The organism is Opitutia bacterium (assembly GCA_016217545.1).
Lineage (GTDB): Bacteria > Verrucomicrobiota > Verrucomicrobiia > Opitutales > Opitutaceae > Didemnitutus.
In genome coordinates, this window is the sequence record JACRHT010000002.1 from 57,420 (window position 1) to 516,935 (window position 459,516).

Annotated in this window: 400 protein-coding genes and 4 tRNA genes (2 of these 404 running past the window's edge); 226 read left to right on the forward strand and 178 right to left on the reverse strand. The window is 65.9% G+C overall.

Features of this window, described 5'->3' with window-relative positions; all coding sequences use genetic code 11:
* Positions 1-345 carry the 5' portion of an amidohydrolase gene (locus tag HZA32_00270; GenBank protein ID MBI5422487.1) on the reverse strand. 525 nt of this gene lie to the left of the window's left edge, so 345 of the gene's 870 nt are visible here — the first part of the coding sequence; it begins with the start codon at positions 343-345; the stop codon falls past the left edge of the window.
* A gap of 57 nt (positions 346-402) precedes the next feature.
* On the opposite strand from HZA32_00270, the gene HZA32_00275 reads away from it, so the two are divergent.
* Positions 403-1,737, forward strand: a complete 1,335-nt coding sequence (locus tag HZA32_00275) for an NCS2 family permease (protein ID MBI5422488.1) — start codon at positions 403-405, stop codon at positions 1,735-1,737.
* Here HZA32_00275 and HZA32_00280 read toward each other — a convergent pair.
* The 3 genes from HZA32_00280 to HZA32_00290 form a co-directional block, all read right to left on the reverse strand.
* On the reverse strand, positions 1,734-2,165 hold the full coding sequence (locus HZA32_00280; protein MBI5422489.1) for a universal stress protein: 432 nt from the start codon (positions 2,163-2,165) through the stop codon (positions 1,734-1,736). The two genes, HZA32_00275 and HZA32_00280, sit on opposite strands and share 4 nt — an antisense overlap.
* Positions 2,166-2,167: 2 nt before the next feature.
* On the reverse strand, positions 2,168-3,514 hold the full coding sequence (locus HZA32_00285; GenBank protein MBI5422490.1) for an Nramp family divalent metal transporter: 1,347 nt from the start codon (positions 3,512-3,514) through the stop codon (positions 2,168-2,170).
* 128 nt (positions 3,515-3,642) lie between these two features.
* Positions 3,643-4,371 (reverse strand): transporter, encoded by a 729-nt coding sequence (locus tag HZA32_00290; protein ID MBI5422491.1) that lies wholly within the window; start codon positions 4,369-4,371, stop codon positions 3,643-3,645.
* A 188-nt stretch (positions 4,372-4,559) separates the two neighbouring features.
* Between HZA32_00290 and HZA32_00295 the strand changes: the two genes are divergently transcribed.
* The gene (locus HZA32_00295; GenBank protein ID MBI5422492.1) at positions 4,560-6,254 is read left to right on the forward strand and encodes an iron ABC transporter permease; all 1,695 of its coding nucleotides are present in this window, start codon (positions 4,560-4,562) and stop codon (positions 6,252-6,254) included.
* Here HZA32_00295 and HZA32_00300 read toward each other — a convergent pair.
* The 4 genes from HZA32_00300 to trpD are packed head-to-tail and all read right to left on the reverse strand — an operon-like array spanning position 6,251 to position 10,461.
* Positions 6,251-7,402: an MFS transporter gene (locus tag HZA32_00300; protein MBI5422493.1), complete on the reverse strand. Its 1,152-nt coding sequence runs from the start codon at positions 7,400-7,402 to the stop codon at positions 6,251-6,253. The genes HZA32_00295 and HZA32_00300 overlap by 4 nt on opposite strands.
* Positions 7,399-8,034 carry a hypothetical protein gene (locus HZA32_00305; GenBank protein MBI5422494.1) on the reverse strand — a complete coding sequence of 212 codons (636 nt, stop codon included), beginning with the start codon at positions 8,032-8,034 and terminating at the stop codon, positions 7,399-7,401. The genes HZA32_00300 and HZA32_00305 overlap by 4 nt, the downstream gene beginning before the upstream one ends.
* 42 nt (positions 8,035-8,076) lie before the next feature.
* On the reverse strand, positions 8,077-9,414 hold the full coding sequence (gene glmM, locus HZA32_00310) for a phosphoglucosamine mutase (GenBank protein ID MBI5422495.1): 1,338 nt from the start codon (positions 9,412-9,414) through the stop codon (positions 8,077-8,079).
* A 3-nt stretch (positions 9,415-9,417) separates the two neighbouring features.
* Positions 9,418-10,461, reverse strand: a complete 1,044-nt coding sequence (gene trpD, locus HZA32_00315; protein ID MBI5422496.1) for an anthranilate phosphoribosyltransferase — start codon at positions 10,459-10,461, stop codon at positions 9,418-9,420.
* Between the two features lie 215 nt (positions 10,462-10,676).
* Here trpD and HZA32_00320 point away from each other — a divergent pair, with 215 nt between their 5' ends.
* The 8 genes from HZA32_00320 (at position 10,677) to rpe (ending at position 16,423) form a co-directional block, all read left to right on the forward strand.
* Positions 10,677-11,579 (forward strand): undecaprenyl-diphosphate phosphatase, encoded by a 903-nt coding sequence (locus tag HZA32_00320; GenBank protein ID MBI5422497.1) that lies wholly within the window; start codon positions 10,677-10,679, stop codon positions 11,577-11,579.
* Between the two features lie 124 nt (positions 11,580-11,703).
* Positions 11,704-11,880: a 50S ribosomal protein L32 gene (rpmF, locus tag HZA32_00325; GenBank protein MBI5422498.1), complete on the forward strand. Its 177-nt coding sequence runs from the start codon at positions 11,704-11,706 to the stop codon at positions 11,878-11,880.
* A gap of 79 nt (positions 11,881-11,959) precedes the next feature.
* Entirely contained in the window at positions 11,960-12,988 is a 1,029-nt protein-coding gene (gene plsX / locus HZA32_00330) for a phosphate acyltransferase PlsX (GenBank protein MBI5422499.1), read from the forward strand.
* Positions 12,989-13,001: 13 nt separating this feature from the next.
* The gene (locus HZA32_00335) at positions 13,002-13,988 is read left to right on the forward strand and encodes a ketoacyl-ACP synthase III (protein ID MBI5422500.1); all 987 of its coding nucleotides are present in this window, start codon (positions 13,002-13,004) and stop codon (positions 13,986-13,988) included.
* A 5-nt stretch (positions 13,989-13,993) separates the two neighbouring features.
* On the forward strand, positions 13,994-15,046 hold the full coding sequence (gene bamD / locus HZA32_00340) for an outer membrane protein assembly factor BamD (protein MBI5422501.1): 1,053 nt from the start codon (positions 13,994-13,996) through the stop codon (positions 15,044-15,046).
* A gap of 16 nt (positions 15,047-15,062) precedes the next feature.
* The gene (locus tag HZA32_00345) at positions 15,063-15,572 is read left to right on the forward strand and encodes a hypothetical protein (protein ID MBI5422502.1); all 510 of its coding nucleotides are present in this window, start codon (positions 15,063-15,065) and stop codon (positions 15,570-15,572) included.
* A 10-nt stretch (positions 15,573-15,582) separates the two neighbouring features.
* Positions 15,583-15,759 (forward strand): hypothetical protein, encoded by a 177-nt coding sequence (locus HZA32_00350; protein ID MBI5422503.1) that lies wholly within the window; start codon positions 15,583-15,585, stop codon positions 15,757-15,759.
* A gap of 4 nt (positions 15,760-15,763) precedes the next feature.
* On the forward strand, positions 15,764-16,423 hold the full coding sequence (gene rpe / locus HZA32_00355) for a ribulose-phosphate 3-epimerase (protein ID MBI5422504.1): 660 nt from the start codon (positions 15,764-15,766) through the stop codon (positions 16,421-16,423).
* Here rpe and HZA32_00360 read toward each other — a convergent pair.
* Together HZA32_00360 and HZA32_00365 are read right to left on the reverse strand one after the other, a co-directional pair.
* Positions 16,415-18,049, reverse strand: a complete 1,635-nt coding sequence (locus HZA32_00360) for an ABC transporter substrate-binding protein (protein ID MBI5422505.1) — start codon at positions 18,047-18,049, stop codon at positions 16,415-16,417. The two genes, rpe and HZA32_00360, sit on opposite strands and share 9 nt — an antisense overlap.
* 7 nt (positions 18,050-18,056) lie before the next feature.
* A complete protein-coding gene (locus HZA32_00365) occupies positions 18,057-19,133 on the reverse strand; it encodes an ABC transporter ATP-binding protein (protein ID MBI5422506.1) in 1,077 nt (358 codons plus the stop codon).
* A 112-nt stretch (positions 19,134-19,245) separates the two neighbouring features.
* Between HZA32_00365 and hpt the strand changes: the two genes are divergently transcribed.
* The 3 genes from hpt (at position 19,246) to HZA32_00380 (ending at position 20,849) form a co-directional block, all read left to right on the forward strand.
* Positions 19,246-19,818 carry a hypoxanthine phosphoribosyltransferase gene (hpt, locus tag HZA32_00370; GenBank protein MBI5422507.1) on the forward strand — a complete coding sequence of 191 codons (573 nt, stop codon included), beginning with the start codon at positions 19,246-19,248 and terminating at the stop codon, positions 19,816-19,818.
* Between the two features lie 101 nt (positions 19,819-19,919).
* A tRNA-Ser gene (locus HZA32_00375) sits at positions 19,920-20,010 on the forward strand.
* A 32-nt stretch (positions 20,011-20,042) separates the two neighbouring features.
* Positions 20,043-20,849, forward strand: a complete 807-nt coding sequence (locus HZA32_00380) for an ATP-binding cassette domain-containing protein (protein ID MBI5422508.1) — start codon at positions 20,043-20,045, stop codon at positions 20,847-20,849.
* Here the strand turns inward: HZA32_00380 and HZA32_00385 are convergent.
* From HZA32_00385 to HZA32_00395, 3 genes are all read right to left on the reverse strand, one after another.
* On the reverse strand, positions 20,828-21,493 hold the full coding sequence (locus tag HZA32_00385; GenBank protein MBI5422509.1) for an HAD hydrolase-like protein: 666 nt from the start codon (positions 21,491-21,493) through the stop codon (positions 20,828-20,830). The two genes, HZA32_00380 and HZA32_00385, sit on opposite strands and share 22 nt — an antisense overlap.
* A gap of 142 nt (positions 21,494-21,635) precedes the next feature.
* Positions 21,636-23,072: an adenosylhomocysteinase gene (locus tag HZA32_00390; GenBank protein ID MBI5422510.1), complete on the reverse strand. Its 1,437-nt coding sequence runs from the start codon at positions 23,070-23,072 to the stop codon at positions 21,636-21,638.
* An 11-nt stretch (positions 23,073-23,083) separates the two neighbouring features.
* Entirely contained in the window at positions 23,084-24,301 is a 1,218-nt protein-coding gene (locus HZA32_00395; GenBank protein MBI5422511.1) for a methionine adenosyltransferase, read from the reverse strand.
* Between the two features lie 152 nt (positions 24,302-24,453).
* On the opposite strand from HZA32_00395, the gene HZA32_00400 reads away from it, so the two are divergent.
* Entirely contained in the window at positions 24,454-24,810 is a 357-nt protein-coding gene (locus HZA32_00400) for an Hpt domain-containing protein (GenBank protein ID MBI5422512.1), read from the forward strand.
* The gene (locus tag HZA32_00405) at positions 24,807-25,472 is read left to right on the forward strand and encodes a DUF1573 domain-containing protein (protein MBI5422513.1); all 666 of its coding nucleotides are present in this window, start codon (positions 24,807-24,809) and stop codon (positions 25,470-25,472) included. The genes HZA32_00400 and HZA32_00405 overlap by 4 nt, the downstream gene beginning before the upstream one ends.
* A gap of 45 nt (positions 25,473-25,517) precedes the next feature.
* Here HZA32_00405 and HZA32_00410 read toward each other — a convergent pair whose 3' ends face one another.
* From HZA32_00410 to HZA32_00425, 4 genes are read right to left on the reverse strand one after another with little or no spacing between them, the layout of a single operon-like run.
* A complete protein-coding gene (locus HZA32_00410; protein ID MBI5422514.1) occupies positions 25,518-26,522 on the reverse strand; it encodes a uracil-DNA glycosylase in 1,005 nt (334 codons plus the stop codon).
* Positions 26,519-27,124: a riboflavin synthase gene (locus tag HZA32_00415; GenBank protein MBI5422515.1), complete on the reverse strand. Its 606-nt coding sequence runs from the start codon at positions 27,122-27,124 to the stop codon at positions 26,519-26,521. Before HZA32_00415 ends, HZA32_00410 begins: the two co-directional genes overlap by 4 nt.
* A 1-nt stretch (position 27,125) precedes the next feature.
* Entirely contained in the window at positions 27,126-28,511 is a 1,386-nt protein-coding gene (locus HZA32_00420) for a PDZ domain-containing protein (GenBank protein MBI5422516.1), read from the reverse strand.
* On the reverse strand, positions 28,508-29,932 hold the full coding sequence (locus HZA32_00425; protein MBI5422517.1) for a trypsin-like peptidase domain-containing protein: 1,425 nt from the start codon (positions 29,930-29,932) through the stop codon (positions 28,508-28,510). Before HZA32_00425 ends, HZA32_00420 begins: the two co-directional genes overlap by 4 nt.
* On the opposite strand from HZA32_00425, the gene HZA32_00430 reads away from it, so the two are divergent.
* The 8 genes from HZA32_00430 to HZA32_00465 all read left to right on the forward strand — a co-directional run bounded on the left by HZA32_00430 (position 29,858) and on the right by HZA32_00465 (position 40,061).
* Complete coding sequence (locus HZA32_00430) at positions 29,858-32,455, forward strand: leucine--tRNA ligase (GenBank protein MBI5422518.1); 2,598 nt, start codon at positions 29,858-29,860, stop codon at positions 32,453-32,455. The genes HZA32_00425 and HZA32_00430 overlap by 75 nt on opposite strands.
* 104 nt (positions 32,456-32,559) lie before the next feature.
* Positions 32,560-33,468 carry a FecR domain-containing protein gene (locus HZA32_00435; protein MBI5422519.1) on the forward strand — a complete coding sequence of 303 codons (909 nt, stop codon included), beginning with the start codon at positions 32,560-32,562 and terminating at the stop codon, positions 33,466-33,468.
* A gap of 15 nt (positions 33,469-33,483) precedes the next feature.
* Positions 33,484-34,614, forward strand: a complete 1,131-nt coding sequence (locus tag HZA32_00440; GenBank protein ID MBI5422520.1) for a hypothetical protein — start codon at positions 33,484-33,486, stop codon at positions 34,612-34,614.
* A gap of 10 nt (positions 34,615-34,624) precedes the next feature.
* The gene (locus HZA32_00445; GenBank protein MBI5422521.1) at positions 34,625-35,242 is read left to right on the forward strand and encodes a polysaccharide biosynthesis/export family protein; all 618 of its coding nucleotides are present in this window, start codon (positions 34,625-34,627) and stop codon (positions 35,240-35,242) included.
* An 8-nt stretch (positions 35,243-35,250) separates the two neighbouring features.
* Entirely contained in the window at positions 35,251-37,422 is a 2,172-nt protein-coding gene (locus HZA32_00450) for a polysaccharide biosynthesis tyrosine autokinase (protein MBI5422522.1), read from the forward strand.
* A gap of 119 nt (positions 37,423-37,541) precedes the next feature.
* Entirely contained in the window at positions 37,542-38,381 is an 840-nt protein-coding gene (gene lpxI, locus HZA32_00455) for a UDP-2,3-diacylglucosamine diphosphatase LpxI (GenBank protein MBI5422523.1), read from the forward strand.
* Between the two features lie 59 nt (positions 38,382-38,440).
* Positions 38,441-38,908, forward strand: coding sequence for a bifunctional nuclease family protein (locus HZA32_00460; GenBank protein MBI5422524.1), 468 nt, complete (start codon positions 38,441-38,443; stop codon positions 38,906-38,908).
* 109 nt (positions 38,909-39,017) lie between these two features.
* A complete protein-coding gene (locus HZA32_00465; protein ID MBI5422525.1) occupies positions 39,018-40,061 on the forward strand; it encodes a tRNA-dihydrouridine synthase family protein in 1,044 nt (347 codons plus the stop codon).
* Between the two features lie 37 nt (positions 40,062-40,098).
* On the opposite strand, the gene sufT is transcribed toward HZA32_00465, so the two are convergent.
* Positions 40,099-40,635 carry a putative Fe-S cluster assembly protein SufT gene (gene sufT / locus HZA32_00470; GenBank protein MBI5422526.1) on the reverse strand — a complete coding sequence of 179 codons (537 nt, stop codon included), beginning with the start codon at positions 40,633-40,635 and terminating at the stop codon, positions 40,099-40,101.
* A 45-nt stretch (positions 40,636-40,680) separates the two neighbouring features.
* A complete protein-coding gene (gene sppA, locus HZA32_00475; protein MBI5422527.1) occupies positions 40,681-42,522 on the reverse strand; it encodes a signal peptide peptidase SppA in 1,842 nt (613 codons plus the stop codon).
* Between the two features lie 171 nt (positions 42,523-42,693).
* On the opposite strand from sppA, the gene HZA32_00480 reads away from it, so the two are divergent.
* Entirely contained in the window at positions 42,694-44,178 is a 1,485-nt protein-coding gene (locus HZA32_00480) for a TonB-dependent receptor (GenBank protein MBI5422528.1), read from the forward strand.
* Positions 44,179-44,396: 218 nt separating this feature from the next.
* Here HZA32_00480 and HZA32_00485 read toward each other — a convergent pair whose 3' ends face one another.
* Together HZA32_00485 and scpB are read right to left on the reverse strand one after the other, a co-directional pair.
* Positions 44,397-45,440: a Gfo/Idh/MocA family oxidoreductase gene (locus tag HZA32_00485; GenBank protein MBI5422529.1), complete on the reverse strand. Its 1,044-nt coding sequence runs from the start codon at positions 45,438-45,440 to the stop codon at positions 44,397-44,399.
* Positions 45,440-46,345 carry an SMC-Scp complex subunit ScpB gene (gene scpB / locus HZA32_00490; GenBank protein ID MBI5422530.1) on the reverse strand — a complete coding sequence of 302 codons (906 nt, stop codon included), beginning with the start codon at positions 46,343-46,345 and terminating at the stop codon, positions 45,440-45,442. Before scpB ends, HZA32_00485 begins: the two co-directional genes overlap by 1 nt.
* Before the next feature lie 127 nt (positions 46,346-46,472).
* Here scpB and HZA32_00495 point away from each other — a divergent pair, with 127 nt between their 5' ends.
* Genes HZA32_00495 through HZA32_00520 form a run of 6 tightly spaced genes read left to right on the forward strand, consistent with a single transcriptional unit; the run spans position 46,473 to position 51,121 of the window.
* On the forward strand, positions 46,473-48,065 hold the full coding sequence (locus tag HZA32_00495; protein ID MBI5422531.1) for a glucose-6-phosphate isomerase: 1,593 nt from the start codon (positions 46,473-46,475) through the stop codon (positions 48,063-48,065).
* A gap of 8 nt (positions 48,066-48,073) precedes the next feature.
* Positions 48,074-48,955 carry a hypothetical protein gene (locus HZA32_00500; GenBank protein ID MBI5422532.1) on the forward strand — a complete coding sequence of 294 codons (882 nt, stop codon included), beginning with the start codon at positions 48,074-48,076 and terminating at the stop codon, positions 48,953-48,955.
* Entirely contained in the window at positions 48,952-49,110 is a 159-nt protein-coding gene (locus HZA32_00505; protein ID MBI5422533.1) for a hypothetical protein, read from the forward strand. Before HZA32_00500 ends, HZA32_00505 begins: the two co-directional genes overlap by 4 nt.
* A gap of 18 nt (positions 49,111-49,128) precedes the next feature.
* Entirely contained in the window at positions 49,129-49,851 is a 723-nt protein-coding gene (gene rsmI / locus HZA32_00510) for a 16S rRNA (cytidine(1402)-2'-O)-methyltransferase (GenBank protein MBI5422534.1), read from the forward strand.
* Positions 49,848-50,180, forward strand: a complete 333-nt coding sequence (locus HZA32_00515) for a hypothetical protein (GenBank protein ID MBI5422535.1) — start codon at positions 49,848-49,850, stop codon at positions 50,178-50,180. The genes rsmI and HZA32_00515 overlap by 4 nt, the downstream gene beginning before the upstream one ends.
* Positions 50,159-51,121: a phosphatase gene (locus tag HZA32_00520; GenBank protein MBI5422536.1), complete on the forward strand. Its 963-nt coding sequence runs from the start codon at positions 50,159-50,161 to the stop codon at positions 51,119-51,121. The genes HZA32_00515 and HZA32_00520 overlap by 22 nt, the downstream gene beginning before the upstream one ends.
* A gap of 69 nt (positions 51,122-51,190) precedes the next feature.
* Here HZA32_00520 and HZA32_00525 read toward each other — a convergent pair whose 3' ends face one another.
* From HZA32_00525 to lpxK, 5 genes are all read right to left on the reverse strand, one after another.
* Positions 51,191-52,132, reverse strand: a complete 942-nt coding sequence (locus HZA32_00525) for an RluA family pseudouridine synthase (protein ID MBI5422537.1) — start codon at positions 52,130-52,132, stop codon at positions 51,191-51,193.
* 133 nt (positions 52,133-52,265) lie between these two features.
* On the reverse strand, positions 52,266-52,685 hold the full coding sequence (locus HZA32_00530; protein ID MBI5422538.1) for a DUF1842 domain-containing protein: 420 nt from the start codon (positions 52,683-52,685) through the stop codon (positions 52,266-52,268).
* 179 nt (positions 52,686-52,864) lie between these two features.
* Positions 52,865-53,854, reverse strand: a complete 990-nt coding sequence (locus tag HZA32_00535; protein MBI5422539.1) for an adenosine deaminase — start codon at positions 53,852-53,854, stop codon at positions 52,865-52,867.
* A gap of 70 nt (positions 53,855-53,924) precedes the next feature.
* Positions 53,925-55,043 (reverse strand): aminopeptidase, encoded by a 1,119-nt coding sequence (locus HZA32_00540; GenBank protein MBI5422540.1) that lies wholly within the window; start codon positions 55,041-55,043, stop codon positions 53,925-53,927.
* Between the two features lie 144 nt (positions 55,044-55,187).
* Positions 55,188-56,423, reverse strand: a complete 1,236-nt coding sequence (gene lpxK, locus HZA32_00545; protein ID MBI5422541.1) for a tetraacyldisaccharide 4'-kinase — start codon at positions 56,421-56,423, stop codon at positions 55,188-55,190.
* Between the two features lie 96 nt (positions 56,424-56,519).
* Between lpxK and HZA32_00550 the strand changes: the two genes are divergently transcribed.
* The 13 genes from HZA32_00550 to HZA32_00610 all read left to right on the forward strand — a co-directional run bounded on the left by HZA32_00550 (position 56,520) and on the right by HZA32_00610 (position 70,132).
* Positions 56,520-57,596, forward strand: a complete 1,077-nt coding sequence (locus HZA32_00550; GenBank protein ID MBI5422542.1) for an alanine--glyoxylate aminotransferase family protein — start codon at positions 56,520-56,522, stop codon at positions 57,594-57,596.
* 64 nt (positions 57,597-57,660) lie between these two features.
* Entirely contained in the window at positions 57,661-58,665 is a 1,005-nt protein-coding gene (locus HZA32_00555; protein ID MBI5422543.1) for a hypothetical protein, read from the forward strand.
* An 83-nt stretch (positions 58,666-58,748) separates the two neighbouring features.
* Positions 58,749-59,957: a tetratricopeptide repeat protein gene (locus HZA32_00560; protein ID MBI5422544.1), complete on the forward strand. Its 1,209-nt coding sequence runs from the start codon at positions 58,749-58,751 to the stop codon at positions 59,955-59,957.
* A 115-nt stretch (positions 59,958-60,072) separates the two neighbouring features.
* Complete coding sequence (locus HZA32_00565) at positions 60,073-62,889, forward strand: DNA topoisomerase 3 (protein MBI5422545.1); 2,817 nt, start codon at positions 60,073-60,075, stop codon at positions 62,887-62,889.
* Between the two features lie 155 nt (positions 62,890-63,044).
* Positions 63,045-64,085: a hypothetical protein gene (locus tag HZA32_00570; GenBank protein MBI5422546.1), complete on the forward strand. Its 1,041-nt coding sequence runs from the start codon at positions 63,045-63,047 to the stop codon at positions 64,083-64,085.
* Between the two features lie 60 nt (positions 64,086-64,145).
* Positions 64,146-65,096, forward strand: a complete 951-nt coding sequence (locus HZA32_00575; protein ID MBI5422547.1) for a ketose-bisphosphate aldolase — start codon at positions 64,146-64,148, stop codon at positions 65,094-65,096.
* Positions 65,097-65,211: 115 nt separating this feature from the next.
* Entirely contained in the window at positions 65,212-66,252 is a 1,041-nt protein-coding gene (locus HZA32_00580) for a hypothetical protein (protein MBI5422548.1), read from the forward strand.
* 72 nt (positions 66,253-66,324) lie between these two features.
* On the forward strand, positions 66,325-66,861 hold the full coding sequence (locus tag HZA32_00585) for a shikimate kinase (GenBank protein MBI5422549.1): 537 nt from the start codon (positions 66,325-66,327) through the stop codon (positions 66,859-66,861).
* 1 nt (position 66,862) lies between these two features.
* Positions 66,863-68,050, forward strand: a complete 1,188-nt coding sequence (locus HZA32_00590; protein ID MBI5422550.1) for an aminopeptidase — start codon at positions 66,863-66,865, stop codon at positions 68,048-68,050.
* Between the two features lie 37 nt (positions 68,051-68,087).
* A complete protein-coding gene (locus tag HZA32_00595; protein ID MBI5422551.1) occupies positions 68,088-68,684 on the forward strand; it encodes a sigma-70 family RNA polymerase sigma factor in 597 nt (198 codons plus the stop codon).
* A complete protein-coding gene (locus HZA32_00600; protein ID MBI5422552.1) occupies positions 68,681-69,142 on the forward strand; it encodes a hypothetical protein in 462 nt (153 codons plus the stop codon). The genes HZA32_00595 and HZA32_00600 overlap by 4 nt, the downstream gene beginning before the upstream one ends.
* Before the next feature lie 70 nt (positions 69,143-69,212).
* Positions 69,213-69,611 carry a hypothetical protein gene (locus HZA32_00605; GenBank protein MBI5422553.1) on the forward strand — a complete coding sequence of 133 codons (399 nt, stop codon included), beginning with the start codon at positions 69,213-69,215 and terminating at the stop codon, positions 69,609-69,611.
* Positions 69,612-69,622: 11 nt separating this feature from the next.
* Positions 69,623-70,132, forward strand: a complete 510-nt coding sequence (locus tag HZA32_00610) for a zf-HC2 domain-containing protein (GenBank protein MBI5422554.1) — start codon at positions 69,623-69,625, stop codon at positions 70,130-70,132.
* Between the two features lie 6 nt (positions 70,133-70,138).
* Here the strand turns inward: HZA32_00610 and HZA32_00615 are convergent, their stop codons facing one another.
* Positions 70,139-70,588, reverse strand: coding sequence for a GNAT family N-acetyltransferase (locus HZA32_00615; GenBank protein ID MBI5422555.1), 450 nt, complete (start codon positions 70,586-70,588; stop codon positions 70,139-70,141).
* Positions 70,576-71,409: a 1,4-dihydroxy-2-naphthoyl-CoA synthase gene (gene menB / locus HZA32_00620; GenBank protein ID MBI5422556.1), complete on the reverse strand. Its 834-nt coding sequence runs from the start codon at positions 71,407-71,409 to the stop codon at positions 70,576-70,578. The genes HZA32_00615 and menB overlap by 13 nt, the downstream gene beginning before the upstream one ends.
* A 143-nt stretch (positions 71,410-71,552) precedes the next feature.
* Here menB and HZA32_00625 point away from each other — a divergent pair, with 143 nt between their 5' ends.
* Positions 71,553-73,433, forward strand: coding sequence for a KUP/HAK/KT family potassium transporter (locus HZA32_00625; GenBank protein ID MBI5422557.1), 1,881 nt, complete (start codon positions 71,553-71,555; stop codon positions 73,431-73,433).
* A 13-nt stretch (positions 73,434-73,446) separates the two neighbouring features.
* On the opposite strand, the gene HZA32_00630 is transcribed toward HZA32_00625, so the two are convergent.
* From HZA32_00630 to HZA32_00660, 7 genes are all read right to left on the reverse strand, one after another.
* Entirely contained in the window at positions 73,447-74,823 is a 1,377-nt protein-coding gene (locus tag HZA32_00630) for a putative Na+/H+ antiporter (protein MBI5422558.1), read from the reverse strand.
* 116 nt (positions 74,824-74,939) lie between these two features.
* Positions 74,940-75,671, reverse strand: coding sequence for an HAD-IB family phosphatase (locus HZA32_00635; protein ID MBI5422559.1), 732 nt, complete (start codon positions 75,669-75,671; stop codon positions 74,940-74,942).
* 34 nt (positions 75,672-75,705) lie between these two features.
* Positions 75,706-75,960, reverse strand: coding sequence for a 50S ribosomal protein L31 (gene rpmE / locus HZA32_00640; GenBank protein MBI5422560.1), 255 nt, complete (start codon positions 75,958-75,960; stop codon positions 75,706-75,708).
* 19 nt (positions 75,961-75,979) lie between these two features.
* Complete coding sequence (gene rpmJ, locus HZA32_00645; protein ID MBI5422561.1) at positions 75,980-76,105, reverse strand: 50S ribosomal protein L36; 126 nt, start codon at positions 76,103-76,105, stop codon at positions 75,980-75,982.
* 163 nt (positions 76,106-76,268) lie between these two features.
* Entirely contained in the window at positions 76,269-77,546 is a 1,278-nt protein-coding gene (locus HZA32_00650; GenBank protein MBI5422562.1) for a class II aldolase/adducin family protein, read from the reverse strand.
* Between the two features lie 160 nt (positions 77,547-77,706).
* Positions 77,707-78,462, reverse strand: coding sequence for a class II aldolase/adducin family protein (locus HZA32_00655; GenBank protein ID MBI5422563.1), 756 nt, complete (start codon positions 78,460-78,462; stop codon positions 77,707-77,709).
* Positions 78,456-80,084 carry an L-fucose/L-arabinose isomerase family protein gene (locus HZA32_00660; protein MBI5422564.1) on the reverse strand — a complete coding sequence of 543 codons (1,629 nt, stop codon included), beginning with the start codon at positions 80,082-80,084 and terminating at the stop codon, positions 78,456-78,458. The genes HZA32_00655 and HZA32_00660 overlap by 7 nt, the downstream gene beginning before the upstream one ends.
* An 88-nt stretch (positions 80,085-80,172) precedes the next feature.
* On the opposite strand from HZA32_00660, the gene HZA32_00665 reads away from it, so the two are divergent.
* From HZA32_00665 to HZA32_00680, 4 genes are all read left to right on the forward strand, one after another.
* Entirely contained in the window at positions 80,173-81,090 is a 918-nt protein-coding gene (locus tag HZA32_00665; GenBank protein MBI5422565.1) for a helix-turn-helix transcriptional regulator, read from the forward strand.
* An 86-nt stretch (positions 81,091-81,176) separates the two neighbouring features.
* Positions 81,177-81,800 (forward strand): hypothetical protein, encoded by a 624-nt coding sequence (locus HZA32_00670; GenBank protein ID MBI5422566.1) that lies wholly within the window; start codon positions 81,177-81,179, stop codon positions 81,798-81,800.
* 97 nt (positions 81,801-81,897) lie between these two features.
* Positions 81,898-82,641 carry a BON domain-containing protein gene (locus HZA32_00675; GenBank protein MBI5422567.1) on the forward strand — a complete coding sequence of 248 codons (744 nt, stop codon included), beginning with the start codon at positions 81,898-81,900 and terminating at the stop codon, positions 82,639-82,641.
* Positions 82,642-83,233: 592 nt separating this feature from the next.
* Positions 83,234-83,914 (forward strand): sigma-70 family RNA polymerase sigma factor, encoded by a 681-nt coding sequence (locus HZA32_00680; protein MBI5422568.1) that lies wholly within the window; start codon positions 83,234-83,236, stop codon positions 83,912-83,914.
* A 55-nt stretch (positions 83,915-83,969) separates the two neighbouring features.
* On the opposite strand, the gene HZA32_00685 is transcribed toward HZA32_00680, so the two are convergent.
* On the reverse strand, positions 83,970-86,186 hold the full coding sequence (locus HZA32_00685) for a hypothetical protein (protein ID MBI5422569.1): 2,217 nt from the start codon (positions 86,184-86,186) through the stop codon (positions 83,970-83,972).
* Positions 86,187-86,295: 109 nt separating this feature from the next.
* Between HZA32_00685 and HZA32_00690 the strand changes: the two genes are divergently transcribed.
* The 11 genes from HZA32_00690 (at position 86,296) to cls (ending at position 92,433) form a co-directional block, all read left to right on the forward strand.
* Complete coding sequence (locus tag HZA32_00690; GenBank protein MBI5422570.1) at positions 86,296-87,036, forward strand: PRC-barrel domain containing protein; 741 nt, start codon at positions 86,296-86,298, stop codon at positions 87,034-87,036.
* A gap of 18 nt (positions 87,037-87,054) precedes the next feature.
* On the forward strand, positions 87,055-87,651 hold the full coding sequence (locus tag HZA32_00695; protein ID MBI5422571.1) for a flavodoxin family protein: 597 nt from the start codon (positions 87,055-87,057) through the stop codon (positions 87,649-87,651).
* A 27-nt stretch (positions 87,652-87,678) separates the two neighbouring features.
* Positions 87,679-88,041, forward strand: coding sequence for a hypothetical protein (locus HZA32_00700; GenBank protein MBI5422572.1), 363 nt, complete (start codon positions 87,679-87,681; stop codon positions 88,039-88,041).
* Positions 88,042-88,191: 150 nt separating this feature from the next.
* Positions 88,192-88,935 (forward strand): BON domain-containing protein, encoded by a 744-nt coding sequence (locus tag HZA32_00705; protein MBI5422573.1) that lies wholly within the window; start codon positions 88,192-88,194, stop codon positions 88,933-88,935.
* 99 nt (positions 88,936-89,034) lie between these two features.
* Positions 89,035-89,565: a DNA starvation/stationary phase protection protein gene (locus HZA32_00710; protein MBI5422574.1), complete on the forward strand. Its 531-nt coding sequence runs from the start codon at positions 89,035-89,037 to the stop codon at positions 89,563-89,565.
* The gene (locus HZA32_00715; GenBank protein MBI5422575.1) at positions 89,562-89,768 is read left to right on the forward strand and encodes a DUF3185 family protein; all 207 of its coding nucleotides are present in this window, start codon (positions 89,562-89,564) and stop codon (positions 89,766-89,768) included. The genes HZA32_00710 and HZA32_00715 overlap by 4 nt, the downstream gene beginning before the upstream one ends.
* A complete protein-coding gene (locus HZA32_00720; GenBank protein ID MBI5422576.1) occupies positions 89,765-89,938 on the forward strand; it encodes a DUF1328 domain-containing protein in 174 nt (57 codons plus the stop codon). Before HZA32_00715 ends, HZA32_00720 begins: the two co-directional genes overlap by 4 nt.
* Before the next feature lie 19 nt (positions 89,939-89,957).
* The gene (locus tag HZA32_00725) at positions 89,958-90,275 is read left to right on the forward strand and encodes a DUF883 family protein (protein ID MBI5422577.1); all 318 of its coding nucleotides are present in this window, start codon (positions 89,958-89,960) and stop codon (positions 90,273-90,275) included.
* Positions 90,276-90,294: 19 nt separating this feature from the next.
* Complete coding sequence (locus HZA32_00730; protein ID MBI5422578.1) at positions 90,295-90,684, forward strand: phage holin family protein; 390 nt, start codon at positions 90,295-90,297, stop codon at positions 90,682-90,684.
* Positions 90,663-90,974, forward strand: a complete 312-nt coding sequence (locus tag HZA32_00735; GenBank protein MBI5422579.1) for a hypothetical protein — start codon at positions 90,663-90,665, stop codon at positions 90,972-90,974. The genes HZA32_00730 and HZA32_00735 overlap by 22 nt, the downstream gene beginning before the upstream one ends.
* A 31-nt stretch (positions 90,975-91,005) precedes the next feature.
* Positions 91,006-92,433 carry a cardiolipin synthase gene (cls, locus tag HZA32_00740; protein MBI5422580.1) on the forward strand — a complete coding sequence of 476 codons (1,428 nt, stop codon included), beginning with the start codon at positions 91,006-91,008 and terminating at the stop codon, positions 92,431-92,433.
* An 88-nt stretch (positions 92,434-92,521) separates the two neighbouring features.
* Here the strand turns inward: cls and HZA32_00745 are convergent, their stop codons facing one another.
* Complete coding sequence (locus HZA32_00745; protein MBI5422581.1) at positions 92,522-92,971, reverse strand: hypothetical protein; 450 nt, start codon at positions 92,969-92,971, stop codon at positions 92,522-92,524.
* 506 nt (positions 92,972-93,477) lie between these two features.
* Here HZA32_00745 and HZA32_00750 point away from each other — a divergent pair.
* Positions 93,478-94,065: a hypothetical protein gene (locus HZA32_00750; protein MBI5422582.1), complete on the forward strand. Its 588-nt coding sequence runs from the start codon at positions 93,478-93,480 to the stop codon at positions 94,063-94,065.
* 134 nt (positions 94,066-94,199) lie between these two features.
* On the opposite strand, the gene HZA32_00755 is transcribed toward HZA32_00750, so the two are convergent.
* The 4 genes from HZA32_00755 to yajC all read right to left on the reverse strand — a co-directional run bounded on the left by HZA32_00755 (position 94,200) and on the right by yajC (position 99,091).
* Positions 94,200-94,276: transfer RNA gene (locus tag HZA32_00755), tRNA-Arg, on the reverse strand.
* A gap of 64 nt (positions 94,277-94,340) precedes the next feature.
* Complete coding sequence (gene recJ / locus HZA32_00760; GenBank protein ID MBI5422583.1) at positions 94,341-96,056, reverse strand: single-stranded-DNA-specific exonuclease RecJ; 1,716 nt, start codon at positions 96,054-96,056, stop codon at positions 94,341-94,343.
* An 80-nt stretch (positions 96,057-96,136) separates the two neighbouring features.
* Positions 96,137-98,689, reverse strand: a complete 2,553-nt coding sequence (gene secD / locus HZA32_00765) for a protein translocase subunit SecD (protein MBI5422584.1) — start codon at positions 98,687-98,689, stop codon at positions 96,137-96,139.
* A gap of 72 nt (positions 98,690-98,761) precedes the next feature.
* Positions 98,762-99,091: a preprotein translocase subunit YajC gene (yajC, locus tag HZA32_00770; protein MBI5422585.1), complete on the reverse strand. Its 330-nt coding sequence runs from the start codon at positions 99,089-99,091 to the stop codon at positions 98,762-98,764.
* 84 nt (positions 99,092-99,175) lie between these two features.
* On the opposite strand from yajC, the gene speA reads away from it, so the two are divergent.
* From speA to HZA32_00785, 3 genes are all read left to right on the forward strand, one after another.
* Complete coding sequence (gene speA / locus HZA32_00775) at positions 99,176-101,116, forward strand: biosynthetic arginine decarboxylase (protein MBI5422586.1); 1,941 nt, start codon at positions 99,176-99,178, stop codon at positions 101,114-101,116.
* 26 nt (positions 101,117-101,142) lie between these two features.
* Positions 101,143-102,018 (forward strand): alpha/beta fold hydrolase, encoded by an 876-nt coding sequence (locus tag HZA32_00780; GenBank protein MBI5422587.1) that lies wholly within the window; start codon positions 101,143-101,145, stop codon positions 102,016-102,018.
* Between the two features lie 159 nt (positions 102,019-102,177).
* Positions 102,178-105,192: a DUF4982 domain-containing protein gene (locus tag HZA32_00785; GenBank protein MBI5422588.1), complete on the forward strand. Its 3,015-nt coding sequence runs from the start codon at positions 102,178-102,180 to the stop codon at positions 105,190-105,192.
* 160 nt (positions 105,193-105,352) lie between these two features.
* On the opposite strand, the gene ppc is transcribed toward HZA32_00785, so the two are convergent.
* The gene (gene ppc / locus HZA32_00790; protein ID MBI5422589.1) at positions 105,353-108,019 is read right to left on the reverse strand and encodes a phosphoenolpyruvate carboxylase; all 2,667 of its coding nucleotides are present in this window, start codon (positions 108,017-108,019) and stop codon (positions 105,353-105,355) included.
* Between the two features lie 189 nt (positions 108,020-108,208).
* Between ppc and HZA32_00795 the strand changes: the two genes are divergently transcribed.
* Complete coding sequence (locus HZA32_00795; GenBank protein ID MBI5422590.1) at positions 108,209-108,703, forward strand: hypothetical protein; 495 nt, start codon at positions 108,209-108,211, stop codon at positions 108,701-108,703.
* Between the two features lie 36 nt (positions 108,704-108,739).
* Here HZA32_00795 and hrpB read toward each other — a convergent pair whose 3' ends face one another.
* Positions 108,740-111,286 carry an ATP-dependent helicase HrpB gene (hrpB, locus tag HZA32_00800; GenBank protein MBI5422591.1) on the reverse strand — a complete coding sequence of 849 codons (2,547 nt, stop codon included), beginning with the start codon at positions 111,284-111,286 and terminating at the stop codon, positions 108,740-108,742.
* 1,291 nt (positions 111,287-112,577) lie between these two features.
* Between hrpB and HZA32_00805 the strand changes: the two genes are divergently transcribed.
* The 5 genes from HZA32_00805 (at position 112,578) to typA (ending at position 117,326) form a co-directional block, all read left to right on the forward strand.
* Entirely contained in the window at positions 112,578-113,267 is a 690-nt protein-coding gene (locus HZA32_00805; GenBank protein MBI5422592.1) for a 1-acyl-sn-glycerol-3-phosphate acyltransferase, read from the forward strand.
* Positions 113,268-113,274: 7 nt separating this feature from the next.
* Positions 113,275-114,213 carry a phosphatidate cytidylyltransferase gene (locus tag HZA32_00810; GenBank protein ID MBI5422593.1) on the forward strand — a complete coding sequence of 313 codons (939 nt, stop codon included), beginning with the start codon at positions 113,275-113,277 and terminating at the stop codon, positions 114,211-114,213.
* Positions 114,214-114,228: 15 nt separating this feature from the next.
* A complete protein-coding gene (locus HZA32_00815; GenBank protein MBI5422594.1) occupies positions 114,229-114,843 on the forward strand; it encodes a CDP-alcohol phosphatidyltransferase family protein in 615 nt (204 codons plus the stop codon).
* Positions 114,840-115,424: a hypothetical protein gene (locus tag HZA32_00820; protein ID MBI5422595.1), complete on the forward strand. Its 585-nt coding sequence runs from the start codon at positions 114,840-114,842 to the stop codon at positions 115,422-115,424. Before HZA32_00815 ends, HZA32_00820 begins: the two co-directional genes overlap by 4 nt.
* Before the next feature lie 72 nt (positions 115,425-115,496).
* Complete coding sequence (typA, locus tag HZA32_00825; protein ID MBI5422596.1) at positions 115,497-117,326, forward strand: translational GTPase TypA; 1,830 nt, start codon at positions 115,497-115,499, stop codon at positions 117,324-117,326.
* A 138-nt stretch (positions 117,327-117,464) separates the two neighbouring features.
* Here typA and HZA32_00830 read toward each other — a convergent pair whose 3' ends face one another.
* The 6 genes from HZA32_00830 to gcvT form a co-directional block, all read right to left on the reverse strand.
* The gene (locus HZA32_00830; protein MBI5422597.1) at positions 117,465-117,950 is read right to left on the reverse strand and encodes a hypothetical protein; all 486 of its coding nucleotides are present in this window, start codon (positions 117,948-117,950) and stop codon (positions 117,465-117,467) included.
* 62 nt (positions 117,951-118,012) lie between these two features.
* A complete protein-coding gene (gene phnD / locus HZA32_00835; GenBank protein ID MBI5422598.1) occupies positions 118,013-118,912 on the reverse strand; it encodes a phosphate/phosphite/phosphonate ABC transporter substrate-binding protein in 900 nt (299 codons plus the stop codon).
* 38 nt (positions 118,913-118,950) lie between these two features.
* Positions 118,951-122,097 carry an efflux RND transporter permease subunit gene (locus tag HZA32_00840; GenBank protein MBI5422599.1) on the reverse strand — a complete coding sequence of 1,049 codons (3,147 nt, stop codon included), beginning with the start codon at positions 122,095-122,097 and terminating at the stop codon, positions 118,951-118,953.
* A gap of 3 nt (positions 122,098-122,100) precedes the next feature.
* Positions 122,101-123,207 (reverse strand): efflux RND transporter periplasmic adaptor subunit, encoded by a 1,107-nt coding sequence (locus HZA32_00845; protein MBI5422600.1) that lies wholly within the window; start codon positions 123,205-123,207, stop codon positions 122,101-122,103.
* 61 nt (positions 123,208-123,268) lie between these two features.
* On the reverse strand, positions 123,269-123,652 hold the full coding sequence (gcvH, locus tag HZA32_00850; GenBank protein MBI5422601.1) for a glycine cleavage system protein GcvH: 384 nt from the start codon (positions 123,650-123,652) through the stop codon (positions 123,269-123,271).
* A gap of 70 nt (positions 123,653-123,722) precedes the next feature.
* A complete protein-coding gene (gcvT, locus tag HZA32_00855; GenBank protein ID MBI5422602.1) occupies positions 123,723-124,820 on the reverse strand; it encodes a glycine cleavage system aminomethyltransferase GcvT in 1,098 nt (365 codons plus the stop codon).
* Positions 124,821-124,945: 125 nt separating this feature from the next.
* On the opposite strand from gcvT, the gene HZA32_00860 reads away from it, so the two are divergent.
* Both HZA32_00860 and lgt read left to right on the forward strand, forming a co-directional pair.
* On the forward strand, positions 124,946-126,001 hold the full coding sequence (locus tag HZA32_00860; protein ID MBI5422603.1) for an HlyC/CorC family transporter: 1,056 nt from the start codon (positions 124,946-124,948) through the stop codon (positions 125,999-126,001).
* A gap of 55 nt (positions 126,002-126,056) precedes the next feature.
* The gene (gene lgt / locus HZA32_00865) at positions 126,057-126,887 is read left to right on the forward strand and encodes a prolipoprotein diacylglyceryl transferase (GenBank protein MBI5422604.1); all 831 of its coding nucleotides are present in this window, start codon (positions 126,057-126,059) and stop codon (positions 126,885-126,887) included.
* 55 nt (positions 126,888-126,942) lie between these two features.
* Here the strand turns inward: lgt and HZA32_00870 are convergent, their stop codons facing one another.
* Positions 126,943-128,232: a glucose-1-phosphate adenylyltransferase gene (locus tag HZA32_00870; GenBank protein MBI5422605.1), complete on the reverse strand. Its 1,290-nt coding sequence runs from the start codon at positions 128,230-128,232 to the stop codon at positions 126,943-126,945.
* Between the two features lie 66 nt (positions 128,233-128,298).
* Between HZA32_00870 and glmS the strand changes: the two genes are divergently transcribed.
* The 3 genes from glmS to HZA32_00885 all read left to right on the forward strand — a co-directional run bounded on the left by glmS (position 128,299) and on the right by HZA32_00885 (position 132,820).
* Positions 128,299-130,155, forward strand: coding sequence for a glutamine--fructose-6-phosphate transaminase (isomerizing) (gene glmS, locus HZA32_00875; protein MBI5422606.1), 1,857 nt, complete (start codon positions 128,299-128,301; stop codon positions 130,153-130,155).
* 4 nt (positions 130,156-130,159) lie between these two features.
* A complete protein-coding gene (trpE, locus tag HZA32_00880) occupies positions 130,160-131,593 on the forward strand; it encodes an anthranilate synthase component I (GenBank protein ID MBI5422607.1) in 1,434 nt (477 codons plus the stop codon).
* 135 nt (positions 131,594-131,728) lie between these two features.
* Positions 131,729-132,820, forward strand: a complete 1,092-nt coding sequence (locus HZA32_00885; GenBank protein MBI5422608.1) for an RNA polymerase sigma factor RpoD/SigA — start codon at positions 131,729-131,731, stop codon at positions 132,818-132,820.
* 64 nt (positions 132,821-132,884) lie between these two features.
* Here the strand turns inward: HZA32_00885 and HZA32_00890 are convergent, their stop codons facing one another.
* From HZA32_00890 to HZA32_00910, 5 genes are all read right to left on the reverse strand, one after another.
* Positions 132,885-133,367 (reverse strand): hypothetical protein, encoded by a 483-nt coding sequence (locus HZA32_00890; protein MBI5422609.1) that lies wholly within the window; start codon positions 133,365-133,367, stop codon positions 132,885-132,887.
* Positions 133,368-133,690: 323 nt separating this feature from the next.
* Positions 133,691-135,364 (reverse strand): 30S ribosomal protein S1, encoded by a 1,674-nt coding sequence (gene rpsA / locus HZA32_00895; protein MBI5422610.1) that lies wholly within the window; start codon positions 135,362-135,364, stop codon positions 133,691-133,693.
* Between the two features lie 194 nt (positions 135,365-135,558).
* On the reverse strand, positions 135,559-136,029 hold the full coding sequence (locus tag HZA32_00900) for a hypothetical protein (GenBank protein ID MBI5422611.1): 471 nt from the start codon (positions 136,027-136,029) through the stop codon (positions 135,559-135,561).
* A 42-nt stretch (positions 136,030-136,071) separates the two neighbouring features.
* Positions 136,072-137,100, reverse strand: coding sequence for an agmatine deiminase family protein (locus tag HZA32_00905; GenBank protein MBI5422612.1), 1,029 nt, complete (start codon positions 137,098-137,100; stop codon positions 136,072-136,074).
* 144 nt (positions 137,101-137,244) lie between these two features.
* Positions 137,245-138,120, reverse strand: a complete 876-nt coding sequence (locus HZA32_00910; protein ID MBI5422613.1) for a carbon-nitrogen hydrolase — start codon at positions 138,118-138,120, stop codon at positions 137,245-137,247.
* A 220-nt stretch (positions 138,121-138,340) separates the two neighbouring features.
* On the opposite strand from HZA32_00910, the gene HZA32_00915 reads away from it, so the two are divergent.
* Both HZA32_00915 and HZA32_00920 read left to right on the forward strand, forming a co-directional pair.
* Positions 138,341-139,075, forward strand: coding sequence for a response regulator transcription factor (locus HZA32_00915; GenBank protein ID MBI5422614.1), 735 nt, complete (start codon positions 138,341-138,343; stop codon positions 139,073-139,075).
* 64 nt (positions 139,076-139,139) lie between these two features.
* The gene (locus HZA32_00920; GenBank protein ID MBI5422615.1) at positions 139,140-139,514 is read left to right on the forward strand and encodes a four helix bundle protein; all 375 of its coding nucleotides are present in this window, start codon (positions 139,140-139,142) and stop codon (positions 139,512-139,514) included.
* Positions 139,515-139,557: 43 nt separating this feature from the next.
* Here HZA32_00920 and HZA32_00925 read toward each other — a convergent pair whose 3' ends face one another.
* From HZA32_00925 to pilM, 6 genes are all read right to left on the reverse strand, one after another.
* The gene (locus HZA32_00925; protein MBI5422616.1) at positions 139,558-140,442 is read right to left on the reverse strand and encodes a 5'-3' exonuclease; all 885 of its coding nucleotides are present in this window, start codon (positions 140,440-140,442) and stop codon (positions 139,558-139,560) included.
* Positions 140,443-140,492: 50 nt separating this feature from the next.
* The gene (locus HZA32_00930; protein ID MBI5422617.1) at positions 140,493-140,858 is read right to left on the reverse strand and encodes a hypothetical protein; all 366 of its coding nucleotides are present in this window, start codon (positions 140,856-140,858) and stop codon (positions 140,493-140,495) included.
* Between the two features lie 42 nt (positions 140,859-140,900).
* A complete protein-coding gene (locus tag HZA32_00935; protein ID MBI5422618.1) occupies positions 140,901-142,832 on the reverse strand; it encodes a type II and III secretion system protein in 1,932 nt (643 codons plus the stop codon).
* 847 nt (positions 142,833-143,679) lie between these two features.
* The gene (locus HZA32_00940) at positions 143,680-144,606 is read right to left on the reverse strand and encodes a hypothetical protein (GenBank protein MBI5422619.1); all 927 of its coding nucleotides are present in this window, start codon (positions 144,604-144,606) and stop codon (positions 143,680-143,682) included.
* Entirely contained in the window at positions 144,603-145,547 is a 945-nt protein-coding gene (locus HZA32_00945; GenBank protein ID MBI5422620.1) for a hypothetical protein, read from the reverse strand. The genes HZA32_00940 and HZA32_00945 overlap by 4 nt, the downstream gene beginning before the upstream one ends.
* Positions 145,548-145,550: 3 nt before the next feature.
* Complete coding sequence (gene pilM, locus HZA32_00950; GenBank protein MBI5422621.1) at positions 145,551-147,101, reverse strand: pilus assembly protein PilM; 1,551 nt, start codon at positions 147,099-147,101, stop codon at positions 145,551-145,553.
* A gap of 166 nt (positions 147,102-147,267) precedes the next feature.
* Between pilM and HZA32_00955 the strand changes: the two genes are divergently transcribed.
* From HZA32_00955 to HZA32_00980, 6 genes are all read left to right on the forward strand, one after another.
* The gene (locus tag HZA32_00955; protein ID MBI5422622.1) at positions 147,268-147,774 is read left to right on the forward strand and encodes an NUDIX hydrolase; all 507 of its coding nucleotides are present in this window, start codon (positions 147,268-147,270) and stop codon (positions 147,772-147,774) included.
* Between the two features lie 161 nt (positions 147,775-147,935).
* Positions 147,936-149,033 carry a pyruvate dehydrogenase (acetyl-transferring) E1 component subunit alpha gene (gene pdhA, locus HZA32_00960; protein MBI5422623.1) on the forward strand — a complete coding sequence of 366 codons (1,098 nt, stop codon included), beginning with the start codon at positions 147,936-147,938 and terminating at the stop codon, positions 149,031-149,033.
* Positions 149,034-149,080: 47 nt separating this feature from the next.
* Complete coding sequence (locus tag HZA32_00965; GenBank protein ID MBI5422624.1) at positions 149,081-150,058, forward strand: alpha-ketoacid dehydrogenase subunit beta; 978 nt, start codon at positions 149,081-149,083, stop codon at positions 150,056-150,058.
* A 120-nt stretch (positions 150,059-150,178) separates the two neighbouring features.
* Positions 150,179-151,534, forward strand: a complete 1,356-nt coding sequence (locus HZA32_00970; protein MBI5422625.1) for a pyruvate dehydrogenase complex dihydrolipoamide acetyltransferase — start codon at positions 150,179-150,181, stop codon at positions 151,532-151,534.
* 298 nt (positions 151,535-151,832) lie between these two features.
* Entirely contained in the window at positions 151,833-152,048 is a 216-nt protein-coding gene (locus tag HZA32_00975) for a hypothetical protein (protein ID MBI5422626.1), read from the forward strand.
* A gap of 116 nt (positions 152,049-152,164) precedes the next feature.
* Positions 152,165-152,317: a hypothetical protein gene (locus HZA32_00980; GenBank protein ID MBI5422627.1), complete on the forward strand. Its 153-nt coding sequence runs from the start codon at positions 152,165-152,167 to the stop codon at positions 152,315-152,317.
* Positions 152,318-152,421: 104 nt separating this feature from the next.
* Here the strand turns inward: HZA32_00980 and HZA32_00985 are convergent, their stop codons facing one another.
* Positions 152,422-154,146, reverse strand: coding sequence for a cation:proton antiporter (locus tag HZA32_00985; GenBank protein MBI5422628.1), 1,725 nt, complete (start codon positions 154,144-154,146; stop codon positions 152,422-152,424).
* Between the two features lie 171 nt (positions 154,147-154,317).
* Between HZA32_00985 and HZA32_00990 the strand changes: the two genes are divergently transcribed.
* On the forward strand, positions 154,318-154,458 hold the full coding sequence (locus HZA32_00990; GenBank protein ID MBI5422629.1) for a hypothetical protein: 141 nt from the start codon (positions 154,318-154,320) through the stop codon (positions 154,456-154,458).
* 81 nt (positions 154,459-154,539) lie between these two features.
* Here HZA32_00990 and HZA32_00995 read toward each other — a convergent pair whose 3' ends face one another.
* From HZA32_00995 to HZA32_01010, 4 genes are all read right to left on the reverse strand, one after another.
* Positions 154,540-156,489 carry a phospho-sugar mutase gene (locus HZA32_00995; GenBank protein ID MBI5422630.1) on the reverse strand — a complete coding sequence of 650 codons (1,950 nt, stop codon included), beginning with the start codon at positions 156,487-156,489 and terminating at the stop codon, positions 154,540-154,542.
* A gap of 58 nt (positions 156,490-156,547) precedes the next feature.
* Positions 156,548-156,928, reverse strand: a complete 381-nt coding sequence (locus HZA32_01000; protein MBI5422631.1) for a GxxExxY protein — start codon at positions 156,926-156,928, stop codon at positions 156,548-156,550.
* 95 nt (positions 156,929-157,023) lie between these two features.
* Positions 157,024-158,442, reverse strand: coding sequence for a UDPGP type 1 family protein (locus HZA32_01005; protein ID MBI5422632.1), 1,419 nt, complete (start codon positions 158,440-158,442; stop codon positions 157,024-157,026).
* On the reverse strand, positions 158,439-158,735 hold the full coding sequence (locus tag HZA32_01010; protein MBI5422633.1) for a septum formation initiator family protein: 297 nt from the start codon (positions 158,733-158,735) through the stop codon (positions 158,439-158,441). Before HZA32_01010 ends, HZA32_01005 begins: the two co-directional genes overlap by 4 nt.
* 110 nt (positions 158,736-158,845) lie before the next feature.
* On the opposite strand from HZA32_01010, the gene HZA32_01015 reads away from it, so the two are divergent.
* Both HZA32_01015 and HZA32_01020 read left to right on the forward strand, forming a co-directional pair.
* Positions 158,846-159,661, forward strand: coding sequence for an AAA family ATPase (locus HZA32_01015; GenBank protein ID MBI5422634.1), 816 nt, complete (start codon positions 158,846-158,848; stop codon positions 159,659-159,661).
* Positions 159,658-160,380, forward strand: coding sequence for a hypothetical protein (locus HZA32_01020; GenBank protein ID MBI5422635.1), 723 nt, complete (start codon positions 159,658-159,660; stop codon positions 160,378-160,380). Before HZA32_01015 ends, HZA32_01020 begins: the two co-directional genes overlap by 4 nt.
* 123 nt (positions 160,381-160,503) lie before the next feature.
* Here the strand turns inward: HZA32_01020 and HZA32_01025 are convergent, their stop codons facing one another.
* Entirely contained in the window at positions 160,504-161,928 is a 1,425-nt protein-coding gene (locus HZA32_01025; GenBank protein MBI5422636.1) for an exopolysaccharide biosynthesis polyprenyl glycosylphosphotransferase, read from the reverse strand.
* Positions 161,929-162,105: 177 nt separating this feature from the next.
* On the opposite strand from HZA32_01025, the gene galK reads away from it, so the two are divergent.
* The 3 genes from galK (at position 162,106) to HZA32_01040 (ending at position 164,596) form a co-directional block, all read left to right on the forward strand.
* Positions 162,106-163,263 carry a galactokinase gene (gene galK / locus HZA32_01030; GenBank protein ID MBI5422637.1) on the forward strand — a complete coding sequence of 386 codons (1,158 nt, stop codon included), beginning with the start codon at positions 162,106-162,108 and terminating at the stop codon, positions 163,261-163,263.
* Between the two features lie 149 nt (positions 163,264-163,412).
* The gene (locus HZA32_01035) at positions 163,413-163,883 is read left to right on the forward strand and encodes a hypothetical protein (GenBank protein MBI5422638.1); all 471 of its coding nucleotides are present in this window, start codon (positions 163,413-163,415) and stop codon (positions 163,881-163,883) included.
* A gap of 38 nt (positions 163,884-163,921) precedes the next feature.
* The gene (locus HZA32_01040; protein ID MBI5422639.1) at positions 163,922-164,596 is read left to right on the forward strand and encodes a hypothetical protein; all 675 of its coding nucleotides are present in this window, start codon (positions 163,922-163,924) and stop codon (positions 164,594-164,596) included.
* Between the two features lie 13 nt (positions 164,597-164,609).
* Here the strand turns inward: HZA32_01040 and HZA32_01045 are convergent, their stop codons facing one another.
* The gene (locus HZA32_01045; protein MBI5422640.1) at positions 164,610-165,521 is read right to left on the reverse strand and encodes an endonuclease/exonuclease/phosphatase family protein; all 912 of its coding nucleotides are present in this window, start codon (positions 165,519-165,521) and stop codon (positions 164,610-164,612) included.
* Between the two features lie 278 nt (positions 165,522-165,799).
* On the opposite strand from HZA32_01045, the gene HZA32_01050 reads away from it, so the two are divergent.
* Positions 165,800-168,433, forward strand: a complete 2,634-nt coding sequence (locus tag HZA32_01050; protein MBI5422641.1) for a response regulator — start codon at positions 165,800-165,802, stop codon at positions 168,431-168,433.
* Here the strand turns inward: HZA32_01050 and HZA32_01055 are convergent.
* A complete protein-coding gene (locus tag HZA32_01055) occupies positions 168,430-169,674 on the reverse strand; it encodes a M48 family metallopeptidase (protein MBI5422642.1) in 1,245 nt (414 codons plus the stop codon). The genes HZA32_01050 and HZA32_01055 overlap by 4 nt on opposite strands.
* 182 nt (positions 169,675-169,856) lie before the next feature.
* On the opposite strand from HZA32_01055, the gene xseB reads away from it, so the two are divergent.
* Both xseB and HZA32_01065 read left to right on the forward strand, forming a co-directional pair.
* Positions 169,857-170,033 carry an exodeoxyribonuclease VII small subunit gene (gene xseB, locus HZA32_01060; GenBank protein MBI5422643.1) on the forward strand — a complete coding sequence of 59 codons (177 nt, stop codon included), beginning with the start codon at positions 169,857-169,859 and terminating at the stop codon, positions 170,031-170,033.
* 31 nt (positions 170,034-170,064) lie between these two features.
* Positions 170,065-171,984, forward strand: a complete 1,920-nt coding sequence (locus tag HZA32_01065) for a 1-deoxy-D-xylulose-5-phosphate synthase (GenBank protein ID MBI5422644.1) — start codon at positions 170,065-170,067, stop codon at positions 171,982-171,984.
* Between the two features lie 412 nt (positions 171,985-172,396).
* Here the strand turns inward: HZA32_01065 and HZA32_01070 are convergent, their stop codons facing one another.
* The 5 genes from HZA32_01070 to HZA32_01090 form a co-directional block, all read right to left on the reverse strand.
* Entirely contained in the window at positions 172,397-172,591 is a 195-nt protein-coding gene (locus tag HZA32_01070; GenBank protein MBI5422645.1) for a hypothetical protein, read from the reverse strand.
* A gap of 117 nt (positions 172,592-172,708) precedes the next feature.
* A tRNA-Gly gene (locus tag HZA32_01075) sits at positions 172,709-172,783 on the reverse strand.
* Positions 172,784-172,829: 46 nt separating this feature from the next.
* Complete coding sequence (recR, locus tag HZA32_01080) at positions 172,830-173,426, reverse strand: recombination protein RecR (GenBank protein ID MBI5422646.1); 597 nt, start codon at positions 173,424-173,426, stop codon at positions 172,830-172,832.
* Positions 173,427-173,433: 7 nt separating this feature from the next.
* Positions 173,434-173,742, reverse strand: a complete 309-nt coding sequence (locus tag HZA32_01085; GenBank protein MBI5422647.1) for a YbaB/EbfC family nucleoid-associated protein — start codon at positions 173,740-173,742, stop codon at positions 173,434-173,436.
* A gap of 63 nt (positions 173,743-173,805) precedes the next feature.
* The gene (locus HZA32_01090; GenBank protein ID MBI5422648.1) at positions 173,806-174,702 is read right to left on the reverse strand and encodes an NAD-dependent epimerase/dehydratase family protein; all 897 of its coding nucleotides are present in this window, start codon (positions 174,700-174,702) and stop codon (positions 173,806-173,808) included.
* Positions 174,703-174,819: 117 nt separating this feature from the next.
* Here HZA32_01090 and HZA32_01095 point away from each other — a divergent pair, with 117 nt between their 5' ends.
* From HZA32_01095 to HZA32_01280, 38 genes are all read left to right on the forward strand, one after another.
* Entirely contained in the window at positions 174,820-175,359 is a 540-nt protein-coding gene (locus HZA32_01095) for a DJ-1/PfpI family protein (protein ID MBI5422649.1), read from the forward strand.
* A gap of 229 nt (positions 175,360-175,588) precedes the next feature.
* Positions 175,589-176,422: an ABC transporter permease gene (locus HZA32_01100; protein ID MBI5422650.1), complete on the forward strand. Its 834-nt coding sequence runs from the start codon at positions 175,589-175,591 to the stop codon at positions 176,420-176,422.
* Position 176,423: 1 nt separating this feature from the next.
* Positions 176,424-177,650, forward strand: a complete 1,227-nt coding sequence (locus HZA32_01105; GenBank protein MBI5422651.1) for an ATP-binding cassette domain-containing protein — start codon at positions 176,424-176,426, stop codon at positions 177,648-177,650.
* Positions 177,651-177,808: 158 nt separating this feature from the next.
* Positions 177,809-179,701 (forward strand): FkbM family methyltransferase, encoded by a 1,893-nt coding sequence (locus tag HZA32_01110; GenBank protein MBI5422652.1) that lies wholly within the window; start codon positions 177,809-177,811, stop codon positions 179,699-179,701.
* Positions 179,698-180,621: an alpha-1,2-fucosyltransferase gene (locus HZA32_01115; GenBank protein MBI5422653.1), complete on the forward strand. Its 924-nt coding sequence runs from the start codon at positions 179,698-179,700 to the stop codon at positions 180,619-180,621. The genes HZA32_01110 and HZA32_01115 overlap by 4 nt, the downstream gene beginning before the upstream one ends.
* Complete coding sequence (locus HZA32_01120) at positions 180,618-181,211, forward strand: class I SAM-dependent methyltransferase (GenBank protein ID MBI5422654.1); 594 nt, start codon at positions 180,618-180,620, stop codon at positions 181,209-181,211. Before HZA32_01115 ends, HZA32_01120 begins: the two co-directional genes overlap by 4 nt.
* Entirely contained in the window at positions 181,208-181,879 is a 672-nt protein-coding gene (locus HZA32_01125) for a class I SAM-dependent methyltransferase (protein ID MBI5422655.1), read from the forward strand. The genes HZA32_01120 and HZA32_01125 overlap by 4 nt, the downstream gene beginning before the upstream one ends.
* A gap of 108 nt (positions 181,880-181,987) precedes the next feature.
* Positions 181,988-182,932 carry a glycosyltransferase family 9 protein gene (locus HZA32_01130; protein MBI5422656.1) on the forward strand — a complete coding sequence of 315 codons (945 nt, stop codon included), beginning with the start codon at positions 181,988-181,990 and terminating at the stop codon, positions 182,930-182,932.
* Between the two features lie 85 nt (positions 182,933-183,017).
* Complete coding sequence (locus HZA32_01135) at positions 183,018-184,142, forward strand: glycosyltransferase (protein ID MBI5422657.1); 1,125 nt, start codon at positions 183,018-183,020, stop codon at positions 184,140-184,142.
* A 131-nt stretch (positions 184,143-184,273) separates the two neighbouring features.
* A complete protein-coding gene (locus tag HZA32_01140; GenBank protein ID MBI5422658.1) occupies positions 184,274-186,052 on the forward strand; it encodes a hypothetical protein in 1,779 nt (592 codons plus the stop codon).
* A gap of 88 nt (positions 186,053-186,140) precedes the next feature.
* On the forward strand, positions 186,141-186,974 hold the full coding sequence (locus tag HZA32_01145; GenBank protein MBI5422659.1) for a methyltransferase domain-containing protein: 834 nt from the start codon (positions 186,141-186,143) through the stop codon (positions 186,972-186,974).
* Positions 186,974-187,924, forward strand: a complete 951-nt coding sequence (locus HZA32_01150) for a glycosyltransferase (GenBank protein ID MBI5422660.1) — start codon at positions 186,974-186,976, stop codon at positions 187,922-187,924. The genes HZA32_01145 and HZA32_01150 overlap by 1 nt, the downstream gene beginning before the upstream one ends.
* A gap of 4 nt (positions 187,925-187,928) precedes the next feature.
* Entirely contained in the window at positions 187,929-189,008 is a 1,080-nt protein-coding gene (locus HZA32_01155; protein MBI5422661.1) for a glycosyltransferase family 2 protein, read from the forward strand.
* 4 nt (positions 189,009-189,012) lie between these two features.
* Positions 189,013-189,948, forward strand: coding sequence for a glycosyl transferase (locus tag HZA32_01160; protein ID MBI5422662.1), 936 nt, complete (start codon positions 189,013-189,015; stop codon positions 189,946-189,948).
* Positions 189,945-191,561, forward strand: a complete 1,617-nt coding sequence (locus HZA32_01165) for a hypothetical protein (protein ID MBI5422663.1) — start codon at positions 189,945-189,947, stop codon at positions 191,559-191,561. The genes HZA32_01160 and HZA32_01165 overlap by 4 nt, the downstream gene beginning before the upstream one ends.
* Entirely contained in the window at positions 191,561-192,784 is a 1,224-nt protein-coding gene (locus tag HZA32_01170) for a hypothetical protein (protein MBI5422664.1), read from the forward strand. The genes HZA32_01165 and HZA32_01170 overlap by 1 nt, the downstream gene beginning before the upstream one ends.
* Position 192,785: 1 nt before the next feature.
* On the forward strand, positions 192,786-193,928 hold the full coding sequence (wecB, locus tag HZA32_01175; GenBank protein MBI5422665.1) for a UDP-N-acetylglucosamine 2-epimerase (non-hydrolyzing): 1,143 nt from the start codon (positions 192,786-192,788) through the stop codon (positions 193,926-193,928).
* A gap of 136 nt (positions 193,929-194,064) precedes the next feature.
* The gene (locus tag HZA32_01180) at positions 194,065-195,015 is read left to right on the forward strand and encodes a glycosyltransferase family 2 protein (GenBank protein ID MBI5422666.1); all 951 of its coding nucleotides are present in this window, start codon (positions 194,065-194,067) and stop codon (positions 195,013-195,015) included.
* 1 nt (position 195,016) lies between these two features.
* Positions 195,017-196,276 (forward strand): glycosyltransferase family 4 protein, encoded by a 1,260-nt coding sequence (locus HZA32_01185; protein MBI5422667.1) that lies wholly within the window; start codon positions 195,017-195,019, stop codon positions 196,274-196,276.
* Positions 196,273-196,929 carry a hypothetical protein gene (locus tag HZA32_01190; GenBank protein ID MBI5422668.1) on the forward strand — a complete coding sequence of 219 codons (657 nt, stop codon included), beginning with the start codon at positions 196,273-196,275 and terminating at the stop codon, positions 196,927-196,929. Before HZA32_01185 ends, HZA32_01190 begins: the two co-directional genes overlap by 4 nt.
* On the forward strand, positions 196,926-197,720 hold the full coding sequence (locus HZA32_01195; protein MBI5422669.1) for an FkbM family methyltransferase: 795 nt from the start codon (positions 196,926-196,928) through the stop codon (positions 197,718-197,720). The genes HZA32_01190 and HZA32_01195 overlap by 4 nt, the downstream gene beginning before the upstream one ends.
* Positions 197,717-198,745, forward strand: coding sequence for a glycosyltransferase (locus HZA32_01200; protein MBI5422670.1), 1,029 nt, complete (start codon positions 197,717-197,719; stop codon positions 198,743-198,745). The genes HZA32_01195 and HZA32_01200 overlap by 4 nt, the downstream gene beginning before the upstream one ends.
* The gene (locus HZA32_01205; protein MBI5422671.1) at positions 198,745-200,100 is read left to right on the forward strand and encodes a glycosyltransferase; all 1,356 of its coding nucleotides are present in this window, start codon (positions 198,745-198,747) and stop codon (positions 200,098-200,100) included. Before HZA32_01200 ends, HZA32_01205 begins: the two co-directional genes overlap by 1 nt.
* A 32-nt stretch (positions 200,101-200,132) precedes the next feature.
* Positions 200,133-200,831: a PIG-L family deacetylase gene (locus HZA32_01210; GenBank protein MBI5422672.1), complete on the forward strand. Its 699-nt coding sequence runs from the start codon at positions 200,133-200,135 to the stop codon at positions 200,829-200,831.
* Entirely contained in the window at positions 200,828-201,460 is a 633-nt protein-coding gene (locus HZA32_01215) for a class I SAM-dependent methyltransferase (GenBank protein ID MBI5422673.1), read from the forward strand. The genes HZA32_01210 and HZA32_01215 overlap by 4 nt, the downstream gene beginning before the upstream one ends.
* Positions 201,457-202,788, forward strand: coding sequence for a hypothetical protein (locus tag HZA32_01220; GenBank protein ID MBI5422674.1), 1,332 nt, complete (start codon positions 201,457-201,459; stop codon positions 202,786-202,788). The genes HZA32_01215 and HZA32_01220 overlap by 4 nt, the downstream gene beginning before the upstream one ends.
* Complete coding sequence (locus tag HZA32_01225) at positions 202,769-204,265, forward strand: hypothetical protein (protein ID MBI5422675.1); 1,497 nt, start codon at positions 202,769-202,771, stop codon at positions 204,263-204,265. Before HZA32_01220 ends, HZA32_01225 begins: the two co-directional genes overlap by 20 nt.
* The gene (locus HZA32_01230) at positions 204,262-205,104 is read left to right on the forward strand and encodes an FkbM family methyltransferase (GenBank protein ID MBI5422676.1); all 843 of its coding nucleotides are present in this window, start codon (positions 204,262-204,264) and stop codon (positions 205,102-205,104) included. Before HZA32_01225 ends, HZA32_01230 begins: the two co-directional genes overlap by 4 nt.
* Complete coding sequence (locus HZA32_01235) at positions 205,101-206,288, forward strand: glycosyltransferase family 4 protein (GenBank protein MBI5422677.1); 1,188 nt, start codon at positions 205,101-205,103, stop codon at positions 206,286-206,288. The genes HZA32_01230 and HZA32_01235 overlap by 4 nt, the downstream gene beginning before the upstream one ends.
* Complete coding sequence (locus HZA32_01240; GenBank protein MBI5422678.1) at positions 206,285-207,442, forward strand: glycosyltransferase family 4 protein; 1,158 nt, start codon at positions 206,285-206,287, stop codon at positions 207,440-207,442. The genes HZA32_01235 and HZA32_01240 overlap by 4 nt, the downstream gene beginning before the upstream one ends.
* Positions 207,442-208,551 carry a glycosyltransferase gene (locus tag HZA32_01245; GenBank protein MBI5422679.1) on the forward strand — a complete coding sequence of 370 codons (1,110 nt, stop codon included), beginning with the start codon at positions 207,442-207,444 and terminating at the stop codon, positions 208,549-208,551. Before HZA32_01240 ends, HZA32_01245 begins: the two co-directional genes overlap by 1 nt.
* Positions 208,548-210,023, forward strand: coding sequence for an O-antigen ligase family protein (locus HZA32_01250; protein ID MBI5422680.1), 1,476 nt, complete (start codon positions 208,548-208,550; stop codon positions 210,021-210,023). Before HZA32_01245 ends, HZA32_01250 begins: the two co-directional genes overlap by 4 nt.
* The gene (locus HZA32_01255; GenBank protein ID MBI5422681.1) at positions 210,016-210,873 is read left to right on the forward strand and encodes a glycosyltransferase family 2 protein; all 858 of its coding nucleotides are present in this window, start codon (positions 210,016-210,018) and stop codon (positions 210,871-210,873) included. The genes HZA32_01250 and HZA32_01255 overlap by 8 nt, the downstream gene beginning before the upstream one ends.
* 3 nt (positions 210,874-210,876) lie before the next feature.
* A complete protein-coding gene (locus HZA32_01260; protein MBI5422682.1) occupies positions 210,877-212,058 on the forward strand; it encodes a glycosyltransferase family 4 protein in 1,182 nt (393 codons plus the stop codon).
* A gap of 50 nt (positions 212,059-212,108) precedes the next feature.
* Positions 212,109-213,488 carry an exopolysaccharide biosynthesis polyprenyl glycosylphosphotransferase gene (locus HZA32_01265; GenBank protein ID MBI5422683.1) on the forward strand — a complete coding sequence of 460 codons (1,380 nt, stop codon included), beginning with the start codon at positions 212,109-212,111 and terminating at the stop codon, positions 213,486-213,488.
* A gap of 47 nt (positions 213,489-213,535) precedes the next feature.
* Entirely contained in the window at positions 213,536-214,933 is a 1,398-nt protein-coding gene (locus tag HZA32_01270; GenBank protein ID MBI5422684.1) for an NAD(P)/FAD-dependent oxidoreductase, read from the forward strand.
* Positions 214,930-215,691 carry an FkbM family methyltransferase gene (locus tag HZA32_01275; GenBank protein MBI5422685.1) on the forward strand — a complete coding sequence of 254 codons (762 nt, stop codon included), beginning with the start codon at positions 214,930-214,932 and terminating at the stop codon, positions 215,689-215,691. Before HZA32_01270 ends, HZA32_01275 begins: the two co-directional genes overlap by 4 nt.
* A gap of 56 nt (positions 215,692-215,747) precedes the next feature.
* A complete protein-coding gene (locus HZA32_01280; GenBank protein MBI5422686.1) occupies positions 215,748-216,815 on the forward strand; it encodes a M42 family metallopeptidase in 1,068 nt (355 codons plus the stop codon).
* A gap of 120 nt (positions 216,816-216,935) precedes the next feature.
* Here HZA32_01280 and clpX read toward each other — a convergent pair whose 3' ends face one another.
* From clpX to tig, 3 genes are all read right to left on the reverse strand, one after another.
* Positions 216,936-218,246, reverse strand: a complete 1,311-nt coding sequence (gene clpX / locus HZA32_01285; protein MBI5422687.1) for an ATP-dependent Clp protease ATP-binding subunit ClpX — start codon at positions 218,244-218,246, stop codon at positions 216,936-216,938.
* Positions 218,247-218,323: 77 nt separating this feature from the next.
* Complete coding sequence (locus HZA32_01290) at positions 218,324-218,944, reverse strand: ATP-dependent Clp protease proteolytic subunit (GenBank protein ID MBI5422688.1); 621 nt, start codon at positions 218,942-218,944, stop codon at positions 218,324-218,326.
* Positions 218,941-220,263 (reverse strand): trigger factor, encoded by a 1,323-nt coding sequence (gene tig / locus HZA32_01295; protein MBI5422689.1) that lies wholly within the window; start codon positions 220,261-220,263, stop codon positions 218,941-218,943. The genes HZA32_01290 and tig overlap by 4 nt, the downstream gene beginning before the upstream one ends.
* A 249-nt stretch (positions 220,264-220,512) precedes the next feature.
* Here tig and HZA32_01300 point away from each other — a divergent pair, with 249 nt between their 5' ends.
* The 4 genes from HZA32_01300 to HZA32_01315 all read left to right on the forward strand — a co-directional run bounded on the left by HZA32_01300 (position 220,513) and on the right by HZA32_01315 (position 225,262).
* The gene (locus HZA32_01300; GenBank protein ID MBI5422690.1) at positions 220,513-221,193 is read left to right on the forward strand and encodes a peptidase M22; all 681 of its coding nucleotides are present in this window, start codon (positions 220,513-220,515) and stop codon (positions 221,191-221,193) included.
* Positions 221,190-222,341, forward strand: a complete 1,152-nt coding sequence (alr, locus tag HZA32_01305; protein ID MBI5422691.1) for an alanine racemase — start codon at positions 221,190-221,192, stop codon at positions 222,339-222,341. Before HZA32_01300 ends, alr begins: the two co-directional genes overlap by 4 nt.
* Positions 222,342-222,387: 46 nt before the next feature.
* Positions 222,388-223,884, forward strand: a complete 1,497-nt coding sequence (locus HZA32_01310; GenBank protein MBI5422692.1) for a DUF1800 domain-containing protein — start codon at positions 222,388-222,390, stop codon at positions 223,882-223,884.
* A gap of 112 nt (positions 223,885-223,996) precedes the next feature.
* Positions 223,997-225,262 (forward strand): DUF1501 domain-containing protein, encoded by a 1,266-nt coding sequence (locus tag HZA32_01315; GenBank protein MBI5422693.1) that lies wholly within the window; start codon positions 223,997-223,999, stop codon positions 225,260-225,262.
* Between the two features lie 69 nt (positions 225,263-225,331).
* On the opposite strand, the gene HZA32_01320 is transcribed toward HZA32_01315, so the two are convergent.
* The 10 genes from HZA32_01320 to HZA32_01365 form a co-directional block, all read right to left on the reverse strand.
* Positions 225,332-226,699 carry a UDP-glucose 6-dehydrogenase gene (locus tag HZA32_01320; protein MBI5422694.1) on the reverse strand — a complete coding sequence of 456 codons (1,368 nt, stop codon included), beginning with the start codon at positions 226,697-226,699 and terminating at the stop codon, positions 225,332-225,334.
* Between the two features lie 72 nt (positions 226,700-226,771).
* On the reverse strand, positions 226,772-228,031 hold the full coding sequence (locus HZA32_01325) for a PLP-dependent aminotransferase family protein (GenBank protein MBI5422695.1): 1,260 nt from the start codon (positions 228,029-228,031) through the stop codon (positions 226,772-226,774).
* 89 nt (positions 228,032-228,120) lie between these two features.
* Entirely contained in the window at positions 228,121-230,130 is a 2,010-nt protein-coding gene (gene hflB, locus HZA32_01330; protein MBI5422696.1) for an ATP-dependent zinc metalloprotease FtsH, read from the reverse strand.
* A gap of 94 nt (positions 230,131-230,224) precedes the next feature.
* Positions 230,225-231,187: a tRNA lysidine(34) synthetase TilS gene (gene tilS / locus HZA32_01335; protein MBI5422697.1), complete on the reverse strand. Its 963-nt coding sequence runs from the start codon at positions 231,185-231,187 to the stop codon at positions 230,225-230,227.
* Between the two features lie 129 nt (positions 231,188-231,316).
* A complete protein-coding gene (serS, locus tag HZA32_01340) occupies positions 231,317-232,588 on the reverse strand; it encodes a serine--tRNA ligase (GenBank protein ID MBI5422698.1) in 1,272 nt (423 codons plus the stop codon).
* A gap of 144 nt (positions 232,589-232,732) precedes the next feature.
* On the reverse strand, positions 232,733-234,130 hold the full coding sequence (locus tag HZA32_01345) for a hypothetical protein (GenBank protein MBI5422699.1): 1,398 nt from the start codon (positions 234,128-234,130) through the stop codon (positions 232,733-232,735).
* Entirely contained in the window at positions 234,127-234,672 is a 546-nt protein-coding gene (locus HZA32_01350) for a hypothetical protein (protein MBI5422700.1), read from the reverse strand. The genes HZA32_01345 and HZA32_01350 overlap by 4 nt, the downstream gene beginning before the upstream one ends.
* Positions 234,669-235,157: an RNA polymerase sigma factor gene (locus tag HZA32_01355; GenBank protein ID MBI5422701.1), complete on the reverse strand. Its 489-nt coding sequence runs from the start codon at positions 235,155-235,157 to the stop codon at positions 234,669-234,671. Before HZA32_01355 ends, HZA32_01350 begins: the two co-directional genes overlap by 4 nt.
* Positions 235,158-235,287: 130 nt before the next feature.
* Positions 235,288-236,310 (reverse strand): glycosyltransferase family 9 protein, encoded by a 1,023-nt coding sequence (locus HZA32_01360; GenBank protein ID MBI5422702.1) that lies wholly within the window; start codon positions 236,308-236,310, stop codon positions 235,288-235,290.
* 36 nt (positions 236,311-236,346) lie between these two features.
* Positions 236,347-237,336, reverse strand: a complete 990-nt coding sequence (locus HZA32_01365) for a glycosyltransferase family 9 protein (GenBank protein MBI5422703.1) — start codon at positions 237,334-237,336, stop codon at positions 236,347-236,349.
* A 133-nt stretch (positions 237,337-237,469) separates the two neighbouring features.
* Here HZA32_01365 and HZA32_01370 point away from each other — a divergent pair, with 133 nt between their 5' ends.
* Genes HZA32_01370 through HZA32_01395 form a run of 6 tightly spaced genes read left to right on the forward strand, consistent with a single transcriptional unit; the run spans position 237,470 to position 243,138 of the window.
* The gene (locus HZA32_01370) at positions 237,470-239,386 is read left to right on the forward strand and encodes a hypothetical protein (GenBank protein ID MBI5422704.1); all 1,917 of its coding nucleotides are present in this window, start codon (positions 237,470-237,472) and stop codon (positions 239,384-239,386) included.
* Between the two features lie 18 nt (positions 239,387-239,404).
* A complete protein-coding gene (locus HZA32_01375; GenBank protein ID MBI5422705.1) occupies positions 239,405-240,385 on the forward strand; it encodes an ABC transporter ATP-binding protein in 981 nt (326 codons plus the stop codon).
* A complete protein-coding gene (locus HZA32_01380; GenBank protein MBI5422706.1) occupies positions 240,382-241,362 on the forward strand; it encodes an ATP-binding cassette domain-containing protein in 981 nt (326 codons plus the stop codon). The genes HZA32_01375 and HZA32_01380 overlap by 4 nt, the downstream gene beginning before the upstream one ends.
* A 24-nt stretch (positions 241,363-241,386) precedes the next feature.
* The gene (locus HZA32_01385) at positions 241,387-242,106 is read left to right on the forward strand and encodes a DUF3826 domain-containing protein (protein MBI5422707.1); all 720 of its coding nucleotides are present in this window, start codon (positions 241,387-241,389) and stop codon (positions 242,104-242,106) included.
* 37 nt (positions 242,107-242,143) lie between these two features.
* Positions 242,144-242,428, forward strand: a complete 285-nt coding sequence (locus HZA32_01390) for a helix-hairpin-helix domain-containing protein (GenBank protein MBI5422708.1) — start codon at positions 242,144-242,146, stop codon at positions 242,426-242,428.
* The gene (locus HZA32_01395; GenBank protein MBI5422709.1) at positions 242,407-243,138 is read left to right on the forward strand and encodes a hypothetical protein; all 732 of its coding nucleotides are present in this window, start codon (positions 242,407-242,409) and stop codon (positions 243,136-243,138) included. The genes HZA32_01390 and HZA32_01395 overlap by 22 nt, the downstream gene beginning before the upstream one ends.
* Here HZA32_01395 and HZA32_01400 read toward each other — a convergent pair.
* Entirely contained in the window at positions 243,135-243,599 is a 465-nt protein-coding gene (locus HZA32_01400) for a tRNA (cytidine(34)-2'-O)-methyltransferase (GenBank protein ID MBI5422710.1), read from the reverse strand. The two genes, HZA32_01395 and HZA32_01400, sit on opposite strands and share 4 nt — an antisense overlap.
* Before the next feature lie 94 nt (positions 243,600-243,693).
* Here HZA32_01400 and HZA32_01405 point away from each other — a divergent pair, with 94 nt between their 5' ends.
* Positions 243,694-244,155: a response regulator gene (locus HZA32_01405; protein MBI5422711.1), complete on the forward strand. Its 462-nt coding sequence runs from the start codon at positions 243,694-243,696 to the stop codon at positions 244,153-244,155.
* Positions 244,156-244,228: 73 nt separating this feature from the next.
* On the opposite strand, the gene HZA32_01410 is transcribed toward HZA32_01405, so the two are convergent.
* Together HZA32_01410 and HZA32_01415 are read right to left on the reverse strand one after the other, a co-directional pair.
* Complete coding sequence (locus HZA32_01410; protein MBI5422712.1) at positions 244,229-246,364, reverse strand: S9 family peptidase; 2,136 nt, start codon at positions 246,362-246,364, stop codon at positions 244,229-244,231.
* Between the two features lie 149 nt (positions 246,365-246,513).
* Entirely contained in the window at positions 246,514-248,649 is a 2,136-nt protein-coding gene (locus HZA32_01415; GenBank protein MBI5422713.1) for a S9 family peptidase, read from the reverse strand.
* A gap of 146 nt (positions 248,650-248,795) precedes the next feature.
* Here HZA32_01415 and opgC point away from each other — a divergent pair, with 146 nt between their 5' ends.
* Together opgC and HZA32_01425 are read left to right on the forward strand one after the other, a co-directional pair.
* Positions 248,796-249,950, forward strand: a complete 1,155-nt coding sequence (gene opgC, locus HZA32_01420) for an OpgC domain-containing protein (GenBank protein MBI5422714.1) — start codon at positions 248,796-248,798, stop codon at positions 249,948-249,950.
* Between the two features lie 84 nt (positions 249,951-250,034).
* Positions 250,035-250,613, forward strand: coding sequence for an HD domain-containing protein (locus HZA32_01425; GenBank protein MBI5422715.1), 579 nt, complete (start codon positions 250,035-250,037; stop codon positions 250,611-250,613).
* Between the two features lie 36 nt (positions 250,614-250,649).
* Here the strand turns inward: HZA32_01425 and HZA32_01430 are convergent, their stop codons facing one another.
* Positions 250,650-251,915, reverse strand: a complete 1,266-nt coding sequence (locus HZA32_01430; GenBank protein ID MBI5422716.1) for a hypothetical protein — start codon at positions 251,913-251,915, stop codon at positions 250,650-250,652.
* 170 nt (positions 251,916-252,085) lie between these two features.
* Here HZA32_01430 and HZA32_01435 point away from each other — a divergent pair, with 170 nt between their 5' ends.
* Positions 252,086-253,768 carry a putative transporter gene (locus tag HZA32_01435; protein MBI5422717.1) on the forward strand — a complete coding sequence of 561 codons (1,683 nt, stop codon included), beginning with the start codon at positions 252,086-252,088 and terminating at the stop codon, positions 253,766-253,768.
* A gap of 420 nt (positions 253,769-254,188) precedes the next feature.
* On the opposite strand, the gene dgt is transcribed toward HZA32_01435, so the two are convergent.
* Positions 254,189-255,460 (reverse strand): dNTP triphosphohydrolase, encoded by a 1,272-nt coding sequence (dgt, locus tag HZA32_01440; GenBank protein ID MBI5422718.1) that lies wholly within the window; start codon positions 255,458-255,460, stop codon positions 254,189-254,191.
* Between the two features lie 94 nt (positions 255,461-255,554).
* On the opposite strand from dgt, the gene HZA32_01445 reads away from it, so the two are divergent.
* Positions 255,555-257,888 (forward strand): S9 family peptidase, encoded by a 2,334-nt coding sequence (locus HZA32_01445; GenBank protein MBI5422719.1) that lies wholly within the window; start codon positions 255,555-255,557, stop codon positions 257,886-257,888.
* Positions 257,889-257,913: 25 nt separating this feature from the next.
* On the opposite strand, the gene HZA32_01450 is transcribed toward HZA32_01445, so the two are convergent.
* Positions 257,914-258,963: an EF-hand domain-containing protein gene (locus HZA32_01450; GenBank protein MBI5422720.1), complete on the reverse strand. Its 1,050-nt coding sequence runs from the start codon at positions 258,961-258,963 to the stop codon at positions 257,914-257,916.
* A gap of 146 nt (positions 258,964-259,109) precedes the next feature.
* On the opposite strand from HZA32_01450, the gene HZA32_01455 reads away from it, so the two are divergent.
* The 6 genes from HZA32_01455 to HZA32_01480 all read left to right on the forward strand — a co-directional run bounded on the left by HZA32_01455 (position 259,110) and on the right by HZA32_01480 (position 265,444).
* Entirely contained in the window at positions 259,110-259,661 is a 552-nt protein-coding gene (locus HZA32_01455) for a methylated-DNA--[protein]-cysteine S-methyltransferase (GenBank protein ID MBI5422721.1), read from the forward strand.
* Positions 259,658-260,317 carry a DNA-3-methyladenine glycosylase 2 family protein gene (locus HZA32_01460; GenBank protein MBI5422722.1) on the forward strand — a complete coding sequence of 220 codons (660 nt, stop codon included), beginning with the start codon at positions 259,658-259,660 and terminating at the stop codon, positions 260,315-260,317. Before HZA32_01455 ends, HZA32_01460 begins: the two co-directional genes overlap by 4 nt.
* 126 nt (positions 260,318-260,443) lie before the next feature.
* A complete protein-coding gene (gene tdh / locus HZA32_01465; GenBank protein ID MBI5422723.1) occupies positions 260,444-261,472 on the forward strand; it encodes an L-threonine 3-dehydrogenase in 1,029 nt (342 codons plus the stop codon).
* Positions 261,473-261,477: 5 nt separating this feature from the next.
* Complete coding sequence (locus HZA32_01470; protein ID MBI5422724.1) at positions 261,478-262,668, forward strand: glycine C-acetyltransferase; 1,191 nt, start codon at positions 261,478-261,480, stop codon at positions 262,666-262,668.
* On the forward strand, positions 262,665-263,435 hold the full coding sequence (locus HZA32_01475) for a hypothetical protein (protein MBI5422725.1): 771 nt from the start codon (positions 262,665-262,667) through the stop codon (positions 263,433-263,435). The genes HZA32_01470 and HZA32_01475 overlap by 4 nt, the downstream gene beginning before the upstream one ends.
* A 5-nt stretch (positions 263,436-263,440) precedes the next feature.
* Complete coding sequence (locus HZA32_01480; protein MBI5422726.1) at positions 263,441-265,444, forward strand: M13 family metallopeptidase; 2,004 nt, start codon at positions 263,441-263,443, stop codon at positions 265,442-265,444.
* 245 nt (positions 265,445-265,689) lie between these two features.
* Here the strand turns inward: HZA32_01480 and HZA32_01485 are convergent, their stop codons facing one another.
* From HZA32_01485 to HZA32_01495, 3 genes are read right to left on the reverse strand one after another with little or no spacing between them, the layout of a single operon-like run.
* Entirely contained in the window at positions 265,690-266,487 is a 798-nt protein-coding gene (locus HZA32_01485) for an alpha/beta hydrolase (GenBank protein MBI5422727.1), read from the reverse strand.
* 38 nt (positions 266,488-266,525) lie between these two features.
* A complete protein-coding gene (locus tag HZA32_01490; GenBank protein ID MBI5422728.1) occupies positions 266,526-267,839 on the reverse strand; it encodes a histidine--tRNA ligase in 1,314 nt (437 codons plus the stop codon).
* A gap of 28 nt (positions 267,840-267,867) precedes the next feature.
* The gene (locus tag HZA32_01495) at positions 267,868-268,233 is read right to left on the reverse strand and encodes an integration host factor subunit beta (protein MBI5422729.1); all 366 of its coding nucleotides are present in this window, start codon (positions 268,231-268,233) and stop codon (positions 267,868-267,870) included.
* A gap of 94 nt (positions 268,234-268,327) precedes the next feature.
* Between HZA32_01495 and ubiE the strand changes: the two genes are divergently transcribed.
* Positions 268,328-269,023 (forward strand): bifunctional demethylmenaquinone methyltransferase/2-methoxy-6-polyprenyl-1,4-benzoquinol methylase UbiE, encoded by a 696-nt coding sequence (ubiE, locus tag HZA32_01500; GenBank protein MBI5422730.1) that lies wholly within the window; start codon positions 268,328-268,330, stop codon positions 269,021-269,023.
* A gap of 154 nt (positions 269,024-269,177) precedes the next feature.
* Here ubiE and erpA read toward each other — a convergent pair whose 3' ends face one another.
* Complete coding sequence (gene erpA / locus HZA32_01505) at positions 269,178-269,495, reverse strand: iron-sulfur cluster insertion protein ErpA (protein MBI5422731.1); 318 nt, start codon at positions 269,493-269,495, stop codon at positions 269,178-269,180.
* Positions 269,496-269,685: 190 nt separating this feature from the next.
* On the opposite strand from erpA, the gene HZA32_01510 reads away from it, so the two are divergent.
* From HZA32_01510 to HZA32_01520, 3 genes are read left to right on the forward strand one after another with little or no spacing between them, the layout of a single operon-like run.
* Positions 269,686-270,687 carry a serine/threonine protein kinase gene (locus HZA32_01510; GenBank protein MBI5422732.1) on the forward strand — a complete coding sequence of 334 codons (1,002 nt, stop codon included), beginning with the start codon at positions 269,686-269,688 and terminating at the stop codon, positions 270,685-270,687.
* A 12-nt stretch (positions 270,688-270,699) separates the two neighbouring features.
* Positions 270,700-272,169: an RNA polymerase factor sigma-54 gene (rpoN, locus tag HZA32_01515; GenBank protein MBI5422733.1), complete on the forward strand. Its 1,470-nt coding sequence runs from the start codon at positions 270,700-270,702 to the stop codon at positions 272,167-272,169.
* A gap of 11 nt (positions 272,170-272,180) precedes the next feature.
* Positions 272,181-272,717, forward strand: a complete 537-nt coding sequence (locus HZA32_01520; protein ID MBI5422734.1) for a YfbM family protein — start codon at positions 272,181-272,183, stop codon at positions 272,715-272,717.
* 160 nt (positions 272,718-272,877) lie between these two features.
* Here HZA32_01520 and HZA32_01525 read toward each other — a convergent pair whose 3' ends face one another.
* Positions 272,878-273,267, reverse strand: coding sequence for a response regulator (locus HZA32_01525; GenBank protein MBI5422735.1), 390 nt, complete (start codon positions 273,265-273,267; stop codon positions 272,878-272,880).
* A complete protein-coding gene (locus HZA32_01530; GenBank protein MBI5422736.1) occupies positions 273,267-273,689 on the reverse strand; it encodes a response regulator in 423 nt (140 codons plus the stop codon). The genes HZA32_01525 and HZA32_01530 overlap by 1 nt, the downstream gene beginning before the upstream one ends.
* Positions 273,690-273,800: 111 nt before the next feature.
* Here HZA32_01530 and HZA32_01535 point away from each other — a divergent pair, with 111 nt between their 5' ends.
* The 5 genes from HZA32_01535 to HZA32_01555 all read left to right on the forward strand — a co-directional run bounded on the left by HZA32_01535 (position 273,801) and on the right by HZA32_01555 (position 280,128).
* Positions 273,801-274,829 (forward strand): ankyrin repeat domain-containing protein, encoded by a 1,029-nt coding sequence (locus HZA32_01535; protein ID MBI5422737.1) that lies wholly within the window; start codon positions 273,801-273,803, stop codon positions 274,827-274,829.
* 106 nt (positions 274,830-274,935) lie between these two features.
* The gene (gene eno, locus HZA32_01540; GenBank protein ID MBI5422738.1) at positions 274,936-276,213 is read left to right on the forward strand and encodes a phosphopyruvate hydratase; all 1,278 of its coding nucleotides are present in this window, start codon (positions 274,936-274,938) and stop codon (positions 276,211-276,213) included.
* Positions 276,214-276,395: 182 nt separating this feature from the next.
* Positions 276,396-276,965 (forward strand): hypothetical protein, encoded by a 570-nt coding sequence (locus tag HZA32_01545; GenBank protein MBI5422739.1) that lies wholly within the window; start codon positions 276,396-276,398, stop codon positions 276,963-276,965.
* A gap of 227 nt (positions 276,966-277,192) precedes the next feature.
* Positions 277,193-278,896 (forward strand): hypothetical protein, encoded by a 1,704-nt coding sequence (locus HZA32_01550; protein MBI5422740.1) that lies wholly within the window; start codon positions 277,193-277,195, stop codon positions 278,894-278,896.
* A gap of 89 nt (positions 278,897-278,985) precedes the next feature.
* On the forward strand, positions 278,986-280,128 hold the full coding sequence (locus HZA32_01555; GenBank protein ID MBI5422741.1) for a choice-of-anchor A family protein: 1,143 nt from the start codon (positions 278,986-278,988) through the stop codon (positions 280,126-280,128).
* Between the two features lie 108 nt (positions 280,129-280,236).
* On the opposite strand, the gene HZA32_01560 is transcribed toward HZA32_01555, so the two are convergent.
* Positions 280,237-281,037, reverse strand: a complete 801-nt coding sequence (locus tag HZA32_01560) for an esterase family protein (protein MBI5422742.1) — start codon at positions 281,035-281,037, stop codon at positions 280,237-280,239.
* Positions 281,038-281,215: 178 nt separating this feature from the next.
* Positions 281,216-282,376, reverse strand: a complete 1,161-nt coding sequence (locus HZA32_01565; GenBank protein ID MBI5422743.1) for a class I SAM-dependent rRNA methyltransferase — start codon at positions 282,374-282,376, stop codon at positions 281,216-281,218.
* A gap of 245 nt (positions 282,377-282,621) precedes the next feature.
* Between HZA32_01565 and HZA32_01570 the strand changes: the two genes are divergently transcribed.
* From HZA32_01570 to HZA32_01595, 6 genes are all read left to right on the forward strand, one after another.
* A complete protein-coding gene (locus tag HZA32_01570; GenBank protein MBI5422744.1) occupies positions 282,622-284,304 on the forward strand; it encodes a peptide chain release factor 3 in 1,683 nt (560 codons plus the stop codon).
* 141 nt (positions 284,305-284,445) lie between these two features.
* Complete coding sequence (locus HZA32_01575) at positions 284,446-285,471, forward strand: hypothetical protein (GenBank protein ID MBI5422745.1); 1,026 nt, start codon at positions 284,446-284,448, stop codon at positions 285,469-285,471.
* Positions 285,468-286,235: an alpha/beta fold hydrolase gene (locus HZA32_01580; protein MBI5422746.1), complete on the forward strand. Its 768-nt coding sequence runs from the start codon at positions 285,468-285,470 to the stop codon at positions 286,233-286,235. The genes HZA32_01575 and HZA32_01580 overlap by 4 nt, the downstream gene beginning before the upstream one ends.
* Before the next feature lie 5 nt (positions 286,236-286,240).
* Entirely contained in the window at positions 286,241-286,684 is a 444-nt protein-coding gene (locus HZA32_01585; protein ID MBI5422747.1) for a hypothetical protein, read from the forward strand.
* Positions 286,685-286,860: 176 nt separating this feature from the next.
* Entirely contained in the window at positions 286,861-287,304 is a 444-nt protein-coding gene (locus HZA32_01590; GenBank protein MBI5422748.1) for a hypothetical protein, read from the forward strand.
* Positions 287,301-287,861 (forward strand): YdeI/OmpD-associated family protein, encoded by a 561-nt coding sequence (locus tag HZA32_01595; protein MBI5422749.1) that lies wholly within the window; start codon positions 287,301-287,303, stop codon positions 287,859-287,861. The genes HZA32_01590 and HZA32_01595 overlap by 4 nt, the downstream gene beginning before the upstream one ends.
* A 27-nt stretch (positions 287,862-287,888) precedes the next feature.
* Here HZA32_01595 and HZA32_01600 read toward each other — a convergent pair whose 3' ends face one another.
* Positions 287,889-290,519 (reverse strand): hypothetical protein, encoded by a 2,631-nt coding sequence (locus HZA32_01600; protein ID MBI5422750.1) that lies wholly within the window; start codon positions 290,517-290,519, stop codon positions 287,889-287,891.
* Positions 290,520-290,643: 124 nt separating this feature from the next.
* On the opposite strand from HZA32_01600, the gene HZA32_01605 reads away from it, so the two are divergent.
* From HZA32_01605 to HZA32_01625, 5 genes are all read left to right on the forward strand, one after another.
* Positions 290,644-290,898: a YecH family protein gene (locus tag HZA32_01605; GenBank protein MBI5422751.1), complete on the forward strand. Its 255-nt coding sequence runs from the start codon at positions 290,644-290,646 to the stop codon at positions 290,896-290,898.
* Positions 290,899-290,955: 57 nt separating this feature from the next.
* The gene (locus HZA32_01610; GenBank protein ID MBI5422752.1) at positions 290,956-291,996 is read left to right on the forward strand and encodes an ROK family protein; all 1,041 of its coding nucleotides are present in this window, start codon (positions 290,956-290,958) and stop codon (positions 291,994-291,996) included.
* 92 nt (positions 291,997-292,088) lie between these two features.
* Positions 292,089-294,104, forward strand: a complete 2,016-nt coding sequence (locus HZA32_01615) for a tetratricopeptide repeat protein (protein ID MBI5422753.1) — start codon at positions 292,089-292,091, stop codon at positions 294,102-294,104.
* A 44-nt stretch (positions 294,105-294,148) separates the two neighbouring features.
* A complete protein-coding gene (locus HZA32_01620; GenBank protein MBI5422754.1) occupies positions 294,149-294,733 on the forward strand; it encodes an HD domain-containing protein in 585 nt (194 codons plus the stop codon).
* 143 nt (positions 294,734-294,876) lie between these two features.
* Positions 294,877-296,208, forward strand: a complete 1,332-nt coding sequence (locus tag HZA32_01625; GenBank protein ID MBI5422755.1) for an amidohydrolase family protein — start codon at positions 294,877-294,879, stop codon at positions 296,206-296,208.
* Positions 296,209-296,392: 184 nt separating this feature from the next.
* On the opposite strand, the gene HZA32_01630 is transcribed toward HZA32_01625, so the two are convergent.
* The gene (locus HZA32_01630; protein MBI5422756.1) at positions 296,393-297,100 is read right to left on the reverse strand and encodes a hypothetical protein; all 708 of its coding nucleotides are present in this window, start codon (positions 297,098-297,100) and stop codon (positions 296,393-296,395) included.
* 300 nt (positions 297,101-297,400) lie between these two features.
* Between HZA32_01630 and hemF the strand changes: the two genes are divergently transcribed.
* The 10 genes from hemF (at position 297,401) to lspA (ending at position 308,465) form a co-directional block, all read left to right on the forward strand.
* Positions 297,401-298,369 carry an oxygen-dependent coproporphyrinogen oxidase gene (hemF, locus tag HZA32_01635; protein ID MBI5422757.1) on the forward strand — a complete coding sequence of 323 codons (969 nt, stop codon included), beginning with the start codon at positions 297,401-297,403 and terminating at the stop codon, positions 298,367-298,369.
* Positions 298,366-299,391, forward strand: a complete 1,026-nt coding sequence (gene hemE / locus HZA32_01640) for a uroporphyrinogen decarboxylase (GenBank protein ID MBI5422758.1) — start codon at positions 298,366-298,368, stop codon at positions 299,389-299,391. Before hemF ends, hemE begins: the two co-directional genes overlap by 4 nt.
* A 16-nt stretch (positions 299,392-299,407) precedes the next feature.
* Complete coding sequence (gene hemG, locus HZA32_01645) at positions 299,408-300,805, forward strand: protoporphyrinogen oxidase (GenBank protein MBI5422759.1); 1,398 nt, start codon at positions 299,408-299,410, stop codon at positions 300,803-300,805.
* Positions 300,806-300,889: 84 nt separating this feature from the next.
* Complete coding sequence (locus tag HZA32_01650; protein MBI5422760.1) at positions 300,890-301,495, forward strand: rubrerythrin family protein; 606 nt, start codon at positions 300,890-300,892, stop codon at positions 301,493-301,495.
* A 22-nt stretch (positions 301,496-301,517) separates the two neighbouring features.
* Complete coding sequence (locus HZA32_01655) at positions 301,518-302,036, forward strand: hypothetical protein (protein MBI5422761.1); 519 nt, start codon at positions 301,518-301,520, stop codon at positions 302,034-302,036.
* A 117-nt stretch (positions 302,037-302,153) separates the two neighbouring features.
* On the forward strand, positions 302,154-302,831 hold the full coding sequence (locus tag HZA32_01660; GenBank protein ID MBI5422762.1) for a response regulator transcription factor: 678 nt from the start codon (positions 302,154-302,156) through the stop codon (positions 302,829-302,831).
* On the forward strand, positions 302,828-303,862 hold the full coding sequence (locus tag HZA32_01665) for a HAMP domain-containing protein (GenBank protein ID MBI5422763.1): 1,035 nt from the start codon (positions 302,828-302,830) through the stop codon (positions 303,860-303,862). Before HZA32_01660 ends, HZA32_01665 begins: the two co-directional genes overlap by 4 nt.
* 123 nt (positions 303,863-303,985) lie before the next feature.
* Complete coding sequence (gene ileS, locus HZA32_01670) at positions 303,986-306,916, forward strand: isoleucine--tRNA ligase (protein ID MBI5422764.1); 2,931 nt, start codon at positions 303,986-303,988, stop codon at positions 306,914-306,916.
* Positions 306,917-306,930: 14 nt separating this feature from the next.
* Entirely contained in the window at positions 306,931-307,881 is a 951-nt protein-coding gene (locus HZA32_01675; GenBank protein ID MBI5422765.1) for a TraR/DksA C4-type zinc finger protein, read from the forward strand.
* A 26-nt stretch (positions 307,882-307,907) separates the two neighbouring features.
* Positions 307,908-308,465, forward strand: a complete 558-nt coding sequence (lspA, locus tag HZA32_01680; GenBank protein ID MBI5422766.1) for a signal peptidase II — start codon at positions 307,908-307,910, stop codon at positions 308,463-308,465.
* 108 nt (positions 308,466-308,573) lie between these two features.
* Here the strand turns inward: lspA and HZA32_01685 are convergent, their stop codons facing one another.
* The 9 genes from HZA32_01685 to HZA32_01725 form a co-directional block, all read right to left on the reverse strand.
* The gene (locus tag HZA32_01685; protein ID MBI5422767.1) at positions 308,574-309,437 is read right to left on the reverse strand and encodes a YicC family protein; all 864 of its coding nucleotides are present in this window, start codon (positions 309,435-309,437) and stop codon (positions 308,574-308,576) included.
* A gap of 61 nt (positions 309,438-309,498) precedes the next feature.
* Entirely contained in the window at positions 309,499-309,852 is a 354-nt protein-coding gene (locus tag HZA32_01690; GenBank protein ID MBI5422768.1) for a four helix bundle protein, read from the reverse strand.
* A 33-nt stretch (positions 309,853-309,885) separates the two neighbouring features.
* A complete protein-coding gene (gene trpB / locus HZA32_01695) occupies positions 309,886-311,100 on the reverse strand; it encodes a tryptophan synthase subunit beta (GenBank protein ID MBI5422769.1) in 1,215 nt (404 codons plus the stop codon).
* Between the two features lie 74 nt (positions 311,101-311,174).
* Positions 311,175-312,689 carry a hypothetical protein gene (locus HZA32_01700; GenBank protein MBI5422770.1) on the reverse strand — a complete coding sequence of 505 codons (1,515 nt, stop codon included), beginning with the start codon at positions 312,687-312,689 and terminating at the stop codon, positions 311,175-311,177.
* A gap of 10 nt (positions 312,690-312,699) precedes the next feature.
* Positions 312,700-313,671: a PEP-CTERM sorting domain-containing protein gene (locus tag HZA32_01705; GenBank protein ID MBI5422771.1), complete on the reverse strand. Its 972-nt coding sequence runs from the start codon at positions 313,669-313,671 to the stop codon at positions 312,700-312,702.
* Positions 313,672-313,762: 91 nt separating this feature from the next.
* Complete coding sequence (locus HZA32_01710) at positions 313,763-315,193, reverse strand: SpoIIE family protein phosphatase (protein ID MBI5422772.1); 1,431 nt, start codon at positions 315,191-315,193, stop codon at positions 313,763-313,765.
* Positions 315,194-315,335: 142 nt separating this feature from the next.
* On the reverse strand, positions 315,336-315,851 hold the full coding sequence (locus HZA32_01715; GenBank protein ID MBI5422773.1) for an STAS domain-containing protein: 516 nt from the start codon (positions 315,849-315,851) through the stop codon (positions 315,336-315,338).
* A gap of 73 nt (positions 315,852-315,924) precedes the next feature.
* Positions 315,925-318,609, reverse strand: coding sequence for an aconitate hydratase AcnA (gene acnA, locus HZA32_01720; protein MBI5422774.1), 2,685 nt, complete (start codon positions 318,607-318,609; stop codon positions 315,925-315,927).
* Between the two features lie 103 nt (positions 318,610-318,712).
* Positions 318,713-319,186, reverse strand: a complete 474-nt coding sequence (locus tag HZA32_01725; protein MBI5422775.1) for a redoxin domain-containing protein — start codon at positions 319,184-319,186, stop codon at positions 318,713-318,715.
* 386 nt (positions 319,187-319,572) lie between these two features.
* Here HZA32_01725 and HZA32_01730 point away from each other — a divergent pair, with 386 nt between their 5' ends.
* Positions 319,573-324,018: a PAS domain S-box protein gene (locus HZA32_01730; protein MBI5422776.1), complete on the forward strand. Its 4,446-nt coding sequence runs from the start codon at positions 319,573-319,575 to the stop codon at positions 324,016-324,018.
* Positions 324,019-324,050: 32 nt separating this feature from the next.
* Here the strand turns inward: HZA32_01730 and HZA32_01735 are convergent, their stop codons facing one another.
* Positions 324,051-324,629: a hypothetical protein gene (locus HZA32_01735; protein MBI5422777.1), complete on the reverse strand. Its 579-nt coding sequence runs from the start codon at positions 324,627-324,629 to the stop codon at positions 324,051-324,053.
* A gap of 268 nt (positions 324,630-324,897) precedes the next feature.
* Here HZA32_01735 and HZA32_01740 point away from each other — a divergent pair, with 268 nt between their 5' ends.
* A complete protein-coding gene (locus tag HZA32_01740; GenBank protein MBI5422778.1) occupies positions 324,898-326,190 on the forward strand; it encodes a tyrosine--tRNA ligase in 1,293 nt (430 codons plus the stop codon).
* 27 nt (positions 326,191-326,217) lie between these two features.
* Here the strand turns inward: HZA32_01740 and HZA32_01745 are convergent, their stop codons facing one another.
* From HZA32_01745 to sugE, 3 genes are all read right to left on the reverse strand, one after another.
* On the reverse strand, positions 326,218-327,021 hold the full coding sequence (locus HZA32_01745) for a hypothetical protein (protein ID MBI5422779.1): 804 nt from the start codon (positions 327,019-327,021) through the stop codon (positions 326,218-326,220).
* A gap of 13 nt (positions 327,022-327,034) precedes the next feature.
* On the reverse strand, positions 327,035-328,666 hold the full coding sequence (locus HZA32_01750; protein MBI5422780.1) for a VOC family protein: 1,632 nt from the start codon (positions 328,664-328,666) through the stop codon (positions 327,035-327,037).
* 171 nt (positions 328,667-328,837) lie between these two features.
* The gene (gene sugE / locus HZA32_01755) at positions 328,838-329,155 is read right to left on the reverse strand and encodes a quaternary ammonium compound efflux SMR transporter SugE (protein MBI5422781.1); all 318 of its coding nucleotides are present in this window, start codon (positions 329,153-329,155) and stop codon (positions 328,838-328,840) included.
* A gap of 280 nt (positions 329,156-329,435) precedes the next feature.
* Here sugE and vorB point away from each other — a divergent pair, with 280 nt between their 5' ends.
* From vorB to HZA32_01770, 3 genes are all read left to right on the forward strand, one after another.
* Positions 329,436-330,860 (forward strand): 3-methyl-2-oxobutanoate dehydrogenase subunit VorB, encoded by a 1,425-nt coding sequence (gene vorB, locus HZA32_01760; GenBank protein MBI5422782.1) that lies wholly within the window; start codon positions 329,436-329,438, stop codon positions 330,858-330,860.
* 136 nt (positions 330,861-330,996) lie between these two features.
* The gene (locus tag HZA32_01765; protein MBI5422783.1) at positions 330,997-332,430 is read left to right on the forward strand and encodes a 2-oxoacid:acceptor oxidoreductase family protein; all 1,434 of its coding nucleotides are present in this window, start codon (positions 330,997-330,999) and stop codon (positions 332,428-332,430) included.
* Between the two features lie 111 nt (positions 332,431-332,541).
* Entirely contained in the window at positions 332,542-334,683 is a 2,142-nt protein-coding gene (locus HZA32_01770; GenBank protein MBI5422784.1) for a CoA-binding protein, read from the forward strand.
* Between the two features lie 73 nt (positions 334,684-334,756).
* Here the strand turns inward: HZA32_01770 and HZA32_01775 are convergent, their stop codons facing one another.
* From HZA32_01775 to HZA32_01795, 5 genes are all read right to left on the reverse strand, one after another.
* Positions 334,757-335,662 carry a hypothetical protein gene (locus HZA32_01775; GenBank protein MBI5422785.1) on the reverse strand — a complete coding sequence of 302 codons (906 nt, stop codon included), beginning with the start codon at positions 335,660-335,662 and terminating at the stop codon, positions 334,757-334,759.
* A gap of 10 nt (positions 335,663-335,672) precedes the next feature.
* Positions 335,673-336,416, reverse strand: a complete 744-nt coding sequence (locus tag HZA32_01780; GenBank protein MBI5422786.1) for a 6-phosphogluconolactonase — start codon at positions 336,414-336,416, stop codon at positions 335,673-335,675.
* A 212-nt stretch (positions 336,417-336,628) separates the two neighbouring features.
* Entirely contained in the window at positions 336,629-337,591 is a 963-nt protein-coding gene (locus HZA32_01785) for a glucose-6-phosphate dehydrogenase assembly protein OpcA (GenBank protein ID MBI5422787.1), read from the reverse strand.
* A gap of 129 nt (positions 337,592-337,720) precedes the next feature.
* On the reverse strand, positions 337,721-339,262 hold the full coding sequence (gene zwf / locus HZA32_01790) for a glucose-6-phosphate dehydrogenase (protein ID MBI5422788.1): 1,542 nt from the start codon (positions 339,260-339,262) through the stop codon (positions 337,721-337,723).
* A gap of 273 nt (positions 339,263-339,535) precedes the next feature.
* Positions 339,536-340,000: a YraN family protein gene (locus HZA32_01795; protein ID MBI5422789.1), complete on the reverse strand. Its 465-nt coding sequence runs from the start codon at positions 339,998-340,000 to the stop codon at positions 339,536-339,538.
* A 134-nt stretch (positions 340,001-340,134) separates the two neighbouring features.
* On the opposite strand from HZA32_01795, the gene tadA reads away from it, so the two are divergent.
* From tadA to HZA32_01810, 3 genes are all read left to right on the forward strand, one after another.
* Positions 340,135-342,336, forward strand: coding sequence for a Flp pilus assembly complex ATPase component TadA (gene tadA / locus HZA32_01800; protein MBI5422790.1), 2,202 nt, complete (start codon positions 340,135-340,137; stop codon positions 342,334-342,336).
* A gap of 379 nt (positions 342,337-342,715) precedes the next feature.
* Positions 342,716-343,123: a hypothetical protein gene (locus HZA32_01805; protein ID MBI5422791.1), complete on the forward strand. Its 408-nt coding sequence runs from the start codon at positions 342,716-342,718 to the stop codon at positions 343,121-343,123.
* Between the two features lie 3 nt (positions 343,124-343,126).
* On the forward strand, positions 343,127-343,519 hold the full coding sequence (locus HZA32_01810) for a hypothetical protein (protein MBI5422792.1): 393 nt from the start codon (positions 343,127-343,129) through the stop codon (positions 343,517-343,519).
* On the opposite strand, the gene HZA32_01815 is transcribed toward HZA32_01810, so the two are convergent.
* A complete protein-coding gene (locus tag HZA32_01815) occupies positions 343,513-343,923 on the reverse strand; it encodes a PEP-CTERM sorting domain-containing protein (protein ID MBI5422793.1) in 411 nt (136 codons plus the stop codon). The two genes, HZA32_01810 and HZA32_01815, sit on opposite strands and share 7 nt — an antisense overlap.
* A 446-nt stretch (positions 343,924-344,369) precedes the next feature.
* On the opposite strand from HZA32_01815, the gene HZA32_01820 reads away from it, so the two are divergent.
* The 16 genes from HZA32_01820 (at position 344,370) to HZA32_01895 (ending at position 363,646) form a co-directional block, all read left to right on the forward strand.
* Positions 344,370-345,035: a hypothetical protein gene (locus HZA32_01820; protein ID MBI5422794.1), complete on the forward strand. Its 666-nt coding sequence runs from the start codon at positions 344,370-344,372 to the stop codon at positions 345,033-345,035.
* Positions 345,036-345,201: 166 nt separating this feature from the next.
* Complete coding sequence (locus HZA32_01825) at positions 345,202-346,896, forward strand: type I restriction-modification system subunit M (GenBank protein MBI5422795.1); 1,695 nt, start codon at positions 345,202-345,204, stop codon at positions 346,894-346,896.
* Positions 346,886-348,151, forward strand: a complete 1,266-nt coding sequence (locus HZA32_01830; protein ID MBI5422796.1) for a restriction endonuclease subunit S — start codon at positions 346,886-346,888, stop codon at positions 348,149-348,151. Before HZA32_01825 ends, HZA32_01830 begins: the two co-directional genes overlap by 11 nt.
* A gap of 34 nt (positions 348,152-348,185) precedes the next feature.
* The gene (locus HZA32_01835) at positions 348,186-349,544 is read left to right on the forward strand and encodes an MBL fold metallo-hydrolase (GenBank protein MBI5422797.1); all 1,359 of its coding nucleotides are present in this window, start codon (positions 348,186-348,188) and stop codon (positions 349,542-349,544) included.
* Positions 349,545-349,579: 35 nt separating this feature from the next.
* A complete protein-coding gene (locus HZA32_01840; GenBank protein MBI5422798.1) occupies positions 349,580-349,996 on the forward strand; it encodes a hypothetical protein in 417 nt (138 codons plus the stop codon).
* A 74-nt stretch (positions 349,997-350,070) separates the two neighbouring features.
* Positions 350,071-350,595 (forward strand): DUF4433 domain-containing protein, encoded by a 525-nt coding sequence (locus HZA32_01845; protein ID MBI5422799.1) that lies wholly within the window; start codon positions 350,071-350,073, stop codon positions 350,593-350,595.
* 21 nt (positions 350,596-350,616) lie between these two features.
* A complete protein-coding gene (locus tag HZA32_01850; protein MBI5422800.1) occupies positions 350,617-351,729 on the forward strand; it encodes a macro domain-containing protein in 1,113 nt (370 codons plus the stop codon).
* 182 nt (positions 351,730-351,911) lie between these two features.
* A complete protein-coding gene (locus HZA32_01855; GenBank protein MBI5422801.1) occupies positions 351,912-353,996 on the forward strand; it encodes a DEAD/DEAH box helicase in 2,085 nt (694 codons plus the stop codon).
* A complete protein-coding gene (locus HZA32_01860; protein ID MBI5422802.1) occupies positions 353,993-355,330 on the forward strand; it encodes a DNA-processing protein DprA in 1,338 nt (445 codons plus the stop codon). Before HZA32_01855 ends, HZA32_01860 begins: the two co-directional genes overlap by 4 nt.
* A 25-nt stretch (positions 355,331-355,355) precedes the next feature.
* Positions 355,356-358,499, forward strand: coding sequence for a type I restriction endonuclease subunit R (locus HZA32_01865; GenBank protein ID MBI5422803.1), 3,144 nt, complete (start codon positions 355,356-355,358; stop codon positions 358,497-358,499).
* A gap of 29 nt (positions 358,500-358,528) precedes the next feature.
* Entirely contained in the window at positions 358,529-358,837 is a 309-nt protein-coding gene (locus HZA32_01870; protein MBI5422804.1) for a hypothetical protein, read from the forward strand.
* Positions 358,834-359,028 (forward strand): hypothetical protein, encoded by a 195-nt coding sequence (locus HZA32_01875; protein MBI5422805.1) that lies wholly within the window; start codon positions 358,834-358,836, stop codon positions 359,026-359,028. The genes HZA32_01870 and HZA32_01875 overlap by 4 nt, the downstream gene beginning before the upstream one ends.
* Positions 359,029-359,108: 80 nt before the next feature.
* A complete protein-coding gene (locus HZA32_01880; GenBank protein MBI5422806.1) occupies positions 359,109-359,756 on the forward strand; it encodes a hypothetical protein in 648 nt (215 codons plus the stop codon).
* Positions 359,757-360,023: 267 nt separating this feature from the next.
* Entirely contained in the window at positions 360,024-362,084 is a 2,061-nt protein-coding gene (locus HZA32_01885; GenBank protein MBI5422807.1) for a TonB-dependent receptor, read from the forward strand.
* An 86-nt stretch (positions 362,085-362,170) separates the two neighbouring features.
* Complete coding sequence (locus tag HZA32_01890; protein MBI5422808.1) at positions 362,171-362,926, forward strand: NYN domain-containing protein; 756 nt, start codon at positions 362,171-362,173, stop codon at positions 362,924-362,926.
* 15 nt (positions 362,927-362,941) lie between these two features.
* Positions 362,942-363,646 carry a hypothetical protein gene (locus tag HZA32_01895; protein ID MBI5422809.1) on the forward strand — a complete coding sequence of 235 codons (705 nt, stop codon included), beginning with the start codon at positions 362,942-362,944 and terminating at the stop codon, positions 363,644-363,646.
* Positions 363,647-363,843: 197 nt separating this feature from the next.
* Here HZA32_01895 and HZA32_01900 read toward each other — a convergent pair whose 3' ends face one another.
* Positions 363,844-365,553 (reverse strand): MCP four helix bundle domain-containing protein, encoded by a 1,710-nt coding sequence (locus HZA32_01900; protein ID MBI5422810.1) that lies wholly within the window; start codon positions 365,551-365,553, stop codon positions 363,844-363,846.
* 151 nt (positions 365,554-365,704) lie between these two features.
* On the opposite strand from HZA32_01900, the gene HZA32_01905 reads away from it, so the two are divergent.
* Both HZA32_01905 and HZA32_01910 read left to right on the forward strand, forming a co-directional pair.
* Positions 365,705-365,929, forward strand: a complete 225-nt coding sequence (locus HZA32_01905; GenBank protein ID MBI5422811.1) for a DUF2132 domain-containing protein — start codon at positions 365,705-365,707, stop codon at positions 365,927-365,929.
* A 36-nt stretch (positions 365,930-365,965) separates the two neighbouring features.
* A complete protein-coding gene (locus HZA32_01910; GenBank protein ID MBI5422812.1) occupies positions 365,966-366,451 on the forward strand; it encodes a hypothetical protein in 486 nt (161 codons plus the stop codon).
* Positions 366,452-366,563: 112 nt separating this feature from the next.
* Here HZA32_01910 and HZA32_01915 read toward each other — a convergent pair whose 3' ends face one another.
* The 11 genes from HZA32_01915 to smc form a co-directional block, all read right to left on the reverse strand.
* Complete coding sequence (locus HZA32_01915; protein ID MBI5422813.1) at positions 366,564-367,829, reverse strand: beta-lactamase family protein; 1,266 nt, start codon at positions 367,827-367,829, stop codon at positions 366,564-366,566.
* Positions 367,830-367,923: 94 nt separating this feature from the next.
* Positions 367,924-369,126, reverse strand: coding sequence for a GAF domain-containing protein (locus HZA32_01920; GenBank protein MBI5422814.1), 1,203 nt, complete (start codon positions 369,124-369,126; stop codon positions 367,924-367,926).
* Between the two features lie 238 nt (positions 369,127-369,364).
* Positions 369,365-371,614, reverse strand: coding sequence for a polysaccharide lyase family 7 protein (locus HZA32_01925; GenBank protein MBI5422815.1), 2,250 nt, complete (start codon positions 371,612-371,614; stop codon positions 369,365-369,367).
* A 184-nt stretch (positions 371,615-371,798) separates the two neighbouring features.
* Entirely contained in the window at positions 371,799-372,752 is a 954-nt protein-coding gene (locus HZA32_01930) for an alpha/beta hydrolase (protein ID MBI5422816.1), read from the reverse strand.
* Between the two features lie 208 nt (positions 372,753-372,960).
* Entirely contained in the window at positions 372,961-375,510 is a 2,550-nt protein-coding gene (locus tag HZA32_01935; GenBank protein MBI5422817.1) for a TonB-dependent receptor, read from the reverse strand.
* A 55-nt stretch (positions 375,511-375,565) separates the two neighbouring features.
* The gene (locus HZA32_01940; protein ID MBI5422818.1) at positions 375,566-376,870 is read right to left on the reverse strand and encodes an MFS transporter; all 1,305 of its coding nucleotides are present in this window, start codon (positions 376,868-376,870) and stop codon (positions 375,566-375,568) included.
* Positions 376,871-376,873: 3 nt separating this feature from the next.
* On the reverse strand, positions 376,874-377,224 hold the full coding sequence (locus HZA32_01945; protein MBI5422819.1) for a cupin domain-containing protein: 351 nt from the start codon (positions 377,222-377,224) through the stop codon (positions 376,874-376,876).
* A gap of 19 nt (positions 377,225-377,243) precedes the next feature.
* A complete protein-coding gene (locus HZA32_01950) occupies positions 377,244-379,439 on the reverse strand; it encodes a heparinase II/III family protein (GenBank protein MBI5422820.1) in 2,196 nt (731 codons plus the stop codon).
* Between the two features lie 7 nt (positions 379,440-379,446).
* Positions 379,447-380,202, reverse strand: a complete 756-nt coding sequence (locus HZA32_01955) for an SDR family oxidoreductase (protein MBI5422821.1) — start codon at positions 380,200-380,202, stop codon at positions 379,447-379,449.
* A 196-nt stretch (positions 380,203-380,398) separates the two neighbouring features.
* Positions 380,399-381,466 (reverse strand): LacI family DNA-binding transcriptional regulator, encoded by a 1,068-nt coding sequence (locus HZA32_01960; GenBank protein ID MBI5422822.1) that lies wholly within the window; start codon positions 381,464-381,466, stop codon positions 380,399-380,401.
* A 296-nt stretch (positions 381,467-381,762) separates the two neighbouring features.
* Positions 381,763-385,653: a chromosome segregation protein SMC gene (gene smc, locus HZA32_01965; protein ID MBI5422823.1), complete on the reverse strand. Its 3,891-nt coding sequence runs from the start codon at positions 385,651-385,653 to the stop codon at positions 381,763-381,765.
* Positions 385,654-385,850: 197 nt separating this feature from the next.
* On the opposite strand from smc, the gene HZA32_01970 reads away from it, so the two are divergent.
* The gene (locus HZA32_01970) at positions 385,851-387,548 is read left to right on the forward strand and encodes a hypothetical protein (protein ID MBI5422824.1); all 1,698 of its coding nucleotides are present in this window, start codon (positions 385,851-385,853) and stop codon (positions 387,546-387,548) included.
* Positions 387,549-387,710: 162 nt separating this feature from the next.
* Positions 387,711-389,081: a DHA2 family efflux MFS transporter permease subunit gene (locus HZA32_01975; protein MBI5422825.1), complete on the forward strand. Its 1,371-nt coding sequence runs from the start codon at positions 387,711-387,713 to the stop codon at positions 389,079-389,081.
* 101 nt (positions 389,082-389,182) lie between these two features.
* On the opposite strand, the gene HZA32_01980 is transcribed toward HZA32_01975, so the two are convergent.
* Positions 389,183-389,701: a GNAT family acetyltransferase gene (locus HZA32_01980; protein ID MBI5422826.1), complete on the reverse strand. Its 519-nt coding sequence runs from the start codon at positions 389,699-389,701 to the stop codon at positions 389,183-389,185.
* Between HZA32_01980 and HZA32_01985 the strand changes: the two genes are divergently transcribed.
* A complete protein-coding gene (locus HZA32_01985; GenBank protein ID MBI5422827.1) occupies positions 389,700-390,386 on the forward strand; it encodes a histidine phosphatase family protein in 687 nt (228 codons plus the stop codon). The genes HZA32_01980 and HZA32_01985 overlap by 2 nt on opposite strands.
* Before the next feature lie 13 nt (positions 390,387-390,399).
* Here HZA32_01985 and HZA32_01990 read toward each other — a convergent pair whose 3' ends face one another.
* The 21 genes from HZA32_01990 to HZA32_02090 all read right to left on the reverse strand — a co-directional run bounded on the left by HZA32_01990 (position 390,400) and on the right by HZA32_02090 (position 411,626).
* Positions 390,400-392,127 (reverse strand): type II/IV secretion system protein, encoded by a 1,728-nt coding sequence (locus HZA32_01990; protein MBI5422828.1) that lies wholly within the window; start codon positions 392,125-392,127, stop codon positions 390,400-390,402.
* A 1-nt stretch (position 392,128) separates the two neighbouring features.
* Positions 392,129-392,617, reverse strand: a complete 489-nt coding sequence (locus tag HZA32_01995) for a hypothetical protein (protein ID MBI5422829.1) — start codon at positions 392,615-392,617, stop codon at positions 392,129-392,131.
* 42 nt (positions 392,618-392,659) lie between these two features.
* A complete protein-coding gene (gene obgE / locus HZA32_02000; protein MBI5422830.1) occupies positions 392,660-393,691 on the reverse strand; it encodes a GTPase ObgE in 1,032 nt (343 codons plus the stop codon).
* 41 nt (positions 393,692-393,732) lie between these two features.
* Positions 393,733-394,284 (reverse strand): serine hydrolase family protein, encoded by a 552-nt coding sequence (locus tag HZA32_02005; protein ID MBI5422831.1) that lies wholly within the window; start codon positions 394,282-394,284, stop codon positions 393,733-393,735.
* A 5-nt stretch (positions 394,285-394,289) separates the two neighbouring features.
* Entirely contained in the window at positions 394,290-395,588 is a 1,299-nt protein-coding gene (gene ftsZ / locus HZA32_02010; protein ID MBI5422832.1) for a cell division protein FtsZ, read from the reverse strand.
* Positions 395,589-395,598: 10 nt separating this feature from the next.
* Positions 395,599-396,810 (reverse strand): cell division protein FtsA, encoded by a 1,212-nt coding sequence (ftsA, locus tag HZA32_02015; protein MBI5422833.1) that lies wholly within the window; start codon positions 396,808-396,810, stop codon positions 395,599-395,601.
* Positions 396,803-397,804 (reverse strand): FtsQ-type POTRA domain-containing protein, encoded by a 1,002-nt coding sequence (locus HZA32_02020; GenBank protein ID MBI5422834.1) that lies wholly within the window; start codon positions 397,802-397,804, stop codon positions 396,803-396,805. The genes ftsA and HZA32_02020 overlap by 8 nt, the downstream gene beginning before the upstream one ends.
* Positions 397,801-398,730, reverse strand: coding sequence for a D-alanine--D-alanine ligase (locus HZA32_02025; GenBank protein ID MBI5422835.1), 930 nt, complete (start codon positions 398,728-398,730; stop codon positions 397,801-397,803). The genes HZA32_02020 and HZA32_02025 overlap by 4 nt, the downstream gene beginning before the upstream one ends.
* Complete coding sequence (gene murB / locus HZA32_02030; protein MBI5422836.1) at positions 398,727-399,680, reverse strand: UDP-N-acetylmuramate dehydrogenase; 954 nt, start codon at positions 399,678-399,680, stop codon at positions 398,727-398,729. Before murB ends, HZA32_02025 begins: the two co-directional genes overlap by 4 nt.
* The gene (locus HZA32_02035; protein ID MBI5422837.1) at positions 399,680-400,819 is read right to left on the reverse strand and encodes a UDP-N-acetylglucosamine--N-acetylmuramyl-(pentapeptide) pyrophosphoryl-undecaprenol N-acetylglucosamine transferase; all 1,140 of its coding nucleotides are present in this window, start codon (positions 400,817-400,819) and stop codon (positions 399,680-399,682) included. Before HZA32_02035 ends, murB begins: the two co-directional genes overlap by 1 nt.
* 142 nt (positions 400,820-400,961) lie before the next feature.
* Positions 400,962-402,032: a cell division protein FtsW gene (locus tag HZA32_02040; GenBank protein ID MBI5422838.1), complete on the reverse strand. Its 1,071-nt coding sequence runs from the start codon at positions 402,030-402,032 to the stop codon at positions 400,962-400,964.
* A gap of 117 nt (positions 402,033-402,149) precedes the next feature.
* Positions 402,150-403,085 (reverse strand): LysM peptidoglycan-binding domain-containing protein, encoded by a 936-nt coding sequence (locus HZA32_02045; protein ID MBI5422839.1) that lies wholly within the window; start codon positions 403,083-403,085, stop codon positions 402,150-402,152.
* A 257-nt stretch (positions 403,086-403,342) separates the two neighbouring features.
* The gene (locus HZA32_02050; GenBank protein MBI5422840.1) at positions 403,343-403,522 is read right to left on the reverse strand and encodes a hypothetical protein; all 180 of its coding nucleotides are present in this window, start codon (positions 403,520-403,522) and stop codon (positions 403,343-403,345) included.
* Between the two features lie 13 nt (positions 403,523-403,535).
* On the reverse strand, positions 403,536-404,651 hold the full coding sequence (locus HZA32_02055; protein ID MBI5422841.1) for a phospho-N-acetylmuramoyl-pentapeptide-transferase: 1,116 nt from the start codon (positions 404,649-404,651) through the stop codon (positions 403,536-403,538).
* Positions 404,652-404,654: 3 nt separating this feature from the next.
* The gene (locus HZA32_02060) at positions 404,655-406,079 is read right to left on the reverse strand and encodes a UDP-N-acetylmuramoyl-tripeptide--D-alanyl-D-alanine ligase (protein ID MBI5422842.1); all 1,425 of its coding nucleotides are present in this window, start codon (positions 406,077-406,079) and stop codon (positions 404,655-404,657) included.
* Positions 406,072-406,248 carry a hypothetical protein gene (locus tag HZA32_02065; protein ID MBI5422843.1) on the reverse strand — a complete coding sequence of 59 codons (177 nt, stop codon included), beginning with the start codon at positions 406,246-406,248 and terminating at the stop codon, positions 406,072-406,074. Before HZA32_02065 ends, HZA32_02060 begins: the two co-directional genes overlap by 8 nt.
* 4 nt (positions 406,249-406,252) lie before the next feature.
* Positions 406,253-407,845 (reverse strand): UDP-N-acetylmuramoyl-L-alanyl-D-glutamate--2,6-diaminopimelate ligase, encoded by a 1,593-nt coding sequence (locus HZA32_02070; GenBank protein MBI5422844.1) that lies wholly within the window; start codon positions 407,843-407,845, stop codon positions 406,253-406,255.
* Positions 407,842-409,647 carry a penicillin-binding protein 2 gene (locus HZA32_02075; GenBank protein MBI5422845.1) on the reverse strand — a complete coding sequence of 602 codons (1,806 nt, stop codon included), beginning with the start codon at positions 409,645-409,647 and terminating at the stop codon, positions 407,842-407,844. Before HZA32_02075 ends, HZA32_02070 begins: the two co-directional genes overlap by 4 nt.
* 3 nt (positions 409,648-409,650) lie before the next feature.
* Positions 409,651-410,067, reverse strand: coding sequence for a hypothetical protein (locus tag HZA32_02080; GenBank protein MBI5422846.1), 417 nt, complete (start codon positions 410,065-410,067; stop codon positions 409,651-409,653).
* 28 nt (positions 410,068-410,095) lie between these two features.
* On the reverse strand, positions 410,096-411,010 hold the full coding sequence (rsmH, locus tag HZA32_02085) for a 16S rRNA (cytosine(1402)-N(4))-methyltransferase RsmH (GenBank protein MBI5422847.1): 915 nt from the start codon (positions 411,008-411,010) through the stop codon (positions 410,096-410,098).
* Between the two features lie 163 nt (positions 411,011-411,173).
* Entirely contained in the window at positions 411,174-411,626 is a 453-nt protein-coding gene (locus HZA32_02090) for a mraZ (GenBank protein ID MBI5422848.1), read from the reverse strand.
* 298 nt (positions 411,627-411,924) lie between these two features.
* Here HZA32_02090 and HZA32_02095 point away from each other — a divergent pair, with 298 nt between their 5' ends.
* Entirely contained in the window at positions 411,925-413,232 is a 1,308-nt protein-coding gene (locus tag HZA32_02095; protein MBI5422849.1) for a DNA polymerase, read from the forward strand.
* Here the strand turns inward: HZA32_02095 and HZA32_02100 are convergent.
* Positions 413,180-414,505 carry an NAD(P)/FAD-dependent oxidoreductase gene (locus HZA32_02100; protein MBI5422850.1) on the reverse strand — a complete coding sequence of 442 codons (1,326 nt, stop codon included), beginning with the start codon at positions 414,503-414,505 and terminating at the stop codon, positions 413,180-413,182. The genes HZA32_02095 and HZA32_02100 overlap by 53 nt on opposite strands.
* 174 nt (positions 414,506-414,679) lie before the next feature.
* Between HZA32_02100 and HZA32_02105 the strand changes: the two genes are divergently transcribed.
* On the forward strand, positions 414,680-414,985 hold the full coding sequence (locus HZA32_02105; protein ID MBI5422851.1) for a DUF971 domain-containing protein: 306 nt from the start codon (positions 414,680-414,682) through the stop codon (positions 414,983-414,985).
* A 155-nt stretch (positions 414,986-415,140) separates the two neighbouring features.
* Here the strand turns inward: HZA32_02105 and lpxA are convergent, their stop codons facing one another.
* On the reverse strand, positions 415,141-415,926 hold the full coding sequence (gene lpxA / locus HZA32_02110) for an acyl-ACP--UDP-N-acetylglucosamine O-acyltransferase (GenBank protein ID MBI5422852.1): 786 nt from the start codon (positions 415,924-415,926) through the stop codon (positions 415,141-415,143).
* A gap of 3 nt (positions 415,927-415,929) precedes the next feature.
* Positions 415,930-417,264, reverse strand: coding sequence for a bifunctional UDP-3-O-[3-hydroxymyristoyl] N-acetylglucosamine deacetylase/3-hydroxyacyl-ACP dehydratase (locus HZA32_02115; protein ID MBI5422853.1), 1,335 nt, complete (start codon positions 417,262-417,264; stop codon positions 415,930-415,932).
* A gap of 191 nt (positions 417,265-417,455) precedes the next feature.
* On the opposite strand from HZA32_02115, the gene efp reads away from it, so the two are divergent.
* On the forward strand, positions 417,456-418,013 hold the full coding sequence (gene efp, locus HZA32_02120; GenBank protein ID MBI5422854.1) for an elongation factor P: 558 nt from the start codon (positions 417,456-417,458) through the stop codon (positions 418,011-418,013).
* A 114-nt stretch (positions 418,014-418,127) separates the two neighbouring features.
* Here efp and HZA32_02125 read toward each other — a convergent pair whose 3' ends face one another.
* Together HZA32_02125 and can are read right to left on the reverse strand one after the other, a co-directional pair.
* Complete coding sequence (locus HZA32_02125; protein ID MBI5422855.1) at positions 418,128-419,183, reverse strand: cysteine synthase family protein; 1,056 nt, start codon at positions 419,181-419,183, stop codon at positions 418,128-418,130.
* A gap of 100 nt (positions 419,184-419,283) precedes the next feature.
* On the reverse strand, positions 419,284-419,931 hold the full coding sequence (can, locus tag HZA32_02130) for a carbonate dehydratase (GenBank protein ID MBI5422856.1): 648 nt from the start codon (positions 419,929-419,931) through the stop codon (positions 419,284-419,286).
* Between can and HZA32_02135 the strand changes: the two genes are divergently transcribed.
* Positions 419,926-421,188, forward strand: a complete 1,263-nt coding sequence (locus HZA32_02135; GenBank protein MBI5422857.1) for a glycoside hydrolase family 88 protein — start codon at positions 419,926-419,928, stop codon at positions 421,186-421,188. The two genes, can and HZA32_02135, sit on opposite strands and share 6 nt — an antisense overlap.
* Before the next feature lie 33 nt (positions 421,189-421,221).
* Here the strand turns inward: HZA32_02135 and HZA32_02140 are convergent, their stop codons facing one another.
* The 3 genes from HZA32_02140 to HZA32_02150 form a co-directional block, all read right to left on the reverse strand.
* On the reverse strand, positions 421,222-421,617 hold the full coding sequence (locus tag HZA32_02140) for an energy transducer TonB (protein ID MBI5422858.1): 396 nt from the start codon (positions 421,615-421,617) through the stop codon (positions 421,222-421,224).
* Positions 421,618-421,673: 56 nt separating this feature from the next.
* Positions 421,674-422,900, reverse strand: coding sequence for a class I SAM-dependent rRNA methyltransferase (locus tag HZA32_02145; GenBank protein MBI5422859.1), 1,227 nt, complete (start codon positions 422,898-422,900; stop codon positions 421,674-421,676).
* Between the two features lie 188 nt (positions 422,901-423,088).
* The gene (locus HZA32_02150) at positions 423,089-424,429 is read right to left on the reverse strand and encodes a thymidine phosphorylase (GenBank protein ID MBI5422860.1); all 1,341 of its coding nucleotides are present in this window, start codon (positions 424,427-424,429) and stop codon (positions 423,089-423,091) included.
* 203 nt (positions 424,430-424,632) lie between these two features.
* Between HZA32_02150 and argS the strand changes: the two genes are divergently transcribed.
* From argS to HZA32_02165, 3 genes are all read left to right on the forward strand, one after another.
* Complete coding sequence (gene argS / locus HZA32_02155) at positions 424,633-426,411, forward strand: arginine--tRNA ligase (GenBank protein MBI5422861.1); 1,779 nt, start codon at positions 424,633-424,635, stop codon at positions 426,409-426,411.
* 236 nt (positions 426,412-426,647) lie between these two features.
* Complete coding sequence (locus HZA32_02160) at positions 426,648-427,415, forward strand: hypothetical protein (GenBank protein MBI5422862.1); 768 nt, start codon at positions 426,648-426,650, stop codon at positions 427,413-427,415.
* A 28-nt stretch (positions 427,416-427,443) separates the two neighbouring features.
* Positions 427,444-428,964 (forward strand): YihY/virulence factor BrkB family protein, encoded by a 1,521-nt coding sequence (locus HZA32_02165; protein MBI5422863.1) that lies wholly within the window; start codon positions 427,444-427,446, stop codon positions 428,962-428,964.
* A gap of 180 nt (positions 428,965-429,144) precedes the next feature.
* Here HZA32_02165 and HZA32_02170 read toward each other — a convergent pair whose 3' ends face one another.
* Both HZA32_02170 and HZA32_02175 read right to left on the reverse strand, forming a co-directional pair.
* On the reverse strand, positions 429,145-429,795 hold the full coding sequence (locus HZA32_02170) for a response regulator transcription factor (GenBank protein MBI5422864.1): 651 nt from the start codon (positions 429,793-429,795) through the stop codon (positions 429,145-429,147).
* Entirely contained in the window at positions 429,758-430,924 is a 1,167-nt protein-coding gene (locus HZA32_02175; GenBank protein MBI5422865.1) for a sensor histidine kinase, read from the reverse strand. The genes HZA32_02170 and HZA32_02175 overlap by 38 nt, the downstream gene beginning before the upstream one ends.
* 162 nt (positions 430,925-431,086) lie before the next feature.
* On the opposite strand from HZA32_02175, the gene HZA32_02180 reads away from it, so the two are divergent.
* The 5 genes from HZA32_02180 (at position 431,087) to HZA32_02200 (ending at position 440,508) form a co-directional block, all read left to right on the forward strand.
* On the forward strand, positions 431,087-432,754 hold the full coding sequence (locus HZA32_02180; GenBank protein MBI5422866.1) for a peptidyl-prolyl cis-trans isomerase: 1,668 nt from the start codon (positions 431,087-431,089) through the stop codon (positions 432,752-432,754).
* 279 nt (positions 432,755-433,033) lie between these two features.
* Positions 433,034-434,506 (forward strand): TolC family protein, encoded by a 1,473-nt coding sequence (locus tag HZA32_02185; GenBank protein ID MBI5422867.1) that lies wholly within the window; start codon positions 433,034-433,036, stop codon positions 434,504-434,506.
* Positions 434,507-434,704: 198 nt separating this feature from the next.
* Positions 434,705-436,093 (forward strand): tryptophanase, encoded by a 1,389-nt coding sequence (locus HZA32_02190; protein ID MBI5422868.1) that lies wholly within the window; start codon positions 434,705-434,707, stop codon positions 436,091-436,093.
* Positions 436,094-436,236: 143 nt separating this feature from the next.
* Positions 436,237-436,956, forward strand: a complete 720-nt coding sequence (locus HZA32_02195) for a tetratricopeptide repeat protein (protein ID MBI5422869.1) — start codon at positions 436,237-436,239, stop codon at positions 436,954-436,956.
* A gap of 210 nt (positions 436,957-437,166) precedes the next feature.
* A complete protein-coding gene (locus HZA32_02200) occupies positions 437,167-440,508 on the forward strand; it encodes a TonB-dependent receptor (GenBank protein MBI5422870.1) in 3,342 nt (1,113 codons plus the stop codon).
* Positions 440,509-440,737: 229 nt separating this feature from the next.
* Here HZA32_02200 and miaA read toward each other — a convergent pair whose 3' ends face one another.
* Positions 440,738-441,649, reverse strand: a complete 912-nt coding sequence (gene miaA / locus HZA32_02205) for a tRNA (adenosine(37)-N6)-dimethylallyltransferase MiaA (GenBank protein ID MBI5422871.1) — start codon at positions 441,647-441,649, stop codon at positions 440,738-440,740.
* An 89-nt stretch (positions 441,650-441,738) separates the two neighbouring features.
* Between miaA and HZA32_02210 the strand changes: the two genes are divergently transcribed.
* Entirely contained in the window at positions 441,739-442,638 is a 900-nt protein-coding gene (locus HZA32_02210) for a diacylglycerol kinase family lipid kinase (GenBank protein ID MBI5422872.1), read from the forward strand.
* 202 nt (positions 442,639-442,840) lie between these two features.
* Here HZA32_02210 and HZA32_02215 read toward each other — a convergent pair whose 3' ends face one another.
* From HZA32_02215 to HZA32_02225, 3 genes are all read right to left on the reverse strand, one after another.
* Positions 442,841-443,761, reverse strand: a complete 921-nt coding sequence (locus HZA32_02215) for a diguanylate cyclase (GenBank protein MBI5422873.1) — start codon at positions 443,759-443,761, stop codon at positions 442,841-442,843.
* A gap of 5 nt (positions 443,762-443,766) precedes the next feature.
* Positions 443,767-444,576: a tryptophan synthase subunit alpha gene (locus HZA32_02220; GenBank protein ID MBI5422874.1), complete on the reverse strand. Its 810-nt coding sequence runs from the start codon at positions 444,574-444,576 to the stop codon at positions 443,767-443,769.
* 81 nt (positions 444,577-444,657) lie between these two features.
* Positions 444,658-445,452 (reverse strand): endonuclease/exonuclease/phosphatase family protein, encoded by a 795-nt coding sequence (locus HZA32_02225; GenBank protein ID MBI5422875.1) that lies wholly within the window; start codon positions 445,450-445,452, stop codon positions 444,658-444,660.
* 105 nt (positions 445,453-445,557) lie between these two features.
* On the opposite strand from HZA32_02225, the gene HZA32_02230 reads away from it, so the two are divergent.
* Positions 445,558-445,634, forward strand: a tRNA-His gene (locus tag HZA32_02230).
* Between the two features lie 100 nt (positions 445,635-445,734).
* Entirely contained in the window at positions 445,735-447,771 is a 2,037-nt protein-coding gene (locus tag HZA32_02235) for a response regulator (GenBank protein MBI5422876.1), read from the forward strand.
* On the opposite strand, the gene HZA32_02240 is transcribed toward HZA32_02235, so the two are convergent.
* Positions 447,750-449,612 (reverse strand): hypothetical protein, encoded by a 1,863-nt coding sequence (locus HZA32_02240; protein MBI5422877.1) that lies wholly within the window; start codon positions 449,610-449,612, stop codon positions 447,750-447,752. The genes HZA32_02235 and HZA32_02240 overlap by 22 nt on opposite strands.
* 143 nt (positions 449,613-449,755) lie before the next feature.
* Here HZA32_02240 and HZA32_02245 point away from each other — a divergent pair, with 143 nt between their 5' ends.
* Together HZA32_02245 and HZA32_02250 are read left to right on the forward strand one after the other, a co-directional pair.
* Positions 449,756-450,391, forward strand: a complete 636-nt coding sequence (locus tag HZA32_02245; GenBank protein ID MBI5422878.1) for a DUF47 family protein — start codon at positions 449,756-449,758, stop codon at positions 450,389-450,391.
* 19 nt (positions 450,392-450,410) lie between these two features.
* On the forward strand, positions 450,411-451,481 hold the full coding sequence (locus HZA32_02250; protein ID MBI5422879.1) for an inorganic phosphate transporter: 1,071 nt from the start codon (positions 450,411-450,413) through the stop codon (positions 451,479-451,481).
* A 26-nt stretch (positions 451,482-451,507) separates the two neighbouring features.
* Here the strand turns inward: HZA32_02250 and phoU are convergent, their stop codons facing one another.
* From phoU to HZA32_02285, 7 genes are all read right to left on the reverse strand, one after another.
* Positions 451,508-452,206, reverse strand: a complete 699-nt coding sequence (phoU, locus tag HZA32_02255; protein ID MBI5422880.1) for a phosphate signaling complex protein PhoU — start codon at positions 452,204-452,206, stop codon at positions 451,508-451,510.
* Between the two features lie 29 nt (positions 452,207-452,235).
* Positions 452,236-453,033: a phosphate ABC transporter ATP-binding protein gene (locus tag HZA32_02260; protein MBI5422881.1), complete on the reverse strand. Its 798-nt coding sequence runs from the start codon at positions 453,031-453,033 to the stop codon at positions 452,236-452,238.
* 68 nt (positions 453,034-453,101) lie between these two features.
* The gene (gene pstA, locus HZA32_02265) at positions 453,102-454,145 is read right to left on the reverse strand and encodes a phosphate ABC transporter permease PstA (GenBank protein MBI5422882.1); all 1,044 of its coding nucleotides are present in this window, start codon (positions 454,143-454,145) and stop codon (positions 453,102-453,104) included.
* Entirely contained in the window at positions 454,145-455,788 is a 1,644-nt protein-coding gene (gene pstC, locus HZA32_02270) for a phosphate ABC transporter permease subunit PstC (GenBank protein ID MBI5422883.1), read from the reverse strand. Before pstC ends, pstA begins: the two co-directional genes overlap by 1 nt.
* A 132-nt stretch (positions 455,789-455,920) precedes the next feature.
* A complete protein-coding gene (locus HZA32_02275; GenBank protein ID MBI5422884.1) occupies positions 455,921-456,739 on the reverse strand; it encodes a phosphate ABC transporter substrate-binding protein in 819 nt (272 codons plus the stop codon).
* A 25-nt stretch (positions 456,740-456,764) separates the two neighbouring features.
* The gene (locus HZA32_02280) at positions 456,765-458,084 is read right to left on the reverse strand and encodes a putative porin (protein ID MBI5422885.1); all 1,320 of its coding nucleotides are present in this window, start codon (positions 458,082-458,084) and stop codon (positions 456,765-456,767) included.
* Between the two features lie 301 nt (positions 458,085-458,385).
* A protein-coding gene (locus HZA32_02285; protein ID MBI5422886.1) for a DEAD/DEAH box helicase crosses the window boundary here: on the reverse strand, positions 458,386-459,516 show its end. It continues 1,422 nt past the right edge of the window; only the last 1,131 of its 2,553 coding nucleotides appear in the window; its start codon lies off the right edge, out of view — the gene reads right to left on this strand; it ends in the stop codon at positions 458,386-458,388.

A 459,516-nucleotide genomic window follows, 5' to 3' on the forward strand; every position in this document is an offset into this window, starting at 1 on the left:
GGCCGCGCGCGTCATTTCACCGAGATCGTCCGGGTGAACAGCGGCGCACGCCGCGAGCCGGTCCGGGTGCGCGCGCGTGCATTGCGCGTAGAAGCGATTTTGCGCGGCGCACGTCGCCGGTTTTTCCCAATACCAACCGAGCAACACCGCGCGCTCGATCCCCGCCGCATCCATGTCGCGCAACAACTCATCAACGCTCGGGAAAAGCTGCACCGGCGCACCGTCCTTGCGCCGACGCGTGCAAAGGCGCGCCCAATGCGCCTCGCCGCCGGCCGCCGCCCACGCCGCGGGGTTGGCCGCGACTTCCGGCGGATAAAGGTGCACGTGCGCGTCGACGGTCGGCATAAAAACCGGCTGGTTCTCTAGCCGCCGACCTGCACTCTCGGAAAGCTCAATCTGCCCATGCTCGCTCGCTTGTTTCAGTTCGAACGCCACCGCACCACCGCGGCGCGCGAAATCCAGGCCGGCATCACGACGTTCGCCGCGATGGCCTACATCCTCGCCGTGAACCCCGCGATCCTCGCCGCCGCCGGCATCCCGCGCGGCGGACTCGTGACCGTCACCGCGCTCGCGGCCGCAGCGAGCACGTTGATCATGGGTCTGGTGACGAATTTCCCGCTGGCGCTCGCGCCGGGCATGGGAATCAACGCCTACTTCGCATTCACCGTCTGCCTCGGACTTGGCGTGCCATGGCAATCGGCGCTCGGCCTCGTCTTCGTCAACGGCCTCGCGTTTCTCGCGCTCTCCGTCTCCGGCATCCGCGAAAAGATCATCAACATCATCCCGTTTCAGCTGAAGATGGCGATCACGTGCGGCGTGGGGCTCTTCATCGCGTTCATTGGTTTGAAGAACGGCGGGCTCGTCGTCCCCGACGCCAACACGCTGGTGACCCATGGCAATCTCGGGGCGCCGTCCGTGTTGCTCTTCTTCGCCGGCTTGCTGCTCACGATCATCCTCGTCACGCGCAACGTCCCGGGCGCGATCATCCTCTCGATCCTCGGCATCACGCTCGCCGGCCTCGTGATTCCCGACGGCAAGGGCGGCCACCTCACCAATTGGCCGGAACACGTCGTGTCGCTGCCGGCGTCGATGAGCGACACGTTCCTGAAGCTCAATTTCGACTACTTCACGCAAGACCCGGTGAAGGCGACCACGGTGGTGCTCACGCTGCTGCTCATCGCGCTGTTCGACAACATCGGCACGCTCGTCGGCGTCGCGCAACGCGCGGGCTTGCTCGATGCGGAAGGCAAGTTGCCCGGCGCGGGCAAGGCGCTGATCTCCGACTCGATCGGCGTGATCCTCTCGTCGCTCTTCGGCACGTCGAACGTGGTGAGCTACGTCGAGTCGGCGTCCGGCGTCGCCGCCGGCGGGCGCACCGGCCTCGTGAGCGTCACGGTCGCGGCGCTGTTCCTCGGCGCGCTTTTCTTCACCCCATTGATTCTCGCGGTGCCCGCGGTGGCCACCGCGCCGGCGCTCGTCGTGGTGGGCATCTTCATGTTCCAGTCGGTGGCGGATCTCAACCTGAAGGATTTTCACGAGGCCGCGCCGGCGTTCCTGATCATCCTCGGCACGCCGCTCACGTTCAGCATCGCCGAAGGCATCGGACTCGGGCTGCTGGCGTTCGCGGTCGTCTATCTTTTCACCGGCCGCGGCCGGCAGGTCTCATGGCTGATCTACGTGCTCGCCGCGATCTTCGGCGCGCACCTGTTCCGCGACCTGTTCGCGCGGTTGTTCTAGGGCTTCATCACCGCGCGCACCACGAGCAGCGGCGTGCTCGTGGCGTGGCGCACCGCGTCGATCGTGCTGCCGTGAATGATGTCGCCGAGCAAACGATGACCGTGCGAGGCGAGCGCGATGAGGTCGCAGTGCTCCGCGGCGGCCACGCGGACGATTTCGGCGGGCGGATTGCCGAGTGCGAGTTGCGTCGTAACCGTCAGGCCGGTGCCGTGCAACTCGCTCGCACAGCGCGCGAGGTAGTCGCGGTCGGCGCGCATCTCGTCGGACTCGGTGAGTTTGAGCTGCTCGAAATTTCGCGCGGCCCAGCCGTCGGCGACGTGCAGGAGCAGCAGTTCCGACCCGAGCTTGCCCGCGAGTTCGGCAACGTGCGGGAGCAAGGTCGCGTCGGCGCGGCCGTTTTCGAGGGCGACGAGAATCTTGCGATACATGGTCAGGACGCGACGAAGTCGTAGAGGAGTTTGGTGTTCAGCGCCACGATGATCGCGGAGACGACCCACGCGGCGTATTTGATCCACGCTGGGTTCACGAACTCGCCCATCTTGACGCGATCGCTGGTGAATTGGACGAGCGGAATCACCGCGAAGGGCAACTGGAGGCTCAACACCACCTGCGAGAAGACGAGGAGCTTCGCCGTGCCGCTTTCGCCGTAAAGTCCCGCGACGATCGCCGCGGGCACGATGGCGATCGCACGCGTGATCAGGCGGCGAAGCCACGGACGCAGGCGGAGGTTGAGAAAGCCCTCCATCACGATCTGACCGGCCAGCGTGACCGTGAGCGTCGAGTTTTGTCCCGAGGCGAGCAGCGCGACCGCGAAGATCGTGCTCGCTGCCCCCACGCCGAGCATCGGCGTGAGCAACTTGTAGGCATCCTGGATCTCGGCGACTTCGTGGTTGCCGGCCTTGTAGAAGACGGCGGCGGAAACGATCAGGATCGAGGCGTTGATGAAGAGCGCGAACATCAGCGCGAGCGTCGAGTCGATGGTCGCGAACTTGATCGCCTCGCGTTTGCCGGAAGGCGTTGGCTCGTATTTGCGCGTCTGCACGATCGAGGAATGCAGGTAGAGATTGTGCGGCATCACCGTCGCACCGAGAATGCCGATCGCGATGTAGAGCATCTCGGGGTTCGTGATGATCTGCGCCGTCGGCACAAACCCACCGAGCACTTCGCGCACGTCCGGCCGCGAGAAAAGGATTTCCAGGCCAAAACACAGACCGATGAGCGTCACGAGCGACACGACGATGGCTTCGAGATAACGGAAACCACGGTGCGCGAGAAAGAGAACCAACATGACGTCGAGCGCGGTGAGAATCACGCCCCAGAGCAGCGGAATGTGGAAAAGCAGGTTCAGCGCGATCGCCGTGCCGATGACCTCGGCGAGATCGCAGGCACAGATCGCGATTTCGCACAGGAACCACAGCGCGTTCGAGATCGGCCGCGGGTAGTGGTCGCGGCAGGCTTGCGCGAGATCGCGTCCGGTGGCGATGCCGAGCTTCGCGCAGAGCGACTGCAGCAGGATCGCCATCAGGTTCGAGATGAGGATGACGCTCAGCAGCGTGTAACCGAACTGCGAGCCGCCCGCGAGGTCCGTGGCCCAGTTTCCGGGGTCCATGTATCCGACGGCGACCAGGTAGCCCGGACCGGAGAACGCGAGCAGCTTGCGCCAGAAACTCGCGCCCGCGGGCACGGACACGGTGCCGTGCGCCTCGGGCAGACTGGGCGCAGTGCGCGCGTGCCGCCAGCCGACATCAGAGGGAGAAGATTCGCGTTCAGGTTCCATCAACGGAGCCGCAGCGAAACGGCAAAACGCAGGAGCGCAAGACAGATTTAGCCTTTCCTAAATTTTACTGCCTGCGCGAATCCCAGCTCCGACTTTACGACGCCCACGCCGCAGTGGCCGTCCCAGCACTAAAAAGCCCAGACGAACCGCAGCGCGGGATACCAGTCCGGCGCCGCGCGATTGACGCCGGCATAGAGCGCCGCGTCCCACGAAAACTTCTCGGTCACCTGCCACACGAGCCCGAGACCCGACTGGGTCGCCCAGCGGCCCCGTCCGCCGGCGGCGTTCGAAGTCGTTTCCCAATACCAGCTCCAGCGCTTGTTCAGCGTGCGCGCTAAGACCACGTAGCCCGCCCACCAATCCTCCCGCGAACCGGCGCCATCGTCGACCCAATCGATCTCAGCTTGCGCGGAGAACGACCACGCTTCTCCGAGCGGACGATAGAACGGCACGATCACGCCGAATTGGGAGACAGCCGGCCGCAAGCGCGACGACACCGTGTCGCGAAACTGGTAATAAGGCAGAAGTGCCAGCGCGGTCCCGTCGGACGACTCCCAGAATTTCCACTTCGCGCGCACATAGACGCCACCGGTGCCACGCACACATTCGTCTACGTCCGCGCCGGAGAAATCCTCGTCGCGCCAGCCCTCGATCCCGATTTGCACGTCGATGTTTTCCGTCACACCGGTGGAAAGCTGCGCCACCGCCAGCGAGACGCTCCGCATGCGCACGCCATCCCGCGCCGGCGTGTAGCGGTCGTAGGCGCCGGTCGCGAGGTCGGTCTCCACGAGCCACTCTCCGCGCGCGACTGTTTGCGGCGCCTCAGTGAATTGCGCCGACAGCCGAATGGCGGCCAAACCGGCAAAAACGAGAAACGAAATTGAGCGCAGAAAGGGAGGCATAAGGTCCGTATCGGCACGGCCAACGGCACGATTGAGGCACATGATAATTCGCGTTCCTGAACGCAACCTGAACTTCGCCGCTGGGCGCATCGACCTGCTTTTCGCCCTTGCCGCTCATCGGACCCTCGGGCGACATGCCTCGCATGTCCCAGAGCTTCGCGCGCTTCGTCTTCTTCGGCACGCTGCTCTTTTTCGCGGCCTTCTTCCTCTGGCCGATCGCGCAAATTCTCCGCGGCGGCTTCGTCGATGCCGACGGCCACATCACGCTCGCCTACATTGCCGCCCTGCTCCGCGACCCCATCTATGTGGGGGCGCTGGCCAATTCATTTCTCCTCGCGCTGACGACCACCGCCTTCGCCCTCGGCATCGCGCTGCCGCTCGCAGTCGTTTCCGACCGCTACGCCTTTCCGGGTAAGAGCCTGCTCGGCGCCCTCGTCCTCGTGCCGATGATCCTGCCGCCCTTCGTCGGTGCGATCGGCATCAAGCAAATCCTCGGGCAATACGGCGCGGTCAACAGCCTCATCGTCGCGCTGGGACTGCGGCCGCCCGGCTGGGCCTTCGACTGGCTCGGCGCCAACCAGTTTCTCGGCATCGCGATCGTCAACGCGCTGTCGCTCTACCCGATCATCTACCTCAACGCCGTCGCCGCACTCGCCAATATCGATCCCGCACTCGAGGAAGCCGCGACCAACCTCGGTTGCACGGGCCTGCGTCGCTTCCGCAAGATCACGCTGCCGCTCATCACGCCGGGGCTCTTCGCCGGTGGAACGATCGTCTTCATCTGGTCTTTCACCGATCTCGGCGTGCCGCTCATCTTCGACTACGCCCGCGTCACGCCGGTCCAGATTTTTCACGGTCTGAAGGACATTGGCGGCAACCCGTTCCCCTTCGCGCTCGTGGCGATCATGCTCGCCGCATCGGTTGCCATCTACGCTCTCGGGAAAGGCCTCTTCGGCCGCCAGAGCCACGCCATGATGGCCAAGGCCACGCACTCCGGCGGACCGCGCACGCTCCACGGCCTCGCCGCCTGGACGGCCACGGCGCTCTTCGCCGGTGTGACGCTCGTCGCCGTGCTGCCCCACCTCGGCGTGATTGCCGTGGCGTTCTCGCGCGAGTGGTATGGCACCGTTCTCCCGCAGCACCTCACGACGGAGAATTTCCAACTCGCACTCGGCCACGACCTCACCGTTCCCGCCATCGCCAACAGCCTCAAATACGCGAGTGCCGCCACGATCATCGATCTCCTGCTCGGCACCGCGCTCGCCTACGTCATCGTGCGCTCCCGCATCGCCGGCCGCGCCGTGCTCGATTTTCTCGCCATGCTGCCGCTCGCCGTGCCGGGCCTCGTGCTGGCCTTCGGCTATCTCGCCATGAGCCAGGAGGGAAAGTTCTTTTCCTTCCTCAACCCCATCGCGAATCCGACGCTCCTCCTGATCATCGCCTACTCCGTTCGTCGCCTGCCCTACGTCGTGCGTTCGGCCGTCGCCGGTTTCCAGCAAACCAGCGAGACGCTCGAGGAAGCCGCACAAAACCTCGGCTGCCCTCCGCTCAAGGCGACATTCAAGATCACGCTCCCGCTCATTCTCGCCAACCTCATCGCGGGCGGCCTGCTCGCGTTCTCCTTCGCGATGCTCGAGGTGTCCGACTCGCTCATCCTGGCGCAGAAGCAGGCCTTTTACCCGATCACGAAGGCCATCTACGAACTCTTCCAGCTGCTCGGCGACGGCAAGTTCCTTGCCTCCGCGCTCGGCGCGTGGGCCATGGCTTTCCTCGGCATCACGATCGCAGGTCTCGGCATTCTCCTGGGCCGCAAACTCGGCGCCATCTTCCGCGTCTAGGCCGAGCGACTCGGCTCTCCCGCCGCCCGCGGCAGCACGAAACCCAACGCCGCCACCGCGAGACCGAGCGCCGCGGTGAACAGGAAATACCGTCCGCCCTCGTGCAGCCCGAGCGCCGTGATCAGCACCGGCGCGAAGCCCGCGAAGATCCGCCCGAGATTATACGCCGCGCCCGACAACGTCGTGCGGTAGCGCGCGAACACCTCGTTGAAATACGCCCCCATCAACCCGAACGGCACGCCGTTCAACAACGGCAGGCTGAGCGCGAAAAACAAACTGCGCCCCGTCCAGCTCCAGCTCCAACACGCCACCGAAAGAGTCGTCAGTCCCGCCGCGTAGAGCCACAGCGCGCGCGTCACTCCGACGCGCCCCACGAGCCACGCACCGAACGCCATGCCGGGCGCGACGTTCAGCCAAAACAGCGCCGTGAACCACGGTGACTGCGGCAGCTCACGCGCATAGAAGACGTTCATCGTGCCGCTCGCGATCGTCAGGCTCGCGATCGCGAGGCAGACGAGAAACGCACCGCCTTGCACCCGCCACGCGCCGCGCGGCGGGCCAGCCGATTTCGCCTCATCCACCACCGGCTCCGCCAGCGCCCGCCAACGCCACAGCGCCAACACCGCCACCGGCACGAGCGACGCCGCGAACAGCACGCGCCAGCCCACGACCGGCAAGGCGAACCGCGCCGCCATCGCCGCGAGCAGCCCGCCCAGAATCGCGAACTGCAGCCACGCCGAGAACCGATACCGCACCGCACCCGTCACCCGCTCGGCGAGATACGTGTGACTGATTCCCCATTCCGCGCCGAGCGCGAGCGACGCGAGCAAACGGAACGCCAGCAAGCTCCCTACGTTCCACGCGAGGCTGATGCCCGCGATGCCGATGCCGTAGAGCGCGAACGTCGCCAGCATCGCGCGACCTCTTCCCGCGCGGTCGGCCAAAAATCCGAACAACAGCGAACCGGCACCGACGCCCGCCAGCCCGGCAAACTGCAGCCAGCTGCTCTGCGTCGGCGTCAGCGCGAACTCGGCCGCCAGTGCGCGCTCCAGATAGACGAACAGGTAAAGGTCGTAGTAATCGAAAAACAGCCCGACGAACGCCGTCCAATAGATGGTCGCCGGAGACGGAGCCGCGCGCGCGCTCACTGTTTCACCTTCGCCCGGAAATCGCCGCCCTCGTCCCACCGGCCCGCCTTCATCGTTTGCGCGACCGACGCGTCCTTCAGCAGCGCCTGCGCCGGACCGTTGATCGACTCGCGCGCCAGCACCGCCTCCGCGCACCGCACCGCCGCGTCCGCGCGACCCGCGCCGAGATGCGCCCGGCCGAGCGCCACGAGAGTCTCGAGATCGTCCGGCGCGTTTTCCCGCAACGCCTCGAACGCGAACACCGCCGTCTCATGCCAACCGAGCGCGCTCGCAGCGTTGCCGAGCAAACGCAGTCCCGGCGCGCTGGCCGGATCGGCATCGAGCATCTTCTGCGCGCTGGCCAGCGCCTTCGCCGGATCCTTCGCCAGCGCGGAATTGCCGCTCAGCAGGAACGGCGCGGTGGAAACGCTCCCGAGCGCCTTCGCGAAAAACCCGCCCTTGCCCGCCGCGCCCTTTTTCAGCTGCGCCGCGCGCTGCAATTTGCGCACCGGCAGGCAACCCGGCGCGACCGCGAGCACGTCGCGCGAGAGTTCGATGGCGTAATCGAAATTCCCGCGCTCGAACGCCGTGCGCGCGCTCTCCACGAGTTTCTGCAACCGGGGCTCGAGCGAAGCGACGGATTGTTCGGCCATGGCAGCGGGATGCCAGCGCGGTGCGCGGCGCGCAAGCGCGGCTTACAACACCTCGAGATCGCGCCGGGTGGCCTGCTCGAGCCGCGCCAGCGCGGCGCCGACGATTTCGTCGGTCGGCCCCTCGACCAGCAGACGCAGCTTCGGCTCGGTGCCCGAGTAGCGCACCAGCACGCGTCCGCTGCTGCCCAGCTCGCGCTCCAGCGCGGCGATCGTCGCGGGCAAGGTCGGCAGGTGATCCAACGGTTTCTTCTCGCGCACCGTGAGCGCGGCAGTGACTTGGGGGAATTTCCGCAGCTGACGCCGCAGCTGTGAGAGCGGCTGGCCGGTTGCGAGCATGACTTCGAGAACCTTGAGCGCGGCAACGAGACCATCGCCCGTCGGCGAGACGTCCGCGCAAATCACATGGCCCGACGATTCGCCGCCGAGTGTCGCGTGGTCCGCGAGCATGCGCTCAATCACGTAGCGGTCGCCCACCGGCGTCCGCGCGACCTTGCCGCCCGCGGCCGCCAGCGCGGCGTCGACGCCAAGGTTGCTCTGCACCGTGATCACGAGCTGCCCGTGCGCGAGCCGCCCGCATTTCAACGCATGCAAGGCGAGCACGGTTAGAATCTCGTCGCCGTCGAGGACGTCGCCGTTCTCGTCGCAGAGAATACAACGATCCGCGTCGCCATCGTGCGCGATGCCGAGGCGGGCGCCGTGTGCTTGGACCGCTGCGGCCATCTGTTCCGGATGCTGGCTGCCGACGGCGGCGTTGATATTGTTGCCGTCGGGCGAGCAACCGATCGTGACGACGTCCGCGCCGAGTTGCGTGAGCACCGCGTGGCTCGTGTGACACCCCGCGCCGTTCGCCGCATCGAGCACGATCTTCCAGCCGCGCAACGCGCCGACCGGCAGCAGGCGCACAGCGGTCGCGACGTAGAGCGAACGCGCGTCGAAATTCTCCAGCGCTCCGTGCGACGACGCCGCCGCGTCGGGCAACAACGCCTCGATGCGCGACTCCTCGTCGTCGGTGAGCTTGATGCCGGTCGGACCGAAAAACTTGATGCCGTTGTCCGCCGCCGGATTGTGCGACGCCGTGATCACCACGCCGAACGCCGCGGGAGTGGACCGCAGCGCGAGGCTCACGGCCGGAGTCGGCACGACACCGAGACTCACCGGCTTGAAACCTTCCGCCGCCAACCCGCCGGCCAGCGCAGCCTCGAGGCTCGCACCGGACGCGCGCGTATCGCGTCCGATAAAGACGACCGGCGACGCGGCTCCGTTTTCACGTGCGAACCGCGCTGCGGCCGCGCCGAGCCGCGAGGCGAACGCCTCGTTCATCGTCGCGCTGCCGTAGGCACCGCGCACGCCGTCCGTGCCGAAATACTTCCGCGAACCCATCCCCTACGAACGATAGAATTCGAGGGTGTCGGCAATCTTTTTGGCGACCGCTCCGCCGAACAACAGCTCGCGCGCGACCGGCACGCCGCTGCGCAGGTCCGGCTGACGCCCGGCGATCCACAAGCCCATGGCGGCCACCGCGACGATCGTGTCCATCAACCCGCGCGGCGCCTTGCCGGCGAGGATCGCCTCGGTGAGCGCGCGGTTCGTCGCCACGTCGCCGCCGATCAGGTCCGCAAACGGCGCGCGTTCCATGCCGAAGTCCGCCGGCGTCCAGTTCGCCGTCGCGCCTTTCAGGCGGCCGACACCCGCGACGAGATTGTCCGTGGCGGTGGTCCACTCGTCGATGCCGCGCCCGGACTCGATCACGCCGTGGGCCACGATGCCGGCGGGGCACTCGAGCGCGGCGAGTGTCGTGGCGAACTTCTCCACCAGCGCCGGCGAATAGACTCCGAGCATCACGTGCGCCGGACGGCCGGGGTTGATGAGCGGACCGAGGATGTTGAAGATCGTGCGTTGCCCGCGCGCGGCGAGCGCCTTGCGGGCGGGTGCGATGTGCTTGAACGTCGGGTGATACGCCGGCGCGAAGAAGAAACAGAATCCCAGCTCGCGCAGCGCGGCGCGGGTCTTCTCCGGCGAAGCCTGCAAATCGAGACCGAACGACGCCATCAGGTCGGCGCTGCCGCATTTCGAGGTGATGCCGGCGTTGCCGTGCTTCATCACCGGCACGCCCGCGGCAGCGAGCGTCAGCGTGACGAGCGTGGAGACGTTGAAGCCGCCGGCGTGGTCGCCCCCGGTGCCGACGATGTCGAGCGCGTGCGGCGCCCATTCCTGGACGCCCGGATCGCGCGCGACCTCGCGGTAGGTGCGTGCGAAGGCGGCAATCTCCTCCGCGGTCTCGCCCTTGGTCGCGAGCGCGGCGAGAAAATCGATCTTGGTCGCCTCCGCGATATCGGGGCTGGCCAGCGCGAGCGCGGCGGAGCGCGCTTCGGCGGGGGCAAGGTCGCGGCGCGCGTGGAGTTCTTGAGTCAGTTGCTCGAGCAACATCGGCGCGCATCAAAGACGGAGGTCGCGCGGGACGGCAAAGCATAATTCTCGACACGTCTGGTCCGTTTGCGAACGCTCGCTCTGTGTTTCTCCGAATTACGGGTCGCCTCCTGTCTGTCATAGCAGCCTGCGTCGCGTTGAGCGTCGCGCACGCCGCCGAGCCGGCGTCGAAGAAGAGAGTGCCGCGCGAACCGGCGCCGAAGCCCGTCGCGGAGCTGAGCGCGACCGATGCCCTCGTGCTCGGCGTCGTGGAAGGCGTGACCGAGTTCCTGCCGATCTCGTCGACGGGACACCTGATCATCGCCAGCCAGATGCTCGGCCTGGAGTCCGACAAGCCGCTCACGAACGCAGCGGGCGAACCGCTCTGGTATAAGAAGCCCTCCGAGAAGCATCCGCAGGGCGAGCCGCTCACGTTGAAGCTCGCGGCGGACACCTATACGGTCGTCATCCAGGTCGGCGCGATCCTCGCGGTGGTTTTCATGTATTGGTCGCAGCTGGTGAACATGCTCATCGGATTGTTCGGGCGAAGCAGCTCGGGGTTTCGTCTGCTGCGGAACGTGCTGCTGGCCTTCGTGCCGGTGGCGGTGATCGGCTTCGCGCTGCACGACCTGATCGACAAATACCTTTTCTCCATCGGCGCAGTGGTGGCCGCCCAAATCGGCGGAGCCCTGATCATGCTCTGGGCGGAACACTGGCGAAAAAAGAACTCCGGCATCGGATTCTCGAAGGCCGATCCTGCGGACATGACCGCGGGCAAGGCCGTGGGCATCGGTTTCGCGCAGTGCCTCGCGCTGTGGCCGGGCACGAGCCGCTCGATGGTGACGATCGTCGGCGGTTACTTGGCGGGCCTGACGCCGGTGAAGGCTGCGGAGTTCAGCTTCCTAGTCGGGCTGCCCACCCTCGCTGGTGCGGCGGTCTATAAGTCCTACAAGTCCGGCGCGGCCATGATCGAAGTCTTCGGCTGGTCGAGCGTGCTGCTGGGCTGCGTGGTGGCGGCGGTTTCGGCGGCGCTGGCGGTGAAATTCTTCGTGCGATTCCTGTCGCGCAACGGTCTGGCGCTGTTCGCCTATTACCGCATCGCGGTGGCGGTGGTGTTGGCCGCATTTTACCTGTTCTAAGGTCTCGTCAGCGCGGGCAGTTAAACGTCTTGACGGGGTCGCAGGCCGAACCTTACCTCCTCGACCTTCCAACCGAAACTAGCGGCCAGTCCACGCGTCGGGCCGCACTACTCAACCACTTACCATGGCCAATCCGAAACGTAAGCAATCCAAGCGCCGCAGCGCCAACCGCCGCGCGGCCAACGCCTTCAAAGCCCCGCAGGTCGCCAAAGACAGCGACGGCGGCGCCTTCCGCCCGCACCGCGTGAACCCGAAGACGGGTCTCTATCGCGGCCGTCAGGTGCTCGACGTCACGGTCTGATTTCATCCGGCAGCTTCCTGCTATCCAACCCGAAGCCGCCAGTTCCACGCCGTTGCCGCCCCGCATCGCCGTCGATGCCATGGGCGGCGACTTGGGCCCTGCGGAAGTAGTCGCGGCGGTCAAAATCGCTCTTTCCGAGGACGCAGACCTCGCGCCCATCGTCTTGGTGGGCCAACAGGAGGTGCTGACTCCCCTCGTCGCCGAAGCCGGCCTCGCCGGCAGTTCGCGCGTGTCGATCGTGCACGCCTCCGAGGTGATCACGATGGACGACAAACCCCTCAAGGCGCTCAAGACCAAGAAAGACGCCTCGATGGTCCGCGCGATCGAGCTCGTGAAGTCGGGCGAGGCCAAGGTCGCCGTCAGCTCCGGCAACACCGGCGCGCTCATGGCCGGCGGCACGCTCCGCCTGCGCACCATGAACGGCGTCGATCGCCCCGCACTCGCGGCGGTCATCCCTCGCGAAGGCGGGCACTTCGTGCTCATCGACGCCGGCGCCAATCCCGAGGCGAAGCCCGAGCACCTGATGCACAACGCCATCCTCGGCGCCGACTACGCCCGCGTCATTCTCGGCCTCGATAACCCGCGCGTCGGCCTCCTTACGATCGGCACCGAAGAAGGCAAAGGCAACGCGCTCGTCACCGAGACGAACGACCTGTTGAAGAAGATCAACGGCGTCGTGAACTACGTCGGTCCGATCGAGGGCTTCCAGGTTTTCCGCAACCACGTCGACGTGGTCGTGTGCGACGGTTTCGTCGGCAACACGCTCCTCAAGACGTGGGAGTCGCTCGCGAAATTCATCACCGGCATGCTCAAGGACGAGCTGAAGCAAAGTCCCGTGCGCATGGCCGGAGCGGTCCTCGCCAAGGGTGCCTTCAGCGCCTTGAAGGACCGCATGAATCCCGACCGCTACGGCGGCGCGCCGCTCCTCGGCGTCCGCGGCAACATTCTCAAGGCCCACGGTTCATCCAACCGCCACGCTTGGGCCAGCGCCATCCGCGCCGCTGGCAAAATCATCCGTCAGGACCTTTACCACCGCATCGAAGACGACGTCGCCAAGGCCAACGAGCTCATCCAAGCCGCGCCCGGCGTGTCGCCGACGAATAACTGATCCCTTTTTACCTATGGCCTCCGTGATCATCGCCGGAGTCGGCGCCTATGCGCCCGAACGCATCCTCACCAACGAGGATCTCACCAAAATGGTCGATACGTCCGACGAGTGGATCCGCACTCGTTCCGGTATCCGCGAGCGGCACATCGCCGCGCCGGACCAGGCGTGCTCCGACCTCGCCCTCATCGCCGCCCAGCGTGCCCTCGCCGACGCGAAGGTCAGCGCCTCCGAGGTCGACCTCCTCATCATTGCGACGGCGACTCCGGATTACCCGCTCCCGTCCACGGCGTGCGTCGTCCAGCACAAGCTCGGCGTCCCGCCGCACGCGACCGCCTTCGACATTGCCGCCGCCTGCTCGGGCTTCGTCTACGCCCTCGAGATCGCCTACGGCCAGCTGCTCACTGGCCGCTACAAGTGCGCGCTGATCATCGGATCGGAAAAACTCTCCTCGATCACCGACTGGTCCGACCGCACCACTTGCGTGCTCTTCGGTGACGGCGCCGGCGCGGCCGTGCTGAAGAAGAGCGATCAGGACGGTGTCGGCATCATCGGCTCCGACCTCGGCGCCGATGGCGAACTCGCCGAATACCTCTACACGCCCGCCGGCGGTTCCCGCTGCCCGGCGTCGCCCAAGACCGTCGAGGAGAAGGGCCACTTCCTGCGCATGAAGGGCAAGGAGATCTTCAAGAACGCCGTTCGCGTCATGGAGACCGTCGCGCGCGAAATGGTGGAACAACACGGCCTCACGTTTGACCAAATCAACCTCGTGATCCCCCATCAGGCGAACGTGCGAATCGTCGAAGCGCTCGCGGGCAACCTCGGTGTGCCCATGGATCGTTTCTACGTGAACATCGATCGCTACGGCAACACGTCGTCCGCCTCCATTCCCCTCGCCCTCGACGAAGCCCGCAAGGCCGGTAAGATCAAGCCCGGCGACTACACGCTCCTTGTTGCTTTCGGCGCCGGCTTCACCTACGGCTCTACTCTCATTCGCTGGTAATCCTCATGTCCCGTCGCACCCTTTCCGCCCTTGTTGCCGTCGTCATCGCGCTGTTCGGCGCCGCGCGCCTTAGCGCCGACCTCGTCTGGACGCCCGGTCAAGGCTGGCGCATCGAGGGCGGCGCCCTCGCCGGGCTCTCCGGCGAAGAAGGCCGCAACGCGCTGGAGATGATGAACACCGCGCGCAACGCCGAGGAAAAAGGCTCCACGCGCTCCGCCATCAAGACCTACGAGAAGGTCGCCAAGAAGTTCCCGAACTCGATCTACGCCGGCGAGGCCCTCTACCGCTCCGGTCTCCTCTACGAAAAGCGGAAGCAATACTTCAAGGCCTTCGACTCCTTCCAGGAGATGGTGATGAAGTATCCGAGCAGCCAGAAGTTTTCCCAGGTCATCGCCGAGCAATACCGCATCGCCCAGCTCCTCCTCGACGGCGCCCGCTCCTACATGTGGGGCGTTATTCCCGGCTTCAAAAACCGCGAGAAGTCCGTCGAGTATTTCGAGCATATCGTCCACAACGCGCCCTACTCCGACTACGCGCCGCTCTCGCTGATGAATATCGCGCGCGCCCACCAGAAAATGGGCAACACCGAGGAGGCAATCGACGCCCTCGACCGGATGATCAACAACTACCCGAAGAACGTCCTCACGCCCGACGCCTACCTGAAGCTCGCGCAGACGCATTCCTCGCTCGTCGACGGCGCCTACTACGACCAAGCGTCGACGAAGGAAGCCATCACCTACTACGAGGACTACCTCATCCAATTCCCCGGCGACTCCGGCGCCGGCACGGCCGAAAAAGGCCTCGGCGAGATGAAGACCATGCTCGCGCAGAGCAAAATGATCCTCGCCGACTACTACTTCAAATACCGCAAGAACTACACCGCCGCGAAGGTCTTCTACAACGAGGCGATCACCACCTATCCCGATTCGCCCGTCGCCGCGCGCGCCCGCAAAATGCTCGTCGAAGTCGACTCCCGCCTCGCCGGCAACAAGGCGCAGGACGTGAAGGACGACCAGCCCGCCGCGCCGAAAAAGAAAAAGCGCTTCTGGCTCTTCTGAGCACCGCGCATCGCCCATGCGCCTCGCGCTGTTCGCCTCGCTCGCTGCCCTCGCCCTCGGCCTCGCGTCCTGCGCGAACTACCACCTCGGCACCGGCAGCGAGACCCGCTACGCCACCTTGCACGTCGCCGTCGTGAAAAGCGATGTGCTCCTGCCCCAGGCCGTCGCCATCGTCACGACGCAGGTGCGCGAAGCGTTCCTTAAGGACGGACGCGTCCGCCTCGTCGACTCGGCTTCCGAAGCCGACGCCGTGCTCACGCTGACGCTCGAGGATTACCACCGCGACACGACTGTTGCCCGCGCCGACGACACCGGACTCGCCCGGCGCTTCGATGTCGTGCTCCAAGCCCGCGCGGCGCTCGTGGATCAACGTTCCAAGCAAACCGTCTTCGCGAATCGCCCGCTCAAAGTCACCCGCGGCGCCTTCACCGACAGCGGCCAGCTGCAGTCGGAATACCAGTTGCTCCCGCTGCTCGCGGAGCAGCTCGCCGAGCGCGCGCTGCACGCCACGCTCGACAACTGGTAAGGAAACTCGCATGCCCCGCGCGACCAAGCCCCGCCTGAATCGCGAGTGGCATCTCGCGCACCGCATGCCGCCCCGCGCCACGCTCGAACAGCGCCTCGCCTGGCACCTCGAACATCACGCGCATTGCGCCTGCCGGCCGATACCGGGAAAACTGCTTGGCCTGCTGCGCGAGCGCGGCTTGCTTTGAGTCGATGTCGCTCTCGCCCGTCCTCGCCCCTTCCCTCCTCGCCGGCGATCACGCCGCCCTCGGCGCCAGCGCGAAACTCGCCGCCGATTCCGGCGCACCGTGGCTCCACCTCGACCTGATGGACGGCCACTTCGTGCCGAACCTTACCTTCGGCCCCGAAGTGCTCGCCGCTCTCCGCCGCGCGGGCGTGAAGACATTCTTCGACACCCACCTCATGCTTTCCGAACCGCACCGCTACGTCGAAGCGTTCGCGAAGGCCGGCGCCAATCTCATCAGCATCCACATCGAGCCCACCTATGACCACGCGGCCACGCTGCGCCGCATCCGCGAACTCGGCTGCCAGTGCGGCGTCGTGCTGAATCCCGGCACGCCCGCCGAATCCATCCGCATGCTGCTGCCGCAGGTTGATCTCGTGTTGGTGATGACCGTGCAACCGGGTTTCGGCGGCCAACCCTTCCGGCGCGACATGCTCCCAAAGCTCCAGCAAATCGACGGCTGGCGCCGCGAAGCCGGCCTCAACTTCCGCCTCGAAGTCGACGGCGGCATCGACCTCGTCACGGGCAAGGAATGCCGCGCCGCCGGCGCCGACACCTTCGTGGCCGGCACGTCTTTCTTCAAGGCCGGCGACCGTGCTGCGTTCGCCGCGGCATTCGCGTCACTCTGAGGCGGGACTGAAGCTCGCTTTGCCGCCCGCGATGTCCGTCGCGCGCGCGTATCGGGCACGAAATCTCCCCGCCAGCTCGCTCGCCAGCCGCACCTCGTCGACCTTGTGCTTCGAAGTCAGCGCGCGATGAATTTCGTTCTGCGCTCGATCGTAGCTCACGTCGGAGAGGTCCTGCAGCACTGACAATGCGGCGCTTCTTCGAGCCGCATCGACGCCGGGCGCATTGATCGCACGCCACGCGGCGCGGAGTTCCTCGTGCGTGTCCTGGCACATCACGCGAATGATGAACGCCATTTCGCGAAACACCGCCGCCGTCCGCTCCGGCCGATAGATCAGCGGATCCTCGGTCGCGAACGGATTCGCGTCGGGATCGCTGCGGAGCGGCAGCCACTCGGCCCGCGCGTAATAGTCGCGTCGCACCGGCAGGCGCCGGAGGGCGTAACGCTGCGGTCCGCCGGGAGTGCCCGGCTTCGCGTTCCACAACCGTTGCGCCTCCATCGAAAGCACGAACTCCATGAACGCCTCCGCGACCGCCCGATGCGGCGCACCGCGCAGGATGCCGATCGGATCGACGGAGCTGACCGACCCACCCGCCGGCGATATGTAACCCAGCCGCGCCGACCCGCCGCGTGCGCTCGCCGCCTCGGCTTGGGCGCGTCCGTAAAAATCGATGCACATGCCGGCCGCGCAGTTCCCATCCGCCACGTCGATCGGCGGCTTCTGCGAGGTGTCGGTGAAATAGCGCGCGTTGGCCCCCACGAGTTGTATCAACCGCAGTCCGTCCTCCCAGCCTTCGCGCACCGCGCGCGCTTCGCGGGCGGTCGCGTCCGGTTCGCTCGACGCGCGCGCGCGCCGCTGCATCCGCTGCTGGAGAATGTTCTCGAACGCCTTGGCGATCGATCCGCTCTTCGTGGGATCGCACAGCGCGACCTCGCCGAAGAAATGAAAATCCGCGAGATCGTCCCACTGTTGAGGCTCCCGCACCCCGAGGCGCGCGAGCGAATCGCGATTGAACAGGATGCCGTAGGAACTGAGCACACAGCCGATCCACAGGTGCTCGCGATCCCAGAACTCCTCGCCGCCATAAACCCGCGGAATCACGTCGTCGGTGAACCACTCGGGATGCGCCTCAAAAACCCGCGACGCCACCAGCCGCCCCGCGACCGCCTGACGCTCGAAATCGTAGGTGCCGCCGCCGAAAAAAACATCGATCCCGCAGCCGACATCCGAAGCGAGAAACACCGCGCGCGCCTCCCGCGCGATCGCGGGCGCGTCGGCCGGCAGCCGGCCATTCTGCGAACCGGCCTGCACGTCGCGGCTCCACGGTTTGCCCAGCTGGTTCACCCAGTGATTGCGGAACGCGGTGATGTATTCGCTCTCGAGGAAACGGGCGATCTCGCTTGTGCCGCCGAGCACGCGCCAATCGATCGCGACGCTCCGCCCGGTCCGCGCGCGATACCACTCCTGAAACGCGCGCCCGAATTCGTAGCGGGTCGCCTCGTTGTTCGGCGTCACGATCACCACGCGATCATCGGCATCGCGCGCGGCGGCGACCTGACGCGGCCGGAGCGCGAACGGCAGTGCGAGCACCGTCAGCAACGCCAGGACGATCACGGCCCGTTTCATCGGCGCCTCACGCGGTCAAGACCACCACGTCCTCGGGCTGCACGGCGGCGAACAGCTCGCCGCGCTGCGCGCCGTCCACGAACCGCGGGTTGAGTTCGAAAATTTTCAAGCGCGCGCCTTCGCCCGAAGTCACGAACTCGTATTGCGCGACCTCGCCAAGATAGACCGATTCGCCAATGCGGCCACGCACGCAGTTCCGCGGCTGCGCCTCGCGATGCAGCTCCCAGCATTCAGGCCGGATCGATACCGTGACGGCCGCGCCGACCTCGGGCGAGAGAGCCGGATCGCCGGGGATGCCATCGAAATTCCCCACGGTCGTCTCGACGGTCACGGTGCCGTCGCCCCAGCGCAGCACTTTGCCCGGAAGGAAATCCGTTTCGCCAATGAAATTCGCGACGACCTGCGTCGTCGGCCGCTTGTAGACCTCGCGCGGCGTGCCGACTTGCAGGATGCGTCCGTGGTCGAGGATCGCCATCCGGTCGGCGATCGACAGCGCCTCCTTCTGGTCGTGCGTGACGTAGACCGTGGTGAGTTTGAACTCCTTGCACACCCGGCGGATTTCGGCGCGCATCTCGAGGCGGAGCTTGGCGTCGAGGTTCGAGAGCGGTTCGTCGAGCAACAGGCAGCGTGGCCGGATCACGAGCGCTCGCGCGAGCGCCACGCGCTGCTGCTGGCCGCCGGAGAGCAGGTTCGGCTTCCGGTCGGCGTAACTCTCCATCCGCACCGACGCGAGCGCCTCGCGCACGCGTTCCTTCAGTTCGGCCGCGGGCACTTTCCGCTCATGTAGACCGAACGCCACGTTCTCCGCCACGGTCAGGTGCGGCCACAGCGCGTAGCTCTGAAACATCATTCCGGTGTTCCGCTTGTGCGGCTCGAGGCGAGTGACGTCCTCGTTGCCGAATGAGATCGTCCCCGCCTCCGGAATGTAGAAGCCGGCCATGCACCGCAGCAGCGTGGTTTTGCCACAGCCACTCGGGCCGAGCAGGAAAAACAGCTCACCGGGCGCGATCGTGAGGTCCAGACCGTGCAGCGCCACGACGTCGCCAAAGCGCTTTGTCAGTTGCTGGATCTGGATGGAGATCATCGGGGGCGACCGCGAGAGGCAACCGGCCGGAATCTGCCGAGTCAAAAAGATTGGCGTCCGCGGCCGTCCGCTAACGGGTTGCCATCGGCAACGGAATCGACCTTAAAGCGCCATGGCCCGCACCAAGCCCACGATTCCCGAGCTCAAGCACCTCGACCACGTGCTCGTGAGCGAACCCGCCATCCGCCGCCGCGTCGCCTCGCTCGCCGAGCAGATCAACAAAGCCTATCGCGGCAAGGACCTCACTGTGATCGCCGTCGTGAACGGCGCCCTCATCTTCACCGCCGATCTGCTGCGCCACATGCGTTCGCCGCTGCGGTTGGACTGCATCCGCGCATCGAGCTACCACGCCGGCACGTCCGCGACCGGCAAGCCCGTCATCATCGACAACCTGAAACTGGATATCGCGGGCCAACACGTGCTGCTCGTCGATGACATCCTCGACACCGGCAACACGCTCTCCGCCGTCCACGAGTTGCTCCTCGCGAAGAAAGCCGCGTCCGTCCGCACCTGCGTGCTGCTCGACAAGAAGGCGCGCCGCGTCGTGCCGTTCGAGGCGGAATACGTTGGCTTCGAAATCCCGAACGAGTTCGTCGTCGGCTACGGCCTCGATTTCAACGAGCGCTACCGTAATCTGCCCTGCATCGGCGTGCTGAAGCCCAAGTTTTACTCGGGAAAAATCTGAGTTCCACCGCCCGTCACCCGGGCGCAGGGCCGAAATCGGCCGGAAGGAAAATGCCTTGCGCTCGGCGGAACCGCGCTCTTTGTTCTGCGCTCCACTCCGACGGAGGGGTGGCCGAGTGGTCTAAGGCAGGTCTTTGCTAAAGACCCAGACCCCAAAAGGGTCTCGGAGGTTCGAATCCTCTCCCCTCCGCCATTCTTCGTCCCTCTCGGGGCGCCCTTCGGGAAATGCCCGCGCCGCTGCTCTTCGATTTTCGCCAACTCACCGTCTACCGCGGCGAACGGCGCGCGCTCCACGGGCTCGATCTCCAGCTTCGCGCGGGTGAGCACGTGGCCATTCTCGGCCCGAACGGCTGCGGCAAGTCGACGCTGATCAAGACGCTCACGCGCGAACTCTACCCGCTCACCGACACTCCCGGCTATCGCTTCCAGCTCCTCGGCGAGGAATTCGCCGACATCACGGACTTTCGCCGCAAGCTCGGTCTCGTCGCGCTCGATCAGATGCTGAAGCTCTCTTACGAAGTGACAGAGCGCCGCGTCACAGGTCTCGAATTGGTGCTCTCCGGCTTCTTCGACAGCATCGGTCTCTGGCCGCACATGCGGCCGACGCTCGCCCAACGCCGGCGCGCCTACGCGATCCTGCGCGAACTCGGCATCGCGCATCTCGCCACGCGCTCGCTCAAGGAAATGTCGTCCGGCGAACAACGCCGGTGCTTCATTGGCCGCGCACTCGTTCACGATCCTGCCGCGCTGTTGCTCGACGAACCGACGACCAGCCTCGATCCGGCGGCGGTGATCGAGTTTCGCCGCACGTTGCGCAAGCTGTGTCGGCGCGACAAGAGCGTCGTGCTCGTGACGCACAACGTCGCTGATCTCGTGCCCGAAATCTACCGCGTGCTCCTGATGCGCGACGGTCGCATCGTCGCCGACGGCGCGCCGCGTCACGTGCTCAGCTCGTCCGCGCTATCGGATTTATTCGGTGCGCCTCTGCGGCTCGTCCGCACGCGTGGGCACTACGATCTGGTCAGCCGCTGAACGGCCGCGGGCAACTCTGCGAGCGACTCGATGCGCGCCGTGGCCGCAGCGGGATTTTCGCCCGTGCGGTCGCGATCCACCCAGATGCGCGTGATGTCCATTTCGCGAGCGGGACCGATGTCGTGATAAAAACTGCACGCCGCGTGCACCCAATTCGCCCGCTCGACGCCGCTCACCCGCCAGAAGTGCCGGAAGTGCGCGAGCGAAGGCTTGTAGTCCTTCACCTCCTCGGCCGTCACGACCAGATCGAAAGGCTGGCGAAAACCGCGCTCGGTTTGCGCGAAGAGCGCACGGTCGCAGTTGGTGAGAACGGCCAGTTTCCAACCGGCCGCTCGCAGCGCCGCCAACGCGGGCTCGACGTCGGCGAAGACGGGCTGCGTGCCCCAGTGGGCGGGCAACGCGTCGACGGCGGCGGCCGAAACCTCGAGACCAATCTCGCGTGCTGCGCGGGCGACACCCTCGCGCAGCACGTCGGCGTAGAGTCGGTGCGGACGCTCCTGCTCCAACGGGCGTTCGTAGCGATGGTAAGCAGCGATCAGTTCGCCCACGCGCCCGCCCGCGAGCGGACGCAGGATGTCGGCGAAGCCCGTGTGCCAATCCACGAGCGTGCCGAAGCAATCGAAGGTGATCCATTGGTTCGCCATGCGAGAAGGAAGGCCCGTGAGGCCAACCCGCGCAAGCGCGGTGCGCGAGGTGCCGACGGACGCCGCCGTCCGAGGTGCGGGCGCGCCGAAAAAGAAAAACGCCGCGGATTGCTCCGCGGCGTTGAAAAGGAACCGACTCCGCTCAGTAGCGGTAGTGCTCGGGCTTGTAGGGGCCTTCGACCGGGACGCCGAGGTAGGCGGCTTGCTCCTTAGAGAGTTTGGTCAGCTTGGCGCCGATCTTCTCGAGGTGCAGGCGCGCGACTTCTTCGTCGAGGTGCTTGGGCAGGCGGTAGACGCCGACCTTGTAGACGTCCTTGTTCTTCCAGAGGTCGAGCTGGGCGAGCGTCTGGTTGGTGAAGGAGTTCGACATGACGAACGACGGGTGGCCGGTGGCGCAACCGAGGTTCACGAGGCGGCCTTCGGCGAGCAGGTAGATGCTGTTGCCGTTGGCGAACGTGAACATGTCGTATTGCGGCTTGATGTTCGTGCGCTTGACGCCCTTGGCCTTGTAGAGGCGGTCGACCTGGATCTCGTTGTCGAAGTGGCCGATGTTACAGACGATGGCCTGGTCCTTCATCTTCGCCATGTGCTCGAGCGTGATGATGTCCTTGTTGCCGGTCGTCGTGACGTAGATGTCGGCGATGCCGAGCGTGGACTCGACCGTGTTGACCTCGAAGCCTTCCATCGCGGCCTGGAGGGCGTTGATGGGGTCGATTTCGGTGACGATGACGCGCGCGCCGAAGCCCTTGAGCGAAAACGCGGAGCCCTTGCCCACGTCGCCGTAGCCGCACACGCACGCGACCTTGCCGGCGATCATTACGTCGGTGGCGCGCTTGAGGCCGTCGGCGAGCGACTCGCGGCAGCCGTAGAGATTGTCGAACTTCGACTTCGTGACCGAGTCGTTGACGTTGATCGACGGGACGAGGAGCTTGCCTTGCTCGTGGAGCTGGTAGAGGCGGTGGACGCCGGTCGTGGTCTCTTCCGAGACGCCGCGCCACTCCTTCACCATCGCGGTGAAGATGCCGGGCTGCGACTTCTGGATTTTCTTGAGGAGGTTCTTGATGACCTGCTCTTCGTGCGAACCGGAGGCGCTGTTCACCCAGTCGCTGCCCTGCTCCATCTCGTAACCCTTGTGGAGGAGGAGCGTGACGTCGCCGCCGTCGTCGACGACGAGCTGCGGGCCGGTGCCGTTCGGATGGCTGACGGCTTTCCAGGTGAGATCCCAGTATTCCTCAAGCGTCTCGCCCTTCCAGGCGAAGACCGGCACGCCGGCGGCCGCGATGGCGGAGGCGGCGTGATCCTGCGTCGAGAAGATGTTGCACGACGCCCAGCGCACGGAGGCGCCGAGTTCGACGAGCGTCTCGATGAGGACGGCCGTCTGGATCGTCATGTGCAGCGAACCGGTGACGCGCACGCCCTTGAGCGGCTTCTTGGGGCCGAACTTGGCGCGGACGGACATGAGGCCGGGCATCTCGTGCTCGGCGACGGAGATTTCTTTGCGACCCCAGTCAGCGAGACCGATGTCCTTGACGTGGTAGTCCTGCGCCTTCGCAGCGGAAGATTTTTTGGCTTTGGCCATGGAAGTGGTGGTTAGGCTTTGATGGCGGCGCGGAGTTCGGCGGCCTTGGCGGTGGATTCCCACGGGAGGCCCTTCTTGCCGAAGTGGCCGTAGTTGGTGGTCTGGCGATAAATCGGGCGGAGCAAGTCGAGCTGGGCGACGATGTCGGCCGGCTTGAACGAGAAGACTTGTTGCACGGCGTCGGTGATCTGCTCGTCGGAGACGCCGAGCTTGGCGGTGCCGAAGGTCTCGACGCGAACCGAGACGGGCTTCGGGTGGCCGATGGCGTAGGCGAACTGGATCTCGGCGTGCGTGGCGAGGCCGGCGGCGACGATGTTCTTCGCGACCCAGCGGCCCATGTAAGCGGCAGAGCGGTCAACCTTGGACGGGTCCTTGCCCGAGAAGGCGCCGCCACCGTGACGACCCCAGCCGCCGTAGGTGTCCACGATGATCTTGCGGCCGGTGAGACCGGAGTCGCCCTGCGGACCACCGATGACGAAGCGGCCGGTCGGGTTGATGAGATACTCGGTGTTCTTCGTCAGCAGCTTGGCGTCGATGACCTTCTTGATGACGTTTTCGATGAGGAATTTCTCGATCGTGGCGTGCTTCGCGTCAGCAGCGTGCTGCGTGGAGATGACGACGTTCACGACTTCGACGGGCTTGTCGTTCTGGTAACGGACGGAAACCTGCGTCTTCGCGTCGGGGCGGAGCCAGGAGACGGCGCCGGACTTGCGGATCTTGGTCAGCTCGCGACCGAGACGGTGCGCGAACATGATCGGCGTCGGCATGAGTTCGGGCGTCTCGTTGCACGCGTAGCCGAACATGATGCCTTGGTCGCCGGCGCCTTGCTCGGCGGTCTTCTTGCCCTCGGCTTTCTTGGCGTCGACACCTTGCGCGATGTCGGGCGATTGGGCGGTGAGGTAGTTATTGATGAAAACCTTGTCGGCGTGGAACACGTCGTCGTCGTTCACGTAACCGATGTCGCGGATGGCGTCGCGGATGACTTTGCCGAGGTTGATCGCCTCTTCGATGGGCTTGGTCGTGCCCTTCTTGGCGTCCTGCAGCTTCGGGATGGTGATCTCGCCGCCCACGACGACGATGTTGGACTTCACGAACGTCTCGCACGCGACGCGCGAGGTGTGATCGATCTTCAAGCATGCATCGAGCACGCTGTCGGAAATGAGGTCAGCGACTTTGTCGGGGTGACCTTCACCGACCGACTCGGAGGAGAAAACGAAGTGATTAGCCATAGAATGTGAGCGGCGAAGAAAGACAGCGCCGCGAGCGGGAGCAAGTAGATTATCAACGTATCTGGATTCCATGATACGAGGATGTTCGAACCATCCCGGCGGCATCCGGCTTGCGTCGCCCGCTAGCTGCGGTTGCATGCGGACATCACCCCATGTCCGAGCCCATTTTGAGACCCGAGGCTATCGAAGCGCTCCGCGCGGTTTCACCGGATGACGGCGGCGTGTTTTTTCGGGAGCTCATCGATATCTTTCTGGAGGACACCCCTAGACGCATCACCGAGCTGAAAAACGCCCTTCGCGAGCAAAACGTCGGTGCATCCGTGCGTGCTGCCCACAGCATCAAAGGCAGCGCCGGAAATTTCGGCGCGCAGCACCTCGCGCATGTGGCGTTGGAACTCGAATCCCTGGCGAAATCGGACCAACTCCCCGCGATTATCGCCCGCCTCGACGAACTCGAGCAGTCCTTCGCAGCCGTTAAGGAGGCGCTCCTCGCCCTGCGCGATTCATGATCCATCGCCATTTCATTTCGTCTCTTGTCGGCGTCGCGGTTCTTGGACTCGCAGTCGTGCCTGCGCCGGCGGCGCTTACGTGGACGCAGACCGAAGTTACGAGCGCCACCAAGCCGTTGCAAAAAGTCCTCGCGGTCACCTTCGGCTTCAAGAACACCGGCCAAACGCCCGTCACGATTCGCGACGTTCAAGTGAACTGTGACTGCATGACGGCGGCGGCAGACAAGACCGTCTACCAACCCGGTGAAAGCGGAACCATCAGCGCACACTTCACCGTCGGCGACCGCATCGGCTCGTATGAGCGCGGGGTGAAGGTCTTAACCGACGACGGCGCGAAACCGCAGCACCTGCGGGTGCACATCGAGGTCCCGGAACTGGCCGCGATCGAACCGCGCATCCTCGACTGGGAATCGGGCGCGCCGGCAGATGAGAAGCCGGTCCTGATCACGGTCGCTGCGGGAATCCAAATCAATTTCAGCGAACTGTTCGTCTCCGCGCCGTCGTTCTCCGCGCGCTTCGAAACCATCGAAGCCGGCCGCCGCTACCGTTTGTTCGTGAAGCCGCTGGCCACAGCCGAAGCGGCCAGCGCGGCGATCCGCTTCAAAGGCAAAGCCGAATCCGGCGAAGACGTGGTCGTCAGCGCCTACGCGAACGTCCACTGACGCCTCGCTTCGCTCCGCCGGGACCGAGGTGCGCGCCCGCTCCGCTCAACCCGTCTTGAAATAGCCGCGCTGTTTCTCGCTGATGGGCAGCCCAGCCTTCTCCATCACCGCGAGCAAATCCTCCCAAGCGTCGCGCTTGATCTTCAGCGCCGCCTCCGACCGCAGTCCTTCCTGGCGCAAGAGATACGACGGGTGGTAGGTCGCCCGCAGCGGGATGCTGTTGTAGGCGTGCCACGAACCGCGTGCGGCGCCCATCGTCTTGAAGCGATCCGCGCCGAGCAGTCCGTCGACGGCGGTTTTGCCCAGCGCGACGAGCACCCGCGGCTGGATGATGTCGATTTGCGCGCGGATAAACGGCAGGCAATACGCCATCTCGTCCTGTGTCGGCGGGCGATTGCCCGTCTGAAAACCGTCCGGCGAGCGCGCGCCCATTTCGGGCCGCCAATTGAGGATGTTGCCAATGTAGACCTGCGAGCGATCCAGGCCCATCGCCTTGATCATGCGGTTGAGCAACTGCCCGGCGCGTCCGACGAACGGCTCGCCCTGCTCTTCCTCGTCCGCGCCCGGCGCCTCGCCGATGAACATCACGGACGCATCGACATTGCCGACGCCGAAGACGACCTGCTTGCCCGCGTAGACGCGCGCCTTGCATGTCGCGTCGTTCAGCACGACCTCACGCAGCGCATTCCAACGTTCCTGTTTCGAGCCGCTCGGCAAATTCAACGGCGGCGGCGCGCCCAGACTCGACGGCGCATTCGCTGGAACGATCCGCGCCGGCGGCGGAGGGGCAAACGCGGTGGACGCGAAGCTCTGCGCCGGCTCGGCTACGACCGCTTCGCGGGCCGGCGTCGGCGCAGCCGCGCGCTCCGCGACGGCGCTGCTCGGCGCGGGAACCGCGGCAGTCGCACCCGCAAGTTCGGCGCGCGCGACTTCGACGGCGCGGCGCAATTCCACGAGGCTCTCCTCGTTCACCACCACGGTGCGGCTGCCCTCGCCTTTGAGGCGCCGGAGTTCGTCGGTGAGACAGAGGAGGTGCTCGCGAACGTTCACAGATTGGCCGGCAGACGAGCCGCGATGAGTTTTTCGACGTATTTGCCGAGGAGATCGAACTCGAGATTCACGCCTCCGCCGACGCGCTTCTCACGGAGATTGGTGACCTCCATCGTATGCGGGATCAGCCACACGGCGAGGGCGTCGTCGTCGACTTCGGCGACGGTGAGCGAGATGCCGTCGATCGCGATGCTGCCCTTGTGGATCAAGTAGCGTCCACTGCCCGCCGGGCCGCGAACCTTCAGGTAATGATCAGCGCCGCGCTGCTCGAAAATCTCCACGCGGCCGAGCGTGTCGATGTGCCCGCTGACGAAGTGTCCGCCCATGCGGCTGTTCGGGAGCATGCTGCGCTCGAGGTTCACGAGCGAGCCGGGCTTCAACTCGGAGAAGCTCGTCAGGCGCACGGTTTCCTCGAGCAGATCGAACCAGAGGTTGCGCGCGTCGTGCTTCACGACCGTGAGGCAGCAGCCGTTCACGGCGACGCTGTCCCCGAGTTTCACATCCGAGGCGACCAGCTGCGCGGAGAGGTGGAGCGACCACGCTTTCGCGCCGCGGGTGAACGAGACGACTTGGCCTGTTTCTTCGACGATGCCGGTGAACATGTTAGTTGAGCTTTACGCGGAGCACTTGGGTCTCTCCGCCGCGGCGCGTGAGCAACACGAATTCCGCGCGGGCTTTGTCATTCTCGACCGCGGCGAGCTTGTCGACCGCCTCGGCGTAGGTGTGCACTTCCGCGCCGTCGATCTCGCGAATCCAATCGTCGGGGCGCAGGCCGGCGTTCGCGACGGGGCTGTTGGGCCGCACGAAATTCACGATCGCGCCGCCCATCTCGGCGGATTTGGCGCGCTGGGCCACGAGGTCGGCGGTGAGGAACTCGCGCGCGGTGAACCCGAGTCGCTCGAAGTAGCGGCGCTCCGCTTCGCGCACCATCTTCGGCTCTTCGCCGAGCGTGACGGCGAGTTCCTGTCGATCTGTGCCGCGCAGCACCGTGAGCTTCATCACGTCGCCGGCTTTGCGCTTGAGCACTTCCTGGCCGAAATAGCCGACGATGCTCCGGTCCGGCCGCAGGCGCGGCAGCGTCTTGCCGTCGATCGCGAGCACGATGTCGCGATCCTGCAGGCCCGCTTGCGCGGCGGGGCTGCCTTCGAGGATGTCGCTGACGACGAGCGCGGACTGGCGCTCGAGTTTGAGCAGTTTGGCGACGTCGGGATCGACGGGCTGCAAGCCATAGATGCCGATCGACGTCACCGGGCGACCGGTGATGGAGGTCGGCACGCGATTAAGGAACGGCAGAAACTCATCCGCGAGCAGCACGACGCTGCTCTCGTCCGCGTTCACGAGCATCACGGGCGTGCCGTGCTGCGTGCGCGAGAACATCAGATAATTTTGTCCGAACGAGCTCAGCGTCAGACCGACAAGCCGGCCTTCGACATCAAACACCGGCAAGCCCGGCGCGCCGAGATCCTGGCCGGTGAGCGCGGTCTTGTTCGGCAGCGTCGTGAGCATCGCGACACGCGAGTTCAGCGCGTAGGGTTTGAAGTCCTCGTCCTTGCCGCGCAGGCCGAGGCCCCAGAGTTCGGTGCCGAGCGGGGGCTCCGGCGCTTTCGCGAACGAAGTGATCGGCTTCAGCTTCGCGACGAGGCCGTCGGTCGCGCGCACGAAATGAAAACCCGTGAGTTCGTCCTGGCCAAGGTAAGTCGCGGGCGTCGACTCGTCCTGCTCGGGCAGATAGACTTTGAAATCCTTGAGCTGGTCGACCGCGAGACCACCCGGGATGTTGGCGCCGGGAATGATGATCGTGCCTTTTTCGTCGATGACGGTGCCGGCGATCGTGACTTGGCGACGCTCGATCTCCGTCTGGATTGTGAACTCGACGGCGACGATCGACTTCAGCCGCTCCGGGAGGAGCGAGGCGAGATCGGCGGCGATCGCGTGCAGCGTGAGCGAAAGAACGACAAAAGCCGCGGCGGCGCGGCGGACGGTGATCATGGTTTGAAAACGTAGAGCGCGATGCGGCGGTTGCGCTGGGCCTCGACGAGGACGGGCTCGGGCTTCGCCTCGTAGGCGGCGTGGAGCTCCTTCATGCGCGCGAGGTCGTTGATGGTCTCGCCAGCGACCTTGGTGATGATGTCGCCGCGCGCGATGCCGGATTGCGCCGCCGGATAGCCGGGCTGCACGCCGATGACGAGCACGCCGCCGGCATCGGGGAGTTGATTCTCGCGGGCGTAGGCGCGCGAGACCTTGCGCACGCTGAGGCCCCATTTTTCGAAGGCCCATTCCTCGCCGACGCGGCTTTCGAGTTTCTCGGTTGTGGCAGTGAGGTCGAGCGTCTGCGCGCCGCGCTTGACGGTGAGTTTCACGGCGGCGCCGACGCGCAGGTTGGCGATCATGTTTTGAATGGGCGGCAGCTGCTCCGGAAAGCGGCCGTCGAGCTTCGTGCCGTTCAGCGAAAGGACGATGTCGCTGGGTCGCACGCCGGCGCGTGCGGCGGGCGAGCCGGGATCGACGCTGTCGACGAGCAGGCCCGTGTTGGCCGCCAGCGAGTAGAAGCGCTCGAGGTCCTGCAACTCGCGCGGGCGGATCCCGAGGTAGCTGCGCGTGATGCCGCCGTTTTTCACGAGACCTTCGGCGACGCGCTGCGCGACGGTCGACGGGATGGCGAAACCGAGGTTGTCGGCGCCCATGTAAGTGCGCGAATTGATGCCGACGACCTTGCCGTCCTCGGTGACGAGCGGGCCGCCGCTGTTGCCGGGGTTGATCGCGGCATCGGTTTGCAGCCAGGTGTTGAACGAGCCGGTCTCGTAACCGCGCACGGCGCGCGAATCCTCGAAGTAGCGGCGGTTGTTCGAAATGATGCCGCGCGTGACGGTGCGCGTGAGACCGTGCGGCGTGCCGACGGCGTAGACGGTCTGGCCGGGGAACAGGTCGTCGCTGTCGCCGAAGTCGGCGTGCGCGAAGCTGAGTTTGCGCGCCTTCACTTCGTCCATGTTCAGCCGGATGACCGCGAGATCGGTCCAGTGATCCCAGCCGACGAGTTTGGCGCCGACGCGTTCGAGGCTGGCGAGCGTGACGGAAATTTCGACGGCTTGCGGGCTGGCGACGTGGGCGTTGGTGAGGATGAGGCCGTCGGCCGAGATGATCACGCCCGAGCCGATGCCGCGCTCGGTTTTCTTCGTGCCGTCGTCGAAGGTCGTCTCGGTCACGTCGATGCGCACGACCGCATCGAGCAGGCGCGTGAAGCCTCGGCTCACGCCGCCGGCGGCCGCGAGCGAATTGGCGGCGAACAAAAACCCGGCCGCGAGAACGACCGGGAGGATGATTGACGGTAATGGTGAATGTCGCACAGTGACCGATTTCACGTGAAGCCTACTGATTGCACCGATTACGACTTTCTCAAGATTGAGCCGCATTGGCAGTCAATTTGGGAGCAGACCCGCCCATTTCGAGCCGAGAATGGCTCGTCGAAGCCGAAATACTACGTGCTCGACATGTTTCCCTACCCGTCCGGCGCGGGCCTGCACATCGGCCACCCGGAAGGCTACACCGCGACGGACATCCTCGCCCGCTTCAAGCGTGCGAAGGGCTTCAACGTCCTCCACCCGATCGGCTGGGATGCGTTCGGCCTGCCCGCCGAGCAGCATGCGGTGAAGACCGGCACGCACCCGGCGTCGAACACGCAGAACAACATCACGAATTTCCGCCGGCAGATCAAAGCGCTGGGCTTCTCCTACGATTGGGAGCGCGAAGTCGACACGACCGACCCGAAATACTTCCGCTGGACGCAGTGGATTTTTCTCCAGCTCTTCAAAAAAGGCCTCGCCTACGTCGACGAGCGCCCCGTCTGGTGGTGCCCGGAGCTGCGCACCGTCCTCGCCAACGAGGAAGTCGTCGACGGCAAGAGCGAAGTCGGTGGCTTCCCGGTGGAGCGCAAAAATCTCCGTCAATGGGTGCTCCGCATCACGGCTTACGCCGAGCAACTCATCGACGGCCTGAAGGACGTCGATTGGCCCGACTCCACCAAGCGCATGCAGGAAGCGTGGATCGGCCGCAGCGAAGGCGCGGAGGTGTTGTTCAAACTGGAAAACGCCGCGCTCGGCGACCTGAAGATTTTCACCACGCGTCCCGACACGCTCTTCGGCTGCACTTACATGGTGCTCGCGCCGGAGCATCCGCTGGTCCTCGGCCTTACCACCGACGCGCAACGCGCCGACGTGGAAGCCTACCGCAAAGCCACCGCGTCCAAGAGCGACGTCGATCGCATGTCCGACGCCGCGAAGGAAAAGACCGGCGTCTTCACCGGCGGCTATGCCATCAACCCCGTCGACGGCGCGCGCGTGCCCATCTGGATCGCCGACTACGTGCTCATGGGCTACGGCACCGGCGCGATCATGGCCGTGCCCGCGCACGACGAGCGCGACTACGAGTTTGCGCAGAAGTATCAGCTCCCGATTCCGCGTGTGATCGCCGCCGACGACGGCAGCGACAAGCTCCCCTACACCGGCGACGGCAAGCTCATCAACTCCCCCGGCTACGACGGCCTGAGTTGGGAAGAGGCGAAAAAGCAGATCACCGCGGACCTCGCCGCGAAGGGCATCGGCAAGGGCACGGTGAACTACAAGCTCCGCGACTGGCTGTTCTCGCGCCAGCGCTATTGGGGCGAGCCGTTTCCGATCGTCTGGGTCAACGCCGACGACTACGCGCGCGCCGCGAAACTGCGCCGCGATTTGCCGGCGCAGCCCGTGACGTTCGTCGAGAACGGCGTGACGCTCTACGCGCTCCCGCTCCCCGAAGTCGCGCTGCCGTTGCAGTTGCCCGACGTGCAATCGTATTTGCCCAGCGGCACCGGCGAAAGCCCGCTCGCCAACGTCCCCGAGTGGCTCGAGATCTGGCTCAACGCCGAAACCGGCGCCGCCGTCCCCGCCTCGCAGCCGAAGCCCGCCGGCGACGCGTGGGTGCGCGGCCGTCGCGAGACGAACACGATGCCGCAATGGGCCGGCTCGTGCTGGTATTACCTGCGCTACCTCGATCCGCAAAACGCGGCGACCTTCGCCGGCAAGGACGCCCTCGCTTACTGGGGCGTGCCCGACCTCTACGTCGGCGGCGCCGAGCACGCCGTGTTGCACCTGCTCTACGCGCGTTTCTGGCACAAGGTGCTGTTCGACCTCGGCGTCGTGCCGCAAGCTGAGCCCTTCAAGAAGCTCTTCCACCAAGGCATCATCCTCGGAGAGGACGGAGTGAAGATGTCCAAGAGCCGCGGCAATGTCGTCAACCCGGACGACATCATCCGCAGCTACGGCGCCGACACGCTGCGCCTCTACCTGATGTTCCTCGGACCGCTCGAAGCGATGAAGCCGTGGAACCCGAAGGGCATCGAGGGCGTGCACCGTTTCCTGCGGAAATTCTGGCGCGAGTGCCTCGGCGAAGACGGCAAGTTGAACAGCCGCATCTCCGACACCGCCGCGCTCACCGCCGACACCGAAAAGCTGCGCCACGAAACGATCAAGAAGGTCGGCGAAGACCTCGAGGCGATGCGCTTCAACACCGCGATCTCGCAGATGATGATCTATCTGAACGCGCTCCAGAAAGAGCCCGCACTGCCGCGCGCCGCGCTGCTGGAGTTCGCGCAGATGCTCGCGCCTTTTGCTCCGCACCTCGGCGAAGAACTCTGGTCGCGCTTGGGCGGGACCGACACCGCAATGGCCGCGGCTTGGCCGCAGTTCGACTCGAACAAGCTCGTGGCCGACACGATGACCATCGTCTTCCAAGTGAACGGCAAGCACCGCGGCGACGCCCAAGTTCCGGTTGCCAGCAGCGAAGCCGACCTCATCAAAACGGCCCAAGAACATCCCAAAGTTGCTCCCCATCTCGCGGGAAAAGCGCTCAAGCGGACCATTTACGTCAAAGGTAAGCTCCTGAACCTCCTTGTGGGATAAAGTGTTAGGTGGGCAAAAAGTTCGGTTTAAAGCTTGATGTAGGGGTATTCCCCTACTTAGCTCGCGACAACCGGGGCAAAACCGCTCCACCGAACCTCTCCGCCATGAAAACTCTTCTTCGCCTCTTCGCCGCATCACTCGCGCTCGCCGTGATCGCCGCGCCGTCTGCGTTTGCTCAACGCCAGCTGGGCAAGAAAAAGGGGCCGACGAGCAAGCTGTTCCTCGCCGAAGCGGTTGGTGAAGGCAACATCACGACCGAAGGCAAATCGCACACCGCCAAGCAAGCGACGGCGTTCGATGCACCGGGAACCGTGATCGAGACGGGCAAAGACTCGCACCAAGCTTTTGTTTACTCCAACGGCACCGCGATGCTCGTGGATGAGAACACGCGCGTGGAAGTCGACCGGTTCGTCCAGGAGCCTTTCCGTCCCGACCGCGAGAAATCCACCGAAACGGAGCCCTCCATTTCCCAAAGCGACGTCTTCGTCTCGCGCGGCCAGGTCAACATCTGCACGAGCCAGATGGTCTCTGGCTCGACGATGAACTACTCCACTCCCAACGCCTCGGTGAACATCCGCGGTGGCAAAATGGCGGTCTCCACCAACGGCACCGAGTCGACCATCTACCTCCTCGATGGCGACGTCACTGTCCGCACCGGCGGTAAGGACACCGGCGGCACCCTCCTCCGTCCCGGCGAGAAGGCCACGATCCGCCCCGGACTCCCGGGCCGCCCGCCCATCATCACCGTCGCCCCCATCGAATCCAATCTTCTGCCCACTCTCGACGACAAGGTCGGCGCCGCCTGCGCCGCAAAGAAAACCGTCTCATTCGAGACGATCGAGAAGAAGTCCGAGTTCGGCGCCGAAGGCGAAAAGCAACAGGATCTTCCCGCGGGCGCCCCGCCCGCTCCGCCCGAGGAACCCACGCAGGAAATCGTCGTGACCCCCACGACCCCGGAGGAGCTGCCCACCAACATCACGGTCAGCCCGTCCGCGCTCCCGGGCGGACAGTAACTCTCACCTCTCACCGTGCTGACTCGCTCGTCGCTGAAACTCGCCTTGGCCCTGTGTGCCGCCCTGCTGTGCTCGCCGCACAGCGCGTTCGCCTTGCTCAATATCGACGGCACGCGCAACCAGGTCTTCGTCTTCGGCAAGCTCACGATCGGCTACGACTCCAACATCTTCTCCTCCGCGGATGGCTCCGGCGACACTCTCTACAGCGCACAAGCCGGACTGGAGCTGAAGCGCCGCGCCGGGATCATTTCGGTGAACGCCCGCGCCGTGATCGATCGCCAGGAATTCCAGAAAAACAAAACGCAGTCCGCCTGGAACCCCACGTTCTACCTCGAACTCAACAAAACCACCGGGCGCACCACGGGCGCGTTCACCGTCAACGCCTACCGTTCCTCCCGCGCCGACAGCGCCGTCAATCTGCGCACGCAGACCTGGAATTTCCCGCTCGGCCTGAACGTGAAGTATCCCGTCAACGACAACTTCTACGTCACGTCCACCAGCGGCTACCTCCGTCGCAGCTACACGGACAATACGACGCTCCTCAATTACACCGACTACAGCGAGGGCATCGATCTGCTCTACGTCTACACCAGCAAGACCGACCTCTCTCTCTCCTACCGCATCCGCGTCGGCAACACGACCCTCGACACGTCGACCGACCAGTCGCTCATGCTCGGCTTGGTCAATCAGATCATCCCGAAGATCAACGGCGCCCTGCGCGCTGGCGTCCAGCGTCGCTCCATCGATTCCACCGGCGACGTTTTCACTCAGTGGACTCTTTCGGCCGACTTGGGATGGTCCGTCACCCGCAAATTCAACCTTCAAGCCGTCGCGATGCGCGACTTCAGCACGACCGCTGTCGGCGGTTCGGTCGACACGCTCTCCGCCCAGCTGCGCGCCGCCTACGACTTCAACCGCAAATACCAAGCCAACGGCGGCCTCGGCTACGGCCGCAATAAGTTCCTCGACGGCACCACGCGCGGTCGCCGCGACGACTTCTTCTCGTGGGACGTCGGCCTGAGCGCCACTTGGAGCGAACACCTCCACGTCGGCATCTCCTACAACTATCTCCACAATTGGTCGTCCATCAGCTTCTCGGACTTCGAGCGCACGGGCTACTCCATCGATATTTCCTCCCGCTACTGATCACTTTGTCATGAAACCGCTGCTGCGTTTCCTCCTCCCCGTATTGCTCGCCGCGCTCGTCGGCCCGGCCTTTGCGCAGTCCGGCAATCCCGCCGACGCGAAAAAATCCTACGTGCACCGCCTGCAATTGGCGGATCGTGTCCGCGTCGCGGTTTACCAGGAGGAAGACCTCACGACGCTCGCGCGCATCGACGCCCGCGGCATGGTCAATCTCCCGCTCATTCAGGAAATCCAAATCGGCGGCATGACGATCGTCGAGGCCCAGGACGCGATTCAGAACGCGTTTCGCGAAGGACGTTTCCTGCGCGCTCCCCAAGTCACGGTCAGCGTAGAGGAGTATGCGCCGCGCGAAGTCTCCATCTCCGGCCAGATCCGCAATCCCGGCCGCTTCCCCCTGCCCAACGAGTCCACCTACACCATCGTCGAGCTGGTCACCAAGGCCGGCGGCATCACCGATATCGGCAAGGGCACCGCCGTCACCATCACGCGCTTCCTCGCCGACGGCACCAAGAAGGTTTTCTCCGTTAACGTCGACGCCCTGATCAAGGGATCGAAGGACGCCCGCGCCGAGGACAATGTTCTCCTGCTGCCCGGCGACAACGTCTACGTCCCCGAACGCCTCATCTGATTTTCCCAATGGCCTCCCCCATCGCCGCACCTCCGCCGGATAAAAAACCGGCCTCGCTTCACGGCAACGAAGACCACGTCGTCGAACGCCGCACGCTGCGCGACTACTACATCATTCTCCGCGAACGCCTCTGGATCGCCCTCCCGATCGCCCTGCTGGTCGCCGTCTCGCTCGGCTACTACCAGGCGCAGGAGACCCCGATGTATTCCGCCGCCGCGACGATGCAATTCGAGCGCCCGGACCGCGTCGTCACGACCACCGAGGTCATCGACACCAGCGTGCGCTCCGAAATCGACCTCAATACCTACCTGCGCATCCTCGACAGCGGCCGCCTCCGCTCGATGGTCGTGCAATCGCTCACTCCGGAACAGGTGCAGAAACTCCAGCGCCCTTTCCTAAAAGAGCTTCCCCCGGGTGCTACGCCGCCCCCCGTCGGCGCCTGCATCGGCAGCGTGAACGTCCAGTCGCTGCGCAACAGCTTCCTCATTTCGGTTAACGTCGCGAACCGCGACCCCGAGGGCGCCGCCATCGTGGCCAACGCCTACGTCAGCCAGTTCATGCGCTACCTCATCGAGTATTCCGGCGGCAAAAACGAGTTCGCCGTCGACTACCTCCGCACCCGCGCCGAGGAACTGCGCAAGGAATCCGAAGCCGCCGAAGGCCGCCTCCAAGACTACAAGCGCAAGAACAACCTCGTCTCCCTCTCCGCCTCCGTCGACATCGTCGCTGACCGCCTGAAGTCCATCAACGGCGAGCTCACGCGCGTCCGCCTCGAGCGCCTCAACCTCGAGGTCGTCATCAAGCAGATCGAGCGCATGAAGGCCGAGGGCGGCAACCTGCTCGAAATCCAATACATCGCATCCTACGGCACCATTCCCTCGCTGAAAGCGCAGCTGGCCGAACTCACGAAAACCCAATCGGTCCTCAGCGAACGCTATCTCGAGCGCCACCCGAAGATGGTCGACCTCGCCAACTCCATCGACGTCCTCCAGCAGCAAATCCAAAAGAACATCGAGCAGGCCATCGCCGACCTCAACACCCAGTTCACCAAGGTCAAAGACTCCGAGGTCTCCTTCGAGCGCGAATACAAGCTCGCGGAAAACGACCAGCTCCGCCTCGGCGAACTCTCCGTCGAATTCAAATCCCTCGAGAACCAAGCCCAGGTCGCGAAGAACAACTACATCCAGATCCTCGACCGCCTCAACCAGACCACCACCTCGAAGAACCTCGAGAACATCCCGGTCAAGCCGCTCGACGCCGCCACTCCCGCCGGCGCGCCCTACACGCCCGACATCCGCAAAATCGTCAAGACCTGCGCCGGCCTCGGCTTCGTCGTCTTCGCCGCTGTCGCCGTTGGCCTCAGCTTCCTCGACGACCGTGTGAAGAGCGCCTGGGACATCGAAGGCTTCATCGGCGTCAACCTCCTCGGCATCATCCCCGAGCTCGCGGACATCCCCGAGGGCGAGAAACACAACCTCGTCACGAGCAATAAAGCCTCACCCGGCTCCGAAGCGTTCCTCAGCGTCTACAGCTCGGTGAAGATTCAGTCGAAGCTCGACTTCCCGAAGTCGATCCTCGTCACCTCCACCATCCCCGGCGAAGGCAAGACGATGATCAGCTGCAACCTTGCCGCCTCCTTCGCGCGCCACGGTAAACGCGTGCTCCTCATCGACTGCGACATGCGCCGCCCGATGCTGCACCGCCACTTCAAACTCACCAACGAGACCGGCCTCATCGCGTGGTTCGAAGCGGGTGCGAAAATCCCCGACGATCCCGTCGCCGACCCCACCCTCGGCTTCACCAAGGTCGACGAAAACCTCTTCCTCCTCCGCTCCGGTGGTCGCTCGAAGAGCCCGACCGAATTGCTCGAGAACCCGATCTTCGGCCAGTTCCTCGAGTCGCTGAAGCACCACTTCGACCTCGTCGTCATTGACTCGCCGCCGATGGGCGCCGTCACCGACTCGCTGCTGATCTCCGCTCACACCGACGAGATCATCTACGTCTGCCGCTTCAACCGCGCCTACCGGAAACACATTCGTCTCTACATCAAATCGCTCCGCGACGGCAAAAACGAGCTGCTCGGCGTCGTGCTTAACGGCCTCTCGCCGCGCCGCATCGAGTATTACTCGAACTACCGCTACTACCGAAGCTACAAGAAATACTACGGCGCCCAGTCCTGAGCGCCCGCGCCAACCCTTTCTTTGCCACCGAGCCGCGTCGCAAGACGCGGCTTTTTCTTGCCCGACAACCGCCCAACTTCCCGCTTCAAACCGCGCCGTCCCTCGCTCACGCTCCCGCCGTGCTCTCCGCCTTCCTGCCGCCGAACTTCGATCCGCGCCGCCCCGTCGCCCTCATCGCCGGCCGCGGCCACTACCCGCTGTTCACGGCCAACGCCATCCGCGCCGCCGGCGTGCCCCTGCGCCTCATCGCCATCGAGGAGGAAACGATGCCCGAGCTGTTCAACAGCGTCGCTCCCGCCGAGCGCATCGAGGTCAACGCTGGCCAGCTCGGCAAAATGCTCGGCGCCCTCCGCGACTTCGGCGCCGGCTACGCCATCATGGCCGGCCAGGTGAAGCCCAAGCGCCTCTTCCACGGCCTCACGCCAGACCTGAAGGCCGCGCAAATTCTCTTCTCCCTCAAACGCCGCAACGCCGAAACCATCTTCGGCGCGATCGCCCAGGAGATCGAGAAACTCGGTGTCACGCTCCTCGACGCCCGCGCCTTCATCGACAACCACATGGCCCACGCCGGCCCGATGGCCGGCAAGAAACTCCCCGTCGACCGCGAATACCTCGACCACGGCATCCACATCGCCCGCGAGATCGCCCGCCTCGACATCGGCCAAGGCTGCGTCGTCCGCAAAGGCACCGTCCTCGCCGTCGAAGCCTTCGAAGGCACCGACGAAATGCTCCGCCGCGCCGGCACCTTCAAGACCGACGAGACGCTCTTCGTGAAAGTCGTGAAGGAGAAACAGGACTTCCGCTTCGACGTCCCCGTCTTCGGCCTCCGCACCCTTGAAACCATGCGCGAAGCCGGCCTCGCCGCCGCCGCGCTCGAAGCCGGCAAGGTCATCGTCCTCGACAAGCCAGCGGTGCTCGCCCAAGCGAAAACCTGGGGCATCTCGCTCTACGGTTTCTGAGCGACGCGACACGCTCGCCGCTCTTGCACTTTGCCGCCGCCCGCGCACATTCCGCCCTCATGAGTGACGTCGTCGAAGTCGGAATCAAAGGCCTCATGCCCACGGCCAACGGCTGCGCCGTGTTCCTCGGCAACGACGACAAAACCTTCGTCATCTACGTCGACCCGAGCGTCGGCAGCGCGATTTCGATGACGCTGAACAACGTCAAAAAAGAGCGCCCGCTCACTCACGACCTGATCGGCCACCTCTTCCTCGGTTTCGGCATCAGCCTCGAACGCGTCGTCATCAACGACGTCAACGAAGGCACCTATTTCGCCCGCATCATCCTCACGATGCAAAACGAACTCGGCCGCAAAATCCTCGAACTCGACTCGCGTCCCAGCGACTCGATCGTCCTCGCGCTCCAGCAGAAGCGCCCGATCTTCGTCTCGCACCGCGTCTTCGACGCCGTCGAGGACATGACCGAGATTCTCGAGCGCGTGCTCAAGCAGCAGAAGGAAGAGCAGACGGGCGAGGAGGAGCAGTAAGCGCATGACCGCTCCGGGGCTCACCGCCGCGACCGGCTCCGCCGTCGCGTTGCCGCAAACGTTGCCACCGCCGATCGCGCCCAGCCAACCGCTCACCGCGCTCGCGCCGATGCAGGACGTCACCGACCTGCCCTTCATGCGCGTCATGGCGCACTACGGCGCGCCCGATTATTTCTTCACCGAGTTCTTCCGCGTCCACGCCCAGTCGCGTCCGGAGAGACACATCGTCCGCTCCATCGTCGAAAACAAGACCGGCCGCCCCGTCTTCGCGCAGCTGATCGGCGAAGAGATTCCGCACATGGTCCGCACCGTGCGCGAACTCATCAAACTCCCCGTCGCCGGCATCGACCTGAACATGGGCTGCCCCGCCCCGAAAATCTACAAGAAGAACGTCGGCGGCGGCCTGCTCCGCGATCCCGCAAAAATCGACGAACTCCTCGGCGCGCTTCGCGCGAGCGTGCCCGGGCTCTTCACGGTGAAGATGCGCATCGGCTTCGATTCGACCGACAACTACCGCCGCATCCTCGATCTCATCGCGAAGCACCGCGTCGATCTCCTCAGCGTCCACGGCCGCACCGTGAAGGAAGGTTACCGCAGCGACGTGCACTACGACTTCATCGCGGAGGCCGTCCGCAGCGTGCCCTGCCCCGTCCTCGCGAACGGCAACATCACCTCCGCTGCCCGCGCCGCCGCCGTCATCGCCGAGACTCGCGTCGCCGGCGTCATGATCGGCCGCCACGCGATTCGCAATCCGTGGATCTTCCGTCAATGCCGCGAATTTCTCGCAGCGCCTTCGGTAGGGGCGGTTGCCCCCAACCGCCCTTCTGTCTTTGCCCCCACGCTCCGCGACGTCCGCGGCTACATCGAGCATCTCTACCGCGAAACGCGACAGCCCGAAATCCCCGAAGCCGCCCACGTCGCGAAGATGAAGAAATACCTCAACTTCGTCGGCCAATCCGTGGACGCGCAGGGCGCATTCCTCCACGACATGCGCCGCGCCATGACCGAAGCGGAGCTTTTCGCGGTCTGCGACCGCCACCTCCTCGCCGACCCCGACCGCCCATTCGCCGACGAGCCCTACGCCGGCGTCATCGCCCGCCCCAATTGCGAGACCCCGAACGAGAGCTGCTCGCTCGACACCGTCAGCGCCTGATTTTTCCGGTAGGGCGCGGACTCCGATCCACGCCGCGTCACTCCAACCCCAGCGTCTTGCGGCCGATGTCCGAGATCATCTGCGGCGTCCACTGCGGATCCCACACGATGTGAACCTCGGCCTTCTCGACCGTGGGCAGCGCCGCGATTTTCGCACGTGCATCCTCGGCAATGACCGGGCCCATGCCGCAACCCGGCGCCGTGAGCGTCATCTTCACCTGCACCGTGTTGCCGCCCGCCGCCGTCTTTTCGACGGCCATGTCGTAAACAAGGCCGAGATCGACGATGTTCACCGGGATCTCCGGATCGAAACAGGTCTTGAGCGTATCCCAAACGAGCTGCTCGCTGAACTCTCCCGCGGCCACTGCAGGCGTCTCCGCCGTCGCCTGGAAACCGCCGATCGCATCGGCGTGCTCACGTGCGATGCGGAAAAGCCCCTGCTCCGTGCGCACCGTGACGTTGCCGCCGAGCGTCTGCGTGATGAAGACGTTCAAGCCGGCGGGCAGCGTGACCTTGTCGCCGGCGGGAATGACCGTGGCGGGCGTATCGCGGAGGAGCGTGTGCACTTCGTTCATGCGCCCGTGACGATGCACGCGGACGGGCGTGGCGCAACAGCGAGCTTACTGCAACTGCAGGTTCAGCGGCAGACGCGCGTAGATGCCCTGCGGATCGTTGAAGCGGGAGAGCGATTCCAGTTCGGTCGTGATCTGTCGCACGAGCACGCCCGCCGGCCCCTTCACGGCCTGCTCGTGGCGACGATTGTCGAGCGCTTCGGACAACGCCTCGGCGAACGGCTTCTTGCGCGGCAATTCGACGACGCGGAATTTCTCACCGAGATTCGCCTTCTGCGCGGCGTATTTCACCGCATCCTGCAAGCCGCCGAGTTCGTCGACGAGGCCGAGCTTCTTGCCTTCCGCGCCCGACCACACCCGGCCCTGCGCGATCTCGCGCACGACCGCGATGTCGAGCTTGCGCGATTCCGCCACCTTGCGCGTGAACTCGTCGTAGATCCAATCCACCATGTGCTGGAACATCGCCAGCTCGTCCGGCGTCTTCGGCCGCGTGACCGTCAGCGCGTCGGCAAATTTGCCGGTCTTCACGGTGTCGAACGTCAGGCCGATCTTGTCGGTCGCGAGCCCTTGGAAATTCAGGAACATGCCGAACACGCCGATCGATCCCGTGATGGTCGTCGGTTCGGCGAAAATGCGGTCGCCGTAGGTCGAAATCCAATAGCCACCCGACGCGGCCAAGCCGCCCATCGAAACCACGATCGGCTTTTTTTCGCGGATCAAGCGGACCTCGCGCTGGATGGTCTCCGACGCTGAGGCGCTGCCGCCCGGGCTGTTCACGCGGAGAACCACCGCCTTGATTGAATCGTCGAGCCGCAATTCGCGGAGCTGACGCGCGACCTTGTCGCCGTAGATCACGCCCTGCTCGCGGCCTTCACCGTCGGCGATCTCGCCTTCCGCATACACGATCGCGATCTTCCCCTTCGCACTCGGGTCGATCTTGGTTTCTCTCGCACGTTGCGCGGCGACGCCGTCACCGGGCACCAGCTTCGCATATTCCTTCAGGCCGATCTGCTTGAAAGTCTCTTTGCCGCCCTTGCGGCCCGTGTCGGCCTTCAGTTCCTCGAGCACGACATCCCAATAGGCTTCGCGGTCCACCAACTTCGCCTCGATTGCCGCCTTCGGGCGGAGAATGCCCTCGGCGTCGACGACCTTCTGCAGCGAACCGGCGGCGAGCCCGCGGCTGTGCTCGATGCTTGAAACCAATTCGGCCCAGACGTCGTCCAGCAGCTTCTGGATCTGCGCCCGGTTTTCCGGGCTCATGTCCTTGCGCGTGTAGGGCTCCACCGCGGACTTGTATTTGCCCACGCGCGTGACCTGCACACCGATGCCGAATTTCTCGAACGCGCCGGCAAAGAACATCGGTTGCGACGCGAGACCCGGCAGCAGGATGCCGCCGTAGGGATCGAGCGTCACTTGGTTGGCCGCGGAGGCCAGGTAGAACTCACGCGTCGTCGCAAACGAGAGGTAAGCCTTCACCGGCTTGCCCGACGCGCGGAACTTTTCGAGTGCGCCACGCACTTCCCGCAAGCTCGCGAGACTGGTGCCGTAGCCCACGGGCGACAGCTGCCCGCGCATCAGCACGCCGGCGATGTCGCTATCCTTGGCCGCGGCCTCGAGCGCGCGCGTCACCTGGCGCAATTGCAGGGTCGTATTGCTCCGACCACCGAAGGCCTCCGCGATCTTCTCGAAGCCCTCCATCTGCTCCGGCGCATCCTGGATGTTGGCGTTCAGGTCGACCACCAGATACGAGCCCGGCGTCACCGTGACCTTCTTGTCTCCGCCGATGGCGGCGAGCGCGGCCACAAAGATGAAAAACACAACGACGCTGCCGAAGCAGAACACCAGCAAGGCGGACAGCGTCGCGAAAAACGACGTGAAGAAATTCTTCATGGCGCCGAAGCTAGCCCGCACCGCCAGCCTCGCCAGCGAAAAGCGTTCTCAGGCAACCGACTGGGACAAGCGGCAGCCGCGCTCCACGGACGGCGTTAAGCGCGTTGCGCCGTTAACGAACTTTCCCTTGTGCCGATGGAGCCGTGTCATACCTTGGCCGTCCCCTCCTCCATGAGCAGCGAGAAGAAAGAACTCCTCACCACGAACCGCAAAGCGCTAACGATCAATCTCGACGGCACGCGCTACGGCACGATCGCCGAGATCGGCGCCGGTCAGGAGGTCGCACGCGTGTTCTTCCAGGCCGGCAGCGCGTCCGGCTCGATCGCGAAAACCATGTCGGCCTACGACATGACGTTCAGCGACGCCATCTACGGCAAGGCCCCCCGCTACGTCTCGCGCGAACGCCTGCAGACGATGCTGCACCACGAATACGCGCTGCTGAAAGAGCGCCTCTCCGACAAACGCGGCGACCGCACGCGCTTCTTCGTCTTCGCCAACACAGTCGCCGCCAAATCCGCCCGCGTCGCCGACGGCCACGGCTGGCTCGGCATCCGCTTCCAGCACGAGCCGCTCGCCGAGCCGAGCGAGATCATGATCCACGTGCGCATGTGGGACAAAAAGAACGTCCTCCAGCAGGAAGCCCTCGGCATCGTCGGCACCAACCTCATCTACGCCGCCTTCTACTACCTCGACGACCCCGAGAAACTCATCACCTCCCTCGCCGACAACCTCGGCACCGACCGCATCGAAGTCGACATGGTGAAGCTCGTCGGCCCGGCCTTCCACCACGTCGACAACCGCCTCCTCGCCCTCTACCTCGTGAAACACGGCCTGACCAACGCCGTGCTGTTCTCCCCGAGCGGCGAGATGCTCCAGCCATCCGAGGCGTTCTATAACCGCCCCATCCTCGTCGAGCGCGGCAGCTTCCGCCCCGTCACCCACGTCAACGTCGACATGCTCAACTGCGCCACCGCGCAGTTCCTCCAAGAGCCCACCGTCAAGGGCAAGGACATCGTCGTCCTCATGGAGATCACGATGAACAACCTGCTCGCCGGCGGCGAACTCGACATCGCCGACTTCCTCTCGCGCGTCGATATGCTCGGCCACATCGGGTTCACGGTCCTCATCTCGAACTACTCCGAGTTCTACCGCCTCTCGACCTACTTCCGCCGCTACACGAAGGAGATGATCGGAATCGCCCTCGGCATCAACACGCTCCTCGAGATCTTCAACGAAAAATACTACGAGCACCTCGAGGGCGGAATTCTCGAATCGATGGGCCGCATGTTCCGGCACTCGGTGAAACTCTACGTCTACCCGATGCGCGCCGCCGCCTCCGAGAAACTCATCACCGCCGGCACCGAACACCAGGCCAGCGACACCACGTCGCCCTCTGAACTCATCACGACGAAGAACGTCCACGTCGCCCACCACCTGCGCTACCTCTACCGCCACCTGCTCGAGAACAACGCCATCGACTCGATCACCGGCTTCAACGACGACTACCTTGCCATCTTCTCGCGCGACGTGCTGCAGATGATCAAGACCGGCGACGCGACCTGGGAGCGTCTCGTCCCCGCCAAAGTCGCCGCCGTCATCAAATCTCGCCAACTTCTCGGTTACACCGAACCCAAGCCCGCCGCCACCGGCGCCTAAGGTAGGGCGGGACCGCTGGGCCCGCCGCGAAACCGCGCGAACAATCCTCGGTCAATTTCCAGAGGAGCGTTATGCTCCGAGCATGACATTCCGCCTGTCGCGAGATTCCGCTTCTGCGCTTATCTCGCCCCGTCCGAGCGGTGCTCAGCTCGGAGTGGCTGCCCAACTTTATGCCAGGCTAACCACCGATGGAGACGCCGATCGGTGGCAATCTTTCTTCACTCCGGCAACGCCACGCGCGCTCCGCCGCGGCTCCACGATTCCCACACGGCGTCCGTAAACGCCATGTAGCGCACGCCGCTCGCGAAATCCGTCAGCGTAACCGGCTTCCCCTCGCGGATACTGTCCACAAAGTCCGCCTCGACGCGCCATTCGCCGCGCTGCGCCGGCTCGATCTCCACGCGTTGCTCCGGCTGACCGCGCACCGCAAACCACAGCTCGTTCGTCGCGAAATCCGCCCGCACCGCGCCCTCGCTGCCGTTCACACGAATCTCGTTCCGCGGCGCGCTCGTTTCCACGCCGCTCAAGTGCATCACCAGCCGCGCGCCGTCGGCGTAGCGACCGAGCACGCTCACGCTATCGGGAATCTTCACCTCGTGCTCCGCGCCGCGCTCGTCACGGCGCATGGGCGTGAAAACGGCAGCGTCCGCGACGACGCTCTCCGGATCGCGCCCGAGCCACCGCCGCACCATCTCGTAGAAAATTCCGAGGAACAGCGTGTTCTTTCCGCTCAACGCGAAATCCTGCCGCCAGCTGAACGGCGCCGCCGGACCCGCCAGCCCGCCATGCGTGAACGTCGCGTGCACCTCGCGCACCGCGCCGAGTCTCCCGCCGCGCAGCCACTCCATCACGGTCGCGTCGAACGGCAGTGAAAACGGCGCCGGCACGATCTGCGCGACCAAGTGCGGGTGCCGCCGCGACTCCTCCAGCATCGTCTGCGCCTCGGCGAAATCCCGCGCCATGCGCGCCTCGGTCAGCACGTGCTTGCCGGCACGCAGGCTCGCGATCGTCACCTCCGCGTGCAGATAGGGCCACGTGCCGATCACGATCGCGTCGATATCCCGCGCCTCGACGACCTCTCGCCAATCCGCCGCCACGCGCGAGATCCCGAATTCCCGCGCCACACGCTCGCTCGACTCACGTGAACGGTTAGCCACGGCGACGATTTCCACGCCGGGAATCGCCCGCAGCAGCGGTAGGTGTTTCGCGCGCGTATTCGCGCCGGCTCCGATGATGCCGACCCGAAGACGCCACGCGCTCATCACTCGGCCTTCGGCGCCTCTTCCGTCGGCACTGCTTCGCCGCTGCTTTCGGCGGCGGCCACCGGCGCCTGATCGAGCGTCATCTGGCTCGGCTGCGTCTCGTCGAGCCCCATGTCACCGTCGCTCGCCGGACGCGGATTGTTCGAAGTGTTCAGCCACGCATCGATCTGACGGGGCGACAGCACGTCGGAGGCCGGCAGTTCGTCGAGCGACTTGATGCCGACAAATTCCAGAAACGCATCCGTCGTGCCAAACTGCGTCGGGCGCCCCGGCAGGTCCGCGCGGCCGACGACGTAGATGAGATCGCGCTCGAGCAGCTTCGCGATACCGGCCTCCGCCGACACGCCGCGGATCTGTTCGATTTCGGCGCGCGTCGTCGGCTGGCGATAGGCGATTACCGCGAGGGTCTCGATCGCCGAAGCCGTCAAGCGCACCGGCGGCGGCTCGTTGCGCAGCAAGCGCACCCAACGGGCGTAGCGCGGATGAGTCACCAGGCGCCACCCGCTGTGGCTCTCGACGATCAGCACTTCGCTGTTGGTGTCGCGCAATTCCTGCGAAATCGCGTCCATCGCCTCGCGAATCTGGGCCGTCGTGATGAGCGACGGCACGTCGCGGTAAATTTCGTCTTCTTCAGCCGGCGGCACGATGGCCTCTGCCATCTCCGTCACCGGCGCGGTCTCGGCTGGCGGCATATCCGTCGCGACCGTCTCGCTCTCCATCGCGGCCGCGGGCGCCTCGGCCGAGGCCTCTCCGACCGGTTCGGCAGCCTCGGCCTCGCTCTCGAACGGCAGGCTGTCCGCCTGCTCGTGGAACCGCGCGAAAGCGGTCTGGATGTCTTTCACCGCGAGCGGTCCGTTGGAGGCGAACAGCATCACTTTGAGCACACGTTTGAGATCGAAGGCCATTGTCGCCCCCGAGTGAGGGTCGCCCCGCGCAGCCTGACAATCCCGAATTGCTGACAAGCCCCGGACCGGCCTGTGACGCTTTTCCGGCTAGCCGCGCCGCACGTCCCGGGCTACCTGTTTAACCCTCATGAGCTGGGACCGCTTCAAGTCACTTTACTTCCACGCACCGAAGCTCGGCTTCGGTCTCGACATCTCCCGGATGCCGTTTCCCGACGGCTACCTCGAATCGATGGCCCCGCGCCTCGAAAAGGCCTTCGCCGACATGGCGGCCCTCGAAAAAGGCGCCATCGCGAACCCCGACGAGAACCGCATGGTCGGCCACTACTGGCTGCGCAACGCCGAGCTCGCGCCCACGTCCGAGCTGAAGGACGCCATCGCGCGCACCGTCGATTCGATCAAGGAGTTCGTCGCCGCCGTGCACGCCGGCGACATCGCCCCGCCCTCCGGCGGCAAGTTCAAGGACCTCCTCGTCGTCGGCATCGGCGGCTCCGCGCTCGGTCCGCAACTCGTCAACCACGCCCTCGGCCGTCCGAACGGCCGCCGCGACAAGATGCGCGTCACCTTCTTCGACAACACCGATCCCGACGGCATGGACTACGTCCTCGCCGAACTCGGCTCGCGCCTGAAGCAGACACTCGTCGTCGTCATTTCGAAATCCGGCGGCACCGTCGAAACGCGCAACGGCATGCTCGAAGCCGCCGCCGCCTTCAAGAAAGCCGGCCTCGATTACCCGAAGCACTTCGTCGCCGTCACCGGCGACGGCTCGAAGCTCGACCAGACCGCGCAACGCGAAGGCTGGCTCGCCCGCTTCCCGATGTGGGACTGGGTCGGCGGCCGCACCTCCGAACTCTCCGCCGTCGGCCTGCTCCCCGCCGCGCTCCAAGGCATCAAGATCGACCAGATGCTCGCCGGCGCCGCCGCGATGGACGAGCTCACGCGCAAGCCGAAGCTCCGCGAAAACCCCGCCGCGCTCCTCGCGCTCACCTGGTATTGGGCCACCGACGGCAAGGGCGCGAAGGACATGGTCGTCCTTCCCTACAAGGACCGCCTGCTGCTCTTCTCGCGCTACCTCCAGCAACTCGTGATGGAGTCCCTCGGCAAGGAGTTCGACCTCGCCGGCAACGTCGTCAACCAAGGCATCGCCGTCTACGGCAACAAAGGTTCGACCGACCAACACGCCTACGTCCAGCAGCTCCGTGAGGGCGTGAACAACTTCTTCGTCACCTTCATCGAAGTCCTCAAGGACCGCTCCGGCGAAGCCCTCGAAGTCGACGCTGGCGGCGTCACCACCGGCGACTACTTGCAAGGTTTCTTCCTCGGCACGCGCGACGCGCTCTCCGAAAAGGACCGCCACTCGATCACCGTGACCGTCGCCGACGTTTCGCCGAAAACCCTCGGCATGCTGATCGCTCTCTACGAGCGCGCCGTCGGCCTCTACGCCTCCCTCGTCGGCATCAACGCCTACCACCAGCCCGGCGTCGAAGCGGGCAAGAAGGCCGCGACCGCCGTCATTGCGCTCCGCGGTCAGATCGTCGCCGCGCTCAAAGCCGCACCCGGCACCGCCTACACCGCCGACTCGCTTGCCGAGAAGATCGGCGCCGCCGCCCAGGCCGAGCTCGTCTTCAAGGTTCTCGAGCACCTCGCCGCCAACCCCGGCAACGGTATCACGAAAGCCGCGAAGAAGCCGTGGTTCGAGAGCACCTACGCGGCCAACGCGTAAGTCCATCCATGCCCACGCGCCTGCTTCTCGTAACTCTGTCGGTGCTGATCGTCGCAGGCGCGATCGGCACCGTTTTCTTCCAGCGCCAGGCCGAGCAACACGCCACCCGCGCCGCGACGCTCGCGCGTGACCTCGAACGCGCCCGCACCGAAGCCACACAGGAACGCGAGCGCGCCGAGAAACTCTCCACCAAGGCCGCCGACCTCGACACCCAGCTCGGCAACGCCAAGACACGCACCACCGCGACGGAGTCCAAAAACTCGCAGCTCTCGCGCGAACTCACCGCCACGAAGTCCTCCCTCACCGAGCGCCAGCAACGCGAAGTCGCCCTGCTGTCCGAGATCGAGGCACTGCGTCAGCAAATGAAGCTCGCCGAAACGGCGTCAACCGCCGCGCCCACGCCGGTGCCGCCATCGAGCGCGACGCTCGCCACCTCCACCTCCAACGCCACCACGATCACCGCCGGCGCCGCTCCGCCGCCCCACGCGCCGATTCCTCCCTCGTCCGCAACCGTCGGCGAGCCGCCCGAAGCCGACCTCGCCGCCTACCGCGAACGCATCGCCGCCCTCGAATCTCAACTCACCGACATGCTCGCACGCGCCCTCGCCGAGCCCGCCCCTGTCCCCGCTCCGCCGCCGCCAGTGCAGGCTCCTGCGGTCCCCGGCTACCGCGTCGTCCGCGTGGGTCCGCACGACGCTTTCGTCATCGTCGACTACGGCCGGGACGAAGGCGCTGCAATTGGGGATGAACTCACGCTGCACCGGGGAACCTCCGTCGTGGCCCGCGTTCAAATCTCCGACGCCCGCGCCAAGTTCTCCGTCGCCCAGGTCTTGCCCGCCGCGTTGAAACGACAGTTGCAGCCCGGCGATTTTGTCCTAATAGCCAAATGAGCATGCCCACTCTCCGCAAAGCCCTCCTCGCCTTGGCGCTCGCCGCCCTCGCACTCGCCGGCCTCGCTGGCTGCACCTCGCCGCAGCAGGACTCGTCGATTCCGTGGAGCCGCCCTGCCGATTGGGAAGGCCGCATCCCCGGCATGGGCAAATAACCCGAGCGACGGCCCGCCATGACCGCGCCGGCCGAGAACACCTCGCTCGTCCCCCAACCCGGCTACCTTTACGTGGTGGCCACGCCGATCGGCAACCTCGCCGACGTCACCGACCGCGCCCGCGCCATCCTCGCGGGCGTCGACGTCATCGCCTGCGAAGACACCCGCACCACCGGCGTGCTGCTGCACCGCTTCGGCCTGCACAAGGAACTCGTCCCCTACCACGACCATAACGAGACCGAGGCCGCCGACCGCCTCGCGGAACTCGTCGGCGCGGGCAAATCCGTCGCCGTCGTCAGCGACGCCGGCACGCCGGCGCTGAGCGATCCCGGATTCCGCGTCGTCCGCGCCTGCCGCCGCCGCAACCTGCCCGTCGTGCCCGTGCCCGGCGCCAGCGCGCTCACCGCCGTGCTCAGCGCCGCCGGCCTGCCGACCAACGGCTTCCTCTTCGCCGGTTTCCTGCCGCCGAAATCCGCCGCGCGCATCGCCTTTCTCCAAAAACACCGCGACTTCGACTACACGATCGCGCTCTACGAAAGCTGCCACCGCATCGACAAGTTCGCGGCCGAAATCGTCGAGCACCTCGGCCCCGACCGCGTGATCTGCATCGCGAAGGAAGTCACGAAGCTCCACGAAACCTTCCTCATCGGCCTCGCCGCCGACGTGCAGACCCGCCTGATGAAGGGCAGCCTCAAGGGCGAATTCGTGGTCCTGATCGCGCCGAAGGACTTCACGCCGTGAGCGCGCCAGACATCGAACGCCAATTCGTCGATGCCTGCATCCAAGATGGCGTCGCAGTCTCCGTCCAGCGAACCACAGCCATTGACGGCGATTGGCAGATCGATTTCACCGCTGGGAATCGCAAATTCACCGTCGAGAACGAACGTCGCGACGGCTTCGTGTTTCTCGAGCGCATCGATGGCAACGCGAACGAATTCGTGCTATTCGATCAAGGTCAGGCGACCCAACTCTGGTTAGATAACAAAGCAGCGTGCACGCGAGCGGCGGCGCTGCTAAAAATGGCGCTCCGTGATCCCGATTTTCGCGGCTGTCCCTCACGAGTAATTTGACCGCCATTCCCCAGCCCTCCGTCGCCGTCATCGATATCGGCAGCAACTCCATCAAGGTGCTCGTCGCCGCGCTCGCCGCCGACGGTGGTCTTGAGGTCCTTCGTCACGAATCGCTCGACGCGCGCATCAGCGCCGGCATCAGCGCCGCCACACCGCACCTGAGCGAGGAAGGCATGGCGCGCGGCCTCGCCGCCATCGAGGAGTTGCTCGCGCTCGCCGCGCCCTACGCGCCGGTGCGCACGCTGCTCGTCGCCACCAGCGCCGTGCGCGACGCCGCCAACGGCTCCGAGTTCCGCGCCCGCGTCCGCGCCGCCACCGGCCACGAAATCCGCATCCTGACCGGACGCGAGGAAGCGAACGGCATCGGCCACGGCCTGACCGCCGATCGCGCGCTCGCCGCCCTGCGCGATTTCTACGTCTTCGATCTCGGCGGCGGCTCGCTCGAGTGCCTCGAATTCCGGGACCGCGAAATCCAGCAGGAGCTCAGCCTCCAACTCGGCTGCGTGCGCCTCACCGAGAAATTCGTGCGCGACACTTCCGCCCCGTTCTCCGCGGAAAGCCGCGCGCAAATCGCAGCGCACGTCGCGGCCACCTTGCGCGCGTCGAGCTTCCGTCTCGGTGCGACCCGCTGCGCCATCGGCACCGGCGGGACCGTCGCCACGATCCGGAAAATTCACGGTGCCCGCGTGGGGCTCGAAGCCGAGCAAACCGCGTCCATCGTCACCCTCGCGGAAATTCGCGATCTCCTCGATTTTCTGGCCGCGCTTCCGCTCGCCGAGCGGCAACGAGTGGCCGGTCTGCCGGCCGCGCGCGCCGACGTCTTTCCCACCGCGCTCGCCACCATTGTCGCGGTCGCCGAAGCGGGCGGGTTCACCGAATTCCACCACAGTTTCTACAACCTCCGCTACGGTCTCGCCACGGAGTTGCTGTCCTCTCTGTAGGAACCTGCTTGCAGGCGACCCGAAGCCGGCGACCCGCCCGCGAGCGCTTGGTCGCCTGCAAGCAGGCTCCTACAATTTCCGCAGCGCCCCCACGAGCGCCTCGAAATCCGCTGGCAACGGTGCGCGTAAATCGAGCGTCTTACCGTTCGCAGGATGAGTCAGCACGAGGTGCTCCGCATGCAGCATCACGCGCGGCACCGCCGGCATGGCGGGATTCTGCTTCCAGCCGTAAGTCGGATCACCGAGCAGCGGATGCCCGACCGACTTCAGGTGCACGCGGATCTGATGCGTGCGGCCCGAGTGAATTCGGCAGCGCAGGAACGCCGCCGCTTCACCGAACTTCTCCAACAAGATCCAATCCGTTCGCGCGGGCCGGCCGCCCTCGCCCGTCGTCATGCGGTGACGGTGCACCGGGTGACGCGCGATCGCGCGATCGATGACGCCGCTCATCGCCTTCGGCACGCCGCTGACCAGGGCGACGTATTCCTTCAACAGCGTGCGCGAGGCGAATTGATCCGACAGCGCGCGATGCGCGGCATCGTTCTTCGCGACGACCAGCAGTCCGGTCGTCTCCTTGTCGATGCGATGGACGATGCCGGGACGCTCCACGCCGCCGACGCCACTCAACTCTCCTTCGCAATGCGAGAGCAGCGCGTGCACGAGCGTATCCTCGCCCGTGCCGACACCCGGATGCACGACCATGCCGGCGGGCTTGTTGAGCACGATGAGGTGCTTGTCCTCGAAGACGACGTCGAGCGGGATGTCGACCGGCTTGAGCTCGGCGGGCTTCACCTCGGGCAGCGAAAACTCGATCGTCTGCCCCCCGCGCACATCGTCGCTCTGCGCCACGACCTTGCCGTCGACTTTCACCAATCCGGCTTCGAGCGCGCGCTGAAACGCAACGCGACTGTGCGCGGTGAAGGCCGCGGCGAGCACCTTGTCGATGCGTTCGCGGCGGGCGCCGGCAGGGACGGTAAACGATTGCGCCATGGAAGTCGGAATGGCCGCCATCCGAACACGACGAAGGCGCGGTCGTCGATGTTTGTTATCCGGGCCGCGCGGATAAAAAGAAACGAGCCCGAACGGCGATACGTCGGGCTCGCCAAACGCATCGCAGGCCTTCGCGTGCGATGCGATCGGAACGTCAGGCTTGGACGATTTTCACGACCACGGGCGCCTGGTGCTGGACGTTGTTCACCGTCCAGTGGCACATGCCTTTGCCGGTCTTGCGATCGACGACGCAGTTCGCGGCAAGGCGCGAGAGCCACGAGCCGATGGCCGGCGGCGGGAGCGAGATCACGGTCTCGCCGCTGAAGTTGATCAGCAGTTTCGCGGGACCGAAGCCGGTCGTGTAGACGTGGCCGCTGACGTGCGGATAGACCACGTGGCCGTTCGGCGGAGCGATGGCCTGGCTGGTTTCGGCGTGGCCGCTGACGACGCTGGTGTTGGGGCCCTGGACCAACCAGAAGCGCAGGATCGCGCCGCCGGGGAGAGGGTTGCCGGCTTGGCCGGTGTAGAAAGTCGCCGGGGTGGCGACGGTCGCGGATGAGGTTTCTTCGGACATGGCAGTGTTCGTTTTGGGTCCTACTCGTATGGCTTTTCGGATTCGCCCCGTTTTTTCGTGTGGTGGCTGGTCTCCACACGACCCCATGCGCAATATCCGGCGCGAAACTGTCATGCCGCGCTTCCGTTCGCGAAAACTTGGCGAGATCGCGCCGACTGTGCCGCCGCCCGGAAAATCCGTCAGGCGACGAGCGAGTCGATCTCCGCGATCGCCGCGGCACGCACCGTCTCGGCCACGTCGGCCACCCGCCAACCGTTTCGGGCCACCTCCGTGAGTTCACGCCGGCTGAAGCCGCGTAGCTCGGCAAGCGCGACGTAGTCGTCGGTGAGCGTGTTACCGAAGGAGATCGGATCGTCGGTGCTGATCGTGACCGTAACTCCCGCGTCGAAGAGGGCGCGGATCGGATGCGTCTCCAGCGTGACACCGGGCATGAGCTTATGGTTGCTGATCGGGCAGACATCGAGGCCCACGCCCGCTCGCGCGAGGCGCGCCACGAGCGAGGCGTCCTCCACGGCGCGCACGCCATGCTCGATGCGGTGCGGATTCAGCTCATCGAGGATGAACCGCACGAAGTCCGCGCCCATGAATTCGCCCGCGTGCGCCTTGGTGTATTTGCCGGCCTTGCGCGCCGCGGCCCAGTAATCGCGCGTCCACGGTTCGATCGGTTTGTCTTCGAAACCGTGCAGATCGATGCCGGCGAGATCAGGCCAGGTCAGCGCGTCTTCGAGCACCGCACGCATCTTGCCACCGGCGCCGTCGTGATGGATGCCGAGGAAGATACGCACTTCGAGCCCGGCAGGCACGGCGGCGCGGATCGCGTCGAGCACAGCGCGGCCGTCGAAGCCGAGGAACTCGATGCCGCCGGACGCGAAACTCGTCTCCACGTAGCGGACATTTTGCGCGACGTGGCGCGCGAAAATCAGCTTCGCCGCCTCGTGGTAGTGCTCGGGTGAAGTGAACCACGAGAACGCCATGTCGAGCAGCTCGCGCTCGAAGTGCGCGAAGTCGGCGAACTTGAAGTTCGGCACCCACGAGTCGGGCGTGCGCCCGCGAAACTCCGGCCGCACGCGCTGCAGCAGTTCGAGCGGCAGCGCGCCTTCGAGGTGGAGATGCGTCTCCGTTTTCGGGAGCGATTGGATGAACGCCGCCAGCGCAACATCAGCAGTCATTGTAGGAGCCTGCTTGCAGGCGATCATTCTGCGGTCGCCTGCAAGCAGGCTCCAACAGAAACTCGCCGCTCTACTTCACGTTCAGCAACTGGTCCGGGTTCAGCTTCTGCAGCGCCTTCGGCACGAACAGGCCGTCCTTGCGCACGAGCTTGCCGTCGAACCAGATTTCGCCGCCGCCGTAGTCGGGGCGCTGGATGCAGACCATGTCCCAGTGGACGGCGGACTTGTTGCCGTTGCCACCAATCTCGTAGGCTTGGCCGGGCGTGAAATGGAAGGAGCCGGCGATCTTCTCGTCGAAGAGGATGTCGCGCATCGGCTGCTGGATGTGCGGATTGAAGCCGATCGCGAACTCGCCGATGTAGCGCGAGCCGGCATCGGTATCGAGAATCTCGTTCAGGCGCTTCGTGTTGTTGCTCGTGGCGTCGACGATGCGGCCCGCCTTGAAGGTGAGCTTGATGTTGTCGAACGCGGTGCCGAGGTAGACCGTGGGTGCGTTGTAGCTGATCGTGCCTTCAACGCTGTCCTTCACGGGACAGGAGAACACTTCGCCGTCCGGGATGTTGCGCAGGCCGCCGCACGGCACAGCGCCGATGCCCTTGATCGAGAACTGCAGATCGGTGCCCGGGCCCTTGATGTGCACGCGATCGGTCTTGTTCATCAAATCCGTCAGCGCCTTCATGCCCGGGCCGTAGCGGCGGTAGTCGAAGGTGCAGACGCGGAAATAGAAATCCTCGAACGCCTCGGTGCTCATGCCCGCCTGTTGCGCCATGGCGGACGACGGCCAGCGGAGCACGACCCACTTGGTCTTGTTCACGCGGTGGTCGAGGACGGGCTTCATGATCTTCGCGACCATCTGAACTTTCTCCGACGGCACGTCGGAGGTCTCGAAGATGTTATCCGAGCCGCGCACGGCGATGTAGGCCTCCATCTTCTGCATGCGGGCGAGCTCCACGTCGGCGGAAATCTGGTATTGCTCGGCCTGCGCGCCCTGCAGCAGCTCGCGCGTGATGCGCGCGCGCTGGACGTTCACGTAGGGCATCGCGCCGCGCGCGCGGGCGGCGCGCACGAGTTCGATCACGAACAGGTCGGGAATGTCGAACGCGTCGATGAGCACGCGCTCGCCCTTTTTCAGGGCCGTGGAAAATCCGGTGAGAACTTCAGCCAGTTGCGAGTAGCGGGGATCAGCCATTCGAAACCTATCGCCAGCCGTCCCGCGTGCGGCAACCGCAAAGACGCGACGCAATCAGCCGGCGCAGACCAAAGACGCAGTCTTCCCGATGCGAACCAGGTGCCTTCAAAACCGCCGCGGAAGCAGCGCCCTACCCTACCCGACTCACTTCGCCGCGACGGCAGCCTCGCTGTCTGGTTCGGGCAGCTCGTTCGCCGGCAGGCCGCGCGGGAAACAGATTTTGCCGACGGCCTCTTGAAAGTCCGCCGCTCCGCGCAGGATCTCGATCTCGAGCCGCAGAAAATACAGCGGTCGCGACGGATTCGCGTCGGCTGACGCGATGCGCACGGCGTCCTTCTCCGTCGTCACAATGAACTCCGCGCCGGCTTTCTCGGACTCGGCGTAGACTTCCGCCAAGTCGTCCGACGTGAAGCGATAGTGATCGAGGAACCGCCGCGCGTAGACGAGGTGCGCCCCGCCCTCGCGCAGGAAGCGCTCGAAGCTCTCCGGCGTCGCGATGCCGCTGAACGCCGCGATGCGCCGGCCTTTCAGGTCATCGAGCGGACGCTTCTCGCCGTTGCCGACCCGCTGGAGGAACTGCGGCCGGTGCGCGCACTCGATGATCTCGGCGTGCGGGTTGTAGTGGCGGATGAGATGCTCGAGTTCCTCGTCGCGGTGGCCGTTCGACTTCGTGAGGAAAACGTAGGACGCGCGCTTCAAGTGCTTGACCGGCTCGCGCAGGATGCCGCGCGGCAGGAGGAAGCCGTTGCCGAAGGGGTTGGTCTTGTCGACGAGCAGGAGGTTGAGCCGGCCCTTGAGCGGCAGGTATTGGAAACCGTCGTCGAGCACGAGCGTGTCGCAGCCGAAGCGCTTGATCGCATACGCGCCGGCCTTCACGCGGTCCTTATCCACCAGCACGACGACACCGGGCAGATTCTTCGCCAGCATGAACGGCTCATCGCCCGCCAGCTCCGAGTCGAGCAACAGCCGTTCGCCGTCGCTCACCACGCGTGGCGGCTCGGCCTCCTGGTGCGTGAAGTCGTGCCAGAGGCGTTTCCAGAGCGGCGGCGCCTTGCTCTTGTAGCCGCGGCTGAGGATCGCGACCTTGCGCCCGCGGTCGCGCAGCGCACGCGCGAACATCTCGACAATCGGCGTCTTGCCCGTGCCGCCGACCGTCAGATTGCCGACCACCACGACGAGGCAACCGAGCGGCGTGTCGTGAAAAATGCGCTTCCGGTAAAGCCACAGCCGGGCCTGCGCAATGCCGCTGAAAAGATACGAGCACATCTGCAGGAACCCCGCGAACACCAGCGCGCCGAAGCCCTCCCGCTTCCCCATGATGACGTCGATGCCGAACTGCTCGAATTCGTTGAGCTTGGTGCGAATCCAGCGATTGGGCATGACGTGAAATGGCTTTGACCGCGCGACGTGCGCGACTGCTTTTATGGTCACGTTGACGCCGGCCGCGCAAGCGGCAACTCCGGCTTCGCTCCTCTCATGCCTTACAAGCTCTACATCCCCGGTCCGATCTCCGTCTCCGAAAAAACCCTGCGCGCCATGGCGCAGCCGATGATCGGCCACCGCGGCAGCGAGTTCATCGCGCTCTACCGCACGCTCACGCCGCAACTGCAGGCGCTGTTCGGAACGCAGAACTCCGTCTACCTCGCCACCAGCAGCGCGTGGGGCGTGATGGAAGGCACACTGCGCAACGTCGTCCGGAAAAAAGTTCTCTGCTGCATGAACGGCGCGTTCTCCGACAAGTGGCTCGACGTCGCGCGTCGCTGCGGCCTCGACGCCGCCGGCCTGCAATTCGAATGGGGCCAACCGGTCGACCCCGCCGCGCTCCGCGCCGAGCTCGCCAAGGGTGGCTACGACGCCGTGACGATTATCCACAACGAGACCTCCTGCGGCTGCATGAGCGACCTGCCCGCGCTCGCCGCCGTGCTGCGCGAGTTCCCCGACGTGATCGCGATCGTCGACACCGTCAGCTCGTTCAGCGCCGTGCCGATCAACCAGGACGCGCTCGGCCTCGACATCGTCCTCGCCGGTTCCCAGAAAGCGCTCGCGCTGCCGCCTGGCTTGACGGTGTTTTCCGTGTCGAAGCGCGCGCGCGACCGCGCCGCGACCTCACCGGCGCGCGGTTACTACTTCGACCTCCTCGAATTCGAGAAAAACCACGAGGGCGGCATGACGCCCAGCACGCCAGTCATCCCGCTGATCTACGCGCTGCGCTCAAAACTCGACGACATCGCCGCCGAGGGACTCGAAGCGCGCTACGCGCGCCACGTGAAGCTCAACCGCACCGTGCGCGACTGGGGCTACGCGCGGGGATTCAAACTATTCCCGGAAGAGCGCTTCGCCTCGGTCTCGCTCAACTGCTTCGCCAACACCCGCGGCATCGACCTGCCGGCGCTGAACACGAAGCTGAAAGCGCGCGGCTTCCTCATCGACGGCGGCTACGGCAAGCTGAAGGGAAAGACCTTCCGCATCTCGAACATGGGCGACGAAACCGACGCCACGATCGCCGAACTCCTCGCCGCGCTGGACGCGTCGTTGCAGGAACTCGGCGCTTAACCGCATCGCTCCGGTGCGCACGCAGCTTGCGCCTGCGGCATGATCGCGGCAAAAGTCACGAGCGATGAAATTCGCCGTGCGCTGGTTGGTCTTTCTGCTGGCCGCTCCGCTCGCGTTCACCGCAGCGCCCGGCGAGCGAATGGCCACGGGATCCGTGCAGGTGCTGAAGGTCCGCGCGAGCGCGACCGATTCCACCCTCAAGGCGGCTGATTTCCCGCACTACGCCTACGTCGATCGCGATGTGCTCGCCCATCGCGCAGGCGCGGCAGCCGACCGCCATGTTCTCCTGCTCTGGATTCCGGGCACGCAACCGCCGGGCACCAGCGGCGAAGGCCCCGGCGGTGCCGGGCATTTCTGCGAGCTCGCCGCGCGCCTCGGCTATCACGCCATCGTGCTGAAATACCCGAACGAACAATCCGCCAGCATCTGCCGCAACGACAGCGATCCGCGCGAATTCGAGCGCTTCCGACTCGCGCTGATCACCGGCGGCGCCTCGAAGCACCTCACCGTCGCCCGGAACGACAGTATCGAGAGCCGGCTTGTGCATTTGCTGCAGCACCTCGCGAAGACGGACACCGCGAGCGACTGGGGGCAGTTTCTGACGCCCGACGGCGACCCCAAATGGGAGGCTATGGCCGTCGCCGGCCAGTCACAGGGCGGCGGCCACGCCGCGCTCATCGCGCTGCATCATCGCGTCGCCCGCGTGATCTGCACGGGCAGCCCGAAGGACTACAGCCTCGCGCACGATGCGCCTGCCCCGTGGCTTCGGCTCGAATCGGCGACGCCGAAGGCACGCTTTTTCGCCTTCAATCACCGCCAAGACCACCAAGCTTGCTCGCCCGAGCAACAACTCGAAAACCTTCGCGCGCTCGGGCTCGATCAGTTTGGGCCGGTCGTCGATGTGGACCGCGAGTCGCCGCCGTATCGGCACTCGCGCATGCTGACGACGAACCATCCCGGGACGCAACTCGACTCGAAGACCGCGCACACCTCGGTGATGAGCCCGCGCAACGCAGACGTGTTCGAGCCCGTCTGGCGCTATCTCCTGACGGAGCCGACGGATCACTGACGATGATTTGGCGCGGCCGCCGGTTTTCCGCTGACACGCCGACGCCGGCTTGAGTCGCGGCGACGCTGGCGCAGTATGCGTTCATGGCGCGCACGATTCTGGCGATTTTCGTCTTCACCCTGACCACGGCCATCGCGACCGACCGCACCCCGGAGCGCTTCGCGCTCGATTTTGCCCGCGCCAATGGGCTCTCCGAGGCAGGCCAGCGCGCCGAGGCAGTCGCGCTCTATGAATCCCTGGTCAAGGAACGACCGAAGTTCGGCGAGCTGAACTTCCACTACGGCACCACGCTCTACATGCTTTCGGTTACCTCGGAACTGCCGCCGGACAAAGCGAACGACATGCGCCTGCGAGCGCGCGCCGCGCTATTGGAAGCCAAATCGGCCGGCTTCCAGGATCCGCTGCTCGACCAATTTCTCCTGGCCATCAAGCCGGACGGATCGACCAACAAGCCCAAGTATTCGCAATCCCCCGCCGCAGAATCGGCGATGCACGAGGCAGAGGCGGCGTTCGCGAAGCGAAACTTGGACGCTGCGTTCGTCGCCTACCAACGCGCGCTGAAGATCGAACCCAAGCTCTACTCCGCCGCCCTGTTTTCGGGCGATTGCCTCTTCGTCGCCGGAAAGTTGGACGAAGCGATCGTCTGGTTCCGCCAAGCCAGTGAAATCGATCCCGATCAGGAAAGTGCGTATCGCTACTGGGCGGACGCGCTCGCGAAACAAGGCAAAGTGCGCGAAGCGCTCGTGCAACTCACGGAGGCGCTGGTCGCGAATCCCTACAGCGGCTACGCGTGGCGGAACATCAACACGATCGCGACTCCCGCGGGACGATTGCGGACCTTGCCGAAATTCCGCGCGCCGGTGGCGGCGATCAGCTGGAAAGACGGCGCCAAGAAAGCGGACCTCACCTTGGCGAAGGACTTCAACCCCTTCGACATCGTTTACGGCGGCGCGCGGCTCGAATGGACGGATAAGCAGTTCGCGAAAACCTATCCGGGGCAAAAATACCGCCATTCGCTCCCCGAGGAAGTCGCGGCACTGCGCGGAGTCCTGGCCGTGGCCGCAGAACTCAAGCAGGCGCCCAAACCCGACGCCAAGATCAGCGATGCTCTGTCAGAAATGAAGCCGGCGATCGATTTCCTGGCCCAGCTCCAAAGCGAAGACTTGCTCGAGCCCTATGTGCTTTTCCTCCGCGCCGACGACGGCATAGCGCAGGACTACGCGAGCTATCGCGCGACTCATCGCGAGAAACTCCGCGAATTCGTGCGGCGCTATTTGGTGAATCTCGACTGATTTTCGGTCGCGCGCGCGAGCGCGCCTACACACGCGTTCACGCGTGCGCGCGCGGCTCTCGCAAAAAAGTAGTGCTTGAAATCGGCGACGCGCGCCCGTAACCGCTCGCCTCCCAATGAAGTCCCTCATCATCGCCGAGAAGCCGTCCGTGGCTGCAGACATCGCCCGCGCGCTCGGCAAAGTTCCCAAGTCCGGCGACCACTACGAGAACGACGAATACGTCATCTCCTCCGCCGTCGGCCACGTTGTGGAACTTCAGATGCCCGAGGACATCGACAAGAAGAAATACGGTTTCTGGCGCCTCGAGACGCTCCCGATCATTCCGGAAAAATTCGAGCTGAAGCCGATCGAGGACTCCAAGGACCGCTTCAATCTCCTCAAGAAGCTCATCGCGCGAAAGGACATTAAAGAGGTCATCAACGCCTGCGACGCGGGCCGCGAGGGCGAGCTCATCTTCAAGAACCTCGCGCTGCTCGCGAAGAACAAGCACCCGGTGAAGCGCCTCTGGCTCTCCTCGATGACCAACGAGGGCATCCGCGAGGCGTTCCAGCACCTGCGCGACGACAAGGAGATGCAGGGCCTCGCCGACGCCGCGCGCTGCCGCAGCGAGAGCGACTGGCTCATCGGCATCAACGGCACGCGCGCGATCACCAAGCGCATGTTCGGCTCCCGCGCCGGCAACGTCGCCTCCGTCGGCCGCGTGCAGACTCCCACCCTCGCGCTGGTCTACGCGCGCGAGCTCGAGATCCGTAATTTCAAGCCGCGCGGCTACTGGCGCGTCACAGCGAAGTTCGGCGTCGCGAAGGGCGAATACGAGGGCACCTACCAGCGTCCCGACTTCAAGAAGAGCGACGACGAGCACGACCGCATCGATCGCCTGTGGGAAAAGGCCAAGGCCGAGGCAATCGTCGCCGCGTGCGCCGGCCAGCCGCTCGCCACCGTTGCCGAGGAAAGGAAGGCCAGCTCGCAGATCGCGCCGCGCCTCTACGACCTCACCACGCTGCAACGCGAGGCGAACGGCCGCTACGGCTTCCCCGCGAAACGCACGCTGCAGATCGCGCAGGCGCTCTACGAAAAGCACAAGATGATCACCTACCCCCGCACCGACTCGCGGGCGCTGCCGGAGGATTATCTGCCCGTCGTGCGCCGCACGCTCCAAAACTTGCACGGCGCCCTCGCGCCGCACGCGCACAAGGCGCTCGAGAAAGGCTACGTTCAGTTCAACAAGCGCATCTTCAACAACGCGCAGGTCTCCGACCACTTCGCCATCATCCCGACCGAGCACGAGGCCAAGCACCTCGATGAGTCCGAGGCGAAGATCTTCGACATGATCGCGCGGCGCTTCGTCGCGGCGTTCTTCCCGTCCGCGGAATTCGACGTCACCACGCGCACGAGCACGGTCGCCGGCCACAATTTCAAGACCGAGGGCAAGGTCCTCACCGTCCCCGGCTGGCTCGAAGTCTACGGCAAGAGCACGGTCGACGAGGATTCACCCGACTCGAAGGCGCTGCCCGCGATGTCCGCCGACGACGCCGGCAAAGCCAAGACTCTCTCCACCGAACTGCACGAGGAAGCCACCCGCCCGCCGCCGCGCTACACGGAAGCCACGCTGCTCTCCGCGATGGAAACCGCCGGCAAGCTCGTCGACGACGATGAACTCGCCGAAGCGATGAAGGAGCGCGGTCTCGGCACGCCCGCGACCCGCGCCGACACCATCGACGGCCTCATCTACCAGAAGTATATCGACCGCAATCAGCGCGAGCTCGTCCCGAGCGCCAAAGCCGAGCAAGTCATGCAATTCCTCGCCGCCGTGAAGGCCGAGGATCTCACGTCGCCCGCGATGACCGGCGAGTGGGAGTTCCACCTCCGCGAGATGGAGCACGGCAAGTATTCGCGCGAGAAGTTCATGGCGGAAATCGCCAAGGAAACCCGCGGCATCGTCGAACGCGTGAAAGGCTTCGAGGAAGACGACTCGATCGCGCGCGAGACCGACATCCCCTCGCCCACCGACGGCAAGCCCCTGCGCGAGACGCTCCGCGGCTACAAATCCCAGGACGGCGAATTGATGATCTACAAGGTCATCGGCGGCCGCCGCATGGAGGAGCACGAGGTCAAGGAACTCGTCTCCGCCGGCAAAGTCGGTCCGCTCGACGGGTTCATTTCCGCGAAGACCCGCAACCGCTTCTCCGCCCTCCTCAAGCTCAATCAAGTCGAGGAAGAGGAAAAGGACGGCACGAAGACCAAGAAGTGGAAGACCGAGTTCGATTTCGGCGACAAGGCCGACATCAGCGGCCTCGTCCCGTTCTGGACGCATCCGGAAACCGGCGCCGAACTCTGCGAAAACGGCAGCAGCTTCATCCTGCGCGAACGCGACCCGGCCGCGGAAGGCGGCTGGAAACAGACGTTCCGCCTCGGCCGCATCCTCTGCCAGAAGCCGATCACTCACGAGATGGCGATCGACCTCATCTCGAAGGGCAAGACGGGCCTCATCCAGGGCTTCATCTCGAAAAAAGGCCGCCCGTTCGACGCGTTCCTCAAACACGAAGGCGCGCGCATCGCGTGGGAATTCCCGCCCCGCGCCCCGAAGCTCGACAAGGACGGCAAGCCCATCGAGCGCAAAGCCCGCGCCAAGGTCGACCTCTCGAAGGCCGTCGTCCTCGGCAAGAGCCCCGCGCACGACGGCGGCGAGCTGGTCGAGCTCGGTGACGCCTACTACGTGCGCAAGCCCGAGCAGGACAACCGCTCCGTTTTCAAGCTCTCCAAGAAGCTCTGCGAGCACGAGATCGCCCCCGCGGTCGTCCAAAAGCTCCTCGCCGACGGCAAGAGCGATCTCATCGAAGGCTTCGTCTCGAAGCGCGGCAACAAGTTCGGCGCCTACCTCGTGCTCTCAGCGAAGAAGGACAAGGCCGAGTTCGAGTTCCCGCCGCGGTGAGGGTGAGATAGGTCGTTGCGACCGACGCCACTTCCCGCCGTTGCAGGGGAGTTCGTCCTGCGCCGCCTCCGCCCGCACCCGACACACCGACCGCTCGTCCCTTTCCCCTCGCGCCGAGGGTGAAACCGTGGCCTGTTGGCGGCGTCTCTCTCGCCATGCGCACGCTGTTTCGCCTCGCCGTTCTCGTCTTCGCCCTCGTGGCCGCCACCAGCGTTTTCTACGCCTTCCAGCAGCAGAAGGCCCTGAAGCTGGCTCGCAACGCCGCCGAGTCGCTCGAGAAGGAGCGCAACGATCTCCGCAAGAAACTCTGGGACGCCGACAAACGTCGCGGCGAACTCGAGGCCCAGCTCCGCAACCGTCGCGGCGGTCCGGGCGGCCCCGACGGTGAGTCCGGCCCCGGCGATGGCTCGATCGAAAACGCCGCGGTCGACGCCACGATCCGCTTCGCCCGCGAAGCCGAGGGCGGTCCGTTCGGTCGCTTCATGGCGATGATGGACAACCCCGAGATCCAGCGCCTGATGGCCCAGCAGCAGCTCGGCGCCCTCGACTCGCGCTACGCCGCGTTGTTCAAGAACCTCAACCTCTCGCCCGCCCAGCTCGAGCAGTTCAAAAATCTCCTGGTCGAAAAGCGCACTGCCGTCGCCGACGTGATGGCCGCCGCCCGCTCGCAGGGCCTCACCGGCCGCGAAAACCGCGATGAACTGCGCGCGCTCGTGCAGAACGCGCAGAACGAGGTCGACAACAACATCCGCGCCACGATCGGCGATGCCGCCTTCGCGCAGTATCAGAACTTCGAGCAGACCCAGCCGCAACGCACCGTCGTCTCCCAGCTCCAGCAGCGCCTGAGCTACACCGATGCGCCGCTCACCGATGCGCAGTCGGAGCAACTCGTCCAAGTCCTCTCCGCCACGACCGAGCAAAAGAACCCCAGCGCTGGGGGGATTCGCACGCCGGCCGGCCGCATCGGCTTCGGCGGCAACGGCGGCGCGCAGATCACCGACACTGCGGTCCAGCAATCCGCCACGGTGCTCTCCGCCAGCCAGCAACAGGCGCTCCAGCAGCTTCAGGCCGAGCAACAGGCGCAGGCCCAACTCGCCAAGCTCATGCGCGAGCAATTTCAACGGCGCGGCGGCAACGGCACAGGCGCGTCCTCGACGTCGACCCCGGTGCAAGTCCCCACGCCGCCGAAGGGCTGACACAAACTTACAGCTTGTCGCAGTTTCGCGCGGGGAGTTAAATCTCAGGCTCTCCCCGTTATGATCGTCACTACTGCCCAGCTCTTCAAACACGCCTACGGCAAATACGCCATCGGCGCCTACAACATCAACAACGCGGAACAGGCCATGGGCCTGTTCAAGGGCTGCATCAGCTCGAAAGCGCCCTTCATCATCCAGATCTCCAAGGGCGCCCGCAAATACACCGACAAGAAGATGCTCGAGGCGATCATCCGCTCGGCGGACGAGATCTTCCCCGAAGCGATCTTCGCGGTGCACCTGGACCACGGCGACGAGGAGACCTGCTACGACTGCATCAACTCCGGCTTCTACAGCTCGGTGATGATCGACGCCTCGCACGACCCCTTCGAAAAGAACGTGGCGATCACCAAGCGCGTCGTCGACGCGGCCCACGCCAAGGGCATCTCCGTCGAGGCCGAGCTCGGCATGCTCGGTGGCGTCGAGGAGGACATCAAGGTCGAGGACGGCCATGCCACCCTCACGAACCCGGCCGAGGCTGAGGACTTCGTCAAGAAGACCGGTTGCGACTCCCTCGCCTGCGCCATCGGCACCTCGCACGGCGCCTTCAAGTTCAAGGGCAAGCAATCCCTCCACTTCGACGTGCTCGAGAAGATCAAGGCCCGCATGCCCGGCTTCCCGCTCGTCATGCACGGCAGCTCCAGCGTGCCGAAGGACGAGGTCGACCGCATCAACGCCGCCGGCGGCACCATCAAGGACTCGATGGGCGTCGACGTGAACGAGTATCTCCCCGCCGCCAAGCTCGGCGTCACCAAGATCAACATCGACACCGACGGCCGCCTCGTCTGGACGCGCGTGCACCGCGAGTTCTTCCGCGACAAGCCCGCCGAGTTCGACTTCCGCCCGCCGGGCAAGATCTTCATCGAGGAATACGCGAAGTTCATCGCCTCGCGCAACGTGCTGCTCGGCTCCGCCGGCCAGCTCGACGACCTCCGCGCCAGCTTGAAGAAATAAGCTCTGCCGCACGAGCCACTCACTCTCAACGCCGCCTCAATCCGAGGCGGCGTTTTTCTTTGTCGGCAATTTACGGCTCGGCGCGATCCACGCCGATTTGCATGCTCGTCCCACAATGAAGCCGTCATTCCGCTCGTGCCTTCTACGGATCATCGTCGCCGCCAGCGCCCTACTCACCGTCGCGCAGGCCGCAGACTCCAAGAGCCCCCTCGTCAAGGTCGCCGACATCCCCATGCAGCGCGCACGCGTCGGCGCGGCCATCGCGCCGCTCGGCGACTACCTCTACATCTTCGGCGGCAGCGGCGGCGGCGCGCCGATCTACGACGCCGAGCGCCTCGACCTGCGCACCGGCAAGACGGAGAAAATCGACGGCACCTTCCTCGCCCGCCGCTATCACGGTGCCTTTGAATACCAGGGCAAATTCTACCTCGTCGGCGGCGACGGCTACGCGCTCCCGGGGCGCTCCCACGAAGACAACGTCGAAGTCTACGATCCCGCGACCGGCAAGGTTTCCCTGATCGAAAAGATGCCGCGCCCGCGTGCGCGCTTCGGCGTCGTGAAAATCGGCAACGAAGCCTGGCTGGTCGGCGGCACGAAGCACAAGGAAGGCCGCTCGTATTCGCAGACCAACGAAGTCGAAATCTTTGACCTCGCCAAACTCGAGTGGCGCAAAGGTCCGCCCATGCCTACGCCGCGCGACGCGCCCGTGGTCGTCGTGGGAGCCTTCGCCGTCGTTGCCGGCGGCTACGCCAGCGGCACCACGCTCGACGAGGTCGAAATGTGGGTCCCGACGGAGCAGGTCTGGAAACACCTCCCCAAGCTCGGCCAGCCGGTCAGCTCCCACAGCGCCGCGTTCCTCGGCCGCTGGCTCTTCCTCTTCGGTTCCCACGACGTGGGCGACCAAGTGCTCGCCTACGAGCTGAGCACACGCAAAACGACGAAGATCTCTCCGGGATTCCTGAACACCCGGCGATCGATTGCCATCACTCTCGGCGATCGCATCTACGTGGTCGGCGGCGAAGCGGTCGACACCGGTCCAGCAGGCGGACGCAACGGCGGTCACGTCGCGAATTCGGGTAACACCACCTACGCCGGATCCGAACGAGCCACGATCCAAGTCTTCGAGCTCAATCCCGACTACAAGCCGGCGCCGTGAGTCTGTTCTACCGGGACTGAGGACTCGTCATTGCCACCACAGCCGGCGAGCCTCCCGCTCGCTGGCTTTTTCATGAACCTCGTCTTCCTCCACGGCGCTCCCGCCACCGGCAAATACACCGTCGGCCGCGAACTCGCCGCGCTGACAGGCTACGAGCTGTATCACAATCACCTCGTGGTCGATGAAGTGTTGCGACGCCACGCGTTCGGCTCGCCGGCGTTTGTCGCCGAACGAGACACCGCGTGGCGCACTCATCTCGGCACAGCGGCGCGTCGCTCGGAGGGCGGCCTGATCTTCACCTTCAACCCCGAGAACACCGTTCCGCAGGCATTCATCGATTGGCTCTTCGAAAAACTGCCGCGCGACACCAGCTCGGTGTTGCTCTCGATCGAACTCGCAGCCGCCGAAAGTGAGATTGAAGCTCGCCTCGCCAGCGAGCAGCGCCAGGGCTTCCGCAAACTCACCGACGTCGCGCTCTACTGGCAGCTGCGCGAAGCCGGGGCCTTCCGCTCGCCCGCGATTCCGCGCACCGATCTGCGCTTGGACACCGCGCAGCTTTCTCCGGCCGACGCCGCGCGCGCGATCGCGCAGCGCTTCACCCTCGCCTGAGATGCTGCCCGACTTCGAAGTTCGTCTACGCGACTACGCCGAAGCGATCGTCCGCGTCGGCGTGAATCTCCAGCCCGGACAGAAGCTCCTCGTCACCGATCCCTACGATCAACAAGGCGTCGCCCGCAGCGCCGAAGTGCTGGTCGAAGCCGTGCAGCGAGCCGCGCTCGCAGTCGACGGAGAGGTTGAAGTGGTCTGGAGCCCAAGGGCCGAAATTCGCGCGATGGCCGAGGCCGACCAGCGCGGCGCCTTCGATCGCCTGGTCGAGCAAAACACCTCGCGACTCGCGCACCATCTCCGTCGCGGCGGCGCGTTTTTCTTTCTCACTGGCAGTCAGCCGCGTCTCATGGACGGCGTGCCCGCCGCACACCTCGCCGCCCAGCACGAGATCGCGTGGCGACACTTCGGTCCCATCGTCCAGCAACTCGTGCGCGGCGCCACCCAATGGTCCATCGCACCCGCGCCCTCACCGACTTGGGCCGCACTGACATTCGCCGACCTCCCGAGCGAGGAGCGCCTCGCCGCGCTGTGGCGTTGCATATTCGACAGCGCACGCGCCACCGGCACCGGAGACACCATCGCTCGCTGGAACGATCACCTCGAACGTCTCGTCGCCACGGCCGGCAAACTGAACGCCGCGCGTCACGCCACGCTCCAGTTCACCGGTCCCGGCACCGATCTCACGGTCAAACTCCCGCCCCAACACCACTGGTGCACCGCCGCGCAGCACACTAAACGCGGTGTGCGCCACGTGGTCAATCTGCCCACCGAGGAAGTTTTCACCGCGCCCGATTGTCGGACCGCGAGCGGCCGCGTCCGCGTCGCGCGGCCCGTCTGCCACGCCGGCACCACGATCGAGGGCATCGAACTGGAGTTTCGCGCCGGCCGCGTTGTGGCCTCCACCGCGCGCACCAACGCCGACTTGCTCCGTGAACTGCTCGCGACCGACCGTGGCGCCGCGCGACTCGGCGAAATCGCTCTGCTCGCGAGCGAACTCGGCGCCCCGGCGCCGACGTGGCCGCACGCGCGCCGCGTCTTTCATCACCCGCTGCTTGACGAGAACGCCGCCAACCACATCGCGCTCGGCGAGGCGTATCCATTTTGCCACCGCGGTTGGTGGAAGCGCGCCGTGAATCGCAGTCTCGTGCACGTCGACCTCCCGCTCGACGCCCGCGTGACGCTCGGCTAGGGAACAGCGCGCCACCCTTCCCTGTCCATCGCGTCCCGTGCCGGAACCCGACCCCAGTCCCGCCAACGACCCCGACTTGCTCCAGCGCGCCCGCGCAGGCGACCAGACGGCGTTCGGCCAGCTCATGCGCGCCCACTACGAACCCGTTTTTCACACGGTGTTTGGCATTTTGCGGAATGAACACGACGCCCGCGACGTCACACAGGAGGTTTGGGTCAAGGTCTGGCAGGAATTGCCGCGCTTCCGCGGCGACGCGAAGTTCACGACCTGGGTCCATCCCATCGCCGTGCGCAAATCCCTCGATCATCTCCGCAAGCGTCGCCGCTGGTTCGACCGGTTCCTGCCGTTCGCCAGTGCCGGCGAAGACGCGCCGCCCGAGGCGGTGATGGTTGCGGAGCCGTCGACCGAAACCACCGCCCGCGACGAAGCCGAGGGCGGCGAACGCCGCGAGCAACTCCAGCGCGCCCTCGAGGCGCTGCCCCCCAAGCATCGCGCCGTCCTCACGCTCCGCGAGGTGCAGGGCCTCACTTACGAGGAAATCGCGCAGGCGATGGAGCTGCCCATCGGCACCGTCATGTCGCGGCTCTATCACGCACGGAAAATGCTCGCCCAGAAACTGAAACCTTCCCGATGAAAACCACCCGTCTCACCTTCATCCTGCTGCTCCTTTTCGGTCTGGCACTGGCCCCGGCGGTGCGCGCCCACGCCGCGGAGCGCGTGCGGTTGCACGCGTTCCTCATCACCGCCTCCCAGGAACGCGACGGGAAGAGCGACCCGCGCCTGGCGGACTACGAGCCCACGCTGCGCCGCCTGATGCGCTTCGAATCCTTCGAATACCAAGGCAGCGACCGCGGCGAAATCGGGCCGAAGGAAACCGTCACGCTCCTGGTCGGGCAAGGCCACGAACTCACGTTCGAGGCGGGCGACAATCCCCGCCAGCTCCGCGTCCGTTGGTCCGCCAACATCGGCAAAAAAAACCTGATCAACACCGGCATCACTTTCCGGCGTGCGGGCGTGCCCGCGGTGCTCGGCGGCCCTCCGACAGGTCGCGTTGCCGGAGAGGTTTACGCCGTTTTCATCGTGGCCGACTAGGTCGCCGCAGAAAATTGAATAAGCCCGCGAAAACACGCGTCTCATGAGCAACCCAACACGGGAACAACCCATGAAGACCAAACTCACCACCCTTGCTCTTGCGCTCGTGACTCTTTTCGCCCTCGCCACCCCGCAAACCGCCAAAGCCAACGACACCGGCGCGGCCATCGGCGGTTTCATCGGCGGCGTCATCGTCGGCAGCGTCCTCGCCGACAACCACCGCGGACCTGACACCGTGGTTGTCGAGGCCGGGTATCGCGATGGCTACCGCTGCGAAGCGCCCCGCGGTTACTGGCGTGACGTGCACACCCGCGTCTGGGTGCCCGGCTTCTGGACGATGGAGCGCGACCACTGGGGCCGGCCCTACCGCCGCTACGTCGAGGGGCACTACGAAGTCCGCGCCGAGCGCGTTTGGATCGCCTACAACGATCACGGCTATCACAACAATCGCGGCTATCGCCGCTGGTAATCTCTGAATCGATGAACTGTCGCAGCGCCCAACAACTGCTGCTGGCCGAAAACGACGGCGTGCTGACTCCTGCTCAGCACGCCGAACTGGCTTCGCACCTCGCGTCCTGCGCGCCTTGCCGCGCCTACCGCGCCGAACTCGCTGCGGCCATGAATACGCTGCGGACCGACGTGGCGGCGGTGCCGCTGCCGGACGTCGACGCTGAGTGGCGCGCCGTCCAAACACGAATCAATGCGACGAGCAGCGCCTCCGCGCCGCGCCGCGAAAAACTTCGTCTTGCACCGATCGTCTGGATTTCCGCACCGCTCGCCGCGGCCGCCGCCGTGGCACTCGCGCTGTTCGTCGGCCGAACGGTGCCGGGCGGAAACTTGGCCAACGCCGGTGGCACCGAATTCGCGGCTCGCGCCGACTACGTCGAGGTGGCGGACCCGAGCGCGACGCCGATCGTCTACTCCGACCAGGAAAGCGGCTGGCTCGTCGTCTGGGCCGAGAGTGCAGATACGGCCCACACCTCGGGCTGATCCGACCTAGAGTTTCTTCCGGAAACTCAACTGGGTTTTCGTCACCGCGTATCCCAGCCGCTCGTAGAACCGGTGCGCGTCGAGCCGCACCTGATTCGAGCGCACGCCCATGAGCGTCAGGCCGTGCCCGCGCGCCCACTCCTCTGCGGCGCGAACCAGCGCCGCACCGACGCCGCGTCGTCTTTCCGCAGCCGTCACAACCAAGCCGACGATCTCACCGCGCGGATCTGATTCCAGCAGCTTGGTCGCCTGCACTTGAATCCAGCCAACCACGCAGCCACCGCGCTCCGCGACGCGGACGGCTTGATCGTCGTCCGCCAAAATACGAGCGAGCCGCCGGCTGACCTCTTCAGTCGCGCCCGCATAACCGAGTTCGAGAACGAGCCCGCACAATGCCGGCACATCGGCCGCGGCGGCCGGGCGGATGATGACCGGCTCGTCGCCTAAGGGAGCCACGGAAACTGCTCGGCCTTCGGTTTCCGTTTCTCCTTCTGCGCAGTCATGAACTCCTTCGCCTCCTCGGTCATGTAGTAGAGCATGGTGGCGTTGCCCGCGAGTTCCTGCACGCCGCTCTGGCCGTCGAGTTCGGCGTTGAAAGCCGACTTCAAGCAGCGGATCGCGAGCGGGCTGCGCTGGAGGATATCCTTCGCCCAAGCGACGCCTTCGGCTTCGAGTTCGGCGACGGGGACAACTTTGTTGACGAGTCCCATCGTGAGCGCCTCCTGCGCGTTGTATTGCCGACAGAGGAACCAGATTTCGCGCGCCTTCTTCTGGCCAACCATGCGCGCCAGATAGCTCGAACCGAAACCGCCGTCGAAGCTGCCCATCTTCGGGCCGACCTGGCCGAAGATGCCGTTGTCCGCCGCGATCGTGAGATCGCACATCACGTGGAGCACGTGGCCGCCGCCGATCGCGCAACCGGCGACGAGCGCGATCACGACCTTCGGCATCGAGCGAATCAGCTTCTGCACCTCGAGAATGTTCAAGCGCGGCACGCCTTTGGCATCGATGTAGCCGCCGTGTCCGCGGACCGATTGGTCGCCGCCGGCGCAGAAAGCGTATTTGCCATCCTTGGCCGGGCCGGCGCCGGTGAGCAGCACGACGCCGATCTTCTGGTCTTCGCGCGCATCGAGCAGCGCATCGTGCAACTCGAACACCGTCTGCGGACGGAACGCGTTGCGCTTCTCGGGCCGGTTGATCGTGATTTTCGCGATGCCGTCGGCCTTTTGATAGATGATGTCCTCGTAGTTCTTGGCGGTTTTCCAGGCGGGAATCATGCCCCCAACGTTCGCGAAAACAGCTGAGCGGCAAACGTTTTCGCGGGTGCGCCCGTTTTTTACGAGCGGGCGTCAAGCGGTAAGTCGTCGCCGGAGAAAACGGCTGGCGAGCGGCGGCGGGTTGCCCAACAGTCGCCGGTTCAATGCAAGCAGAAGGTAAAGGCCATGCTGCCGCAGCGGGTGCGGGACTGACCCTGGGCGCGCTCGGTGTCGTGTTCGGCGACATCGGCACGAGCCCGCTGTATGCGTTGCGCGAGTGCATGAACTACCTGCCGCCCGTCGACCGCGCCCAAGGCGTGCTCGGCGCGCTCTCGCTGGTCTTCTGGGCAATGGTGCTCGTCGTGATCGTGAAGTATCTCGTGTTCGTGACGCGCGCCGACAACCGCGGCGAAGGCGGCATCTTTGCGTTGCTCGCGCTCGGCCACGGCCAGCGGCAACGCGCCAAGATGGGGGTGATGACCGTCCTCATCCTGCTCGGCGCGGCGCTGCTCTACGGCGACGGCATCATCACTCCGGCGATCTCGGTCATGGGCGCGGTGGAGGGCATCAACACGTTCACGCCGGGCTTCGCGAGTTGGGTGCCGTTCTTGTCCGCGATCATCCTCGGCGGCCTGTTCGCGGTCCAATTCAAGGGAACGAAAAGCATCGGACGCATCTTCGGCCCCGCGATGTTGATCTGGTTCATCGTGCTCGGGCTGCTCGGTGTCTGGCACGTGATCGACAATCCCGCCGTGTTCGTCGCGCTCGATCCCCGGCTGGGCATCCGACTGCTGCTCTCGCACCCGCAGGAATCGGCCGGACTGCTCGGTTCCGTCGTGTTGGCGATCACGGGCGCCGAGGCGCTCTACGCGGATATGGGGCACTTCGGCCGGCGTCACATCGCGCAGGCGTGGTATTTCTGCGCGTTTCCCGGGCTCGTGTTGAACTATTTTGGGCAAGGCGCCCGCGCCCTCGCCCACCCGGACGACACGACGCACACGTTTTTCGCCCTCGTGCCGGAAGGCGCTCCGCGTCTCGCGCTCACGTTGCTCTCGATCGTGGCGGCCATCATCGCGAGCCAGGCGATGATCTCCGGCGTGTTCTCGCTCACGCGCCAGGCGATCCAACTCGGCTATTTTCCGCGGTTGATGATCAACTACACCAACCCCGACCAATCCGGCCAAATCTACCTGCCGCTCGTGAACGGCCTGCTCGCCGCCGGCTCGATCTACGTCGTGCTCGCGTTCCGCTCGAGCGAGCGCCTCGCGGCGGCTTATGGCATCGCCGTCACCGGCACGATGGTCGTGACGACCCTGGCCTTCTACGCCGTGCTGCGCCTGAACTGGAAATGGCCCGTCTGGCAGGCCTCGTTGCTCTGCGCGCTCTTCCTCGCGATCGACGTCCCGCTCTTCGCCTCGAATCTCCACAAATTCGCCGATGGCGGCTGGTTCCCGGTGCTCATCGCCCTCGGTGTCATCGCGGTCATGCACACGTGGAAAACGGGCAAGGAGGAGATCTTCCGCCGCATCTACGCCAACGGCGTCACGGAGGACGAACTCCGCTCCATCGCGCGCAGCGAGCACATCACCCGCGTGCGCGGCGCCGGCGTTTTCATGGCCGGCAATCCCACCGGCACGCCGCTCGTGCTGCTGCACCACCTCAAGGCCAACAAGGTCCTCCACGAGACCGTCGTCCTGCTCAGCATCGTCACCGAGGAAGTCCCACACATCGCCGACAACGAGCGTCTCACCGTCACCGAAATCGGCCACGGCGTGTGGCGCGCCATCGGCCGCTACGGCTATATGGAATCGCCCGACGTCTCGCGCCTCATGGAGCAGGTCAAGGCCGCCGGCGTTCCGATCAAGCTCAACGAGGCCACTTACTACTTCAACCGCGAGATGATCATCACCGGCGGCGAGTCGCGCATGTGGCATTGGGAGAAACGCCTCTATTCGCTCCTCAGCCGCAACGCCCGCCAGGCGCGCGACTACTATCGCCTTCCCCCGATGCAAATCATCGAGGTCGGCATGCCCATCCAGCTCTGAGCGCGACCGGCGTTCAGAGCACGAGGAACGAAAACGCCACGATCAGCGTCGGCACGAGCGCACCGAGAAAAAGCCCGAGCGGCGACACGCCCTCCGGGAAATAGCGCTGGAGAATCGACTGCCCCGCGGGATTCGGCGCGTTGGCGATGACCGTGAGACCGCCGCCCGTGACGGCTCCGGCGACGACCGCGAACTTCAGTTCTTCCGTGAAGCCCGGCACCAGCGTCGCGAGATACGTGATGAGCGCGTTGTCGTTGAACGCCGTCAGCACCGTCGCCCCGGCAAAGAGCGGCAACTCACCGAGACTCCCGAGCACCGGCTGAATCCACCACGCCTGCAATCCTCCGTGCACCACGAGACCTGCGAGGAAGAAGCCGACCAGCATCGGCCCGCGCAAATCGAGCCGGCTCTGGTGGTGCGCCGTGGCCTGCGCGAACGCGAGGTAGAACAGGAAGCCGCCGATGAACAGCGCCGGATGATGTGCCATCCACACCGTAAAACCGAGAAACGCGAGATGCACCGCCGTCACCCACGCCGGCACCGGCTCGCCATCCGCGCCCACATCGGCCGCGGGCTGGAGCGCGAGCAGTTCACGACGGAACACGAGGAAATAGACGCCGTTGGACAACACGATGCCGGTGATCGCATGCCAGCCAAAGTGCGTGAACATGTAGGCCATGTCCCACTGCCACGCCGCCGCCACCATCAGCACCGGCGGCGCGGCGAAATGCGTCAGCGTGCCACCGATGGAGACGTTCACGAACAGCAGGCCGAGCGTGGCGTATTTTAGACGCGCGCTGGGATTCAGCGCGTAGAACTGCTTCCCGAGCAGCAGCGCCGCGATCGTCATGGCCGCCGGCTCGGTGATGAACGAGCCCAGCAGCGGCGCGACCGTGAGAATCGAGAGCCACCAGGCGACCGGCCGGCCGCGTCCGAGCGACGCCACAAGCCGCAAAGTCTGCTCCGCGAGCCGCAGCACGGGGCGGGTCGACGCGAGCGTCATGATGATCACCACGAACAACGCCTCGGTGTAATTCACCGTGTTGCCCAGATAGTGGATTCCGGTGTCGAGCCCCTTGAACCACACGATCGCGCCGAGCAAGACGACGACCCAGAAACCGAAGATCGCCTCGACCTCGCCGAGAAAATGCAGGATCTGCCCCCAGAAACTCACTTCGTCCGGCTGGCCATCGTCATTGTGATCGGCGCGCGCCGGCTTGCGTTCCAAACGCGCCGCATGGCGCTCCTCGAGCACGTGCGCCCAGTGGCGGATTTTTGCGCTGGCGAAGGTGTGCAGGACCGCCAGCACGAAGATGAGCGTTGCCACGACATTGAACGGCTCCGCCGTCGCGCGCGCCCTCACCACCTCCCACACCGAAGCGCCCGGCATCGCGGCGTAGCTGTCGATGGCGCGCGGGAAAACTTCCGCCGGAGCGGCCCCAGCCGCGAAAAGGGAAACCGCCGCGAGCAGCGCAGCGAGAAAGGTGAGGCGAAGCAGTCGGGCGATCACGCGAGCAAAGGAAGGATTTCGTCGAGGCGGTAAGCGAAGCGGTGCGCACCGGCCTTCACGGCCGCACGCTCGGCATAGCGCCCAAAGCCGACGAAAACGTCAACCTCGTCGCGCATCTCGAGATCGCTGGCGCCGTCGCCCACTGCGATCACGCGGCTCGGGCGCAACTCCGCGCGCAAACGGCGCACCACCTCCGGCTTGCCGCCCTTGCGCGATGCCGGGTGAGGCGTGAAACCCGCGTAGGCTCCTGCCGCGTCGAACCGGAGTTCCACCGCTTCGATGCGCGCGATGCCGAGAAAGTCGGCCAGCGGGCGGATCGCCTGCACGAAGCCGCCGCTGATGATCAACGGCGTCCAGCCCGCCGCCTTCGCCGCCACCACGGTCGCGGCGGCCGTCGGTTCAATCTCGCGCAGGTAGAGCTCGGCGATGCGCGCGACGTCGGATTGCGCCGGCCGGATCAGCTCGAGGCGTTTGCCGAAAATCTGTTCGAGCGGGATGCGACCATCCATCGCGTCGCGCGTCATCTGCTCGCTCTGACGGAAGCACTCCTCGCCGCGCAAGCGGGCGAATTCGTCCACGCCTTCGATGGCGCTAAGGGTGGAATCGCAGTCGAAGCAGAGGAGTTTCACGTCAGACACGGTGCTGACGAAAACAGCCGACGACGACCGCGCCGAACTTTTTCCGCGTCTCAGGTTCCCGATTCCGGCCAAAGAAAAAGCCCTCCACATCGGGAGGGCTTCGGGAAAGTCGCTTCGCGCGCGCTTATTTCTTGGCGGCGCCGCGCTTGAACTTCGAGGTGAACTTCTCGACGCGGCCGGCGGTGTCGACGAGGCGCTTCTCGCCGGTGTAGGCGGGATGCGAATCCATCGTGACGTCGCGGACGATGACGAAGTAGTCCTGGCCGTCGATCTTCTCGGTGCGGGCGGACTTCATCGTGGACTTGGTGAGGAAACGCTTGCCCGTGCCGATATCGAGGAAGCAAACGTTGTTCAAAGCGGGATGGCCTTGGGCTTTCATGGCAGGAAATTCGGGTTAATCAGCCCTGGCGCGCCTTGTAGCGCGGGTCGGTCTTGTTGATGACGTAGATGCGGCCCTTGCGGCGGACGACCTGGCAGTCCGGGTGACGCGTCTTGGCGGATTTGATGGAGGAAACGACTTTCATAAAAGCGATAGAAGAAGAGAGTCGCGCGGGGGGGTGTCAAAGGAAATCTCCGGCCGGCGCCGTCTCGTTCGAAAATTCCGCAAGAACCTGCGCCTAAACACGTCACCCGGCGGGACTTTTGCCTCGAGACACGCCGCGAGGCGCTCGGGACAGGATGGCGAAATCAGCCGAAAACCCGCCGCAGCTCCTCGATCGCGCTCTCGGGCATCGGCACGAGCCGGCCCAGTGGCCGCGCGAGCAGCAGCGCCTCGGCGGTCGCCTCGAGCACTTCGAGGCGATCGAAGGCCTCGAGCAAGGTCCGCCCGACAACGAGGACACCCTCGTTGGTGATGAGCACGGCCGGCGCTCCCTCGAGGGAAACGCGACTCGCGATCTCGGCGGCATCTTCGACCAGGCGAAGGAACGGCAGCCGCAACACTTGGCGCAGCACGACCGCGCTTTCGGGAATCGTGTTGGGATTGAACGGCTCGTCGGTCAGGCAGAACGCCGAGGCGTGGATCGGCTGCGCATTGATGATGGCGCCGACCTTCGGATGCCGGGCGTAGATTTCCGCGTGCAGCCGCACCGCGCGGCTCGGCTTTTGACCGGCCGTGGCGGCGCCGTTTTCGACGCGCACCAAGCCCGGTGCTTCCAGTTCGAGACGATCGCGCCGGCGCGGCGTGATGACGAAGGCATCGCCCTGCACCCGGGCCGAAAACGCCCCCGCCGTGCTGATCAGCAGACGTTGCGCGTAGGCGCGCTGGACGTAGCGGCAGATGTCGCCGCGGAGCTGCAACTCGGTCGTGCCGGGCACATGCGGCGGAAGCGCCGCGAGTTCGGGCATCGTGTCGCGACCGAGCGCCGACGCCGGAGCGACGAGACGCGGGCCGAGGCCGTTGGCGCGCACGAGCGTTTGCGCCAGAAACTCCAGGGTTTCGAAGCGCTGAAACGCGTCCTGCAGGTCCGAACCGCCGACGACCACGCCGTGATTCTCGAGCAGCACGCACGCCGCACCGGTCGCGAACGCCGCCGCGATGTTGTCGCCGAGTTGCTGCGTGCCGGGGCAAGCATAGGGAGCGAATACAAGTTTGCCGCACACATCGAAGACGTGCGTCTGCACGCGCGTGTCGGGGAGCTCGCGACAGATCGAGAAGGCGACGAGCGCGCCGGGGTGCGCGTGCACGATCGCCTTCAGGTCCGGCCGGCGACGATAAATCTCCGCGTGAAACGGCAGCTCCGACGACGGCGGATGCAATCCCTCGGTCTTGCCATCCGGCCACACGCGCACGATGTCGCCGGCCGTCAAGTTGCCCTTGTCGACGCGCGACGGCGTGATCCAGATGCTACCGTCTTCGTCACGGATCGAGAGATTGCCTCCCGACGTGGTCGTCATGCGCAGGCGGTAGATGCGCGCCATCGTCGCTACGAGTTGTTCCCGAGGATGCAGCCAGCTGGAGTTCATAAATGAAGAGAGTCTGACGAAACGATCGGACGCGCACCACGCGCGACGGACGAGAGGGCGTTATACGCCACTGCCCTGCCCGCCGCTAGCTCGACGTCGTTTGACCGTTCGAGACTTTTCCGGCGGTGGCATCGATTCGGTCGGCGGCGAAGGTCGCGACTCAGATTCCGAGCACCTTCCGTCGATGATGCTCGTCCGAGCGTCCCGCGATGCGCGCGACCTGCTCAGGGGAAAGGAACTTCACGGCGCCGACGCTGGCGGCTCCGATGAAGATGCTCGCGGCCTTTTCAGCCATGAGCGTGGCGGCCTTGACGGCCGCGGCGGTCGGGCCGATCGCGATCAGGCCGTGGTTTTCAAGCAGGATGACTCGCGGGAGCTGCCCGACACGCGCTTGGAATGCGAGTGTCTCGTGGCGGATCGCCCGGGCGAGTTCGAGTCCCGGGTCGGTGTAAGGCACGAACACGCTCGCCGGCCCGCAGCAGACGATCTCGTCGGGGAAAAGGCGATTCGCCGCAAACGTGCGCGCGTGCGCCGAGCAAAGCAGTGCGTTGACGGCGATCGGGTGCGTGTGCCCGACGAAGTTCACGCCCGGCAGGCCAAGCAGCCACGCGTGAAACACCGCCTCGACCGACGGCTTTTTGTCCTGCGGCTGCCGCCGCGAACGCATGAGCGTCGCGTCGACCTCCGCGTCACCGGCCGCCGCGTCGTCGAGCAACGCTATCAACGGCGCGGCGGAGCAGGTCGTGACGTCCTGCTCCGTCAGCGTGGCCAGCGAGCTGCCGCTGGCCTTCACCAGAAAATCTCCGTGCTCGAGGCGGCACGAAGTGTTGCCCTCGCCGAGAATGGCGAGCTGGCGCTCGGGAGCGCCGAGTTCCCGCGAAAGATCGAGCAGCGTGGAAAGACTCACGGCTAAAATGCGGAACCGTCGGCCTTCGTGCCGCAAAGCGAAACCTCGACGCCGAGCGCGGCGGCGAGCGCGGCCTTCGTGTAGAGCGCGAGATCGGCTTCGGCCGCGGAGTTGGCGTAGGCGACCTGGATGTGATTCGCCTTGTGACGCGCCATCATGCGGTCGCGGTCGATGCCATAAGTGACGGCGTGCATGATCGGCCATTGATAAGTGGTCTCCTGCCAGCGGCGCTCGGTTTCGGCTTCGGGCAGCGTGATGACTTTCGCGCGACCGAGGTCCATCTTCAGCTTGCCCTTTTCGACGAAGAAACGGCTCCAAACGATCTCGCCGGGCTTCGCGACGCCGCGCAGCGTGCCACCGCCGAGGCGGAAATACATCGCCGGCTGACGGTGCGAGTCGCTGCCCGCCCAGCCGCCGACGTGATGCGCCGGCGGAGCGCTGCCCGAGATGAGAAACACCCAGACGTATTCCTCGGTGGTGCCCGAGCGGTCGAAGTCGCCCCAACGCAGGTCGTGCAGCGTATTCTCGACCGGCTGGCCGAGCGCCTTGTGAACGCGATAGGTCAACAGCCCGTCGAGACCCGCGCATTCGTCGACTTCGTTGAAATGCGGGATCGGCTCGCCGTCGCGGATGATGCTGCCGTCGGCACGGCGCACGGGCGGGCGGTCGGCATTGTTCAGCGTGCCCTCGACGAGGTCGGACGCGGGCAGCAGGTCCTTCAAACCCTGCTGGTATTGAATGCCGATCGTGTCGCAGCCGAACTCATCGGCGATGCGCACGGCGGCGATGTAGGTCTTGCACTGCCAAAGCACCTGCCGGCGCGTGAGGTCGGTTTCCTCGTTCGTGCCGAAGTGGAACTTCAGTCCGCGCTGCACATACCAGTCGAAGACCTCCTGCGCCTCCTGATCCGAGACCTGCGTGGCGCCGTAGTAGAGCGCGGACTGCGAGAGGCGCTCCTTGAACACGCCGGTGGGGAACAGCAGCTCGTCCGGGATGATCGCGTTGAACATCCCCATGCAGCCCTCGTCGAAGACGCCCATGATGCTCTTCTTCGTCTGGAGCTCCTTCGCGAGACCGCCCGCGACCTTGCGCGCACGGACCGGCACGCGGCAGCGCGCGAGCGAGCGCACGTGGTTGGTGCGGTGCGCGACCTTGCCGGTCTTGAGCCAACGCTCCAATCCTCCGAGAAACGCGGCGTCATCGAAGTTCTCGCTCCACAGCGTCGAGTAAGCGACGCCCGCCTTGGTGAGCGATCCATTCAAGTTGAGCATGCCGACGAGCCCCGGCCAAGTGCCCGACCAATTCGCCACCGTGAGAATCGGTCCGCGATGCGAAACGAGTCCCGGCAGCAAGTGATGCGAATACTGCCAGACGGACTCCGCGACGATCAGCGGCTTCTTCGGATCGATCCGCGCAAAAACCTCGAGGCCCTCCTTTTGCGAACCGATGAAACCGTGCTGGCGCTTCGCATCATACGGGTGCGCGCGCTCCAACTTGTAACCGAAACGCTTCAACGCCGCGGCCAGCTGCTTCTCCATCGCCGCTTGCGCGGGCCAGCATTTTTCGTTGGCGGATTGACGCAGGTCGCCGTTCGCGACGAGCAGGACGGTCTTCGAGGGGGTGTTTTTCATCGCACAGATTGGGTGATGGACATCATAGCCGGCCGGCGTGCCGCTTTGAATGGACAATCCTGACCCGCAGATGGACATTATTGACCGCATGGCTGACCGCTACCCGCCCCGCAATCCGCCGCCCTCGCCCGCGATTCTGGACCGCCTGCTCGCATCGCACGTCGCCGGATCTCGTTACATTTTTCCCGACCTCGCGCCGAAACGCGGCGTCGAGTGGACGGTGGCGTTGGCCGGCCGCGAGCGCTGCAGTCCCGACTATCTCGTCGATCGGCAAAACTATCCATTTCACGTCGTCGAACTCGTCGTGCGCGGGAGCGGCACCGTCCGCCTGGGAGACGGCCGCAAGCATCGCGTTGGCCCCGGCACGGTCTTCAGTTGCGCGAGCGATCAGGCCTGCTGGTTGAAAACCGATCCCAGCGATCCGCTCGACAAATACTTCTTCGCTCTCGCCGGCACCCGGGTTCGCGCGCGTCTCACCGCCGCGCATCTCGCTCCCGGCACCGTGCGGCACATCGCGCTCCCGGCCGAGGCGATCGCGGTGGCCGAGGATCTGATTCGGGAGGGGCAGCGCCATCACTCGCACACGACCGCGATTTGCGTGAAGCTGCTCGAACTGCTCCTGCTGCGCTTCGAAGCCGCGCCGGCGGACCGTCCGCGTCCGGACGACGACCGCGCTCGCGCAAACTTCATTCGCTGCAAGAAACTGATCGAGGAGCGCGCCGCCTCGCTGCAGACGCTCGAAGAACTCGCCGCCCTCGTTCACCTCGACCCGTCGAGCATTTGCCGCCTCTTCCGTCGCTTTCAGGGCTCAAGTCCCTACCAGGAGCTGACGCGGCGCAAGATGACGCTCGCAGCGGGAATCCTGCTCGAGGAAGGCGGCCTCGTGAAGGAGGCCGCCGCGCGCGTCGGCTTCGACGATCCCTATCATTTCTCGCGCTGTTTCAAGAGCGTGCATGGCCTCTCTCCGAACGCGTTCTCGGTGCGCTTCGGGGCGCGGCCGCGGTAAGCACGCGCCCGCGGATCGCGCAAACCGGCGCATCCGGGTTGCGAACGTCGGCGTAACGAGTGGGAACGACCCCACCCGACTCCGTCATGCGCTACACCATTCATCCGTCCAACCTTCTTGAATGGTTCGCGCTCAAAGCCGGTTCCGTGCCCCGCCCCATTCTCGACACCACGCTCCCGATCATCCAAGCGCGCGCATTGATGGCCGCAAACAGCTGTGGCGTGCTGCGGAAACTTGCGGAGCGCGACATGACCGCGCCGGAGTTGGCCACCGCCCTCGGCCTCGATCGAGAGTGCCTTACCCTGTTGCTGCGCGTGATCGCAGGATTGGACTACGTCGCGCGCATCGGCTCCAAGTGGGCTTTGACCACGCATGGCCGGCGCTACTTTGGTCCCGCCGCGCCCGAAAGCTACGAAGCGTTCGTCGAATACGGCGCGGCGCAGTGGAGATTCGTCGAAGACCTGGAGGACGTTTTGCGCTCCGGGAAAGGCATCGACTTTCACGCTCAGCAAACGCCCGCGGAATGGCAGGCCTATCAGCGAAGCATGCTGGAAAACGCCAAGGCGTTCGGATGGTTCGTGGCGCAGCATACTCCGGTTCCGAGTGGCGCTCTGTCCTGCCTCGATCTGGCCGGCTCTCATGGCTACGTCGGCGGTTTGCTCTGCGAACGGCGACGGGGCCGCCTCGCTGCGTCGATCGCGCCTTCTTGAGGAAACCGCCAACCGGCGGAGTTCGGCTCCATGCGGGATACCTACATCACCCCATATTCCGCGCTGCCAGCCGGGCGTATGCTGCAGCCCAAAACTTATGAAAACCAGAAATCTCTCCCTGCTGCTGGCGGTCGTCGCCACGCCTCTCGCGCTGCTCGCCTCCTCCTCCACCGATCGCAAGATCGAGGACGCGGCGAAATCTTCCTACAACTACCGCACGGTCCTCGAGGATCACGTCAAGGTGAAGGCCAACGACGGCGTCGTCACCCTCACCGGCACGGTGCAGGATCAGGACGACAAGGCCCTCGCGGCGGACACCGTCGAAAATCTTCCCGGAGTCGTGCGCATCAACAACGAGATCAAAGTCGAGTCGGCCTACGCGGAACATTCCGACGCCTGGATGGCGTTCAAGATCCGCAGCCGCCTGCTCGTGAAGGCCAACGTCAGCGCGACCTCCACCACCGTCGACGTCAAGGACGGCATGGTCATTCTCAGCGGCACCGCTGACAACCAAGCGCAAAAGGAACTCACCGAAGTCTACGCCCGCGAGATCGATTGGGTGAAGTCGGTGCAAAACGACATCGTGGTGAAAGACAATCCTGCGACGGCGATGACGATGGGCGAGAAAATCGACGACGCCTCGATCACCAGCCAGGTCAAATACGCGCTCCTCAGCCACAAATCCACGAGCGCCCTGAAAACCAGGGTCACAACGAATGACTCCACCGTCGTCATTACCGGCGTCGCTTCTTCCGAAGCCGAAAAGTCACTCGTGACCAAACTCGCCAAGGACGTTCGCGGCGTGATGAGCGTCACGAACAATATGACGGTCAAGAGCTGAACGAGATTCTCCTCCTCCCCTCGAGCCGCGCTCGCGCGGCCAAGATTCCCGCTGCGAGCTCGTGCTCGCCGCGGGAATTCGCGTTTTCGACGCCCTGATCGCTCCTCCCCAATCGCACGTCCGATGAAACGTCCGTTTCCTCCCGCTCCACGGACTAGGCGCAACGACGCCCTCATCGTCGAGCTGCTGGCGCGGAACGACGAATTGCTCAGCCAGCTGCATGGCGAGCGACGGGCGAGCACCTCAGGCGTCAGTGGTTTCTTGCGGGCCCTGATCGGCCAGCACGTCAAACTTGCCCGGCTGCTCCGGGTCCAAATCAACCTATCGAATTTGAACGCCCCCGCGCCCCGACGCTGACGGACACCGCTTCCATCACCCGGCCTAACGCTCGCGCGCGAATCTGCGCCCACTCCGATCGTCAACCGCGCTTCACTTCCGCGGAGTTGGTCGCACCGCTTCGCCCCCGCACGCCGGGTCGGTAGCTCAATACCCCATGCCGCGAGCTTCGCGTCTCCGGTAGAGTTGGAAGGAACTCATGGTCCTGTTCCGCCCTCCATCCTCCCTTCCTGTCCCGACCCGACCGAACAGCGGAGTGATTTTGACTCCCTCCTCGCTCCACGATGCGGAACTGGTGCGCCGCTTCCAAGCGGGCGACGAGAGCGCGTTCGGCGAGATCGCCGCCCGGCATCGCGATCGCCTGCTCGCGATCGCCCAGCGCTACCTCGGCAACCGCGCGGATGCCGAGGAGATCGCGCAGGACACCCTTCTCCACGCCTATCGCGGCCTCGCCTCGTTTCGCGGCGAATCCTCGCTCGCCTCCTGGTTGCACCGCATCGCGTCGAACCTTTCGTGCAACCGCTACTGGTATTTCCACCGCCGCCGCCGGCACGTCACGCAAGCACTCGACAGCCGCCTCGGCCCCGGTGGCACCTCCTGCATCGCCGACTTCATCGCCAGCGAGGCCCCCGATCCCGCACGCATGTCGATTCATCGGGAGTTCCTCGCGGAAGTCACCGCCTCCATGCAACGGCTGAGCCCGCTGCAGCGCGAGATACTCTCCCGCCGCAATCTCAGCGGACATTCCTATGCGCGGATCGCCCGCGAATTTGGCATCTGCATCGGCACGGTGAAGAGCAGGCTCGCGCGCGCGCGCGGAAGCGTGCGCAAACTCCTCGCGGAAAAATACGCGGCGCCCGAAGTCGGCGCGCCGAACGCCGCGCAATGGTTCGAGCCGCATCGGCTCACCCACTCCCCGTCGGACGCCGCGCGCTGATTCGCGACGCTTCGGCGCACGCCGCCGGGACCGACCTGGCATCGCGCGGTGCAGCCTACGATACGCGGACGGTCACCGCGTGCTCCTTGCCGTCGTCGACGAGTTCGATGACGGCTCCCGCCACCGCTCGTCCATCGAGCACGAGCGCTGCTCCGGTCTCCGCCGGCAGCCGCGTGAATGAAAGACGATACACCGTTTCGCGGTGCCGGTAGTCGATCTTGCAGCCCGTCCACGCCGCCGGCAGCCGCGGTGTCAGACGCAGTTGATTTCCTTCGCGCGTCACGCCCAGCAAGGTTTCGAGGAGCAAGCGATACATCCAGCCCGCCGAACCGGTATACCACGTCCAGCCGCCCCGGCCCACGTGCGGAGCCGCGCCATAGACATCCGCCGCCACGACGTAGGGCTCGACGCGATAGGTCGCGATCCGAGCCGCGGAGTCGCCATGTCGCACCGGATTGAGCAGGTGAAAAACTTCCCACGCGCGTTCCGTCTCGCCGGCGAGCGCAAAAGCCATCGCGGTCCAGACGGCCGCATGGGTGTATTGGCCGCCATTCTCCCGCACGCCCGGCGGATAGCCCTTGATGTAGCCGGGGTTCAGCCGGGACTGGTCAAAGGGCGGAGTGAAGAGCCGCACCAAGCCCGCCTCCCGATCCACCAACCGCGCCTCCACCGCCCGGAGCGCCTGTCTCGCGCGCCCGGGATCGCCGGCTCCGCTGATGACCGACCAACTCTGCGGCAGCGCATCGATCTGGCACTCCTCATTGGCCGCCGCCCCGAGTGGCGTGCCGTCGTCGAACCACGCCCGCAGATACCAGCGTCCATCCCACGCATGGGCATCGACCTGCCTCTTCAACCCTTCCGCCTCCGCCTCGCAGCGGTCCGCGAGAGCCGTCTCGCCGCGACTGCGCGCGAGCGGCGCGAAACGCGTCAGCACGTCGTGGAGAAAAAACGCCAGCCACACGCTTTCGCCGCGGCCGTCGTGGCCGACGAGGTTCATGCCGTCGTTCCAGTCGCCGCCGCCCATCAGCGGCAGCCCATGCGCCCCGAAATTCCCCGCACGTTCGAGCGCGCGCACGCAATGCCCGTAGAGCGTCGCGGCCTCGTCGGAGCGATGCGGCGCTTCGTAAGTGGACTCCTCCTCGGGTCGTGGCGCCCTCGCCTCCAGAAACGGAATCGCCTCGTCCAACACGCCCGTGTCGCCGGTGGCAGCGACGTAACGGCAGGTCGCGTCAACCAGCCAAAGGTAGTCGTCCGAGATGTGCGTGCGCACGCCCCTCCCGCCGGGCGGATGCCACCAGTGCTGCACGTCACCGTCGCGGAATTGCCGGCCGGCCGCGCGCAGCAGATGCTCGCGCACCAACGCTGGCTCGGCGTGCAAAAGCGCCATCGCATCCTGCAACTGATCGCGAAAACCGAAGGCGCCCCCGGACTGGTAGAACCCCGTGCGCGCCCACATCCGGCAGGCGAGCGTCTGGTAGAGGAGCCAGCCGTTGACCATCACGTTCACCGCGGGATCGGGCGTCTCGACGTGCACCGCACCGAGCGTGCGGCGCCAGTATTCCTGTCCGCGCTCGAACGCCGTCCGCGCAGCGTCGGTCTGGCGGAAGCGCTGGATGAGGCCGCGTGCGTCCGCGAGATTCCGTCCGGCACCGAGCCGGAAAGTCGTTTCGTGCTCCTGCCCGGGCTCGAGGTCGAACACCACCTGCATGGCCCCGCAGGGATCCAGCCCGACGCCCACCTTGCCGGAGAGGCGCGCGCGCTGCAGCGCCGCGGGGCGAGCCACGCTACCGTGGCGGCCAAGGAATTCCCGGCGGTCGCCCGTGAACGTGCGGATCGGATCGCTCACATCGAGGAACACGACGCGATCGGCGAATTCCGGGCTGTAGCCGTTGCGCGCGAGCAGCGCCCCGGTCTTCACCTCCAACTCCGTCTGCACATGCAGCAGCGTCTTCGACCGGAGTTCGCCGAGGACCCACTCCCAATAACCCGTCACCGACAGGCGGCGTGGACGCTCCGACACGTTGCGCAGCTTGAACGTCATGAATTTCACCGGCGCATCGGTCGCCACATGGATCGTCAGCTCAGCGGCTTCGTCAACAGCGCCGCGCAGAAGGACGCCGCCGGTCGTGACGCGGCCGCCGTCGCGGGCGTCATGCAGGTGCGCAACAATCTGATCGTGAAGTGAGATTTCGCCCGCGCTCCTGCGCACCGGATTCGGCGCGGACCACGCGCCCGACTCCGTGGTGCGAGGAGCGCGCGGCTCGATTTCCATCCCGGAGCGGGTCGCGCGCGGCGGAGGCAATCTCCGCCGTTCCCGCGTTTTGCCGCTCGCGCAACGACACCGTCAGCAAAGTCAGATCCATTCGCAGGACTCTCAATTTATGTTCCGACATCTCACCCAACTTTACGGCGCCAAACTCGGCGCCTCCGACGGCGACATCGGCCACGTGAAGGATTTCTATTTCGACGACCAATCCTGGATCGTGCGCTACCTCGTGGTCGACACGGGTTCGTGGCTCACCGGCCGTCTCGTGTTGCTCTCGCCTCACGCCTTCGCGCCGGAAGCCCTTGGCAACGCCGTCGCCCACGACCGCAGCCTCGCGGTCAATCTGACGCGAAAACAGATCGAAGGCAGTCCAGCCATCGACACACACCGCCCCGTCTCCCGCCAGTTCGAGGCCGACTACTACCGCCACTACGGCTGGCCAACCTACTGGGCGGACGGAGGCATGTGGGGTGCGGCCGACTTTCCGACCACCGAAACCGGCACCGCTCCGGCCGGCCCGCTTCATCACGGACACAACCAGCGTGACGACGTTCACCTCCGCAGCACGAAGGCCGTGACCGGTTACCATCTCCAGGCGACGGACGGAGAAGTCGGCTCCGTGCGCGACTTCCTGTTCGACGGCAAGATCTGGACCATCCGCGAGCTGATCATCGACACCGGCCACTGGTATGCCCGCCGGGAGCTTCGCCTGCACGTCTCCAAGGTCGCGCGCGTCAGCTACGAGGAAGCCAGAGTGTTCGTGAACCTGCCCCGCTCCGAACTCCACGCCCCTGCGTCAAACGGCGAGGCCAAAGCCCGCACGATCCGTCACTCGGGCACGCAAACCCGGGATTGAACTCACCAGCGCTCCACCATGGCCACTCTCATCGTCATTTATCACTCCCTCTCCGGCCACACGAAGCTCCAGGCAGAAGCCGTGCTCCGCGGCGCGCTGAGTGCGCCGGATTGCGTCGCCACACTCTACACGGCTGAGGAAGCGGCCGCCCACCTCGACGCACTCGACGCCGCCGACGCCATCATCTTCGGCTGCCCGACCTACATGGGCAGCATGTCCGCCGGCATGAAGACCTTCATCGAGGTCGCCGCGAAAAAATGGTTCACGCTCGCGTGGAAGGACAAGATCGCCGGCGCGTTCACCAACTCCTCGTCGTTCTCCGGCGACAAGCTCAACACCCTCGTCGGCCTGCTGCTCAATGCCATGCAGCATGGCATGATCTTCGTCGGCCTCGGCCTGATGCCGTCGGCCAACGAGCCCAAGGCCATGAACCAACTCGCCGGCCCGGGCACCGACGCGCAGAACCGCGTCGGCTCCTACGTCGGGCCCATGGCGACCAGCTTCCAAGTCGCGCCGCCGGCCGCGCCCAGTCGCGGAGACCTCGACACCGCCGAAATCTACGGGCGGCGCGTCGCAGTCATCACCGCCCAATTCGTCCGTGGTCGCACGGCATAACCCGCCCGCTCTCCTCCGTCGTTCTCCATGAAATCCTCCCGCATCCCTCCGTCCACCCCACCGCCTCTCTCGCCGGAAGAAAAAGCCGCCGCCCTCGCACCCGCCGTGAGCGAGGAGAGTCGACCGCTCCCTGCCGCGTCGCCCGCCCGCGAAGTCGACCGGCAGGACGCCCTGCTCGAATCCTTCTCCGAAGCGAAACGCTGGGATCCCGTGCCCGGATCGAGCGGACACCAAGTCCCCGAGGCGCCCAGCGAGGATGAAGATGAGGAAGGTCGCAGCGAAACCGAACAGCGCGTGGACGACGGCATGACCGCCGCCGCACGCGATACAGTCCGGCAATCCGCCCGCGACGTCGCACAGGAAGATCGCCGCGAGCAAAACACTCCGTAAGCCACGACGCCGCGCGCGACTGACGTTTCATCCTCGATCGCACGGTGGGGCAACGCCCCATGGCCGCTCCCGCGCTTCGCGGGCAGCACGCGGTAGGGCAACGCCCCATAGGCGCGCCTGCCCTTCGCGAGTATCGTTCCTCCTTCGCCTATGAAAACAAACTACCTGTCCACTTTGCTTCTTCTCAGCGCCAGTCCGCTCGCGCTTTTCGCCTCCACTGAAACCGATCGCAAGATCGAGGAAGCCGCCAGGGCTTCCTACAATTACCGCACGGTCCTCGAGAACCACGTGCAGGTGAAAGCCGTCGACGGCATCGTCACGCTCACCGGCACCGTCCAGGACAAGGACGACAAAGCTCTCGCCGCCGACACCGTCGAAAATCTTCCCGGCGTCAAAGCCGTGAACAACGAGATCACGATCGACGCGACGTATCCCGAACACTCGGACGGCTGGATCGCCTTCAAGATCCGGAGCACCCTGCTCGTGAAGAGCAACGTCAGCGCCGCCAACACCACCGTCACCGTGCAGGACGGTGTCGTCACCCTCAACGGCACGGCGGACAACCTCGCCCAGAAGGAACTCACTGAGGTCTACGCCAAGGAAATCGACTGGGTGAAATCCGTGAAGAACAACCTCGTCGTCACCGACAAACCCGCGCCCGCCTCCACCCTCGGCGAGAAGATCGACGACGCCTCGATCACCAGTCAGGTGAAGTTCGCCCTCCTCAGCCACAAGTCGACGAGCGCACTCAAGACCAAGGTGACCACCAACGACGGTGCCGTCGTCATCACCGGCGAAGCGTCGTCGGACGCCGAGAAATCTCTCGTCACCAAACTCGCGAAAGACATCCGCGGCGTGAAGGCCGTCAGCAACAACATGTCGGTGAAGAGCTGAACGCTCTCCCCGCCCCCGCGTCCGGCGCCGCCACTCGCGCGATGGCGCCGGACTTCGTGTCTCCGTCCGCCCGCTCCACCTTTTCCCTCCATCGCTCCCATGAAATCTCTCCTCGGACTCGCCGAACCTGCCCGCCTCGAAGTCGGCCGCCTCCTCAATCTTCTGCTCGCCGACGAAACGATGCTCTACATCACCACCCGTGACTACCACTGGAACGTCACCGGCCCGTGTTTCGCCAGCCTGCACCAGCAATTCGAAACCCAGTATGAGCAGATTGCCGACTGGATCGACCAGATCGCCGAGCGCGCCCGCGCCCTCGACGTCGGCGCCTGCGGCAACTGGGCCGAGCTGACCGACGCCGCGCGTTGCTCCGCCACCGCGGGAATCGAGTTGTCCGCCGAGGAGATGATCACGGCACTGCTCGCCCTCCACGAATCCCTGATCGCCCAGCTCCGGACCGACAGCGACGCCTGCACCACGCAGCACCATGATGCCGGCACCGCGGACTTCCTCACCGGCTTGATGGAAAAACACGAGAAGACCGCCTGGATGCTGCGCGCACAGCTCGAAGGCGCGGAGCCAGAGGCCACCGCTCGTCCCAAGCGCAAACTCCAATCCACCGCCTCATGAACAAGCCCTTCTCCGCCGCGCTGCTGGTTATCGGCTGCATTCTCCTCATCTACGGCCTGAGTTCCGCCGACTCCCTCGGCTCGCAATTCTCGCGCTTCTTCACCGGCGCCCCCACCGACAAGACCATCTGGCTGTTGATCGCCGGAGCGGCCGCCGCCGTCGTCGGTCTGGTCGGGCTCTTCCGCGGCAGCCGACTACCATGAGCCTTCCTCCTCTCCTCAGCTACGCGGTCAGTTTCCTGATCATCGCACTGATCGCCGGCGTGCTCGGCTTCGGCGTCGTCGCCGGCACCGCCGCCACGATCGCCAAGGTCATCTTCCTCGTGTTCCTCGCCCTCTTCATCATGTCGCTGTTCCGCGCGCGGAACCCCTGACCCACACCCGCCATTTCCCATGAAAACCCAACCCGAATCCACGACTCAGTCACCTGAGCAACTCCTCAACGATCTCCGCGCCCTGGTGGTCGAGACCGAAAAAATGCTCGCTGGCTCACTCACCGAGCAAGCGGGCGACGCCGTCGGTGCGCTGCGCGCCCGCTACGACGCCGCCCAGGAGCGCCTCGGCGAACTCTATGCCGGCGCCAAGACCCGCCTCGCCGCCGGCGCCAAATGCACCGACGAAGCGATCCGCTCGCATCCTTACGAATCCATCGCGATCGCCGCCGGCGTCGGCCTGCTGCTCGGCGTGTTGCTCGGCCGCCGCGGCCACTAACCTCCGGAGCATCGCTGCGATGGCCTCCGACCCGCCGGCTTCGGCCGGTTTTATCGATTCACTCCGCGCGCTCGGCGATGGTCTCGTCGCCGGCGCGTTGGAGCGGCTCGAGCTGTTTGCCGTCGAACTTCACGAGGAAAAACTCCGTCTCATCCAGACGTTCATCTGGATTTGCGCCGCCGCCTTCGCCGGGATGATGGCAATCGCTTTCGCCAGTCTCACTCTGGTTTACGTCTGCCCCGAGAGCGCCCGGTCGTCTGTCCTCGCCGGACTGACGGTCTTCTACGTCGCCGTCTGCGCGACGATCATTCTCCTCCTGCGTCGTTTTCTCCTCCGCCAACCGCGCCCCTTCGCCGCAACGCGGCAGGAAATCGGCGTCGACCGCGCATGTATCCGCAACAGGAACTAGACCGCCTCGCCGCGCACAAGGTCGCGCTGCGTCTCAAAATCGCCCGGCGCCGCGACTCCATCGCGCGCGCCACGCGCGGCGTGACCCGGCCGCTCGCGTGGATCGATCGGATGCTGCACTGGTGGCGCCAGACGCCGCCGCTGCTCCGGATCGCCTTCGTGCCTTTGGCCGGGGCGTTGGGTCGCGTGCTGCTCCCGCGTCATCGCACGCTCGGCCGCCTGCTCCGCTGGGGCCCGGCCGTGCTGTCCGGGCTGCGACATTTCCTCCGGCCCAGCGACCGCGCGGCGTGAACCTCCGCGGTCGCGCCGCACGCGCTGGACCATGATGACGCTGCTTCTCATCGGTTACTTCGCGACTTGGGGCTTCATTCCCCACTTGCTGCTGCGCCAGAAGCGTCCAGCGGCCACGCTGGCCTGGTTGTGGGCCATCCTTTTCATCCCGTTCCTCGGAGCCTTCGCGTATTTCGCCATCGGCACGGATCGCTTGCATCGCCATCGGCTCAAGCGCCGGAGTTTCTTCTCCGCCCGCGCAACGCGCCAGGCTGCGCCGGCCAGCGCCACCGACGAAGCCACCGCCGCGCTACTGCAGACCCTGCCGCGCCGGGATCGGCAATTCCTCCAACTGTTGTCGCGAATCAATCAGCTGCCCGCCAGCTCCACCACCAGCCTGCGACTGCTGTGCGACGCCGCGGAATTTTATCCGGCACTAGAGCAACGAATCCGCGAAGCCCGGCACCACATCCACCTTGAGTTCTACATCTGGGAGGCGGATGAGACCGGCGAACGCTTTCTGCGCTTGCTGGCGGAAGCCGCCCGACGCGGCGTGATCGTGCGCCTGCTCCTCGATGGCGTCGGATCGCACGGCCTGCCGCAGGAGCAGCTCGCGGACTACGAGGACGCCGGAGGGAATTTCTCGTGGTTCCAAAGTCTCGCACCCCTGCGCATGCGTTTTTTCATGAACCTGCGCAATCACCGCAAACTGCAGATCATCGACGGTCGCATCGCCTTCGTCGGCGGCATGAACATCGGTCGAGAACACGAGGCCGTCGATCCGGTGCTGGGGAGCTGGCGCGACGTGCAGGTGGAAGCGTGCGGCGCCATCGTCGGCGAATTGCAGGAGGTGTTCGCCGACGACTGGTTCTTCGCCACCGGGGAGAAAATCTCCGAGGACTGCTACTACGCTCCGGCGTCCGAACCGCCGCGCGATGCAGCGCACATCGTCCTCGGCGGCCCTGACCGGCGCAACGAGCCGATCAACCGCTCCATCGTCAGTCTGCTCAACGAAGCAGGCGAACGAGTGTGGATCGCGACCGGCTATTTCGTGCCCGATGGAATTGTGCTTTCCGCCCTCGAACTGGCAGCCAGTCGCGGCGTCGACGTGCGACTTCTCATCTCGGGCCGGTCGGACCATCCCTGGCTCGTGACCGTCGGTCGCTCGTCCTACGAGCAACTGCTCGCCGCCGGCGTGCGCATCTTCGAATACTCCGCAGGCATCCATCACGCCAAGCTCGCGCTGGTCGATGAGCGCTGGGCAATGGTCGGCTCGGCCAATCTCGACTACCGATCGATGCGGCTGAACTTTGAACTCAACCTCCTCGTGCACTCGCACGAGCGCAATGCGGAGCTGGCTGGCATCTTCGAGCGCGACTTTCGCCTCAGTCGGGAAATCGACCCCGCGGCGTTCTCGCGCCGTCCGTTCCGGCAGCGCCTTGCCGAAGCGGCGCTCCGCCCCTTTTCACCCGTGTTGTGAAACGCGCCGCCGGCTTCGCGGCGCCGCACCGCGACCACGAGCCAGCTGCATGCTCGCTCACGTGCGGGTGGCGCGCACGACCGCGGCATCACCGGACAGGCCGACCCGATCTCCGCCGGGCAATTGTCGGCGCGGCAGCCGTCTCCGCCAACCATTGCCGGACCCGCGCCTCGATCTGCCGCGCGGTCATCTTGTCCGCGCTCTCGAAGCTGACGGTGCGTGGATCGTGTTTCAGGAGAGCGAGCCGCGTCCGCAATTCGCCCTTGGCCTCGCCGGGACCGAAAATCAGGACGGCTTGCGCGCCGCGAATGCACGCGATGACGGCGTCGTAGTAGACGTTGAGCTGGCTCGTGAGGCGTCGCTCGCGGCTGTCGTCCGCCGGCACCAACTGCGGCTCAAAGCGAGTGGTCGAGCGAAGACCGCTCAACCGTCCCGGCTGTTTGTCGACGTGCGAAAGCACCAGAGTCGTGCTCGTCCCGATGTCCGCCACAAAGACTATCGCGGCTCTCCGCCGATCGATCCAGACGCCGACGCCGATCTTGGAGCCGACTTCCACGGGGGAAGTCGTTCGTGGATTCCGCCGTCGAAGTGAGGCCGGAGCGGCTGCGCGCAGCGGCTTCCGGGAAGCAGGTAGCGTTGTCATGTTGTGCCTTGGTTGATGGTGGTTTCTCCCACGTCGCGAGATCGTTCACCCAACGAATCCCTCTTGGATAACCATACACCGTTCCCTCGCGAACGCGACTGCCGTGCATCGCAGGTCGGAGCTGCAACCAATCCCCTGCGCGATCGCTGAAATAAAATCGGCTCAAGCTGTTCGCCGGGCAACCGGATGTCCGAGCCGGGTGCGCAGTCTTCGTGTTTTGCGCGGAACTGAATTGAGTTGGATCGTGAAACCCCCTGCGTCCGCCGTGTCAGTCGTCACGCCTTTGAAATCCAGCGAGGGCGTGAAAACGAGAAAGCCAACCTCGCTGCGTCCTCCGGCCCGGCTCCTGCGGGCGACTCGGATCTCGATGGACCGGCCGCGCGACCTCTGCCCCTGATCCAATGAAAACCACCGCCAAATCAGGATTGAGCTTCACCGCGCCGGGCGCTCGCTCGCGTCCCACCGCTGGCTTTGCGAGCCTGATCGAAGCCGAGCGCGACCTGCAGAATTTCATCCGGGATTGCATTTCACTCCTGAAGGGAAGCGACGCCTCTGCCCTCACGAACATTCTGAGGCGCCAGGAAGACCGAAGCGGATCGGTCGTTACTCTGCTGGAAAGACGCTGCCTGCTGTTCCCCCATCCGCTGCGCTTCCTCACGCTCTTCTTCAGCGCTCCGTCATCGGCGGCAGTTTCACCGCACCCCACCACCAAGCCCGAGGGAATGCTGACTCAATTGCGGACGTTCCACGAGGCACTCGCCCGGCGGATCGATGCGCTCCTGCCCAAAACGGCGACCAACTTTCACGCCCGGATGCATCTGGAGGAAGCCTCTCAGGCTCATCGTGAGATGGCCCAAAATCTCATCGCTGCGTCCATGACGCGTGAAGTAGCCCATGGACCGAAGCCCGCGCTACCGACACCTGCTTTGGCGCGCTGGGAGAGCGAAGGCGGCGCACTGCGCGCCGACTCTCTCTCCGTCAGACCATGAATCGTCCCGCGTTCTTGGTCCGGTGTGCGCCCCGCGCGCGAAAAGCTTCGAGTGAAGCCATACCCAGCCATCACTGGTTGCCGGGCGGACAAACAACAAGCCCCGGAAACCATTGGTTTGCCGGGGCTTGAAAGTGGCGCAGCCGTAGGGAGTCGAACCCCAAACCTTCTGATCCGTAGTCAGATGCTCTATCCAATTGAGCTACGGCTGCGTAACAGAGCGGCGAACTAAGCGAACTTCGCCACCGGGCGGCAAGCAGAATTTTTCTGAGAACCTCACGGCGCGATCCGCCAGTCGAGCAACTCGATCTGCAGCTGCTTGCGGCCGGCGTAGAAATTCCAGTTCAGCTGCACCGCGAGTTCGAGCGGCTGGCCGACGGGCGGCAGTTTCTCCGCCAGTTTCCACGCCACGCCGCTGAGGCGCCGACCGCGCGTGTCCTCGGCGGTGAACCGGAAATGCTGCTCCTTGAAAACCTCCGGCCGCGTGCGCAGGCGCAAGCCCCGCACGCCGAAAATCGGCTCCGGATTGCCTTGGCCGAACGGATGCAGCTGGTCGAGTTCGTCCATGAGCCGCTCGGTGACCTGCTGCCCGTCGAGCCAACCGGCGAGTTCGATCACGGGCTCGCACGCGTCGAGGCCGCGGCGCTCGCGGATGACGGCGTTGAACTGCGTGCGAAATTCCTCGAGGCGCGTCTTGCGCAACGAAACGCCGACCGCCATCGGATGACCGCCCCAGCTTTCGAGGTGCGACTGGCAGCCGCTGAGCAACTCCACGAGATTCACGCCGGTCACGCCGCGACCGGAGCCCTTGGCGAGATCGCCTTCGTTGCCGAGCACGATGGCGGGACGGTTGAACTTGCGCGAAATCCGCCCGGCCACGATGCCGACCACGCCGGGGTGCCAGCCTTCGTCGAAGAGCACGAAGCCGCACGCATCGGCGAACTGCTTCTCCACGTAAGCCTCCGCCTGTTCGGTGATGAGTCGCTCGATTTCCTGCCGCTCCTTGTTGAGATCGTCGAGTTGCTTCGCGATGTCGCGACAGAAGACCGGATCGCCGCTGAGCAACAAATCCACGGAGAGCGACGCGTCGGCGAGGCGTCCACTGGCGTTGATGCGCGGCCCGAGGCGGAAGGAAATGTCGACGGGCGTGAGACCGTTTTCAGGCTTCAGGCCCGCCACGGACATCAGCGCGCACAAGCCCGGACGCTGCGTGCCCGCGAGCACCTGCAGGCCGTGCTTGGCGAAAATGCGGTTCTCGCCCGCGAGCGGGACGAGGTCGGCGATCGTGCCCATCGCGACGAGGTCGAGGTAGTCGCGCAGGCGGATTTCCATCACACCGGGATAGTTTTGCGCGCGCAGGCTCTTGAGCAGGCCGTGCAGGAGCTTGAAGACGAGGCCGACCGTGCAGCAGTGCCGCCACGCGTGGTCGCCTTCGGCGGCGTGCACGTGCGGGTTGATCAGCAGGGCGTCGAACGTCGGCGTTTCCTTCGAGCGGTGGTGGTCGACGACGATCACGTCCACGCCGAGCGTGCGCAGGTGCGTGACCTCTTCGTGCGAGTTCGTGCCGCAATCGAGGGCGATGAACAGGTCGGGCTTGGCCGTCTCGAGCGCGCGGTCGATCGCGTTACGCGTCAGGCCGTAGCCTTCCTCCAAGCGGCGCGGCACGACGTAGCGCGGTTGGAGGCCGAGGCGACGCAGGACGTCGACGAGCAGGGCGGTGCTGCTCACGCCATCGACGTCGTAATCGCCCAGCACCATCACGTTTTCGCGCCGCTCGATCGCCCGGATGATGCGCGCCACCGAAGCGTCGAGATTGGCGACGAGGAAAGGATCGGCGAGCGTCGCCAGCGCGGGTTGCAGGAAGCGCGTCGCTGGCTCCGGCTCGAGGTGGCCGACGCGCACCAGCAATTCAGCCACGATCTCGCTCGTGCCGAGTTGGCGCGCGAGGGCTGCCACGCTTTCCGCGTGGACCGGCGTATAATTCCAGCGCATGGCCTGATGGGCGCACGCCACCTCGGCCGACTCCGCGCTTGCGGGAACCAGCTGAGGCGGACGCGTTGCGCCCGGTCAGCTTATTCCGAAGCGCGGGAGGAGCCGGCCCACTCGTATTTGGGCGCGATGTCGTGGTGAGCCTCGACGTGTTTGCGGTCACCCTTGTGCCACCAGTAGAAGACCTGGGCGGCGATGAAGATGGCCGAGAACGTCGACGTGACGATACCGACGAGGAAGGTGAAGGCGATGTCGTGCAACTGGCCGCCGCCGAAGATCCACAGCGACAGGGCCGCGAGGAACGTGGTCGTCGCCGTCATGATCGTGCGGGCGAAGACCTTCGTGATGGCGTGATTGATGATGTCGCGGAGATTGCCGGTTGGGTTGAGCTTCAGCTCTTCGCGGATACGGTCGAAGACGACGACCGTTTCGTTGATCGAGTAACCCGCGACGCACAGGATCGCCGCCACCATGGGCGCGGAGAACTTGTGGCCGAAGAGCACGAAGATGCCGATATTCATCAGGATGTCGTGCAGCGTCGACGCCATGGCGCCGATGCCGAAGCCGAATTCGAAGCGGAAGGCGATGTAGAGCAGGATGACCACCATCGAAACGCCGACCGAGAGGATGGCGTTCCACTTGATCTCCTTGCCGATGGTCGCACCGATCTGGCTGCCGCCCGCTTTCACGAGGCCGGCGGCCGGGTAGGCCTTTTGCAGGGAGGAAAGAAGCTGGTCGGACTTGCCGTAGGCCGTCTCGAACTTGAGCTGCTCCCGGCCGCTGCCAAGGTCACTGGCGTAGGTGATGTTCACCTCGCCCACCCCGCTCTGCTCGGCGACTTTGCGGATCGCGGCGGTGTCGATCTTGGTGGTGAAGTTGGCGGTGATCTGGTCACCACCGGCGAAGTCGATACCGTAGATGCGGTCGCCTTGATAGACCACGTAGGCGAGGCTGACGACCACGAGTGCAACGGAGCCAATCGCGGCGGGCTTGCCGTATTTGACGAAGTCGACCTTCAGGTCGCCCAGCATGCGGCGCATGGTGATCTTCTGGAGGCCCGCATCGACGAGCATCTCCATAAGCATGTGGCCGGTGATCAGCACCGAGAACAGCGTCGAGATGACACCGATGAGCAGCGTGAAGCCGAAGCCCTTGATCGGGCCCGTGCCGAGCCAGATCATGATCGCGCAGATGATCAGCTGGACGAAGTGCGCATCGAGAATGGTCGTGAGCGCCTTTTCGAAGCCGGCTTGGTTGGAGTTGTTCAGCGACTTGCCGACGGACAACTCCTCGCGCATGCGCTCGAAGATCAGGATGTTCGCGTCGACCGCCATGCCGATGGTCAGCACGATGCCGGCGAGGCCGGGCATCGTCATGGTGGCGCCGAGCGCGGCCATGGTGCCAAGGATGATGACGATGTTGACCGCGAGCGAAGCCACGGCGACGAAGCCGCCGGTGGCGTAGAAGGTGACCATGAACGCGCAGACGGCGACGGTGCCGATGAACGCGGCGCGCACACCGCTATCGACGGCGTCTTTGGCGAGCGACGGTCCGACTTCGTTCTGCTCCTTGACGACGAGCGGAACGTCGAGCGGGTTGTTCAACACGGCGGCGAGGTCCTGGGCCTCACGCTGGGTGAAGGAGCCGGAGATTTCCGCGCTGTCGCTGTTGATCTGCTCGCGAACGGTCGGCGCGGAGTAGAGCTTGCCGTCGAGGACGATCGCGAGGCGACCGAGGCGGCCGGCGCGCTGGCCTTCGTCGGCGATGGTCTTGGTGACTTGAGCGAACTGCTCTTTGCCTTCTTTGGTGAAGCGAAGGATGATCTTGAAGCGACCGAACTCATCCATGACCGGATAGGAATCGGCAACGCCGGCACCGGTCATTTCGGGAATGCGCTTGATGAAAAGTTCCTCGACGGCGGTCTCGCCGCTGCGGCCTTCATTCTCGAGCGCCATCAGCTCGTAGCCAGGGGGAACTTCCTGCGGAGGCGCGGCGTAGGTGTGCACCAGGCGGAAATCGAGGCGCGCCGGCTTCTTCAGGCTGTTCATCACCTCGGGGTTGTCCTTCGTGCTGATGCCCGCGAGCTGGACTTCGATGCGGGTGTCGCCGACGGCGCGAATGATCGGCTCGGACACGCCGAGGCTGTTCACGCGGGCGCCGATGATCTCCATCGCCTTGTCGAGCTTCTCCCGGCGGGTGTTCTCGTTGGATTTGGCGGCGACCTGTTCGTCGACTTCGAGCGTGAAGGCGACACCGCCCTTGAGGTCGAGACCGAGCTGGAGGCGGCCCTTGGAGCGCTTCAGCAGTTCGTCGAGGACGAGGTTGTTGCGCTTGTCCACGTTCTTGAGATTCTCCTCGAGGCGGAGCTGCGGGAAGAACTGCGACAGATCGATCTTTTCCTCGCGGGCGATCTGCTTGAGCGCGACGAAGGTGCTGATCTCCTGGCCGCGGGTCTTGGCGTCGGCGATCCGGGCCTCAACCTTGGCCAGCAATTTGCCGAATTCCGCCTGCCGGGCTTCGGCTTCGTTACGGACATAGGGGCCGAAGTCGCGGTCCTTCAGCGGGAGCATTGAAGACACTGCCCAAGCCACGATGGCGGCGGACAGGATCAGTTTCCAGAGATGACGACTGAGCATGGGTGGTTGTTGTTAAAGGGTAGAATCTGCGCCGCAGCGCAGCGGACGCGGCCGGAGCGCCGCGCGGCCAACTCAGGCGGCGTCGCTCTTCTTGACGACCGCGTGGACGAAGCCCTTGCCGAGCTCGACCTTCTGGTTGTCGGCGCCGATACGGACGACGAAGCGGTCTTCCTTCACGCTCGTGATCGTGCCGTAGATGCCGCCGGTGGTGACGATTTCGTCACCGGCCTTCAGCGCCGCGAGCATCTTCTCGTGCTCCTTCTGCTTCTTGCGCTGCGGAGCGATGAGCAGGAAATACATCGCGCCGAACATGAGCACCAGCGGCAGCATCTGCATGAGCATCGAGGCGCCACCGGGAGCAGCGGGTTGGGCTTGGGCGAGGAAGTAGGAGAATTTGGTCATTGAAACTTCGACTGTTTTGAAAAATGAAAACGTCGATTAATCTAACCGCCCCAACAAAAAGCAAGCCTCCGTTCGCACACTTCATTGAAGAACAAATCCGCCTCCAACTGGTCCGCCGCTCAATCCGAGGACCTCTACGGTTTTAAGCGCTGGGGCGCCAATCATTTCTCCGTCGACTCGGCGGGCTTCGTCCAGGTCGAGCCCATCGCCGACGGCCGCAGCATCCGCGTGCTCGATGTCGTGGACGAGGCCGTGAGCATGGGCCTCAAGGCCCCGCTCGTCATCCGCTTCCAGGACAAGCTCCGCCACCGCGTCGTCCAACTCAACGAGACCTTCCGCAAGGCCATCAAGGACGAGGGCTACAAGGGCGAATACCGCGGCGTCTTCCCCATCAAGGTCAACCAGCTGCGCGAAGTCGTCGACGAGATCATCGCCGCCGGCAAGGACTTCAACTACGGCCTCGAAGCCGGTTCCAAGCCTGAGTTGATGATCGCGCTCGCGATGCACGAGGGCCAGCAACGCCTTATCATCTGCAACGGCTACAAGGACGACGACTACATGCGGCTCGCCCTCCTCGGCCGCAAGCTGGGCAAGAAGATCATCATCGTCATCGAGCAACTCTCCGAGGTCGACACCGTCATCCGCCTCGCGAAAGAGACCGGCGTGAAGCCCATGATCGGCTTCCGCGTGAAGCTCCAGACCCGCGGCGAGGGCAAATGGTCCTCCTCCACCGGCGACAACGCCAAGTTCGGCCTCAACACCGCCGAAGTCCTCTTCGCCGTCGAGAAACTGCGCGCCGCGAAAATGCAGCAGTCGCTGCGCCTCGTGCATTTCCACATCGGCTCGCAGGTGCCAAACATCATCACGATCAAGGCCGCCGTCACCGAAGCCGCACGCTTCTACTGCCAGCTCGCCAAAATGGGTTTCCCGATGGGCTACCTCGACGTCGGCGGCGGACTCGGCGTCGACTACGACGGCTCGCGCACGAACTTCGAGTCGTCGATGAACTACTCGCTCGACGAATACGCCCGCGACATCGTCTTCAACGTCCGCGAAATCTGCACCGCGATGGACGTGCCGTTGCCCGACATCGTGAGCGAGTCCGGCCGCGCCGTCGCCGCGCCGCACTCGATGCTCGTCGTCGAAGTCTTCGAGCGCATCAACAAGCGCGAATCCCTCGGCAAGCAGCACCAGCCGAAGTCGACGCACAAGGTCGTCACCGACCTCGAAGTCCTGCTCAAAAACAAGGCCAAGCTCGGCCGCCTCGAGCGCTACCACGACGCGATGCAGAAGAAGGAGGAGGCCTTCTCGCTCTTCAACCTCGGTTACCTCGACCTCGAAAACCGCGCCGCCGCCGAACAGATCTTTTGGCAAATCTGCGAGCAGATCGACAAGGAGGGCAACAAGTCCGGCTACCAGCCCGAGGAGCTGCACGACCTCAAAAAACTCCTCGCCGACCAATACGTCTGCAATTTTTCCGTCTTCCAATCGCTCCTCGATTCGTGGGCGCTCAAGCAGCTCTTCCCCGTCACGCCGCTGCATCGCCTCAACGAAAAGCCGACCGTCAACGCCATCCTCGTCGACATCACCTGCGACTCCGATGGCAAGATCGGCAGCTTCATCGATCTCCAGGACCAGAAGGACTACCTCCAGCTCCACCCGCTCAAAAGCGGCCAGTCCTATTACCTCGGCATCTATCTCACCGGCGCCTACCAAGACATCATGGGCGACCTTCACAACCTCTTCGGCCGCGTGAACGAGGTCCACGTCTTCCTCGAAGACGACGAGCCCAACGGCTACTACATCGAGGAAGCCCTCGCCGGCTCCCGCGTCGCCGACGTCATCGAGGGCGTGCAATACCAATGGGAAGAACTCTGCCGCCGCGTGAAACAGCAAGTCGACCACGCGACGAAAAAGGACCTGATCAAACCGCGCGAAGGCGTGCGCTTGGTCGAGTTCTACGAGTCGCAGATGCTCGCGAAAACTTACCTGAACATCGTCCCGAAAACCGGGAAGAAGAAGTAAGGTAGGGCGAGTCGTCCCGACGAGCCGTGCCCTCGAAATCACCTCGCCCGCTCGTTCTCGTCACCGCTCTGACGTTCGCGTGTGTCCCTTTCGCAGCGGCGAGCGCCAGCGAGCCGACTCCTGCGCCCGCGCCGACGGCATCCGCACCCGCCGCCCCGACCTACGGCAACGACGCCGCGCACGGCCATACCGCGACCGTGAACGGCATCCGCCTCTACTACGAAACCTACGGCCCGTCCACCGGCGCGCCACTCGTCCTCCTCCACGGCAACGGCGGCAGCCTCGCCGCCATGCGCCACCAGATCGATTTCTTCCGCGCCACGCGCCGCGTCATCGCCGTTGACAGCCGCGGTCACGGCCGCAGCGAAATGGGCGCCACTCCCCTCACCTACGAAAAAATCGCCGACGACGTCGCGGCTCTCCTCGCGCAACTCCACGCCGCGCCCGTCGACATTCTCGGCTGGAGCGACGGCGGCATCGTCGCCCTCCAGCTCGCCCTGCGTCACCCCGATCGCGTTCGTCGCATCGCGCTCTCCGGCGCCAACCTCGCCGTCGCGGACCTCAAGCCCGAGGACCTCGCCAGCATGCGCGCCGAACTCGCCAACGTCCGCGCCAAACTCGCCGCCGGCGACCATTCGCCCCGTCTGCTCCAGCTCGAACAACACCTCGTGCTCATGGTCGACCAGACGCCGATCACGTCAGCCGACCTGCGTCGCATCGGTTGTCCCGCCCTCGTCATGGCTGGCGAACGCGACATGATTCCCGAACCGAGCACTCGCGTCATCGCCGCCGGCCTGCCGCACGCGCAACTGCACATTTTCCCCGGCGCCAGCCACGGCGCGCTCCAGGACATCCCCGCCGAATTCAACCGCGTCGTCTCCGCCTTCCTCGCCGCCCCCTAAGGTGGTCGCTGCCGTCCCGGCGGCGACAAGCTCACGAACGCCTTCTCGCGAGCGCCGAGCAAGATGCTCGCCCCGACGCATCCCCCAATTGAGGGTTGAATCAACGCGGTTTAGCGATTGTTGCGTCGCTCGCTTCGCCTACCGTCTCCGCACCCCGCCATGCGTCGCCCGTTCCTCGTCCTGCTTGCGCTCACCGCCGCGCTCTCCCTTCGCGCCGAGCGTCTCACGCTCAATTTCAACCCCGACTGGCGCTTCACGAAATCCGATCCTGCCGGCGCCGCCGCGCCCGCGTTCGACGACGCCGCTTGGGACCGCGTTTCGACGCCGCACACCTTCAACGACGTCGACACCTTCGACAACTGGTCGCTCCCCGGCCACCGCGGCGAACAGGAGCAATGGTCCGGCCGCACGTGGTATCGAAAGCACTTCACCGCACCCGCAGCGTGGCGCGGGAAGAAAGTGTTCATCGAGTTCGAAGCCGTCCGCCAAGTCGCCGAGGTTTATCTCAACGGCACGAAACTCGGTGTCGCCAAAGGCGGGTTCACGCCGTTCGGCTTCGACCTCACGCCGCACCTCCGCTTCGACGCGCCCAACGTCCTCGCCGTGATGGCCGACAATCGGTTCGCGAAGGACCCACTCGACCCGTCGCTCGCGCCGCAAGCCGCCACGAACGAGAAAACGCACCCGAATCTCGGCCAGCTCTCGCAGCAGTTCAACGAGACCATCCCCGCCACGCTCGACAAACTCCGGGCCGACCAGATCCCCTGGAATAACCCGCACTGGCACCCCGCACATGGTGGCATTTACCGCAACGTCCGCCTCCACGTCACCGACCCGCTGCACATCACGCTGCCGCTCTACTCGTTTCTCCAAACCGAGGGCCCCTACGCCTACGCCACGAACGTCACCGCAGAATCGGCCGACCTCGGCATCGAAATCCCCGCGCGCAACGAGCGCACCACCGACGACTGCTTCACCGTAGCCGCCACACTCGTCGACGCCGACGGCCGCGAAGTCTGGCGCGGCGCCGACGACGTCGCGCTCGCCGCCGGCGAATCGGGCACCTTCAAGTTCGCGACAAAACTCGAGCACCCCCGCCTCTGGGAGCCCGGCTACCCGCACGTTTACCGCTGCGTGATCGAGCTCCGCACGAAGGACGCCGTGATCGATCGCACAGAGATTCCCCTCGGCATTCGCGCCATCCGCTGGGACGCCGCGACCGGTCTCTGGATCAACGGCGCGCACACCAAGCTCCACGGTTGGGGACAGAAGCCGACCAACGAATGGCCCGGCCTGGGCGCCGCCCTGCCCGATTGGCTGCACGCCTACACCTCGCATCTCATGCGCGACGCCGGCGGCAACTTCATCCGCTGGGGCCACACGCCCGCCGGTCCCGCGCAAATCCGCGCCGGCGACGAACTGGGAATCGTCACCCTCCAACCCGCCGGCGATGGCGAGCACGACACCGTCGGCGGCGCGTGGGCGCTGCGCCTCGCCAACTTCCGCGACGTGCTGATCTATTACCGCAACAATCCTTCGATCTTCATCTGGGAAGGCGGCAACCAAAAGGTCACGCGCGAGCACGCCGCGGCGTTGCGCGCGCTCATGGACAAATACGATCCGCACGGCGGCCGCGCCTACGCCCACCGTCGCGCCGATGCGATCACCGCCGAGTTCATGGACGTCGGCATCGGCACCGAAGGCGGACGCGAGATCGCGCGCCTGCCCGTCGTCGAAGGCGAATACGACCGCGAGGAATCGCCGCGCCGCGTCTGGGACGACGCCTCGCCGCCAAATTTCGGCTACCCCGAGGCGAAGGGCCAAACCTACCAGCTCACCTCCGAGCAGTTCGCCGTGAACCAGGTGAAGCATTTCGTCACCAAGCTCGGCGCCGACAACCACGCCGGCGGTGCGAACTGGATCTTCTCCGACAGCACGAGCGGCGGACGCGTCGCAGTCGAAGTCGCGCGCGCCAGCGGCGAAGTCGACGGCGCCCGCCTGCCGAAAGAAGCCTACTTCGTCTGCCAAGTGATGTTCACCTACACGCCGCGCGCGCACATCGTCGGCCATTGGTCGTATCCCGCCGGCACGAAGAAAACCGTCTACGTCGCCGCGAATACCGGCGGCGACGTCGAGTTGTTCGTCAACGGCCGTTCGCTCGGCCGCGCGCAGCCGGAGAACCGTTTCCTCTACACCTTCCGCGACGTCGCGTTCGAGCCGGGCGAGATCAAGGCCATCGCCTACGACAAAGCCGGCCACGCCACCGCGACCGCCACGAAGCGCACGGCCGGCCCCGCCGTCGCCTTGCGCCTCACGCCGATCAGCGGCCCCGACGGCTGGCGCGCGGACGGCGCCGACATCGCGCTGCTCGACGTCGAGGCGATCGACGCGAACGGCGAACGCGTGCCGACGTTTCAGCAGCGCGTCGAATTCGCCGTCGACGGCCCCGCCGGGTGGCGCGGCGGCTACAACAGCGGCAAGCTCGATTCGATCAATCACACCTTCCTCGACCTCGAAGCCGGCATCAACCGCGTCGCACTCCGCAGTCAGCCGCAAGCAGGCCGCGTCACAGTGCGCGCCGCCTCCGCCGGCCTCGCCACCACGTCGCTCACGCTGGAGTCGCGCGCCGTCGCCGCCGACACACCACCCGCGTGGCCGCAGTTCAACCTGCCCACCACGCCGCAGCGTCAACCCGCCGAACTCGCCCCGCGCGCCGTCGCCGTCGCCGCAATCCCCGCCGGCCAAGCCGGGCGCTTCATCAAAGCCTTCAACTACACCGGACCGAACGCGACGATCGTCCACGTCGAGACCGACGCCCGCGACGGACGCAACGCCTACGTCGACGTCGAGTCGCCCTTCAAGCAGCTGCCCGCCTCGCTCGTCGGCGCCGACTGGGTGCAGGTCGACAACCGCGACGCACGCTACCACGCCGTCGACCTCATCGAACTCGCCACCGCCGGTCCCGCCACCGTGACCATCGCGCACGACGACCGCCTGCCGCGCCCACCGTGGCTCACCGGCTACGCCGCCACCGGCGAGAAACTCGTCGTGAACGGCGTGCCGCTCTCGCTCTTCGCCCGCCGCCTCGCCACCGCCGCGAGCCTCACACTCGGGCCGAACACCGAGCAAGCGAACCCCGAGCACGCTGCGATGTATCTGGTGTTCGTGCGGTAGAATTTTCCGGTGGCCCGCGACCTCGACTTGTCATTGCGAGGAGCGCAGCGACGAAGCAATCCAGCTGGATCGCCACGGCGCGCTTCGCGCACCTCGCGATGACAAACGGTAATGGAAGCGCCAGCAGTGAACGATCAGCCGCTCTCGAGCTGCGGCGAACTCACCCCGTATTCTTCAATCCCGCCGCGATTCCGCTCACGGTCAGTTCGATCACGCGCTTCGCTTCGCGGCGATCGGCGTCGCTCAACTTGCCGGCGCGCAGGCGGCGAATCATCTCCACCTGCAGGTAATTCAACGGGTCGATGTAGGGATTGCGCTGCTTGATCGAGTTCGCGAGCACCGGTTCGCCGCCGAGCAGGTGATTTTGCCCCGCGACCGCGAGCGCCCATTTTTCGGTGCGGCGGAATTCCGCGGCGATGCGCTCGAAGATGCGTTCGCGCAACGTCTCGTCCTCGACGAGCCCGGCGTAGACGCGCGCGATGCCGAGGTCGGCCTTGCCGAGCGTGAGCTGGGTGTTGTCGATCAGGAGCCGGAAGAAAAGCCACTCGCGATACATCGTGCGCAGCTGCTCGAGACCGCCGTCGCGCGCGGCGTGCTGCTCCAGCGCGGAGCCGAGACCGAACCACCCGGGCAGATTGAAACGGCTCTGCATCCACGAAAACACCCACGGAATCGCACGCAGGTCCGCCAGCGTGCGCGGGCCGGCTTTGCGGTAGGACGGACGCGAGCCGAGCTTCAATTCGCCGATCTCGTCGATCGGCGTCGCCTGCTGCCAGAAGGTGAGAAACTCCGCGTCGTGCACGAGCGCGCGGTAAACCTCCGTGCTGTGGGCGCTCATCGCCGCCATGGCCGCCGGCCACGCGGGATCCACGGGGCGCCGCTCACCGCGTGCGACTTGGGAGCCAAGAATCACACCGTAGGCCATCTGCTCGAGCACGCGATGCGCGATATCCGGATCGTGGTAGCGCGTCGAAAGCACCTCGCCCTGCTCGGTGATGCGGATGCCGCCGTTGCGCAGACCGATCGGCTGCGCGAGCACGGCCTTGGCCGCCGGGCCGCCGCCGCGCGCGATGCTGCCGCCGCGACCGTGAAAAAGCGTTAGGCCAATGCCTCGTCCGTGCACCGCCGCCGAAATTGTCTCCTGCGCTTCGTAGAGCGCCCAGTTCGCCGCGAGAAAGCCGGCGTCCTTGTTGCTGTCCGAGTAGCCGAGCATCACGTGCTGGTGATTGCCCTGCTGCTTCAACCAGCGGCGGTAGACCGTGCAGTCGAACAAGCGCTCCAGCACGCGCGGCGCATTCTGCAAATCGTCGAGCGTCTCGAACAGCGGCGACACCGGCAGACGCGTGCCTGCGACGGTCTGCAACAGCACGACTTCGAGCAGGTCCGAGACCTCGTTTGTCATGCTCACGATGTAGAGGCCGAGCGCCTCGGGCGGGGCGTTGCGCACCGCCGCGAGCGATTCGAGCGCCGCCTTCAAGTCGCCCGTCGGCTCCGCGGGAGCGGTTGGCGGACGTTTGATCGCCGCACAGAGCACGCGGCACTTCTCATCTTCGCCGAGCGATTCGTAATCGTCGCGTTCGAGCAGCGCGGCCACGGCGCGCGCATGCCACGCCGAGTGCTGGCGGATGTCCAGACGCGCAGTGTGCAAACCGAAGGTTGCGGCGCGGCTCTTCACGTCCTGCAACGTGCCTTCGGCGATGACCGCCGCGCGGCTCTGGCGCAGGCTCGCGTCGATCACCTCGAGCGCTTCGCGCAGCTCGGACTCGGTCAGCGGATTCGCCGCATCGCGCAACCGCGACCGCAGCGTGAAAACCAGCAGACGATACGGCTCGAACTCGTGCCGCGCCTCGATCTCGGGCCAATCCTTCGAACCGGCACCGAGCTTCCGCGCGACACGCGCCAACGCGAGCGAAGCGGGTTCGCGCAACGACGAAAGCGTGAGCGACCAGCCGAGCCGTTGCAAACCGCGCCCCATCGCGATCAACGCGAGGTCGCGCTCCATCTTGAGCACGCTGGCAGTCACATCTCCGGTGACGTAGGGATTGCCGTCGCGATCGCCGCCAATCCACGAGCCGAAACGCAACCAGCCCTGCGGCGGGCGAACGCCCGGGTAGTGCTTCGCCAGCGCCGCGGCAAGGTCGCGCTGCAACTCCGGCATCACGTGATAGAGCGTGCGCTCGAAATACCACAGGCCGGTGCGCGCCTCGTCGATGACCGTCGGCGGCGACGGACGCCCGCGATCAGTCAGCCAGAGCGAAACGATCTCGCGCTCGATCTCCGAACTCGTCGCCATTTCGCCGACCGGCGTGTGTCGCAATACGTCCGCCAAGGCCGCGAGCTTCGTGAGCAGCGTGCGGCGTTTCGCCTCGGTCGGATGCGCCGTGAAAACGAGTTCGATGTCGAGCTGGTCGAGGATCGCCTGCACTTCGTCGGCCGGCACGCCGCGGCGCTTCAGCTCCGCGATCGCCGCGGCGATGGATTCCTTGCGATTCTCCGCGTCGGCCCGTCGCGCGCGGAGGAGACGGATGCGGAAATTCTCCTCGGCGAGGTTAACGAGTTCGAAGAACAGCGTGAACGCCATCGCCTGATTCAGCGCCTGCTTCGGCGTCAGTTTGCGCACGCGCGCGGCGAGTTTCTCCGCCGACGCCGTCTTGCCGGCGCGACTTTCCTTCGCGAGCACGCGCAATTCCTCGACGAGCCGAAAGGTCGGCGTGCCCTCCAGCCGCTCGATGATGGCACCCAGCCGCGCGCCCAGGGTGCGCACCTCCGCGCGCAGCAGCGGCAGTTCGTCGATCGCGTGATGGGGCGTGGGCTGAGCGGCGGACATCGGGCACACGTTGCGGTCAGGGCACCGACGGCTCAACGCCGTTCGGAGTCATAGCTGCGCGGCGGTAATGCAGGTTGCATTCGCCGCGGTGCGCGCCACAGCTCGACCCAACAAGCCAGTCGGCCGGGCCAGGCCACCTGTTTTGGAGAGGGCGTTTCCCTCTCGCCAAACATCCAACCCCGCCACGCCATGAAAGCAGTTCGCTTCGCCTTGTTCGCGCTCGTCAGCGCTATCGTGTTCGCCACGTCCGCCGCCGCCCAAACCTGCACCCGCCCCGCCGTCACCGTCTGGGATACCCAGGTGCAACAGGCAACGGGCGGCTCGGGCAACAAGCTGAGAATCACCCTCCGAGTCTGGCACGAGCGCATCCAACACGCAGACGGCAACCACTCCTGGTATCTCAACTACTCGGTCGAGGCGCTCGACAAGAATTTCTGGGGCAATTGGAAATGGGCCACCCAGCTGGCGACGATCACCTACAGTCTCACGGTGATGCAGGGCACCAGTGGCGTCACCGCCACGCACAACGGCACCATTCAGCTCAACCACGCCTCGTCGAAGCAAGGCATCTTGTTCGACGGCGGAAGCATCTCGCCGTCGCTCGTGCCTCTGGTCGTCAGCGCCACGGTCACCGCGGCGCGCTACGGCGGCAGCAGCGGCATCTCGATCACGAACACGCATTGAGCGGCTCCAAGCCGCGCCGGGACTCCTCCCACCGCTTCACCGCCACTCGTGGCGCGGGTAGCGGCGGGAGAGCTCGGTCTTGATTTTCGGATACTGCTCGCGCCAGAAGTTCGACAGGTCGTCCGTCACTTGGATCGGCCGCTGGTTCGGGGCGAGCACTTCGATTTTCACGGCGACGCGGCCGTGGCCGAGGGTGAATTTCGAGCTGACGCCGTAGAGTTCCTGGATGCGGGCGCTGAGGATCGGCGGACCGTCCTTCTCGTAGCGGACGCGCGCCTTGCGGCCGTTGGCCATCTCGATGCGCTCGGGCAAATACTCGTCGAGCACCGCGAGTTGCTCCGCCAGCAGCCAGTCGCGGAGGACGGGCATGACGGGTTTGTCCTTCAACTCGCGCGCACCATAGCTGCCGTAGCAGATCTGCTCGATCAGCGTGGAACGGTCGGCGTCGGTGATCGGGTTGACCTCCAGTTCCGGCCACCACTTCGCGAGGCAGTTGACGCGGGTGATCCAGTGTTCAACCGACTCGTTCCACTCGATCAGCTGAATGCGCCCGGCGATCACTTCGCGCGCGAGGATCGCGGCGGCCTGGCCTTCCGGCGGCTGGTCGGCGGTCTGTTTGGAATCGAGGACGAGATCGCGAAAACGCCTTTCCTTGCGTGCGAGCACGCGGCGTTGCGTCTCATCGTAAATCACGCCGCCCGCGTCCAGAAAATCCTCGGGGAACAGCTCCTTCAACCAAGCCTCCTCGATCGCGGTATTGAGGTTGAGGATCGTGTTCACCTCGCCGCGGCTCTCGATCTCCGTGATCTCGGCGGCGACGAAGAGTGGCGAGTTCTGGATCGCACTTTCGCGCGCGAGCACGCCCTTGCGCGCGTGCACGAGTTCGCAGCGCAACGTGCCCTTGTCGAGGCGGCGCGCGAGGTGGTCGCTGAAGCCGAGGAGCACACATTTGCGCACGGCGACGCCGTCGATGCGTTTCTCGGTGACGTCGAGTTTTTCGGCGGCGGCGATTTCGAGAAACTGCTCGAAGAGCGGACCGACTTGCCGCACCGCCTGCGCGTGGATGCCGAGGCGGCGGCACGCGTCCATGTTGTAGTTCGCCTTTTCCGCGTAGCGCCACGCGCGCATCAGCAGGAAGAAATCCGATTCGCCCTCGGCGCCGAACAGCTCCTCGCGCGCCTCCTCGGTGCGGCGCTCGACGCCGCGGAGCAGGAAGTTGCGCCCCTGCGTCAGCGCGGCCATCAGCGCCACGGAGCGAACGCAGCCGTATTCCTGCGCGGCGAGAAACATGCGCGCGTAACGCGGGTGCATCGGGAAACGCAGCATGCGGCGGCCGATGTCGGTGATGGTTTTCTTCGCGCCATGCAGCGCTCCCAAGTCCTCCAGCAGCATCTCCGCTCGCTCCAGCGCCTTCGGTTCGGGTTTCTCGAGCCAGGGGAAATTCGCGATGTCGTCGATTCCAGCGGCTTTCAGCGTCAACACGACCTCGGCGAGATCGAGGCGCTTCACCTCAGGTAATTCCTGCAGCGGCCGCTGCGCGTGCTCGCGGTCGGTCCAGAGCCGCAGGCAGACACCCGGCGCCGTGCGACCCGCGCGACCGGCGCGCTGGTCGGACGAGGCGATCGAGATCTTTTCGATGAGCAGCGTGTTGATGCCGCGGTGCGGATCGTAGCGGGCCACGCGCGCGAGGCCGCAATCAACGACGGCGGTGACGCCATCGATCGTGAGTGAGGTTTCGGCGACGTTGGTCGAGACGATGATCTTGCGCGTATCGTAGCGGGCGACGGCACGGTCCTGCGCCTCGGGCGGCAGCTCGCCGTGGAGCGGAAAGCACGCGAAGCCGCGCAGCGCGTGCGAGCCTTGGATTTCCTGCACCGTTCGCCCGATCTCGAACGCGCCGGGCATGAACACGAGCAGGTCGCCGGTCGTCTGCGCCGCGATGCGCTCGCACTCGCGCGCGGCCACGGCCCAGACGGGATCATGCTCGAAGTTGACCGCTTTCGGCAGGTATTCGATTCGCACGGGGAACGTGCGGCCCTGCGACGTGAGCACTTCGCACGGCGCGAGGTAGTCCTTGAGCAGCGCGGCGTCGAGCGTGGCGGACATCACGACGAGCTTCAGGTCGGGACGGCGCGTTTGCTGGATCTGGATCGCGCGCGCGAGCGAGATGTCGCCGTAGAGGTGGCGCTCGTGAAACTCGTCGAACACGATCGCGCTGATGCCGCGGAGCGTCGGGTCAAACGACATTTGCCGGAGCAAGATGCCCTCGGTGACGAATCGGATGCGCGTCGCCTCGCTCACGCGGGAGTCGAGACGGATTTGGTAGCCGACGACATCGCCGAGCCTCGTGCCGACCTCCTCCGCCACGCGTTTGGCCAGCATGCGCGCCGCGAGCCGGCGCGGCTGGAGCACGACGACCTCGCCACGCTCGCCCAGCAGGCCGTGGTTGAGCAGCATCTGCGGCACCTGCGTGGACTTGCCCGAGCCGGTCGGGGCTTGGGCGATCAACCGCCCCTGCGCGCGCAGCGAAGCGACGATCGTCGATTCGAGTTCGTAGATAGGAAGCTGGCGCGGATCGGGCATGAAAGGCGCGTGACAAAGGCGTGACGCGAAGCGGTTGAGAAGTCGAAAAACCGCGGAGCTGGTCAACGCTCTTTCGCGCGACAGCAACCGCGCATCTCGCTCGCGCAGCGCACGTTTTCGGTCCCGGTGCCCCGCGACGGGCTGCGCGGAATTTGTTGTGAACAACCCGTGAGCAAGGTGCCGCTCAGAAGTTATTCACCGCACCGCGCCGTGTGCCTAGGTGAGCAACTTGGTGGTAAGAACCGGTAGACTTCCGATGCGAGCGGGCGCACATTATCGCCGTTCCTTGATAGAACAGTCGCTGCGCAACGGCATGAAAAACCCGTTGAAGGCGCGACTGGGATAATCCCGGGCAACCGGGGAAAGGGCGATGGCAGCTGGTGCGATCGTCCCCTCCTCTGCGCATAGCGGAGCGAAGGCATATATCACCAGTTCCTCTGGACGGTGTCGCAACCGATCCAGTCATGCGACTAGGAGCTGTGCGGCGAGGCGCGAATTAGAAACCGCGTCCGAGCCGAGTCAGGTCCAAGGCCAGTTTCGGGCCTTGCACCGATGCAGTTACCCAGAGGGTTACGGCTGCTACTGCACGACCAGAACGCAGCGATCGTTTCGGGAGAGTTAAAAGCCCTCCAAAAGGCCCGGCTGACGCAATCGGCTGGGCGCGCAAAGAAGCGAGCGCGGCGTGGAGCGGCGCGGGATGGCAACAACCCGCCAGCCTTCCAAGATGGGGCGGTCCCGCAAACCGGGATCACCCAACTGCAAGTCGAACGCAGCCTGAGAGGTAAGAGGTCAGACCCGTCGCACGGGGCCAACGCACCGCCAAAAGTGGTGGCCGTCCCCGTGGTCAAGGTGCCGGTGCGAACTGTATTCTTGCAGGCGTCCCAGCACCCGTCCGGCGAGCGAACCACCGGCAGGTGGTCACCGAACCGGGCGTAGAGGCCTCACTCGATAGATCCTGTGTCTGAAAGGGCCGGGACGGTCCCGCTATGAGACCGAGAGCATCGCTTGCCGCGGTGAGTAGCGTCGGGAAACACTTGGCCCGCCAACCGGCGAGAGCGCTTAACAGGTGTGAATGGGAAAGAGCGCGTAGCGAACGCCCACCCCCGAATTTGGCCCGGGCTCCGCAAGGAGTCCGGGCCTTTTTCTTTAAGTAGAACCCTTTCGACAGCGCGCCGGGCAGAAACTTTTGCCCGGAACCACGAGCTTAAAAGCTTGGCCCGGCGCGCTGTCCGTGGGTTCGAGAATTTTGCGCCATAGTAGGGCCGGTCTCTCACGGGACCGGCCCTTTTTCATGGGCCCGTCGAGCCGCGCGCCGCCGTTGCTTTTCCGCGGCGAGCCACCCATCTTCCACCCTGCTTTGGCGGCCTCCTCCAGTTCTCTCGCTTCGCTGCGCCCGGTGCTCGCGGGATTGGTGCGGACGTTCAGTGGTGTGCGTCCGGTTCCCGTGGAGGCGTGCCCAAACGGGCCGGCGATCTACTTCGCGAATCACTCCAGTCACCTCGACTTCGCCACCATCTGGGCCGCGCTGCCCGCCGCGCAACGGATGCGCACGCGGCCCGTCGCCGGCCGCGACTACTGGGAGAAAACCGCGCTGCGTCGGCGCGTGGCCTGCGATCTGTTCAATGCGATTCTGATCGAGCGCCAGAATGTCAGCGTCGCGGCCAACCCGCTCACCGCGATGCTCAGCGCCCTCGACACCGCCGACTCGCTCATCGTCTTTCCCGAAGGCACGCGCAGCCAGGACGGCGTCGTTCACGCATTCAAGCCGGGCATCTTCCATCTTGCGCGCAGCCGACCCGCGGTGCCGCTCGTCCCGGTCTATCTCCAAGACCTGAGCCGTATCCTGCCCAAGGGCGATATTCTGCCGGTGCCGCTCATCGCCAGCCTCCACGTCGGCGCACCTTTGCACTGGCGCGACGGGGAGCCCAAACCGGACTTCCTCGAACGCGCGCGCGCCGCCGTGACGTCGCTCGCCACCTGATTTGCCCATGCAACTCGATCCTCAACTCGTCTGGCTCGTCGGCGGACTCGTCGCGCTGCTCGCGCTCGCTTCGCTGATCACGTTCGTGCTGAAACGCCGATCCGGAGCGGACGTCACCAGCGTGATCGCCAACCTGGACGCGCGCGTGAAAGCGTGGTGGATCATGGTCGCGGTCTTCGTCGCCGCGCTGGCCGCGGGGCGCATCGGGTCGGTCGTGCTGTTCGGCGTGCTCTCGTTCCTGGCGTTGCGCGAGTTCATCACGCTCACCCCCACCCGCGCGGCGGATCACCGCACCTTGTTCTGGGCGTTCTTTGTCGTGACGCCGCTGCAATACTACCTCATCGCGATGTCGTGGTATGGTTTGTTTGCCATCCTGATTCCGGTCTACGCCTTCATCCTCGTTCCGACGCGCAGCGCGCTCGCCGGCGACAGCGAACGGTTTCTCGAGCGCGCGGCGAAGATTCAATGGGCCCTGATGGTGTGCGTCTACTGCGTGAGCCACGTGCCCGCGCTGCTCACGCTGCGCATCCCCGGATACGAGGGGCAAAACGGCAAACTGCTCCTCTTCTTCGCGATCGTGGTGCAGTTGAGCGACGTGCTCCAATACGTCTGGGGCAAGCTGCTGGGCCGAAACAAAATCGTGCCGCAGATCAGCCCGAACAAAACCGTCGAAGGCTTCTGGGGCGGCACGCTTTCGGCGACGGCGATCGGCGGTGCGCTGTGGTGGGCCACGCCGTTCACGTGGTGGCAGGCGTTGCTGTTCGCCTGGCTCCTCACGTTGATGGGCTTCTTTGGCGGCCTCGTGATGTCGGCGATCAAGCGCGATCGCGGCGTGAAGGATTACGGCACGCTCATCGAAGGCCACGGCGGGGTGATGGACCGCATCGATTCGATCTGCTTCGCCGCACCGGTGTTCTTCCACCTCGTGCGCTACTGCTACACCTGAGTTTCGCGACGAATCATGCCCTCGATCTACGACATCAAACCCGCGTTTCAGAACCTGCTGCGCCCGCTCACCCGCGCGCTCGCCGCCGGCGGAGTGACGGCCAACCAAGTCACGCTCGCCGCCGCCGCGCTTTCCGTGGCCGTGGGGGCGGCGATCGCGTGGGCGCCGACGCAGCGCTGGCCGCTGCTCGTGGTGCCGGGATTTCTGTTCGTCCGCATGGCCCTCAACGCCATCGACGGCATGCTCGCGAGGGAGCACGGCATGAAGTCCCGCCTCGGCGCCGTGCTGAACGAGATTGGCGACGTCGTCGCCGACTCGGCGCTCTACCTGCCCTTCGCGCTCGTCCCGGGTTTCTCGCCGACGCTGGTTGTCACGATTGTGATTCTCGCCGTGGTGAGCGAAATGACCGGCGTGGTCGCGGTGCAGATCGGCGCAACCCGGCGCTACGACGGCCCGATGGGGAAAAGTGACCGCGCGTTTTGGTTTGGCCTGATGGCACTGCTCGCCGGGCTCGGCGTGCCGCTCCAGCCGGTGCTCCCGTTCGCGTTGGCGGTAATGGCCGCGCTGTTGGGACTGACGATCGTCAACCGCGCCCGGCGCGCGCTGGCAGAGGTCCCTCCTGCGACTTGAACGATCTCCCCCAGTCGCAACCGGCCCGCGCCGTTCGCCGCGAGGCGTTGATCGCGGCGGCGTGGGGCTTCGCCGAGGCGACTTTCTTCTTCATCGTTCCCGACGTTTTCACGAGCCGAGTCGTGCTCCAATCGTCGAGGCGCGGCCTCACGGCGTGCGTCTGGGCCGTCGGCGGGGCGCTTGTGGGCGGCACGTTGGTGTTTGCGCTGGCGCGCGGCGGCTTCGGCCCGCAACTCGCCGCGGGATTCGCGCGGCTGCCCGGCATTCATCCCGCGCTGGAAACGACGGCCGCGGCGCTGCTGGCGCAGCACGGACTCGGTGCGCTGTTCCTCGGCGCGGCCTCCGGCATCCCCTACAAGCTCTTCGCCGTCGAAGCCGCCCGAGCCGACACGCCCTTTGTTACATTTGCGCTCGTTTCGGCGGCGGCACGGCTGGCGCGGTTCCTCGCGGTCACCGGATTGGCCGGCACGCTCGGCTCCTCGGTGTTCCGCAAGTGCAGTGAGCGCACTAAGTTGGCCGTGCACGCCGTCGGCTGGACGGTGTTCTACGCTGGCTATTTCTGGGCCATGCGCAGCCATTGAGGTTCCTTCTTGCCAACGCTCCGACCGGGCCGCACCGTGAACCTTTTTCCCTCTCACAACGAGCCGCCCGGCATGAACCAGAACATCCGCAATATCGCCATTATCGCCCACGTCGACCACGGTAAAACCACCCTCGTCGACAAGCTCCTCAAGGAGGGCGGTGCCTACCGCGCCAACCAGCAAGTCGAGGAGCGCGCCATGGACTCCATGGACCTCGAAAAGGAGAAGGGCATCACCATCAAGGCGAAGAACACCTCCGTCCACTGGCAGGACAAGACGATCAACATCGTCGACACGCCCGGACACGCCGACTTCGGCGGCGAGGTTGAGCGCGCGCTCCGCATGGTCGATGGCGTGCTGCTGCTCGTCGATGCCTACGACGGCCCGCAGGCGCAAACGCGCTTCGTCCTCCGCAAGGCGCTCCAACACGGCCTCAAGGTCGTCATCGTCATCAACAAGATCGACCGCGACAACGCCGACCCGGCCAAGATGTATGACAAGGTGCTCGAACTCCTCATGGAGTTGAACGCCACCGAGGAGCAATTCGACGCCCCCGTCGTCTACGGTTCCGGCCGCGACGGCTACATGATGTATCACCTCGGCGACGAGAAGAAGGACATGACGCCGCTCTTCGAGACCATCCTCGAGCACGTCCCGCCGCCGTTCGCCAAGCCGAACGAGCCGTTCCACCTGCTCGTCTCCAACATCGACTGGAGCGACTACGTCGGCCGTATCGCCATCGGCAAGATTCTCGGCGGCACAGGCAAGATCGGCGACACCGTCCACGTCATCCGCAACGCCACCGGCGCGCGCGTGAAGGCGAAAATCACGAAGGTCTTCGAATACTCCGGCCTGGGCACCAGCGAGTCCGCCGCCGCCACCGCCGGCAACATCGTCGGCCTCTCCGGCTTCGAGGACATCGACATCGGCGACACCATCACCGCCGACGAAAATGGCCACGCCCTCCCCTTCACCCAGATCGACCCGCCGACGCTCGAGATGCAGATCGGCGTCAACGACGGCCCGCTCGTCGGCACCGAAGGCAAACTCGTCACCTCCCGTCAGGTCCGCGAGCGCCTCTTCCGCGAAGTGAAGACCAACGTCTCCATCTCCGTCGAAGACTCCGATCGCGCCGGCGTGTTCAACCTCAAGGCGCGCGGCGCCATGCAGGTCGCCGTGCTCGTCGAAACGATGCGCCGCGAAGGCTTCGAGATCACCGTCTCCCGCCCGACCGTCATCGAGAAGATCGTCGACGGCAAACGCCACGAACCCTACGAGAGCGTCTGGATCGAAGTGCCCGACGAATGCGTCGGCACGATCATGCAGAATCTCGCCAACCGCAAAGGCCAGATCACGAACATGGAGAAACACCACTCCACGACGATGATCGAAGCCACGATCACGACCCGCGGCCTCATCGGCCTCGAGATCGACATCGTCAACGCCACCAGCGGTCGCGGCGTCATGTCGCACTTGTTCAAGGAATACGGCCCCTACGCCGGCGAAGTGCTCACGCGCCTCACCGGCACGCTCATCGCGACTGAAGCCGGCGAGACCACCGCCTACGCCCTCGTGATGTGCCAGGAGCGCGGCAAGCTGTTCGTCAGCCCGGCCGAGCGCGTCTACGAAGGCATGATCATCGGCGAGAACCCGCGTAACGAGGACATCGCCGTCAACGCCGTGCGCGAAAAGAAGCTCACCAACTTCCGCTCGCAGGGCGAAGGTGTTGCCGACTCCCTCACCCCGGCCACGAAGCTCTCGCTCGAGCGCGCGATCGAATACATCGCCGCCGACGAGCTCGTCGAAGTCACGCCGGCCAACATCCGCCTGCGCAAGCGCGTGCTCAAGGAAACCGAACGCCGCAAGATCGAACGCGCTTCCCGCAAGGCAAGCGACGAGTAAGCGCACTCGTCGCGCGAACGACGCGTTAACCTGTTCGAGGGCGGCCATGCGGCCGCCCTTTTTGCTTTGCGCCTAACCGCCGTCGCGAGGATTGCGCCGGCTTCGCGGCAGGAGGCTATCACGAATTCCGGGGGCCGCTCACGCCGCCGCGTGACGACCCTCCTCCTCCGCAATGCGCGTGATGTGCCGCGCGAACTCCGCGTCCTCGCCTTCCAGCAGCTTGGGCAGCATGTCGCGAAAATCGGCGCGCCGACACCACGCGCGCATGTAGTCCTCCCACGTTTGCCACAGGCGCGCCGCCTGCCGGCTCATTTCGTCCTCGTAGACGAGGATGTAGGACCGCTCGAAGAGCGCGATGAGGATCTCGAACAGCACGTCCCGTCGTTCGATTTGCTCCGGCGTGAGTTTCTGCGGGATATGCGCCGAGGTCATGAGTCGCAGATCGGCGTGTTCGAGGACGAGCTTCAGGAACTTGTCGTAGTCATCGGCCAGCTGCAGATAAACCTCCTCGTCGTCGTTCATCCGCTCCTTTCGACGCTCCAGCACGTAAACGATGATCGCCAGCGGCAGACCGACGATGGTGACCGCGTAGCTAAGCCCCTCGAGGATCTCCATCCAAGCCATGCCACACCATGTTCGGAAAGCGAGGCCGGTCAAACGACCGCCCCCACCGACCGTCCGGCGGCTCAACGCGGGCGGCGCAAATACGCCGCCATCGACTCCGGTCCGGCGAGCGCGAGGATCGGCGCCCACTCGTTCGGGTCGGGCAGGCGGATCGCATCTGCCGTCTTGAATTCCGACCAGCCTGACTTCAGCGCCGCGAATGCGGCGGGGGACTTCTCCGGTAACCGCATCAGCGCCTGCCTCAAGGCGGCTCGCGTCTCGGCCGGAAGCGCTCTCCGCACCACGATCGGTCCGAGCGGAATCGCCGGCGATCGCCACAGCACGCGCAACCGCGCCGCGAGGGCGGGCTCGCGTTTCAGCTGCGCGTCGAACTCGGACTCCGCCAACGCCGCCAAGTCGGCATCTCCCGTGACGACCGCGTCGAGCGCCTTCGCGTGCGAACCGGCAAACCCGACGCGCGAGAACGCCTGCTCCGCGTCGGCAACGCCCCGCTGCGCCAACGCCAGGCGCGGCACGAGGTCACCGGTGGTCGATCCCGGAACAACGAGCGCCAAGCGCAAGCCGCGCGCCCACGCGGCGACATCGTCCCAGCTCCCGCCCTGGGCGCTCGGCGCGATGATGACAGTGTTGTAGCGTTCCGCCGCACGCGCCTTCGTGTCCAGCGCGACGATCGCTTCGGCACGCGCGTCCTTCGCTGCCGCGAGTGCCAGATAGCCGGCGGTGTTGATCACGGCGCAATCAACTTCGCCCGCCTCCACCGCTGCCACCAACTCCCACACGCCGGGCAGCACGACCGCTGTCACCGTCTCTCCGAGTTCCCGCTCGAGGTATTCCGCGACCGGGCGAATGGCGCCGATGCGGTCAACGGAACCATACTGGTAGGTTCCGAGGCGAAGCGAAGCGTCGGCGTGATCCGCACAAATCGCCACTCCCAGCAGCAGAAGAACGGAGCGGAGTTTCACTCGCCCTAAGAACCGCCTCGCCGATTGGGCGGCAAGGCTCAATGCGTCGCGTTCGCCGCCACCGCCTCGGTCTCTTCCTGGATTTGCCGCGCCTTCACGAGTCCGTGCGCGCTGTGCTTGCCGGTAAACTTCACGCAAGCTTTGTCCATGAGAACGTAGACGACCGGGATGACGTAGAGCGTGATGATGGTCGACAACATCAGGCCGCCGACGACCACGATGCCCATCGGATTGCGCGTCTCCGCGCCCGCGCCGTGCGCAAACGCGATTGGCACCGCGCCCAGCACCGTGGAAATCGACGTCATCAGAATTGGACGAAAGCGGATCGTCGCCGCTTCGAACGCCGCTTCCGCGGCCCCGACGCCCTTCTCCACCTGGAGTTGGTTGGCGAACTCGACGATGAGAATGCCATTCTTCGCCACCAGGCCGATCAGCATGATCAGGCCGAACCGGGAAAATAGATTGTCCGTCATGGCCACACCCCAGAACCGCGTGCAATACAGCACGAGCAGGCCGCCCGCCACGGCGATGAACACGCCGGTGAAGATCGTCGCCGGGTGGATCCACGACTCGAACTGCGCCGCGAGAATCAGGAAGGTGAACACGAGCGCGAGAGCGAACAGCACGATCGTGTCGTTGCCGCTCTCCACGAACTCCCGCGTCTCACCGTCCCACGCATAGGTGTAGGCGGCCGGCAGCAGCTGCGTCGCGGCTTCCTCCATGAACTTTACGCCGTCGCCGATCGTTTTTCCCTCGGCCATCTGGCCGGAGATCGTGACCGAGCGCAGACGGTTGAAGTGCGGGTAGCTCTCCGGCACCGTGTTCTCGGTCCAGCTCACGAGATTGCTGAGCTGCACCAGCACGCCGTCGGTGGAGCGCACATAGAGTCGCGCGAGATCGCTAGGCGTGGCGCGGTTCTCGTCGGTGACCTGCACGATCGCGTAATACTGCTGGTTGCCGCGCTGGAACTCCGTGACGCGGCGGCCGCCGAGGAGCGATTCGAGCGTCGAGGCGATCGCGCTGATCGGCACCTTCAGATCCGCGGCCTTGGCGCGATCGATGCGCACGTCGAGCTGCGGCTTGGTCGGCGACGGATCGACGCGCGGCTGGATGAACATGCCGCTATCGCGCATGCGCCCGAGGAACTCGCCACCCAAACGCTGCAACTCCGCAAAATCGCTGCCGAGCAGCACGAACGCCACGCCGCTGCTGCCGCCGCGCGGCCCGCGGCCGAACGGCCGCACGGGGTTCACGACCGCCTGACCGCCCGTCACCTCACGCTGGAACTGCCGCCGCAGGTCGGCGACGACTTCCTGCGTTTTTCGCGAGCGTTCCTCCCACGGCTTCAGCGTCGCGAAGATGAACGCCCGCCCGCCATCGCCGGTGCGGTGAAACGTCCGTTCGATCTCCGGCACCTTCAGCACCATCTGCTCCATGTCGTAGGAGTAGGTGCGGAGATATTCCGGCGTCGCTCCGATCGGCGCGATGAGGTTGGCGGTGAAGATACCGCGATCCTCCAGCGGCGTCAGTTCGCGCTGGAGCTTGAAATACAACCCGATCCCGGTCGCCGTGAACAACAGCGCGCCGACGATCACGAGCGTCTGCGTGCGCATCGCGCGGCGCAGTGTGCGTTCGAAGGCACCATTGAGTTTCACGAACAGCGGCTCGGTCTTCTCGTAGAACCAGCCGTGTTTCGCGTGTCCGTCGACGACCTTCGTCTTCAACAGTCGCGAGCACAGCATGGGCGTGAGAGTCAGCGCCACGAAAGCGGACACCAGAACCGACACCGCCAGCGTAATACCGAATTCGAAAAACAGCCGACCGGTCTGGCCTGACTGGAACGCCACCGGCAGGAACACCGCTGCGAGCGTCAACGTCGTCGCGATCACCGCGAACGCCACCTGCCGCGCACCGAAGACCGCGGCGTGAATCGGGCCTTCGCCCTCTTCCATGCGCCGGTAGATGTTTTCGAGCATCACGATCGCGTCGTCGACCACGAGGCCCACGGCGAGAACGAGCGCGAGCAGGGTGAGCGTGTTGATCGTGAAATTCATCCAGCTCATCACGGCGAACGCGCCGATGATCGAGACAGGGATCGCCACCAGCGGCACCATCGTTGCGCGCCAGTCGCGGAGAAACAGGAAGATCATCAACACGACCAGAATCGAGGCCTCGTAGAGGGTCTTGTAGACCTCCTTCACCGAGCGATCGACGAACACGGAACTGTCGAAGCCCACCGAGACCGTGACGCCGTCGGGCAGGTCCTTTTCGAGTGAAGGAATCATCTCCTTCACGCCGTTGGCTACGTCGAGCACGTTGGCCTGCGCCTGCCGCAACACTTGAGCGCTCACGGTCGGGCGGCCCTTGAAATAGCTCTCCGAGCGATACTCCTCCGCGCCCAGTTCCACCCGGCCGACGTCGGAGAACTTCACCTGATGGCCGCCGCGGGTGGCGAGCACGAGATTCTCGAACTCGCTGATCTGGGTCATTCTTCCCTCGATGCGCACGGGAAACTCGCGCGCCGACGATTCGATGCGTCCGCCCGGGATCTCGATGTTTTGCTGGCGCAGCGCGTTCTCGACGTCCGCGATCGTGAGGCTGTGGGCGGCGAGGCGATCGCTGTCGACCCACAGGCGCATGGCGTAGCGCGGGCCACGCACGCCGACCGAGCCGACACCGGGAATCGTCTGGAGGCGCTGGAGCGCAATGCGCTCCACCATCTCACGCACTTCGAGGCGGCTGTAGCGATCGGGGTTGAAGGCGAGCGTGATGACCGGCGAAGAGTCGGCATCGGCCTTCGTCACCTGCGGCTCCTCGATTTCCTCCGGCAGACGCCCACGCGCGCGGCTCACGCGGTCACGCACGTCGTTCGCCGCGTCGTCGACACTGCGCCCGAGACTGAACTCGACCGTGATGCGGGAGACCTCTTCCTGCGAATCGGAACGGATCACGCGGATGCCGTCGATCGACGCGATCTCGCGCTCCAGCGGCTCCGTGACCTTGGCCTCGACCACCTCAGCGGACGCGCCGCGATATTGGGTTTCGACGGTGACGATCGGCGAGTCGATCAAAGGATACTCGCGCACCGGCAGGCGTGCGAAGCTCAGCAATCCGACCAGCACCACGATGATCGAAGCCACGAGCGCGACAACCGGGCGCCGGATGGAAATGTCGGAGAGAATCATGACTTACTCTCCGATGCGGAATTCCGGGCGAAGCGGACGCGGGTCGAGAACGGTGCCGGGGAAGATCATCAATCCGCCGACACCCGAGGCGACGACCGATTCGTCGACGCCGAGCGTGTCGGGCTTGAGGGGAATGATCTCAACGAGGCCGCGTTCCCGCAGTCCGAGCGTGACGGGCACCATTTCCGCGACCTGCTCGGCACCCTTTTTCCGCGCCACTATGATTTGCGTGCCCTTCGGCGTCGTCAGGATCGCGCCTTCCGGCACGGTGAGAACGTTGCGGTGCACCTGGAGCACGAGGTCGATGTTGGCAAACATGCCGGGTTTGAGGCCCGCGATCTCTTGGCCGATGTAGCCCTTGACCTGTGTCGAACGCGTCTGCCGGTCGATGACCGAGGCGACGAAATAGACCACGCCCTTGGCCCGCGCCTCGCCGGTCGGCGTCTGAGCACGCAGCAGGAACTCGGAACCTTGTTTCACGCGCTCGGCGAACCGTTCCGGAACCTGGAACTCCACCTTCATGCGGCTGAGATCGTCGAGCGTCGTGATGACCGTCGCGGCCGTGATGTAGTCGCCCGGGGAAATCGTGCGCGCGCCGACGATGCCGTCGAAGGGCGCCTTGATTTCCGTCTTCGCCAAGCGCACGCGCAGCAGCTGCAATTCCGCTTCGGTGGAGGCATGTTCGGAGCGCATCCGATCGGCCTCGGCCTGGGACATCGACTTGGCCTGGGTGAGATCCTCGGAGCGCTTCAGATTCAGTTCGGCCAACCGGAAACGCGACTCGGCCTGCGCCGCCTGCGCGCGCAACTCCGCGTCGTCGACCCGCACGAGCACCTTGCCCTTGGACACGGTCTCGCCCTCCTCGAAGAGCACCGCGCGCACCTGACCGGAAACCTCAGCGCGAATTTGCGCCGTCTCGTTGGACGCGAGCGATCCTACGAGCGAGAGCGACTCGACAAGATCGCGCCGGGCAACGGTGACCACCTCCACCGGCTGCTTGGCCTTGGCGGCACCCGCCACCGGACCGGCCGCCTCCTTCTTGGCACAGCCGGCCGCAATTAGGAACCAACCGGCACAGCCGGCAGCGAACAGTCGGGTAACGGGACGCATTCGCCCCGAAAGTCAGTCAAAAGCTCCCCTCAGGCAAGGGGGATTCTGTGAACACCGCGTCTCAGCCGGCGATCTTGGCGTAATCGTCGGACGAAAGCAGCGCGTCGGCGTCGGCGGGGTTCGCGAGCTTGAGCTTCAGAATCCACGCGTCGGTGTAGGGCGCGGTGTTCACCTTCTCCGGATTCGCATCGAGCGCCTTGTTGACCTCGAGCACCGTGCCGGCAACCGGCGCGTAGATGTCCGACGCGGCCTTCACCGACTCGACGACACCGAAAGTCTCGCCTGCTTTGAGCACCTTGCCGACCGCCGGGAGCTGCACGAACGTGATGTCGCCGAGGCTGCTTTGCGCATAGTCGGTGATGCCGACAAGCGCGGTGCCATCGGGTGCGACTTTGAGCCATTCGTGGGACTTGGCGTATTTGAGATCGGAGGGGATGTTGCTCATGAGGGGAGTCGAGTGAGGGTGATCGGGAGAATTTCCTGCGAGGATGTCGTGCCGCGAACGCAGCGGACAATCAATTTTTCTTCAGCGCAACAAACGGCGGCTTGACCAGCTGCAGCGCGAGCTTCGTTCCGCGAATATCGACGCTGAGCGCCTCCTTCGCGGCGGCCGCGTCGACGAGCGCAGAGCCGATGGCTTCATTGAGGATCGGTGAAAGCGTGCCGGACACGACGCGCCCCACGGTGGCGCCGGCGGCGTTGAGCACGGGCGATTCCGCGCGGACGATGCGGCGATCGCCCGTTTTGAAAAACACGATCTTCTGCTTCGGACCGGCCGCTTTCTCAGCGGCGAGGACGTCGGAGCCGGTGAACGGGCCTTTGTCGAACTTCACGACCCAGCCGAGGCCGGCGGCGATGGGATTGATGTCCTGTGTGATCTCGTGGCCGTAGAGCGGGAAACCCGCCTCGAGGCGGAGCGAGTCGCGCGCGCCGAGACCCGCGAGTTCGAGCCCGAGCGGCTGGCCGGCGGCGTAGACGGCTTCGGCGAGCTTTTCGGTGTCGGCGGCGGCACAATAAAGTTCAACGCCGTCTTCGCCGGTGTAGCCAGTGCGGCTGATGATGCACTTCACGCCGGCGACCTCGCCGTCGGTGAAATGGTAATACTTCACGTCTGCGAGCACAGTCTTCGTGAGCGTTTGCACGATCTCGACGGCGCGCGGCCCCTGGATGGCGAGCTGGCCGTAGTCGTCCGAGCGGTTCGTGACGGTGCAGTTGAAGCCCTTGGCCTGTTCCTGCATCCACGCGATGTCCTTGTCGATGTTGCCGGCGTTGATGCAGAGGAAGTAGTCGTCCGTGCCGCGCATGTAGACGAGCAGGTCGTCGACCACGCCGCCACTCGGGTAGCACATCGTGGTGTAGAGCACGCGGCCGGGGAAGAGTTTGCTGCAATCGTTCGAGACGAGGCGCTGGAGGAACTTGAGCGCGTCGGGACCTTTCACGTCGGCCTCGCCCATGTGGCTCACATCGAACAGGCCGGCGCGCTGGCGCACGGCTTTGTGCTCCTCGAGGATGCTCTTGTATTGGACGGGCATGTCCCAGCCGGCGAAGTCGACCATGCGGCCGCCATTCCGACGATGAAACGCGTTGAGGGGAGTCGTTTTCGGAGCGCTCATTGGGCCACTAAGCTCCGCGCGTCGCAGCCCGGCAAGGAAACTTTGACCCGTAGGGTAGTCATTACGGCCCACAACCCCGGCTAAAAGAAATTGTGTGCCCCCCGGCCGCAGCCCACCTTGGCGCCATGTTCGGCTTCGTCTTCGCGGTCCTGTTCACGCTCGGCATCTCCTTCTGGTGCTCGTTGCTGGAAGCGCTCGTGCTCAGCACCACCACCGCCGAGGTCGAAGCGCTGAAGCGCGCCAAGCCCGCGCGCGGGGCGTTGCTGGAGGGATTTCGCACGAACATGGAAGAGACGATCTCATCCATCCTCACGCTCAACACGATGGCGCACACCCTGGGCTCCGTCATCGTCGGCGCGCTCGGCGCGGATCTGTTCGGCCATGCCTCGCTGGGCTTCATCTCGGGCGGCATGACGCTCGGCATCCTCATCCTCTCCGAAGTCATCCCGAAGAACCTCGGCGTCGTCCACCGCCCTGCCCTGCAGCCGCACATCGTCTATCCGCTGCTCTGGATGACGCGGGTGCTGCGGCCGATCACCTGGCTCTGCAAGCAGGTCGTGAAGATCGTGGTCGGCAAGAAGGCGCTGCATCAACAGGCCGACCGCGAGATCATCCTGCTCGCCGAAAAGGGTGCGCAGGAAGGCACCCTTTCGCGCAGTGAATCGAGCATCATCACGAACGCCCTTTCGCTCGACGACGTGCGGGTCGAGGAAATCATGACGCCACGCATCGTGGTGACGGCGCTGCCGCGCAATTCCACCGTGGGCGAAGTCTTCCGCGAATACCCGAACGTGCCGTTCGCCCGCATTCCTGTTTACGGCAAGAACCTCGATGACGTGGTCGGCTTGGTGCGACGCCGCGACCTTCTGAAAGCGAAGGCCAACGACCAGGATTTCGAGCTCGTCGAGAAGCTCATGCAGGAGGTGCAGTTCGTCCCCGAAACCGTGACGGTCGCCCAAGCGCTACAGCAGTTCCTCAAGACGCATCAGCAGATCGCCGTCGTGGTCGACGAATTCGGCGCGACCACCGGCGTGCTCACCATGGAGGACATCATGGAACACATCCTCGGCAAAGAGATCTTCGAGAAGGACGACGTCGCCGTCGACATGCGCGAACTCGCCCGCGCCAAGTCGCAGAAGCTCACCCGCCCGCGCCGCGGCGAAACGCCAGGCAAATCGTAGTCCGTCAGCACTTCCGTTAATTTTCACCGTTTTCCGCCCTCAGAATTTCCCGCCCGTGTCACTACTCGCCTTCTGGGTTCACGACCTCAGCCCGTTTCTCATCCGCTTCGGCGACAACTTCGGCATCCGCTACTACGGCCTCGCTTATCTGCTCGGTTTCGTCGCGTGCGGCTGGCTGCTCCGCAAATATCATCAAGCGGGGCGGACGCCGCTGAACTTCGACGACGCGATGGACCTCGTGCTCGCCGTCGTCGTCGGCACGATCCTCGGGGGGCGACTCGGATACTTCGTGCTCTATCAACCGCACATCTTCGCGCACGATCCGCTCGCTCTGCTCCGGGTGTGGGAGGGCGGCATGGCGAGTCACGGCGCGTTCCTCGGCATCGCGCTCGCGCTCGCCTTCTACGCGCGCCGAAGGAAGGTCCCTTTCCTCCACCTGGGTGATCTCGTCGTCAGCACGGCCCCCGTCGGCCTGTTCCTCGGCCGCGTGGCCAACTTCATCAACGGCGAACTCTGGGGCAAGCCGAGCCGCGTGCCGTGGGCGGTGATCTTCCCGCACAGCGCCGAGCCCGGCATGCCGGCGCACCTGATCCTGCCGCGCCATCCTTCGCAGCTCTACGAAGCTGCGACCGAGGGATTGCTGCTGTTCGCGTTCGCGCAGTGGCGATTCTGGCAAACCGACGTCGTGCGTCGCGAACCGGGGCGGCTGGCGGGCGAGTTCCTGGTCGCCTACGCGCTGGTGCGGATGTTCTGCGAACTCTTCCGCGAGCCCGACGCCGCGCTGATCCTCGGCCTGAGCCGCGGCACGTTCTACTCGTTCTTCCTGATCGTCGCCGGCCTCGCTCTCATCGCGCTTACTCGGCGACCCGCGACGTCCGCGAAGTAAGCAAAAAGGCGCGCCAATCGGCGCGCCTTCGGAGAATTCGCGGAGCCCGGCTAGCTCAGAGCGTGAAATTGGACGGCACGATGCCGCCCTTCACCACGCAGAGCACGCCATCGCGAATCACGATGCCGTGCGGATACTCGCCGTCCGGCTTGCCGTCGGGAGAGAGCGTGACGTTGTCGCCGATGCGCGCGTTCTTATCGATGATGCTGCGCCGGATCTTGCAGTTGCGCCCGACGCCGAAGTGCGGGCGGCCCGCCTTGCGGTCGGCCTCCTGCTCCACATCGGTCTGATAGTAGTCGGCGCCCATCATCACGACGTCCTGCAAATCGGAGTTTTCACCGAGGATCGAGCGGATGCCGATCAAGCAATGGCGCAGCCGCGAATCGGTGACGATGCAACCGTCGCCGATGACGACGTGATCGATGTCGCAATGGTTGATCTTGGACGCCGGCAGGTAGCGCGCGTGCGTGTAGATGGGGGCGTTGCGATCGAAGAAGTTGAACGGCGGGAGCGGCTGCGCGAGCGCGAGGTTGGCCTCGAAGAACGCGCGCACCGTGCCGATGTCCTCCCAGTAGCCCTCGAAGATGTAGCTGCAGAGCTTGGCCTTCCCGAGCAGGGTCGGGATGACCTCCTTGCCGAAATCCTTCATCGTGTTGTCGAGCGCGCGCGAGAGCACGTCGCGGCTGAACACGTAGATGCCCATCGACGCAAGGCAGCGCTTCTCGCCGGTCTTGTTCGTGCCGAGGCGCGCCTCGAGCGCGTCGCTCATCGCGAGGCCGTTGATGATCGCGGGATCCTTGGGCTTTTCGACGAACTCGGAGATCGTGAGATCGTCCGCCACACGCATGAGGCCGAGGCCCTCGACCTTCGAGGTCGCGAACGGGATCGCGGCGATCGTGACGTCGGCCTTCGTCTCGATGTGCTGCTGCACGATCTTCGCGAAATCCATCCGGTAGAGCTGGTCGCCGGAGAGGATGAGGATGTATTCGTGCCGGTGGCTGTTGAAGTGAACGATGTTGCGGCGCACGGCGTCGGCGGTGCCCTCATACCACGCGTTGCTCTTCTCCGTCTGCTCGGCGGACAGGATGTCCACGAAGCCGCCGTTGAACGCATCGAAGTGAAAGCTCTTCTGAATGTGCCGGTGCAGCGACGCGGTCAGAAACTGCGTGAGCAGGAAGATGCGATTGTAGCCGGAATTGATGCAGTTGCTGATCGGGATATCGACGAGGCGATACTTTCCGGCCAGCGGCACCGCCGGCTTGCAACGTTCCTTCGTGAGGGGAAACAGCCGCGTGCCGCGACCGCCGCCCATGATGACGGACAAAACCCGTTTGGAGTCAGACATGGTAAAGCTAAAGGCCTTGCGTATCATTCCGGGCACTTCTCAAATCGCCAGACAATTTAAACCCTTATGTGTGGCATCGTTGGATACGTCGGAAAAAACAAAGCAGCCCCGCTCATCCTCGAGGGGCTGAAGCGCCTCGAGTATCGAGGCTACGACTCTGCCGGCGTCGCGGTGTGGCAAAACGGAGGGTTCTCCATCGCGAAAAAAATCGGCCGCGTTGCGGGACTCGAACCCGAGGCGGCGAAGCTCAAGCTTACCGGAACCTACGGCATGGGCCACACGCGCTGGGCGACCCACGGCGGCGTCACCGACGCCAACGCGCACCCGCACCTCAGCAGCGACGGCAAGATCGCGCTGATCCACAACGGCGTCATCGAAAACTACTCCTCGATCAAAAAATTCCTCGCCAGCCGCGGCTTCACTTTCAAATCCGAGACTGACACCGAGGTCCTCTGCAACGCCATCGCCTACCACTACGCGAAGGAGCCGGTCCCCACCGACCCGACCGAAAGCCGCTTCGTCACCGCCGTGCGCAAGACGCTTCGTCACGCCGAAGGCACTTACGGCATCGTGGTCATGGCGGTCGACGTCCCTGGTGAACTCGTCACGGCCCGCAAGGGCTCGCCGCTGATCCTCGGCATCGGCGACGGCGAGAGCCTGGTCGCGAGCGACGTCGCGGCGATCGTCAGCCGCACGCAGAACGTCGTCTACCTCAAGGACGGCGAGATCGCCCACCTCACGCCGAAGAACTTCGCCATCACGACCCTCGACGCCGGTGACGTCTCGCCGGTCATCGACAAGGTCACTTGGTCGATCTCCGACGCCGAGCTTAACGGCTACTCGCATTTCATGGAGAAGGAGATTTTCGAGCAGCCCACCGCCCTCGAAAACACGATGCGCGGACGCTTCTCCGAGGACGGCAGCACGGCCCAATTCGGCGGCCTCAACATCACCGCGAGCGAGCTGCGCAACTACGAGCGTTTCCAATTCCTCGCCTGCGGCACCGCGCTGCACGCCTGCATGGTGACCGAGCACCAGATCGAACGTTTCGCCCGCGTGCCCGTCGAGTGCGACTACGCGTCGGAATTCCGCTACCGCAACTCCCCGCTCGATCCCGCGACGCTCTTTTTCACGATGAGCCAGTCGGGCGAGACCATCGACACGCTCGCCGCGATGCGCGAGGCGAAGCGCAAGGGCTACAAGGTGCTCGCGATTAACAACGTCGTCGGCTCCACCATCGCGCGCGAGGCGGACGGCGGCATCTACCAGCACGTCGGCCCCGAGGTGGGCGTCGCCTCGACGAAGGCCTTCACCTCCCAATTGCTCATCGGCGCGATGCTCGCGCTCTACATCGGCCGCATGCGCGACATGAGCTTCAGCGACGGCGCGCAGATCGTCCAGGCGCTCAAGAGCGCGCCCGACCTCGTGCGGACCGCACTCAAGCAGGCGGATCACATCCGCGGCATCGCGAAGCGCTACGCGCATTACCACGACATGCTCTTCCTCGGCCGCCTGTCGCTCTTCCCCATCGCGCTCGAAGGCGCGCTGAAGCTGAAGGAGATTTCCTACATCCACGCCGAGGGCTATCCGGCCGCGGAAATGAAACACGGCCCGATCGCTCTCATCAGCGAGCAGTGTCCGTCCGTCTTCTTCGTCTCGAGCGGCGAGATGTTCAACAAGGTCTTGTCCTCGATGCAGGAGATCAAAGCGCGCAAGGGAAAGGTCATCGCGGTCTGCACCGACGGTTGCAAATTGCCCGACGGGCTCGCGGACGAAGTCATCCCGATTCCGGAGTGCCACGAGGCTGTCCTGCCGATCGTCGCCACCATCCCCGTCCAACTGCTCAGCTATTACATCGCCGTCGAACTCGGCCGCGATGTCGACAAGCCCCGCAACCTGGCGAAATCCGTTACCGTCGAGTGAAGTGATGCGCGTCGCCCCTTCCCGCTCCGAATTCCTCGCGCTCAGCCAGCGCGGCAACGTCATCCCGGTTACCGCCGAATTGCTCGCGGATCTCGAGACTCCAGTCTCGGCGTTCGCCAAGCTCCGCACGAGGGGCCCGGCGTTCCTCCTCGAATCCGTCGAAGGCGGCGAGCACCTCTCGCGCTACAGCTTCGTCGGCTGCAACCCGCGCAAGATCATCTCGGCGCAAGCCGGCGACGGCGACCCGTTGCAGCAACTCGAGCGCGAGATGAAGCAATACCGTCCCGTCGAATTGCCCGGACTGCCGCCCTTCACCGGCGGCGCGGTCGGTTACCTCGGCTACGAATTCATCCACGGCGTCGAACGCACAGTGCCGCTCGCCGCTCGCGACGACCTCGGCGTGCCGATGATGTGGTTCATGCTCTGCGACTCGCTCGTGGTGTTCGACCGCGCGCGCCAGACGCTGCGCTTGATCGTCAACGCCCACATCACCGCCGACGCGGGTGCCGCCTACGATGCCGCCGTGGCGGAGATCGACCGCCTACGCACGGTCCTGCGGGCCCCCTGCCCGATCGCTCCGGCCGAACTGGGCGAGGTCGACGGCATCGCTGTTCCTCCCGGCAATCATTCGAAAGCCAGCTTTGAGAAAATGGTCGAGGACTCGAAGGAGTTCATCCGCGCCGGCGATATCTTTCAGATCGTCCTTTCGCAGCGCTTCACGCGCGACTTCGCCAAGACCCCGCTCGATCTCTACCGCGCACTGCGGACGGTCAATCCCTCGCCCTACATGTTCATCCTGGAGACGGGCGAGTTCTCGCTCGTTGGCGCCTCGCCCGAAGTGCACGTGCGCCTCACGGGACGGCACGCGGAAATCCGCCCAATCGCCGGCACCCGTCCGCGCGGCAAGACCCCCGACGAAGACGTCGCGCTCGAAAAGGACCTGCTCGCCGATGAAAAGGAAAAGGCCGAGCACCTGATGCTGGTCGACCTCGCGCGCAACGACTTTGGCCGCGTTTGCAGTTACGGCAGCGTGAAGGTGCCCGAATTCATGACCATCGAGCGCTACTCCCACGTGATGCACATCGTGTCACAGGTGGAGGGACAACTTGCGCCAGAACGTTCCGCTTTCGACCTCATGCGGGCAACTTTCCCGGCCGGCACCGTCAGCGGCGCCCCCAAGGTCCGAGCCATGCAGCTGATCGCCCAATTCGAGGGCACCCAACGTGGCACTTACGCCGGCGCGCTCGGGTATTTCAGCTACAACGGTAATCTGGATTCCTGCATAACTCTGCGCACGGCATTGCTTAAGGATGGTAGAGTTCACGTCCAAACGGGAGCCGGGCTCGTGGCCGATTCGGTGCCTGCGGCCGAATATCAGGAGACGATCAACAAGGCCTCGGCCCTCTTCAAAGCCATCGCATTGGCCGAGAAAATCTAGCCGCGACGCGTCCAAGCGGCACAGACACCCGTATTTCGGGTCAAACAGCGACACTGGGAATTTCCACGCGGGGTCCGGCATCTAATGTGCAGGACATCGGTTGAAATGACCACCGTGTCTCAATCTATCCACGCCATGCCCAATCGCAAAAAGCTTCACCACGCTGCGCCGGCTGTCGAACAAACCGCCTCCGCGCGCGTCCAGACTGTTTCCATTCCGTCCGTCGACGAAGGTCTGACGGTCCGTCCCGAAATCAAACCGGCCCCGACCGCGGCCCAGTCCGAGTTCGACAAGGCCTCGCCCGTCGATCGCCGCGATGAGCGCTCGAATCTCCAGCTCTATCTCAACGAGATTCGCCAGACGCCGCTCCTTACCATCGAGGAGGAGATCAAGCTCGCCGCCCGCATCAAGCGCGGCGACAAGGCGGCCCGCGACCACATGATCAAGGCGAACCTCCGCCTCGTCGTGAAGATCGCCTACGACTACAAGGAAATGGGCCTCCCGCTCATGGACCTCATTTCCGAAGGCAATCTCGGCCTCATCAAGGCCGTCGAGCGCTTCGACCCCGCCAAGGGCGGCAAGCTCTCCACCTACGCCGCGTGGTGGATCAAGCAGTCGATGAAGCGCGCCTTGGCCAACCAGTCCAAGACCATCCGCCTCCCCGTTCACCTCGTCGACAAGATCGCCCGCATGCGCCGCACGATCGCGGCTCTCACGGACGAGTTCGGCCGCGAGCCGACGAACGAGGAGATCGCTTACGAGATGCAGATGCCGATCAACAAGATCGCCCTGCTCAAGACCGTCAGCGTCCGCCCGGCCTCGCTCGATGCGCCGGTCGGCGAGGACAGCGATTCCGCCACGCTCGGCGACCTCGTCGGCGACGAGAGCACGATCGCCCCCGATGCCGATCTCGGTGAGCGCAACCTCCACGAAGATCTCCGCGCCATGGTCAACTCCCTCGATCCGCGCGAGGCCGAGATCATCAAACTCCGCTTCGGCCTCGACGGAAAAGACGAGCTGACCCTGGAGGAAGTCGGCAAGAAATTCAAAGTCACCCGCGAGCGTATCCGCCAGCTCGAGTATCTCGCGCTCTCGAAGATCCGCCGCCATATGGCGAAGCACGACAAGCAGCGGACGGTCGACGAGATCGATCAGGAAACCCGCGCCGAGGAACGCGCCCAGACCATCCGCGACTACCTCGCGCGCAACGGCAAGACCAACGACTGATCCCTGTCGGTTACGACTCACCACCAAGGCGCCCGAATGCCGGGCGCCTTTTCGTTTGCGGTCCTCAATCGCTCGCGCCTCCCCTGCGCGGAATCCGCCCTACCGCTGGTCGAGCAAACGCCGCACGCGTCCGCGCAGTTCGTCCGCATGGAACGGTTTCGCCAGATAGGCCGCCCGGAGCGAGCTGGTAGTTGCTGGCAACCAAATCGCGTGAATAACCGCTGCAGTAAATCACGCGCAGCCCGAGTCGCCCGGCACTCAACTGCTCTCCCAGTTGCACGCCATTGATCCGACCCGGCATCATCGCGTCGGTGATCAACAGGGCGACGTCGTCCTTGTGATCGCGCCAGAGCCACTGGGCGGCGGGCAGGCCAGCGAGAGTGACCGAGGACAGATCGGAGCCGGTCTGGTTGTTGACCGTGTATTCGTAGTGATACGCGGGACCGTTGTTGGTGACGTTGGCCTGCACCGAGACTTGGGCCCGGGCGGAGCCGAACACCAGCGCGCCGAGCGCGAGCAGGCCGAGGATTCTGAAGCGTGTTGTCATAGGGGGATGCGATTGGACGACGCGCCGACCGGTCCGCAGCACCGCAAATCACAGCCGGGCGTCAGGGATGAAAACGCCGCGCCGGAGCATGCGGACGCAACCAGGCCGGGAAATTTCCTGCGCGCGACAAAGGCGCATCCGCAGCGCCACGCGCGACGTAAGCCCGCGCCTGACGGGAAACGATGAGGCGGCGAAGCGAATCTCGTTCGCTCGGGCGGTTCGTCGGCCCAGAAAAGAAAAAGGCGCCCGCGTTGCTGCGGGCGCCTTGAGAGTGTTTCGCTTGTGGCCGGGCTCGGCGAGCCCGGCTACAGGTTGGCGAGAGCTTATTCCTTCTTCGCGGCCTCGTCGAAGATGTCGCCGAGGTTCGTGAGGTCGGAACCGCTGCTCTGCTTGGTGAACTGCTCGTAGGAAGCGGTCTCCTGCGCGAGCTGTTCGGCCGAGTAGTTGGCGGCCTTGATCGAGAGGCCGATGCGGCGGCCTTCGCGGTCGATCTTCACGACGCGCGCGGTGACCTGCTGACCGGGCTTGAGCTCGTCCTTCACCTTCTCGACGCGGTCTTCCTTGATCTGCGAGATGTGCACCATGCCGTCGATGCCGTCCTTGAGCTCCACGAAGGCGCCGAAGTTGGCGATCTTCGAGACGGTGCCCTGGACGACGTCGCCGATGCGGAAGTGCGCATCGATGTCGGTCCACGGATCGGTCATCAGCTGCTTCATGCCGAGGCTGATGCGCTGCTGGTTCGGATCGACGTCGAGCACGATGGCGTCGACTTCGTCGCCCTTCTTGAGGACTTCCGACGGGTGGTTGACCTTGCGGGTCCAGCTCATGTCGGAGACGTGCACCATGCCGTCGATGCCTTCTTCGAGTTCGATGAAGGCGCCGTAGGTGGTCATGTTGCGCACCTTGCCGCGGACGCGAGCGCCCACCGGGTAGTTGTGGCGGACCATGTCCCACGGGTTGGGCTCGAGCTGGCGGAGGCCGAGCGAGATTTTCTGCTCTTCCTTCTGGATGCCGAGGACGACCGCATCGAGTTCCTGACCGACCTTGAGCAGTTCGGAGGGCTTGGTGATGCGCTTGGTCCAGGACATCTCGGTGATGTGGACGAGGCCTTCGACGCCCGGCTCGAGTTCGATGAACGCGCCGTAGGGGACGAGGTTGACGACCTTGCCGCGGACCTTGGCGCCGACCGGGAACTTGTGGTCGATGTTGTCCCACGGGTTGTTCTTGGTCTGCTTGAGGCCGAGGGAGACACGCTCCTTCTCGCGGTTGATGTCGATGACCATGACCTCGATCTCCTCGCCCTGCTTGAGCATTTCGGACGGGTGACCGATGCGGCCCCAGGACATGTCGGTGATGTGGAGCAGGCCGTCCATGCCGTCGAGGTCGATGAACGCGCCGAAGTCGGTGATGTTCTTGACGACGCCCTTGCGGATCTGGCCGGGCTGGAGCTTCTCGAGGAGCTCGCGGCGCTTGTTGTGGCGCTGCTCTTCGATGAGCTCGCGGCGGGAGAGAACGATGTTCTTCCGCTCGTGGTTAATCTTGAGGACCTTGAAGTCGTAGGTCTGGCCGAGATACTGATCGAGGTTCTTCGGCGGCTGGATGTCGATGTGCGAGGCCGGGAGGAAGGAATCCACGCCGATGGAGACGAGGAGGCCGCCCTTGACCTTGCCCTTCACGCGGCCCGAGACGATGGAGCCTTCGTTGCAGCGCGTGAGGATGTTTTCCCAGTTCTTCTTCTGCTGAGCCTTTTCGTAGGAGAGGACGGGATTGCCCTCCTTGTCCTCGAGTTTCTCGAGGAGGACTTCGATCGAGGAGCCGACTTGCAGCTCGCCGAGGTCGAAGAATTCATTGGCCGGGATGGCGCCTTCGGCTTTGCCGCCGATATCGACGATAACTTCGTTGGCGCGGATTTCCGTGATCGTGCCCGGGACCATCGTGCCTTCCTTCAACTTGTCGAAGGAGGATTGCTCGAGCAGCTGTTCCATTAACGAACTCATTTGACTGTGTGCCGAAGACGCACGTCGCACTCCGACGCCGCACGCCTTCCAGGCGGTGGATCCTTGCGGATCCGTGGGTTGATTGTTTCTGGCAAAGGCCGGTGGGAGTGCCGCGGCAGCACCGGCTGTGACGAAGAACGCCGCGAAAGGGGACGAAAGTCCCGAAAGCTCCCCTGCCCCGCAAGCGGAAAAATCTAGTTTTTCCGGTCGACCGGCGCGGTCTTTTGCTCGGCCAAAACCTGCTGCAAGACAGCGAAATAGGTCTCGTAGAAACCGTGCTCACGCAGCGGCCGCTCGTTCGGTCCGCCGAGGCCCTGCGCCTCCACCTGCTCGGTCAGGCGCATGCTGACCTCGGACTGCGCGGGACCGACGGACGCAATCGTCATCTGCGCGACGAGCTGACGCGAGTCGGCGAAAGCGACGCTGGTGTTGATCCGGCTCGCCGCCTCGACGCGGAGGTCGGCGACGGACGAGCGTGTGAGGTTGAAATCGAGGCGCTTGAACGCCGCCTGCGCGGCGTAGTAAACCGCGCGCGATTCACCGTCGACGACCTGAGTCTTCGGCGGCACCTCGGCGAAACGGTCGCGGACACGCGACTCGAGCGACTCGCAACCGGCGAGCAAACCGAGCAACGCAAAGAGAACGAGAGCGAGCGGAGTTTTCATGGAGTCGGAAAAGGACAGCTGAGCCGCGCTGCGGTGCCGCGCTCAGGCGGGCGCGGTGGGCTTGCCGGCCGCCGGCTGTTGCTGCGACAGGCAGTGCAGCGTGCCGAGTCCCCAGATGATGTGGTAGCAATCGACGCCGATCGTCTGCCGTCCGGGGAAGCAACTCGCGATGATCTCGAGCGCCTGCGCGTCGCGCACGCTCTGCCGGAATGTCGGCACGAGCACGGCACCGTTGATGATGAGAAAATTCGCGTAGCTCGCCGGCACGCGCCGGCGCTGGAACGCAAACGGCTTCGGCATCGGCAGCTCGACGATCGAGAACTTGCCGCCGGCCGGCGTGCGGAACGATTTCAACCTTTCGAGATTCTCGGCGAGGATGGCGTGGTTCTTGTCGTTCTCGTTCGGCTCGACGCAGGTGATCAGTCCGTCGGGCTTGTAGAACCGCGTGATGTCGTCGATGTGGCCATCGGTGTCGTCGCCAATGATGCCGTCGCCGACCCAGAGAATCTGCTTCACGCCGAGAAAATCCTTCAGGTTTTTCTCGATCTGCGTGCGCGAGAGGTGCGGGTTGCGATTCTTGTTCAGTAGGCATTGCTCGCTCGTGAGGAGGAGGCCCTGCCCGTTCACGTCGATCGAGCCGCCTTCGAGAACCATGTCGTGCTCGAAGCGTCGGAGGCCGAGCTTTGCGCCGATGCTCGGCGGGATCTGGTTATCGAGATCGAACGGCGGGTATTTGCCGCCCCAAGCGTTGTAGGTCCAGTCGGTGAGCGCGACCTCGCCGGTCGCGTCGTTCTTCACGAAAATCGGACCGTGGTCGCGACACCACGCGTCGTTCGTCGGGTGATCGTAGAACGTAACGCGCGAGAGGTCCGCGCCGGCCTTTTCGCAGAAGCGGCGGGCACGCTTGTGGAGGCGCTCGGCGGCGTTGATGCGCACCTCCTCGAACCGGCTGATCTGCGTCACGAACCGCGCGAAGGCATACGGCACCGGGCGGAACTGCCGCGGCCACGAGTCGTAGTTATGCGGCCACGAGAGCCACACCGCTTCCTGCGGCTCCCACTCGGCGGGCATGCGGAAGCCGAGCGAGGCGGGCGTCTCGATCTTTGGTTTCGATTCTGGTTTCTTGGATTTCTTGGCAGCCACGGAAAGGGAGTGCAGGCACCTCGCCTGCTTCGGCATTTCATCGGCAGGCGGGACGCCTGCGCTGAGTATGGTTCAGTCGCGGAAACGTTTCGTCAGATCGCCGTAAGCGTCGATGCGGCGGTCGCGCAGGAACGGCCAGTGGGTGCGCGTGAGGTCGACTTTTTCGAGGTCGATTTCCTGGAGGATGATTTCCTCCTTATCGACGCTCGCCTTCTGGAGGATCTGGCCGCTGGTGCCGGCCACGAAACTCTGGCCCCAGAATTCGATGCCGTCGCCGCCCTCGGGGGTCTCGGTGCCGATGCGATTCACCGCGGCAACGTAGCAGCCGTTCGCGACCGCGTGCGCGCGCTGGATCGTTTCCCACGCGCCGTGCTGATTCGCGCCGTATTCGGCCTTTTCCTTCGGATGCCAGCCGATCGCCGTCGGATAAAAAAGTATCTCCGCGCCCGCCATCGCCGTGAGGCGCGCGCCTTCCGGATACCATTGGTCCCAGCAAATCAGCACGCCGATCTTGCCGTATTTCGTCTGCCACGCCTTGAAGCCCGTGTCGCCCGGCGTGAAATAGAACTTCTCGTAGTAGAGCGGATCGTCCGGGATGTGCATTTTCCGGTAGATGCCGAGCAACGAGCCGTCCGCGTCGATGATCACCGCCGTGTTGTGGTAGAGGCCGCTGGCGCGCTTCTCGAACAGCGACGCGACGATCACGACCTGATGCTTCTTCGCGATCTTCTGGAACGCCGCCGTGCTCGGCCCGGGGATCGGCTCGGCCAGCTTGAAGTAATCGTGGTTCTCCGCCTGGCAGAAATACTGCGAGCGGAACAGCTCCTGGGTGCAAATGATCTTCGCGCCCTTCTTCGCCGCCTGTTCGGCGAGCGCGAGCGTCTTCTTGAGATTCTCCGCCGGATGGGCGGAGCAGGCGTGTTGGAGCAGACCCAGCGTGACTTTCATCGCGAAAAATTCCGTGTGGCGGCGTGAGCCGATGATTGCGCGCGAGGCAACGGCCCGCGTCGTCGGAACACAAGTAAACTCTGCGCGGAAATGCGCAACTTTCCCCGTGACGAACAAGGCTTTGACAAGTCATCGCGCAATTGTAAAAAGCTTCCCCAGCCGGTGCTGTCCGCGCCGGCTCCATCCCCAGTCACTGGCCCGCAACCTGTCACCTCACACCATGTGCGCCGCTCCCCGCCCCCTGATCGTCGTCGTCGAAGATGAGAAAGAACTCTGCTCGCTGATCTGCCAGCACCTCGAGGACGCGGGCATGCAAACCCAGCCCTACGACCGCGCCGCCCCCGCACTGCGTTTCCTCGAGCGCAATTTCGCCAACCTGCTCCTCCTCGATCTCAACCTTCCCGACACGACCGGCTTCGAACTGCTCTCCACGCTCAAGCAGCACGACATCCACGTCCCCACGATTTTCCTCACCGGCAGCGCCGCCGAGGCCGACAAGGTCAAGGGCCTCAACATGGGCGGCGACGACTACATCACGAAGCCCTTCAGTTACGCCGAACTCGTCGCACGCATCCACGCCGTGCTCCGTCGCGCCGAGTCGAAGGGCGACTTCAATCTCACGAAAAACGTCAAGACGGTCGACCAGCCCTTCGAGTTCCTCGGCGCCAAGGTCCACCCCGACCGCCTCGAAATCGAATTCCCCAACAACGTCTCGCACAAGATCGGCCGCAAGGAACTCGGCATCCTCGCCTACCTGAACACGCATCGCCACGTCGTCATCACGCGCAAGGAGCTCATCCACTCCGTCTGGGGTATCCACGCCGACGTCCGCAGCCGCTCACTCGACCAATACATCGTGAAAGTCCGCGCCGCCTTCGCGAAGAACGGCCTCACGCTCGACAGCTTCAAGACCGTCCACGGCATCGGCTACATCTTCGAGCCACCGGCGAGCTGACCGAGGACGGAGGACAGAAAATAGAGGACGGCGAACAAACCAATCTACGGGCCAGCCATGAACAATGCTCATTCGTCAATTCACCGAGCTGGACGTGTATCGGCGGTCGAGCGAACTCGCCGAGAGAATTTTCGTCCTGAGCAAGCGCTGGCCGCCCGAAGAACGCTATTCGCTCACTGACCAGATTCGCCGCGCCGCTCGCTCGGTTGGTGCAAACATCGCCGAGTCTTGGGGAAAGCGCCGTTACGAGGCGCACTTCGTCAGCAAGCTAACCGACGCCGACGCAGAGAACCACGAAATCGAACACTGGTTGATCACTGCTCACCGGGACGGATACCTCACGTCGTCCGATTTCGCCGCGCTCCTCGCGATCAAACGCGAGGTTGGCGCCAGAATCGGCAAGATGATCCAGAACCCCGCCCCGTTTTTGCTGAAATAATCCGTCCTCGGTCTTCAGTCCTCTGTTCTCCGTCCTCCGTCCCTCAGAACAACTCCTGCTGCCCCGTGTAGCGCTTCTGCGCTTCCACCAGCGTCGAGCGCATCTCCATCGATTCGAACAGCGGAAGCAGCTTCGCGGTGTCCGGCTCGCCCGGCTCCACCCACGGCATCGGCGAACTCGTGCGCAGCGTCGTCAGCTTCAGGTTCCGCCGCAAATCCTCCGCGCGCGCCGCGACCTGCTCGCGGAACCGTTCCGGCTTCAGCGTCGCCGCCGCCGCGATCAGGCCTTCGAGCGAGCCGTGCTCCTCCAGCCACTTCGTCGCCGTCTTCGGTCCGCAGCCGTCGATGCCGGGAATGTTGTCCGACACGTCGCCGACGATCGCGAGATACTCCGCGATCTTCGCCGGCGGCACGCCAAACTTCTCCACCACCCCGGCCGCGTCGAGCACGCGCCAGCCGAGCTTCGGGTTCGCGGTCGGCGGAGGCAGCAGGATCTTGATCCGCTCATTCACGCACTGCGCGAAATCCTTGTCGGCGCTCACGATCAACACCTCGTGCCCGGCCGCCGCCAGCACGTGCGCCTGCGACGCCAGCAAGTCGTCCGACTCCACGCCGTCGAGCTCGATGCCGACCAAGCCCATCGCCCGGGTGATCTCCTTGATCACCGGAATCTGCTTCTCGAGCGGTTCCGGCGTCTCCTTGCGGTTCGCTTTGTATTCCGGATGCAGCGCCAGCCGGTCCTGCGCGCCGCCGAGATCGAAGAAGCACAGCGTGAAGTCCGGCTTCTCCTGATCCTGCAGCCGCCAGATGCTCTTCACCCAGCCGTGCAACGCGCCCGTCGGAAACCCGTCCGCGCGCGTCAGCTCCGGCATCCCGTAGAACGCGCGGAACGCGAGGTTGTAGCCATCCAGCAGCAGCCATTTCGCCATGCGCCCGACGCAATCGCCTGCGCGCGTCCGGGCAAACCCAATCTCAACCTCTAGCGTGTCGCCGCCTTTAATCGCTCGATATACTGCCGGAGCGGTCCCGCCAGCCACGCCGCCGTCCTCTGCGCCTGCGCTTTCGCCGACTGGCCGGACATTGTCTGCGCGTTGCTCTCCCATATCCGGATGTCCTCGACCAGCGCGCGCTCCATTTGCGCGATAGTCTTTGGCAAGCCGGCTGGACTCGCGCTAAACACCCAGCCGCGATACTTCGACCAAACGTCGACGTGTGGCACGCTGACTTCGATCTTCTCGATTGAACGGAGATAGACCGTGACAACCTCCGTTCGCTTGGGCGGAAACTCCGCCCGCAACTGAGTCAGCTGTTGTTGCGTTACGCCAGAGGCGACCGAACAGGCCAACAAGCAGAAGAGTGCAAGCCATGCGCCACGCATAGGACTGCGCTACTTCTTCGCCTCGCGCCCCGCGGCGCCGGCGGGCGTGACGATGGTGGGGTTCTGGAAAATCGTGCCGACCGGCGCGCCGCGCACGGCCTGCTTCTTGAGCGAGCCGCCGGGGCTGACGAGATTCGCTGTCACGAAGATGAGCAGATTGCGCTTCTGCGCGCTCTCGCCGTTGCTGCGGAAAAGACGCCCGAGCACCGGCAGGTTGCCGATCACCGGCACCTTGTCGTTTGTCTTGCGCGTGTCCTCGCGCGTGAGTCCGCCCATGACGAGCGTCGCGCCGTCCCAGATCGTCACCTTCGTCGTCAACTCGCGCACCGCGAAGATCGGCTGATAGAAGCCCGACGGCACCGTCACCGTCGTGCTGCCCGAGACCGCGACGCTCTGGCCGCCGTATTCGACGAAGCCCTCGAACTCCGTCACCTTCGGGTTCAGGTCGAGACTGATGCTGTAATCGTCCTCCTCGACGGTCGGCGTCACCTTCAGTTCCACGCCAATGTTGCGCGTCGTGAATTCCTGCGGCGTGCCGGCCGTGATCGTGACGCCCGCCGAGCCGCCGCCGCTCGCGCTGCCGGTGCCGACCTGGCTTTGCACCTGGCCATACGACTGCGGGTAACGCAGCTCCTGCGCGACCGTGATCGTCGCGGGATTGCCGGACAGCACCGTGAGCTTCGGCGCGCTGAGCAGCTCCGTGCCGCTGCGCTGGGAGAGCGCACGAATCACGGCACTCACGTTGAATTCACCCAAAACGCCGGTGATGGCCGCCAGAGGATTGGCTCCAATACCAATGTTATTGGTTCCTGGAATTGAAGGCGCGTTATTGATGATCGGCACATTCAATGCCGTTGTCGGCGGTGTTGTTGTCGTCGTGGTGGACGACGACGACGAACCCTCGATGTCGAACGAGTTCGTCGGATCTCGGACAAAAGACGAAGAAGAGGACACGTTTGTCTGCGTTGTTCCAGCAGTCTCAGCTCGGTTGATTGCCCCGCTCGTGCCAGCAATAGAGTTGGTGAACGCCTGCCCGATGGAGCGATTACTGGTCGTATACGTGCCTACCGTTGCCCCTGTATCACGTCGCGCCGAAGCTTTTGTCGCGACGCTCCAATTCACGCCGAGCTCCTCGAGCGCGCCGTCCTGCACTTCCATGAACTTCGCCTCGATCTCGACCTGCCGCACGTCGCTGTAGCGCGCGAGGATGTTGCGAATGCGCTCCAAGTTGCGGCCGGTCTGCGTGACGATCAGCTGCGAACCGTCGAACGCGAGTGTGCTGCCGGGCGTGCCTTCGAAACTCACGCCGGCGAGTTGGAGAAAGTTGCGGATCGATTGCCCCTCGCCTTCCACATTCGTCGAGGAAGACGCGGCCGCCGCCTTCGCACCGCCTGCGAGCGGATCGCTGCCGCCGCCGTTCACTTCGCCGCCGCGCCCGGTCATGCGCAGCACGGTCGAGCGCGATACGGGGAAAAACTGCGTGTCGAGCGTCGTCTGCTCGCCGCCGGAGCGCACGATGACGGCGTCGGCCTGCACCTCGTATTGGTAGCCGACGGACTGCGTCACGAGATCGAGCACACGCTTCAGCGAGAGGTTGCGGAGATTGATGTTGTTCACGACCGGGTTCGCGCCGGTCGGGTCGAGCAACACGATGTTCACGCCCTTCGGCGTGGTGCCGCTCTGATCGAACTCCTCGGAAACGACGCTGAGCGTCGTCATGACGCGGCCGAGCTCCATGCCGCTGAAATTCACGTTCGGGAGGATGATTTTGTTGAGCTTCTCGAGCAGCGGCGACGGGCCGTCGCCGAGCGCGGCGCCAGGCGGCGGCTCCTTGTAGACGCCGGGGCGCTGCCACGCGCGCGCGACTTCGTTGAGCAACTGCGCGCTGGTCTGCGTGCGGTCGACGTTGCGGTCGACCGTGTCGGCGGCGATGCGCCGCATGAAGTTCTCCGCGTCGGCATTGCCCGGCTCCAGCTCCAGCACGCGCGCGAAGGTCTGCGCGGCAGCGGACGGATCGCCAGCGAGGTATTGGCTGCGACCACGTTTCACGAGCGCTTGCACTTCGGTATCCGGGGCGGGCGCGGCCACCGCCGGCGCGGAGGTCGGCGACGCCGCCGCGGCCACCGTCCTTTTCTCCACCTTGCGCGGCGCGGGCGCCGGCTCGGGAGCGGGCGTCTCCGTTTTCACGGGCTCGCTTTTGGGGGCTGCTTTCGCGGCTGCTGCCGAGTTCTTGGCGGCGGCCGCGGCGACGGCGGCGAGATGTTCGTCGCGCGCGCGGGTGATCTCCGCGCCCGCCACGTCGATCTCGGTGAGCGTGGCCTGCGTGGCGGGATTTTCGGCGAGGGAGCGGCGCGTCTGCGCGAGCTTGTCGAGGGCAGCGCTGAACTGCTGCTCGGCGGCGAGCCCGCGGGCGGCGCGGACATTCTCGCGCGCGGCGGCGAGCGCTTGGTTGAGTTTGTTTTCCTCTTCGGCGGCGAGTTGCTCGGCCTCACTCGGCGGCGTCACGACGCCGCCGCTCACCACGACTTTCGTTTCCGGGGCCTGGCCGAGCGTGGCGAGCAAGCGGGTGACGGTGGCATCACCGGGCGTGAGCTTCGCCAGCTCCTCGAGCTTCGCGCGGGCTTCGGAGATATTGCCGCTGTCGCGAGCGCGGAGGGCTTCGGAGAGGAGGCGGATTTTGGCCTCCGAGGCGTCGGGCTTCGTGTCGGATTGGCGGGCGATGAGGACGCCGCTGGCCAGGAGGGCGACGACGGCAAACAGGGCGAGGAAACGGCGGGGCATGCGAAAGTCAGGGGCGGGCGGCATCGGCGACACCGGGCTTGGCGGCGCCATTGAAACGCTGCGCGGTCGCGGCGGGATTTGCCGTCTTCGTGGCGGCTTCGGGCTTCAGCACGCGCGTCTCGGGATAAGGCAGACCGGCGGTCTGCTTGGCGACGACGACCTCGGGCGGATCGAGTTGGATGTGTTCGACGCGGAAGGTCGCGTCGTCCTGCTGGAACGTGTCGCCGACGTGCAGCGTGCGGGGCTTCGCTTTCGTGTCGGCAATGACGCGGAGCACGGCGAGCGGCGTGTCGGTGAGCTTCGGCCCGCGCGTGTCGAGCGTGATGTCCGCGCCCGTCCGCTCATCGCGCAACGTGGCGACGCCCGCGACATCGTAGACGGGCTGCTCGGCGCCGGGGGCGAGGTTCACCTTGCGCACCTCGAACGAACGCAACGCGAGCCCCAGCTGCTCGAAGCGGCTGCCGGCGCGCGCGAGTAGCGTTTCCGGTGTCTGCTGGCTCACGAACGCCGCGACGATATCGCCCGGCGCACCGACGTAGCCCACCAATTGCAGGCGGAACGGCTCGCGCTTCACCGCGAGCAACTCGAGGCCGAACGGCAGATTATTTTTCTCCGCGAGATAGGTTGGCGGCGTCACCGTGAACGCCCGCGCGGTCGCGTGGTAATAGATCACCGGCGGCGTGAAGAGCTCGTAGATCCAGCCGCCACCGGACGACTGCACGGTCGGTTTGCGCCACGCGCCGGGCGCCGCGTCCAGCGCCGGCAAGGCGGCGGTCGCATACGGCGCATCGACCAGAGCGGCGCTCACGCGCTCGGCGCGCAGGCGGCGCAGCGTCGGCTGCTGTTGCCACCACCACGCCGCCGATGCGAGGGCGCCGGCGAGCGCCAGCAACGCGAGCGTTTTTTCGAGCGAGACGAAGCGGGGCAAGGTCATGACGACGGTGCGGAGGGGGCCGGGAGGACATCAACACATTCCACCACCACGGCAAACTTTGAAAAATTCTGCGTCACGAGCGGCACCGGAGCGGAGGACGGCGCAGTGGCCGCGGCGACCGCGATCGCGGAAATCTCGGCGGAAGGCTCGACCTCGACGGCGCGGACGAACAGCGGCAGCGGTGAAGCGGCCAACGAGTTCAGGAACGCGCGCAACGCCTGCGTCTGACCGGTGAACTCCACGCGATACAACTCGCCCTCGACGAGACCGGGAGCATGCAGACGCAACCGCGCGTCGGGCTCGAAGAAGTCTGCGAGCTGTCCCGCACTGCGCGCGCTGCCGGACGGCGTCTCGGAACCGTTCGCGTTCGCCGCCGCAGCGCGGCGGGCCGCGCGTTGGGTTTCAGTCAACGGCCGTTCGCGCACCGCGGCGACGAGCGTGGTCGGCCGCGCTTCGAAAAGCGTTTCGAGCAGATGCTGCATCACGACGCGCTGGCGGTGCACCGGCGCCAGCAAGTCGGACTCAGGTCCTTCGTTGGCGTAGGTCGAGAAACCGAAGCGCTCCTCGGCGCGCAAGGCGACCTGCTGCGTCACCGCGAGCGCGCGCATTTTTTCGGTGAACGTCGCGAGGGTGAAATAGGCATCGATCGGACGCGCGGGCGGCGTCGGCAGCCAGGCCTTGCCGGTGAGCGCGGCGCGCAGTTCGCCGACGCGCTTGGTCGCGTCCGCGAGATCGGATTCGATCGCGCGGGCGTTTTCCTCGCTCAGGGCCGGCTTCTGCCGCGCGAGCCAATCGCACTCCTGACGCTTGGCCTCGAGTTGGATGGCGAAGCGTTTGGCCCGTTCGCGGGTCGAATAGATGAACCAGCCTTGCGCCAGACACGCGATCACGCTCGCGAGGAGAATCGCGGCGAAGAGCGGGTGTTTCTTCAGCGTGTCCATGGCTCAGAGCGGGCGCGCCGGCTCGGCGACGAGCACGACGTCGAAGTGCAGGATGCCGGGCTGGCGGTTGTCGAAACGCTCGTTCTCGACGGCGGAAACGTAGGGCGAGTCGACGACGCTCGTGAGGAGCTCGGTGACGCGCCGGTAGATGTCGGGGCTGACATTCGCGAGCGGGTTGGTGCGGTCGAGCATGCGGCCCGAGACGGCTATGCGCAGCGGCGCGTTCGCGTCGGCGGGACCGGATGCGAGCTGCACGCGTTCGAGCCAGACGTCCTCGACCTTCACGAAACGGTCCTGCAGATCGGCGAACAGCTGTTGCCAATTCGCGCGCCGCGCGGCGATGCCCTGGAGCGCCTTCACCTGTTCCTGGAGCGCGGCGAGTTGCTCGAAGTTGGCGCGGTTGCGGGCTTCGCGCGCGCGCAGCGGAGCGATCTCGGCGTCGACGGCGACGATCTTCTGGCGCAACGCCGCTTCCCATTCGCGGTAGTAAAGCAAGGGCGCCACGAACGCGGCCGCCACGAGCACGGCCGCGACCGCGAACCACGGTTGGCGGCGCCGCGTGTCCTCGCGGGTGCGCAGGCGCGGCGGGAGCAAGTTGACCGTCCTCGCGTCGCCCGCGAGCTGCTGCTGCGCGGCCCCCACCAAATCGGCGAGCTGCAGCGCGACATCGGCGACGCCGGCGTCGGCGGCCGCGCGCTGGATTTCCACGGCGGCGAGGGGGTCGAAGATTTCCACCGGGACGTTGACCCGGGCGCCGAGCAACTCCGGCAGGCCGACCGCGCGGGCGGCGCCGCCGGTGAGCACGATGCGCGTGGGGCTGGCGGCGCCGGACTGGCGTTTGAAGTGCACGGCCGAGCGCGTGATTTCCTGGCCGAGGCGCGTGGCGAACGACTCGACGGCCGGCGCAACGACGGCGGCATTGCGGCCGGAGATCTTCCATTCCTCGGCGTCGGCCCAGTCGCAGTCCTGAATTTCGACGAGCTGCTGCGTGACGTGTTGTCCGCCCATGGCGAGGGTGCGCGCGTGGACGCGACGGTTCTCCACGAGCAACAGCGTCGTGGAGCGCGCTCCGAGATTGGCGAAAAGGGTCGGCTCGGAAGCCGCACGCGCCTCGAGCGCAACGCGCAAGGCCAGCACGCCCGGCACGAGCACGCGCGGCTGGAGTCCGGCCGACTCGACCGCGGCGCACAGGGCGTCCACCGCTTCGAGCTTCGCCGCGCAGAGCATCACATCGAGATCGAGGTCCGACTCGCCCGTGACCACGTGATCCCACGCGACGTCGGACATCGCGTAGGGGATGTTCTGCTGCGCCTCGAAACGGATGACCTTCTCGCGCTTCGCCGCGTCGACGCGCGGTGTCTTGATGAATTTGGTCAGGACGAGATGTCCCGGCAGCACGACGGTCACCGGACCGCGGTAGCGCAATTGGATCGCCACGGTGCCGAGCGCGCCGAGGAGAGCGTCATGCCATTCCTCCTCGTGACCGGATGCGATCGAGAAGGACTTCCAAGCAAATTGTTCGAGACGAAGCCTTCCGCCGCTGCGCGAAAACACGCCAGCGGCAACGTGGCTGGCGCCACAATCGAGGACTGCTACGCGCGAGGGGCGCATCGGGTTCTTGTCGAGTGTTCCGCAGCGTTTCGGAGCGGCAAGGCTAGAGTGCGTGGCAAGGTGACAATCTGGTTGCGCGCCCGGCGCGCGGGCGGAGAGGCTCGGCCAGATGAGTGCCACCGCCCTGCCCTACAAGATCAGCGTGCTCGTGTTCCTCGAGAACCGCGCGGGAGAACTGCTGCTCATGCTCCGCGCCAAGCAACCGAATCTCGGCGTGTGGTCACCGATCGGCGGCAAACTGGAGATGGCGACCGGCGAGTCGCCGTTCCAGTGTGCGGTGCGAGAGATCGAGGAGGAGGTCGGCCTGAAGGTGCGCGACAGCGACCTGCACCTCTTCGCCATGATCGCGGAGAAAGCCTACCAAGGGCACAACCACTGGCTGATGTTTTTGTTCAACTGCAAGCTGCCGCTCGAGTCGCTGCCGCCGGACATCACGGAAGGAAAATTCGCCTTCTGGACGCGCGAGCAGATCAAGTCGCTCGAGATTCCGGAGACGGATGCGAAGGCGCTGTGGCCGATCTACGACCAGTATCGCCACACTTTCGTGTCGTTGCGCGCGGACTGCTCGGTGTCACCGATCGCGATCACGGTGGAGCAGATTACTGGCAGCCCGTAAGCACACAGTCGGCAGTCGCCGTCGCCGCGCGACCGTGGCGCGAAAAGGTTTAGAGTCGGACGCGTAATAAGCTCCCGCGCCCGAAGTTTCGCTTGTGTTTCTGCGCGCTTCCCCAACTTAGGACCTTGGCGTCCAAAAATCATTTCAAACTCGAACTAATTGTGAGCAAGAAAGCCACCACACCCAAGAAGCCCGATGAGGGCGCACCCGCCTACAACTCCCGCCAAGCTCCGGTAAACGCGAAGCTCGGTCAGGACGAGTTACTCAAGTTCTACCGCGACATGGTTCGCATCCGCCGCTTCGAGGAGCGCTGCCTGCGCTCCTACCAGCAGGGCAAGATCGGCGGCTTCCTCCACCTCTACATCGGCCAGGAGTCGATCGCCGTCGGCTGCGCGTCGGTGATGGCGAAGGACGACCATATCATCACCGCCTACCGCGACCACGGCCACGCGCTGGCCGTCGGCATGGGCATGAACGAGTGCATGGCCGAGAACTACGGCAAGGTCACCGGTTGCTCGCAGGGCAAAGGCGGCTCGATGCACTACTTCGATCCGTCGCGCAATTTCTGGGGCGGCCACGGCATCGTCGGCGGCCAGATCCCGCTCGGCGCCGGCCTCGCCTTCGCGCTGAAATACAAGGGCCGCAAGGGCGCCGCGATGGCGTTCATGGGCGACGGCGCGGTCAACCAAGGCGCGGTCCACGAAGCCTACAACCTCGCCGCTCTCTGGAATCTCCCGGTGATCTTCGTCGTCGAGAACAACGGTTACTCGATGGGCACGAGCCAGGCGCGTTCCTCCGCCGGTCCGTCGCTCGCGCAGCGCGCCGAAGCTTACGGCATGAATTGGGAAATCTCGGAGAACGGCCACGACGTCCTCGAGATCCGCGACAAGTTCGCTCGCCTCCTGAAGCTCGCGCACGACGAGTCGAAGCCGAGCGTGCTCGAGATCCGCACCTATCGTTACCGCGGCCACTCTGTCGCCGACCCGGACACCACTTACCGCGAGAAGAAGGAAATCGAGGAATACAAGGCGACCAAGGACCCGCTCATGACCTACGAACGCACGCTCGTGGCCGAAGGCGTTCTCAACGACGTGCTCATCCGCCAGATCGACGAAGCCGCGCGCGCCGAGGCCGAGACCTCCGCGCAATTCGCCGAGCAGAGCCCCTTCCCGACCGTCGAAGACATCAAGAAGCACGTCTATTGGGAGGCCGACAATCCCGCCGACCGCAAATCCGTCGGCAGCCTGTTCTTCGACTGAGCCGCCGCGCCTCCCCTCTCACTTTTCACCCTCACTTTCACTCTACAATGCCCGTCATCACCTACCGCGAAGCCCTCCGCCACGCCATGAGCGAGGAAATCGAGCGCGACGAAAACGTCGTGCTCATGGGCGAGGAAGTCGGCCAGTTCAACGGCGCCTACAAAGTCTCCGAAGGCATGTTGGCCAAATACGGCCCGAAGCGCATCATCGACACGCCGATCTCCGAAGCCGGTTTCATCGGCATGGGCGTCGGCGCCGCCATGCTCGGCATGCGCCCGATCATGGAGCTGATGTTCTTCAGCTTCTACTCGGTCGCCTTCGACCAGATCTTCAACAACGCCGCCAACATCCGCTACATGTCCGGTGGCCTCATCAACTGCCCGATCGTCCTCCGCGGCCCCGCCAACGGCGGCACGAACGTCGGCGCGACGCACTCGCACACACCCGAGGGCATCGCCGCCTACCACCCCGGCATCAAGGTCGTCGTCCCGTCCAACGCCTACGACGCCAAGGGCCTCATGAAGTCCGCCATCCGCGACAACGACCCCGTGCTGTTCATGGAAAACACCATGCTCTACGGCGAGTCCTGCGAAGTCCCGGACGGCGAATATCTCATCCCGCTCGGCAAGGCCGATGTGAAGCGCGCCGGCACCGACCTCACGATCGTCGGCCACGGCCGCCCGATCCAGATGGCCCTCAAAGCCGCCGATCTCCTCAAGGAAAAGCACAACATCAACGCCGAGGTCGTTGACCTCCGCTCGATCCGCCCGCTCGACGAGGAGACCGTGCTCAACTCCGTCCGCAAAACCAACCGCGTGCTCATCGTCGAAGAATCGAAACCCTTCTGCTCCGTCGGCGCCATGCTCGCCTGCATCATCGCGGAAAAGGCCTTCGACGATCTCGACGCCCCGATCAAGCGCGTCACCTCGATCGACTCGCCCGCGATCTACAGCCCGCCGCTGGAAAAGCTCCAGCTCCCGAACGTCGACCGCATCTACACCGCGGCGCTGGAAGCGCTAAAATGAAAATGAAGTAGCGAGTAGCGGGTAGCGAGTAGTGAGCATCACGCTCCGAAAACTCCCCCGCACTCGTCCGCTTCTCCTCCTACTCACTACCCGCTACTCGCTACTCACTACTGATTCCCCATGGCCAACATCATCGATATGCCGAAGCTCTCCGACACCATGTCGGTGGGCACGCTCGTCAAGTGGCTCAAGAAGGAAGGCGACGCCGTGAAGTCCGGCGACATGCTCGCCGAAGTCGAAACCGACAAGGCGACGATGGAGCTCGAGTCGTTCTTTGACGGCACGCTCGTCAAGATCTTCGCTCCCGCCGGCTCCCAAATCGCCGTCGGCGCTCCGCTCTGTGCCGTCGGCCAGCCCGGTGAGAAGGTCGACGCCCCCGCCGGCGCCGCGGCGAAAGCCGCCGCGCCCGCTCCGGCCGCCGCTCCGGCTCCCGCCGCCCCGGCCCCGGCTCCCGCGCCGGTGGCTCCGCCGCCCGCTCCAACGCCGATCGCCGCGCCCGCTCCTGTAGCCGGGGTCGTTGACCCCGGCCCGGGCTCAACGAGCCCGGCTACATCCGCTCGCCAGAAAATCTCCCCGCTCGCGAAGAAGATCGCCGCACAGAACAACCTCAACGTCACCAGCCTCGCCGGCACCGGTCCGCACGGCCGCATCGTGAAGGCCGACGTCCTCGCCGCCGTCGCGAATCCCGCGCTGCTCCAAGCCAAGCCCGCCGCCTCGGCCGCTCCCGCTGCCGCTAAGCCCGGCGTCGCCTTCACCGGCGGCACGCCGTCGCGCACCGGCCCGGTGCAGGAAGACCGCACTGTGACCGCAACGAACATGCGCGCGACGATCGCGAAGCGCCTGCTCGAGGCCAAGACCACGATCCCGCACTTCTACCTCGAGATCGAAGTCGACGCCGAGCCGCTGCTCGCCGTCCGCGCGCAGCTCAACGAAGGCCTCGCCACCGAAGGCGTGAAGCTCTCCGTCAACGACTTCGTCCTCAAGGCCAGCGCCGAGGCGCTCCGCCGCGTTCCGGCCGTCAACGCCTCCTGGACCGGCACCGGCATCCAATACTTCGGCGCCGCACACGTCTCGTTCGCCGTCGCGATCGAGGACGGCCTCATCACGCCGGTCATCCGCGACGCGCACACGAAGTCCGTCTTCGCCATCAGCGCCGAAGCCAAGCCGCTCGGCAAACGCGCCAAGGAAAAGAAGCTCAAGCCCGACGAGTTCACCGGCGGCACGTTCTGCGTGTCGAACCTCGGCATGATGGGCGTCACGAAGTTCTCCGCGATCATCAACCCGCCGAACTCCGCGATCCTCGCCGTCGGCACGACCGTCACCAAGCCGGTCGTGAAGAACGGCGCGATCGTCGTCGGCCAGACGATGACGCTCACGCTGTCGTGCGACCACCGCGTCGTGGACGGCGCGCTCGGCGCGCAGTTCCTCGCCGCGATCAAGGACCTGCTCGAGAAGCCCGCGCTGCTGCTCGTCTGATCCGCACCGCGCGAATCGTCCAGCCTCTCAAGGCGCGCCCAACCGGCGCGCCTTTTTCTTCCCTGCTTGTCAGGCCAAATGCGGCCGCAGGCGCACAAGAGTGTCACACCAGCAAACGCGCACCGCGCGGGAGCAGTCCGAGAAAAGGGCCTAGCGGCAACGAGGCGTCTCGGGAAGGTCGTGAACCGCGGCGACGCGCGCCCACACGCATCAATCGCGCGCCAAGCCGAGATTCGAAGTCGCGACGACGCAGCGACGAAACCGGGCCTGAAGTGTCGCAACCGTTGGCAAACTTAACGTGAAAATTGCCCTCGCTGCCGCAAAAGCTTTTCCGCCGAGCGATGTTCCCTTTTCGTTCGCCCACATGTTGCCGCCTTTCCGCCGCAAACCCGACAACGCCTGGATCGAGTCCGATCGTCGCGAACGCACCAAGCTCGTGCTGGCGACCCTCACCCTGGTTGCGGCCTTGGCCGGCGGTATCGGCTTCGCGGTCTACGCTATTGTCGCGCACTGAGCAGTAAGTCGCTGCCGGCCCACCGCAGAACGGGCCAGTGATTCCGGGCATAAAACCATTCGCGGTGGAGTCGCCTCACTTGACCGCGCCAATGTCTCCGTTTTTCTCCTGCCTCGATGTGGCCGTGGAAGAAAAGCAAGCGATCGACCAATGAGTGGCTGGCAAGCGACCGTCGCGAACGCGTGCGCATGATCCTGGCCACGTTGCTGCTCGTCGGCGCGATCGGGGCGGGCATCGCACTCGCGATCCACGCTCTGACGAGTCACTGAGCCGCGCCGGATTTCCCTCTGGCGCGTGACGCACCCGACGGGAGCGAGCCCCTACGTTGCGCGTGCAGCGGATCGGTGCGCGTCGGCCGAACGCACGCCGCGCCTCAGCCCTCGGTCGGCGCGGATTTCTTTGCCGGTCGCAGACCGTCGGCCCGCGCATGCGCGCGCAGCAGAACGGAAAGCGCCGTCGCGGCCTCGGCCTCGTCGTAGCACACCGCGTCGGGATTCACCGGCTCCAGCAATTCGCGGTCGCTCAGGTAGCGCGCCCGGACGAGAGTCTTGATGTTCGGGTTGAGGGCGCGCGCCGCGTTGAGGATCGAGAACGCCACCGCGGCGTCCGGCAGCGTGACCACGAGATAGGTTGCCTGCCTGATCCCTGCGGCATCCAAAATCTCGCTGTTGGACGCGTCGCCGTAGAGGGCGCGTTTGCCCTGCCCTTGCAACGTGAGCACGGTGTCCACGCTCATCTCGATCACGATGTGCGAGAGGCCGATCTCGTCGACACGGTGTTCGATTGAGCGACCGACCGGGCCATAGCCGACAATGACCACCTCGGCTGCATCGTGCACGCGTTTGAGATGCTTCATGTTGACCGACGTCCCTTTCGCCGCTGCGCGCCGGGCCAGCCAATCTCGCAGAGCGGGCCAGCGATTCACCCAGCCCTCGACGCGCAGGAATTGCGTGAACAGCCACGGATTGATGCTGATCGAGACAATCGCCGCCGCGACGATCGCGTGATAACCCTCGCCGGGCAGAATCCCCAGCTTCTTGGCCGCCTCCGCGACGATGAACGAGAACTCGCCGATCTGAGAAAGACCGCCAGCCACGACGAGGCCGGTGCGCAGCGAATTTCTCCCGAGCAACACGATCAGGAGCGCCACGAGCGGCTTCACGATCAGGATGATTGCGAGCGTGCCGGCGATCAGCCACGGCGCGTTCAGGATCGCATGCCAATCGAAGAGCATGCCGACCGACACGAAGAACAGCACCGCGAAGGCATCGCGCATCGGCAACGCGTCGGCCGCCGCCTGATGGCTGAGCTTCGATTGCGCCACCACCATGCCCGCCAAAAACGCGCCGAGCGCCATCGACGCGCCAAAAGCCAGATAGCCCGCCGTCGCCACCGCCATCGCGATCACCAGCACCGTCAAAGTGAACAGCTCCCGCGAGCGCAGGTTCGCCACGCGCAACAACAGCCATGGCACCACCCGCACGCCCACGACCGCCATGATGGCACCGAGCCCGATGAGTTTGCCGATCGCGATCGCCCCGCTGACAACGATCGCCTTCGCATCGACCACCTCGCCCGCGGGCAACGCGAGCGCCGGGAGCAGCACGAGGATGATGACGGTGATGATGTCCTCCACCACCAGCCAGCCGACCGCCACACGTCCCTCGGTGGTCTCCACGGCGCCGGCATCCATCAGCACGCGCAGCAACACCACCGTGCTGGCCACCGAAATCGCGATGCCGAGCACGATGCCGGCATTCCACGTCCATCCTGCCCAAACCGCCACGAGCGCGCCGCACAAAGTCGCCGCCGCGCTTTGTCCCAACGCGCCGGGAATTGCGATCGCCCGCACCGCGAGCAGATCGCCGATGTGGAAGTGCTGGCCAACCCCGAACATCAGCAGGATCACGCCGATCTCCGCCAACTGCATCGCCAGCCCGATATCCCCCGAGAAGCCGGGCGTGTGCGGGCCCACGATCATGCCCGCGACGAGATAGCCCACGATCGGCGACACGCCCACGCGCTTGGCCAGCAGACCGCAGAAAAGCGCCGCGGTCAGGCCGAACGCGATGGTCGTGATGAGCGTGATCTCGTGCATCTGCGCTCACCTCAAACCCTCACGCGAACGTGACAACAGCAAACCTTCGCGAATTCCCCGAACCTTCCGGTCCCACCGTGCCGCCCGCGCGCGAGATTCTCCGCCGGCCGCACTCCCCGTCGTGCGACGCCGGTTCAAGTTCGGCGCCGGAGTGCCGATTTCAGGCGTGGTATGTTCCACAAGCTCGCAGCGCACGAGAACGCCTGGGTCGAGGCCGAGAACGTCGAGCGGCTCAAAACCGCCCTCACCAGCCTCGCCTTCGGTTTCGCCCTCTTGGTCGGCTTGGTCGGTCTCGTGATCGGTCTGCTGTAGCGCCGCCGGCGCTCGCAGTCCGCCGGCGCGACGGATGATCCGCCGCGCCGCTTCCGGAATTGTCGTCGAACAAAGGCGACCTCAGCCCTCGGCTCGCTGCCGCGCGTCGGCCTCGATGGCGGCGCGCAACGTATCGAGTGTGCTCCGGGCCTTAACTTTCGCCGCCGGTAGATCGGCCGCGCCTTGCACGGGCTCGGTGCCAAAGAGGTAGAACTTGATCTTCGGCTCGGTGCCGCTGCCACGCGCGGCGAACGAGTAGCCGTTCGCCAGCGTCACGAGGTAGAGGTCCTGCGCCGGAATCTGTTCGCCGTCGGCATCGAAGAATTTCTCGCGGCCGAAATCCTGGAAGCGCGTCACGCCGACGCTGCCGAAGTTCTTCGGCGGGCTCGCGCGATAGGTATCGAGGATGCGCTTGATCTTCGCCGCGCCGCTCGCGCCCTCGTAGTAGATGTTGATCACGCCCTCGAGGTAGAAACCGCAGCGCAGATAAATCTCATCGAGATACTCCGGCACGGTCAGCCCGCGCGACTTCACCCACGCGCACAGTTCGGCGAACATCAGGCAGGCCGCGTTGCCGTCCTTGTCGCGCAGGAAATCATTCGGCAGGTAGCCGTAGCTTTCCTCGGTGCCGAACAGGTAGAACGTGCTGTGCTGCTGGAGCAGCTTCGCGCGCTCGCGGAAGGGCGTCGCGTCGTAGTTGAAGCCCGCGCCCATCGCGGCCGTGAGCTTCTGCTCATAGCCGCGCATCTTGCCGGCGATCCACTTGAAGCCGGTGAGCGTGTTGATGACTTTCACACCATGCGCCTTGCCGACGGCGTCCTGCAGCGGCGTCGTGACGAAGGTTTTCACGAGACACGCGTTCTGCGTGCCTTCCTGGGGAATCCAGCCGAGCTCCTTGTATTTGGTGACGCGGTAATCGGCCAGCAGCGCGCCGACTTGGTTGCCCGAAAGCAGCTCGAGCTTGCCGGCGCGATTGCGCACCGCGACGCCCATGCGGTCGCTGTCGGGATCGGTGGCGAGCACAGCGTCGTGGCCGCCCTTCTCCGCGAGCGCGACCGCCATGGCGAGCGCCTCGGCGTTTTCCGGATTCGGCGACTTCACCGTCGGAAAACGCGAATCGAACGCGGCCTGCTCCGGCACTTGCGTCACGTGCACGCCGGCCGAAGTGAGCAACGGCATCGTGGAGACGCCGCCGACGCCGTGGATGTTCGTGTAGACGACGCGAAGGTTGGCCTGGCGCACGATATCGTGATCGATCGCCGCCTGCGCGGCGACGTTGAGGTAGGCGTTATCGGCGTCGCGGCCGAGCGTCGTGACCTTGGAAATGTCGGCGGTGAGAAACTCGCCCACTGCGGAGAGCGGCACGGCGTTGACCTCGGTGACGATGCCCTTGTCGTGCGGCGCGATGACCTGCGCGCCGTCGTCGAAGTAGGCCTTGAAGCCGTTGTCGTGGGGCGGATTGTGGCTCGCGGTGATCACGACGCCGCAATGCGTCTTCAGCCAGCGCACCGAGAAACTCAGCTGCGGCGTGGAGCGCGGGCCGTCGAAAATGAAGGCCTCGCCACCGAGGCGCGTCCAAGTCGACGCGGCCAGCTCGCAGAAGTGGCGCGAGAAATGGCGGACGTCGTGCGCGATCACGATGCGCGGCTTCGCGGCGCTCTTCTGCGACGCAAGGTATTTGGCGACGTAGCGGTGCAGGCCGACGACGGCGCGCACGAGCGTGAAGTCGTTGAGCATGTTCGCGCCGACGCCCGCGTGCTCGGGCGAACCGGCGGCGGAGAGCGTGCCGGTCTCAGCCTTGGCGCCGACCGCGCCGATCGTGCGACCGCGCATGCCGCCGGTGCCGAACTCGAGGTAGCGGTAGAAGCGGTCGTTCAGCTCGGGCCACTGCTCGCGCTCGATCAGCTCGGCCATGCTCTGCTGCGCCCAAGCGGGCAGACCGCCCTGCCACCAGGCGGTGAGATTTTCGACGGTGCTCGGGAGGAGTTGGCCCGCCTGCGCGGCGGCTTGGACTTTGGACGGGAGCGGAATGGACATGGGAGAAAAGGACTCAGTTAAACACAGAGGTCACGGAGGACACAGAGGGAAATCAGCGGTCGTTTGCCAAGCGAGTGATGCCATCGACAAGGCGCGGGACGTGAAAGTTGATAAGCAGGCCAATCGCGTGACCCGTTTCGCGGATGTAGGAAAGCACCTGCGCCCGATGCACCGGCAAAACCGCCTGAACGGCCTTCAATTCCACCAGCACCGCGTTCTCTACGATAATATCAGCGCGAAATGCCACGTCGATCACCTCGCCCTTGTAGGTCAGCGGCACCGAAACCTGTCGCGTGCAAGCCAAGCCGCGCAGCGAGAGTTCCCGAGCCAGGCAGCTCTCGTAAGTCGATTCCAGCAGCCCGGGTCCTTTCTCGCGATGCACTTCGATTGCCGCGCCAATTATCCTCTCCGTAAGTTCGTTAATCGAGTTCATGGTAGTGGAGGCCCGTGACGCCAACATCTGCCCACGGACCTCACTGAACTCAATTCCTTCCTCTGTGTCCTCCGTGACCTCTGTGTTTAAACCAATCATTCGAGATACAGATTGTCGGTCACCTGAGCCGGGCGCTTTTGCCACGAGGTTTTCACGGTGTCGGGGTCGTAGCCGAACAGCGGGGAGATTTCCAGCTTCTGCACCGGCAGGCCGGTCGCGTCGGTCGCGACGCTCGCACCGGCCGCATTCAACCAGCGGGCGAACTGCCGCTGCTGGTCCTCGCTCGAGGTCTTCGGCGAGTCGACGCCCTCGGCGTTTTTCACCGGGCTGAAATCGTCCGCACGGTTCGTCTCGATCACGATCGGGTTCTGCGCGAAGGGCAGCGCGTCGAAGACGAACATCTCGAACTTCACGCCGTTGGGCTTCTCGGGTTTCACCGGCGCGCCGTTCGCGTCGACCGTCGGGATCTTTTTGTCCGCGCGGTGGAACCGCAGCGCCACACCTTCGCCGCCTGCGGCCATGCGGCGTGCGAAATCGCGATCGATGATGTGGATCGCGATGCTGCCCGCGATGAAGCGCAGCGCGCCGTCCGGCCGCGTCTCACGCTGCATCGCCATCGGCATGTCGCTGTATTCGACGACGACGAGTCGGCCGTCCTGCACGCAGAAGTGCCCGACCTTTTCCTCAGCGTAGGCTTTCGGGACCATCTTGCTCGACATCTCCGAGCGCGCGAGGAGGTGAAAGCCGATGAACTCGGCGTCGATGCAACGCACCAGCGGGTTGTCGACCTGGAAATAGCTCAGCGTGTCGATGCCCTCGCGCGCCATGAGGTCGAGCGCGCCGCTGCGATGGAGCGCGCGGAGCGAGCCGCCGTGCCCGTCCGGGCTGAGCGCGATGCTGCTCTTCGTCTCGAGAAGGATTTTGCCCTCGAAGTTCACCGCCGGCATGCGGCCTTGGCGGAAGAAATGCACGTGCGAGCGTTCGAGGCCGAAGAACTGGTGCTGCTCGAAAAACGCCTCGGTCTGCGCGTGGTTCGCGTGACTGGTCATGATGAACCAGTGCAGCGGCTTCCCGTAACGCCGTCCGGCCGCGAGGAGTTTCTCCGCGAAAACTTGGAAGAGCGGCTTCCGCTTCACCGGCGTGACCGGGAACGTGCCTTTCGGTCCGTCGTAACCGAGCCGCGTGCCCTGCCCGCCCGCGACGACGAAGGCCGCGACGCGACCGGCGCGCAGCGCCTCCTCACCGACGGCGCGCGCCTTCGCCCATTTCGCGGCGTCGCCGCCGTGCGTCGGGAGCGGCTCATAGGGCGCGGGTTCGAGTCCAGCGACATTCGCGGCCGAAGCCGCTTTCTCGACGACGAGCGAGCGATGCAGCTCGGCGATTTCCGCGAGATCGATCTCGGCCGCCTGTGCGGCGAGCGCGTCGCGCTCCGCGGGGTTCAGCTGTGGCCAGAAGGCGAAGACCTGCCCCTGGCCGGCGGCGTTGAATTTCGCGATGAGTTCGTCGTGCGTCATGGCGTGCGTTTGTCGTCGGGGAAACGGAAGATGAATTCGCCCTCGCGCACGTAGCCGAGCTTCTTGCGGATGACTTCCTCGACGAGCGCGGGATCGTGTTGGAGGCGCTCGAGGTAGCGTCGCTGTTCCGCGAGCTTCACCTCCGCCTCCTCAAGTTTGCGGCGATTGTGCGCCTCCTGCGCGCGCAGCAGCGAGAGGTCGCGATAGAGTTCGAGAAAGAAGAGTCCCGCCCAAATCGCCACACCCGCGAACAGCGCCACATAGACCGAGGTGATGACCTTGTTCCAGTTCAAGAAGGGCCACAGCTAAGCGGGCGCGCGACACGAGCGGCAACGCTTTTTGAAGCTTAGTTCACAGCGAATTTTCGTGCGTTTTCAGGAGGCGACCGGATACTTCCGGCCCGATGTATCAGAGTTACTACGGTCTCACGGAGATGCCTTTCCACATCACTCCGGACCCCAAGTTCCTCTACCTAAGTCCGCCCCACCAGGAAGCGCTGCAACACCTCAAATACGGCGTCACGGAGCGGAAGGGTTTCATCGTGCTCATCGGCGAAGTCGGCTGCGGCAAGACCACGCTCTGCCGCCGTTTCCTCAGCGAACTCGATCCGCAGCACTACGACACCGCGCTCGTGCTCAATCCCCGCCTCACCGAGACGCAGATGCTCAAGGCGATCATGACCGAGCTCGGCGAGACGCACCCGGCCCGCAGCAAGAACGACCTCGTCGCGCAGATGAACCAGGTCCTCCTCGCCCGCATCGCCGCCGGCCGCGAGATCGTGCTCATCATCGACGAGGCGCAGAACCTCTCCTTCGAGGTCTTCGAACAGGTCCGCCTCCTCTCGAACCTCGAGACCGACAAGCAAAAGCTCCTCCAAATCGTCCTCATGGGACAGCCCGAGCTGAAGGAGAAGCTCGCGCAGGAGGAACTCCGCCAACTCCGCCAGCGCATCCTCGTCCACTACGAGCTGCGCCCGCTCACCCGGCCGGAGATGGACCAATACATCCAGCACCGCCTGACGCTCGCCGGCAGCGCCGGCCGCCCGCACTTCACGAAATGGGCGCTGCGCCACCTCTACCGCCACAGCCGGGGAATTCCCCGCATCATCAACAATCTTTGTGACAAGTCCCTCCTCTCCGCCTTCATTCGCGACTCCGATGAAGTCACTTACTGGGACGCCCGCCGCGCCTCGCGCGACCTCGATCGCCTGACCGAATGAGCCTGATCAACGACGCCCTGAAAAAAGCCCAGCGTGAGCGCGGCGAAACTCCGTCAGTCTCGAACGCACCGATGCCGGGCGGCGGCAGTGCCACCGCCGCGCGCGCCAGTGCGAAGAGCGGCTCACAACCCAATTTCCTGCTCCTCGGCGCCGGCGTTCTGCTCGGCGTAGTCGTTGCCGTCGCCGCCGTCCTCTGGCTCCGCCCCGCGAGCACACCCGCGGCCGCACCGGCTCCGGCCACCGTCGCCAGCGCGCCCCGCCCCACCGAGTCGCCCGCTCCAACACCGGCGTCAGCGTCGGCCACCCAATCACCCGCGCCCGTCACCGCGACCACGGCAGCGGCCACTCCCGCAAAGCCCGTCGAGTTCGTTCCGACCGTGAAAACCGAGCCGACCGTCGTCGCCTCCGCGACGCCGACTCCGGCACCGTCGTCCGTCGCGCCGACCGTCGAACCCGCCGCGCCTGCAACCACGACTGCAGCGCCCGTCCACAGCGGGCCGCCCGCGCCGTCCGCCCGCATGGTGGAGGCCATCGAAGGCTACCGCGTCACCGGCATCCGCGCCGGCACCGGTGCCGACGCCAAGGTGCTGATGAACGATCGCGTCTTCCGCCTCGGCGACACCGTCGACCACTCGCTCGGAATCAAGCTCATCGCCGCCACGCCAAACTCGCTCACCTTCCGCGATACCGCCGGCGCGACCTACACGCGGAACTTCTAGAGCCTTTTCTGTTTTTCAGTAGCCGGGCTCGCTGAGCCCGGTCGGCGCGTCTTCCCTCGGGAAAGCCCCTTTCCGGGGTCAGCGACCCCGGCTGCATTATTTCTGAAAATGCGGAAGACGCGGTCAGTAAGCCGAGCCCGGCGGACGGAAAACCTGCCGCAGCGTCGCGAGCGTGATCTGCACGTCGAGCCAGATGGACCACTCGGCGATGTAGCGCAGATCGCGCCGCACGCGCTCCTCGAGCAATTCCGGGCTGGTGATCTCGCCGCGCAATCCCTCGCTCTGCGCGAGCCCCGTGATGCCCGGTTTCACGTAGTGCCGCGTGCGATAGGCTTTCGCGCGACGTTCGAATTCCTCGTCGAGCAACGGCATCACCGGTCTCGGCCCCACGACGCTCATCTCGCCGATGAGGACGTTCCAGAATTGCGGAAACTCGTCCAAGCTGTGCCGGCGGAGGAAACGTCCGAACGGATACACGCGCGCGTCGTCGCGGCTCGCCTGCAACGCCTCGGAACGCGCGTCCGCGGGTGCCACGTGCATGGTGCGGAACTTCAGCATCGAAAACTGCTGCCGCTGCTCGCCCGCGCGCGCACGGATGTGCAACAACGGCCCGGGCGATTGCCGGCGCTGCACCAGCCACACCACCAGCGCCAGCGGCGGCAGCACCAGCACCACGACCGGCAGCGCCACGGCGATATCGAACACGCGCTTCATCGCGCGATTCAAAGGCTCCTCGAGTGGCTCGTCGTGGAGCGTGAAGTAGTGTTGCCCACCGACCTCGACCGACACCGCCGGGTGCCCCAGCCGCTCGTCGATGTCCTGGCGCAACAGCACGCGCGCGCCCTCGGTCTGGCAAATCTCCACCGCGCCGCGCACAAGCGCGGACTCCGCGGGCAACTCCCAAAAAATCACCTGCCCCGCCCGGGACCGCCGGATCAGTTCGGCCAGTTCCCCGCTCGCGCCGAGCCAGCCGCGCAGTGGCGGAATCGAGCCCTCGGGCAACGCCTGCCACGACACGTAGCCGGTGACGTCCAAGCCCAGGTGCCGGCGCCCCGCCAGCCACGCTTCGATCTCCGGCATGTTCTCCGCCCGCGCCAGCACGAGCGCCGGGATGCGCGCCCCGCCGCCATAGACCAACCCCGCCAGCCAACGCGGCAACACGACGTGCAGGATCGCGAGCCCGCCCCACACGAAGACCAAGAAAGTGCCGAGAAACAGGCGGCTGATGCTCCGGTCCTGCGTCGCAAACATCATCGCGAACACCACCAGCGCCACCACCGCCACCTGTTGCGAGGCGAGCGCCAGCGCCCCGCCCGCGCCGAGTTCCGTCAACCGCCAACCCCGCGCGCTCACCGCGCGCCCCGCCAGCAACATTCCGAGCACCACGCTCAGAAAATAGGGCATCAGCGGCGTCTCGGTGGTGACGCGCACGATCTCCGACAGGAACTCGATCGTGAACTCCGCGTAGACCCAGAAGAACAACGCCACCAGCAGCAACGCGGCGGCGCTGTGGAGTTCCGCGAGTCCACGGTGACGGTTGAGCAACATCCGGCCGGACGCTACACGGCGAACCTCGCCCGGCAAGCCTCCGCGTCGGCGCCGCCCCTCGCGCGCCGCCCGCCGCCACGATGGATCGGTCCATCCCCGTTCGCAGCCGGTGCGTGGACGCTGACACGCACTTCCCGCTGGCCAGTGCGATGCGGCGCGATTTTGCTCCTCCTCCCGATGAACGAGCGCCTTCTTCAGGAAAACTTCCGCCAACGCTACGGCCGCGCGCCGCAAGTGATCGCCCGCGCCCCGGGCCGCATCGAGTTCATCGGCAATCACACCGACTACAACGGCGGTGCTGTGATCGGCGCCGCGATCGACCGCTACGTGTGGGTCGCCGCCGCGCCCGCCACCGACAGCCAGCGCCTCCGCTTCGCGTCCGGCCTCGACGGCCAGACCATCGAGATCCCCGCGGCGCACAGCGCGAAGCTCACCGGCGCCGAGGCGTGGATCAACTACCCGCGCGGCGTGTGGCGCTCGCTGGGAGATTTCAACCTGCCCGCGCCCGGCGCGTTCGACCTGCTCGTCGCCTCGAACCTGCCGACTGGCGCCGGACTCTCCAGCAGCGCCGCGCTCGAACTCTCCACCGCCCTCGCGCTCCTCCAACTCGCTGGCGCGCCCGCGCTCTCGCCGGCCACCCTCGCCGCCATCGGCCGCCACGCGGAGAACATCCATGTCGGCGTGCCGTGCGGCATTCTCGACCAAGGCACCAGCGCCTTCGGCCGCGCCGGGCAGCTCGTCCACATCGATTGCCGCGGTCCGTCCTTCTCGCTGCTGCCGCTGCCTGCCGACGTAAGCCTGTGGGTGTTCAACAGCCTCGAGAAACATGCGCTGGTCGACGGCCTCTACGCCACGCGCCACCAGGAATGCAAAGACGCCTCCAGCGCGCTCGGCGCGACCTGGCTCACGCAGGTGTCGCTCGCGGATTTCAACGCGCGCGCCGACCGCTTGCCGCCGAAGCAAGCCGCGCGCGCGCGCCACGTCATCGAGGAGAACGACCGCGTCGCCGCCGTGGTTCGCGCGCTCGACGCGGGTGACCTGCGCGCCGTCGGCGAACTGCTGAAAGCCTCGCACCGCAGCTCGCGCGAGCTCTTCGAAAACAGCACGCCTTCGCTCGACTCTCTTGTCGAACTGCTCAGCGCCGCGCCGGGCGTCTACGGCGCTCGCCTGACCGGCGGCGGCTTCGGCGGCGCCGTCATGGCGCTGACCGACCGCAGCTTTAACGCCGAGTCCGCCGCGCAAATCGCCACCCGGCACGCCGCGCGCCAGCACCCGACTCCCGAGGTGATCCAGCTGCGCACGGGCGACGGCGCGAAGCTCGTTCCGCTGGCCTGAGCGGCCGCGCAGCGCAGCCGCGGAACACTCCGCGCGATCGACAAAAGCTCCCAACGTTCGCCGCGGTCGCCCCGGACGATCCGCCGTGGTTTGCCCATAGTCGTCGCAGCACGCTCGCCTCGCCACGCCCCTCTCCGCATCGTCCGCGCATGCTAACCCCACGTTTGCGCGCCATCCTGGTCGGCGGCGGCATCGCCGGAATTTGCGACATTTCGTATGCCTGCGGTTTTTGGGCGCTGCGCGGCGCCGCGCCCTCCCGGGTGCTCCAATCCGTTGCCAGCGGCCTCCTCGGTGCAAACGCCTTCGACGGCGGCGCAACCACCGCGGCACTCGGCCTCGCGCTGCATTTTCTCATCGCGCTGCTGTTCGCCGCCGCGTTCGTGCTCGCGAGCGAGCGGATCGAGATCCTCGCGCGGCGCGCAATCCTCTGCGGCGCGATCTACGGTTTTCTCATCTTCTGGCTGATGAACCTCGTGGTGCTGCCGCTGTCGGCTTTTCCACGCAAGGTGAGCTTCGCCCCTGCGGCGACGATCAGCGGCCTCCTCGTGCACACGTTCCTCGTCGGCGTGCCGATCGCGCTCGCCGCCCGCCGGGCCGTGCCGCGGCAGGCGCGCGCCTGACCGCTTGCCTCCGTCTGCTCAGCCGCAAAAGTGGCGGCATGAAAGCGCTCCACGCGGACCAGCTCTGGACCGACTACAGCCCGCTCAAGCTTGCCGGCCTTCCCGTCGGCCGACGCCTGTGCGTCGCGCGCAACGCGCACGGCAAACTCGTCGTGTTTTCGCCCCTGCGCGGCTCACCGAAGAATGTCGCCGCGATCCGCCAACTCGGCGACGTGGCCGCGTTCGTCGTGCCCAGCCGCTTCCATGATCTGTTTTTCCCCGACTATTTCGCCGCTTTCCCGAACGCGCGCTTTCTCGGCAACCGCGGCGTGATCGCGGAGCACCCCGACTGGCCGCTGCATGAAATCACCGCCGACCTGCCGGAGCTGGCCGGCTTCGATTCGCTGCTGCTCGCGGGCATGCCGAAGATGGATGAACAAATTTTCCTGCACCGCGCCTCGCGCACGCTGATCGTCGCCGACGCGCTGTTCAACGTGCCGCAACCCGCCGGCCTGCTCGCGCGACTCGTCGGCTCGCTCGCCGACATCGGCGGCGGCGCGCCGCGCCAATCGCGGTTCGGCCGCATCAACGTCAAGGATCGCGCCGCGTTCGCCGCGGCGTTGCGCGCTATCGCGGCGTGGGATTTCGAGCGCATCGTGCCGGGGCACGGCGAGGTCGTCGAAAGCGACGGCCGACGCGTGTGGCGCGAGGCGTTTCGCGCGCTGGCCGAGTGAAGACCGACGGCGACTACTTCGCCGCCTCGAGATTCAGCTGCACGTAGACGGGGCGGTGGTCGCTCGCGTCGCGCACGCCGGCGCCGTCGTGGATGCGCGCGTTGCCTTTGCCTGCGACGAACGATTTCAGGCCGGCCGAGACGAGGATGAAGTCGATGCGACTGTAGCTGTCCTCGGCGCGGTAAAAATGCGTCCACATCTCGCCACGCGAGTCGTAGGCGCGGAGCAATTCGCCGAGCGGCTGGTTGCCACGCTTGAGCAGGGCGCGCACGGGCTTGCTGTTGCGCGAGTCGTTCCAGTCGCCGCACACGATGAATTTCGCCTGCGCCGAATCAGGGAAGCGCGTGAACACGAGGTCGCGCACCGCCTCGGCCTCGAGCTGCCGCTGGATCGTGCCGTCCGGGTCGTCGGGGCGCTCGGTGCGTTTGCTCTTCAGGTGGATGACGAAGACCGTGAGATCGCCCTCGCTCGTGGCGAACGTCGCCTCAAGGACACCGCGCTTCACGACGTCGGCCTGGCCGAAATACTTAATCGGGACCTGCGTGTGGCGCTTCACGTCCTTGAACGGGAGCTTCGAGAGGATCGCGACGTGGCGCTCGGCGTCCGCGCCTTCGAGCACGGTGGCGTGCGGGTAGTCGAGCCCCGCGGCCTTGAGGTCAGCTTGGAACTCGGCGAGGAACGGCGGGCCGCCCATCTCCTCGACCGCGAGGATGTCGGGCGCGAAGCCGAGGAGCGATTGCACGAGCGCCTTCTTCTCACTGTCGGGCTTCGGGTAGGCCTTGCGATAGACGCCATCCGCCATCCGGTCGGCGATGTTGTAGTTCTCGACGTTGTAGGCGGCGACGGTGAGAGCGGACGCGAGCGCAGCCGACGCGAGCGTCAGCAATCCCAGGACGCAGCGGCGCAGAAGGGTGACGGGAAGCATGGCGGGCAGCCAAAGGCGATTCCACGGTCACGTCGACTTCGTTTCAACCGACGACGAACCGCGCCCAACCGGGCAAGGAATACGCAACATTCCGCCATGGGTGCGTGATCCGAAACGGCAAACGTGCCGAAGAAATCGCATACGCCGCGTGTCGGGCCCAGACGCGCGCCCAACTCCGTCCCCTCGCCCCACCCTTGTTCTCGGTCTCCTTTTCCATTTTCAATTCCCGGCGTTTGCACGCGCCCGGGGGGGGCGCGCGCAGGCACTGAGGGAGCGTCATGCCCGCACCGTCCTCAGCCGGCTCGCCCGTCGATCTTGTCCGCCGCGCCGAAGCGGCGGCATTCCGCGTGCTTTTGCTCCTCGCCAGCGCACTGATGGGGAGCCACGCGACGCGTGGCGTCGTGCGCGCCAAGCTTCTCGCCACAGTCTTGGTGCTGGGCACGCTGCCGCTGCTCATCGCGCTCTACGTCTTGCCCGTGCAAGTCCAGCGGACGCTGACGCACCAAGGGCACAATTACCTGCGGCAAGTCGCGCAGGATCTCGTCAACCTCACGCACAACGAAATGCAGCGCCACTTGGAGACGGCGCGCAGCTTGGCTCAGGTCGACGCCATCGCCACCGCCGTGTTGCGCCGGCATGCCGGCGAACTCGACGCCAAGGGACTCGCCTCGGCCAACCGCCAGATCTCGGCCCTCCTCCGCGGCCTCGCCGCCCATCACTACCAAGGCATCTTCCTCGCGGACGCGAACGGCCACACCTTCGCCGGCGCGCTCCGCGACGGTCCCGCCAACGCCTATGCCGCCATCGACATCAACGATCGCGCCTATTTCAGCGCCGTGCGCAACCTCCGGCAGCCCGTCGTGAGCGATCCGCTCCATTCCAAAATCGGTGGGGTGCCGATCGTCGTCGTCGCCGTGCCGATTCTGGACACCACAGGTGAGTTCGTCGGTCTGCTCGGTTTGTCGATGGAACTCGGACATCTCTCCGGTCTGCTCAGCAGTCAGAAGTTGGGGGAAACGGGATATCCCTTCGCGATCGATCGCCAGGGATTGTTGGTGGTTCACCCCGATCCGGCCCGCGCGTTCAAGCAGACGATCAACGATGTTCCCAGCGCCATCGCTCTTGGGATGAAAATGCAGCGCGGGGAAAGCGGTGTGGAGGCTTACGTCCTGAACGACGGCGCGCGCAAGATCGCGGCGTTTGCCCCCGAGCCGCTTTCCGGCTGGAGCATCGCCGCCTCCATCGAGGAAGCGGAGTTCTCGGGTCCGGCCCAGCGGATGCGCCTGATCATCCTCGCGCTCATCGTGGCGTGCGTCGTCGCCGCCGCGGTGCTCGCGGCCATTTTCGCCGCCGGACTCGAGCGACTCAACCGCAGCCTCGCCGAGGTGCGGGCGAGCGAATTGAAACTCGCCCAGCAGGCCGCTCTGCTCGACCAGACCAACGACGGCATCCTCGTGTGCGACCTCGAAGGCGTGATTCGCTTCTGGAACCGCGGCGCGGAACGTCTCTACGGCTGGACGGCGGAGGAGGCGATCGGCCGACGCCTCCACGAACTTCTCCACATCGACGAAGTCCTGGTGCGCGCCGGCATCGAAGGCGTCCTGCACACCGGCTCGTGGTTCGGCCATGTGGAGAAAAAGACCCGGTCCGGCAAAGTCCGCGTCCTCGACTGCAGTTGGACGCTGCTCCGCGACGAACACGGCAACCCCCAATCGATCCTGACCACTGACACCGACATCACCGAGCGCCGCGAGATGGAGTCGAAGTTCCTGCGCGCGCAACGCATGGAAAGCATCGGCACCCTGGCCGGCGGCATCGCGCACGACCTGAACAACCTCCTCTCGCCCATCGTCGTCGGTCTCGACCTGCTCAAATCCTCGCCGCGCAGCGCCGAGGACCACCGCATCTTCAATCTGATGGAGCAAGCGTCGACCCGCGCCACCGCGCTCGTCCGGCAGGTGCTGTCCTTCGCCCGCGGCGAGGAAGGCGCGCGCGTCTCGGTGCACATCCGCTATGTCGCTCGCGAGGTCGCCTCGATCGTGCAGAGCACTTTCCCCCGCAACATCACGTTCCGCCTCGATTGCGCGAAGGACCTCTGGCTCGTCCACGCCGACCCGACGCAGCTCAACCAGGTGATCCTGAATCTCTGCGTCAACGCCCGCGACGCCATGCCCGACGGCGGCCAGCTCACCCTCGCCGCCCGCAACGTCGAGTTGGACGAGCAATTCTCCGGAGTAAACCACCACATCGCGCCCGGTCGCTACGTGGTGGTCGAGGTCGCGGACACGGGCACCGGCATCCCGCGCGAGATCATCGATAAGATCTTCGATCCCTTCTTCACCACCAAGGAACGCGGCAAGGGCACCGGTCTCGGGCTCTCCACCGTGCTCGGCATCACCCGCGCCCACGGCGGCGCCGTGAACGTCTACAGCGAACCCGGGCAGGGCAGCGTCTTCAAAATCTACCTGCCCGCCAGCAACGTCGCGCCCGCCGCGCCAACCAGTCCGGCCGAGCCCGCAGTGCCGTCGAGCGGCGCCGGCAAGACGATCCTGCTCGTCGAGGACGAGGACATCATCCGCGACGTTACCCGACGCGCGCTGGAGTTTGCCGGCTACAGCGTGATCACCGCAAACGACGGCGCGCAGGGCTTCGCCCTGTTTCATCGCCATCGCGAGGAAATCGATCTCGTCCTCACCGACATGATGATGCCGATCATGGACGGCGCGGCCCTCGTCGCGGCGCTCCGTCGCGTCGATCCGCAGATCGTCGTGATCGCGGCCAGCGGCCTGAACGACAACAACAACCAGATCAAAGCCGCGCAGGCCGGCATCTCCCATTTTATCTGCAAACCCTACACCACCGCCGCGCTCCTCGCCGCGATCGCCCGGGCCACCGCGCCCGCTCGCCGCTAGCGGCGAGCGGTGAGCGCGCGCTCGCGCTCCGTGATCGTCGGGTGCGAATAGTAGACGGCGCTGTAGAGCGGATGAGGCGTCAGGTTGGTGAGGTTTTTCTGCGCGAGCTTGTGCAGCGCACCGACCATCGGCGCGGCGGAGCCCATCGCATCCTTCGCGAACGCGTCGGCTTCATACTCGTGCTTGCGCGAGATCCAGTTGCCGATCGGCGAGAACCAGAATGTCGCGAGCGATCCGAGCAGCGCGAAAAGCAGGAAGGTCGGCGCGAGCGCGCCCGCCGGCAGGCCGAACGCGGTGTTGAACCACGGCGCCTGCACCAGCCACGCGATGACGGCAAAGCCGCCGAATTGGAGCAGCGCGCCGGTGATCAGCCGCTGCGGGATGTGGCCGCGCTTGTAGTGCCCGATCTCGTGCGCGAGCACGGCCTCGAGCTCCGCCTGCGAGAGCTGCGCCATGAGCGTGTCGAAGAGCACGATCCGTCGGAAGCGACCGAAGCCGGTGAAGAAGGCGTTCGAGTGGCCGGAGCGTTTCGAGCCATCCATCACTTCGATCGTCTCGGCGTGGAATCCAGTGCGATCCGCGAGCGCGAGCAGGCTGTCGCGCTGTTCACCGTCGGCGAGCGGCGTGAGCTTATTGAAGAGCGGCAGAATCAACTTCGGATAGAGCACGAGCATCAGCAGCTGAAACCCGAAGAGCAGCGCGAAGCCCCAAATCCACCACGAGGCTCCGGCCCACGTGACGAGCTTCAGCAGCGCCCACGCCAGCGGAAAACCGATCGCAAGGCCGAGGAACCAGCCCTTGACCTGGTCCGTGATCCAGAGTCCGAGCGTGCTCTTGTTGAACCCGAAACGCGCCTCAAGGCGGAACTGTGCCCACCACTCCAGCGGCAGGCCGGGCAGGCTCAGCAACATGAAGGTCACGACCAAGAACAACGCCCCACTCCACGCCGCACCCGGCGCGAGCGCGTCGAATTTCGCCCAGAGCCACGGCAGCAGCCCGCTGAAAAGCGCAGCGGCGAGCACCGCCGCATCGTAGACGAACTCCACCGACGCGAACCGGCTCTTCGCCAGCGTGTAGTCGCTCGCGCGCGCGAAAGTCGCGTCGTCCATGATGTCCGCGAGCCGCCCGGGCGGCACGCCGCCGTGCAGGCGCGTCTCGGAACGGTTGAGGAACTCGAGCGCGAGTTGCGCGACGAGGCGGAGCAAAAGAAGGACGGAAACCGCGAGCGGCAACCCATGCATGCCGAAGATGCAGAACAGGTTTCGCGGGCCGCGCGAGCTTGAACCGGGAGCAGCTCCCGCCGGGTCAAAGATTGATTGAAAAGGCTCTGCCCCGACACACAGTGGCCCTCGTGGAATCTGACAAGAACGCCAAACCCAGCTTTGAAACGGCCCTCGCCCGCCTCGAAGCCATCGTCGACTCGATGGAACAGGGCGACGTGCCGCTGGCGGACTTGTTGGCCAAGTATGAGGAGGGCACGAAGCTGCTCAAAGTCTGCGAAGCCCGCCTCAAAGATGCCGAACTGAAGATCGAAAAGCTGAAAAAGCAGAAGGACGGCACCGCGACTTTCGAGTCGTTCGAGCCCGCGCGCAGCGAGTGATCGCCGCGCTTTTCCCCGCCCAGTCTACCGAATGAGCTCCTCCCGCCTCCTCGACCGCATTGCCGGTCCCGCCGACGTCAAGGCCCTCGCGCCCGCCCAGCTCCCGCAGCTCGCGCAGGAAATCCGCGACGACATCATCACCGTCACCGCCAAGAACGGCGGGCACGTCGGTCCGAACCTCGGCGTCGTCGAGCTCACGATCGCGCTGCACCGCGTCTTCAACACGCCCGAGGACCAATTCGTCTTCGACGTCGCGCACCAGGGCTACGTCCACAAGCTCCTCACCGGCCGCGGAGGCGCCTTCTTCAAGGGCCTGCGCAAGACCGACGGCGCGTCCGGCTTCCTCTACCGCCGCGAGAGCCCGCACGACGCGTTCGGCGCCGGTCACGCCGGCACGGCGCTTTCCGCCGCGCTCGGCATGGCCACCGCCCGCGATCTCCGCGGCAGCAGCGAGCACGTCGTCGCCGTGTGCGGCGATGCGGCCTTCACCTGCGGCGTCACGATGGAGGCGCTCAACAACGTCGTCAGCTCCACCAAGCGCCTCGTGGTCATCCTCAACGACAACGAGTGGTCGATCGCCAAGAACGTCGGCGCCATCGCCAAGTATCTCAACAAGCTCAGCACCAGCCCGACCTACAACAAGCTCCACCACGACGTGGAGAAGTTCTTCCTCGGCCTGCCGCACGGCAGCGAGATGAACCAGTTTTATCTGAAGTGGAAACGCGAGACGAAGGACTTCTTCGTCAACTCGTCGCTCTTCGAAAAATTCGGCCTGCGCTACGTCGGACCGGTCGACGGCCACAACGTCGACGAATTGGTGAAGAACCTCGAGTTCGCGAAAAACTGCGACGGCCCCGTGCTCGTCCACGTGCTGACGAAAAAGGGCAAAGGCCTCGAAGCCGCCATCGCACACCCGGAGAAATTCCACGGCGCGAGCCCGTTCGATCCCGCGACCGGCGAGAGCGTGAAGAGCGCCGCCGGCACACCGCCCGCCTACCAGGACGTGTTCGGCGCGGCCCTGACGAAGTTCGCCAAGCAGAACCCGAAAGTCCTCGGCATCACCGGCGCCATGCCGAGCGGCACCGGTCTGACACAGCTCAGCAAGGAAGTGCCCGGACAGTTCTTCGACGTCGGCATCGCCGAGGAACACGCGGTGCTCTTCGCCGCTGGTCTCGCCACGAAGGGCTTCCGCCCGGTCTGCGCGATCTACTCGACGTTCCTGCAGCGCGCCTACGACATGGTCATCCATGACGTCTGCCTGCAGAACCTGCCCGTGACGTTCTGCATGGATCGCGCCGGCCTCTCGCCCAACGACGGCCCGACGCACCACGGTCTCTTCGACATTTCGTATCTCCGCTGCGTCCCGAACGCGGTCATCATGCAGCCGAAGGACGAGGACGAGCTGACCGACATGCTGCACACGTCGCTGCAGCTCCCCTCGCCCGCGTTCATCCGCTACCCGCGCGGCGCCGGCACCGGCGTGAAGATCAAGGCGCAACCCGCCGTCATGCCGATCGGCCACGCCGAAGTGCTCCGCGAAGGCTCGAACGTGATGATCTGGGCGCTCGGCCCGATGGTGCAGGAAGCACTCAAAGTCGCCGACCGCATCGCCGCCGAAGAGGGACTGTCCGTCGGCGTCGTGAACGCGCGCTTCGTGAAGCCGCTCGACCGCACGCTGCTCCTCTCGCAGGCCGCGTGCATCCCGCTGATCGTGACGCTCGAGGACAACGTCGTTGCCGGCGGCTTCGGCAGCGCGGTGCTCGAGGCTTTGCAGGAAGGCGACTGCCAGACTGCCGTCGAGCGCATCGGTTGGCCGGATAAATTCGTCGAGCACGGCAGCAGCGTGGAAATCCTCCGCGCCAACTACGGCCTCGGCACCGACGACATCGTCCGCCGCATCAAGGAGCGCTACAAGCGCCTCGGCACGGCGACGGTTGAAGCGGAAGTGTGATCGGCCCCACCAACCGGTCTGCCACGCCCGCGCGGATGTCGCGGGCGTTTTCGTTTTCCCGGCCAATCGCCTCTCGCTCATTCCCTCCTCTCCTCGCGAGGTGCGCGAAGCACGCCGGGGCGATACAGCGGATTTTTTCGTCGCCGTGCCCCGAGCCATGACTGCCTGCGAGGCGTGCAGCCGGAGGGCGAGTTCCGTCCGCTCCGCCGCATTTTCGAAAATAATGTAGCCGGGGTCGCTGACCCCGGAAAGAGGCTTTCCCGAGGAAAAAAGCCCCCGCCGGGCTCAACGAGCCCGGCTACAGAAAACGCCCTGGCAAGAGCCGGCCGCCACTCCGCCCTCATTCCAGCAGCGAAAAAGAAAAGCCGCGTGGGCGACACGCGGCTCGAAATTCATCGGAGCGAAAGCCGGCTTAGTTCTTCCCGCCGCACTTCTCGCAGTTCTTGCCCTGCTTCGCCGCCTCGATGCAGCACTTGTGGTCGCACGAGTGGCCCTGCTTGGCTGCCTTCTCGCAACACGGAGGCCGCTTTCCCTCTGCCGCGTCGGAGACCAGGTAGCCGAGGGCGATGCCGAGGACGATGATGGCGCAAAGACGCAGAGTTCTCATGTGGGTGACGAGGGTGACCAGTTTCGATTTTTGGGGTGGGCCGATGCTCACCGCCGAATTGATGCCCTTGGGACGGGGTTGGGGCGGGGAAAATTCAATCGACGAGCAACGTGGGGTTGGTGCGGGTAGCGGGAGTCGAACCCGCCTCTCAGCTTTGGGAAAGCCGCATAATAGCCGATATACTATACCCGCGAAAGAACGGTCCTGAAGCCATAGCGGCGGGCGCGACGCGGGCAAGTCACGAATAGTGGCGCCGTCCGTCGAGAGCGCTTTTCAGGGTGACCGCGTCCGCGTAGAGCACCCCGCCGCCGCTCGGCAGGCCGAAGCCGATGCGAGTGACCTTCACGCTTTCGCCACCCGGCAGGCGCTCAGTTAGAAAATGGCACGTCGCCTCGCCTTCGACATCGTTCGAAAGCGCGAGGATCAACTCGTTGATCTCCCCGGAAGCGAGCCGCTCGAGCAGCGGCCCCAGATTAAGATCCTCCGGCGCCACCCCGCGGATCGGCGAAAGTTTCCCGTGCAGGACGTGATACCGTCCTCGATAGGCTCCCGAGCGTTCGATCGCGGCGAGATCAGGCACGTTTTCCACGACGCACACCTGGCCGGTTGCGCGGCGTTCGTCGGCGCAAATCGGGCAGAATTCCTCTTCCGCCAGGTTGCCGCATTTCGCGCAGCGTCGCACCGACTTGGCAGCCGCCTGCAACGCGTTGACGAGCTCCGGCAATTTCTGCGGCTTCTCGACGAGCAGGTGCAGCGCGATGCGTTCCGCGGAGCGATAGCCCACTCCCGGCAAGCCCTTGAGCTGCTTCTGCAGATGCTCGAGCGCCGGAGTCATCGCTGCGTCAGAACATTCCCGGCATCTGGAAGGCCGAGGAGATGCGCTGCATCTCGGAATCGTTCAGTTCCTTCGCCTTGGTCGCGGCTTCCTGCACGGCGTTGAGCACCGTCTCCTCGATGAGCTTCGGCTCTTCCTTGAGGAACTCGGGGTCGAGTTTCAGCGCGAGGAACTTGCCCGCGCCGCTGATCTTCACCTGCACGGCGCCACCGCCCGCAGTGATGTCGATCTCGCGCGTTTCGAGGGCCTTTTGCATGTCCTCGATCTGCCGCTGCATTTTCTGAGCTTGTTTGAGCAATTTGCCTACGCCGGCCATGGTGAATTCGGGTTGAAAACGAGTGAGCCGAAATTGCGCCGCGCGCCGCGGAGCGAGGCAAGGCTAGACTTTTCCGAGCAGCGGACGGTAACCCGCCCGGAAGTCCGGAAACGCCGGTGTCCAACCGAGCACGCGACGGATTTTCTCCGCGACGATGATGCGATCCGGCGTCGGCTCGCCGCCCTTGCGCACACTCGCGACCGCGCCGTCGAACTGCGGCGCAGGCACACCGATCTCGTGCGCCAGCCAACTGACCAGCTCCGCCCGCGTCGCCGGGGCGCCGTCGCTGAGATTGAACCCCTCGCTCGTCACTCCCGCCGACGCGGCGAAACACGCCAGCATCGCCGCGACGATGTCGTCGCGATGGATGAGATTCATTCGGAAGTTTGGCTCGCCGCCGAAACGCGTCTGGCCCGCGCGCAGCGCGTTCAGCAGATAATGCCGGCCCGGCCCGTAGATGCCCGCGCAGCGCAGCACGAACGACCGCGCGACTACCGCCGGGGCTGCTCCACGCAACAAGTTCTCCGCCTCCACGAGCACGCGTCCCGTCGGCGAAGCGCCCTCCGTCGACGCGCTTTCCTCCACGCGCGCTCCCCCGCCCTGCGGATAGACGCCGGTGCTGCTCGTGTAGGCGAGCGTGCCGACCGGCGCACGCGCCGCCCACGCGAGGATCGACCGCATGCCGTCGACATAAGAGGCACGGTAACCCTCGGGCGTCGGCGCCGACGCGCTAACCGTGTTGGCCACAAAATCGGCCCGCTCGATCCGTCCGTGCCAGCCATCGTTCGCCAAGTCCGCTTCGACCACCGCCACACCTCGCGCGCGCAGCGCCGACGCTTTTTCTGCGTTTCGCGTCAACGCCGTCACTCGCGCGCCGCGTGCCAGCGCCGCGTCCGCGAGCGCGGACCCGACGTAGCCGCAGCCGAAGATGACGAGATGTTTGCCAGCGAGGGAGCCCACGGCGGGAAGTAACAAGCAACCATGAGCAGGTAACAAGGGGCGAATCGCCGAACGCGAACGACGCCGCCGCGAGAACGCCTCTTGTTCCTTGTCCCTTGTTCCCTGATACTTCTCCCCATGCCCACCGTGCTCACGCTGCTCGCCGATGGTTTTGAAGAGATCGAGGCCTTCGCGCCGGTCGACCTGCTGCGCCGCGCCGGCGTCGAGGTCACCGTCGCCACGCTCAACGACAACCGCCACGCCACCGGCCGCAGCGGCATCGTGGCGCACGGCGACGTGGCGCTCGCCGCCGTCGGCGAATCGCTCTTCGACCTCGTCTTCCTGCCAGGCGGCGCGGGCGTCAAACTCCTACGCGCGGATGCCCGCGTGCGCGAAGTTGTCCTCCGCCACGCCTCCACCGACCGCTGGCTGGCCGCGATCTGCGCCGCGCCCACCGTATTGAACGACTGCGGTCTGCTTGCGGGAAAACGTTATACCGCGCACTTCTCCGTGGCCGGCGAGCTCCCGGCCATTCTGTTCGACGAACGGGTCGTGACCGACGGCAAGATCACCACGTCCCGTGGAGCCGGAACCTCGATCGACTTTGGCCTCCACCTCGTCCGCTTGCTGAGCGGCGACGAAAAAGCCAAGGAAATAAGCAAAGCCATTTGTTTCTAAGGCTTTGCGCGAAAAAGCGCATTGCCTCCGGCCCGAGCTAGGGGTTGCATCCTATCGGCCTGCCCCCGGCCGGCCACTTGGCCTACGGAACCGATGCCCCTGATTACCGCCGCCTCCCTGTGGACGTGACGCGGCGAAGCTTTGTTAGGGGAATACTCCTAGACGCTCGACGCTCCCGCGGCGCCACCGCAGATTGCTGACGCCTCGCGCAAGCCGCCTCACTTCCTCCATGTCCGCACCCGCTCCCAACATTGACCTCACGATCGAGGCCGGCCGAGCCGAGCAACACTACTGGCGCGACCTCTGGCGCTACCGCGAGCTCCTCGGCTTCCTCGCCTGGCGCGACATCAAGGTCCGCTACAAACAGGCCGCGCTCGGTGCCGCTTGGGCGATCATCCAACCGGTCGTCCAGACCGCGCTGCTCACCTTCGTTTTCTCCAAGCTCGCCAAGATGCCCGACGGCGGCGTGCCCTACTTCCTGCTCGTGTTGTGCGGCAACCTGCCGTGGCAGCTTTTCACCAACGCCTTCAACGGTGCCGGCAACAGCCTCGTCGGCAACTCGCACCTGATCTCGAAGGTCTATTTCCCGCGCCTCACCGTGCCGCTCTCCTCGCTCGCGGTCGCGCTGATCGATTTCGCGATTCTGCTCGTCATCGCGATCCCCACCATCGCCGCCTTCGGCATCTGGCCGAGCTGGCAGATTCTCCTGCTCCCGTTCTTCCTGCTGCTCGCGCTCATCATCGCGCTCGGCGCGGGACTCTGGTTGACCGCGCTGACGGTGAAATACCGCGACTTCCGCTTCGTCACGGGATTCATCCTCCAAGTCGGTATGTTCGTCACGCCCGTCGGCTATCGCACCGACACGCTGCCGAACTGGCGCGACCTGCTCGCCCTCAACCCGCTCACCGGCGTCATCGACGGCGTCCGCTGGTGCCTGCTCGGCGGCCGCGTCGAAGTGCACCTGCCCGGCCTTGCCGTTTCGATTCTGGTCGCCCTCGTCCTGCTCGTGACGGGTCTCTGGTATTTCCGCAAAACCGAACGCCAATTCGCCGACGTCGTCTGACATGAGCCTCCCCGCGATCGAAGTCACCGGCCTGAGCAAACGCTACGTCATCGAGCACGAGTCGCGGCACGACAGCTTGCGCGACACGCTGCACCACAAGGCCCGCCAGCTCTGGCGCCGCTACCGTTGGGGCACCTCGTTCGAGAAAGAGGAGTTCTGGGCGCTGCGCGACGTCTCGTTCTCCGTCCAGCCCGGCGAAGTCGTCGGCATCGTGGGCCGCAACGGCGCCGGCAAGTCCACGCTCCTGAAAATCCTCTCGCGCATCACCGAACCCACCTCCGGCAAGATCCGCCTGCGCGGCCGCGTCGCCTCGCTGCTCGAAGTGGGCACCGGCTTCCATCCCGACCTCACCGGCCGCGAAAACATCTACCTCAACGGCTCCATCCTCGGCATGCAACGCGCCGAGATCAGCCGCAAGTTCGACGAGATCGTCGCCTTCGCCGAGATCGAGCGCTTCCTCGACACGCCGGTGAAACGCTACTCCAGCGGCATGTATGTCCGCCTCGCGTTCGCCGTCGCCGCGCACCTCGAGCCCGAGATTCTCATCGTCGACGAGGTCCTCGCCGTCGGCGACATGGCGTTCCAGAAGAAATGCCTCGGCAAGATGCAGAGCGTCGCGCAAGGCGAAGGCCGCACCGTTCTCTTCGTCTCGCACAACATCCACGCCGTGCGCCAACTCTGCCGCACCGGCATTCTCCTCGGCGAAGGACAACTCAAAGCCTCCGGCCCCGTCGCCAAAGTCCTCGACGCCTACCTCGACACCGCGAGCAGCAGCGAAACCCAGGTTCCCGCGCCCGCACCGGAGCTGCGCGATCGCGCTTACGTGACCGGCCTCAGCTTCGAAGATCTCGACGGCCGGCCCAACACGATCTTCTCCGTCGGCCAAGGCTGGCGCGCCAAGGTCCGCATTCGCCTTGCACGCGCCTATCCGAAATTCGTCACCGGTTTCGGCCTCGTAAGCACCGACGGCCTCGGCGTGCAAACCGCGTGGATGCCGCCCGTCGACCTCGCCGCCGGCGACTACGAAATCACCTTCGAACAAACCGTCGCGCTGCAAGCGGGCGGCTACACCGGCATCATCGGCCTCAGCTCCGGCAACCAAGGCATCCAGCAAATCACCGCGGGTCGCATCGATCTTTCCGGCGAAGAACCGCACGGCTATTTCCCGCTCACTTCAGGCGTCGGCATCGTGCTCAACTCGATGAAAACTTCCCTGACGGCGCTCTAAGCTTCAGGCCCGTGGTCACCGCCGCCCCAGTTATTTCCGCTTCGGCGCCCCCCGCTTCGCGCGTTCCGCTGCGCATCGGCATGTTTCCCGAGCCCGAAAACGCGTCCGCGGGGAGCCGCGCCGGCGCCGGCCACAGCCTCTTTCGCCAGTTCAACTCCATGCTCCGCGCCCGCGGCTGCACCGTGAGCGGTTTGACGACCTCCGCGCTCCTGCAACCGGAGCAGGTCGAATTGGACCTCGTCCACATCAACTGGACGGAACTGCTCGCGCGTGAACTCTACTTCGGAACGCGCTGGCTCCGCCTCACTGCCCGCGCCGCCGGCGTCATCGGTGAACCCGCCGACGCCGTCCTCCGCGCTGCCGTGCGCCGGCGGCTGCGGCCCCTATTTCGCCGCCACAAGGTCGTCTACGAAGTTCACGATCTCACCTCGAACTGGTTGCAACCTGCCGGCGCGCATCGCCTCGATCGCGCGGTCAAGGCGGTGATCCTCTCCGAAGCCCACGGCTGGATCGTGCACGAAGACAGCTGTCTCGGCGAAATCGCCTGTCCTCCGCCCGCCGCCCTCGCGACCTGTCGGCTCGGCGGCTTCGACCTGTTCCACGGCACTGCGATCTCCCGCGAAGCCGCGCGCGCCTCGCTCGGCCTGCCCACCAGTGGCCGCGTCTTCGTCTACGCCGGCTATTCCTCGCCGCGCCGCAACCCCCGCGAACTCGTCGCCGCGTTCGCACGTCTGCCCGCCGGCCACCACCTCCTGATCGCCAGCTCCAACGCGCGCGATTTCCTTCCCGCGGAATTGCCCGCCAACGTCCGCCTTTTCACCGGCTTCCTCGAAGACGAATTTCTCCGCACCCTCTTCAGCGCCGCCGACTGGACCGTGATGCCGGGACGCCACTACCTGACCTCGGCCGTCGTCCGCACCGCGATCAGTTACCATTCCCCGGTCATCTGCGCTCCCTTCGGTTCGCAGATCGACATGGCCCGCGACGCCGCGCTCTGGCTCGACGACGACAGTGCCTCGCTGTCATCCCGGCTATCGACCGCCGCAACGATGCCCGACGCCGAACTCGCTCGCTTCCGCGAGGCGGCCGGGCGGCGTCAGGCCGAGCGCACGTGGGAAAAATTCGTTGCCGCTTACCTCTCGCTCGTCACCCGCCTCGTGCCGAACACGTCCGTGCGGCTCGATGCGTCGGCGCCTGACACGGCATCTTCGTCGGCGGCCACGCCTCCACCGGACCTGAGTTACTACCTCTCGCGACCCAGCGCCGCGGCCACGGAATTCCAGCGTTTGCTGCCTCCCTCGGCTCCAAAGGTCATTTGCGACATCGGCGCGTGCGAGGGCGAGGACTCGATCCGTTTCAGCCGACTCTTCCCCGCCGCGCGCGTGTTCGCTTTCGAAGCGCTTCCGTCCAATCAAGCTCTCGTGCGTGAGAATTTCGCACGCTACGCCGCCGACCGCGCCGAACTCGTGCCGCTAGCGCTCTCTGACCGGCTCGGCACCGCGACCTTTCACGTTTCGTCCGGCCGCCCGCCGGAACTCTTCGCCGGCGAAGACTGGAACTACGGCAACAAATCCAGCTCGCTGCTGCCTCCCGCCGCCGGCCCCGTGCCGATGCATGGCTGGATTGAATTCAAGGAGCGCATCGAGGTTCCGACCGATACGCTCGACCGTTTCTGCGCCGCGCGCGGGCTCGCCGCCATCGACCTCGTCCACATGGACGTGCAAGGCGCCGAATTGCTCGTGCTGCGTGGCGCCGAGCGCATGCTCCCTTTCATCACCGCGATCTGGCTCGAAGTCTCCGCGTCCGAGCTCTACCGCGGCCAGGCACTCGACCGCGACATCACCGCCTTCATGCGCGCGCATGGCTTCGCCCTTGCGCACGTCGAACTGCTCGGGAACGCCACCGGCGAAGGCGACCACTTTTACGTCAACGTCCGCCACGCGCGCGTCTGGCCTTACCTCGCGGCGAAACGCTTCGCCGCTCTCTTTTCCCGGGCTCGCTTCTCCCTCGGCGCCCTGAAAAACCGCCTTCTCGGCCACCCCAACCCATGATCATCACCTGGCTCAACGGCGGTCTCGGCAACCAGATGTTCCAATACGCCGCCGGCCTCGCGCTCGCGCACCAGCGCCGCACCGTGCTCAAGCTCGATGTCTCGTGGTTCCGCCACTACGACGAGTTCGAGGCGCACAACATCTACGGCCTGCACTGCTTCAACATCCTCGAGCAGTTCGCCACCGCCGACGAAATCACGCGCCTCTGCGGCCGCCCGCTCACCTTCGCCGAACGCTGTGCGCTACCCGTCGCCCGCCGCCTCCGCCTCAACGATTACGTCGCGCGCCACACCGCCATCGGCCAGCTCCATGACGCGAAGTCGTTTCACTTCTATCCGGAGTTCTTCGATCTGCCGGACAACACGATGATCTCCGGCTGGTGGCAGTCGGAGAAATTCTTCGCGCCGGTCGCCGATCACATCCGGCTGCACTTCAGCTTCCGCTTCCCGCCGCTGCCCGCCGTCGCCGAGATGGCCGCGCGCATCCGCAGCGGCCCATCCGCCGCCGTGCATTTCCGCCGCGGCGACTACACGCGCAACCAGACCTTCAACCAGAAGATCGGCGTCATCGGCCCCGCCTACTACGACCGCGCCATCCAGCTGCTCCGCGAGCGCAGCCCCGACGCCACGCTCTACATTTTCTCCGACGACATCGACGCCATCGAACGCGAATACCGCGTGCCCGGCCCGCACGTCTTCGTCCGCGCCGTCCACCACTGGCACCCGTGGGACAAGATCCGCCTCATGTCTCTCTGCGACCACATCGCCATCGCGAACAGCACCTTCTCCTGGTGGGCCGCGTGGCTGAACCCTTCGCCCACTAAACTCGTCATCGCCCCCGATCCGTGGTTCGCCAACAGCATCCACAATTCGAGCGACGTCGTCCCCGACAGCTGGACCCGACTCCCCATCAACCCATGAGCCTCGTCGACTCGTTGAAAAACACCTTCCGCCCCGCGTGGCACGCGCTGAAGCGCACCGTCTCGCCGCCGCGCCGCTGGCCAAGCGAAACCTCCAAGTGCCGCGCGCGCCTCGCGCCCTACTGCACCGGCGACGGCGCCGACCTCGGCTTCGGCGGCGATCCTATCACGCCCGCCGCCATCCGCATGGACATGCCGAACCAATACGGCACCGTCGGCCAGTTTCCCGCGCAACTCCGCGGCGACGCCGCGCGCCTCGTGTGGTTCGCCGACGGCGCGCTCGATTTCATCTTCTCGTCGCACTTGCTCGAGGATTTCCAGGACACCGAATCCGTCCTCCGCGAGTGGCTGCGCGTCCTCAAGCCCGGCGGCCGCCTCATCATTTTCTGCCCCGACGAGCAGCGCTTCCGCGCCCACTGCAACCGCACCGGCCAGCCCTACAACCCGCACCACGTCCACGCGCACTTCTCCCTCGACTACGTGAAGGGCCTGCTCGCGCGCATCGGCGGCACTCGCCTCGTCCACGAAAACCCCGACGTCGATATCTACTCCTGGGACCTCGTCGTCGAAAAACTCCCCGCCTCCCGATGAACCTCTCCGCGCGCCTCCGCTACCTCCGCCATCACCTGCTCATGGTGTGGCCCCGCTACAAACTCTCCACGGGCGACTACCGCACCGGCCTCGGCCCTTCCGCTTGGCTGCTCCACGGCCTCGTGCGCTCGCTCGCGCCCGACGTCGTCGTCGAGACCGGTTCCGCCCGCGGCTGGTCCGCCTGCCACATCGGCCTCGCGCTCCGCGAAAACGTTCGCGGCAAACTCTACGCCATCGACCCGCACTCCTCGACCGAGTGGAACGACAGCGGCGGCCCCGACGCCTCGCTGAACGTCTTTCGCCGCCACGTCTCCGCCATGGGCCTCGATCCCTACGTCGAAGTCGTCCGCGCCGACTCGCGCACCGCCGCGAAGAACTGGAACCGCCCGATCGACCTGCTCTTCATCGACGGCGACCACTCCTACGAAGGCGTGAAAGCCGACTGGGATCTGTTCTCGCCGTTCCTCACGCCGTCCGCCGTCACGATCTTCCACGACACCACGTGGGAACTCCACAAGCACGACGACCCGCGCTACCGCGACGACATGGGCGTGCCGCGCTTCGTCGACGAACTCCGCCGCGCCGGCTACCCGTGCATCACGCTCGACCGCGACTGCGGCCTGACGATGGTCCAACGCCCCGCCGGCGGAATCCCGTTGCTAAAGTAACGCCGGCTTCCAACCGCCCTCGTCTCTTTGTTCCGCCTCACCAAATCCGTTTGTCATCGCGAGGCCCGCAGCGCGGGCCGTGGCGATCCATCTGACGTCGCGCGCTGAATGGACGTTCGCTCCCATCTCGCCGGACTCCGCCGCTGGCTTTCGCTTGTCCGCCGCCACGGTCGCCCGCACCGCCTGTTCCACTTCTACGGCGGCATCGGCGACCAACTCCTCTGCTCCGCCGTCGCCCGCGAACTCCAGCGCCGCCGCCCGCAACGCATCTGGTTCTTCAGCCAGTCGCCTGAACTCTTCGCACAAAACGCCGACGTGACCGCGACCGTGCCCTTCGACCTCGGCCTCATTCCGTGGGCGCGCCTCAGCGGCTCGCGCCCGCAGCGGCTGTTCTATCAGGACTTTCTCCACGCGGAAAACCGCGACGCCCCGCTGCACGAACCCAGCATCGCCTCCCTCTGCCGCCGCGCCGGCATCACCGGCAACGTCACGCTGCGCCCCTACCTGCCCGCCGTCACGCCCGCACCGCTGCCGAACCGCGCGCGCCCGCGCATCGCGATCCACTCGAGCTGCCTCACCGCGCGCTACCCGATGGCCAACAAGCAATGGCCCGTCGGGCGCATGCAAACCGTCGCGCGCGAACTCGCCGCGTTCGCCGACCTCGTCCAACTCGGCAGCCCGCAGGACCCCGATCTCCCCGGCGCACTCGACCGCCGTGGCACCCCGCTGCTCGACGCCGCGCGCGAACTCGCCGGCTGCGACCTCTTCGTCGGCCTCGTCGGTTTTCTCATGCACCTCGCGCGCGCCGTCGAGTGCCCCGCCGTCATCGTCTACGGCGGACGCGAACCGCCCGAGATCACCGGCTACTCCTGCAACGTGAATCTCGCCGATCGTCCCGCGTGCGCGCCGTGCTGGCACTACTCGCAATGCGACTATGACCGCCGCTGCCTCACCGCGATCACGCCTGAGCAGGTTCTCGCCGCCGTCCGCACCCAACTCGCCGCCGCGCACCCGCGCCCGCTCCGCGCCGACGACTTTCAAATCGCCGCCTGATGCACCTGCACGTCCTTAGCTTCAGGTGGAGCGCGTTGACCCCAACGCGCTCGATGCTTCGCACGCGCGTGCTCACGCCCGCCCGATGAAAATCGCCTTCGTCTCCACCATTCTCGGCTACCCATGGGGCGGCGCCGACACGCTGTGGACGAACGCCGCCGAAGCCGCCCAACGCCGCGGCGACGAACTGCTGATCTCCGTCTCGCCCGTCGTCGCCGCCAGCCCGCGCGTCGCCGCGCTCATCGACGCCGGCGCGCGTCTGCACGAACGCGTCCCCGCGTCCGTGCCGGACTCCCTCAGCGCCCGCATCGCAGGCAAAATCCGCCGCAAGCTCGGACGCGCTGGCGACGGTCTCGTCGACGAACTCACCGCATTCCGCCCCGACCTCGTCATCATCAGCCTCGGCGGCACCTACGACCTGATTCTCCATTCCGACTGGGTCGATTGGTTCGCCGCGAGCCGCACGCGCGTTCGCCTCATTGCGAACTGGCAGGAAGAAAACCCATCGCTCTCCGAACGCGAGTGGCACGCGGCCAAACGCGCGCTCACGCTCGCCAAGCAGGTCTGCTTCGTCTCCTCGCGCAACCTCACGGTCACGCGCCGCCACCTGCTCGAACCGCTCCCGCACGCGCGCGTCATCCAAAACCCGCTGCGCTGGCAACCCGCCGACGTCTCACCGTGGCCCACGTCGCCGACGCTCCAGCTCGCCACCGTCTCGCGCCTCGACGAAGGCAAAGGCATCCAGCTCGTCCTCCACGCCCTCGCCGCGCTGCCGCCCGCCACGACGCCCGCGTGGCAGCTCAACATTTTCGGCCAGGGTCCCGCCGAAGCCTATCTCCGCGCCACGGCGACGCATCTCGGCCTCACCGACCGCGTTCACTTCCGCGGCTACGTGAAACAGCTGCGCGACATCTGGGCGGAAAACCACCTGCTCGTCTCCGCCTCGGTCGACGACGGCGTGCCGATGACGATCCCCGAAGCGATGCTCTGCGAGCGGCCCGTCCTCTCCACCGAAGTCGGCGGCGCGAACGACTGGCTGCGCGACGGCGAAACCGGATTCCTCTGCCCCGCGCCCACCGTGCCGCTGCTGACCGCCACGCTCGCCCGCGCCTTCGCCACGCACGCCGCTTGGCCCGCCCTCGGCCGCGCCGCCGCCACTGCCGCCCACGCGCGCTACCTGCCACAAGATTACCTCACCCTCCTCGCATGAGCGCGCTGCATTTCGCCACCGTCGTTCCTTCGGCAAGGTGGAGCGGCTTGACCCCAAGACGCTCCGAACGCGTTGAGGTCAACGCGCTCCACCTCCCAGCGCAGTCGCAATCCGCGCGATAATTTTCCGCCATGGCTTCACGCTCCGTCATCCTCGGCATCGGCGGCCTTCTCGGCCACGACGCCAACGCCGCACTCCTCATCGACGGCCGCCTCATCGCCTCGTCGCAGGAGGAGCGCCACACGCGCCTCAAGCACGACGGCTCCTTCCCGCGCCGCGCCATCGCCGAGGCGCTCGCGATGGGCGGCGTCACACCGGCCGACGTCACCGACGTCGTCCTCGCCGAGAAGCCGCTGCAAAGCCTCCTCTTCAATCTCTCCACGCGCCCCGGCAACGCCTTCACCCGCGCGCTCGGCCGCCTCCTGCCCGAACGCACCGCCGGCTACTACACCGATCCGGCGCGCGCACTGTTCCCGACCGCGCAATTCCACTTCGCCTGGCACCACCTCACGCACGTCGCGGGCGGCTTTCACACGTCGCCGTTCGAGCGCGCCGCATTTCTCTGCGTCGACGGCAAGGGCGAGGACTACAGCGCCAGCATGGGCGTGATCGACGGCGGCCGCCTCGAACTCCGCGCCGAGCAAACCTACGAGAACGGCTTGGGCATGTTCTACACGCTCGTGACGATGTATCTCGGGTTCCACTCGTTCGGCTCCGAATACAAGGTCATGGGCCTCGCGCCCTACGGCACGCCGCGCTTCGTCGACAAACTCTCGCGCCTCTTCACCACCGACGAACGCGGCGGCTTCCGTCTGAAATTCCCGGTGCAGTTCAACGAGTTCTCGCTGCTCGCCGCGCTCCCCCACGTCGCCGCCGCCGTCGGCCTGCCCGCACGCGACAAGAAGGACCTGCTCACCGACGACTACATCGACATCGCCACCTCGCTGCAGCAGATCTTCGAGGACGAAGTCTTCAAGATGGCGCGCTACATCCGCGCCGAGACCGGCGAGGAGAACCTCGTGTTCTGCGGCGGCTGCGCGCAAAACTGCGTCACCGCCGGCAAGCTTCGCGCCGAAAAAATCTTCAAGGGCGTCTTCAACTCGCCCGTCGGCGGCGACATGGGTTCCGGCCTCGGTGCCGCGCTGCTCCTCGAACGCGAACGCCGCGGCTCGCTCTTCAAGGTCGCGCACAACGGCTTCTATCTCGGCGGCGAACCGGGTCCGATTCCCGCCGAGGCGAATCCCTGGCGCGTCACCGTCACCGGCGACTTCGACGACTTCGTCGCCGCCCAGCTCGCGCAGGGCAAAATCGTCGCGTGGGTCCGCGGTCGCATGGAACTCGGCGCGCGCGCCCTCGGCGCCCGCTCGATCCTCGCCGACGCGCGCCAGCCCGGCATGCAGTCACGTCTGAATCTCGCCGTGAAGTTTCGCGAGTCCTTCCGTCCGTTCGCGCCGCTCGTGCTCGCCGAGGATTGCGCCGCGTGGTTCGACACCGATGAGCCGAGCGACTTCATGCAATACACCGCGAACCTCGTCCCCGCGCGCCGCACGCCACAGCCGGAGCAGTTCGCCTCGCTCCGCGAGCGTCTCGATTTCCCGCGCAGCGAGATCGCGAGCGTCGTGCACGTCGACTACTCCGCACGCCTCCAGACGATCGCCCGCGAAAACCATCCGGACATGCACCGCCTGCTCACCGCCTTCAAGCGGCAGACCGGCGTCCCGATCCTGATCAACACCTCCTTCAACGTCTCCGGCCAGCCGATCGTCCGCACCGCCGCCGAGGCGTGGGAATGCTTCCTCAACACCGACATCGATCTGCTCGTGCTCAACGATCAGCTCTTCCGCAATCCCTTCCAGAAAACCCGCGAGGAGAAACTCACATGGCTCAAGCAATTCGCCAAATTGGCCTGAAAATCCTCGTCGCGTTCCTGCGCCTCGTCGGTCGCGACGCCCCCGCCGGCTGGCAGCGCAGCACGCGCCCGACCCACCTGCGCGGCACATGAGCGGCTCGCCGTCACTCGCGAATTTCTCCGGCAGCGCCGCTCTCCGCGCGCGCCTCGCCGCGCTGCCGTCGGACGCCCGCGTGATCGATTTCGGCGGCTGGTTCTGCCCACTCGCGCGTGCGACGCACGTCGCCGACGCGATGCCTTACCAGACGCGCCTCGGTCGCCTGAACCTCGCGCCGTTGCCGGGCGAGCGCTTCACGGCCGACACGTGGACGCTCGCCGATTTCACTGCGCCGGATTTCCGTCTGCCGGTGCCGGATAAGTTCTTCGACTTCGCCTTCTGCGGCCAAACGGTCGAGGACCTCCCAACGCCCGAGCCGCTCCTCCGCGAAATGCGCCGCGTCGCGCGTGCCGGAGTGATCGAGTCGCCCACGCGCCTCAAGGAGCAATCCATCGGCGTCCGCGACCGCATCACGTCGCAATGCGGCCACCCGCACCACCACTGGATTCTCGACGTCGTCGGCAACCGCCTCGAGCTCTCGCCGAAATCCGCCACCGCGACTTTGCCGCGCTCGCGCTACGCGTTGCCCCTTCTCGCATGCGAACGCCTCGTCGAGGCCGGCGCCGCGCACGACATCCACTTCGCATGGACCGACACCTTCGAGTGGCGCCTCCTCAACGCCGACGAAGCCCGCTCCCGCGCCGAACAATTCTATCGCGACGCCGTGCCCACGCTCCGCGAACGCGCGACTGACCCCGTCATCCGCCACCTGCGCGGCCTGAAATGGCGCCTGCGCGGCCAGCGCGCCGACGATCCCTCCGCCTGGTTGCAGGAGATGCTCACGCTTTCCGCGCCTTACCGGTCCGGCTTCCCACCGCCTCGCTGATGTCGGTTTTCCTCTCGGTCGTCCTTCCCACGCACAACCCGCACCGCGGCCGCCTCGTGCGCACCCTCGCCGGGCTGCGCGCGCAAACGATGCCCGTCGCGAGTTGGGAAATGATCCTCGTCGACAACGCCTCCGCCCCGGCGCTCGACGCCGCCGAACTTGCCGCCCTCGGTCCCGCGAATCTCCGCATCGTCCGAGAAACCGCCCTCGGCCTCACCCCGGCGCGCCGGCGCGGCTTCTCCGAAGCACGCAGTGAATTCCTCGTGCTCGTCGACGACGACAACGTGCTCGCGCCCGACTACCTCGACCAAGTCGCCGCCCTTTTCGCTGCGCACCCGAAACTCGGCGCCGCCGGCGGCAAGAACCTCGGCGAGTTTGAAACGCCGCGCCCCGCATGGTGGCAGCCCGAGTTCGACGGCCTGCTCGCCTGCCGCGACGCCGGAGACGCGACCGAAATCTGCACCGCGCTCTTCGACCCGAGCACCGGCCGCAACGAATACCCGCTCTGCGCGCCCGTCGGCGCCGGCATGGCGCTGCGCCGCGCCGCGCTCGCCACGTGGCTCGCCGACGATTCCACCGCGCGTCTCCCAGACCGCCGCGGCAACGAGCTCTCCTCCAGCGGCGACAACGACATCGTCCTCTCCATCCTCCGCGCCGGCTGGTCGGTCGGCTACTTCCCCTCGCTCATCCTCACGCACCTCATTCCGAGCGGCCGCGTGCAACCCGACTACGTCGCGCGGCTCAATCGCGGCATCGCGCGCTCGTGGGTGCAGGTCCTCCACAAATACGACGCAAATCCCTGGCCGCCCGTCGCGCCGTGGACCGTGCCGCTCCGCCAACTGAAAGCGTGGTTCGTCTATCGCGCCTGGTCCGGCCACCTCGCCCGCATCCGCTGGCAAGGCGCCTGCGGCCACTTCGAAGGCCTCGCGCAACTCACCTCTCGCACCTAGCATCGTGAGCGCCCTCGGTTTCAGCATCGTCATTCCGGCCTACGGTCGCATCGAACCGCTCAAATACACGCTGCAGAGCGCGGCGGCTGCCCTCCGTCGTCTGCCTTCCGACGGCGAGATCATCGTGGTCGACGACGGCACGCCGGACTCTCCGCTCGCCGATTCTCTCCGTGGTTTCGCGCTCAACGCCGCGGTGACGTTCATCCGCCAGCCCAACCAAGGCTCGATCGCCGCCCGCCTTCACGGGCTGCGACACGCCCGCGGCCGCTACCTGCTGTTTCTCGACTCGGACGATCTCATCACGCCGGAAAAACTGGCGGCACACTGGGATGTTTTGGAAAAGAACGCGGCCGACTTCGCCTACGATGACATGGCTCGCCCCGAGTTGGGACCTGGCTACTCGTCGAGGTTCTCGGCGGCGCACGCGCTCGCGGACGATTTCAGCGACTTCGCCGATCTCGTTCTGCGCATCATGCCGCCGCCCCACGGACCGACCTACCGTCGCACTTGGCTCGTCGAGACGCTGCAAAATCCGCTCGTGCCTGCGGATCGCTGCTACGACCCCGTGGGCGACGTCTGGCTCTACTACAATCTCCTGCTGCAAACGCCGCGCGTGCAGAAACTCCCTCTCCCGTTGACCGCGACTGGGCCGCACGGCGAAGCGCGTTACAGCCAGCATTGGGAGCGTCTCGGCGTAGCCGCTTTGCTCCTCGCGGAAAAATTCATGCAACGCTGCCCGCAGACAACCGCCACTGTCGAGGCGCGGCGCGTCGTCGGCGAACGGGCGTTCGAATCCTGGCGGCGCCTGCCGCGCGACTTCGACACGCGCTACGCGAATCGCTTGCTCGCGATCTGGGCCTCCGCGCCGCGCAGCCGTCTGCACAAGGTCGGCGGCCGCAACTTCAGTCGTTTCGCCCAACTCGTCGGCCCCGAAATCGCCGGCCGGATTTTCCGCCTCCGTTCCCACTCTTACGCTAGCTGCCGCACGATCAGCGATCATGAGCTGAACGAGCTCCTCACGGTATCAGCCGCGCCCGAGCCCCCGCTGGCCAGCGCCGCCCCGTGCACCATCCCCTCTCTCTGATCGAATGTCGCTCGCCGGCCAACTCGCCTACCAACTCGTCCACCGTCCGCTCGGCTACGTGCGCAGCGTCGCCGACGCGGGCGGACCGCTCGAAGTCTGGCGCACCGCGCGCGGCCGCGCCGCGATGGAAGCCGCCGCCTACACGCTCCCTCTGCCCGCGCCTGCCACCGGCGCGCCGGTCGAGCTGCATTTCCTCACCGGACGCCGCTACTGGTATCAAACGGCGTTCTGTCTCTGGACCTTCGCGCGCCACGCGCGTCGCCCGCTCGCGCCCGTCATTCTCGACGACGGCACGCTCACTGAAAAATTCCGCGCGCCGCTCCGCCGCCTGTTTCCGAACACCCGTTTCCTCACTGACGCCGACATCACCGCGCGCCTCGACGCCGCGCTGCCCGCCGCGCGCTTTCCGACGCTTCGCGCCCGCCGCACGAGCTTTCCGCTGCTGCGCAAGATCACCGATCTCCACGCCGGACTCTCCGGTTGGAAGCTCTTCCTCGACTCCGATCTGCTTTTCTTCGCCGAACCGCGCTTCCTCCTCGATTGGCACGACGCGCCGTCGATCCCGCTGCGCGGCGAGGACATCGAGAACGCCTACGGCTACCCGCTCGCGCTGCTCGACGAACTCGCCGGCCAGCGCGTCAGCGAGCGCGTCAACACCGGCACGCTTGGCCTGCGCAGCGACGAGATCGATTGGGAGCGCATGGAATTCTGGTGCCGCGAGCTCCAGGCCCGTGCGGGCACGCACTACTACCAGGAGCAGGCGCTCGTCGCCCTCCACCTCGCCGGCCGCGCCTGCGCCGTGCCACCGCCCGCCGACCACGTGCTGCTCCCCCGCTCGCCCGAGTCCGTCGAGTGCCGCGCCGTGATGCACCACTACGTCGCCGATTCGAAGCCCGCCTACTTCCGCCACTGTTGGCGCGTCGCCTTGCAACGCCCGTGAACGCTCCCGTGTCCGACTCGCCGTCCTCGTCCGCCACCCTTCGCGGCGCCGCGTGGATCGCGTGCGTCGCACTCGTGCTCATCGCGAGCCGCGGCCTCTGGCCTATCGTGCCCGTCGAAGGTGACGATCAAGGAGTGATCTTCGGCGTCGAAGGCATGGTCTCCTCTTCGCCCGAGTTGCTGGCGCGCCGCTACCTGTTCCCCATCCAACCGGGTTCCTACGACGTGCTCGCCGCCGCCGTCCGGCTCACCGGTGTCTCCGCACAGACCGTGTTTGCATCCGCGACCGTCTTCGGCGCCGCGCTCTTTGCCGTTTCGGGCGCTGGGCTGCTTTCCGCCGCGCTCTCGATTCCTTTCGTGTTCGCGTTGCTCGCAATGCTGGCGTGTCAGGAAACCGTCGCAGCCGCCTGCTACCTCAACACCAGCGCGCTCGCCGGCGGCGTGGCGCTGCTCTCGCTCGTGCCGTTCGCCCGGCGCGCGCGACGGTCGCTGCTGCTCCTCGGCGGCGTCGGGCTCGGCGTTGCCGGCTGGCTGCGCGGCGACGCGCTGCTCGTCGCACCGGCCACGCTGCCGCTGCTGGCCCTGCACGACGGCTGGGGTGCAAGAGCGCTCCGCGACACCGCGCTGGCCGCATTCGTCGCCATCATCGCATTCCTCGCGCTCCGCCAACTCAGCGGCGCGCCGCTCTCCGCCGCCATCGCCACGTTCGCGGGCCGCGCCCCCGAATCCAGCACGCTGCGCATGACGCGCGACGCCCTGCTCACGCTACTGTCCCCCGCGCTGCTGCTCGCCTCACTCGCAGGCGTCGTCTGGCTGGCCGCGCGCAAAAAGGGGACGCTTCTCTTGCTCCTCGCCGCCGGCCTGATCCCCACCGCGCTCGCCTACCGCGACGCGCTCGTGAGCACCAAATACCTCTACTACACTATTCCCTTCGCGCTCCTCCCGGGGCTGCTGTTGCTCCGCACGCTCCTCGCCCAACGCCGCCGCACCACGCTCGCACTCCTCGCGCTCGCCGCGACCGCCGATGCGGTGGCCGGCCTCCGTGTGCTGCCCAGCGAGGCGCGCTTCTTCTCCGCGCCGCCCGCTGCTTTCTCCACCTCGTTCGTCCTCGGCTCCCGCACTATCAAAGTCGTGCTCGGCGGCGGCGACGTAATTCCCAACGAGGACGGCTTCCGCCTCCGCACCGGCCACCTCTTCGCCGCCGAAACGTGGCGCCGCGAGAAACTCCACCAGCAAGCTCGCCTCGCAGAAATTCGCGCCTTCGTCGAAACCCACTCGAGCGAGACCCTCTACTTCGCCGGCTGGCTCCCTGAGCAACTCGCGCTGCGCGAACTTTTCGCTGCCGGCTTTCTACCGCGCGACAGCGTCACGTTCACGCAATGGCACCGCGGCACGCGGTCCATCGAACTTCGTTTTCTTGGCCACGTCGGCTCGCCCTACCAGCCCGCGGGACCAGCTCCTTCTCCCACTCTCGGCCGCGACCCGCTGCTCATCGGTCTCTACGGCAACCAAGTGTCTCCCACCGAACTCGCCGACGGCCGCCACTGGCGCGTCGCCACCGCACCCGCTCAAGGGTTCGTGACCCTCTATCGGCGCTCGTCCGAATCCCGCTGATGGCCCGCATCGTCATCCTCGGACCCAACCAACTCGGCAGCAACCCGCGCCTCGTGCGCAACGCCGATTGCCTCGCCGCGGCCGGACACGACGTCACCGTCATCTACCCGGATCACCTCGCGCGCTTCCGCGGCCACGACGATGCGCTCATCGCCGCCGCGCGCTGGAAGGCCGTCGCGCTCGATTTCTGCCGCACGCCGCGCGGCCGACTCCACGCTCGGTTCGCCCGCCTCCGCCGCCGCCTCGCGGAAAAACTCCCGCTCTCGTCCGACTTCGCTCGCAATCGCGCCTACGGCTACTTCGGCCCCGAGCTCGCCCGCGCCGCCCGCGCCGTCCCCGCCGACCTCTACCTCGCCCAGCAGCAAATGGTCGTGCTCCCCGCCGTCGCCGCCGCGCAAGCCCACCGCGCGCGCTTCGCCGTCGACGTCGAGGACCTCGTCTCCGATTGCACCGACGAACCCACCGCACTCGTCCGCGCGATCGAAGACCGGCACTTCCCGCGCGCCGCGTTCCTCACGACGATGTCCGACGCCGCCGCAGATCGCCTCGCCGAGCTGCATCGCCTCCCACGTCCGCCCGTCGTCCTGCACAACTGCATGACGCTCGCCGAGCGTGCCGCGCTGCCGCCGCCCGCCGCGCGCCCTGCGCACGCTCCGCTGGCGCTTTACTGGTTCGGCCAAACCGTCGGCCCGCACGCGTGCGCCGAAGTCATCCTCCGCGCGATCGCTAGCCTGCCCTTCCCCGCGCGCCTCACGCTCCGCGGCGCGAACCCGCGCCCCGATTACCTCGCGCAACTCCGCGCCCTCGCCGCCGAGCTGCGCATCCCCGACGCCCTCGCGCTCGCCCCCGGCGCTCCGCCGCGCGACATGGTGCCGCTCGCCGGCGAACACGACATCTGCTTCGGCACGCAGCCCGGCACGCAGCTCTTCCACCAACTCGCCGTCGGCAACAAGGTCTTCACCGGCTTGATGGCCGGCTGCGCCCTCGCGCTCACCGACACCGCCGCGCACCGCCGATTGCTCGCCGCGCACGACGGCTGGGCGTTCACGTTCTCCAACGCCGACCCGCTCACGCTGGCCGACCAGCTGACCCAACTCGCCGGCACGCCAGCGCGCCTCGCCGCCCTGCGCGACCGCGCGTGGTCGCTCGCGACCAGCGTCTACAACTGGGAAACCGAAAGCACCCGCCTCGTCGCCGCCGTGCGCGAAACCCTCACCGCCTGACATGCTCCACGTCGCCCTCGTCCTCGGCACCCGCCCCGAAGCCATCAAGCTCGCGCCGCTCATCCTCGCGCTCCGCGCCGAGCCGCGCCGCTTCCGCACCACCGTTGTCCTCTCCGGCCAACACGCCGACCTCGTCGCACCGATTCTCGCATTCTTCGACATCCGCGCCGACATCGACATCAACCTCATGCAGCCCAACCAGTCGCTCGCGTCGCTCACCAGCCGCGCCGTGACCGAGCTGCACCGCGTCCTCGGCGAACTGGAGCCCGATTGGGTCGTCGTCCAAGGCGACACCACCACCGCGATGGCCTGCGCCCTCGCCGCCTTCTATCTCAAAATCAAGGTCGCCCACCTCGAAGCCGGTCTGCGCACCAACCGCATCGACTCGCCCTTCCCCGAGGAAATCAATCGCCGCTTCATTAGCCAGATCGCCGCGCTCCACTGGGCGCCGACCGCCGCCTCCGCCCGCGCGCTCCGCCGCGAAGCGATGCCGCTGCCCCACGCCCGCATCGTCGTCACCGGCAACACCGTCATCGACGCCCTCCTCCTCGGCGTCGCCCGCCTCCGCACTGCGCCCGTGCCTGACGCCGACCGCGATCGCATCGCCGCCTTCCTCGCCGCCGACCAGCGCCACCGCTTCGTGCTCGTCACCGGCCACCGCCGCGAAAACTTCGGCGAACCGCTCCGCCAAATCTGCCGCACGCTCGCCCGCCTCGCCGCCGCCGACCAGCGCGCACTCTTCCTCTACCCGGTCCACCCGAACCCGAACGTCCGCACCACCGTCGATGAAATGCTCGGCCGCGTCCCCAACATCGTCCTCACCGCGCCGAAGAACTACCCCGAGTTTCTCCAACTCCTCGATCTCAGCCACGTCATCGTCACCGACAGCGGCGGCGTGCAGGAGGAAGCGCCCGCCCTCGGCAAGGTCGTGCTCGTCACGCGCGACACCACCGAGCGCCCCGAGGGTTTGAAAACCGGCCTCGTGAAACTCGTCGGCCACCAACCCACGCGCCTCCTCGCCGCCGTCCGCTCCGCGCTCGTCGCCAGCCGCCGCGCCCGCCGCGCGCCCAAACCCGCGTTCCCCTACGGCGACGGCGCCGCCGCCGCGCGCTGCGTGAAGTCGCTCCTCGCGAAGTCTCCGTGACGTTGTCCTCCAGCTTCCGACTCTCGCCGCGTGCGGTAGGGCGCGACCGCCGGGCGCGCCGAGCCCGCGGCATCAGTCGTTCAACCCGTTCGGCGATAGCACCGCCTTCGATCCCGTTCCGCTCCGTCTAACCCGCGTGCCGACCGTCTCGATCATCGTCCCCTGCTACAACGCCGCGCCGTGGCTCGCGGCCGCGCTCGAATCGTGCCTCGCGCAAACCGGCGCGACGCTCGACATCATCGTCGTCGACGACGGCTCGCGCGACGACAGCCTCGCCGTCGCTCGCCGCTTCGAGGCTCGCGGCGTCACCGTCATCGCCCAGCCCAACCGCGGCGCCTCCGCCGCGCGCAACCGCGGCCTCGAAGCCGCGCGCGGCGAGTTCATTCAGTTCCTCGACGCCGACGACCTCCTCGCTCCCGGCAAAATCGCCGCGCAACTCGCCCGCGCCGCCCGCGAACCCGCCGGCACCGTCTTCACCGGACGCTGGGGCCGCTTCACCACCGATCCCGCGCAACTGCACTTCCACGACGCGAACCCGCTCTTCGCCGATCTCTCGCCCGAGGAATACCTCATCCGCTTCGCCTCGCACGATTGCATGATGCATCCCGCCGCGTGGCTCGTGCCGCGCGCCATCGCCGATTCCGCCGGCCCGTGGGACGAGCGCCTCTCACTCAACGACGACGGCGAATACTTCGCGCGCGTCGTCACCGCCGCCTCGCGCATCGCCTACAGCGCCGATGCCGTCTCGCTCTATCGCTCGGCGATGCCCACCAGCCTGAGCGCCCAACGCAGCCGACGCCACCTTGAGTCCGGCCATCTCGCCGTCCAGCTCATCGTCGACGAGATGACGCTCCTCGCCGACACGCCGGCCATGCGCGCCGCCGCCGCAAACCTCGCGCAACGCTTCGCCTACGACTACTACCCGGCCGCGCCCGATCTCGTGCGCGACGCCGAGCGCCTCGCCCGCAGCCTCGGCGGCGCAACGTTCCAACCGCTCGGCGGCGGCTCGTTCCACCTCTTCCGTCGCTTCCTCGGTTGGAAGCTGGCGCGCCGCCTGCAGGTAGCCACCGGCCGCTTCCGCACCTGACATGAGCGTCCGTATTTTTCACCCGATGGTCGCGCCGTTTGTGCAACAAGCCGCGCGCGCGCTCCACGAAGCCGGGCAGCTCGACTCCTACATCACGAGCATCCGCTACGCGCCCGACAGCACCGCGCAACGCGCGCTCTTCGCCGCCGGCCGCCTCGCGGGCCTGGACCTCGAGCGCGAATTCCGCCGCCGCACCGTCACGGCCGTCCCACTCGAAAAAGTGATCTCGCGCCCGTGGGGCGAATTGCTGCGCGTCGCCACCGCCCGCGCCGATCGCGACGGACGCTTGACCGACTTCGTCTGGGAGCGCGCCGAACACGCCTTCGACGCCGCCGTCGCGCGCGGACTCCATCCCGGCCTCACCGGCGTCTACGCCTTCGAATACAGTTCGCTCGCCACGATCACGCGCGCCAACGCCCTCGGCATCCGCGTCGCCTACGACATGCCCGCGCCGGAGCCGCGTTTCGTGCAGGCGCTGCTCGACCGCGAAGCCGCCAAATTTCCCGAACTCGTCACGCCGTGGCATCAATGGACCGCTGATCGCGAGGAAGGCCGCATCGCGCGCCGCCACGCGGAGTTCACGCGCGCGAATCTCGTCGTCGCCGCGTCGCAGTTCACGCGCAACAGCTTCGCGCCCGCCGGCCTCGATGTGTCGAAAGTCCGCGTCGTGCCTTACGGCGCACCGCCCGTCGTCGACCGCGAACTCGCGCTCTCCGGCGGCACGACGAGCGGCCCGCTGGAACTGGTCTGGGCCGGCACGTTCTCCGTTCGCAAGGGCGCGCATTACCTGCTCGACGCCTGGCGCACGCATCGTCTCGGCCGGCACGCACGGCTCCGCGTCTATGGCTCCGTGCCGCTGCCGGATCGCATCGTGCAACCCGTGCCCGAAGGCATCGAGTTTGCCGGCGCCGTGCCGCACTCCGAACTCATGGCCGCGCTGCACCGCGCCGACGCGCTGATTTTTCCGACGCTGTGCGACGGCTTCGGCATGGTCGTCACCGAAGCGTGGTCGCGCGGCGTGCCCGTGATCACGACGACCTCCGCCGGCGCCGCCGATCTCCTGCGCGCCAACGAAAACGGCCTGCTCATCCCCGCCGCCGACGCCGACGCGATCGCGCAAAGCGTCGAGTGGTGCGTGGCGCATCGCGCCGAGCTGCGCGCGATGCGCGAGCCCGCGCTGCGCACCGCCGCCGGCTGGCAGTGGTCCGACTACCGCGCGCGCCTCGTCACCGTGCTGCGCGAAGGAGGCCTATTCGGATGAGCGACGAGGCCAAGTTGATCTGCCTCGTCACGCCCGCGCCGCTCGCCGACGCCCCGCGCATCGTGCGGCAAGCCGACGCGCTGCACGCCGCCGGTTATCGCGTGCACGTCGTCCACGGCGGCGCCGCCAACGCCTCGGGCAACTCCACGCCTTGGGCGCAAACGGCCGTGGCTTCAAACCGCACCGCAGGAGCTTTTCGCCGCGCACTCGCACGCCGCTTGTTGCCGCTGGCGCCCTTCGCGACGATTGAAACCGCCCTGCGCGTCCACGGCCCCGAAGCGCCGCGGTTGACCGCCGCCGCCGTCGCCGTCGGTGCGCACTACTACATCGGCCACCGCGTTGCGGGCATCGCCGCTGCGGCGACAGCCGCCGAGCACACGCACGCGAAGTTCGGCGCCGATCTCGACGCGCTCTTCGAGGATGCCTCGACCGACCCGGCCCTCGATCCCGTGCTCCGCACCGCCGTCCGCATCATCCTTGCCACCATGCTGCCTCGCGCCACTCACCTCACGGCCGCGGCGACCGAAATCGCGACTTCGTTCGCCGAACGTTACGGGACCCAAGCCGAGACGTTAGCCGAGTTTCAGTCGGCCGACTCCGCCGCCCACGCCGACTTTTTGCGCCTGATCAAGAAATCCGCCGGACGCCCATGAGCACCTTCGCTGACTCCTTCTCACTTCGCCTTGGCCGTGCGCTCCTCTCCGTGCGCCCCGCACCGCTCGCCGTCGCCATCAAGCGCCTGCTCCTGCTTCGCCGCCGCGTCATCACGACCTCGGCAGGCACGTTCTGGATCGATCCCGCGAGCGACGCCGGCCAGCGCGTCGCCACGCACGGCCACTACGACGCGGCGACCGAGACCCTTCTCGCGCGGTTCCTCCGCCCCGGCGACACGTTCGTCGACGTCGGCGCGAACGAAGGCTTCATCTGCGTGCCCGCCGCTCGCCTCGCCGGCCCGAGCGGCCGCGTCGTCGCCGTCGAGCCGCAACTCCGCCTGCAACCGGTGCTACAGCGCAATTTCGAGCTCAATGCCGTCCGCGTCGAAACCCACGCGGTCGCGATTTCCGACCACGCCGGCACCGCCGAACTCCAGCTCGCGCCGGACATGAACAACAGCTCGACCGGCTTCGCCACCGCGACGCGCTACCCGCTGAAAAAACAGTCGATCGAGATTCTCACGCTTTCCTCCTTCCTCGCCCGGCTGCGCATCGACGGCCCCTTCGTCCTCAAGATGGACATCGAGAGCTGGGAGCACGAAGCGATCCTCGGCAGCCCGGAACTCTTCCGCGCGCAACGCGTCCGCGCGCTCTTCCTCGAATTGCACCCCAACCTCCTGCAACAACGCGGCCTCGATCCCGCGGCCATCCCGAACTTTCTCACATCGTGTGGCTACACGCACGCACCGGAAACCCACGGCCTCGTCTGGATTCCCACCGCCGCCGCATGAGAATCCTCTTCACCTGTGATCCGATGATCCCCGTGCCGCCGGTCGGCTACGGCGGCATCGAACGCATCATCGACGCCCTCATCCGCCACTATGCCGCGGAAGGACACACCGTCGCGCTCCTCGCGCACCGCGACTCCACCGCGCCGGTCCAGAAACTTTTCGCCTGGTCCGACCAGCGCGTGGCCGGCGCGCTCCCGACCCTGCGCAACGCCCTCGCGCTGCGTCGCGCCGTGCGCGAGTTCCGCCCCGACGTCGTGCACAGTTTCTCGCGTCTCGGCTACCTGCTCCCGACGCTCGCGACACGTCAACCGGTGGTGATGTCCTACCAACGCCACACCGGCGGCCGCCAGCTCGCCCTCGCCGCACGTCTCGGTGGTCGCACGCTGCGCTTCACCGGCTGCAGCGACTTCATCTGTAGCATGGGCCGGCCTCAGGGCGGCAACTGGACCGCGATCCCGAACTTCGTCGAGTTGGAGAAATTCTCGTTCGTGCCGCGCGTGCCCGCGGATGCACCGCTCGTGTTTCTCAGCCGCGTCGACGACATCAAAGGCCCCGACCTCGCCATCGCGATCGCGCGCCGCGCCGGTCGCCGACTCCTCATCGCGGGCAATCACGCCACTTCCGGCCCGCAAGCGGACTTCTTCCGCCGCGAAGTCGAACCGCACCTCGGCCGCGACGGCGTCGAGTGGATCGGCGAGGTCGACGACGTGCGCAAAAACGAGCTCCTCAGCCGCGCCGCCGCGATGATCGTGCCGATCCGCTGGAACGAGCCCTTCGGCATCGTCTTCCCGGAGGCGCTTGCCTGCGGCACTCCGGTGATCACCTGCGCACGCGGCGCGTTGCCGGAGATCGTTGAGGACGGACGCACGGGTTTCTTCATCACGGGCATCGACGACGGCGTCACCGCCGTCCAGCGTCTCGGCGAAATCGACCGCGCGACCTGTCGGCGCGACGCCGAACGGCGTTTCAGTCTCGCCACCGTCGCTCCGCGCTATCTGGAAGTCTACCGCTCCCTCGTGAACTGATGCCGCGCCTGCTCATCGTTTCCGCTCACTTTCCGCCGGTCAACGCGCCGGACATGCAGCGCGTGCGCATGAGCTTGCCGCACTTCGTCGACGCCGGCTGGGAGGTCGTCGTGCTCACCGTCGACGACCGCGAGCCGATGGCCCCCCTCGAGCCTGCGCTCCTCGCGACGCTGCCCAAGCCCGTGCACATCGTGCGCGCACCGATCTTCTCGCGCCGCTGGACCCGCTTCGTCGGAATCAACAATCTCGGCCTGCGCTCGCTCCCGTTTCTCTACGAAGCCGGCAGCCGCCTGCTCACCGAGCAGAAATTCGACCTCGTTTATTTCTCCACCACGCAATTCGTCCTCTGTCCGCTCGGCCGGGTCTGGCAGCGGGAATTCGGCGTGCCTTACGTGATCGACCTCCAGGATCCGTGGCTGAACGAATACTACAGCCAACCGGGCGCGCCGAAGCCGCCCGGCGGCTGGAAATACCTTTTCACCTACGCGTCGGCCAAGCTCCTCGAAGGCTGGACGCTGCGGAGCTGCGCGCACGTCATCAGCGTTTCCTCAGCCTACATCGAGGTGCTGCGGCGCCGCTATCCGTGGTTCGATGCGAGTCGCGCGAGCGTCGTCACTTTCGGCGCACCGGATGCCGATTTCGCGCTCGTGCGCGACCGGTTGCCTCGGGCGCCCCGCATCCTGCCCGAATCGTCCGAACTGAAGATAGCCTACGCCGGCCGCCTCGGGCCCGACATGCTTCCCGCGCTCGACGCGCTCTTCGCGGGCATCGCGCGCACCCGGCTCGGTGAACGCCGCGTGGGGCTCTATTTCTACGGCACGTCCTACGCGCGCGCGGGCACCGGCGTGGCCACCTCCACGGCCCTCGCCGCGAAGCACGGCATCAGCGCCCAAGTGCACGAGCAGTCCGCCCGCATCGGTTACCTCGACGCGCTCCAAGTCCTGCTCGAAGCCGACGTCGCCCTCCTCCTCGGCTCCGAGGACCGCGCTTACTCCCCGTCGAAGGTTTATCCCACGCTCCTCTCCGGCGCACCGGCTCTCGCGGTCGCACCTCGCGACAGCATCCTCGAGGCGAAGATCAACGAACTCGGCGGCGCCGCGCTCGTCGCCTTCGACCCCGCGAACCCCACGGCGATCGCCGACCAACTCGCCGACGTCATCGCCCGGCTCGCGGAGCAGCGCGCCGCCGCCCTGCCGCCGCTCGACCGCGCTCGCCTCGAGGCGGAATACACCGCCGCCGCCGTGTCCACCCGCCAACTCCGGATCTTCAACCGCGTGCTGCGCGACGCCCTGCCGCCGGAAGACGACTTCGATGTCGACGATTACCTCTCACACCCCATCGGAGGAACGCAGTGAAAGAGTTTGTGCGTCTCCAGTTCGGTCGCGTGATGCGTCGCTTGCTCGTCGCCAACAGCCGGCCCCTCACACCGGACACGTCGCCCCTGCTGGTGCTCGCCCCTCACGCCGATGACGAGACGCTCGGCTGCGGCGCCTTGATCGCCTCCCGCACGACGCGCGGCGCGGCCACGCACGTCGTGTTCGTTTCCGACAGCGCCAGCGCCGAGTGGGCACCCGACCAGTTCCGCAGCGAACGCGCCGCGCGTCGTCGAGCCGAGGCGCTCGCCGCGCTCGCCGCGCTGGGTCTGCCACCGACTCAGGCCGAATTTCTCGCTGCGCCCGACGGTCAACTGGACCGGCTCGATCCCGATGTGCGGGCGCGGGTGCTGCGCGAGCTCGCGGAACTTCTCCGGCGCCACCAACCGTCGCACGTGCTCGTTCCTTTTCTCGGCGGCGGCAGCACGGAGCACGACGCCGTTTTCTGGATCGCGCGTGAGGCGTGTGCAGTCGCCGGGCTCCAGCCGCAGATGTGGGAATATCCCGTCTGGGCGTGGTGGAATCCGCTGCGCCTGCGCTCCCAACTGTTGCGCGGAGACGAAAACCATCGTCTCGCCAGCGCGCCGTGGCTGGACGCCAAGCGCCGCGCCCTGCGCGCCCACGCCTCGCAAGCCGCCGCGTTGCCCGCCGCGCTCGTCGCCGCCGCGCTCGCCGATCACGAGTTCTATTTCCATCGCCCCCACCTGCCATGAACACGCTCGCCCGCCTGAAAGACCGCCTCCTCCAACGCCTCGTCCGCGACCCCGCCGGCTTCGGCCGTCCCATCGCGAAGGATGCGCTCGACCGCGAATATAGCTCGGGCAATTGGGATCATTTCTTCGGTTGGGACGAACTGCCGCGCAACCTCGTGCTCGCCGGCGCGATCAATCACCACTTCCCCTCGCTGCCACGTGTGCTCGACCTCGGTTGCGGCAGCGGCCGGCTCGCCACCGTTTTCCGCCACTACCCGTTCGCGCGTTTTCTCGGCGTCGATCTGTCCTCCGAGGCGGTCGCCCGGGCCCGCGCGCTCCAACTCGCGCGCATGGAATTCATCGAGGGCAACTACGAGACGTGGCGGCCGGACGGCGAGTTCGACGCCATTTCGTTCAACGAGTGCATCGGCTACGCGCACGATCCTGCGGCCACGCTCGAGGCATTCACGCGGCACCTCGCGCCCGGCGGGTTGTTCTTCCTCTCCCATTTTCGCTTCGGCGCCTACGCCGCTCAATGGCGTCGCATGGCTTCCGTCTGCGAGACCGTCCAAGCCACCGCCGTCATGAGCGCCGACGGCAAACAGATCTGGGACATCCGCGTGCTGCGTCCGCGCCCCGCCCGTTCGTGAAACGCGTCCTCATCGTCAGCCCGCATTTCCCGCCGGTGAACGCGCCGGATTGCCAGCGCGTGCGCATGAGTCTGCCCTACTATCGTGCGCATGGCTGGGATCCGGTCGTGCTCGCGGTCGATCCGCGCCACCGCGCCGACTGGCACGACGACTCGCTGCTCCCGAGTCTGCCAGCCGACGTCCGCGTGCACTACTGCGATGCGTTTCCGCGCGAGGTGACGCGCTGGTTCGGCATCAACAATCTCGGCCTGCGTTGCGTCGCGCAGTTGAACCGCGCCGCCATCCCCTTGTTCAAGCACGAGCGCTTCGACTTGGTTTTCTTCACGACGACCCAATACCTCGTCACGCCGCTCGGCCGGCTCTGGCACCGGCGCTACGGCGTGCCGTATGTCGTCGATCTGCAGGACCCGTGGCGCAGCGACTACTACGAGCGCCCCGGCGCGCCGCGTCCGCCCGGCGGTTGGAAATACCAGTTCGCCCGCTTCACCGCCTGGCTTTTCGAGGAAACCACCTTCTACGACGCCGCCGGCCTGATGAGCGTCTCGCCGCACTACTTCAGCGAATTGCGCCGCCGCTACACCCGCAAGCCCCTGCCGCCGCACGCGGTCATTCCGTTCGGCGCACCGCAAGCCGACTTCGACTACCTCGCCGCCGCTCCGCCGGTGCCGCTGTCGATCGAACTGCCCGCCGACAAATTCAACTGGGTCGTCACGGGCAGCCTCGGCCCCTCATTCAGCCATTCGCTGCGCGTGCTGTTCTCCGGCCTCCGCCTGCTGCGCCAAAGCGCGCCGGAACTCGCCGCGAAGATTCGGCTGCACCTCATCGGCACCTCCTACGCCGACCCGAGCCGCGCGACGAAATCGGCGCAACATCTCGCCGAAGCCTACGACGTCGGCGACCTCGTCCACGAAATGCCTCAACGCGTGGGCTACCTCGAGTCGCTCCGCTTGATGCGCGCAGCGGATGGCCTGCTGCTCCTCGGCACCGACGACCTCGCGTATTCGCCCTCGAAGCTCTACCCGTATTACCTCGCCGAGCGCCCGATTCTCGCGCTCGCGCACGACGGCAGCCTGTTGCTGCGCCTCCTCGAGCGGTTGCAATGCGCCCGCGTCGTGACGCTCATGCGCCTCGGCTACGAAGTTCAACCAGCGCGCGAGGTCGCCGCGGTCTTCCGCGCCTCCGCCGCCGGCGAACGCGCGGCGTTGCTTTCCCCGCGTTGCGATGGTTGGTTCGCCGAGACCCTGACCGCCGCCGCGCTCGCCCGTCGCCAATGCTCCCTGTTCGACGTCGCGCTCGCCCGTTCCGCCGATGCTCCCGCAGAATCCTGAACCTCCTCCGCCTCCCCCTGAGCCGTCGCCCGACGCCGCGGTCGTCGACTACCTGAACGCGCCTCGCCGCCCCGGCCAGCACGAGGATCCCATGCTGTTCCGGTTCGGCCTGGCCGGCCTGGCCTTCCTCACGCTCTACTACGCGAAGTCCGCCAAGGTCGAAGATCCATTCCACCTCTATTTCGGGCTCACTATCCTCGCGCTCGGTTGTCTCCCGGCGCTGCTCTGGGCGCGCGGCGACAACAAGCCGTTCCCGATCTTCGAGACGTTCATGCTCACCACGGTGAACGCTTATGCGATCCCGCTGCTCAGCGGACACCAGCAGCTCGCACTTTACCACTCCGACACCATCACCACGGCAGCCCTCAGCGTCATCCTGTTTCAGACGCTCGCTATCCTCTCCTACCTTTTCGTGCGAGGGCAGCCGCGCAAAACCGATTTCTGGACACAGCCCATCGTCACCGAAAAACTCAGTCGCTACCTCGCCTATGGCATGACGCTGACGACGATCTACACCGCGTTCAGCACCTTCTACCGCGATCTGCTCTTCAAGTTCATCCCCACCGAGTCGGAAGGCGTGTTGCGCGCGGCCTTCTACGGCATCGGCATCGTCGCGACGTTCCTGACCTCGCGCCGCTGGGGCGCCGGCACCCTCGCCCGGCGTGACATGAGTTTCTTCGCCACGAATTTCATCGTCCAATTCATCCTGCAGTGCGCGTCGCTCTTCCTCGTCGGCGGCATCTCCATGGTCGTGCTCGCACTGCTCGGCTACGTTTCCGCCGCCCGCCGCCTGCCGTTCGGTCTGCTCCTCGCCGTGATTCCGCTCCTGGCGATTCTCCACAACGGCAAGACCGAGCTGCGCGCCAAATACTGGGCGCCCGAAGCCCAGGGCATCAGCATCACCGACCTTCCCTCCTTCTACGCGGAATGGATTGAAAACGGCGTCAGCATCGCCAACGACGAGGAGAAGAAGAAGGCCTCCACCACCAAGCTCCTCGAGCGCACCTCCCTCTTCCACATCATGTGCCTCGTGATCTCGTCGTGCCCCGAGCGCCAGCCCTACCTCTACGGCGAGACCTACAAGCACATCCCCGGGCAATTCGTGCCGCGCTTTTTCTGGCCCGACAAACCCGTCGGCCACATCAGCACCAACACCCTCTCGCGCTACTTCGGCCTGCAAACCGAGGAAGACACCCAGAAAACCACCATCGGCTTCGGCATGCTCTCGGAAGCCTACGCGAACTTCGGCCTCTTCGGCGTCGGCGCGCTCGCGCTGCTCATCGGCTCCATCCTCAAAAAGGTCACCAGCTGGGGCTCGGAAAGCCCGCTCGTCTCCTACGGCGGCCTCCTGCTCGTCGTGCTGATCGCGTGGAGCTTCCAGGTCGAACTCACCCTCAGCATCTGGCTCAGCTCGCTCTTCCAAGCCTGCGTCGCCGTCCTCGGCGTGCCGATGTTCATCCGCTCCTTCGGTTCATGAAAACACCCGAGCTCGTCCCCCTCCCGCTCCCGCTGCGCTGCCTGCGCCCTTGGGAGTTCCCCGGCAAACTCGGCCTCATGGAGCGCCTCTTCTCGCGCACCCTCGCGCGCCACGGCGTCGCGTGGATCGAGACCAATGCCGGCATCCCGTGGGAACTCGACCTCGCCACCCCGCCACACCGCTGGATCGTCTACGGTTACTACGAGGGCTACGCCTTCTGGCGCTGGCTCCTCGCCAACCGCGACCGCATCCGCACCGTCGTCGATTCCGGCGCCAACATCGGCCAGACCACGCTCTATTTCTCCCAACTACTCACCCAGCCGCGCATCTTCGCCTACGAACCGGGCACCGACGCCCGCGCGTGGCTCACGCGCTGCGTCGAAACCAACCGCCTCACGCAAGTCTCCATCAGCCCCCACGGCCTCGCCGCCGCACCCGGCACCGCGTTTCTCCGCTCCGTCGGCGACGCCACCACCCACGGCTCGTGGAACCGCCTCGACGCCACCGAGGGCGATTCGATCCCACTCGTGACGCTCGACGACGAGATGGCGCGCCTCGGCCTCGACCGCATCGACCTCTGGAAGCTCGACATGGAAGGCGCGGAACCCGGCGCACTCGCCGGCGCCTCCCGCGCGCTCGCCGCCGGCAAGATCGGCGCGATCCACGCCGAGATCATGGGCGAATCCGGCCCCGGCGTCGGTGAAACGCTCCGCTCCCACGGCTACGTGCCCTACGTCGCGCGCCGCAATCGCCTCGTGCCCGCCGCCGGCGTCCTCTCCGGCGAGGGCGACAACGCCGTGTTCATCCATCCGTCCAGCGGCCTCCTTTCGCCCGCATGACCGTGCCGCGCCGCCTCGCGATCGTCCTCTCGCACCCGGTGCAGTATTACAGCCCGTGGTTCCAATGGATGGCCGCGCAACACGCCGTCGATTTCCGCGTGTTCTACCTCTGGGAATTCGGCGTCACCGCGCAACGCGATCCCCAGTTCGAGCAGACCATCAAGTGGGACCTCGACCTGCTCTCGGGCTACGAATCCGAATTCGTCCCCAACATCGCGCGCGATCCCGGCACGCACCATTTCAACGGCCTCGACAACCCCGCGCTCCCCGCGCGCCTCGCCGCGTGGCAACCCGACGCGCTGCTCCTCTTCGGCTACAACTGGCGTTCGCACCTCCGCGCCCTCTGGTGGGCCCGCCGCGCGCGCGTGCCCGTCATCCTGCGCGGCGACTCGCACCTGCTCGGCCGCGGCGCGCCCAACCTCCTCCGCCGCCTCGCCCTCGGCACGCTCTTCCGGCAGTTCGCCGCCTTCGCCAGCGTCGGCACCGCCAATCGCGACTACTTCCGCGCCTTCGGCGTGCCGGAGAAAAAGATCTTCTTCGCCCCTCACTCCGTCGATGCCGAGCGCTTCGACGCGGGCGACGCCGCCACGCGCGCCGCGGCCGCGCGCCTGCGCAGCGACCTCGGCCTCGACAGCCGCCGCGTCGTCCTCTTCGCCGGCAAATTCCACGAGCGCAAGCAACCGCTCGAACTCCTCCAAGCCTTCCACGCCGTCGGCACGCGCGGCGATGCGCTGGTCTTCGTCGGCGACGGTCCTGAGCGCTCCCGCCTCGAGGAGCTCGCCCGCACGCGCCGCGACCGCGACGTGCGCTTCCTGCCTTTTGCCAACCAGACCGAGATGCCGTCGCGTTACCTCTCCGCCGACATTTTCGCTCTCCCCTCTCGGGGCTTCTACGAAACCTGGGGACTCGCCGTGAACGAAGCGATGCACCTCGGCCTGCCCTGCCTCGTCTCCGACCTCGTCGGCTGTCAGCGGGATCTCGTCGTGCCCGGCGAAACGGGCTGGGTTTTCCCGGCCAACGATTCCGCCGCGCTCGGCGAGACGCTGCGCGCCGCCTTGCGCGCACCACGCGAGGAACTCGACCGCCTCGGCCAAGCCGCCCGCGAGCGCGCGGCCGGTTACACTTATCCGCAAACCACCGCCGGGCTCGTCGCTGCCCTCTCCAGCCTGCCCGCCCGCGCATGAAGATCTCGATCGTCAACGGCTTCTTCCTGCCGGTGCCTCCGATCAGCGGTGGCTCGACCGAGAAAACATGGTTCGCCCTCGGCCGCGAGTTCGCCGCCCGCGGGCATGAGGTCGTCTCGATCTCGCGGGAATGGACCGGCCACCCTTCGCTCGAGAAACTCGACGGCGTCACCTATCGCCGCCTGCCGGGCCACGATCACCGCTCGCAACTCTGGAAGAATCTCGTCCACGACTTCGTCTGGAGCTGGCGCGCCTACCGCGCCTTGCCGCCGGCCGACATCGTGATCTGCAACGCCGTCTCGCTGCCCATGTGGCTCGGACGCTGGAGCCCGTCCTCTGGCCGCATCGTCGTGATGTGCGGCCGCATGCCCAAGGGCCAATACCGCCGCTACCGCGCGCTCGCGCGCGTGCTCGCCCCGAGCAGCCTCGTCCGCGAGCGCCTCATCGAGGAGAGCCCCGCCATCGCCGACGCCATCCGCGTCACCGGCTACCCGATCAACTGGTCGCAGCTCTCGACTCCGCAGCCCGAACCCGCCTCGCTGCCGGCGCGCGTGCCCGACGAACTGACGATCGGCTTCGTCGGCCGCATCCATTCGGAAAAGGGACTGATGCTCCTTGCCGAAGCCGCCAAAATCCTCGCCGCCCAATCCGATCTGCCGCCGTGGCGCGTGCTGCTTTGCGGCCCGGCCGACGTGGCCCGCGGCGGTTCCGGTTCGGCCTTCCGCAACACGCTGCTCCAAAGACTCTCCGTCGCGCTCCCGAGCAAACGCTTCCACCTCCTCGACCCGCAATTCAACGACCGGATCCTCGCCGCGATCTACCAGCGGATGGATGTCTTTTGCTACCCGAGCCTCGCCGCCGAAGGAGAAACGTTCGGCGTCGCCGTTGCCGAGGCGATGGCCGCCGGCGCCGTGCCGGTCGTCTCAAATCTCGCCTGCTTCCGGGACTTTGTTCGCGACGGCGAGAACGGCTTCATCTTCGACCACACCGCACCCGACGCCGCGGAGCGTCTCGCCGGCGCGCTCGCCTCGGCGCTGCGCGATGGCGACCGGCGGCGGCGAATCGCCACCACGGCGCGCGCCGATGTCCGCCGGTTCGATTTCCCGGTCTTCGCCGACGCGCTGCTCGAAGATTTCGCCTCGTTGATCCGCTGATGCCGCTCTGCCACGTCGTGCCCAGCCTCGAAGACCGCCACGGCGGTCCCTCGAAATCCGTGCGCGCGCTCGCCAACGCCATGGCCGCGCGCACGCCGACCGCGCTGCTCACCACGCTCGAGCCGGGCCAATCGATGGCGCCCGCGGGCCCCCACGACGCCGCACCCGTCACCGTGTTTCCGCGCGAGATGCCGCGCTGGCTCTGTCGCTCGGCCGGCCTCGCCGCCCATCTGCGCGTCACGCGCTACGAAGTCGTCCATTCGCACGCGCTGTGGCTGCTCACGCTGCGCTACGCGCACGACGCCGCGCGCCGTCACGGCGCCCCGCTCGTGATTTCACCGCGCGGCATGCTCACCGACTGGGCGTGGCAGCACCGCCGCTGGCGCAAGCAACTCGCCAACACCCTCGTCCATCCCGGCGCTCTCCGCAACGCCGCCGGCTGGCACGCCACGAGCGACGACGAGGCGAACGACATCCGCCGCCGCGGATTCACCCAACCGATCTGCGTCGCGCCGAACGGCGTCGAAATCCCCTCTCCGGCCGAACTCGCCACCGCGCGCGCCGCCTGGCGCGAAGCGTTCCCCGCGCTCCGGGAACGCCGCGTCGCGGTGTTCTATTCGCGTTTCCACCGCAAGAAACGCCTCCGCGAACTCATCGAACTCTGGCTCGCGCGCGCACCCGCCGACTGGCTGCTCCTCGTCGCCGGCGTGCCGGAGGACTTTTCCGTGGAGCAAGTCCGCCAGTGGACCGACGCGAATCGCGTGCTCGTGGCGGACGGTCGCGAACGCCCGCCGCCCTTCGCCGCCGCGGAGCTGTTCCTGCTGCCGTCGCACTCCGAGAATTTCGGCCTCGTCGTCGCCGAGGCGCTGGCCGCCGGCGTGCCTGCGTTGGTGACGGACACGACGCCGTGGCAGGGCCTCGACCGCCACGACGCCGGCGCTTGTGTTGCGTGGGAGAAGTTCGACACTGCGCTCACGCGCGCGCTCGCCGCCTCTTCCGCAGAGCTCGCCGCCCAAGGTGCGCGCGGCCGCGACTGGGTGGCGCGCGAGTTCACTTGGGCGAGCGCCGCCGGCACGTTGCTCGATTTCTACGGCAGCTTGAAACGATGATCCCCGCGCCGTCCAGCGACCGCACTTTCCGCCCGGCGCCCATCCGTTCCCGCCGCGAGGGACTCTGGGAAAGCGTCATCGTCGCGCACGTCTCGCTGCTGGTTGTCGCGATCTCGTGGGGCTACGGCGGCCAGGCGCCGTTCTCCCGCCATCTGCTGCTCGTGCTCGGATCGATCGGCATCGCGCTGTTCCTGATGACCGCCGGCCGCCGCTCGTCGCGCGGCGACGCCACGCGCGCGCTGGTGCGCCACCTGTGGCCACTGCTCTTGTTCGACGTGCTGGTGCTGATCAGCGTCTTCAATCCCAGCACGCAGAAGGTCCTTTTTCAGGGCGAGGCGATGTTCCGACACCTCACCCCGCGCTGGCCTTGGCTGCCGAGCAGCGCGCGGCCCGAACTCTCGCTCCGCGAACTCTGGCAGTTCAACGGCATCGTGCTCTCGGCCTACAACATCCTGTTCGTCATTCAGGCTCGGCGGCATCTGCGGCGGCTGCTCGTGGTGTTTGCCGCGAACGCCGTGGTGCTCGCCGTCTTCGGCACGTTTCAAAAGCTCCTTCACTCGGATGGCCTCTGGTTCGGTCGCGTGAAGTCCCCGAACGAGTTCTTCTTCGCCTCGTTCATCTATCACAACCACTGGGGCGCCTTCACCGTGCTGAACACCGCGGCGTGCCTCGCGCTGCTTTTCCACGCCATGCGCCGGGAGAATTCCCGCGACCTCTGGCACTCGCCCGTCCTGTCGGGTGCGGTCGCCACCGCCCTCCTCGCCGCCACCGCCCCGCTCAGCGGCTCGCGCTCGAGCTCGGTGCTGCTGGCGGTCTTCGTGATGGGAGCCGTGATTCATTTCCTCTTCCGCCTCGTCCGCACGCGCCGCGAGCATCACGAGTCGCTCGTGCAGCCCTTCGCCGGCGTCGTGCTCGTGACGCTCATCGCCGCCGTCGGCATCGTCGCGCTGAGTCGCAAGGTCATCGCCGTCCGCGCGCAGGCCACGGTGCGCCAGCTCCAGGAGATCCACGGCGAGGCGACGCTGAACTCCCGCCTCCGGCTCTACCGCGACACGTGGAACATGGCATCGGAAAAACCCGCGTTCGGCTGGGGCCTCGAGACCTACGCGAACGTTTTTATGATCTACAACTCCGCGCCCGATCCCGGCCCGGGCGGCTGGAAACCGTTCTATTCCGAAGCGCACAACGACTGGCTGCAATCGCTCGCCGAGGTCGGTTTCGCCGGCACCGGCCTCCTCCTCCTCCTCGGCGTCATGCCGCTTTGGAACGTCCCGTGGCGCCGCGTCGAATCGCACGTGCCGCGCTACCTGCTCGCGGGCTGCGGCATCGTGTTGGTGTATGCGTGGGTGGAATTCCCCTTCGCCAATCCTTCCGTGATGATCGCGTTCTGGGTCACGCTCTACACCGGCGCCGCCTACGCTCGACTCGATCTCATCGGCCAGCGCCGCGACGGCGCTCCTGTCCATGACTGACCGCGCCCCGATCTCCGTCCTGATCCCCGCCAAAAACGAGGCCGCCAACCTCGCCGCATGCCTCGCCTCGGTCGCCTTCTGCGACGAGGTCGTGGTCATCGATTCGCGCAGCACCGACACCACGCGCGCCATCGCCGAAGCCGCCGGAGCGCGCGTCGTCGACTTCGCGTGGAACGGCGAGTTTCCCAAAAAGAAGAACTGGGCCCTCGCCAACGTCCCGTGGCGCAACGAATGGGTCTTCATCATCGACGCCGACGAGCGCGCGACGCCCGAACTCGCCGCCGAGATGCGCGCCATCGCGACGAGCGCCACCCCGCCGCACGCCGGCTACTACGTGAACCGCCGCTTCTGGTTCCTCGACGGCTGGCTCAACCACTGCGGCTACTACCCGAGTTGGAACATGCGCTTCTTCCGCCACCGGCTCGGCCGCTACGAACGCCCCGCCGCCACCGGCGACACGGGCAGCGGCGACAACGAGGTCCACGAACACGTGCTCCTCGAAGGCACCGCCGGCTACTTGCGCGGCGAGATGGAACACTACGCCTTCCCCGACATCGCCACGTGGGTCGAGAAACACAACCGCTACTCGAACTGGGAAGCCCGCCAGCAACTCGCCGTCTCCGGCGGTCCGCGCGACCCGGCCATCGACGCCGCGCTCGCCCGCAAACGCCGCCTGCGCCAGCTCGCGTGGCGCCTGCCGTTCCGTCCGACGCTGCGTTTCCTCTACCACTACGTCTGGCGCGCCGGCTTCCTCGACGGCTACCGCGGCTTCGTCTTCTGCCGTTTGATGGGCTGGTATGAATTCCTCAGCGCCGCCAAGGCCGCCGAGCTCCGCCGGGAAAAAAATTAACCCTTGGGCCGCGGGAAAATCATCTTCGTCAATCGCGTCTTCTGGCCGAGCGAAGCCGCGACTGCGCAACTCCTCACCGATCTCGCCGTCGGCCTCGGAGCGCACGGCTGGGACGTCCATGTGATCGCCAGCGGCGAGGCGACGACGACCGGCGCGCCGGCGAGCGTGACGATTCACCGCACCGGCGCGGAGCCGGCCGGTCGCCTCGGTCGCTATTCGCAGTTTCTGCTCGCCGCGCGCCGCGAGCTCGCCGCACTCGTCGCACCCGGCGACGTCGTCGTGCTGAAAACCGATCCTCCGCTCCTCGCCGTGGCGGCCACGCGACTCGCCCGCGCCCGCGGAGCCCGGGTGGTGCAGTGGATTCAAGACACCTACCCGGAAGTCGTTTGGCGGCACCTCGGCGCATGGGCCGCGCCGCTCCTTTGGCCCTTGCAGCTCGCACGCAACGCCGCGTGGCGCGCCTCGGACGCGTGCGTAGTCTTGAGCGATGACATGCTCGAGGCCGTGCACGCCGCCGGCGTGCCGCGCGAACGCTCGCTGATTTCGAACAACTGGGCGCCGCGCGAACTCGAGACGCCTGCCACCGCCGAGCAGATCGCCGCGGTGCGCGCCGAGTGGCAGGTCGGTGACGGCTTCGTCGTCGCCTACTCGGGCAACTTCGGCCGCGTGCACGAGATGGACACCCTGCTCGCCGCCGCCCTGCAGCTCCGCGACGAGCCTTCGATTCATTTCGTGCTCAGCGGCTCGGGCGCACGCTGGCAGGAGGTCGCGGACTTCGTCGCCCGTCATGCGCTCGTCAACGTCCGCCTGCTGTCGCCCCAGCCCCGCGCACGGCTCGCGGCGACGCTCGCGGCGGCCGACGCGCATTTCGTGACGTTGCGCCCCGGTTTCGAGCGGTGCGTTTTTCCAAGCAAACTCGCGGGCATCTTCGCCGCCGGCCGCGCGGTCATCTTCGTCGGCGCCCCCGATTCCCAATGCGCGACGCTGGCCCGGCGCGCCGGCCGGGCTTTCGCGCCGGGCGAGGCCGCGGAGATTGCCCGGACGATCCGCGTCTGGCGGGCCGACCGCAACGCGATGGCGCGGCTGCACGAAGCGGCGCGCGCTGAATTCGCGAACGGTTTCGCGTTTGGCACTCGACTGGCTGAGTGGGAGCGATTGCTCGGCTCGCTCGCCCGTTCGTCTTAAACGACATTGCCTCGACCATCTCCCGCCCGCTTAGCTGCTACCGCCCCCGCATGACCAAAGCCCGCCAAGTCACGATCGCGCTCGTCTTCCTCGACGCCCTCGCGGTCGTGCTTTCGTTCAACCTGATCGCGTGGCTTTACGGCGTCTCCGATGGGCACGGATGGATCCTGGCGCCGCTGTTCCTTCCGGTGGTGATCCACTTCCTCGGCGTCTATCTCATCGACGGCTACAGCGCGCGCACCGACATGCTGTCGATCACCTACGCCTCGTTGCACGTGATTGCGCAGGCGGGTGTGCTCATGCTGACGCTGCTGCTCACCTACGCGTTCATCCCCGCGGGCTTCGAGCTGCAATCCAGCCGCTTCGTCACGTCGGTCTCATACTTGGCGATCATCCCGGTTTCGCTCTGGTATCGCCGGATTTTCTACCAAGGCGTCCACCAAGGCGAACAGCAGCGCTATTTCCTTTTTCTGGGCAGCCCGGAAGCGTGCCTCGCGTTCAAGGAAGAGTGCCGGAAGAACGCGATGAAGCAGTCGGTGCTCTACGCCACGCACGAGACCTTCGTTCGCTCCACGGTCGCGCGCCCTCGCAATGAGAGCGTGTCGACCCCGCCGTTCGGCGACGTCGTCGACTACCTCGAGGAATACTCCGGGCAAATCGACGCCATCATCCTGCGCGAATCCAGCCACGAGCTGCCTTCCGCCGTCGCGCAACGACTCGTCCAGCTGAGCTTTTCCGGCGTGCCGACTTACACGCTCGAACTCTTCCATCAGGTCTACTGGCGCAAAATTCCCCTCTACCGGCTCAACCAGACTTGGCTGTTCCAGGAGGGTTTCCAGATCGCGCGCGAGCCGGTGTTCGAGCGCATGAAACGCCTGAGCGACATCGTGCTTTCGGGCATCGGTCTGCTCTTGTTCGCGCCGTTGCTGCCGATTCTCGGAGCGATCATCTGGCTGACTGATCGCGGCCCGATCTTCTTCCACCAGACCCGCGTCGGGCGCAACCGCGTGCTCTTCGAAGCCTACAAACTGCGCTCCATGCGCGTGCACCACGCCGGCGATCCCTACACCCGCGAGAACGACGACCGCATCACGCCGATCGGGCGCTTCATCCGCGCCGTCCGCCTCGATGAGGCACCGCAACTCTGGAACGTCTTCCGCGGCGACATGAGCCTGATCGGCCCGCGCGCCGAGTGGGTGAAACTCGTCGAGGAATACGAGCAGAAGATCCCTTGCTACCACTTCCGCCACCTCGTGAAGCCCGGCATCACCGGTTGGGCGCAGGTCAATTATCCCTACGGCGCCAATCTCGAGGACACGATGCGCAAGCTCGAGTATGACCTCTACTACATCCGGTTCTTTTCCTTCGTGCTCGATGCGTCGATCGTGCTGAAAACGATTCACGTGATGCTCTTCGGCAAAGGGCGCTGAACCGGTCGCGCGCTGGAATAAACCGCGCGTCTGCGTATCCGTTACCTGTGGCTCGCTCCAAACACTACGATCTCATCTGCCTCGGCGGCGGCTCCGCCGGCTTCAACGCCTCCCGTCTCGCGGCCTCCCTCGGCAAGCGCGTCGCCATCGTCGATGGCGCCAAGGAACTCGGCGGCCTCTGCATCCTCAAGGGTTGCATGCCTTCGAAGACGCTGCTCTACAGCGCCGAAATCCTCCACCACGCGCGCCACGCCGCGAAATTCGGCCTGCGCGTGCGCGGCGCCGAAGCCGACATGAAGGCGGTGCACGCCCGCAAGGTGAAGATCATCGGCGAATTCGCCGCCTACCGGCAGCAGGCGCTGGCCAACGGCAAATTCGACCTGCACCGCGCCTTCGCAAAATTCGTGGACGTGCACACCGTCGAACTCTCGAACGGGAAGCGGCTGTCCGCCGACTTTTTCCTCATCGGCACCGGCTCGAAGGTCGCCGTGCCGCCGGTCCCCGGGCTGGCCGAGGCGAAATTCTGGACAAGCGACGACGTGCTCGACCTCGATTTCCTGCCCAAAAGCGTGATCGTGCTCGGCGGCGGCATCGTCGCGTGCGAGCTCGCGCAATTCCTCAGCCGCATGGGCAGCAAGGTCACGCTCGTCCAGCGCAGCCGCAACATCCTGCGCGATCACTCCGAGTCCGCCTCGACCGTGGTGCAACGCGCCTTCGTTGACGAAGGCATCGAGCTCTTCGCCGGCACGCAGATCACCGCGATCAAACAGGACGCGCGCGGCACCACCGTCGAATTCCAACACGACGGCAAGCACGTCGTCCGCCGCGCCGCGCATCTCTTCAACGCGCTCGGCCGCGAACCAAACACCGCCAACCTCGGACTCCCGGCCGCGGGCGTCCGCACCAGCCCCGGCGGCCAGATCGTCATCAACCGCTGGCAGCAATCGACCGCGCCGCACATTTACGCCGCCGGCGACTGCTCCGGACCGGCGGAGATCGTCCACATCGCCATCCAGCAGGCCGAACTCGCCGTGCGTCACGCGTTCGGCGTCAAGGGCATCAAGCCCGTCGACTATTCGCTCCTGCTCAACGTTGTCTTCACGGACCCGCAGCTCGCCACCGTCGGCCGACTCGAATCGCAATTGCAGGAGGACGGCGTGGACTACGTGACCGCGTCCTACCCGTTCGACGACCACGGCAAATCCATCCTGATGGAGGCGAAATACGGCTACGTGAAGGTCATCGCCGAACCGAAGCGCGGCCGCATTCTCGGCGCGGAAATCGTCGGCAAGGACGCCGGCGAACTCATCCACTGTTTCTCCGTCGCCATGGCGCAGCGCGGCACCGTCTTCGATCTGCTGCGCGCGCCGTGGTATCACCCGACCCTCGCGGAAATCATTACGTATCCGCTCGAGGAGATCGCGGACCAAATCCGCGGGCGTTGAACCAGGCGCTGCATCGTTGGCTCGCCGCCGGCTTGCGACTCACCCGGGCGGAGCTTTTCCCGGTCCGCGCGCGCGGCGGCTACAACGCCGGAGCCCGATGGACGCTCCACCCGTGGACCGCCTATTGGCAGGGCCGCCATGAGCCCGTCGTCAGCAACGCGCTCGCACAACTCGGCGATCTCCGCGGCCAAGTTTGTTGGGACCTCGGCGCACATTTTGGCTACTACGCGGTCGGCTTCGCCCAGCGCGTCGGCCCCGCGGGTCAGGTCCTCGCGGTCGAGCCGTTGCCGTCCAATTTCGCGCGCCTCCTGCGGCACCGAAATCTGAATCGGCTCGACGGGATGAAGTGCCTCTGCGCCGCGGCCTCCGATCGCGACGGTGAATCGGAACTGATCGCGGATCCCGTCGACGGCGACACCGGCGGTCACCTCGCCTACGACGCCAACGAACGCGCACGCCCCGGTGTGCCCGTCCTGCGCATTCGCACGCTCCGGCTCGACGGCGTCGTCGAGCGGGGCGAGGCACGCCCACCCGCTCTCGTGAAAGTTGATGTCGAGGGCCACGGACATCGCGCGCTCGCCGGTGCAGCGGAAACGATCCGCCGCGCCCGCCCGCTGATCGTCATGGCATTTCACAGCCGCATCGAAGTCGACGGGACCGCGGCGCTGCTGGATCCGCTCGGCTACGACTGGCACGCGCTGCAGCCCGGCCCTGACGGCGGCAAGGAAGGCGGAGACTTTTTGCTCCGGCCCACGTGACGCCGTCGGCGATTTTCCTTTTGCGGCACGCGCCGCGTTGAAACACAGGTAGAGCCATGTCGAACTACGTCGCACCCGCTTTTCTCACCGAGTTGCTCAAAGCCAAGTCGCCCTCCGGCGCCGAGGCGCAGGCTCAGGCCGTCTACGACAAATTCGTCGAGCCGCACGCCGACGCTTACGCCAACGACCCGCTCGGTTGCCGCTACGCGACTTTGAACACCAAGGGCGCGCCGACGCTGATGTTCGCCGGCCACATCGACGAACTCGGCCTCATCATCACCTACGTCAACAAGGACGGCTACCTCTACTTCGACACGATCGGCGGCCACGACCTGAGCATCATCTCCGGCCGACGCGTGATCATCCAGACGGCGAGCGGCCCCGTGAAGGGCGTCACCGGCAAGCGCGCGATCCACCTCATGGATGACGAGGACCGCAAGAAGGTCCCGAAGAAGCACGAGATCTGGATCGACATCGCCGCCGGCTCGAAGGCGGAGGCTCTCCAGCGCGTGGCGATCGGCGACGTCGCGACCTACGACCACGAATTCGAGCTGATTCACGGCAGCGTCGGCACCGCCCGCGCCTTCGACAACAAAGTCGGCGCCTACGTCGTCGGCGAAGCGCTCGTCCGCCTGAAGAAGGAAAAGGCGAAGCTCGGCGCGAAGCTCGTTTCGGTCGCGACCACGCAGGAAGAAATCGGCGTGCGCGGCGCGACCACGTCGGCGTTCGCGGTTGACCCGCACGTCGCGCTCGCGGTCGACGTCGGCCACGCGACCGATCACCCCGACTGCGACAACCGCCGCTTCGGCGAGACCAAGCTCGGTGGCGGACCGATCATCTGCCGCGGACCGAACATCAACCCGAAGGTCTACACGCGCCTCGTCGAATGCGCGAAGAAGGCGAAGATTCCCTACCAACTCGAAGCCGACCCGCGCCCGACGGGCACCGACGCCCGTGCCATCCAGATGGCCCGTGGCGGCGTGGCGTGCGGCCTCGTCTCAATTCCGCTGCGCTACATGCACACGCCAAGCGAGGTCGTGGATCTCGAGGATGTGGAGAACTGCGTGAAGCTGTTCGTCGAGTTCGCGAAGTCCGTGAAGAGCGGCGAGAGCTTCAACTGGTGACGTAGCGCAGGCGTCTCGCCTGCAATCACGTCCGAGGCAGGCAAGATGCCTGCGCTACTCTCGGAAACGAACAAGGCGCGGTTTTCACCGCGCCTTTTGTTTTCCGAGTGTCGCGACCGCTCAGGCCGCGTCCTTGCTCGTGGATGTCGCCGCGCCTTTCGCGGCCTTCTTCAACGTCGGGCGCTTGCGTCCCTCGACGACCGCCTGATCGATCACGACCTCGACGACATCGTCGCGCTGCGGAAGCTCATACATCACTTCGAGCATGAGTTTCTCGAGGATCGCGCGGAGCGCACGGGCGCCGGTCTTCAGTTCGATGGCCTTCTTGCCGATGGCGCGCACGGCGTCGCGCGTGAAGCTGAGTTGCACGCCGTCCATCGCGAAGAGCTTCGAATACTGCTTCACCATCGCGTTCTTCGTCTTCAGCAGCACTTGCTCGAGGTCTTCGACCTTGAGCTCGTCGAGCACGGAGACGACCGGCAGACGGCCGATGAATTCCGGGATCATGCCGAAGCGCACGAGATCTTCGGGAGCGACGGAACGCATCATCTCGTCGGGCGACAGTTCGTGGTCCTTGTCGTTGATGTGGAAGCCGAGCGAACGGTGACCGACGCGCTTCTTGATGACCTGATCGAGGCCAACGAACGCGCCGCCGCAGATGAAGAGGATGTTCGAGGTGTTGACCTGGATGTATTCCTGGTTCGGGTGCTTGCGGCCGCCCTGCGGCGGGACGTTGCACACGGTGCCTTCGAGAATCTTGAGCAGCGCCTGCTGCACGCCTTCGCCGGAGACGTCGCGCGTGATGGAGACGTTTTCGGTGGTGCGGCGGATCTTGTCGATTTCGTCGATGTAGATGATGCCGCACTCGGCCTTCTTCACGTCGTAGTTCGCCGACTGGAGCAGGCGGAGCACGACGTTCTCGACGTCTTCGCCGACGTAGCCGGCTTCGGTGAGCGTCGTGGCGTCGGAAATGGCGAAGGGCACGTCGAGGATCTTCGCGAGCGTGCGGGCGAGCAGAGTCTTGCCGGAGCCGGTCGGGCCGACGAGCAGGATGTTGCTCTTCTCGACCTCGACGTCGGTGAACTCGGCGGGCATCTCGATGCCGTCGCGGGCGGCCTGGCTCGGGTCGAAGTTGAGGCGCTTGTAGTGATTATAGACGGCGACCGAGAGGACCTTCTTGGCGTGGTCCTGGCCAATGACGAAATCGTCGAGGACCTTCTTAATCTCGGACGGCTTGACCAGGCGGAACGCCGGTTTGTTGGCCGCCGGAGCGTCGGCCGGGGTGGATTTCACCTCTCGGTCGATGATCGTCTTGCAGACGTTGACGCACGAGTCGCAGATGTAAACTCCTGGGCCCGCGATAATTTTGCGGACCTCCGCCTGCGATTTGCCGCAGAACGAGCACAGGGTCATGCGCGACGATTTGGCCATGGTGTAATCAGATATCGGCCCCTAGAGCCGCTTAGTCGAGGGATTTTTCCCGTCAGAATTGGCCCTATGCCGGGCGTTTATACCGCGGGGGTGCCGGCAATCTGCTGCGCGTCGCGGGTAGAGCTGACCACGTGATCGACGATACCGTAGGTCTTGGCCTCTTCGGCGCTCAAATAATAGTCGCGGTCCGAGTCCTTCTCAATCTGCTCGGCCGTCTTGCCGGTGTGCTTGGCAATCGTCTGGTTGAGCGTCTGGCGCCAGCGCAGGATTTCCTTGGCCGCGATGGCGATGTCAGCCGCCTGGCCGCCCGCGCCACCGCTGGGCTGATGGATCATCACGCGGCTGTTCGGGAGCGCGAAGCGCTTGCCCTTCGTGCCGGCGGCGAGGAGCACCGTGCTCATGCTCGCGGCCATGCCGATGCAATAAGTGACGACGTCGCACTGCAGGAAGTTGATCGTGTCGTAGATCGCCATGCCGCCGGTCACGACGCCGCCGGGCGAATTGATGTAGAGATGGATGTCCTTCTTCGGGTCCTCCATCTGCAGAAACAGCATCTGCGCGATCACCAAGTTCGCGACCACGTCGTCGATAGGGGTGCCGATGAAGATGATGCGATCCTTCAACAGGCGGCTGTAGATGTCCATCGACCGCTCGCCGCGGCCGGTGTTTTCGAGGACAATGGGAACGTAGTAGCTCATTTGGTGGCGGCTGCCGGTTTGACGGTAGCCTTGGACACCAGGAAATCAAGGGACTTGTCGAAAAGGATCTGCTGCTGGATCGCGCGGAACTGCTCGCGGTCCTTGCCGATCTCCTTGACGAGCTTGTCGGGCTTCTGGCCGGAGCGCATCGCTTCGCGCATGAGCCAATTGTTGAGATCCTTCTCGTCGACCTTGAGCTTCTCGACTTCGGCGATCTTCGCGAGCACGAGCTGCACCTTCACGCGCGAGAGCGCGGCTTTCGAAGCGCTGTCGTAGAGTTCCTTCTTGTTCTTCTCGAATTCCTCCTGCGGCACGCCGCGGCGCATGTTTTCCTCGATGAACTGGCGCAGCACGCCGTCGCGCTCGCTGGCGATGAGGCTTTCCGGAACCGGGAAGTTCGCCTGCGCGATCAACGCGTCGGTGATCTGGCGGCGCTGGTTGGCCTTGTTCTCGTATTCCTTGCGGCCGGTGAGGCTCGCCTTGATCTGGGCCTTCAGCGCGTCGAGCGAGTCGACTTGGTTGTCTTTGAAAAACTTTTCGTCGAGCGGCGGCAGCGCGCGCTCGCGGACTTCCTGCACCTCGACCGCGTAGACGACCGCTTTGCCGGCCAGCGCCGGGACTGGTGCGAAATCCGCCGGGAACGTCACCGTGACGTCCTTCTTGTCGCCGGCCTTCACGCCCGCGATCTGCTTGCTGACGCCGGGGAGCAGGCCCTCGTTGGCGCCTTCGACTTCTTCCCAAGTCTGCGGAGCGGCGGCGTAGATCGCCTTGTCACCCACGATCTCGGTCAACGGTTTGCTCTCAAGCGTGCCGGTGTAGCCGAAACGCACGTAGTCGCCCTTCGCCGCGGGACGTTCCGCGACCTTGAAATCCGCCCGCTCGCTGCGGAGACCCTCGATCACCTGATCGATCTCGGTCTCGGTGGGCTCGGTCGGCGCGACCTCGGTCGCGATGCCGACGTATTCGGGGAGCGTGATTTCGGGACGGACATCGACCGTGACCTTCACGGCGGCGGACAGGCCGGGCGCGAACTCGCCTTCCTCCACGTCGACGATCGAGATGACGTCGAGCTTCGACTCCTCGAGGCCCTGACGGTAAGCCTTGCTCACCACGCGGCCCTTGAATTCTTCCTTCAGCTCCTTCGCGAAGCGCTTCTCGATCATCGCGGCCGGCGCCTTGCCGGGACGGAAGCCCGGGAGGCTCGCCTGCTTGGCGAATTCGCCGACGAGCGTCTTGTATTCGGCGTCCACCTCGCCCTTGTCGAGCGTCACGGTGAGAATCTTGCGGGTTTCGTTGGTGTCGGTGATTTGAACGTTCACGGCTTTAAATTCGGGCGTTTTCTGAATGAAAAGAGGTCGAGGTAAGTCGTCGCTCGCAGCCCGGTCAAGAGCCGTTTCTGGCCCGCACGCCGCGCGGGCAAGCTCCAAGCGCCAAGGGCCAAATCCCAAAGAAACGGGACACCACTCTTTCCGGTGCCGGACCGCCTGCATTTTGGCGTTTGGACTTTTGGAGTTTGAGATTTGAGGGCTTGGAGCGCTCGCTTCTCCGCCCCATTGTCGTCCGCGCTGATGGCCTCCCTCGCTCAACTCCTTGCCACTCACGGCTGTATCCTCGCCGTCGATGCCGCCTCGACCACGATCCAAGTCGGCCTCCTCCGCACTGGCCAGCCGCCACTCTGGCGCACCAGCACCGACGAAGCCGGCAAAGCGCTCTTCGCTCTCGCCGACGACGTCCTCCGCGCCGCCGACCTGACTCTCTCCGAGGTCCGCGCCTTCGTGTTCGACGCCGGCCCGGGCTCCATGCTCGGCGTGCGCACGGTCGCGATGGCGCTCCGCACGTGGCAGGCGCTCGCCGCACGGCCCGCCTATCAGTTCCAGAGCCTCGCGCTCCTCGCCCACGAACTCGCCCGCACCGGACAAACCGGCGCCGTCATCGCCGACGCCCGCCGCGAGAGCTGGCACCTCGTCGCCTTCGCCGCGCCCGACCGCATCGAACCGCTCCGCCGCGCGATGTCCGCCGAAGTCGCCGCCACCGCCGCGCTTTGGCAACCCGCCGCCTTCCGCGCCTGGAGCAAGTCGCCCCGCGCCACGCAGGACTGCGCGTTCGACCTCGCGACCCTCTTCGCCGCGCACGCCGACGCCGATCTCTTCACCGCCACCGACGCCCCCGACGCCTTCCAGCACGAAGCGCCCGAATACAAGAAGTGGTCCGCGCAAGTCCACAGCGCCGCCACCGCGAATCCGAAATGAGCTCCGCTCAACTTCCGCTGCGTTGCTGGGCGGAGATCGATCTCGCCGCCCTCGAGCGCAACCTCCGCCTCATCCGCGCCTCGCTCCCGCCGCACATCCGCTACGTCGCCGTCGTCAAAGCCGACGCCTACGGTCACGGCCTCCCGCAAACCGCCGCGCGTCTCATGCACGCCGGCGCCGATCTCCTCGCCGTCGCCAACATCGCCGAGGCCGCCGCCATCCGCGAACTCAGCCCCGATTTTCCCGTCCTGCTCCTCGGCGCGACGCTGCCCGACGAGGAACGTTACCTCGCCGAGCTGGACCTCGCGGCCACCGTTTCCAGCCTCGAAGAAGTGCAGCGCTTCGACGCCGCCGCCCGCACCGCCGGCAAAGCCATCGCGGTCCACCTCAAGATCGACACCGGCATGGGCCGCCTCGGCGTCTGGGCCGACCGCGCGCCCGAACTCTACCGCGCCATCGTCGAATCCCAGCACCTACGCCTCGCCGGCGTGTTCACGCATTTCGCCAGCGCCGACGACGATCCGCAATTCACCGCCGACCAACGCGGTCTCTTCCTCCGCTCGATCGCGCTCTTCCCCGGCCTCGATCCGCGCCGCGTGCTCATCCACGCCGACAACAGCGCCGGCCTCGCCTCCACTCCCGGCGACGACAGCCCGTTCAACGCCGTGCGCGTCGGCTTGCTGCAATTCGGCGTCCTCCCCCACCCGAATTCGCTCCTCGCGCGCGTCCGCACGGAACCCGTGTTCAGCTTCCACGCGCGCATCGGCCTCGTGAAAGAGCTCCCCGCCGGCGCCACCGTCAGCTACGGCCGCACCCACCGCCTCGCCCGTCCCTCGCGCGTCGCGGTCGTCACCGCCGGCTACGGCGACGGTCTCCCGCGCGCCGCCAGCAATCGCGGCACGGTCCTCGTCCGCGGCCAACGCTGTCCGATCCTCGGCCGCGTTTGCATGGACCAGACGATCGTCGACGTCACCGACTTGCCCGCGCCACCTGCCGCCGGCGAGTCCGTCGTGCTGGTTGGCCGCCAAGGCGACGCGCAGATCACGCTCGCCGAATTCAGCGCCGCCGCCGACACGATCCCCTGGGAAACGCTCACCTCCGTCACCAAACGCGTCGCCCGCCGCTACAAGACCGCGCTCGGCGTGTGAAACTTCCGTGCGGCGCAGCGCGTCTCATGGACAACCTCCCGCGCTCATGGCCACTGCCGTTCCTTCGCTTCGTTCCCTTTCTCCGCAAGAAGCCTGGCAACCCCTCCCCGCCACCGAGTGGGACGAGGCCGCCGCCCGCCACCTCCTCCGCCGCATCGGCTGGTCGGCGACACCCACCGAGACCGCCCGCGCGCTCAAGGACGGCCCTGTCGAAACCCTGAAGCGCGCCTTCTCGCACGCCGTCGCTTTCCCGAAACCCGCCCTCATCGCCCAGCTCGAAACCGACGGCCCCGAACTCCTCCGCGCCATGGCCCGCGGCGACGCCGAGCAAAAACGCCTCGCCGCGCAGGACGCCCGCGAACGCTCCCGCGAGGCACTCGCGGACATGACCGTCCAGTGGCTGCAACTCGCCGCGAAGCCCGAGCACGCGCCCTTTGAAAAATGGTGCCTGTTCCTCCATGACGTCTGGGTCGTCGGGGCCGAGAAGGTCAAGAACTCCGCCCTGCTCTACCAACACCAGGACTGGATCCGCCGTGCCGCACTCTCGTCCGCGCCGGTGCTCGCCAAGGCGATGTCCCGCTCGCCTGCGATGATCGTCTACCTCGACCTGCAACAGAGCAAAGCCGAGGCGCCCAACGAGAATTTCGCCCGCGAACTCTTCGAGCTCTTCACCCTCGGCGAAGGCAACTACACCGAGAACGACATCAAGCAGGCCGCGCGCGCCTTCACCGGCTACCGCCAGGTCGCCGGCAAATTCGTTTTCCAGCGCCGCCAGCACGACACCGGCGCGAAAACCGTCTTCGGCCAAACCGGCAACTTCGACGGCGACGGCATCATCGACCTCGTCTTCCGCCAGAAAGCCGCCGGCACGTTCCTGCCGCGCGAGATGGTGAAGTTCTACCTCAGCGAAACCGCCCTGCCCGCCGACTACACCGACGCCCTCGGCGCGTGGTGGGCGCAACAAGGCTACAAATTCGGCTCCCTCCTCGGCGCCTTCTTCGGCAGCCGCCTCTTCTACGCCGAGGAATTTCGCGGCAACTTCATCAAGAGCCCGCTCCAGTATTTCCTCGGCCTCACGCAGGACCTCGACCTCACGCCCGCGCCGCTCGCCCGCCAGATCATCGGCGCGCTGCGCTCGATGGGCCAGATGCCGTTCAATCCGCCGAACGTCCGCGGCTGGGTCGGCGGCCGCAACTGGATCAACTCCGCCACGCTCTCCACGCGCCGCGCCGTCGCCAACGCCCTGCTCAACCCGCTCAACGAGTCCACGCTCAACGCCGACGAACTCTTCGAACTCGACGTCGCCGCCACCAACGGCGTCTCGAACTTCACGCTCGCACCGAGCCGCCTCGACGCCTGGGCCAAGCTTCCGCCCGCCGAAGCCGCCCGCGCGTTGCTTCAAGTCGCGCTTCCCGCGCAAGCCGACCCCGCGCTCGCCGACGAACTCGCCGGTTTCCTCGCCAAGGGCAACGCCGCGCCCCGCGCCCGCGTCCGCACCGCCCTCGCCACGCTCCTCGAGTCGCCCAACTACCAGCTCTGCTGAGCGAGCAGTCAGCCGTCAGCGTTCAGTGATCAGCCCGCGCTCCCACACCCCCCCTTAACTCTGAGCAACCGTCTCTCAGCTCTAGACTCTCAGCTCTCAGCTTTTCTTCCCGATGAACAACCCGCACCCGTTCCTCCCCTCCACGCGCCGCGAGTTTCTCAAATACACCAGCCGCGGCATCGGCCTGCTCGCGTTCAGCCGCTTCGCCCCGTCGTTCATCGTCGAGTCCGTCGCCGCCGAGGCGCCGGTCGCGGAAAAGGACCGCACGATTCTCGTCCTTGTCCAGCTCGCCGGCGGCAACGACGGCCTGAACACCGTCGTCCCCTTCGCCGACCCGAACTACCGTCGCCTCCGCCCCAGCCTCGGCTTGGCACAGGCCGATCTGCTGCCCGTCACCGACGGCATCGCGCTGCATAAGGCCTGCGCGCCGCTCCACGCGTTGCTCAAGGACGGCAAGCTCGGCATCGTGCAAAACGTCGGCTACCCCAACCCGAACCGCTCGCACTTCCGCTCGACCGAGATCTGGGAGACCGCCGCCGATTCCGACAAGACGCTCGCGACCGGCTGGCTCGGCCGCTATTTCGACAACGCCTGCGCCGGCACACCGGCCGGCACGCCGTGCGCCGTCAGCATCGGCAACGAGGTGCCGCAAGCCTTCCTCAGCGAGCAAAACCACGCGACCTTCAACCTCGCCGCCGGCGCCCGCGGCAGCCGCGGCTCGCGCGAAAATCTCGCACTGCTCGAGCACATGCTCCAACGCCCGGCCGCCAGCGCGGGCAACCACGACGACCACGAGCACGACAACACGAGCTACCTGCGCCACACGATGATGGACGCGCTCGTCACCGAGAAACGTTTCCAGCAGATCCTCGCCGATTACCGGCCCGGCGCCGAGTATCCCGGCAACGCCTTCGCCGGCTCGCTGCGCAACGTCGCCGCCCTCATCGCCGCCGGCAACTCCACCCGCGTTTACTACGTCTCGCTCGGCGGCTTCGACACCCACGCCAACCAAGCCGGCCAGCACGCGCAGCTCCTCAAGCAACTCAGCGAAGGACTCGCCGCCTTTCAACGCGACCTCGAGAGCAAGAAGCTCGACGGGCAAGTGCTGACGATGACGTTCTCCGAATTCGGCCGCCGCCCGAGCGAAAACGAAAGCAAAGGCACCGACCACGGCACCGCCGCGCCGCTCTTCGTGCTCGGCTCGCACGTGAAGTCCGGCCTGCACGGCACCGCCCCGAGTCTCGCGGTCGAGCACAACCAGGATCTCACCTTCTCGACCGACTTCCGCACCGTCTACGCGACCGTCCTCGACCGCTGGCTCGCCTGCGACTCCCAGAAAATCCTCGGCACGAAGTTCGCCCCGCTCACCTTCGTCTGAGCGCAGGCTCGAAGCGGAAATTCCGGCTCAGTCCACATCGAGGACTGAGCCGACGAAACGAATCCGCAGTTACTCCGTCGGCTTGCCGATGCCGGAGGCTTTGAAGCCGATCTTCCGCAGCGCGGCGAGGTCGAGGATGTTGCGGCCGTCGAAGATGAACGCGGGCTTCGGCATCGAGGCGTAGATTTTCGCGTAGTCGAGTTTCTTGAACTCGTCCCACTCCGTCACGATGGCGATGGCGTGAGCACCGACGCAGGCTTCGTAGGCCGAGGACGCGATGCTGAGGCGCGCATCAGCGCCGCCTTTGCCGAGGACATCCGTCACGATCTCGTCGGCAGGAACCTTCGGGTCGTAGACGCACACCTTGGCGTGCTCGGCAAGCAGGTCGCGGCACACGTTGATCGCGGCCGTCTCACGCGTGTCGTTGGTGTCCTTCTTGAAGGCGAAACCGAGCACGGCGATTTTCTTGTCGGCGACGGTGTTGAAGAGCTCCTTGACGATGCGGGCGGCGAAACGGCGTTTCTGCCAATCGTTGATGCCGACGACGCTCGTCCAATAAGCGGCGACTTCCGGGAGGCCGAACGACTCGCAGAGGTAGGTCAGGTTCAGGATATCCTTCTGGAAGCAGGAACCACCGAAGCCGACCGAGGCTTTGAGGAATTTCGGGCCGATACGGCTGTCCTTGCCGATGGCGTTGGCGACTTCGTCGACGTCGGCACCGGTGGCTTCACACAGGGCCGAGATCGAGTTGATCGACGAAATGCGCTGCGCGAGGAACGCGTTGGCGACGAGCTTCGAGAGCTCCGAGGACCACAGGTTCGTCGTGATGATGCGTTCGCGCGGCACCCAGCGGGCATAGACCGACACGAGTGATTCCACAGCCTTGTCGCCTTCGGGCGTGCGCTCGCCGCCGATGAGCACGCGGTCCGGCGCGATGAGGTCCTGCACCGCCGTGCCCTCGGCGAGGAACTCGGGATTCGAGAGCACTTGCGCCTGCAAGCCGGTGCCGTTCGACGCGAGGATGGATCGGATGGTGTCGGCGGTTTTGACCGGAATCGTGGATTTCTCGACGATGATCTTCGAACCCGTGGCGTGCTGCGCGATCATGCGGGCGACGGACTCAATGTAACGCAGATCGGCCGCGCGGCCGGCACCGACGCCGTAGGTTTTCGTGGGGGTGTTGACCGCGACGAAGATGATGTCGGCCGACTTGATGTTGCCGGCGACGTCGGTGGTGAAATGGAGGTTCTTCCCCCGCGCCTGCCGCACGACCTCGTCGAGGCCCGGTTCGTAGATGGGCAGCTGGCCGCTGTTCCACGCGGCGATGCGCGCGGCGTTCATGTCGACGACGTTGACCTGGATGTCGGGGCACTTGAGCGCGATCATGGCCATGGTCGGCCCGCCAACGTAACCCGCACCGATACAGCAGATTTTCATAGGGGAAAGAAGCAGGTTGGCTGCCGCGCGGCGCGAATCCAAGGAAGATTTTCCCGGCGGGACGGCCCCCTCTCAGGCAGAAAAGCGGCGCGCGACCGCAACGAACCGCCGCGCGGCCTCGCGCAGTTGCTCGGGCGCCAACACGCCGAAGCTGGCGCGCACCCAGTTCTTTTCGGGCTGGTCTCCGAAGAACAAATCTCCGGGGACATAGAGCACGCCCGCCTCGACGCACGCGCGACAGAAGGCGGCATCCATGCCCGTGTCGACGTGCGCCGGCGCACGCAGCCAGAGATAGAGACCGCCCGCCGGCTCGTCCCACATCCAGCCGAGTTCCCGCAAGCCGGCCGCGACAAACTCGTCGTGCAGCACGCGCATCTTCGCGTGGTAGCCGGCGCGGACTTTCGGCAGGTGCGTCTCGAACGCCCCGGCGCCGAGCACCTCCTCGAAGAGCGCCTGCGCGTAGTTGGCCGTGCCGAAGTCGTGCGTGCCCTTGATCGCGAGCATCTGGTGGAGCCAGCGCTCGTCCGTGCAGTAGGCGTAGCCGACCTTGGCGCCCGTGGAGAAAGGCTTCGTAAGCGTGGCCAGATAGAGCTGCGGAAACTCCCGCCACTCCGGGAGCGTCAGCGCGCTGCGCGCGGGATGCGGTTCGGTGAAGAACAGCTCGCGGTAGGCCGCATCCTCGAGCAACGGCACGACCAAGCCGTGAGTCGCGAGCGCGCGACCGAGCGCGGCTTTGTCACTTTCGCTCATCGATCGGCCGGACGGGTTCGAGAAATAGCTCACCAGATAGACCGCCTTCACTCGGCGTGCCTCGCCGGTTTCGCGCAGCCGGCGCAGCAGCGCATCCAGTTCGGCGATTTGCAGCCGACCGTCGGTCGCGAACGGCAGCGTGATCGCGCGCACGCCGAGTCCCGCCAGCACGTCGAGAAAAACGAAGTAAGTCGGCCGGTCGACGAGCACGATGTCACCGCGGTCGCACAGCGCCTGCACTGCGAGGTAAAGGGCTTGCTGCGAGCCGTTCGTGATCATCACGCGCCGTTCGAGGTCGGCGCCCCCAAGCTCCGGCTCCCAATGGCGCAAGCGCTCCGCCAGCTGGGCGCGCAGGCGCGGACGGCCCTGGGTTGACCCGTATTGCAGATACTCCGGTTCGCCCGGTCGCGCCGCGAGCGCGCGCGCCGCGGCGGCGAACTCCGCCGCCGGCAGCGTCGCGTTGTCCGTGAAGCCGACCGCCAGCGACAGCAGGTCGGGATTGTCGAGGGCCGCCTTCATGAGGGCGGCAACCGCGGGGAAGCGCGCCTCGCGGCCCATCTGGGAAAACGCAATGGAAGACATCCTCGCCCACTACGCCGGCAAATCCGACGCGGGGAAAACAAAAAAGCCGGACGCATGGTCCGGCTCGATGAGGCAGCGTGTTCCCGCGCTCAGGCGGGAGTCGGTGCGGGCGCGGGTGCGCCGGGGGCGTCGGGCGCCGCGGAAGCGCCGGACGGTTTCGCAGCCGCACCATCTCGCGGCGCGACCTTGGTGGAGACGACGGGAGATTTGATCTCACCGTGCTGGAGCACTTCGAAGACGTGTTTGCCTTCGATCGTCTCATGCTCGAGCAACGCCTCGGCGATCTTGTCCAAAGCCGCCCGGTTTTCCTTCAGGATTTTTTCGGCGCGTTGGTATTCGCTCGTGACAAACGCGGAGACTGCGTGGTCGATCCGGCGCGCTGTGTCCTCGCTGAGGTGCTGTGACCGAGTGATGTCACGACCGAGGAAGACCGTGTCCTGATTCTCACCCATCGCGATGGGACCAAGCTCGCTCATGCCGAAGTCGCACACCATATAGCGGGCGATTTTGGTCGCCTGCTTGATGTCGCCGCTCGCGCCGTCACTGATGTCATTCGTAACGAATTCCTCGGCGATGCGGCCGGCCATCGAAGTGCAGATGCGATCGAGATACTGCTTCTTGGTGCGGCCCAGTATGTCCTTGGTCGCAAGATAGGTCGTGCTGCCGAGGCTCTGCCCGCGAGGAATGATCGTGACCTTGTGCACCGGCATTGTGCCGTCGTCGAGAACTGCGCCCACCACGGCGTGCCCCGCCTCGTGCCAGGCCAGTGCGCGCTTCTCCTTGTCGTCCATCACGCGGCGGCGCGAGAGGCCCCACAGGACTTTGTCGCGCGCCTCGTCGACGTCGGTCATGTCGACCTTCTTCTTGTTGCGGCGGGCGGCGAGGAGCGCGGCCTCGTTGAGGAGATTGGCGAGTTCGGCGCCCGAAAGGCCCGGCGTGCCGCGCGCGATGACGCTGAGGTCGACGTTGTCGGCCAGCGCGATCTTGCGCGCGTGGACGCGGAGAATCTGCTCGCGACCGATGATATCGGGGAGATCGATCGTGACTTGGCGATCGAAGCGGCCCGGGCGCAGCAACGCGCTGTCGAGCACGTCGGGGCGATTCGTCGCCGCGATGATGATGATGCCTTCCTGCGTGTCGAAGCCGTCCATCTCGACGAGGAGCGAATTGAGTGTCTGTTCGCGCTCGTCGTTGCCGCCGCCGAGACCCGCGCCGCGCTGCCGGCCGACGGCGTCGATTTCATCGATGAAGATGAGGCAAGGCGCGTTCTTGCGGCCTTGTTCGAACATGTCGCGCACACGGCTGGCGCCGACACCGACGAACATTTCCACGAAGTCCGAACCGCTGATCGAGAAGAACGGCACGTCGGCCTCGCCGGCGATGGCCTTCGCGAGGAGCGTCTTGCCGGTGCCCGGAGGACCGACCATCAGGATGCCCTTCGGGATGCGGCCGCCGATCTTCTGGAACTTCTTCGGGTCCTTCAGAAACTCGACGACTTCGCTGACCTCTTCCTTCGCCTCGTCGCAACCGGCGACATCGGCGAACGTGAGGCGATCCTTCTCGCGCGTGAGGAGTTTGGCGCGGCTCTTGCCGAAGCTGAGCGCACCCTTGCCGGCGTTGCGCAGCTGACGAACGAAGAGGAAATAGAGCAGGCCGATGACGATGATGAACGGCAGGATGTTATAGACCAACTGGGTCATCGCCGTCGTCGCGGGCCTTTCCACGAAAACCTGAGAGCGCTGCAGGCGTTCGAAACTGGCGTCGGTCAGGCGTCCGCTCGCCACGAATTGGTCGGTGGTGCCGGTATCGATGCGCAGGGAAGAATCCTTGGTGCGCCCGGACACGCTGTAGAAATCACGACCTGCCGACGGGTCGGGCTGGATGTTGCCCGAGAGAATCTTCCCCTGCTCCGCCAGCTCGACCACCTGCTGAATCTTGAGCTGCGCCGGCGCGGACGTCCGGGTGCGGTCGCCGAAGTAAAAGAGCGCAACGATCGCCGCGATGATGGCCAGCCAGATGAAGATCACCTTCGGCTGCAAACTCTCGGGCGGGAGGTTCTTCAGGGGGCGGCGTTTCTTGTTGTCGTCGAAGTCGGACATTCGGGTTTTGGGACTGGAGCGGCAACGTGGAGGTTCCCCTCGGATAAGTCAAATGAAGGCCCGGAGGAATTTCATCCCGAAATCGGAACGAAATTCATCTCCCGCGCAGGGACAGTTTCCCGGCGCGAACGACCGCAAAATCCTTCGCTCCCAAACTGAATTTCGTGTCCCGTCCCCGCCTGATCGCGGCGAGGAGCTGGTCGAAACCCTGGCGGGAAAGGTCCGTCGCCGGCTGGTTCGCCAGCATCCAACCGTGCAGCGCCCGACGCCACAGCGCCACCGGCTTCCCGGCGAGCCGACTCAAGTCGAGCGTGCGCCCGCGGAGCGGCGCCACCTCTGCCAGCCAGGCCTCGAGTGCCGCGTCGTCCTCCTCGAGGCGTTCGCGCGCCAACGCGGCTCCCGCCAGGGCGTCGCGGCCCGCGGCTTTCGTCCACGCGGGAACGACGGAGCGGCGAACGCGGTTGCGAGTGTAGGCATCGCCGGCGTTCGTGGCGTCCTCGCACCAACGGGCGCCGCTTGCGCGGAGCGCCGCGACGAGCTCGGCTTTTTTCAAAGTCAGCAGCGGCCGCAAGTGCACGCGGCCATCGGCCTGTTCCTGCACCGGGCGCGGCGCGGCGAGCCCGCCGGTGCCGCTGCCGCGGGCGAGGCGCATCAACATCGTCTCGGCAATGTCGTCCTGCTGATGTCCGAGCCAAAGCAGGCGCAGTTTCCGCCGCTTCATTTCCCGGGCGAAGAACGAGTGGCGTGCCTCGCGCGCGGCGGCCTCGCTGGCGTGCCCGCCGACGTTCGCCCACTTGGCGCTGACAAACTTCACGCCGAGCGCGGTGCAGACCTTGCGGCAAAATCTCTCATCCGCCTCTGCCTCCCGCCCGCGCAGACGGTGGTTGAAATGCAACGCGACGAATTCCCGGCCCCACCGGCCCTCGGCCTCGGCCCAGAAAATCAGCAACAGCGCCAGCGAGTCCGCGCCGCCGGAAAACCCGATCGCCCAACGCGGGACTTTCGCCCGCGGGCGGCGGCGCTTCTCGCGCTGCCAGTCCGCGAGCGCGTAGTTCATCGCGGCCGGGTGCAGCGCACCGTGCGAGATGCGTCGCGCAAACGCCGCAGCGATGGCGGGCCAATCGAGTTGTTTCCGAGTTGCCACGCGCGTTTCAACGGAGGGCCCGTGTCACCACGGGCCGCCCGCTTACTTGAAGCTCAGGAACTCCTTGCCGAAATACGGCACGAGCGCCGCGGGAATCTTCACGCGACCGTCGGACTGCAGGTTGTTCTCGAGCAGCGCGGCGAGCACCCGCGGCACGGCGAGACCGGAGCCGTTGAGCGTGTGCACGAGCTCGGGTTTGCCAGTTTCCTGATTGCGGAAACGGATCTGCGCGCGGCGCGCCTGGAAGGCTTCGAAGTTCGAGCAGCTCGACACCTCGAGCCAGCGCTTCTGGCCGGCGGCCCAGACCTCGAGGTCGTATTTCTTCGACTGGGAGAAGCCGAGGTCGCCACCACACATCAGCAGCACGCGGTAGGGCAGCTCGAGCTTGCGCAGCAGGCGCTCGGCGTCGTCGCGGAGCGCGTCGAGTTCCTCGTAGCTGCGCGTCGGGTGCACCCACTTGAGCAGCTCGACCTTGTCGAACTGGTGCAGGCGGTTCAGGCCGCGCACGTCCTTGCCGTAGCTGCCGGCCTCGCGGCGGAAGCACGGCGTGTAGGCGCAGCGCTTGATGGGCAGCGCGGCCTCGTCGACGATCTCGTCGCGGAAGAAATTCGTCAGCGGCACCTCGGCCGTCGGCACCGCGAAGAGCCGGTCGGGCGTCGTCTCATACATCTGACCTTCCTTGTCCGGCAGCTGGCCGGTGGCGGTGGCGCTGGCGGCGTTGACGAAGATCGGCGGCGCGACCTCGGTGTAGCCGGCCTTCACGTCCTCATCCAAGAAGAACTGCAGCAGCGCGCGCACGATCTTGGCGCCGTCGCCGACGTAGAACGGGAAACCCGCGCCCGTGACCTTCGCGCCGCGACCGAAATCCAACAGGTTCTCGAAGCCCTTGATCTCCCAGTGTGGCTGCGCGGCGGGCGAGACGGCGTTCACGTCGCCGTGCGTGGCGAACACCACGTTCTGCTCCGGCGTCTTGCCCTCGGGCACGGAGGCGTGCGGGACGTTGGGCAGCGTGAGCATCGCGTCGCGCCACTTCTCCTCGACCGTCTTCAGTCCTTCTTCGCGCGCCTTCACTTCGGCGGACACGGCCTTCATTTCCTGCACCTTGGCCAGGAACTCGGGCGAGCCTTTCTTCAGCGCAGCCATCTCGTTGTTGGCCGCCTTCTGCTTGGCGCGGAGCTGCTCGACCTCGCCGAGCTGCGAGCGCCACGCGTGATCGAGCGCCAGCACGGCGTCGAGATCGACGTCGAGGTGCTTCTTGGCAATGGCGGCGCGGACGACTTCGGGCGTTTCGCGAAGGACTTTGGGATCGAGCATAGGAGCGACGATTAACCGGGGAACGCCACGCCCCAGCAAGGCGATTTTGAGAGCTAGAATGCGGGCCGCTCGGCAAGGCGGCCCCAGCCGGTGCGCCCTGTCCGCTCCGGCCGCGCACCGCGACTTCGGCGCCCGGCCCCGCGGCTATTTCTTCTCGCTGAAGAGGTGGTTGACGAGGTCGTCGGGCCAGCCGGCGCTGATCACGCGGTCCTTGCCTCCGGCGCGAAGCACGATCTCGGCCTTGCGCACGGCGGCTTTGTCGGTGGCGCGACGCGTGTAACTGAACTCGCCCGCCGCCCGCCACACCGGCTGACCCTGCAAGTGGTCCTTCGCCGCGTCTTGCACCTCCTCCACTTCCCCGCTGGCGAGCGTGAGCACCGCCACGGCGCCGTTGAAATCGCCGAAGAGCACCTGCTTCTCGTCCGGGCTCACTTCGAAGAAGGCGAGCGACTTCGGCAGATTGGCTTCGCGCTTGCGCGGCACCAGACGCCCCAGCGTGGCCTGGCGGGCCGGGTCCAGTGCGAACAACTGTTCGCGAGTCTCCCCGAAGTCCTCCGCGGCGATCGGCAGGCTCAGTTCGACGCCGTTGAACAGGATGCGGCCATCGCGCAGGCAGCGCACGCGCACCCGATCGGAGAACAGAAAACCCGCGAGTTCGCGCAGCTCCGGTTTCTCGATCCAACCGCCAGCCGCGTCGAACACCGGCCGCTGCACCAGCGTGCCGAGTCGCAACTGATCGCGCTCCGCGCCCGAGTTCGCCTGGACATAGGCCACGTCGCGCCCGTCCGCGGTCCAATCCGGATAAGCCGCGACACGCGCCGCGATCAACTCCGCGCCCGCCGACGAGTCCAAGCGCGCGACCCACAACTGGAGTTCGTCGTCCGCCTGTCCCGGCAACGCGTAACCCGGCGTGGCCACGAAGGCGACCGCGCGATCGCCCGCCGCCACGCGGACTTCCTCGATCTCGCCCGCACCGCCAAAAAGCGTGGCGTCCCACACCAGCGATTCGGCTTCAATCTTCGCGAGCGCCAGCACGTGCGCATCGACTTGCACGGACTGCCACATCTTCCACGCATCCGGATCGAGTTGGGCGCGCACGTCCGACCCATGTCGGTCGCGGAGGTAGATTTGCCACAACGACGTCTCGGTCTTCTCGACTTTCTCGACGCGCAACTTCGCCAACGTATCCGTCGGCGATTTTTGCCACAGCTCCTCAACGCTCGCCGCGAGCTTGCCGGCACGTTCTGCACCGAGGAGCCGCGCCGCTTCGTCCCACGTGCCTGCGCGGATGCGGCGCGCGATGACGAGCTGGCGCGAATCGCCGAGCCACGCCGCGCGGTAGGCGCCCGGCGCGAGCAAGGAGGACAAGCGCCCGTCCCCGTCGGTCAGATAAAGTCCTTCCGGGGCGAAAACGACCGCACGACGCCCGTCGGGCGACCACAGAATGTTCTTCTCCAAACATCCCGCCAAAAGCAGGAGCACCGCCACCAACGGCAGGGCGCAGAGCCGGCGGACGCCGGCGAACAGGGCAATGGTCTTCATGGTTTTTCCTCCGAAATCGAATGGGCGCGAGCAGGCAGCCAACGCGGCGCCGGCAGCCCGGCCGCCCCGCCGGCTGGGCGGGCCGCGGGCTGCAGCAACTCCGCCGTGCGACGCGACGCCGACCAAAAGCGCGTGGCTGGCACCGCGCGCTCGTGGGGCGTCTCGCTCGCGACGGCCCCCGCGGACGCGGCGACCTGAGCCGGCACGCGCTCCGGTGCACGCAGCGTCAAACCCACGCCGGTTCCCACTGACAAGCCGACGACGATCGCAGCGGCCAGGCGCAGCCATTCACCGCCAAACGCACGCCCCACGCGCGGGACCGCGACGGGCGCGGGCGCGAAGGGCCGGAGCGGCGGCAGTGATTCCGGCGCACGCACCGACACGGCGGCGCGGGCCAGTTGCATTGTCGCGTGCAGCTCAGCCGCCCGCGCGGCGGCAATCGGATCGCGCGCGAGGTGTTCCTCCAGCAAAGCGGCCACCTCCGGGGCGAGTTCTCCGGCGGCGCGATCGATGAGCAGGCAGTCGAGTTCTTCGGATTTCATGGGCGCGTGGGTGAAGGGGGATTGAGAGTGGCGCGCAGCGAGTGCACGGCGGCGTGCAGCCGGGAGCGCACGGTGCCGATCGGGATCTCCAGTGCCTCGGCGATTTTCTCGTAGCTGAGGTCGTGGCGCAGTTTCAGCAAGAGCGTCTCGCGCTGCGCCGGCGGCAACTGCGCGACCGCTTCCCGCATGTCGGCCAGCCGGGCATCCTCGACCTCGCCGACCAAAGGCTCGTCGTCGGTCAACGCCACGGCGACCTGCGAGCGCCGCAACGCATCGTGTCCGACGTGCCGCGCGATGCCGAAGAGATACGCGCGCGGTGAGAGCGCGGCAGTCAACCGTTCCGGATTTTGCAGCGCTCGCGCAAAGGTTTCCTGCAACAGATCCTCCGCCTGCGGCGCCAGCGTCGGTCGGCCGCGAAAGTAGGCGAGCAAGTTCGCGCCCGTCTCCCGGTAGAGAGCCTCGAGTTGGCGGTGCGAAGGGTTCATCGAACGGGAGCGCAAAACGGTGTGCCTTTCTACCCCACTAACTCGCAAAAGACGGTCCGAAAGTTCGCCCGCGCGCGAAAAAAAACTGCCCGACGGACCGCCGTTGCGAACGCCCTGCCCGCCCCTTCCGTCAGCGCGCGCCGCGATCAGCCACCAGGCGATCCACTTGCGCGCACACTTCCTCGACGGTGATCAAGTCCATCGCCCGCGCATCGTGCACGCGCTGGTGCCAGCCAGGTTGACTCGTGCCGAGGAATTGTCGCGCAGCGTCCGCGTAGCGATCCACGCAATAGCGCTGCTCCGGCCACGGTCCGGTCAACGCCGACCGCGCCACCGCGTAAAGTCCCACAACCGGCGTGCCCACCGCCGCGGCCAGATGCACCGGTCCCGTGTCCGGCGCGAGCAGTCCTTCGGCGCCAGCGAGCACCGCCGCGAGCGTGCGCACGGAGGTGCGGCCCGCGAGATTGAGCGCCGGCACCGAGTTGTCGTTCAACCGCACGGCGACCGCGTCGGTCAACGCTTTCTCGCTCGGACTCGCGCCGCCCGTCAGCACGACGCGCCAACCGGCCATGCGCGCGACATGCTGCGCGACGGCCGCGTAGCGTTCGGCGCGCCAGTTGCGCTCCGGTTTGCTCGCGGCCGGATTGATCACGAAGTATTTCCCCTCGCCCACCAGCGCGCGCGCCGCCGCGTGGTCGGTCGAGCCGAGCGGCAGCACGAGACTCCGCACGTAATTTTCCGGCGCGACGCCGAGCGCGCCGGCGAACGCCAGGAAACCCTCCGCGAGGTGCTCGTCGCGATATGGCACGCGCTCGTTGACGAACAGCCCGTGCAGGTCGCGACCGCGCCGCGCGTCGAAACCGATCTTGCGCGCCGCCGGCACGCACGCGTGCACGAGGTTGGCGCGGAAGCTCGCCTGCGCCGCGAGCAACACGTCGAAGTCGCGCCCGCGCAGCGTCCGGCGCAGCGCGAGGTAGTCGCCGGGCTTCATCGGACGCGGCACGGTGACGAACTCCACGCCATCGAGGCCGAGGAGCAGCTCGCGCGTGATGCCGCTCGTTATCCAAGTGACCGTCGCGTTCGGAAAATTCTTTCGCAGCGTTTGCACGAGCGCCGTCGCAAGCACGACATCGCCAAGCGCCGAGAGGCGCACGAGACAAATGCGGCGCGGGGCGGCGGGCGGTTGCACTCAGCTCGTCCGACCGGACGGAAACGGCACGCGCGCGGGGCCGCTCTCGGCTTCCATGCGACGCTTGAGGCGCGCAAACACGTCGCGCGCGGCGAGCAGGCGCAGATCGCCGACCGGCGCCTGGATGTAGAAATTCGATGTGCTCGTCAGCGGATACGGCCCGGACAACCGCGGATCGGTCGGACCGAAAATGCCGAGCGTCTTCACACCCAGCGCGGCGGCGAGTTGGAGCGGACCGGTGTCATTCGAGATCACCCACTCGGCGTGCGTGATGAGCGCCGCGAGCGAGTTGAGGCTGGTGTTGCCCGTGAGGTTGACGAACGCACCGTCGGGGAACGCCTCCTTGCAAGGCAGGTAGTGCGAGCCGGCCCACACGACCTTGCGGCCGGCCTCGCGCACGAGCAGCGACGAGAGCTGCGCGAACTCCGGCCAGCGTTTGTCGTCGCGGCGGCTCTCGGGAAACATGAGCACCGGACGCAGGCCGTTGCGCTTCTCCATGAACGAGAGGTTCAGCTTGCCGAAATCGCGGAAATGCAGCGGGCCGTGCAGCTCGGGCTGGGCGTCGACCGCCACGAGGAACTGCAGCAGCGTCTCCAGCGGGTGATGCGGGCCGGGCGTCGGCGCGGCGATTTTCTCCGAATAGAAAAACGTGGCGCCCTCGCGCGCGTCGGCGCGGCCGAGCTTTCGCTTCGCGTGCGTCCACTTCACCATCAAGCCGGAGCGAATCAGGCCCTGGAAATCCATCACGACGTCGAACTGCCGCGCACGCACCTCGCGCATGAGCTGAAAAAATCCGCGCACGCCGCCGAGCCGCCGGAACACGAAGATCTGGTCCACCACGCTGCTCGAGCGCACGAGCGGGGCGAAGACGTCGCGCACGATCCACGACACGCGCCAGTCGGGCTGTTGGGCCTTCAGCGACGCCGTGACTTGCAAGCCGTGCACGATGTCGGCGAGCGAGGCGGGTTGGATGATGAGCAGTTCGCGCATGGAGCCGGTGGAGAAATTCCTTTCAACCACCCGCGAGTTAGGTTTCATCCGACTTCGCCGAAGGCAAATTCAATCACCTTGAGCCGGAAAAATTTGAGGCAATTTAGCGCATTCGACCATCGGCCCGCCCGACATGGTTAAGCTCGCGCTCCAACTCGCGGGCTGGGTCCTCGCTCACCTGCCTCTCGCGGCGCTCCGCGCGCTCACCTGGCTGGTCGCAGTCGCGTTCTACTACCTCGTGCCGAGCCGCCGCCGGCTCATGCACGCGAACCTGCACCACGCGTTCCCCGAACGCTCGTCGGATTGGCGGCGCGCGACCGCCCGCGAATGCATCCGGCGCTTCGTCGAGACGGCGTTCTACTCGCTCGCCACCCCGTATCTGAGCGCCGCGCGCGTGCGTGAGATCGTGCGTGGCACCGACTCGCTCCGCGCCGCGTTCGCCACCCACCGCGCGCAGCCGCAAGCCACGCTGTTCTGCTCGCCGCACTTCGCGCACTGGGAGGCGCAGACGGCGCTCTCGCTCCTCGTCGACGGGCCGTTCCCCGAGTTCGCCTCGATCTTCCGGCCGATCGACAACCCGTCCGCGGACGAGTTCATCCGCCAAACGCGCGAACGCTTCGGCATGCGCCTGCTGTCGCGCAAACAGGGCTTTCAGGAGGCGGTGAAAATCCTCCGCCGCCACGGCTTCATCGGCATCCTGCACGACCAGAACGCCGGCGACCAAGGCGCGCTCACGCTCCTCTTCGACCGCGTCTGCTCCACCACCGAGCTGCCCGGGCTTCTCGCCACGAAGTTCAACGCCGCGGTCTACGTCATCTACCCGCGCTACCTCGGCTTCTGGCGCGTCGAGCTGCACGTCGAGCGCATCGCGCATGAAGGCACGCCGGAGGGCGTGACGATCGCGCTCAACCGCTGGCTCGAGGACAAACTCCGCGCGGACGACAACCAATGCACCTCGTGGCTCTGGGGTCACCAACGCTGGAAAAACCAGGACGCGCCGCACGCGCGCTTCCGCCTCGCGCAGAAGCGTAACTTCCTCGCCGACGAACTCCGCCTGCGCGGCCTCGCCGCCCTGCCCCGCCGCACGCGCCTGTGGGTGCGTCTGCCCAACTGGCTCGGCGACGTCGTCATGGCGCTGCCGCTGCTCCGCGCGATCCGCGCCGCGCGGCCGGACGCCGAGATCACATTCATCGCCAAAGCGGCCTACCTGCCCCTCCTCGAAAAACTCTCCCTCGCCGACCGTCATCGCGCGCTTCCAAAGACCGGCGGCCTCGCCTACTTCGCGGAGTTCCGCCGCGCCCGCGAGGAATTTCCCGACTGCTACCTGCTCTTCACGAACTCCCAGCGCGGCGACCTCGAGGCGTGGTGCACCGGCGCGCGCCAGCGCTTCGGCCTCGTGCGGCGCGGCCACCCGCGTCCGCTGCTCACGCACCGTTTCGAGCTACCCGCCGACTACGACGAAGCGCAGAACCACCAGCTCGCGCTCTGGACGGATTTCCTCCGGCGCTTCGGCCTCGAGCAGCCCGCGGACTTATCGCCGCTGCAGCTCTCAGCTCTCAGCCCTCAGCTCTCAGCTTCTTCACCCATTGGTCTGATTTGCGGTTCGGAAAACACGCCCGAGAAGCGCTGGCCCGTGGAGCATTGGCGCGCGCTGATCGCTGCGTTGCCCGAGCGAAAATTCGCGCTCTTCGGCACGCCGAACGACCGCGCCATCACCGACGCCGTCGCCGCCGGCTTCGGCGAGCGCGTGGAAAATCTCGCCGGCAAGACGGGCCTCGTGGAGTTCGCCGGACGCCTCCAATCCTGCGCGCTCCTCGTCGCCAACGACACCGGCGGCATGCACCTCGCCAATGCGCTCGGCGTGCCGGTCATCGGTCTCTTCGGCCCGACGAATCCCGTGCGCACCGGCCCCGTGTTCGACGCGCCCCGCACGCTGCTCCAACCGCCCGGCTGCCCGCCGACCGGCGGCGGTTCGCTCGCCGACCTCACGCCGGAGACGGTCGTCGCTGCCGTCCGCGATCAACTCTCAGCTCTGGACTCTGGACTCTAAGCTCTCGGCTTCCTCGCCTTGCCTCTACTCGACGTCACCGATCTCCGCACTCATTTCCACACGCGCAGCGGAGTCTACCGCGCCGTGGACGGCGTGAGCTTCGCCATCGAGCGCGGCGAGACGCTCGGCATCGTCGGCGAATCCGGCTCGGGCAAATCCGTCACCTGCTACTCGCTCATGGGCCTCGTCCCGCAGCCGCCCGGACGCATCGCCGGCGGCCGCGCGCTGTTCGACGGCATCGACCTGCTGCATTGCACGCCCGCCGAAGCGCGCGCCATCCGCGGGAAGCGCATCGCGATGATCTTCCAGGACCCGATGACCTCGCTGAATCCCTACCTGCGGATCGGCGAACAGATCATCGAGCCGCTGCTCATTCACGAAAAAATCAGCCGCGCCGACGCGCTCGCCCGCGCCCGCGCGATGCTCGACGAAGTCGGCATCAACGAGCCCGACCGCCGCCTCCAGCAATACCCGCACGAATTCTCCGGCGGCATGCGCCAGCGCGTGATGATCGCGATGGCGTTGATCACGAACCCCGAGCTGCTCATCGCCGACGAGCCCACCACCGCGCTCGACGTGACGGTGCAGGCGCAGATTCTCGAGCTGATCAAAAAGCTCCAGCGCCAGCACGGCATGGCGGTGATTTTCATCACGCACGACCTCGCGGTCGTCTCCGGCCTCTGCGACCGCGTGCAAGTGATGTATGCCGGCCGCATCGTCGAGCGCGCGCCGACCCGCACGCTCTTCACCGCGCCGAGTCATCCCTACACGCAGGCGCTGCAACGCTCGATCCCCGCGCTCCAGCCAAAGGGCGAGGCGCTCTACACGATTCCCGGCCTGCCGCCCGATCTCTCGAAACCGCTCGCCGGTTGCCCGTTCGCCCCGCGCTGCCCGCACGCGGTCGATTATTGCCACCGCGAACCGGTCACGTTGCTACCCGTGCGCGCCGAACAGGAAAGCGCCTGCCTGCGCGTGCAGCGCGGGGAACTCCAGCCATGAGCGAAGCTCTCCTCGAACTCCGCGACGTGCGAACCCACTTCCCGGTCGAGTCCGGCTTCCTGCTGCGCAAACAGACCGGCGTCGTGAAAGCCGTGGACGGCGTCTCGCTCGCCATCGCGCGCGGCGAGGTCGTCGGCCTCGTGGGCGAGTCCGGCTGCGGCAAATCCACCCTCGCCCGCACGATCATGCAGCTCGTGCCGACGACCGGCGGCAGCGTGATCCTCGACGGCAAGAACCTGACCACCGCCTCCGCGTCCGAGGTGAAGGCCGCGCGCCGCGGCATGCAGATGGTTTTCCAAGATCCGTTCGCATCGCTCAATCCGCGCATGACGGTGTTCGACGCGCTCGCCGAGCCGCTGCGCGTGCACGCGGTCTGTCCGCCCGCCGAGATTCCCGCGCGCGTCGGGCGGTTGATGGAGCTCGTTGGACTCGCTGCCCGCTACGCGCGGAAATACCCGCATGAGTTCTCCGGCGGACAGCGCCAGCGCATCGCCATCGCGCGCGCACTCGCCCTCGAGCCCCAGCTCATTATCGCCGACGAGCCGGTCTCGGCGCTCGATGTTTCGATCCAAGCGCAGATTCTCAATCTCCTCGCCGCGCTCGTGCGGCAGATGAACCTCACGCTGCTGTTCATCGCGCACGATCTCTCCGTGGTGAAACACATCAGCGACCGCGTCGCGGTGATGTATCTCGGCAAGATCGTCGAGCTCGGGCCCGCCGCCGCGGTCATCGACCACCCGCGGCATCCCTACACGCGCGCCCTGATCAGCGCGATTCCCACCGTGCGCCCCGAGGACGGGCGCGAGCGCATCGTGCTCGCCGGCGATCCGCCCTCGCCGATGAATCCGCCCCGCGGCTGCACGTTTCATCCGCGCTGTCCCTATGTCCGCGAGCAATGCCTCGCCACTCTGCCGCCGCTCCGTCCGGCCGACCCGGGTCATACAGCCGCCTGCGTGCGCCTCGATGAAATCGGCTGAGGCGGCCCGGCGTCTTTCCCTCCGATGCACACCTCCCGCTCGCTGTCCCGTTGGATGAGACTCGCCACGCTCGCCCTCGCGCTTGTCGGCGCGTCGGTGCTGCGCGCCGAAGCCCCGGCCGCCGCGCCGCAGAAGTTCGAACCCGCCATCTTCAAGCGCGCTGCGGCCTGGGTCGGTGAACTCGGCCTGACCGATCCCGCTCAGGCGGAGCGCGTCCGCACCGTCATTGCCACGCACCTCACCGCGGTCCGCGACTGGCACAACGCCCATCCCTACACCACCGTGCCCGAGGGTGTGAACCCCGCAACCGGCAAACCGCTCAGCAAACTCGACCGCGAGATGATCGCCGACGGCGCGATGCCCAAGACCGTCCACGCCGCGCTGATGGCCGGCCTGCGCGCCGACCTGACCGAGGCGCAGGTCGAGGCGATCCTCGACAAATACACGATCGGCAAGGTCGCCTTCACCCTCAAGGGCTACCACGCGATCGTGCCCGACCTCACCGCCGAGGAGGAAAAAGTGATTCTCGGCTTCCTGAAACAGGCGCGCGAAGAGGCCGTCGACTACAAGAGCATGCCGCAGATCTCCGCCATCTTCGAAATCTACAAGACGAAGTCCGAGCAGTATCTGATCTCGCGGGGCCGCGACTGGAAGGCCCTGTTCCGCGCCTACGTTCAGAAGGTCCAGGCGGAAAAAGCCGCGAAGCAGGCCGCGCCGCCGGCAGCGCCCGCGAAAACCAACTGACAGGCCGTTGTCAGGGGACCCGGCTAAACTCGGCGCCATGAAAACCGATCCCCTTGCCGCCCGTCGGGAATCGCTGCGCGAGCTGCGCACGATTCCGGGCATCGGCCCGAGCCTCGCGCTCGATCTCTACTCCCTCGGCATCCGCCGGGTCGCCGATCTCAAAGCCAAGGACCCCGAGAAGCTCTACCGCCAGCTGGAGCAGCTGACCGCATCGAAGCAGGACCGCTGCGTGCTCTACACCTTCCGCTGCGCGGTCTACTTCGCGAAGACGAAGCGCCCGCGCCCGGAAAAGTTGCTCTGGTGGAATTGGCAGGACGTGTAGAGATTTTATTCGCCCATTTCTCACCGTGTTGCGACAAGTGCGATGTGGATCCAACGAGGCAAATCCGGTTTCTTTATCCACCGCTCATTTGTTTGGGTTATCTGCTATGGCTTTTGCTTTCGAATGCCCGGACTGCCGAGGTCTTTTCCCAAGTTTTCCGCGACGCGCCAACGCCAACAATCACTTTTGTGGGAACGCTGGTTGCTGGTGGTGTTGTCGTAGTGGTCATCGGGTTTATTTTGGGCACGTTCACTTACTCGGTAATGCGACTGCTCTCGTTGCTGCGCGGGATCAAAAGCCACCGCCCCTCCGAATGGATTGGATGGCAAACACATGAAGCGTGGTTCAGCGAAGACGATGCGAACGATATCTGGAGAAGATCCGTCGGGCTTTGGGCTGACCTAAAGAAACGAGATATCCATTTGGCAACCGTTCGCCTCGACTTCGCGTTGATTGACGAACGAGTCCACCAGTGGATTGAAAGGCGATGGAACGCGTTCAATATCTCGCTCAATACCGTTATTGGAATTTTGCTGGTAAAAGGTGGCGCGCAGTATTTCGCCCCATCGTTGCCTCGTCCAAATTTGTGGGCGGAAACAGGGTGGGCTCTGGTGGCGATGTTTCTGATTAATGCGTTTCTTGCATTCAAAGACTCTGGAAGAATGCTGGTATTTTGCTCCCAACTCCCCGAGGAAAAGAAAACTCGTTAAGGCGGCATTCCGATCTGCCGCAGCGCCTCGTAGGCGGCCACACCGGCGGCGGTCGACAGATTGAGCGAGCGCAGTTCGCCGTTCGCGTGCGGGATTTTCAGCCGCCGGTCGTCGCCGAACTCCGCATGCAGCCACTCCGGCACGCCGGCGCCTTCGTTGCCCATCACGAGGCCGTCGCCGTCGGCGAATTTCACTTCCCAGAAAGTGCGCGTCGCATGCGTCGTGAACAGCCACAAACGCTGCGGCGCGGCCGGGCTGGCCTTGAAGGTTTCCCAGTTCTCGTGCTGGTGCACGTCGAGCGAATACCAGTAGTCCATGCCCGCGCGGCGGAGGTTCGCGTCGGTGATTTTGAAACCGAGCGGATGAATGAGGTGCAGGCGCGACTTCGTCACGGCACACATGCGGCCGATGTTGCCGGTGTTGGGCGCGATTTGAGGTTGGAAAAGGACGACGTGGAGCATGGCGCGGCGAGCGGATTTAGGCTGGCCAGCCCCGGGCGCATATTCCATCCCATTGTGACCCGGCGCCCGGGCCTGGGACCGCCGCGCCAACCCCATGCAGCCCGCGTCTTCGTCCTCGCCCAGTTCGCAGTCGGCCGCCGTGTCCGACAGTGGCGCACCGTTTGGCCTCGGCGTCATGCTGCTCGACGACGAGGTGGCCTACATCGACTTGCTCCAGCAGCTGCTCGTCGAACACCTCGCGTGCCCGGTGCACAGTTTCTCGCGGCCCGCAGCGGCGCTCGCCGCGCTGCCCACGCTGAACATCGGACTGATCGTCACCGACTATCACATGCCGGGCATGGACGGGCTGGAATTTCTCGCCGCGGTCCAAGCGATCAGGCCGCACCTGCCCGCGGTCATGATTACCGCGCACGAGATCGAGTTGGGCGTCGGACGCGCCGCCCGCGTGCCGACGCTGAAGGCGGTCGTGCGGAAGCCGTTCAAGTGGACGGTGCTCGCGGAAGAGATCAACCGCTACTGGACCGGCTCGCGTCCGCCCTTCCCGTTCAACCGCTGAGCGCCGCGCCGCGAAATGAAAAAGCCCGCCTCGCGGCGGGCTTCGTTTTTGCGGGAGCAGTTAAAGAGCGCGCTCAGTTCGCCGCGCCGCCGGTGTAGTAGAGCGCGAAGGCGAACTTGTCGGCGGTTTCCTCGATCTGCTTCGAGATCGGTTTGCCCGCGCCGTGGCCGGCGTTCGTCTCGATGCGGATGAACATCGGGAGCGGATTCGCGGGGTTCGCCGCTTGGAGCGCCGCGGCGTATTTGAACGAGTGGCCCGGATGCACGCGGTCGTCGTGGTCGCCGGTGGTCACCATGATCGCCGGATAACGGACGCCGGGCTTCACGTTGTGCACAGGCGAGTAACCCTTGAGGTAGGCGGCCATCTCGGCGGAGTCGTCGACCGAGCCGTAGTCGCTCGCCCACGCCCAACCGATGGTGAATTTCTGGAAGCGCGTCATGTCCATCACGCCGACCGCGGGGAACGCGACCTTCGCGAGATCGGGGCGCTGGTTGACCACGGCGCCGATGAGCAGGCCGCCGTTCGAACCGCCGCTGATCACGAGCTTGTCGTGCGAAGTGTATTGCTGCGCGACGAGGTAGTCGCCGGCGGCGATGAAGTCGTCGAACACGTTCTGCTTTTTCGTCTTCGTGCCGGCGAGGTGCCACTCGCGGCCGTATTCGCCGCCGCCGCGCAGGTTGGCCACGGCGTAGATGCCGCCGAGTTCCATCCAGGCGAGGTTCGACGTGGAGAACGACGGGAGCATCGAGATGTTGAAGCCGCCGTAAGCGTAGAGGAGCGTCGGGTGCGAGCCGTCGAGTTTGATGCCCTTGCGATGCGTGATGAACATCGGGACCTTCGTGCCGTCCTTCGACGTGTAGAACACCTGCTTCGTCTCGTAGACGCTCGGGTCGAACGCGACTTTCGGCGCTTGGAAGACTTCGACTTTGCCCGTGGCGAGGTCGGCGCGGAAGTTCGTCGTCGGATACGTGAACGAGGTGAACGAGAAGAACATATCGCTCTCGTCCTCGCGGCCGCTGATGCCGGCGACGTTGCCGATGCCGGGCAGCGCGATGTTGCCGAGCGAGGCGCCGTCCTTCGCGAACACTGCGAGCACGCTCTTGGCGTCCTGCATGTAGTTCACGACGAACTTTCCGCCGATGTAGGCGGCGCTGGAGATGACGTCCTTCGATTCGGGGACGAGCGTCTTCCAGTTGGCGCGGTCGGGATTCTTGAGGTCGATCGCGATGACCTTGTTGCGCGGCGCGTCGAGGTCGGTGAGCAGGTAGAGCGTCGAGCCGTCGTTGCCGATGACGTTGTAGCTCGCCTCGAGCACGTCGATGAGGCGGACGACCTCGCCTTGCACGTGCGGCTTCTTCGGGTCCTGGAGATCGAGGTAATAGAGACGATTGCGCGGATCGGTGCCCTCGGAAACGTTGATGAGCAGGTAGCGGCCGTCCTCGGTGACGCCGCCGCCGAGGCCCCACTTCGGTTGATCCGGACGCTCGTAGACGAGGAGATCGTCGGCCTGCTTCGTGCCGATGCGATGGAAATAGATCTTCTGGTTCGAGAGGTCGCTGAAGACCTGGTTGCCCTCGCGGCGCGGCTCGGGGTAGCGCGAGTAGAAGAAGCCCGAACTGTCCTTCGCCCAGCTGAAGCCGGAGAACTTCACCCAATTGATCACGTCCTCGGTATCCTGGCCGGTCGCGAGATCGCGCACGCGAAACTCGTTCCAATCCGAACCGGCGCGCGCGATGCCGTAGCCGACCCACTTGCCGTCCTCGGAAGGCGCGATGGCGGACAGCGCGACGGTGCCGTCCTTCGACATCGTGTTCGGGTCGATCACCAAGCGGCCTTCCGCAGTGAGCGAGTCCTTCACGAACAGCGGCGACTGGTTCTGCAGGCCGGAGTTGTAGGTGTAGAAATAGCGGCCGCCCGTCTTGCCGGGCAGGCTGTAGCGCGGGAAGTTCAACAGCTCCTGCAGGCGCTGCTTGATCGCGTCGCGCTTCGGCAGGTTTTTCAGGAAATCGAACGTGACTTTGTTCTGCGCGCCGACCCACGCCTTGGTGTCGGCGGAGTCGACATCTTCGAGCCAACGGAACGGGTCCGTGATTTTGACACCATGCACCTCGTCGACTTGGTCGACGGTTTTGCTGGCGGGGTATTCGAACTGGGCGGCGAGTGCCAAGACGGGCGTAGCCGCGAGGGTAACCAGAGCCTTCAACTTCATGCGGCCAAGGCAATGCACGGTCGCGCCCGGCGCAAGCCGAAGAGGCTGATTGCTCCCTTCGGACCAACGAAGCGGTCGTTTTGCAGGATGAACGGACAAAAAAGGCGACGCCCGCGCGTCGCCTTCGCTCCGGAATCGTGGTGCGCCGGTCAGTTCCTGCCCCAGCCCGCGAAGTGCGCGCCGAAGCCCATGCGCAGCGCCCAATCCGCGATCGTCTTCGAGACCGGCGACGTGCCGCTCGAGCCGCCGTGGCCGGCGTTGGCCTCGATGTGAATCAGGATCGGACCGCTGTTCGCCGCCGCGCCGGCCTGCGCCGCCGCGGTGTATTTGTAGGAATGCGCGGGGTAGACGCGATCGTCGTGGTCGCCGGTCGTGACGAGCACCGCGGGATATTTCGCGCCGATCTTCACGGTGTGCAGCGGCGAATAGGCACGCAGGTAGGCGAAGCCCTCGGGCGTGTCCGAGTTGCCGTAGTCGCTCGCCCACGCGGCACCGACAGTGAATTTGTGATAGCGCAACATATCCATCACGCCGACCGCAGGCACGGCCGCGGCGCAGAGGTCAGGGCGCTGGTTCACGACCGCACCGAGCAGCAGGCCGCCGTTGGAACGGCCGTCGAGCACGAGCTTATTGTGCGAGGTGTAGCCGTTCGCGCAGAGCCAGTCGGCCGCGGCGATGAAGTCGTCGAACACGTTTTGCTTCCGCTCCTTCGTGCCCGCTTTGTGCCACTCTTCGCCGTATTCGCCGCCGCCGCGCATGTTCACCATCGCATAGACGCCGCCGCGCTCGATCCAGACGAGCGGCGGCACGGCGAACGACGGCTTGAGCGAGACGTTGAAACCGCCGTAGCCGTAGAGCCAACCGGCCGCGGAGCCGTCGAGCTTGAGGCCCTTCTTGTGGACGAGGAACAGCGGGATCTTCGTGCCGTCCTTCGACGGATAAAACACCTGCTTCACCTCGTAGGCCGAGAGTTCGAAGCCAACCTTCGTCTCCGAAAAGGTCTCGGTCTTGCCGCTGCCGAGATCGTGCCGCAGCACCGTGCCGGGCGCGAGGAACGACGCGAAGCCCACGAACAGCTCGGGGCTCTTGAACTTGCCCGAGACACTCGTGACCGAGCCGAGACCCGGCAACGCAATCTCGCCCGCGGCTTTGCCGTCGAGTTCGAAGAGCGCGATGCGGTTCGCCGCGTCGTGCATGTAAGTCGCGACGATCTTGCCGGCGGAGATACGAACGCCCTCCAGCGTGTCCTTCGACTCGGGCACGATCGTCTTCGCCGCCGCGACACCCGCGTCGAGGTCGACCGCGATCACCTTGCCGCGAGGCGCGCCGGCGTTGGTGGAGAAATAGAGCGTGCGGCCCACGTTGCCGATGAAGCCGTAGCTCGAGACGAAATCGTCCACGAGCTTCACGACCGCGCCGCCGAGCTGCGGGGCGTGGCCATCCACGAGATCAATGTAGTAGACCGAGTTGCCGAGCTTGCCGGGCTGCGTGACGCCGATGACGAGGTAGCGGCCATCCGACGAGACTTGTCCGCCGAAGCCCCACTCCGGGTGCTCAGGGATCGCGAAGATCAACGGGTCATCGCTCTGCGCCGTGCCCACGCGGTGGTAGTGCAACTTGCGGTTCTCGATCTTGGAAAAAACCTTCGCGTTGCCGCCCGGAGGCTCCGGCAGGCGCGTGTAGAAAAAGCCCTTCGCGTCGTGCGACCAGCTCATGCCGGAAAACTTCACCCACTTGATCTGGTCTGGCGCGTCCTGACTCGTCGCGATGTCGCGCAGATAAAACTCGTTCCAATCCGATCCGGCGCGCGCGAGACCGTAGCCGAGCCACTTGCCGTCCGGCGAAGGCGACGTGACGGTGACCGCCACGGTGCCGTCGGCCGCGAGCGTGTTCGGATCGATCAGCACGCGCGGCGTGCCGGCGAGACCTTCCTGCACGAACAGCGGCGACTGGTTCTGCAGGCCGTCGTTGCGGGTGAAGAAATACCAGTTGCCCTCCTTGAACGGCACGCCGGCGCGCGGGAAGTTCCACAGTTCGGTCAGGCGGCGACGCACCTGATCCACCTCGGGCATCTGCGCGAGTTGCGCGTCGGTGAATTCGTTCTGCGCCTTCACCCACGCCTTCGTGTCCGCGGAGTCAATGTCCTCGAGCCAGCGATACGGATCGGCGACCTTGGTGCCGTGATAGTCGTCGACGTGCTCGACGGTCTTGCTGACGGGATAATTCGCGGCGAGTGCCAGCGCAGGCACCAGCGCCGCCAACGGGGTAAGAGCGGTGAGTCGCATCCGGCGGACAAAAACGGAAAGCCGCGCGCCCGCAAGCCCGCGCCCCGAGTTTGCGACGAACGCGCAACCGGCGAAAAACCGCACGAACTTCCGCCCGACACCGACATTGCACGGAACCAACGGTTCCTCGCCGCGCACACACAGACATGCCCGCCACGTCCGGCCATGCTCGCGACCACCGCTTCGACTCGTTGCGGGGCCTGCTGATCGTGCTGATGGCCACGAACCACATCGAATCGGACTTGCACGTGGCGACGGACCAAGCGCTCGGCTTCGTCGGCCCGGTCGAAGGATTCGTCTTCCTGTCCGGCCTCGCCGCCGGCTGGCTGTATGCGCGCCACATGCTCGAGCGTGGATTCGCCGGCGCGTGCGCCACGACCGCGGGACAGGCGGGAACGGTTTATCGCACCCATTTGCTAACCTACTTCGGCGCGCTCGCCTGGACGCTGTTCTACACGTTCCAGACCCGCCATGTGTCGCCGTCTTTGCCGCCATGGTTCGCCGCGGAGCCGCTCAACTCCGTCTGGCTCGGCCTCACCCTGCTCTACCAGCCGAGCCTGCTCGACCTTCTCCCGCTGTATTGCGTCTTCCTGCTCGCGCTTCCGTGGGTGCTGCGCGCCTGCCTGAGTGGCCGCGGATACGTCGTGCTCGCGCTGAGTTTTCTCGCGTGGGCGCTGACCCAATCCGCCTCCGGCGGCATCGTTGCGTGGGGCGGACGGATCGAGCTCGGCGCGTTTCATCCGCTCGCATGGCAATTGCCCTTCGTCGTCGGCGCGGTCCTCGGCGCGCACAAGGCGATGGGCGTGCGCCTGCTCGAGCCGCGCGTCTGGCCGCTCGCGCTGGCTTTCGCGGCGGCGGTGCTGCTGTGGCTCGTGCGGCACGGCGTGGTGCCGGCCCCCTTCCCCGGCGAACAACTGGCGGTGCTCACCCACGCGAACACGCTCGGCGCGCTGCGGCTGGCCAACTTCGCGCTCGTCGCCTACCTCGTCGCGAGCGCCGCCCAGGTTTTCCCGCGCGCCTTCGAATGGCGCGCGTTCGCGATCGTCGGCGAATCCGCGCTGCCGGCCTTCGCCGCGCAGTGCCTCGTAGCCATCGTGATCGGCACCTACCCGGAGCTCTTCGCGACGACGACGCTCGGACGCGCGGTCGGCACGGCGGCGATGCTCGGGATCGTGTTCGGCGTCGCCGGCATCAACCACTGGCGACGCACCCGCCGCATCGAAGCGGCGATCGCGCGGCTGCTCCGCACTCCCGCGCCCAAGCCTCCACCGCGCGACCTCGCGCACGCGGCACCGCGCTGATTTTCGCGGCTTTTCGTGCCGTGCGTTTCGTGCTTCGCTGCGCCCGTGAGCCCACTTTCGCCCGCCGAGCGCCTCGCGCGCCAGATGCAGTTCATCATCGAAGCCGACAAGCTGAAGGAAGTTTTCCGCCAGACGCTGTGCACCCAAAGCCGGCGCGCCGAAAACAGCGCCGAACACTCGTGGCACTTCGCGCTCATGGTCATCACGCTGGCCGAGCATTCGAATCACCAGCCGCTCGACGTGCTGCGCGTGCTCAAGATGACGCTCATCCACGACCTCGTGGAAATCGACGCGGGCGACACCTACGCCTACGACACGAAGAACATGGCCGACCAGCACGAGCGCGAGGCGCGCGCCGCCGACCGCATCTTCGGCCTGCTGCCACCTGATCAAGCCGCCGAATTCCGCGCGCTGTGGGATGAGTTCGAGGAGCGCGCGACGCCCGAGGCGAAATTCGCCGCGGCTTGCGATCGTTTCCACCCGATGCTGCTCAACTGCCTCACCGGCGGCGAACGCTGGCGCCATCACGGTGTCACCCACGACAAGGTCGTCGCCCGCAACCAGCACACGCGCGAAGGCTCGACCGCCCTCTGGGCTTACGCGCAGCAGATGCTCGACGAGGCGGTCGCGAACGGATCCTTGGCGAAAACTCCGACCCGGTAACCGCGCCGCCGCGCCGGGCTCCCCTCGCCGACGGATTCACCACGTGCCCGTCGCACCGAGCGCGCACAGCCAGCGCGTGTAGGCCCGGCCCGGAGTGTTGGGCAGCAGACCCTTGCCGGCTTCGCGCGCGATCGAGGCGTCGAGCACCACATGCTTGCTCCAGCGATACTCCGCCGCGCACGTCGTCGTGAGGATCTGGTCGTGCCACGGCTTCGTGCCTGGATACGCGTCGCGGTGGTTGTCGGCATCGGCGAACTTCTGCGCCGTGCGCAACGACCACGCCTTGCCGAGCACGTGCTTCCAACCGAGTTCCCACGTCGAATCCTCATAGTCGCCGCGGCCGCTCGAAGCCGGCCAGAGCCGATGCAGGCCGCTGAGCGAGATCGTATCCGCCGCGTCCGGCGTCCACGTGACCGCGGCTTCCACGTAGGGCGGCACGCGATTCCGGCCGAGCGCCGCCGGTTGCGCCGCGGTGGAGCGCCGGAAATCGGGCCCGGCGCGCAGGTCGATTTTCCACTGCGGCGAGAACTTGCCCTCCAAACCCGCCAGCACGCGCACGAGATGGCTGGTTGAATTGAGCGCCACGGTCGGCGGGCGGTCCTTCTGCTCCTGTCGGCCGGCGCGCGCGCCGATCACCCATGCCAGGCCCGGACGCAGCTCGCGCGCGAACTCCGCGCCGGCGGTGTATTCGGCGCGGTCGACATACGAGGCGCAACCGCTCGCAAATCCCGTGTGGAAATTCTGATCGAGCCCCGCAGCGGTCAACCGCCACCACCCGCCCGGCCGCGTCCAGGTGGCGCGCGCGGTGCCCTTGAAGATCGACTGCGACCGGCGGGCGCGCACCGGCTCGCCGCCGATGGCCGGGCCGCCGCCCACGACGTTGTAGAGCGGCGCCAGATGATCGCCATTCGTCCACAGCTCGCTCAACGCGACGTCCCACGTGGCCGCGCCGCGCGCACCCGACAGCGTCGCGCGCACGCGATGGTCGTCGTGGTTCTCCGTCGCGAGGCCATCGAAGCGAAACACCTCCGCGCGATAGCCGACTTCCAATTTGCCGGCGCTGCCCGCGCGCCCGATCCACGCCACGCCCGCCGCGGCGCTCGACACCCACGCGCCTTCCCGCGCCGGCGCCGTGGCCGACGCACCGGCGACGAGCGCGCCGCCATCCTGAAGAAACACGTTGGAATCATACGTGATCCGCGCCGCCGCTTCCGCGACGAACTTCGCCGGCGGCTCGGCCGCGATCAACGCGGCCGGCGCGGCGCCCAGAATTCCCACGAGAAGCAGAACACGCTTTTCCATGCTCCCAGACTAGCGCGTGGGACACAGCGGCACGGGGCGGAGTTTGGCAAATGCGCGCACTTTCTTGGCGATGACACACGCGCGACCATGACACAGTTCCGCGCGCGCACGCTTGGGTTTGGCCAAAAACTGCACAGGACATCCGCGCCTCGGACGCTACGCTGAAAAATGTGGAAACCCTTACCTCACTTCTCTCCCAGGAATCGGTAGCGCGGACGGTGATGCTGCTCGCGGCGGCGGGCGCAGTCGGCACCGCCCTGGGAAAACTGAAAGTGCGCGGCGTCGGCCTCGGAGTGGCTGGCGTGCTCTTCGCGGGATTGCTGCTCGGGCACCTGAAGCTCGCACCGAACCATGAGGTGCTGGATTTCGTGCGTGAGTTCGGACTGATTCTCTTCGTCTACACGCTCGGTCTCCAGATCGGCCCCGGTTTCTTTTCATCGCTCAAAGAGCGCGGGCTCGCCCTCAACGGCTTTGCGGCGTGCATCGTGCTCGGCGGCTCGCTCATCGCCGCGGCGCTGATTTTCACTCACACCGTGCCGCTCGCCGCCGGCGTCGGCCTGCTCTCCGGCGCGACGACCAACACGCCGTCGCTCGCGGCCGCCGGCGAAGCGTTCAAGCAGATGGGCGCACCGCCGGACACCACCGCCATCCAGGGTCTCGCCTACGCCGTGGCCTATCCGTTCGGCATCCTCGGCATCATCATCGCCATGGTGCTGGTGCGAAAAGTATTCCGCGTCGACGTGGCCAAGGAGGTCCGCGACGCCGAGGCGGCCAACCGCCCAAACGTCCCGCCGCCGACCGGTCGCAGCCTCGAGGTGCGCAACGCGAATCTCGTCGGCCGCCGCATCGAGGCGATCCCGAGCCTGCGCGGCTCGCGGGTCGTGGTGTCGCGCTTCTCCCGCGGCGGCGTCGTGGACGTCGCCCGCCCGGAAACGGAACTCGCGCTCGGCGACGTGCTGCACGTCGTCGGACCCGAGGAGGAAGTCGACGCGCTGCGCGTGGTCATCGGCGCGGAGGCCGGCGTGGATCTGAAATCGCTGCCCGGACACGTCGCGAACCGTCGTCTGCTCGTCACCAAGGTGGCGGTGCTCGGCAAGCCCATCGGCGATCTCGACGTGTTGACGCAGCACAGCGTCGTCATCACGCGCGTCACGCGCAACGCGCTGGAATTTTCCGCGAGCCCGGGCTTCAAGCTGCAGTTCGGCGACATCCTGATGGCGGTGGGCGAAGAGCGCAGCCTCGACGCGGTCGCGTCCGCGGTGGGCAACTCGTCCAAGGCGCTCGATCACCCGCACCCGATCCCGTTTTTCCTCGGCATCGTGCTGGGCGTGGTCGTCGGTTCGCTCCCGCTCGCGATCCCCGGACTTCCCGCCGCCGTGAAACTCGGCCTCGCCGGCGGCCCGCTGCTCGTCGCGATCTTCCTTTCGCGCCTCGCCAACACCGGGTCACTCGTCTGGCACCTGCCGCCCAGCGCCAATTTCATGCTACGCGAGATGGGCATCACCTTGTTCCTTGCGGCCGTCGGCATGAAGTCCGGCGAAAAATTCGTCAGCGTGCTCCTCGGCGGCAACGGCCTCACTTGGCTCGCGTGGGGCGCGGCGGTCACGATCGTGCCGCTGCTCATCGTCGCGTTCGTGGCGCGTGCGTGGAAGAAAGTGAACTACACCGAACTCTGCGGCCTGCTTGCCGGTTCGATGACGGATCCGCCGGCGCTCGCGTTCTCGCAGCAATCCACCGGCAGCGACGCGCCCGCCGTCGCCTACGCGACGGTCTATCCGCTCGTGATGCTATTGCGCGTGTTCACGGCACAACTGCTCGTCTTCATTCTCTGGCGCGTGGCCAACGGCGGCTAGGGCGTTTTCTGTAGCCGGGCTCGCTGAGCCCGGTCGGCGCTTCTTCCCTCGGGAAAGCCCCTTTCCGGGGTCAGCGACCCCGGCTACATTATTTTTGAAAATGCGGTAGGGCGTTTTAAGCGGAACTGTGGAGGCCAGCGTGACGCAGGCGTCCCGCCTGGGATGACGGAAGATGCAGGCCGGAGGCCTGCGCTACCTCCTCCGCAGCGGCCACGGCGGCGAAGGGACTCGCCGCCCTACCCATGACGCCGGCCTCGGCCCTTTCAGGCCGTGCCCAATCGCTCCGCCCGAGGAGACGAACCTCCCCCGCCGCCAGCTTTGTAGGAGCCTGCTTGCAGGCGACCCGACCACCGCTCCAGCCCTCGTGTTTCGGTCGCCTGCAAGCAGGCTCCTACAGCGCGGATCGGGGCGCCGCGCACCTCAGCTCAGATCCCGGAACGACCCGAACTCCGGATCGAACAGGCGGCGATACGTGCGCACGATCATGCCGTCGGTGAGACCGGCAAGGTAGTCGCAGATGCGGCGCGCCTTGCCGTCGAGCGTCTTCTCGGCGTCGATCAGGCGGCTGACGTTGCCGGGCAGGATCCTGATCACGCGTTCGCTGCGCTGCGCGTAGTTTTCCCAGATGGCGTTGAAGAGCGCGTTGAGGATGACGCGCGCCTTGTGCTCGAGTTGCTCGAGTTGCGGGCTCTCGAAAATGATGTCGTTCGCCATCTTCTTGAAGAAGGCCGACTCCTCGAGCGCAGCCGCGTCGACCACGAGTTCGAAGGCATAGCGGTTGGTCTTTCCCGCCATGAAATTGTCGCGCTCCTTCAGGCGACACGCTTGGATGAACGCGCCGATCTTCTGCGAGAAGACGTTCTCCAACCGGTCGGCGCGGACGGCGTCGAAGAGCGAATCCATGTGGCGCTGCTTCGCGGCGTCGATCTCCTCGCCGGCGGCCCAGCGCTCGACGCGCTCGATGGTGAGGAAGCCCGCGCGCACGCCGTCGACAATGTCGTTGAGCGAATACGCCGCGTCGTCGGCCCAGTCCATGATCTGGCACTCGACGCTCTTGAACTCGTTCAGCGCGTTGCCGCGCATGAGCGAGCCCGGGATGCGGTTGCCCTCGAAGACCCACTCGCGGATCGGCTCCTGCGGGTCGTAGATGAAGTGGTTGATCGGCGGCGTCGCGAACTCGGTGTAGAGCTTCTTGTATTTCAGGATGCCGTCGAGCAGTGCGCGGGTCGGCTGCATGCCTTTCACGCCGGTCTCGTTCTGGTAAATCGTCTCGCAGAGCAGGTGCAGCGTCTGCGCGTTGCCCTCGAAGCCGCCGCGGCGCTTCATCAGCTCCTGCAGCGTGCGCTCGCCCGAGTGCCCGAACGGCGGATGCCCCATGTCGTGCGCGAGGCAGCTCGCCTCGACGAGATCGGAGTCGATGTAGAAATCTTCCTTCAGCGGCGCGCCGCGACTGAGCAGATATTGGCAAATCGAGCGCCCGATCTGCGCGACCTCCATCGAGTGCGTGAGCCGCGTGCGGTAGAAATCGTATTCGCCGCTGAGGAACACCTGCGTCTTCGACTGCAGTTTCCGAAATGCATGCGCGTGGATGATGCGGTCGCGGTCGATCTGGAACGGACTGCGGTAGTCGGGCTTGCGGCCCCCGCCCCACTCCTGCACGTCGAAGGCGTTGTAGAACTTGTTTTGCGGCATCGGCGCTTTCGTCCCGCAAAGGCCCGCCGGTCGCAACGAGAAAACAGGGCGCCGCGCCGGGCCGGGCGCCCCCGCAGGAATTTTCCCCAGTAGAATGGCTTCGACTCGTCCGCTCGCGCTCACAGAGTGCCCCGCCATGCCCCGCCTGACTTTGCCCCGCCTGCTGGTCGTCGCCTGCGCGCTCGCGTTCATCGCGAGCCTCCCCGTCCTCCGCGCCGCCGATGCGGCCGCGTCCGGCAAGTCGCTCATCCACGCGACCGATCTGCTGAAGCTCAAGCAACTGGAGTCGCCCGCCCTGTCGCCCGACGGCAAATGGGTTGTCTACGTCGTGCGCTCGATCGAGCCAAAGCCCGAGGCGAAGGACGACTGGGTCTACCACACGAACCTCTGGCTCGTCGCGGTCGACGGCTCGAGCGCACCGCGCCAGCTCACCCGCGGCGGCAGCGCCTCCGCGCCCGCATGGAGCCCGCAGGGCGACCGCATCGCGTTCGTGCGCGCGGTCGACGGCAAGCCGCAGATTCACGCTCTGCCCGTCGCCGGCGGCGAGGCGGCGCCGCTCACGAAGATCGAGACTGGCGCCGCCGCACCGAGATGGTCGCCCGACGGCTCGCGCATTTTGTTCACTTCGAGCCTGAGCTACGCCCAAGCACGCGAAGCCCTGGAAAAATCCGGCCAACCCGCCGCGCCGCGCTGGCCCGTCGAGAAACCCGGACGCAGCGCCAACGACACGAAGAACTACAACGCCGCCAAGAAGGGCCCGCCGGACGCGAAATCCTCTTCCGCCACGAAACCCTCGCACACCGCCAAACCCCACGCGGACGCCTCCGCCGTCGCTTTGGCGAAGGCGGACGGCTCGCTCCAAGATCGCCGCGAGTGGCTTGCCCAAAACGAAGCCGACGGCAACCCGCGCCCGCTCACGCGCCTGAACTTCCAGAGCGAGACGGACATCAATCCCGATCTCTCGATCGCGCACCTTTTCGTGCAGGAAGCACGTGAAGGCGCCGAGGCGAAGGACCTCACGCCCGGCTTCACCGGCTACGTGGGCGCCGAGTGGATGACCGACGGCAAAGCCATCGTCTGCGCCTCGCAGACCAATCCGGAGGAAAACCCCGACCGCTCACTCACCGCGAGCCTCTACCTCGTCGACGCGGCCGGCGGCGGCGTGCGCGACTTCCTCAAGGTGCCCGACCACTCCGTCCTCAACCCGCAACCTTCGCCCGACGGCCGATGGGTCGCGTTCACGATCAACCGCGGCCGCCTGTTCGGCTACGAACAAGCCGCCGTCGGCTTCGTGCCTGCCACCGGCGGCGCGCATCGCGTGCTCACGGCCAAACTCGATCGCAGCGCTGGCAACCTGAAATGGTCGCCTGACTGCCGGAGCATCTACTTTGTCGCCGCGAGCCGCGGCGGCTTCCCGCTCTACCAAGTCGCCATCGACAGCACGGAAGCCCTGACCGTCACCGCGGAGAAAACTTTCGGCGTGCGCGACTACGATGTCGGCGTGCACGGCTACGTTCAGGTTCTCACCACGCCCGAAAATCCGTCGGAGCTCTACACCGGCACCAACGCGAAGCTCGGCTACCATGCCCTCACGACTCACAACTCCGACTGGATCGCCGAGCGCCAACTCTCCGCCGTCGAGGAACACGCGCTCACGAACGACAAAGGCCAGACCGTGCAGTATTGGACGCTGAAACCCACCGTGCTTGAGCGCGGAAAGAAGTATCCGCTGCTTCTCCAGATTCACGGCGGTCCGTCCGCGATGTGGGGTCCGGGCGAGGACAGCATGTGGTTCGAGTTCCAGTTCTTCGCGGCGCGCGGCTACGCGGTGGTGTTCGCGAATCCGCGCGGCTCGGGCGGCTACGGTCGCGATTTCCAAGCCGCGAACTACCGCGATTGGGGCAAAGGTCCCGCGAGCGACGTGCTCGCGGCGGCGGCCGAGGCGGCGAAGCAACCGTTCGTGGATCCCGCGCGGCAGGTCGTCACCGGCGGTTCCTATGGCGGCTATCTCACCGCGTGGATCGTCGGCCACGACCAGCGCTTCAAAGCGGCCGTCGCGCAACGCGGCGTCTACGACCTCCTCACGTTCTTCGGCGAAGGCAACGCCTGGCGCCTCGTTCCGCTCGCGTGGGGCGGCTATCCGTGGGAGCCGGGCCTGCGCGAAATCCTCACCGAGCAATCGCCGCTCACCTACGTCGCGGACATCAAGACGCCGCTGCTCATCCAACACGGCGACAACGACCGCCGCACCGGCTTCGTGCAAAGCGAGATGCTTCTCCGCAGCCTCAAGCAGCTCGGCCGCGACGTGGAATCCGTCCGCTACCCGCGCGCGACGCACGAGATGAGCCGCAGCGGCGAGCCGCGGCAGCGCCTCGACAGCCTCGTGCGCTACGAGGAATTTTTCCGCCGCTACCTCGGCGAGAACTGAGCCGCCACGCGACCGCGCGGCGGGTTCACTCCGCACCGCGTTCGGTCGCGCCCCGGGATTCCGCGCCGGCCACCGTCGCCACGAACTCAGGCTCGCTCACGCGGCCGTCGTGGTTGAGGTCGAACGACGCGTAGACGCGCGCCCACTTCATGGGCGAACCTCCTTCGACGGCCTGCAATTCGTAGTCGAACGACGGATCGACGGCCGCCAGCCACGCCAGCTCGTCGGCGGAGATGTAGCCATCGGCGTTCTCGTCAGCGTTCACGAAGCCCCGGTGCAGCTGCGCGAAAAAATCCGCTCGCGCGTTCTCGGTCGCAGCAAGCGCCGCCGGCGTCGGGAGCGTCGGTGGAAACGGCTGCGGACGCGCGCGCCGGGCGCCCACCGCGAGGCCGACCGCCACGAGCGCCGCCGCGACCGCGAGGCGCCGCGGCCACTTGCGCAGAAGCCGCCCGAGGCGATAGGCCCGCGACGGACGCCCCGCCCCGGCGATGGGCGCGCCCCGCCGGAAATCGTGGATCAGCTTGGGATCAGACACGCGCGCGAACACCGCCGCAAATTCCTCGAACGAGACGTCCGGCAGTAGAAATCGCAGCCGCTCGTAGCAATACGCGGCGTCGCACGCGAAGCGCGGGAACGCCAGAAACGTGTGCGGAATGTCATGCTGCACGAGCGTCTCGACGAGATGGTGAAACCGCTCCGCCAGCACCGCGTGCTGCTGCCGCGCATCCTCCGTCCCGACGATGCCACCGGGCGCATGGGCTCCGATGCGCACGCGGCTCGCCGATGCCGACGCGAGATCGCGCACCGGCACCAAAGCGTGTTCCACCGCGATGCGCCCCTCGGCCAGGATTCCCGGCAACCGCTCGCACAAGTCCGGATCCTTGACGATGCGCGGCGCGTCCGGAGCGGTGAGATCCTTCTCCATCCCGGCGGAGCAATGCGCGTGCACGTGTTCGCGCCAGTTCTCCCGCGTGAAGCCGGTATCCAACCCCAGCTCCGTGAGCAACCGCACCAAGAACGTGGTCCCGGCGCGTCCGGTCCCCGTGATGATGATCTTGCTCGGCAGCTCGCCCATACGACCGCTAGAGACGCAGGCGGCGCGCGCGTGTTACAGGCATCCACATCGGGAAATCCCCGATTCATACCAGCTGCCCCCGAAGGGAATTCCACGCCCGATTTTCGTCATCGCACCGTAAAACGCCGGGCGCTGACTTGCGCGCGATGTCCGCGCCCGCTATCAGCCTCGCCATGCCCCACACGCTTTTTCCCACGGCCTTTGGCACCTGCGGCATCGCTTGGAACGAGCACGGGCTGACGGGGTTTCAACTGCCGGAGGCCGACGTCGAGGACACCGAGCGCCACCTCGCAAAGAAAGCGCACAGCAAAGCTGCGGACGAACCGCGCCCCGAATGGCTGCGGCGCCTGATCGAGCGCGTGCAGGCGCACCTCGAGGGCAAACTTCAGGACTTCGCCGACGCACCGATCGACTGGTCGCGCGTCAGTGATTTTCAACAGGCGGTCTACCTGCACGCGCTCGCGATCAAGCCCGGCTACAAGAAAAGTTACGGCGAAATCGCGAAGGCGATGGGACTGGGCAACGAAGCCGCGCGCGCCGTCGGCGTCGCGCTCGCCACGAATCCGTGGCCGCTCGTCGTGCCTTGCCACCGCGTCGTATCCGCCAGCGACAAGATGACCGGCTTCTCCGCGCCTGGCGGCGTGCGCACGAAGACGCGCCTCCTCGCGCTCGAAGGCGCCGAGTTGATTTCCGAATGAGCCGCGGCCACCGGTTGCAATTCGATCCGGCGGCGGCGCTCAAGCATCTGCGCGAATCGGATGCAGCCCTCGCGAACGTCATCGAGCGCGTCGGACCGTTGGCCCTCGAACTGTTGCCGGCCGCGAACCTGTTCGAGGCGTTGCTGCGCTCGATCGTCTATCAGCAACTGCACGGCAAGGCCGCGGCGACGATCCACCAGCGCGTGCTGACGCTCCTCGGAAATCACGGCGGCGCCACCGCGGCCGCACTCGCGCATGCCACCGACGATGAGTTGCGCGCCGCCGGACTCTCACGCGCCAAACTCGCCGCCGCCCGCGACCTCGCGGCCAAATGCCTCGACGGCACCGTGCCCGCGTGGGCCGAAATACCCAAGTTGAGCGACGAGCAGCTGATCGAGCGGCTCACCGCCGTGCGCGGCATCGGCCCGTGGACGGTGCACATGCTGCTGATTTTTCACCTCGGACGGCCGGACGTGATGCCGACCGGCGACTTCGCCATCCGGCTCGCTTTCCGGAGAATCTACCGCAAGCGCCGCGACCCGAAGCCCGAGGTGATCCTCAAGCACGCGCGGCGCTGGCAACCGTATCGCAGCGTCGCGAGCTGGTATTTGTGGCGATCGCTCGAGTTGCCGGCCGATACAGCCGGCGAGATTTAAGGTCGCGAGCCCCCGCGATAAGACCGGCTTGGAACCCGCCGCTGTGGCCGCTTCGGGGTTGTTTCGCCGGGGGCGCCACGTAGCTTCACGCGCAATCTCAACCCAACCCCTGCCATGCCCGCGAAAATGCGCGCCATTGTGAAGCCCACGGCCGGTCCCGGCCTGATCATGACCGAAGCCCCGGTGCCGACGCCCGGAGTCAACGACGTCCTGATCAAGATCAAGAAAACCTCCATTTGCGGCACCGACGTGCACATCAACAAGTGGGACAAGTGGGCGTCGCAGACGATCAAGCCGCCGCTGATCATCGGCCACGAATACGTCGGCACGGTCGCCGACGTCGGCGCAGGCGTCGAGGGCTTCGAGCTCGGCCAGCTCGTCACCGGCGAAGGCCACATTGTCTGCGGTCACTGCCGCAACTGCCTCGCCGGCCGCCGCCACCTCTGCCCGAACACGAAGGGCGTCGGCGTGAACCGCGATGGCGCGTTCGCCGACTACGTCATCATCCCGCAGTCCAACGTCTGGAAAGTGCCCGCGGGCATGAACACCGACGTCGTCTCGTGTTTCGACCCGCTCGGCAACGCCGTGCACACCACCCTCTCGTTCGACCTCGTCGGCGAAGACGTGCTCATCACCGGCGCCGGTCCCATCGGTTGCATGGCCATCGCGGTCGCGCGCGCCGCCGGCGCCCGCAAGATCGTCATCACCGACGTGAACGACGGCCGCCTCGCCCTCGCGCAGAAGCTCAATCCCACGCGCGTCGTGAACGTCGCGAAGGAAAACCTCACCGACGTCTGGCACAAGGAACTCGGCATGACCGAAGGCTTCGACGTCGGCCTCGAGATGTCCGGCAATCCCGCCGCGCTCCGCCAGATGATCGACAACATGGTCAACGGCGGCCGCATCGCGCTCCTCGGCATCATGCCTGGCGAAGTCGCGATCGATTGGAACAAGGTCGTCTTCAAGATGCTTCACATAAAGGGCATTTACGGCCGCGAGATGTTCGAGACGTGGTATAAGATGACCGCGCTCGTCCAGGGCGGCATGGACATCACGCCCGTCATCACGCACCGCTTCCCCGTCGAGCAATTCCAGGAAGGCTTCGAGCTGATGGGCGCCGGCAAGTCGGGCAAGATCGTCCTCAACTGGGAGTGAGCCGCATGAATTCCGCCTATTACGACCACCTGCGCCAGACCCTCGGCGAGATCGACGCCGCCGGCCTCTACAAGCGCGAGCGCATCATCACCACGCAACAGACCGCGCACATCGCCGTCGCGAGCGGCCAGCGCGTGCTGAACATGTGCGCGAACAACTACCTCGGCCTCGCCGACAACCCCGAGCTCATCGCCGCCGCGCGCGAATCGCTCGACCGTTGGGGCTACGGCCTCGCCTCGGTGCGCTTCATCTGCGGCACGCAGCAGCTCCACAAGGACCTCGAAGCCGCCATCTCCAAGTTCCTCGGCACCGAAGACACCATTCTCTACTCGTCTTGCTTCGATGCGAACGGCGGTCTGTTCGAGACGCTGCTCGGCGCCGAGGACGCGGTGATCTCCGACGAGCTCAACCACGCCTCGATCATCGACGGCGTCCGCCTCTGCAAGGCGCAGCGCTATCGCTACAAGAACAACAACCTCGAGGACCTCGAAGCGAAGCTGAAGGAAGCCGACGCCAACAAGGCGCGCTTCAAACTGATCGCCACCGACGGCGTGTTCTCGATGGACGGCTTCATCGCGAACCTCCAGGGCATCTGCGACCTCGCCGACAAATACGGCGCGCTCGTCATGGTCGACGACTCCCACTCCGTCGGCTTCATGGGCAAGACCGGCCGCGGCACGCACGAGCATTGCGGCGTGATGGGCCGCGTCGACGTCTTCACCGGCACGCTCGGCAAAGCCCTCGGCGGCGCCAGCGGCGGCTACACGTCCGGCAAAAAGGAAATCATCGACCTCCTCCGCCAGCGGTCGCGCCCGTATCTGTTCTCCAACACCGTTGCGCCGACCATCGCGGCCGCTTCGCTCAAGTGCCTCGAGATGCTCAGCCGCTCGACGGCGCTGCGCGATAAGCTCGAGGACAACACCCGCTTCTTCCGCGAAGGCCTCGCGAAGGCCGGCCTCACGATCAAGCCCGGCACGCACCCTATCGTGCCCGTCATGCTCGGCGACGCCGCGCTCTCGCAGAAATTCGCCGCCAAGATGCTCGAGAAAGGCGTCTACGTGATCGGCTTCTTCTACCCCGTCGTTCCCCAAGGCACGGCACGCATCCGCACCCAAGTCTCCGCCGCGCACAGCAAGGAAGATCTCGCGTTCGCCATCGAACAGTTCGCCGCCACCAAGAAGGAACTCGGACTATGAGAAACAAGCTGCTCATGCTGCTCGCCCTCCTCGGCCTGCTCGCCTGCGTGCCGAATTTCGCGCAGGCAAACGCCAAGGACGAGAAGGTGATGAAGTCGTTCGAAAAAGAACTGAGAGCGCTGCAGCAGGCGTTTTTCGCATCCGATGACCTCGAGAAGCGGATCGAGGTGCAGAAGCAAATGCAGCAACTGTTCACCACCACCCTGAAGCAACTGTCCGACGAGACCCGGCCCGTGATGGAAGTCTCGGTCAAAGTCGTCCTCCCCTTGCAGCAGCAGGCGGCGGAGTTCATGGACCTGGCGGCGAAATTCTCCAGCTCAGGCCAGGGAGATCCGGCGACGATCAAAGAGCGTGGCGATATCGCGCCGCGCATCGCCACACTCGAAGAGCTGGAGCGACGCAATGCCGCCCTGCTGGCCGAGATCTCGACCATGAACGAGCGCCTCGGTCACGCGCTCGATGCGGGCAAGATCACAGGAAAGCAACGCGCGGGATTCCTCGCGGGATTCAACGAAACCACCGGCCGCTCGCTCGGTCCGATGAAGGCGATCCGCACGCTCGACGGACAGATCTTCGCCGAGATGAAGCGCCTCTACCGCTTGCTCGATGAGCACTGGGGCAAGTGGAAATACGAGGACGAGGATTTCGTCTGGCAGGACAGCGAAGCCGAGAAAGCCTGCCTTGAGATCCAAACCTCCCTCGGCACCCTTTTGGAGCGGGAATCCGCCGCCGAAGCCGAACTCTCCAAGCGCACCCAAGTCCCCTGATCACCATGCCATCCCTCCTCCGCCCCCTCCTGCTGAGCGCCCTCGGTGCTGCAGCCACCCTTGCCGCCTCGCCCATCACCGCCGTCGACCGCGGCTACATGGACCTCGCGGTCAACCCCGCGAAGGATTTCTACGACTACGCCAATGGCTCGTTCAACAAGGTCCCGATCCCGGGCGAATACTCCGCCTACGGCGTCAATCAGGAGATCGACGAGCGGAACTTCGCGATCGTGAAGGAAATTCTCGAGACGTCGGCGAAGACCAGCGGCCCGAAAGGCAGCATCGCCCAGCGCGTCGGGGATTTCTACGCCGCCGGCATGGACGAGGCCGCCATCGAAGCCGCCGGCCTCCAGCCGCTCGCCCCCTACTTCGCGCAAATCGACGCACTCGAAAAACCCGCCGACATCGTTCCGCTGCTCGGCAAATTCTATGTGCAAGGCACCGACTGCGGCTTCCGCTTCGGCGCGACAGTCGATGACAAGGACAGCACGGCGATGATCGTCGGCTTCTCCCAAGGCGGACTCGGCTTGCCCGAGCGAGAGTTCTATTTCCGCACCGACCCGAAGTCCGTCGACATCCGCCAGGCCTACGAAGCGCACGTGGCGCGCATGTTCGTGCTCGCGGGCGAGCAGCCCGAGAAGGCTCTCGCCGCGGCCGACACCGTCCTCGCCTTCGAGACCAAGCTCGCCGGCGCCTCGCGCAAGCTCGTCGACCTGCGCGACCCCGAGAAAAACTACAACAAGTTCAAGCTGACCGAACTCGACGGCGCCGTCCCCGGCTTCGACTGGAAAGGATTCTTCGCCGCCGCGCAGCTCCCCGCCAGCGAGCAAACCGTGCTCATCGGCCAGCCGGAATTCTTCACCGCGTTCGCCGAGCTGACGAAATCCGAGCCGCTCGACACGTGGAAGCTCTACCTGCGGTGGTCGCTGCTCCACGATTCCGCCAACTACCTCGGCCACGCCTTCGTCGACGAGACCTTCGCCTTCTACGGCAAGAAGCTCACCGGCCGCACCGAACTGCGTCCGCGCTGGAAGCGCGTCCTCGCCGCCGCCGACGGAGCCATCGGCTTCGACCTCGGCCAGCTCTACGTGAAGCGCGCCTTCAGCCCCGAAGCCAAGGCCCGCGCGCTCGAAATGGTGAAGTTCCACCTCCAGGCCATGCGCAACCGCATCGCCGCCTCGACTTGGATGAGCGACGCCACGAAGCAGGCCGCCTACAAGAAGATCGAGACGATGCGCAGCAAGATCGGCTACCCCGACGTCTGGAAGGACTACAGCGAGCTCACGATCACGCGCGATTCCTACCTCGCCAACATGATCGCTGCCTCGGCGTTCAACTACCGCCGCAACATGGAAAAGCTCGGCAAGCCGGTCGACCGCAACGAGTGGTTCATGACCCCGCAGACGAACAACGCCTACTATTCGCCGCAGCTGAATGAAATGTGCTTCCCCGCCGGCATCCTGCAGCCGCCGTTCTTCGACGAGAAAGCCGACGACGCGGCGAACTACGGCGCGCTCGCCTCCACCATCGGCCACGAACTCACTCACGGCTTCGACGACGAGGGGCGGCAATACGACCACGAAGGCAACCTGAAGGGCTGGTGGAACGACGACGACGTGAAGCGTTTCGAGAAACTCGCCGACAACATCGTCGCGCAATACGACGCCTTCGAACCGCTCCCCGGCCTGCACATCGAAGGCAGACAAACGCTCGGCGAAAACATCGCCGACGTCGGCGGCCTGCGCATTTCCTACGAGGCGTTCAAGCTCGCCACGGCGAACAAGCGCCTCGCTCCGATCGACGGGTTCACGCCCGACCAGCGCTTCTTCATCGCCTTCGCCCAAGGCTGGCGCACCAACCAGCGTCCCGAAGACGTCCGCACTCGCATCCAGTCCGACGTGCACAGCCCGATCAAGTGGCGCGTGCTCGGCCCGGTCGCGAACTTCCCAGAGTTCTACGACGCCTTCGGCCAGCCGCGCCCGGCGAATTTGCTGCCGGAAGTCTGGTGAGACGCGCGCGACACGTCCGCACCGCCTCGTAGAGCCTTTTCTGTAGCCGGGCTCGCTGAGCCCGGTCGGTGCTTCCTCCCTCGGGAAAGTTCCTTTCCGGGGTCGGCGACCCCGGCTACATTATTTTTGAAAGTGCTCTAGCGGGGACACCAGCGACCAGACATGGCTTGTGGTAGGGCGGGACCGCTGGGCCCGCCGCGTGGTCGGCATCACGTTCCCGGCGGGCCCAGCGGTCCCGCCCTACCTCACGGCAACGAGGCCGCGAAATCGCGCAGCGCGTTCCAGTAGCGCTCGCCGGCGATCGCGACGAAGTCGTTGTGCTGCGCGCCTTCGATCCAGAGATGCGACTTCTTGCCGGGCGCCGCAGCGTGGAGCTTTTCGCCGTGCTTGAACGGGATCACCTCATCCGCCGTGCCGTGCACCACGAGCACGGGGCATTTCACGCGCGGGAGCTTGCGGAGATTTTCGAATTGGTCGAACGGCAGCAGACGCACGCGCGTCATCACGCGATACACACTCATGAACGCCGACTGGAGCACGAGCCCCGCGACCGGTTCGCGCGCCGCGAGATCGGTGGCCGGACCGCCGCCGAGTGAGCGACCGACCAGAATCACACGTGAGAGCGGCACCTTCAGCGTGTCCTGCAGGTAGCGCGCCGCAGCCGCGTTCGCCGCGTAGATCGCCTCTTCGTTCGGCCGGCCGGTGCTGACGCCGTAGCCGGGATAGTCGTAGGCGAACACCGCGTAGCCGCGCGCATGCATTTCGCGCAGGAACGGCTCGAGCGCGCCGAGATCCTCGGCGTTGCCGTGGAAGAACCACAGCGTGTGCTTCGCCGCCGGATTCGGCAGATACACCGCCGCGACTGAGCCGCCATCGGGCGTCGGAATGCGGATGACGTTTTCCGGTTCCTTGCGCAAGGCGTAGTCCGGAAAATAGAGCATCCCGTCGACGATCCCCGCCGCCAACGCCGTGAGCGCGACGTAAAGCACGAGTCCCGCGACGACGAGCCAGCCTCCCATTCTCCAATAGTCGTGCGGCGCCATGCGATCCGGATTCGTCCCCGAATAGTGGCGCATGACTCTCAGTGTCCGCCGAGCGTATCGCGCACCGCATCCGCGACGCGATCCCGCGGCACTTCGCGCTCGGAGCGGTCGGTCAGGTCGCGGATTTTCACGACGCCCTTGGCGAGTTCGTCGCCGCCATAGATCAGCGCGAGCTTCGCGCCGGATTCGGCGGCGGCCTTGAACTGTCTGCCGAAGGCCACGTCCTTGAGCGGATATTCGACGCGCCAACCGGCCGCGCGCAGCGCACGGATGTCGGCGAACGCCGCGGCGCGCTCGGCCTCGCCGCCGATGACGGCGTAGGCGTCGGGCGCGTTGACGAACGTCGGCGCGAGGCCGCGTTGCTCGAGGAGAATGCCAGTGGTGACGTCGCCGATGGCGAAGCCGACGGCGGGCAGATCCGCGTAACCGAGCTTCTTGACGAGATCGTTGTAGCGGCCGCCGCCGGCGAGCGCGCGAAGGTCGCCCTTGCGGTCGAACGCCTCGAACACGAAGCCGGTGTAGTAAGCGAGGCCGCGCACGACGGCGAGGTCGACGCTGACAAAGTCACTCAGGCCCATCGCGGCGAGGCCGCCGAGCACCTTGCGCCAATCGGCGAGGCGGGTGTTGAGTTTTTCCGAGGCGAACGGCGCCAGCGCGGCTTCGAGATCGGCGAGCGTTTTGATCTGAAGGAACGCGAGCACGCGCTGCTTCTTCTCATCGTCGAGCGCGCCGTGCGCCTCGACGTAACCCTTGAAAGCATCGTCACCCATCTTCTCGTAGCGATCGATCGCACCGAGGATGCCGCGCGATTGCGCGTCGTTGAAACCGAGCGCCTCGAGATAGAAAAACCACAGGTCGCGGTCGCTCAGGCGGACATAGAAATCGTCCTTGGTCAGGCCGAAGCCCGTCATGCACTGAATGAGCAGTGCGATGAGTTCGATCTCCGCTTCCGGACCGGCTTCGCCGAAGATGTCGGCGTTGAACTGGTTGAAGGCGCGGAGGCGGCCCTTTTGCGCGCGTTCGTAACGATAAAATTCCGCGATGCTGAACCACTTGATCGGGCGCTTCAGCGCGCCGGCCTTGGCGCCGACCATGCGGCACACGGTGGGCGTCATCTCCGGGCGCAACGAGACCTCGCGCTCGCCTTTGTCCGTGAAGGAGAAAAGTTGGCCCTCGATCTCGTCGCCCGACTTCGTCGTGTAGAGCTCGAGCGGCTCCAGGACGGGCGCGTCGTATTCCTGAAAGCCGTAGCTGGTGGCGGCTTGGCGCCAGACGCGGAAGATGTGCTGACGCCGGGAGAAGTCTTCCGGATAAAATTCGCGGAAGCCGGGAAGGGACTGAAATCCTGCCATGAAGCGGTTGCGGAGGACGGGCGGACGATCAGGTCGTCTCGTCGTCTTCGCCATCGTCGGCCGAGGCCGGCGCAGGCGGGTTGGCTTTGAGCTGCTCGAGGTTGAGCGCCTTGATCTTCTGCTTCAAAATCTTGCCGCTCTTGAACTTCACGACGGCGCGCTCGGGAATCACGACTTCCGTCTCCGGTTTGTTCGGATTGCGGCCGACGCGGGCTTTGCGCACTTGGACTTCGAGGACGCCGAAGTTGCGCAGCTCGACATTTCGGCCGGCAGCAAGGGCTTCCATAACGATGTCGAGGGTCATCTGGACCGTGTCTTGGATTTGCTTCTGCGGAAACCCAGTCTTCTCGTAGATCTCCAGGACGATTTCGCGTTTGGTGAGGTTGGTCGACATGGCGTGGCGGGGTTGAGGTTTGACGGCACAAACAATTCATGAGCGCGTGCTTGCGTCAACGGCAAACCCGCGTAAGGCGTTACCCCTAATTCCGATGCCCGATCCGAACGCAGTTCGTTCCATGTTCTCCCGTATCGCGGGGCGCTACGACGTCGCGAATCACCTGTTGAGCGGCGGCGTGGACTTCTGGTGGCGCCGCGTGCTCGTGCGGCGTGTGCACGACGCCGCACCGCGCGACGTCCTCGATCTCGCAACTGGCAGCGGCGACGTGGCTTTCGCACTCGCCGATGGCCTGCCGCCGAGCGCGCGGATCGTCGGCATGGATTTCTGCCAGCCGATGCTCGATGAAGCCGTGAAGAAGCGCGCCGCGAGCCCGCGCTGGCAACCGGTCGATTTTCGCCAGGGCGACGGCATGGCGCTGCCGCTCGGCGATGCGCTGTTCGACGCGCTCACGATTTCCTTCGGCCTGCGTAACATGGCGGATCGCCACAAGTCGCTGACGGAGATGCGACGCGTGCTGCGGCCAGGCGGACGGCTGTTCGTGTTGGAATTCTCGCAACCGTTCGCGTGGTTCCGGCCGATCTACTACACCTATCTCAAATACGTGCTGCCCTCGATCGCGGCCGTCGTCACCGGCGATCGCGGTGCCTACGAATACCTCTGCGGGTCCATCGAACAATTTCCGAACCGCGAAGCGATGAGCGCGGAGATCCTCCGCGCCGGTTTCAAGAGCGTCCGCGCGACGCCGCTGACATTCGGTATCGTCGCGCTGCACGAAGCGCAGGCGTAAGCGCGTAACGCGCGGGTGCTGTAGGAGCCTGCTTGCAGGCGACCAAGCGTCGCGATCATCGGAGGTCGCCTGCGAGCAGGCTCCTACATGATCCCAATCCGTCACATGATCCTGATCCGTCGCGATGCCGCGGCAATCAGCCGCTCGCTGCGGCTCAGTTAAACGACTTCCCGCAACCGCACGTGCTCTGCGCGTTCGGGTTCTTGATCTCGAATCCCTTGCCCTGCAGTCCGTCGTCGAAGTCGACGCTCGAACCATTGAGATAAACGAGGCTCGTCGGATCCATCAGCACCGGAACGCCCTCGCTCACGAATTCCTGGTCGCCGTCCTTTGCCACGTCGAACGACATGCCGTATTGGAAGCCGGAGCAGCCGCCGTTCTCGATGAAGACGCGGAGTTTCTTCTGCGCATCGCCCAGGTCGGCGTGCATTTTCCGGACTTGTTGCGCGGCTCGCGGCGTCAGCGTGATCATGCGCGCAACGTAGGAGCGAACGAGACGCTGTCAATCGACACGCTCGACGCATCCGCATCGCCGCCGCCCGCCATCGCGTGCCCCATGCGCCACGCGCAAAATTCCGCTGCGTCAACCCCTGAGCAGGAATCGTGCAAATTTCGCAGCTGAGTTCTTGCCACGCCCGCGCGCGGCCGGTTTTCTGGAGTCCGTGTCTTCCTTGAAGCACATCTTCAACGAGCTGCATTACGAGCTGACCCGCAAAATTTCCGAAGGCGGCATGGGCGTCGTCTACGAAGCCGTGCAGCGCGGGGCCGGCCAGTTCCGCAAGGTCGTCGCGATCAAACTGATTCGCGAGGAATACTCCGCGATCGAGGAATTCCAGAAGAACTTCATCGGGGAGGCCCGCCTCGTGGCCGACCTCATCCACACCAACATCGTCCAAACCTACCACCTCGGCCAGATCGGCGGGCAGTATTTTATGACGATGGAGTTCGTGAACGGCGTGAACCTCGAGCAGTTCCTCGAACGCCACGCCGAACTCAAACGCCCGGTGCCGGTCGACCTCGCGGCCTTCATCATCTCGCGCGTCTGCCGCGGCCTCAGCTACGCCCACGCCAAACGCGGCGCCGACGGCCGCCTCCTCGGCATCGTCCACCGCGACGTGAATCCGAAGAACATCATGATCGCCCACGAAGGCGACGTGAAGCTCACGGACTTCGGCATAGCGAAGGCCTTGGACCTGATGTATAACGAGGAAGGCAAGGTCATCCCGGGCAAGGACGAGTATCTCTCCCCCGAAGGTGCCAGCTACGCCGTCACCGACGCACGCTCCGACCTCTTCTCGCTCGGCATCGTCCTGTCGGAACTCCTCCTCGGCAAAAACCTCTTCCGCGCCGCCAACCGCATCGAGTCGCGCCGCAACATTCTTCAGCTCTCCGTCCCGCGCTTCGGCGCACTGCGGCCGGAAATCGATCCGCGCCTCGACGCGATCCTCCAGCGCGCGCTCCACCGCGAGCGCAACCAGCGCTACCAGACCGCCGCCGAGATGATGACCGATCTCGAGCTTTACCTCTACAGCGACCGTTACGGCCCCACGAACGAGAAACTCTCGGTCTACCTGCGCGAACTTTACTCCCCGACCGCTTCGTCCCACGCACCCCAGCTGTCCTCCCCGCCGCTACCCCCGCCCCCGATTGAGCGCCTTCGGTAATCTCCTGCGCATATGAGCGGCCCGGGTTTTTCTCAAAGCTTCCAGCAGCGGCAGACGCAGCAACTCGTGCTCGCGCCGCAGATGCGGCAGTCGCTGAAGATCCTCCAAGTCGCCGCGCTCGATCTCCGCGCGACCATCCAGGAGGAGTTGCAGGCCAACCCCACGCTCGAGGAACTGCCCAGCGAGGGCATCAGCCTCGACCGCAACGACGCCAACTCCGACCGCGACTCCGACGCCTCCACCGACAAGAGCACCAACGAGGCGATGGATTTCTCGAAGGACAAGGACCTCGATATCCTCGGCAAGCTCAACGACGACTGGCGCGACCACCTCAGCGACACCGGCGGCGTCCGCCAGATGTCGCCCGAAGAAGACGAGCGCCGCCAGCACTTCCTCGAATCGCTCACCTCCGAGACCTCGCTCTCCGAACACCTCACCCAGCAAGCGGAGCTCTCCGAAGCCCCCTTCGAAGTGAAGACCGCCATTCGCTTCCTCGTCGGCTCGCTCGATGATCGCGGTTTCCTCAGCTCGTCGCTCTCCGACATCGCCATGATGTCCGGCCTGCCGCTCGATGTCGTGCAACAAGCCTCGAAGCTCCTGCGCTCTTTCGATCCGCCCGGCATCGGTGCCAACGATCTCGGCGACAGCCTCCTCATCCAACTCGCGCACAAGGGCCGCGAAAAATCCGTCGCCGCGCGCATCATCCGCGACCATTTCGAGCTCCTCGTCCGCCGCCGCATCCCCGACCTCGCCCGCAAGATGGGCCTCCCGCCCGAGACGATCCAGGAAGCCATCGAGGAAATCGGCACGCTCGACCCGTCGCCCGGCCGCCGCTTCGCCGACGACTCGAACCGCGTCGTCGTTCCCGACGTCACCGTCGAGAAGGAAGGCACCGAGTGGAAGATTCAGCTCAACGCCGACTACATCCCGCGCCTCCGCCTCTCCAACACCTACAAGGACCTCATCGCGAAAGGCACGCTCAACAAACAGGAGCGCGACTACCTCCGCGAAAAGCTTCGCTCGGGCAAATTCATCATCAACGCCATCGAGCAGCGCCAGCGCACGATCGAGCGCATCACGCGCGAGATCATCCGGCACCAGACCGAATTCTTCGAGGAAGGCGTCTCGAAACTGAAGCCGCTCACGATGACCCAGATCGCGGACATCATCGGCGTGCACGAGACGACCGTCAGCCGCGCCGTCGCGAACAAATACATGAAGACCCCGCATGGCGTCTTCGACATGAAGTTCTTCTTCACCTCGGGCTATCAATCCGACGCCGGCCAAGCGGTCGCGAACACGAGCGTGAAGGAGATGATCGCCGACATCATCGCCGGCGAAGACCCCGGCGCGCCGCTCAGCGATCAGGACATCGTCGGCGTCCTCGTCGGCAAAGGCCTCAAAATCGCCCGCCGCACTGTCGCCAAATACCGCGAAGAACTCGGCCTCCTCCCGAGCAACCTGCGGCGCCGCTACGACTGAATACGATCACCGTGCGCCAACATCTTGTCTGCACCATTGCCGCCGTAACATTGCTCACCTCAAGCGTGTTTGCTGGAATGCATATGTCGTTCTATGCGATTCCGGTAGATGAGGCCCGCAAACTAACTTCAGCCAAGATCGCCGCGCTGCTTGAAAGCCCGGACACCGAACGGACGATCGACATCGACAAGGCATGGCACGGCATCCATTTTCTCCTTACGGGCTCGGCCGATCCGACCAGCGATGTCCGCTCCAAGACCCTCTTTGGCGGAAAAGAGATTGGCGATGACCTCGGCTACGGCCCCGCTCGCCTACTTTTGCCAGACGAGGTCAAGAAAATCGCCGGCACTCTAAAGACCGAATCTGTCGAAAAGTTACGGGCTCGCTACGACCCCAATAAAATGGATGCCCTGGAAATCTATCCGACCATCTGGTCGCGCGACGGCATTGAAGCATTGAACTATCTCTTGGAGCACTACGTAAAACTCGCAGTATTCTACGAAAAATCCGCTGCATCGGGCCGCGCAGTCTTGATCGTATTGTCGTAGTTCGACGCGGGAGCAGATTCGCACAACCGCTTTCCTCTGTGTCCTCCGCGACCTCTGTGTTTGAATCCGTTTAGCGACCTCTTCTGTTTAACACAGAGATCGCGGAGGACACAGAGAAGCGGCCAACCGAAAGACGCGTTCGAGTTTTCTGAACTTCCCCTCACACGCTCAACCCCAGCGCATCATGCAGCGCCTTGCGGATGTGTTGCGCCGAGCACGGCTTCAGCAGCACGCCGCTGAGTTGCGCGAGCGTCACGCCGCGCGCAAGCAGCTCCGGGTTCATGTAGCCCGTCATCAGAATCCGTTTCGCGTTCGGCTGCACCGTCATCGCCTCGACCAGGAAATCCAGCCCCTGCGTCGCGCCCGGCATCATGTGGTCGCACACCAGCGCATCGAACGCGCGCGAAGCGAACAGCATCCGGGCTTCCTCGACGTTCGCCGCCCCCTCCACTTCGAATTGATCTTCGAGCATCCGCGCCATCACCGCGCGCAACTCCAGCTCGTCGTCGAGCAACAGCACCACCGGTTTCCTGGTGGCGGCGTCGGACATCAGGACGCGGCGACCGCTTGGTCGTGCAGTTTGGCGGCCTCTTGCACGGTCTTGATCAGCTCCGGCAGCGACACCGGCTTGAGCAGGTAGCGATAAAGCGCCGCCTCGTTCACGCTGCGTAGCAGCATCTCGGGCTTCATGTAGCCCGTCACGAGCACGCGCTGCGTGTTCGGATACTCCTCCCGCACGTGCACCAGAAAACTCAGGCCGTTGCCGCCTGGCATCAGGTGATCGCACACGATCACCTTGTATTGCTTCTTGTGCAGCATGAAGCCCGCCTCGCGCGCCGAGCCGGCGAGATCGCAGTCGAAATACGGCGCCAACGCCTCCGCGTAGAGCGCGATCAGCGGCCGCTCGTCGTCCACGAGCAGGACCGCACCTTTCTTCGCCGCGTTGAACGGAGCGTTGGTCGGGGCTGTCATCACCGCCAGAGTTGTTGGAGCGGAATTTGTTGGCAAACCCAAACACCGCGTCGCCGCTCGGGAATTGGGTTGCCTGCCCTTCCCGCAACGTGTTTCGCTCCGGCTGCTCGCATGGCCCAAACCGACTTCTTCGCCACCGCCCGCGAAGGCACTTTCCCTCTCGTGCCAGCCGATCAGTTGACGCCGGAGAATCTCACCGCGCGCAACGCTTCCGGCAACACGCCGCTGCACCTCGCCGCCAAATACGGCTCGCTCGACCAGCTGCCGCTGAGCGTCCTCACCACCGCGACGCTCACGCTCAAGAACGACGCCGGCTACACGCCGCTCCACCTCGCCGCGCGCGCCGGCCGACTCTCGCAAGTCCCCGCCGCCCTCCTCACTCGGGAATTCCTCCTTCTGCGCTCGAACAGCGGCTTCACCCCGCTCCACCTCGCCGCCTCCGCCGGCACGCTCGACCAGATCCCCGCCGGCCTGCTCGATCTCGAAACCGTCCTCCTCAAGACCGACCACGGCAACACCCTCCTCCACGAGGCCGCCGAGGCCGGCACGCTTGACCGCTTCCCGCGCCAATTCATCACGCGCGACACGCTGACCTCGCCGAACATTTCCGGCGAAACCGTCCTCCACGTCGCCGTCTTCAACGGCCACCTCCAACAGGTCCCCGCCGAGTTTCTCACCGCGGAAAATCTCCTCACCAAGACGGCCAACCACGACACCGTGCTGCACGCCGCCGCGATCTCCGGCCACCTCGACCAGATCCCCGCGCCGCTCTTCACGCACGACAATCTCCTCCTCGCCACCAAGGCCGGCTACACCGTCATCCACGCCGCCGCCGAGTCCGGTTACCTGAACCAGATCCCGCCGAACGCGCTCAGCATCGACCTGCTGATCTCGCGCAACGATTTCGGCGACACCCCGCTGCACGCCGCCGCTGTCGAAGGTCACCTCAACCAGATCCCGCGCGAGTTCTTCAACCGCACGACGATGCTGATCCGCAACTACAACGGCGGCACGCCCATCGGGGCCGCCATCCGCCACGGCCACGTGGACCAGTTGCCCGACGATTTCCGACCCAAGGAGCCTAACGCCTTCCAGCGTTTCCTCTACAAGATCGGCCTGTCGCGCCCGCCGCACACTTGACAGACGGCAGCGTTGCAGCGCCGCCCCTGCCCTGCTCCGCTCTTCCGCTGACTCCGTCACGACGACGGCCGTCCTCTGTTCTCTGCCCTCCGTCCTCCGAATTCTGATGAATACCACCATCACCGCCATCACCGCCCGCGAGATCATCGACTCCCGCGGCAATCCCACTGTCGAGGTCGACGTTCGCCTCGCCTCCGGCCAACTCGGCCGCGCCGCTGTGCCCTCGGGCGCCTCCACCGGCGAACACGAAGCCATCGAACTCCGCGACGGTGACAAAAAGCGCTACGGCGGCAAAGGCACGCTGAAGGCCGTCGCCAACGTCAAAGCCAAGATCGCCCCCGCCCTCCTCGGCATGGACGCCACCGACCAAGTCGGCGTCGACAAGGCGATGCTCAAGCTCGACGGCACCTCGACCAAGTCGAACCTCGGCGCCAATGCCATCCTCGGCGTCTCCATGGCCACCGCCAAGGCCGCCGCCAACGCCCTCGGCCAGCCGCTCTACAAATACCTCGGCGGACCGAACGCGAAGGTCCTCCCCGTTCCGATGATGAACATCATGAACGGCGGCGCGCACTCCGATGCCCCGATCGATTTCCAGGAATTCATGATCATGCCCACCGGCGCGAAGTCCTTCTCCGAAGGTCTCCGCATGGGCTGCGAAGTGTTCCACTCGCTCAAGAAGGTCCTCAAGGAAAAGGGCCTCGCCACCGCCGTCGGTGACGAAGGCGGCTTCGCCCCGAAGCTCGAGTCCACCGAGGCCGCACTCGACGCCATCGCCCTCGCCGTGAAGAACGCCGGCTACAAGCTCGGCAAGGACATCAACCTCGCCCTCGACGTCGCCTCCTCCGAATTCTACGTGAAGGAGAAGAAGCACTACGTCTTCAAAAAATCCTCCGGCCAGATCCTCACCGGCGACGAGATGGTCGAGTTCTACAAGAAGCTCACCGAGAAATATCCGATCATCTCCATCGAAGACGGCTGCGCCGAAGGCGACTGGACCACCTGGAAGAAACTCACCGACGCCATCGGCGACCGCGTGCAACTCGTCGGCGACGACCTGTTCGTCACCAACACCGAGTTCCTCAAGAAGGGCATCGATACCGGCACCGCGAACTCGATCCTCGTTAAGGTGAACCAAATCGGCTCCCTCACCGAGACCTTCGACGCCGTCGAGATGGCCAAGGAAGCCAACTACACCGCCGTCATCTCGCACCGCTCGGGCGAGACTGAGGACGTCACCATCGCCGACATCGCCGTCGCGACCAACGCCGGCCAGATCAAGACCGGCTCGCTCTGCCGCACCGACCGCGTCGCGAAATACAACCAGCTCCTCCGCATCGAGGAAGAGCTCGGCAAGTCCGCGATCTACGGCGGCAAGCTCTAAGCCCCGACGCGTTTTTCTCTCTCGCCGCGCTCGACTCGATCGAGCGCGGCTTTTTTTCGTCGAAACTCCGAACCTTCGGCGCCAAACCGCGTCAGAGCCTACTCGTCCCGGACGCCTTGCTTTTGTCGCCCGACGCGACAAAGGTGTAGGGGCGATCCCGCAACACTCAACCGCTCGATACCTTGTTCACCGCTCGCAACTTTCTCCTCGGCACCGCGATCCTGGCCGCAGCCTCCCTAACGCTCGCCGCCGAAACCAAGCAGAACACGTCCGCGGAAAAGCCCGCGGAGAAAACAGCAGCTCAACCAGCGGAAAAATCGGCCGACGCCACCAAGCCCGCCCCAGCGCCCGCCGCTCCCGCCGCCGATCCGAAGAACGCCGGGCTCAAGGTCGAAGGCGAAACCGTGAAGATGCCCGTTTTCACCGTCAGCGCCGAGCGCATGCGCGAGATCGATCACACGATCAAGGGCCTCGAAAAACAAATTTCCCGCGAGAAAAAGCAGCTCGAAAAGAGCAACCTCGACGAGACGTTGAACAGCGAGAAGGTCGCGAAAGCCGCCGCGATCTTCGGCGGCAAGTCCACCGCGCAACGCGCCTCTGTCGCCGCCGTTCGCATCGACTCGATGGAAAAGGAACTCCAACTCCTCGAAACGCTCCGCACGCCGCTGACCAAATCCGATCGCGCCCTGATCGAGCAGCTCGTCGAGGACCAGCGCGCCTACCGTCGCAACCTCGACGACGCGCTGCGTTGAACCAATTCCGGCCGCGGCTGCCCTGAGCCGCCCCCGGCGCACACACCAAGCAACCAAGGGAAGGCCGGACTTCGCAAGAAGCCCGGCCTTTTCTTTGGTCGCGCCGGCATCGCACTCCACCCGCAGCGCGACACCGGAAGAAATTCACGCTCCGGAAAAATCTCGGCGCTTGCAGGTGCGCACCGATGCGTCACCCAATTTCCACCGCGCCGCCGTCCGTCGCTCCGATGTCTGCTTCTTGGAATCCAATTCACCGCTGGCTCCGCCGCTGGGAGGAACTCTCCTACGGGCAGCAACGCCGGCTGCAGGCCCTCGCGATCCTCGCGCTACTCGCGGCCATCGCGCCGGTCATCTACATCGTCGCCCGCCCGCACGTGAATCACTGGCGCCACCGCCAGGCCCTCGCGCAAGCCGAGCGCTTCGAGCAGCAGCAGGATTACCGCAGCGCCGTGCTGGCGCTGCACCGCGCCACCGTTATCGCCCCGGAGGATCTGGAGACATGGCGTCGCGTCGCGCGCACCCTCGACGCACTCGGCGCAAGCGACGCGTTGGTCGCGCACGAAAACATCGTGGCGCTCGCGCCCAACGACCCTCAGGCGCGCGCCGCTCTTGCCGCCGCCGCGCTCCGTTTCGGCTCAGCCGCAGCAACGCGCAATGCGCTCGAGGCGCTCAAACGCGATCCTGCCCAGCGCGAATCCTACCTGCGCCTCTCCGCCGAGCTCGCCCGTGCGCTTGACGATCTGCCGGGCTACGAGACGCACCTGATCGAACTCTCCCACATGCAACCGGACGACGCGGACGTTCGATTCAATTTGGCCGCGCTCCAAGTCCTGAAGTCTTCGCCTGCCGAACAGGAAGCCGGACGCGATGCCCTGCTGGCGCTGCTCGCTCAACCTCGCGTGCGCGTGCGCGCCGCGCTCGAGCTATTGCGCGTCGCGGCGCGCCGGCGCGAACCCGCCTTCGCCGGCTCCGTGGTGAATGCGATCATCGCCCGCGCCGGGACCGGCGTCGCCAGCTCCGCCACCGATCCGTGGCCCGCTCTGCTCGCGACACTCCAACGTGCTGCACTCGCCGGCAGCGACGCCGATATTTCCCGCGTGGCGCAGTGGATGGCGTCCGTCCGTCGCGCGAGCGAAGCCCTCGCATGGCTCGCCCAGTTGCCCGGCGAATCCTCCGACACTCCCGCCGTGCGCGAGATTGCCGCGGACCTCGCGGCTCGCACCAACGACATGCCCCGCGCGCGCAATCTGCTCGTGGCCGGAGCGTGGGGCGCGTGGTCGGCCGAAAGCATCGACGCCGCTTTCGCCGCTCACGCCGAACAACTCGCCTCGCATCCCGGCGCCGCGCGCACCCGCTGGCAGGAAGCGGTGCGCTTCGCCGAACAATCGCCCTTCGCCCTGCGCAATCTCGCGCGCGTCGCCCGGCTCTGGCAGGATGACGAAAGCGCCGAGATCGCCGCCAAGGCCGCCCTCGCGCTGCAGCCCCGCTCGCCGTGGGCCAATCGCGAACTGCGCGACATCTACTTCGCGCGCGGCGATACCGCGAAACTACTGACTCACTACCGCGCCTGGCTTGCCGTCGAACCCGATCGCCCCGCCATCCTGTTCGGCTGCGTTCGCGCCGCCGTGGCTCTCAACCGCGTCGACGCCGCGCTCGAGCAACAAATCGCTTCCTTAACCAAGGCGGAAAATCCATCGCCACTGGTCCAACTGGCACGTGCACTCGCCCTCTCGCGCTCCCAGCCGGACACCGCCGACCGCATCGTAGCCGCTCTTTCGCCAGCCGCCCGGGATCTTCCCGAAGCCCTCCTCGTCCGGGCCTTGGCGGGACGTGACGCCTCAGCCATCCGAGCAATGACACAGAGACCGCAGGAGCTTCTCCCGGAAGAGCGAACTTTACTTAAGTCGTTAACAGATCGGGTCGCTAGGTAATGCAGAGCCTATCGACCGCCGAAAACGTGCGAACCACGACCACTTGCCAGATTGACAGGGTCTTTCCCCTATTTTTGTCTGGGGCTGAAATGCGCTTCGCCGTTCGCGCCCTCCTCCTCTGCGCCGTGGTCCTCTCCGTGGGACTCTCGACGCAATTGCGTGCGCAAACGGTGAGCGAACAGGCGCTGGCGGCCTACGACTACTACTCGCGGAACTACAACGTCGTCACCTTCGGCAACCTGTCGCTCAACGGCACCCACACCGACGGCGGCATCGCGGTAGGAGGCAACCTCACCGTGAACAACGGCGCGATCATGGCGATGCAGGACTCGCCCTCGATCGGCTCCGATCCCGCGCTCTACGTGAACGGCCAGATCACGCTCGCAGGCAATGCGCAGTTCAACCGCGGCTATGCCGCCACGCCGAACCTGTCGAACTCGCTCACGTGGACCTACGATCCCGGTAACAACCAAAACCAGCGCGCCCTGACCAACGGCACCTACACGCTCAGCTACAACACCACGGACGCGCAGGCCTACGTCGATCCCCGCACGGTCTCCGGACCCGCCGGCTGGAATTGGTCCACCGCCCAAAACGCCCTCATCGACGCGTCCGCCACCCTCGCCGCCGCGACCGTCAACGGCACCGCCACCATCCAAGGCCAGACACTCACCTTCACCAGCAACGGCTCCGGCGTCGTCGTCTTCAACATCGACGCCAACAAGATCGTCAACGGCATCTACGACATCAACAACGACGGCTTCTTCGATCAGAACACCGAGCGCCTCAGCAACATTCAGGCGAACCTCAACGCCGACCAGTATTTCGTCGTCAACGTCCGCAACGCCACCAGCACCGACGGCAGCAAGATCCTCTTCGATGGCGTGAACAATTTCAACGGCGGCACCAACAACGAGCACCTGCTCTGGAACATCATCCCGGACGCGAACACCGGCACCGCCGACATCCTGAACCTCGGCACGAATTTCTACGGCAGCATCCTCGCGCCGCTCGTCGACGTGCAGAGCAACAACCGCTACCTCAACGGCCAATTCGTCGGCAACAGCCTCACGCAAACCAGCGCGGAGATCCATTACGCAAACGGTTACTCCGCCCCCGTGAGCTTCTCGCCCGTGCCCGAGCCGAGCGCCTACGCCGTCGTCATCGCCGTGCTTGGCGGAGTCGGCTTCGTCTGGCACCGCCGCCGCTCGCGCCGCGACGAAAATTCGTGAGGCTAGATCGCGCGCCGTAGCGCGCCAACGACGCCCAGCTCTGATCGCGAAGTCCGCTGTGCGACATCCGCGCTGCAGCCGGAATCCAATTCGCTCGTCGCAAAAAAGCTACCGCGACATCGGCGCCTTCTCCACGCCGAGGTGCTTGCAGTGCCACTTCAACGCGTCCTGCACGTGCCGGTCCCAATAGTCCCAGTCGTGCGCCCCCTTGTGCTCGCGATACTCGTGCGGGATCTTCGCCGCCGTGAGCTGCCGGTGGAAATCGCGGTTGTCCGCCAACAGATAATCCTCCGTGCCACAATCGAGCAGCAGGTGCGGCAGCTGGCCCGCCCGTTGGGCCTGTTCCGCCAACCGCAGAATGTCGTGCGGGGTGTCATTCGGCCGCGGGCCGAAAATCCGTCGCAGCTCCGCCATCAACTCCTTGCTCTTCGTCGGATGCCGGCCCTCGGCCTCCGCCTCGTGGCTGAAGTCGGCATTCGCCCACCCCAGCGCGCCGGAGTGGCTGTTCACCGAGCAAAATTTATCTGCAAAGCCCAAGCCGAGTCGCAACGCGCCGTAGCCGCCCATCGACAGTCCGCCGATCGCCCGCGCCGCGCGCTCCGGACGCGTCTGGAAATTCCGATCGACGAAATCCACCAACTCGACACCGAGGTGCCGCGCGTAGGCCGGCCCCTGCTCGTTGTCCGTGTAGAAGCCGCGGTAACCGTCCGGCATCACCACGATCAACGGCAGATCGCGCACATACCACTCGATGCGAGTGCGCCGCATCCAGCCGGTCGAATCGTCGGACAGGCCGTGCAGGAGATAGAGCACCGGAAACGGCCCGCGTCCGACGCCCGGCAGCAGCACCTGCATCTCGGTGTGTTTCTCGAGGACATCGCTGCGCCAGTGAACTTGGGCCCAAGGCATAGGTCGCGAACTCAATCCACCGCCGCGCCCGGCGCAAGCGCTCGCTGCGGCACGGCGCTCCTCGTCGGGCAATCGCCCGCCCCTCGCGTGTAGGTTGCGCCCAATGTAGGCCGCGAGCTCACTCGCGCCCCTTCCGGCAACGCGCAACCCAGGCGCTGCCTGCCACCAACCAGCCCCGTCACTCCACGCGCAAAATGTATCCGCGCAGGTATTCGCTCTCGGGCATCGTCGCCAACACCGGATGATCGGGCGGCTGGTGACACCACTCGAGCACGTGCACCCGCCGCTTCGCATCGTTCGCCGCCTGCGCCAGCACTTGGCGCAACTCGACGTCGTGCATGTGGTGCGAGCAGGTGTAGGTCGCGAGCACACCGCCGGGCGCCAGCGCTTTCATGGCGCGCAGATTGAGTTCCTTGTAGCCGCGGAGCGCGTTCTCGAGCGAACTCTTCGACTTCGCGAACGGCGGCGGATCGAGCACGATCACGTCCCACGCCGGCGCCGCATCGCGCTGCGCCGTGAACCAGTCGAACACGTTTGCGCCGACAAATTCCGCCGTCACGCCGTTGCGCTCGGCATTTTTCTTCGCCTGCGTGATGGCGTCGAAAGCGCTGTCGAGTCCGAGCACGCGCGTCGCGCCGGCCCGGGCCGCGTGCAGCGCGAACGATCCCTGATTGCAGAACGCATCGAGCACGCGCTTGCCGGCCGCGTATTTCGCCACCGCCGGATGTTGGAGCCGCTGGTCGAGGTAGAAACCCGTTTTCTGTCCGTTCTGCAGATCGAGCCAGTAATCGAAACCATCGATCGTCGCCCAGCGCGGCTCCCACGCCGCGCCGCTGCGCGTGTGCGTCTCCATCGCGAGCCCTTCGAGCCGGCGCAGGTTCGAGTCGTTGCGGAAAATGATCTCCTTCGCGCCGGTCAGCTCCGCGAGCAAGTCCCCGATCAGCACCGCGCGCTTGTCCATCGCCAGCGTCTGAATCTGCAACACGATCGTGTCGCCAAACTGGTCAGCCACGACTCCCGGCAGGCCGTCCGACTCCGACCAGACCACGCGCTTGAAGTCCCCCATCCCGCCGCGTCGCGCGATCGCCGCCGCCAGCGCCCCGCGCAGATACGCCTCGTCCAACGTCACGCGCTCGCGGCCGAGCCGGCGCCAGACGATCTGCGATTTCGAATTGTAGATGCCGGTGCCGAGCAAACGCCCCGTGCGATCGCGACATTCGACCACCTCGCCGTCCTGCTCCACCGGCAACAGCGCCTCCACTTCGTTCGCGAACACCCACGGATGTCCTTCGAGCACGCGCCCCTTGGCGTTCGGTTTCAGTTTGAGCGAGTTGAGCACAGGCCGGCATCGTTGCCGGTTCGCCCGCCTGCGGAAGCACAAAATGCTACCGCACCGCCCGCCGGGTCAGATGCCAGGCGCGCGCGATCTCCGAGAGCACCTCGCGCAGATCGGCCCACAGCTTTTGCTTGATGGGATCCATGCCCCTGAAATCGGCGCGTCGCCCATCTGGCTTGAGTCGGCGTTTTGTAACTCCAAAAAAGGCTTCCCTCGCCCGGCGCCGCCCCGTTTCCTGACCGACTCCCATGTCGCCCGCTCAAGAAATCGCCCGCCGCCGCACCTTCGCGATCATCTCGCACCCCGACGCGGGCAAGACGACGCTGACCGAGAAATTCCTCCTCTACGGCAACGCCATCCACCTCGCCGGCGCCGTGAAGGACCGCAAGAACCAGCGCGCCACCGCCTCCGACTGGATGGAACTCGAGAAACAGCGCGGCATCTCGATCAGCTCGACCGTCCTCCAATTCGATTTCGCCGGCTGCGCCGTCAACCTCCTCGACACGCCCGGCCACAAGGACTTTTCCGAAGACACCTACCGCGTGCTCACCGCCGTGGACGCGGCGCTCATGGTGATCGACGCCGCCAAGGGCGTTGAAACACAGACGCGCAAGCTCTTCGAAGTCTGCCGCCGCCGCGGCGTGCCGATCTTCACGTTCATGAACAAGTGCGACCGGCCGACGCGCAACCCGCTCGAGCTGCTCGACGAACTCGAGAGCGTCCTCGGGCTGCAATCGTCGCCCGTCATCTGGCCGCTCGGCAACGGCCCGTCGTTCAAGGGCGTCTTCGATCGTCGCACGCGGCAGGTGCACCTCTTCGAGCGCGTGCCCGGCGGCGCGTTTCAGGCGCCTGTCAACGTCACTTCGCTCAATGATCCCGCGGTCCGCGCCAAGCTCGACGACGACACCTACGCCGCCGTCACCGAGCAACTCGAGATGCTCGACGGCGCCGGTCATCCCTTCGACCTCGACGCCGTGCAGCGCGGCCAGCAGACGCCCGTCTATTTCGGCAGCGCGGTGAACAATTTCGGCATCGAACTCCTCCTGAACGGATTCTTGAAGGACTCGGTCCCGCCCGCGCCGCGCCGCGCGATGACGGTGAGCGGCGTCGGTCTCGAGGAGATTGCAAAGGCCGCCTCCGAACCCGCGAACGAGACGAACTCGCGCGTGATCCCCGTCGATTTCCCGAAGTTCTCCGGCTTCATTTTCAAGATTCAGGCGAACATGGACCCGAAGCACCGCGACCGCATCGCGTTCCTGCGCGTGTGCTCCGGCAAATTCGAGCGCGACATGGTCGTCACGCATCAGCGCACCGGCAAACAGGTCCGCCTCTCGTCCTCGCACAAACTCTTCGGCCAGGAGCGCGAGACCGTCGACGAGGCGTGGCCGGGCGACGTCATCGGCATCGTCGGCCACGACGCCTTCGGCATCGGCGACACGCTCACCGAGGACCGCACGATCCTCTACAACGAGATCCCGCGCTTCCCGCCCGAAGTCTTCACCTACATTTCGAATCCGACCGCCGGCGACGCGAAGAAATACCGCGCCGGCCTCGAACAGCTCCTGCAGGAAGGCGTCGTCCAATCCTTCACGGCGAAAAACGCCCCGGCCGGCGCCACGCTGCTCGCCGCCGTCGGTCCGCTGCAATTCGAAGTCGTGCAATGGCGCCTGCAGAGCGAATACAACGCCGAGTCGCGCCTCGCGCCGACTCCGTGGACATTGCTCAAGTGGGTCGTCGTGCCCGACGCGATGAAGGGTCCGAAGGGCTTCGACAGCTCGCGCGTGATCGTCGCCACCGGCGTGAGTTTCGGCGCGGACAAGTTCGAGAATCCCGTCGTGCTTTTCCCGAACGATTGGACGATGCGCTACTTCACGGAAAAAAATCCCGAGCTGAAGCTCCTCGATCTGCCGCCGGAACAACACGGCGAATAGCGCCGGCTCCTTTCCCGGGATATTTGCAGCTGTCCCGTTCGCCAGACGAGGCAGCCCCGGCGTGCCAGTCATCGCCACTCCGTGATTGAGCCCCACGTCCGCTCGCGCAAGCTGCCTCGACGGGCCGCCCTCCTCTTCACGATGCGCTTTCCCCTTCGGTTCTTCCTCTGCGCCCTTTCCGTCGTCGCGCTCACCAGTGCCGCCCACGCCACCGACTTCTCCTGGCCCGGCCACGGCACGATCCATTTCGATGTGCCCGATTCCTGGCGGCTGGTCGGCAAACAAGCCGAGGAAATCGGCTATGCCTTCAACGCGAAACCGAAGTCCGGCGCCGCGGCGAAACTCCAAATCACGCTCGCCGCCGGGAAAGGCATGAAACCCGCCAACCCCGCCGATTTGCCTCAACTCCTCCAGCGCGTGGTGAAGGATTATCTCGCTGAATCGGTGGAGAAGAAATTTTCGCCCGAGCCACTCCCCTTGAGCCAAGGCACCGGCTACTACGTCCACCTCACCGATCGTTCGCTCGTCGGCAAACCGGCGCGACCGGGCAACTTCAAGGCGATGCGCAACGCCGTCGCCGCACTCGATCCGGGCGCACTCGTCATCATCACGATCCAATTCGACGACCCCAACGGCCCCGAGCTGGGCGACATGATGGCGATGGTGCGCAGCATGCGTTTCATCCGCGACGAATCCGTGCGCGCCCCCGCGCCCGTCGCGCGCACCGGCCCGTTCGAGTTCACAGTGCCGCAGAGCAAGCTCCTCCTGCGAATCACGGATGCGCAGATGATCGAAGACGGCGCCGGCTCGAAACCGAACTACTTCCAGCTCTCTGACCGCGCCGTCTCCCGCATCCTCAGCGGCTGGTTCGAGCCCGCCGAGCGCTACGACGGCCTGAAGAAGTTCTGGCGCGGCGAATCGGCGACACTCACGAAAAACGGCTTCAAGCCCGAAGGCGTGGAGTTCGCCCAGATCGGCGACTGGGAGGTGATCTACTATCACCAAACCCTCTCGCCCGAGACTCGCATGTGCCACCTCCGCGCCGAGCTGGCACGCGCCGGCACGTGGATCGATCTCCACTTCTCCGCCACGGGACCGGAGCCCATCTCCGAATTGCGCCAGCGTCTCACCTCACTTCTCTCTGCCGTCGCGATCGTCGAAAAATGAAAACTCTCCTCCTCACCTGTCTCGCGTTGCTCTCCGTCGGCCCGGCCCTGCGCGCCGCCGACTCCGCGGCCGCGCCGGTCCCCGCCACCAAGCCCGTGATGCTCATCGTCCACGGCGCGTGGGGTGGTGCGTGGCAATTCTCCAAGGTCGATCCGCTCCTTCGCGAAAAGGGCTTCGACGTTCGCCGCCCGACGCTCACCGGCCTCGGCGAACGTTCGCACCTCGCGTCGAAGGACATCGGTCTCGAGACGCACATCCAGGACGTCGTGAACGTCATCCTCTTTGAAAACCTCCACGACATCATCCTCGTCGGCCACAGCTACGGCGGCATGATCATCACCGGCGTCGCCGACCGCCTGCCGGACCGCATCAAGAAACTCGTCTACCTCGACGCCATGGTCCCGAACGACGGCGAGTGCGCCCAGGACGTCATGGGCATCTCCGACTGGATCAAGGGCATGACCAAAGACGGCATGATCGTCCCGCCCTGGGCCAAGCCCGCCGGCGTTTACCCCAACGACGTGCCGCATCCGCTCAAGACCTTCACCGATCCGATCTCCCTCAAGAATCCCGCCCGCGAAAAAATCCCCGCCGCCTACATCCTCACGGTCGATCCCGGCAAGAAACCGGAAGAGGACGCCTTCTGGAAATCCGCCGAACGCGCCCGCGCCCGCGGCTGGACGGTCACGATCATGGAAGCCGACCACAACCCGCAGTGGCGCAAACCCGTCGAAACCGCCGAACTGCTCGGGACGATGAAGTGAGCGCGATGAGAATCCGTCCGATCGCGCTCGCGGTGTCGGTGGCCGTTCCCGCCTTGTTCGGAGCGCGCAGCCTCCTCGGAATTTCCGCCGAATTCGCCGCAATCGACCATGGCGCGCCGCTCGAGCCCTTTCGGTTGGGCGCGATTCTCGGCGTCGCCACCTCTTCTTTCTTCTGGTTTGCGCTCGCTTTCGGCCAGTGGCGAACGCGCGGCCAGTGGGGAATCGCCGTAGCGATCGCCGGTTTCATCAGCATCGTCGCCCAATCGGCCCTGTTCTATCTCGCCGTCAGCAGCGGGCGCGTTGCGCCAACGCCCGGAGTCATCGCCCATTTCGCGCTGTTTGCCGCGCTTCCGAGTTGGGCTCTGGTCGGAGCGGGATTTCTCACCCATTTGAAAAGACCGACCGCCGATCAGGATGGATCAAGCGATCGAGCGGCGCAGGATACCTGAAAAATGAGAAGGCCGCCTACCCCTAGGCGGCCTTCACCCTAACACCAAGCAAACACTATGAACGTGGAGAAAGACGCACGGTGCCCCGAAAACGTTCAAGCGTCCTCACACTTTCTGCGCGAGAGTTCACCTCGCCGCCGCAATCGCGTCACCGCGCTGACACAATCGCGCTGAAAATGCCCCGCCCCGCCGTCACCGACCGCCTCTTCGCCCCGCGCACCTCGCACCCGCACGCCTGGTTGTGGGAACCGCTCGAAAACGAGCCGGGCTTCGTCCTCCGCACCATGTTCGGAGCCAAGGCAGTCTACCTCGACGGCAAGATCGTGCTCTGCTTCAGCACCGGCGACGAACCTTGGCGCGGCCTGCTCCTGCCGACTCACCGCGAGCACCACGCCGCCCTCCGCGCCGAATTCCCCGATCTCGTCGTGCACTCCGTCCTCGGCAAATGGCTCTATCTGCCCGAAGCCGCGGCATCCTTCGAGCGCACCGCGCAAACCCTCGTCGCCCTCGTGCGACGCCGCGATCCGCGCCTCGGCGTCGTGCCGCCGCCGAAAAAACGCCGTGCCGCGAAAGCCGACCGCGCCACCCGCCCCCGCCAACCTCGTCGCCGCGCCCAATGAATCCCCGTTTCTTCAAAACTCCCGCGGCCTTCCGCTCCTGGCTCGAGAAAAACCACGCCAGCGCCACCGAGCTCTGGGTCGGTCTCTACAAGAAAGCCCACGCCCACAAGGGCATCACCTATCACGACGCACTGATGGAGGCGCTGTGCTTCGGCTGGATCGACGGCGTGATGCGCCGCATCGACGACGAGAGCCACATGCAGCGTTTCACGCCGCGCAAATCCGGCAGCACCTGGAGCAACATCAACGTCGCGCACGTCGAGCGCCTCACGCGCGAAGGCCGCATGGCGCCCGCCGGCCTCGCCGCCTTCAACGCCCGCTCCGCGGCGAAGACCGGCATCTACTCCTTCGAACGCAAGCAACCCGCCCAATTCCCGCCCGCCCTCCTGCGCGAGTTCAAAGCCCACGCCGCCGCGTGGAAGTTCTTCAACGCCCAGCCGCCGGGCTACCGTCGTCTCGCCACCTTCCACGTCGCCTCCGCAAAGCAGGAGGAGACGCGCGCCCGCCGCCTCGCGAAACTCATCGCCGCTTCCGCCGCCGGCCAGCGCCTCGAGTAGGCCGCGTTCGCCGCGCCACCGCGCCGGTCATTTCTCCAGGAAGAACACCCACGTGTCGCCGATCTGCATCCACATGCGGGGAAACGGCACGAAGTTGATTTTCACTCCGTTGCGGCTGTGCAGCGCGCCCTTGCGCGCATCGAAGAACAACAGTCCCGCGTGCCCGTCGTTCTCGAGTGGCACGTAGACCGCCAGCAACGCGTCGATCGTCTCCGCCTTGAACTTCGCAACCAGCGCGCGGCCCCGGCCCTGCGCCGATGCGGCCTGCTCACGCGTCGGCCGGAATTCGCCTTGCACCGACACCTCCACCGGCGGCTCCAAGGGACGCTTGAACGGCCAGGTGATTTTCATGGCCTCCTCCGAAATCGGTTCCGCCTGCGGGCCCCACGCCGCCGTGTGCGCCGCCAGCGAAGGCGGCTGACGCCACGCCTGCCACGCGCTCACGCCCGCGAGCACAGCCACGAGCGTCCAGCTCGCGACCGAGGCGCCCCACGTGACCGCATGCCACGGTGCGCCATGCACCGGCGCGCATTTCTGCGGCTTGGATAATTCCGCGCGCTCGCGATTCGCGCGCTCAAAACGTTCCGCCACCGCCTCGGCCACCCTCGGCAATCCCGCGGCATCCGCGACTCGCGCGGCCTCGCGCCCGCAACGCTCCGGGCCGTCGCGCCAGCCCCACGGCGCGGCCGCCGGATCGTGTTGTCCGATCACGCGGGCATGCCACCGCTGGGCGAAGGCGCGCAGGCCCGCGAACGCCACCAACGGCACCAAGCCCGCCGCGATGCCACGCGGTCCGGGCAAATGCACCGCCACGAGCGCGATCACTCCCAGCGCGCCCGCGATCAGGCACCACGCCCGACCAAACAGCAGTTGCCCCGTGGCCAGTGCGCGCCCGAGGCGGTGCCAGAACAGCGCGCGCGCCGCCGCCGCCGCTTCCGCGGTCAACGCCGCAAGTTGCCGGCGCTTCAATTCCTCGGCGGTCACGTAACGAAAACGCTCCGGTGCCAGCGCCGTCCAGGCGAGCAACACGAGCACCTTGTTCGGCGGATGCGGCGTCGCGAACACCCGCTGCAACGCCTCATCGTCGGTCTGCACGAAGCTCTCGCGCAGCCGCCGATTCGTCGCCTCCACGTGCGACAGCGGCGGCACCGCCACCGCCCAGATTTCCGAAATCGGCAGGTCGCCGGCCAGCCGGTCCAGCTTCAATTGCCACGCGAGCTGCTCCGCTTCGATCGCCGCCTTCACGGTCATTTCGAGGAAGGTCGCGGCGCCGTGATCGTGGCGCTTCAGCAAGTGCACGACGGGCGGCGCCGCGATCGCCTTCAGCTCCTCGATTGCCTGCGCGCGGCGCGACAAATCCCCCAGCGCTTCCGCCGCCGTTACGTGGACGGGCTTGCCCTTCCAGCGAAACTCGCCGCCGGCCAGCGTGTGCAACGCGACGGCCGCAATCACCTCGCGCAACAGCTCCTGCGGCACGCCGCGCATCGCCTGCGACTCGGCGAGACCGAAGATGGGCCGGAGCGCATCCAGCGACGCCTTCTGCGCGGAATCCCGCCGCAGGAACGCGATCAGCGTGTCGGCATCGTCGCTGCCGAAGATCTGCCGCACCGCGTCGCCGCAATGCTCCGGCCCCTGCAACACGTGCGCCGCCTCCGCCGCGGTGTAGCCGCGCCGGTTCAGACGGAAGAAGCGCGCCCGTTTCGGCTGCGCGTAGCGCTCCTTCGGCGACGCCCCGGCGATCCACTCGCGCACTTCCGCCTCGCCCCAGCGGCCCTCGGGCGCGCCGGTCAACAAACCCCGCAACAGCAAATCGACCCGCGGATCGACTTGTTCCATCAACTCGACTCCGCCCGCGTGCAGGACGCCGACGTTGCGCTCCGCCAGCATCGCTTCCGCGTGCGCCCGCAGCTCGCTGGGCAGGCACATCTTGACGCTGTCCGGCAGCAGCCGGGCCACGGGATGGCCCAGCACCGTTTCCTGCACCAAGCGGCCGAGCGACCACCAATCCCAGGTCGTGAGCGCAAAATCCGACGCATGCTTGAACAAACCCGCGGCCTCCGGTGGCGCCGAGAACGGGTCGACCGCGATCTCCACCAGCTCCGCCTGCACCAATTCTTCGATCGCATCGAAGCCCGCCAGCGTGAACCGCGGCGCCTCCGGCGTGCCGGCGATGTGCACGGTGTCCGGCGACACCGCAAAATGCCCCAAGCCCGATGCGTGCAGCGCCACGATCGCGTCGGCGATTTGCCGGACGAGCTCCGCCAACTCCCGTGGCGTCACCTCCGGACGCTCCGCCCGCCACAACCGCAGCGTCGGTCCCGCCGGCGCGGTCCAAATCTCGACGCGCTCCGCGCCGTCGTGCGCCTCGAGCAGTTGCACACGTCCGTGCGTCGGCGCATTTTTTAACCGGTCCGTCACGCGCGCCCGCCGCGATTCGCCCTGCTCCACGCTCGCCCGCAAGTGGCACTCCAGTCCATCCGCCAGACGTTTGGCGTGGAACCATCGGCCGGACTTCACCTCGAGTCTGTTTCCGACCGCATACGCGCCGCGGCACAGCATGCCGGGCGCGACGCGTCCTTCCGCGCCCGGGACAGGGGCAAGCGCGGCGTGGTCTGCGCCGGACAAAGCCGGCGCATCCGAGCCAGGGACGGGGGACATCACGTCGGTAATTCGTCACGTTCCCCCGGGACTTAATACCGGTCGGGCACAGCTCCGTAAAAACGCGCCGCAAGCCCGCCAAGCCATGCGCAGCCCGCTTCGTCCCCGACTGCTTGAATGGCGGATGCACCCGCAACTCACTCCCAGCGTCCACGGCCATGAAGTGATGGATGCCCTGCTCGCGTCCGGCCGCCTGTTCACCCGCGACACCGCCGCCAATTTCATCGTGGAAAAATTCGGCGCCAGCGCGCGCTACCACACCTGCTCGGCCGAAGGCATGACCGCGGCCGAACTCGTGGATTTCCTCGCGTCCCGCGGCAAATTCGTCGGCACCGAGGAGGGCTTCACGGTCAACACGCACCGCGTCTGCCAGCACTGATGCACGCAACGGGAGATTGCGCCGTCTCCCCTCCACCGCTTCACTAGACGAACCCCCATGAGCACGGCCCAAATCTATCTCGGCACCGACAGCGGCGCGACGACCTCGAAGACCGGCGGCATTTTCGCCGACGGCACGATCATTTCCCACCAGCTCCGCCAGAGCTCCACGAATTCCCAGGCCGGCACCGCCGCCGTCGTGCGCGGCTGGATCGACGGCGTGAACGGCTTCCTCGCCGAGAACAACCTCACGTGGGCCCAGGTGCGCGGCGTCGGCCTCGCCATCCCCGGTCCCTACGACAGCTACGGTGTGCTCGGCCGCTCCGCCAACCTCCCGGCGAGTTTCGCCGGCTGGGATTTCCACGCCGACTACGGCCGTGCGCTCGCCGAGGCTGCCGGCCGCGCCATCCCGCTCGTCGTCGGCAACGACGGCAACTACGGCGGCGTCGCCGAGGCGTTCCGCGTCTGCGCCGGCCGCAAGGCGGGCGTGCTCATGCTCGCGCCCGGCTCCGGCCTCGGCGCGGCCTACGTCGACCCGCACGGCGCACCGCTCGACGGCGACACGCTTTGCGGCATGGAGTCCGGCCACGTGCCCGCCGCGCTCCATTTGCTCGGCAATATCCGTCCCTTCAAGTGCGGCTGCGGCCGCGACTGGGGTTGCGTCGAGGCCTACACGACCATCTCCGGCCTGCCCCAGCTCCTCGCTGAATTCCTGAAAAAATATCCGGATCACCCGCTCGCCAAATCGACCGCGCCCGAAAAGGAAAAGGCCCTCTCGCTCCGCAGCCTCGCGCAAAAAGGCGACGCGCTCGCGAACGACATCTTCGATTTCCAGGCGCGCGCCCTCGGTCTGCATGTCGCGTCGCTCGCCATGTCGCTCGATCCGGAGTTCGTCGTCATCGGCGGCGGCCTCATCGATCCGCACGCCACGACCGAGGAGTTCCGCGCCCGCTACCTCAAGGGCATCCACGACGCCGCGCTGCCTTATCTCTTCCCGCAACAGCGGCAGAAGCTGAAGGTCGTTCCCGCCACCCTCGGCGAACTCTCCCAAGCCATCGGCGCCGCCCTCGTCGCCCGCCACGCCTTCGCCGGCGTCTGATCTGGAGCTTCTCCCGCCTGCGTCCCGAGGCTTTACCTCAGTGACGGGGTCTGTCGTTGCGCGAGCGCGTCAATGACACCTAGCGTGCCCCCATGCCTCGCTGGTTCGCGTTCTGGCTGGTGTTCGCGCTCCTCGCTGGCGGTAGCCGCGCCGCCGACGCGAACCGCGTCAGCGCGCTGGAACAGCAGCTGCAATCCGCTCCGCCCGAGGCCCGCAGCGGCATTCTCGTCCAGCTTTCCACCGAGATCGAAGCCGACGACATGCAGCGCGCGCTCAACTACGCGCAACAAGCCCGCGAACTCGCCCGCGAAAAACCGGATCAAATCCGCGCCGACACCCGCCTCGCCGCCGTCGAGCGCCGCCGCGGCCGCTACAAGGAAGCGCTCGCCCTCGCCACCGACGCCGCCAACCGCGCGCGGGACCTCCACGACGACACGCTCCGCGCCGACGCGCTGCTCATCGTCGGCTGGACGCAAGGCAGCCTCGCCAACTTTCCCGCCGCGCTCGACACCTACCGCGAACTGCTGCCGCTCGCCGACCAGCGCGCCGACGAAGTCTTCCTCGCCCGCGTCTACACCGCGATCGGCATCGCCTACGCCGACTCAGGCGACAGCGCGCGTTCCCTCGAAGCCTACCAGACCGCCCTCACGCACGCCCAACGCGGCACCGACCGGCGCATCGTCGCTTCCGTGCTGAACAATCTCGGCAACCTCGCCACGGAGGCCCGGAACTTCGCCGCCGCCCACCGCTACCACGAGGAGGCGCTGGCGCTCCGCCTCGCCAACGGCGCCGACACGCGCGGCATCGCCGACTCCCGCCAGAACCTCGCCGAACTCGCGGTCGCCGAGGGCAAACCCGCCGCCGCCATCCCCTTCATCGAGGAAGCCATCGCCGCCCACGCCAAACTCAACCTCCGCCGCAACCTCGCCAACGCCCGCCTCACCTACGCCGCCGCCCTGCGCGCGCTCGACCGTCCGAAGGACGCGCTCGTGCAGCTCCAATCCGCGCAGCAACTCGCCGAGTCGCTCAACACACCCACCATTCGCGAACGCGTCTATCGCGCCCTCGCCGATCACCACGAGGCGCAAGGCGACTACCGCGCCGCCCTCGACTGGCAGCGCAAGACCGAAGCCGCGCACGACCAAGCCCTCGGCGAACGCTCGCGCCAGCGGCTCGACGCTCTTCAGGCGCTCTACGACGCCGAACGTCGCCAGCTCGAGATCGAAACGCTCCGTCGCGCTCAAACCGAAAAGGACGCCGCCCTCGCCACCGCGCGCTGGCAACGCACCGCTCTCCTCGCCCTGATCGGCATCGGCATCATCGCGGCCTTCGCCCTCCTGAGCCGCCACCGCATCCAGCGCCGCGCCGAGGAACGCATCCTCGCCGAAACCCGCACGGCCAAGGAGACCGCCGAGCGCGCCGACTCCCTCAAGACGCGCCTCGTCGCGATGGTTTCCCACGACATCCGCGGTCCGCTGCACAACATCCTGCACTTCGCTGAGGAAGCGCGCCGCGAACCCGACCCGCGTGCCACCGCGCCACATCTCGACTTCATCGTCTCCGAAACTCAACGCGTCGCGAGTCTCGCGCAGGACTTGCTCGACGTCACCGCCCTCGAATCCGGCGCGCTCTCGATCGATCGCCGCCCGGCCGACCTCACCGAGATCGTGCGCGCCACGCTGGGACAACTCGAACCCACCGCTCGCGCGAAAGGACAAACACTCGTCTTCGCTCCGCCCGGCCGCGACGACGGCGTGCTGCACGCCGATGCCGGCCGCCTCGGCCAAGTCGTCGCGAACCTCGTCAGCAACGCGATCAAGTATTCGCCGCGAGACAGCACGATTTCCCTCGCGCTCGAACGCACGGCGCACGCCATCCGGCTTTTCGTGCGCGACCGCGGCCCCGGCATCCCCGAGGCCGAGCGCGCGGCGCTCTTTCAGCCCTTCTCGCGCCTCTCCGCGCGTCCCACCGGTGGCGAATCCTCCCACGGCCTCGGCCTTTCTCTCGCGCGCGACCTCGTGCGCCTCCACGGCGGCACGATCGACGTGCACTGCCCGCCGGAAGGCGGCTCGGTCTTCACTGTCGAACTGCCTGTCGCCGCGACCTGAGTTCCGCGATTGCCCCGGGACGCGACGCGCGCACTTTCTGCCGCATGACTTCCGGCGAAATCCACTCCCTGCTCGCTTTCCTCCGTCGCGCCGAGCGGCTGAAAACCGTCACGCGCACCTCGTGGACCTCCGAGGGCAAACAGGAAAGCACGGCCGAGCACACGTGGCGCCTGTGCCTTTTCGCGCTGAGTGTGAAGCCGTGGTTCCCTGAGCTGAACTTCGAGCGCGTGCTCGCCATCGCGCTCGTGCACGACCTCGGCGAAGCGATCAGCGGCGACATCTCAGCGGTGCTCCAAGTCGGCGCGCCGCCGAAACACGAGCAGGAGCGCCGCGATCTCGTCCAACTCCTCGGCGACGCGCCCGCCGTGACGCACGCCAACCTTCTCGCCCTCTTCGACGAATACAACGCCGCCGCGACGCCCGAGGCGAAGTTCGTGAAGGCCGTCGATAAGCTCGAGACGATCCTCCAGCACAACCAGGGTCGCAATCCCGCGAGTTTCGACTACGCCTTCAACCTGCCCTACGGCCAGCAATACACGGCCGGTCACCCTGTGATCGTGAAGCTGCGCGAGATCCTCGACGCCGAGACGCAGGCACGCGCCGCCGGCGACCGCCCGCCGCCGCTCTGAGGAATCCGCGATCGCGCCGAGGCAACCCGCGACCTCCGGGCGCGGGACGCTCGCGACACGCCCCTCGCACCGTCAGCCGCGCACCGACCGCCGCGAGCCAACCACTCGCTTGCGTCGCACCCGCAATCCGATTTCGTGCCCGCATGCTTCGTCGCCTTGCCCTCCTCGTCGCCGCGGTCTGTTCGACCGCCGCCTTCGCCGCCGAAACAACCGCTCCCGCCGTCCCCGTCGTCACCTACCTCAAGGCCGCGCGCGTGATCGAGCCGAAGTCCGGCACGGTGCTGCAGGACCAGATCATCACCGTCACCGGCGACAAGATCACGTCCGTCACCGCGCTCGCCGCCACGACGCTGCCGGCAGGCGCACACATGATCGACCTCGGCAGCGCCACCGTGTTGCCCGGGCTCATCGATTGCCACACCCACGTCACCGGACAGCCGGAGAATTTCTACGAGGACATCTTCCGCAAGAGCCCGATCGACGAAGCGACCACTTCGCACATCTACGCGAAACGCACGCTGCTCGCTGGCTTCACCACGATCCGCAACGTCGGCGCCGGCAACTATGTCGACTTCGCGCTGCGCCGCGCGATCGAGAAGGGTGAACTCGCCGGTCCGCGCATGCAGGCCAGCGGCCCGTCGCTCAGCGCCACCGGCGGCCACGGCGATCTCAACGGCATGTCGCCCTACGTCCGCTTCGAAGGCGACATCAACGGCGTCGCCGACGGCATCGACGCGGTGCGAAAGAAGGTCCGCGAAAACGTCAAATTCGGCGCCGACGTCATCAAGATGCTCGCGACCGCCGGCGTGTTGTCCGAAGAGGAATCCGTCGGCGCGCCGCAATACCAGCTCGACGAGATGAAGGCCATCGTCGAGGAAGCCGCACTCTGGGGCCGCAAGGTCGCCGCCCACGCGCACGGCACCGAAGGCATCAAGATGGCGATCCGCGCCGGCGTCGCCTCGATCGAGCACGCCAGCTTCATCGACGACGAAGGCATCAAGCTCGCGCTCGAACGCGGCACCTACCTCGTGCCCGACATTTACAACGACGACTACATCCTCGCCGAGTATTCGCGCATGGGTTACCCGGACAAAATCATCGAGAAGGAGCGCAAGGTCGGCCGCACGCAGCGCGAGAATTTCGCCAAGGCCGTGAAGGCCGGCTGCAAGATCGCCTACGGCACCGACTCCGGCGTCTACCCGCACGGCTGGAACGGAAAACAGTTCTTCCACATGGTGAAATGGGGCATGACGCCGATGCAGGCCATCCAGTCCGCCACCATCGCCGCCGCCGATCTGCTCGGCTGGCAGACCAAGGTCGGGCAGATCGCGCCCGGCTTCTACGCCGACCTCATCGCCGTCAAAGGCGACCCGCTCGCCGACGTCACTGTGCTCGAGAAAGTCGATTTCGTAATGAAAGGCGGCGAGGTCTACAAGGACGCCCTCGCCGGCCAACCGGTGAAGCTGTTCGAGTAACGATCCCGGCAAAGTAGCGCCGGATTCCGCGACTAACGCCGCGCAACGCCGCTTCGAAACTCATCCGCAGCAACGCCACGTGCGGTAGGGCGGGACCGCTGGGCCCGCCGGGAACATGATACCACCCTCGCGGCGGGCCCAGCGGTCCCGCCCTACCCTTCGCTCCCGCGCTGACCTTGCTCCCTCAATGCCCGTGCTCGAGGAACAGCATCATCAGCCCGAGCGCGGCAAAGATCGTGCCGAGCAACGCCGCCTCATAGCGTTCCAGCTTCTGTAGCGGCAATTTCGAGAAGCCCACCAGCGTCAGCCAGGTGAACAGCAGCATTCCGATCAGCGTGCCCGCCGCGAGAATCGCGCTCAGCACCATGAAGCCCCGCCAACCGTAGTGCACTCCGGATAGATAAACCGGCAGGAAGCCTTCGCAGGGCGACAGCGTCAGCATCATGAACAGCCCGCCAATCGCCGCCCAATCGCCTGAACTCCGCGACACGATCGGTGAGTCCGCGATCTCTTCCTCCATGTGCGTGTGGTCGTCCGCATGACCACAGTGCTCGGATTCCGCGTGATGCCCGCCGGCGTGGTGATGCAGCACGCCGCCGCGCGCCTGACGCCAGAAAAACCACCCGCCGATCACGAGCAGCGCGCCGCCCGCCACCTGATTGAACAGCTCGCCGAAATGCTCGTCGAGTTGCACGCCCAGCCACGCGATCGCCAAGCCGAGCAAACTCGTCAGCAGCACATGCCCCAAGCCTGCGGCCATCGACACCGCGAAGGTCTTCCCGCGCGTCCACCCGCGCGCCCGCGCCACGAGCACGAACGGCAGCCAGTGCGTCGGAATCGCAGCGTGGAAGAAGGCGACCGTGAAGCCGGTCGCGGCGAGAGTGGCGAGCATGGGAAAGGTTGGAAGGTCGAGCGAATCGGCGGGCTCCGCCGGTGTCGAATCCGGACTTTAGCAAAGTCGTCAAGAGGGTGCCCGCCACAGCGTCCGATCTATGGGAGTGAGCTTGCTCGCGACTCAACCGCACCCGTCGCGAGCAAGCTCGCTCCCACACTGCCCCGCCTCACCCGGCGCCCCGACAAACCACGCGCGAAAGCCGGCAACTCCTGCGCGGCATGCCCCGCCCCGGATTGTTACCGTTGGATAAGGTTGTTGCCGGCCGTTCGCGGTCGGCTTTCTTAACCTCTTCCACGCATGCCCGTTCCTGATCTCAACGCCGTCAGCGGCTACCTGCTCGCCCTCCAAGACACCATCTGCCAAACGCTCGAACGCGAAGACGATGGCGGGGAGTTCCGCGAGGATCGCTGGTCGCGCCCCGAAGGCGGCGGCGGTCGCTCGCGCGTGCTGGAAAACGGCGCGGTCTTCGAGAAGGCCGGCGTCAATTTTTCGCACGTCGCCGGCAAGTCCCTGCCCGCGTCGGCCACCGCGCATCGCCCCGAGCTGGCCGGCAAGCCGTTCCACGCCATGGGCGTCTCGCTGGTCATTCATCCGCGCAATCCCTACGTGCCCACGAGCCACATGAACGTCCGCTTCTTCTGCGCGGGCAACACCACGGCCCTTGGCACTTCGTCCTTGGCTCCTGCCACTTCCGGCGCATCGACCGATGCGCCGATCTGGTGGTTCGGCGGCGGCTTCGACCTCACGCCTTACTACGGCTTCGAGGAGGACTGCGTGCATTGGCACCGTATGGCGCGCGACGCGTGCTTCCCGCACGGCCCGAATCTGTATCCGCGGTTCAAGAAATGGTGCGACGACTACTTTTTCCTGAAACACCGCAACGAACCGCGCGGCGTGGGCGGCGTGTTCTTCGACGACTTCAACGCGCTCGGCGCGAACGAGAGCTTCGCATTCATGCGCAGCGTCGGCGACGCCTACCTCAAGGCCTACGTGCCGATCGTGCAGCGGCGGAAAGCCACGCCCTACGGCGAGCGCGAGCGCGACTTCCAGCTCTACCGCCGCGGCCGCTACGTGGAGTTCAACCTCGTCTGGGACCGCGGCACGCACTTCGGCCTGCAGAGTGGCGGACGCACCGAGAGCATCCTGATGTCGCTTCCGCCGCTCGTGAGCTGGCGCTACGACTATCAACCACAGCCCGGCTCACCCGAGGCGCGCCTCTACGACGTCTTTCTCAAACCGACTGATTGGGCCAATTTCCACGCATGACCTCCCGCGAACGTTTCCTCTCCGCCGTCAACTGCGAGCCGCTCGACCGCCCCCCCCTCTGGGTGATGCGCCAAGCCGGCCGCTACCTGCCCGAATACCGCGCGCTCAAGGCGAAATCGTCCTTCCTCGAGATGGTGCGCACGCCTGAGCTCGCCGCCGAGGTCACGCTGCAGCCGCTGCGCCGCTTCGCGCTCGATGCCGCGATCATCTTCTCGGACATCCTCGTGATCCCCGAGGCGCTGGGCCAGGGTTACAAGTTCCGCGACGAAGGCGGCATCGCGATGGAGTATCGCCTCGAAAACCGCGCCCAGCTCGACCGCCTCAACACCACCGGCGTCGCCGAACGCCTCGACTACATGGCGCAATCGCTCGCGCTCGTGAAAAAGGAACTGAAGGGCGAGCGCGCGCTGCTCGGCTTCGGCGGCTCGCCGTGGACGCTCGCGACCTACATGGTCGAAGGCGGCAGCTCGGAGGATTTTTCGCGCATCAAGGAGCTGTTCTTCACCGACCGCGCGTTCTTCGATGCGCTGATGGAAAAACTGACCGCGGCCGTGATCGAGTTTTTCCACATGCAAATCCGCGCCGGCGCGGATGCGATCCAGATCTTCGACTCGTGGGGCGGCATCATCGCCGGCCAGGACTACGAAGCTGCCTCGCTCCGCTGGATGCGCCAGATCATCGCCGCGATGCCGCCGGGTTTCCCGGTGATCCTCTACGCGAAAGGCTGCCCGATGCAGCTCACCGACATGGCGTTCTCCGGCGCGAAGGTGCTCGGCGTCGACTGGACCGTCGACCTCGGCGTCGTCCGCCGCCTCGTGCCGAACAACGTCGCGCTGCAAGGCAACCTCGACCCGGTGCTGATGAATACCACGCCCGACATCGTTCGCCGAGAAGCCTCCCGCCTCCTCGAAACCATGCGCGGTCATCACGGTCATATCTTCAACCTCGGCCACGGCATCATGCCGTCCGCGAAGATCGAGTGCATGCAAGCGCTCGTTGATACGGTCACGCAGTGGAAATGAGTTTACCCGCCTCTTCATGAGCACCTCGAACCCGCAGAAATCAGTCGCGATCATCGGTGCCGGCATCGCCGGCCTCACTGCCGCCTACCGGCTGCACGAGCGCGGTTTTCGCGTGAAGGTGTTCGAGCGCTCCGCGCAAGCCGGCGGCTCCATCCGCACGATCCGCGAGGACGGCTGGCTCGCCGAAGCGGGCCCGAACTCCGTCCAATACAGCTCCCCCGAACTCAAGAAACTCGTCGGCGACATCGGTCTCGAGCCGGAACTCCAGATCGCCAATCCGTCGGCCAAGAAGCGCTTCATCGTCCGCGGCGGCAAGTTCGTGCCGGTGCCGATGGGGCCCGGCTCGTTCCTCGCCACGCCGATCTTCGGCTTCCGCACGAAGCTCTCGCTGTTCACCGAGCTCTTCTCGCGCCCGCGCATCCGCAACACCGACGTCAGCCTCGCCGAACTCGTCCGCTCGCACTACACGCAGGAGCTCGTCGACTACGCGGTGAACCCGCTCGTCGCCGGCATCTACGCGGGCGATCCGGAAAAGCTCTCGGTCAAGAACGCCTTCCCCAGCCTCTGGGAAGCCGAGCGCCTCAAGGGTTCGCTCCCGCGCGGCTTCATCGCCGCCGCGAAGGCCAAGCGCCTCGCCAGCGGCGCCCCGAAGAAAAAAGGCGCCGCGCCGCTCGTCTCTTTCCGGCTCGGGCTCCAGCAACTCACCGACATGCTCGTCGCCAAGCTGCCTGCCGGCGCCGTCGAACTGAACACCACCGTCGAAACGATCATTCCCGGCCAACCGCACCGCCTCGTCTGCTCGCGCGGCACCGAGAAATGCGGCGGCGAGTTCGACTACATCGTGCTCGCGGTTCCCGCGCCCGCCCTCGCCCACCTCACCTTCGGCACGCTGGCCGAGCGCCCGCTGGCCACGCTCGACACGATCACGCACCCGCCCGTCTCGTCGCTCTTCCTCGGCTTCAAGCGCGAGGATGTCACCCACCCGCTCGACGGCTTCGGCGGTCTGACGCCGGAAAAGGAACGCCGCGACGTCCTCGGCATTCTGTTTTCGTCGACGCTCTTCCCCGGCCGCGCACCGGAGGGTCACGTCGGCCTCACGGTATTCGCCGGCGGCATGCGCCAGCCCGAGCACGCGCGCCTCCACACCGAGCAGCTCCTCGAGCGTGTCGACCGCGACCTGCGCGAACTGGTCGGCGTGAAGGGCAAACCGGTCTTCGTGAAACACACGTTCTGGCCCCGCGCGATCCCCCAATACCAGATCGGCTACGAGCGCCATTTCGAGACGATGACCGCCCTCGAGAACCGCACGCCCGGCCTCTTCATCGGCGGCCAGTGCCGCGACGGCATCTCGCTCCCGGATTGCTGCAAGAGCGGCGAAAAACTGGCCGCCCGCGTCGCCGAGTTCGCGAGGTGAGGCCGATATCACCGCCGAGCGGTTAGAGAAATCTAACCTGCTCCGCACGGTTTTCTAACGCGCGGCCCGCTATTCTGCGGGCGCATGAAAGCCAACTTCCTCCGCCCGCTTGCATCCACGCTGGCCGCGCTGGCCCTCTCGGCCGCCGCCCAAGCCGCCACCACCCTCGAGAATCTGAACCAGGCATTCGCCGGCGAATCCAACGCCGCGAATCGCTACGCCGCCTTCGCCCAGAAGGCCGACGCCGAAGGCTACCCGCAGGTCGCCACGCTCTTCCGCGCCGCGGCGAAGTCCGAACAGATCCACCGCGAGCGCCACCGCTCCGCGATCAAGAAACTCGGCGGCACCGACGCCGACGCGAAGCTCGACGCCCTCAACGTCGGCACGACCGCTGAAAATCTCCGCGCCGCGATCGCCGGCGAGAGTTACGAGCGCGACACGATGTATCCCGCCTTCATCGCCCAGGCGAAGGCCGACGACGCACGCGCCGCCGTGCGCACGCTGAACGCCGCGATGTCCGCCGAGAAGGAGCACGCGAAACTCTTCCAGCAAGCGCTCGACACCCTCGGCCAGCAGACGACCACCGAATACTACGTTTGCCGCGACTGCGGTTACACCGTCACGCACCGCCCCACCAAGGAATGCCCGGTCTGTCGCGAAGACCCCGACAAATTCCAAAAGATCAACTAACCGCGCGCCCCGCGCCCTTGCCATGCCCTCGCCGCTCCATCCCGCCATCGTTCACTTCCCGATCGTCCTGATCGTTCTCGGAACGCTCGTCACCTTGCCTGCCGCTTTCACGCCGCGTTGGCATCTCCGCTGGATCGCCGCGATCCTCCTCGCACTGGGTGCGGCCGGCGCCGGTGCCGCCCTCGCCACCGGCGAGGAGGACGGCGAGGCCGTCGAGCAGGTGGCCGGCATCGACACCGTGCTCGACCAGCACGAGCAATGGGCCGATCGCACGCTCGGGTTCAGCGTCGTGGCAGGCGTATGCGCGCTGGTCGCCGCCGGCGCCACGACGCACTGGCCCCGCTTCGCGCGCGGCGCGAGCTTGGCGGGCTTGGGGGTGGCGGCGGCCGCGACTTTCGCGGTCGTCCAGACCGGGCACTACGGCGGCCAACTCGTCTATCGCCACGGCGCGGGAGTGAATCTCGCATCCACCACCTCGGGCGGCGAAACCAAGGGCACCGTGCCCGCCCGCGCGAAGCGGCACGATGACGACGACAATTGAGCGGACTTTTGCGCGCAGCTCATGCCGGCCGGTGTCAACGGGTGATGTGTGCGCCCCGCACCGGCCGGCTTCGACGCCGCACTCGCCTTCACCCGCGTCTCCTGGCTAAGTTACCGTATGCGCATCCTGGTCGCCGAAGATGAACCCAAGGTCGCCGCCCACGTGCGGCGCGGCCTCGAGGAGGCCGGCTACGCGGTCGACGCCGCGGCCGACGGCTCCGAGGCGCTCTGGCTCGCGGAGAACCACGACTACGACGCGCTCGTGCTCGACGTCATGATGCCCGGACTGGATGGCATCAGCGTCCTCCGCCAGCTCCGGCACAAAGGCCGCCACGTGCCCGCCATCCTGCTCACGGCGCGGCACGAACTCGAGGACCGCGTCCGCGGACTCGACGCCGGCGCCGACGATTATCTCGCGAAGCCGTTCTCGATGATCGAACTGCTCGCGCGCCTGCGCGCCGTGCTCCGCCGCCAGCGTCCCGAGCCGGTGGACCGCCTGCGCGTCGCCGACCTCGAGCTCGATCTGCGCGCCCGCACGGCGCGTCGCGGCGGCGAGGAGATCCCGCTCACCAACCGCGAGTTCGCCCTGCTGGAGCTGTTGATGCTCTCGTCGCCGAAGCCCGTGAGCAAGACCGCCATCGTCGAGCACGTCTGGGATCAGCACTTCGACTCGGGCACGAACGTCGTGAATGTTTACGTGAAATACCTGCGCGAGAAAATCGACCGACCCGGCCTCGCGCCGTTGATCCAGACCGTGCGCGGCGTCGGCTTCGCCCTGCGGGAGTCCGGCGCATGAAATCGCTGCGCTTGCGCGTCGCCCTTTGGTTCGCGGCGAGCGTCGCTGCGGTGATGCTGGTGTTCGTCGGCGTCACGTTCCTGCATCTCCGCCACGAGTTGCGCGTCGAGAAATGGGAGCGCGCGCAAGGCCGCGACGCCGACTGGTCGCTGCACGGCAGCTACTCCGAATCCGAGATCGCCGACATCGTCGGCGAACTTTGGTCGCTTTCCCTGCTCTACGCGACGCCCGTGCTGCTGCTGGCGATGGCCGCCGGCTACGTGGTCGCGCGCCGGGCGTTCCAGCCGATCGAGGAGATGAATCGCCAGCTCCAGCGCATCGGCGCGAGCAATCTCGGCGCGCGCGTCGACGTGGCGCGCGCTGACCGCGAGATCCGCGCCATCGGCGAGAACATCAACGGCCTGCTGGTGCGCCTCGAAACCTCGTTTCAGCAGCTGTCGGACTTCTCCGCGCAAGTCGCGCATGAGCTGCGCACGCCGCTCACCCTCATGCGCCTGCAGATCGAGGAGGCGGCCGGGCGCATCGAACCCGCGCTCGCCGAATCGATGCAGGAGGAGCTGAAACGTCTTTCCGACTACGTCGACCAGTGCCTGCTCCTCGCGGTCGCTGAGCAGGGCCGGCTGCAAACGCAACCCGCATCCCTGAATCTCCGCGAAGTCGTCGGCGACGTGGTCGAAGCCTACACGCTCCTCGCCCGCGAAGCCGGCCGCGCCATCGAGTGGCAGGCCGTCGACTGTCCGGTGGTGGCCGACCCGCGCTACGTGCGCCAGTTGCTGCACATCCTGCTGAGCAACGCCCTCCGCCATGGCGAAGGCCCGATCGCAGTGCACGTGCGCGCGGATGGACACGGCGCGATTTGCCAAGTGATCAACCGCACGCGTTCCGGCCCCGCTGCGGCCTCCGCCGGCAACGGCATCGGCCTGCGACTCGCGCGCGCCCTCGCGACCGTGCTCGCCGTCGATCTCGCCGCCGGCCCGACGGAAGCAGGCCAATACGCGGCGAGCCTGCGTTTCCGGCCCCCGGCGGCCTGAAAACACCACCCCGGAGCGGCGTTTCCGCGCTCCGATTTCCGCCCTCCGTCAAGGGGCCCGATCCTCCGTTCTGCCCCCTTGACTCCCCTCTGGCCTGGAGTAGCGTCCGGCGCTTTTCCCAGAATGGCCCAAGAACTTAAAGACACACTCCTGCTTCCGAAGACGGATTTCCCCATGCGGGCAAATCTCGTGTCCCGCGAGCCGGAGCGAATTAAGCACTGGGACAAACTCGGCCTCTACGCCCGCATCCAGGCCAAGCGCGCCGACTCCGGGAAGAAATACGTCCTGCACGACGGCCCGCCCTTCACCAACGGCGACGTCCACATCGGCACCGCGCTGAACAAGTCGCTCAAGGATTTCGTCAACCGCTACAAGTCCATGCGCGGCTTCGCGACGCCCTACGTGCCGGGCTGGGACTGCCACGGCCTGCCGATCGAGCAGAAGGTCAGCCGCGAAATCCAGGAGCAGAAGCTCAACCTCACCACCGCCGAGCTGCGCGCGAAGTGCGACGCGTTTTCCGAGAGCTGGATCGCGAAGCAGACCGCGCAATTCAAGCGCGTCGGCGTCCTCGCCGACTGGGCCAGCCAATACAAGACGAAGGCGCCCGCCTACGAGGCCGACATCCTGCGCACGTTCGCCGCGTTCGTGGAGCAAGGCCTCGTCTACCGCTCCAAGAAACCCGTTTACTGGTCGATCCCCTTCGAGACCGCGCTCGCCGAAGCCGAGATCGAATACAAGGACCACGTCTCTCCCTCGATCTGGGTGAAGTTCGCCGTCCCCGCCGATCAGGCCGCGAAGTTCGGCCTGCCGACCGACAAGCCACTCTTCGTCGTCATCTGGACGACCACGCCGTGGACGATTCCCGCCAATCTCGCGATCGCGGTGCACCCGGAGGTCGATTACGTCGTCGCCGACCTCGGCGCAGAGCGCATCGTCGTCGCCGAGGCGTTGCTCGGCTCCGTCGCGACTGCGGCCAAGCTCGAAGCTCAGCCGACGGTCATGAAGACCGTCAAGGGCGCGACGCTCGAGCATCTCGCGCCGCGCCACCCGTTCATCGACCGCGCTTCGCCTGTCGTGCTCGCCGACTACGTCACGACCGACAGCGGCACCGGCTGCGTGCACACCGCGCCCGGCCACGGCGCGGAGGACTATCTCACCGGCCTCAAATACAAGCTCGAGATCTACTGCCCCGTCGGCGACGACGGCCGCTATGTCGACGACGGCAAGGTGCCCGCCGACATGGTTGGCCTCACGACGCTCGAGAGCGTCGAAGACCTCGCCGCCAAGAAGACCTCGCCCGCCAACATCGCCGTGTTGAAGAAACTCGACGCTGCCGGCGCGCTCCTCGCGAAGCAGCGTTACGAGCACCAATACCCGCATTGCTGGCGCTCGAAGACCCCGATCGTTTTCCGCGCCGTCGACCAGTGGTTCGTCTCGCTCGATGTTGCCCGCAGTGCCCCTGTAGCCGGGGTCGCCGACCCCGGCCCGGCCTCAGCGAGGCCGGCTACATCAACCCCGCGTCAGGTCGCGCTCGGCGAAATCACGAAGATCGCCGAGGCTCAGGGCTGGATTCCCGCCTGGGGCGAAGCGCGCATTCGCGGCGCCGTCGAATCGCGTCCGGATTGGTGCATCAGCCGCCAGCGCTCGTGGGGCGTCCCGATCATCGCCTTCTACGGCCCGAACAAACAGGCCTACATCGACGGCGGCGTCATCCGCGCCGTCGCCGACAAGATCGCCACCCAAGGCACCAACTTCTGGTATGCCGCCCCCGCCGCCGAGATCCTCGCCGGCGTGACGCTGCCCGCCGGCTGGCCGAGCGCCGACCAACTCACCTGCGGTCGCGACACCCTCGACGTCTGGATCGACTCCGGCTCGTCGCACGTGTTCATGCGCGATTTCATGGCGCGCACGTTCGGCCAGGACCGCCAAGCCACGCCCGCCGACCTCTACCTCGAAGGCAGCGACCAGCACCGCGGTTGGTTCCAATCGTCACTCTGGACGAGCGTCATCGCCTACGGCGCCGCGCCCTACAAGGCCGTCCTGACGCACGGCTTCATCGTCGACAAGAACCGCCAGAAAATCTCCAAGAGTTCGACCTACCAGAAGCCGCAGACCGCCGAAGCCTACATCAAGGACCACGGCGCGGACGTCATCCGCCTCTGGATCGCCTCGCAGGATTTTCGCGACGACATCCCGGTCGACGAGGAAATCCTCAAGCACGTCGGCGAGGCGTATCGCCTTTTCCGCAATACCTTCCGCTTCCAGCTCTCGAACCTGTTCGATTTCGACGCGACGCAGCACGCCGTGCCCTACGCGCAACTCGACGCGCTCGACCGCTGGGCGTTGCACCAGACCGCGAAGCTCCTCGCCGAGTGCACCGCCGCCTACGACGCGTTCGAGTTCCACCGCGTCTACCAGCTCTGCAACCAGTTCTGCTCGGTCACGCTGTCCGCGACCTATCACGACATCCTGAAGGACCGCCTCTACACGCTCGGCGCCAAGCACCCGCTCCGCCGCTCGTCGCAGACCGCGATCCACGCGATCTTCACCACGCTCGTGAAGATCCTCGCGCCCGTCCTGACCTTCACCGCCGACGAAGCCTGGAGCTTCGCCACCACCGGCAAGGAATACGCCGACGACTCGATCCATTTGCAGGACTGGCCGACCGCCCCCGCCGAGTGGACCGACGCCGCGCTCGACGCCGACTTCGCCACGCTGCTCAAGCTCCGCGCCAAGGTCACCGAGTCGCTCGAGCCGCTCCGCCAAGCCGGCAACATCGGCAAATCGCTCGATGCGACGCTCAGCTTCTCCGGCGCGCCAGACACCGCGGAGATGGTTGCACTCGCGAAGCATCACGGTTTCCTGCCGGAGTTCTTCATCGTTTCGTCCGTCGCCTTGGAACCAAAGCTCGGCGCGGCGCTCGAAATCAAATCGCTCAACGCCCGCGAAGCCGGCCTCCACCGCTGCCCGCGCTGCTGGCGCTGGGTCCCGGCCCTCGCCCATTCCCCGCACGGAGAGATTTGCCCTCGGTGCGCCGACGCACTTAATTCCTGACCCCCGAACTCCCCATGGCCAAGAAGCACCCCGCCAAAAAGCTTGTGAAGAAAGCGACTCCCACGAAATCCGCCAAGCCGGCGAAAACTCTCCCGGCCAAGAAAACTCCCGCGCCCACCAAGATCGCGGCCAAGCCCGCCGCGGCCAAGCCCGAGCCTTCCAAATCCGCTCCGGCCACCGCGCCCAAGGCTAAAGGCGCGATGAGCGCGGCCGATTTGAAGCGCATGATTCTCGAGCGGAAATCCGCGGGCCCCGCTAAATCCATTTCCTTCTCGCTCGATGAGGTTCGCGAGATCGCGAAGAAAAACGAGTCGACCGTCACCTCGACCGAGAAGACGACCAAGACCGCAAAGACCGTCGGTGGCAAAGCCGCCGACGCCCACGCGAAGCAGGACAAGCCGCACAAGCCGAACCACGTGAAGCCGGCCTCGCTCGCCGACATCCTCGGTTTCGCCCCCGGCAAGAAGTCGCACAAGCCCGTCATCGTCCACGAGGACGAGGTCCCGGAAAAATTCCGCCGCTACTACAAGATGCTCACCGAACTCCGCTCCCACGTGATGGAGAAGCTCGGCGAGCACACCGAGGACACGCTGATGAAGTCCTCCAAGGACGACTCCGGCGACCTCTCCGGCTACGGCCAGCACATGGCCGATGCGGGCACCGACACCTTCGACCGCGACTTCGCCCTCTCGCTCGTCTCGAGCGAACAGGAGGCCCTCTCCGAGATCGAAGCCGCCATCAAGCGCATCCACGACGGCACCTACGGCATCTGCGAATCCACCCAGAAGCCCATCGCCAAGGAGCGCCTGCTCGCCGTGCCCTTCACCCGCTATTCCGCCGAGGCCCAGAAGGACGTCGAACGCCACTCGCACCGCTCCCAGCAGCGCGGCGGCCTCTTCGGCGACGCCGGCGATGAAGAAGGCGGCGGCAAAGTGTCCGACGACGACGGCGGCGGCGACGAGTAAGCGCCGCCCACGGTCCATCGCCCCGTTTGAACACCGGCCCGGCCAGCTCCGGTTCTGTTTCCGTCCCCCCCGCATCCCGGACGCCGTCCGAACGCGTCCGGGCTTATCGGCGCCTGTGGCTCGTCGCGTTCGGCGTCTACGTGCTCGACCAGCTGACCAAGCTCGCGATCGAGGCCCGCCTGCCTTACCCGACCTACGGCCCGCCCGCGCACATCCCGATCGTCGACGGATTCTTCAACCTCGTGCACGTTGGCAACACCGGCGCGGCGTGGAGCATCCTGAGCGGCCGCGGCCACTGGCTCGGCCTGCTCGCCGTCGCGACGCTGATCGCGATCTATTTCTGGCGCCACACGCTCGGCCTGCGCAACGGCGTCGTCCAACTTTGCTTCGGCGGACTCATCGGCGGCACCGTGGGCAACCTGACGGACCGCATCCGCGTGGGCCACGTCGTCGACTTCCTCGACTTCCATTTCGGCAGCTACATCTACCCGTCGTTCAACGTCGCCGACATGGGCATCGTGTGCGGCGTGTTCGGCTACATCCTGTGGTCCCTCCGCCAGCCGGCGGAGCCGGTTGGCAAGTAGCAGGTGACAAATTCCAAGTAACAAGGTCCCGAACGTCGGCCGTGGCGGGGATCGCAGGTTCTTGTTACTTGTCCCTTGATCCTTCCCACTTCGTGGAGTGAGCGAAGCTCACTCGACATTCGCCATCTGCTCGCGCACGCGCTCGAGCTCGTTCTTGCACTCGATCACGCGCTGGCCGATCTGGAGGTCGTTCGCCTTGCTGCCGATGGTGTGAATCTCGCGGCCGATCTCCTGGATGATAAACTCGGCCTTGCGCCCCACTTCGCCCTCGGAGCGCAGCAATTCCCGCAGTTGTCCGAAGTGGCTCCGTAGCCGCGTAATTTCCTCCGTCACGTCGCAACGGTCGGCGAACAGCGCCACTTCCTTGAGCACGCGCTCGTCGCTGACGTCCAATTCGAGTCCCGCCGCGCGCAGGCGCTGCATCAGCTGCTCACGGTAGGCCGGTGCCACGTGTGGCGTGCGCTGCGCGATCGCTTCGACGTGGGTGTGCAGCTTTTCGATCCGCCCGAGAAAATCCACCAACAGCGCCTCGCCTTCCTTTGCGCGCATCGCTCCGAGCCCGCGCAACGCCGCCAACAGCGCTTGCTCCACTGCCGGCCACGCCTGCTCCACCGCGCCGAGTTTTCCGCCGCCGCCCTGCGAGCTGGCGATTTCCCAGAGCAGCTCCGCCGTCGGCTCGAACGGCACGCCCCGCGCCTGCGCGAGCGAGCGCAGCCGGTCGAGCGTCTCCGCGACCGCCTCTTCGTCCCATTCCGCCTCCGTTCCGCCCGTGACCTCCACGACAACGTGAACCTTGCCGCGCACGACCACTTTGCGGACGGCCTCAGCCACTGCCGCTTCCATTGCGTCCCACGCGTCCGGCAGCGCCATCGTGAGATCGAGTCCGCGACGGTTGACCGAGTTCACCTGCACGGTGATCGCATGGGAGCCAAACTGGGCGGATCCGCGGCCGAAGCCGGTCATGGAGTTCATGTGAGGAAAAGTCCAAACTCCAAACGGCCAAACGCCAAAGCTAAAGTCAGCGCATCGCGCATCATTCCAGTCTCTTGACGATTGTCGTCAAAATGAGCTTCAGCTCGTGCGCTTCTTGGATCAACGCCGCTCGAGTTTCGTCGAGGGAGCGATTGTCAGCCGTATTAACCAAACGCAGCCGCAACCGGCACTCTTTCGCCTCCTTCCTGGCGATGCGGAAACGCATCACACGGTCCTTCGCACCCAGCGATTCGTTGGCCTCGATGCAATTGGCGGCCACTGAACCCGACGCGCGAACCAGCTGCCTCACGTCCTCGATATTTCCGATCGTTCGCGGCAAAGCGCGAATGAAACGCCTCACGTCAGCTGCGAACTTTTCTGTCCTTTCCTCCAGATCGTGAGGCTTGTCGGGCACGATTTGGAATTTGGACGTTTGGCGTTTGGGATTTCAACCCAGCATTCGCTGCACTTGCTGCACATCCTTGTCCCCGCGCCCGCTGAGATTCACCACCAGCACCTGATCCTGGCGCATTTCCTTCGCTCGCTTCACGGCGTAGACGAGCGCGTGCGTCGATTCGAGCGCCGGAATGATGCCCTCGAGCCGTGAGCACAGCTGGAACGTCGCGAGCACCTCGTCGTCGGTCGCGTAGGCGAATTGGATGCGGTTCAGGTCGCGATAAAACGCGTGCTCCGGCCCGATGGCCGCGTAGTCGAGCCCCGCGCTCACCGAGTGAGTCAGCTCGATCTGGCCGTCCTCGTTCTGGAGAATGTAGGTCTTGCCGCCCTGCAACACACCGAGCCGGCCGCCCTCGAAACGCGCCGCGTGCTCGCCCTTTTTGATGCCGCGACCGCCGGCCTCGACGCCCGTCAGCGTGACCGCTGCATCGTCGAGGAATTCGAAGAACGCGCCGATCGCGTTCGAGCCGCCGCCTACGCACGCAACGATCTCATCCGGCAAACGACCTTCGCGCGCGAGAATCTGCTCCTTGAGTTCGAGGCCGATCACGCGGTGAAAATCGCGCACCATCATCGGATACGGGTGCGAACCGAGCGCCGAGCCGAGGATGTAGTGCGTGTTGCGCACGTTGGTCACCCAGTCGCGCATCGCCTCGTTGACAGCGTCCTTGAGCGTCTTCTGGCCCGACTCGACGGCAACGACCTTGGCGTCCATCAGGCGCATACGGAAAACGTTTAGCGCCTGTCGCTCCATGTCGACCGCGCCCATGTAGACCGTGCAATCGAGTCCGAACTTCGCGCACACCGCGGCCGTCGCCACGCCGTGCTGGCCCGCGCCGGTCTCGGCGATGATGCGCTTCTTGCCCATGCGGAGCGCGAGCAAGGCCTGGCCGAGCGCGTTGTTGATCTTGTGCGCGCCGGTGTGGAGCAGGTCCTCGCGCTTGAAATAGATTTTCGCGCCGCCGCAGTGCTGCGTGAGACGCTCGGCGAAATACAGCTCGGTCGGGCGTCCGGCGAATTCCTTCAGGTGCCGCTTCAGATCGGCCTCGAACGTCGGGTCCTTCCGCGCCGCCGCGTAGGCCGCGGTCAGTTCCTCGAGCGCGGTCATCAGCGTCTCGGGCACGTAGACGCCGCCGTAGACACCGAAATGGCCCGACGAGTCGGGCTGTTGGAAGCGTTTTTCGGACGTGGCGGCGGGAGCGGACATCGGGCCCAACGGGTAGGCCCGGAGCAGGCAAACGCAAACGCCTTTTCCCGACATGCCACGAAAGCCCCGCTGTCTCAGGACGCCGGCGCGGAAGCCGGTTTTTGCTCCCGCGGCTCGAGGCGCGAATAGAGCGAAAGGATCACTTCGCGCGGCAAACTCAAGGTGTTGACGAGACGCACCGGCGACGCGGTGGCCAGCATCGAGCGACTGGAGAAATCCACGGCCTTGATCGGCGGATAGCGGACGCCGAGCGGCTGGCGGCCCCGAGTTTGCCAGCGCGCCGCCGCGTCCGGCGCGCCGCACACGAGTCCGCACACCCAAAGACCCGAGGCCGGCGCGCTCGCCTCCAAGGCCGGGTCGCGCGCGATGCGGCTCACCAGCGCCCGATAGGCGGTCGCGTTCGGATGACGGATCAGCACGCCGGCAACTCGATCGATGCGCTGGGCCGTGAGCGGTTGCCGCAACACGTCCGCGAACGCGCCCTGCGCGACCGCAACGTCGCCCTCCGCCTGCGCCACGACGAACTGCATCAGCGACCGCTCGTGCGGCCCGATCCGCGCCGCATAGAAATCGAGCACGGTCTGCGCCTCCCGCGTCGCGCCGAGATCGGCCAATCGCTCCACCTGGTAGGTGGCGTAGAACGGATGCAACGGCCCGCCTCGCGGTTGAGCCCAGCGCTGGAGCACGCGCGCGCCGTGGCGCAGGCCGATCTCGCCTTGGAGCAGCGTCTGCGCCGGCTCGGAGAGGCGCGGCAGCAACGTCCGCGTTGCCTGCAAAAAATCGCCCAACTCCACCGGCGGCAGCGCGCGAACCGCGAGCAGTGCGGAGCGCACCCAAATCGCTTCCTGCGCTTTGTCTTCCACCGCCATTTCCAAACTGAAAACGGCGAGCCGCGGCATGCGATCCACGCCGAGCAGAGTGTCGTGGTAGGCGATGGCCGTCCGGGCCGCTTCGTGCGGCACGCGTCGGCGCAGTTGCTCGAAACCCGCGTCAGCGGCGAAGAAACTGCCCTGGAACATCCCAATCTGCGCAAGCAGCAGGGACGCGGTGTAATTGTTCGCGTCGCGTTCGACCGCGGTCGACAGCGCCAGCTGCGATTCGGCCAGGCGTCCGTCCAGAAACGCGCGGACGGCGCGCTCGAGCAGTTCTTCGGATTGAACGCGCCGAATCTCGGCCCACTTACCCGGCCACGCCACCTGCACAAACCGCACGGGCACGTGGCCCACCACGCGCAACGCCGCAAATCCCGCGAGCGCCGCCGCGAGGTAACCGACGATCAGAAACGCCAGCACGCCTGCAACCACGCGGCCCCAGAACGGCCGCACTTGCGCGGCGGGCACCGAGCAAACCCAGCCCTCGTCGGTTCCGAACAGCAAGGGGCACACGCGGCGGAAGCGCTCCGGCTCGTGCCATCCGAGGACGGCGTCGCATGCGACCATCTTGCCGCGCCCGAGGTCGCTCTCGTTCTGGCACGGGCAACGGCCGCGGCGGCCGCGCAGCACGTAGGCGGTTTTGCGCGTGTTCCAATAGAACGCCGCCCCGACCAATCGCGCGCCATCGGCCAGCCAGCGGGAAATGCGTCGCAGCATGCTGCGCAACTCAGGGCGTGCGCGCAGTCTGCCGGCGCCGACGATAGGCGATCGCGCCGCCGGCCAGCAGTAGAACCCCGAGCTGCGCGTAGGTCGCGGGTTCCGGCACGCGGCCGAACGCGTTCATCGCCGGCGTGATCGCGCCGAGGTCCGCCCACGTCATCTGGTTCTCCGCCGAGCCGTTCGTCAGCGCGGATTTGCTCGCGCCGAAGAGGTCCTGATTGAGCGCGTTCAGCTGCGTCGAGGTATAGGAGATGAACGAAATCATCGTGTTGTCGGTCATCGTCAGCGCGGTGGTGCCCGCCTTGCGGTAGGCGTTGATGCCGTTTTGAAAATCCTGGTAGCTGATCGCGAACGTGAGCCACGCGTCGGCGGTGCCGCCGAAGTTCGCCGTGTCGTTCGCCTGCTGGAGATCGTAGGTGACATTCAACTGCAAGGCCACAGCGGTGGTCTGCGCCGTGTCGATCGTCCAGGTCGTGGTGCTGGGGCCGGTGTTCGCGCCCGCTCCGGGCGTGCCGAAGTAGATCGTGCGCGTGCGGTTGTTCACATTGCCCGAGCCTTCGGACATGACCATGATCACGTCGATGGCACCGTCCTGCCCGAGCGAGCCATCGGCCTTGTAGAGATCCAGCCCGAGCCCGACGTTGCCGCCATTGCCGCCGAACTTGTCGGCGCCCGCGAAGTCATCGAAGCGAAACCGCCACGCGAGATAACTGCCGGTTTTCCCAGTGATCGTGCCGGCATTCTGCAACATGCCGTAGTAGGTCGAGTCTCCCACGAAATCGTCGGTGTGCTGGCCCGTTTGCTGGTCGTTCTGAATGTCAGACATGACAGCGCCAGTGCCGGTCTTCCACGCGTTCCAACCCGTGTTGTTGTTCTGGGTCACGACAACTTGCGCCCGTGCGCCGATCGCGGCGACGGCCACCAACACGCCGAGAATCACGGCGCGGACTGTGCGGTGAGCGGCGTGGTTGTGACTCATCCCGCAGCATCAGTGGCAGGTTTTCTCCCCACTTGAGAACCAAGCAGGTGCACATGGCCACTAGGCCCTAGCGACTAGGGCCTGCTCCGCTTCACGCGCGGTGACGAATCGTGAGCAGGGTGAAATCGTCCCGCGGTTCGCCGCGACTGAAACTGCTGACGGCCTTCATGATCGCCGTGTTCACGGCCGCCGCGGGCTGGTCGCGGTTGGCGCGCACCACGTCGGCGAGCCGGGCGTTGCCGAACTCGCGCCCGTCGTCGTTCGGCGCCTCGGTCAAACCGTCGGTGAACAGCACCAGCGTGCCGCCGACGCTGAAACTCACCTCACGGTCGACGATCGCGCCATCGAACACCTCGCCATCCACCAACCCGAGCGGCATGCCCTCGGAGCCGAGGAATTCGTGAGAAAATTCCGAGCCGACGGTTCGCGCCAGCAAAGGCAACTCGTGCCCGGCCCGGGCGAAGACCACCTGCGAACGTGCAGCGTCGATGATCGCGTAGGTCATCGTCACATACATGCCCGCACGGATGTCGGACGACAGTCCGCGATTCAAATCGCGCAGCGCCGCCGCGGGCGATGCGTGCCGGGGCGCGACCGCGCGCAGCTGGGTGCGGCAGATCGCCATGAGCAACGAAGCCGAGATGCCCTTGCCCGAGACGTCCGCCACCGCGACGCCGAGCCGGCCGCCCTCGAGCGGGAACACGTCGTAGAAATCGCCGCCGACCTTCTGCGCGGCCATGTAGCGCGCGTCGATCTCGAGGCCGGGCATGAGCGGCATCTCGCGCGGCAGGAGCATCTGCTGCACGTCACTCGCGAGCGTGAGGTCGAGATCGATGCGCTGTTTCTCGACTTGGAGCGCGACGAAGTCGGCGTTGTGCACCGCGAGACCCGCCTGCTCGGCGAGCGTTTCGACGAGCGAATAATCGGTGCCGGTGAACGGCAGGCCGTCGGCCGCGTTGCATACGCAGAGCACGCCGATGAGTTTTTCGCGCACCATGATCGGCGCAGCGATGACGGAACGGACAACGAGCGCGGGATCGTCGTGCTTCACGATGCGCGGATCGCCCGGCGCGTTGACGACGAGTTCGCCGCGGCCGGTCGCCGCGACGCGGCCCACGATGCCCTCGCCCACCGGGAACGATTCGGAGCGCAGCACCTGCTCGATGAATTTCGCGCGCGAGCCCATCTGCATGCGCTGCGTATCGCCGATCGGACGGTGCGGCGGGAACAGTCCCTCGACCGCCACGCCGCGCATCATGTCGTCCGCGCCCTTCTCGAAGATGCACGCGCTGAGCGCCCCGGTGCTGAGCATCGAGGCGTGCACGATGCGCTGGAAAAGTTCGTCACGCGAAAGGCGCTCGCCCACCGCGTCGACCATCGTGTGCATGTAGTCGAGGACGATTTGCCGCTCCTCGAGCAGCGACGTCTTTTCCTCTTCAACTCGCGCCGCCTGACGCTTCGCCCGCCAGTAGAAGGCGTAGACGAGAATGGCACCGGCCATCGCGCCAAGGAGGAACAGCATCATGGTCCGAACAAATTGAAACTCCGTCGGCGCAAAGCCCAGCCGATTTCGACGACCGGCGGCGACCACCTGCGGCCTCCGGGCGCAGGAGCGCGAACAACCTGCGCGACCAACTCCGACTTAAAGAAGCCGGACGGCCGAATCAGCGGCCGGTTTCCACCCGGCTGCGCAGAAAGGCGAGCACGTCCTGGAACTTGGCCGCGTTGGCCGAATCGGCGCTGACGAGATTCTCGTGCGCTTCGAGGACGAGCTTGGCGCTCTCGATCTCGTTCTTCTTGGCTTCGGTCAGCGCCTGCGACGTCGAGCCGTCGAAGGAGAGATTCGCGGCGCCGGAGTCGACCGTGGCGAGGCGGTGCAGGCCGAGGTTGCGGATGAGTTCGAGGTTGCGCTCGCCGACGCGCACGAGCGTGAGGCTGCCCGGCGGATTGAGTTTCCGCATCTGCAGCGCGGCGCCCGCGAGGACGCCGAGGAAGGTGCTGTCCATGCTCGTGCACGCCTGAAAATCGAGCGCGAAGCGGGTCTTCCCCTGCTTCACCATCTCGTTGAAGAAATCCTTCAGGCAGCCGCTGTTCGTGAACGCCGCGCGTCCGTCGATGCGAACGAGCACCGGGTCCGAGTAGGCGTTGACGAGGAAGACGGGTTTGGCGGTTTCGGGCATGGGTGAAAGGTAGGGCGAATCCTCTGGATGAGCCGCGGCTCGTCGAGGACGACTCGCCCTACCGTTTTCAGAGTCAGTTCTTCGACACGATTTGGCGAAGCACGTAGGGCAAAATGCCGCCGTGCTGGTAGTAATCGATCTCGATCGGCGTATCGATGCGGCACGCGACGACGACGTCCTGCACCGAGCCGTCCTGGCGCGTGATGCGGAGCGTGAGGTCCTGCTGCGGCTTCACGGCTGGGCTGAGGCCGACGACGTCGTAGGTCTCGGTGCCGTCGAGCCTCAGGGTCTGCGCGGTGACGCCTTCCTTGAACTGCAGGGGCAACACACCCATGCCGACGAGGTTGGAGCGGTGAATGCGCTCGAAGCTTTGCGCGACGACGACCTTCACGCCGAGGAGGTTCGTGCCCTTGGCCGCCCAGTCGCGGGAAGAGCCGGTGCCGTATTCCTGGCCGGCGATGACGATCAGCGGCGTGCCCTTGGCCTGGTAGGCCATCGAGGCGTCGTAGATGGACGTCTCGACGCCGTCGGGCCCGAGCGTGTTGCCGCCTTCCTTGCCGCCGAGCATCAGGTTCTTGATGCGGACGTTGGCGAAGGTGCCGCGGACCATGATGCGATCGTTGCCGCGGCGGGAGCCGTAGGAGTTGAAGTCCTCGAATGTGACGCCGTTCTCGAGGAGGAACTTGCCGGCGGGCGAGGTCTTCTTGATCGCGCCGGCGGGCGAGATGTGATCGGTCGTCACGGAGTCGCCGAAGATGCCGAGCGCGCGGGCGCCGCGGATTTCCTTGATCGTGCCGGGCGACATCGAAAAGTCCGCGAAGAACGGCGGCTCCTGGATGTAGGTCGAGTTCGGTTCGAACGAGTAGACGTTGCCCGTGGTCGACGGGATTTCGTTCCACTTCGGGTTCTGCGCGGCGAAGTCGGTGTAGAGCTTGCGGAACACCTCGGGCTTCAGCGCGGCCTGCATCTGATCGCGAACGTCCTGGATCGTGGGCCAGATGTCCTTGAGGAACACGTCGGCGCCATCCTTGCCCTTGCCGATCGGGTCCTTGGACATGTCGATGTCGGCGCGGCCGGCGAGCGCGAAGGCGACGACGAGCGGCGGCGACATGAGGAAGTTGGCCTTGATGTTCTGGTGGACGCGGGCCTCGAAGTTGCGGTTGCCCGAGAGCACGGAGGCGGCGACGAAATCGTTCTTCACGACGACTTCCTCGATCGCGGGATGCAGCGGGCCGGAGTTGCCGATGCAGGTCGTGCAGCCGTAGCCGACGGTCTGGAAACCGAGCTGGTCAAGATATGGCGTGAGGCCGGTCTTGTTCAGGTAATCGGTCACGACGCGCGAGCCGGGGGCGAGCGAGGACTTCACGAGCGGGTTGGGCTTCAGGCCCTTCTCGACGGCCTTCTTCGCGAGAAGACCGGCCGCGAGCATGACGCTCGGGTTGGAAGTGTTAGTGCAGCTCGTGATCGCGGCGATGAGCACGGAACCGTGCCCAAGCTTGCCCGTGGCGGCGTCGGCGGTGACGTCGACGCGCTTGCCGAACTCGTCGGGCGCTTTGCCAAAACCATTTTCCGTGACCGGCTTTGAGAACGCCGTGACGAAGTTCTCCTTCAGCTTGCCGAGTTCGATGCGGTCCTGCGGGCGCTTCGGGCCGGCGACGCTCGGGACGACGGTCGAGAGGTCGAGCTCGACGACTTGCGAGTAATCGATCTGGCCCTTCTGCGGAATGCCCCAGAGGCCCTGCGCCTTGTAGTAAGCTTCGTAGGTGGCGACGTGCTTTTCGTCTCGGCCGGTGGCGCGGAGATAGTTCGAGCACTCGGCGTCGATCGGGAAGAAGCCCATCGTCGCGCCGTATTCGGGCGCCATGTTGGCGATCGTCGCGCGGTCGACCACCGGCAGCGCGGCGGCGCCGGGGCCGAAGAATTCGACGAATTTGCCGACGACCTTCGTCTTGCGCATGAGCTGCGTGACGGTGAGCGCGAGGTCAGTGGCGGTGACGCCTTCGCGGAGTGCGCCGGTGAGGTGCACGCCGACGACGTCGGGCGTGAGGAAATAGACCGGCTGGCCGAGCATGCCCGCCTCGGCCTCGATACCGCCGACGCCCCAGCCCACGATGCCGATGCCGTTGATCATCGTCGTGTGCGAGTCGGTGCCGACGAGCGTGTCGGGATAATAGACGTCACCCGCGTTGAGCACGCCCTTGGCGAGATACTCCAAGTTGACCTGGTGCACGATGCCGATGCCCGGGGGCACGACCTTGAACGTGTCGAACGCCTGCATGCCCCACTTGAGGAACTGATAGCGCTCGCGGTTGCGCGAGAACTCGAGGTCGAGGTTCTGTTGCAGTGCGCTGGCCGAGCCGGCGAAGTCGACCTGCACGGAGTGGTCGACGACAAGGTCGACCGGCACGAGCGGCTCGATGATCTTCGGGTTCTTACCCATCTTCGCGACGGCGGAGCGCATCGCCGCGAGGTCGACGAGCAGCGGCACGCCGGTGAAGTCCTGCAACACGATGCGCGCGACGACGAACGGGATCTCAGCGGTGCGGGCGGCGTTGGGCTGCCAGGTCGCGAGCTCCTTGATGTTCGATTCGAGCACGCGCTTGCCGTCGCAATTACGCAGCACGGCCTCGAGCACGAGGCGGATGCTGACCGGGAGGCGCGAGACGTTGAAACCGGCTTGCTCGAGCGCGGGCAGCGAGTAGAACTTCTTGCCGCCTTCGAAGGACTGCAGGGTGTTGAAGGGATTCGGGAGGGACATGGTGGAGAGGAAGTAGGAAGTAACAGGTAACAAGTATCAGGACAGAGCCAGTGCCGAAAAATTTGTTGGCACTTGGCCCTTGATACCGGGCACTTCGCGCGCCTCAGCGCGCGAGCGCGGCCTTGACCTTGTCGAAGCTCGGGAGGTCTTTCGGCGTCGGGGTCTGCTCGGAGTATTTGATCACGCCGTCCTGGCCGATGACGAAAGCCGCGCGCGCCGCGGTGTCGCCGACACCGGCGAGGTTCGGGAACACGACGTCGTAGGCCTTCGTGGTCGTCTTGTTCAGGTCGGAGAGCAGCGTGACGGTGATCTTGTTGGCCTTGGCCCAAGCCTCGTGGGTGAACGGGCTGTCGACGCTGATGCCGTAGACCGCCGCGCCGAGATCGGCGTAGCCGGAGAGGCCGTTCGAGATGTCGCACATCTCCGCCGTGCAGACGCCGGTGTAGGCCAGCGGGAAGAACAGCAGCACGACCTGCTGCTTGCCGAAGTGGTCGCTGAGCTTGATGTCTTTGAGACCGTCCGCGGTCTTGGTCTTCAGGGTGAAATCCGGGGCTTTGGTGCCGACTGCGAGAGCCATGATGGGTGTGGGTTGTGTGGGTTCGTGGGAGCGGGCGCCGGGAGGCAAACCCGCAGCGAAAGAAGGGCCAAAGTAGAGCCCCGCTCAAGCGCGCGGCAACCCCCTTTTCGCGATATGAGTCGCCTTACTTTTTTCGCGGCCCACGTCATTAGCTGACGTCGCGCGAAGACCGGCCGAGCCACGAACGTCCCCCCGCAATCGCATTTCCTGCACAGCCAATAAATGCGGAGGTTCCGCCGTTGCGACTCCACGAGCCACCGAGCAGCATCTCCGTTCGGGGGGATCACAATCGATCGTTGGCGTGCGCTATGGAAAATTCGATTCAGCCGCATTCGGCTCCCAAACTTATTGTCGGTGTTGGTGCTTCCGCTGGTGGCCTCCGGGCTTTGGAAGCTCTCTTTCACGAGATGCCAGCCGACACCGGCTGCAGCTTCGTCGTCGTGCAGCACCTTTCGCCGGATTTCCGCAGTCTCATGGACGATCTGCTCAGTCGCCAGACGGCGATCAAGATCCGCCATGCCGAGCACGACATGCCGCTCGAAGCCGACACGATCTATCTCAACCCGCCGAAAAAACTCACGCATCTCGTCGGCGGGCGCCTGCAACTCACCGATCGCGCCGCCGAGCGCGCCTTTGAGCAGCCGATCAACACCTTCCTCGAATCCGCAGCCGAATCCTTCGGGCCCTGCGCCGTCGCGATCATACTCTCCGGCACCGGCACCGACGGCACTGAAGGCGCGCGGTCCGTCAGCGCCGCCGGCGGTCTCGTGATCGTCCAGGAGCCGACCACGGCCGAGTTCGACGGCATGCCCGTGAGCGCGCTGCAAACGCGCTGCGCGGACTACGTGCTCGCGCCCGCGGCCATGCCCGCGGCGGTCGCCGCGTTCGCACGCGATCCTGCATCCCGCCCGTGCCTGAATGGATCGGACGGCGCGGTCCCCGCCGAAACAGGCCAGCACATCCACGAATTCGCCCCGACGTTCCGCCTCCTGAAGGAGCGCTACGGCCTCGATTTCTCCCTCTACAAAATCGCCACGGTCCAGCGTCGCATCGTCCGTCGCGCCGCCCTGTCGGGCAATCCCGACGCCGGCTCGTTCATGAAGACCCTCGAGTCCGATCCGGCGGAACTCGACCGTCTCTACCGGGATTTGCTCATCGGGGTCACCGAGTTTTTCCGCGATCCTGCCGCATTCGCCGCGCTGCGCCGGTTGGTCTACGAACCGTTGCTGCGCGCCCGCCACGAGAACGAGATTCGCGTTTGGGTGGCGGGCTGCGCCACCGGCGAGGAGGCCTACTCGCACGCCATCCTCCTCGCCGAGGTCGCGCGCGACTGCGATTTCCAGGGCCGCATCGCGATCTTCGCGACCGACGCCCATCGCTCGTCGCTCGAGTTCGCCTCCGCCGGTTGCTACAGCGCCGATCGCCTCGTCGGTCTCACCGACGCGATGCGCGAACGCTACTTCCACGCCGAGCGCGACGGCACCTTCCGCGTCGCCGCGGAAATCCGGCAGCGCGTCGTCTTCGCGCCGCACAACCTGCTCAGCGATCCGCCGTTCACGAAGATGCACGTCGTGAGCTGCCGCAACCTTCTCATCTACCTCACGCCCACCGCACAGGAACGGGCGATCTCCCTGCTCCACTACGCGCTGCGCCGCGGCGGCGTGATGATGCTCGGCTTGAGCGAGGGCGTGGGCCGCTTTGCCCCGAATTTCGATGTGCTCGACGGCAAGGAAAAGCTCTTCCGCAAGATTCGCGACGCTCACCTCCCCAGCCAGCTGCGCACCTCCGTCTCCCCGCGCGTCGAGCCCACCCGGTCCGCGACGGGCAACGGCTTTTCTCCCGCGGCGTCGCTGCCGCGCGGCCTGCTCCACGCCTACGATCAACTCCTCGCGCGCCACCTGCCCCCGGGCTTCATCATCCACCCCGACGGCGGCATCCTCCACTACATCGGCGACAGCGCCCGCTTCCTCGACCCGCAACACGGCCTCGCCTCCGACAACATCCTCGCGCGCACCCACGGCGACCTGCGCCTCGCCCTCTCGACGCTCCTCCCCACGGTTCAACGGCAACTTTCCGCCCAGCAAAGTCGGAGCGTTCGCGTCGATCGCGCCGACGCCGATTCCGTCTTGCTCGACATCGTCGTCACGCCGCTCTCCGAGGAACGTTCCGGCGCGCTGCTGCTGCACGTCGCCCTGACTCCCGTCGCCGCACCCGCGCGCCCCGCCGAGGCCACCGCCAACGGCACCGCGCCCATCGACTTCTCCCACGACGCCGAGCAAGCCCGCCGCATCGCCGACCTCGAGCAGGAACTCGTCACCACCAAGGACAGCCTGCAATCCACCGTCGAAGAGTTGCAGGCCACCAACGAGGAACTCCAGGCCGCCAACGAGGAGATGCTCGCCGCCAACGAGGAACTCCAATCGACCAACGAGGAACTCCACTCCGTCAACGAAGAGCTCTACACGGTGAACGCCGAGTTCGAGCGCAAGAACACCGAGCTCAACCAGACCGTCGCCGACCTCGACAATCTCCTCGGCGCCACCGATGCCGGCACGCTCTTCCTCGACCGCGACCTCCGCATCCGCCGTTTCAATCCCGCCATCCAGGCCACCTTCAACCTCCTCCCACAGGACCTCGGCCGCTCCATCGAGCATATCGCGTATCACCTCTCCAATCAGACCCAGATGATCGAGGAGGCCCGCCGCGTCATCGAGACCGGCCAGCCCTCCGAAGCCGAGGAACGCACGCGCGACGGCCGCTACCTTCTCCGCCGCATCCTTCCCTTCCACGGCAACGCCCGCGCCATCGAGGGAGTCGTCCTCACCTTCACCCGCATCGATCTCATCAAGGAGATGCAGACCAAGCTCGACCTCGCGATGGCCTCCGCCCGCCTCGTCTGGTGGGAATGGGATCTCCAGACCGACCGCCTTCTCACCCACGCCAGCAACTGGTGCATCCTCGGCTACTCCATCGACTCCCTCACGCCCACCTCCGCCACCTGGTTCAAACTCACCCACCCCGACGACCTCGACAACGTCCGCCAGTCCATCGAGGACGCTCTCGCCGGCAAAACCGTCGACTGGGAATGCGAGCACCGCCTCCTCGCGCAGGATAAAACCTGGCGTTGGGTCCTCAACAAAGGCCGCATCATCAAGCGCACCCCCGACGGCCGCCCGCTCCAACTCATCGGCACCACGCAGGACATCCATCACCGCAAAGTCGCCGAGTTCCACCTCCGCCAACTCAGCCAAGCCATCGAGCAGGCCGACGCCGGCGTCATGGTCACCGAGGCCGACGGCACCATCGAGTTCGTCAACACCGCCTTCCTCCGCACCAGCGGCTACGAAGCCGCGGACGTCATCGGCCGCAACCCGCGCTTCCTCAACTCCGGTCATCACCCGCCGGAATTCTTCGCCCAACTCTGGGCCACGATCAGCCGCGGCGACGTCTGGCGCGGCGAGATCGTCAACAAGCGACGCGACGGCGACCTCTTCACCGAACGCGTCTCCATCACGCCCCTGCGCCAGCGCGACGGCCGCATCACGCACTTCGTCGCCGTCCTCGACGATATCACCGCGCTCAAGGTCTCCGACGACGCCCGCCGCCGCCTCGAAACCCAGCTCCTCCAATCCCAGAAAATGGAGACGCTCGGCACCCTCGCCGGCGGCATCGCGCACGACTTCAACAACCTCCTCACCGGCATCCTCGGCTACGCCAGCCTCGCCCGCGGCGAAGTGCCGCCCGGCAGCGCCGCCCTCACGCACATCGACGCCGTCGACATCGCCGCCCGCCGCGCCGCCGATCTCGTCCACCGCATCCTCGCGTTCAGCCGCCACCACGCGCCCACGCAGGTGCCGATCGTCGCCGCCAAATACGTCCGCGAGCTCGCGCTGATGCTCCGCCCCAGCCTCCCGGCCACCATCGAACTCGTCATCAACGACCAATCCGAAGACGCGTCCGTCATCATCGACCCGGTGCAATTCGAGCAGGTCGTCATGAACCTCTGCACCAACGCCGCCCAAGCCATCGGCACGCGACAAAGCGCCATCCGCCTCGACCTCACCGTCGTTCGCCTCGACGAGCCGCAGCAATTCGACGTCGGCTCCCTCGCCGCCGGCCGTTACCTCCGGCTCACCATCGCCGACAACGGCCCCGGCATCCCACCCGAAGTCCTCCCGCGCATCTTCGATCCCTTCTTCACCACCAAGGATCCCCAGCGCGGCACCGGCCTCGGCCTCGCCATCGTCCAAAACATCGTCACCGCCCAAGGCGGCGCCGTCGCCGTCCAATCCACCCTCGGTGTCGGCACCGTCTTCTCCGTCTACCTGCCGCTGCTCGGCGTCACGGAGCGACCGGCCGCCCTGCCGCCCCTCGGGTCACGCGCCCCATCCTTGAACAGCGCTTCGCCGGTCGGTCCCACCGCCCGACTCGACGGCGTCACCGTCTTCGTCGTCGACGACGAGCAGTTCGTCGCCGACCTCACCAAGCTCACGCTCGAGACCGCCGGCGCGAAAGTCACCGCGTTCTATCGCCCCGAAGACTGCTTCGCCGCGCTCACCGCCAATCCCGCCGCCGCGCAACTCCTCGTCACCGACCAGATCATGCCCGGCATCTCCGGCTCCGAGCTCATCGCCCAGCTCCGCGCGAAAGGTTGCACCGTGCCCGCGCTGCTCGTTTCCGGCTACTCCCGCGGCGCCAACGTCCCCAAGCTTCAAGCGTTCGGTTCCTGCCGCTTCCTCACGAAACCCTTCGAACGGAAAACCCTCCTCGCCGAACTCACCGCGCTCCTCGCCACCGCGTCCCAGCGGGCCGACCAGACCAACGACACCTGATCGGCACCCTCCGCCCGCAGCGAGCGCTCGCTTCAGGGTTGCGACACTTTCAGTCGGAAAAACACCTGCGGCCGGCCGGCCATCGCGACGCGCCCCTGCCAGGTTTCGGTCGCACCCGCGACCGTGCGCGCGTGCGTGACGCCGCTCGTGGTCCACGTCGCCAGATCCGTCGACACCTCCACCGCATAAGTCACATCCGTGCGGTCCGCCGGCCGCGTGTAAGTGAATATCCAATCCGTGCCGTCGTTGCTGGCCACCGGCGCCGGCGCGGCCTCCGCCACCTTCGGCTCCCGGCCAAGCGCGTATTCGGTCAGGTTGGACAGACCATCCCCGTCCGGATCAGCGGACGGTCCACCCACCGCCGGATCGAGCATCTGCTGGGCACTGAATCTCGCCAGCGACCACGACTGAAACGGCGGCAACGGACTCGTCAGGATCGTCCCGCTGTTGCCGGTGACAACCAGCATGGAGCCGTTCGAGCCGCTGAACTGGAGCGTGTTGGCGCTCGGCGTCGTGACGCTGTTCCACGTCACCGCGTCCCGGCTCGTCAGCAGCGTGCCCGCTAAACCAGTCACGACGAACTGTCCCGACGAACAATCGATGCGGAACAAGGTCGTGGTCGTTCCTGACGATCGGCTCGTCCAATTTTGCCCATCGGGACTCGTGAGGATGGTCCCGTCGTTGACCACCGCGACAAACTGCCCGACGCCCCAAGTCGCCCCGAGGATTGTGTTGGCTGTGTCGGAGGCTCGCGTGGTCCACGTGATCCCATTCGGACTGGTGCACACCGCCCGCGCCGCGCGCAAGACCGGAGGCGCGACGTGGCGCATTGCGCTCTTGCGCCCGCGCCGCCCCGCCCCGTTAACTCGCCCCTCGATCATGCACGACATCCTGGCCGAACTCGAGTGGCGTGGCCTCTACGCCGACAGCACAGACCGCGAAGCGCTGAGCAAGCGCCTCGCCGAAGGTCCGCTCGCGCTGTATTGCGGCTTCGACCCCACCGCCGACTCGCTCCACGTCGGCAATCTCGTGCCGCTCTTCGCGCTCCGCCGCTTCCAACTCGCCGGCCACCACCCCATCGCCCTCGCCGGCGGCGCCACTGGCATGGTCGGCGACCCGTCCGGCAAATCCGACGAGCGCAACCTCCAGACGCCCGAGCAAGTCGCGCACAACATCGCCGCCGTCCGCGCCCAGCTCGCCAAGTTCCTCGAATTCGACGCCGCCAAGACTCCGGCCAACAATCCCGCCCGCCTCGTCAACAACGGCGACTGGATCGGCCCGATGTCCTTCCTCGAATTCCTCCGCGACGTCGGCAAGCACGTCACGGTGAACTCGATGGTCGCGAAGGACTCCGTCCGCTCCCGCATGGAAGACCGCGCCAGCGGCATCAGCTTCACGGAGTTCAGCTACATGCTGCTCCAAGGCTACGACTTCTTCCACCTGCGCAAGGAGTTCAACTGCGAGCTCCAAGTCGGCGCCACCGACCAGTGGGGCAACATCACCGTCGGCACCGAGCTCACCCGCAAGAAACTCGGCGCCACCGTCTGGGGCCTCGTCTTCCCGCTGCTGACGAAGTCCGACGGCACCAAATACGGCAAGACCGCCACCGGCACCGTCTGGCTCGATCCGAAGAAAACGAGCCCGTATCGCTTCTACCAATTCTTCGTGAACGCCGATGACGCCGACGTCATCAAGCTCCTCAAGACGCTCACGTTCCTCTCGCGCGACGAGATCACCGCGCTCGAAAACGAACTGGAGGCCAACCCCGGTGCCCGCGCCGCGCAGAAGGCCCTCGCCCGCGAGATGACCACGCTCGTGCACGGCACCGACGCCCTCGCTGCCGCGCTCAAGGCCAGCGAAATCCTCTTCGGCGGCTCGCTCGACGGCGTGACCGAGGAAATCTTCCACGACGTCGTGGGCGAAGTCCCAACCAAGGACCTCGAACGCGCGAAGCTCGACGGAGCCGGCGCGCCGATCATCGACCTCGTCGTGGCCGCAGGCCTCGAACCCTCGAAAGGCGCCGCGCGCAAATCCCTCGAAGCCGGCGGCGTCTACCTGAACAACGTCCGCGCCGACCTCTCACGCGCCGTCACGAGCGCCGACCTGCTCTTCGGCAAGTATCTCCTCCTTCGCAAAGGCAAGCGCAGCTACGCCGTCCTCACGGCGAAGTGATTCTCTCCTGCCCACAGTCGCACAGAATTAAACTGCGGCAAAGTGGGCTCTCACAAATTCCACTAACCGCGATTGTGGGGGCAAAGAATCGGTGGATACGTAAATGGTGTCCCTGGCTCTATGGCGCGGAAAATATTCAAGCGGCGCTTCCTCACTCTTCAGACGGGCCGCAAGCTCATCCCATGTCTCCATACGTTCGACTGGCGCCACAATCCAATCCGGCATCGCTGAATAAGAAACTAACTTATTAGGCAGCCATCCACGAACGCTAATCCGCCACTCTACCGCACTACTGCTAAGCCACACCCCGTCATCGTCGTCCCCCTTTTCGCTGAAGATGATACCTTCTGGAAACATCTCAGCAATTCGATCGGTTGACTTCAAAAAATACCAAACGAACTCCACCATCTCCGAACACTCACCGTCCGGCGGCGGCGGAGCGTCCATGTGCTCGATGCGGTTTCTAATCTGCATCAGCTTCTGCACCATGATCGGTCGAATTAGACCGAAAAACTCCATTTGTGCGAGGAGCTCCGCCGGCTTTTCACTAATAGGTATCCGTTTGAATCGGTAGCGATCGTTGAGGTGCTTTATCCGAAAATCGACCGCGCGCTTCAGAACGGTGATTACCTCTGCGCGGTCGTGTTCATCTCCTTTCCGACTAAGGACAATATGAGCACGCCGCCAAAGCTCATGCGGTCTGCGCATTTTTTGACGCTCCACCACCGAGCCGCTCTCCCAGCGAACTTCCCACTTAAATACCTCGGGACTGATCCAAATATTATTCACCGCAGCGTGGCATAGCTGAGCAGCAAGCGGTGCGTCGAGCACTCAAGTTACAACATTACCGTATGCGACATTCGCGCATCGTTTCAACGCGCGACTCCGCTTCGAGCGCCGCGTAGGCGTCGTTCGGATCGATGATCTTTCGCCCGAGGATTTCTTCGAGCTGCGCCTGCGTGTAGGCCGGCTTCGCGTGCGCCGTGGATTTCGTGCCGTATTGCTGAAGGTTCGACGCGAAGATCCCCGCCGCACTGATCGGCAGGAAATCCTCGTAGCGCAGTCCCTCGATCGCCACGAGGCCTTCGCGCGCGAGCACCACGAGATCGTTCGTCTTCAGCAAGCCCATCTTTGCGGCCGCACGGCCGGACTCCGTCGCGCTGAAGCGCGCGAACACGAGTCCCTGCGCCACGAGTTCGATCAGCGTCTGCGGGAACGACGCAAAGGCCTCGCTCGCCAATCGCTCGTAGGCGGCGAAATCCTTTTTCGCCAACCCGGCATGCTCGGACTTCGCGAGATCCGCCGCCGCCAGGCAACGGTCGTAGAGCGCGCGCCCCTTCGGCGTCGTGGCGTAGAAGCGCTGCTCGATTTCGCCGAAGCGCGCCGTGTGCGTCGCGTTCACGACCGTGCCGTCGGCGTTGGTGAACTGCACCGGCTCTGTCAGCGCCTTGTAGGAATCCTGCCGCAGCAGCACCGGCACATTGGTCGGCGGGCCTTCCGTCGAGTCCTTGAAACCCGCATGTTTCTGCCGCGCGAGATTGAGATCGTCGCTCTGCAGGCGCTGCACCAGTCCGTCGACGCTCGCGGCAAGCGCATCTTTCCCGAGCGGCGCCGGATGAAACGCCGCGAGTTGCGCGGCGGTGAGGTGCTTGAAGTGCAGCCGCAGGTAATCGCGGTCGCACTGCGCCACGAAATGCCCGAGCGCGAACGTCGCGTGCTGCCGGAAACCGGCCTCGCCGAGTTCGCCGAGGCAGAACTTCATCGCGCTCGTGTAGAGGTCCATCCACAGCGTGTTCGGCGTGAGGTGATTCAGGTGGTGCGACTCGAAGCACGCGATGTCCGCCGCGATCTTGAAGCCCGCCTGGCTCAGCTCCGTGTAGAGCGCGTGGTCGCGCGCACGGCCGGTCCATTTGAAAATGCGCTCCGTCGCTTCGCCGATGAGCGCGTTCGCGTCGGCCCACGCGAGCCCGCCGTCGCGTTCTCCTTTTTCAATCAACTCCTTCGCGCGCGCGGAAAACACCTGCCGCGACGCCAGCAACGCCTCGATGCGCGCCCGCGTGGCGGCGTCGAAATAGTCCGTCATCAGCAACGACGTGAAGACACGGTGCTCGGGATTCGACCGCGAGCGGAACGCCGTCGCGATGATCGGCTGACTCTTCGCGCCGACGTTCGTCATGTCGTAGAACGCATGCGGCTCCATCGCGAACTGCGCGAAGAACCGCCCGATCCAGCGATACTCGTCCGGCCGGCCGATGCGGATCGCCCCGTGGCGCTCTCCGCTCGTCTTCTCCAGTTGCTCGGCGCTGATCGCGAAGCCGCGCCAGAGCTGCGCGAGCAGCGTGCAGAGCGACTCGTTCACGACGCGGTTCACCAGCAGGGACCGGTCGTAGAGCGGAACCTCGTGTCCGAACATGCGGGACAATTCGGCGAAGAGCCGGTGTTGCATCTCGAGTTTGTCGGCGTGGGCGGCGGTCATGAGAACCGCCCAGAAAACCGCCCCGCCCTCCGAATGCAAGGAGCCACCCGCTAGCCGCACGGCCAAGACGCGCCCGAGCGGTCAGCGATCAGTCCCCTCTGCTCTCAGCACAACCCTCTCCGCGTCCGTCCTCCATTCTCCGTCCTAGGTCCTCCGTCCTCCGCTCCGCCCTCAGCGCGCCGTGAACTTCAATCCCGCGATCCCTGCCACGATCAGCACCATGCACGCGAGCCGCGCGGCCGTCGCCGGCTCCTTGAACAGCACGATGCCCGCGATCGCCGTGCCCACCGCGCCGATGCCCGTCCAGATCGCGTAGCTCGTCCCGAGCGGCAGCCCTTTAACCGCCTGCGCGAGGCACCAGAAGCTCGCCAGCATCAGCACGACCGTCACGACGCTCGGCACCAGCTTCGAAAAGCCGTCCGTGTATTTCAGCCCGACCGCCCAGGAAATTTCGAGCAAGCCGGCGACGATGAGCCAGAGCCAAGGCATGCGCGGAACAAGAAGTAACCGGGCCCAAGTAACAAGAGCCAAGAAGCACGCTTCCGCCCCGTCGCGCACCCGCCCGTCTTTTGATACCTCTCCCATGATCCTAGCTACTTCGCGCGGCGCCCCGCCGCGCGCGCACCTCATCCTTTCGGCGTAACCACCCTTCCCAAGCTCTGCGTATCGTCGCGCAAAGCCTGCACAGAGCCTCCGGCCAAGCGCGACTAGACTCAGAAAAAACCACGCCGCGTCGCGCGACCACCCCCGCCCGAGCGGCCTCCCGCCCATGACTGCCCCCGCCCGTCCGAAACCCTTCCTCCAGCCGGAATATTGCAAAGGCTGCCTCCGCTGCGTCGACGCGTGCCCCAAGCACTGCATCGAACCCGGCTCCGAGATCAACCCCGCCACCGGTCTCATCCCGGTCGAACTCCACCTCGACGCCTGCAACGGCTGCTCGCTCTGCATGCAGGCGTGCCCCGAGCCGTTCGGCCTCCGCCCCGAAACCGAGCGCGCGCACGAAGACCATTCCGGTCGCGGCGACGATTTCGACCTGCAGGATCCCGCGAAACTCTTCGGCCCCAAGCCGCGCCCCAGTGATCCCGCCGCCGACGAACGCGACACCGTCATCGCCGCTCCCGCCTGCGAACCACTCGTCTTGAAGGGCAACTACGCCGCCGCCATCGGCGCGCTCTTTGCCGGCTGCCGCCATGTCTTCGGCTATCCGATCACGCCCTCGACCGAAGGCGCCGAGCTCATGGCCAAGATCCTCCCGAAACTCGGCGGCGCGTTCGTCCAGGCCGTCTCCGAAACCGCCGCCGTCAACATGATGTATGGCGCCGGCGGCGCCGGCGTGCCGTGCATGACCTTCACCAGCGGCCCCGGCTTCTCTCTCATGCTCGAAGGCGTCAGCTACATGATCGGCGCGGAGCTGCCGGGCGTCTTCGTCAACGTCATGCGCGGCGGCCCCGGCCTCGGCAACCTCGGCCCCGAACAAGCCGACATCAAACTCGCCTGCCGCGGCCTCGGCCACGGCAACACGCACGCCATCGTCCTCGCGCCGGGCACACCGCAGGAGATGCTCGATCTCACAATCGACGCCTTCACGCTCGCCTTCCGCTACCGCTCGCCGGTCGTGATCCTCGGCGACGGCTACCTCGGCCAGATGACCGGCATCGTCAAACTCCCCGAGACGATGCTCCGCCGCGGCAAACCCTCCTGGTCCGTCTGCGGCGACCGCGACCACCGCCACAATCTCATCTCGTCGATCGAGCTCCTCGAAACCGACCTCGAGAAACGCAACGAGCACCTCAACCGCAAATACACCGCCATCGCCCGCCGCGAACAGCGCGCCGATCTCTACCGTTGCGAAGACGCCGACGTCGTCATCGTCGCCTGCAACACGCCCGCCCGCATGGCCAAGGGCGCCGTCGAAGTCGCTCGCGCCGAAGGCCTGAAGGTCGGTCTCTTCCGCCCGATCACGCTCTGGCCCTTCCCCATCAGCGCGCTCGCCGATCTCCTCCCGCAGACGAAGCGCCTCATCGTCGTCGAAGCCGGCCCCGGCCAGCTCGAGGACGAACTGCGCCTCGCGCTCAGCCACGCCGGCTTCGCCACGCCGCGCATCGAACACGTCCGCCGCCACGGCGGCGTTCTCCCGTCCCAACGCGAAATCCTCAACCAACTCCTCGGCACGCCAGCCGCGTCGCACGCCTAAAACGAATCGTTCTCGTTCCTCGTTCTCTTTCTCGTTCTCTCCGCCAAACGCACGCATCTCACCCGACGAGAGAACGAGAACGAGTAAGAGAACGAGGAACGAGGCAGCCCCCACCAACCCTTTTCCCCCACTCCTCATGAGCGGTGTTTTCTACGAAAAATTCGAGCGCCACGCCCACGGCGAAGGCCTCAAGGCCCACAGCACGCACTACTGCCCCGGCTGCGGCCACGGCGTCGTCCACCGCGACATCGCCGATATCCTCAAGGAACTCGACGCGCAGGACCGCACGATCTTCATCTCGCCGGTCGGCTGCTCGGTGTTCGCTTACTACTACTTCGACACCGGCAACTCGCAGGCCGCCCACGGCCGCGCGCCCGCCGTTGCCCTCGGCCACAAGCTCGCCGCGCCCGACTCGCTCGTCATCTCCTACCAAGGCGACGGCGACCTCGCGTCCATCGGCCTCGCCGAAACCATCTCCATCGCGCAGATGGGCGTGCCGCTCACGGTCATCTTCATCAACAACGCGATCTACGGCATGACCGGCGGACAACTCGCGCCGACCTCCCTCACCGGCCAAAAAACCGCCACGAGCCCCGACGGCCGCGGTCGCGCTCACGGCCAGCCGCTCAAGATGGCCGAGCTCATCGCGCAACTCGACGGCCCGATCTACGTCGAACGCGTCGCGCTCTACGACGCCAAGAACCGCGTCAAAGCCCGCCGCGCGATCAAGAAGGCGCTGCAGAACCAGCTCGAAGGCCGCGGCTACTCGTTCATCGAAGTCCTCTCCGAGTGCCCCACGCATCTGAAGCTCTCGCCCGTCGAGGCGGAGAAATGGGTGCAGGAAAACATGGAGCCCGTCTACCCGCTCGGCGTGAAGAAAGACGTCAGCGCCACCACCGAACCGTGGTTCAAGGGCCCGCGTCCGTCCTACGAGCCCGAGGAAGTCCTCGGCCTCGCCGGCGCCGAGCCCGCGCTCGCCGAGAAGCGCCGCACCGAGTGGCCCGCGCACGTCGCCAAGCGCGACCTCTCCTTTAAGTTCGCCGGTTCCGGCGGCGACGGCGCGCAAACCGCCGCGCTGCTCCTCGTCCGCGCGGCTATCGAACTCGGCTACGACGCCACGCACATTCCCGCCTACGGCCCCGAGTCGCGCGGTGGCACCAGCTACGCCGATGTCCACATCGCCGCCACCGAGGTGCTCAACCCCGCCGCGCCCGAGCCCGACGTCCTCGTCGCCTTCAACGCCCCGAGCCTCACCAAATTCGCGCACACCGTCGTCCCCGGCGGCACGATCCTCTACGACAGCACGATCGTCACCGTCGCGCCGACCGACCTGCCCGCCGGCCGCCACATCCTCGGCATTCCGTTCACGAAGATCGCCGCCGACCTCGGCAAGCCGATGGTGAAAAACGTCGTCGCCCTCGGCGCGCTGCAGTCGGCCACGAAGCTCCTCCCCGACGACGCACTGATCGAGACGCTCGCCCACGTCCTCAAGGACAAGGCCGCCGTCCTCCCGCTCAACCGCTCCGCCTACGCCGCCGGCCTCGCCGCCGTCACGCCCGCCACGGTCTGATCCCCTCGTTCTCGTTCCTCGTTCTCTTTCTCGTTCTCTCCGCAGAACGCAGGCGCCTCAAACCACGAGAGAACGAGAACGAGTAAGAGAACGAGAACGATAGAAGCCGCCATGCCCGCATCCGGTTCAGTCGCCCCGCCCCGCTCCGCCTTCCTCTGCGAAACCGAGGCCTACGACCTTCTCGCACGCGCCGGCCTGCGTCCGCCGCGTCACGGCCTCGTCGGCGGCGCGCTGCCATTCGTGCCCGGCGAGCCGATCGTGCTGAAAGGGCTCGGCGACGAACTCTGGCACAAGTCCGAGCTCGGTTGCGTGCGCTTTCTCCCCTTCGACGCCGCGCGCCTCGGGGACGAAGCCGCCGCGATGCGCCGCCGCGTCGAAGCCGAAGGCCTCACGTGGATCGACGCTCTCGTCTGCGAACGCATCGCCATCCAGCGCAACCGCGATGTGCCCTCGGAAGCCTTCGTCTCTCTCTCGCGCGCCGACGCCGGCTGGGTCGTGCTCTGCGGCTTCGGCGGTCTGCAAGCCAACGCCCTCGCCGAACTCGCGCCGCCGTGCCGCTGGCCCGTTGAAGTCGTCACGCCGGAGCAGGCACTAACGGAATTCTCCGCGCACTTGCTCGGCCGCGCGTGGCTGGGCGGTTTGCGCGATTCGCATCCGCTCACGACGACCGAAGACCTGCGCGTGTTCTTCGAATCGCTCTGGCAACTCGCCGCGCTCGCGGACGAGCAAGGCCTTGCGCTCGTCGAACTCAATCCCGTCGCGCTCGACCCGAACGGCACGCCGCGCCCGCTCGACGCCGTGGGCCGCTACGCTCCGCCCGCCGCGGAACGTCTCGCTCCGTCGCCCGACTTCCTCCCCGCGCTCCGCCAGCCGCGCCGCATCGCCCTCGCCGGCGTCTCCGCGCAGGAAGGCGGCGTCGGCCGCACGATCCTCGAGAACCTCCGCCGTTACGCTCTGCCGCCCGGCGACCTGATCCTCATCAAGCCCGGGCAAAGCGAGTTCCTCGGTCTGCCATGTTTCCCTGACGTCGCCGCGTTGCGCGACGCCCCCGTCGATCTTCTGATCCTCGCGCTCCCGGCACCCGCCGCAGCGGCCACGCTCGAAGCGCTCATCGCCCAAGGCGGCGGCGCCACCTGCGTCGCCCTCGTCGCCGGCGGCATCGGCGACGGCGCCGACACGCACGGCCTCGGCGCACGCTTGAGCGCACTGCTCCGCGAAACGCGCGCCGCCGGCCGCTGGACGCCCGCCGTGCTCGGCCCGAATTTCCTCGGTCACTGGTCACCCGCGCTCGACCTCGACACGTCGTTCATTCCGACCGAAAAACTCGCCGCGCCCGCCTGCACCGGCGGCGCCCTCACGCTGCTTTCGCAAAGCGGCGCGTTTCTCCTCTGCCGCCGCTCACGCCAGCCGTCGCTCCGCTTCGGCCTCGGCGTCGCTCTCGGCAACCAGATGGACGTGGCGATGCCCGACGTCCTCGCCGCGCTTGCCCGCGAAGAGCACCCCGGCCCCGTCGCGTGCTACGTCGAGGGTTTCGGTCCCGGCCATCTCGCGCCCTTCGCCGCCGCCGCGCGCTCGCTCGCGCAGCGCGGCTCGCGCGTTCTGTTGCACCGCGCCGGCCGCACCGCCGCCGGCCAAGCCGCCGCCGCCAGCCACACCGGCGCGATGGCCGGCGACCTCGCGCTCGAACGCGAATTGCTCGAACGCTCCGGCGTGCGCTTCACCGCGAGCATCGCGGAGTTCGACGCCGCGCTCGCCTGGCTCGCCGCGTATCCGCGTCTCGCGAAAGGCCCGGTCGCGCTGCTCACCAACGCCGGTTTCGAGAGCGTGAACGGTTCCGATCTCTTCGGCACCGCGTTGCCCGCCGCCACGCTGGGCGCTCCCGCCACCGAGGAGCTCACGCATCTGCTCGCCGCGAAGAATTTGGGCGGACTCGTCAGTCCCCGTTTGCCCCTCGACCTAACTCCCATGGCTGACGAGTCCGCCTACCTCGCCACCGCCGAGCTGCTCCTGCGCGAATGCGCCGTGCTCGTCGTCGGCCTCGTGCCGTTCACGCGCAAGCTCGGCACCGACGCCCCCGCTGCCGCGCGCTTCGCTTCGCAACTCGCCGCGCTCGCCCGCGCCGCCGGCAAGCCGCTCGCCGTCGCGATCGACGCGGGCGCCGACTACGAGAGCTACCGCACCGCATTCGCCGCGGAGAACGTGCCGACGTTCGACCGCATCGAATCCGCGCTGCTTGGCCTGCGCGCGCTGTAGTGCCGCGCGCGGACGCGCGGCGCGTTGTCCTCTGCGCGATGTCCGCAACACCGCGAACCGGCACCGCGCGGCGTTACGCCGACTCGAGGTGGGAAATCAGGTCTTTCAGCAGCGCGATCTGGCGATTGCGCGTCTCGACCTGCCACGGTTGGTCGAACGGCCGGGCGTATTCAGCCCCCGCGAGCGCGTCGCGCACAAGTCGGAGGTAATCCGTATCGGCGCCCCGATACGCGCTCGGCGATTCGTAACCGGAAATGGAGATCGGCAGGAAACTTCCTTGCAGCAGAAACACGTCCGAATCGCTCAAGCCACGCGTGGTGTCTTCCCACGCCTGCTTCACCGCAGCCGGGGCGTCGGGCGGCGGAAAGGTCCACGTCTTCGCCTTCCCCACCATCTGAAAGCCGTCGCGATCGACGTCGCGCGCGCTACCCGGCGAACGCAGCAGATTGATCGCGCCTTCTTCGGATAATTTTTCCGGGTCAATCGCGTCCGCCAAGGCGTGCATGTGCCGCAACACCTCGCGCTCATCGGAGCTCAGCCCGCGCAAAAATTCCTCCGGCGCAGCTTCGGCGTTCGATTGCTCGGCGCGTTGGATCAGCTGTTCGAATTGCGCGGCGTAATGCTCCACCTCCTCCCGGCGCTCGCCGCTGATTCCGCGCTGGAAATATTTCGCCATCCACGCCCGGAACTCGGCGCGCTGTCCATCGACTCCCTCGGCCGCGCCGGACCCGGCACTTTTTTCCGCATCGGACGCTGCCAACCGGGAACAGGTGAGGCCGCTGGCCTGCTCGCTGGTCGTTTCAAAGGAAGAGGAGACGGAGGAGGATATGTTCATGGGGGATGATACCGGTCGAATTTGCCGGGCGACGCGCCCGGCGCCCTTCCCTTCGCAACGGACGTGCCAAATGCCGGCACGATTCGCCGTGCCGTCACACCGCGCGCCAAGACGTTGTCCGACGACGACGAAGCGGCGCGCCATCGCGACGACGTCAACCGGCGAGAAACTTCGCCGCCGCATCCTCATCCACGAGCCACACGACTTTATCGCGGATGCTCTTCATCACCTGCGCCGGCACCCGCTGCGGGTTGAACTCTCCCGCCAGCACGCGGTGCAGCACCTCGGCCTTGCTCGCGCCGAGCACCATGACGACGACCAACCCGCACGCCTTCAAACCGCTGGGCGTCAGCGTGAGTCGCCATCCTTTTTCCGGCACATCGATTGCCGCAAAATACGAGCCGCCGTCGTCGCGCAGCAGCGGGCTGCCGGGGAAAAGCGACAGCGTGTGGCCGTCGTCGCCCATCCCCGCGAAGCACACGTCGAAGGTGCGATCGCGGCCGAACCACGGCGCGTTGATCCGGCCGAACTCGAGCGCCGCCATCGCCGGCGGCACGCTGGTCGACCAAGGGTGCTTGCGATCCGGAGGGATGCCGAGCGGCTTCAGCAGGAGCCGGTCCGCGTTGCCGAAATTGCTCTCGAACGAATCCGGCCGCACGTAGCGCTCGTCGCTGACGAACCAATGTGTCGTCGCCACCGTCGTCGGCGACAGCGCGTCCTTCGCCACGCACCACTGATACCACTCCTTCGGCGTCGCGCCGCCGGTGAGCGCCCACGTGAAATGCTTCCGCGGCGGCGTCTGTCCGCGCTGGCCTTCCGCCACGAACACCGCCGTGCGGAAACAGTCTTCCTTCGTGCCGATGAACACGCGACCGTAGCTGGAGCTGAGTTCCTTCATCCTGCGCTCATGGAGCGCAGGAAAGAGACAAGTGCCAAGGAGCAAGTGCCGCGCAGGCGCGAAGCAGCGCAGCGGTCAGCTATCAGCTGTCAGCTGTCAGCGATCAGCTCTCAGCCTTGATTCTCACGTATCTTGCAGGGTCGGGTCGCCGACCGCTGACCGCTGATCGCTGATCGCTGATTGCTGATTGCTGACCGCTGATCGCTCCCCGCTCAGTAAAACATCGCCTCGCTCAACGCGTCGGCCGGCTCGAGCAGACGCGCGGTCGCCGTGAGCGTCGTGCGGCCGTGGCCGAGATCGCCTTCGAACTCCGCCACGCGATCCACGAGGTCGGCCGACCAGATGAACTTCTTCCCCGCCGCGCCGTAGTCGAACGCGATGGAGAAGCAGCCGGTGCAATCCTGGCCAGTGACATTGAACGCCAGTGCGTCCGCGTTCGCGCCGCAACGCGCGAGGCCTTTCTTCAACCAACCGCTCATCGCCGCCGCCTCGGGCGCGAAGTCGCGGCGATGCCGGATCGTCACGCCGCGCAGGCCGGCAACGATGTCCGCCGGCGCGTAGCGGCTGAGGAACTGACCGATCGTCTGTCGCAGCGGACGCGTCCGCGTATACGCGAGATCGCGCACCGCCGAGGGATTCGGCCACGGAAACGTGAACGCATCCTCCGGCACCACCGCGCTGTCGAACAGCACGCGGCGCGACCGCGTCAGCAGGTAATCGTAGGCCGCGAGACGATTCGCCGCCGAAAAACGATGCGCCCAGTAATACAGCGGCAGATCGGTCGAGAGGCAGACCGACACTTGGTTTTGCAGGAAATCGTGCGTGCCCACCGGATACGCGAGCACCACGAACTCGCAGCAGCGCGTGTCCTTGCCCGATTTGCCGAGGAAGCACTCGCCGTAGATTTTTGCGCGGAAAAGTTTCTCCGCCGCGGGATCGCGCTCCGGACAAAGCACGACGACGCGACAGGGGTAACGCTTCGCGAACTCGACCGTGTTGCGGAATTGCTCCTCCGCATCCTCCGGCGTCGTGTTGAGGCCGAGGTGCAGCACGAGGTTGAGCTGCGTCGCACGGCTGTCCTTCGCCGGCGTATCGGCCCAGAGTTTTTGGAAACCGGTATTGATGCCGCCGACCGGCACCTCGAGTCCGGGCAGGGCGTTGAAGATCGCGTGCATCAGCGGCGGGAAGTGGGAAGTGCCAGGAAGCAAGGACGGAGAGGCGCGCTTGGGTGCACAGGGCGTGAATGAGCGTTCATCCTGATACTTGATTCTTGTCTCTTGTTGCTTGTCGGCGCTCGCGCCGACTCACGGCTCTCTCCAGCTGTGCCCATTCGCGGCGAGGAGATCCGCCGCAGCCTTCGGGCCCCACGAACCGGCGCTGTAAGAATCCATACCGGCGCGGCTCTGCTGCTTCCAGTGTTCGAGGATCGGAGTCATCAGCTCCCACGAGCGCTCCGTTTCGTCGCCGCGGATGAAGAGCGTGCCGTCACCGATCATCGCATCGAGCACGAGGCGCTCGTAGGCCTCGGGCGTGTTCGAGCCGAAGGTCGTGGCGTATTTGAAGTTCATCTTCACCGGCTGCGTGCGCGTCTCGAGGCCGGGGATCTTCGCGTTGAGGATCATGCTCATGCCCTCGTCGGGCTGGATCTGGAATGCGAGCGTGTTGGCCGCGAGTTGGAAGCGGTCCGACTCGGCGAAGATGTTTCCGGGCGCGCGCTTGAAGCGGATCGCGATCTCGGTCACGCGCCGCGCCATGCGTTTGCCGGAGCGGATGTAGAACGGCACGCCGTTCCAGCGCCAGTTGTTGATGTTGAGGCGCAGCGCGGCGTAGGTCTCGGTCGCACTCGTCGGCGAGACGTCCTTCTCGGTCAGGTAGCCGGGCACGGGTTTGCCGGCGAGCAGGCCCTCGGCGTATTGCGCGCGCGCGACGTCGGCCTGCGGTCCTTCGAGGCGTAAGGGCTGGATCGCGCGGAGCAGCTTCACCTTCTCGTCGCGGATCGCCTCGGCATCGAGCGACACGGGCGGCTCCATCGCGGTGAGCGCGACGAGCTGCATCGTGTGATTCTGGATCATGTCGCGCAGCGCGCCGCTCTGCTCGTAGTAGCCGGCGCGGGCCTCGACACCGACTTCCTCGGCGACGGTGATCTGCACGTGGTCGATGAAGTTGCGGTTCCAGAGCGGCTCGAAGATCGCGTTGGCGAACCGCTGCACGAGCAGGTCCTGCACGGTCTCTTTGCCGAGGTAATGATCGATGCGGAAGACCTGCGACTCCTCGAACACGGACGTCAGCTCCTTGTTCAGCGCCTGCGCGCTGGCGAGGTCCTTGCCGAACGGTTTTTCGATGATGACCTTCGACTGCGTCACCTGCCCGAGGTGGCGCGCGGCGAGTCCGCTGGTGCCGAGATTCTGGATGATCGGCGCGAAGACCGACGGCGGCGTCGAGATGTAGAACAGCGCCTGCACGTCCTGTCCGATCTGCTTTTCGAGTGCGCTGATTTTCTCAGCCAGCTTCGTGAACGCCGCCGCCTCGTCGTAACCGCCGCTCACGTAGACCGTGCGCGGCGCCAGACGCGACCACACGTCGTCTCGCAGTTCACGGCGCGAGAATTCCTTGATCGCATCGACCGACAGCGCCTGAAATTCCGCGTCGGGCATCGGTTTGCGCCCGTAGCCGATGAGAAAGAAGTCCGCGGGCAGCAGGCCATCGAGCGCGAGATTGTAGATCGCGGGGATGAGCTTGCGCGCCGTGAGGTCGCCCGAGGCGCCGAAGATGACGACCACCGTGGGCGGAGCGCCGCGGTGTTTGCTGAGGCCGTGGAGGAACGGATGCCGTTCGTGGTCGGACATGAGCGGCACCATGCGCCGCCCCCGGAAAATCGCCAAGGAATTATTCCCCGATGACACGAGCACGTGACGCGGTCGCGGAGGACGGAATACGGACGACGGAGAACGGAAATTTTTCGACGACGACAAAATTTCGCGCGCGCACTCTTCGGTAGGGGCGCTTGCCCTCAAGCACCCTTCGGCTCGCCGCGCGGCCACAGTCCCGAGCGCGGTTGAGGGCAACCGCCCCTACCCGCGCGTCCTCCGTCTTCAGTCCTCAGTCCTCCTCCGCCGTCCTCACCGCGCGTTGTCGCGCACCTGATCGATCGATCCGCTCTGCCGCGCGACGTGGTAGCCCTTTGGGAACAGCGGCACGTTTTCGAAATGCATGCACTGCGGCGGGAGGCGGTCGCTCAGCGCCACCTCCACGACGTCGAAGCGGAACGTCCGCGGCGGCGCCGACAGCGCGCTGAGATACGCGTGCACCGCCCGTTGCAGCACGCGCTTCTTGCGGCGATCCACGGCGTAGTAGCCGGGCACGAGGGCGTCGGCGCTGCGCGCCTTCACCTCGACGAACACCAGCACCTCGCCATCGCGCGCGACAAGGTCGATCTCGTCCCGCCGGTCACGCGGGCTCCGCCAGTTGCGGGCGACGATCGCGAAGCCGTGCCGCTTCGCCAGAAAATCCGCAGCCGCCGCCTCGCCGCGCGCGCCGGCTGCGGCCGCCTCGGGAGTTTCCCCGCTCGGCGCCGCGAATTTCATCCACACGTCGTTGAGCCACGCGAGCATGGGTAGTTCGCCCTCGACGACGCGGTTTTTTTGACCTACAGGCAAGAGCGATTTAGCTCGCCGCCCTTCCTTCTCTACCCACGCGGCGCCTCGTCACCTGACCTGACATGGCCAATCCCAGCAACCTCACCGGCACGCTTCGGCGATCGCTGCTCATCAAAGTCATTTCGAAGCCGGCGCCGAGCCGCGAGGATGTCGCCTCCGTCATCGAACTCACCGCGAGCAAAGTCGTCGAGGCGCTCCAGGCGCAGTCCATGACGCTCTACCTCGTCGAGGGCGGCGAGATCGCGTTCAAGCAGGTCTACTACTCGCCGACGCTCTGGGGTCAGGACAAGGACAAGGAACTCCAGTTCAAGGAGACCGCCAAAAAACTCCTCGCGCTCAAGCTTCCCGCCGGCACCGGCAACGTCGGCAAGGTCATCCAGACCGGCGAACCGCTTTTCTTCAGCAACAAGGGCCCCGAGGCCGCGTCGCTGAAAAACATGAACACGGGCTTCGAGGTCCACTCGATGCTCACCGTGCCGCTGAAGACCAACATCGTCATCGGCGCCATCCAGGTCCTCAACAAGGAGCCGTCCGCCGGCACCAACGGCCAGTTCACGGCGAAGGACCTGAGTGTTCTCCAAGAAGTCGCCGAGTATTCCTCCTCGCTCATCCAGCGCATGCTGGACCCGAAATTCCAGCTCAGCGCCGAGGACACCGCGAAATTCATCGCCCGCTTCACCGATCTCCCGCTCGTCACCAAAGTCGAGGAGGGCGAAGTCGACGAAAAACTCGTCGAGGTCATCGGCGACGCCGTCATCCGCCGCGAACAGGTTTTCCCCGTCAAGAAAGTCGGCACCAACGGCATCAGCGTGCTGATGACCAACCCGCTCGACTACGCCAAGCGCGAGTCGTTCCAGACCGCCTGCGAACTCCACATCGAGGACGTCCGCGTCATCCCCGCCACCTACCTCGACGAGCTCCTCAAGAAACACTTCAAGGACTCCAAGCCCGCCGCCGGCCCCAAGGTCGAGCACGACGACGTCGACATCACCGAGGTCGCCGACCTCATCGGCGGCGCCTACTCCGGCGACGGCAACGCCGAGGTGAAGGCCGAGGAACTCGACAAGGAGGACTCCGCCCCGATCATCCAGCTCGTCAACCGCATCATCGAGGACGCCTACATCGCCGGCGCATCGGACATCCACATCGAGCCGCAAGAAAAGGAGCTCATGGTCCGCTACCGCATCGACGGCATGTGCATCGAGAAGCTCCGCCTCCCGAAACAAGTCGTCGGCGCCATGGTCGCCCGCCTGAAGATCATGTGCAACCTCGACATCTCCGAGCGTCGGTTGCCGCAGGACGGACGCATCGTCTTCAAAAAATACACGAAGAAGAACATCGACATCGACCTCCGCGTCGCCACCGGTCCGATGAACCACGGTGAGAAGGTCGTCATGCGTATTCTCGACAAACAGAAGTCCACGCTGCCGCTCCCCGCCCTCGGCTTCTCCGACGAGAATCTCCAGAAATACCGCGACTGCATCCGTCAGCCCTACGGCATGATTCTCCACTGCGGCCCGACCGGCTCCGGCAAGTCGATGACGCTCTACTCCGCGCTCGGCGAAGTGAACACGCCCGACGTGAACATCCAGACCGCGGAAGACCCGATCGAATACACGCTCGGCGGCATCAACCAGATGCAGATGAACCGCCAGATCGGCCTCACCTTCGCCCGTGCGCTGCGCTGCTACCTGCGCATGGACCCCGACATCATCCTCGTCGGCGAAATCCGCGACGAGGAAACCGCCGGCATCGCCGTCGAAGCCGCGCTCACCGGCCACTTGCTCGTCTCCACGCTCCACACCAACGACGCACCCTCCACCGTCGCGCGCCTCGGCGAGATGGGCGTCGAGGTGTTCAACATTTCCGCGTCGCTCGTCTGCGTCTGCGCCCAGCGCCTCCTCCGCCGCGTCTGCAAGAACTGCAAAGTGAAATACAAGCCCGAGGGCCGCGAGTGGGAGATCCTCCGCAAAGCGCTCCAACTCGAAGGCGACGCGCCCGAGATTTTCAAAGCCAACCCCGGCGGCTGCCATATTTGCGGCGGCACCGGCTACAAGGGCCGTGTCGGCATCCACGAGCTGATGACGAACTCCGAGGAGCTCACCGAAGCCATCAACAAGGAAGCCGAAGTCGCCGAGCTGAAACGCGTCGCGATGAAGAACGGCATGAAGACGCTCCACCAAGATTCGATGCTGAAGGTGAAAATGGGCCTCACCACGATGGAAGACGCGTTGGCCAATGTGCCGCCGGACTTGATCCTGTAAGAGATCGGAGCGGTCAGCTTTCAGCGATCAGCGTTCCGGAACGCCAGCGCTTCGCGGGCGCGCTCCCCCCAACCGCGCTCACGCGGCCACTCGCGCGGCGCTACCGTTCTCCGTCTTCGGTCCTCCGTCCTCAGTCCTCCGTCTTCCGTCTCCGCAATGAGACTTGCTGGTCCGCGCCCGCCGACCCAGCCTCCGCCCGTCACGGGCCAGACGCGCGCCGACGTCCTCGGCGCCCCACTCCACGCACTCCGTCCCCGCTCGTCCGCCTCCAGCGACGTCTGCCCGCGCGACAGCGCGCCTGCATCTCGACCTTCGCGGCGCCCGGTTTCCGGCCGTCCGCTTTCGCCCCCCGCTCCTCGTTCACGCCCCCGTGTTCCCCATGAAAACCCGACTCCTCCTGCTCACTCCCCTCGTGGCGCTCGGCGCCATCCTCGTCCTCGCCCAACAGCGCCCCGCCGCCGGCGCCAAGCTCGACCTCTCCGAAGCCGCCAAGGAAATCCAGTTCCCCCGCAAAGGCTGGACCGACCAGACCCCCGCCGAAGGGGCCAAAAGCGGACAGAAGCAACCGTTCCAGTTCGAGACTCCCGGCGCCGCCGGCTCCAGCGCACTGGCGAGCGAACTCGCCTCCATCCGCGCCGCGCTCGGCGTGCAATCCGAATACATGAAGGGCCTGCGCGCCCACCTCAACACCCTCGAGCAACAAGTCGTCCAACTTCAGGAACACGTCGCCCGCCTCGAACAGAAAGTCGCCACCGCCACCGCACCCGCCACCCCCAACAACAACTGAGCCATGCCCACCGACGCCCAACTCGACGCCGCCGTCGCCCACGCGCAGACCGCCGCGCAAGCCACGAAAGTCCCCGCCGAATCTCTCGCCACCACGCACGCCCAAGCCGTGTGGACACCCGAGATGCTCCGCTTCCTCACCGCGTGGACTTTCGGCTTCATGGCGTTCTCCGTGCTCGTTTGCGCCGTGCTGCTCTGGCGCACCTCCGCCACCGGCCTGACCATCCTCCGCGTGATCGGCATCGTGACGATCATCGGCCTCTCCGCGCTCCTGCTCTTCGTCGGCTACAGCAACGAGCAACTCACGCCCATCGTCGGCCTCTTCGGTGCGATCGCCGGCTACCTCCTCGGCAAAGACAGCCCGCCCGCCGCGCCGACGCCACCCACCAATCAATAGCGTCTCCGCCGCGCCAGCGCCACGCCCGCCAACGCGCACGCCCCCGCGATCGCCGCATACGTCGACGGCTCCGGCACGGCCGAGATGGTGAACGACCCGCCGGCCTGCCCTCCCGTTGACCCGTCGGCCGTGAAAACCTCGTTGAACATCTCGATCGTCGCGCCGGATGCCATGCCGCCGATCCGAAACACGTTCCCGGTTCCGTCCTCGAAATGGATCTGCAGCAGCGACGGCGGAGTCTTGAGGTCCGTGTCGGCCGCGATGGCCGCTGCCGTGCCATTCCACCCGTAGCCGACCACGTCGACCGAGGTCCACGTTTTCGCTCCGGTCGTCAGCGACATCGAGATCAGCGAAGCCACCGGAAACGCGTAGAACGGATGCGCCGCCTCGACGCCATCGAACATCTCTCCCGCCGGCACGAACAACACCTGCGGATGCTGGGTGAGATCGAACGTGAACGTCGCGCTGAACGTCGCGGGAAACTCCGTGATTCCGAAGAGTTCCGCGGACTCTTGTCCTTTGAGGTTCCTCGGGTCGAACGAGCCCGTCACCTGATACGTCACCACCTGCGCGGGCAACGAGCCCACGCCCGCCACGAGCCACGCCACACCGCACAGAGCAAGCCACCACCGGAATCGTGCATTCATCGCGCGCAAACACGCCCGCGCCGCCGCCGCGCACAACTCCTCTTTCGACCAGGGTGCACCGGTAGGGGCGCTTGACCCCAAGCGCCATTCGGCTCCCGCACCCACACGCACCGTGGAACGACCAAGCCACTTCTCCCTTGCGGCACCGACGCGCGGCGCAATCTTGTTTCCGCGGCCGGGCCATCCGCATCCCTGCGTCTTCCATGAAAACGATCCGTGCGCTCTTGCCGCTCCTGCTCGCACTGCTCTCGGCCGCATCCACCGCCGCGACCGAACCGGACAATCCCACGCTCGAATTCAAACGCCTCGATCTGCTCAACAAGCGCACCCTTCGCGACGTCGTCGTGCGCTCCTACGACGCCAAGACTGACAAATTCCTCGTCATCGCGGGCGGCAAGGCGATGACGATCCCCGCGAGCCTGGTGCCGGCGCCCTTCGCCGATCAGCTCCGCCAAAACGCGCCCGCTAGCGGCGGCACGGTTTCCAGCGGCACAGACCCAATTCCGCCGCCGCGCACCGTCACCTCGTCAAACACCTCGCCGCCCGCGACCGCGCCTGCGCCCGATGCCTCCGCCACCGCGGCCGCCGCTCACCGCGCCGCCGCCATCGACCGCGCGCTCACGTTCTACCGCTACGAATACGTCGCCGGCTCCGCCGCGATGCGCGTCGACAGCGTGAAGATCGACGCCGAGCCCGCCCGCGCCGTCCCCGGCTGGTCCGGCCGCTACCGCACCCTCGGCAAAGCCTACCTCGAACTCTTCGACACCAAAGGCTGGAGCGCCACGCGCGCCCAAAGCTCCTTCGAGATCATCACCGAGCAGAAGCCCGACGAGCCCATCGTCGTCATCGACTTCTCGCGCAAGAGCTGAGCCCGCCGCAGCGCCCGCGCCCCACTTTCGCGTTGCCCGTCCCGTCCCGCTCGCAAAAAGTCCTGACGCGAAACCGTTCGGCGGGGCCAAGCTGCTCGGTTACCCAAGACACCTCGGTTGCGGGCCACGGTGGCCTGCTTCGCTCGACCTCGCGCCTTTCCTTGCTGTGACCAAACACACCACCTCCGAAGAACAGCAGTTCCTCGACGACCTCGACAAGAAGCTCTGGAACGCCGCCGACCGCCTCCGCTCCAACCTCGACGCCGCCGTCTACAAGCACGCCGTCCTCGGTCTCATCTTCCTCAAATACGTCTCCGACGCCTTCGATCTCCGCCGCGAGGAACTCGAAGCCTCCTTCCGCGACCCGAAGAGCGACTACTTTCTCGACCGGGCCGATTACAAGACCGACGCCGCCTACGCCAAGGCCATCCATGACGAACTGGAGGACCGCGACTACTTCACCGAGAAAAACGTCTTCTGGGTTCCGCCCCTCGCCCGCTGGAAAACCATCCGCGAAAACGCCGCTCTCGCGCCCGACACCGAGATCGAGATCCGCAACGGCAAGACCGAGAAATACACCTTCCGCTCCGCCGCCCGCCTGATCGACGACGCCCTCGAAGCCGTCGAAAAAGAAAACCCCCGCCTCAAGGGCGTCATCGAGAAAAACCGCTACATGCAGCTCCAGATCGAGCCCGCCAAGCTCGTCGGCCTCATCAGCGAAGTCGTCTCTTCCATCCCCTTCCGCCACGCCAGCCTCAACGCCAAGGACATCCTCGGCCACGTCTACGAATACTTCCTCGGCCAGTTCGCCTTGGCCGAGGGCAAGAAGGGCGGCCAATACTACACCCCGAAAAGCATCGTCTCCGTCATCGTCGCGATGCTCGAGCCCTACTCCGGCAAGGTTTACGACCCCGCCATGGGCTCCGGCGGCTTCTTCGTGCAGAGCGAGGCCTTCATCGAGGCCCACGGCGGCCGGCTCGGCGCGATCTCCGTTTACGGCCAGGAGAGCAACCCCACCACCTGGCGCCTCGCCGCGATGAACATGGCGATCCGCGGCATCGACTTCAATTTCGGCAAACAACCCGCCGACACCTTCCTCAACGACCAGCACCCCGACCTCCGCGCCGACTACGTGATGGCCAACCCGCCCTTCAACATCAGCGAATGGTGGGACGGCCGGCTGGAAGGCGACCCGCGCTGGGCTTACGGCACGCCGCCGAAGAGCAACGCCAACTTCGCCTGGGTGCAGCACATGCTCCACCACCTCGCCCCGCACGGCTCCATGGCCCTGCTGCTCGCCAACGGCTCCATGTCGTCCAACACCAAGGGCGAAGGCGACATCCGCCGCGCGCTCGTCGAAGCCGACCTCGTCGAGTGCATGCTCGCCCTCCCCGGCCAGCTCTTCACCAACACCCAAATCCCCGCCTGCGTCTGGTTCCTCACCAAGAACAAAAAAGGTAGGGCGAACCGTCCCGGTGAGCCGAAGACCCGGGACCGCTCCGGCCAGATCCTCTTCATCGACGCCCGCCAGCTCGGCTACATGAAGGACCGCGTCCTCCGCGACTTCACCCCCGCCGACCTCGAAAAGATCAGCGGCACCTTCCGCGCCTGGAAACGCGGTAAGGATTACGCCGACGTCAAAGGCTTCTGCAAATCCGCCACCCTCGCCGAGATCGCCGCCCACGGCCACGTGCTCACCCCCGGCCGCTACGTCGGCGCCGAGGACATCGCGGACGACGGCGAACCCTTCGACGAAAAGATGCAGAAGCTCGTCACCGAGCTAAACGCCCAATTCGCCGAGTCGGCGAAACTGGAGCAGGCCATCAAAGCGAATTTGGAGGGACTCGGGTATGGCCGCTGAGTCAGTAGCTTGGGACTCAGTTCCTCTCGAGACTCTTGCCGAGGAAACATCTCCTATCACCTACGGCGTCGTAAAGCCGGGTGACGAGGGAGAGGTGCCTTTCGTTCGGGGAGGCGATATTGCCGGTGGCCGTGTATTGATTGAGCAGCTCAGAACCATCACAGCCGAAGTGTCGCAGCAGTATCGCCGAACGTTACTCCGAGGTGGGGAATTGCTGGTATCGTTGGTCGGCAATCCGGGGCAGGTTGCAATTGCTCCCGCATCTCTCGCTGGGGCCAACATCGCCAGGCAGGTCGGTTTGGTGCGACTCAGACGTGGGGTAGATTCTGGATTCGTTAGTTACTTTCTTCAGTCACCCAAAGGACAAGAAGCGCTGGGGGCACAGTCTTTGGGCTCCGTCCAACAAGTCATCAACTTGAGGGACCTCAAAACTGTTAAGGTCCCGCTTCCGCCCCTCCCCGAACAAAAAGCCATCGCGCGAATCCTCGGGACGCTGGACGACAAGATCGAGTTGAACCGGCGGATGAACGCGACGCTGGAGGCGATGGCGCGGGCGCTGTTCCAGAGCTGGTTCGTGGATTTCGACCCCGTCCACGCCAAAGCCGCCGGCCGCCAACCCTCCGACATGGCCGAGAAAACCGCCGCCCTCTTCCCCGCTACCTTCCAAGACTCCGAACTCGGAAAAATTCCGGACGGGTGGCGTGTCGGCTCTATTTACGAGGCGGCCGACGTCATCTACGGCGCCCCGTTTTCCTCAAAGCAGTTCAACGAAGACGGGGACGGAAAGCCGCTGATCCGTATTCGTGACTTGGCCGACGAAAGCCCCGGAGTTTGCACGCCTGAAGTTCACCCCAAAGGCCATATGGTCCAGCCCGGCGATGTGGTTGTCGGCATGGACGGTGAATTCCGCGCCTATCTTTGGGGCGGAGTGCCAGCATGGTTGAACCAGCGAGTGTGCGTCTTCGCCCCCAAGCCCGCTTATTCCGCCGCATTCGTCCGCAACAGCATCATTGCTCCACTTGCCCACGTTGAGGCGACGGAGACGGCAACGACCGTCATTCACCTCGGAAAAAACGACATCGACCGATTCAAGGTGATCATTCCGTCGCCGGAAATTCACGCCGCCTTCGCCAAGCTCTGCCAACCTTGGTATGACCGGATCGTCGCGAACAAACAACAAACCCGCACCCTCGCCACCCTGCGCGACACGCTGCTGCCGAAGCTGCTGAGCGGGGAAGTCGAGGTGGCGAACTAGCATTTTCTCACGGGCCAAACTCAGAACCTCAACCATGCCCACTACGCTCGCGTGCAACGCTCATCAACGCCCCATCGGCCAAGGTGGCTTTTATTCCGCCACCCTCCAGATCAGGAATCGCGATGTCTATACCTTCGTCTACGATTGCGGCTCGCTCACCGATGCAACCCGGCTGTCCGATGAGATCGCAGAATTCAGCCGTGAGCTCCGGCATCGTCCGCTCGATTTACTGGTGCTTTCGCATCTCGATGCCGATCATGTGAACGGCGTCGACGAGCTGTTGCGGACCACGCACGGCGTCAAAGATGTATTCTTGCCCTACCTTTCACCGCTGGAAAGGGCAATCTACGTTGCCCGCTACCCGAACCAGCCTGAAAGCTACTACAATCTGTTGGCCGATCCCGTCGCGACTCTCCGGGGACTAGGGGCCGAGAACGTTTACCTCGTGGGAGAGAGCAACGGGGATGGCGATGGAGATCAATTCGGACAAAATGATCCCGGGCCGGATTTTCTGAAGCGCCTTAACGATCTCCCGGCACTCAAGCTCGAGACTGACCGGTTGGTCGCCGAAAAGCGGATCGATGCGGCTCATGCTGCTGAATCCGGACAAGCGGCACCGGCCCCCGCCAAGGGAATATCCGACGCAGGCGCCATGACGATCTCAGGATTATGGCGGCTCAGGATGTTTCAAAAGCAGGGCTTGCGCGCGGCCATTGAGAAAGTGGTTGCTGCCGGCAACTATGGTGTGGTTCCAGCGACCGGCGAATCGAACGACGAGCGCCGCTGCCGTGAGTTTCTAGGGGAGATCGAAGCCGCCCTCGGTGGTCAACCTGTCACCAATCAGAGCATCCTGCAGACATTGCGCACAGAAAAGGGGCGGAAAGCCCTGCGAACCGCCTATCAAAAGGTGTCATCCGTCCATAACGAGGTGAGCCTATGCCTTTGGCACGGGCCAGCGTTCACTGCATCCCCCTCAAGGGTCTTTCATGCGCACGCCAGTGGCGCCACGGCCATGGCGACCATCCTCGGTGCTTGCTGGCGGCGTTGTCACTCGTGGTTCCACCGCGAGGGCGAGGTCGGGTGCCTACTCACCGGGGATATTGCGCTCAAAGGGGTCACGCTGACGAAATTCAAGAAACACTATGCGTGGGAACTCCCGAGCACTTGGTTGCTACAAATTCCGCATCATGGGTCGCGTTACAACGTCGAGCTCGACGGCGACCTATTTGACGACGGGCACCGACTAGGCTTCACGAGTGCGGGGCTGCGCAACAGCTACCTGCACCCGCATCTCGACGTCATCGAGTGTCTGCACTATGGATTCGATTTCGACGTGCTTTGGAGCCACGAACGCCGCGGGGTCGGTTTTTTTATCGAAGTTACGTTCTCATAAATATCTCAGCTTCCATCTATAAAGGCAGTAAACCCATGAGCACCTGGCTCTACCAACTGAACGCCCAAGATTGGTCGCCCGAGACTTTCCGCTACGAAATCTGGGAAGGAGTGCGCTGGCATTGGGGCTACGGCACCAAACGTGGCGGCGACGGCGAGAACCCAAAGACCGGTGACACGGTTGTCTTCTTCTACGCGCGCACCGGCGGCAACGACCCGGGCATCTACGGTTGGGCCGTGCTCGACCGCTGCGAACCTGACGACCACCGCCTCTATTTCGTGCCGGCTGCTCCCACCAATTACCTGAAGATGACGCCCTGGTGGGACAAGGACGCGGAGAGCCTCACCGACCGGATCCGCGGCTCGGTGAAGCAAGGCACGCTCTGGCGGGTCGATGTCGACGATACGACGTCCCTCCGGGCCGGAGTCCGCCGGTGGTTGGCGGGAAAATAAACAGCGGCAAACTCATGGACGCGCGAGTCACCGAGTTTCACTGCATCATGCCGATGGCCAATGTGCCCTCGATCATGGAGCACGGCATCCTGTCCTACGACCGGGCGTCCAAGTTGAAACACCACTCGGTCGCCATGCAGCCGGTGCAGGATCGCCGCGACGTCAAGCGCGTGCCGGGCGGCCTCATGCTGCACCATTACGCGAACCTCTACTTTCACGCCCGTAATCCAATGATGTTTGCCCGGCAGGAGCAGGCGTCCGATCTCTGCGTGCTTTGCGTGTCGCGGAGCATTGCCCAGCTCGACGGCGTGGTCTTCGCGGATCGCAATGCCTCCAGCGACTGGGTGCGTTTCCTGCATCCCTCTCAGGCGGACTTGCTGGACTTCGACGCCATTTATGCGGCGGACTGGCGCGACACGGACCGTTTTCGCTACTTCGAGAAAAAGTCGAAGAAATGCGCCGAGGTGCTCGTGCCTCGTCTCGTGGAGCCGCGCTTCATCGCCGGCGCCGCCGTGGTCGATCAGGCGGCCGAAACCAGGTTGCGTCAGCTCGGTTTCGCTCTTTCCGTCCGGATCGATCCGCATTTGTTTTTCCGCTAACCCGCTCGCACGCCGTTCCTCATGTTCAAGGCTCTCATCGGAGATCTCTTCACCAGCAAAGCCCAGACGATCGTCAACACGGTCAACACCGTCGGCGTGATGGGCAAAGGGGTCGCGTTGGAGTTCAAGAACCGCTTTCCCGCGATGTTCGAAGACTATGTCGCGCGCTGCGACCGCCAGCAGGTGAAGCTGGGCGAGCCGTATCTCTATCGCGATCTCGCCGGGGCGATGATCGTCAACTTTCCGACCAAAGAGCACTGGCGCGCCGCCTCCCGGCTGGCTGACATCGAGCGCGGCCTCGATTACTTCGTCCAGCACTACGCGGAATGGGGCGTCGAGAGCATCGCCTTTCCACCGCTCGGCTGCGGCAACGGTGGACTCGACTGGTCGGACGTCGGACCGTTGATCTATGGCAAGCTTCACCGCCTGCCCATTTCCATCGAAGTTTACGCGCCCTATGGCACGCCGAAGGGCGAACTGACAGACGAGTTTCTCGGTGGCCCGGCGCAGATGAGCCTCGAGGGACGCGGGCGCACGTTCGCCAAATTGAACCCCGAATGGGTCGTTCTCATGGAGGTGCTGCGCGAACTTTCGAGCCAACCTTACGCCCCGCCGGTCGGACGGGTGATCTTCCAGAAAATCTGTTATGTGCTGACCGAGATGGGTGTGAAGACCGGCTTCGAGTTCGGCAAGGGCAGCTATGGCCCATTCGCCGATAACGTAAAACTGGCGCTGCATGACTTCGCCAATCGCAACTGGCTCCAAGAGGAGCGCCTCGGCCAGATGCTCGCGCTGCGCGTCGGACCACAATACGAAAAGGATCGCGAGCGTTTCTCCGCGACTATCGCCGAGCATCGGAAGCGGATCGTCAAGACGGTCGACCTCTTCAGCCGCATCAAGAACACCGATCAGGCCGAGGAGCTGGTCACGGTTCTATACGCCAGCCGCGAGTTGAAAAGATCCTTGCCGCAACAAGAGGTCGCCGAGCAGGCGTTGCTGGAATACGTGCTCCACTGGAAGAAGGCGTGGCGGGAGCAGCCCAAACAGGAGGCGGTCGCGATGGCGATCCGCAGCCTGGTCATGCTGGGCTGGATGAAGCTGCAATTCAGCGAATCGCTGCCGGAGGCCGTGTAATCAGCCGCCGGCGATGCCACCGAAGACCAACTCGAACCGCAGCGCCTCGGCTGCTTCCGCCGTAACGGCGACGATCTTCGATCCCGGCTCGCGCCGGCGATTTCGTGCGGTCGCCGCATGAATCCTCCCCTTCAACTCCACTCACATTCACGGGCCGTGAATCCTTCGATCCGACGACGATCATGTCCTATGTTCCCGCCCGTGCCCTCGAGCTTCTAAGAACCGGCGCCCAGCAACCGGCCGCCACCTTCCGCGACGGACAGGAGGAAGCCATCCGTCATGTCGTGGAAGGCCGCGGCCGGTTGCTCGTCGTGCAAAAGACCGGCTGGGGAAAGAGCTTCGTCTATTTCATCGCGACCAAGCTGCTGCGCGAGCAGGGCCTCGGTCCGGCGATCTTGATTTCCCCGCTGCTGGCCCTGATGCGCAACCAAATCGCCGCCGCCGAGCGGATGGGCGTGCGCGCGGTGACCATCCATTCGGAGAACAGAGCCGAGTGGACGGACGCCGAGGCGCAGTTGGCGCGCGACGAGGTGGACATCCTCCTGATCTCGCCGGAGCGGCTGGCCAACGAGCATTTCCGCTCGGAGGTCCTCGCGTCGATCGCGGGCCGGGTCTCGCTGCTGGTGGTGGACGAGGCGCATTGCATCTCGGATTGGGGCCACGATTTCCGGCCGCACTACCGGTTCATCGAACGCATCGTCCGCACGCTGCCGGCCAACCTGCGGGTGCTGGCGACGACCGCCACGGCGAACGACCGCGTGTTGGCCGATCTCCAAGCGGTGCTCGGCCCCGGCCTTACGGTATCGCGCGGCGAACTCGGCCGCCCCTCGCTCCTCCTGCAGACGATCCGCATTCCGAGCCAGGTGGGGCGCATGGCTTGGCTGGCCACGCATCTCCCCCGCCTCAACGGCAGCGGGATCGTCTACACCCTCACCGTGCGCGATGCCGTGCAAGTCGCCGGCTGGCTGCAATCCCGCGGCATCGCGGCCGAGGCCTACAGCGGCGAGACGGGCGACCGGCGCGTGGAACTGGAAAACGCCCTGCTGGGAAACCGCGTCAAGGCGCTCGTGGCGACGACCGCCCTCGGCATGGGCTTCGACAAACCGGACCTCGCGTTCGTGATTCACTACCAAACCCCGGGGTCCGTGGTGGCGTATTACCAGCAAGTCGGCCGGGCCGGCCGGGCGCTCGCGGCGGCGCACGGCGTGCTCCTGAGCGGCGCCGAAGAGATCGGCATCACGGACTATTTCATCGAAAGCGCGTTCCCGTCGCGCGAGGAAGTCGGCGCCGTGTTGCAGGCGTTGCGGGACGCGCCGACCGGATTGTCGATCAACGAAATCCTGCCGCGCCTCAACGTCAGTCGCGGTCGAGTCGAGAAGGCGCTGCAGCTGATGTCGCTGGAATCGCCGGCTCCGATTGCGAAGCAAGGCACCAAGTGGACGCTCACGGCGGCGAGCCTGACCGAGGCCTTTTGGGAAAGAGCGCGGCGGCTGACCGAACTCCGCCGCGAGGAGCAGCGGCAGATGCAGGACTACGTCGCGCTCACGGCCGGCCACATGGATTTTCTCATTCGGGCTTTGGATGGACAAAGCGGGAATCATCCGCCGCCCCGGCTCGCGCCGCTCCGGGCCACTTTCGACGAAGCCCTCGCGCGAGAAGCCACCGCGTTCCTGCGGCGGACGAGCTTGCCCTCGGCGCCGCGCAAGCAATGGCCCACGGGAGGGCTTCCGCACGTGGGAGTGGCGGGGCGGATCGACGCCGCGCACCAAGCGCAGCCCGGGAAGGTGTTGTGCGTGTGGGGCGATGCCGGCTGGGGAGCGCTGGTCCGGCAAGGCAAGTCCCGCGACGGCCGATTTGCGGATCAATTGGTGGAGGCCTGCGCCGCGATGGTGCGTTCGTGGGCCCCGCAGCCTCCGCCGGCTTGGGTGACGTGCATCCCGTCGCGCCGGCATCCCGCATTGGTGCCGGATTTCACCCAGCGACTGGCGCGAGCGTTGAATCTCCCCTTCGCGGCGGTGTTGGAGAAGACCGACGATCGGCCGGCTCAGAAGGAAATGGCGAACAGCGCCCAACAAGCGCGCAACGTGGACGGCTCGCTGCGCGTGCGCGCGGAGGGAATTCCATCCGGGCCCGTGCTGCTGATCGACGACATGGTGGATTCGAAATGGACTCTCACCGTCGCGGCGTATCTATTGACCACGCATGGCAGCGGGCCGGTTTATCCCTTGGCTTTGGCCTCCACTGCCAACGCCGACGCCGACGAATGATCGCTCCGCTCACTCCGAATACCCAGGCCATCCTGCTCCTCACCGCCCCGCTGGAGGTTGGGCGTAGCGCGTCGGCGGCGGACATTCTCAGCCTCGGCGAATACAACCGGCTGGCCCGACTGCTTCGCCAGGGGCAGCGGCAACCGGCCGACCTGATCGGATCCGATGCGACCGCCGTCCTCGCGTTGTGCGGCCCGGCTTTCGCGGGGTCACGCCTGCAGACCCTGCTGGGACGCGGCTTCCTGCTCAGCCAAGCCGTCGAGCGCTGGCATGCGCGCGCGATCTGGGTGATCAGCCGGGCGGACGCGACTTATCCTTCGCGGTTCAAGACCCGACTGAAGGAGGACGCCCCGCCGGTGGTCTACGGGTGCGGCGATCCGGCCTTGTTGGAGTCGGGCGGCTTCGCCGTCGTGGGCTCGCGGCACGTCGACGACGCGTTGCTCGAGTATACGGCGAAGGTCGGGCAATTGATTGCCCGGTCTGGACGCAGCCTCGTGTCGGGTGGCGCCAGAGGCATCGACCAAGCGGCGATGCGCGGATCCGCGCAGGCTGGAGGAGTTACCGTCGGCGTGCTGGCCGACAGCCTCGAACGGGCGGCGCTCGCTCGAGAGCACCGCGAAGGATTGATGGATGGGCGACTCGTCCTGATTTCGCCCTGCGATCCGGCGGCGGGCTTCAACGTGGGGCACGCCATGCAGCGCAACAAACTGATCTACGCGTTGGCCGACGCCGCGTTGGTGGTCAGCAGCGATTTCAACAAAGGCGGCACGTGGGCCGGCGCGGTGGAGCAGTTGGAGCGGTATCACTGCGGGCCGCTCTTCGTGCGCCAAGACAGCGGCGCGGGCAAAGGCAACGAGGCGCTGTTGCGGAAAGGAGCATTGCCGTGGTCGGAACCCCACGACGCGCCGTCCTTCGACCTGCTGCTCGAAAAGGCCCGGCAGGCTGCGCTCGCTCCGGCGACGCAAGGCGCCCTGCCGCTCACGTTGGGCGAAGAGCCGGCAGCCTACCCGGAACTTTCCGCAACCGTGGCCGGCGAAAAGGACGGTTCCCAGGCGCGCGCTACACCGCCGCCTGCGTCCGCGGCGAAGCCCGCGCCCACCGCGGGTTCCGCGACCGCGCCCTCGCTTAGTCTACGCGTCCATGCCCACGACCTGCTTTTGAAAGAGCTGCAGGAGCCCCGCACCGAGGAGGAGATCGCGGAGCGATTGGGAATCCTGAAGGCGCAAGCCAAGGTCTGGATCAAGGAGTTGGTCGAAGCGGGCAGCCTCGCGAAAGTGAAGCAGAGCAAGCCCGCCCGGTTTCGCGCGATCGCGCAGAGCGATACCCTCGCCTGAAGACGCGCACTCGCGCCGAACCCTGATGCTCACCGAAGACCAACTCGAACAGCAGTGCCTCGGCTGGTTCCGCGACGGCGGCTGGGAGACGGTCTTCGGTCCCGACCTCGCCCCCGACGGCATCGCACCGGAGCGCGCGAACTATCGCGAGGTGGTCTTGGTCGGTCGGCTCCAGCGCTCGCTGGCGCGACTCAATTCCGGCGTGCCCGCGGCCGTGCTCGAAGAGGCGGTGCAGCGCATGCTCAAGCTTGATCACCCGGTCGCCGAGCAGCGCAATCGCGACTTTCACCGACTGCTGCTCTCCGGCCTCAAGGTCAGCTGGCGCGAGGGCGACACGGTCAAACACGAGGACCTGCGGTTGGTGGACTTCGCCAACCTCGACGCCAACGAATTCCTCGTCGTCAACCAGTTCGCGATCAAGGGACCAAACAAGACGCGCCGCCCGGATATTGTCGCCTTCCTCAACGGCCTGCCACTCGCGCTCATCGAGCTGAAGAACCCGGCCGACGAACAGGCTGACGTGTGGAAAGCTTATCAGCAGCTCCAGACCTACAAGGAGGAGATTGCCGATATCTTCGACTACAACGAAGCCCTCATCGTCAGCGACGGCTTTACCGCCCGCATCGGCTCGCTCACCGCCGATCAGGAGCGCTTCATGCCGTGGCGCACGATCAAGAGCGAAGACGACAACCCGGTGCTGGAGTTTGAGGCGGAGAAGATCGTGCGCGGGTTCTTCGACCGGGAGCTGTTCCTCGACTACCTCAAACACTTCATCCTCTTCGAACAGGATGGCGACCGGCTCGTGAAGAAGATCGCGGGCTATCACCAGTTCCATGCCGTCCGGGAGGCGGTGCGAGTGACCGTGATTGCCTCCTCCCCGCCCGAGGCCAACCGCACCGAGGAATCGCGCGCGCCCTATGGCAAGGAGGTCGTGCCGGGGTCGCGGAAGGCCGGCGTCGTCTGGCACACGCAGGGCTCGGGAAAGAGCATCTCCATGGTTTGCTACGCCGGAAAGCTCATCCAGCAGCCGGAGATGAGAAACCCCACTTTCGTCGTCGTCACCGACCGCAACGACCTCGATGGCCAGCTCTACGAAACCTTCTGCGGCGCCCAGGAACTCCTCAAGCAGACCCCCGAGCAGGCCGACAGCCGCGAGGAGCTCCGCGCCAAACTCGCCTCGCGCCAGGCCGGCGGGATTATTTTCACCACGATCCAGAAGTTCGCTCTCGGCGAGGGCGAGGCCCGGCACCCGGCTCTCTGCGAGCGCAGCAACGTCGTCGTTATCTCCGACGAGGCCCATCGCAGCCAATACGGCCTCAAGGCGCGGCTCAACACCAAGACCGGCCAATACGTCTACGGCTTCGCCAAGCACCTCCGCGACGCCCTGCCCGGCGCGTCCTTCATCGGCTTCACCGGCACGCCCATCGAAAGCGACGACCGCGACACCCGCGCCGTCTTCGGCGACTACATCAGTATCTACGACATCGAGGACGCCAAGGCGGACGGCGCCACCGTCGGCATCTTCTACGAAAGCCGCCTCGCTAAGCTCGACGTCAACCGCGCCGAGATCGAAAAGCTCAGCGCCGAGGTCGAGGAGCTCGTCGACGAGGAGGACGAGTCTCAGCGCGAGAAAACCAAGGGCACCTGGTCGACCCTCGAAAAACTCGTCGGCGCCAAGGAGCGCATCGAGGAAATCGCCGCCGATGTCGTCGCCCATTTCGAGAGCCGCAACGCCGTCATGCCGGGCAAAGCGATGATCGTCGGCATGAGCCGCGACATCTGCGCCCGCCTCTACGCCGCCATCGTCGCCCTCCGCCCCAACTGGCACGATGCCGATATCGAGAAGGGGGCGATCAAGGTCGTGATGACCGGCAACGCGACCGACGACAAAGCGCTCCAGCCCCACGTCACCACCAAGCGCCAGAAAAAGCGCATCGAAAAACGCTTCAAGAACCCGGCCGATTCGCTCCGCCTCGTGATCGTGCGCGACATGTGGCTGACCGGCTTCGACGCCCCGTGCTGCCACACGATGTATGTCGATAAGCCGATGAAGGGCCACAACCTCATGCAGGCCATCGCCCGCGTGAACCGCGTATTCAAGGACAAGCCCGGCGGCCTCGTGGTGGACTACATCGGCATCGCCAACGACCTGAAGGCCGCGCTCAAGACTTACACCGATTCCAAGGGCAAAGGCGCCCCCAGCCGCGATGCCGGGGAGTTTCTCGACGTCCTTCGCGCCAAGCTGGACGCCTGCCGCTCCCTCTTCCACGGCTTCGACTATTCCAGCTACGAGACGAGCCCTGTGGCCCTGCTCGTGCCGGCCGCGAACCACATCCTCGGCCTGAAGGACGGCAAGAAGCGTTTCCTCGATCTCGTGACCGCCATCACCCGCGCGTTCGCCCTCTGCGGCACCCTCGACGAAGCCGAGGAACTGCGCACCGAGATCGCCTTCTTCAGCGCGGTGAAAGCCGCGATCGTGAAATACACCGCCGTGGACCGGAAGCTGACCGAGGCCGAAAAACACTCCGCGCTCCGCCGCATCCTCGACAACGCCGTCGTCTCCGAAGGTGTCGAAGACATCTTCGCTCTGGCCGGCCTGAAGAAACCCAACCTCGGCCTGCTCTCGCAGGAGTTTCTGGAGGATGTCCGCGCCATGCCGCAAAAGAACCTCGCGGTGGAGTTGCTGGAAAAACTCCTGCGCGACGAGATCAAGGCCCACACGCGCACCAACGTCGTCCTCCAGAGAAAATTCGGCGACCGCCTGCTCGACGCGCTGCGCAAATACCACAACCGCGCCATCGAAACCGCGCAGGTAATCGAGGAGCTTCTCCAAATGGCCGGCGATTTCAAAGACGCCCTCAGCCGCAACGAGGAGCTCGGCCTGTCCCTGGATGAAATCGCCTTCTACGACGCGTTGGCCGAGCGCCCCGAGGTCCTCCAGACGATGGGCGACGCCACGCTCAAGCAGCTCGCCACCGAGCTGACGGAGCAACTCCGCCGCAGCACGACGGTCGACTGGCAGGTGCGCGACAGCGTGCGCGCCAAGATGCGCATCCTCATCAAGCGCCTCCTCAAAAAATACAAATACCCGCCCGAAGGACAGGACGACGCCGTCGCCCGCGTGCTCGAGCAAGCCGAGGCACTCGCCGACGAATGGAGCAGCAACTAGCGCGCAGACACTTCAACCGCCATCCCCCCATGCCCAACCGCGCCTTCACCAAAAAGCCCAAGGAGAAATCGGAAGACTATCACGGCGCCGCCCAGCTGAATTGGCTGCCTCCGGCGTTTTCTCCAGGCAGCACCGCGACTGTCCCAAAGTCCATCAACCTCGACATGACCTTCGAGGAGGCCCTCAAGTTCTCCGTCGCCGTGCAGAGCTGCGTGCAGGCCCTCAACCGTTACAACCGCGCCACCAAGGCCGGCCGCGACATGGGCCTCGGCCTTTGCATCAAGTTTGATGTGAAACAGGTGACGGTAATGGAAAGCCGAACGGAGGCCAGCGGATGACCACCCACGAACGGGCACTCCAAATCTATCCGGTGCTCATCGCCGCAGCGCACAACCGGCAGGTGCTGAACTACAAAATCGTTGGCGGGTTGATCGGTGTGCCGGCACAAGGCTTGGCCAACCATCTTGGCCACATCATGCGCTACTGCGAACGAGCCGGGCTGCCTCCGCTCACTGCTCTTGTAGTGTAGAGAAGCTCGGGGCGTCCGGGACGCGGTCTCGTAAGCGTCAGGGATCTCAACCGAGACATCGAACGCGTCTTTTCATATCCATGGTTCCGACGTGCGCCACTGACCATTGCCGACCTGCGACGAAACTAGGCGTCTGCGCGTCGAAGCCGCAACGCAGCTCGGCGTCGCTTGAAGAAGTTGTCGCTGACTATCAGGAGCGCCGTCTGCCCGCCGAGCAGGCGTATCTCCGGCACTATCGGGAAAGCCCGTCGCTTCGAGCCGCGATCGAGGAAGCCGCAATGGCCCGGCTGCCGAACGGCAAGCGATTCTCCCACCAGCGGCGAATTCCCGCAGCCAGCTTGCACGCGTTCACGAATCGGTTGCTGGCGAGCCAAGCCCACGTGCGCCGCTGCCAAAATTTCTCCGCTCTGGTTCAGCTACTCCGTGACCAAGGCCGGGGTATTCCTCGCATCGGAGCCCTCACCCTCTACGACACCGCACATCGCTTGGGAGCCTATCTCGGACTCAGCCCCGACAGAGTCTACCTCCACGCCGGTGTGCGTCGCGGTGCCGCCGCCCTCGGCCTCGATCATCGTGCCTCCACATTGCCCAAGGCCGCCTTCCCCCGTGAATTCCAGCACCTCTCGCCGGAACAGATCGAGGATTGTCTCTGCATCTACAAAGCGGCTCTCGAAAAACTCGCCTTGCCAAGTCCGCCCCCCTCCAACCCCGCTGCTTCGCGCTCCTAATTTCGGGCGCACGCAGCGCCGCAGCACCGCTTCAGATCATAGGAGCCAGCTTCGCGACTCTGCTCCCGCGCCGGTCGCGTCGCCGTCCTCCTTCGGCAAGTTCAACCTCAGGCGCATCGTGCCACGCCATTCCGGCAATCCCGTGCAGCCGTGCGTCCAAAGTGCGCTGGAAACGCAGCGGGGACCCGCGCGCGGGCTCCTGATTTGTTGGACGCCCCGCCGCAGTCGCTTCTCGCCTCGCTGACCCGCCTGCGTTTTTCTCCCGCGATGCGTCCCCTCGCCTTGCTTGCCCCCTTGGCGTTGGCGTGCGGCACGGCTCTCGCCCAGCCGGCCGCACCCGCCGAGCCTCCGGTCAAACTCGCTGACTTCGTCGTCACGCCCAGCCGCTACAGCGTCTCGCGTGAAGGCGACGGCTCCAAAGCCACGCTGACCCGCGCCGACCTCGAATCGCTCCCGCAGGTCGGCGAGGACCTTTTCCGCTCCATCGCGCGCCTGCCCGGCGTCGCCGCCGACGACTTCACCGCGAAATTCTGGGTGCGCGGCGCGCCGCAACGCCAGCTCCTCGTCCGCCTCGACGGCGCCGACCTCCTCGAACCGTTTCACCTCAAGGACGTCGACGGCGCGCTCTCCATCGTCGACCTCCGCGCCATCAGCCAACTCGATCTCATGACCGGCGGCTTCAACGCCGACTTCGGCAACCGCGCCGCGGCCGTGCTCACGATGGACACACTCTCGCCCACCGCCGCCACGCCGCACTATTCCGCCGGCCTCAGCGTCACGAGCATGCGCGCCGGCACCGCGGGAACGTTCGCCGAGGGACGCGGACGCTGGTTCGCCAGCGTGCGCCGCGGCTATCCCGATCTCGCGCTCAAGCTCGAAGGCCGTGCCGAGGAGATTTTTCCCCGCTACTGGGATGCCTACGCGAAAACCGAATTCGACCTCTCGTCCGCGCACACTGTTTCGCTGCACCTGCTCCACTCCGGCGACACGCTGCGCATCGAGAACCCCGACGGTCCCGACCTCCATTCCAGCTACGACAGCGACTACGCCTGGGCGCGCTGGCGCGCGACGTGGTCCGAGCGCGTCTCCTCCGAAACCGTCCTCGCGCAATCGTGGCTCGCGTGGCGGCGCGACGGCGCCGGCATCTACCTCCCGCGCTACCGGCTCGAACTCCGCGACCGCCGCTCGCTCGCCGCGACTGCGCTGCGACAGGACTGGAACATCGCCGATTCCGGCCAACTCCTCGTCCGCGCCGGCTGGCAACTCGGCCGCGACCGCGCCGAGTATTCCTATCACCTCTATCGCGAGGACGCCGTCGTCGTGAACGGCGTCGTCACCGCCGTGCCGCGCACGATCAACCTCGCGCCCGCACCCGACAACGACGCCGCCGGCGCGTTCGTCGCCACGCGCTACGCCGTCGCTCCGTCCGTCGCGGTCGAGCCCGGCCTGCGTTTCGACCGCAACAGCGCGACCGGCGACCGCGACTGGAGCCCGCGCCTCAATGCCGCCTGGCAACTCGCACCGCGCACCACGCTCCGCGCCGCGTGCGGAGCCTACGCGCAGGCGCAGGGCGCGCACGAGCTCGCCGTGTCGTTTGGCGACGACAAGTTCCACCCGTCCGAGAAAGCCGAGCATCGCGTGATCGGTCTCGAGCAGCGGCTGCCCGGCGACGTGAATTTCCGCGTCGAAGCCTACGAGCGCCTCACGCACGATCCGCGCCCGCAGTGGTTCAACCGCTACGACACCTACGGCATCTTTCCGGAAGCGCAGACCGACCGCATCCTGCTCGCGCCGACGCGCGCCCACGCGCGCGGACTCGAGTTGATCGCACGGCGGCGCGGTCACGGCGCGCTTGATTGGAGCGCGAGCTACGCGCTCTCCCGCGCGACGCAGGACGTCGGCGGCGCGACCTTGCCGGCCGCGCGCGACCAGCGCCACGCGTTCTACGCCGACGCGACCTACCGGCTCGGCAAATTCTGGAGCTTCGGCGCGGCGTGGCAGTATCACACCGGCTGGCCGACGACCGCGGTGAACTACACCATCGTGCCGCTCGCCAGCGGCAGCCGCACGCTCGTGCGCAGTTTCGGCCCGACGCTCGCGCAGCGGCTGCCTGACTATCACCGGCTCGACCTGCGCGCGAGTCGCACGATCCCGCTGCGCCGCGGCGTGCTGACAGTATTCGTCGACGTCTTCAACGCCTATGACCGCGCCAACCCGATCGCCTACGACTACGACCCGAGCATCGTGAGCGGCGCCGTGCGCGACGGAAAGAAGCCGCGCGACATGCTCCCAATCGTCCCGACGCTCGGCATCAGCTGGGAGGGTTGAGCCCCCCGTGTCGATTGTGGTGCCAATTTCCGGCGAGCCGGCCAAGGATGCTACGCAACAACCTCGATTTTCATCCGACTTACTCCATGCCTGACTTCACTCACTTCATCTTCGTCGACTTCGAAAACGTGCAGGACGTGGACCTCGCGCTCGCCAAGGAAAAGCCCGTGCATGTCACGCTTCTCATCGGAGCAAAGCAGACCAAGGTGCCGGTCAAGCTCGCCACGCAGCTCCACACCTTCGCGGCTCAGGTGACGCCCGTCGAAGTCGGCGGCTCCGGACGCAACGCGCTCGATTTAACGCTCGCCATGTATCTCGGACGCGAAATCGAGCGGCACCCACAGGCGAACTACGTCATCGTTTCCCGCGACCAGGATTTCGATCCCATGGTTACGCACCTGACGAGCGCCGGCGCACGCGTCGAGCGCGTCCCGAGCTTTGCGGCCGTATCCGCATTCGCGTCCGCTCGGAAATCGGTGCGTCCAGCCCGGGCAGCGCGGACGCACGCTCCGAAGCCGCACGCGCGTCCCTCGGCTTATTCCCCCGCCAAACCGCCGACTTCCGCCGCCGCAGCGAAACCGACCGACACCCCGCTCCCGCCGCGCATCGGCATGGACGTCATCCCGGACCTCGCGCGGCGCCAAAATGCCATTTTCGCCCGACTCTCCAACCCCACGAACAAGAACCGGCCCACGACGCAGAAAGCGCTCGCAGCCCATCTGCGGGCGGCGCTCGGCAACAACGCCGCCGAGGCGGACGTGGCCGCGTTGCTGGCGGCGCTTGAGGCGCGACGCGTGTTGTCGATCGATGCGCAGAAGCGGGTTGTCTACGCGCACCGCTAGCCCGTGGTGTTCGGCATGTCTTCCCATCCCTTCGACTATTTTCGCCTCCGCGAAGTTCGGAGCTTCGACGAATTGGTCGGCACCCAACTCACGGACGGCGTCAACGCGCTGTGCTGGCCGCGCGCGCTGCCGGGGGATTTCGCGGAGGTCGCCGCGCGGCTTGCGCGCGACGAGGCCGGGATCCACGCGCTGGACGAAGCGGAGTTGCAAGCTCTGCCGGTCAGCGCCGCAGGCCGCCTCGCGGTCGAGGCGATGCTGGCCGACTTCCGGCTGCTGCGCGATCGGCAGCTCGATCCGGTGCTGAACTTCATCAACGGCTCCGCGCACGACGAGCCGGATGCGATCGTGGCGACCGACGTGTTCTCATGGCACGCCGACCGCGCGCCCGTGCCGCTCGACACCTATCTGTGCACGTATTTCGGGCCGTGCAGCGAAGGCTTGCGCAACGAGGACGCGACGCGGCGCGTCGACGATCCGGCTACGCGCGCCGCGTTGCTGGCGCGCTACGGCGGAGCGGATGACGACGGTTTTCGCGAGTTCCTCGCCGAGCATTCCTACGACCTGCACTACGCGGCGGCACGCGGTGCGCAGCCGTTCGCTTTCGGCCATTTCAATCTCTGGCGCATCGCCGTGGAGTATCCGGCCAATCCGGTGCCGCCGTGCATTCATCGCGCACCGGAAACCGATCCGGGTGAGGTGCGCTTGCTGCTGATTAGTTGAGCGCGTCGTCGGCACGTGGGCTCGAGTCGATTCGTAGCGGATTCACGCGCATTCGATCACGATCAGCCCGAAGCCAACGATCAACTGCCACCGACCGCGCTCCTGTTCCCGAGCGCCTTTCGCGGCGGCCCGTGCTCAGTTGACCAAAAAAACGGCAGACGGACGAGCCGCCTGCCGTTCCATTCGTCGGCGAACAACTAGACGAAATGAAGATCGTGCTCCGGAGCTTTGGCCGCGCTGACCGTCGGCCTATTCGCCAGCGTCTGACGCGGACGCGCGGTGTGGGACGGTGATTTGACGGGGCTGCGGGGAGCGGGCGTGTCGGAGCTCGCGCGGCTGCCGACGAGGGCCTGCAAGGCGCCGACGCTTTCCTTGAGCACCTGCGACTGCGCGCTCAGCTCCTCGGCTGCGGCGGCGGTTTCCTCGGCGTTGCCGGCGTTCGACTGGGTAACCTTGTCCATCTGCGACACGGCGGTGGTGACCTGGCCTATGCCGGTGCTCTGTTCGCTCGAGGCGGTGGCGATTTCGGCCACGAGACCGTCGAGCTTCAGGATGTTGCCCTGGATTTCCTCGAAGCTCCGCGCGACCTCGGTGCTGATCTGGACGCCCTGCGCGCTCTTGGTCACGGAGTCCTCGATCTTGGTCGCGGTTTCCTTCGCGGCCTGCGCGGAACGCTGGGCGAGGTTGCGAACTTCCTCCGCGACGACTGCGAATCCCGCGCCGGCCTCGCCGGCGCGCGCGGCCTCGACCGCGGCGTTGAGCGCGAGGATGTTCGTCTGGAACGCGATCTCGTCGATCGTCTTGAGAATCTTGGTGATCTCCTCCGAGGCCAATTTGATCGCCTGCATGGCAGTCTGCATCGCGCGCATTTGCTCCGCGCCGCGATCGGCGGAGCGGCGGGCGGCGCTGGCGGTCTGCTTCGCGTCCGTCGCGCCCTCGGCGTTGCGCTTGGTCATCGACGCCAGCTCCTCGAGCGAGGCGGCCTGCTCGCTCGAGCCCTCGGCGAGGGACTGCGAACTGGCGGAAACCTGCCCCGCCGCGGCGGCCACCTGCGAGGACGCTTCGTCGAGCGCGCCAGCCATGTCGTGCAGCACGCGATTGATACCCCGAATCACCCACCAGCCGACGATCACGGCGGCGAGCAGCGCGCCGAGCGCGATGCCGCCGGCCCAGTTGGCCGCTGCCATCGCGCTCTCGCGGATGTCGTTGCCCACCGTGGTCGCGACGTCTTGGTTCCACTTGAGCATCTTGGCGAGGTGGTCGCGGTAGGCGTAAAATACCGGCGTATAAGTGCCGTGGAGGAATGCGATGGCCTCCTCTCGCTTTCCGGAGGAGATCAGCTCCACGTAGGTCTTGCGGGCCTCGGCGTTATGCGAGCGCTTCGTTTGCAGCTCGGCGAAGTTCGCACGATCGACATCGTTCGAGATCGCCGCTTCGTAGGCCTTCGCGGCCTTGTCAAAGGCGGCGATATTCTGCGCCATGTGCTCCAGGTGCTCCTGTTTCTCCTGCGGATCCGTGACCGTCGAGAGCAACAAGGCGCGAACCTGGAGGCGCTGGGATTGCGCGAACATCTCGGCACTGTAGACGATGCCGGGCACGGCGTCGTTGACCAGTCGCTGCTCCGCCCGATCCGCGGCGGCGCGGAGCGAGAAGAAGCCCACGGCCGCAACCGTGAGGAGGAGTGCTATGATGAAGGTGCCGCCGGTCACAATCCGGCGCGCAATGGTCCAATGGTTTGTTCGCATGAGAGAGAAATTGCTTTCGCTGCCCATGGCCTTTCTTCCCGATTGGAAGCCCGACCGCAGTGGTTCCATCAAGGGATGCACCCAGCGTGCGGCATACATCGGCGACGCCTCCCAGCGCTTGAGCGGAAAATCGGCCTTCGTCGCGCGTGAAGCGCCCGCCATCGCCAAATCGCTCCGCCACCGCGAGCTAGGCGACGCGGGCGCGCGCGGGAGATTCTCCCGTCGGGGTCGGGCGAGGGCGACCGGGGACAACCGCACCTGGCGGCGGGGGGCGCTTGCCCCCAGCCGCCCTTTTCCGCTGAATCCTTCCGCGATGCCCGAATTCAAATCCAACGACCCGCTGCATGGCGTCACGCTCGAGAAATTGCTGACGGAACTCGTCGCTGAATTCGGCTGGGCGGAACTCGGGCGGCGCGTGCCGGTGCGATGCTTCCTCTTCGATCCGAGCATCAAGTCCTCGCTCACGTTCCTGCGCAAAACGTCGTGGGCGCGCGCGAAGGTCGAGGAGATCTACGTCACTTGGAAACGCGGAGCGTGAACTTGCCCCGCGCGCCGGTCTTTGGAGCATTGCCTGATGCCTCCTGAAAAATCGTCCATCGACGCTTGGTCCGCGGTCGTCGGCACGTTGACCCTCGGCGTGAGTATTTGGAATTTATTCGCGGCCCGACGCGCTGCGAGCCACCAACGCGTCTCCTCCACCGTGACCGGCGAACGTCTCCGCTGGGTGCAGGAGTTGCGGGCCGCGACCGCAGCGTTCATCGGCGCAGCGGACGCGCTGACCGCCGTGCCGCCGCCCGAGGCGGCCAAAGCCGACGACCTTCGGATCACGCTCGCCACCCAAGGCCGCCGGATCCAAGTGCTGCTGCAACCGACCGAGCCGAACGAGACCGATATCTTGATCCAAAACCTCGTTAACGAGATCCGCGGACAGATCGGCGTCGGTAAAGCCGCGGATATCGCGAGCAAATCCAACGCGCTGCTCACCGCCGTGCAGGGCCACACGAACATCGAGTGGTCCAAGGTGAAGGCCGAAGCGCGACGTGGCGAACTGCCAAGCTAGACGATCGCACTGAATTCGCTTTCCCGGCCCGACACGTGCAGGGAAACGAAAACGCGCGAAAGACCGGGCAGTCGCGCTCGTCGCCGACAAGCCTTGCCGCAGCCGACCGCCGTCACTTCAGCGCCTGATAGATGACCGGCTTGTAACGATGGTTGAGGTTGCCGCCGTCGTTGGGCTTGAGCTGCATCATCAGGAGCATCACGAGGCGCTCCTTCGGATCGACGGCGTATTCGGGGTAATAAGCACTGCCCCACCCGTAGGCGCCCTGGCCGATGTTCTCGCCGAGATTGCCCGGCTCCTCGTTGACCCAGAAGCCGAGGCCGAAGGCGCGCGTGCCCCATTTGAAGAGGTCGCGCGTGTGATTGACGTGCATGAGCGCGACGGTGCGCGGGCTGAGCAGGCGCACGCCGTCGAGTTCGCCGCCGTTGACGAGCATTTGGAGAAACCGACCGTAGTCGCTCGCCGTCGAGACGAGGCCCGCGCCGCCGGAGAAGAGCTTGCGCGGGCCGTCGATGAAGTCCGTGCGCTTCGAGTCCTCCATGCGCGTGAGCTTGCCGTCCACGATGCCGTAGACGACGGCGAGGCGGTCGGCTTTTTCCTTGGGCAGATAAAAACACGTGTCCTTCAAGGCGAGCGGGCGGCAAATGCGTTCCTCGATGAACTTGTCGAGCGGCTGGCCGGAGATGACCTCGACGAGGTAACCCAGCACGTCGGTGCCGTAGCCGTAGTCGAAACCCTCGCCGGGCTGCGAAGCGAGCGGGAGCTTCGCGAGGCGCTTCACCACGTCGCCGATCGTCTCGTCGTGATCGACGAGATACCAGCCGTAGCATTTCGCCTTCTGGTAATCCTCCTTCGCGAGAAAATCGCCGTAAGTGAGACCCGCGGTGTGCGTCATCAGGTCGTGGACCGTGATGCCGCGTTTCGCGGGCACGGTGACGTATTTCACATCGGCCGGCGAACCGGGCGGCGGCGACACGGCGACGACGGAGTGCGAAAACTCAGGGATCCACTTGCTGATCGGGTCGCTGAGCAGGAAACGGCCCTCCTCATAGAGCATGAGCGCGGCGACCGTCGTGAACGCCTTGCTCATCGAGGCGATGCGGAAGATCGCGTCGGTGCGCATCGGGATGCGGTTTTCGACGTCGCTATAACCGTAGGCCTTGAGGACGGCGTCCTGTCCGTCGCGCTTCACGATGGCAACGGCGCCGGCGAGTTTGCCGGCGTCGATCTCGCGCTGGATCATGGCGTCGAGGCGCGCGAGCCGCTGCGGATCGAAACCGAGGGCGGCGGGATCGGCGGCGCGCAGCGTCGCGGAAAAAAGAACGAGGGCCGCAGCGAAACACGCCGCGAAACGACGGAGGGCGGAGACACACAGCATGATGCCGCGCAGCCAACCGCATCCGCGCGCATTTGGTAAGCGCGAAGTGTGTGCACTGCGGCGCCCCTCGAGGGAGCGCACCCGGCTGTCTGCGTCAGGTCCCGTCGCCGAGAACAAAGAAGAACGTCGCGCCGGCGCCGGGGCTGCTCTCCGCCCACACGCGGCCACCGTGACGCTCGATGATGCGGGCGACGATCGTCAGGCCGACGCCGGTGCCGGCGAATTCGCTCGCGCTGTGCAAGCGATGGAACGGCGTGAAGAGTTGGGCGGCCTGGGTCATGTCGAAGCCCGCGCCGTTGTCGTGCACGAAGAAAGTGGCGGTGCCGTCAGGCGCGACGATGCGGCCGAACTCGACCCGCGGGCTGGCGGCGCGCCCGGTGTATTTCCACGCATTGGCGAGCAGGTTCTCCAGCGCGATGCGGAGCAACGGCGCGTCGCCCCGCGCCGGGAGCGCCGGCGGCGTCACGAACTCCACCACTCGCGCGGATTCGCGCGCGGCGAGGCCCGCGGCAATGTCGCGGGCGAGCGCCGCGAGATCGACCGGCGTCCGCGTGAGCGAGGCCTCGCGGATGTGCGAGAGGCGCAGGAGATCGTCGATGAGCGCGGACATCCTCGCGACCTGTCGCGGAATCTGCTCGAGCATCTCGCGTGATTTTCCGTCGAAGGCGGCCGGATTGGTGATGCGCAGCAGATCGGCGTAGCCACCAATCACGGCGAGCGGCGCGCGCAGGTCGTGCGAAACGGAGCCGGCAAACGAGGCGAGTTCCTCGTTGGCGTGCTGGAGCGCGCGGGTGCGGTCGGCCACGCGTTGCTCGAGTTCGCGATAGACCTGGACGTTCTCCAGGGCCACGGCCGTGGTGTTGGCGAGCGCGTGCAGGAGCTCGATCTGGACGGGCGTCGCGCGATGGCGCTGCGACCAATAGGTGCCGATGGCTCCGATCGGGTCGTTCGAGCGGATCGGGACGGTCACCAAGCTCTTCACGAACGTGGCTCGGTAGGCGTCGACCGGCACGCGCGGGTCGTCGAAGATATCCTCCACGACGGCAGGCCGGCGGTGAAGCATCGTCCAACCGCTGACGCACGCCTCCAAGGGGAAGCGCCGGCCTTTCCAGAGCGGGGCGATGGCATCCTCGTCGACGTAGTGGCACTGGCCGCCGTCGCGCAGGACGAAGGTGGCGCCGTCCGCGCCGACAAGTTCGCGCGCCGCATGGCGCACGATTTCCTGGACGGTCTCGATGCTACGGGCCTGGGAAAGGTCCTGCACGGCGCAGACCAGACGAGCCAGGTCTGACGGCAAGGCCGAGATGTTATCCTGTGACGCCAAGGACGGATCCCCGGCGCCCGAGCGTGCGTGGTAGGTGCTCATGGCGGCTCCTTTTGGGGTGGCTTCCATCTGGCCCGTGGGGAAGCCGGTTGTGTTCGGAGACACTGATATCCCGGGATCGCCGGGAGTAAAGCCGTCCTTTGGCCGGGAAAAAAAGCAGCCCGCGCGACGGCGCGGGCTGCGGGAAACCGAAACGTGAACGGACCGGCCACTACGGGTGTGCGCGGGTGAGCGAGTAGAACGTCGCCTGCACGTAGTCGCTGGTGTCGCCGGTGTTGTTCTGGTTGTAGACGCCGGCTTTGAAGTAGAGGTCGGCGTTGTCGTAGCCGGACTCGAGCGTGTAGTTGACCGTGGTCGTCGAACCGCCTTGCGGCGTCACTTTCACCGTGAGCGTCCGGCCTGCGACCTTGATCTCGTAGCTCCAGGTGTCGCCGAGTGCGATGCCGTTGGACGGGTTCAGGTTGTTCGGATCGCCGATGATCGCGATGTAGGAGTTGTTATTCGACGGATCGTCGTGCCCGAAGTAGATCGCGCCCTTCGTGTCGCTCGGTCGCTTGTGGTAGTAGAGCCGGATGACTTCGGTGTTGGGCGAGCGGTTGTCGGTGTGGATCTGGCCAACGACGACGCGGCCAAGTTTACCCGAGTCGCCGGTGGTGGAGACGTGGTCGACCGTGAGTGTGGCGTTCATCGTGCCGTCGACGCCGCCGGCGGCGCTCTTTGCGGAACTGGAGGAGGTCGCGATGACCCAGTTGTTGGCGTGCGAATGGGTGTCGCCGCTCGGCGTGATCATCTCGCGCAACTCGGAGCGCGTGTAGTTCGAGCCACCGGTGGTGTCGCCGATGTTCGGCGCTTTGAAGACCATGCCGCCAGTGTCCGCGTCGGTGAAGAACCAGTCGGGGTGTTCGTAGCCGGCGACGAGTTCGGACGCGGAGTGTTCCTCGGCGTTGTTGATCGGGAGCGTGATCTTCCAGTGCGAGAGATCGAAGTTGGTTCCCGGGGGCGCGTTCGGATCGAGGCCGTTGCTCGTGATCGTGTAGGTCGCGCTCGAGACGTTGCTGTCGGTCATGCCGGATTTGTAGGCGATGGCTTTGAGTGTCGTGGTCGACGCGATGCTGATCGCGCCGCTGTAGACCGTGCCGCTCGACGAGGTCGGCGCGGTGCCGTTGGTCGTGTAGCGAATCGTCGCGCCACTCGTGGATGACGAGAGCGTGACGTTCTGCGCGCTGGAATACGTGCCCGCCGCCGGACTGAACGTCGGCGCGGCGACCTGCGGGGGCGGCGAACTCGTGATCGTGTAGGTCGCGCTCGTCACCGTGCTGTCGGTCAGGCCGGACTTGTAAGCGATGGCTTGGAGCGTGGCGGTGGCGGCGAGGTTGACGGGGCTCGAGTAGATCGTGCCCGTCGTCGACGTCGGCGCGGTGCCATTGGTCGTGTAACGGATCGTGGCGCCGCTCGTGGCGGTGGAGATCGCCACGTTTTGCGCCGTCGTGTAGGTGCCGCCGGCGGGGCTGAAGACGGGAGCGGCGACATTGCTCGTGCCGACCGGCGGTGGCGTGCCGTTGTCGAGCGTGACCGCGACGAGATCGACGAGGGCGTTGGCCTCGCGGCAGCGCAGCTCGAGCGTGTGCGTGCCGGCGGCGACGCTCGAGTAGGATTTGTTGCGCCAAGTAAACTGGTTCGTGGAGTCGAACGTGAACTGCGACCAGCTGCCGGAATCGAGGCGCGCCCAGACGGAATCGCTGCTGGTGTTGGCGGCCTTGGCCTTGATCTGCAGGTAGACCGTCGAGGCCGAGGAGAGCGTGAACGTGTAGACGAGACCGCCAGTGCCGGGCGCGGAGCCGGTGCTGTTGACGAGTTCCTTCAACGCGGTGCCGCCCGAGGCAGCCGCGTCGCTGACGAGCGACCAGTAGGAGGAATTGTAGCCGACGGACTGCGCCTCGACGGTGAAGGGCACGGTGCCGGTCGAGCCGCCGCCGCTGGAACCGACGACGCCCCAGACTTCGAGTTCGCTGATGCTATTCCAGCCGTTGCCGGAGGAATTGCCGTGACCGACGATGCGCACGTAGCGCGCGGCGACATCGGTGAAGTCGAAGGTCTGCAGGCCGGCAGTGGTGCCGTTGCTGTTGCCGGACCACACGGTCGTGAAAGCAAGGCCGTCGGTGGAGACCCGGATCTCGAAGTTCTCCGTGCGTGTGTTGCCTTGATACCAGGCGATGTTCACGTAGCTGACGGTCTGCGAGGGACCGAGGTCGAACGTGATGAAGGCTCCGTCGCCCTGCCCCGCCCAGCGGGTCGAGAGGCTGCCATCGACGGCGTTGGCAGGGACGGCGTTGTTGGCGGTGTCGTAGGTGCTCGCCGTGACGGACGCGGCGGGAATGGAGAACTTCGTGATCGTCTGACCGAAAAGCGCTGAAGCAGCGCTCGCGAAAAAGAACAGAGTGAGGAGTAGATTGCGTTTCATGTGGCGAAACTGCGCTGCGCGGGACGCAGCGCTTGAGCGATGGACGTGGTTTAGCCGAACAAGCGTAGCGGTTTCGCGGCCCAAGAAACCGGCGGGGGATTTCAACAGCGGGGGCAAAGCAGGCGCGCAGTCGCTAAGGCGGGCGACGCGTCGCGCCGGAGATGCGCGGAGAGGTCATGGGGATTCAGGGTGAAGTTCGGGCGGCGGCGCGAGTGAGCCAGTCGTGGCTGCGCAACCACTCGGTGGCGCGCTGCGGCCACTCGGAGGTCGGGCCATAGCCGGCGCGCATGCCGAAGCCGTGCGGGCCTTTTTCGTAGAGATGGAGTTCCGCCGAAACGCCGGCCGCACGCAGCGCGCGGTAGAATGCGATCGAGTTCTCAAGTGGAACCGACGTGTCCTCCCGCGTGGCGACGAGGAAGGCAGGCGGCGTGTCCTTCGTGACGTGACGATCGACAGAGAGGAGATCGATGAGTTCGGCCGATGGATTTTTGCCGAGCAACGCTTCGCGCGAGCCGCGGTGCACGACCGCGGTGTCCATCTGGACCACCGCGTATTGCATGACCATGAAATCGGGACGCGCGCTGACGGCATCGAGCGCGGCACCGGTTTTGCCGTCGGGGTGATCGTAGAGCGTGCCGGCGCAGGCGACGAGGTGGCCGCCTGCGGAGGAGCCGAAGAGGCCGATGCGCTGCGGGTCGACGTCGAACTCGGTCGCGCGCGAACGCACGAGCCGGACGGCGCGCAACACGTCGCGCAGCGGTGCGGGATGGCCGTATTCCTTGAGCCGGTATTTGAGGATGAAGACGGAAACTCCGAGCGAGTTGAGCCACTTGGCCATGCCGTTGCCTTCGTTCGTCACGGCGAGGCGCACGTAGCCGCCGCCGGGGCAGACGATCGCAGCGGTGCCGATGGCTTTATCGGCCGGCGCGGGGAAATACGTGAGCGTGGGGACCTGGACGTTGTAGACGCGGTCGTCCTTCACGTATTCATCGCCGGCATTGGGCAACGCACCGGGCACGCCCTCGGGCCAGAGCGGAATGACTCGAGATTCAGCGGCAGCGGCGACGCCACGAGTCGCAGTGAACGCGACGATGAGCGCGGCGAGCAGGTAGAGCGAGGCGAGCGGGCGGATGATCATGGAAGGGAAAAAAGCCAGTTCACACGGTGGTCGCCGACGTCCCGGCGGCGACGGTGCTCACGCCTCGCTCGCGGCGCCGCCGGGGTCGGCGGCGCCCACCTGAATTGCGTCGCGAAACGCGCAGGGAGCACGGTCACGCAACGCTGGCGAAGGGTGGACACGGAAGAAGGCGGCGGGTCGACGCCCGCCGCCGTTCAGTCGGAGAACATTAGAACGTGGTGCCGACGCTGAGGACGAACTGCCGCGGCTTGCCGCGCGCTTGGTTCGCCGGGAAGTAAGTTTCGTCGGTGAGGTTCTTGATGTTCAGCGTCACGTCCCACGGCTGCTTGTTGCGCTTCCACGAATAGCCGACGGCGGCGTCGAAGAGCGTGTATTCCGGGAGGAACAGCGCGGGGTTGGCGGTGCGCTGGGCTTTTTGCAAGGTGTAGTTGCCGCCACCGGCGATCCACAGGCCTTTGAGCGAACCTTCGGTGAAGCTGTAGCGCGTCCAGAGGCTGGCCATGCGCTCGGCGGAGCCTTCGGGCGTGGCGCCAAGGAGCAGGCGGACGGCTTCGTTGAAACCGGCGAGGTAGGACGCGTAGTCGCCCGAGACTTTCGGGTCGGTGGCGAGGCGCGGCGTGGGCAGCGTGACCTTGGTCGTGCGGATGTTCATCGACGTGTAGGTCGCGTAGATTTGCCAGTTGTCGCGCGGCGACAGCGTGAACTCGAGTTCGACGCCTTCGCTCTGGTCGACGGTGCCTTGCTTGCTGAAGGTGACCTCGGTGGTCGAAAGCACGCCGCTGGTGTTGAGGCCGACGACGGGCTGGCGAACGGTCACGATGCGATCGGCGCGTTCGAGATGGAACCACGTCGCGGTGCCGGAGATGCGGCCGTTGAGGAAGTCGGTCTTGTAGCCGAATTCGTAGCCGAGGCCGCGCGTCGGAGCGGCGGGCGTGCGGATCGATTGCGGGTTGGTCGTGGTGTTGAGCGGAATGTTCGGGTTGTAGTCGGGGTTCTCGATCGTGAGCGACGTGCCGTCGACGAGGAACGAGCGGCTGTAGTTGGCGAAGAGCAGCGAGTCGCGCGTGATGTGCCAGCCGGCGCCGAACTGCGGTGTGGTTTTGTTGACGTCGTAGGTGTAACCCGACGCGCCGCCCGCGCGGTAACGATCGTAGCGCGCGCCGCCGATGAAGATCAGGCGGTCGTCGAGCATTTTGGCGGTGAGCACGCCGTAGTAGGCGTCCTCGCGTCCGCGCGTGAAGCCGCCGGCGCTGCTTACGGGGAGCGCGAACTCATCGTAGTCGGCGGAGCGGTCCCACGTGGATTGGTCGAAGTAGCTCCACGGGGTGAAAGGCAGCGCGTTGTCGGTGGCGCTGTAGCTGCCGTAGGCGGAGCTGGAGCTGAGCGTCATGCCGCCGCCCGAGCGGCTGTATTGGCGGTAGGCGCCGAAGAGCGGGTTCAACTTGAGGCCGGCGAACTCGTATTTGCCGGAGAGGTCGAACTGGTAGGTGTTGAAGCCGTCGGCGCTGGTCTGGATGCGCTTGCGGCGATTGAGGAGGACGCTCGCGGTCTTCGTGGGGTCGTTGAGGACGGCGGTGGGATTCGCGAGGTATTCGCGGAGGTAGTCGAAATACGAGACGGTCGCGGTGCGGTAAGCGGCGGTCGGCGTGACGTCCCACTGCGCGAGGCCGGTGAGCTTGTAGAGGACGCTGCGGGCGTTCCAGCTGTAGTTGGCGCGCGCGACCCAGTGGTCGCCGATCTGGAGATTCATCTCGGCGTTGAAGTTCTCGTAGTCGGCTTTCTTGTAGTCGTGGTCGCCCTGATAATTGAAATCGCGATCGATGGGCGGCATGCCGAGGAAACCGAGGTTGATCGAGCCGGCGTCGAAGAGGCCCTGTTGGTAGCTGCGGTCGGAGACCTTCACGAACGTCGTGGCGCTCGGCGCGGCGTTGAAGGCGGCGATTTGGACGTTCGGCTGCATGCCGACGGGCGGCTCCTCGCGGCGGCTGAGTTTCTCGTAGTCGAGGATGAGCGAGAGCTTCTTCGTCACTTGGAACGCGAGCGATGGGGCGAAGAGCCACGTGTGCGTGTCGCCGGTGACGGCCCACTTCGGATCCTGATTCCATGACCCGATGACGCGCGCGGCCATGCGGCTGCCGAGCGGCTGATTGACGTCGGCGACGACGCGGTAGTCGCCTTGGTCGCCGATGGAGGTCTTGAGATTGAAGAACTGTTTCTTGGTGCTCGGGCGCTTCGTGATGTAGTTCACGGTGCCACCGGGCACGATCTGGCCGTAGAGGAGCGAGGCCGGGCCTTTGATGACTTCGACGCGCGAGACATTGGCGCTGTCGGTGTTGCGGTTGCCGGCGAAACCGTTGCGCTGCGGCGGCACGTCGCCATCGAAGCCGCGGATCGAGAAGCGATTATTGCCCGCGACGAAGCTCTTGTCGCCGCTGGTGACGGACGGCGCGTAGCGGAGCACGTCCTGCAGATCGAGCGCACCGAGATCGTTGATGAACTGCTCCGTGAACGCGCTGACGGCGAACGGCAGATCCTTGATCGGCGTGTCGATGCGCGTCGCCGAGACGGAGTTGGCGGCGCGGTAACCGACATCCTTGTCGGTCGAGACGGTGAACGTCGGTAGCGTGACGACGCTATCGTCGCGCGCCGGGGCGGCCTGCTGCGCGAAAGCGAGCGGGGACAGCAGCGCAAACACCGGCAGAGCGAGGCGCCAGCCGGTGGTAGAACGTTTGACGGATTGGGGTGTTTTCGTGGTCATTGCGAAAGGTGCCTGAAGCACGCGGATTTTCGGTTGGGGGAGAGAGACCGGACGCTCAGGTCCGGCCAGAAACAGCAGTCGAGATGTCGAGTCGGCGGATCGTGCCGCACAGCACGAACACCGCGGCGATACCCAAGGGCACGAGGGCGGTGCCCATGAGGAAAACGGGAACGTAACTGATGCGGCTCAGCGCCGGAACGAGCCACGTCGAGAAAACCAAAACGCCCAACACCGCGCTCATCCCGCCCACACCAGCCACCGTGCCGACGGACGAACCGGCGAAGAAGTCGCTCGGGAGCGTCTGGATGTTGTTAATCATGACCTGAAATCCGCAGAGAACGACGGCGATCGCGAGCACCGCAATGATCGGCGAAGGAGCGAAGGCGCCGGCGAGGAAACCGGGCAGCGTCAACACGCCGCCGAGCAGGATGACGCGTTTGCGCGCTTTATCGACGGACCAGCCGCGGCCGATGAGATGACCGGACATCCAGCCGCCGCTAAGGCTGCCGATGACGGCGCCGACGTAGGGCACCCACGCGAACAGGCCGATCGACTTCACGTCGAAGCCGAACCGATCCGCGAGATAGATCGGCAGCCAGTTCACGAACAGCCACCAAATCGGATCGAGGAAGAAGCGGGAAACGATCACGCCCCACGTCGCGCGAAACTCGAGCAGCGAGCGCAGCGACGCCGCGGGCGCGGCCGCTTGCGCGACGCCGGTGGCGGGAGCGTTCGCGGGGCGTTCGCCGAGAATGTGCGCGCGTTCCTCGGGCGACACCCACGGGTGTTTGTCCGGCGTCGAGCGGGCGAGAATCAGCCACGGCACGAGCCAGATGAAGCCGAGCGCGCCGACGATCACGAAGGTCGCGCGCCAGCCGAAATGCGCGAAGAGAAGCGCGATCAACGGCGCGGAGACGACCGCACCGAGCGACGCGCCGGCGTTGAAGATGCCTTGGGCGAGCGCCCGCTCATTGCGCGGGAACCACTCGGCGACGGCCTTCGTCGCGCCCGGCCAGTTGCCCGCCTCGCTGAAGCCGAGGATGCCGCGCGCGAGCGAGAGCGTGGCGAGGCTGCGCGCGAGCGCGTGGCCGGCGCAGGCGAGCGACCACACCGTCACCGAGAGCACGAAACCGAAACGCGTGCCCACGCGATCGAAGATGCGCCCCGACACCGCCTGCCCGAGCGCGTAGCAAACCATGAACGCCGAGACGATGTTCGCATAGTCGCTCTTCGAGAGATTCGTGTCTGCCGAGATGCTCGGCCACATCACCGCGAGCGAGGTGCGATCGACGTAATTGATCACGGTCGCGACCGCGATCAGGCCGATGATTGCCCAGCGGAGATGGGAGCGTTGTGCCATGAGTTATTGCTTCGGGAGGAATTCGGCGCGCATCGGCGAGAACACGTCGACGAGCACGCCCGCCTCGAGCGCCGTGGCGCCGTGGAGAACGTCGGACGGGATGTAGTAGAAGTCGCCCGCGCGCAGCACGCGTTCCTCGCCGCCGATGTGCACGCGAAACGCGCCGTCCTTCACGAACGTGATCTGCACGTGCGGATGGCGGTGGAGCGCGCCGACGGCGCCGGCGGTGAACTCGACGTAGGCGGCCATCAATTGGTCGCCGTAGGCCATGACCTTGCGTCGCACTCCCCCGCCCTGGTCCTCCCACGGGATGGAATCGAAGGCGATGAAGAGCTGTTCCTTTTGGACGAACATCTGGGGATGCATCGGAAAATCAGTCGCGGCGGAGCGCGGCGTTGCCGGTCCACGTGTAGGTTTTGCCGTCCGCTTCGAGGCGGTGCTCGGCTTTCGCGTCGGCGGCGCGATTGGTGATCATCAACGTCCACGCGAAGCCATCCTTGCCCGTGATCGCGACGACGGTGCCTTCGTCGGTGGAGGCGACGACGCGGACGGATTGCACCGTCGGGAAACCGCCCGTCGTGAACTCCTTCGTGCCGTCCCAAACGCCGTGCGGCTCGAGGACGCTCGCGAAAACGTGATTCGCGGCGCGCGTGCGGAGCATGAAGGCCGCTTCGTTGCGGAGGTTGAAATTCGGGTCGTTCGCGCCGATGCGCGTGAGCACGAGCTGCGTCTTCGCGTCGGTGGACGACGTGACCGTGTAGTAGCGGCTGCCGTTCATCCACGTGAACTGCACGGGGCCAGTCGCGGTGCCCTCGCCTTCGAGCCAGAGATGCTGGTAGCCGTGATCCTTGCCGAGCGGCTTGCGCTCGGTGGTGGCGATTTTCACCGGGACGTTCGTCGAGAGGAAATGCCCCTGGTAGTAGAACGGCAGATCGTAGTCGTGCTCGGTCGCCGAGGACGCGCGGAGCACATCGACGAGCACCGGGAACGGAAGCTTCGGATCGCGCACCATCGCGATCGTGCGCTGCATCGCGACGCCCTTGACGGCGGTGGTGTCGCGGGCGCTGACGATTTGGAAATTCGCGTCGCTCGCGTCGAAAAAGTGCGCCTCGGAGTGCTGATGCTCGGCCGCATCGTAGTCGCCACCGTATTGGGTGGTGCGATCGACGACGAGGGCGTTGTGCGCGACGGTCTGCTTGGCGTAGGACTTGTTCTCCTTCAAGTAGCGACCGCCCCACTTTTGCTCGACGTTCACCCAGCGGGCGGAGCCGTAGTCGGAGAGAATTTCGCGGCCTTGGTCGTAGTAGATGACGCTCAGCTTGTCGTAGTGGCCGTGCTCCATGCCGAACGCGGAATACTTCAGCAGCGCGAGCGATTGGCTATTGCCGGACGGCGCGCGCAGCACGCCGACGCCGCCGTGGGTGCCGTTAGGGCCGTCGCCGTAGGCCACGCTGCGATACTCGAACGCGGGCGGCTGCGGCGTGGCGACGAGCGCCTTCGCGACGGCAAGGCCGGCGGCGTTGAGCGCGACGGAGCCCTGGCGTTTCGCGATGTCGAGCAGGCGCGGATCGCGACCGTAGTGGATATAGGCCCAGTCCACCGCGAGCGGGATTTCGGGCGATTGAAAGGTCTTCTCCTTCATCGCGTCGTTGAACGGGATGAATTCGCCGTTGAGGTAAGTCAGCTGGAGGAGCGAATCGACGGCCTGGCGCAGCACGCTGTCGCGGCGCGCGAAAACCTTCAGCTCGGGCTGGTTGTTCTCGATGACCTGCGCGAACACGTAGAACGGCATGATGACGTAGCGCGCGTAGTAGGGTCCCTCGCAGTAATAGCCGTCGGGCGCGTAGAGTTCGTCGAGCTGCTTGAACCAACCGCCGGTCTTGCCGTCCATCTTGGAGCCGTAGAGCGCCTTCTTCACGAGTTCGTCGTCGCCCATGACGTAGCCCGCCATGCCGACCGCCGTGGCGGCCCACGTGCCGTGGTTGTGGATGCGGTCGAACTCCTCCGCGCGCTCGTCGGCGAGGAAATGCGCCATCGGCTCGAAGATGTGCGTCTCGAAATTCTTCCGCTCGTCCGCCGTCAGCGTGTCGTAAATGCAGTCGTAGGCCTGCGAGGTGTGCACGAGCCAGACACACTCGTTCAGACTCTGGTGGAACAACCGGCCAGGCGACGAACTGGCGGCCGCCGGGTGATTGCCGAGCGTCGGGTAGAGCGCGGCGTATTTCTCCAGCATCGACTTGATGAAGGCCGCGTAGCGCGCCTCGCCCGTGATCTGGTAAAGGAAGCCGGCGAGCTGCATCTCGGCGTAGTTCGCCTTGTGGCGCTCGTGCGTGAAGCCCGCGGCGTCCTTCGGCTGCGGCACGACGATCGGCGCCGCGAGCGCCCGCTCGACGCGGTCCTTCGCCTCGGCGTAGGCCCGGTCGAACAGCGGCGCGTGGCCCAGCGACGCGCGGATATCGTTCACCTCGGCGGGCGTAAGCAACAGGCGCGGATGCACGCCGACAGCGAACGCGACGAGCTGCGTCGCGAGCACGGCGCTGAAAACGAAGGCGGAGCGTAGCAGCTTCATGGCGAGCTCAGGCGAAGAAGATGCCGCCGTTGATCTCGAGCGACTCACCGTTGACGAACGACGAACGACCCGACGCGAGGAAAGCGATGGCTTCGGCGACTTCCTCCGCTTTGCCCTCGCGGCCGAGCGGTGTCATGCCCGCGACGCGCTGCCGCACCTCGGGCTTCGTGAAGGTGTCGTGGAACTGTGTCGCGATCATGCCGGGTGAAACGCAGTTCACGCGAATGCGCCGCGCGCCGAGTTCCTTGGCCATCGCACGCGTAAAGTTGGAGACGCCGGCCTTGGCCGTCGCGTAGGCGCTCGCGCCCGGACCGCCGCCATCGCGCGCGGCTTGCGAGGAGACGTTCACGATCGTCGCGCCGTCCGGCATCAGCGGCAGCGCCGCCTTCGTGACGAGAAACACGCTCTTGAGGTTGAGCGCGATCACCTGGTCCCAAAACGCCTCGTCCATGTCCGCAATGGTCTTCCGCGCGACGAGGCCGCCGGCGAGATTGACGAGGATGTCGATGTGCCCGTTGCCCGCCTGTTCGGCCAGCTCCACCACCCGCGCGACGTCCGCAGCCACGGCGATGTCGCCTTGGGCGAGCACACCTTTGCCACCGACAGCTTCGATCAGGCGCAATGTCTCTTCGGCTTGCTCGCGATTGCTGCGGTAGTTCACCACCACCGTGGCGCCGAGCTGAGCCAAGCGCACGGAAGTGGCTCGGCCGATGTCACGAGCGCCGCCAGTGACGAGCGCAGTTTTGCCTTGGAGTTCGAGCATGAGAGCAGGGGTTATGAGCGAAGGGGCGAGTGAATCGCGGGGCAGCGGACGGGAAGTTGAGAAGTTACGCGGAGACAGTCAAACGTTTTAGTGCAACGATTGACTTTTCACCAAGCACACAGCTTCTTAGCATTCTAACAAACTATCGGAGAGCCGTTTCCTATCTTTAAACCCATAAGAAACAGCTTGGCTGCCACTAGCGGGCGGGCGGACACCCCGTCGAGCGCCGCAGAACAAGTTCAGGCGTAAGGGTGAGATGAGCCGGTGGAGCAGCGTTCTTCCCCTCCATGCGATCGATCAGGAGTTCGACCGCCGATTTCATGAGCTCCACCAGCGGCTGTCGGACGGTGGTGATCGGCGGATCCATGATCTCGCAGAGATGGATGTCGTCGAAGCCGACAACCGAAATGTCGCGCGGAATGCTCAATCCAAGTTCCCGACAGCCCGCGTAGATTCCGACGGCCGTCATGTCGTTGATCGCAAAAAAGGCGGTCGGAGGCTCGGGCTGTTTCAGCAAGGCAACGGCGGCCGCGCGTCCGATCTCGGTGACAATCTCCTCGTCGTCACCTGCCTTGGCGTTTCCCGTCCACTCCAAGCGAGCATCAGGCGCGATGCCGGCGGCGCGCAGCGTGTCGCGGTAACCATCCAAGCGGTCGCGTCGATTCGCCGAATTGATCGGTCCGGAGACGAACGCGATGCGACGATGCCCGAGTGACAGCAGGTGTTCGATCGCGAGTTTGGCGCCGAGCCCGTTGTCGACGCGCACGCTGTCCAGCTCGAGTCCGGCATCGTTCAGCGTCAGGCGATCAAACGCCACTGCCCGCAACCCGCGCTTCACCACGCCGGCCACGTGGCGGAGCGACAACGGCGACGAGCCGAGGATCACGCCGCGAATGCCGCGCGCGAGCATCGACTCCACATAGCGCTGCTCGCGCTCCGGATTGCCCTCCGCGTTGCAGAGGAGCACCTGGTAATTCTTCGCCATCGCCGCGTGCTCGACGCAGCGCGCGAACTCGCCCCAAAAAGGATTCGCCACCGTCGGCACCACGAGGCCGATCGTCGGCACGTAGCCGGTCTTCAGCGCGCGCGCCATCTCGTTGGTCGAGTAGCCGAGATCGGCGACGGCTTTCAGCACGCGCTCCTGGGTGTCCTGGCGCATGCGATCGAGCTTGCCGTTCAGCACGAGCGAAACCGTCGACGTCGAGACGTTCGCCGCCTTCGCGACGTCGTGAATCGTGACTCGTCCCACCGGTTTGTTCGGCATCTCGTGCGTTGATACAAGAAGCCTGTCGAACGGCAAGCGAGGTGTGCGGCACCGCGCGTCGCAACGCGCCCCGCCCTTCTGGCTCTGCCATCGCCCGCCAGCACGGAGGGCGGAGGTGCCCGCGGGAGGAGTAACCTATTAGGTTACCGCTCCCCCGCTCCCGCTCCGCCGCGCGGCGGAGCGGCGCATTCGTCCCGCGGATGAAGCGGGCGCAAAACAAAGAAGCCCGCGTTCTCGCGGGCTTCGGGCACTTGCCGCTGACCGTGGCGCGCTGTCGCCGCTGCGGCGCGGATCGGTCACGCCTCGACCGTCTTCGGCTTCGCGTTGCGCACGGCGTCGGCGACGGTGGTCGGCAGCGCCTCGGCCTCACCGCTGACCTTGTCGAACTTCATCGAGAGCGTGCGCGACACGCCGCGCTCCTGCATCGTCACGCCGTAAATCGCATCCGCGGCCGCGATGGTGCTCTTGTTGTGCGTGATGATGATGAACTGCGAGCTGTCGACAAACTGCTTCAGCAGGTTCGTGAAGCGGTGAATGTTCGACTCGTCGAGCGGCGCGTCGAGTTCGTCGAGCAAGCAGAACGGCGACGGCTTCACCATGTAGAGCGCGAAGAGCAGCGCGACGGCTGTGAGCGTCTTCTGACCGCCGGAGAGCAGCGTGATGCCCTTGAGCTTCGTGCCCGGGGGCTGCGCGACGATCTCGATGCCGCTCTCGAGCGGATCCTCGGCCGTGACGAGTTCGATCTCCGCGCGGCCGCCGCCGAACAGGATGTTGAACGTGTAGGCGAAGTTCTTCCGGATCTGCTCGAAGGTGACCTTGAACTGCTCGAGCGAGGTGTGGTTGATGTCGTCGATCGCTTTGAGCAGCGCGGCCTTGGCGTTCGTGAGATCGTCGACCTGATTCTTGAGGAATTCGTAGCGCTGCTTCAGCTCGGAGTATTCCTCGATGGCGACGAGATTGACGGCGCCCATGGAGCCGAGGCGTTGGCGCAGCGCGTCGACCTCGGTCTTGATCGCTGTCCAGTCGGTGCTCTCCAGCGCGGCCAAGTCGGCTTCGGTCGGCTCGCCCTTGTTTTCCTTCTTCTTTTTGCGGCGGGCGGGCTTCGCGGCGGCTTCAGGAGCGGGTTGGCCGGGGTCGACGCCCCCGGCTACAGGTTGGCCTTCGCTGGCGACGGTCGCTTCGCTTGGTGCGGCCGCGGGCAAAGCCGCCGGCTGACTGCTGACCGCTGAAGGCTGACCACTTCCCTCGTCCTCCTCATCGAGGTCGAGATCCTTCATGCCCTCCGGCTCGTCATCGGAGTGCCAAAGGAGCTTCTTCCAATCGAGGGTCGAGACGTCGGTTTGGAACTCATGGGTGATTTCCTCGACGAGGAACTGCACGCGGGCGCGCGTCTCCGCGACCTTCACCTCGGTGCGCGACAGTTCGGACATCGAGCTCTCCGCCTCGGTGCGAATGGAACTCATGCCGGCTTCGACGGAGTTGATTTCCGACTCGATCGACGTGAGTTCGTTGCGCACGGACTCGACGTTCTGCTGCGCGATGGAAAGGGTCGTGGCGATTTCCTCGGCGCGGGCGCGCTGGCCGGCGGCCTCGTTCTCCAGCTGCGAAACCTGCTCGTTCCACGTCTCGATCTCGATCTGGCGCTCGTCGTGCAGGTCGGCGAGCTGCGCGCGGCGGCGCTCCATCTCGGAGAGACCGCGGTCGAGCACTTCGACCTTTTGGCGACGCTCGGCGAGCTCGAGGCGGGCTTGCGCGAGGGACTCCTTCTTCTGGTCGCGCTCGGCGCGCTTGCCGGAGATCTCCGCTTCAGTCTGCGCGATCTTCTGCTTCTGCGCCTCGACTTCGGCCTGCGCCTCGGCGAGCTGCGCCTGCGCCTTCGCGTGGCGGGCGAGCGCCTCGTCGTGGTCACGCTTGAGGTTGCCCAGCTCGTTCTGCATCCGGCCGAGGCGATTCGCCGCCTCGTCGTGCGCGCGCTGGGCATTCTTTTCCTCGGTGTGGAGCGAGGCGGCGTGTTGCGAAGCGGCGAGCACGTCCTTGCGCTTCTGCTCGAGCGCCTGCTCCGCCTCGACGAGCGCGGTGTTCAACTTCTCGATAAGCGCCTTCTGTTCGTCGTGCGCGGTCTGTTCGGCGACGACGGCCTTGCCGGTCTCGCGGAGATCGACTTCGCGCTGCACGATCGAGTTGGCCGGCTTCTTGTGATGGCCGCCGTAAATCAGGCCGCGCCGGTCGACGAGATCGCCCTTCGGCGTCGCGACCATGAGGAAACTGAATGCCGGGTTCGCCTTCCAGAATTCAAGGAACGCCGTCAAGTCGTCGGCCACGTAGCAAGCCGACAGCAGGGCCGCCGCCGGATGCGACGGTTCGAGATTGGCCACTGCCTCGGTGGCGGGCTTCAACCCGGCCGGCAGTTCGCTGTTCGCCGCGCCGCCGCCGAAACCAGGCACCTGCAGGCAAACGCTGCCGATCTTGTCGGTTTCGAGCTGCGCGAGGATTTTCTGCGCGGTGTCGACGTCAGCAACCGAGATTGCCTCGACCGACGAACCGAGCAGCGCCTCGACGGCCTTCGCCCACTCGACGCGGACCTCGAGGCCTTGCGTGATCGGCACGAATTTTTGCTCGCCGAAGATCGCGGTGAAACGGCCCTGGAGAATCGCCTTCGCGCCTTCGCCGAAGCCCTCCCATTTTTCGTGGAGCTGCTGGAGCAGCTTCAGGCGCGCGGTCTTCTGCGCGAGGTTGCGATCGATCTCCTGCAACTTGCGCTGACCTTCGCGGAAATCCTTCGTCGCCTCCTGCAACGCCACCTGCGCCGCCTGCGCCTCGTTGTTTTGGCGGCTCTGCTCAACGCGGGCTTCCTCGACGCGGGTGCGAGCTTCGTTCAGCGCCTGTGCGGCGGCCTCGACGTTGCCACGCACTTCCTCGAGGTCGGCGCCGACCTGATCGTATTTGTGCTGGCTCGTGCGGGCATCGACCTCGAGCGAGGAGCTCTCGGTGATGTGGCGCGCGACGGCGCTCTCGAGTTGGAGGAGATGAAACTTGTCCTGACCGAGCGCCTGCTCGACGCGCGTGAGTTCGCCTTCGAGGACGGCGAGCTCGCGATTCCGCTCCTGGAACACCGAGTCAGAGCTGCCGAGCAACGAGAGTTGCATCTGCTTGTCCTGCGCGCCGGTGTCGACCTGCGAGGCGAGCTCGCGGATCTGCATCTCGAGTTCGGCGAGGTCGTCGTTGCTCGAGGCGAGGCGTTCGGCGAGACCCTGGCGCTTCACGTGCGCCATGTTGGCGGCGTTCTCGGCCTGTTCCTTTTGCGAACGAAGATCGAAGACGGCCTGCTGCGCGTCCTGCACGCGCTGCATGAGCGCGGAGCGGTGGGCCTTGCGCTCGTCGAGCGCGCGCGTGCGTTCGTCGAGCGTGCTGCGGCGCGTGTCGGCGTCGTGCTGGAGGCCGCTGACGCGTCCTTCCAGGTCGGCCAGCGCCGTGGACATCTGCTTCCAGTGGTAGTTGCCGTGCGCGAGCGCGAGGTGGCGCAGGCGGAAGTTGAGGCGCTTGTAGCGCATGGCCTTCGCGGCCTGGCGGCGGAGCGAACCGATCTGGCGGGCGACTTCGTTGATGACGTCGGACACGCGCGCGAGGTTCTGCTCGGTGAGCGCGAGCTTGTTCATCGCCTCGCGACGCTGGCTCTTGTATTTCGTGATGCCGGCGGCCTCCTCGAACACCACGCGGCGCTCCTCGGGCTTCGACGAGAGGATCTGGTCGATCTGACCCTGCGCCATGATCGAGTAGCTGGTCCGGCCAATGCCGGTGTCCATGAAAAGCTTGTGGATGTCCTTCAGGCGGCAGGGCTGGCCGTTGAAGTAATACTCGCTCTGCCCGTCGCGGTGGACGCGGCGCGTGATCTCGATCTCGTGGAATTCGCTGCCGAGCTGCTTTTCGCACTCGGTGAGGAGCAGCGAGACTTCGCAAAACTGCGACGGCTTGCGCGTGTCGGCGCCCTCGAAGATCACGTCCTGCATCTTGCCACCGCGGAGGGCCTTCGCGCTCTGCTCGCCGAGCACCCAGCGGATCGAGTCCGCGATGTTGGATTTTCCGCAGCCGTTCGGACCGACGATGGCCGTGACGCCAGGTTGGAAATTCAGGGTCGTCTGGTCGGCAAAACTCTTGAAACCGTTAAGCTTGAGCGCGCGGAGATGCATTGAGCGGAAAGTGGATAAGTGAGGCTCCGGCCTCCGTGCCGGCAACGGAAAAAACACGGTCACCCGGACAAGATATTCACAGCAGAAAAGCCTCGCGTTTTGCCGGGCCGTCAGCTGGCCGGACGCTCAGGCGAGCGTCGCGTCGACACCGGAAATTGCGCGTGCAGAATGCAACTTGAACCACCCTGCAGCGTCTGATGTGCGAACGCATTTCCCTGCCTTTGCTCTCGTCCAAATCCTCCGCCCCTTCGTCCCGCGCTTTCGCCCGTTGCTCCCTCGCCAGCATTGTCGCGCTGTGCGCCGCCGCGAGCGCGATGCGCGCCTGGCTGCAATTCAGCACTCCCCTCGCCCCGGGCATGAACGGCGCGTATTACTTCGTGCAGGCGCGCGCGCTGCTCGAACACGGCCGATTGGGCATCCCGGATCTGCCACTAACCTTCTGGCTGCAGGCCGGACTCGCACGTCTCGTGGCCGCGATCACCGGCTGGCCGCTGGATGACGCCATCGTCTTTGCAGTGAAACTTGCCGACTCCGTGCTCCCACCGATGGCCGCCCTGCCGATCGCGTGGCTCGCGGCGCGCTGGCAACGCGCGGACGGGCAGCCGTCGCTCGTCGCCGCCCTCGCGCCGGCGGCTCTCGTTTGCGCCAGCGCCGCGCCGCTTTCGATGACGGGCGATTTCCAAAAGAACTCGCTCGCGCTCGTCTGGCTCGCCGGCACCGCGTGGGCCGCACACCGGTTCCTCAGTGGGCCGACGCTCGTGCGCGCGGCGGCGCTGGTCGGCGGGCTCGCGCTGCTCGGCACGACGCACGTGGGCGTGCTGGGCGCCGCGCTGGTCTTTCTCGCCGTGCTTGGCGCGGTCGCGGCGGTAGCCGCACCGGCTGAAGTGCGTCGACGCCTCCTGCTCGCGGCGCTCGTTGGTTTAGTCGCGCTGGCAGGCGCTGCCGCCGTCACCTACCGCTACGACCCGGCGCGCGTGCAACGCCTCTGGCGCGCGATCGCGGAACCATCGAGCGTGCTTAGCGAGTCCCGCGACCGAGGCGATCATCCGCCGGGCCCTCCGCCGGGATTCGCACCACCCGATTTCGCCGCAGGCACCGCGCCGGTCGACCACCCGCGTCCGCCTCCGGGTTTCGGTCCGCCGGGAGCGCCCCGTGGAATATTGGGGACGTTGCCACGCGTGTTGTTCCTCGGCGTCGGCATCGCTGCGACGGCTTGGGCGCTCCGCCGCTGGAGTTCGCTGCCGGTGGCGGACCGCGCCCTGGCGATCGCCGCGGGAGTCAGCGCCGCCGTGCTTGGCGGGGGATTCTTCGACGCGCAGAAATCCGAGCGCCTCATGCTGATTGCAGTCGTGCCGGCGGCGATCGCGGGTTCATTTCTCCTCGCCCAAGTCCGCCGCGACCTTCCGCGCGCGACGCTGGGAATCGTGGTGGTCTTCCTCGCGGTCTTGAGCGGCGCGCTCTACGTCGCACGCGGCGGCAGGCAAATTCTCACCGTGGAGCAACGCGACGAATTGCGCACGCTCGCACCGCTGATCGCGTCGCCGGAACGCACGCTGATCGTCGCGCATCACGGACTCGAATGGTGGACCGCGTGGACGTTGCGCACCCACATCGCGCAACCCACCGCCGTGAGCCGCGAGGACTGGCAGCGCTACGATCATATTTATTACCTGAGCGAAAAGTCCGGCGTTCCGCGCGGTCGCGGTGGACCGCCAGGAGCGATCGGCGCGCCGGGCTCCGGGCCGCCGCCGGGCATGGGTCCGGAAGGTGCGACGCCGGAAAACGCCGTCACCGTTCACGACGGCCCGCTGTTCACTCTCTCCCGCGTCGACGAAGCACCGGAAGACCAGCCGACCGACGCCGAGGTGCAGGCGCAGCGTTTGAAGCGCCAATGATAAGTGAGGCGCCCGGCGGTTAATCCCGCCTACTGTCGGCGCGGTGCGCTTGCGGCGCTACCGAACGCGGGTTTCCTGACCAACGTGAGCAACACGACCGTCGCCACCGACATCGCCGAGACCAAGCGGTTTCTCCCATGGATCGTCGCGACGGCGCTGTTCATGGAAAATCTCGACGCGACGATCCTCAACACCGCGGTGCCGACGATGGCCGCGAACCTGCAGGTCGCGCCGCTCAGCCTGAAATCGGTGCTGACCAGCTACACGCTGTGTCTCGCGGTGTTTATTCCGATCAGCGGCTGGATGTCGGATCGCTTCGGCACCTGCCGCGTGTTCACGTGGGCGGTGTGGGCTTTCACGCTCGGCTCGTTGCTCTGCGGTCTGGCGCTGAACATCCCGATGCTCGTCGCCGCGCGCGTGCTGCAGGGCATCGGCGGCGCCATGATGACGCCGGTCGGCCGCATCGCGCTCGTGCGGACCTTTCCAAAATCCGAGATGATGGCCGCGATGAACTTCGTCGTCATTCCCGCGCTGATCGGGCCGCTGCTCGGGCCGTTCGTCGGCGGACTCATCGTGCACTGGCTGCCGTGGCGGACGATTTTCTTTCTCAATCTGCCGTTCGGGCTCATCGGTCTCTGGCTCGTGAAACGCCACATGCCGGACTTCCGTAACCCCGAAGTCGCTTCGCTGGACCGCACGGGTTTCCTGCTCTTCGGCAGCGGCATCGCGCTGCTGTCGTATGTGCTCGAGGTCTTCGGCGAACACTCGATGCAGACCGGTTCGGTGCTGTTCATGCTGGCCGTGTCGATTCTGCTGCTCGCCGGCTACGCGTTGCACGAGAGCCGCGAGCCGCATCCGGTGCTGGAGCTCGCGCTGTTCAAGACGCGCACGTTCAACGTCGCCGTGCTCGGCGGCATCATCACGCGTCTCGGCGTGGGCGGCATGCCGTTCCTCCTTCCCCTGCTCTACCAGCTCGGCCTCGGTTACCCGCCGTGGCAGGCCGGCCTGCTCACGATGCCGCAAGCGCTGGCCGCGATCCTGATGAAGATGATCAGCCAGAAAATCCTCGGACGTTTCGGCCACCGGCAGGTCCTCATCACCAACACCGTGCTCTTCGGCGTGACGATGATGGTGTTCTCCACCGTGGACGGAAACACACCGCTCCTCGCGATCCTCACGCTGGCGTTCACCCAGGGTTTCTTCTCCGCCCTGCAATTCACGAGCATGAACTCGCTCGTCTACGCCGACATTCCCGACCGGGAAGCTTCGATGGCGACCAGCATTGCGAGCACCGCGCAAATGATGGCGCTCTCGTTCGGCGTCGCCGTCGCGTCGCTCTGCGCCGCGTGGTTCCTCGGCTCCGCTCCGCAATCAGAGCGCGCGTTGCTAATTCCGGCGCTGCATCGGTCCTTCCTCGTGCTCGGCAGCCTGACCGTGATCTCGTCGCTCATGTTCTGGCGACTGCACCCGGACGACGGCAACAACGTCAGCAATCGTCCGCGCGCCGGCGAGGACGAGGCCGTCGCCGCGTAGCGTCGCGCGGGCCGCGACGCTCGGAGGACTGAGGACCGAATACCGAGGACGGAAAGGTCCACAGCCGCTTTCCTCCGTTCTCCGTCTTCCGTCCTCTGTCCTCAGTCCCGCTCCAGCCGTTTGCCGAGGCTGACCGCGCCTTCGACCGCGAAGCCGATGCGCTCGTAGAACGCGATCGCCGCTTTGTTGTCGGGGCGCACCTGCAAGTTGATCTTCGGACAACCCGCCGCGCGCAGGCGCGTCTCGGCTTCGTCCATCAAGCGCCGACCAAGCCCACCGCGCTGCAATGCCGGCGCCACGCCGAGATAGTTGATCCAACCGCGATGTCCCTCATATCCGGCCATCACGCTGCCAACGATTGCGCCGCGCTGCTCGGCGACGAGAAACCACTCGGGATTCACCTTCAGCTTGCGCGCGATGTCCTTGCGCGGGTCGTTCTGCGGACGCGTGAGCCCGCAGGCCTGCCACAGCGCCACGACCGCCTCGCTGTCGCGCGTTTCAAAACGACGGATGATCCACTCGGTGCTCACGGCGCGAGCGTGCGGATTTGCCGCGCCGGCAAAAGCCCAAAGCGCGTTTCGCTCTCGCCGCAACAGGACGCGTCGGCGACGCTTCGGCATGCCTTCCCCGCTGCGCTTCCTGCTCGTGTGCGGCACTGCGCTGGTGCTGACGCTCACCGCCCTCGCCCAAACGCCCCCGGTCACACGCACCTTGTATCTGGTGCGCCACGGCTACTACGACGCCGTGGCTGGCGCGGACTCCAAAACCGCCAACGCCCTCAACGCCACCGGACGAGCGCAAGCCGAGTTGCTCGCGGCGCATCTGGCCTCGCTTCCGGTGAAATTCAGCGCCGTGACCTCAAGCGAATTCACCCGCGCCCGCGAAACGGGCGACGCGATCGCCGCGAAACTCCGTTTCGCCTGCGCCCGCGACGAGTCGCTCAACGAATGCACGCCTCCCGGCGCGGGCGTCGCCGAGAAGGACGTGGACGCCGGCGCAACGGCACAGCTCGAACGGGCTTGGCAGCGCTACACGCAGCCGGCGAAGGGTGTTTCGACGAGCGAAATCCTCGCCTGTCACGGCAATGTCATCCGCTGGTTCGTCTGTCGCGCGCTCGGCGTCGACCCGCGGCAATGGACGCGGATGGAGATCGCGAACTGCTCGATCACGATCATCCAAGTGCGCGCCGACGGCACGACGCGCCTGCAGGTTTTCAACGACGTCTCGCACGTCCCGCGCGAACAGCAGACTTGGAGCGGCCGCGGGCCGGGTTGGCCGCTGCCGGCGCAAGCGGCGCGGCGCTGAATCCTGCGCGGCGTCAGCCGCGCAGTTCCATATCCTGCGGCACGGTGCTGAGCGCTTCGGCGAGCGTGGTGAGGCCTTCCTTCACCTTGATGATGCTGTCCTGGTGCAGCGTCTTCATGCCGCCGCGCATCGCGATCTTCTTCAGCTCGGCGGTTTCGAGTTCCTTGTTGATGCCTTCGATCAACTCCTCGTTGGTGACCATCAATTCGTGGATGCCCACGCGGCCCTTGTAGCCGGTGCCGCCGCATTTCGGGCAGCCCTTGGGATTCGCCTTGAAGATCGTGCCGCCCGTCCAGCCGATGGCGCGCTCCATGATGTCGCGCTCGCGGCCCTCGGGCTCGTAGCCGACGCGGCAGGTCTTGCAGACGCGGCGCATGAGGCGCTGCGCGCAGACGCAGACGAGCGAAGACGACACCATGAACGACTCGATGCCCATGTCGGTCAGGCGCGCCACGGTGCTCGGCGCGTCGTTGGTGTGCAGCGTGGAAATGAGCAAGTGGCCGGTGAGCGCGGCCTCGACGGCGATGTTGGCGGTCTCCTTGTCGCGGATTTCGCCGACGAGAATGATGTCCGGATCCTGACGGAGAAAGGCGCGCAGCGCGGCGGCGAAGGTCAGGCCGATCTGCCGGTGCATCTGCATTTGGTTGATGCCGGGCAGCGTGTATTCGATCGGATCCTCGGCGGTGCGGATGACGATGTCGGGCGTGTTGATCTCGTTCAGCGCCGAGTAGAGCGTCATCGACTTGCCCGAGCCGGTCGGTCCGCAATGCAGAATCATGCCGTAGGGCTGGCGGATGCACTCGCGGTATTTGGCCAAATTTTCCTCGGTGAAGCCGAGCGCCGGGAGCGGCAGCGTGGACTTCTGCTTGTCGAGGATACGCATGACCACGCCTTCGCCGTGATTGAGCGGCGCGGTGGAGACACGGAGGTCGATGTCGACGCCCTTCTTGTTGAATTGCTTGAAGACGATGCGTCCGTCCTGCGGCAGGCGGCGTTCCGCGATGTCGAGGTTGCACATGATCTTCAGGCGCGCGACGAGCGCGCCCGCGACCTTGGCGGGCAGGCGAAGCTTTTCCTGGGTGAGGCCGTCGATGCGGTAACGAACGACGAGGTCCTTTTCCTGCGGCTCGATGTGGATGTCGGAAGTGCCGGAGAAATACGCGTCCTCGATGATGCGATTGGCGAGCTGAATGATCGGCGCGGAGTCCTCGTGCGTGAGGTCTTCCTCGCGGATCTCGACCTCGTCCTCGGAGAATTGCGCGCCGAGCTGGTCGACGACGTCGGAGAACTGGACCTGCTCGGGCGCGTTGTCCTTCTTGAGCTTCTCCTTGATGTCCTTCTCGGCACCGAGGAGGCGCGCGACGCGCATGCCGGTCTTCTCGGCGATCTTGGCGGCGAGCTGCGTGTCGAAGGGATTCGAGAACGCGACCAGCAGCAAGTCGCCGACCTGGCCGACGGGCAGGATCGTGTTCTTCTGGCAGAACTCCAAATCGATCTTCTCGAACGTGGCGTTGTGGAGCTTGTAGCGACCGACGTTGAAGGGCGTGAGGCCGAGCGCGCGGCACTTCGCGAGGTGGAGCGGGAACGGCGTGACCTTGTGCTCGGTCTGGAGCAACGCGTCGAGCTGGTCGCCGTTGAGGTCGTCGGCGTGGTTGACGACGGCGGCGCGCGCCTCGGCGCTCAGCTTGCCGAGTTCGACCAGCTTGTCGACGATGTGGGTCTGGACGCGTCCGAGCGGCATATCAGGAAGCGGGGTGGGTCTTCGCGGCGGCCTCGCGTTCGGTTTGCTGGCGGTCGAGAAAATCGGCGATCACGTCCATCGTGGTCGCGTGCCAGACGATGTGACCGCCGAGCTTTTTTTCCCAAGCGGTGCGGACGGCCGGGCTGAGGTAGTAAGCGGTCGCGACGAGCCAGAAATCCTCCTCCTTGTCGTAGGGGACGGTCCAACTCGCCCAGCACATGCCGAGGTCGAGATTCTTGCGGATGTCGTCCGGCACGTCGTAGTGGCGGAGGTCGACGACGCCGAGTTGATGTTCCTCCATCACGGCGTGCAGCACGTCCTCTTCACGGACGACCTTCTTCTCGAGCGCGAGGATGCCAAGCACGGAGGCCTGCCGGAAATCGCCCTGCCCCGCCAGTTCGAGCACGCGCTCGTTGGCGGCTTCGAGATCCTCGAACTTCACGAGGTTGTGCTCGACGAGCGCCGAGCCGAGGAGGCGGTTGGCGCGCATGAGGAGGGGCCGATGTTCCATCATGGGAGAGCGCACGTTGCGTTACGCGGCGGGGGCTGGCGATGCCTTTTGCTTCTTCCGCAGCTTCCGCACGCGTTTTAGCAGTTCTTTCTTAAGCTTGGGAATCCCCTCCTCGCTCAGGCAGGAGATCGGGACGAGCTCCACCTTCTTGTAGCGCGTCTTGAATTTCTTGAGGTTCACGACGGCGGCGTCCTCGTCCATCTTGTTCGCGGCGACGAGGCGCGGCTTCTCGAGCAGCTCCGGATCGTAGAGTTCGAGTTCCTTGAGCAACTGCTTGTAGTCGTCACGCGGGTCGCGGTTGTCGGTGCCGGCCATGTCGACGATGATCAACAGCAGCGCGCAACGCTCGATGTGGCGAAGGAAGCGATGGCCGAGACCCTTGTTCTCGCTCGCGCCGGTGATGAGGCCGGGAATGTCGGCGAGGATGAGGCGATCGTATTCCTCCTCATACTCGATGATGCCGATCTGCGGCTGCAACGTCGTGAACGGATACGCGGCGACCTTCGGGTGCGCCTTCGTGATGAGGCCGGTGAGCGAGGACTTGCCGGCGTTGGGGAAACCGACGAGGCCGACGTCCGCGATGCTCTTCAGCTCGAGACGATACTCGCCATACTCGCCGGGCTCGCCGGGACCGAACTGGCGCGGCGCGCGGTTGACCGACGACTTGAAACGCGTGTTGCCGAAGCCGCCCTTGCCGCCCTTGCAGAGGATGAACTCCTGGCCGTCCTCGAGGATCTCGGTGACGACCGCGCCGGTCTCGAGGTGATAGACGACGGTGCCGAGCGGCACGCGGAGGATCGCGTTGCGGCCTTCGCGACCGTTGCAGTCCTTGCCCTGCCCGTGCTCGCCGCGCTCGGCGTTCCAGTGCGGCTTGTATTTGAAATCGATGAGATTGTTCTGGTCGTCATCGCCGCGCAGCACGACGTGGCCGCCGCGGCCGCCATCGCCGCCGTTCGGGCCGCCCCAAGGCTCAAATTTTTCGCGACGAAAGCTCACGCAACCGCGGCCTCCGTCGCCGGCGCGGGCTTTGATGGTGCATTCGTCGATGAACATGCCCCCCACGGTGCAGAATCCCGCGCGCTTGCCAAGCGGAGTTAGGCGCCCGGCAGGCGGTCGAGGAATTCCCGCCAAAGCGCCTGCCCCACCGGCCACATGCCGAGATCGGAGTCGGAGTTGATGTGCCCCAACCCTTCCAAGACCCGCAACTCCGCGCCCCAGTTTTCGGCCCATTCCGTCGACCGCGCGACGCTCGCATAAGGATCGTCCGTGCTCGCGATCACCACGGCCGGAAACGGCAGTCGCCCGCGCGGAATCGGTCCGAAGCCGCGCAGCATCGGCAAATCGGGAGCCCGCTCCACGTCGGACGGCGCGACGAGGAACGCGCCCGCAATCTTGCCGCCGCCGCGTGCGACGTGACGCACCACCGTGATGCAACCGACGCTGTGCGCGATCACGACCGCGGGACCCGGCAACACCGCGAGCGTGCGCTCGAGCGCGTCCTCCCAATCCTGCGGTGAAGTCGAAAGCCAGTCGGCCAGCGCCATCCGCGGCCACGCCGGATTCGCCGCATGCCACGCACGCATCCAGTGCAACGGGCCTCCGCCGGAATAGCCCGGCACGAGCAAAATCGGAAAATGCCCGGACATCGGGCTCAGACCGTCACCTTGATGCCGCGGCGCAGATACGTCGGCACGTCGAGGTCCTGGCCTTCGAAGAGATTGCGGTCGGACTTGTCGAACGAGCCGCGATTCGCGGCGGGTTCGGCGACGCCGCCGAAGCCAAACTCCTCCTGCTGGGGCTTGTTCGGATCGTGCGCCGCAGCCTTGGCCGACGCGCTGCTGGGCCGCGCCGCACGCTCGCGTTCGGCGGGCGCGGACGGCTTCGCCGGAGCGGATTCACCTTCCGCGTCCTCGCTCGCGGCTGGCGCGCGCTCAGGGCGTTTGGCGGGAGTGTTCGGCTTGGCGCGCGTGAAGGTGCGGCCACCGATGTCGGTCGCGCCAATGACGCAGACCTCGACCTTGCCCTGCAACGCCTCATCGATCACGGCGCCCATGATCACGTGCGCCTCGCGGCCGAATTCCTCGGTCACCGCCGTCATCAGCTGATTGACCTTCGTCAGACTGAGATCGGCGCCTCCCGTGATATTCACCATCAGACGGTCGGCCTTGCGGGCGAACTCCGGCGTGGCGAGCAGCGGGCAATTCTTGAGGTCCTCGAACGCGGCGTCGGCGGCGTTCTCGCCCTCACCGGTGCCGAGGCCGAACAGGGTCTTGCCGCCGCGCGTCTGGAATGCGGTGCGCAGCGCCTGGAAGTCGACGTTGATCAGGCCGGTCTGCGAGAGCATGGCCCAGATCGATTTCACGCCGCGGCCCATCCACACGTCGGCGCGGGCGAACGAGTCGAGCACGCTCGTCTGCTCCGTGCCTTCCTGAAGCAACAGGTCGTTCGAAAGCGGGATGACCGCGTGGCACTGCTTGCGGAGTTCGTCGAGCGATTCCTCGGCCTGCTTGCGGCGGCGGCCGCCTTCGAAGCTGAACGGCAGCGTGACGAACGCGATGACGAGCGCGCCGGCCTCGCGGGCGATTTCCGCCACGACGGGTGTCGCGCCCGAACCGGTGCCGCCGCCGAGTCCGGCCACGAGGAACACGAGATCGTTGCCGCGCACGACTTCGGTGATCTTTTCGCGATCCGCGTCGGCCGCCTGGTAACCGAGCGCCGGGTCGCCGCCGGCGCTGAGGCCGCGCGTGACGCTGGTGCCGATGAGAATCTTGTCCTGCACCGGCGAGGAGCTGAGCGCCTTGAAGTCGGTGTTGATGACCGCGAGTTGGAGGCGATCAAGGTTCTCCATCTTCAGCCGGTCGACGGCGTTGGAGCCACCGCCGCCGATGCCGACGAGCTTGATGCCGATGTCGCGATCCGTGAGGGCTTCGAGGGGAAGTTCGTTGTTCATCGTCGAGTCCTCAGCCGAAAAACTTGGTCAGGCCCGCGAAGATGCTGCCGCCCTTGCGGCGCGCGGGCACGTGGTGTTCCGAGGCGTGCTTGAAGCCGAACTGGAAGACGCCGAGCACGGTGCTGAACATCGGGTCCTTCAACTCGTCCTTCACCCACGACGGCGCTTCGCCGCGCCGCACCGGCAGGCCGAAGACGCGGCTCGCCGCTTCGTCGATGCCGGGCATCTTGGCGGTGCCGCCAGTCAGGACGACGCCCGCGCCGCAGTGCTCGACCGAGAGCTTCGGGCCGAGCTTCTTCTGCACGATTTCGAAAATCTCCTGCACGCGCGCGCTCGTGATCGTCTCGATCGCGCCGCGGGCAATCTGGCGGTCGCCGAAGGACATGTCGCCGTTGAGCCAGACTTTGTCGGCCTTGTCGCGCGTCTGCACCGTGCCGCGGCCGTGGCGGAGTTTCAGCATCTCAGCTTGCGTCGTGGTGACGCGGAGGCCGATCGCGAGATCGTTCGTCACGTGTTCGCCGCCGACGGGCAGCGTGCCGGTCGCGGCGACGTGGCCGTCGCGATAGAGGACGTAATCCGTGATGCCCTTGCCGACGTCGAGAACCAGCGCGCCGTGGATGCGCTCTTCCTGCGTCGTGAGCAACGCGCCGCTCGCGAGCGAGGAGAGCACGAGTTCGCGGACCTCGAGGTGATAACCGCCGACGACGTGGATGTTGTCGCTCACCTTGCTCTCCTGCCCGTGCACGATCCAGTAACCGACTTCGAGGCGGCTGCCGGAAAGATGCTCGGGATCGGCCACGACGCGGCCGTCGAGGCGGAACGGGCGGCGCAACTCGTGGATGCGCGTGCGGCCGGCGGGCAGCTCCTTTTCCTTCGCGAGGTCGCAGACGGTGGAGATGTCGAGCTGCGTGACGGTGTTGTCGGCCGACTTCACGTTCACCGAGGCCTCGTTGTAGAAGCCGTCGAGATGCGGGCCGGTCTGCGCGAGCCAGACCTCGTCGAGGCGCGCGCCGGCTTTTTTCTCAGCCATCTCGAGCGCGTGGTGCGCGGCTTCGGAGGCGGCCTTGTAGTCGACGACCTCGCCCTTCATCACGCCGCGCGACTGCGAGAGGCCGACGCCGATGATGTTGAGCGCGCGGCCGCGGGCGATTTCGCCGACGAGGACCGCGATTTTGCCGGTGCCGATTTCGACCGCACCGATGATTCTGCTGCCGTTAGAGATCACGTGAAGGTTTCCGTTTCGTGGAGGAAGAAGGAGAAAGCTGGAAGGCCGGCGCGGCGGTGCCGCTCTGCGCCTGCTTCGTGAGCTGCTCGGGCGTCTGCGCGAGCTTCACCGGCACCTGCGGTCCGAGCGCGAGGTTGACCGACTGGATCTGCGGCTCGGCGAGCGTGCGCTTCGTCTCGTCGACGATCATGTCGAGCTGCGCGATCTGGCGGAAGAAGTCCTGCTTCGCGCTGAAGACGATCTCCGGGATGTCCTGCGCCTTGACCGTGATTTCCTCGTGGGTGGCGAGGCGCGCGAGGGACACGAAGAGCCACTCGCGGTAGAGATGCGGCGCCTGCAATTGCGCGGTGGTGAGCAGATCGGAGACCTGCTTCATGCCCTCGATCGGAGCGTAGCTTTTGCCGTCCTCGGTGCGGCGCAGCCGGAAATCCGCAAGCCACGGAAGCGTCGCGAGCAGGGCCTTGTCGTAGCCGTAGCCTTCGTAGACGACGCCGTCCTTCGCGACGAGCAGCTGCTTCTTCTCCAAGCGGTCCTCGACCTGAATTCGGGCGACCGGAGTGCGCTCCTTGAGGTCGATCACGAGCGTGTCGGGGAAGCTGCGCGTGAGCACCGCGATGCGGACTTGGCCGGCGGAAATCAGTTTCTCGCGCAGCGCGGAGAGATCGAGCGCCATGAGCGTGGTGTTGCGCGGCACGGCCAGCAGGCGCGCCGCCCACTCCTTGCCGAGCACGCCGTCGGTGACGACGAGGATGTCCTTCACCGGCTCGCTTTTCACTGCGGAGGCGATGGCGGCGCGGTCGTTTTCCCACGTGTGCACCATCTCGTAGATGCCCCAGCCCGCCGCGCCGGTGAGGGCGACGAGGGAAATGACCTTCAACCATGCGATCTGGCGGCGGCGGCGGCCGCGGGCGGACATCGCGCGCGGCGTCACGTCCTGGCGAATGGTGCGCCAGGAACGCTCGGCTGCGGCGTTGTCCTTCTCCTCGCTCATTTCTTCGTGGTGCTGCCGGCGAAGCGCTCGAGGGCGGGCGCGACCAGTTCGCGGCAAAGCGCGTTGAAATCGAGGCCCACGCAGCGAGCGCTCATCGGCAAGAGGCTCGTTTCCTTCATGCCGGGCAGCGTGTTGATTTCCAGCAGATAAAGTTCGCCGTCCGGCGCGAGGATGAAGTCGATGCGCGCGTAGTCGCGGCAACCGCAGGCGGCGAACGCGGTCTCGGCCGCGCGCTGCACTTCGGCCGTCTGCTCGGACGAGAGCGGCGCGGGCGCGGTGTATTCCGTCATGCCCTTGGTGTATTTGCTCGTGTAGTCGAACACGCCGGACTTCGGCGTGATCTCGACCACGCCCATGGCGCGGCCGCGCAGCAGGCCGACGGTGAGTTCGCGGCCGACGATGCGTTTTTCGATGATCCAATCGCCTTGGCGGATGCCCGCGATGGCGATTTCGAGGCCCGCACGCGAGGAGATCATCTGCAGGCCCACGCTGCTGCCCTGCCGGTTCGGCTTCAACACGACCTGTTCACCGAGTTCGTCGGAAAGCACGGAGGCCTTCGGCTTGCTTGTGACGTCGAACGCGCGGCCGGGCGCGACGCGCACCCCCATCGCGGAGACGGCCTGTCGCGTGCGCCATTTGTCGAAGCACAGCTCGGAGCCCGCTGCGTCGCAACCCGCGTAGGCGACGCCCGTCTGCTCGAGCAAGCGCTGCATGCCGCCGTCCTCGCCGAACACGCCGTGGAGCGTCGAGAAGACGACGTGGCGCTTCGGATCGAGATCCGCCGGCAGCGCGTCGGCCTCGATGTTGAACAACTGGGTCGGGAACGACGTCGCCATCGCCAGGGCGGCGGCTTTGCCGGAGCCGAGGGAAACTTCGCGTTCAGGAGAGGTGCCGCCTGCGAAGACGGCGATGATGGGAGAGCTCATAGAAATTTCTTCCAGTCGGAACCGAACAACATGACCTCGGGCTCGAGGTCGATGCCGCGCGCGGCCTTCACCCGCGCGCGCACCACCCGCACGAGCGCGAGGATATCGGCGGCGGTGGCGTTGTCGCGATTGACGATGAAATTCGCGTGCACGCGCGAGACCTCGGCACCGCCGACGCGTTCGCCCTTCAGCCCGCACTCGTCGATGACCTTGCCGGCGGAGGTGCCCGGCGGATTTTTGAAAATGCACCCGGCGCTCGGTTCGCGCGGCTGCGATTCCTGGCGCTTCTTCGTGTAGGCCTCGATCTGCTGCTTGATCGCCGCGGCGTCCGCGTGCTGGCGCGGCACGAGGAAAGCGCCGAGCGCAACGGCGGTCTCGAGCTCCGCGCAATGGCGGTAGTCGACGTGCATCGCGGCTTTTTTCATCACGCGCTTCTCGCCCGCGAGCGTCATGAGGTGAACCTCGTCGACGACGTCAAAGGTCCAGCCGCCCATCGCGCCGGCGTTCATGCGGAGCGCGCCGCCGACGCTGGCCGGGATGCCCTCCATGAATTCGAAACCGGAAAGGCCGGCCTTCGCCGCGAGGCCGCAGAGATTTTTCAAGCGCAAGCCCGCGCCGACCCACACGCGACCGTCGGGTTGCGGCTCGAACGCCTGCCAGCTCGGGTGCGCGAGACTAATCACGAGGCCTTCGACGCCTTCGTCCGGCACGAGAAGATTCGAGCCACGGCCGAGCATGTAGGTCGGGAGGCCGCGCGCGTGGGCCGCGGCGAGCAAAGCGGCGAGATCCGCGGCGTTGGCCGGCTCGGCGTAAACGCGCGCCGGACCGCCGACGCGCATCGTGGTCTTCGGTGCGAGCGGCTCGCGTTCGACGAGCTTGGTCGCGACGTCGAGCGCAGGACGCACGGCGGCGACGAAATCGTTCCAGGAAGCTGCGGCGGCCGTGCTCATCAGGACGGGGAAGCGGGGGCCGGCGTGTGCCGGAGATGGCGACGCGGCGGGAGACGCTGGGCGAGCTCCTCGAGGTCGGTGACGATCGTCGCGACGGCGTCCTCGTGCGCCATGCGGTGCAGGTTTTCGCGAAATTTGTTCAGGAGCCAGTCGTTGAAGAGGATGTCGAACACCTCCTGCCGCAGCAGCGAGAGCGCGTTCTGGTCGATGACGAGCCCGCCGCCTTGTTGCTCGAAGTAGCGCGCATTGGCCCACTGGTGATTGTCGGCGGCGAATGGATACGGGATGAGCACGGCGGGCGCTTCGCAGCGGACGAGTTCAGCGATCGTGCCGGCGCCGGCGCGGCTGACGACGAGGTCAGCGGCGGAGAGCAGCACGCCGATGCGGTCGGTGAACGGCTCGAACCACGCGCGGACGACTTCGCCTTTCTTCGAGCGCAGTTCGCGGACGGATGCCTCGCCCTTGCCCAAGCCGGTGACGCACCAGACCTGCACGCCTTCGCCCGCGAGCGCGTGGAGGTTGTCGACCACCCATTGATTCAGATTGCCGGAGCCCTGGCTACCGCCGACGAGGACGAGCAGCTTCTGCGTCGCGTCGACGCCGAGCTGAGCCCGCGCCTCGGTGCGCGAGAGGCGCACGACCTCCGGGCGCACCGGCAAGCCGGTGTGGCGCACCATCAGGCCAAGTCGTCCGGGCAGACGCACGCCAGGCGGCAGGTAGAGTCGCTGCGCGAAACGCGAGAGCAGGCGCACGGCACGGCCGGGAATGCGGTTCGCCTCGTGGAGCGCGACGGGAATGTCGAGAAAGCGCGCCGCGAGCGTGACGCCGGCGTTGGTGAAGCCGCCGAAGCCCACGACGGCGTGCGGGCGGAACGCCGCGAGGTATTTCAGCGAAAAGACGAGACCGTGCGTCTGCTTGAACACGCAGCGCGCCAGCACGTCCGGCCGTAGGCCGAACGGCGCGCCGGGCACGGTGGCGGTCGTGAGGTGCGGGTATTTCTCCGCGAGGCGCGAATCGACCTTCTTGTGCGAGATGAACAGGCGCACGTCGTGGCCGCGCGCGCGGAGAGCCTCGGCGAGCGCGATGCCCGGCGCGAGGTGTCCGCCGGTGCCGCCACAGGCGATGAGAAAACGGCTCATGTCGGCCTCCCTTCGGGAGGAGGTGGCAAGTGACAAGGGACAAGGCTCAAGAAGCGCGCCGCTCGCGCGGTGCGATCACGCCACCCCGGAGGGTTTGGATTCTCTTGGTCCTTGTTAGTTGTCACTTCGCACTTCATCGCACTTACGCTTCGATTTCCGCCAGCGCGCGCTTGCGCTCGAGCGGCTTCGGCCGCTCCCACGTGCGCGCGGTGTTGATGATGACGCCGATGAGGAATCCCATCAGCAGGAGATTGGAGCCGCCGGCGCTGATGAAAGGCAGCGACATGCCCTTGGTGGGCATCATGCCGGTCACGACCATGAGGTTGATGATCGCCTGCAGGCTGATCAGGAGCAGGCAGCCGGTCACGAGGAGAAATTGAAAGAGATTCGGCGCTCGGCGCACGTGCATGAGCCCGGCGACGAACAAGGCGATGAAGAGGATCACGGTGAGCAGTGTGAAGATCAGGCCCATCTCCTCGCCCATGATCGCGAAAATGAAATCGGTGTGCGCCTCCGGGAGAAACGACTGCTGTTGCCGACCGTTGCCGATGCCGACGCCGTCGACGCCGCCCGCCGCGAAGGCGAGGATGGCCTGCCAGAGCTGATACGCGCCCTCGCTGCGGTTCGCCTCGACGTCCATGAAGGCCGTGATGCGGCGCAAGCGGTTCGGGTTGTGCAGCACGAGCAGCACGAAACCCATGAGCGCGAACGCCACGCTCGGGAGGATGAACTTGAGGCGCCCGCCCGCGAGGAAGAGCAGGATCATGCCCACGCTCGCGCAGAGGAACGCGGTGCCGAAATCGGGCTCGATGATGATCAGACCGGCGAAAAGGCCGATGCCGAGGCACGGGTAAATGAAACCGCGCTTCAGGTCCTCCATCTTGTTCTGGTTGAGCGCGAGGTAGTGCGACAGCGCGAAGACCATCGCGAGTTTGGCGAATTCGGAGACCTGCAGGCGCGTGAAGCCGAGATTCAACCAGCGCCAGCTGCCCTTCACGTTGACGCCAATGTGGGGGATGCGCACGAGCACCAAACCGAACAGGGTCACCCCGGCGAGAATCCAGGCGAACCGTCGCATGCCTTCCAGGTCGACGCGCGCCACGATCCAGGCGATGCCGATCGAGAGCGCGAGGAAGATGAGTTGCTTGAACAGATACGACTGCGGGCCACCCAACGCGCGCGAGCTGGCGCTAAACAGCACGGTCAGTCCCATGGCCAGCAACGCGGCCACGCACACGAGAATGACGCTCGCGGGAGTGATCGTGAGGTGGCGGCGGGGAGAAGAAGGTGGCGCGTCGCTCGAACTCACCGGGGGATTGGCGATTCGGCGTTAGCCCTTGGGCGGCGTCTGCGTCTTCGATTCGTCCACCTTGATCGTCGGGACGTCGGTCGGCTGGTCCTTCAAGCCGGCGTCGAGATCCTGGCCCGGAGGCGGCGGGGCGATTTCAAAATGCGGGGCGGTGCTGACGGTGGGTTCGGCGGCCGGTTGCGTCGCGGAGGTGCTGGCCGGAGCCGCGGCTTTGGTGGCGCTGCTGCTCTTCGTCGCGGGCGTCTTCGTGGCGGTGGATTTTTGCGGGACGGCCTTGAAACCCGGGATGACGAGCTTCTGGCCGGCGCGGACCTTGGTCGGGTCGGTGATGCTGTTGGCGGCGGCGAGTTCGCCGACCGTGACTTGGTAGCGGCGCGCGATCGTGCCGAGGCTCTCGCCGGACTGAACGACGTGGGTGACCGCGTCAGCGCTGCGAGCCGGGGCGGTGGCGGCGGGTGTCGTGGCAGCCGGCGTGCTCGTCGCGGGCGCGGCGGCGAGGTCCTTCGGGACGACTTTGCCCGGGACGATGAGTTTCTGGCCCGGCTTCAAGGTCGCGCCCACGGCGAGGCTGTTGGCCTTCGCGAGCTCGGCCACGGTCATGTGATTTTTCTTCGCGATGCTCCAGAGGCTGTCGCCGCGACCGACGGTGTAGGTGCTGACCGGCGCGACTTCCTCGGCGGCCTTGGCCGGCGTCACCGCCACGGCGTTCGGCGAGCCGGGGCGCGTGGGCTCGGCGCGGCCGGGTTGCGGCGCGGGCGCGTAGCTCACGGCACCGGTGTCGACCGGAGCGGGGTTGTAGGCAACGGGACTGCCGGCATCACCGCTGGCGGTGGGCACGGTGGCGTCCGGCGTCGGAACGTTGCGCGGGCTCGATTGGCAACCCGGGCTGGCGAAAATGACGATAAACGCAACTACGTGGACGGCGACCACGTAACCGAATATCTGCAGGATTTTCATGGGCGAAGTATGGGTTTGGGATTCGGCGATTTGCTATCTAAAAATGGGTCGCGGACGGAGCTTTCCACGCGATTGACGAATCGCGTGGAGGCGGCGGCGCGCGGGTCGCTCACGGATCGTTTCGCGGCGTGTCGAGCGTGAGCAGCGCCTGGACGATCAGGAGGGCGACGATGACGAGGGGGATGGTCATGGAAAACGAGCAGGTGTCCGTTAACAGCAGTGGTTGGTTCCGGTTAAGGTGATGGATAAAGAACCTGTCAGCGGACTCCTGCGAAAGTGCGGGCGGTCTTCAGCGGCAGCTCGGGGAGCGTCACGCCGCGGCGGAGGCGGCGGAGCTTCGCCGCCGAGCGAACGAGCGGCTTGTGGAGGAGCAGAAGACCGGCGTGGGAAATTTCACGAAAGCTGGGCGAGAGATCGGAGCTGAAGTCGACGGGCATGGTTTTTCGGGGGTTAGCGGAGTTTCAGCGTGGCCAGGCCCATGAGGGCGAAGCCGAGGGAGAGAACCCAGAAGCGCAGCACGACCTTGGTCTCCGGCCAGCCGAGCTTCTGAAAATGGTGATGGATCGGCGCCATGCGGAAGAGCCGGCGGCCCTCGCCGTAGCGGCGCTTGGTGAACTTGAACCAGCTCACTTGGAAAACGACCGAGAGCAGCTCCATCACGAACACGCCGCCGATTATCACGAGGGTGAGCGGCTGATGGATCATGAAGGCGATGACGCCGATGAGCCCGCCGAGCGCGAGCGAGCCGGTGTCGCCCATGAACACCTCGGCCGGATGCGAATTGAACCACAGGAACGCCATGCAGCCGCCGATGAGCGCGCCACACACGACCGTGAGTTCGCCCGCGCCGGGCACGTGGCTGAGCAGCAGGTATTCCGAGAAGATCGAGTTGCCCGCGATGTAGGCCATGATGCCGAGCACGAGCGCGACCGTGATCGTGCAACCGACCGCGAGGCCATCGAGGCCGTCAGTGAGATTGATGGCGTTCGAGAAGCCGACGATCCAGAGATAGATCAACACGAGCAGCAGCCACCACGGCATGTGGGCCATGACGGCGTCCTTGAAGAACGGCACCCAGAGCTCGCGAATTTTCTGCGCGCTGGTCGGATGCCAGAGGAGCGCGGCGAGGGCGACGCCGGTCGCGAGCGACTGCCAGCCGATCTTTTCCCAGGCCTTGATGCCGTCCTTGTTCTTGTGGACGACCTTCAGGTAGTCGTCGCGCCAGCCGGGAACGGTGAGCGCAGCGTAGACGAACAGCGCGACGAAGACCCAGATGTTGGGCCGCGCCCAGAGCGCGCTGCTGAGAAACACGGAGAGGAAGATGATCAGCCCGCCCATCGTCGGCGTGTGCTTCTTGTCGAAGTAGGTCGCGCCGAGCGCGCCGGTGCGTTCGTCGATGTAGCCGTGGCCGAATTTCAACTCGCGGAATTTGCGGATCAACATCGGTCCGATGATGAACCCGATGATCAGCGCCGTGGCCGAACCCATGATGATGCGGAACGTCTGCGACGCGAAGAGGCGCAGCGGTCCGAAGTATTGCTCGTAGTCGGCGAGGTAGCTCAGCATGGCTCAGTGCGTGTCGGCGTGGGGATCGAGGATGGTTTCGAGGCGGTAGCGGCGGCTGCCCTTGAGGAACGCGGTGCCCTTGAAAGACGCGAGACGGGCGCGGACGGGCGCGACGTCGGTGACGACCGCGATCTGCGCGGGGTCGTTGCCGTTTTCGAGGAGGCCTTCGCGCAACGCGGCGGCGTGCGTGCCGATCGTGAAAAGGAAATCGCCCGGCCGAAGCAGGATCGTGCGGCCGAGCTGTTGATGGAACTCCGCCGCCTGCGCGCCGAGTTCCTCCATGCCGCCGAGCACGTAGAGGCGCGGCAGTTCCGGCCGCGCGAGGCTCGCGAAAGCCGCGATGGCGTCGGTCATCGAGGCGGGATTGGCGTTGTAGAAATCGCAGTAGACCTCCGCCTCCCCCACCCGCTGCATCTCGCCGCGCCATTTCGACGGCTGCCACGTGGCGAGGCGCTGCTGCAGCGTCGCGTCATCGACGCCGAGTTCGGAGGCGAGCGCGAGAGCGAGCGCGGCGTTTTGCGCCATGCCACCGGACACGCGACGGAGAATGAACGTGCGCTTCGCGCCAAGCGTGACCTCGGTGCGATCAGGACGATGCAGGACCGTGAAAACGATCGTCTGTCCGTCGACACGCACCATCGCCTCGTTCGCCGGCACGAGCACGAGCGGGTTCGCGAGCGAACGGAAGGCCTCGTATTGCCAGCACGACACCGGAAAAACCTGCAGGCCGCCCGCGCGCACGGCGGTGAGCAACTGGACTTTCTCCGCCGCGACGCCATTGAGCGAGCCGAGCTTCTCGAGGTGCGCCGGGCCGACGAACGTCACGATCGCGTGGTCAGGCTGGATCATGCCCGCGAGGTCGCGCATTTCGCCGGGCATGTTGATGCCGGCCTCGATCACGGCGGCGGCGTGCGCGGCCGGGTCGAGTTGCGTGAGCGTGAGCGGGACGCCGATGAAGTTGTTGAGATTGCCTTGGGTTTTGAAAACCGGGGAGCTCGGCGTTGTCGCCGGTCTCGCTGAGACCGGGCCGGGGTCAGCGACCCCGGCTACATCGCCGAGCAGGAGCGCGACGAGGTCCTTCGTCGAAGTTTTGCCGGCGCTGCCGGTGATGCCGACGACGCGGCCCGGGAAAGCGCGGCGGTGCGCGGCGGCGATGGCTTGAAAGGCGCGGAGCGGATCGGCGACGACGAGTTGCGGAAGCGCGGAGTCGGAAATCTCGCGCGCGACCAGCGCGGCGGCGGCGCCTTGCGCGGCGGCATCCGCGAGGAAATCGTGGCCGTCGCGTTTGTCGGTCTTCAGCGCGACGAAAACCTGGCCGGCGGACAGCGTGCGGGTGTCCTGATTGAAGCCCGAAAGCGACGAGACCGGCATCGTTGTCCAACGACCACCGGTCCAAGACGCGAGCGACTGCGGGATGAACTCACGCATGGTGGTTGCTCGCGAGGTTGATGGCGCCGAGCTGCAAAGCGCTCGTGCGGTCGGTTTGTTTGCGGCGCGGCACGCGCTGCGCGCGCACCCAAGTCGCCGCCGGTTTGATGGCGTCGGTGGCTCCGGCCTTGGTCGCGGAGCGGGGAGAATTGTCGTTGGCGTGGTTCACTGGCTCAGACCGGCTTCAGCTGCTTGATGCCGATGAGTTCGCGGGCGACCTGCCGGTCGTCGAACGGCACGACGGTGTCCGCGAGTTCCTGGAAAGTTTCGTGGCCCTTGCCGGCGATGAGCAGGCAATCGCCCGCGCGCGCGGCGTCGAGCGCGAGGCTGATGGCGCGGCGGCGGTCCTCGACGAAGGTGATCTTCGCGGGCGCCGTCACGCCGGGCTTCATGTCGGAGAAAATCTGCAGCAGAGGCTCGTTGCGCGGGTTGTCGGCGGTGGCGAACGCGGCGTCGGCGAACTCCTGCACGGCGGCGGTCATGAGCGCGCGCTTGGCGCGGTCGCGGTTGCCACCGCAGCCGAAGACGACGAAGAGCCGGCCGGGCGTGATCGCCTTGAGCATGCTCAGCGAGTTGCGGAGGGCGTCGTCGGTGTGCGCGTAGTCGACGAGCACGTTGAACGGCTGGCCGGCGTCGATGCGCTCCATGCGACCGGAGACGCCAGCGAAGGACTTGAGGCGCTTCGCGATGATCTGCGGATCGCGGCCGAGCGCGTAGCAGGCGGCGAAGGCGGCGAGGAGATTGGAGACGTTGTAGCGGCCGATGAGCGGGCTCTCGATTTCGGCGCGGCCCTCGGGCCAGACGAGCGTGAGCGCGGCGCTCTGGAACGAGAGACGGACGTTTTCGGCGCGGATCGTCGCGTCGGATGCTTCGCCGAAGGTGACGAGCTTCATGCCGGCAGGCACTTCGCTGGCCAGACGGCGGCCGTGGGCGTCGTCGAGATTGATCGCGACGGCGCGCGGCGCGGGCGCGGTTTCGCCGCGGAAGAGGCGCGCCTTCACCGCGAAATAGGCGTCCATCGAACCGTGGTAATCGAGGTGGTCCTGCGTGAGGTTGGTGAACACCGCGACGCCGAACTGCATACCGAGCACGCGCTGCTGATCGAGGCCGTGCGAGCTGACTTCCATCACGGCCTGCCGGCAGCCGGCGTCGCGCATCTGCGCGAGCATGCCGAAGAGATCGAGCGCCTCGGGCGTGGTGCGATACGAGGGCACGACGCGCGCGCCGAGGTCGTAGTTCACGGTGCCGATGAGGCCGACGCGCTGGTGCTCGGTCGAGAGCAGGTGCTTGGCGAGCGCGGCGACGGTGGTCTTGCCGTTGGTGCCGGTGACGCCGACGAGGTCGAGCGAGCGGTCCGGGAACTTGAAGAAGCGCTGCGAGACGCGCGCGAGCGCGCGGCGAACGTCGGCGACCTGCACGTAGGTGACGCGCTGCGAAGTGACGGCGGGAATTTTTTCCGCGATGATCGCCACGGCGCCGCGGTTGATCGCCTCGTCGATGAAGAGGTTGCCGTCAGCGCGGCGGCCTTTGACCGCGAAGAAGAGGTTGCCGTGCATCACGCGGCGGCTGTCGATCGCGAGGCCGGAGATGGGGCGGTCGAGATCGCCCTTGCTCGCGACGATTTCGTCGTCGTTGAGGAAGTCGGAGAGCTTCGGGGCCATCTTGAAGATTTGTTGGGACGCACGGTCGACCGGCCGGCGGCGAGTGGCCGGCAGCGAGCGAAAGGCCGCGATGAGCGGGTAATTGGGCGTGAGATAGCCGATCATTTGGCGGTTCCGGTCAGCGCGAGCGCGACGCGGGAGGGCGCGCGCACGGGCTTGATGTCAAGGTATTGGACGAGTTGTTCCGCGACGTGCTTGAACGCGGGGGCCGAAACGGCGCGGCCGTAAGCGAGACCGCCGGGGACCTTCGCGTCGTCGACGATGACGGAGAGCACGACTTGCGGGCGGCTGGCGGGGAAGAAGCCGACGAAGGACGCGACGTGGCGCGTATTGGAATATTTGCCGTCGACGATTTTTTGGGTCGTGCCGGTCTTGCCCGCGAGTTCGAAGCCCTCGATGTCGAAGCCGGCGGCGGTGCCGCCTTCCTGCACGACGCCGTGGAGCATCTGCGCGAGCGTGGCGGCGGTGCTGGGCTTGAGGACTTGGCTGCGCTTCTCGGGCGTCAGCGTCTGGACGATCTTACCCTCGGGGTCGCGGATTTCCTTGATGATTTGCGGGCGAAGCAGCGTGCCGCCGTTGGCGACGACACTCATCGCCATGTGGATTTGCAGCGGCGTGGCGGCGACGGCGTGGCCCATCGGCATGCGCGTGATCGTGAGGCCGTCCCACTTGGCGGGCGGCTCGAGGATGCCGCGGACTTCGCCGCCGAGGCCGAACTTCGTCGCTTCGCCGAAGCCGTAGAGCTTGGCGTATTCGTAGAAACGCTGGGCGCCCATCTTCATCGCGATGTGGGCGGCGCCGCGATTGGAGGAGTGGCTGACAATCTCGCGCACGGAGAGCGTGCCCATGGCGTGGTCTTCCTTGGGCAGGCGGCGCTCCTTGCCGTCGATGATGACGGTGGGGCTCTCGCAATCGAAGGTGGTGGTCGGCATCACGGTGCCGTCGTTCAGGCCGCCGCCGGCGGCGACGATCTTGAAGGTGGAGCCGGGCTCGACGATGTCGGTGACGGCGTTGTTGCGCTGGACGTCGAGCGGGGCCTTGAAGAACTCGTTGAGGTTGTAGCTCGGCCAGTTGGCCATGCCGAGGATCGCGCCGGTCTGCGGATCGCTGACGATGATGGTGGCGAACTTCGGGTTGTATTTTCCGGCGATGGTTTCGAGTTCGCGCTCGATGATGTTCTGGACGACGGAGTCGATGGTGAGGACGACGTCGTTGCCGTCCTGCGGGTCGACTTCGCGGGTGCGGAACTGCGCCATCTCGCGGCGCGCACCGTCCTTCTCGGATTCGATCCAGCCGTCCTGCCCCTTGAGGTAGAGGTCGAGGTGCTTCTCGGCGCCGGTGACGGGAATGTTCTCCTTATTAATGTAGCCGATGACGTGCGCGGCGAGCTGGTTGCCCGGGTAGACGCGCTTGTAGCCGCGGGAGCCGTAGATGCCGCGGATCTTGAGATCCATGATCTGGTCGTAGACGGCTTCGTCGACTTCGTCGGCGAGCTTCACGTAGCGGACGCGCTTGTCCTTCACCGCTTCGTCGCGCGAGGCGAGCGCGAGCTGGGAGGCGGCGATGTTTTTCCGCAGCGTCTTGTCGAGTTCGAGGAAATTGGTGTTCAGCAGGCGCGCGAGGGCGGCCCACTTGGTGCTGTCGGCCTCCTTGAGCATCTCCGGGTCGGCGCCGAGGACGATGTAGGAGCGCGAAGTGGCAAGGACGTTGCCCTTGGTGTCGAGGAGCGCGCCGCGACGGGCGTGTTCGACGACGATCTGGCGGCGGGCCTTGTTCACGAACTTCAGCAACTCGTCGCGATGGAGCACGTGGAGGTAAACGAGTCTCCCGCCGACGGCGGCGAAGAACCCGAGCACGCCCACGGCGAGGAGCGTCATGCGAAAGTTGGAAGCAAAGCCCTTGGACATCGCTCAGCGCTGGTAGGAGGCGGGGATGACGCGAAACGCGAAGGCGTTCGCGTTCTGGGCGGCGGTGGCCGAGTTGAAAATGGCTTCCGCGGAACGCTTGCGGCCGAGTTCGAGGACCGGATCGCGCTCGACGCGGACGACCTGGACTTCCTTCGCGGTGGCGAGGCCGAGGCGGAGCGCGTCGTTCTGCTGGAGCAGCGTGGCGACGCTCTCGGCGGACGCGATCTGCGCGGCTGCTTCGTCGAGCTTGCGCACGACGTCGGCGTTCTCGCCTTCGAGAACGCGAATGCGGTTGGCGGTGGCGAAAATTTCCTGGCGCACCCAGACGGCGCCGAGGCCGAGGGTGCCAGCGAACATGAGGAGCACGAGCGTCAGGAGAACGACTTTGTTGACGAGCGCGTTGGGAGGAGGCGGCTTCATCGGGGGGGGACAGGTTGGACAGGAGCGACTAAAGTTTGCGGAGGACGCGCAGCTTCGAGGAACGGCTGCGGGGATTGGTGGAAATCTCGGCGTCGGTCGGGACGACGGGTTTGCGCGTGAGCAACTCGGCGTGCTTCGCGCGGAGCTGTTGCGGCGTGGAGTCGTTCTCGTCGACCGGCAGACCGCACATGCGGCGGAAGAACTGCTTCACCGGGCGATCTTCGAGCGAGTGGAAGCTGATGACCGCGAGCACGCCGCCGGAGGCGAGGCGCTCGAACGCGGCGGGCAACGCGCGCTCGATGGCGCCGAGTTCGTCGTTCACGGCGATGCGGATGCCTTGGAAGCTGCGCGTGGCGGGGTTGATCTTGCTGTCGCGCTTCACGGCGGCCGGGATCGCGTCGGCGATGACCTGCGCGAGCGAAGCGGTGCGGGCGAGCCGGCCGGTGCCGCGGGCGGCTTCGATCGCGGTGACGACGCGGCGCCAGTTCTGTTCTTCGCCGTAGTCGCGGATGGCGCGGACGAGCGCATCGTGCGAAGCGATCTCGAGCCAGCGCGCGGCCGGCTGGCCTTCGCGCGGGTTCATGCGCATGTCGGCCGGCGCGTCGTGGCGGAACGCGAAACCGCGCTCGACCTCGTCGAGCTGGAAGGACGACACGCCGAGGTCGAACAGGATGCCCGCGAAGTCGCGATCCGGCAGCGCGGCGAGTTCGCCGAAGTTGATGTCGACGAAACGAAAGGCGCCCGGGAACTGCGCCTGCACCGACGCAGCCCGGGGTTGGGCGGATGGATCCCGGTCCAGTGCTACAACACTGGCGCCACGGCGCAGAATTTCCTGCGTATGGCCACCACCGCCGAAAGTGCAATCGAGGTAGGTCCGGCCGCTCTCGGGCGCGAGGTATTCCAAAACCTCGTGCAGGAGAACCGGCTGGTGCCCCGTGGTCATTGTCCGGGTCGGAAGCTCAAGCAGCGCGGCGCACATGGGTCTTCTTCCGGCGGAGCGAAAAGGCTCCGCGCGCGTCGCGCCGGTGGGCGCAACGGACCATGGCAAGCTTGGGCAAAGGCTGGGGACGGACAGGAGTGTTGTGCATGGTCGTGGTTGTCATGGCTCAGAGGCCGATGCGGCGCATCATGTCGCCGAAGTTCTCGCCCGCCGTGGCGCGCTGCATGTCCTGCCAGCGCGACGGGCTCATGATGTTGAAAGTGTCACCCATGCCCACGAGCACCGCGTCCTTCGCGATGCCGGCGTGAGCGAGCAGGTCGGCCGAGGCGCCGAAGCGGCCCTGCTTGTCGAACGTGAACTGGAGCGCCGACGAAAAGATGCGCGCCTTCACGGCCTGCGCGTCGCGATCCGAGAGCTTCATCTCGCCGATCTGCGCGAGGAGCTTCTCGACGCGCGCGGGCGGCAGCACGGCGATGTAACCATCCGGGTGCGGCATGGCCAAAAACGTCTCCGCGTCCGTGTGAACCCAGCGCCAGAGCGACGGAATCGTGAGACGATTCTTGTCGTCGAGCGTGTGCTCAAAACGGCCGGAATAAACGGTTGTGCCTGACTGCGCCATGAAGGGTGTCCGAGAAGGGCGTCGACTGCTAGGCGCCCCAAAGTGCACCATTTGTCCCCATTTCGCCCCCGGCGCTCAAGTAAAAAAGCGGCGTAACTGCCGGATTTTTATTCACAAAGACCTCACATTTTCGGTGAACAACTCCCGCCCTACCCGCGCCCCGCCAAACCGGATCCAGGCAGTCATTTTAAACTTAAAATGCCAGCCACCTTCCCACTCCGAGGTCGCGCCGTGGGCTGATCGATTCGTCTCAATTTGTCGGCTTTGACTCCTCGCGGCGGGCGGCAATTTTCGCGGCGTGGCGCTGCGCTACCTCACGATCGACTTCAATTCGTTCTTCGCTTCCGTCGAACAGCAGGAGCGGCCGGAGTTGCGTGGCAAGCCGGTGGCGATCGTGCCGGTGGCGGCCGAGACGACCGGCTGCGTCGCTGTGAGTCTCGAAGCGAAAGCGGCCGGCTTGAAGCGCAACTCGCGCGTCGCCGAGGCGCGCCAAATTTGCCCCGGTCTCGTCGTCGTCGAAGCGCGACCCGAGGTCTACATCGACTACCATCGTCGGCTGCGCGACGTCATCGCCTCGTGCACGCCTGAACTCACGGTGCAGTCGATCGACGAGGTCACGGCGCGCGTCGCGGGATTGATCAACTCACGCATCGACGCGGAAAAACTCGCTCACGCCATCAAGGCGAAGATCACGCGCGAGGTCGGCCCGCTGTTGCGCAGCTCGATCGGCATCGCGCCGACGTGGCTGCTCGCGAAGGTCGCGTCGGACATGCAGAAGCCCGACGGCCTCGTGATCCTCGACGACGAGGACCTGCCCGCGCGACTGCTCCATCTCGCACCGGGCGACATCGCCGGCATCGGCCCAAACATCCAGCGCCGGCTCAGCGAGCACGGCATCACAACGATGGAGCAACTGTGGGCCGCGAACCACCAGGTGTTCCGCGGCGTGTGGGGTGGCGTGCGTGGCGAGCAGATCTGGCGGCTGCTGCACGGCGAAGACCTCCCCTACTTCGAGCAAAAGACCGGCCAGACCATCGGGCACGGCAATGTGCTGCCGCCCGAGCGCCGCAATCACGACGCCGCGCTCGCGGCGCTGCACCGGCTGCTGCAGAAAGCCGCGATGCGCCTGCGACACTCGCAGCTCTACGCGGGCGCGTTGAGCGTGTCAGTCGACTACCTTGGCGATCAAAGCTGGGCCGAGGAAATGACGCTCACCGAAACGCAAGACACGTTGCGCCTGACGCACGCGTTGAACGAACTGTGGGCGCGACGTCCCGCGAAATTCGCGAAGCTAAAGCCGCTGCGCGTCGGCGTGCACCTCACGCGCCTCATCGACCTGAAGCTGCACACGCCCGATCTCTTCGAGGAGAAAACGGAGAAGTCGCGCGGCGAACTCTTCAAGGCCGTCGACCACCTCAACAAGGTCTTCGGCAAGAACACCGTTTATCTCGGCGGCGCGCACGGCGCGACGAAGGACGCGCCGATGCGGATCGCGTTCACGCGCATCCCCGAGCCGGAGATCGAGGAGATCGACCGCAGCTACGAGGGTCGGCTCAAGAAGCCCGCGAAGAAACTGCCGCCGCCGGCGGAGCCGGAGGTTTGGTGAAGCTCAGACCGGTGATGATTCGCGCGCCGCGCTGGCAGGTGAAATACGCGTAGACCCACTGCAGGAAGACCGACACGCGATTGCGGAAGCCGATCAGGAAAACGAGGTGGATCGCGAGCCACGCGGCCCACGCGGGGAATCCGCTGAGATGCACCTGGCCGATCTGTGCGACCGCTTTCGAGCGACCGATCGTGGCCATGTTGCCCTTGTCGCGATAGCGGAACGCTGCGCGCTTCTCTGGCGCGCGTTCGCGCGTCGCGATGTCGAACGCCATCTCGCGCGCCACGTGCGCACCGGCCTGCATCGCGCCTTGCGCGACGCCGGGAACAGTGACGCCGCTCGCATCGACGAGCGTGGCGAGGTCGCCGATCGCGAAGACGCGCGAGTTTCCCGGCACGCTGAAATCGGGCCGCACCGGAATGCGTCCGGCGCGATCGGTCGCGATGCCGAGCGTTTTCGTGATCGGCACGGCGCCGACACCGGCGGCCCACACGATGTTACCGGCGCGAATCGTCTCGTCGCCGAGTTGCACTTCGCCGTCGCGGATCGATTTGACGAGAGTGTTCAGGCGCACCTCGACGCCGAGCTTCGTCAGCTGACGATGCGCGCTGTCGGATAGATCAGGCGGAAATGTGGCGAGCACGCGCGGGCCGCCCTCGACGAGAAGAATGCGCGCCTGCCGCGCATCGATGTGGTCAAAATCGCGGTAAAGCACGGTGCGCGCGAGTTCGGCAAAGGTGCCGGCGAGCTCCACGCCCGTCGGTCCGCCGCCCACGACGACAGTCGTCATCAGTTCGGCGCGGCGCTGCGGATCGGTTTCGAGTTCCGCGCGCTCGTAGGCGAGCAGCATGCGGCGGCGCAGCAGCGTGGCGTCGTCGAGCGTCTTGAGGCCGGGCGCGAATTGCTCCCACTCGTCGTGGCCGAAATAAGTCGTGCGGCTGCCGAGCGCGATGACGAGCCAGTCGAAGTCGAGCGCGCCGGTATCGAGTTCGACGCGACGCGCGGCGAGATCGATGCGCTGCACGCTGCCGAGCTGCACGGCGAGGTTCGGCTTGTCGCGCAGGATGTGCCGGATGGGCTGCGCGATGTCCGGCGCAGCGAGGCCCGCGGTGGCTACTTGATAGAGCAGCGGTTGAAACAGGTGGTGATTCTGCCGATCGACGACCGTGACGCGCGCGAGGTGCGACGGAAAATGCTGCGCGAACGCGAGGCCGCCGAAGCCGGCCCCGAGAACCACCACATGAGGAAGACCCGCGGACGTGAACGCTGTCATGCTCGAGAGCCTAGCCCGAATCACCGCGGTAGCCATGGACCGAAGGACTAGAATGCCCGGTTGCGAGATAGGTAACAGTCCGCCTTCAGGCTCCGAACAGAGCGACTACACCTCGGCGCGAGCCGGGGATTTCCGGCCTTTTCTCCGTCGGAAAATCGCATCTAGTTCAAACGCATGGAAGCTCTCCGTCCGCTCGACGTGCAACTCATCGGCCCCGAAGTCGCCATCCGCTGGAGCGATGGCGCGGAGAGCTACATCGGCGTGGAGAAGCTCCGCGCGAACTCGCCCAGCGCCGAGGTGAAGGGCGAACAGGACATCTTCGGGAATCAATACGGCGGCGAGGCGCGCAAGAGCCACGCGGGCGTGGCGGTCACCGGCTGGGAACAGGTCGGGAACTACGCGATCCGTTTCGATTTCAGCGACGGACACCGCACCGGACTTTACAGCTACGCGCTGTTGCGGGAATTGGGCGCGAGCTGACTGTAGCGCTCAAAGCGGCGACGTCCGCCCAAAGAGAGGCGCGGTAGGGGCGCTTGACCCCAAGCGCCCTCTTCAAGCAGCGGGCTGCAATTCCGAGGGCCGTTGAGGGCAACGGCCCCTACCTCACGCGAGTGACAACGAATGCCGCGCCAAACTCAGCGGCCGGCGACGAGGCCGCGGTCGCTGGACGTCACGAATTTCAGGAACGCCTTGAACTCCTCGGTCGCGGCGAGCGAGTGCGAGTTCATCGCATCGAGGGCCTGCGTGCGGTTGTAGCCGGCGCGATAGAAGAGACGGAAGGCGTGTTTCACGGCGTCGAGGCGTTCGGGCGAGAAGCCGTGGCGCTCGAGGCCGATTTTGTTGATCGAGCGCGCGATCGCGGGATTGCCGTCCGCGATGATGTAGGGCGGCACGTCTTGGACGACCTTGGACATCGCACCGACCATCACGTGCGCGCCGACGCGGCAGAACTGATGCACGCCGCACTTGGCACCGAGCGTCACGTGGTCATCGACGATCACGTGGCCCGCGAGGCCGACCGAGTTGCTCGCGATGAGGTGATTGCCGATCTGGCAATCGTGCGCGACGTGGCAGTAGGCGAGCAGGAGGTTGTCGTTGCCGATGGTGGTGAACTCGCCGTCGTTGGTGGCCGAGTGGACGCTGGTGTATTCGCGGAAGACGTTGCGGTCGCCGATGCGCGTGCCCGGCCGCCCGCCGCGATACTTGAGATCCTGCGTCTTGGTGCCGATGCAGGTGAACGGGAAAATTTCGCACTGCTTGCCGACGAAGGTGTAGCCCTCGACGGCCGCGTGGTGGTGCAGCACAGTGCCGTCGCCGATCGTCGATTCACGGCCGACGAAGGAATAGGCGCCCAACGTGACGTCGGCGCCGAGCTGTGCGCCCGGTTCGACGATAGCGGTCGGATGGATGTTCGACGCCATGGCTCAGTCCATCGCGCTCGTGTCGACGAGCGCGAACATGAGTTCGCCGGACGAGACGACTTGGCCGCCGACGGAGCACTCGGCTTCGGCGCACGCGATGGTGCCGCGGGCCTTCGTCATCTTGACCTTGATGCTGAGCTGGTCGCCGGGGCGGACGGGTTTGCGCCATTTCACGGCGTTGCAGCTCATGAAAAGCGCGGTCTTGTTTTCGATGCCGCTGGTGCGGCGGATGAGCAGGATGCCGGCGGCCTGCGCCATGGCCTCGATCTGAAGCACGCCGGGCATGACCGGGTTGCCCGGATAGTGGCCCTGGAAATACGGCTCGTTGATCGTGACGTTCTTGATCGCGGTGAGCGTGTCGTCACCGACCTCGACGACGCGGTCGATCATCACGAACGGATAGCGGTGCGGGATCGTGTCGAGCACGCGGCGGATATCGAGCGTGGTCTCGGTGGTGATCTCGGCCTTCGGCGCGGCGGGCTTGGCGGGTTTCTTGCCGCCCTTTTTCCACGCCTCGTATTTTTCGAGGAGAAGCTTCGTCAGCTCCGCGTTGATCGCGTGGCCGGGGCGCGTGGCGACGATGTGCGCCTTCAGCGGGACGCCGAGGAGCGTGATGTCGCCGATGATATCGAGGATCTTGTGGCGGACGAATTCGTCGGCGAAGCGCAGCGGCTCCTTCGAGATGATCTTGTCGCCCTTGATCACGACGGCGCAGTCGAGCGAGCCGCCCTTGATCTTGCCCATCTTCAGCAGACCCTCGATGTCCTCGTAAACCGTGAACGTGCGCGACGCAGCGACCTGCGTCACGTAGACGTCGGGGTCGATCGTGAGAGAAAGGTGCTGCGTGTGGATGCCGCGATCGTCGGCGCTGGTGCAGGAAATTTTCAGGCCGTCGAAGGGCAGCGCGATGACGGACGAGTTGCCGCGGGAGACGGAGATCGGCTCGGTCAGAGTGAAGTATTCGCGCTCGGCGTCCTGTTCGACGGGCTCGCCCTGCTGGATCATCTTCACGAACTCGCGCGAGGAACCGTCCATGATCGGCGGCTCACCGGCATCCATTTCGATGAGGAGATTGTCGATGCCGCAGCCGCTGAGCGCGCTGAGCACGTGCTCGACGGTATGGATTTTGGCGTGTCCCTGCTGGATGGTCGTGGCGCGCACGAGATCCGTGACGAGATCGACCCGCGGCTTGATTTCCGGGTGGCCGTGCAGGTCCGCGCGCTTGAACACGATGCCGTGGTTCACGGGCGCGGGCTTGAAGGTCATGTGCACGGCGTCTCCGGTATGCAGGGCGTTGCCCTTGATGGAGACCTCGCGCAGAAGGGTGCGCTGCTTCATGTGAGTGTCCGGGCGAGTGTCCGGAGGCCCTTGGAAATGACAAGCTTGGAGATGATTTCTCCACCCTCGCCTCACGCGGCGTTCGCGGCGGCCGGCCTCGCGGAAAAATCGCCCAGACGGCAGTTGACAGAGGGAAAACCGGCTGGGTATTCCTCTAACCTTTCCAAACTCAACTTCGTTCCGAAATCGTCATGCCCGCAGCCAACGACCTCCGCAAAGGCCAAGTCATCAAGTTCAACGGCGAGCCGCACCTCGTCATGGAGACCCAGCACCGCACGCCGGGCAACCTCCGCGCCTTCGTGCAGGTGAAGATGCGCAATCTTCGCTACGGCAAGTCGCTCGAACAGCGCTTCAACTCGCCGGACCCGGTCGAGGTTCTCCCGACGGATCGCCGCACGCTCGAGTTCAGCTACGCGGACCGTGAGACGTTCTCGTTCATGGATCCGGAGACCTTCGAGACCTTCGAACTCACCGCCACCATGATCGGCGACTCGAAGAACTACCTCGTCGCCGGCGGCAAAGCCGAAGTCCTTTTCATCAACGACAACCCGGTCACGATCGACCTGCCCTCCACCGTCACGCTCAAGATCACCGAGAGCGCCGAAGGCATCAAGGGCGACACCGCGTCGAACGTCCAGAAGCCCGCCACCTGCGAGACCGGCTTGGTGATCCAAGTGCCGCTCTTCATCAAGGAAGGCGAACTCGTCCGCGTCAGCACGCTCGACGGCACCTACATGGGTCGCGCCTGAGTCGGCAGCCCCCTGTCAGCAGTCAGCGATCAGCTCTCAGCTTTCAGCTTTCAGCTTTCTAAAGTTTCGAACCCGCGGCCCGAGCCGCGGGTTTTCTTTTGCCGCATCCCTGACTCAGGACGTCGGCTCGCACGTCGTGCAGACGCGCCGCACGCTGCTGTAACCGAGCAACTCGACCTGCGGAGAAAAATAGCCATCGCGCACCGCCTCTTCGCGCATCAGGTCCGTGCTGAGGTATTTCTTGTTGTCGTCGCAAAACACGGTCGCGACCACCGCGTCGGGACCGAGCCGCTCCTGCGCCGCTAGCGCCGCGAGGAAATTCGCGCCCGACGAAATCCCGAGCGCGAGACCGAGCGAGCGTGCGAGCTGTTGCGCCATCAGGATCGCGTCGCCGTCGTGCACGGCGATCACCGGGTCGAGTTCGCCGAGTTTCAGAATCGCGGGGATGAACTCATCCGAGATGCCTTGGATGCGATGGCGGCCGACCTTGTGGCCCGTCGTGAGCGTCGGCGATTCGGCCGGCTCCTCCGGATGCAATTTCGCCGCGGGATTCACGCTCCGCAAATGCTGCGCGACGCCCATGATCGTGCCACCGGTGCCGACGCCCGCGACAAACGCGTCGGCGCACAATCCCAGTTGCGCGAGCTGCGCCGCGAGTTCCGGTCCCGTGCCGCGCGCGTGCGCCTCGACATTGGCCTCGTTGGCAAACTGCCGCGGCAGAAACGCCCCGCGCTCCGCCGCAAAATCCTCGGACATCTTGATGCTGCCGAGAAAACCGCCCTGCTCGCGCGACACCGGCACGATGGTCGCACCGAGGCTGCGAATCAGGTCCTCGCGTTCACGACTCATCCAATTCGGCATGAAGATCGTCACCGGATGCCCGAGCGCGCGCCCGATCGCGGCGAACGCGATGCCGGTGTTGCCGCTCGTCGCTTCCGCGATCGGTTGTCCCGGGCGAATCTCGCCCCGCTCGTAGGCGACGCGCAGCACGTGCAGCGCCATGCGATCCTTGATGCTGCCGGTGAGGTTGAACTGCTCCGCCTTGGCGAAAATCCGCCGCGTGCGACCGCGAAAGCGGAAACGCACTTCGAGCAGCGGCGTGTTGCCGATGAGCGGACGGAGCGCAGCGAACTTTTCCTGCCAAACGCCGGGAGCGGACGCGAGATTCATGGGGCGGATCGTTTGTGAGCGAACCGCCGCGGCCGCGCAACGCCGGGCACGGGCTTGGTTCTTTCGGCCCAAACGGCGCGTCCCGCGGCCGACTCGGACTCTATTCGCCGAGTTCGACGACGGCCTTCTGGTAAGCCGCGCTCATTTCATCGGTGCTGCTCGCCGACACCTTCAAGTCGCGCAGCAACCCATCCTTCAACCCGTAGATCCAGCCATGGACGGAGAGTTCCTGACCGCGCGCCCACGCATCGCGCACGATGGTGGTCTGCGCGACATTGGCGGCTTGCTCGATGACGTTCAGCTCGCACAAGCGCGCGCTCCGCGCCGTGTCGTCTCGCAGCAGGTGCAGGCAGCCTTGGTGCTTCTCCTTCACGTCCTGCACGTGGCGCAGCCAGTTGTCCGCCAAGCCGACCCGCTCGCAGCGCAGCGCAGCGCCGACACCACCGCAACCGTAGTGACCGACCACCATGATGTGTTTCACCTTCAGCACATCGACGGCGAACTGGATCACGGAGAGACAATTCAGGTCCGTGTGCACGACCACGTTGGCCACATTGCGATGCACAAACACCTCGCCGGGCAGCAGGCCGATGATCTCATTCGCCGGCACGCGCGAATCCGAGCAGCCGATCCAGAGATACTCCGGGTTCTGCTGGCGGGAGAGCTTCGCAAAAAACTCCGGGTCGCGCTGCTTGATCGCCGCGGCCCAGGCCTTGTTCTGCGCAAACAGGTGTGGAAGCTGATGCATGCGACCGCGAAGTTGAGCGAAGAGCGCCCGTGTGGGAAGCCTATCCGCCGCCACGCATCGCCGACCCGCGGACGCTCCGAATGGACCGCACTTGTCGCCGCGCGGCCCGCCCGTAATTTCCCCGACGTGATCTCCCCTACCCGTTGCCTTGCTCTCGCCTGCGCTCTCGTCGCCGTCCCGCTCGCCGTCGCGAGTTACGACTTCGGCTCGTGGCCTGCCGGCCAGTCACCCCGCGAGATCGGACGGCGTGTCGCCGCGAACTTCGTCGCCCGTCCGCACATGCCGATGTGGGAGCCGAAGTTCATCCACTACGCCGAAGCGTGCACTTGGTATGGCGCGTTCCAATTCGCGCAGATCACCCACGACGACGCGCTGCGCACGCAACTCGTCGCGCGCCTCGAGCCGCTCTTCGGCCCCGAAAAGAATCTCATCCCTGAGCCCTATCATGTCGACGGCACGGTCTTCGCCATCGTCCCGCTCGAAGCCTACATCCAAACTCGCGACCCGCGCGCGCTCGAAGTCGGCAAGCGCATGGCGGACCGCCAGTGGGACGGCGAGCCCTACGGCCCGCGTTTCGCGAAGGATGGCGACAAAGCCTGGAAGGAAAACGTCGCGGCCGGCCTCTCGTGGCAAACCCGCTTCTGGATCGACGACATGTTCATGATCACGATGGCGCAGTCGCAGGCTTACCGCGCCACGGGCGAACGCCGCTACATCGACCGCGCCGCGCTCGAAGCCGTCGCCTACCTCGACCGCCTGCAACAGCCGAACGGACTCTTCTACCACGCCCCCGAAGCGAAACACCACTGGGCGCGCGGCAACGGCTGGATGGCCGTCGGCATGGCCGAACTCCTGCGCACGATGCCCAAGGACAGCCCGCACCGCGACCGCATCCTCCGCGGCTACCACGCGATGATGGCCGCGCTCCTCGCCAATCAGGACGCGAACGGCATGTGGCACCAGTTGATCGATGGTCCGGACTCCTGGCCCGAGACGTCCGGCACCGCAATGTTCACCTACGCTTTCATCACCGGCGTCCAACTCGGCGTGCTCGACGAAAAAACCTACGGCCCCGCCGCGCGCAAAGGCTGGCTCGCGCTCCTCACCTACCTCGAGGCCGACGCGAATCTCCGCGAAGTCTGCGCCGGCACCGGCATCAAGGCCGATCGCGAGCACTACCTGAAGCGCCCGCGCATCACCGGCGATTTCCACGGCCAAGCGCCGCTGCTCTGGTGCGCCGCGGCGCTGCTGCGGTGACGCTCTCTTCGGTCACGCCGCGGCAGTCGCACGCTACGCCCCGAGCGTGAACTTGATCGTTTGCACGATGAGCACTCGCGCCGGCTTGCCATCTTTCTTGGCCGGCTTGAAGCGCCATTTTTTCACCGCCTCGATCGCGGCAGTTGCGAAGTGGACATCTGTCGCGGTGACCGCCTGCACCTGCTCAGTGCGACCTTTCTCGTTGATGAGAAAAGCAACCTGAGCCTCGCCTTCGATCGTGCGGTCGCGCCACTCCGATGGATAGGCGGGCGGGGGCACCTCCTTCATCGCGGGCGGCACTTCGATGTCCTTGGGATAAAAAAACTGCCCCGTAAACTGCACGTCATTTTTCACGGGGTGCAGCACCGGCGGCTTTGCCAATAGGCCGCCTCCCAGGAGACAGCAGACGCAAACAACAATTCGTTTCATGGTTTTTGGCCCACTCCAACGAGCACTGACCACTCCACGCTGTCAATCGCGCTGACTTACACCACCCGCGCCCAGAGCAGCTTGAGGTAACGGCTCTCGAGGCAATTTGAGTAGACCGGGTGGTCGATGCCGGGGCCGGTGCGGTCGAAGATTTGCAGGCGGCGATTCAGGCGGTGCACGCCCTTGATCACGACCTGCTCGAAATCCTCGAGTGAAACCAAGCCCGAACACGAGCACGTGACGAACAGGCCGCCGGGCTTCACGAGACCCGCCGCGATGGTGTTCAAGTCGGCGTATTTCCGCATGCCCTCGGCGGCGCCGGCCGGCTCGCGCGTCATGACGAACTTCGGCGGGTCGCACAACACGAGGTCGAACTGCTCGCCGTTCTTCTGCATCTGCCGCGCGTAGGCGAACGCGTCGGCGTGCACCCACTTCAGCTTGTTCGGTGAAACCTGGTTGAGGTTCGCGTTGCGGCGGCCTTGCGCGACGGCTTTCTCGTCGAGGTCCACGGCCGTGATTTCCGTCGCGCCGCCGAGCGCGGCGTTGATCGAGAAACCGCCGGTGTAGCTGCAAAGATCGAGCACACGCAGCCCCTTCGCGAGCTGGCCGAAGCGCCGGCGGTTGTCGCGTTGGTCGCAGAAGAAACCCGTCTTGTGTCCCTCGGCGAAATCGACCTCGAACTTCACGCCGTGCTCGCGGATGCGCACCTTGTCGGGCGCGCTGGCGGTGATCTCTTTCATCATCGAAGGCTTGATGCCCTCGAGGCTGCCGAGGTCGTGATCCACGTGCACGCGAACGTGTTTCGTGCCGAGCAACTCGTGGAGCAGCGGCAGCCATTTCGGCAGGCGCTGGAAAATGCCGAGCGAGTAAACGTCGCAGAACAGCGTGTCGCCGTAGCGATCGATCGTGAGGCCGCTGATGCCATCGCCGTCCGAGCCGACGACGCGGTAGGCGTCGGTGACCTCGTCGAGCTTGAACAAATCGCGCCGCAACGCGACCGCCCGGCGCAGCGCCGTTTCGAAATACTCCTCGCCCACCGCTTCGGCCGTGTGCGTGACGACGCGCAGCGGCATCTTGGCGCGCGGGTTGAAGAGTCCCGCGCCGATGCGATTGCCGAACTTGTCGTAGACCGAAACAAAATCGCCCGGCCGCGCGTCGCGCGAGACGTCGCCGAGCATGCGCGGGAAAATCGCGGGCTGAAACGTGACGAACTTCAATTGCGCCCACGGCCGCGGCCACTGCGCCTTTTCCTCGGGCGTGGCGGGGCGGGCCTTCTCGCGCATGAGCGGATTCGGCTCCGGCGCGGCGGGCGTGTTTTCCAGTTCGTCGTCGAATTCTTCGGCCATCGCCTTCACGGAAACGCGGGGCGCCGCGGCGGGCGACTCATTTCTCGCGGCAAAAAAGAGGCCGGTCCCGTGTGCACAGGACCGGCCAGGGGTGCCGAAAGCAACGGCGGCAAAACTTCCTCGCGTCAGGCGACGCGCTCGACGACGAGCGGCGGCGGGATCGGACGCTTCGGCGCGAGACGGTAGGCTTCCTTGAAGTAATCGAGCGCCTGCTCGAGCTTCGCCTCGTCGTTGTAGTGAATCATCATGAGCGGCTCGCCCTGCTTCACCTGCGTGCCGACCTTCTTGATCTCAGACACGCCGACCGCGTGGTCGACCTTGCCGTGAGAGTCCTTGCCGGCGCCGAGGATGGAAACGCCCTTGGCGATGAACGCGGCATTGATGGTGTGCACGTAGCCGCGCTTAGGCGCGGGCAGCTTGCGGATGTGTTTCGCCGTCGGGAATTTTTCCGGATGATCGATGAAGGACGTGTCACCGCCCTGGGCGCGGATCATGTCCTTGAACTTCTCGAGCGCGGAGCCGTCGCTGAGGTGGCGCTGCACCGTCTGCTTGGCGGAGAGCGTGGAGCCCGCGACGCCGGCGAGGCGGACGATTTCCATGCCGAGCTTGAGGACGAGTTCCTTCATGTCCTCGGGGCCTTCACCCTTGAGGAGCTGAATGGCTTCCTTGATCTCGAGCGCGGTGCCGACGGAATCGCCGAGCGGCTGGTTCATGTCGGTGACGAGCGCGACGCAGCGGCGCTTCATCGAGCGGCCGACGCGGGTCATGGAGCGCGCGAGCTGCTTGGCTTGCTCGAGGTCCTTGATGAAGGAGCCGTTGCCCCACTTCACGTCGATGACGAGGCCTTCGGCGCCTTCGGCGAGCTTCTTGGAGAGCACGCTGCCGGTGATGAGCGGGAGGCTCGGGATCGTGCCGGTGTCGAGACGGAGGTCGTAGAATTTCTGGTCGGCCGGAGCGAGCTCCTTGCTCTGCTCGACGATCGCGCCGCCGACGCGGGCGAGTTGATCGGTGAACTGCTGGATGCTCAGGTGGCTCTTGAAGCCAGGGACGGCCGCGAGCTTGTCGAGCGCGCTGATGACGTATTGCTGTTCGACGCCGACCATCATCGGCACGACCACACCGCTGGCCATCGCGAGCGGCGCGAGGACGAGGGCGGTCTTGTCGCCGACGCCGCCGGTGGAGTATTTGTCGATCTTCGGCTTGGTGATGTGCGAAAGGTCGATCACCTCGCCGGACAGCATCATCTCCTCCGTCAGAATCGCCGTCTCCTGCGCGGACATGTTGGCGAAATAAATCGCCATCAAAAGCGCAGCGAGCTGGTGCTGAGGCATCTCACCGTCGAGGGTCGAGTCGATCAGATAGCGAATCTCCTCTTGGGTGAATTCGCCATTGTCGCGCTTCTTCTCGATCAACGAGGTGAACGACGGCTTGATGAAACGGCGCGTCGGAATTGGACGTTTTCTCATGGAATGTGTCACGGTGGATAAAAGAATCCCGGCCGGGCCGGGCGGCGCAAAGCCCGCAAAGACAAAGAGTTTCGCGTGTTTAAGCAAGTCTAAAGTAGCGATAGCACGCGATTTCCGCAAGCGGCAATCTCAGCAATTCCCCGAGGCGGGACCCCGCAAAAATCCTTCTTGCTCAGCGCCAAGCGCAATTTCTCAATGCCCGGATGGACCTTCCCTTTCACGTCGCCAGCCACGTTGATGCGGCCCTCCGGGCCGCCGCCGCCCGTTTGGGGCTGGCGGAGCGCGGCTTCCAGCCGGAGGTCCGGGTCGCCGATCCTGCCCACGGCGACTTCCAAGCCAACGGCGCCCTCGCCTTCGCCAAACGCGAGAAGCAAAACCCGCGCGCCCTCGCCCAGCAGGTGGTCGACGCGCTCGACGCCGACACGCAGGCGGCGTTCGAGATCACGCTCGCTGGACCGGGCTTCATCAACTTCCGCCTGAAACCCGCGACGCTGCTCGCGTGGCTCGCGCGCTACGATTCCGAAGAACATCTTCACTCCGGCGCCGCGACCGAGCACGCGCAGCAAACTTGGGTCGTCGACTACTCCTCGCCCAACACCGCGAAGCAGATGCACGTCGGCCACCTCCGCTCGGCCGTGATCGGCGAAGCGATTTGCCGCCTGCTCGCCTTCACCGGCGCGCGCGTCATCCGCGACAATCACCTCGGCGACTGGGGCACGCAGTTCGGCAAACTCATCTACGGCTACAAGCGCTGGGCCGATCCCGTCGCGCTCGCCGCCGATCCGATCGAGGAACTCGAGCGCCTCTACAAACTCGGCAACAACGCCACCGACCCCGAAAAATCTCCCGAGCCCGAAAAGGCCGCTCGCGAACTCGAAATCGCCCGCGCCGAACTCGTGAAGCTGCAGAACGGCGACCCCGAAAACGTCGCGCTCTGGAAAAAATTCTCCGAAGTCAGCCTCGCCGCGTTCCAGCAGATCTACGACCGCCTCGGCATCCGCTTCGACCACAACCTCGGCGAATCCTTCTATAACGACAAGGTCGACCGCATCTACCGCGAGCTCACCGAAACCGGCCTCGCGCAGGAGAGCGAAGGCGCGCTCGTCGTCTTCCATCCCGAGCACCCGCGCTTCAAGACGCAGCCGTTCCTCATCCGCAAAGCCGACGGCGCCTCCAACTACGCCTCGACCGACCTCGCGACCGCCGCGTATCGCGCTGAGCACTTCAAGGCCGACGGCATCGTCGTCGTCACCGATTTCCGCCAAGCCGACCACTTCGAGCAGCTCTACCTCACGGTCAGAAAATGGTTCGCGGCGAAAAGCTACCGCGTGCCCGAACTGCATCACGTGACCTTCGGCGCCGTCACCGGCGAAGACGGCAAAGCCCTGAAGACGCGCAGCGGCGACGTGATCAAACTCAAGGCGCTCCTCGACGAGGCCGAAGACCGCGCCTTCGCGCTGGTCACCGAGAAAAGCCCCGAGTTGTCCGAGACCGAGCGTCGCGACATCGCGCGCGCCGTCGGCATCGGCTCCGTGCAATACGCGGACCTCTCGCAGAACCGCTCGAGCAACTACGTCTTCTCGTGGGACAAGATGCTCGCGCTCGACGGCAACACCGCGCCGTATCTCCTCTACGCCGTCGCGCGCGTCCGCTCCATTTTCCGCAAAGCCGAGCTCGATCCGACGCAGCCGCCGACCACCGGCGCCTCCGCGCCCGAGACGCCCCAGGAACTCACGCTCGCCCGCAAGCTCGTGCAATTCGCCGACGCCGTGCAGCTCGCCACCGCCCAGCTGCGCCCGCACTTCCTCTGCCTCTATCTCTACGAACTCGCCGGCGCCTACAGCGCGTTCTACGCCGCGGACAAAGTCATCGTCGACGATCCCGCCGTCCGTGCGCGCCGTCTGCTGCTCTGCCACCGCACGCTCATCGTGCTCGAAACCGGCCTGCACCTGCTCGGCCTCCGCACGCTCGAGCGGATGTGACGGAAGCTCGGGGTGGAACGCGTTGACCTCAATGCGTTCGAGAATTTCCGCCGCCGGACGAACGTTCAAAGCGCGTTGAGGTCAACGCGCTCCACCTCGGCCGCCGGCGAGCGCGCGTTCGCGCCACGACCGGCTTTTGAAATCCGCGTAACTTTGCCTCCCGATCGCGCCCCGGGTGTTTCGCGGACCAATTCACTCTTGCCGGTGCCTCCGGCCAGCCCAACATTCCCGGCACTATGTCGAGCGGCGCTTCCCCCTCTTCCGGCCCCGATTACTACGTCCGCGGCATCAACGACGCCGAGGCGCGCGGCCCGTTCACCGTCGAGCAACTCGCTTCGCTCGCCGAAGCCGGCCAAGTCACCGTCGACACCTACTACTACGATCCCGCCACCGAACAGTGGCTCACCTTCGGCAGCAACGAGTCGCTGAAGTCCGCGATCTGGCCGGAGAAAAAGAAACTCGGGTTCAAGGAAAAGGAATTCAAGGCCGTCAACAAAGCCGACGAAAAGTCGCCCGCCATCACGGTGCAGCAATTCCTCGACGCCGCCGAGGGCAAGACCGACGACACCAAGGGCAAGAAGGACAAGTCGCTCGACATGATGAAGGCCGCCATGTGGGGCACGAAGGGCGCCGCGATCATCATGTTCGTCAGCGCCGTGGCGCTCATGTTGCCCGGTCTCGAGGCGCTCACCGCGATGGATTTCGGCAAGCTGCTCGACAAGCCGCTGGTGTTCCTCGGCGCGCTCGACCTCGTCCTCGGCCTGCTGCTGCTGCTCGGAGTCATCAGCCTCTATCCCTTCGTGCGCTTCCGCGCCGTGTTCGGATTCGGCTTTCTGGGTTTCATTCTCTGGACGCAGGGTGAACCGGTCGCGATCGCCGCTCTGGCCGCCGGCTCGGCCGGGCTCTATTTCAGCACGATTTTCCTGAGTTACATCCCGCTCGGCGTCGCGCTGCTCGCCGGCATCGGCGGCATGGCCGCCCTGGCGGGCATGAACCTGTTCTGACCTCCGCGGCCACTCGTGCCGCGCTCCCATGAACTGGCTGAAACAACTCGCCGCCCGCCTGCAGCGGCTCTGGCACACCGACATCTGGGCGGCTGCGACCGCTCGCGATCGCTCGATGAAGGGCCGCGCTTACGCGGTGCTGCGCGTGCTCTCGATCACGATCTCCGGCTTGCAGGAACTCAAGGTCGCTGCGCGCGCCGCGGCGCTCAGCTACAGTTCGCTGCTCGGGCTCGGCCCGCTCGTCGCGCTGACGGTGCTCATCGCGGGCTTCGCGCTCGGCGACCGCGATCCCGTCATCCTCGCGCGCAGCCTCAACAACATCATCTCGTTCGTCGCGCCGCAGGTCGCGCAATACGATCGCGCCGCCTCCGCCGCCGACGCCGAACACGATGCCACGACGGAATTGCGCGCGGCCCCGCCGCCCGGTCAGCAAGTCGCGGCCGTGACGCAGCCCGACCCCGAGCTCGTCAAATTCATCACGCACCTCATCGAGAGCTCACGCTCCGGCGCCGCCGGCGCGCTCGGCCTGCTCACGCTGCTCATCATCGCCGTGCAACTGTTCACGACGGTCGAGAACGCCTTCAACGACATCTGGGGCGTCCGCCGCGGGCGCAGCTGGCTCACGCGCATCGTCTACTACTGGACCGTCATCACGCTGGGTGCACTGCTGTTCTTCACGTCGTTCACGCTGCTCTCCGCCGGCACGTTCATCGGCGTTTTTCTCGAGCGTCTCCCGATGGGCGGGCACCTGAAGGCGCTGTTCGCGTGGATGCTGCCCTCGTCGTCGGCCGCGCTGCTTGTGATCGTCCTGACGCTCTTCTACCGCGCCATCCCGAACACCCGCGTGCGCTGGAGCGCCGCGCTCATCGGCGCGATCGTCGTCACTGCGCTGCTGCTGCTGAACAACACCCTCGCGTTCCTCTACTTCAAACGCGTCGTTCTCTCCAAAAGCCTCTACGGCTCCGTCGCGCTGCCGATCGTGCTGATGCTCGGGCTCTACATCTTCTGGTTCTTCGTCCTTGTCGGCGGGCAGATCACCTACGCGGTGCAAAACGTCCACTACCGCAGCAGCCAGACGGCGTGGCACAGCCTCAACCATTTCGCCCGCGAGAGCTTGTCCCTGCTCGTGCTGCTATTGATCGCGCGGCGCTTCAAGGAGTGCCTGCCGCCCTACTCCGTCACGCAACTCGCCCAACGCATCCGCGTGCCCTCTCAGGTGCTCAACGAGAGCCTCAACCGCCTCTGCGATCTTCAACTCATCGCGCAGCTCCCCTCCGCCGAGGACAAGGACCCGAACGACTACCGCTACCAGCCCGCGCGGCCGCTCAACAAGGTCACGCTGCTCCAGTTCCAGCAGCTCTTCGTCCACTACGGCGAATCGCCCAGCGGCGAGATGCTCGACAGCGTCGACCCCATCCTCGCGCACTACCACGCGCGCCTCGCAGCCGCGCTTCCCGAGGCGATCGGCGGCCGCTCGCTCGACGAGCTCCTCGAGAACTTCGAATCCACGGCCACGCGCGCGCCGTTCGCCGCGCCGGAAAATCGCTAGCGCGACCGGCTAAACGCAAACCGCTCGTCTGGCTGAACATCCAGACGAGCGGCACGTAGTGCTAAACTTAGTCGAGTTCAAAAACCCAACACGCGGCTCGGAGAGTAGCGCATCGGTGCCTCCACCGTCTGTAGGACCGGGGATAATCCTTCTGTCAGGCGCGCCCGGACGCCTCGCGCATCACAACACGCCTTCGGTCCAACGGACCGCCGCGCGCATGAGTTCCGTCGCATCGGCGAGGCCGAGCTTGTCTTTGATCCGCGCCTGATACTCCTGCACCGTTTTCATGCTCACGCCCAGGTCCGTCGCGATGCGCTTGGTCGCATGGCCCTCGCCCATCCGGCGAAACACCTCGAGCTCACGATCGCTCAGGGCATCGACCGAGCCGGGGGCATTGCGGCGACCCACCATGCGCTCGGCCAGGCGGGAGAGCACTTCTGGATTCGCATAAACGCTGCCGCTGCGCACCGTGCGGATTGCCTCCACGATGCGGGTCGTCGACTCGCGCTTCATCACATAGCCGGCCGCGCCCGCGCGCAGCGCCCGCTCCACTTGCGCGAGCTCCTCGTGCATCGACAGCACGATGACCTGCACGGCGGGCAACTGCGCCCGCAGGTCCTTGATCAAATCGAGGCCCGTGCCGGAGCGCAGCGTGAGATCGACGATCGCAATGTCCGGCGCCGAAGCGCGCATCGCCGCCAGAGCGCTTGCGGCGTCTTCGGCCTGCCCGACGACTTCGAAACCGGGCTCGCTGCGCAGCAACTGTTCGAGCCACTCGCGCACCAACGGGTGATCATCGACCAGGAAGATTCGAATCGTCTCTGTTTTCATGGGAAATCCTGCTGCCGTTCTCCCGCCCGAGCGGCACGGCACACACGATCCGCGTGCCCCGGCCGAGTTGCGAGCTGATGAGGAGCCGCGAGCCAAGATGCTCCGCGCGGTGACGCATGATGCGCAGCCCCATCCCCGCCGTCCGCTCGTCGTCCGGTCGCAACCCGCGCCCATTGTCTTCGACGGCAACCACCAACTCCTGACCTTCCTGGTGCAACGTCACCGTCACGCGCCCCGCGCCACTGTGCCGGCAAGCGTTGCGCGCCGCTTCCTGCGCAATGCGGAACACCTGCGCCGCCACCGAGGCGTCCGCGAGCCCTGCCGGGGTCTCGACGCTGGCCACGCATTCCACCTTGGGGAATTGCTGCCGCAACCCTGCGCACAGCTCGACCAGCTCCGACGGCAAACGCGCGGGCTCGATCCGTTCGAGCAACAGGCCCCGGGCGAGCTGACGCGTCTGCGCGATGCCCTGCTCCACCAAGTCGGCAATTTTGCGCGCCTCGCGCGCGCCGTTCTCGTCGTGTGCGTGCAGCCGCTGCGCCAGCACCTGAGCCGCCATCGCCGTGCCCACGAGATGTTGACCGAGCTGGTCGTGCAATTCGCGTCCCATCGCGCTGCGTTCGCTTTCACTGAGTTCGAGCAGGTCGCGCTGCACCTCTTGCCGTTTCAGGGTCTCGCGCTCCAATTCGGCCGTGCGCTCGATCACGCGCTGCTCCAGCTGGCGGTGCAGCAGGATCAGCGCGTGCAAGATCCAGATCACGGTGAAATACATCAGCAGCGCCGTGGCGGAGTTCCACCACAGCCACGTCTGGTGCCATGCTCTCGGATCGTCGGTGAGATCGGCCATGACGCGCACCAGCCAGCTCACAATCGCCATCGTCGATCCCGCGCCGACACCCAGCCAGAGCACCGACAACGCGACGGGGAACAGATAAAAGAAGCCCATCGAGACGCGCGTGCCGGTCACGTAGTCGACCCAGCCGATCGCCGCGAGGAACAGTCCAATCCACGCGAAGGCCGCACGCCGACCGCCCTTCGGCAAACCGGTCAGACGCTGCATCGTCCAATCGGTCAAGCGTCCCCAGCCACGCGCCGCGGCGGAACGGGAGTCGCGGTTCGGTGAGACCATGCCCGATTGCATGACGCGCGCCGCGCGCCGCCAATTGTTTTCTGAGTGAAAATCTGTCCGCCGCCGCCCGACCATCCGCGCCGATTTTCCCTGACGGCGCCTCCGCCCTAACCGACGGTTGACAGCCCCCCGGGCGCAGCCTAGCCAGAACGTTTCCATTCCATGATTTCCTGGATTCAAACCTACTTCCAGAAGCACTTCCGCACCGTCTTCGCGGTTCTCCTGGGCGTCACCATCATCTCGTTCGTCTTCACGATCGGCGCCGCCCCCGGCATCGGCCGCGCCGGCAACAAGCTCCTCGAACAGCGGTTCTACGGCCACAATTTGGGCAACGAGCAGGAAGCCCGCCGCGTCTTCCGCGACGGCAACTTCTCCGCCCAGCTCCGCGGCGCCTACCAAGCCTCCAGCGCGCAGCTGCAGGAATACTCGCTCGGTCGCATCGCCGGCCTCGCGCTCGCCGACGAACTCCACGTCCCCGCGCCCACCGAGAAGGAACTCGGCGCGTTCATCGGCAACCTCCCCGCCTTCAAGAACGAGCAAGGCAACTTCGACCAGGCCCGCTACAAGCAATTCGAAGACAGCCTCAAGACCTCCCGCGAGTTCACCATCGCCGACGCCAACCGCGTCTTCCGCGACGACGCGCGCCTCGAAGCCGTCGGCAAAATCATCTCCGGCCCCGGCTACGTGCTGCCCTCCGACGTCGCCGAGCAGCTGAAGCGCAGCGACGCCACCTGGTCGCTCGCCGTCGCCTCCTGGGACTACGCCTCCTTCGACGCCGGCGTGCAGGCCAACGACGTGGCACTCCAAAAATTCTTCGACGAAAACGCGTTTCGCTACGAAGTCCCCGCCCGTCCGAAGCTGAGCATCGTCGAGTTCAAGACCGCGGAGTTCGTTCCGCCCGTCGCCCCGACCGAGCAGGAAATGCGCGCGTTCTACGAGCAGAACAAAGCCCGCTTCCCCGCGCCCGCGGACGACAAGAAGGACGCCACCAAGCTCGCCGACGCCGCCAAGACCGCGACCGACGACTTCCCGAAAGTCCGCGCCCAAGTCGAACAGGTCCTGAAGGACGCCGCCGGCCGCAGCCGCGCCTCGAAAGCCGCCAACGACTTCACCGTCGCCGTCTACGAGCGCAAAGTCGCCGCCAACTCCGCCGACCTCGCCGCGCTCCTCACCGCGCAGCACCGCACCGCCGTGCAGCTCCAGCCCTTCACCTTCGACAACCCGCCGGCCGACCGCCCGTGGCTCTCGAACTACGCCGAGCAAATCTCGCGCCTCAACAAGGACCGCTTCTTCTCCGATCCCGTCCCGTCGCCCGAAGGCTACATCGTCCTCCTCTGGAACGATGCCCTCCCGAGCCACAAGCCGATGCTCGGCGAAGTGAAGGACAAGGTCACCGCCGACTACAAGGAAGCCGAGAAGCGCAAGCGCTTCGTCGAAGCCGGCAAGGCCCTCCGCGCCAAGCTCCAGGTCGCCGCCAAATCCGGCAAGTTCGAGGACGTCGCCAAAGCCGAGAAGCTCGACGTGAAGTCCTACGCCAACTTCTCCGTCCGCCAGCCGCCGCAAGACCTCCCCTACGCCGCCTACGGCGCGATCCAGACGTTCCTCGACAAGGGTGAAGTCTCCGAGATGGTCGCCACCGGCGACAAGGGCGTCTTCACGCTCGTCGTCGATCGCAAGCTCCCCGACACCTCGACCGCCAACCCGCGCTACGCCGAGATTCAAAAGCAGCTCGCGCAATACACCGCGGCCGCCAACGAGAGCGCCACGCTCTCCGCCCTCGTCGAAGCCGAGCTGAAGAAGAACGCGCCCGCGAAAAACGCCGCGCCCTGACCACGCGCCAAGTCGCGTCGCATTTCCCAGGGGCGCAGTTCGCTGCGCCCCTTCGTTTTTTCCCACCGCTCGATCCGCGTCCCCCGCGTAACTCGCTGGCCAGCACGCCGTCTATCCCGTCGAATGACCGCCCGCCCGCAATCACCCTGCCCCGCCGACGGCGGCCCGCATACTCGGTGACATCGCAGGGTTTGCGCGCCACTTCGCGTATCACTCCGCAAAATCATCCAACTTTCGCGCCGCCCGCGTGTCCTTTTCCCACCACTTTCCGTTAACCGAATGAACCTCCGCCGCCTCGCCCTCGCCTCCACGGCCCTCCTCGTCTCCGCCCTCGGTCTCGCCGCGCAAACCGCCGCTCCCGCGCCGGGCAGCCTCACGGTCGACGAAGCCATCAAGCGCGCGCTCCAGCGCAACTTCACCCTCGAGGCCGGCCGCCTCAGCCCGCAGATCGCGAAGGACCAGATCGACATCGCGCAGAGCACCTACCTGCCGAATTTCTCTTTCTCCACCTCCCGCGGCCTCTCCCGCACCACGCAGGACGGCACCACGCCCGGCACCAAGGTCAAGACCGGCGACACGCGCTTCAGCGTCAGTGAGGTCTTCCAAACCGGCACCACCGCCTCCGTCAGCACCAAGCTCGACCGCACCGAGACCTCCTACTTTTCCGCCGTCAACCCGGCCTACAATTCCGACCTCACCGTCTCCGTCCGCCAGCCGCTCCTCGCCGGCGCCGGCCTCGAAGTGAACCGCGCCCCCATCAAGCGCGCCCAGATCGGCCTCGAACGCGCCAACCTCAACTACGAAGCCAGCGTCCTCGACATCATCCAGCGCACCGAGAACGCCTACTACGCCCTCGCCTACGCCCGCGAGCAGCGCGAGGTCTTCAAGTTCTCCCTCGCCCTCGCCGAGCGCCTGCTCGACGAAGCCAAGACCCGCCGCCAGACCGGCGTCGCCACCGACCTAGATGTCCTCCAAGCCGACGTCGGCGTCGCCAACGCCCGTCGCAGCCTCCTTCTCTCCGAGCAGAACGTGAAGGACTCCGAGGAAGCCCTGCTCGCGCTGATCGGCCAATTCGAACTCGATTCCGTCGTCGGCACCGTCGCCCTCCCCTCCGCCGCGCCGGAGATTCCCACCTTCGCCTCGTCCTACAACGCCGCGAAGCTCCACCAGCCCGACTACATTTCCGCCAAGCTCCTGCTCGACCAACTCCAGCTCGACGCCCGCGTCGCCAAGAGCAACCGCCTCCCCGACGTCAGCGTCGGCGGCGCCGTCGGCTTCAATTCCTACCCGTCCACCCGCAGCTACTCCTCCGCCGTCAGCAGCGCGCTCGATCGCGACAGCAACTCGTGGCAGGTCGACCTCGCCGTCAATCTCCCGTGGGGCCAGAAAGCCGACCGCGCCCGCTACCGCCAGGCCCTCGCCACCGTCACCCAGCAGGAGATCAGCGTCCGCTCGCTCGAGCAGACCATCGAGGTGCAAGTTCGCGCCGCCGTTCGCGCCGTCGAGACCAACACCGAAAGCGTGAAAATCTCCGCGCAGGCCCGCCAGCTGAGCGAGAAGCAATACGAACTCGAGCAAGCGCGCTTCACCGCCGGCCTCTCGACTTCCCGCCGTGTCCTCGAAGCGCAGAACGACCTCGAAACCGCCCGAGTCAACGAACTCCAAGCCAAGGTCGCGCTCCGCAATTCCTACACCGCGCTCTACCGCCTCGAAGGCAGCGCGCTCCAGCGCTACGGCCTGACGCTGCAATGAGGTAGGGGCGGTTGCCCCAACCGCCCTAAAAGCTACGCCGCCTGAAACCAAGCCCCGCACCCCGCGGGGCTTTTTCATTTCCTACTCACTACTCGCTACCCGCTACTCGCTACTCAGTCCCCCTACTCCTTTCGGCCTACCCACTTTCCATTGGCACGCGCCACGCGCGCGGCGATATCCTGCGGGCAAAAACCCCGCATGCACTTCAAGACCATCATCGAGCCTTTCCGCATCAAGGCGGTCGAGCCCATCCGCTTCACCACACGCGAGCAACGCGTCGCCGCTCTCACCGTCGCGGACTACAATCTCTTCAAACTCCGCGCCGAGGACGTCATCATCGATCTGCTCACCGACTCCGGCACCGGCGCCATGTCCGCCGCGCAATGGGCCGGCATGATGCAGGGCGACGAGTCCTACGCCGGCGCGCGCTCGTTTTTCAAATTCGAGTCCGCCGCGCGCGAGATCACCGGCCTCAAGCACATCATCCCCACTCACCAAGGCCGCGCCGCCGAGCGCATCCTGTTCTCCAGCGCCTGCACCAGCGGACAAGTCGTGCCGAACAACACGCACTTTGACACCACGCGCGCCAACCTCGAGGCCCTTGGCGTCCGCGCCGTCGATCTGCGCTGCGCCGAAGCCACGCAGCCGTCGCTCGTCGCGCCGTTCAAAGGCAACATCGACCTCGTCGCCCTCGAGCGCTGCCTCACCGAAAACGCCGGCCGCGTGCCGTTCGCGATGATCACCGTCACGAACAACTCCGGCGGCGGCCAGCCAGTCGCGCTCGCCAACATCCGCGACGCCGCCGCCATCTGCCGCCGCCACGACGTGCCGCTCATCCTCGACTGCTGCCGCTTCGCCGAGAACGCGTGGTTCATCAAACAGCGCGAGCCCGGCCAGCACGACCGCACGCCGCTCGAGATCGCGCGCGAGATGTTCAGCTACGCCGACGGCTGCACCATGTCCGCCAAGAAGGACGGCCTCGTGAACATCGGCGGGTTCCTCGCGCTCAACGACGACGCCCTCGCCGTCAAGTGCCGCAACAATCTCATCCTCACCGAAGGCTTCCCCACCTACGGCGGCCTCGCCGGCTACGACCTCGAAGCGCTCGCCGTCGGCCTGCGCGAAGTGCTCGACGAGGACTACCTGCGTTACCGCATCCGCTCCGTCGAATACCTCGGCGAAAAGCTCACCGCCGCCGGCGTTCCCATCGTCCAGCCCACCGGCGGACACGCCATCTACATCGACGCGAAGGGCATGCTCCCGCACATCCCGCAAAGCGAGTTCCCGGCGTGGGCCTTGTCCTGCGCACTCTACCTCGAAGGCGGCGTGCGCTCCGTCGAGATCGGCTCCGTGATGTTCGGCCGCCAACCCGACGGCACCGAGAAACCGTCGCCGATGGAGCTCGTCCGCCTCGCCTTCCCGCGCCGCGTCTACACGCAGAGCCACGTCGACTATCTCCTCGAAGTCATCCTCCACGTGAACAGCCAGAAGTCCCGCATCCGCGGCGTGAAGATCGTCGAAGCCCCACCGCTCCTCCGCCACTTCACCGCCCGGCTCGCGCCCGTCGGCGGCGCCCTGCTCGCCTGAGGTAGGGCGGGACCGCTGGGCTCGCCGCGAGCCACAGTGGAGCCCCGCTCGCTCCGCCCCTCGCCAAACCCCGCCACATCTTCGCCAACAAACGCCACGCGCCCGCGCTCGACGACGCGCGCCGCCCGCGCCAGCTTTACGCCATGGCAAAACCGTCCGCGCCTTCCACGCCGCCGCCCGCGCAACCGTCGTTCTGGATTCCCTTCCTCATGGTCGGGATCGTCGGCGCGCTGCTCGGTTCCACCGTCACCTACCTCGCGCTGCGCCCCCAACTCGATCGCGCCGCCCGCGCCTCCGCGATGCCCATCGCTGCCAACGCCAGCATGCCCGCCGATATCAATCACGCCCCGCCCGCCGACCTGACCGCCGGCATGCCGCCCGCCCAAGCCGAACGCACGCTCGGCAACTTCTACTACGACCACCAGAACTGGCCCGAAGCCATCCGCCGCTACGAATCGGCCATCAAACAGGGCAGCGATGACGCCGACATCCGCACCGATCTCGGCAACGCCTACCGCTTCTCTGGCCGCCCGCAGGACGCCCTTACGCAATACGAGCTCGCCCAGCGCATGAACCCGCAACACGAGTTCAGCCTCTTCAACCAAGGCGGCCTCTACTTCGAGGATCTAAAGAACACCCCCAAGGCCATCGAGACCTGGACCGCCTACCTCGCGCGTTTCCCGAACGGCACCAACGCCGCCAACGCCCGCAATCTCATCGCCCAAGCCTCCGGCGCCCCGGCGCCCCTGATGCCCGGTGGCACCGGCCCGCTCGGCGCCCCGAGCCAACCCTCATCGCCCGGCCAAAGCCCCAACGATCAGCGCCTGTTCGACCTCATCAACGGCGCGCCCAAGAAGCCCTGAGGGACCTTCGTCGCCGACCGCTGAACGGACGCGGAAATCCGCTCAAACGGGTCACATATTTTTCCTGTTAGACGCAAAACTCCACTGGACGCAGCTGCGGCGCGCGCCTATCACCGCACGCACCTAATCGCCGGACACGACGCGCCCCACGCCTCGCCGTGATATCCACTGCCGTGGCATGGGCCGTGCACCGAACGGCGCACTGCACCAATGAAGCCAAAGTCCCCCCTCCTCGGCAGGCTCCTCCTGCCGGTGTTTCTGTTCATCGCCGCGCTCGGGCTCGTGCCGAGCACGCTCGCCCAAGGCATCGTGTCGTCAGGCATGACGGGCGCCGTCACCGACAAGACCGGCGCACCGCTCGCCGGCGCGACGGTCGTCGCCACGCACGTGCCCACCAACGCCGTGTTCACCGCCACCACGCGCACCAACGGCCATTTCATTTTCCGCGGCCTCCCTCCGGGCGGCCCCTACACCGTCACCGCCACCGCCGCCGGCTACACCACCGGCAGCGTCAGTGAAGTCACCACCGAGCTCGGCCGCGAAATCGACGTCAACCTCACCCTCAATTCCGAGATCGTGAAACTCGACGCCTTCAAGGTCACCGCCACGAACGACGACCTCGACTCCACCGCCAACGGCGCCGGCTCCGTCCTCACCGCCGCCCGCATGGCCGCCCAGCCCTCCGCCAAGCGCTCCATCGGCGACATGGCCCGCACCAATCCCCTCATCAGCTTCCGTCAGGCCATCACCGACCGCGACGACCAGATGATCACCGCCGTCGGCCAGAACAACCGCTACAACTCCATCCTCCTCGACGGCGCCCGCATCAACGACCAGTTCGGCCTCAACGCCTCCGGCATCCAGTCGTTCTTCAACCCGATCTCCCTCGACACCGTCGAACAGTTCTCGATCGCCATCTCGCCCTACGACGTCCGCAACAGCGGCTTCACCGGCGCCGCCATCAACGCCGTCACCAAATCCGGCACCAACAAGTTCTCCGGCTCGATCTACACCTACTACACCTCGAAGAACCTCGCCGGAAAAGACGTCTCCGGCACCTCCTCTGTGCCGATCGAAGGCATCAAGCCGCTCGACACGCAGAAAACCTGGGGCGCCACGCTCGGCGGCCCGATCTGGAAGGACCACCTGTTCTTCTTCCTCAACTACGAGAAGTTCGACCGCGAGTCCGCCGCCAGCGTCCCCGGCTTCACGCCGACCTCGACCGATCTCACGGCCATCAACACCCGCCTCGCCGCGATCAACACCGCCCTCGGCGCCAAGAAGGCCGACTTCGGCACCTTCGGCGGCTCCCCGCTGCAGACGCAGGAAGAAAAACGCCTCGGCAAGATCGACTGGCGCATCAACGCCGACCATCGCCTCTCCGTCCGCTACAACGAGACCAAGGGCACCCTCCCGCAGTTCGGCCGCTTCAGCACCACGAGCACCTTCGCCCCGTCGACCTCGCTCGTGAACACCGCCTCCCGCGGCACGAACCTCTCCTCGAACTTCTACACCCAGCAACGCACCGAAAAAGTCTGGGCCGGCACCCTCTTCTCCAGCTGGACGCCTGACCTCAAGACCGAGCTGCGCTACGCGAAGACTTCCTACGAGCAGCTCACCACCAGCCCGATCGCCTTCCCCGAAGTCCGCATCTTCGGCGTCTCCGGCATCAACAACGCCGGCACCGCGATCAACAACGGCGTCCTCTTCTTCGGCACCGAGCAGTTCCGCCACGGCAACATCATCCGCGTCGAGACCAAGAGCTACGCCGCGCACGCCGACTACTTCCTGAACAACCTCACGCTCTCCGCCGGCCTCGATCGCGAGAACAGCGACTTCTACAATCTCTTCCGCGCCGGCTCCTACGGCCTCTTCGAATACGCCGACATCAACGCGTTCCTCGCCGACACGCCGAACGCCTTCCGCCGCGAATACTACGTGCAAGGCACACCCGCCGCCGACGTCTCGCAGTTCGACATCACCGGCCTCTACGCCCAGGCGAAATGGGACGCGACCCCGCGCCTCAACTTCACCTTCGGCGTCCGCGAAGACCTCGTCGGCTCCAGCATCCGCCCGATCCTCAACACCGCGTTCCAGACCGCGTTCGGCACGCGCAACGACGGCCTGCCCGACGGCGTGACCGAATTCTCGCCGCGCGCCGGCTTCAACTGGTCGATCGACGACGCCCGCACCCTCCAGCTCCGCGGCGGCCTCGGCCGCTTCCTCGGCCGCGCGCCGTGGGTGTTCTTTTCGAACTCCTTCTCCAACCCCGGCGTCGGCCGCTTCGGCATCACCAACACGCTCACCACCGCCACGCCGCCCCCGAGCCTCGTCAGCTACATCAACAACCAGTTCGACCCGGCCAGCCCGATCGGCGTCGCCGCCACCGACGGCGATCCGAACGCCCGCCGCACGATCAACCTGCTCCAGGACAAGATCCACCTCCCGGCTGTCATGCGCGGCAACCTCGCGCTCGACTGGAAGGCCAACGCCCTCGGCGGCAACTTCACCGTCGAATACGTCTACACCAAGCAGGACAACGCGCTGTTCTCCGACAACCTGAACATCAAACCGCTCGTCGTCACCGGCACCAGCGGTCCCGCGATCGGCCTCGACGGCCGCCAGCGCTTCAACTTTGTCGTCAACCCGAACGGCAGCATCTCCGCCGGCTCGAACAGCGCCGCCGCCTTCAACACCGCGTTCAACGAAGTCATCCGCGTCCGCAACGTCTCCGAAGGCGCGAGCTCCTACGTCACACTCATGTGGGACCGCCCGATGAAGAGCCACTGGGCCGCCAACGTCGCGTTCACCAAGGGCCGCTCCACCGAAGCCCAATCCACCGGCCAGACCGTCGCCGTCGACGGCTGGACCCGCAACGCCGTCTTCAACCAGAACGCCGTCGAGGTCTCCACCTCCGACTTCGAGGTCAAGGACCGCCTCCAGCTCACGCTCACCCGCGAGTTCGAGTTCCTCAAGAACTGGAAATCCTACGCCTCGCTCTACTACGAAGGCCGCACCGGCAACCCCTACTCGTTCGCCTACTCGAACGACCTCAACACCGACGGCGTCTCCGGCAACGACCTCGTCTACGTGCCCACCGGCCTCAGCGACTCGAAGATGGACTTCTCCGGCCTCACCGCCGCGCAAGCCCAGGCTTACGTGAACTACTTCGCGAACAGCGAGCTCAGCAAATACGCCGGCAGCTACGCCCCGCGCAACAAGTTCAACCTGCCCTGGCAGAACCGCCTCGACCTCCGCTTCAGCCAGAAGATCCCGCTCTACAAGCCCGCCGAGCTCGAGCTCTTCGCCGACTTCATCAACTTCGGCTACTGGCTCAGCCGCGAGACCTTCGGCTACGTCGAAGAACTCGGCAACAACAACGGCGTCTACGCCCGCCGCCTCGCCGGCAGCGCCGCCTACAACTCCACCGGCCAGATCAAGCCGAGCGGCGTCACCCTCGACGCCGGCGGCAACTACGTGCCGGCCGAAGCGACGGTCAACCCGCTCGCCTCCCGCTGGCGCATCCAAGTCGGCGCCCGCCTGCGCTTCTAAGCGCGCGCTCAACTCGTTTAATCGCAAAGGCGGCTCCGATCCCGGAGCCGCCTTTTTGTTGGTAGGGCGAGTCGTCCCGACGAGCCACGAACCACGCCCCATGCGCATGGCGGCTCGTCAGGGACGACTCGCCCTACCCCACCGGTTGCCATCGCGAGCCCCGCAACGCGGGCCGTGACGATCCATCGGCAATCCTCAGCCCGCCGTCGGCCGCGCGCTCGCGCGCGCCTCACCCGAACAACTCTTCGACCCGCGCCGTCGCGGCCTCCACGCGCCGATGCTCCGGCAGCTGCGTCTTGAACCACGTGCGCTGCTTCTTCACCAGCGCCCGCGTGTTCTTCACGATCGCCGGCAGCAACTCCGCCTCGGCCAGCCGGCCCTCGATAAAATCGATCGTCTCGCGATACCCGATCGCCTTCGCCGCACTCGGATTCTCCTTCAATCCACGTCCGATCAACCCGCGCACTTCGTCCAAGAGCCCATCGCGCAACATCTGCCTCACACGCGCCTCGACGCGACCCTCCAGTTCCGTCGGCTCGCGGACCATTTCGCACAGCTTCACCTCGAAGTCCGCAAACGGCCCCGGCCGCGCCGCGAACTCCGCCTGCAACTCCGCGATCGTCCGCCCGCTCGCCCGACAGCGCTCCAGCGCCCGCGTCACGCGCCGCGGATTCTGCACATCGAGCGCGCCTAGTCCGCCCGGATTGAGCGCGCGCAACTCGGCGACGACCGCCGTCAGGCCGTCCCGCTCCAGCCGCATTCGGATTTCCTCCCGCAATTCCGCCGCGATCTCGACGTCATCCGCCACCGGCCCGAAAAACGCCGCGAGATAAAACCCGCTCCCGCCCGTCACCAAAACCCGCTTCCTCCGCGCTAACACTTCGTCCACCGCCACCCGCGCCTTCGTTACATAATGAGTAACATCCATCCGCTCGCGCACATCGCACACGTCGATCAAGTGATGCGGCACGCGCGCGAGTTCGGCCTTCGTCGGCTTCGCCGTGCCGATGTCCATGCCGCGGTAGAACAGCAGCGAATCGCACGACACGATCTCGGCACCGTTCGCTTCCGCCCAGCGCAGCGCCAACTCGGTCTTGCCGACCGCCGTGCAGCCCGTGAGCACCTGGATGACGCCGTTCACGCGGCCACAGAACGCCGTCACGTGATTGTTGCCAAACTCCTTTTGCCTTCAACCGCCCGCCGCTTTCGGCTCTGCTCCCCGCACGCGCCTTGAAAGTCCGGTTCATCTTCAATCCCCACTCCGGTTCCAACCGCCGCAACCCGCACCTCCGCGACAAAGCGGCTGAGTTCATCGCCCATTGCGGTTGGGACGGTAAAGTCGTCTCCACCGAGCGCCCGCGCCACGCCACCGACCTCGCGCGCGCCGCCGTCGACGAGGGCTGCGAACTCGTCGTCGCCATCGGTGGCGACGGCACGATGAACGAGGTCGCCAGCGCCCTCGTGAACACGCCCGCCGCGTTCGGCCTTATCCCCTGCGGCTCCGGCAACGGTCTCGGCCGCCACCTCGGCATCCCGCGCGCGGGCAAAGGCGCCTTCCGCGCGCTCGCCGAGGGCGCCGTGACGACCATCGACGCCGGCAAGGTCAACCAGCACCTCTTCTTCTGCGCCGCCGGCACCGGCTTCGAGGCTCTCATCGCCGAGCGCTTCGCCTTGCTCACGTCGCGCGGCTTCGCCGGCTACCTGAAGGAAAGCGCCAAGGCTTGGTGGAACTACCAGCCCGAGCGCTACACGGTGCACCACGCCGCGGGCAAGGACACCTTCGACGCCTTCACCCTCGCGATCGCCAACTCCTCCCAATACGGCAACAACGCCTACATCGCGCCCGACGCCTCCGTCAGCGACGGCATGCTGGACGTCGTCGCCGTGCCGCACGTGAACGCCTTCCGCGCCGTGCCGCTCGCGATTCGCCTTTTCCACGGCTCGATCAATCGCGTGCCGGACGTCCGGCATTTCCAAGGCAGCAAATTCGTCATCGAACGCGCGAAGCCGGGTTGGATGCACACCGACGGCGAGCCGCGCGCCGAGACTTCACGCATCGAAGTCTCCGTGCTCCCCCGCAGCCTGCGCGTGATGGTGCCGCGCACGACGGCGCTGGAAACGCAGTCCTGATTCTGGATGGCGTTCGGCCGGCCATCGCCGCACGACGTAAGCGATTCCTGGAGGGCGCGGCTACTGCCGCGCCGTTTCGCTCCGCAGCGGGGAAAGTGGTTCGCCGCGCGCCGGGAGGCGCGCCCTCCAAATGCTTTGATCGGCAAACCTCACACGCCTCCCGCACCCGGAGGTCGCGGGCCACCGGAAAACCGCCGCCCGTTCAGTTTTTCAAACTATGCGCCGTCACCACGCGGTTGCGTCCCGCGTGCTTGGCCGCGTAGAGCGCTTTGTCGGCGGCCGCGATGAGCTGTTCGCATGTCGCCGAATCGTCGGGCATGATCGCGAGACCGGCGCTGAGCGTGACGTTCAACGTCAGCTCCGTGCCGGCAGGCTGACAAGGCGTCTCCGCCAGCAAAGCGAACAAACGTTGGATGCCTTCCACGGCCTGCTTGCGGTCGGTTTCGACCATGAGGATGGCGAACTCCTCGCCGCCGTAGCGCGCGATGCGATCGACGACGCGCAGCTGACCCGCGAGGAGGCTCGCGACGTGTTTCAGCACCTCGTCACCGACTTGGTGGCCGTGCGTGTCGTTGATTTTCTTGAAGAAATCGATGTCCGCCATCACGAGCGCGAAGGGATGCCCGAAGCGCGTCGCGCGCTGGCATTCCTCCGCGACCATGCGGTCGAACTCGCGGCGGTTGTGCAGGCCGGTGAGCGCGTCGCGCGTGGCCAACAACTTCAGCTGCCCCATCGTCTCGCCGAGCTTGCGCGCGTAGCGGATCGCGTGCTCGAGGATGCGCGCGTTGAGGTCGCCCTTCACCAGATAGTCCATGGCGCCCGCTTCCATCGCTGCGTCGTCGATCTCGTCGCTCGCGTCGGCGGTCAGAAACACGACGGGCGTCCCGCCGTCGGCGGCACGTGCCTCGCGCAGCAGCTCGAGTCCGTCCCGCTCGCCCAAACGGTAGTCGAGCAGGCAGACGGAGTATTTGCCGGAAAGGAGTTTCTTCAACCCGGTGTCGTAATCGGCCGCCACCTCCAGCTCCCACGGTCCGCTGCGGAACTTGGCCACGAAGCCCTGCACGAGATGATGCTGCAGACGATCGTCGTCGATCAGCAGAATCCTGCGCGCGCGCGTGACCATGGCGTTCAAGCGGCTCCGCGCACGCCGGCGACGAGGTCGGCGGCCTTCGCTTTGAGTTGCGGCGCGATCGCGTCGCGCGCAGCGAGGTTGGCCTTGATCACGTTGACCAGCGCCGAGCCGACGACCACGCCGTCCGTCCGCGAAGCGGCGACGGCGCGAACCTGCTCGCGATTCGAAATACCGAAGCCGACGACGACCGGCAGCGCCGTGTGCGCCTTGATGCGTGCGACCGCCTCGCCGATGCCCGCGGCCACTTCGCCGCGCTCGCCCGTCACGCCCTCGCGGGAAACGTAGTAGATGAAGCCGGTCGCCGCGCCGCAGATCTTTACAAGGCGCGCGTCGGGTGTCGTCGGCGCGACGATGAACACGCTCTTCATCCCGTGCGCCTGGCACGCGGCGCTGAAGTCTCCGGCTTCCTCCGGCGGCAGGTCGAGCACGAGCATGCCATCAGCGCCGGCTTCCTTCGCCGCGCGCACCGAGGCGTCGACGCCGTTCGCGAACACGAGGTTGTAGTAGGTGTAGAAGACCACCGGCACCGCGCTGAACTCGCGGATGCGCCGCACGAGTTCGAGCACGCGCGCGACCGTCATGCCGCTCTCGAGCGCGCGTTGGGCGGCGAGTTGATTGGTGAGTCCGTCCGCCAGCGGATCGGAGAACGGCACGCCGAGTTCCAGCACGTCGACGCCCGCCTCGATCACTGCGCGACAGGCGGCGAGCGAGGTGTCGAAGTCCGGATCGCCCGCGCACAAGTAGGCGACGAAGGCGGCGCGTTTTTCGGCGCGGGTGCGGGCAAAAGCGTCGGCGATGCGATCCATGGGAGCGGCGAACAGAGCACACGCCGCAGGCGAGGCGCAACGCGGAATTGCGTCAGGCGCGGGGCGTAGAACGCAACCGGCTCAGAGACGGAACTCGACCAGCACCGGCCGGTGATCCGACAGGTAGCTGCGCACCACTGTCACCTCGGGGTCGCAGCACTGGCTCGGCAGGTAGATGTAGTCCAGGGCCCGACTCGGGAAAAAGGACGGGAACGTGTGCAGCGCCCGCCCGGCGAGCCCCTTGGGCAGAAGCGTGTAGTTGTCGAACTCCTCGAAGTAACCGAGCAACATCGCCGTCGCGTCGGGCGTGTGGGAGGGGTTGTTCATGTCGCCGCACAGAATCGGCCGCGCACGCCAATGGGCTCCGCGATGCATCCGCTGGTGATCGATAAACTCGATGAGCCGCGCCGCCTGCTTGAGGCGTGAGGTGCGCGAGCGGTGGTGCATGTGGACGCTCATCACCGGCACGCGTCCGGCCGGCGTCTCGATCTCGGTGAAGAGCGCGCCTTTTTCGCCGATCACCCGCCGGCCAAACGGGACATTTTCGTGGTGGGCAATCGGGTAGCGCGACAGGACGGCATTGCCGTAGTTCAGGTGCAGATGTCCCCCGAAGCGTGCGAGGCGGTTGTTCACACCGTGGACGAAATGCGGCAGCCCGGTGTGCTCGGCGAGAAACGCGAGGTGGTCGAAGCTGCCGTTCCAGCGCGAGTTCTCGTCGATCTCCTGGAGCGCGACGATGTCGGCATCGAGGCGCTTGATGAGGTGCGCGATGTTGACGAGCTGGGCCCGAATCCGGGCGCGCGACCGCAACGTTTGGTGGAGACTCAGCCCGCGGGCGTGGGCGATGTTGTAGGTCAACAGTCGGATCCGCGCCATGTTGTGAAACCAAGCCTGCTTCGCCGCGGGCGCAACGGGGAAATGACGAGAGAAGGATTGACAGCCAGCGGGCCGCTGGGGAACTTCACCGCTCGTTTTTTCACGGCGGTCATAGCTCAGTTGGTTAGAGCACAAGATTGTGGATCTTGGGGTCGCGGGTTCGAGTCCCGTTGGCCGCCCCATTTTGCGAGGACAGGACCGACTCCCGCCCGGATGCTGTTAACGGGAACGTAACGTCCGGTCCGTTGCCCGGGCCGATATTAGCAGGCAGCTAGCTTTGCCATGTTGCCCGCCTCCTCCGTGAACCGCGAAATCCCCGGCCCCGAGCCGACGGAGGATGCCGCCGTATTCAAGGTGGACCTCGCGAATCTCGCCCACCACCGCCGGAGCGTGGAGGCCCAGACTCCGCTCGCGGAGGTGCAAAAACTGTTTCAGCAGATCTCGCAGGATTTCTTCGCCATCACTGAGGCGGGCAGAGTGACGGGACTCTGCTCGCGCGCGACGGTGGGATTCATGCTCGGCTCGCGCTACGGCTTCGCGCTCTACGGCTCGACGCCGGTCGCGGCCGCCCGGGCGCCCCGGCCGCTCATCTACCGTCCGGACGTGCCGCTCCGCGAAGTGCTCGACGGCGCGCTTTCCCGGTGCGGGTCGGAATTCTTCGAGGATGTCGTGCTCGTCAACGACACGCAGGAGCTGCTGGGGTTGATTCCCGTGCCGCGCTTGGCGCGCCTGCAGCTGCAGCTCTTCGGTCACCAGCTGAAGCGGGCCATCGAGCAGGACGACGCCCTGCGGCAGCAGAATCTCGAGCTCTTCCAGATCAACCACCAGTTGCGCCAGTCGCAGGGGCGCTACAAGGCCCTGTTCGAAAACAACGCCCTGGGCGTGGCGCTGCTCGATCCTCACGGCGCCATCGTCGCTCACAACCGTCGCTTCGAACAGGTTCTGCAACTCGAGGCCCGCCCGAGCCCCGCGCGCTTCGAACTCGGCGAATGGCTGGCCCCATCCGAACGTGGGCGTCTGGGGCAACTGCTCGCGGCCCTCGAACGTCAGGGCCCGGCTTCGGCCCCCACCCTCGGTCAGTTCCTGTTCGAGTTTCCGGGCGGCGCCACCCGCATGATCGAGCTGCACTGCAGCTGGGTGGCGGAGACCGGACAGGTCTGCGCCTTTCTCGAAGACATCACTGACCAGAACGCGCTGGAACAGCAGCTCGCACGGCAGGAGAAACAGAACATGCTCGATACGCTCGTCGCGGGCGTCGCGCACGAACTGAACAACAAGCTCACGCCGGTCCTCGGCTTCGCGGAGCTGCTCGAAGCCGTGGCGCCACCGGCGCTGCGCCCGCACACGCAGTGCATTCGACAAAGTTCGCGCGAGGCGGCGCAGATCATCAAGCAGCTGCTCAACATCGCCCGGCCCGCCGACACCGACTTCGCCCTCACCGATCTCGCCGCGCTCTGCCGCGAAGCCGTGCAGATGCTGCGCTACCAGCTGCAGGAGCATCGCTGCGAGCTGCACCTCCGAATCCCGTCCGATGCCGTGTGGGTCAAGGGCGACGCCGCCCAACTCAAACAGGTGCTGATCAATCTCATCCTGAACGCGCTCCACGCGATGGAACACGTTCCGCGCCCCGAGCTGACGCTCAGCGTCGAGACCGGCCCGGAAGGGGCGTGGCTGCGCGTGCGCGACGTCGGCACCGGCATCAAGCCCGAGCATCTCTCGCGGATCTTCGATCCCTTCTTCACCACCAAGGGCCCGCGCGGCACCGGGCTTGGCCTCAGCATTTCGGCCAGCATCGCGCGCCAACACGGGGGCGCGATCACGGTCGAAAGCGTGGTGGGGGCAGGCTCGACGTTCTCCCTGCGGCTGCCGGTCCAGGCGTCGGAAACGCGTGCCCGCCCCGCAGAGGATCGGAGCGCCCGGCCGGCGCACTACGACGCGTCACGGCGCAGCGTCCTGATCGTCGACGACGAGGAATTCGTGCGTCAGTTCATGCAGGAAGTGCTTCGCGTCTGCTTCTCCTGTCGCATCGAACTCGCCATCGACGGCCAGGACGCGGTGGAGAAACTTCAGCGCGCGAACTTCGATTTGGTCCTGACGGACATCCGCATGCCGCGACTCGACGGCTTGCAGCTGCGCAGCTGGATCGCCGAACATCGGCCCGAGTTGTCTGCACGCGTCGTGTTCGTCACGGGCAACGCCGGCACGCTCGACCTCGACTCCGGACTCGCCCACGTGCCGGGTGCAGCGGTGATCCGCAAGCCGTTCACCGTCGACGCCATCATCGGCGTCTGTCGTCCCTACCTCGTTTCGGCGGCCTGAGGTTCCCGCGCGCCGCCGCGCACCTCGGCAACAACGGCGGCGTCCGCGATCGCGTGCTCCGTCACCGTGACTCCACCCGAGAAATCCCGCAGCCACGCCGCGTCTCCCGCCAGCTGGCTCGCGTATCCCTGCAGCTCCGTGGCGAACCGGGCCTGCCGTTGCGCCTGATCGGCGGACGCCGCGCCGCGACCGCTGAGCTGCCGCAGGGCGGCATGGATCGCCGCCGCGGCCTCGACCTGCCCAACCGACGCCGTTTCGGCGACCGTGAGCAAGTCCTCAAGCTCGGCCACCGCCGCGGCGATGGCCGCAAAGTTGGACGCCACCGCCGAGGCCACCGCGATGCCCCGGCGATTCGTCTGCTGCGACGCGTTGATCAAGGCCTCGGATTGCTGCGCCGCCTCGGCGCTGCGCAAGGCCAGGCGCCGCACCTCGTCCGCCACGACGGCAAAGCCGCGGCCGGCGTCTCCGGCGCGCGCGGCCTCGATGGCGGCATTGAGCGCCAGCAGGTTGGTCTGAAAAGCAATCTCCTCGATCGAGTCGATGACGCGCTGCACGCGGTCGCCCGAGGAGGCGATGTCCGTCATCGCCGCGCTGAGTTCGCCGACGCTCCGCCCGCCCTGCTCCGTCTCGCGCGAGGTGCGCAGAATGAGTCGACCCATCGCCTGCACTCGCTCGCGGGTCTCGCCCGCCGCCTCCGCCACGCGCGAGGCGTTGCCGGCCGTCTCCTGCAACGCCGCCGCTTCATCCTCCGCGGCGGTGGCGAGCTGCCCCGCTTGGGCGCCCGCCGCGACGGTTTCCTGCTGCAACCGATCAGCTCCCGCACCCATGCGCGACGCGACCGCTTGGAGGCGGCCGCTGACGCGATTCGAAAAAGCGCGGGTCATCACCAGCCCGGCCACCGGCAGCAGCAACGCCGCAGTGCCGACGATCCACACCGTGGAGTTCAGCTGTGCAGCGGATTGTCGCGCCGAAATCAGCGTCGTCTGCATCGTGCTTTCCAGAACCGGCTGGAGGCGGTCGGCGGTCTCCGCACCGAGTTCGGAAACCGCCTGGATCAAACGCACGCGCTCGAGGATGGAGATTTTCAAGTTGGCCAGCTCATCGCCGAAGTCGCGTAACCGGCCCTGCACTTCCTCAATGAAATCGCGGAGATCGGAGGGAGGCGTGGCCTGCACGATGCCGGCGATCTCCGGCATCAGCGCCGCTTGCTTCTGGCTGGCGCGGGCGGCGAATTCCGGATCGAGCAGCGAACTCGCGAACAACACGTTGTTCTGGACCTCGGCCAGCGCTCCCAAGCCGCGGGCAAACACCTCGCGGTGTCGCGGCGCGCGAACGCCGGGGATCTGCGTGCCGTCATCGGTCGCCAATTGAAGGCACAACGTGGAGAGCAATGAAGCCTGGGCCGCGAGACCGCGGACGGAGCGGTCGTTGCGGAGATTCGCCTCGGCGAGTTGCTCGAAGGCGGTCTGCCAGCGCTTCAGGCGCTCGGCGGTTGCGACGAGTTCCCGAGGTTCGGCACCGGCGGCGAGTTGGACCCGGATCACCGCCAGCGCGTGCCGTGCGCGCTGGAATTCCGCGATGGCCTGCCGCCGGTCCTCGTCCGCCCGCGTGCGATTGTATTGCGCGACACCCATCGCCACCGCATCGACCTGGCGCAACACCTCGGTCGACGGGATCGCCTCGCCGCCCACGGCCTGCGCGACCCCAGCCACCTGACGATTGACCCGCCACATCAGTCCCAACGCCGCAGCGCACACCACGAGGGCGGCAACCCCCAGGCTCACAAAAAGCCAGCGCATCTGCGCGGGCAGGGAGACTCCGACTCGCTTCCTCGACGCCATAAGGTCCCCCACATCGGCCGGCGGCGGCGGCAATTAACGCGCGCGCCTCTATCGTAACACCGTCGCTCCCTTTCGCCTGAAACCGTAACCTTTGTAAATTAACCCTCGCCTGCCGGAATGCCGCGAGTATCGCTGGAGCACGTATGATTTCGTTCAAGAAGCTGCTGGGCAAAGAGGAGAAGTTCTACGACCTGTTGGACGCGAGTGCGGAGGAAGCCAAGCTGGCCGCCGGCCTGCTGGCCAAGATCCTCGCCAACGAGAGTGCCGCACAGGCCTCGAGCATCCACGACATCATCCAGACGCGCCGCAAGGACAAGCGCATCACCCAGCAGATCACCGAGGAACTCTGCAAAACCTTCGTGACCCCGCTCGAACGCGAGGATATCGAAGCGCTTTCGCTGGCCCTCTACCGCATTCCGAAGACGGTCGAGAAGATCGTCGAGCGCCTGACCATTTGCCCCGCCCGCGTCCCGCGCGAGAGCATGCAGCGCCAGGTCGTGCTGCTCGAGGAGGCGGTCGAGAGCGTGCACTTCATGGTCACGCAGTTGCGCAAGGGCACGAATATCGAGCGCATCCAGGACGCGCACGCCCGCCTGCAATTCGCCGAGGGAGAGGCCGACAAGGTGATGCTCTCCCTGGTCAAGGATCTCTACAACGGCCCCTACGAAGCCAAGGAAGTCGTCATCCTCATGGAACTCTACGACCTCGTCGAAATGGCCATCGACCGCGCGCGCGACGCCGGCCAGGTCGTGTTCCAGATCATGCTGAAATACTCCTGAGCCTCCGCCGACGCAGGTCATGACCATCTTCCTGATCGTCCTCGTCGCGGCGCTGGTGTTCGAATACATCAACGGCTTTCACGACGCCGCGAACGCCATCGCGACCGTCGTCTCGACCAAGGTCCTCACCCCGCGCCAGGCGATCATGCTGGCGGCATTTTTCAATCTGGTCGGCGCGCTCGCCGGCACTGCGGTCGCCAAGACGATCAGCGGCGGCATCGTCGAAGGCGGCATCGTCACGATGGTCACCATCCTCGCCGCGCTGACCGCCGCCATCATCTGGAACCTGCTGACTTGGTGGCTCGGCCTCCCCTCGAGCTCCAGCCACGCGCTGATCGGCGGCTTGTGCGGTGCGGCCCTGGCCACGGCCAACGACAACTGGTCGGTGCTCGTCTGGTCGACCGTCGACAAGAAAGGCGCCGCCGCCGGACTCTGGCCGAAGGTCGTCGCTCCCATGTTCAGTTCGCCGATCATCGGCTTCATCGGCGGCGCGATCCTGATGTCGTTGCTCCTGCTCGTCGTGAAGCACTGGACGCCACGCTTCGTGAATTACTGGTTCGGCAAGGCGCAGCTCGTCAGTGCCGCCATGATGGGCTTCAGCCACGGCTCGAACGACGCGCAGAAGACGATGGGCATCATCACACTCGCGCTCGCCACCGGCACCGCGCAAGGCGTGTTCAAGGACTTGCCGCCGTGGGCCGACTTTCTCCGCGTCGCTGAGTTCAAGGAAATCCCCATGTGGGTCGTGGTCGTTTGCGCGCTGACGATGGCCGCCGGCACCGCCGCGGGCGGCTGGCGCATCATCCGCACCATGGGCCACAAGATGGTCAAACTGCAGCCCGTGCACGGCTTCGCCGCCGAAACCACCGCGGCCGCGATCATTCACGTCGCTTCCGACCTCGGCATTCCCGTCTCCACGACGCACGTCATCTCGACGTCCATCATGGGTGTCGGCGCGGTGAAGCGCTTTGGCGCCGTCAAATGGGGCGTCGTCGAGCGCATCGTTTGGGCGTGGGTGCTTACCCTGCCCGTCTGCGGTCTCATCGGCTACGGCGTCGAGATGGCGCTGCGGCACTTCGGCTACAAGTAAGCCGGGAGATCCACCCGCGTGGGCAATTACTTCCCTGCGGGCGGAATCTGCTGCTGCACGACCTGTTTGATCTCCTCGGAGTGGCGAACGTCCTTGCCGCGCACGAGGTAGATCATCTCTTCCGCGATGTTTGTCGCGTGGTCGGCGATGCGCTCGATCGACTTGGAAACGAACATCAACTCGAGCGCCCACGCGATCGTCTCCGGCTTTTCGATCATGTAGCTCGTGAGGCGGCGATAGACGAGGCGGTTGAGGTTATCGACTTCGGGATCGCGGCGAATGACAGCGAGCGCCTTTTGCTCATCCTCGTGGACGAAACAGTCGAGCGCGTCGCGCAGCATTTCGAGCGCGATGTTGGCCATGCGCGGGATGTCGGCGTAAAGCTCGACCTTCGGCTCAATGGCGAGCTTGCGGGCGCGGCGGGCGATGCTGGTCGCCTCGTCGCCCACGCGCTCGAGGTCGTGCGAGGCCTTCATGCCGACGATGACGAGCCGCAACTCGGAGGCGATGGGACCGCGGAGCGTCATGTAGCGGATGGCCTCCTCATCGATCTGCACCTCGAACTTGTCGATCTCGTCGTCGGCCGCGATGACCTTGTCGGCCAGCGCCAGGTCGCCCTCGGCGAGGGCGCGCACGGCGCGGCGGGTCTGGTCGATGGCCCGGTCGCCCATCTGGAGCAAATCGGTGCGGAGAGCTTCAAGCTCGGCGTCGAAAAAACGTTTCATGTCGGTGCGGGCGGGTGTTGGGGAAACGATCAACCGAAGCGGCCCGAGACGTAGGCCTCGGTCTGCGGGTTGGCGGGGTTCATGAAGATGGTGCGAGTCTCGGCGTATTCGACGAGGCGGCCAAGATAGAAGAAGGCCGTCCGGTCGGAGCAACGCGCGGCCTGCTGCATGTTGTGCGTCACGATGACGATCGTGAACTTCGACTTCAACTCGTGGATGAGTTCCTCGACCTTGGCCGTCGCGATCGGATCGAGCGCCGAACACGGCTCGTCCATGAGGATGATCTCCGGTTCGACGGCGATGGCGCGCGCGATGCAGAGGCGCTGCTGCTGGCCGCCGGAGAGGCCGAGCGCGCTTTGGTGCAGGCGATCCTTCACCTCGTCCCAGAGCGCGGCGCCGCGGAGGCTTTTTTCCACGACTTCGTCGAGGCGGGACTTGTTCTTCACGCCCTGGATGCGGAGGCCGTAGGTGATGTTTTCGTAGATCGATTTCGGGAAGGGATTCGACTTCTGGAACACCATGCCGACGCGTTTGCGCAGCTCGATGACGTCAACGCGCGGGTCGTGGATGTCGACGCCGTCGATGCGGATCTGGCCGGTGGTGACGCGCGCGCCGTCGATGAGGTCGTTCATGCGGTTGAGGCAGCGGAGCAGCGTGCTCTTGCCGCAGCCGGACGGGCCGATGAAGGCGGTGACCTCGCGTTCGCGGATGTTCAGCGTGATATCGTGCAGGGCCTGCGAAGGGCCGTAGCAGAAGTCGACGTCGTCGATCTCGATCAACGCGCGCGGCGCCGGCGCGACGCCGTTCGCAGCCGCGCCGGAGGGCATCGGGCCCGTCACGCTGATCGATCGGAGCGAAGGGGACGGAGAAGCGGGTTCGGACATGAGAGTGGCTCTTACCATTTGTATTTTTTGCGGAGACGGACGCGGAGCACGACCGAGGTCGCGGCGATCGCGGCCACCGTGAAGAGGAAGACGAACGCGGTGCCGTATTGGACGTCGCGCGTGTAGTCGTTCTGGGGGATCTTGGAGGCGACGACGTAGATGTGATACGGCAGCGCCATGACGCCCTGGAACACGAAGTCGATCGCATGCTTCACCTGCCAGGGCATCTCGTCGCGCACGACGAACGCGGCAGTGAACATGATCGGGGCCGTCTCGCCGGCGACGCGGGCGATCGACAGCACGGAAGACGTGAGAATGCCGGGGAGCGCGTAAGGCAGGACATTGGTGAAGATCGTCTGGAGCTTCGTGGCCCCGAGAGCGAGCGAGCCTTCGCGGTAGCCCTTCGGCACGGCGCGCAAAGCCTCCTCGGACGCCGTGATGATGATCGGCAGCACCATGAAAGCCAGCGTCAGCCAGCCGGCGAGGAGCGACACGCCCATGTTCAGCCCGATGACGAACAGGCCAAAGCCGAACAAGCCGTAGACGATCGACGGCACGCCCGCGAGATTGACGATCGCGAGGCGCAGGAAGCGGATGAACGGACCGTCGGTCGCGTATTCGCTGAGATAGATCGCGCTGATCACGCCGAGCACGAGGGCGATGGTCATCGAGCCCACGACCAGCAGCACGGTGCCGACGATGTTCGGGAAGATGCCGCCGGCAGAGTAGACGTAGGTCTCGACGCGGACATCCTTCATTTCGTCGGCGTGCTCGGCCTTGAAGACGCGGAAGTCGCGATCGCCCATCTGGCGTTTCGCGCCGTTGAGCTCGAAAACGTTCAGCGTCTCCGGCGACTCGGTGAGGAAGGTCGTGTTGATGAACGGCGCCTTGGTCTGAAAGATCACCGCCCCACCCTTCACGCCGATATCGAGGAAGATCACGGCGGCGCACAGCAGCACGAAATACGTCGCGGCGCGCAGCAGCCAGAACACGCCGGCCTCGGCGCGCTTGGCAAAGGTCGGCTGGGCAAAAAGTCGGTCGCTGGGCTTCGTCATTAGGCGGCGATGCGGTAACGGCGCACGATTTTCTGCGCGAGCCAGTTGATCAGGAGGGAAATCAGGAAGAGCACCACGCCGACCATGAAGAGCGCGCGGTAATGCAGGCTGCCGCGCACGACTTCGCCCATCTCCTGCGCGATGATGCCGGTCATCGTGTGCACCGGCTGGAACGCCGTGCCGAGCCCCGCGGTGAAGTCGGGGATCTGGATGCGGTTACCCGCGCAGAGCAGCACCACCATCGTCTCGCCGATCACGCGGCCGAGGCCGAGGAGGATGGCGGCCATGATGCCCGACAGCGCGGACGGGATGATGATGTGCACGATCGTCTGCAGGCGCGTGGAGCCGAGCGCGAGCGAAGCCTCCTTGAAGGAGCGTGGCACGTTGTTGATGGCGTCCTCGGCGAGCGAAAAAATCGTCGGCACGGCCATGAGCGCGAGCAGGCAGGCGGCGGTCGTGGCGTTGAGGCGCTCGGAGAACGGGAATCCCGGCACCCAATCGAACGCGGGCAGCTGGGAGAGCTTGCGCAGCGATTCGCCGAGCACCGCGATGCCGAAGAAGCCGAGCACGACGCTGGGAATCGCCGAGACGAACTCGATCGTGGGCTTGATGAACTTCTGCTCGACCGGGCGCGCGACTTGGTTGACGTAGATCGCGGCGGCGAGGCCGAGGGGAATCGCGATGAACAGCGCGATCGTCGAAATGAGCAGCGAGCCGAAGAGCAGCGGCAGGATGCCATACCAATCCTGCCAGAAACTCGCGGTGATCCACTCGCGGCCGAACGCGAAAGCCGTGAGCGACTCGGCGAACGAGACCGGCTTCAGCTGGTCCCAGGCTTCCATGCGCTTCGTGGCGGCATCGAGTTGCGCGGGAAAGAGGCGCAGCAACTCCGTGAAGCGCGTGAGGCGTGCGTCGAGCGCGGCGTCGCCGAGGCGCGGCGGGTGCGCGGCAAGTTCGGAAATCGCGGTGGCGAGCGCGACGTTGGCGGTTTTCAGCTCCGGGAGCTGGTCCTTCATTGCCTGCACTTCGGTGCGGAAATTGATTTTCTCCGGCACCATTTTCTCGATCTGGCGGCGCAGCTCGGCGGCGTGCTCGGGCGTCGCGGTCGGCAGCGCGTTCTCGAGGTCGGCGCGGGCGTGTTCGGTGTCCTGCGCGACCTTCTGGCGTTCCTTGAGGGACGTCGCGGTCTCGGTCAGCGTGCCGAGGACGGTCTCGTGCGCCGCGATCGCGTCTGCGACGCGGTTGGCGTAGGCGTCGAAGTCGGCGAGTTGCGCCTGCGCGGTGGCGATGGGCAGGCCGGCGCGTTGGAGTTGGGTGAGGCGGTCGGAGCGGACGGCGCCGAGATAGCGGTTGAATGACGAGTAGTCCTCGACTTCGCGTCGCAGGTGATCGGTGAACTCCAAACCGGCGAGGCGGTAAATCTCGAGGTTGTGCCGGTTCATCGGCACGAAGCCGACGGCGTCGCGGAAGATCGTGAAGGTGATCAACGCCAGCACGAGGATCGAGATGGCGGCGTTGCCTTGGAAGACGACCTTCGCCACGCGGTCGCCGCTCAACCCGAAGAACCAGCCGCGCTTGCGGCGCAGGAGGGCCTCGCTCGTGGTGAGGCGTGTGGAGCGGACGGTGGTGGCAGTTTCGGCCATGAAAGGTGGGGCGATCGTCGTTTCCCGGGCGCGATGCGCGCAACCGGGCCAGGTTACGGTTTTGTGACAAAGCAACGCCCGCAGCCGGGTGAGGACTGCGGGCGTGAAGTCAGCACAGACTTACGGGCAAACTCAGTTGACCGTGCGGACCGGCACGAAGCCGACCTTACGGACGGTTTTTTGGCCTTCGTCGCTGAGGGTGAACTCGACGAACTTGGCCGCCTCGCCGCTCGGCTCGCCGTTCGTGTAGTAGAACGTCGGGCGGGCGTAGGGATACTTCTTGGCCTGCACGCTTTCCTCGGTCGGCAGCGCACCGTCGATCGCGACGGTCTTGATGCCGGGGTCGTGGAGATAGGCGAGGCCGACGTAGCCGATGCCGTTCGGGTTCTTGGCGACTTCGGCGGCGATCTGCTCGTTGCCGGCCATCTTCTGGGAGGAACCGGCGTAGTCGCGCTTCTTCATCGCGAGCTCCTTGAAGTCCGAATAGGTGCCGGACGAGGTGTTGCGCGTGTAGACGGAGATCTTGCCCGGCGTGCCGCCGACCTGCGACCAGTCGGTGATGTCGCCGGTGAAGATCTGCTCGACCTGGCGCTTGGTGAGCGCGGAGACGCCGTTGCCCTGGTTCACGATCACGCCGATGCCGTCGAAGGCGACGATCGTGGGCTTGAGCGTGACGCCCTTGGCGAGGGCGGCGGAGGACTCGGTCGGCTTGGCGCGACGGGACGACATGCCGATCTGGGCGGTGCTGTCGATGATGGCGGAGATGCCGGTGGTGGAGCCTTCGGCGGCGATCTCGAACGCGACGTCACCGTTGCGGGCCTTGTAGTCTTCGGCGAGCATCGGGACGAGCTTGGCGCCGAGCGTGTCGGAGCCCTTGATGACGATCTTCTCGGCGGCGATGGCGCTGGTGGCGACGATCGCGGCGAGGGAGAGGGAGAGGAATTGTTTCATGTGGGAGACGGGTGGATGGTTGCGCTTAGAACTTCACGACGAGGTCGAGCTGCAGGAGCTGCGAGTGGTCGAGGTTGGCGAGCGAGTAGGTCAGGTTTTCCTGCTTCGCGGTGGTGTGGAAGTAGGTGGCGTTCAGGCTGGCGAAGTCGGTGAGGTTGTAGCTCGCCTGGAACTTGAAGCCTTCCTGGTTGAGCTTGCCGAAGGCGAAGTCGGAGTCGTTCAGGTTGACGTCGACCGAGCCGAGGCCGATGGAGCGGTAGTCGAGCTTGAGGCTGTAGTCGCCCTGCGTCTTGCCGGTGCCGAAGCTGTAGCCGACGCCGAAGAGCCAGGAGAACGGGTCCTTGTCCCAGACGGTGGTGTTGAGGCCGTAGACCTTGGAGACGCGGCGGTTCGCCTCGAGATTGTAGGCCGAATCCCAATAGACCTTCATCGCGGTGCCAGCGCCGTTGACGTTGAGCCAGTTCACCTCGCCGGCGAAGGTCACGATGCTGAGGCCGCGCGTGGAGCCGAGAAACGGGGTCTCGTTCGTGGTGTTGTTCGCGATGTTGGACTGGTTGTAGATCATGAAACCGGGCGCGAGGACGACGCTGTTCGGGACGTTGCCGATCGAGTCCTTGCCGAACCAGTGGGTGTAGACGGCCTGCTGGGCGAAGAGCCAGGCGTCGCGGCCGGTCGGGCCGGCGTTCTTCTCGTCGCGGTCATCCATGATGTCCTGGAGCGCGCGGATTTCGAAGGTGTCCTTGCCCGCGAGCTGCTTCTTGTAGATTTCCGCGACGCCTTGCGGGTTGATGTCGGCGTCCCAGACGAGGTCGGTCGTGTAGAGCGGGTTCTTCTGCTTGCCGAGAACGACACCGAAGTTCGGGTTCACCTGCCAGCCGATGTAGGCGCGGGCGAGGAAGATCGAGTAGTCGTCGTTGCCGCCCTGGAAGGTCTGGTTGCCGGAATCGGCGGCTTGGCCGGTCTCGAGCGCGAAGCCGGCGGTCCAGCCCTTTTGGAGCGTGACGTCGCCGTTGAAGCGGAAGCGGAAACGCTCGCGCGTGCGCTCGTTCGTGACGGTCGGGCCGGTCGCGGAGGCGGGCGCCTGCGTCTCGTATTGGTGACGCATGCGGAGGTCGCCGGAGAGTTTGAAGTCGGCGATGGAGCCGCTGAGGTTCAGCTTGCCGGCGGAGGTGTTGGCGGCGAAGTCCTTCGTCAATTCGGCGCGGAGCTCCTCGGCCTCCTGGTCGTTCAGCACGCCCTTCTTCACGAGCAGGTCGATGAGGGCGCCGCTGTCTTGCGCGAGCGCGACGCTGGCAGCGAAGAGCGCGGCGGCGGTCGCGAGCAGTTTGGATTTCAGGTTGAACATGGTGTCAGTTTTCCGGGTTGGTGGCGTCGGATAATCGCCGACGCGCCCACGCAGAATAGAGGACGATTGTTACGGCTTCGTGACGGCCGTGTGACGAACGCGGAAAACAAAACAGCGCGCCGTGGCGCGGCAGGGCCGGTTGGAAACCGGCCCCAAAGCAGTCTCATTCGCACGCTTGAGTATCGCGCGACACGGAAAGGGGTGGTCGCAGCTGTCCCAGCGGCGACGAAACCACATTCGACGCCCGTGCCACGCACGCACCTTCTGGCGTCGCTGGGACAGCGACGCCCACCTCAAGCCGCTACCCGCTCGTTTCCGCCGATTCCGCGGCGACCGCAGTGAGCTGGATGAGGTTGTTCAGCGACGAGAAGTGCTTCGTCCACTCGAAGTCGCCCGCGTGACCGCCGACGATCTGGTCGAAGAGCGCCTTCTTGTCGGCCTTGAGCGCCTGGATGCGCTCCTCGATCGTGCCGGCCGTGACCATGCGATACACGAACACGGTGTTCGTCTGGCCGATGCGGTGCACACGATCGATCGCCTGGTCCTCGACCGCCGGGTTCCACCACGGGTCGAGCAGGAAGACGTAATCGGCCGCGTGCAGCGTGATGCCGGTGCCGGCGGCCTTGAGCGAGACGAGCATCACCGCCGCGCCCTGCGCGGACTGGAAGTCCTTCACGGGCTTCTGCCGGTCGACCGTCATGCCGGTGATTTCGTAGCGCGGCAGGTCCGGGTAATGCGCGGCGAGTGCGCTGCGCACGCGATCGAGCAGCGTGACGAATTGCGAGAAGATGACGACCTTGTGGCCGGAGCCGACGACCTCGGTGAGTTTCTCGATCAGGAGCTGCAGCTTGCCCGAGTCGCTGAGCGGGGCGTTGAGCCACGGCAGCAAATCCGGATCGCAGCACACCTGGCGCAGGCGCGTGAGCAGCGCGAGGAAGCCGAAGGACTTTTCGCGCAACGCCACCGTGATGTCCTCGCCGAGGCGTTGCAGTCCCTCGGAGCAGATGCGCGCGTATTCGGCGCGTTGGACTTCGGTGAGCGGGCAAAGCAGGTCCATCTCGACCTTCGGCGGCAACTCGGTGGCGACCTCGTTCTTCGTGCGGCGGAGCTTGAACGGCTCGATCTGCGCACGCAGGCGGTGGATGGTGGCGTCGCGGTCGACGGCGAGTGCGGATTCGAAGCCGGCGCGCGAGCCGAGCAGGCCCGGCAGCAGGTAACGGAAGATCGACCAGAGATCGAGCTGGCGGTTCTCCAGCGGCGTGCCGGTCAGGACGAGACGGTGTTGCGCCTTCAGCGCGAAGCACGCCTGCGTGACTTTCGCGTCGGGATTCTTGATGAACTGGCCTTCGTCGAGCACCGCGTAGCCGAACGGCGTGGCGTCGAGCAGCGACCGGTGCTTGCGCAGCTGCGTGTAGCTCGCGAGCCAGATGCA

What these genes read in the sequence shown, in the direction of transcription:
- HZA32_00275 (MBI5422488.1), top strand. Translation starts at nt 403, where the DNA reads ATGCTCGCTCGCTTGTTTCAGTTCGAACGCCACCGCACCACCGCGGCG.
- HZA32_00280 (MBI5422489.1), bottom strand. Translation starts at nt 2,165, where the DNA reads ATGTATCGCAAGATTCTCGTCGCCCTCGAAAACGGCCGCGCCGACGCG.
- HZA32_00285 (MBI5422490.1), bottom strand. Translation starts at nt 3,514, where the DNA reads ATGGAACCTGAACGCGAATCTTCTCCCTCTGATGTCGGCTGGCGGCAC.
- HZA32_00295 (MBI5422492.1), top strand. Translation starts at nt 4,560, where the DNA reads ATGTCCCAGAGCTTCGCGCGCTTCGTCTTCTTCGGCACGCTGCTCTTT.
- HZA32_00305 (MBI5422494.1), bottom strand. Translation starts at nt 8,034, where the DNA reads ATGGCCGAACAATCCGTCGCTTCGCTCGAGCCCCGGTTGCAGAAACTC.
- glmM (MBI5422495.1), bottom strand. Translation starts at nt 9,414, where the DNA reads ATGGGTTCGCGGAAGTATTTCGGCACGGACGGCGTGCGCGGTGCCTAC.
- trpD (MBI5422496.1), bottom strand. Translation starts at nt 10,461, where the DNA reads ATGTTGCTCGAGCAACTGACTCAAGAACTCCACGCGCGCCGCGACCTT.
- rpmF (MBI5422498.1), top strand. Translation starts at nt 11,704, where the DNA reads ATGGCCAATCCGAAACGTAAGCAATCCAAGCGCCGCAGCGCCAACCGC.
- plsX (MBI5422499.1), top strand. Translation starts at nt 11,960, where the DNA reads ATGGGCGGCGACTTGGGCCCTGCGGAAGTAGTCGCGGCGGTCAAAATC.
- HZA32_00335 (MBI5422500.1), top strand. Translation starts at nt 13,002, where the DNA reads ATGGCCTCCGTGATCATCGCCGGAGTCGGCGCCTATGCGCCCGAACGC.
- bamD (MBI5422501.1), top strand. Translation starts at nt 13,994, where the DNA reads ATGTCCCGTCGCACCCTTTCCGCCCTTGTTGCCGTCGTCATCGCGCTG.
- HZA32_00345 (MBI5422502.1), top strand. Translation starts at nt 15,063, where the DNA reads ATGCGCCTCGCGCTGTTCGCCTCGCTCGCTGCCCTCGCCCTCGGCCTC.
- HZA32_00350 (MBI5422503.1), top strand. Translation starts at nt 15,583, where the DNA reads ATGCCCCGCGCGACCAAGCCCCGCCTGAATCGCGAGTGGCATCTCGCG.
- rpe (MBI5422504.1), top strand. Translation starts at nt 15,764, where the DNA reads ATGTCGCTCTCGCCCGTCCTCGCCCCTTCCCTCCTCGCCGGCGATCAC.
- HZA32_00360 (MBI5422505.1), bottom strand. Translation starts at nt 18,049, where the DNA reads ATGAAACGGGCCGTGATCGTCCTGGCGTTGCTGACGGTGCTCGCACTG.
- HZA32_00365 (MBI5422506.1), bottom strand. Translation starts at nt 19,133, where the DNA reads ATGATCTCCATCCAGATCCAGCAACTGACAAAGCGCTTTGGCGACGTC.
- hpt (MBI5422507.1), top strand. Translation starts at nt 19,246, where the DNA reads ATGGCCCGCACCAAGCCCACGATTCCCGAGCTCAAGCACCTCGACCAC.
- HZA32_00380 (MBI5422508.1), top strand. Translation starts at nt 20,043, where the DNA reads ATGCCCGCGCCGCTGCTCTTCGATTTTCGCCAACTCACCGTCTACCGC.
- HZA32_00385 (MBI5422509.1), bottom strand. Translation starts at nt 21,493, where the DNA reads ATGGCGAACCAATGGATCACCTTCGATTGCTTCGGCACGCTCGTGGAT.
- HZA32_00390 (MBI5422510.1), bottom strand. Translation starts at nt 23,072, where the DNA reads ATGGCCAAAGCCAAAAAATCTTCCGCTGCGAAGGCGCAGGACTACCAC.
- HZA32_00395 (MBI5422511.1), bottom strand. Translation starts at nt 24,301, where the DNA reads ATGGCTAATCACTTCGTTTTCTCCTCCGAGTCGGTCGGTGAAGGTCAC.
- HZA32_00400 (MBI5422512.1), top strand. Translation starts at nt 24,454, where the DNA reads ATGTCCGAGCCCATTTTGAGACCCGAGGCTATCGAAGCGCTCCGCGCG.
- HZA32_00405 (MBI5422513.1), top strand. Translation starts at nt 24,807, where the DNA reads ATGATCCATCGCCATTTCATTTCGTCTCTTGTCGGCGTCGCGGTTCTT.
- HZA32_00415 (MBI5422515.1), bottom strand. Translation starts at nt 27,124, where the DNA reads ATGTTCACCGGCATCGTCGAAGAAACAGGCCAAGTCGTCTCGTTCACC.
- HZA32_00420 (MBI5422516.1), bottom strand. Translation starts at nt 28,511, where the DNA reads ATGATCACCGTCCGCCGCGCCGCCGCGGCTTTTGTCGTTCTTTCGCTC.
- HZA32_00430 (MBI5422518.1), top strand. Translation starts at nt 29,858, where the DNA reads ATGTCGCACAGTGACCGATTTCACGTGAAGCCTACTGATTGCACCGAT.
- HZA32_00425 (MBI5422517.1), bottom strand. Translation starts at nt 29,932, where the DNA reads ATGCGGCTCAATCTTGAGAAAGTCGTAATCGGTGCAATCAGTAGGCTT.
- HZA32_00435 (MBI5422519.1), top strand. Translation starts at nt 32,560, where the DNA reads ATGAAAACTCTTCTTCGCCTCTTCGCCGCATCACTCGCGCTCGCCGTG.
- HZA32_00445 (MBI5422521.1), top strand. Translation starts at nt 34,625, where the DNA reads ATGAAACCGCTGCTGCGTTTCCTCCTCCCCGTATTGCTCGCCGCGCTC.
- HZA32_00450 (MBI5422522.1), top strand. Translation starts at nt 35,251, where the DNA reads ATGGCCTCCCCCATCGCCGCACCTCCGCCGGATAAAAAACCGGCCTCG.
- HZA32_00460 (MBI5422524.1), top strand. Translation starts at nt 38,441, where the DNA reads ATGAGTGACGTCGTCGAAGTCGGAATCAAAGGCCTCATGCCCACGGCC.
- HZA32_00465 (MBI5422525.1), top strand. Translation starts at nt 39,018, where the DNA reads ATGCAGGACGTCACCGACCTGCCCTTCATGCGCGTCATGGCGCACTAC.
- sufT (MBI5422526.1), bottom strand. Translation starts at nt 40,635, where the DNA reads ATGAACGAAGTGCACACGCTCCTCCGCGATACGCCCGCCACGGTCATT.
- sppA (MBI5422527.1), bottom strand. Translation starts at nt 42,522, where the DNA reads ATGAAGAATTTCTTCACGTCGTTTTTCGCGACGCTGTCCGCCTTGCTG.
- HZA32_00480 (MBI5422528.1), top strand. Translation starts at nt 42,694, where the DNA reads ATGAGCAGCGAGAAGAAAGAACTCCTCACCACGAACCGCAAAGCGCTA.
- HZA32_00485 (MBI5422529.1), bottom strand. Translation starts at nt 45,440, where the DNA reads ATGAGCGCGTGGCGTCTTCGGGTCGGCATCATCGGAGCCGGCGCGAAT.
- scpB (MBI5422530.1), bottom strand. Translation starts at nt 46,345, where the DNA reads ATGGCCTTCGATCTCAAACGTGTGCTCAAAGTGATGCTGTTCGCCTCC.
- HZA32_00495 (MBI5422531.1), top strand. Translation starts at nt 46,473, where the DNA reads ATGAGCTGGGACCGCTTCAAGTCACTTTACTTCCACGCACCGAAGCTC.
- HZA32_00500 (MBI5422532.1), top strand. Translation starts at nt 48,074, where the DNA reads ATGCCCACGCGCCTGCTTCTCGTAACTCTGTCGGTGCTGATCGTCGCA.
- HZA32_00505 (MBI5422533.1), top strand. Translation starts at nt 48,952, where the DNA reads ATGAGCATGCCCACTCTCCGCAAAGCCCTCCTCGCCTTGGCGCTCGCC.
- rsmI (MBI5422534.1), top strand. Translation starts at nt 49,129, where the DNA reads ATGACCGCGCCGGCCGAGAACACCTCGCTCGTCCCCCAACCCGGCTAC.
- HZA32_00525 (MBI5422537.1), bottom strand. Translation starts at nt 52,132, where the DNA reads ATGGCGGCCATTCCGACTTCCATGGCGCAATCGTTTACCGTCCCTGCC.
- HZA32_00530 (MBI5422538.1), bottom strand. Translation starts at nt 52,685, where the DNA reads ATGTCCGAAGAAACCTCATCCGCGACCGTCGCCACCCCGGCGACTTTC.
- HZA32_00535 (MBI5422539.1), bottom strand. Translation starts at nt 53,854, where the DNA reads ATGACTGCTGATGTTGCGCTGGCGGCGTTCATCCAATCGCTCCCGAAA.
- HZA32_00540 (MBI5422540.1), bottom strand. Translation starts at nt 55,043, where the DNA reads ATGGCTGATCCCCGCTACTCGCAACTGGCTGAAGTTCTCACCGGATTT.
- lpxK (MBI5422541.1), bottom strand. Translation starts at nt 56,423, where the DNA reads ATGCCCAATCGCTGGATTCGCACCAAGCTCAACGAATTCGAGCAGTTC.
- HZA32_00550 (MBI5422542.1), top strand. Translation starts at nt 56,520, where the DNA reads ATGCCTTACAAGCTCTACATCCCCGGTCCGATCTCCGTCTCCGAAAAA.
- HZA32_00555 (MBI5422543.1), top strand. Translation starts at nt 57,661, where the DNA reads ATGAAATTCGCCGTGCGCTGGTTGGTCTTTCTGCTGGCCGCTCCGCTC.
- HZA32_00560 (MBI5422544.1), top strand. Translation starts at nt 58,749, where the DNA reads ATGGCGCGCACGATTCTGGCGATTTTCGTCTTCACCCTGACCACGGCC.
- HZA32_00565 (MBI5422545.1), top strand. Translation starts at nt 60,073, where the DNA reads ATGAAGTCCCTCATCATCGCCGAGAAGCCGTCCGTGGCTGCAGACATC.
- HZA32_00570 (MBI5422546.1), top strand. Translation starts at nt 63,045, where the DNA reads ATGCGCACGCTGTTTCGCCTCGCCGTTCTCGTCTTCGCCCTCGTGGCC.
- HZA32_00575 (MBI5422547.1), top strand. Translation starts at nt 64,146, where the DNA reads ATGATCGTCACTACTGCCCAGCTCTTCAAACACGCCTACGGCAAATAC.
- HZA32_00580 (MBI5422548.1), top strand. Translation starts at nt 65,212, where the DNA reads ATGAAGCCGTCATTCCGCTCGTGCCTTCTACGGATCATCGTCGCCGCC.
- HZA32_00585 (MBI5422549.1), top strand. Translation starts at nt 66,325, where the DNA reads ATGAACCTCGTCTTCCTCCACGGCGCTCCCGCCACCGGCAAATACACC.
- HZA32_00590 (MBI5422550.1), top strand. Translation starts at nt 66,863, where the DNA reads ATGCTGCCCGACTTCGAAGTTCGTCTACGCGACTACGCCGAAGCGATC.
- HZA32_00600 (MBI5422552.1), top strand. Translation starts at nt 68,681, where the DNA reads ATGAAAACCACCCGTCTCACCTTCATCCTGCTGCTCCTTTTCGGTCTG.
- HZA32_00605 (MBI5422553.1), top strand. Translation starts at nt 69,213, where the DNA reads ATGAAGACCAAACTCACCACCCTTGCTCTTGCGCTCGTGACTCTTTTC.
- HZA32_00610 (MBI5422554.1), top strand. Translation starts at nt 69,623, where the DNA reads ATGAACTGTCGCAGCGCCCAACAACTGCTGCTGGCCGAAAACGACGGC.
- menB (MBI5422556.1), bottom strand. Translation starts at nt 71,409, where the DNA reads ATGATTCCCGCCTGGAAAACCGCCAAGAACTACGAGGACATCATCTAT.
- HZA32_00625 (MBI5422557.1), top strand. Translation starts at nt 71,553, where the DNA reads ATGCAAGCAGAAGGTAAAGGCCATGCTGCCGCAGCGGGTGCGGGACTG.
- HZA32_00630 (MBI5422558.1), bottom strand. Translation starts at nt 74,823, where the DNA reads ATGCCGGGCGCTTCGGTGTGGGAGGTGGTGAGGGCGCGCGCGACGGCG.
- HZA32_00635 (MBI5422559.1), bottom strand. Translation starts at nt 75,671, where the DNA reads ATGTGGAGGGCTTTTTCTTTGGCCGGAATCGGGAACCTGAGACGCGGA.
- rpmE (MBI5422560.1), bottom strand. Translation starts at nt 75,960, where the DNA reads ATGAAAGCCCAAGGCCATCCCGCTTTGAACAACGTTTGCTTCCTCGAT.
- rpmJ (MBI5422561.1), bottom strand. Translation starts at nt 76,105, where the DNA reads ATGAAAGTCGTTTCCTCCATCAAATCCGCCAAGACGCGTCACCCGGAC.
- HZA32_00650 (MBI5422562.1), bottom strand. Translation starts at nt 77,546, where the DNA reads ATGAACTCCAGCTGGCTGCATCCTCGGGAACAACTCGTAGCGACGATG.
- HZA32_00660 (MBI5422564.1), bottom strand. Translation starts at nt 80,084, where the DNA reads ATGAAAAACACCCCCTCGAAGACCGTCCTGCTCGTCGCGAACGGCGAC.
- HZA32_00665 (MBI5422565.1), top strand. Translation starts at nt 80,173, where the DNA reads ATGGCTGACCGCTACCCGCCCCGCAATCCGCCGCCCTCGCCCGCGATT.
- HZA32_00670 (MBI5422566.1), top strand. Translation starts at nt 81,177, where the DNA reads ATGCGCTACACCATTCATCCGTCCAACCTTCTTGAATGGTTCGCGCTC.
- HZA32_00675 (MBI5422567.1), top strand. Translation starts at nt 81,898, where the DNA reads ATGAAAACCAGAAATCTCTCCCTGCTGCTGGCGGTCGTCGCCACGCCT.
- HZA32_00685 (MBI5422569.1), bottom strand. Translation starts at nt 86,186, where the DNA reads ATGGAAATCGAGCCGCGCGCTCCTCGCACCACGGAGTCGGGCGCGTGG.
- HZA32_00690 (MBI5422570.1), top strand. Translation starts at nt 86,296, where the DNA reads ATGTTCCGACATCTCACCCAACTTTACGGCGCCAAACTCGGCGCCTCC.
- HZA32_00695 (MBI5422571.1), top strand. Translation starts at nt 87,055, where the DNA reads ATGGCCACTCTCATCGTCATTTATCACTCCCTCTCCGGCCACACGAAG.
- HZA32_00700 (MBI5422572.1), top strand. Translation starts at nt 87,679, where the DNA reads ATGAAATCCTCCCGCATCCCTCCGTCCACCCCACCGCCTCTCTCGCCG.
- HZA32_00705 (MBI5422573.1), top strand. Translation starts at nt 88,192, where the DNA reads ATGAAAACAAACTACCTGTCCACTTTGCTTCTTCTCAGCGCCAGTCCG.
- HZA32_00710 (MBI5422574.1), top strand. Translation starts at nt 89,035, where the DNA reads ATGAAATCTCTCCTCGGACTCGCCGAACCTGCCCGCCTCGAAGTCGGC.
- HZA32_00715 (MBI5422575.1), top strand. Translation starts at nt 89,562, where the DNA reads ATGAACAAGCCCTTCTCCGCCGCGCTGCTGGTTATCGGCTGCATTCTC.
- HZA32_00720 (MBI5422576.1), top strand. Translation starts at nt 89,765, where the DNA reads ATGAGCCTTCCTCCTCTCCTCAGCTACGCGGTCAGTTTCCTGATCATC.
- HZA32_00725 (MBI5422577.1), top strand. Translation starts at nt 89,958, where the DNA reads ATGAAAACCCAACCCGAATCCACGACTCAGTCACCTGAGCAACTCCTC.
- HZA32_00730 (MBI5422578.1), top strand. Translation starts at nt 90,295, where the DNA reads ATGGCCTCCGACCCGCCGGCTTCGGCCGGTTTTATCGATTCACTCCGC.
- HZA32_00735 (MBI5422579.1), top strand. Translation starts at nt 90,663, where the DNA reads ATGTATCCGCAACAGGAACTAGACCGCCTCGCCGCGCACAAGGTCGCG.
- cls (MBI5422580.1), top strand. Translation starts at nt 91,006, where the DNA reads ATGATGACGCTGCTTCTCATCGGTTACTTCGCGACTTGGGGCTTCATT.
- HZA32_00750 (MBI5422582.1), top strand. Translation starts at nt 93,478, where the DNA reads ATGAAAACCACCGCCAAATCAGGATTGAGCTTCACCGCGCCGGGCGCT.
- recJ (MBI5422583.1), bottom strand. Translation starts at nt 96,056, where the DNA reads ATGCGCTGGAATTATACGCCGGTCCACGCGGAAAGCGTGGCAGCCCTC.
- secD (MBI5422584.1), bottom strand. Translation starts at nt 98,689, where the DNA reads ATGCTCAGTCGTCATCTCTGGAAACTGATCCTGTCCGCCGCCATCGTG.
- yajC (MBI5422585.1), bottom strand. Translation starts at nt 99,091, where the DNA reads ATGACCAAATTCTCCTACTTCCTCGCCCAAGCCCAACCCGCTGCTCCC.
- HZA32_00785 (MBI5422588.1), top strand. Translation starts at nt 102,178, where the DNA reads ATGCGTCGCCCGTTCCTCGTCCTGCTTGCGCTCACCGCCGCGCTCTCC.
- ppc (MBI5422589.1), bottom strand. Translation starts at nt 108,019, where the DNA reads ATGTCCGCCGCTCAGCCCACGCCCCATCACGCGATCGACGAACTGCCG.
- HZA32_00795 (MBI5422590.1), top strand. Translation starts at nt 108,209, where the DNA reads ATGAAAGCAGTTCGCTTCGCCTTGTTCGCGCTCGTCAGCGCTATCGTG.
- hrpB (MBI5422591.1), bottom strand. Translation starts at nt 111,286, where the DNA reads ATGCCCGATCCGCGCCAGCTTCCTATCTACGAACTCGAATCGACGATC.
- HZA32_00805 (MBI5422592.1), top strand. Translation starts at nt 112,578, where the DNA reads ATGGGCCCGTCGAGCCGCGCGCCGCCGTTGCTTTTCCGCGGCGAGCCA.
- HZA32_00810 (MBI5422593.1), top strand. Translation starts at nt 113,275, where the DNA reads ATGCAACTCGATCCTCAACTCGTCTGGCTCGTCGGCGGACTCGTCGCG.
- HZA32_00815 (MBI5422594.1), top strand. Translation starts at nt 114,229, where the DNA reads ATGCCCTCGATCTACGACATCAAACCCGCGTTTCAGAACCTGCTGCGC.
- typA (MBI5422596.1), top strand. Translation starts at nt 115,497, where the DNA reads ATGAACCAGAACATCCGCAATATCGCCATTATCGCCCACGTCGACCAC.
- HZA32_00830 (MBI5422597.1), bottom strand. Translation starts at nt 117,950, where the DNA reads ATGGCTTGGATGGAGATCCTCGAGGGGCTTAGCTACGCGGTCACCATC.
- HZA32_00840 (MBI5422599.1), bottom strand. Translation starts at nt 122,097, where the DNA reads ATGATTCTCTCCGACATTTCCATCCGGCGCCCGGTTGTCGCGCTCGTG.
- HZA32_00845 (MBI5422600.1), bottom strand. Translation starts at nt 123,207, where the DNA reads ATGCGTCCCGTTACCCGACTGTTCGCTGCCGGCTGTGCCGGTTGGTTC.
- gcvH (MBI5422601.1), bottom strand. Translation starts at nt 123,652, where the DNA reads ATGAGCAACATCCCCTCCGATCTCAAATACGCCAAGTCCCACGAATGG.
- gcvT (MBI5422602.1), bottom strand. Translation starts at nt 124,820, where the DNA reads ATGAGCGCTCCGAAAACGACTCCCCTCAACGCGTTTCATCGTCGGAAT.
- HZA32_00860 (MBI5422603.1), top strand. Translation starts at nt 124,946, where the DNA reads ATGTTCGGCTTCGTCTTCGCGGTCCTGTTCACGCTCGGCATCTCCTTC.
- HZA32_00870 (MBI5422605.1), bottom strand. Translation starts at nt 128,232, where the DNA reads ATGTCTGACTCCAAACGGGTTTTGTCCGTCATCATGGGCGGCGGTCGC.
- glmS (MBI5422606.1), top strand. Translation starts at nt 128,299, where the DNA reads ATGTGTGGCATCGTTGGATACGTCGGAAAAAACAAAGCAGCCCCGCTC.
- trpE (MBI5422607.1), top strand. Translation starts at nt 130,160, where the DNA reads ATGCGCGTCGCCCCTTCCCGCTCCGAATTCCTCGCGCTCAGCCAGCGC.
- HZA32_00885 (MBI5422608.1), top strand. Translation starts at nt 131,729, where the DNA reads ATGCCCAATCGCAAAAAGCTTCACCACGCTGCGCCGGCTGTCGAACAA.
- HZA32_00890 (MBI5422609.1), bottom strand. Translation starts at nt 133,367, where the DNA reads ATGACAACACGCTTCAGAATCCTCGGCCTGCTCGCGCTCGGCGCGCTG.
- rpsA (MBI5422610.1), bottom strand. Translation starts at nt 135,364, where the DNA reads ATGAGTTCGTTAATGGAACAGCTGCTCGAGCAATCCTCCTTCGACAAG.
- HZA32_00900 (MBI5422611.1), bottom strand. Translation starts at nt 136,029, where the DNA reads ATGAAAACTCCGCTCGCTCTCGTTCTCTTTGCGTTGCTCGGTTTGCTC.
- HZA32_00905 (MBI5422612.1), bottom strand. Translation starts at nt 137,100, where the DNA reads ATGCCCGCCGAGTGGGAGCCGCAGGAAGCGGTGTGGCTCTCGTGGCCG.
- HZA32_00910 (MBI5422613.1), bottom strand. Translation starts at nt 138,120, where the DNA reads ATGAAAGTCACGCTGGGTCTGCTCCAACACGCCTGCTCCGCCCATCCG.
- HZA32_00915 (MBI5422614.1), top strand. Translation starts at nt 138,341, where the DNA reads ATGTGCGCCGCTCCCCGCCCCCTGATCGTCGTCGTCGAAGATGAGAAA.
- HZA32_00920 (MBI5422615.1), top strand. Translation starts at nt 139,140, where the DNA reads ATGCTCATTCGTCAATTCACCGAGCTGGACGTGTATCGGCGGTCGAGC.
- HZA32_00925 (MBI5422616.1), bottom strand. Translation starts at nt 140,442, where the DNA reads ATGGCGAAATGGCTGCTGCTGGATGGCTACAACCTCGCGTTCCGCGCG.
- HZA32_00935 (MBI5422618.1), bottom strand. Translation starts at nt 142,832, where the DNA reads ATGCGGCGCATCGCCGCCGACACGGTCGACCGCAACGTCGACCGCACG.
- HZA32_00940 (MBI5422619.1), bottom strand. Translation starts at nt 144,606, where the DNA reads ATGACCTTGCCCCGCTTCGTCTCGCTCGAAAAAACGCTCGCGTTGCTG.
- HZA32_00945 (MBI5422620.1), bottom strand. Translation starts at nt 145,547, where the DNA reads ATGGACACGCTGAAGAAACACCCGCTCTTCGCCGCGATTCTCCTCGCG.
- HZA32_00955 (MBI5422622.1), top strand. Translation starts at nt 147,268, where the DNA reads ATGAGTGCCACCGCCCTGCCCTACAAGATCAGCGTGCTCGTGTTCCTC.
- HZA32_00965 (MBI5422624.1), top strand. Translation starts at nt 149,081, where the DNA reads ATGCCCGTCATCACCTACCGCGAAGCCCTCCGCCACGCCATGAGCGAG.
- HZA32_00970 (MBI5422625.1), top strand. Translation starts at nt 150,179, where the DNA reads ATGGCCAACATCATCGATATGCCGAAGCTCTCCGACACCATGTCGGTG.
- HZA32_00980 (MBI5422627.1), top strand. Translation starts at nt 152,165, where the DNA reads ATGTGGCCGTGGAAGAAAAGCAAGCGATCGACCAATGAGTGGCTGGCA.
- HZA32_00985 (MBI5422628.1), bottom strand. Translation starts at nt 154,146, where the DNA reads ATGCACGAGATCACGCTCATCACGACCATCGCGTTCGGCCTGACCGCG.
- HZA32_00990 (MBI5422629.1), top strand. Translation starts at nt 154,318, where the DNA reads ATGTTCCACAAGCTCGCAGCGCACGAGAACGCCTGGGTCGAGGCCGAG.
- HZA32_01000 (MBI5422631.1), bottom strand. Translation starts at nt 156,928, where the DNA reads ATGAACTCGATTAACGAACTTACGGAGAGGATAATTGGCGCGGCAATC.
- HZA32_01005 (MBI5422632.1), bottom strand. Translation starts at nt 158,442, where the DNA reads ATGACGCACGACGAACTCATCGCGAAATTCAACGCCGCCGGCCAGGGG.
- HZA32_01015 (MBI5422634.1), top strand. Translation starts at nt 158,846, where the DNA reads ATGTATCAGAGTTACTACGGTCTCACGGAGATGCCTTTCCACATCACT.
- HZA32_01020 (MBI5422635.1), top strand. Translation starts at nt 159,658, where the DNA reads ATGAGCCTGATCAACGACGCCCTGAAAAAAGCCCAGCGTGAGCGCGGC.
- HZA32_01025 (MBI5422636.1), bottom strand. Translation starts at nt 161,928, where the DNA reads ATGTTGCTCAACCGTCACCGTGGACTCGCGGAACTCCACAGCGCCGCC.
- galK (MBI5422637.1), top strand. Translation starts at nt 162,106, where the DNA reads ATGAACGAGCGCCTTCTTCAGGAAAACTTCCGCCAACGCTACGGCCGC.
- HZA32_01035 (MBI5422638.1), top strand. Translation starts at nt 163,413, where the DNA reads ATGCTAACCCCACGTTTGCGCGCCATCCTGGTCGGCGGCGGCATCGCC.
- HZA32_01040 (MBI5422639.1), top strand. Translation starts at nt 163,922, where the DNA reads ATGAAAGCGCTCCACGCGGACCAGCTCTGGACCGACTACAGCCCGCTC.
- HZA32_01045 (MBI5422640.1), bottom strand. Translation starts at nt 165,521, where the DNA reads ATGCTTCCCGTCACCCTTCTGCGCCGCTGCGTCCTGGGATTGCTGACG.
- HZA32_01050 (MBI5422641.1), top strand. Translation starts at nt 165,800, where the DNA reads ATGCCCGCACCGTCCTCAGCCGGCTCGCCCGTCGATCTTGTCCGCCGC.
- HZA32_01055 (MBI5422642.1), bottom strand. Translation starts at nt 169,674, where the DNA reads ATGCATGGGTTGCCGCTCGCGGTTTCCGTCCTTCTTTTGCTCCGCCTC.
- xseB (MBI5422643.1), top strand. Translation starts at nt 169,857, where the DNA reads ATGGAACAGGGCGACGTGCCGCTGGCGGACTTGTTGGCCAAGTATGAG.
- HZA32_01065 (MBI5422644.1), top strand. Translation starts at nt 170,065, where the DNA reads ATGAGCTCCTCCCGCCTCCTCGACCGCATTGCCGGTCCCGCCGACGTC.
- HZA32_01070 (MBI5422645.1), bottom strand. Translation starts at nt 172,591, where the DNA reads ATGAGAACTCTGCGTCTTTGCGCCATCATCGTCCTCGGCATCGCCCTC.
- recR (MBI5422646.1), bottom strand. Translation starts at nt 173,426, where the DNA reads ATGACTCCGGCGCTCGAGCATCTGCAGAAGCAGCTCAAGGGCTTGCCG.
- HZA32_01085 (MBI5422647.1), bottom strand. Translation starts at nt 173,742, where the DNA reads ATGGCCGGCGTAGGCAAATTGCTCAAACAAGCTCAGAAAATGCAGCGG.
- HZA32_01095 (MBI5422649.1), top strand. Translation starts at nt 174,820, where the DNA reads ATGCCCACCGTGCTCACGCTGCTCGCCGATGGTTTTGAAGAGATCGAG.
- HZA32_01100 (MBI5422650.1), top strand. Translation starts at nt 175,589, where the DNA reads ATGTCCGCACCCGCTCCCAACATTGACCTCACGATCGAGGCCGGCCGA.
- HZA32_01105 (MBI5422651.1), top strand. Translation starts at nt 176,424, where the DNA reads ATGAGCCTCCCCGCGATCGAAGTCACCGGCCTGAGCAAACGCTACGTC.
- HZA32_01110 (MBI5422652.1), top strand. Translation starts at nt 177,809, where the DNA reads ATGCTCCGCGCCCGCGGCTGCACCGTGAGCGGTTTGACGACCTCCGCG.
- HZA32_01115 (MBI5422653.1), top strand. Translation starts at nt 179,698, where the DNA reads ATGATCATCACCTGGCTCAACGGCGGTCTCGGCAACCAGATGTTCCAA.
- HZA32_01120 (MBI5422654.1), top strand. Translation starts at nt 180,618, where the DNA reads ATGAGCCTCGTCGACTCGTTGAAAAACACCTTCCGCCCCGCGTGGCAC.
- HZA32_01125 (MBI5422655.1), top strand. Translation starts at nt 181,208, where the DNA reads ATGAACCTCTCCGCGCGCCTCCGCTACCTCCGCCATCACCTGCTCATG.
- HZA32_01130 (MBI5422656.1), top strand. Translation starts at nt 181,988, where the DNA reads ATGGACGTTCGCTCCCATCTCGCCGGACTCCGCCGCTGGCTTTCGCTT.
- HZA32_01135 (MBI5422657.1), top strand. Translation starts at nt 183,018, where the DNA reads ATGAAAATCGCCTTCGTCTCCACCATTCTCGGCTACCCATGGGGCGGC.
- HZA32_01140 (MBI5422658.1), top strand. Translation starts at nt 184,274, where the DNA reads ATGGCTTCACGCTCCGTCATCCTCGGCATCGGCGGCCTTCTCGGCCAC.
- HZA32_01145 (MBI5422659.1), top strand. Translation starts at nt 186,141, where the DNA reads ATGAGCGGCTCGCCGTCACTCGCGAATTTCTCCGGCAGCGCCGCTCTC.
- HZA32_01150 (MBI5422660.1), top strand. Translation starts at nt 186,974, where the DNA reads ATGTCGGTTTTCCTCTCGGTCGTCCTTCCCACGCACAACCCGCACCGC.
- HZA32_01160 (MBI5422662.1), top strand. Translation starts at nt 189,013, where the DNA reads ATGTCGCTCGCCGGCCAACTCGCCTACCAACTCGTCCACCGTCCGCTC.
- HZA32_01170 (MBI5422664.1), top strand. Translation starts at nt 191,561, where the DNA reads ATGGCCCGCATCGTCATCCTCGGACCCAACCAACTCGGCAGCAACCCG.
- wecB (MBI5422665.1), top strand. Translation starts at nt 192,786, where the DNA reads ATGCTCCACGTCGCCCTCGTCCTCGGCACCCGCCCCGAAGCCATCAAG.
- HZA32_01185 (MBI5422667.1), top strand. Translation starts at nt 195,017, where the DNA reads ATGAGCGTCCGTATTTTTCACCCGATGGTCGCGCCGTTTGTGCAACAA.
- HZA32_01190 (MBI5422668.1), top strand. Translation starts at nt 196,273, where the DNA reads ATGAGCGACGAGGCCAAGTTGATCTGCCTCGTCACGCCCGCGCCGCTC.
- HZA32_01195 (MBI5422669.1), top strand. Translation starts at nt 196,926, where the DNA reads ATGAGCACCTTCGCTGACTCCTTCTCACTTCGCCTTGGCCGTGCGCTC.
- HZA32_01200 (MBI5422670.1), top strand. Translation starts at nt 197,717, where the DNA reads ATGAGAATCCTCTTCACCTGTGATCCGATGATCCCCGTGCCGCCGGTC.
- HZA32_01205 (MBI5422671.1), top strand. Translation starts at nt 198,745, where the DNA reads ATGCCGCGCCTGCTCATCGTTTCCGCTCACTTTCCGCCGGTCAACGCG.
- HZA32_01210 (MBI5422672.1), top strand. Translation starts at nt 200,133, where the DNA reads ATGCGTCGCTTGCTCGTCGCCAACAGCCGGCCCCTCACACCGGACACG.
- HZA32_01215 (MBI5422673.1), top strand. Translation starts at nt 200,828, where the DNA reads ATGAACACGCTCGCCCGCCTGAAAGACCGCCTCCTCCAACGCCTCGTC.
- HZA32_01225 (MBI5422675.1), top strand. Translation starts at nt 202,769, where the DNA reads ATGCTCCCGCAGAATCCTGAACCTCCTCCGCCTCCCCCTGAGCCGTCG.
- HZA32_01230 (MBI5422676.1), top strand. Translation starts at nt 204,262, where the DNA reads ATGAAAACACCCGAGCTCGTCCCCCTCCCGCTCCCGCTGCGCTGCCTG.
- HZA32_01235 (MBI5422677.1), top strand. Translation starts at nt 205,101, where the DNA reads ATGACCGTGCCGCGCCGCCTCGCGATCGTCCTCTCGCACCCGGTGCAG.
- HZA32_01240 (MBI5422678.1), top strand. Translation starts at nt 206,285, where the DNA reads ATGAAGATCTCGATCGTCAACGGCTTCTTCCTGCCGGTGCCTCCGATC.
- HZA32_01245 (MBI5422679.1), top strand. Translation starts at nt 207,442, where the DNA reads ATGCCGCTCTGCCACGTCGTGCCCAGCCTCGAAGACCGCCACGGCGGT.
- HZA32_01250 (MBI5422680.1), top strand. Translation starts at nt 208,548, where the DNA reads ATGATCCCCGCGCCGTCCAGCGACCGCACTTTCCGCCCGGCGCCCATC.
- HZA32_01255 (MBI5422681.1), top strand. Translation starts at nt 210,016, where the DNA reads ATGACTGACCGCGCCCCGATCTCCGTCCTGATCCCCGCCAAAAACGAG.
- HZA32_01265 (MBI5422683.1), top strand. Translation starts at nt 212,109, where the DNA reads ATGACCAAAGCCCGCCAAGTCACGATCGCGCTCGTCTTCCTCGACGCC.
- HZA32_01280 (MBI5422686.1), top strand. Translation starts at nt 215,748, where the DNA reads ATGTCGAACTACGTCGCACCCGCTTTTCTCACCGAGTTGCTCAAAGCC.
- clpX (MBI5422687.1), bottom strand. Translation starts at nt 218,246, where the DNA reads ATGGCCAAATCGTCGCGCATGACCCTGTGCTCGTTCTGCGGCAAATCG.
- HZA32_01290 (MBI5422688.1), bottom strand. Translation starts at nt 218,944, where the DNA reads ATGAGCTACTACGTTCCCATTGTCCTCGAAAACACCGGCCGCGGCGAG.
- HZA32_01300 (MBI5422690.1), top strand. Translation starts at nt 220,513, where the DNA reads ATGGCCTCCCTCGCTCAACTCCTTGCCACTCACGGCTGTATCCTCGCC.
- alr (MBI5422691.1), top strand. Translation starts at nt 221,190, where the DNA reads ATGAGCTCCGCTCAACTTCCGCTGCGTTGCTGGGCGGAGATCGATCTC.
- HZA32_01310 (MBI5422692.1), top strand. Translation starts at nt 222,388, where the DNA reads ATGGCCACTGCCGTTCCTTCGCTTCGTTCCCTTTCTCCGCAAGAAGCC.
- HZA32_01315 (MBI5422693.1), top strand. Translation starts at nt 223,997, where the DNA reads ATGAACAACCCGCACCCGTTCCTCCCCTCCACGCGCCGCGAGTTTCTC.
- HZA32_01320 (MBI5422694.1), bottom strand. Translation starts at nt 226,699, where the DNA reads ATGAAAATCTGCTGTATCGGTGCGGGTTACGTTGGCGGGCCGACCATG.
- HZA32_01325 (MBI5422695.1), bottom strand. Translation starts at nt 228,031, where the DNA reads ATGTCTTCCATTGCGTTTTCCCAGATGGGCCGCGAGGCGCGCTTCCCC.
- hflB (MBI5422696.1), bottom strand. Translation starts at nt 230,130, where the DNA reads ATGTCCGACTTCGACGACAACAAGAAACGCCGCCCCCTGAAGAACCTC.
- tilS (MBI5422697.1), bottom strand. Translation starts at nt 231,187, where the DNA reads ATGAACTACGCGCTCGCGGACTGGCAGCGCGAGAAGCGCCGCCGCCCG.
- serS (MBI5422698.1), bottom strand. Translation starts at nt 232,588, where the DNA reads ATGCTCGATCCCAAAGTCCTTCGCGAAACGCCCGAAGTCGTCCGCGCC.
- HZA32_01345 (MBI5422699.1), bottom strand. Translation starts at nt 234,130, where the DNA reads ATGAAGACCATTGCCCTGTTCGCCGGCGTCCGCCGGCTCTGCGCCCTG.
- HZA32_01350 (MBI5422700.1), bottom strand. Translation starts at nt 234,672, where the DNA reads ATGAAATCCGAAGAACTCGACTGCCTGCTCATCGATCGCGCCGCCGGA.
- HZA32_01355 (MBI5422701.1), bottom strand. Translation starts at nt 235,157, where the DNA reads ATGAACCCTTCGCACCGCCAACTCGAGGCTCTCTACCGGGAGACGGGC.
- HZA32_01365 (MBI5422703.1), bottom strand. Translation starts at nt 237,336, where the DNA reads ATGCGCGAACTGCTCATCATCCAACCCGCCTCGCTCGCCGACATCGTG.
- HZA32_01370 (MBI5422704.1), top strand. Translation starts at nt 237,470, where the DNA reads ATGGTTAAGCTCGCGCTCCAACTCGCGGGCTGGGTCCTCGCTCACCTG.
- HZA32_01380 (MBI5422706.1), top strand. Translation starts at nt 240,382, where the DNA reads ATGAGCGAAGCTCTCCTCGAACTCCGCGACGTGCGAACCCACTTCCCG.
- HZA32_01385 (MBI5422707.1), top strand. Translation starts at nt 241,387, where the DNA reads ATGCACACCTCCCGCTCGCTGTCCCGTTGGATGAGACTCGCCACGCTC.
- HZA32_01390 (MBI5422708.1), top strand. Translation starts at nt 242,144, where the DNA reads ATGAAAACCGATCCCCTTGCCGCCCGTCGGGAATCGCTGCGCGAGCTG.
- HZA32_01400 (MBI5422710.1), bottom strand. Translation starts at nt 243,599, where the DNA reads ATGCTCCACGTCGTCCTTTTCCAACCTCAAATCGCGCCCAACACCGGC.
- HZA32_01405 (MBI5422711.1), top strand. Translation starts at nt 243,694, where the DNA reads ATGCAGCCCGCGTCTTCGTCCTCGCCCAGTTCGCAGTCGGCCGCCGTG.
- HZA32_01410 (MBI5422712.1), bottom strand. Translation starts at nt 246,364, where the DNA reads ATGAAGTTGAAGGCTCTGGTTACCCTCGCGGCTACGCCCGTCTTGGCA.
- HZA32_01415 (MBI5422713.1), bottom strand. Translation starts at nt 248,649, where the DNA reads ATGCGACTCACCGCTCTTACCCCGTTGGCGGCGCTGGTGCCTGCGCTG.
- opgC (MBI5422714.1), top strand. Translation starts at nt 248,796, where the DNA reads ATGCCCGCCACGTCCGGCCATGCTCGCGACCACCGCTTCGACTCGTTG.
- HZA32_01425 (MBI5422715.1), top strand. Translation starts at nt 250,035, where the DNA reads ATGCAGTTCATCATCGAAGCCGACAAGCTGAAGGAAGTTTTCCGCCAG.
- HZA32_01430 (MBI5422716.1), bottom strand. Translation starts at nt 251,915, where the DNA reads ATGGAAAAGCGTGTTCTGCTTCTCGTGGGAATTCTGGGCGCCGCGCCG.
- dgt (MBI5422718.1), bottom strand. Translation starts at nt 255,460, where the DNA reads ATGCCGCAAAACAAGTTCTACAACGCCTTCGACGTGCAGGAGTGGGGC.
- HZA32_01445 (MBI5422719.1), top strand. Translation starts at nt 255,555, where the DNA reads ATGGCTTCGACTCGTCCGCTCGCGCTCACAGAGTGCCCCGCCATGCCC.
- HZA32_01450 (MBI5422720.1), bottom strand. Translation starts at nt 258,963, where the DNA reads ATGGGCGAGCTGCCGAGCAAGATCATCATCACGGGGACCGGACGCGCC.
- HZA32_01455 (MBI5422721.1), top strand. Translation starts at nt 259,110, where the DNA reads ATGTCCGCGCCCGCTATCAGCCTCGCCATGCCCCACACGCTTTTTCCC.
- HZA32_01460 (MBI5422722.1), top strand. Translation starts at nt 259,658, where the DNA reads ATGAGCCGCGGCCACCGGTTGCAATTCGATCCGGCGGCGGCGCTCAAG.
- tdh (MBI5422723.1), top strand. Translation starts at nt 260,444, where the DNA reads ATGCGCGCCATTGTGAAGCCCACGGCCGGTCCCGGCCTGATCATGACC.
- HZA32_01470 (MBI5422724.1), top strand. Translation starts at nt 261,478, where the DNA reads ATGAATTCCGCCTATTACGACCACCTGCGCCAGACCCTCGGCGAGATC.
- HZA32_01475 (MBI5422725.1), top strand. Translation starts at nt 262,665, where the DNA reads ATGAGAAACAAGCTGCTCATGCTGCTCGCCCTCCTCGGCCTGCTCGCC.
- HZA32_01480 (MBI5422726.1), top strand. Translation starts at nt 263,441, where the DNA reads ATGCCATCCCTCCTCCGCCCCCTCCTGCTGAGCGCCCTCGGTGCTGCA.
- HZA32_01485 (MBI5422727.1), bottom strand. Translation starts at nt 266,487, where the DNA reads ATGGCGCCGCACGACTATTGGAGAATGGGAGGCTGGCTCGTCGTCGCG.
- HZA32_01490 (MBI5422728.1), bottom strand. Translation starts at nt 267,839, where the DNA reads ATGGCAGGATTTCAGTCCCTTCCCGGCTTCCGCGAATTTTATCCGGAA.
- HZA32_01495 (MBI5422729.1), bottom strand. Translation starts at nt 268,233, where the DNA reads ATGTCGACCAACCTCACCAAACGCGAAATCGTCCTGGAGATCTACGAG.
- ubiE (MBI5422730.1), top strand. Translation starts at nt 268,328, where the DNA reads ATGCCCGATCCGAACGCAGTTCGTTCCATGTTCTCCCGTATCGCGGGG.
- erpA (MBI5422731.1), bottom strand. Translation starts at nt 269,495, where the DNA reads ATGATCACGCTGACGCCGCGAGCCGCGCAACAAGTCCGGAAAATGCAC.
- rpoN (MBI5422733.1), top strand. Translation starts at nt 270,700, where the DNA reads ATGAGCGGCCCGGGTTTTTCTCAAAGCTTCCAGCAGCGGCAGACGCAG.
- HZA32_01525 (MBI5422735.1), bottom strand. Translation starts at nt 273,267, where the DNA reads ATGTCCGACGCCGCCACCAGGAAACCGGTGGTGCTGTTGCTCGACGAC.
- HZA32_01530 (MBI5422736.1), bottom strand. Translation starts at nt 273,689, where the DNA reads ATGACAGCCCCGACCAACGCTCCGTTCAACGCGGCGAAGAAAGGTGCG.
- HZA32_01535 (MBI5422737.1), top strand. Translation starts at nt 273,801, where the DNA reads ATGGCCCAAACCGACTTCTTCGCCACCGCCCGCGAAGGCACTTTCCCT.
- eno (MBI5422738.1), top strand. Translation starts at nt 274,936, where the DNA reads ATGAATACCACCATCACCGCCATCACCGCCCGCGAGATCATCGACTCC.
- HZA32_01550 (MBI5422740.1), top strand. Translation starts at nt 277,193, where the DNA reads ATGTCTGCTTCTTGGAATCCAATTCACCGCTGGCTCCGCCGCTGGGAG.
- HZA32_01555 (MBI5422741.1), top strand. Translation starts at nt 278,986, where the DNA reads ATGCGCTTCGCCGTTCGCGCCCTCCTCCTCTGCGCCGTGGTCCTCTCC.
- HZA32_01560 (MBI5422742.1), bottom strand. Translation starts at nt 281,037, where the DNA reads ATGCCTTGGGCCCAAGTTCACTGGCGCAGCGATGTCCTCGAGAAACAC.
- HZA32_01570 (MBI5422744.1), top strand. Translation starts at nt 282,622, where the DNA reads ATGTCGCCCGCTCAAGAAATCGCCCGCCGCCGCACCTTCGCGATCATC.
- HZA32_01575 (MBI5422745.1), top strand. Translation starts at nt 284,446, where the DNA reads ATGCGCTTTCCCCTTCGGTTCTTCCTCTGCGCCCTTTCCGTCGTCGCG.
- HZA32_01580 (MBI5422746.1), top strand. Translation starts at nt 285,468, where the DNA reads ATGAAAACTCTCCTCCTCACCTGTCTCGCGTTGCTCTCCGTCGGCCCG.
- HZA32_01585 (MBI5422747.1), top strand. Translation starts at nt 286,241, where the DNA reads ATGAGAATCCGTCCGATCGCGCTCGCGGTGTCGGTGGCCGTTCCCGCC.
- HZA32_01590 (MBI5422748.1), top strand. Translation starts at nt 286,861, where the DNA reads ATGCCCCGCCCCGCCGTCACCGACCGCCTCTTCGCCCCGCGCACCTCG.
- HZA32_01595 (MBI5422749.1), top strand. Translation starts at nt 287,301, where the DNA reads ATGAATCCCCGTTTCTTCAAAACTCCCGCGGCCTTCCGCTCCTGGCTC.
- HZA32_01600 (MBI5422750.1), bottom strand. Translation starts at nt 290,519, where the DNA reads ATGTCCCCCGTCCCTGGCTCGGATGCGCCGGCTTTGTCCGGCGCAGAC.
- HZA32_01605 (MBI5422751.1), top strand. Translation starts at nt 290,644, where the DNA reads ATGCACCCGCAACTCACTCCCAGCGTCCACGGCCATGAAGTGATGGAT.
- HZA32_01610 (MBI5422752.1), top strand. Translation starts at nt 290,956, where the DNA reads ATGAGCACGGCCCAAATCTATCTCGGCACCGACAGCGGCGCGACGACC.
- HZA32_01615 (MBI5422753.1), top strand. Translation starts at nt 292,089, where the DNA reads ATGCCTCGCTGGTTCGCGTTCTGGCTGGTGTTCGCGCTCCTCGCTGGC.
- HZA32_01620 (MBI5422754.1), top strand. Translation starts at nt 294,149, where the DNA reads ATGACTTCCGGCGAAATCCACTCCCTGCTCGCTTTCCTCCGTCGCGCC.
- HZA32_01625 (MBI5422755.1), top strand. Translation starts at nt 294,877, where the DNA reads ATGCTTCGTCGCCTTGCCCTCCTCGTCGCCGCGGTCTGTTCGACCGCC.
- HZA32_01630 (MBI5422756.1), bottom strand. Translation starts at nt 297,100, where the DNA reads ATGCTCGCCACTCTCGCCGCGACCGGCTTCACGGTCGCCTTCTTCCAC.
- hemF (MBI5422757.1), top strand. Translation starts at nt 297,401, where the DNA reads ATGCCCGTTCCTGATCTCAACGCCGTCAGCGGCTACCTGCTCGCCCTC.
- hemE (MBI5422758.1), top strand. Translation starts at nt 298,366, where the DNA reads ATGACCTCCCGCGAACGTTTCCTCTCCGCCGTCAACTGCGAGCCGCTC.
- hemG (MBI5422759.1), top strand. Translation starts at nt 299,408, where the DNA reads ATGAGCACCTCGAACCCGCAGAAATCAGTCGCGATCATCGGTGCCGGC.
- HZA32_01650 (MBI5422760.1), top strand. Translation starts at nt 300,890, where the DNA reads ATGAAAGCCAACTTCCTCCGCCCGCTTGCATCCACGCTGGCCGCGCTG.
- HZA32_01655 (MBI5422761.1), top strand. Translation starts at nt 301,518, where the DNA reads ATGCCCTCGCCGCTCCATCCCGCCATCGTTCACTTCCCGATCGTCCTG.
- HZA32_01660 (MBI5422762.1), top strand. Translation starts at nt 302,154, where the DNA reads ATGCGCATCCTGGTCGCCGAAGATGAACCCAAGGTCGCCGCCCACGTG.
- HZA32_01665 (MBI5422763.1), top strand. Translation starts at nt 302,828, where the DNA reads ATGAAATCGCTGCGCTTGCGCGTCGCCCTTTGGTTCGCGGCGAGCGTC.
- ileS (MBI5422764.1), top strand. Translation starts at nt 303,986, where the DNA reads ATGGCCCAAGAACTTAAAGACACACTCCTGCTTCCGAAGACGGATTTC.
- HZA32_01675 (MBI5422765.1), top strand. Translation starts at nt 306,931, where the DNA reads ATGGCCAAGAAGCACCCCGCCAAAAAGCTTGTGAAGAAAGCGACTCCC.
- HZA32_01685 (MBI5422767.1), bottom strand. Translation starts at nt 309,437, where the DNA reads ATGAACTCCATGACCGGCTTCGGCCGCGGATCCGCCCAGTTTGGCTCC.
- trpB (MBI5422769.1), bottom strand. Translation starts at nt 311,100, where the DNA reads ATGTCCGCTCCCGCCGCCACGTCCGAAAAACGCTTCCAACAGCCCGAC.
- HZA32_01700 (MBI5422770.1), bottom strand. Translation starts at nt 312,689, where the DNA reads ATGCTGCGACGCATTTCCCGCTGGCTGGCCGATGGCGCGCGATTGGTC.
- HZA32_01705 (MBI5422771.1), bottom strand. Translation starts at nt 313,671, where the DNA reads ATGAGTCACAACCACGCCGCTCACCGCACAGTCCGCGCCGTGATTCTC.
- HZA32_01710 (MBI5422772.1), bottom strand. Translation starts at nt 315,193, where the DNA reads ATGCTGTTCCTCCTTGGCGCGATGGCCGGTGCCATTCTCGTCTACGCC.
- HZA32_01715 (MBI5422773.1), bottom strand. Translation starts at nt 315,851, where the DNA reads ATGCCCGAAACCGCCAAACCCGTCTTCCTCGTCAACGCCTACTCGGAC.
- acnA (MBI5422774.1), bottom strand. Translation starts at nt 318,609, where the DNA reads ATGTCCCTCCCGAATCCCTTCAACACCCTGCAGTCCTTCGAAGGCGGC.
- HZA32_01725 (MBI5422775.1), bottom strand. Translation starts at nt 319,186, where the DNA reads ATGGCTCTCGCAGTCGGCACCAAAGCCCCGGATTTCACCCTGAAGACC.
- HZA32_01740 (MBI5422778.1), top strand. Translation starts at nt 324,898, where the DNA reads ATGCACGACATCCTGGCCGAACTCGAGTGGCGTGGCCTCTACGCCGAC.
- HZA32_01750 (MBI5422780.1), bottom strand. Translation starts at nt 328,666, where the DNA reads ATGACCGCCGCCCACGCCGACAAACTCGAGATGCAACACCGGCTCTTC.
- sugE (MBI5422781.1), bottom strand. Translation starts at nt 329,155, where the DNA reads ATGCCTTGGCTCTGGCTCATCGTCGCCGGCTTGCTCGAAATTTCCTGG.
- vorB (MBI5422782.1), top strand. Translation starts at nt 329,436, where the DNA reads ATGACTGCCCCCGCCCGTCCGAAACCCTTCCTCCAGCCGGAATATTGC.
- HZA32_01765 (MBI5422783.1), top strand. Translation starts at nt 330,997, where the DNA reads ATGAGCGGTGTTTTCTACGAAAAATTCGAGCGCCACGCCCACGGCGAA.
- HZA32_01770 (MBI5422784.1), top strand. Translation starts at nt 332,542, where the DNA reads ATGCCCGCATCCGGTTCAGTCGCCCCGCCCCGCTCCGCCTTCCTCTGC.
- HZA32_01775 (MBI5422785.1), bottom strand. Translation starts at nt 335,662, where the DNA reads ATGGCGCGCCGCTTCGTCGTCGTCGGACAACGTCTTGGCGCGCGGTGT.
- HZA32_01780 (MBI5422786.1), bottom strand. Translation starts at nt 336,416, where the DNA reads ATGAAGGAACTCAGCTCCAGCTACGGTCGCGTGTTCATCGGCACGAAG.
- HZA32_01785 (MBI5422787.1), bottom strand. Translation starts at nt 337,591, where the DNA reads ATGCACGCGATCTTCAACGCCCTGCCCGGACTCGAGGTGCCGGTCGGC.
- zwf (MBI5422788.1), bottom strand. Translation starts at nt 339,262, where the DNA reads ATGTCCGACCACGAACGGCATCCGTTCCTCCACGGCCTCAGCAAACAC.
- HZA32_01795 (MBI5422789.1), bottom strand. Translation starts at nt 340,000, where the DNA reads ATGAAATTCGCGGCGCCGAGCGGGGAAACTCCCGAGGCGGCCGCAGCC.
- tadA (MBI5422790.1), top strand. Translation starts at nt 340,135, where the DNA reads ATGGCCAATCCCAGCAACCTCACCGGCACGCTTCGGCGATCGCTGCTC.
- HZA32_01805 (MBI5422791.1), top strand. Translation starts at nt 342,716, where the DNA reads ATGAAAACCCGACTCCTCCTGCTCACTCCCCTCGTGGCGCTCGGCGCC.
- HZA32_01810 (MBI5422792.1), top strand. Translation starts at nt 343,127, where the DNA reads ATGCCCACCGACGCCCAACTCGACGCCGCCGTCGCCCACGCGCAGACC.
- HZA32_01815 (MBI5422793.1), bottom strand. Translation starts at nt 343,923, where the DNA reads ATGTTCGATGGCGTCGAGGCGGCGCATCCGTTCTACGCGTTTCCGGTG.
- HZA32_01820 (MBI5422794.1), top strand. Translation starts at nt 344,370, where the DNA reads ATGAAAACGATCCGTGCGCTCTTGCCGCTCCTGCTCGCACTGCTCTCG.
- HZA32_01830 (MBI5422796.1), top strand. Translation starts at nt 346,886, where the DNA reads ATGGCCGCTGAGTCAGTAGCTTGGGACTCAGTTCCTCTCGAGACTCTT.
- HZA32_01835 (MBI5422797.1), top strand. Translation starts at nt 348,186, where the DNA reads ATGCCCACTACGCTCGCGTGCAACGCTCATCAACGCCCCATCGGCCAA.
- HZA32_01840 (MBI5422798.1), top strand. Translation starts at nt 349,580, where the DNA reads ATGAGCACCTGGCTCTACCAACTGAACGCCCAAGATTGGTCGCCCGAG.
- HZA32_01845 (MBI5422799.1), top strand. Translation starts at nt 350,071, where the DNA reads ATGGAGCACGGCATCCTGTCCTACGACCGGGCGTCCAAGTTGAAACAC.
- HZA32_01850 (MBI5422800.1), top strand. Translation starts at nt 350,617, where the DNA reads ATGTTCAAGGCTCTCATCGGAGATCTCTTCACCAGCAAAGCCCAGACG.
- HZA32_01855 (MBI5422801.1), top strand. Translation starts at nt 351,912, where the DNA reads ATGTCCTATGTTCCCGCCCGTGCCCTCGAGCTTCTAAGAACCGGCGCC.
- HZA32_01860 (MBI5422802.1), top strand. Translation starts at nt 353,993, where the DNA reads ATGATCGCTCCGCTCACTCCGAATACCCAGGCCATCCTGCTCCTCACC.
- HZA32_01865 (MBI5422803.1), top strand. Translation starts at nt 355,356, where the DNA reads ATGCTCACCGAAGACCAACTCGAACAGCAGTGCCTCGGCTGGTTCCGC.
- HZA32_01870 (MBI5422804.1), top strand. Translation starts at nt 358,529, where the DNA reads ATGCCCAACCGCGCCTTCACCAAAAAGCCCAAGGAGAAATCGGAAGAC.
- HZA32_01875 (MBI5422805.1), top strand. Translation starts at nt 358,834, where the DNA reads ATGACCACCCACGAACGGGCACTCCAAATCTATCCGGTGCTCATCGCC.
- HZA32_01880 (MBI5422806.1), top strand. Translation starts at nt 359,109, where the DNA reads ATGGTTCCGACGTGCGCCACTGACCATTGCCGACCTGCGACGAAACTA.
- HZA32_01885 (MBI5422807.1), top strand. Translation starts at nt 360,024, where the DNA reads ATGCGTCCCCTCGCCTTGCTTGCCCCCTTGGCGTTGGCGTGCGGCACG.
- HZA32_01890 (MBI5422808.1), top strand. Translation starts at nt 362,171, where the DNA reads ATGCCTGACTTCACTCACTTCATCTTCGTCGACTTCGAAAACGTGCAG.
- HZA32_01895 (MBI5422809.1), top strand. Translation starts at nt 362,942, where the DNA reads ATGTCTTCCCATCCCTTCGACTATTTTCGCCTCCGCGAAGTTCGGAGC.
- HZA32_01900 (MBI5422810.1), bottom strand. Translation starts at nt 365,553, where the DNA reads ATGGCGGGCGCTTCACGCGCGACGAAGGCCGATTTTCCGCTCAAGCGC.
- HZA32_01905 (MBI5422811.1), top strand. Translation starts at nt 365,705, where the DNA reads ATGCCCGAATTCAAATCCAACGACCCGCTGCATGGCGTCACGCTCGAG.
- HZA32_01910 (MBI5422812.1), top strand. Translation starts at nt 365,966, where the DNA reads ATGCCTCCTGAAAAATCGTCCATCGACGCTTGGTCCGCGGTCGTCGGC.
- HZA32_01915 (MBI5422813.1), bottom strand. Translation starts at nt 367,829, where the DNA reads ATGCTGTGTGTCTCCGCCCTCCGTCGTTTCGCGGCGTGTTTCGCTGCG.
- HZA32_01925 (MBI5422815.1), bottom strand. Translation starts at nt 371,614, where the DNA reads ATGAAACGCAATCTACTCCTCACTCTGTTCTTTTTCGCGAGCGCTGCT.
- HZA32_01930 (MBI5422816.1), bottom strand. Translation starts at nt 372,752, where the DNA reads ATGATCATCCGCCCGCTCGCCTCGCTCTACCTGCTCGCCGCGCTCATC.
- HZA32_01935 (MBI5422817.1), bottom strand. Translation starts at nt 375,510, where the DNA reads ATGACCACGAAAACACCCCAATCCGTCAAACGTTCTACCACCGGCTGG.
- HZA32_01940 (MBI5422818.1), bottom strand. Translation starts at nt 376,870, where the DNA reads ATGGCACAACGCTCCCATCTCCGCTGGGCAATCATCGGCCTGATCGCG.
- HZA32_01945 (MBI5422819.1), bottom strand. Translation starts at nt 377,224, where the DNA reads ATGTTCGTCCAAAAGGAACAGCTCTTCATCGCCTTCGATTCCATCCCG.
- HZA32_01950 (MBI5422820.1), bottom strand. Translation starts at nt 379,439, where the DNA reads ATGAAGCTGCTACGCTCCGCCTTCGTTTTCAGCGCCGTGCTCGCGACG.
- HZA32_01955 (MBI5422821.1), bottom strand. Translation starts at nt 380,202, where the DNA reads ATGCTCGAACTCCAAGGCAAAACTGCGCTCGTCACTGGCGGCGCTCGT.
- HZA32_01960 (MBI5422822.1), bottom strand. Translation starts at nt 381,466, where the DNA reads ATGCCGAACAAACCGGTGGGACGAGTCACGATTCACGACGTCGCGAAG.
- smc (MBI5422823.1), bottom strand. Translation starts at nt 385,653, where the DNA reads ATGCATCTCCGCGCGCTCAAGCTTAACGGTTTCAAGAGTTTTGCCGAC.
- HZA32_01970 (MBI5422824.1), top strand. Translation starts at nt 385,851, where the DNA reads ATGTGCGAACGCATTTCCCTGCCTTTGCTCTCGTCCAAATCCTCCGCC.
- HZA32_01975 (MBI5422825.1), top strand. Translation starts at nt 387,711, where the DNA reads ATGGAAAATCTCGACGCGACGATCCTCAACACCGCGGTGCCGACGATG.
- HZA32_01985 (MBI5422827.1), top strand. Translation starts at nt 389,700, where the DNA reads ATGCCTTCCCCGCTGCGCTTCCTGCTCGTGTGCGGCACTGCGCTGGTG.
- HZA32_01980 (MBI5422826.1), bottom strand. Translation starts at nt 389,701, where the DNA reads ATGCCGAAGCGTCGCCGACGCGTCCTGTTGCGGCGAGAGCGAAACGCG.
- HZA32_01990 (MBI5422828.1), bottom strand. Translation starts at nt 392,127, where the DNA reads ATGCCGCTCGGACGCGTCCAGACCCACATCGTCGACAAGCTGGTCGAA.
- HZA32_01995 (MBI5422829.1), bottom strand. Translation starts at nt 392,617, where the DNA reads ATGCGCGCCAACCGCCTCCTCGGCTCGGCGCTCGTCGAGCACAACCTC.
- obgE (MBI5422830.1), bottom strand. Translation starts at nt 393,691, where the DNA reads ATGTTCATCGACGAATGCACCATCAAAGCCCGCGCCGGCGACGGAGGC.
- HZA32_02005 (MBI5422831.1), bottom strand. Translation starts at nt 394,284, where the DNA reads ATGTCCGGGCATTTTCCGATTTTGCTCGTGCCGGGCTATTCCGGCGGA.
- ftsZ (MBI5422832.1), bottom strand. Translation starts at nt 395,588, where the DNA reads ATGAACAACGAACTTCCCCTCGAAGCCCTCACGGATCGCGACATCGGC.
- HZA32_02020 (MBI5422834.1), bottom strand. Translation starts at nt 397,804, where the DNA reads ATGAGCGAGGAGAAGGACAACGCCGCAGCCGAGCGTTCCTGGCGCACC.
- HZA32_02025 (MBI5422835.1), bottom strand. Translation starts at nt 398,730, where the DNA reads ATGAGCTCTCCCATCATCGCCGTCTTCGCAGGCGGCACCTCTCCTGAA.
- murB (MBI5422836.1), bottom strand. Translation starts at nt 399,680, where the DNA reads ATGAGCACGGCCGCCGCAGCTTCCTGGAACGATTTCGTCGCCGCCGTG.
- HZA32_02035 (MBI5422837.1), bottom strand. Translation starts at nt 400,819, where the DNA reads ATGAGCCGTTTTCTCATCGCCTGTGGCGGCACCGGCGGACACCTCGCG.
- HZA32_02040 (MBI5422838.1), bottom strand. Translation starts at nt 402,032, where the DNA reads ATGGGACTGACCGTGCTGTTTAGCGCCAGCTCGCGCGCGTTGGGTGGC.
- HZA32_02045 (MBI5422839.1), bottom strand. Translation starts at nt 403,085, where the DNA reads ATGAAAATCCTGCAGATATTCGGTTACGTGGTCGCCGTCCACGTAGTT.
- HZA32_02050 (MBI5422840.1), bottom strand. Translation starts at nt 403,522, where the DNA reads ATGCCCGTCGACTTCAGCTCCGATCTCTCGCCCAGCTTTCGTGAAATT.
- HZA32_02055 (MBI5422841.1), bottom strand. Translation starts at nt 404,651, where the DNA reads ATGCTGAGCTACCTCGCCGACTACGAGCAATACTTCGGACCGCTGCGC.
- HZA32_02060 (MBI5422842.1), bottom strand. Translation starts at nt 406,079, where the DNA reads ATGCGTGAGTTCATCCCGCAGTCGCTCGCGTCTTGGACCGGTGGTCGT.
- HZA32_02070 (MBI5422844.1), bottom strand. Translation starts at nt 407,845, where the DNA reads ATGATCGGCTATCTCACGCCCAATTACCCGCTCATCGCGGCCTTTCGC.
- HZA32_02075 (MBI5422845.1), bottom strand. Translation starts at nt 409,647, where the DNA reads ATGTCCAAGGGCTTTGCTTCCAACTTTCGCATGACGCTCCTCGCCGTG.
- HZA32_02080 (MBI5422846.1), bottom strand. Translation starts at nt 410,067, where the DNA reads ATGAAGCCGCCTCCTCCCAACGCGCTCGTCAACAAAGTCGTTCTCCTG.
- rsmH (MBI5422847.1), bottom strand. Translation starts at nt 411,010, where the DNA reads ATGACCACGGGGCACCAGCCGGTTCTCCTGCACGAGGTTTTGGAATAC.
- HZA32_02090 (MBI5422848.1), bottom strand. Translation starts at nt 411,626, where the DNA reads ATGGCGCAGTCAGGCACAACCGTTTATTCCGGCCGTTTTGAGCACACG.
- HZA32_02100 (MBI5422850.1), bottom strand. Translation starts at nt 414,505, where the DNA reads ATGACAGCGTTCACGTCCGCGGGTCTTCCTCATGTGGTGGTTCTCGGG.
- HZA32_02105 (MBI5422851.1), top strand. Translation starts at nt 414,680, where the DNA reads ATGGAAGCTCTCCGTCCGCTCGACGTGCAACTCATCGGCCCCGAAGTC.
- lpxA (MBI5422852.1), bottom strand. Translation starts at nt 415,926, where the DNA reads ATGGCGTCGAACATCCATCCGACCGCTATCGTCGAACCGGGCGCACAG.
- HZA32_02115 (MBI5422853.1), bottom strand. Translation starts at nt 417,264, where the DNA reads ATGAAGCAGCGCACCCTTCTGCGCGAGGTCTCCATCAAGGGCAACGCC.
- efp (MBI5422854.1), top strand. Translation starts at nt 417,456, where the DNA reads ATGCCCGCAGCCAACGACCTCCGCAAAGGCCAAGTCATCAAGTTCAAC.
- HZA32_02125 (MBI5422855.1), bottom strand. Translation starts at nt 419,183, where the DNA reads ATGAATCTCGCGTCCGCTCCCGGCGTTTGGCAGGAAAAGTTCGCTGCG.
- HZA32_02135 (MBI5422857.1), top strand. Translation starts at nt 419,926, where the DNA reads ATGCATGCGACCGCGAAGTTGAGCGAAGAGCGCCCGTGTGGGAAGCCT.
- can (MBI5422856.1), bottom strand. Translation starts at nt 419,931, where the DNA reads ATGCATCAGCTTCCACACCTGTTTGCGCAGAACAAGGCCTGGGCCGCG.
- HZA32_02140 (MBI5422858.1), bottom strand. Translation starts at nt 421,617, where the DNA reads ATGAAACGAATTGTTGTTTGCGTCTGCTGTCTCCTGGGAGGCGGCCTA.
- HZA32_02145 (MBI5422859.1), bottom strand. Translation starts at nt 422,900, where the DNA reads ATGCGCGAGAAGGCCCGCCCCGCCACGCCCGAGGAAAAGGCGCAGTGG.
- HZA32_02150 (MBI5422860.1), bottom strand. Translation starts at nt 424,429, where the DNA reads ATGAGAAAACGTCCAATTCCGACGCGCCGTTTCATCAAGCCGTCGTTC.
- argS (MBI5422861.1), top strand. Translation starts at nt 424,633, where the DNA reads ATGGACCTTCCCTTTCACGTCGCCAGCCACGTTGATGCGGCCCTCCGG.
- HZA32_02160 (MBI5422862.1), top strand. Translation starts at nt 426,648, where the DNA reads ATGTCGAGCGGCGCTTCCCCCTCTTCCGGCCCCGATTACTACGTCCGC.
- HZA32_02165 (MBI5422863.1), top strand. Translation starts at nt 427,444, where the DNA reads ATGAACTGGCTGAAACAACTCGCCGCCCGCCTGCAGCGGCTCTGGCAC.
- HZA32_02170 (MBI5422864.1), bottom strand. Translation starts at nt 429,795, where the DNA reads ATGAAAACAGAGACGATTCGAATCTTCCTGGTCGATGATCACCCGTTG.
- HZA32_02175 (MBI5422865.1), bottom strand. Translation starts at nt 430,924, where the DNA reads ATGGTCTCACCGAACCGCGACTCCCGTTCCGCCGCGGCGCGTGGCTGG.
- HZA32_02180 (MBI5422866.1), top strand. Translation starts at nt 431,087, where the DNA reads ATGATTTCCTGGATTCAAACCTACTTCCAGAAGCACTTCCGCACCGTC.
- HZA32_02185 (MBI5422867.1), top strand. Translation starts at nt 433,034, where the DNA reads ATGAACCTCCGCCGCCTCGCCCTCGCCTCCACGGCCCTCCTCGTCTCC.
- HZA32_02190 (MBI5422868.1), top strand. Translation starts at nt 434,705, where the DNA reads ATGCACTTCAAGACCATCATCGAGCCTTTCCGCATCAAGGCGGTCGAG.
- HZA32_02195 (MBI5422869.1), top strand. Translation starts at nt 436,237, where the DNA reads ATGGCAAAACCGTCCGCGCCTTCCACGCCGCCGCCCGCGCAACCGTCG.
- HZA32_02200 (MBI5422870.1), top strand. Translation starts at nt 437,167, where the DNA reads ATGAAGCCAAAGTCCCCCCTCCTCGGCAGGCTCCTCCTGCCGGTGTTT.
- HZA32_02215 (MBI5422873.1), bottom strand. Translation starts at nt 443,761, where the DNA reads ATGGTCACGCGCGCGCGCAGGATTCTGCTGATCGACGACGATCGTCTG.
- HZA32_02220 (MBI5422874.1), bottom strand. Translation starts at nt 444,576, where the DNA reads ATGGATCGCATCGCCGACGCTTTTGCCCGCACCCGCGCCGAAAAACGC.
- HZA32_02225 (MBI5422875.1), bottom strand. Translation starts at nt 445,452, where the DNA reads ATGGCGCGGATCCGACTGTTGACCTACAACATCGCCCACGCCCGCGGG.
- HZA32_02235 (MBI5422876.1), top strand. Translation starts at nt 445,735, where the DNA reads ATGTTGCCCGCCTCCTCCGTGAACCGCGAAATCCCCGGCCCCGAGCCG.
- HZA32_02240 (MBI5422877.1), bottom strand. Translation starts at nt 449,612, where the DNA reads ATGGCGTCGAGGAAGCGAGTCGGAGTCTCCCTGCCCGCGCAGATGCGC.
- HZA32_02245 (MBI5422878.1), top strand. Translation starts at nt 449,756, where the DNA reads ATGATTTCGTTCAAGAAGCTGCTGGGCAAAGAGGAGAAGTTCTACGAC.
- HZA32_02250 (MBI5422879.1), top strand. Translation starts at nt 450,411, where the DNA reads ATGACCATCTTCCTGATCGTCCTCGTCGCGGCGCTGGTGTTCGAATAC.
- phoU (MBI5422880.1), bottom strand. Translation starts at nt 452,206, where the DNA reads ATGAAACGTTTTTTCGACGCCGAGCTTGAAGCTCTCCGCACCGATTTG.
- HZA32_02260 (MBI5422881.1), bottom strand. Translation starts at nt 453,033, where the DNA reads ATGCCCTCCGGCGCGGCTGCGAACGGCGTCGCGCCGGCGCCGCGCGCG.
- pstA (MBI5422882.1), bottom strand. Translation starts at nt 454,145, where the DNA reads ATGACGAAGCCCAGCGACCGACTTTTTGCCCAGCCGACCTTTGCCAAG.
- pstC (MBI5422883.1), bottom strand. Translation starts at nt 455,788, where the DNA reads ATGGCCGAAACTGCCACCACCGTCCGCTCCACACGCCTCACCACGAGC.
- HZA32_02275 (MBI5422884.1), bottom strand. Translation starts at nt 456,739, where the DNA reads ATGAAACAATTCCTCTCCCTCTCCCTCGCCGCGATCGTCGCCACCAGC.
- HZA32_02280 (MBI5422885.1), bottom strand. Translation starts at nt 458,084, where the DNA reads ATGTTCAACCTGAAATCCAAACTGCTCGCGACCGCCGCCGCGCTCTTC.